A 412,504-nucleotide genomic window follows, 5' to 3' on the forward strand; every position below is an offset into this window, starting at 1 on the left:
AACACCTGATACACCTGCTACAGCATTTTTCCATGTTGTCTCTACATCGTTGCCAAGAGGTGTCAAAGCACCTAATCCTGTAACAACTACTCGTTTCTTATCCATTAATTTGTGCACCCCACTCTTTTATCGGCCCCATCGCATAGCGATTGCGCCCCACGTTAATCCTCCACCAAAACCAACCATTACAATCACATCGCCGTCATGAATTTTTCCGGCTTCGATTTCTTCACATAGTGAAATTGGAATGGATGCTGCTGATGTGTTTCCATATTTATGGACTGTTTTCGACATTTTTTCAACTGGCAGCTCTAAGCGTTCGCGTGCTGCTTCCATAATGCGAATGTTTGCTTGATGCGGAATCAAAAAGTCTACGTCTTCTTTTGATAGTCCAGCTTTTTCTATCACGTTTACGCTTGACTCGCCCATTTGTCTCACAGCAAATTTAAATACTTCTCTTCCATTCATGATTGTATGATCTTTTTCATCTAAGTACAAGTGCTTCCCGCCGCTTCCATCGGCTCCAAGCTCAAATGATAGAATTCCCTTGCCTTCGCTGACTGTTCCTAGTACAGCAGCCCCTGCTCCATCTCCAAACAAAACAGCTGTGTTGCGGTCATCCCAGTCGGTAATGCGAGAAAGCTTTTCTACACCAACGACAAGCACGTGTTTGTAAGTGCCTGATTCGATAAATTGTTTTCCAGTAACAAGCCCATACATAAAGCCAGCGCAGGCAGCGCTAATATCCATTGCACATGCTTTATGTGCACCGAGCTGCTCTTGAATCATACAAGCGACTGTCGGAAATGCTTGATCTGGCGTAACTGTCGCTACAAGAATCATATCAATATCTTCTGCAGCCACATCTGCGTCAGCTAATGCTTTTTTTGCAGCAGCAAGCGCCATATGAGATGTATTGACATCATCAGATGCAATTCTTCTTTCTTCTATACCTGTTCTAGTACGAATCCACTCGTCAGAAGTTTCAACCATTTTTTCTAAATCACGATTTGTTAATACTTTTTCAGGTATATAGCGGCCAAGGCCAATAATTCCAGCATTCATTGAATAAGACTCCTTTTACTCATACGAGCATGTGATATTGTGATCTTATATTAGTATCTGGTACTAATTTTACCTTATTTTTTTCTCCTTGGCAATACAAACGTCTAACCTTTCCTCTCACTTTTTTCATAGATTAATGATATACCAATAGTAGAAAGGAACATGTGATATGGCGCAAAAGGATATTTTCTCAGCAATGATGTTTGGTCAGCCGCTTGAAAAGGAGAAAAGCAAGACAGAAAAAAAGGAGGAGCGTACAGAGACTTCTTCAAGTGATGACTCCATTGACTACATGCATGTCATGAATCAAATTGGAAACATTATGAACTCCATCGATGAGCTGAAGCCTGTGTTTAAAGATGTCGGCCCTATGATCAGTGCCTTTAAGAAAAAATTATCATAAAAAAAAGCCACTATTCTGTGGCTTTTTTTGATTGTTGACAAAGGGCTAAAATATTTTAGCCCTTTGTCTTCTTCTCAGCGTGATAGAAAACCTTTGCAGTCTAGGATGGACGAGCACTGGAGCGGAGCGAATTTGTCATTCGTGAGCACCAGCGCGCAGGACTGACAAAGAATGCGAGGGTTTGTCTACACGCTGAAAGCCACTATTCTGTGGCTTTTTCTGATGCTGCATCTGCTTTTCCAAGCTCATATGCCTCTTGCATGACAGATGTAAACAAAGAGAGAAGCGGCTGAAGTGCTTGTGGATCAAGCTGAATTCCTGCTTTATCTAATTCTTCTTTTGCTTGTGGAAAATACTTCATCGCAATTTGTAAAAACTCCATCGATTTTTCGTGCTGCATGTTCAACGTCCTCACTTTTCATTTGGCAGTTTGCCTGTTTTTTTGTAATTCGCAATATCCTTCTCAATGTCTTTCACAAAAGCGCGGTCTATGGTTGAGCTAAATTTCCCCATTTCGATCACTCCTTCTTTAAAGTCAAAGGAGTACTCACCTTGTTCGTTTAGCTTGCCTTCATTAAACTTCTTCGCAATGATACTGTACGCTTTATCGACATGCTGTACTGTGCTAGTTAACACCGTATGGCTTCCAAGGTTGGATTGATCAGTGACATATCCGATCGCAGATAAATTGTCGTTTTTGATTTGTTCAATGACAGGGATATTATAACCATCACCTGCTGGATACACAACATCTACACCTTGTTTTTTCAATTTTTGATAGAGGTTCACCGCTTTGTCAGCATCATCCCAGTTTTCGACAAATTCCGCTAGGACTTGCACATGTTCGTCCTGATATTTTGCACCTTTGATAAAACCGTCTACTTCACTTTGCCAATCATATGTAGCCAGAATACCAATCTTTTTTGTTTTGGACATATGTGCTGCTGTCATGCCTCCGAAAAAGCCCATTGCTTCTCCTTTAAACGTGACGTTTGTGACATTATCAGCTTGAGGCTTGCCTCCATTGACCGTGATAAATTGTGTTTTCGGATAATCTTCACTGATCAAGTTGAAAATTTCGCTGTATTCATTGCCATGGCCAATAATCAAATTGACTCCTTTTTTATGAAATTCTTCAATGGCATCAACGATTTTCTCCTTGTCGACCATCCCTTCCTTATAATAAACATCTACACCAAATGTTGATTGGATATTTAATAAGCCTTTATAACCTTTCGTTCCCCAAACTTGATCATTAATCGTATCGGGGACGAGTAAACCCACCTTCTCAATATGTCCTTTTAACGGCGCCTGCGAGCAGGCAGATAGCATAAGAAGAAGGAACGAAAAGATCATGACAAGCCGCTGGTACTTCATGCCATGTTCAACTCCCTTTGCAACACGCAGGCATGAACCTGTATGTTAAATATAGGTTTATTTTATACTGAAAAAAGATAAGATGGAAGATCATTCTTGCTTTTTGTCGAAAAATGTTGAGTTTTGTCTTTTCCATTCTGCTATGATTTCTTCTGCTTGTTTGTCACCTGTTTGTCTTTCTACCTTTAATTGATGGATCATTTCCTGCCTTTGATCGGTGCGTGCCCACTTTAAAAGCTCCTTTGCGACATCTTCTACAAAAAATGTGTGATCATCCTTTATTCGTCTCTCTTCATGGAGTGTCCACGGACCAAACATGCGTGGAAGGATAACAGCCGAAACGCTTTGTTCATGCGAATGGCTTTCGGGTTCTTCGTAAAACAAGTGGTATATGCCATGCTTCGCTTCGAGGTCTGTCTCTCTGTTCATTGAATCATCTGATTGAAAAAAGATCAGGTCATATGCCTCTTTCCTATCTTGACCATCAAGAACGCGGACAAGATCATTGCGGCCGAGCCACATCATTCGCTCTTCTAATAACATTTTTTGCTCCTCTGACTGCTCCTTAGGATATGTGATATCCACTTGTATGCCCTCTTTCATCATATATTCACAAAGTGTCAGGCCAAAAAATTCATCTGCACCTATGATCAGTCCTGTTTCCATGTTCATGTCCCCTTTTTTAGCATATCGAATAAAAAGAAGAGCCCTTTCCATGAAGGGCTGTTATCATCCTATTCATTACAATTCTCTTTCATGCGATTTATAAAACTTGTGAATGGACTGAAAGATTCTTCTTGGATGATCAAACATATGCAAGGTAAGGTCCATCTGACAATGGTCTGGATTCATCATATGCTGATCAATAAAAGGCTTTGCGTGTAGTTCATAGGCATACGGTGCGCCGTTTAGTCTCTGCCATATATGAATCGGTACATGAGCTGAATGAACGGGGCAAGAAGGAAGTGGATACGTTTCCGCTTCCTTTGCAGAGCACCCATAGCTCTGTGCGAGTTCTTTCATGAACTGTTTGTAGAAAAATTTGTGTTCCTTTTCTCTTTCTCTTTGTGCTTGCAGGTGTAAACATGGATTCATCATGGCTATAGACCTTAGCACTTCTGGCATTTCTTCGGCAAGACTCATGGCGACAAGTGCTCCCATTCCCTCTGCCAGCACATGAATTTCCCGGTTTAATATTTCTTGTTTTAATGTGTGATGAACAAGCTGTTTCGCACTAAAAACAGCATCTTCACATCCCCAGTGATTCCCATGAAGATGACTATTAAACAATGTATATCCTTCATCCTTTAAAGCAGTTAAAAGCTGGTTTCTTCCGTAATGCTGAAGCCAGAATGATGTATTTTCCTGCACAAAGTGATTTCGGTCACCGAGGATTAGAATGCCAAAGCCATTTGGTTTTTGAGGAAGGTGAATGACGTTCCACTGGGAACCAAGCTGGAAAAAACGTTCGCTTACACCCATATGGCCAGCCTCCTTTCAGTGATTCTGCTTTCTATGATATGAACAACAACTCTTGTAGGAATAAGGAAATCCCCTAAAGACAGAAGAATTCTTTTTATTTTTATAGTAGAAGGTCTCAAAATGGTCACATAAAGGCGGAAAACAGTCTTTTCTCTGAACTCGTATCTATGGTATGATAGTCAATAGATTGTTACATAAAGGACGGTGGAATAATGCATTACATTATCACCCTCATTTGGACTTTTCTGCTGACACATATGGCTGGTTACATCGTTGCATCTATGAATGGAGCTGCTTATGATTTTACGTTAACTTCCATTCTTGCCATAGTGTTTACGGTTATTTTATTCATCTTTGCTGAAGTAAGTCCAATGAAAGAAACAGAAAGTTCAACAGAACATTCTTAATATTGCTGGAAAAGAGCTAATGATTTGAGGTTAGCTCTTTTTCTTTTTTTCAGAATGATGACCAGAAGTTGAGAGGGCACGCTAAAACCCCCTGCCGTCAATTACAGGGGGTTTTTGAGTTACACCTCAACCGTTTCGGACTTCTGTTTGTCTGCTGACAAATGGCTTTTCGCTAGCCCTGTGAACAGGAAGATCGCGATGCCCGATAAAATTTCAAGCACACCACCCCCCGCAATGACAGGTCCTGCTCCAAAGCGTTCTGCCAGGACGCCCGATATGACGGCTGCAAGCGGGAGAAAGACATTTGATGACGCATTGATCACGGCATATACTTGCGGCTGATCTTCTTGGTCAACAGACGTTTGAATAATGACCATCTCTGGGACATTGATTGCACTGACGGCTGCACCAAAAATAAAGGAAGCTAGAAGAACGACTGGAAGCCATGTACTCATTCCAGTGATAAAGAATGCAGCTCCTTCAATCATGCCTGCGACAATAAAGAACAAGCCAAACCTTTTGATTTTCACCTTCGCCAGTGCAAAGCCCATCATAAACGCACCGACTGCGGCGACACCTCTTAAAATGGAATACACCATTGAATCACTTTGCAGCGCTTCTGCTACATATACAGCGGATAATGCCTGCCACGGAGCTGCGGCGACATTCATTAAAATACAATAAAGGGTCAGTGCAAATAAAATATGATGATTTTTAACGACTAGAAAGCCTCTTTTTAAGTTATACAGATATGTATTCTTTGCTTGTTTAATGCCTGCTGCTTTTTCTTCGTCAGACTTCTTCAGTTTAACGCCAATAATAAACATGCCCGATATGATGAATAAAGCAGTGGTGATCAGGAGCGTATCTGCAGGTCCAATTAATTTGACCAAAAGACCAGCGACCATCACCGCAGCAAGTGCGACAATTTCAAAAGATGATTGCAGGATCGCATTTGCTTTTTGAATGAGATGCTTTGGAACAATCTGCGGCAGGATGGCCACAGAAGCCGGGTTATATGCTGCACCTGTTGCCGATTGAATAACCATTAATGAGATCAATAACCATAGAGGCAATATGTGCGAAAAATGCAGTAGTGGAATAATGAGTACAATGGTTGCTCGAATGACATCTGAAGCAAACATCCATTTAGATAAATGATGTCTTTTCATAAGAGGTCCTAGTATTGGGGCCAACAATGATGAAGGAAGAACTGTCACTGCTAGAAGAAGTCCGGTACCGAGCGCTCCATCCCCTCTTAAAATCAATAACCAAAGAACGGATGTAAAAGCAAAACTTTCTCCTGTATTTTTTATGAGTCTTGATATGAACAATGAGGTGAAGCGTTTATTCCAAACACTTTCACTGAGATTCATCTTTTCCATCACACAAATCCTTTCAACCTTATACTATTTTTACATATTTTACCTTAATCTTTCTTTTTTTCATACTATTTATTTGAAAATTGGAACTTAATTGTTTTTTATTATAAAGAAAAAAGAGGCATGACACATGCCTCTAAAGACTTATTCATATGGACTCTTAGTCAATTGCTTACGGCTTTCTTTGGTAAGTCCAAACGCGGTTATGGTTCGAGTTATCCGGAAAGACGTCTCCTGCTTTAAGCTTTATCTTTAAAGGATCTTTCACCATACTACCGGTCTCACCGATTTCGATATAAACACCATTATTAGGTGCCTTATTACCAGATTTAAACTGATGCTGTTGACCCATTTCCATCCTCCTTTCTCGATTGATGTTATTATGTCCCGTCCATTGCCTCTCCAATCCAATATGTAAAAAGTCCCTGCTCAGTCGAGACAGGGACACTTGTGATTTATTTAGGTTGTTGATACATGAGCTCTTTGATTAACGCTTTTTGCACATGCAAGCGATTTTCTGCCTGCTGGAATACTTTAGAGTGTGGTCCATCAATGATATCAGCCGTCACTTCTTCTCCGCGGTGTGCCGGCAGACAATGAAGGAAGATATAATCTGCTGCTGCATGTTGCATGAGTTCCTCATTGACTTGATATTCTTTAAATTCAGCTAGACGTTTCTCTGTTTCAGCTTCCTGTCCCATGCTTGTAAATACGTCTGAATAAATGACATCTGCATCCTGAACAGCAGCTACTGGATCTGTTGTGACGATGACTTCTGCGCCTGATTGTTTTGCAAACGCCTGGGCAGTCTCTGTCACTTCTTGAAGAGGTTCATAGCCTTTTGGTGATGCAACGGCAATGTCACAGCCTAACTGCGCGCAGCCAACCATTAAGGAATGAGCCACATTATTCCCATCACCGATGTACGCCACTTTCACACCTTTTAGTGTGCCTTTTGCTTCTTTAATCGTCAGTAAATCAGCCAGTGCCTGACATGGATGAGAGTAGTCCGTTAGTCCGTTGATCACTGGAATAGAGGCGTATTTTGCAAGTTCTTCTACCTTCTCATGTTCAAAGGTTCGAATCATAATGCCATCTACATACCCAGACAGCACCTGCGCTGTATCACCAATCGTTTCTCCTCTGCCAATTTGCAGATCATTTGAGCTGAGGAAGAGCGCATGTCCGCCTAGCTGCGTCATGCCCGCTTCAAACGAGACACGGGTTCTAGTTGAAGATTTTTCAAAGATCATCGCTAATGTTTTTCCTTTGAATAAATCTTGATATGGATGTTGTTTCATTTCTTCTGCTTTTTCAATTAAGTACGCAATGTCATTGATCGAAAAGTCTTTTAACGATAAAAAGTCTTTTCCGTATAATGCCGGTTGCACGTCGACTTGGCTCATGCCGTCACTTCCTTTTTATATAATTCGTGGAGAGATACTGGTGATACATCTCCATCTTTTCCTTGCAGGAACGCTTGCGCTGTTTCATATTCGGTTAGAACTTGAACACCATGTGTGAGTGCTTTTACACGCTGTTCTTTTGCCTCTTCATCATTACCTAAATGAATGTGAAGCGATTTATCGTCTTGTTGCAGCCACGATTCAAAGCTGCCAGTCCAGACGTCAAAGCCTGCTCGTTTTGCTTCATCTACGAATAATTCACTGCCTTGTATAAAGAGGCTTCCTTTTTGTTTCCAGATCGGTGCAAACACTTTTTTCAACGCGCTTTCGACGTTCTTTCCAACACACATTCCTTCACCCGTCGCTTTCATTTCAGGTGTCAGCTTTAAATCGATATCTTGAATGGCATGTGAGGAGAAGACTGGGAATTTAACAGCTGTGCCCCCCTTATTCTTCGTTGCCGGTTTCAATTCTTCAAGCGTTGCACCAGCTAACAGCTGAGTCGCCATTGGGATCATGTCAACACCCATGACTTTACTTACAACTGGAACAGTCCGGCTTGCCCGAGGATTCACCTCTAATACGAGCGCCTGGTTCCCTTTTATCACAAATTGAATATTCATAATGCCTTTAAAAGCTAATTTCTTTGCGATTTGTTCAGAAGCGTTATACACCTGCTCTTTGATGTCTTCACTAATAGAGACACTTGGCAAGATGGCAAAGCTGTCACCTGAGTGTACGCCCGCTTTTTCAATATGCTCAACGATTGTTGGAATGAATGTCGTTTGTCCGTCTGAAATAAGATCCACTTCCACTTCTTTTCCAGTGACATACTCATCAATTAAGATCGGATAAGGTAAATGATCTGGCTGATCAAGTAGTTCTGCCAATTGAGCTTCTGTATGAACAACGATCATGCCCATTCCACCAATGACATATGATGGACGAATAAGAACAGGGTACCCGATGCTTGTAGCATGCCCCAGTGCTTCTTCTTTTGAATGAGCTGTATCTCCTTTTGCATGAGGAAGATTCAGTTCATCAAGAAGCTGATAGAATAAATCGCGATCTTCTAATGCATCTAGTGTGTCAAAGGACGTGCCTAACAAGGTAACGCCGGCTTTTTCTAAACCTTCCGCCACATTGATTGCTGTCTGCCCGCCAAATTGAACGATGACAAAATCAATTTGCTCCGCTTCAACTACGTTTAAAATATGTTCTAACGTGATCGGCTCAAAGTATAAACGATCTGCAATCTCATAATCGGTACTAACCGTTTCTGGATTGTTGTTCATCATGATGGTTTCAAATCCAAGCTTTTGTAGAGTAAGAACGCCGTGAACGGCACTATAATCAAACTCGACTCCCTGCCCAATTCGAATCGGACCGGAGCCAATGATGAGTGCACGCTGCTTTGTTTTCTCTTGATGCTCTCCATCACTTTTGCCAAAGTACGTAGAATAGAAGTAATTCGTTTTTGCATCGAATTCAGCCGCACATGTATCGACAATTTTAAATGAAGCGGCAATGCCATACTCTTGGCGAAGCTGTCTGATATCTTGTTCACTGCGATCCGTCAGAGAAGCGATTGTTTCATCAAGGAAACCTTTTTCTTTCACCTTTATTAAGGTGTTTTTGGATAGCGTCCCCTGATGATTCTTCAATTCTTGTTCGAGTGTGATCATATTCTTGAAGACATGTAAGAAAAACAGATCAATCTTCGTCGTTTTATGAATCGTTTCAACGGTTTCTTGTCTGGAAAGCAGCTCCATGACAGCGAAGAAACGGCGATCGTCCGGTGTTTTGATTAATTCAAATAATTGTTCAGTCGAATGTTCTTTCAGTTCAGGCAAGTGAAAGCCCTTTGTTTTGATTTCAAGTGATGCGACTGCTTTTTGAATGGCAGATTCTAAATTACGGTCAATCGCCATGACTTCACCAGTCGCCTTCATTTTTGTGCCTAAATTCCGGTCTGCCTGTTTAAATTTATCGAACGGCCAGCGCGGGAATTTCACCACGACATAATCGAGTGCCGGTTCAAAGCTAGCATACGTTGTTCCTGTAAGCGGATTTTTCAATTCATCTAGTGTATAACCGACCGCAAGTTTTGCCGCCATTTTGGCAATCGGATAGCCTGTTGCTTTCGATGCAAGAGCAGAAGACCGGCTGACCCGAGGGTTGACCTCAATGACAAAATATTCTTTGCTGAGTGGATCAAGAGCGAATTGGATATTACAGCCGCCAACGACATCAAGCGCTGAAATAATTTTTAAGCTTGCTGAGCGGAGCATTTGATAATCCTGATCCGTTAATGTCTGTGACGGTGCAACGACAATCGAGTCACCTGTATGCACACCAACTGGATCGATATTTTCCATGTTACATACAGTGATACACGTATTTTGACGATCTCTCATGACCTCATACTCGACTTCTTTAAAGCCAGCAATGCTTTTTTCAACTAAGCACTGATGAATCGGACTCGCTAGAAGAGCACCTTCAATCAGCGGTTTAAAAGCCTCTTCAGTTAAAGCGATGCCTCCCCCTTTACCACCAAGTGTGTAGGCTGGTCGAAGAATGACAGGAAAGCCCACTTCTTTTGCAAATTGAAGGGCGTCTTTCGCATTATCCACAATTTCACTTTCTGGTACAGGTTCATTCAAATGCTTCATGAGAGCACGGAATTTCTCACGATCTTCACCGTTTTCAATTGTTTCAACTGACGTTCCGAGCAGTTTTACCCCATGCTTTTTCAGCACACCGGCTTTTTCCAGCTCGACAGCAAGGTTTAAAGCCGTCTGTCCGCCAAGATTGGCTAAAAGACCATCTGGTTTCTCTTTTTCAATGATTCTTGTCACTGAATCAACTGAAAGCGGTTCAAAATAAATTTCATCAGCAAATGACTCGTCTGTCATAATGGTTGCTGGGTTGTTATTCACTAAAATGACGTTGTAGCCTTCTTCTTTTAAGGCCATACAACCTTGTGTCCCTGAGTAATCAAATTCTGCTGCCTGACCAATGATGATTGGACCGGACCCGATGACTAGAATGGTTTGTATGCTTTGATCTTTAGGCATGTGCGACTTCTCTCCTTGCTTGTTTCACTTTCTCAATAAAATCATCGAATACCCATTCACTTTCTGCAGGGCCTGGATGTGCTTCTGGATGAAATTGAACGGACATTATCAGCTTCTCTTTATGAATGAATCCTTCAACAGATCCGTCATTCACGTGGAGGAATTTGACGTCCACTTCTTTGTCATTCATGCTTTTTTCATTGACCACATAGCTATGATTTTGGCTTGTCATAAAGACACGTTTTGATTCTGTATCTTGTACCGGATGATTCGCTCCGCGGTGGCCAAAAGGAAGCTTATACGTATCCCCGCCAAGCGCAAGAGCAATTAATTGATGACCTAAGCAAATGCCTAGTGTCGGGAAGGTCATCATGATGTCATGAATGGTTTTTAAATATGGCTTCATTGTTTTTGGATCTCCAGGTCCATTTGACAAAAGGATCGCATCTGGCTTGATATCAAATACCTTTTCCATTTGTTTGTACGGAATCACTGTGACTTTACAGCCGCGCGCTTCGAGTGAGTCCGCAATTGATTTTTTAAAGCCAAAATCAATGAGCGCTACATGATCCTCGCCGCTGCCTTGTGTGTATACTTCATCTTCTGTGACCTGCTCAACCACATTGTCTTGCTTCATTGCAGGTGGCGTTTCATTTTCGTCTAAACTAAGCACTGCATTCATCGTTCCATTGGCTCGAATGTTCTGCACGACTGCGCGAGTATCTGTATGTGTAAGAAGCGGAATGTTCCACTTCTGTAAATAATCTTTTAAGCTTACGGCTGCAAGGTGATGAGAAAAATGGTCAGCTGCCTCATAGACAACGACCGCTTTTACTTGTGGTTTTTTGCTCTCAAAGTCTTCATGATTGATGCCGTAATTTCCGATGAGCGGATATGTGAAGACAATGATTTGTCCTTTATAAGAAGGATCTGTGAGCACCTCTTGATAACCTGTCATCCCTGTAAAAAAGACCACTTCACCTGTCATGCCAGCTTCTCCTGTCAGATCTCCTTCAAAAGAGGCTCCATCTTCTAAATTTAAATAACCTTTCATGCTTGTGTCACCCCATATTGAATAATTAATAATATAAATGCATGTTTATGCGTTCTAGTGTAAAAAAATTTAGACCGTTACTGCTTCATTTGCTAACACTTGAATGACCGCTTCTATTGCTTGATCCAATTCAACTTTTTTGACATTCAGTGGAGGTAATAAACGAATGACATTCGGACCAGCTGGAAGCACCAGCAAACCTTGCTCTCGAAGGGCTGTGATGTAATCACCTACTGGCTGATGACACTCAATTCCTGCCATTAATCCTTTGCCCCTTACTTCTTTCACGATGTTCAGCTGTTTGACTTCTTGCAGTCTCTTTAAGAGGTACGCACCCTTTTCTTTCACTTCTGAAAGAAAGTCTTCTTTGAATATTACATCAAGGGTTGCGTTCACAGCTGACATAGCGAGCATGTTGCCACCAAATGTTGTGCCATGAGAGCCTGGAGAAAAGGCATCCCCTAAAGCTTTTTTCCCTATCACTGCACCGACTGGAAATCCATTTCCTAAACCTTTTGCGGCTGAAATAATATCAGGATCAAGTCCCGATTGCTCATAGGCAAATGCTGTCCCTGTTCGCCCAATACCCGTTTGGATTTCATCTACAATCAGCAGTGCTTGATGTTTTTTGCAAAACGTTTGAACGGCTTCTAGAAACTCAGCTGTAGCTGGATTCACTCCACCTTCACCTTGCACCACTTCCAACATGACGGCTGCGACATCATCGATTTCACACGCTGTGATCGCTTCAGGGTCATTAAACGGTACATAATGAAAGCCTTCCAGCATCGGTCCAAAACCAGTTTTGATTTTATCTTGACCTGTGGCAGCCATACCAGCATACGTGCGCCCATGGAAAGAGTGCAAAAACGTCACAATATTTGTTTTACCTGTTGCTTTTCGGGCCAATTTGATAGCCCCTTCATTCGCTTCAGCCCCGCTGTTGCAGAAAAATACGAGATCTCCTGAACTGTTGGCTGCCAGCTTTTCCGCTGCTTTTTCTTGCAGTCCATTTTCAAATAAATTTGATACGTGCCAGACCTCGTCAAGCTGCTTCTTGATGGCTTGATTGACCTTTGGATGGTTGTGACCTAAATTCGTGACCGCAATGCCTTGTATAAAGTCTAAATATTTTTTCCCAGTTGTATCAACTGCCCAAGAACCTTCTGCCTCTTTAATTTCAACATTCCACCGTCCGTACGTTTGAAAGAGATGACTCACAGGACCGCCTCCTTTTGTTTTACAATTCGAGTTCCTTTAAAGGTATCTCCTGTAAAAATACTACCTTTTCCATTCACAATCATGACTTCATCCACATCTCCAGATAAAGCACTGAGCGCAGATTGCACTTTTGGAATCATTCCCCCGGAAATAATACCTTCATCGATGAGCTTGAGCGCTTCTTGTTCGGTGACAACGTCTAACAGCTCACCATTTTTTAAAATTCCTTCCACATCTGTGACAAACATGAGCTTATCAGCTTTCATAGCTCCTGCGACTGCTGATGCTGCAAGATCAGCATTTACATTTAACGTTTGGCATTCTTCGGTCATAGATAGCGGCGCAATGACGGGAATGAATTGTTTCTCCATTAGTGCTTCTGCCATCTCTGGATTGACTTCTTTGATTTCGCCAACGTACCCATATACATCTTGATCGAGAAAATCGGCGACAAGCATCTGTCCATCTTTACCAGATACACCGACAGATGATATATCATGCTTTGCCAGCTCTGAAACAAAGTATTTATTCACCGTTCCTGAAAGGACCATTTCGGCTACCTCTAACACCGGCTTTGTTGTTTTGCGCTGTCCATCTACAAATTCCGTTTTCACTTCTAATTTTTGCAGCATGCTCGTGATTTCAGGACCTCCGCCATGTACGATAGCCAGTTTAAATCCAGCAGCTTGAAGTGAGCGGACATTTTCATAAAAGGTATCGGAAAGTTCTCGAATGACACTGCCTCCACACTTGAACACGATCGTTTTATCCATGTCTATCTCCTTCATTATGTGCGATAGCTCGCGTTAATTTTCACATAATCATAGGTAAGGTCACAGCCCCATGCTGCCGCTTCACCATTTCCTTCATTCATTTGAATGAAAATCGTAATCTCATCCTGCTCTAGATACGCTTTTGCTTCCTCTTCTGAGAAAGACTGAGGTTCATTATGTTTAAACAGACATTGCCCGCCTAAGTAAACTTCAACCTCTTCTGGCGTGACAGAAGCTGCGCTATGACCGATTGCTCCGACAATCCGGCCCCAGTTGGCGTCCGTGCCGTATACGGCTGTTTTCACAAGACTTGAACCTACGATTTTTTTTGCAATAATACCAGCTTCTAAGTTGTTTTTAGCACCAACAACTTTCGCTTCGATTAATTTGGTTGCGCCTTCTCCGTCTCTTGCAATCTCTTTTGCTAGATCTTCACAGGCTAGTTTTAATCCTTCTTTAAACAATGGCCATTCTGGATGTTCTTCATTCAGTGCCTGGTTTTCTGCCATTCCATTTGCCATCACAAGCACCATATCGTTAGTTGATGTTTCTCCATCGACGGTAATTTGATTAAACGTCACATCTGTAATGTCACGAAGAGCATTTTGCAAAGCTTCTTGTTCGACATTTGCATCGGTTGTGACAAACCCGAGCATTGTGGCCATGTTCGGATGAATCATACCAGAGCCTTTTGCTGCACCAGAAATGAGAATCTCTTTCCCGTCTATCGTCAAGGAGTATGTCGTATTTTTAATGACTGTATCTGTTGTTAAGATCGCTTCTTCAAAGTGGCCATTTCCTGCTTTTGCTTCTTTTAGCTGAGCGATGCCTGTTTTGATTTTATCCATATCCAGACACTCTCCAATGACACCAGTAGAAGAAACGGCAATGTAATCAGGCTCTGTGCCTAACATGTCTGCACAGGCTGCCTGCATGTCGTATGCATCTTTTAATCCCTGCTCACCTGTGCATGCGTTGGCGATCGCACTATTGACAATGACACCTTTTAGTTTGCCCGTCTTTTTTAAGCTTTTTTGTGTCACTTGTAAAGGAGCAGCTTGAAAGTGACTTTGAGTGTATACCGCTGCACTCGCTGCTGGTACTTCACTGATGATCAAGCCAAGGTCTTTTTTTGAATAGCGTAATCCTATATGAATCCCCTTTGCTTCAAAACCTTTTGGTGATGATACGTCCCCGTCAATTTTGACAATACTTTTTTCATTCAATTCGATCATGTTTGTTGTCTCCCCTGTTCTTATGGATAGAGAGGTGTCATTGTGAGGCCCGCCTCTTCATGTAAGCCTTTGATGATGTTGAAGTTTTGAACCGCTTGGCCGGCTGCACCTTTCATGAGATTATCTATGACAGATACAATCGTCAGTCTCCCTGTTCGCTCATCTAAATGAAAGCCAATATCACAGAAGTTACTGCCGTATACTTCTTTTGTTTGCGGATATATCCCGTGATCTCTCACTCTTACAAAATAGGAATCTTCATAAAAGTCCTTCATCCGTTTCATTAATTCTTCTTTTGTGACATCTGATTTCAATTGTGTATACATCGTCGCCATAATCCCTCTTGTCATCGGGACAAGGTGTGTTGAAAATGTGATGTTCGCCGTTTTCGGGTTCCATTCTCTAAGTACTTGTTCTATTTCAGGTGTGTGCTGATGTTCATTCACCTTATAAATTTTAAAGTTATCGTTCAGCTCTGAAAAATGTGTTCCAAGTGAGGCTGATCGTCCTGCACCGGACACCCCGGTTTTTGCATCTATAATGATCATAGATTCATCGATGAGATTCTGTTTCATCAGCGGTGCTAAACCTAGAAGAACTGCAGTAGGAAAGCAGCCTGGGTTTGCAATGACTTCCGCTTGCTTAATGGTTTCACGATTCAATTCAGATAATCCGTATACAGCTTGTTGAACCGATGCTTCATCCGCTGCCCTTCGTTTATACCACGCTTCATAAACAGTTCCATCTTGAATGCGCAAGTCACCTGATAAATCAATAACTGGCACCCCTTGATTCATGAGCTTCGGTGTGAGTTCACTTGAAACGCCTGCTGGTGTCGCTAAAAACACAGCATCTGTTTCTTGCACAATGGCAGCCGGATCAATGGCTTTTAATGTTTGGTCAGTAATCGTTGTCAGATGCGGATAAGATTGACTGTATAATTGCCCATCACCACTTGATGAATACAATATACATCCCTCCACATGTGGATGCTGCTTAAAGATACGAACTAATTCCGCACCACCGTACCCTGTAGCACCTATAATACCTATTTTCAACGTCAATACACCCTCTTGATCTTTGTGAAATTATTTAACATTATAACATGTATAAAAATTAATTCAATTGTATATTTAATATTTGTTTTCATTTTTTTTCATAAAAAAATCCACATATCTTCGTGAGACATGCGGATTTTATCTATTGTTCTTCATATTGAGGACCAGAAGCGCACTGCATAAATATAATAGGGAACTTGCATAAAAAATCAAATGAATGGTGAAGAAATCAGCAAACAGGCCGCCAAGCATAATGGCGATGGATGAAAAAAGCGCTGTCCAAAAATGATAGTGCCCAACTTCTTTCATTCGCTTTTTCTCATTTGTGAGTTCGGTGACGAGTAGTTTCTCTCCGTGTTTCTGAACACCCCCAAGCGCACCAAGCGCAAGCTGAATCATATAAACTTGCTCTACTTCTGTGATATGTGGAAAAAGGAGAAGAAGAAACGCCATACCAAACGAATGAATGATTAAAAAGAGACGCCTGTCGGTCGTTTCAGGAAGTTTTCCTAATAATAAATGAATGAACGCACCGCTCAAACCAAACAGACCATAAGCAAGACCAAATTGAGAATAGCTCGACCCAACATTTTTAATAAAAAGAATATAAAAAGGGAAAATGAGACTACTGGCGAAAAACAGTAGACTTTGTGAATAGACGAACCATTTCATTGCTTTAGCATTCATTGTGTATTGTACCTTTCATAAAAGTAGTTGATAAATCTGCCATCTGGATCTGCTTGCTTTTTCTTTTGAAAGAATAGATCGGTTTTTGGATACGCTTGTTTCATTTGTGCTTTCGTTTGATAAGGCATGTATGGTAAGTAATAGCTTCCATGGTGCCGCAAGGTGATATCTGTCATTTGCCGGATGACCCGCTCTGCTTCTGCCTTCTCTTCTTTCTCAAAACCATAATTCACTAACAAAACAAGTGCAAACATATCTTCTTTCGCATATGAGAGATCCGCTTTTTCATTTTTTTGTACGTAACGGATCGTGATGTTCATTAAATTCAATTCTTCCTGTTGTAAAAAGCTTCTCATGTCATCGATATACGCACGAAAACGATCAACTGGAACAAAGTATTCTTGAAGCACATCGGTATCTGACTCATTTTCATATTCTAAAAAAGCAGAATCAGACCGCATCACGTTATTTCTTGTGATCAGCTGGTCATTTTGACTTTGAAAATACTTCTTTTGCAAGTTCCATAGCAAATCTTTTCCCATATCAAATCTTCTCGAAAGACCGAGCATAAATTTTAAAGGGATGACGAGCTGATCTTCTTTGAGCTCGCGGTATGGATCGATCTGTTGATCAGAAGTAAGCGAATAATTCGTCACATACATCTCTTTCAAAAAATTTGTTTTCGCTGTAGAGATTCTTGCGAGATGCATGCGCACTTCTTTATTGTTCTTTACATGCTTTTGAAAATAATCAGTGTATTCATCGTAGTGTAGAGAGGTTGTCTCCATTTTATATAATTCATCCTTTGTTAAGGAAAGCTCAACATCTAAAATGACACCGAATAAGCCGTATCCTCCAATCACGGCAGTAAATAAATCATCGCTAGGCTTTACTGTGATGATCTCTCCATCTGCTTTTAACAGTGTGAAAGAGCGCACAGTGTCAATGAGTGAGCCGTAGCGAATGTCACGTCCATGTGCATTTGCACTTAACGAGCCACCAATCGTAAAGATGTTTTGAGATTGCATCACCTTTACTGCAAGACCATATGGGTTCACATATTTTTGAATATCATCCCATGTGGCGCCGCTTTGGACCCGAATGGTCTTCTTTTTTTCATTAAATGATACGATTCGACGAAATTTCGTCATGTCTAGTACAATGCCATTTTCATAATACGTGTGGCCGCCCATACTATGCTGCTTTCCGGCGATTGAAATGGGCAGATTTTTCTCTTTTGCTTCTTCTAATACTTCTTTTAAAGATTCTATTTCTTTTCCTTGCACGACTTTTTTTATTTTGACCGGCATGAGGTGACTCACATCTGTAAACGCCTCAAGTCCTTGTCTTTTGTGTGCTTGACCTTCACGTATAGAGACTGATGCAAAAAAGGCAGCGCCATATCCCATCAAAAGAACGATCCATATCCACTTTCGTTTCATTATAGGTACTCCGTTCTATAAAATTACATCCATTATATCAAGCCATACTCCTCCTCTACCTTAATTTTTCATAAAAAAACCTGGCATGAGTTCAACTCATACCAGGTCGTATTTACTTATTGAATACCAAGCGCAATTTTTGCGTATCTTGACATTTTGTCACGTGTCCAAGGTGGATTCCAGACGATGTGAACTTCTGTTTCTTTCACTTCAGGCAAGTCACTTAATGCTTTTTTCACTTCATCCACGATAACTGGTGCAAGGGGACACCCCATTGATGTTAAAGTCATTGTGATATCCGCTTTTCCATTCTCATCAAGATCGACATCATAGACAAGTCCAAGGTTGACGATGTCTACGTTTAACTCAGGATCAATCACCTGTTCTAGGGCGCCTAAAATATTTTCTTTCAATGCTTCATCCATGATATCCACTCCTTTTTCAACTAGTATAACGTACTTTTCCTTTTGGCTAAACGTTTGTGCTTTTCAGGTGTGTCACAAACCAGTCAATGGTTTCAAACATCGCTTGTCTTGAGACCTTATGGCCAGCCTGTCCATCTGTAATAAAACGAATCAGGTGCGGATCTTCTTTATATTGGGTTTCTGCTAACTCGTCATAAAGAGCTTTTGCATGTCTGTAAGGGACAACCGGATCGTTTTCTGCATGCCAGAATAACAGCGGTCTTTTGTTTAGTCGATCTGTTTGCAGCGTTAAATCATAAGGACGCAGCGCGTCTAATTGCTGATGAACCTCTTCATCTGTAATCTCTTTCATCAACCCTTTGTGCCGCATGTCCATAATTTGTGCTTGTAGGAATGTCGTATATTTCGGACTGCCCATCAAGCTGACTGCCGCTTTAATCCAATCATGTTTTGCGAGTGCACCAAAGGTCGTGATTCCTCCCATAGATGTACCCGCAACACCTATTAGATCGGCTTCAATCAATTGTTTTTCTTGAAAATGTGTCTTAAGTATATCGATTTCACGGATTTCGTTCAGGACGATTTCCCAAAACTTTGATGCCAGTTCCTCTAAGCTGAGGTTTTCTGATCTTACACCATGATAAGCACAGTCAGGCAAAATGACTCTCATGCCTTTTTCCGCCAAATGAAAGGCGAAGTGTAAGTTGTGCTCGCGTGCACTTGTAAATCCATGTATAAAAAATACAAGTGGCAGTGGTTTATCTTTATTTTCAGCTTTTACGATATGTAAAAATGGAATATCGTGCGTCATTTGCTCATCAATGGTGATCACAGCCTATGAATCCTCCTTTATCATTCCCGTCTTTGTTTATTTTAACATGTAGACAACGAAGATGTGATAAAGATACACTATAGGTGGAGGCACCCGCACCAGCTGCCTCCTATTACTTACAGATCAAAGGAGATTTTATGGAGACTAAACCTTATCTAATCGCACTTGACCTGGATGGCACGTTATTAAAAGACGATAAAACGATTTCAGCACGCACACTTGATGTCATTCAAAAAGTGAAAGACAGCGGGCATCATGTCTGTATTTCAACTGGCCGGCCATTTCGTTCCAGCTCTCCTTATTATCAGCAATTGCAGCTCGATTCACCGATTGTGAACTTTAATGGAGCGTTTGTCCATCATCCTCTTGATGAAAAATGGGGCAGATTTCACACATCACTTGATCTTCAAGTCGTGAAACAGCTTGTGGATATTAGTGAGGAATATAAAGTACACAATGTGTTAGCTGAAGTGCTAGACGATTTGTATTTCCATTATCATGATGAAAAGCTCATTGATATATTTAATATGAATGCAAACAAAGTGACCGTTGGAGACCTTCGGAACAATCTTGGAGAGAATGTCACAAGCGTCTTAATTCACGCAAAAGAAGAAGACGTCGGAGCGATCCGGAGCTATTTGACAGATGTTCATGCAGAAGTGATTGACCACAGACGCTGGGCTGCTCCGTGGCACGTCATTGAAATCATTAAAACAGGCATGAACAAAGCCGTTGGACTGCAAAAGATCAGTGATTATTACGGTGTGCCTCAGGAGCGGATTGTGGCATTCGGAGATGAAGACAATGATTTAGAGATGCTTGAATTTGCTGGATGCGGGGTTGCAATGGGCAACGGGATTGATGCAGTGAAACGTGTCTCTAATGAAGTGACAGATACGAATGAACAAGATGGGATTGCAAAATTCCTAACGAATTACTTCTCGCTTTAATTTTTCCATTCATACATAGCAGGTCGAAGCGGGCATACTACCGTTAGACAGGTTGTCCTGTCAGCTTGTGTAAAGGGGCGGATTCCGAATGGGTAAAAGAAGCAAATCGAAACGCTTTATACAACAAGGTAAAGATTCAGTCAGTCTGCATGACGCACGTTTTCCGTATCGTTCCACACTTGAAGAAGCTGCGGAGGACAGGGGAAATATGAAGACTGATGCTTCTGGAGGTTCATTGTGAGAAACGAACTTTTTGATCAAGCCAAATCATTTACTGAAGAAGCCCTTACTTCTTCATTTCCATCTGGTTTAGAGCGTCAACAAGCAGTTCAGCGAGCGAAAAACGCCGTATCATCTGCATTTGCTAATTCGACAGATGCAGAAAGAAACCAGCTGCATACGTTCCAAGACCTGCTTGATGATCTTTAACGGTAAAAAAGCTGTCCATTTTCTGGACAGCTTTTCTTATTCTCTTATTTCACTTGGAACGTTTTCTTCTCAGTGATTTGCTTTAGCCCTTCTGCTTTTCCTTTAAATGTGACGACCGCTTCATACGTCCCCGGCTCCACACCGTTTGACCACGTATCTTGGAAGTCATATGTTTCATCTGCTTTCAGCACAAAGGATTGGATCGCTTGTGTAAACATACGGTCTTTCGAGTAACGGTATTTTTCATTTCCATCTTCATCGTACACACTCAATTCGAATTTTTGGCTTGTGTTAAACGTGAATTCAATATCTCGATCCGATTCATTTTTTAGTGACATATTAAATTGAACCGAAGAACCTTTTTGGACGGGGTCTACTGTGAGTACAACGGTTTTTTCTCCCATTTGACCGGATACCTCCTTGTCTGGTTCATCCTTTTTTTGTTGCCCACAAGCTGTTAAAACCAATAGAACGAGAAAAAGCACTAACCCTTTTTTCATCTTCTACCCACCTTTTAATCTCGTCTGAAAAATCCAAGAATATTGGTTGTTTGAACAATATTTGTAAAGGCTTTTGGATCGACTTCCTTTATAATTTGTTCAAGTTCATACAGCTCATACCTTGTAATGACAATGACCATCATTTCTTTTTGTTCATTGGTAAATGCCCCTTTGGCCGGAACAGTCGTAATACCTCTGACCATTTTTCCATAAATGGCTTCTTTGATTTCATCTGCTTTCTTTGTCACAATCATGGCGGTCAGCTTTTCATGTCTCGTATGGATGGCATCAATTACCCTAGTCGTCACATATAATGTGACAAGGGTATATAAAGCTTTCTCCCAACCTTGTAACAATCCTGCTGTAAAAATGATAATTCCGTTTAAAATGAAGAAATACGTGCCGACTGGTTTGTCTTTCCATTTCGCTAAAATCATCGCAATAATGTCAAGGCCGCCTGTAGATGCCCCATATTTCAGTGTAATCCCAATGCCAAGTGCAGAAATGACTCCGCCAAATACAGCATTTAATAAAATATCTTCAGAAACACTTGTCTCTGGTAAAATGCCGAGGAAAATCGTTGTCAGTACCACACTAATAATGCTATACAAAGTAAAGGAACGACCAACCTTCATCCAGCCTAAAATGCCGACCGGAATGTTTAAAATAAATAACAGGATCCCTGTTGATAAATAAAACGGTGCATATTGATCGATTAAACTGGATAACAGCTGGGCTACCCCCGTAAAACCACTTGCATATACGTCAGCAGGGATTAAAAATAAATTCAGCCCAATCGCATTGAGTAAGGCACCAATGACGACGACGATGAGTTTTTTTGCTTCTCCAATGAACATGTTGTCATTCCTCCACTTACCATTCTCTCTATGGTTTTCCCTAAAATTTAGAATTTGAACACGAAAAGATGATTTTCTATGATATAGTTAGGCTAAAAAGATGTAAAATATGGTTGATTTTTTTAGAAAGAAGGGATTTTGATGACCGTTCATATCATAGCAGACAGTGCTGCTGATCTGCCTCTTTCTTATTATGATGAACAAAACATGACACTCATTCCGCTGCGTGTGTTACTCGGCGAGCAGGAATTTGAGGATTTGATTACCATTGAACCAAAACAAGTATTTGATGCGATGAGACAAGGTGCAAGTCCAAAAACATCACAAGCTTCACCGAACCGGATAAAGGAAGCCTTTGTTTCTGCAGCACAAACCCATACATCGGCTATTTATGTTGCCTTTTCATCAGAGCTTTCAGGTACATACCAAACCGCTGTGATGATGGCAAACGAAGTGAAGGAAGAATACCCTGATTTCGATTTGCGGATCATTGATTCTAAATGTGCTTCACTTGGTTATGGACTAGCTGTCAAACACGCTCAATCACTTGCCATTGACGGAAATACAATACAAGAAATTGAAACGTCTGTAAAGCATTTTTGTGAATCTTTACAACATATTTTTACTGTAGACGATTTATCGTATTTAGCAAGAGGCGGAAGAATCAGTAAAGCGTCCGCATTTGTTGGCGGATTGTTAAGTATTAAACCCATTTTACACGTTGAGGATGGAAAACTGATACCCCTTGAAAAAATTCGTGGCCGTAAAAAATTGTTAAAACGCATTATCGAGCTAATGAAAGAACGCGGATCTGACTGGTCCAGCCAAACTGTTGGCATTAGTCATGGAGATGACCCTGCACTTGCAGAAGAAATGAGACAATTAATCGAAGCCGAATTTCATCCAAAAGAAATCGACATCCAGGTCATCGGCGCGGCTGTCGGGTCCCACTCAGGCCCTAGCACACTTGCCATCTTCTTTACAGGCAGCCCATCATAAAAAGCACCCTTCCCTGAATCATCACGGGAAGGGTGCTTTTCTTATGATAGCTTAAATCGGTGAACGGTTTCGTTTAACCTTGCCGTCATACTCATCAGTTCTTCTACTTGTTTGTTCATTTGATGGAAAGATTGCAGTTGTTCGTTTGCCGAGGCAGAAATTTCTTCGCTGCCCGCTGCCGTTTCTTCTACAACGGCACTAATATTTTCAATCGAGTGCAGCACTTGTCCGCCAAGCTCTGTTGATTGAATAATTTGGTCATTTAAGACCGCCATTTCTTGCTTAATATGTTGTGCTTTTGTTTCTATATCTTCAAAGGAGTGTGAGGTTTTGTCCATTGCATCTTGCTGCTGAAGTGATAGCTTGACCCCTTCTTGTACAGTTTGGCTAATGGATTGAATGCCTTTTTCAATATGACTCACCATGTCAAAAATTTGTCTTGTTGCACGAGACGATTCATCTGCCAGCTTACGAATTTCGTCCGCTACGACGGCAAACCCTTTGCCTGCTTCTCCTGCTCTTGCCGCTTCAATCGCCGCATTGAGTGAGAGGAGGTTTGTCTGGTCCGCAATGTCAGAAACCGTTTTGGCCATTGCGGAGATTCCACTTGCGTACTGAGTGAATTCTCCTGCAGACTCTTCAATTTGTCTCGTCGCACGTGTATTTTTTTCAATGGCTGCTTTTGTTTCTGTTAACGTGTGCTTTCCGCTTTCTACCGCTTCAATGGCATCCTCTGTACTACGAATGACTGTATGTGATCTTTCGGAATTCTTACGGCCATGTGAATCCATTTTCTCAATCAAACTAACGCCATGCTGAAGGTCTTCTGAAATCGCTTGTGAACCATTTGCCATTTCGTCTGTCGATACAGACACTTGATTGGCCGATTCCATAAGCTTTTTGTTTTCATCATCTAGCTGAATCGAGAATGATTCTACTTGGCTTGAGACATGGCTGATTTCTTGAATCAAGCTAATCAGCTGATCCGTCATTTGATTGAACGACTCATTTAATCCGCCGATTTCATCTTTACGCTTGATGTTCATCCGCTCTACAGCGAGGTTTCCTTCGGCAATCTGTTTTGCCCGGTAAGAAAGGGATTTGATTGGTGTCACAATGGATCTCGTTAAACCAATATTTAAAAAGACGGCGATGACAATCAGCGTGAGGGCTGCGACAGATGCGCTTGTAATGATCCTTTGCACATTGTCTGCCGCCTCCTCTAAATGGTATTCATACGCTTCTTGTGCTCTTTTATTCATCGTATGCACGTCGTTTAAAACACCGTCAATTCTGGCAGCCACTCGTCTGGCATCAGAGGCATTTTTTTCACCAATGGCATTGTTTGCTTCTTGCGTCCATGTGTCAAACTTTGAATTTAACCGTGTTAGGGCTTCTTTGTTCATATTTCCTGCGTTTTTGTTTAACGTTTGCAGCTGTTTTTTCGCTGTCGATATATCGTTTTGAACGACCTCTAGCTGTTCATCTGAAAGGGTCATGGAATAATTGGTCATGGCTTGTTCGACACTTTCAAAGCTTGCCTTCGTTTTTTGTACGTTCAGTAAGGTTTGAACTTCTGTTTCGCTTGATGACTGAATCTTTGTCATGCTCACAATAATAAAGGCAATTACGCCAACCGCTAAAAGAAGTGAAATGAGTGAGTTGAGCAAAATTTTGATGCGTAAGCTCATGATGCTGCCCCCTCTTCTTTCAGAAGTGTCTGCTTCAGTCCATTTAATTTTTTGGTTAATTTCTCAGCATCTTTGAGCACCCGGATTCTTGCCATATCGATTCCGTCATTACTTAAGTCATAAACGATATGCCCGCTTTTGATTTTGCTGCTTTTGACGAGCTGTTCGCTGAATTGATAGACGACTTCATCGACTTTTTTGACCATAGACGAAATAACGGCTTTTTCAGCTGTATAATACTGATCACTGTCCACACCGATTGCATATTTGCCTTGCGTTTGCGCTTCTTTTAATACACCAACACCCGTATAACCGGCTGCGGCATATAAAACATCTGCTTTCTTTTTGATCATGTCTTTCGCTATTTTACTGCCTTTGCCTGCATCACTAAATGTGCCAGCATACGTGGATACAATCTTGATGTTCGGATTCACTGATTTTGCACCTTTTTGATAGCCTTGTTCAAATCGGTGGATCACCTCTGCATCGACTCCGCCAACAAAACCAATGACATCACTTTTTGTTGTCATGGCAGCAAGTGCTCCCGCTAAATAGCTGCCCTGCTCTTCTTTAAAAGTCACTGATGTGACATTTTTCAGTTCAGACACAGCATCAATGAGTAAAAATTGCTTTTTCGGATATTTTTTCGCTACCTTTTCTAAGTCTTCTTGCATACTGAAACCTACACCGATGATCAGGTCATTTCCATCTTTCACAAGCTCGGTCAGCCCTTTTTCATATGTATCGGTTTCTGCAATTTCTCTATAATCGAATTCAATGCCAAGCTCATCACGTGCTTTTTCTAATCCTTTAAATGATGAATCGTTAAATGATTGATCACCAAGACCATCATCCGTCAGCATGACACCAATATGCTTCGCATTTGATATCGGTGGTCCTCCCTGCTGATTGCTGCATGAGGCGAGCACCATGATCATAGCTGCCATCAGAAGTAATGAAATCTTCACTTTCATCCAAAAACACACTCCTTTTATCATCCTTACCCCTTATTTATCGGATTTGAGAGTCATTGTTTCAATGATAAAGTGAAGGATTTTCAGCTTTTTTCATGACTTTTTTCACTGAAAAAAACCATTATTTATGACAAAAATAAAAAAAGTGAGCAAATGCTCACTTTTTCTCGTATGTCCATCCTTCTTTTTGGTAAACAAGATCATTTTTCATCAGATGACCTAGTGCTCGTTTGAAGGCTGCTTTGCTCATTTGAAATCTTTCCCGGATATCTTCTGGATCACTTTTATCCCCGTAAGGCATTGCACCGTTTCTCGTTCTCATATAAGTTAAGATTTCTTCTGCATCGACTGATAACGCATCCTGCTTTCTCGGAAGCAGTGACACATTGACAGTTCCATCCTCTTTCACTGCAATCACGCGTCCAGTCACGGTCGATCCGAGTCTTGGTTCTTCTTTCCGCTCAGTACGATGGATAAATCCTCTAATCCCTGTATCAGTCAGCATAAAGGAACCTGTCGCAATTAAGCGATAAATTGTCCCCGTGATTTCTTTGTTCATTAACGTTTCTGGCGCCTCAGTAAACAATTCACTGATCACATCTTCAGTGGCTGGTTTTGCGAACATTCTCCCGTAACTTGTCACTTTGAGCATACAGTATAGTTTGTCGCCTTTTTTCGGCCACGCTTCCTCAAAAGGCGGGAGGTGTTCAGTTGCAACAAGTGCATCCTTTGACAAACCTATATCGACAAAAGCACCCATATCTTCTACAACGTCTACAACTTCTACCCAGTCGTATGTATGTGCATTGATTTTAGGAATTTTCATCGTCGCTGCCAGTCTTTCTTCATGATCTACATATAAGTAGACCTCTACTTCATCACGATCTCCAATATCCTCTGTCATCTCACTGCGATGTAGGAGAACAGAATCTTCGCCATCTGTTAAAAAGTAGCCGTATTCCATCTCGTTATCTATTTGCAAGGTCAGTTGCTCACCTGGTCTCATGTTCTCTTCCTTCCTATCTGCCCTTAAAAGAGCGTTCGTTCATCTTTTGATTCACTTTATTCTACTATACTTCTGTCATCATGAACATCTCTAGTTCTGTTAGCTAAAGTGGACAAACTGTACTTGAATTATACCGCATACATCTGAACTCTCTTCGATAAAGTTTCTTCTTCCCCTATGGGCATGATAAAATAGACGCAATATCTATAGTTGGAGGTCATATGTGATGGCAAAAGAAAGTTCATTTGATATTGTATCGAAGGTGGAGCTGCCAGAGGTGCAAAACGCCATTCAAGCAGCACTGAAAGAAATTAAAAACCGTTATGATTTTAAAGGAAGTAAAAGTGATATTTCACTAGAAAAAGAAGAACTCGTTCTCATTTCTGATGATGACTTCAAGCTGGAGCAGCTAAAGGATGTCCTTGTGACAAAACTGATTAAACGAAACGTACCGACTAAAAACATTGACTACGGAAAAACAGAACATGCCCTAGGTGGAACCGTTCGCCAGCGTGCAAAGCTGATTAGCGGGATTGATAAGGACAATGCCAAAAAGATCAATGCCTTGATCAAACAATCTGGTATAAAAGTAAAGTCGCAATTTCAAGATGACCAAGTGCGTGTGACGGGAAAAAATAAAGATGATTTACAAGAAGTGATGGCGCTCATGCGCAAGGCAGATTTACCGATTGACGTCCAATTTATAAATTTTCGATAAATTTCAAATTTTCCATTGATTATTTCCGATTTTTTCGATACAGTTGATGGAAGTTCAATTCATTGACATGTTCATATCGCTTTCTTATCAAGAGAGGCAGAGGGACTGGCCCTGTGAAGCCTCAGCAACCGGTGTAGTAGAAATCTATTTTCTATGACCAAGGTGCTAAATCCAGCAAGCAACTGCTTGGAAGATAAGAAGAAGAATTTCCATACAGCCAAAAAGTCTTCTTCTTATCAGAAGGCTTTTTTTGTTACATAGAAATAAGGAGGAAACCAATGGGCCTATTACAAGACTTACAAAATCGCGTACTGATTGCTGATGGAGCAATGGGAACACTTTTATACTCTTATGGCATTGACCGTTGCTTTGAAGAATTAAATTTATCAAAAGAAGATGAAGTCAAAAGAGTGCACGAGGCATATGTGCAAGCTGGAGCGGACATTATTCAAACGAACACATACGGTGCGAATTATATTAAACTATCCCGCTACGGTTTAGAAGAAGAAACAAAACGCATTAACACAAAAGCTGTACAAATTGCCAAAGCAGCCGCTGGCTCAGCTTATGTCCTTGGAACGATCGGTGGCATTCGAACATTTAACAAAAATGCCTACTCTTTAGACGAGATTAAACGGAGCTTTAGAGAACAGCTCTATATCCTTTTAAATGAAGAGCCTGATGGATTACTGCTTGAAACATATTACGATATTGAAGAAGCAAAAGCCGTTCTTGAGATTGCTCGCAAAGAAACAGCGCTTCCGATTGTCATGAACGTCTCCATGCATGAGCAAGGTGTATTGCAGGACGGGACACCGCTAAAAGACGGTTTATCTGAATTATCCTCACTTGGCGCTGATGTCGTCGGCATTAACTGCCGGCTGGGCCCTTATCATATGATTCAGGCACTTGAAGGTGTTCCACTTTTGGAAAATTCTCATTTATCTGTCTATCCAAACAGCAGTCTCCCCTCCCTTGAAGAAGGCAGACTCGTCTATGATACAGATAATGATTATTTCCGAAAAAGTGCACTTGAGTTTAGAAATCAGGGCGCACGAATCATTGGAGGCTGCTGCGGAACAACCCCTCAGCATATTAGCGCCATGGCTGAGGCGGTCAAAGATTTAGCACCTATCACCGAAAAAGAAGTGAAAATATTAAAAGAAGAAATCATTTCCATCCAAGATCAACGGACAGAACCAGGTCTTGACGAGCTGGCTGTGAAAAAACGTTCGATTATCGTCGAGCTAGATCCGCCGAAGAAGCTGAACTTTGAAAAATTCCTCGTCGCAGCGAACGAATTAAAAAGTGCAGGCATTGATGCCCTCACACTGGCCGATAACTCTCTAGCTACCCCGCGTATTAGCAATGTGGCATGCGGCGCTTTATTAAAACAGCAGCTTGATATGCGTTCACTTGTCCATATCACATGTCGTGATCGCAATTTAATTGGACTCCAATCCCACTTAATGGGGCTGGACACACTTGGACTAACCGATATTTTAGCCATCACAGGCGATCCGTCTAAAATTGGAGACTTCCCAGGTGCGACATCTGTGTATGATTTAACCTCCTTTGATTTGATCCGTCTGATCAAACAATTTAACGAGGGACTATCTTTCTCCGGGAAGCCGCTCGGGAAAAAGACTAATTTTTCAGTGGCTGGCGCGTTTAATCCAAATGTCCGTCATATTGATAAAGCAGTCAAACGCCTCGAGAAGAAAATCGAATACGGGGCCGATTATTTTATTTCACAACCTGTTTACTCTGAGGAACAGCTTGTGAAAATTCATGAAGAAAGCCGACATTTGGATAAACCGATTTATATCGGCATTATGCCGCTAACAAGCAGCCGAAATGCTGAGTTTATTCATCATGAAATTCCCGGCATTAAATTGTCTGACTCGATTCGTGAGATTATGGCCAAGGCAGGCGAAGATAAAGAAAAGCAGCGGACAGAAGGGTTAGCGATTGCCCGCTCTTTATTAGATACAGCTTGCGAATTGTTTAATGGTATCTATTTAATTACCCCTTTCCTTCGATCAGATTTAACAGCAGAACTGACAACTTACATCCATCAGAAAGAAAAGGAGCCAAACATCCATGCCAACTATCACTGAACAGCTCAAAAAACGCATCCTCGTCCTTGACGGTGCAATGGGCACAATGATTCAAAACGCCGATCTCACAGCAGAGGATTTCGGCGGAGAAGAGTATGAGGGCTGTAACGAATATTTGAACGTCACAGCCCCTCACATTATCTCCACGATTCACCGGCAATACCTAGAGGCAAGTGCTGACCTCATTGAAACGAATACATTCGGTGCGACAAAGCTCGTTCTCGATGAATATGGACTTGGCCATCTCGCCTATGAATTGAACGTAAAAGCAGCTCAGCTAGCAAAGCGTGAAGCAGACCGTTTGTCGACACCAGATTGGCCTCGCTTTGTTGTAGGCGCAATGGGACCCACTACAAAAACATTATCCGTAACAGGCGGCACAACGTTTGAAGAGCTCGTTGCAAATTATGAAGAACAAGCCCGCGCCCTGATCGATGGGAAATGTGATGCTCTTCTTTTAGAAACAAGTCAAGACATGCTGAATGTCAAAGCTGGATTTAAAGGCATTCAAGAAGCCTTTAAAGCGACCGGTATTGAGCTGCCACTGATGGTGTCAGGTACGATTGAGCCGATGGGCACTACCCTTGCCGGTCAAGATATTGAAGCCTTTTATATCTCACTTGAGCATATGAAACCAATCAGCGTCGGACTAAACTGTGCAACTGGTCCAGAATTTATGACAGACCATATCCGTACACTCTCCTCCATCGCAAAGTCGGCTGTCAGCTGCTATCCAAACGCTGGTCTCCCAGATGAAGAAGGGCAATATCACGAATCCCCTGGTTCGCTTGCTAAAAAAATCGCCGCTTTTGCAAAAGAAGGCTGGTTAAATATCGTCGGCGGCTGCTGCGGTACAACGCCTGCACATATTCAGGCATTGTCAAATGAAGTACGTTCGCTTCAGCCCCGCAGCATGTCGCATGAGTCATCACCGCATACCGTATCAGGAATCGAGCCCCTCATTTATGAAGAAGCGATGCGCCCTCTCTTTGTTGGTGAGCGCACAAATGTCATTGGTTCGCGCAAATTCAAACGGCTCATCGCAGAACAAAAGTTTGAAGAGGCAGCAGAAATTGCTCGTGCTCAAGTGAAAAATGGCGCTCACGTCATTGATGTGTGTCTAGCAGACCCTGATCGTGATGAGATAGCAGACATGGAAGGCTTTTTAAAAGAAGCCATGAAAAAAGTGAAAGCTCCTTTTGTCATTGATTCAACCGATAAACATGTCATCGAAAAAGCACTCATGTATTCTCAAGGAAAAGCCATTATTAATTCTATTAATTTAGAGGATGGAGAAGAGCGCTTTGAAGAGATTCTTCCGCTTGTCAAGCTATATGGCGGCGCACTTGTTGTTGGAACAATCGATGAAACAGGGATGGCCGTCACAGCAGATCGAAAACTTGAAATTGCCGTAAGATCCCATGACCTGCTCACGAAAAAATATGGAATCCCTGCGAGTGATATCATTTTTGACCCGCTTGTCTTTCCAGTAGGTACTGGAGACGAACAGTATATTGGTGCTGCTGAAGAGACGATTAAAGGCATTGAGCGAATCAAAGCAGCACTGCCTGAATGTCTCACCATTTTAGGCATTAGTAACGTGTCTTTCGGACTCCCGCCAGTTGGCAGAGAAATATTGAATGCCGTTTATTTGTATCACTGCGTCAAAGCAGGACTTGATTATGCGATCGTGAATACTGAAAAGCTTGAACGCTTTGCTTCAATTCCAAAGGAAGAAATCAAGCTGGCTGAAACTTTACTTTATGAAACAAATGATCAAACCCTTGCTGAGTTCACCCAATTTTATCGCGGGAAAAAGAAAACAGAGAAAAAACCAAAGATCTCCTTATCGCTTGATGAAAGACTGGCACTATATGTCGTCGAAGGGACGAAAGAAGGCCTGATTGATGACCTTGCCCTTGCTTTGGAGAAATTTGAATCACCTCTTCATATCATCAATGGACCATTAATGCAGGGAATGTCAGAGGTTGGGCGCCTTTTTAATCAAAACGAATTGATTGTAGCTGAAGTGCTTCAATCCGCTGAGGTCATGAAAGCATCTGTTTCATACCTTGAGCAATTTATGGAGAAAAAGGACGCAAGCGGCAAAGGGAAGATTCTCCTCGCCACCGTCAAAGGCGATGTCCATGATATAGGGAAAAACCTGGTCGACATCATTTTGAGCAATAATGGCTTTCACGTCGTCGATCTCGGAATCAAAGTAACCCCACAAACATTGATTGAAGCGGTGCAAAAAGAAAAGCCAGATATGATTGGATTATCAGGTTTACTTGTCAAATCAGCACAGCAAATGGTCTTGACCGCTCAAGATTTACAAAAAGCAAACATCTCTGTTCCCATTTTGGTGGGCGGCGCGGCGCTTTCACGGAAGTTTACGAAGATGAAAATTTCGCCTCAATATGATGGCCCCGTCCTTTACGCCAAAGATGCAATGGACGGCCTGTCTTTAGCGAATGAATTAAGAACGAACCCTCTTCAATTTCAAACAAAACCCTTAGAGGATCAAGAAACACTCCATAAGGAAAAAGAAACAAAGCAGCCAAAAGCCGTGATTGAATTACTAGAAAAACGCGCGACACTTCCGGAGGCAGCGATATTCACGCCAGAAAATACGAAACGCCATTATGTACGGGATATTGATTTGCACCACATTATGCCCTATGTCAATGAGCAAATGCTGATCGGCCATCATCTCGGTTTAAAAGGAAAGGTCAAAAAGCTCTTGGCTGAACAGCATCCAAAAGCATTGGAGTTAAAACAACTGATCACAGATCTTCTTCAAGAAGGCAGAGAGAAAAACTGGTTTGCACCTGCATTCGTCTATCAATTCTTCCCTGCCAGTTCAAATGGGAATGACCTGCATATCTATGATCCAGAAGCGCCTGACCGCGTCATTGAGACATTCCAATTTCCAAGACAGGAAAAACTTCCGTACCGGTCTATTTCTGATTATGTGCGGAAAAGCGGAGAGAACGAGAAAGATTATATCGCCTTATTTGCAGTGACGGCTGGCGCCCGCATACGAGAGGTTGCGCAGCAATTTAAACAAGAGGGTGACTATTTAAAAATGCATGCGGTCCAAGCTTTAGCACTTGAGCTTGCAGAAGGATTGGCTGAACGAACGCACCAAGTAATTCGTGATAAATGGGGATTCCCAGACCCAGTCGATTTCACGATGGAGAAACGGTTCCAAGCCAAATATCAAGGTCAGCGCTATTCCTTTGGCTATCCAGCGTGCCCTAATCTAGAAGACCAAGAAAAACTATTCCATCTGCTGCAGCCAGAAAAAATCGGGATTCATCTCACAGAAGGGTTTATGATGGAGCCTGAAGCATCCGTTTCAGCCATTGTCGTTTCTCATCCTGAAGCTCGATATTTTAACGTTCACTAAAAAAACCTCCTGAATTGGAGGTTCTTTTTATAAATAAAAATGGAATAAATATGAAAAATTAAGTTTATTTACCGATATTATAAATGAAAGTCATTTACTTAAAAGGAGATGTTTGTCATGTTCAAAAAGAAGATCGGGGTTTTATTGCTTACAGGTCTCTTTATTGCTAGCCCTCTTTTCCAATCACCTGCTCAAGCAAGTGAAACGTCTACGAAACAAACAAAATATTATACAGAAGAATTGGAGCATCTGTATCCAGACAGTGATTATGCAAACAATGATACGATGGACAAAGCTCAATTCTTACAGCACTCTCTTCATCTAAACAAGACCTATTTATATCACGAAGGCAGTATCTCTTCTATGAATGACATTGATTTTTACCGGTTCACCAGCTCTAAATTTGATGGAGCAGATGGCCGCTTTTCTATCAAACTCGTCAATGTGAAAGCTGGAAATGATTTCGATCTTTATCTTTACAATCAGAGCGGGTCACTCGTGTCTTCCTCTGTGCGGACAAACAACCAAAATGAAATCATCCATATGCCGAAAATTGCCGCAAGCACTGACTACTATTTAGCCGTCAAACCAAAGCAATTATTAAATGAAGAGGACAACATGTATCGTATTGTCTTTGATAAAAGTATTGAAAAAGGCACAACGAAACGATATGGATCACCTGCCACATTGAATAGTTTCAATGAAGCCGGATCTCCCAACTCTTCTTTTGATTTAAGCAGCTTGCCGCAGGATGCCGTTGTCACTGGCCTGTCATTAGAAGCTGAAAAAGGTAGTACAAATGCATATAATTATGTATTCACTGTCTCTTCCTTAAAAGGCGGAACAGTGAACGTACCTTGGAACGGTCAAAAAGTTGACATCTCTTCTTATAAAACAAGTCAAGTGCCAGCAAAAGACCGCTTTTTTGTTTCTTTTAATGCAACCGAGGTTCCTCAATTGATCGGTGGACGGTTAATCAAAGTAGGCGTTGTCTCAATTAAAAACTTACAGCTCACCTTTGAATATGAATACAACCGTGACCTCAATTATTAAACTATACAAAAGGAAAAGGGAGCACCAAAACGGAGTTTGTCTACACGGTGAAGGAAAAGGTATCCCCTTTTCCTTTTTCTTATGCGTTCTTATGGTACGATACATAGAGAGAAATCAGCTAAGAAGGAGTTGCGTGTATTGCCAAACGTTATTCAACGATCTTTAACCCTTGATGACATACCAGACCTTGTCGCATTGTCAAAAGAGGTCGACTGGCCTGATTACAATGCGGAAGAGCTCACATCTCTTTTAACAAATGGACATTTTACCGGTTTTACAACAACTGACGGACAAGTCATTTCATGCGCTGGACTTTTTCAGTATGACAGTGTGGCATCAATTGGAGCGGTCATTGTATCTGAGACACATCGAGGCCTCGGTCTTGCCCGTCAAATGATTGACACACTGCTTCGTCATAGTGATCCAAGTGTCCCTGTCGTTTTAACGGCTACTGTACAAGGACAGCCAGTCTATGAAAAAATCGGCTTTCAGACAGCCGGTTATATTCATACATACAAAGCACAAAAAACAAATCCTAGTGCGCTTCACGTGTCACATCAGATTCATCTTTTTCCCGCTGATGAAACGCACCTCCCGTCTATTGAAAGACTGGATGAAAAAGGCGCAGGAACCAATCGATCAAACTTCTTAATAAAACGAATGGAGCGAGCAGCATTTAAACTGATCGCAAAGGATGAACACCACGAAATCACCGGTTTCGCGTTTGGTGTGGAAACACCAGCTAATCTGATGATTGGCCCGCTTGCAGCAAACGATGAACAAACGGCGCTATCACTCATTCAATCACTTCTCACGTCTTATTCTGGCGCCTTTCGTTTAGATATGCAGGAAGAAACAGCTGAACGCCTGCATGCATCACTTGTAGAAGCAGGATTTACGAAAACAAACGTCGCACATTTTATGATGATTCGTGGGATCGAAAAGCAGAACGATCCGGCGCTTCTCTATTTCCTGGCCTCACAAGCATTTTCATAAAAAATCAAAAAGCTGTAGACAGATGTTGTCTACAGCTTTTCTTTTTTATTTTTCGCCTACGGATGAGAGAACTTGAGCGAGTGCATTTGTGACCTTGCCATGCTCTGATGCATGCGGCCGGTCATCTCCATCTCCATAGCCATAATCAATCATGCGATTACGGTTTAAACAAAGCTTTGTCAGCTGAGGCTGGAATAGATCAAATAAAGCAAAACGATCTTTTAGCTGTGGAAATTGCTTTTGATACTGCTGAATTTCTTCTGCAAGCAAGCGCCAAAGCGTCGTTTCATCTAACAGATTGTGATTGTCTAACACGTTTGACACGTAACGAAGATTGCAAATAAACAGGCCCGTAAAAATAAATTGTACAAGACCCTCAGGCGGCTCACTACGCAGCACTTCCTTTAGATCTTCTTCTAATGAAGCCAATTCAGGCAGCGGTTGATCACTAATGTTCACATCATCAACAAAATCTTTGATCGCCAAACGATGCGGCTTATGATCTTTTAATACAAGAATTGTATTTTGTCCGTGCGGTGAAAACACCGTGCCATATTGATACATAAAGTGCAGAAGCGGCGGCATGACAACATGGAAGAATGACGCCATCCATTCTTTTGCTGACAGACCCGATTTTTCAATGAGCTGCTTCAGATAAGGCTCGCCTTCATGATCTTCATACGTCAGTGCCGCCAGCGTAACAGGGCTCTCCCCTTCATCTAAATACGTATAAATGCTTTCTCTAAAAATGACTCCAAGCATTTCAAGGTATTGATATGGCGCACCAGGTAGCTTGCTGTAATAAGGATGATCAACATTGATACTCGCATTCTCACCTGGTAAAATGACGCGGCATACATCGGACAAAAAGACGTCTTGATCGGCGATGCCTTTAATATGCGCTGTAATACGAGGAGCAATCACCGTACGTTCTGATGGGAGCCCCCGGTACACTAGCGTATTTAAAATACTCATTGGCAATTTAATATGATGCTTGCCTTTATTTGAGATGTTCGTAAAGGTTCTGATCGATTGCTGTGGAATATATTGATCCAGCCCTTCTCCTAAATACACAATACGGCGCATCGCTAAATCTTCGGGGAAATGTTGGATGATCATATGTGTCCACTGCCATTTATGAACAGGCATCATATAATAATCAGCCGCATTCAGCCCTTCATCCTTTAACACACGTTGGAATTGACGAATCGTGACTTCGTCTAATTCCTTGGCAATGATGTGCTCATAGTTCTCATGATCGACCGCATGGAAAGTCGCAAGCTCTCGGTGAACAGCAATCCAAGACAGCTGCACACATTCCTGCCTTTCAGGTGCATAGGCTAAGTAATCCTCGTAGCTGAACCCAATACGCCCTTTGTTATAGACGATCCACGGATGACCAGTCATCTCGCCTTCAATCCATGCGTAATCTGTATCCGTCAGCTCATCTGCACGAAGTGCTTTTTTCGACAGCAAATGAACATCAGCTAACAAGGTATGGTGAAGCTCTTTGATCAGATGGCCAGTTGTTTCAGAAGACATTGGGATGATCGGCTGAATGTCTAGTAAAAACACAATGGCACTAACATCCTTTGTCCACGTTCCGTCTTGACAGCACTCGATCGATTCAGCAATCGTATCAAAACTATCAAACAAACGAGGTTTTGCGAGATAACGATATTTCTTCTGTTCGTGAATGATTAATTCATATTGGGCGATGCCATCCTGATGATTTAGCTGAACGGGATGAAGCATATCCTCATACATATATTCGGACAGCATTTTTGCCACCATTCGCTGGTTTGCTTTTTTCCAAGCAGCAGGATTGACCGCTTTTTTCATTTCATCTTGTATACTCATCGGTTCATCCTCCTTACCCTTTGATTTCTTCAAATGTATTTGCGTGTTTATGTGTACCGAATGTCTGGAAAACATGCTTTTGATAAAGTGGATACACAGGTCGACGAGCCAGTTCATTGATAATGACACTGTTTCGGTACGCCCCTAGCCCTAAATCTGGTGCGCCTACTCCATGTGTATGAAGCTCTGCATTTTGTACAAAAATATCATTTTCACCTAATGTATTTGTTTTCAATCGATATTCACGTTCAACCTGGAAGCGTCCTTGATGATCCCACTGAATATGATGGGAAATCGGATCAATAAATGGCGGTAATACAGATTGATAGCCCGTTGCCAAGACGACAATGTCTGTCTCATGCGTAAAGGATTCCTCTTTGACCCATTGATTGCATGAAAGCGATAAGCCGTCCCTCGTTTCCTCAATCAAATTGACCTCCGTCATCGCCTGCAGCACGGTGTTCAGCTGCTCTCCGCAAGCAGAACGTTCATAAAGCAAGTGATAAATATCTCGGATCATCGCTGAGCTGATGCCTTTATACAGCAAATCTTGCTGCTTTAATAGCGCATCTTTTTTAGGTTGCGGAAGCTCATAAAAGAAATCAATATAGTCTGGAGAGAAATACTCAAGACCCAAATTTGAATATTCCATTGGGAAAAACCCTTTAGAGCGTGTAAACCAATGAATATCCTTCGCCTCATCGTCTGATAAAATGTCATAGAATACTTCTGCCGCACTTTGACCAGAACCGATGACCGTCACGGATTTTCCTTTAAAACAGCCTTCTTTCTTTCGTTTCAAGTAATCAGCAGAATGAAACACCCGATCCCCTAAAGCTGGCTGAAGAGGTGCTGGTACCGCAGGCTGTGTGCCGATACCTAAAACAAGATGCTTACTTTCAAACACCTCTACCGTTTGATCTTTCACATGACGGACATGCACTTCATATCGTTTTTCTCCAGCTTTTTCAACGATGGAGACAGATTCGACATTCATGCCAAATCGGCAAGAATCTAATTGATCCGCGACCCAGCGGCAATAATGACTATATTCCTTGCGCGGGATATGGAAGTCTTCTAGAAAGTAAAATGAATACAAACGGTTTTGTTCCTGCAAATAGTTGAGAAAGCTATATTTGCTTTTCACATCCGCCATACTGACAAGATCCGCTAAAAAGGGGACTTGAAGTGTAGTCCCTTCAATGAGCATACCTGGATGCCAGTGGAACGCTTCACTTCTTTCAAAAAACAAAGCGTCAATTTCGTCTACTTCTTCAGATAATGCAGCAAGCCCTAGGTTAAATGGCCCAATGCCAATCCCAATGACATCCACTACATTATTTTGCTTGTTGAACCGCGTCATGGTTATACTTCCTTTCAAATGGATCTCGATGACAAAACATCAAAAGACCTGTTTTATCTGGTAAAGTGACTGGTTTCACACGTTCGAATCCACACTTTTCAAAGACATGAATCATTTTTTCGTTCCGAATATCTGGCTCAGCCACGATTTTTTCTGTTCGTTTGTTCTGCTCAAACTGAAATGCTGTCATGGCTTGAAGCAGCGGAGCCGCAAATCCTTTCCCTACATAATCTGGCTCTCCAATTAACAGGTGAATGCCTTGATCATGCGGAGAAGGCTCATAGTACGATTCAATGATATCCCCTTTCACATTGTATGCTTCAAAATAGCTCATCGGCGTGCCATCAATGGTTCCTAAATAAAGGGTTTGATGCGGATCATGAATGGCCTGATAAAAGTGCTTTTCAAAAGCAGGAAATGGAATATTCAAATGCCAAAATGGGTGGACATACTCTTCTTGCATCCACTTGTGGACAAGCTGGACGTCCCGTTCATATTCAGCGCGAATGAACCCAATTCGATGCCTCATCCAATCAGCGCCTCCTTATGTAAAAAGAGCGGATTCAACACAGACGTGTACCTGGATTGCGTTTCTAAAGAACCCGTCAGCTCATCCATATCTTCAAACCGCGTGAGTAAGTTCGCTTTTGAAGGCAGCTCCTGTGACCGGAGAAGACTGTTCGTCAGCTCAGATGCACCATATGTCTCTTCATGCGCAAGCAGTGTGTCTCTAATCAGGGCTAATAAATCTTCTTCTTTTGCAAGCCCCTCTGTACCAAAACCATTCACAAGACCAAACAAATGATTAAAGAAGAAATAGTAACGCAGTCTCTCAACCGCTACATCGTCTGCACAAATGGTTTCACTTCTGACGCTTAAGTTTTGAACAAGCTTCGCAAGCTGATCCTTTTTCGATTCGCTATAATAGTAGCCTTGATTGTCACGATAATAGAATGTGTGCGGATATCCATTCTTTAGCTGTACGACAGCATTTTGCTGATGGGCTTCAAGGGCAAGACCATACGTTTCAAACAGCCAAAGCATCGGCTCTAACGAAATCGATAAATATTGTGTGAACCAATCACGGCTGACATCTTCTGTTGATCTGCCTTCAGCGTCTGCTAATTCATGGATAATGCCTGAAAGCCTTGATTTTCCTCCGTATGCATGATCCTGACATAGCCCTGCAATTAAGCTTGCCCCTTTTTCATGATGCAAAAATGGATTTTGACGAATGACGACTTCAAAGCCAGATTCCGCCTCATCCCCTTGAATAGATAGATACGCAGGATCTTCAATCACACGGAATCCAGAGAATTTGTCATATAATGAAACGCCTAATTCTGTTTTTAAGATACGAGACATCTCAACTCCGCGATCAAGTTCCTTTTGTTTGTTAACGCGTAAAGAGTTTGTGATCTTTACAGGGACAGAGAATTTGAGCATGTACGCAGAGTCTTTTTGATAGACCGTTCTAAAGGAAGATGTCGCTGTGTATTCAGACCCTAGTGGCCCTAAATACGTCAGCATCCCGTCCTCTATATAACGCTTGACGAACGCTTTCTCCATGACCACTTGGACTTGTAGCGGATGAATCGGAATCAGGACATATTCACCGCCTTCTGTTAACGTCGTCAGTCTCTCTTTTTCTTCCGGCATCTGGCGCATGAGCTCCTCAAACATGAGACTTGCCGCAGATTCTGAAAGAGAAGAATCCTGAAGCACAATTGACGGATGCGCTTTAAAGTAATGAAGCTGGAAAGAGCCTTTCAGCTCAGGAGAATAAATCGCTTCCTCCTCTTCTGTCATTCCTTGTCTGCTTTTTGGTGTAGGATGCGTTAAATGCCCAAGAAGAAGTGACTGCTCCGCTTCGATATATTCAAAATCAGCTGAAGAAAGAGCTGCTCGATCACTTTCTCTCTCTCTGATGAATCGTTCAATATTCCGGCAGCTTAAAATGATGCGAAGCATGAACTCATCCTCTGCATCTGTGCGGCCGTATTCAATGAGAAGTTCCTTTGAACATAAAGCAACAAGTGTGGTGTAATCGACGATCGTTCCCTGTTGCTCACTGCCTTGCGGGCGAAAGCGAACGGGAAAATCAAAGAGATGACGGCCTACAGGCGAAAAATATCGAATCGGAATGACAAGCTCAAGATCTTGTTTTGCTAATGCTGCTACAAATACAAGTGAGCCGTCTGCTTTTGTCTCTTTCTTTGCAGATCGATCAATTCCTGTTTCACGTAAAAAACAGTTTAAAAAACTTTGCATCGTTGCATTTTCAGCCATTTGTTTATATTGACTCAACGTAGTACCCTCCCGGATTGAATATGAGCGATCCCGATATCAACAATGTCAGAAAGGATTTCCTCAATATGTGTAATAGTCGTTCTCGGATTTAACAAAGTGAATTTTAAGCAAGTTTGACCATCGGCTACTGTTTTTGCTACGACAGCCGTTCCTGTTTGGAAAAGTGTGCGATGAATGATTTTATTGATGTCCTCTGCTTGATGATCATCTATAAAACGAAACACGACTGCATTGATTTCTGGATCAGGATTGATCACCTCAAGATGATCATTTTTCTCAATCAACGTAGCCACATCTTTCGCAAAATGGATGGTATGGTCAATGATACTTGCAAATCCTTCTTCTCCAATCATACGCAGAGAGAGAAGGAGTTTTAGCGCATCAAACCGGCGCGTCGTCTGAACAGATTTATTCACGAGATGCAGAATGCCTTCCAGTTCATCTTCCTTTGGATTGAGATAATCTGCATGGTAATCAATCAAACCAAAATGTCTTTTATCCTTTAGTAGAAATGCCCCGCAGGAGATCGGCTGATAAAATTGCTTATGAAAGTCGATCGTGATCGAATCAGCAAGCTCGATGCCATCTAATTTTCCTCGGAAGGTTTTGCTTAATACAAGCGCTCCTCCATAGGCAGCATCTGCATGAATCCACAAACCGAAAGGCTTCACCATGTCATATATGTCACGTACAGGATCAATACTGCCAAAATCAGTTGTCCCGCAAGTCGCCACGACTGCAAATGGAAGCAAATCCTGCTCCTTAAGCTCCATAAGCTTCTTCTGCAAATCATGCAGGTCCATTCGGTGATGTTCGTCTGTCTCAACTAACACAACAGCCTGTTCACCTAAACCTAGCTGAGATGCTGATTTTTTTACAGTGAAGTGGGCATTCTTGGAGCAAAGAATCCGCATACGATTTGCCTCGCTCGGCAACCCTTTCTGCTGTACATTCCATTGCCAAGTGTTTTCACAAAATGCATCTCTTGCTAAAAGCAGTCCCATGTAGTTAGATTGGGTTCCACCGCTCGTAAAGGTCCCATCTGCTCGTTCTCCATAAGAAAACTTTTCACATAACCACTTGAGGATTTCCTCCTCAACCAAAGATGCAATGCCGCTTTGATCAAAGGAATCCATTGATTGGTTAAAGGAACTTACGATCACCTCTGCTGCCAGAGCAGGGATAAGAGGTGGGCAATGCAAATGTGCCAGGCATTTAGGATGTGACACATCAACCAAATGCGGTAAAAGGTGATTTTTTATATCTTGAAAAACAGACTCAATGGATTCACCAGCCGGTTGAATCTGGAATAACGATTCGACATGAGTCGCTAATTTCCCAGGCAATATTCCGCTATACGGTCCTCTGCTTGTTTGCCACTCTGCCAGTAAGCTGTCGATGGATGTGTAGAGAGCCGCTTGGAAGGACTCCCTCCCAAGCTGGCTTTGTTGAATAAATAATGAATCGACAGATGGTTTAGTTGACTGCATCGTAAACTGCCTCTTTAAAAATCGTGATGACTTTTTCAAGCTGTTCTTCTGTCATGGTCAAAGGCGGTAAGAATCGAATCACACTTCCAAAACGGCCTCCTGTCTCCACAATTAAGCCTTTATCAAAACAATTCTTTTGAATGAGACTGGCTAGCTCTGGATTTGCTGGATAACTGCCGTCCACATCCTGTTTCTCATCTGGATTCACAACTTCAACACCAATCATTAATCCTCTTCCTCGCACATCACCGAGAGCAGGCACTTGTTTTTGAATGTCTTTTAGATTGGCCTGCATACGCTGACCAAGCGCTTCTACATGATCAAGCAGATTGGTTTCTTTTATATATTTAAGCGTAGCAGTTCCAGCTGCCATCGCCATTTGATTTCCTCTAAACGTGCCAATGTGTGCACCTGGATTCCATTGATCTAAGTCTTTGTCATAAATCACAACGGATAGTGGCAGGCTTCCCCCAATTGCTTTTGATAACACAATGACATCTGGCACAATACCAGCATGTTCAAAGGCAAACATCTTACCAGTTCGGCCGATGCCTGATTGAACCTCATCAATAATAAGTGGAATTCCTTTTTCTTTTGTGATTCGTCTCATTTCTTGTATCCATTCAATTGATGCCGGGATGGAGCCGCCCTCCCCTTGCACCGCTTCAAAGATCATGCCTGCTGGCGGGAGAATTCCACTCTCAGGATCATTTAATACACGCTCAATATAAGAACTGGAAATGCGATGTGAGTCTTTACCGCCGATTCCAAATGGGCAGCGGTATTCATATGGATAAGGCAGGAAGTGAACATCTGGCATTAATCCTTGTACTTTTTCTTTTGGCGATAAGTTGCCGCTTAATGACATCGTGCCATGTGTAGCACCATGATATGCTCCGTGGAATGATAGAATGGAACGATTTCCCGTCGCTGTCTTGACTAATTTAATTGCTGCTTCTATAGCATCACCACCAGTTGGTCCACAAAATTGAATTTTTGCTCTTTTTGCAAACTCTTCTGGCAAGTGAGAAAAAATCTCATTCACAAATTCTTCTTTAATCTCTGAAGTGATGTCCAGCGTATGCAACGGTCTTTTTTCATGAAGCATACGTTCAATAGCATCTATAACAACCGGGTGATTGTGACCAAGGGCAAGTGTTCCTGCACCTGCTAGGCAGTCATAAAATTCTCTACCATCTGCATCTGTCACGATCATACCTTCGGCTTTTTGCATGGCTAATGGGAACCGTCTCGGGTAAGACCTTGCATTAGATTCTCTTTGACTTTGCTGCTCTAAAAATTGCTGATTTTTAGAAACGGTTTTGATGGACATAATAAAACACTCCTCCAATTGATAAAGATTATCATTTTCATTTACTAGCCTAGAGGATGTAAGATACGAAAGTCAATTGTATTCAAAAAGATGATTCTAAAAGCATATGAATGCTATATTCTCTTTTTAACGAGTAATTTCGTGTATTTTTTACAAACATCTACAGCCATAAGGCGATGTAACGTTTGAGTATGAAAAATGTTGAAAAAAATTACAAATCAATTCTCCTGGTTCTTTTGCTCTATGCGTTGTAGCTCCCTTGTTTGATACGGGACGGCCGAATGAAATGAATGTAGTAAAACAAAAAATGAACGTCATTTTATCTTGATATAAATGGTTATAATGGTATAATTTCTCTGAAACGAAAGGGAATCGAGGGAGATCTGATGATTTTAACGAAGCATGACCTTCACCACTACTTGGCACAAGATCAGAAAGCACTTGCCATCAATCGAAAAAGACCAAAGTGGCTTGGGGATGATATTTGGAAATATCAAAGATATTTACGAAAATATGAGTACTATACGAATAGCGGTGCTACGTTACGCAAATGGTTTTATCGTTACTTACATAAAAAGAAAGGCATGCAGCTTGGCTTTGATATCCCAATTGGTGTATTTGGACCTGGGCTCAGAATCAACCATACTGGGCTGTTGATTGTAAACAAACATGCCAAAATCGGCGCGTTTTGTGATATTCATCAAGGTGTGAATATCGGTCAAAACCATCATGAAAAAGATGTGCCCGTCATCGGAGATCATGTATGGATCGGCCCTGGCGCTAAACTGTTTGGAAACATTTATATTGCGAATCATATTTCCATCGGAGCAAATGCTGTAGTGAATCGCTCCTTTCATGAAGAGCAGATTGTCATTGCAGGTGTCCCTGCTCAAAAAATAAAAGAAAAAGCCCTTCTTTATGAAGGACTTACTTGATCAAAACAGTGAGCCACATGAGATAAAATAAGATGGTTAAACATGAGGATCATCCTGCCCGAGCCCACCACCTTTTATCCTTATGATGCTATGGCGCCATCAAACCATCAATCGGTAGCAATTTGAAGTGAAACAAATCACCACACCCGTACTCTCTAATTTGCGTTGGAGTACCCGAAGACTAGCATGAGGAAGTACAAGACAAAGACGAGGATGGCAATCGCATAGATGAAAATGGACACAATCAGTACTGTCCAGCCCAACCCTTTTCTTCCTGTTTGAATGAGATATATTCCAAGTGTAAAGAGCCCAAGTAAAAGGCCTAAGATGGCCCATAACCATTTATTTTTCCCGTGTTTTGGTGCATCAACGAATAGGTAGATTGCGACTAATATGGATACAAACCAACCTGTAATCCATTTCACATTCATCCGCCACCCTTCTTTTTCAATTTATTGAATCTTACTATACTTTTTTCCTAATCTTAAAAATAACTATTCAAATGAATGGTGTGGAAGGCTTTGCCATTCTTCTCTCAGCATGCCATACCGCATCGAATCATAATACTCCCCTTGATAGTAACGAACCTTACGCAGTCTTCCCTCAAGGATAAACCCGCATTTCTCTGCGCAACGCATCATGCGTTCATTTCCAGACCAGGTGGTCAGACCGATGCGTGGGATATCAATGTGTGAAAAGAGTTCATCGATCCATAGACGCAATGCCTTTGTTCCAACGCCTCCATTCCAAAAACGTGAGTCATAAATAAGAATCCCGCACTCCAGCCAGCGTGTGCGTTCATTCTCCCAATAATAAGAAACTGTGCCCTTTAATTCACCTCCTACATCAATGCCAAATAGTTTTGGCAGGACAGATTCATCCTGTAAATAGCGTTTTTTAAATGCAGCAAGCGATATGTCATGTTCAATAAAATACGGTGCATTCCACTTTCGATAGGCCTGGTCTGGTGCTTTAAACCTTAAATGCCATACCACTTCTAAATCGGTTTCGTCTAATGGACGTATGCTCACAATCTCTTCTTTTTTTCCTTTCATCTGTTCACGTTCCTTTACTTTGTCGTTCTTTTAGCAAGATGACGATACTCGATAGGCGTCATGCCTTCATTTTGCCGAAACAGCTTTGAAAAATAAGTAGGGTCATCAATGCCTACATGTTCTGCAATGAGAGCTATTTTTTCATTCGTTGAAGCAAGTAGGCTTTTGGCTTTTTCGATTTTGAGTCGATTGATGTACTGGCTCGGCGTCAGTCCGTACACGGTCTGCATGCACCTTGTCATGTAATCAGGATGATAATGAAGAATCTCTGCCAGCTTCTCCATCTGTAATTTTTGCGTAAAATGACGTTCAAGATAGTAAACCACTTCTGAAGCGACAGTCTCCTTTGCACTTGGAATATGAAATGCTTCTTTTTGTAAATGGATGAGCATTTCCTCAAATTGAAGCTGCTTTTTGAGCTGAAGTTCAGACGCATCATCATTTAAAGCGCGCATCGCTAAAAGATGCTTCTGTAGCACGCTTCCCCCTTTCACTTTTCCTTTTCGGGGCAGACGAAATTCATAGCTTGCTGCTTTTTCAAAAGTGGCTTGATTTTGCTTCATGTCAAACCAGTGTTCTCTCGGCCGATCTGTAAACTCAAATGAATCAATTGAAAAATGCAGCCACTCATAAAGTGTTTCTTCTTTGCATGGCAGATGTCCACCATGGGCAAGTCCCGGTGATAAGATGATATATTCTCCCTCTTTTACGTGATGAGGCACCTCGTCTTCTGTGATCCACAGTTCACCTTTCGTGACATAAAGAAGATCAAATACGGTGAAAATTCTGGAGATATGTCGTTCTCCTGGATGGAATACACCTTTGCCTGAAGCAATATAGACTGGAAATGGCGGTACAGTAAATGTAATAAACGGACCCATATTCATCCCCTTATGAAGTCGGATTTCTCCAATAAGTTTCGGTTTCATCTCTTCTTATTATAGTCGATGCAAGGTACACTATAAATCGGATTTATACGAAAGAAGGCGATGTGATGAAACCACAAGCACTGACAATACAAAAGGTTCAAGCCAAAAGTGAAAAATCCCACCCTTCATTATTTGCATTAACTTGGCCTATTTTTATCGAAATCTCTTTATATATGCTGATGGGGAGCGCAGATACACTGATGCTCAGCCAGTATTCTGACAATAGTGTTGCCGCAGTAGGGGTAAGCAATCAGCTATTAAATCTATTGATTGTGATGTTCAGCTTCATTACGACTGGGACGACGATTGTCATTGCGCAGCTTTTAGGAGCGAGCCGCAAGCAGGAAGCGACCCAAGTTGCCTATGTATCACTAGGCACCAACTTCCTCATTAGCTTTGTGATCAGTCTTCTTATGTTTGTGTTAGCTGTGCCCATCCTGCATATCATGGGATTATCAAGCGAGCTCATGCCAGATGCAACCGTCTTTTTACAGATTGTCGGCCTGCTGTCTTTTATACAGGCGCTCATTATGACCTATAGTGCTATTTTAAAAAGCTATGGATTCACGAGAGATACGATGTATGTCACCATCGGTATGAATCTGTTAAACGTTGCTGGTAATTATTTGGTCATCTTTGGACCATTTGGCTTCCCTGTATTAGGTGTCATGGGTGTTGCTCTTTCCACATCATTTGCACGGTTGATCGGTCTAACAGCCATGATCCTCATTGTTCGACACCGCATTGGATTGCGGTTTTCATTCAAGCGAATGTTTTACATCCAGCGAACGCATTTAAAAAAACTGCTAAAAATCGGCATTCCTTCTGCTGGAGAACAGCTTTCTTATAATGGCTCTCAAATGATTATTACGCTGTTTATCACATTTATGGGAACGCAAGCACTGGCAGCAAAAGTCTATACCCAGAATTTGATGATGTTCATTATGTTATTTGGTGCCGCCATTAGCCAAGGAACGCAAATCTTAATTGGGCGCCTGATCGGGGCGAAAGAATTTGATGCGGCCTATCGAAGATGCATGAAAAGCTTATACTGGGCCATTGCCATCTCGCTTCTTTCTTCGACTGCTTTATCTTTATCATCGACGCATTTACTTACTTTTTTCACTAGCAACAGTGAGATCATTCAAACCGCGAGCCTCCTCCTCATATTGACGATTGTTTTAGAGCCTGGACGTTCTTTTAATATGGTCATCATCAACTCCTTGCGGGCAGCTGGTGACGCGAAGTTTCCAGTCTATATGGCGATGATTTCAATGTGGGGCATCGGCCTTCCGATCGCTTATTTATTAGGCATTCAACTTGAGATGGGCCTTATCGGGGTTTGGATTTCTTTTATCGTGGATGAATGGGTAAGAGGTATCTTCATGTATAGGCGGTGGCGTTCAAGGGTGTGGACGGAGTACCGGTTTACTTCCACATAAAAAGGACTGCGGGTGCAGTCCTTTCAGATTGTTGACAAAGGGCTAAAATGAACTTTATTTTAGCCCTTTGTCTTCTTTTCAGCGTGATAGAAAACCTTTGCAGCCCTAGGAAGGACGAGCATCGGCGCGGAGCGAATTTAACATTCGTGAGCACCGAAGCGCAGGACTGACACCGAATGCGAGGGTTTGTCTACACGCTGAAAGGGCTAAAACGAACTTTATTTTACCCCTTTGTCTTCTTTTCATTACGTAATATCTTCTAAAATAAGTGCTTTTTCTTGTGTTGAAATATATGACCGCTTCGTAAAGACGCGGTATTCGTTTTCTCTAGTTTTATCTAAAATAGCCTTATAAAAGTGAGCAGCTGCTTTCACCGGTATCCTTGAATAAAGTGGGAATTCATGTAGATGGTCAAAAAATTCCTCATAGTACGCCTCTGCCTCGAACGCAATATATTCCCATACGTGCTGGAAGGCTTGATTGACGATCCCTTCTTGTAATTCTTGCTCTGTATACCCAAATTGATCCATGACTTGTTTTGGCAAATAAATGCGGTTCCTTTCCGCCTTATCCTCACCAATGTCTCGAAGAATATTGGTCAACTGCATGCCAATCCCAAGGGAAATCGCGGCTTCTTTTAGCTGTTCTTTTTTACGCGGTGCAATGATCGGAAGCAGCATTAATCCAACTGTACTTGCGACATGATAGGAATAAATGAGCAGTTCATCTAACGTTTCATACCGGTGCTGCTCTAAATCCATCTCCTGTCCACGCAGCAGGTCACGGAATGGGGATTCATCCATACGAAACTGTTGAAATGTATACTCCAGCGCCACCCACATTGGATCATCACGATCTACTTCTCCTTGCAAGAAACGATCAAATGCCTCCTGAAAAGACGCCAGTTCTTCCTTTGGTGAAGGAGACTCATCTACAATGTCATCCGCTCTCCTACAAAAGGAATAAACAGCCCAAACAGCCTGTCTTTTCTTTTTAGGCAACATGGAAAAGGCACGATAAAACGTTTTTGAATGGGTTTGAATGGTCTCTTCACATATTTTCAATGCTGTTTGCACATCAACCACTTAGCTTCACTTCCTTTCTGTTATTCAGCTCTTTAAGCAGTACAGAAGCCATGAGCTTTGCACTTTGCATCACGATCGGTACCCCGCCGCCGGGATGGATGGAAGCACCTACCGCATATAGATTGTCTACATCTGCAACCTTTACTTGCGGGCGAAACACACCTGATTGAAACAAATTAGGAGCGAGTCCAAAGCTGCCGCCTTCAAACAATCCTTCTCGCATTGAATCATTCGGTGTTCTCACCTTTTGCCAGACAACCGCCTCTCGCAGCTGTGGAAAGCCTCTTTTCTCAAGACGCTCCACCATTTTATCCACAAAGTCTGTCTCTTGTTCCCAGTTGATGTGATCTCCTGATGGAACAGGAATGAGCATATATAGGACACTGCTGCCTTCTGGGGCAAGGGATGGATCGATGGTCGATGGATTAAACGTATAAAATGATGGATCTTGAGGTATCGTTTTCGTTTGGAACACCTCTCTCATATGCTGATCAAAGTGTTCTCCCATGAAAAATTGATGAACAGGTGCTTCATCGTATACTTTGTTTAACCCTAGATACACCATCACGCAGCCGGAGGATGGAACGTATTTACGCCGGTCTTGTTCACCTAAACCAAGCTGTTTTAACGCCGCTGGATAATCTCCGTTCATCACAAATGCATCAGCTGCTATGTGCTCATCATTTATTTTTGCCTTGACCACACGTTTCCCCTCAAACTCAAATTGTGCGACTTCTTCACTTTTTCTTATGCGTACACCCGTCTTTAAGAGCTGTCTCTCCAATATATCTACTAAACTCGCATATCCGCCTTTTAAATAGTAAATTCCGTGTGCGTGCTCACTATATGAAACAAGCGAATAAATGGCAGATGCTTCATACGGATTTCCTCCGACATAGAGGGTTTGAAGTGCATATGCAGCTCGGAGGCGCTCATCTGAAAAATATTTTTTGAGAGAACTTTGAACGGTTCGATATGCTTTTAATTTCATTAAAATCTTCATGTTCGCTTTTGTAAAAAAGGTTCGTTTTTCATGAAATGATTTTTCTAGAAAAGCTTCCTGCCCTTCTTGAAACCGATCCGTCATTTCTTGCATAAATGTTAAATATCCCTGTTCTTCCTTTGGAAATACACGTTTGATTTCTTCTAGTTGTCGCCGTGTATCAGAGTATTTCGTGTAGGAAGTTCCATCTTGATAGTGGATCGTATACAGCGGATCGAGCTGCAAGAGATCAAGAGATGTTTCATCAATGCCTACGTCATGTAAAATGCCTCTTAACATATCAGGAAGTAGGACAATGGTCGGACCTTCATCTACTTTATATCCTTTCTCACGTACAAAAGCAAGTCTCCCGCCGAGCCGTTCATTTTTTTCAACAAGGGTGACATCATGTCCAGCTTTTTTTAAATAGAGGGCTGAGATCATTCCGCCAATACCGCCGCCAGCAATCAATATATGTTTTTTCATGAGGCGCTCCCCTTTTCTTGATGTGGCACTCTTTTGTGCGTATGTTTCTCTTTTGCCAGAATCGCATTTGTCGTAATACGCGCTGATTCTAAAATGGTTGGCAATCCACTGCCTGGGTGGGTTCCTCCACCAACGAGCCAGCAGTGTTTCAACTCATCAAATTCATTATGCGGCCTGAGTACCATCATCTGCGTCAACTGATGACCCAGATTAAATGTAGCTCCTTCATATACATACAGCTCTTCTTCCCAATGCTTCGGCGTGATCATCCGCTCGACTTCAATATGCTGCCTGATATTCTTAAAGCCCGTTTTCCGCTCCAGTGTATCCAGCACAAGCTCTCTAAATTCTTCTTGATACGCTTCCCAGTCAATACCGCTTTGATTATTGGCAACGGGTGCTAACACATAAAGAGCGGACTTGCCTTTTGGCGCAAGCGAATCATCTGTCACACTTGCATTTTGAATATAAATGGACGGATCATCCGGCAGCTCAAAGGTTTTCGTAATCTCTTTGACGAACTTCGCATAGTCATCGGAAAAAACGATGGTATGATGCGGCTCATCATATATCGTATCTAAACCTAGGTACAGCATAAAGGTGGAGCATGAGAATTTTTTCTTTTTCAGTTTCTTCTCGCTATATTTCTTTAAAAGACCCGGCTCTACAAGCTTTGTCATCACGTGTGCAAAATCACCATTTACGACGACCTCATCTGCCTGTATTTCTTCACCGATTTCTAAGCGAATGCCCTTCACTTTCCTGCCTTCAGTCAGCAACTTTTCAACTCCAGTTGATAGATGAAGGGTAGCCCCAGATTCAACAGCTGCCTTTGCCATCGCTTCTGACAGCTGATTCACTCCGCCTTTCGGGTGATAAACGCCTGTGTCATGCTCCATAAAGGAAAGAATTGAGAACGCTCCTGGGCATTCCCAAGGTGACATCCCTAAATATTTTGATTGGAATGTAAAGGCATATTTCACTGATTCATTTGAGAAATAATCCGACAGCACATCATATAAGCTTTTATTCAATGAGAGCTGAGGAAGTGCTTTGATGACTTTTGGACGCAAATAATGATGGAAACGATCCATTTTACTTTGTAGAATCGGCGTTAGGCGGTCCATTTTTCGTTTTGTATCATTCATAAAACGTACATACCCTTCGCCCTCACCAGGTGCAAAGGCTTCTAGTCGTTTGTACATTTCGTCTCGATCTCGAATCATATCAAGCTTCTCATCTTGAAAGATTAATCTATACATTTCTTTTAATTCAATCACATCTATATAATCATAGAGATTTTTACCGGCAAAGGTGAACAGTTCCTCTGCAATATGAATCATACTGAGAAAAGTAGGACCTGTATCAAACGTGAAATCACCAAGTTGAAACTTAGAGTTACGTCCGCCAACAAAGGACTGTTTTTCATATATATGAACATCATGTCCTTTGCTTTGCAACATCATAGCTGCTGCAAGTCCCCCTGGTCCTGCTCCGATCACAATGATTTTCATTATCCTTTTTCCTCCAAATTAATTCACTTTAAGTTAATTATACAAATTGAAACGGTTAGTTCAACTTTTGATGTGCTCTAAAAGTCTCATGTTATGTATCAAAAAAGCCGACTTCCTTTCAACAAGTGCAAGAAAGCCGACCCTTTGTTATGCTTCTATATCAATTCGATATGTTTCAAACCAATGGTGAATCTGTGCCAAATGGGCAATGAGCTGTGGGCCTTTCATTAACTGACCATACCAAGGAACCTGGAAAGAAGCCCCTTCTGTTTCAATCAGCTGTTTTAATTGATGTGGATCTAAAAATTCATGAAGCACAGAATCCTTTTGCGCGAGACAATCTGTTAACATCTCTTTTACCGCCTGAGTATAAGCAGGATGATGTGTTTTCGGATAAGGGCTCTTCTTGCGATAAAGCACTTCATTCGGTAAAATTCCCTCTAATGCTTTCCTCAAAACCCCTTTTTCCCGATTTCCATACATTTTCATTTCCCAAGGAATATTCCATACATACTCAACAAGACGATGATCTGCGAATGGAACACGTACCTCAAGGCTCGCCCCCATGCTCATACGATCTTTTCGATCCAGAAGCGTGGTCATAAACCAAATCATATTTAAGTAAAAAAGTTCTCTTCGGGCTTTATCTACTCCGGTTTCTCCATCTAAAAGAGGGGTTTCTGCCACGGTTTCTTCATATTTGCTTTGCGCATATTCCTTCAGTGATAATTTCTTTTGCCATGAGTCTTGAAGAAGCTGAATGCGTGCTTCCGTTGATCTCATCCACGGAAATCCATTGGTTTCGCTTGCCATGTGAAACCATGGGTAACCTCCAAAAATTTCATCTGCACATTCACCTGATAAACCGACAACAAAATCCTTTTTAATTTCTCGGCAGAACCATAGTAAGGAAGAATCAATATCTGCCATCCCCGGCAAATCTCGCACTTCAACCGCTTCTTTCAAATAAGAAGCCAGCTCTTTTTGCCCGATGATACAGCTGTGATGATTCGTTTGAAACGCTTTGGTCATTCGATCAATCCACGGCCCGTCAGCATTGGGCTGGAATTGACTTGCTTCAAAGAATTGATCATTTCCGTCGTAATCAACGGAATACGTATGCAGCGGGGCTTTCCCTATTTTCTCAAAGTGCTTGGCGGCAATGGCTGTAATGGCACTAGAATCCACGCCACCCGATAAAAACGTACATACAGGCACATCAGAGACGAGCTGTCTTGTAACAGCATCCGTAAAGAGTTCCTTCACGTGCTGAGCGGTGTCATCAAGCGAATCTGTATGCTGCTTGCTTTTGACATTCCAGTACCTCCACACACGCAAACCATCTTTTGAAAAGGTTAGGGCATGTGCCGGCCTCAGCTCTTTCACCCCTTTAAATACGCCTTGCCCTGGTGTTCTAGACGGCCCTAGGCCAAAAATTTCTGATAAGCCTTCATGATCGACTTTGGCTTTCATCTCAGGATGAGCCAGAAGTGCTTTGATTTCTGAGCCAAACAAAAAGGAATGATGACGTTCTGTATAGAAAAATGGCTTGACACCGAGCCGGTCTCTTGCTGCAAATAATAATTCACGTTCACTATCCCAAATGACAAATGCAAAAATTCCATTAAAATGGGTCACACACTCTTCCTTCCATTCTGTATAGGCGTGAAGAAGAACCTCTGTATCAGAATGCCCAAGAAAGCGGTGCCCCCTTTTGAATAATTCTTTTCGTATATCCTCTGTGTTATAGAGTTCTCCATTGTATACCACCGTATAATCATGGTGTTGATGGGTATATGTCATCGGCTGCTTTCCGCCTTCAACATCGACAACGGCTAACCGTTTATGGCCGAAAAGAACGTGCTCACTTTTCCACGTATTTGTATCATCCGGCCCTCGTTTAGATAATGTATCTGTCATTTGATTGATTACATGATCCTGTTGGATGAGCTGCTTTTTAAAGTCTGCCCAGCCTGTTATTCCACACATCATCATCAGCTCCCATCCGTTTTTCATCAAGTGTTCTCATTTAGCCTTTCTTAGTTTATGCATCGTCTCCTTGATAGTTGATTTGTCCTTTTTTCCTCCTGTGTATAGGACAAGCTTCATTTGGTAAGAAAAGAAAGAGGAAAGGAGGTTTTGCGAATGGAGAACCGCATGACATATCTTCAGCAAAACCACCCAAAATGGTGTAACGGATACTTACTGATGGAAAACGGTCATTGTCTGATTGAAGACGAAGAAGGAGACATCATGCTGCCTGAAAGCCTTCAAAGTTCTATGATCTGTTTGAAAGAAAAGGATCGATGGACAAAAGGAGAATTGCTCGGGTCTGTCGTTCTTTGTGATAATGGGAAGTTGATGGAGGTAAAAGGCGGTGAACGCATTCAATATACAGCGTCTCTTTCTAAAGGGTGGCTTGATTTGCTCATGTTCGTACCAGAAAGCGTCTTTTATCAGATCATTGACCATGTAGAACAGCTTGGCTTTTCCGTCTATGATTGTGTCTTCTCTTCCTTCCATCCTTCTCATCGCGTGTCTTTTTTTCAATTTTCAGGAGACATGCAATCACTTGCCCTTCAATGCCACCATCATTCGGGTACAAATCAAGTTCAATTGGAATGGACGACATCTGACGGTCACCGGCTGATGTCTCAGTTTGATCTCACATAAAAAGGGCACTGCTTTTGATAAGCAATGCCCTTTTTATCTTAAAAGATATGGAAACCGATCGGCAGACGTAAGCCTAGAAGAATGGTCACAATGGCAACCACGATAAAACCAATGAATACACCCGTCACCGATTTTCCTTTTTTCTTGCGTACAAGGACCATTTCCATGAAACCAATCACAAGAATACCAAGTATCATTTTTCCAACATACTCGCCCCCGTAACCCGGGATTTTCATTCCTGTGCGAACATACAGCTCTACGCCTGTTGCAATAATAATCAAGTAGAACAGTCGTACGATCATATGCACAATTTTAGCGCCTTTATCGTTTTTACCTGCTAATGCAAAGGCAACGAAAAATAAAATAATACCTAGCACCCACGCTGTAATATGTAAATGTGTTCCCATTTGTGATTTCCCCCTTTATCAGAACAATTACCTTCTCATCGTACCACGAAATAAGTCGAACACAAAGCGACAATCCTGTGTCAAAACGCCTTTATTTGACGCGATTTGATAACGTCCCAATTGGTTCAATTGTTACATCAACCTGATCGCCTGAGGCTAAAAATTTTGGCGGTTCAAAACCTTTGCCGACTCCAGAAGGTGTACCTGTTGCAATGATGTCTCCCGCTTCCAGCGTCATCCCTTTTGAAAGAGTTGACACAATGTCTTCAATTGGAAAGATCATTAATTCCGTACTGGCAGACTGACGAACCTCTCCGTTTACCTTTGTTTCCACATGGAGTGCTCCATGATCCTCAATCACTGACTTGTGAACGATATAAGGTCCAATTGGACAAGTTGTATCTAAGCTTTTCCCGATGAAAAATTGTTTGTGTTTTTTCTGCAAATCTCTTGCGGTTATATCATTTAAAATGGTGTAACCGAAAATGTAATCGTGGACCTCTTCAGGAGCAATATTCTTTCCTGTTTTGCCAATGACAATGGCAAGCTCCCCTTCGTAATCCAATTCACTTGTCACATCTTCATGGAGAAGAATGTCCGCTTCATGCCCTACAACAGAGGTAGGCGCCTTTGTAAAGATCATCACGTCTTTAGGAATATCTGCCGCACTTCCCATTTCCATGACGTGATCTTGATAGTTTTTCCCAACACACATGATGTTTTTCGTTGGTTTTGGAATCGGTGCATGGAGTGTCACGTCCGAAAGCGGATAGACATAAGAGCCGCGGTCTTCTTCTTTTTTCTCCGCCCAATCAAGAAGCTGTTTGACGTGTTCAACAAACTTGTCCCCCATGTTGATGCATTCAAATAAAGAGTTTGGCAATGTTTCTAGCTCAAATAGTTTTGCTTCTGCCTTTTTGACGTCCATCACCCATTCATCATCAATGACGACCCCGATAAACAATCTGTTATGTATCTCACCTGTAAAAAACTTCATGTCTTCCCCTCACAATCTTCATTACAATACATTATGATGTCTCATTTTTATTTCTCTACGAAATAAAAAAAACCCTTTTTTATCATACTCTCTTTTAAAAAGGGTTTCAAAAATGAAGACCTGACATTTAGCGGTAGCGTCGATACTCCCACATATTCCCTTGATCCCATTTACGATCAACATTTCCTTGATGGCGGGAATGATGTTTTTTCTTCCCGCATCTTCGGCAAGAGTGACTCCGTTTGTGATGAGAACGTTTAGATCGATGGCTACGGTGTGATTTGCGGCAGCTTTTCTTATGATGTGATCTGTGTTTGCTGCGGCATGATTTTTTTGGTTCACTCTTTTTGCTACGGCAAGACTTTTTGCTTTTATACGACTTTTTACTTTTACATGGTTTCTCGCTCTTTACACTTTTCTTTGAGCAGCGACTTTTTTTAGAGCGATAGCTTTTTTTAGAACGATAGCTTTTATGGCTTTTTTTGCTGCGATGTGACTTACGGCAGCCTCCTCCACCAAAGAACCAGTGACGGCGATTTGAATGACGAGAACGAGATGATTTGTGCGAATGTCCCGATTCTGGTTCACGATCTAAGTGTTGATCACGCCCCTCACTTCGAAGTGAATCAACTGCATGTTCAATATGCGAATGATCAAATGTGCTCACGAACAATTCCCCTCCCAATCTGTGCTCTGACAAAACAAACAGACGAAGCTGTTTATCTTCTCTGCTTTATGTTACGAGACTCGATAGACAAGTGTTCTTGGCGAATGCCTCTTTCTTAGAAAACTCCATGAATACCTACCAGCAGGTACAGGACATTCCTTCATTTTCATATAGTGGAGGAGATATAGGAGGGTGATGAACGCATGGACACAGAACCTTTAAAACAACTGGATATCTGGATTCATCCAAAAGATCTCATGGAATTAAAAAAGGACGTATGGAACGATGAACCCGTCGAGGCCATTATGAAAACCGGCCAAACGAAGTCACATATTTATGCCTCATACCGAGGATCACACATTCGAAAGCTCAAGAAAAAATCATATCAAATTGAATATCGAAAACCAAAGCAAAGACAGGGCGAATCCCTTTTTCACTTAAATGCAGAGTACAATGATCCTTCTTTCATTCGCAACAGGCTGTCTTTTTATTTCTTTGAACAAATGGGTGTGTTCAGCCCGTCCGCTTCTCATGTGTTTCTGACCATTAATGGAAGAAAAGAAGGCATTTATTTAAAAATAGAATCTGTAGATGAGCGGTTCCTCCAAAAACGACAGCTGCATGGAGGCGGCATTTATTATGCTGTAGATGATGACGCCAATTTCTCTCTTTTAAGTTCATTTGATAAAAAGCCTAAAAAACATCTTCTTCTCGGTTATGAGAAAAAAACAGGAACACCTGAACACGACAAGCAGCTGAGTGAATTTATTTACTTTTTGAACACCGCAAGGGACGACACGTTTGCAAATAAGATTGAGCAGTATCTTGATGTGACACAATATTTCCGCTGGCTCATTGGTGTCGTGTGTACCCAAAATTTTGATGGCTTTGTTCATAACTATGCCCTTTATGTGAATGATCAAGGAAGGTTTCAAGTAATGCCTTGGGATTATGATGCGACTTGGGGTCGTGATATTCACGGAGAAGAAATGGCGTTTGATTATATTCCAGTCAGCGGTTTCAATACATTAACCGCTAGATTACTAGACATCCCTGCATTTAAAAGAGACTATTATGCCCTTTTCCAGCACGTACTAGATACACATTTTTTAGAAAAACGACTTCTCCCCATCATTGAGACATGGCATGCTTCGATTGAGCAGCGAATTGGAGATGATCCATATACGAAAAACCGACAAGACATGCTGCGTTCAGAGCGAGAATTAATCCGACAGTATATCAACAAAAGACGACGTTATTTACAAACTGAGATTAAAAAAGAGACATCGCACCTGTAAAGACACTTTCGAATTTTGTCACTTTAGTTCTCATATTGACGAAAGAGCTTTTTTTATAGAAAAATAGGGTATACTAACCATATCCTTCTATTTGATAAAAAATGTGAGAGTTGGCGTCCGTTATGATCAATTATGAAATTGAACAAAAAAGATTACATTTGATTGAGACCGCAAAAAAATTCGGAATGAATGCCGAAGAAACCATCAGGTGCAGTCAAGAGCTTGACACACTCTTAAATAAAGGCATCAAAACCACCTCTAAAGAATGCTCGAATAAAGGGTAAACCATACACTTCATTCCTCTCATCAAAGTTCTTCAAAAAGACAATCACATATTAAAAGACCCATCATAAGCTATGGTGAAACGCCCAAAAACGAAGTGCCCTATTTTTCTAAAGGATGTGCACCGCTATGCCGGCTATTGTTGGAGCCTTTAAAGTAAATGCCGTCGGAACGAGCGGAGTCGTTCATGTTGGAGATTGCATCACCATTTCTCCAAATAGTCAGGTTAAAACGTTTGCCGGCGCAGGCAGTTTTAACACTGGTGATCAATTACGCATTAGCAACTATAAAAGTGTGACAAATACGTATGATAGTGATGTCATTGATCAACCGCTTGTTGGTAACTTGTAAGGAGTGAGAATCCATTGAACTTCTATATTAATCAAGCGATACAAATTAATTACTTACGTGTGGAGTCTGTGAGTAACTCATCCGTTCTTCAAATCGGCAGTGCTGGATCAATCAAAGCACTCTCCAATCTGTATAACACTGGTAGCTACGTAGAAGCAGCACCTGCCGCAGCAGGCACACAAGGAATTGAAGAGTCTCAGGGCGCAAGCACGGCACCTTTTGTACCGCTTCAGTCACCAACAACATAAGTTCATCTGCAATCCCCGGAGGTGTATGCATATGTATGACTATCAAAACAGCGCTTCACAAATGTATGGCATCATTCAAAAGCAAACACAGCAAATCATGATGCTTGAAAAAAGGCTTAACGAGCTTCAGCAGGAAATGCAAATGATCAAAGATAAACCGACAACAACGATTGAACGGATTGATTATCAATTTGATCAACTGAAAATCGAGCGGCTGGAAGGCACATTAAATATCGGCCTCAATCCATCTGATCCAAATAGTGTTCAAAATTTTGAAGTGGGCCAAACAACAACCCCGGGAATTGGAATGATGCAGCAAGAAATGGCTGATCAATTTTTCAATCAAACACGCCAGCTTGTCGATGCATTCTTAAATGAAGAAGCACCGCAGCTTCTTGAAGAACTAGAGCAGCGATACGAAGGCTCGCTTGATGAAAGCAACAAACACCATATCATTGAGGACATTCGAAAACAAATAGACAGCAGAATCAAATATTATGCGGGGCAGCTGCCTCAAAGGGAAGATATGACCCCGCTTCAACGTTCCGAGCAAATTGCTGAATACGTGAAACATGATGTCAAACGGGCAATCGAGCACTTTTTAGCCCATATTCCAAATGAAACGAAAGGAGAGGAAAACGGATGAATTTCACAGTCGTCAACCGCAACATCGAAACCGGAAGCATTAAAGTAGTTGGGGTATCGTCCTCTTCCCTATTTATTATCGGGGACACGGATCACGTACAACTGTCATCGATTTTCGATACACCGCCAGAATCATTAATTATTGGCCCGTTTGTTCCTCTAGCCCCTCGATAATGATCAAGCGCACATCTCAAGTAAAATTCTCGAAGGTGAATTCTGTCGGGATTGCGAGTGTTGTTCAAATTGGTGATACACAAGAGCTATGCCCGAACGTGAAGGTGTTAGCTGTTCAGCGAACCATTAGTTTGTTTTATGGAAATGAAGCTGAAAACCTAGATGCAAAAGAATTTGAAGTGTATTATGAGCCGATCCCATTGATGCTGCCAGAACGAGCGGTTAGAACGGCCTTTTATCATGAAAAGCCTCTCATTAAAGTGTCGTCCATTCATGTAGAAGGGGTCTCTTCCTCCTCTATCTATCAAATTGGCTCTACGTGCGGAATAAATGCCGTTGCGCGAGTGAAGCATATTCGAGAGTTATTTAGCAACAATGACGAACATCCGCCAAACTCACAATTGGACCTACCTTCGCATATGATGGTGATATGACTTCGAATAAAGGATGTCGATTATGCCAGCAATTGTCGGACCCATTTACATTAACTCGATTTCTGGGGGCGTCGTAAACGTCGGTGACTCATTTTATCTTTCGCCTAAAAGTTCTTCAAAATCTGCTTTAGGCTCTGGAGCGGGGAATACCGGAGATTTCTTGATTTTAAATAATGGCATTAGCGCCACCAACTATGTGGATCCTGACTTAAATGATCAGAATATGGTAGGCAATGCATAAAGCGGCTCCTCTACACTCATTTCATTTAGAGGAGCGCTTTTTTATGCTCATTTCTTTCTGCGTTGTCTTGATTTCTTTGTTTTGACCAGCTTGCTTGCCGGCTGCTTTCGAATCCATTTGATGTACGGAACAAGCTTTTCATCTTGTCTTAGTGCATCCAGCGTATTCAAACGTGCGGCAAGCTCCTGGTTTGTATAAAGAGCATGTACTTGTTTATGGCAAGGGATACACAGGAAGGCAGTCGGTAGAAAGGCCCCGCCCTCTTCTTTTGGGGTCAAGTGATGTTCCGTAAGGACGACCTCTTGTCTTCCGCACAGCTCACATAATCCAATCGTTTGCTTTGCCATCCTGAGATCACCTCACTTTACATTAATTCCATCGAGACTGTTGTTCCTTTCCCGCTTGGATCTGCTGGGTGGACAATCAGTTTCTTTGGCAGTCTCATCTTTAATTCTTCCACATGGCTGATCACACCAACAGCTAAATTTTGAGACTGCAGCTTCTCTAATGCTGTAATCACCGTATCTAACAAGTCTTGATCGAGTGTACCAAATCCTTCATCTAAGAAGAAGAATTGCAGCGGGAACTCACCTCTCAGCTGAATTTGTGCAGACAGAGCAAGAGCAAGTGCTAAAGACGTCAGGAAAGTTTCTCCCCCAGACAAGCTGGATACCGGACGTCTGACACCTCCATTGGCATCATCCCGCATCACAAAACCGCCCTCTGAATCGACTTCAATGGCATATCTTTGTCTTGTCAAAATCCCAAGACGATGAGAAGCATCACGGCTGACACTTTCTAGCTGTTCTTCTGCTAGGAACTCAACAAATGTATTCCCTTTAAACACAGTTTGAAGCTTATCCAGCCGGTCAATTTCTTGCTGCAGTTCTTCAAGACGTTCATGAATGCTTGCAAAGCGTTGATGGTTTGCTTCAATCACTCGCAGATGCTCTTGTGCAGATCCACTCAGCGCTGTCGCTTCTTCAAGCGCTTTTTCCGCCGCTTCTTTTTTTAGTTGAATATCTGTCCACTCGTCTTCATCCAGCGACTCACCTTTTAACAGTTCCGAAATTCGCTTTAAGTTTGCTGCACATTGCTTTCTTTTATCCTCAAATTCATCAATTTCCTGTTTGACTGTAAGACGTACAGATCGATCCATTAAAGCAGGTGCTATCTCCTGAGGATGAGCAAAAGGAGTAGATGCTGTTTCTTTTTGCCACGCTTTCTCAGCTTCTTGTTTTCGCCGCTTAGCCTCTTGGAGCTGACGTTCACTGCTTGAGAAATGGCTTTGCGCCTCACTAAATAATTGCTGTGCATGCTTAAATTGCTCGTACGATTGCTGTTCTTTTTCATTTAGATGAACAAGAGATTGTTGAACTTCGTCCAGTTCATCAGAAAGAGAAGCGGCTTTTAAAGGATATCGCTGTAAATCTGTTTCATATTGATCGATCAGGTGTTGCTGGCTTCCCAGCTGATGCGCCAGCTTATCGAGTTCCTTCTCTAGATCGTATATGGCTGTTTGCAGATGCTCTTTTGCCTGCTGTTTTTCCTCTAGAAAAGAAATACTCTTCTCAATACGCTCTTGATAACCTTCCGCTTGTTGATCCTTTTCGTCAATTTGTTGCTGCATTTCCTGCACTTGGTTGATTGTCAGATGAGGAAAGGTCTGTTCAAATTGCGTCAGTTGTTCGGAAAGCTCAGATCGAAGCTCCTTGATCAGCATGTCTAGTTCTTGTATGCGCTGCTGCTCAAATGTCAGTTGATCTTTGACTTTGCTCATTTCTGCCGCTTGATCATAAGTAACGTCCATTAAACGAGCTCGTTTGCTTTCGATTGCTTGAATATCTTGTTTTACGCCTTTCCATTCTTGAATCAGCTGTTGCAAAGACTGCGGATTCTGTACTACTTCTACTGCTGCAGCTACTTCCGAATCGGGGGCTTTTTGAGATAAAAAGGAGAACTGTTTAACTAATTGATTGGCATGCGTTTCAAGCAGCTGCTTTGCAGCAAACATGTCTCTAGCATATTCCTCTGCCAGCTTGAGCTCCTTATCCATTTTTACAATCCATTCATCAATTTGGGCAACCGTTTCTTCATGGTCATTGTCTATCACAGCCTTTGGATCATGATGAATCGATCCACAAACAGGACATGGTTCACCGTCTACTAGCTCTGCCGCTAATTCTTTTCTTAATTCTGCCGATCTGACAACATCACGCTGTTTTAATTTTTCTTGTTTTTTGTCCTGCTCTTTATGACTCCATTCTGTAAGACCTCGTTCAAATTCACATACATAAAAATACAATTGTTCTATCGCTTGAAACGATTGGTTTATTTTTTCATGATGATCTTTTTGCTGTTTTTGAAGCTTTTCATACGATTGTGTCGCCTGTGCTGAACGCTGTCTTAGCTCCTCAATCTTTTGTTCTTCCTTTTGAATGCTCACATTCATTCTTTGAACATTTTCACTGAAACGAAGTGCGTCTTGTACAAGTTTTCGCTCTTTGACAGAGACTTGTAATTGTTCCAGCTCATGCTTCAACTGTGTTTGTTTCGCAAGCGCACGCTCTAATAAAGATTGCACGTTTTCTGCTTCCGCTTTTTTTTGAGTCAATTGCTGCGCTTTTTCATTGTTTTGTTGCTCTAGTACGGTTTTTTCCTGAAGAGCTGTTTCTTTTTTTCGTTCAATTTCTTTTAATTGAATCAGCTGCTCTTTCTTTTGAAGAAGCTCTGGCTCATTTTCCATTTTCTTTTGCCGCGTTTGCTCATACTCCTGCGTCATTTGATCATAGATCGTTCGTTGATGAAGTAAATGTTTTTCTGCTTCCTGCTTCTCTTTTGATGCTTGAGAGAGCTGCTTTTCAGCCTTTGTTAATGCATCCGCATAAGGCTTTAATGTCTCTGCCTGCTCTGCAATGCGAAGTTGATTCTTTTTCTCTTCCATCGTGGATGCCAGCAGATTGAGGTTGTGTTGTTCCTTCTCGTACGCTTCTTGTTCCTTTTGATACTGCCAGATGGCTTGCGCTTTTGTAAAAGTAGTGAACGCTTCGTCCCGCGTTTGTTTTTTCTCAAGAAAAATAGCTTGCGCCTGCGCAGCTGCTTCTTTAGCTTTCGCTAATGCCTCTGGACCAGCTTCTCCTAATCCAGTCAGTTCAGCCAGCAGTTCGTTTTTCTGTCCATAGTGATTTTGAGCCTTTGCGCGTAAACGTTTGACGAGCTGATCACCATATTTCTCCAAATTAAACAAGCGCTGCAGCATTTGGCGTCTGTCGGCTCCTTTCAATGAAAGGAATTCCGCAAACTTTCCTTGGGGTAAAACAACCGCTCTCGTAAAATCGTCAATGGTTAAACCAAGTAATTCTTCTATTTTACGATTGACCTCACTTGCTTTATCTGCAAGAACTGTCTGCGTATCACCAATTTCAATCAATCGGCATAACGTCGTTCTAACCTTCATTTCATCTGCCCGTTTAAAGGCACGTTCCACTTTATAAGAAATATGGTGTTCCCTTTGCAAAGCGAACGTAAAGGAGACAGACAGCTTTTCTTCAGCTTGGTTCAAAATACCATGCGTATTATTGAGTGCACGTTCGACCTTGCCATAGAGTGCTAGTGTCATGGCATCTAATATGGACGATTTTCCGCTTCCAGTCGGTCCAAAAATACCAAACACACCTGCATCACATAAGGAGCTAAAGTCAATGGTTTGCTCTTCTCTGAAGCTATGAAGTCCTTTAATGGTTAGCGTGATCGGCTTCAATTCGCTTCCTCCTCTCGCATGTCATTGGCAAGCTCTAAAAATAGCTTGACGGTTTTTTCATCAGGTAGACCTCCACCTGTCTGACGCTCATAAAATTTCACGAACCGCTCTTCAATCGAGAGCTTTTCCACTTGTTTTTGTTCTTCTTTTTGCTGTAACTCTTTAAACTTTGGTCTAATATGGACAAATCCACTATGCTGTTTTCTAAGCTGATGAATTTGTTCGATCGACAGCTGATCTGTTAAGTGAATCTCTAAATCAATCCAGGCTTGAAGATCCCGCTTTTCATCCAGCCAACTGTGTACTTGGCTCAGCCCTTCAGTCGCCTTCCACTTCATAAGTGGTTTACCGCTTGATAAAAACACTTCTTTCCAGCTTGCTGTTTCATTCGGTTTTGCATCCACAATGGTGACTGATTTGGTGTAGCCTGCTTCAGAAAAGCTGTATGCAAGTGGAGATCCAGAATAGCGGGCAATCGTTTTGGCACGTTTAATGGTTTGGGGGCGATGCAAATGCCCCAGTGCGACATAACAAGCCGCCTCAGGCAGACTTTCGGCCGCAACGGTATATGCGCCTCCCACTTCAATCGGCCTTTCCGAATCCGTTTGACTGCCACCTGCCACATAAATATGACTTGTTGCGATATTGACCGTATCCGCCTGAAATTGGCTGCTTAAATGTTGAAACATTTGTTGTATTTTTAAATTGTACTGATCACGAAGCAGTTTCTCTTCAAATGTTTCAGCCAGCACTTCGTTGAGCCTTGCTTCGGACGGGTAAGCGAGTGCTGCAATAGATAGACGTTCACTTGCAGAAGGAACATCGACATGAATTAAATCATTTGTTGGATATCCAATTAAATGAATCCCCTGCTCATTCGTTAAAGGAGATGCGGCTGATAAACGGTCTGGGTTATCATGGTTGCCAGAGATCACAACCACCTGACGCTTTCCTTTATCAGATAATGCAGACAGACTTTCATAAAAAAGCTGTTCTGCGCGAGCAGGAGGGTTCACTGTATCAAAGGCATCTCCAGCCATCACAACGACATCAATGTGTTCATCCTTGACGATTTGATTTAATTCATCTAAAAACTCAGCTTGCTCCTCAAGCCGGCTTCGGCCTTCAAGGGTTTTCCCTAGATGCCAATCCGCTGTATGCAGAATCCTCATGTGATTCACCTCTCATTCATTCCACCTATAAAGAAATTTCTAGATTTCCATCAAAGAAATAAAGGATTTTCTCCTCTAATGTTCTGTTTGTTAAACGCTCTACCGCTGCTGTATACAACGATATTTGCGTTTCATAGCGTTTTTTTAACATCGCCTCAGCTTCCTCTAATCCACCTGAGAATCTGCCAGTCACTCGATCTGTTTTATAATCAAGTAAATAGAGCTTGCCATCTGCTTCAAATAAACAATCAATCATTCCTTGAATGAGCACAGGTTCACCTTCTGCATCAATATGGCTGTATACCTCTTTAACCGGTAAAACCATACTAAACGATACTTCTCGTTTCACCCAGTCCGCTTTCCGCAGTTTTTGACCAATAGCAGTAGAAAAGAAGGCCACAATTCCTTCTCGATTGATGGACTGGATTTGTTCATCTGTTAGTAAGTCTTTCTCTTTTAAAGAATGGAGCAGCTCTTCTACACGAGATTCATCATATGGTTCATTTGAAGGAAGAGGGATATGCTGCATAACTGTATGCATGGCCGTCCCTTGTTCTGCGGCTGTGAGTGTTTTTTTCTTCATAAAAGCCGGTCGTTCGTAAAGTGTCGCATGAGCTTTTCGAATGGAAGAAGGCACACTGTATTCATCCTGTATTTCTTTCATTCTTTTGATCTCAGAAACTGACTGCTTTGTCCCTACTTGGGAGGCCGCTAAATATGGATAACGCCATGTAAGTCTTTCTTTTACTTCCTCCTCGTAATCGCCATATCCTTGAACAGGCACACCTTCCATTAATGCTTGTACCACTTCGTCTTGTTTTTGTTTTTCAAGTGACATGTCTTCTTGTAGAAGATCGGACGCTTGATGAAAGGTGATAGAAAATGATGATGGATGAGAGAGAACGACTTCTCTCGATTCTTCTAAAAGAGAAGACATCGCTTGATGACGGATAAGAGCAGGGCCAATAAAATCTAAGTATGTTCTCGCTTGATAACGTTCAAAATCAGGGAGAAGCCAGTCGTCTCCGTTTGCGGCATTTTGCCACTTGCTTAAAGCTTTCACTTGATTTTTGACAGAACCGACTAAAAATAATTTTTCTTTCGCCCTTGTGAGCGCCACATATAGAACCCTCAGTTCTTCAGATAATAGTTCTTTTCTCATCTTTTTTTTCATCGCGATCAGCGGTAATGTTGCATAACTAATTCTCAGCTCAGGATGAATATATTTGCTGCCAAAACCTAATTCTTTATCGAGCAAATAGGACTGGTTTAAATCCATCATATTAAAGTTCCTGCCAAGTCCTGCAGTAAACACAACAGGGAATTCGAGTCCTTTACTGCTATGAATGGTCATCATGCGGACAACATCCTCTGTTTCACTGAACGTTTTTGCTGCTCCAAGATCATCTCCACGCTCTTGCATTCTTTCAATAAATCGAAGAAATCGAAACAGCCCTCTAAATGCAGCCTTTTCATACTGTTTCGCTCGATCATATAAAGCCCGAAGGTTTGCCTGTCTTTGCTTACCTCCTGGCATCCCGCCGACATAATCTAGATATTGTGTATCTCGGTACACTTCCCAAATCAGTTCTGCTACCGAATGCTGAATAGAAAAATCACGCCATTTGCGTAATTGAAGGAAGAAACGCTCCAGCTTTCTGCATGTCGGATGATCAGAGTTTGTCACACTCATAAATGCCTTCACAGCGTCATAATAAGTGCCTTTTTTATCACTTGTTCTAATCAGTGCCATCTCATTTTCGTCTAAATGAACAAGAGGTGACCTTAAAACAGCAGCGAGCGGAATATCTTGATATGGATTATCAATCACTTTTAACAAAGAAAGAATGACAGATACTTCTGTAGCTTCAAAATAACCTGAGGAAAGATTCGCATAAACAGGGATTCCCTGCTTCTTCAACTCTTCCATCATTTGCGGAGCCCACGGCATTGAGCGAAGCAAGATCACAATGTCTCGATACTGCAAGTTGCGGGTCAGCTGCTGTTTTGCATCGTACACTTGAAAAGGCTGTTCTACAAGTTCTTTTATTTTCTTCGCAATCACTCTCGCCTCAAATTGTACCGTCTCTAACTCTTCTCGTTCTTCATCGTTTTCTGTGTCGTGCTGATCTAAATGAACAAGAAGCATTTCTGACGTCGTGTCTTCGCTTTGCGGATAACTCGCTCCAAGCTTTAATTCAGCTTGTTCGTCATATTCAATTTCTCCAACTGTTTCTCCCATCAGCTGTTTGAACAGAAAGTTGGTACTGTCTAATACATCAGCCCGGCTACGGAAGTTTTTATTTAGATCAATTCTTTTACCTGTTTCATTGCTGTCTGCTTTAAATTGTTTATATTTATTTAAAAAGAGCATCGGCTCTGCAAGTCTAAAGCGATAAATGGACTGCTTCACATCACCAACCATAAAGCGGTTGCCTTCGGCAGGATGTTTCCCTTTAGACACAAGCTTTAAAATCGTTTCTTGGACAAGGTTTGTATCCTGGTATTCATCCACGAGTACTTCTTCAAATTGCTGTTGATAGTATTTAGCCGCTTCTGTTTCAATGAGATTTCCTTCTGCGTCCTGCTTCGCTAAAATGCGCAAACAATAATGTTCTAGATCCGAAAAGTCTACGATTGATTTTTCTTGTTTTGCTCTTTCGAAACGCTCTCCATATTGAATCACAAGCTCTACAAGTGTTTCTACAACTGGCTTCATTTCAGCCAAGCTTTTTAAATGCTGATCGGGACTGCGCATAAAGTATTCATCTTTTAGCTTTTCTAATTGTTTTTTGGCTTGATTGCGTGCATCTGTTGCTTTTTCTAACAGAGCCGGGTCATAGTCATCCCCTTTGCAAGTCTTTAACCTTTTAAAATTGATGTTTGGCAAAAGCTCATAAAGTGTCCCAAAATCATCTTGATGCCTTATTAATTCATTTACTTGCTCTAAATCATCTATAAAATTCTCTGCTCTCGGTGCTGGACCGCCCGGCTCTTTTGATAAAGTGAGCGCTTGTTCCAGCAGTTCCTGACAGCTTCTTAAAACGAGAGAAAGGTCCTCTTTGATATATGGATAAAAGGGTAATTCTTCTACCTTTGTCTGTGTATCCACATCATAAAGAGAAAGGAATGCCCGCATCCATTGTTCGGGAGCTGGATGTGACCTAGAAAACTCATAAATTCTTTTGACAAGCCATTGAAGATCTAAATCATGCCGATCAGATGTGTAACGATCAACGAGTTCAAAGAATGACGGCTTTCCAGCCTTATACTCATCCTCAAACAGTTCATCTAACACTTCATCTCCTAATAATTCTCCTTCTGTTTGATCAGCCAAACGAAAACCTGGATCAAGGTCAATCTCATAATAAAAGGTACGGAGAACTTGCAAACAAAAAGAGTGCAAGGTAGAAATATTGGCACGATTCATAAGTGACAGCTGTCTCCGCATATGAAGTGATCCAGGGTTTTTAGATAGTTCTTTTTCAAGTGCTTCAGTGATCCGGTGCTTCATTTCTGCTGCTGAAGCATTGGTAAAAGTCACTACGAGCAGCCTGTCCACATCAACTGGCTGCTCAGGCCGAGTCATTTTTCGAATCAGCCGTTCAACCAAGACCGCTGTTTTCCCTGACCCTGCCGCCGCAGCAACAAGAATATCTTGTCCTTCTGAAACGATGGCGTTCCATTGGTCATCTGTCCAAGTACTGTTATTCGGTTTTGGTATTTGCATACTGATCCCCTTCTTTTTTGATCCGGTCTAACATGACATCATCCTTCTCAGAGGTGAGCACCCTAAATTCATTATCTTCTATTGATTCATCAAATTGGCAAATAGACTTAAAGGAGCAAAAGCGGCAAGGGGTTTGATCCTTTAATTTATATGGGTTTATCTCTACCTCACCGCTTGTAATTCTTTCTCCTGCCTCTTCAAAGGTTCGCCGAACGTGTTTTGTGAGAATGTGAAAATGATCTTCACTTAATACCGCAGAGTCAGATCGGAAAGAACCATCCTTTTTCAAACCAGCTTGGATGACTTGTGATCTTCCTGATTCGAGTGTTTGATCCATCAACTTCACTGCTTCCACATCTTCGAGCAATAGACCCTTCATTTTAAATTTCTTCAATATTTCCTGCTCAATTGCATCTTCTCCAAGCGGAATAGGCGCTTGAATCAGCGGGTCATGAATATGGAAGTATAAAATTCCTGCCGGTGTCGCTTCCATGCCAAGCCATTCTTTAGAATACGTAATGGTCAGGTCTAAATAAGTGAGCATTTGCAAGGCTAAACCGTAGTAAACTTCTGCTAGATCAAGCCCCTTCTCACTGGACTTATAGTCGACAATTCTTAAAAGAAGTCCTTTTGATCCTTCTGCTTTATCCACTCGGTCAATCCTTCCAACAAGCTCCATCGTGCAGCCGTTTTTTAATTGAAAAGTAAACGGCGGCAGAGGTCCTTGACCTCCAAAACCTAACTCAAGTCCAACCGGAGAGAATCCGCTCACTTTTGCATGTTCGCTTAATATAGAAGACACCCTGATGAGGATTTTTTGAAGCTTTTCTTTTATATAAGCATGCCGATTAGAGCTTAATAAAATTTCTTTTTGTAGACGTGGAGCTAGCTGTTCAATTGCATGCCTTGAGTAGGTCACACAATCTTCCTTCGTTAAGTTTTTCCAATCCTTTTTTTGTTCAACAAGCGTATCTGAAATCAGTTTTAAAGCCGAGTGAAAGAGCTGGCCGATATCAGGTGCTTCTAATTTGTAAAATTGTCGATCTTTTAGTTTTAACCCGTGGGAAGCAAAATGAGAAAATGCACATGCATTGAATTTCTCCATTCTTGAAACACTGCCCTGAATATGGTCACCGTAAAGTTCTTTTGTGACATTCGGATTTAAACGTTTCGCTCTATTTGTAAAGAACAAGCTGGACATGATTTTTTTTGATACGTCGCGGTTGGACGAGGTCATCAAATGATTATATACACTCCACCATACGCCGCTGATCCGATATTGATTGAGCCATTGTTGCAGCTGCGAAACGGTATAGGATAACGAGACATGCTCGTTTGTTACAAATTTTAATTGCTCCTGATCATCCAACTGCTCTGGATCTAACACATAGAGGGCTTGCTGATGGTTTGGCATCAGTTCCTCACAATACTTGATGAGGGTCGAAGGCAAAAGAGACCGCCCTTCCGTATCTGAAGCTGAATAGGATAAATACAGGTAGTGCGATGGACTGGACAGCGCTTGATATATCAAAAATTGTTCATCCAGCAGCCGTTCCTTCCCTGTCTCTGCCAGCTCTGCTCCTGCCCGTTTTAACCATTCCCGGTCGTCTTCAGACAATACACTTTCATCAGAGGGCCGTGCAGGTATAACCCCATCATTTACTCCAATGACAAACGTACACTTTACTTGATACATTCTGGATAAATCCATACTTCCGATAAACACTTGATCAAGTGAAGGGGGAATCAAAGCGAACTTAAGAGAGGACAGTCCTGTATCTATCATCTGTTGAAATAATGGAAATGAGAGCTCCTCCTCGCCCAGCATTTCAACAAATTCATCCATCAATTGAATGACAGCATCCCACACTTGCCCATGCTGCATCGCTTCAGCTAACCTGCCTGCTTCTTCTGCCTCAAGCCTTGCCTTTTCAAGCTTTTCTGGCACTTGGGCTTCTTCTAGAAAGACATACACTGCCTCCACCATGTCTCTTAGCTTTTGCGCTTTTTTCAATCTTTTTTGCAATTGAAAGAGAGGCGGAACAATCCATTCTTTTACATCATTCAGCATTTGCTCCATTTCTATTTCTTGATCGGTTTGTCCAAAATCTTCATCTAGTGATTGGAAGCGGCGATAATGAAAGCGTGAACCATTCGTCCAGCGTTCACCTTTTACACCGTAAGCAATACAATAGTTTTCAAGCTGATCCGCCTGTTCTCTTGCTTTGTTTTTAGCGAGTTCAAGCGGAAATAAGAACTCCGTTTTCACACAGCGAAACACCGCCTCATACCGCCAGTTCCCTTTTATGACATCGAGGCTCGAACGAATGAACTCAATGAGCGGATGATACTGCATCGATTCATTTCCATCAATAAAGAAAGGAATATCGTAATCTCGAAACACCTCTTTTAACGTATCTTTATAGTCGTCTACATGTCTTGCAACAATTGAGATGTCTCGTAACCTAAGACCTTCCCCTCTTACTAAATCAAGAATATCTCTCGCTACTCCCTCAATTTCAGCTCGTTTATTTGCACTTTTCGATACGGTAAGGTGAGGCGTTTCTTCTTGATATGGCTGCAAAGGTCTCTGTTCATATTGATTTTCTAAATAAGCTAGATCTGGGGTATGAAGATGCCGCTTATTTCTCTCCAAAATGTTCTCAGAAATAGCCGCTCCGCACTCTTTGGCCAGCTGATAAAGCTGGGAATATGTCTTACCTGTCATGCGAAATAAATCAAGTTCATTTGGCTGCGTGTCATGATAGGAACGATCCACTGTGAATGCAGCTGTTATTTTTTCTGCATGTAGCAAAAGCTGTTCAATGACAAGAAGCTGCTGGGGGGTAAACTGATAAAAACCATCTATATAAATGTGTGCCCCTCTCAATTCTTCTGATAAAGGAATTTGCTGAGCCAGAAGTGTCAAGTAATCCTCTGAGTGCACATACTCATCTTGCAGATGCTGCTCCATCTGCTGATAAAGAACATGAAGATCATGCAATTTTTCCGCCGCACGTCTTTCTTCTGTATACTCTGAATGCATACTGGATGCCGAGATTTTTTCAATATCCTCCGGCATCATACAGTACCTTTTGAATTCAGCCATCGTCTTTTCTATTTGCTCAACAAATCCCGGTTTATCACTCGCCTTTTTGAATACCTTAAACTTGTCTTTCTGTTCTTCTATTACTTTTCTTAAGAGCATTTGAATCCCTGTGCTTGTGACAAATTGACGGTTCGCACCGCCAGTCTGCTGTAATATAGACCAGGCAAGCCGAGTAAAACTAAAGACTTTGGCCCTGATCATTCCACCAGCTTCAGATGTTTTTGCAAGCTCATATTCCATTAAAAATGTCATTTGATCCGGGACTAAAAAAATGATTGGCGGACCCAGCGGATCAAGCCGAAGTTGTTCTTTGATTTCTTCTAGAATTGCAGTCGTTTTTCCACTCCCCGATCTGCCTGCTAAAAACTGAATCTCCACGTTCCACAACACCTTTCTTATGTACTCATATTCTAGCGAAAATAAAGGTAAATAGCTATTTTCCTATCACCTTCCCTTTCTCCTCCGATTGAAAAGGAAATAGGCACCTTTCCCGACTCTTTTCATATCATAAACCATCATGATCTAAAAGGAGGCTGGCAATATCATGTATTACGGTTATTATGACTACTCACCATATGACATGCGCCAAAACACAAGGATCATTGCAGACCTTGAAAAGGCCATCAATGGCGAATATTCTGCGATCCAATGCTATGAAAAACTTGCACAAAAAGCAAAAAATCCTGAAGCGAAAAAAATCATTCAAGAAATACGTCAGGATGAAGTCAGACATTATCAGCTATTTACAAAGCTATACTATTCTTTGACTGGTAAAAACCACAAACCAAGCATAACAGAGCCTTGTCCAGACCAATTTAGGGAAGGTCTCTTATTTGCCTTTAAAGACGAACAAAAAACAGTCGATTTTTACTTAACGGTATCAGACTATGTCCGTGATCAAGGAACAAAGGAATTAATGAAGCGTATTGCTCAAGATGAACAGCAGCATGCTGTCTGGTTTCTATATCTTTTAACGCACCATGTTTCTTAGATAACCCTATTTTAATAGGAGATCGTATGTTCCGTCAAAAAATGAAATTGCTTTTTTGCTCATTCAATATGTGAAATAAAGGGCTGTCATCATCAAAACGCCTCTTCGCTTTTCCTTTTTTAATGATAAAACGACCTTTTGACCATAAAAAAACTCCTCTGCTACAAATCGCAGAAGGAGTTTTTTGTTATTTAATGAAATTTTGCTTCATTGCTTTGCTGCTGTTGTTTTAACAATCCATCAATCGATAGCATCTTGCTGCCACTAAGTGTCAAGTAAAGCGCCATGACCATTAAAGAAAGTTCAAATTCATAACCGCCCACAAATCCTCTTGAAAAACCAACTGTGATAATGGCTACAGCCATAATTGGCACAAATAAAGCTGCGAAAAGACGTGTGCCTAAACCTAGAATCAGGGCAATTCCACCAACCAGTTCAATTGTTTTGACAATATAGGCCATAAATTCAGGAACACCAATTTGACCAAAAAATGCAGCAGTGCCTCCTAGTCCACCTTGATATGCTTGAAGTCCATGTAAAAAGAAAATAATGCCTAAGATGACGCGTACAAAAAGTGTTCCTATTTCTTGATTTGTTTTCATATAGTGATTTCCTCCCATTTTTACACTACATCATGTAATGTTCATTCGTAAAAAAAATTAGTAATTTAAGTTGAGCATAATCATTAAGACCACCATGAGGATGGTTGATGTCACAATTGGGATAAGTGGTACATTGAAAGGTATGTTGTATGTTGGGTTTAAGATTTTTTGGATTCTTAAATTTAATGCTCGGTCTCCAAAGGACACGGCAAATTTCGTTTGTTTTTGAAACTGGGTTCTATTTTTAATGAGTTTCAAAAGGGCTTGCCCTACTCCAAGCTCAGTCCCTGTCTGCTGAATGGCATAGTCATCTGCAATGACCTCACGAAAAACGGAGTAACTTTGTCTCATATGCTTTAACACAGGAATATACCAAATCACTTTTGTGAGCAAAGAGAAAGTGAAAGTCTTTAAAGGGTCGTAGCTGTATTTGTGATGTAATTCGTGATAGACAACCGCATCGATTTCCCCTTCATCCAGCATATCTATAAGCGCTGTTGAGAGATACACTTTTGGACGAAGCATCCCCATCGCGAAAGCAAGCGGTTCATGGCAATGAAACACAATGATCTCATTTCTATACTTGTCTGATAGACTTTGCGTTGAATGTTGATCGACTGCCATCATCATATTTCTTTTAAAATGAATATACTTTCTGACCTGCTTCGTCATATAGAAAACGGCAAAACCTAGTGTATACAAAACTAAAACATCCAGAAAATATTTTAAAGGAGTGAATCCATAAAATTCGAGAACAGATTGGCATACATGGATCAGGTTATATGCTTGATTCCAGCCAAAAAAGCTTGAGAGTACATAATAGCCCATCTGGTAAAAGATCACTAAGCCAATCAATATACCGCCTAAAAACAGCAGACTCGACTTCATTTTAATCATGTCGTTTCTCCTCTTTTTTGGATGCAAGCCTTGCTTCAAGTACCTTCAGTAATTCAGGATCAGCACTTTCAATTGCGTCCACCATATGATTGACTGCAAGAGGGCCGAAATCATCCATCAGTCCTTGAGTAATCCATTTCGTTTGCTCATTTAGAAATTCTTCTTTTGTTAAAACAGGGTTATAGATAGATGAACGCCCTTTCGTTTTCTTTTCCACAATTCCTTTTTCGGTTAATCGATTTAGTACCGTCATGACCGTGTTGAAATTAATTGGCTTCTCATCTGACAGCTTCTGCTGTACCTCTTTAATCGGCATATCCTCACCTTGATAAAGGATCTCCATAATCCTTCCTTCTAAAGGACCGAAAAAGCGGTTCAATCCCTTTTCATTATATTTAAAAGAAGGAATTTTCATGTCATCACCTCACACTAAGCATTGTAGTGTAATTGAAAATGATAGTCAACTGATAACAAAAATAGGGGAAAATCGTTGTATATTGTATTTGTTTTTGGCAAAAATTATATGTCATTTATATCAAAAACAATCTTTTTTCTAACAGAGTTAACCATAAGATAATCTTATGAAAATACTAAAAAAATTCGTATTTTATTTATAGAGACTTTTGTATTATAGTGAAGATAACAACATTTCACTTACTGAACAAATATACAGGAAGAAGGTTTATATGTGATGAAGCAAGGAAACAGCCTTCGAACCGATCTCATTTTGATTGCGGTAAGCGGTTTAGGTGGATTCCTTTTGTCTCTAACAGGGATGTCTATCGGCTGGATGATTGGCACATTAATGACAGCTGCATTTATTGCCCTGCGCCGTCCCGCCCTGTTTCAGCGTAAAGGAAAGAATACCTTACGTATTCACAGTAGATGGCTACTCCTTGGTCAATTCATTCTCGGAATCGAACTAGGACAAAAAATGAACATGAAAGTCCTTCACATTTTCGCTGAAAATTGGCTTCCCGTGAGTTTCATGCTCGTCTTTTCTATTTTATTAGCCATGCTCTCCGGGTTTGTTTTATGGAAGCTGAGCAAAACAGATATGCTGACCAGCTTTGTTGGCACTGCCCCCGGCGGTCTTTCCGCTATGCCGGGCATCGCCCAAGAGGTTGGAGCAAATACAGCTGTAGTGAGTCTTGTACAAACGATACGTGTGTTAATGGTCGTACTGACCATTCCATTTACGGTATTTTATTTAAATACAAAAAGCCAATCAGATGTGGTAGTCGCCCAAGGCAGCGCCTTCTCATCAGGCGTTTTCACAATATCAAACATTTCTTGGACTGCTGCACTCATTTTAGGGGCATGGCTGATGTCACGCCTAGCCGTGCGTCTTCACTTTCCCGCCCCTTGGCTCATCGGCAGTATGTTAGGTGTGGCAGCTCTCCAAGTAGGGGCAGGCGCCTTGACAGGTCATGATTTGATTCCTTACTGGCCAGCCCAAGCGAACATTGCGTCACAGGTATTTCTAGGGGCAACCATCGGGTCAAAAATGAATAAACAAATGTTTGTCGGGCTAAAAAATACCTTGATTGTCGCCGTCGTCAGCTCAGCCGGATTGATTGCTGCGACCGTTCTCAGTTCAATTGCCATCGCAGAAATAACAGGTATTTCTGTCATTACAGCCATTCTTGCTTTTTCGCCTGGCGGTATTGCAGAAATGGCAACAACAGCTGTTACACTTCATGAGGATTCCACCTTTGTTGTGGCTGTACAAGTCGTCAGAATTATTTTGGTCATCGCCATGCTCCCACCGTTTTTTCGTTTCTTACATCATGTCTGGGCAAAAAGACAGACTGATTATAAAACCGCTAAATAGAAAGAGCCGCTCTACTTATGCAGAACGGCTCTTTTTTATTCATCATGATTCCTTTTTACACCGACTACTTGATCCTTTGAGATCGTTCCAAAATGCCGGCTGTCAAAGCTATGTATTCGATTATCTCCGATCACGAAGTAATGATTGTTTTGTATGTTCTGACGACCGGTGATGGCTTTCAGCTGAAAATCACCTGTTAGGACGTTGCCCATTTTATGTTTTTTCTGCTCTTTTAAATACGGCTCTTTCCATTTTACACCATCAACAAACAGTTGATCATCTTCATATTTGATTGTTTCTCCTGGAAGTCCAATGACCCGTTTGATCAAGATTTGATTTTTAGGGCCATGAAATAATACATAGTCAAACCGGCTAATTTTCGTGAGTTTTGGCGAGAACTTGTTAATTAATAATTCTGTTCCATCTGTAAATGTAGGGTCCATACTAACCCCTTCTACTTTGTACGTGACAAACATGAAATTCTTTACTTGGAACAACAAGACGATGCATGTAATAATCATGAACCATAGCAATGGCTTCTTTTTCATTAAGAGCCTCCTTTGTCCTCACGCTGACTCATCCGAATATTCAACCTATTTTCTACTCTCTTTCCAACATACCATAATAAAGCAATGACTAGAACCGCAAAAACACTTCTTAACGGATTCTTTACTAAAGCTGAAATGTCATAGCCGATAAAACTAATAATAAAGAGCATGACACACTTCCCTGATAAAGCAGCTAATGAGAACTGCCAGACGCTGATTCTTGATAGACCTGCTACGACATTGACGGCAGCAGAAGGTGTAAAAGGAAAGCAGAGTAAAATAAACAACGGACCAAATCCCCGCTTTTCAACCCAAAGCATCAGCTTTTGAATAGAAGGGTGTCTGCTAATAAAGTTCAACATCCTCATCTGTCCAAATTTTCTGATCAGTAAAAAGACAAGGATAGATCCTGCACTTGCACCAATCCAGGTCAATAAAAAGCCTTCCCATAGCCCAAAAGCATTTGCATTGGCCACCGCAAATGCCACGAGAGGTAAAAACGGTAGAAATGCTTCTATTAAAGGGAGTAATATAGCCACAATGGGTCCAAAAGCCTTGTAGCTTTCAAAAAATGATGTGATATTTTCATGAGTAAATATAGAAAGAAATAATGGCAACTTGTTTGACTCCTTCAAGGTTTTTCTATCTTTCATTTTACATGGAAAACATAAAAATATACAAATGAATCCCTCTCAGCCCCCCTTGAGATTTTTTAACTCATCCGATATAATAAATAAGAACAAATGTTCTATAAATAAAGAAAGCAGGCATGGACATGACGAGATTATCAAGCGTACAACTTCAGATGATGGAACAAGCCATCTTTCTTCCAATGGTCATCTCCATCCTCAATCGTGATTTGACGCACCTTAAAAAACATCAAACATTCAAACTAAATGAACCATATATTCAGCTAGTCACCTCTTCATTAAAAGAAGCACAAAAAGCCCTTTATCAACTGAAACAACAGTTACGTAAAGAAAAAATGAACGTACAGCAAATTGAACACGATGAAGGATTTACGACATATTTATTTCTGATAAATGGCTATGAAGAAAAGCATAAATATTTTAATCCCCGTATACGTCATCGTGTAGAGGAAATGCTCACCCATTATTTTCTCCATTCTGGAAAATAAATTATGGTTATATTTTACATCAAAGGAGGAAATCCCTAATTTTTGTCGAATGGATAAATATACCAAAAAATTAGGAGGTTTTTACCCATGATCAAAAAAATAGCAGCACTCACTTTAGCAGCAGGATTACTTGTGCCAAGTACCGTTTCGGCATTAGAACCACTGCAAACAGGAAAACAAGCCCCAGCAGCATCTGCACAAATAACAAGTGTAGCCTATACAACGGTTTCTATCGTTGGAAAACGAGTGAAGTTTGAAGTGAAAGCACTCGAAAATCCTTTTAACATGAATTACTATAATCGAATTGCTTGGACGAGTACGGACGAAGAGCCAAGTGTATTCAATGACAATATTCTATCGGTCATTGTCGCTAAAAAAACCGGACAGGCTTATCAAGTCTTTTCATACGAAGCGCTCACTTCGGTAAAGGACAAGATTGAATCAGGTCAAAAGGTGTATGGCTGGGCGCTTGCTTTAAATGGTGTGTGGTACCCAACGATGCCTGCAACCCTCTACTATTAAAAAAAGCCTGCCATAGCGGCAGGCTCTTTCTCCATTATGACAATTCGAGCTGTTTTCTCAGCTCTTGTCTCACTTCTTCTAATCCTGGTCCATCTAACTCAAAGTAATACACATTCCCAGGCTGGTAATCGTGCCCTTTTAATTGGATGGTATCCACTGATTTTAATGAACTCAGTAAAGGGAATAGACCGATCAACTGTTTCATGGATAAATTGGTGGAGACGTTATCCCCAAGTGTATCAATGATGTTGTCATAAGACGGTATGGAAGAAATGGATTTTGATTTTTCAAAGATGGCTTGAAGTGCTTCCATTTGGCGCTTTCCGCGCATGAGATCACTATCTGCCTTTCTCGTTCTCACAAACGCTAATGCTTCTTCACCACTGAGCGTATGCGTGCCTGTTTCCACATGAACTTTTCCTTTTGAATCCTTTTCCATTTGTTTTGCAATGCCTTCATCTTCAATCGTTACGTCAATTCCATTTAGCTCATCGACAATGTCTTGAAACGCCTTAAAGTTTCCTGCAATCACATAGTCTACCGGGATGTTTAACAAATTCTCTACCGTTTTGACTGATAAATCTGCACTCCCAAACGCATGGGCATGAGCAATTTTATCATATCCTCTCCCCGGTATATCAACATAAGAATCACGAGGAATACTTAGGAGCTTGATCGTTTTGTCTGTTCGATTCACCGTCGCCAGTAAGACCGCATCACTTCTTGCTTCGTCTACCGTTTCACCTGGACGGCTGTCAATCCCTAAGAGCAGCACCGAAAAGCTATCCTTTCCTGGTTCAAAAGCTTTCACACGCTTTTGCGAGGTCTCTCCTCTTTCTAAAGATACTTGCGCTTTATTCGACGCTTTTGAAATTTTATAGTATGCGTATCCTGTGACAGATACAGCCATAACCATGACAAATGCCATGATAAACAGCACGACTTTCACCCAAGGTCTTAGCCTTCTTTTTGATCTTGTTTTCTCCTTCATCCTTTCCGAACCCTCACTCTATCTTAGTCTCACAATGTAGGTTCCACTATAACATATTTTGATGAAAGTTTCCTGCACGCAACATATTTTTATGTATCCACAATAAAAAAGCTGCTCGATAGGAGCAGCTTTTCATCCATTACTTTTGTTCAATTCCTTTTTTCACTTCATCAATCATCGCATTCAATGATTCAAGGCCGCCGCCTGCTAAATACCACATGTCAGAGTTTAAATACACCACATGATTGTTTTTAACCGCTTTGACTGATTTCACATAATCATTTTCAACAAGCTGTTTCGCAGACGTTTCTTCTCCAATCGCCGCACCGCGATCCACGACAAATAAGTAATCTGGGTTCGTTTTGACCATATACTCATACGAAATGCTTTGTCCATGTTTATCAGATGGCTCTAGCTTTTGATCTGCTGGTGTAATCCCAAATACATCATGAATCAGACCATATCTTGACTTAGGACCAAATGCCGTCATTTTGCTGTCGTTCGCCATAATGACGAGTCCATTTTTCTTTAACTCTTTGGCTTGTTTCTTTAATGAAGCCACTTTTTGGTCAATGGCAGAAAGTTCTTTTTTGACTTTGTCTTCCTTATCAAAAATCTTTCCTAATGTTTCAGCATTCTTTTTAAATGATTCCATATAGTTTGCGTTATCTACATCCATATAAATCGTCGGAGCAATTTTAGAAAATTCATCAAATGCATCTGCTTGACGGTGCTGAATAATGATCAAGTCAGGCTTCATCTCTGCAATTTTCTCAAAGTTTGGCTCTTTTAACCCGCCGACATTCTCATATTTGTCACTTTCATATTTAGATAAATAGTGAGGAATCACTTGTTTTGGTAAAGCTGTCACGTTGACACCAAGCTTATCAAGTGTATCGAGACTTCCCATATCAAAAACGACGACTTTTTTCGGGTTTTTCTTGATCTTCACACCGTCTTTATTCAACATATCCTTTACTGTTACGGTTTCCTCATTCGTTCCCGCTGTTTTTCCTTGGTTACCACATGCAGCAAGGACAGCAATCGCTGTTAATACTGTTATCATCCAAATCCATTTTTTCATGATTGATCACCTCTTCATTTTTTCAAGAAAAATATAAGCAAATACGCTCACCACGAATGATTTCGATCGGTATGCGCATGTCATAAATGTGTTCAAGTGCTTCTGTTTGAATCACTTCATCAACGCTTCCTTCTTTGATCACCTGACCCTCTTTTAAGGCGACGATGTGATCTGAATAGACAGATGCAAAGTTAATATCATGGAGAACAACAACAATCGTTTTTCCAAGATCTTTCACGAGCTGCTGAAACAGCTTCATCATTTCAACTGAATGGTTCATATCTAAATTATTTAAAGGCTCATCTAAGAAAATATAATCCGTATCCTGAGCCAGCACCATGGCAATAAAGGCTCTCTGCCTTTGTCCGCCGCTTAGTTCATCTAAATATTGATGCTGGATTTCGATGAGTCTCATGTATTGAAGCGACACATCAATCATGTTCTCATCTTCTTTTGTCAAGCGGCCTTGAGAGTAAGGAAAGCGGCCAAAGCTGACAAGCTCACGAACGGTCAGACGCACACTCATGTGGTTCGACTGCTTCAAGATGCTCATTTTTTTCGCAAGATCCTGAGGAGAGTACGCTCGATAAGGTTTATCCTCTAAATAAGCTTCCCCAGTATCAGGTTGAATCAGGCGGCTCATGATGGACAAAAGCGTACTTTTGCCTGCGCCATTTGGACCAATGAGAGAGGTCAGCTGTCCTTTTTTTACACTGACAGTTGTTTCGTGAAGCACTGTTTTTCCGTTATATGTCTTACTGACTCCCTTCATCACGACCATGAACGACTCTCCTTTAAAAGTAGATAAATAAAATACAGTCCGCCGACTAAATCAATTAGCACACTAAGCGGTGTTTGAAACGTAAATACCTTTTCCACAAGAAATTCCCCGCCTACAAGCGCAATGACACTAATGAAAAACGAGCCTAATAGCAAGTACGTGTGCCGATATGTACGAAACAGCTCTCTTGCCACATTTACAACGAGTAAGCCAAGAAACGTAATTGGGCCGACGAGGGCCGTCGCAATAGAAACAAGGACGGCAATGACGATCAACATCTTTTTTGTGATCCCGTCATAGTCAATCCCGAGATTCACAGCCTGTTCCTTTCCTAACGACATGACATCTAATTTCGCGCGGAAGGTCCATATATAAAGACAAAGTGCCGCAAATAAAAGAGAAGCGAAGAGTAAAATATCTGTGTTCATGTGATTAAAGCTGGCAAAGGACTTGTCCTGTACGACTTGGTATTCATTCGGGTCAATGAGCATTTCCATAAAGGAAGAAAGACTTTTGAACAATGTTCCAAACACAATCCCGACAAGCAGGAGTAAGAAAATATGCTTGTTTTTGCGCTTGAACATCACCGTATAGAGCAGCACAGAAAAAAGAATCATCAATCCAACGCAGAGAAAGAAATTCAGGTTCTTATTCGCGATCATCAAATTGGTCGATCCAAAAAGATAAATAATTGCAGTTTGCAAAAACAAGTAAAGCGCGTCTAACCCTAAAATGCTTGGCGTTAAGATTCTGTTATTGGTCAATGTTTGAAACACAACAGAGGAAAAGGCAATCGCGCCTCCTGTCAAAGTCATGGCAAGCACCTTTTTTAAACGGCTCGGCACTGTGTACTCCCAGTACCCCATTTGAAAGGTGACGAAGATGACAACGAATACGGCTGCAATGGCTGCAATGAGAAATAATGTTCGTTTCTTATGCATAGCGCTTCCTCCTTAATAACATGTACAGGAAGATCGCACTTCCAATGATGCCGACCATAAGCCCGACAGATATTTCATATGGATAAATGATCACCCGTCCGAGTACGTCACATATGAGCACAAAAATGGCCCCTAATAAAGCCGTATGCGGCAGGCTCTTTTTCAAGTGATCCCCTCGGTAGATCGATACAATATTCGGAATGATTAAGCCAAGGAATGGCAGCATGCCAACAGTCAAAATCGTTACAGAAGTAATCATCGAAACAATCACCAAACCAACTGCCATGACACGTTTATACGTTAAACCTAAATTGACGGCAAAGCTCTCACCCATACCAGCCACTGTAAAGCGGTCAGCATATAAATACGCGATGATCAATAGAGGAACACTCACATAGAGCAGTTCATAACGTCCCTGAACAATAAGAGAAAAATCCCCTTGCAGCCATGCGGATACGTTTTGGATCAAATCATATTTATAGGCTATAAACGTGGAAATTGAACTGACAATTCCGCCAAACATTAAGCCGACTAACGGTACGTAGATCGTATCGTTCACCTTAATATGGCGTAAAATTTTTAAGAATAATAGATTGCCAGCTAACGTAAATAAAAACGCAATCGCCATTTTCATCAGCGGGCTTGCCTGTGTAAAAACAAGCATGGCGGTTAAAATACCCAGCTTGGCCCAATCCATTGTTCCTGCAGTCGTTGGAGAGACAAATTTATTTCTCGTCATGCTTTGCATGATAAAACCGCATAAGCTCAGGCTCATGCCAGCAAGCACAATACTCATCAGCCGCGGGATGCGACTTGAAAATAAGGTGTTCATTTGTTCATCTGATAGATGAAACAACTGTAAAAGAGACAGGTCCTGTACTCCGACAAACAGCGACGCACATGCCAAACACACAAACAACAAACTTAATTGGTACAACTTCATACAGGGTTCACACTTTCTATCAAGCTCTCTGCCACAAATGATTATCATTATCAATTAAGCGGCAGTTCATATATTATCATATTTAGTGAAATATTCAATAGTAGAATGAGAAAGGGTCAAAACAGCAAAAAAACAGCTTTCAGGATCAGCTGCTTTTTTATGCTTCAATATTCAATTGAAACTGCCCTTGCAGTTCCTCTTCAGCTTCTTGAAATAACTGCCGCAAATTCTCTGCATAATCACCAAGCTCGTCTTTGCTTGCTTGATAATGAATCCACGTGAGCTCTACAGGCAAGCTCACTTCTCCTGTTAAACAGTCCCAAAGGGCATCAAGATTTTCCCCGTAATGATCAGGAAGTTGTAACACTGTTTTTAGTTGATCATGAAGCTCCTCTTGTGATCTGCACATCGCACCATTTAGCTGTACTTTTTTCATTTCCCTCCTCCTCTTCTGTCTTTATTTTAAACGAATTGGAGAGGAAAGAGAAAGAATCCATTTCACTTTTGCCTCTCTCTGAAACTTAAACTAAACAAGATCAGACAGGCAGCCAGCACGAGCATGAAAAAGAGCGTTAACACTGTCTGAGTACCGTACATATCAGCAAAGAGACCCACAAACACACTTGGTATGCCAAGACCTAGATACGCAAACAAGTAATATCCAGCAACGGCTCTAGCCGCTTCCTTCTTCCCTTTCTCAACAATCAGCTGGAGACCGCCTAAGTAAGTAAATCCATAGCAAGCTGTGCCCGCTAAAAGAGTTCCAGCAAGGACAAGGAATATAGACCCGCTATTAGCACCGAATAACAGCAGGCCATATCCGCACGGAAGACAAATAAAACCGATACGAAGCGCTGCACTGCTATTCATCTTTCGGACAAAGGGCTGCATCAGAACACCTGCCATATTAATAAAAAACAGCGCCGGGCCTACCCACAATTCATAGCCATTTAATTTAAGCTGTGCTGGCAAAATCGAAATGACAAGACCGCACACAGACCATGCGATAGCAATGGCTATGTTCGCTGGCATTGTTCCTTTTGGAAACCTCGGCATGTTCATGAGCGGTTTACTTGCATCCCCTTGTACAGGCGGCACCAAAAAGAATACAGCAACAATCGTCAACATGATCAAGACCAACACAATCCAATAGCTAAGAGGCGTCAGTGACACTCGCTCAAAAGAAAGAATCGCTGTAAAAAGAGCACCTCCTCCAAATCCAATTGAACTGCATAATGCGATAAACGTTGGGATCCAGCCCGATTTCTCTGGATATAAAGCAATCAAGTAGGCAGTACATGTGCCAACACTTAACCCAAGTCCCACTCCTTGCAGCAGCCGGGCGACAAAGAGCATTTGTATGGTCGGATGCACGATCATGAGCAGGGTGGCACATAATGAAAAGCAAAGAGCGATCAATAAAATCGGTTTTCGTCCAGCCCGGTCAGACATGCCGCCAAGTAACAATAATACTGGAATCAGTCCGAAAACATACGCAGCAAACACAAGGGCTGTTGACGCCTTTCCATATCCTGCCTGCTCTGCATATTCCGTATAAAGAGGGACTTGCAGGTTCACTGCTGTTGTAATCATAAAAAGGCTAAATAAAACGAACACAAACGGAATCATAGATAGCTGTGCTGTTTCTTCTTTTGATGCAGGAATCATGGGACTCTCTCCTCTGTGTAAATGATATGAACCAGTGTACACATCATTTGGATTTCTTCCCACATCCAAAAATGAAGCTATTGACCAGTCCATAATTCCATGTCATCATCAATGATGACATGACAAAGGAAAGAAGGTGCACTGTGTACATTCATTTAGACCGTTCCAGCCCTACCCCGCTCTGGCAGCAAATCGTCAATGGCATCATTCAAAAAATTCATACAAACACACTGAATCCTGATGATCAGTTGACTCCGACAAGAGTATTAGCACAAGAGCTCAACGTATCTCGATCCACCGTACAGCTTGCCTATGATGAACTGCTGGCAAGAGGCTATGTCAGCACCTCTAGAAGAGGCGGGACAAAGGTCATTTCAAGTAATCACTATGCTGCTTCTCCCCCACATCAAAACGAACCGCCTTTTGCACTTCCGATAAGACCTCACTTTGACGAGGCTGAAAAACAAATGGATCACTGGCTCTCGGCCAATCAATTTCATGACACACTTGAGATTGATTTCCGCCATCAAGAACCAGCCATCGACGACCATTTTCAAAACATATGGAAACGCTCGCTTCTAAAAGCATTACAGCGCTTAAATATGAAAGATTGGGGCTATTCTTCTCCGCATGGATTATGGGAAGTGCGTTCAGAAATTCGCCAATACTTATCGGTTGAACGCGGCATTGATATAGAAGAAGACCAAATGGTGTTAACAGGGGGCACACAGCAAGCCATTGACTTAATTTCACAAGTCATGCTCAAAAAAGGAGATACAGTCGCTGTTGAAGATCCTGGTTTTCCTGGAGCTAGGTTGTCCTTTCTACATCGCGAAATGAATATTTACCCCGCACCAGTCGATGAAGAAGGAATGATGGTGAATACATTGCCAGAACGTACAAAGCTGATCGCTGTAACGCCCTCTCATCAGCGGCCAACCGGTGTCTGTATGAGCGTCAATAGAAGACGGGAGCTGCTGCAGTTTGCTGCGAAGGCTCAATCTTACATATTAGAAGATGATTTTGATGGGGATTATCGTTATCATGGCGGACCGCTTCCTTCTTTATTTTCAGAAGCACCCGATCATGTGATCTATATTGTCAGTTTTTCCAAGGTGCTTGCACCAGGCATCCGCCTTGCTGCCATCATCGGCTCCAAAGCAGTCATCAAAGAAATCGCTGCACTGCAATCACTTATTCAAAGACAGCTGCCGATCATGGAGCAAATCACTCTTGCCTCTTTTTTCAGAGAAGGAGAGTTTACGCGATATGTCAGGCGGATGAGACAGGTGTATAAAAAACGGCAGGCAGCGATGATGGATGCTCTTTTGACACATCACTTTGACAAACACTTCCGTTTATATGGAACCGATACAGGCCTTCACGTCTTTTTAGAAGGAACATCAGACTTTGATGAACAAGGCACGATTGAGGCCGCAAAAGCGGCAGGTGTCGGCATTTATCCATTAAGCCCCTATTGTTATGAAAGCAAAAGGAAAGGGTTGCTGCTTGGCTTTGCCTGTACGGATGAAGCCATGATTCAAGAAGGTGTACGCCGATTAAAGCAAACACTGCACATCTAAAAAAGCCTGGAAGTCTCTCTTCCAGGCTTTTCATTGGATTGCTGAACGTTTCCTACTTCTTCAATGAAAGAGGCTGTCTCTTGCAATCCATCTTGAAAATGTTGAGTTGCTGACATAAACAGCTTTTCTTGATCAGGACGCTTCAACAGCTGCTCTACCTTGCTAATTCCTTTTTCAAATGAAGCAAGACCTGTCTTTAATTGTTTGTCTGCCTTTTGATACACAGCTGGCACTTCTTGATGAGTAAGCCCTTTTTGAATGACACGGTCGAATGCTTTCGTCGCTTTTGTCAATTTTTCATTTACTTGAATTTTTCCATGTCCATCCGAAATAAATTGATCGGTCATGTTTTCATATGCTTCATTTAACTCATCCATATAACGCTGAACCCATTGTTCATACGCAGCTTCTTTTGTGTTTTGTTTTGAAGGCGGCTGACCTGCTTGATTGCAGGCCGTGAGTAGTGTCACTGTCACGGTAAATAGCAGCATCAAATGCCATCGTTTTTTCATACAGGGCCCCCATTTCTCTTTCCCATTTGTTCATATCGGTCAAATATGATCAACTTTTACCTCATACGAACACATTGCAAGAAATGACATGTTTTTATTGTAACAGACCGCATGTATCACTTCTGTGATTTATGCGGAAATGAATGAAAATCCTTCTAATGGTTCACATTTCCCTGCCATTTCATGATGATACAGTCAATAGACGACGAGAAAGGCACATTTGGTTTCAATCTATTTCATCGTCGTCATTTTTTCTCAAATAAAAAAGACCCCTTTCGGCGCCTTTTATGACCCTACCAATTTATTGCAGCTTTCCTTTACAAGCAATCTCCAGCTCTTCTACCACTTCATCATCTTGAATGAGGTATGCTTTTTCATGAAGATTCACAGCAGGACAGATGTGATTCGGAATAATTTGCACCTTCTCACCGATCTGTACACTTTGACGAAAGCCTTCATGATAGATAATGGCATGCTCGTCAAATACGCTTGAAACAAATACATCATCATATTCTTTCACTTTGCCTAAGCCCTCTGTTTTCGTCAGCCCTTTTGTACGTGTTTGTGCCGTCAGCCCCTTGGCCCCTACATCTGTAATCACCCGGCGCTCTGTCGGTTTACTAATGACCGTCGTCAGCACAGATGCTGCACAATGTGAATATGTGCCGATTACATTGGACTGGGAAGCATCCATCAAGATGTATGTGCCTGGCCGTATTTCTGTGACTCCTTTTGGGATATCAAATTGAAATAAAAATGGCGGTGTTGATCCAATACTGACGACCTCTATCGGCATACCAGCTTTTTCTGCAATCTGCGCAAAACGGAGCGTTCGATTTACAGCCTCCTTGTATAATGTCCGGCAATGTGCTTTACTTTCCGCTTGATACGTATGACCATCATGAGAAAAAATCCCCTTTAAATGAACGGCATCACTTGTTTGAATCGCCTCTAATATGTGGCAGAAATCACGTTCTTCAATGACACCAGACCTTCCCTCTCCAACCTCTATCTCAATTAAAACCTCCGCTTTTTTCTCTGATTCACGAAAGACTTGCTCAATCTGCTTCACATGCTCAACACAATCTATACCAAAAGAAATCTGTATCGACTCTGCCAGTTTGCGAATCCGCTTGAGTTTAGTCTCACCTACAATTTGATTGGCGATAAAAATATCCTTGAGCCCATGGGCTGCCATTACTTCAGCCTCTCCTACTTTCGCCACCGTAATGCCAGATGCACCTTTCTCTTCCTGCAGCTTGGCAAGTGCAGGCGTTTTATGCGTTTTCGTATGAGGGCGCAATTTGACATGCTGACGGTCTGCGTATTGCTGCATCGCCGCTACATTCTCCATCATCACCCGTTTATCAATGAGTAGTGCCGGCGTATCCAGCTCTTCATACATCATCCCCATGACCCCTTTCATTGTATAAAAAATTATACGATATAGATAAATTATATATTTTTTTATACGATAATCAATGGTTTTTTCTGCAAAAAAGTGATGGCGATGAGTAAGCAGTCCAGCGGCTGTCTGCCGCTGGTCTCTCACTAATAACGATTACGAAGTTCTCTTAAGATAAAATCATACACAAGGTTGAGCTGCTGTTCCTTTGGATACAGCATAAATTCTTGTTTCTTAGGAAGACCTCCATCAAGTCGATCTTGAAATTTCGTTCGAAGATACGCTGTTCGGTGTACCTGACTCTCAAATGACTTATATGAGACATCTAGTTTGACCGATTGCTCATTTGTAAAAGTAACAACCGTGTCTCCGAGGGATGATTCCTGAAAGATATGAATGTATTTGTGGGAGATCCATCCGCATTGAGGGCGGTTGGATGAATAGGTTGGGAAGAAATACAGATGATTGGATGAGTCAATCACGATGGGAGGCTTGTGGGAAATTCCTGTTACTTCGTATGTTCCCGCTTTTCTGCCTGCATAGCTTGAGCCAAAGAACCTGCAACTGCGTTCTATAATTTGCAGCGGCTTTAATTCAACGTAAAAGCTTGTCTCTCTTTCGATCACTTTTGAATATACTCGTTTTCCTTCTTCAACCGGAAGGACCGCCATTGTTGTTTGATTAATGACGTATGAATCTAATGGTGTTTCACTAATTCCTGACACTTCATTTCCTCCTGTGTTAATTTTTGGTTATTTTAGATACTATTAATCTATCACCAACGTATAAGAAACGACAGGATTTTTTCAATATTTATTTAAAATCATCTTTTTATCATATTTTTTAGTACATTCGATCTATCTAAAAGCCATTTTTAAAGATATATCGCATCTTGTCGACTGGACAAGGGGTGTCGATATGGCTCAAAAATAAATTGTCTAAAAATTATAAATTCTTGTTGATTTTTTCTCCGCCAATCCATATACTATAAAAAAGGCATCGGGGGGATTCTTTATGAAAGAGAAAAAAACGTATGCTGAGCTCATGAAGTCCCGCAACACCCAAAAAACCGAAGAGAATGGCGTTACTATTTTAGACATTTATATTCAAATGGTTTTAGATGAGGCGCTTTATAAACAGCGCTTAACCTTCCTTAGAGAAGAGATTGACAAGGCTCTAGATCAGCGTGATGAAAAGCGTTTTAATGACCTGTCAGCTCAATATGCAGAACATTGCTTACATCAATCATGATGATTTTACTTGCGGCAGAGAGACAAAAGCTTGTCTCTTTACCGCAAGTTTTTTGTTTTTATCCATTTAATATGGTTCCGCCATTCACATGAATCATTTGTCCATTCATATAAGAAGAGTCTTCGCTCGCTAAAAATAAATAACTCGGCGCTAACTCTACTGGCTCACCAGGCCGCTCCATTGGAACATCTCCACCAAATTCAGACACTTCCTTTTCCGTAAATGTGGATGGAATCAGCGGTGTCCAAATCGGTCCAGGCGCTACCCCATTTACCCGAATCCCTTGTTTGATAAGAGATAGAGATAATGATCTTGTAAACGTTACAACCGCCCCTTTTGTCGATGAATAATCAATTAAGGTTTCATGACCTTTATAAGCAGTGACCGATGCTGTATTAATAATACTGCTTCCTTTCTTTAAATGAGGGAGCACCGCTTTTGTTAAATAGAACATGGCAAAGATATTCGTTTGAAATGTTCGAAGAAGCTGGTGAGAGGTAATCTGTTCAATGCTTTTTTGCGGATGCTGTTCCCCTGCGTTGTTGACCAAAATATCAATCGAACCGAAAGCATCTTTTGTTTTTTTGACGACCTCGTTTGAAAAAGCTTCATCCCCTAGGTCACCTGCTATTAAAATGACGCGGCCTCCCATCTTTTCAATATAGTCCTTCGTTTCTTCCGCATCACGATGTTCATTCAAATAAACAACCGCTACATTGGCTCCTTCTTTCGCAAATAAGACAGATACTGCTCTTCCAATCCCGCTGTCTCCACCTGTGACAATCGCCGTTTTCCCTGTCAGCTTTTTGCCTTGCACCTCTCGATCAAAGATAGGTCTAGGGTTCATTTTATATTCAAGTCCTGGACGTTCGTTCTGATGCTGAGGCGGTAACGTTTTCTTTGGCTGCTTTGTTGACACGTCAGTCCACTCCTTCCTTTTTATCTCGTTTATTTTTATGTGTTGCTCATTTTTTTATGTATTTCGCTCTTGTTTCCATTAAAATGTATGATTTTCAGCATTGTGGAAAAATTATACACAACAAGTGACTGGAGGCGACAACATGGAACAAGAACATAAAGGATCGGAACAAGCAAAGTCGTTATGGCTAGCTGATAGTGAGAAGCCCTCTTTTCCTACTGTCAGCGAAGATCTTACAGCAGATGTCATCATTGTCGGTGCCGGTATTACAGGTATCGCTACTGCATTTGAGATGATAGAACGCGGGCTGGATGTCATCATCATAGATGCTGATCAAGTATTGCAAGGAACCACTGGACATACGACAGCGAAAATTACCTCCCAGCATGATGTTTACTATCATGAGCTGATTCAGCATATTGGTATGCCGAAAGCCCGTTTATATGTAGAAGCAAATGAAAAAGCAAAGGAGCTCATCCAAGCACGTGTGAAAGAGTATGACATTGATTGTCAGCTTGAGGTAAAAGATGCTTACCTTTATACAACAGAAGAAAACGGCGTCAAAAAGTTAAAGAAGGAATTAGATGCGTATAAACAGCTCGGTATCGATCGCGAATGGAAAACAGCGCTCCCGTTTGATGCTGGCATCAAGGCAGCCCTCGCCATGACGCAGCAGGCACAATTTCATCCTCTTCATTATCTTCATGCACTGATCGATCAGCTCATTGACCGAGGCGTGCGCATATTTGAACAGACAACGGCAGTCGATGTAAAAGAAGGAAAACACCCCGCTGTCATCACAAAAAGTGGCCATCATCTGATGGGGCGCTCTATCATTTCATGCTCACACTTTCCTTTTTACGATGGCAAAGGACTGTATTTCACTCGAATCCATCCTGAGCAATCTTATGTCGTCGCAGCCAAAACAAAAAAACCGCTCCCAGACGGCATGTACTTAGGAATTGATCAGCCTGCCCATTCATTAAGAACGGCGAGATTCCATGGAGAAGATGTCGTGCTCATCGGTGGACAAGGTCATAAAACCGGACAAGGCGGAGATGAATCCGCACACTATGAAGCACTAGAAAAGTTTGGTGAAGCCACCCTTGGTATAACGGAAGTCCTTTACCGCTGGTCCACTCATGATATGGTCACAATGGATCAAATCCCTTACATTGGCCGCCTGACATCACATCATTCGAATATTTTTGTGGCAACAGGCTTTAGAAAATGGGGCATGACCACAAGCCACGTAGCAGCGACACTGATCGGAGATTTGATCGAAGGAAAATCGAATCCTTACGAATCCCTCTTTACTCCATCAAGACTCGTGTCAGACGCATTCGTAAAAGACTTTATCAAAGAAAACACCAATGTTGCAGCAAAGCTGATCAGCGGTAAATTAAAGCGAGCTGATCAAACAATTGATGATTTAAAACCGGGTGAAGGCGGCATTGTATCTTATGAGCACAAAAAATGTGGCGCTTTTAAGTCAGAGGACGGCGATATCTTTCTTGTCGATACAACCTGTACTCACTTAGGCTGCGAAGTCGCGTGGAATAATAGTGACCGCACGTGGGACTGTCCTTGTCACGGGTCTCGTTTCTCCATTACGGGAGAAGTAGTAGAAGGTCCGGCGAAAAAACCACTAAAAAGGTCATATAAAGAACAGTAAAATTTCACTGTTTCCCCTTTAAAAAATCCAATATTATCCGATAAAAAACATAAAGTCTGATATTTTTGATGATCATGGGGGGACAAACACATTGTTATTTAAAAAAGAGAGTAAAAAGAAAAACACTGCTTTTTTCACACAGCAGGATGATGGGATAAAACGAATCAATTTTCCGGAGAATACGGACATTGCCAAACAAATTAAAATGATTGATTTGACGCAGCAAGACCTTTTTATCTTGAAACAGCTGAATCCAATCGTTCAAGATGAAATTGAACATATCGTCGATAAATTTTATAAAAACCTAGAAGTCGAGTCTTCCTTGATGCACATCATTCAAGATAACAGCTCAGTCGAGCGTCTAAAGAAAACACTACGCATTCATATTAGTGAAATGTTTGCCGGTGTGATTGACGAATCTTATGTGGCCAAAAGAATTAAAATTGCACAAGTTCATTTAAGAATTGGGCTTCAACCTAAATGGTATATGGCAGCCTTCCAAGACCTATTGCTATCCATTATGGATTTATTTGCCCAGCATATCCAAGATTTCAAAGAATATCAGACGGCAGTGAAGGCGACGACGAAAATTTTAAATCTAGAGCAGCAGCTTGTCCTAGATACGTTCCAAAATGAATACTCTAAAGTTCGTGATGAAGCAGAACTACAGCAAAAAGAGCTTCATACAAAAATTACAGAAACATCTAATTCACTTGCTTCTCTCTTCTCAAACACAACAAATGCAGTGGACAAACTTGTATCAAAATCTGATGAGATGGCGGATATGTCACAGGCTGGCACAATGATTTCAGCACAAGTTGAAGAGAAATCAATTGGCGGTAAAAAAGAGTTAGAAATTCAGCAGACGCAAATGAACCAAATTGACGGCAGTATGACAAAGATTGAAACAGAAATTAGACGCTTAGAAGAAATCGCGAAACAAATTGAACAAATTTTTGGGATCGTCACAGGTATTGCGGAGCAAACGAATTTACTATCTTTAAACGCTTCAATCGAATCAGCTCGAGCAGGTGAACATGGCAAAGGCTTTGCTGTCGTTGCAAACGAGGTTCGCAAATTATCAGAGGATACAAAGAAAACGGTTTCAACTGTATCTGAGCTCGTCAACAACACAAATTCACAAATCTCCATTGTGTCACAGCATATTGCTGATGTGAATTTACTTGTGACAGACAGTAAAGAAAAAATGACCCAAATCAACTCACTATTCGATGATATCGTCAGCAGCATGAACTTAAGCAAAAACCAAAACGGAAAAATTGAAATAGATTTGCAAACATTCCTAAACGAATTGAAAGAAGTCAAACAAACAGTGTCCCAAGTGGCAAGTTCGGTCGAGTCCTTAACGAGCCTGACAAATCACTGATCCAGTCATTCTTCTTCTGTTTTAGTATAATAGAAGAAAAGATAGAAAAGGCGGGATTTGATTGACAGCAATTTGCCTAGTCAGACACGGAGAAACCGATTGGAATGCAGCAAAACGAATTCAAGGACGAACAGATATCCCTTTAAATGACACTGGTAAATGGCAAGCGGAACAAACCGGTCTTTACTTAAAAGATGCCCACTGGGATGTTGTCATTTCCAGTCCGCTATCAAGGGCAAAAGAAACAGCTCATTTGATTTTACAGCATGTACATGCACCGCTCGTGATCATGGACGATTTTATTGAACGTGACTATGGCGACGCTGAAGGCATGTCATTTGTGGAACGTCAGAAACTGTTTCCAAATAAACAGTATCCAAATATGGAACCACTATCGGCACTTCAAGATCGAATGCTAGAAGGTATCGAAAAAGTGAGAACAACCTACCCAGATCAACGGATACTCATCGTAGCACACGGGGCTGCCATCCATGCCTTACTCACCTCACTAGCTGACGAGCATCTGAGTATTAAGGATACAAGACTTGAGAATGCCTGCTTAAATTATGTGGAATGGACAGATGGTGAATGGAAGGTGAACGATTACAACGTAGTCAGCCATTTAACACAATCTGCCCCTTCTTAAAGAACCTGTTTTCATAGCAGGTTCTTTTTCATGTCAAAAATAATGATAAAATAATATTTTTTTATATCGAAATTCGAAATAGATGATAGCCTTTTCTACCTATTTTATGACATTTCGGGTATCGAATGTTTATCCTCAAATGGATCATGAGAAAAAAAGCACGATTCCTTTTTAACAGAAAATCTTTGAAGACACACAATAAACATATTTTACCATCATTTCCAAGCGACTTAATTCCCTATTTTCCGCTAGGACTTCCACAAAAATTCAGGTCTACTCTTATTTGCCTACCTCTATTAAACTGAAAATACAGAATAATCAAACGGATCATTCTTATAGACTACGGATGATTATTCTGAAATAAGAAAAAAGGGATGTGGAATGTGCGTGAAAAAGAAAAATGTGATGACAAGTGTTTTATTGGCTGTCCCTCTTCTGTTTTCAGCAGGGTTTGGAGGCTCGATGGCAAATGCCGAGACTGCCTCAAAGACAGAAAGTGAAAAAAGCTATATCGTTGGCTTTAAAGCTTCTGCCACCACAAACAGCTCTAAGAAACAAGCAGTGACACAAAATGGTGGGAAATTAGAAAAACAATACCGCCTCATTAATGCTGCACAAGTGAAGATGTCTGAACAAGCCGCAAAAAAACTTGAACACGACCCTAGCATTGCTTATGTAGAAGAAGACCACAAAGCAGAAGCATATGCACAAACCGTCCCTTATGGTATCCCTCAAATCAAAGCTCCAACCGTACACGCTCAAGGTTATAAAGGTGCTAATGTCAAAGTAGCTGTCCTTGATACTGGAATCCACGCCGCACACCCTGACTTAAATGTTGTAGGCGGTGCTAGCTTCGTCCCTTCAGAGCCAAATGCCACACAAGACTTTCAATCACACGGAACTCACGTAGCCGGAACCATTGCTGCCCTTGATAACACGATTGGTGTTCTTGGGGTTGCGCCAAGCGCCTCCTTGTATGCCGTTAAAGTGTTAGATCGTTATGGCGATGGACAATACAGCTGGATTATCAGCGGTATTGAATGGGCTGTTGCCAATAACATGGATGTCATCAATATGAGCTTAGGCGGACCAAACGGCTCCACAGCGCTTAAAAATGCTGTAGACACAGCGAATAATCGCGGAGTGGTTGTCGTTGCCGCAGCAGGGAATTCAGGTTCCACTGGCTCTACTAGCACCGTAGGCTATCCTGCAAAATACGACTCTACGATTGCTGTTGCCAACGTGAACAGCAACAATGTCAGAAACTCATCTTCTAGCGCAGGTCCTGAATTAGATGTTTCTGCACCTGGTACATCGATTTTAAGTACAGTACCAAGCAGTGGATATACATCTTATACGGGAACATCAATGGCATCTCCTCATGTAGCAGGAGCAGCAGCGCTTATCCTTTCTAAGTATCCGAATCTATCTACGTCTCAGGTTCGTCAGCGCTTAGAAAATACGGCAACACCGCTTGGTAATTCGTTCTATTACGGAAAAGGATTGATTAACGTTCAAGCAGCTTCTAACTAAAATAAGTGTGACAAAAAAATCCGGCGAACTGAGCCGGATTTTTTATTTATTGCTTTTTCGATGTTTCCTCTTTTTTCGCCGCTTTTTCCATATCGATGATTCTCTCCATCATCGTCGGGTGCCCATAGCGGAATATTTTCACTAAAAGTGGCGGATTGACTTGGGAAAGCCCTGATTTTGCAAGCTTTTGAAATGACGTCACCCCCGCCTCTCCATCCTTTGTCAAGTTCACAGCATATTCATCAGCTGCACGTTCTTGATGTCTTGACACAGCATTTGTAAAAGGAGAAGCAACAAATGACAGCATAGATACAATGATCAAAAGAAGCGGAAGAGCAGCAACGTCATATGGTGCCTTCAGACGAAATGGAGAAGCGCCTTTTTGGTAAAGGGAAAAATAAAGACGGTCAATGGCAAAAAATCCAACCAGAGACAACACTAAATATCCTGCTAAACCGATATATACATGCTTCATCACGTAATGTCCCATCTCATGCGCCATGATAAATAAGATTTCACGGTCTTTCAGCTTTTGAAGTGTCGTATCCCACAAAACAATACGCTTATTTTCACCAATTCCTGTGACGTAAGCATTCATCGTATTTGTTTTCTCTGACATGTTGACTTCATATACATGATCTGCTGGAATGTGTGCTTTCTCTGCAAGAGTTAATATCTTTTTCTCAAGCGCATGATCCTTCAATGGGTAAAAATCATTGTAGAGTGGATCAATAACGACCGGCTGTATAAAGAAGAGAAACAGTGTAACTGGAACGGTTAAACACCAAGCATACAGCCACCAATATTTCCTTTTCTTTTGAATGAGCCAAAAGAACACAATCGCGCATAGAACAAGCAGTGGATATTGAATCCAAAAATCAAGCGTTTGGTCTTTTAGCCAACTTGCCGTGCTTTGTGCTGAAACACCGTAGTGCAAGGACAACTGGTAGCTCACCCACTTGACCGGCAATGTGATCAGCATCGTCAAAAGTGACAGCACAAACACATACACAAGTTTGCTCAAAAGGTGAAAACGAGCTGCTGCCAAGCTCCAATCTGCTAATTTCCTTGAAAACCCTGAAATGAGCAAAAGGAAAAAGACATACCAATCTAAAGGAATTGTCATAAAGTACAACAGGTTACGAATGTTCGAGTAACTTCCGCTAATCACAAGCTCATGGCTTGTCATAAATGTATGCGGGTCTGCACTTGTCCCTTTCACACTGTCAGGGACAGATGAATCCCCCATTAGAAATAAGTAAGAATAAATAAAAAGACCGTACAATATGTATGCTACCGTTGCAAGAGCTACCCATTTGCGTACTCGCACTGGTCAGCCTCCTTTCCATTTCTCTCTCTATTGTAATCACGCACGTTTTTGTTTAGAACCTGTCTCATGTGGCTCCATCATAGCATGCCCTATCTGAAAAAGCTTGAGTGAAAAAAATGATTATGCTGTTCAAAAATCGGAGAAACTAACCATAAAAAAGTGAGTTGGAGGTTCATCATGAAGAAAATCCTTGCAGGAATTGTGATCTTTGGGCTTTTACTGATTACCTTCTTTTATGTGTTCAGCCGGACAAGTGACATCTTCGATGAAAATCGAGCAGAGAAATTATTGCTTTCACCGACGAACCAGTCCATTTCTTATGAAATAGATGATAAAGATACAACTGAGGATCTAATTGAACAATTAAACAAAGGGAAACAAACAAGCAACCATCTCAAAAAGAATGTAAAAAAGCCAGATTATATCGCCAAGGTCATGTTCGGACGGACAAATGGCACTTCTTTTCAGCTATGGACCAACCGCTCTCAAGTTGTTTTTTTAGTAGACGGCACCTATTATGAATTAAATCAAAAACAGTCAAATTCCTTTCGAAAACAGGTACAAGAAGCGATTCAAAAAGGAGACTCTTCATAAGAGACTCCCTAGATTGTAGACAAAGGGATAAAATGAACTTGATTTTATCCCCTTGTCTTCTTTTCAGCGTGATAGAAAACCTTTGCAGTCTAGGAGGCGCGGAGCGAATGTGAACCAAGCGCGCAGGACTGACAAAGAATGCGAGGGTTTGTCTACACGCTGAGGAGCCTCTTCATAAGAAGAGACTCTTTTTTTATTTACTTGTTTCTGCTTGGTACTTATCCTTTAGCGCTCTTCTTAAAATTTTACCAGTCGTGTTTTTTGGAATATCATCAATGAAATGGATCGTTTGGGGCTGCTTATATTTCGCCAAATAGCGTGAACAATGTGTGATGATGTCTTCTTGATTGATGTGAGCATGTTTCTTAGGGGAAATGTAACAGACAACAGCCTCTCCTGTGTTTGGATCGGGCACACCGATGACAACGGCTTCTGCTACAGCTTCATGTTGATAAAGCACTTCTTCTACTTCTCTTGGATAGACATTATACCCGCCAACGAGAATCATATCTTTTTTTCGATCGACGATATAAATATATCCGTCTTCATCTCTTCTCGCCAAATCTCCTGTGTACAGCCAGCCGTCTTTCAGGGCCGCCTCTGTGTCTTCTGGCATTTGATAATAGCCTTTCATAATGTTTGGCCCTTTTGCGATCAGTTCTCCGACTTCGTTTGGTCCAACTTCCTCTCCAAGTTCATTCACAATCTTATTTTTCACATTCATAATATCAGTGCCGACCGAGCCTGGTTTTCTTTTTCCATCAAGGGGATTGAATGCCGTCACTGGGGAAGCCTCTGATAATCCATAGCCCTCTAGCACCGTGACACCGAACTTTTCTTCAAAACCGTTAAGTAAAGCAACAGGCATGGACGCACCGCCTGATATACAAATCCTCACCGACTTCATCGCTTCCTCATGACCGTCCTGGCGGTATAAATAGTTATACATGGTTGGAACACCCACAAATAGCGTTGGTTTTTCTTTCCCCATCATTCGTAAAAGCTCTGATGGGCTGAAATGCGGCAGGACATAGATGGTCGCTCCATGCATCAAAGGGGCATTCATACAAACGGTCAAACAAAACACATGGAACATCGGCAAAGCAGCAATCACCTTGTCCTTCTCATCAATTGATAGGTACTCCGCAATGTCTCTTGCATTTGAATAAAGGTTAACATGAGTGAGCATTGCCCCTTTTGGTTTTCCTGTTGTGCCAGATGTAAATAAAATAACGGCCGTATCGTCAGGTTGTATGGAAGGATGCTCAGCTTCTGGCGCATCTCCAGACACAAGCTTTCCGAAGAAAACAAGACGATCAGATACTTCTTTTAAACTTGACCTACACGCAGATTCATTTTGTGCACAAATAATGACTCGTTCAATCGCTGGAAGCTGTTCATACACCTGCTCGTATATCGGCAGAAGCTGATCCGGTGCAACAATCCCTTTTACATCACCAGTGACCAGCATATAGCCGATTTCACTTGGCGTATATGTTGGATTGACAGGTACAACAACAAGTCCTGCCTTTAATGCACCAAAAAATGAAATCACAAAATGCGGTGAATTTCCTAAAATCAGCGCGATATGATCTCCCGCTTGAAACCCTTCGCTCACTAAACCATCTGCAAAACGTTCGATACTTGTCATCAGTTCTCGATAGGTCCACTTGTTCCCTTCAAAGATCAGTGCGACGTTCTCTCCCTTGGTTATCGCAGTCTGCTCAAGATTTTTGATCAAATCCATTCTCCCACCCCTTATACTTCATCAATGAATGAATAGCCATTCATTTTATGACCAAACATTCCTCCTTTCTATTATAATAGACAATCGAAAAAATCCACAAGATCAAATGTAAACCGCTTTCATCCCTTTCATTAGAAAAAGCACCGCTATCTCTAGCCGTGCTTGTCCTTGCTTAATAAATCAAATCTAGAAAATCTTCTTTTGATACGTTACCAAAATAATGGCGCATATCCATGTCTTCTAATACATCACTAATGGTTTTGCGATCATATTGCTGCCCAATGAGTCGTTTCTCAATATCAGCAATATCTCCTACACCGAAGAAGTCACCAAAAATTTTGCAGTCTTGAATGATGCCTTTTTTCACTTCTAATCGAAGATCAATCGATCCAGCTGGAAAACGCTTAGAGTGCTGCAAGTTAAACTTAGGTGAACGGCCGTAGTTCCATTCCCATTTTTGGTATCGATCACGAGAAATCTCATGAATCTTCTCCCAATCTTTTTCTGTCAGCTTATACTCAGGCACGTCTCCGTTCGTGTCAAAAATATAGCTTAAAAGAATTTTTCTAAATTCTTCTGTTGTCATTTTTTGATCCATCAGTTCACTAATGTTGGCGACCCTGCTTCTAATGGATTTAATTCCTTTTGATTCGATCTTTTCTTTCTTCACATTTAATGCCGAGACAACATGTTCGATTTCTGAATCAAATAATAGGGTGCCATGACTGAAGATACGTCCTCGTGTAGCAAATTGAGCATTCCCCGAGATTTTACGCCCATCTGCCATGATGTCATTTCTGCCGCTTAATTCCGCTTTGACGCCAAGCTTTTCAAGCGCTTTGATGACTGGCTCGGTGAATTTTTTAAAGTTATGAAAGCTGTCCCCATCGTCTTTTGTAATAAAACTGAAGTTCAAGTTTCCTTTGTCATGGTAAACCGCACCACCGCCAGATAACCGGCGAACGACTTTGATGCCATTGTCTTCCACATATTTTGTGTTGATTTCTTCTATTGTATTTTGGTTCTTTCCAATAATAATAGACGGCTGGTTGATGTAAAACAGCAAATACGTTTCTTCTGGATCTAAATATTTTAAGCAATACTCTTCAATGGCTAAATTAATCATTGGGTCATAATGTTGCTCGTTATCGATAAACAGCATCTCTATCTTCCTTCCTTGTTCCATCTAAGCCCTGAATGGGCAAGCTGTATATTGCCAGTATATAACGCCTGTGCTTCATTGACTAGGTCTTTATGCCGACCGAAATGAGGCAGATGGGTGATGATGAGCTCCCCAACATTTGCTTCACTAGCCAGCTTCCCTACTTCAGTACTGTTCATATGTCCTGCACCCGATCCGTCTTGTCCGGCGTAAAAGTTGCTTTCGGCAATAAGTAAGTCTGCATCCTTGCTAAAAGGGATAAATGCATCCTGATAGCTGGAGTCGGCTGTATACACCACCACAGCCTCATGTGCCTGAATTCTCATCGCATAGCATTCTGCCGGATGAACCGTTTTCAAAAAATCAATTTGAAATGGTCCGATTTGAATGCCCTCTTCCGGCTGATAAGGTGTTGTCTTTGTATGTACATCATCAGAGAGCCGCTGAAATGCTGCTTGATCCCCGGTGTGTCCGTAGATCGTCAGCGGACCACTGCTTTTTCCTAAATGATAACCCACTAGCTTCGCATATTGGAGAGGTCCGATATCTGCAATATGATCGTGATGATAATGAGAAAGGAGTACAGCATCTAGTTCTTCTATATCAATGTATTGCTGAAGCTTTGACAGAACTCCGCTCCCGCAGTCGACAAGCAGACGAAAACCATCTGATTCAAAAAGATAACCTGATGTGGCTTCACCAGCTGCTGGAAATCCTCCGTAGCAACCAATCACGGTTAATTTCATCGTCATATTTCCTCCTTTTCAAAAAATCCCCTTCTTACAATATACCCATTTTTCATAAAAAAAGCATTCTTCTTGCCTATTGTTACAAAACAGATTGACAATTATCAATCTGTTATAATACAATGATAGCAATAAAACGTATTGGAGGATGACAAATGCTAGGAAAAATCACTGAGTTTTTTAGAAATTTGCCTTCAAAAAAATGCACAAAATGTGGAAATGATTTAATGGAACAGCACGAGTGTTACGGTAATGAATGTGAGGAATGCTCACAAGTAAGTTATCTTAAATAAGGGAATAAATAGAATAAAAAAGCACTTTTTTCCTCCTTCGTCAGTTGGAGTCAAAAGTGCTTTTTATTTTTTCTGAAAAATAGGTAAAAAGGTAAAACCCTTGGTACAAAAGGGTTTTTTAGTATTTTCATATGATGACTTTTAGTTCGGAAGGCACTTTTTATTGACTTAAAACAACGAAGGGGGTTCGAAGTGTCCATTTTTTCAAATAATTTTGTATTTTCTTAATATAATTTAATCGTGGACGAACCTCTTTAATTTTAGTTATACTTTAATTCATATATTAAAACTTAATATAATGGGAATATTCCTTTAATGAATATGTTAGGGAGGAAATCTATGAAAAAATTAAAATTTGGATTAGCTACTCAAATCCTAATCGGTCTTATTCTCGGTGTCGTGGTTGGTGCGATCTTTTTCGGTAACCCTGGTGTTGAGACATATTTAAAACCAATTGGAGACTTCTTCTTACGACTCATTAAGATGATTGTCATTCCGATTGTCGTATCTAGCTTAATTTTAGGTGTTGCAGGTGCGGGTGATGGTAAAAAAGTAGGGAAGCTTGGTTTTAGAACCATTCTTTATTTTGAAATTATCACAACGTTTGCGATCATCCTTGGTCTTGTGCTTGCGAACTTTGTTCAACCAGGTGCAGGCGTTGACTTTGGACATACAGAAAAACAGGATATTAGCCAGTATGTTGAAACGGAAAAAGAACAAAGCAGTAAATCGGTTGCTGATACGTTCCTTCATATCGTTCCGACGAACTTCTTCCAATCATTGGCGGAAGGTGATTTGCTTGCGATTATTTTCTTCACTGTATTATTCGCACTTGGCGTTTCAGCGATTGGTGAACGCGGCAAACCAGTGCTCGCCTTCTTTGAAGGTGTGTCACATGCGATGTTCCATGTCGTCAATGTTGTGATGAAAGCTGCACCATTTGGTGTGTTCGCGCTCATTGGTGTGACAGTATCAAAATTTGGTCTTGAATCTCTTGTTTCATTAGGTAAGCTCGTAGGTCTTGTTTATTTTGCGCTCGCTCTCTTCCTTATCGTTGTATTCGGAATTATTGGAAAGATGATTGGCGTCAATATTTTCAGATTTCTTGCTTACATGAAAGACGAAATGCTTCTCGCCTTTAGTACATCCAGCTCTGAAACAGTTTTACCGAGAGTCATGGATAAAATGGAGCGCATCGGGTGTCCAAAAGGAATTGTTTCTTTTGTAATCCCTATTGGTTATACGTTTAATCTGGACGGCTCCGTCTTGTATCAAGCCATTGCGGCGCTTTTCTTAGCGCAGGTATATGGCATTGACCTCACAATCGTACAGCAGCTCACACTAATCCTTGTACTGATGGTGACATCAAAAGGAATGGCTGCCGTTCCTGGTACATCCTTTGTTGTATTACTTGCAACACTTGGAACGATCGGTGTTCCTGCTGAAGGTCTAGCCTTTATTGCAGGTGTTGATCGTATCATGGATATGGCAAGAACCGTTGTCAACTTAACTGGTAATGCACTTGCAGCTGTCGTGATGTCTAAATGGGAAGGGCAATATGACCCTGAAAAAGGACACCGCGTGATGACTGGACAAGATGTACCTGAGCCAACACAACTTTCAAGCTAATCAAAAAGAACCCCGATCATGGGGTTCTTTTTTTATACTGTGATTAATTTGCTTTGAACATAGTGGTACAGAAGATTGGCTGTATGAATCAAGGAGTCTTCATGGGTTCTTTCAAAGGCATGCGAAGAGTCAATGCCAGGTCCAATCAGTCCATGAATGATATCATGCCCTGCTCGAATCGCTGCTGACGCATCTGAGCCATAATAAGGGTATATATCAAGGCGGTAATCGATTTTATTTGCCTCAGCTAATGCTGCTAGATGTTTGCGGAGACCATAGTGATAAGGACCGCTAGAATCCTTCACACATATCGACACACTGTATTCATCGGTTGATTGGCCGTCACCGATGGCTCCCATATCAACAGCCAAATATTCTACCGTTTCTTCCGGGATATTCGAGTTCCCACCGTATCCGATTTCTTCATTATTTGAAATTAAGAAATGTGTCGTATGCGGCAATGTGATGTTCTCTGTTTGAATGCGGTGAATCAATCTCAGCAACAGCGCCACACTTGCCTTATCATCAAGGTGTCTTGATTTAATAAAACCTGAAGACGTCACTTCCACTCTAGGATCAAATGAGATAAAGTCTCCTACTTGAATGCCGAGTGCTTGCACATCATCTGCATTTTTCACTTTCTCATCTAAGCGAATCTCCATATTTTCTTGATTTCGCTTCGCTTTTCCAGCATCCTCATATACGTGAACGGACGTTTGATGCATCAGAATGGTACCTGTGTATGTACGACCTGTTACTGTTTCAATTTCACAATACTCGCCTTCTATCGAGTTATATTGAAAGCCTCCAATGAGTGCAAGACGCAGCCGGCCATTTGATTTAATTTCTTTGACCATCGCACCGAGCGTATCGACATGTGCTGTCAGCATGCGGTGTTCCTTGTCATCTGTTCCTTTTAGGGTGGCAATTAATCCGCCTTTTCGATTTCGCTTCGTTTCAATATTTAAATCTTGTAAAAAACGTTCGACAAAGCCAATCACTTTCTCAGTATTTCCTGATGGACTTGGGATCGACACAAGCTTTTGAATAAGCTGAACCGTTTCATTTACTTCCGTTGTCATTCGGCATATCCTCCTTCATCTAAAAGAAATTCTTTCCAAGCATGCCTTTTTTCAGCATCCTTCTTAAAATATATCGCTTCGGGTTCCTGATGTCTAATTTCTAATCAAAAAAACCTTTCTCATGGAAGAGAAAGGTTTTTTTGATTATGCTTCTTCTTGTTTCATTTTTCTTATGTTCCAAGCAAAGTATGCTGTTGTTGCAGCCATCATGATGATGGCTACTGTTCCAAGAATCGCTGCTTGGTGCCATAAATAACTGTTATCACCGCTGGCAATGATCGTTCTAAATCCGTTGATGGTATACGTCATTGGAAGCAGACTGTGAATGACTTGGAAGAATTTTGGTACAAGCTCAAGCGGGAATGTACCCGCACTTGCTGCAAGCTGAAGAACCAAGATAATGACGGCAATGAAGCGACCTGGATTCCCCATCGTCGTCGCAAGAAGCTGAATGATCGCTAGGAATGTCAGACTGACGATGATCGCAAAGAGATAGAAGCGCCAGAGGCTTTCCACCTCAAGTCCAAGTCCAAAGATGAGCATGGAGCTTGCAATCACTGCCTGCAAGATACCGACTAAGAGGAGCACACTATATTTGCTGACAAACCATTCAAACGCATTTCTAGGGCGTCCTGCAGGGTCTTTCATTGGGAATACAACAGTCAGCATAAGAGCTCCAACAAAGAGTCCCATTGATAAAATATATGGTGTGAGCCCTGTTCCATAGTTATCAATTTTTTTCGCTGTATCATTCTCTGTTTTGACTGGGCTTGCAATCATATTGTAATTGTCCTGCCCCGCATCAATGTCTCCTGTTTCATCTGCAGCGCTTTTTAGCTTATCAGAAAGCTTTCCAGTCCCACTTTTTAAGTCACCTAATCCTTTATCAAGGGATTTTGACCCTTCAGCCAGTTTAGATGAGTTGCTTTGGATACTCGCTGATCCACTTTCTAGTTTATTCAATGCTGCACTAAGCTGGCTTGAACCATTTGCCAGTTTATCCGCACCACTTTTCGCTGTATCAAGCTTTCCATTTGCTGTTTGCAGGCCATCTTGTAATTTCCCTTGGCCCGTTTGAAGCTTCAGTGCACCTTGATACAATTTATTCGTACCGGATGTCATTTGATCAATCGCATTTTGTATGGCGACTGTCGATGTATACAGCTGTTCTGTTTTCTCTGGCAGCTGCTTGACTTGCTGTAGCTGTGCTTTTGCAGATGCAACCGCAGACTGAACTTCACTTGCGTCAGGCAGTTCCTGCAGCGCCGCTAAGCTTTGCTCAAGACCAGACAAATCAGGCAGTTCGATTGTAGGAAGACTGTCTAGCTGATCCATTGCCGCCTTTTTCTCTTCATCTGTCATCGAGCTGTTTTGAATAATACTTTTAACTTTTGCATCTCGATTAGATAATGCTTCTTTTAAAGAAGCAAGTTTGGTACTGAACGTTTTTGCATCTTTTTTCACCTGATCAATCTTAGGCGCCATCTTTTCAAGATTCGCTAATTCAGGTGAAGACAATACTTTCTCCACAGCAGCGATTTTTTCTGAAAATGACTGTGCTTTATTGTTCAGCTGCTCAATGCCTGCTGTGAATTGCGGCATTTTAGAAGAAAGCTGCTCATGTCCTTCACGGCTTGTGTTTAACCCTTCAGTCAATGTATCAATGCCTGTGCCAAGCTCACCAAATTTCTGATCAATCGTTTGATAGCCTGTTAAGAGCTGACCAAGACCGCTATCAAGAGATTGAATTCCAGTGTTCAGTTCACCCATTTTTCCTGCAAACTGATGAACACCTTCGCTATACGTTAACGTTCCTTCTGCCAATTTCGCCAGATTGTCTTTTAACTTTTGGCTACCGTCTTTTGCGCTTTTTGTTCCGTCATCAATTTTCTTCGCTCCATCGCTTGCTTGATCTAATCCTTTTGCAATCGTTTTGAAGTTATCAAAGATGACCTCTGCATAATTTTCTGTGACTTCCTTTGAAACCGAATCTTTTAATTTGATAATGGCGTTATTCGCAATTTGAGACGCAGCATAGTTTGCGCCTGGATTCGTATAATATTTCAGATTTGATTTTTTCGGATGTTTGTCTAGTACTGTACTCGCATTTTTCGAGAAATCTTTCGGAATCTCGACGACGAGATAATAGTCTTCGTTATTTAACCCTTTGATGGCCTTTTCTTCACTATCAACAAAATGCCATTTAAAACTATCGTTTTTCTTCAATTCCTTCACTAAATCATCGCCCACTTGAAGGGTTTTGCCGTCATAATGACTGCCTTCATCCAAGTTGACAACCGCTACAGGTAATTGATCAACTGTACCATATGGATCCCAGTAAGCTTTTAAAAATACACCACTATAAATCAGTGGAATAAATAAGACAGCTAAAATCGGGATCAGTAGTTTTTTGCTCGTCACAATGTCTTTCCATTGATTCCGAATTAAATTCATTGCTGTTTTCCTCCCATTGATGAATGACTAAATTAAGAATTCGGTCATTTGAACTCAAAAAAAATTATGTTGTTGCAGACAGTCCTTTTAGTACATAAAGCTCGAGCGATTCAGCGACCTCTTCTTTTGTTAAAGGCTCATATCGCTTTTCCCAGTCAAAAATAAGTGCAATATATAGTTTCACCATCACAAATGCCGTCAATTCAGGATCACAGGGCTTAATGTCGCCTTTTTCAATCGCTTCTTTTACTTTTGTTTTAATATAGCGAATGATCATCTGCTCCATTTTTTCAATCATTTCTTTCACTGCTGATGTGCCAAGCTCCGCATTTTCCTGAAAGATTTTAATTGTAAGCTGGTGGTTTTTTCGAAATTCTAATATTGCAAAGAGTGCTAAATGAAGGTTTTCTGAGAAACTATTCTTCTCATCTATTGCTTCATCTGCAATTTTCCTCATCTCCATTAACAGTGATGTGAAAATTTCATCGAACAGCTCTTCTTTGTTTTTGAAAAAAGTATAAATCGTTCCTTTTCCAACGTTGGCAAGCTTTGCTACAAGGTCCATTGTCGTGGCTTTATACCCGAACTGGGTAAATGCCTTTGTTGCTCCATCTAAAATCATTTGTCTCCTATCAACACTCATGATCTCACTCCCAAAATGACTATTTGAACGTTTCGGTCATTAAGTACAGAAAGTAATATACCACATCCTTTTCCTCAGATGCAACAACTTTGTTCAATTTTATTATTCACCACTCTTTTCTAAACATACGAACATGAAAAACTCCCTTTCCATGACAGAAAAGGGAGTTTGTTTTTTATGAAAATAGATAAGATACAGCTTCTGAGATGGCAGCTTTTCCTTGATCAATACAATCAGGAATCCCAACACCTTCAAATGCAGCACCCGTGATATAAATACCAGGATATGATTGCATAAACGTTTCTCGCATCGTCGAAATCTGTTTTTGATGACCCACATGATATTGCGGCATGCTTGTTTTCCAGCGAGTCACTGTCGTCAGCTCTGGATCTGCTTTAATATCCATGATTTTCTTCAAATCCTCCAGCACGATGCTCACGATTTGATGATCAGACTGTTCGACAATTGATTCATCGCCAGCTTTCCCAACGTATGCACGGAGCAATGTTTTTCCTTTAGGTGCAGTGTGAGGCCATTTCTTATTTGTCCACGTACATGCTGTAATGGAGAAATCACTATTTCTTGAGATGACAAAACCAGTACCATCATATTCATTGTGAACATCCTCTTCTTTAAATCCGAGTGCAACTGTTGCAACAGAAGTCGATGTCATGTCATGCAAGTACTCAAGCCCTGCTTCTTTTGGAAACATGGAATAGATCGATTGGTGAGGAGTTGTCACAATGGCAGAATCTGCAAAAAGCGTTTGACCGCTGTCTAATTGAACGCCATAGCCTCCCTCTGCTTTTTCGATCTGGGTCACTTTTGTCCCTTTGTAAATCTTCGTCAGCTTGAGTTTACTTTCGACCGCTTCAACAAGTGCTTGCAGCCCTTGATTGATTGTCTGGAACTGTCCTTGCTTTTTCGCTGTCACTTGTTGCGCTTTTGCATGCTGCTGTGATTTTTTCATCCCAAGAATCAAACTGCGATGCTTCTGTTCTGTTTGATAGAACTGCGGGAAGGTAGACATTAAGCTCAGGCGATCAATGTCACCAGCATAAATGCCTGATAGTAGCGGTTCAATTAAATTCTCCACCACTTCATCACCCACACGTCTTCTAAAAAATTCCCCCAGAGACTGATCTTCTGTCTGTTTGCTTTTTGGCAAAACGAAATCCATCGCTGCACGTGCTTTTCCGGCAACTGAAAAAAGCCCAGTTGTAATGAAAGGACTGATTTGAGTTGGAATGCCCATGACAGCCCCCTTTGGCATCGGATGAAGGGTTTCATTGACTAATACATACGCTTGCCCTGTTTCATTATTGACGAGCTGATCAGATAGGCCAACATCTTTTGCCAGCTGGGGTCCACTGACCTTTCTTTCTAAAAATGAATCGGGTCCACGTTCAATGATATAACCGTCTTTATATAATGTTTGAATTTTTCCACCTAGCCTAGGACTCGCTTCAATAAGAGATATTTGGATAGGAAGGCCTTTTTCTTCAATTTCCTTTTCCAAATAGAAGGCGGCGGCCAAACCCGTGATGCCACCGCCAATGATGACAAGGTGTTTTTGATTGTCATGCATAGGATCGCCTTCTTTTATATGATTACTTGCTTTCATTAAGCTTCTTTAATACGACTGCTGCCAGTGCATCAATAAATGCTGGTTTCGCATTTGGCATTTCTGGACGATAGTAGGCTGCACCAATTTCATCCGTGACGACTTTACATTCATAATCATTGTCGTATAACACTTCAAGGTGATCAGCGACAAATCCAACAGGCACGTATACAAATGTTTTATAGCCTTTTTGCTCAAATAGGTCACGCGTGAGATCCTGTACGTCTGGTCCAAGCCATGGATCAGGCGTATTGCCTTCACTTTGCCAACCAATTTCATAATGCTCAATTCCTGCACCTTCAGCAATCATTTTTGCAGATTGTGCAAGCTGATCAGGGTATGGGTCTCCTGCTGCAATAATTTTTTCAGGAAGACTGTGTGCAGACACAATCAGCACTGCTGAATCTCTTTCTTCCTGACTCATGGATACATACGTCTCTTTCACTTGTTTCACCCAATAGTCCACAAACTTCGGTTCATCGTACCAGCTTTCAACAGAAGTAATGTTCAGATGGCCAAGCTTTTCTGCTTCATCTTGTGCACGTTTGTTATACGATTTCACACTAAATGTGGAGAAGTGCGGTGCAAGGACAATACTCACCGCTTCTGTGATGCCATCTCGGTGCATGTCAGCGACTGCATCTTCAATGAAAGGCTCAATATGTTTTAACCCAATGTATACATGAAATTCAATCTCGTCTTGGATCTCATTCAAATGTTCACACAAACCATTTGCCTGCTGTTCTGTAATTTTTGATAAAGGAGAAATGCCGCCAATTGCCTTGTAGCGGTCCTTTAAATCTTGCAGCATCTCCGGCTCTGGCTTTCTGCCTCTACGGATATGTGTATAGTAACGTTCAATGTCTTCTTCTTTATATGGGGTGCCATATGCCATGACAAGTAGCCCCATTTTCTTTTTCTCCACAACCAACACTCCTTCAGATCATTTGAAATCATTTAGATGGATGTCTTTTTATGTTTAGCTGAATAATCGTGAATAAAATCAGTCAGCTTCTTTAACGTGTCTGGTGAGACATCAGGAAATACCCCGTGACCTAAGTTAAAGATGAATTGATCTGATTTCATCCCTTGATCTAAAATCGCTTTTGCTCTTTCTTCAATCACTTCCCAAGGAGAAAGTAAAATCGTTGGATCAAGGTTTCCTTGTAACGTTTTTGTTAAGCCTTCTTTTCGCGCTTCGTCTATACTCATACGCCAATCCAGTCCAACGACATCAAGCGGCAAGTCATGCCAATCTTTCGCCAGATGGCTCGCACCGACACCATACATAATCATTGGTACGTTTTCAGACTTCAGCTCTGTGAAAATACGCTGCATGACAGGCTTAATGAAGGTCCGGTAATCTGCTGCATTTAAAGCGCCAACCCAAGAGTCGAAGATTTGAAATGCTCGGACGCCTGCTTTTACCTGAGCGCGTATGTATGTGATCGTCATATCGGCTAATTTATTCATCAAAAGCATCCATGTCTCTGGCTCACTGTACATGAGCGCCTTTGTTTTATGATAATTTTTAGATGGACCGCCTTCGATCATATAGCTTGCCATCGTAAAAGGTGCACCTGCGAAACCAATCAGCGGAACATTCAACTGCTCCTCTGTTAACAGCTTGATCGTATCAAGCACATACGGCAGGTCTTCTTCAGGATGAAGCTCTCCAAGACGCTGGATATCTGCCTTTGTCCGAATAGGCGAGTCAATCACTGGTCCAATTCCATTTTTAATTTCAACGTCCACTCCAATAGCTGGAAGCGGCGTCATAATATCTTTATATAAAATAGCGGCATCTACACCATATTGTTCTACAGGAAGTCTTGTTACGTAAGCACATAGCTCTGGCTGATGCGTAATTTCAAATAGCCCGTATTTTTCTTTAAGGGCACGATATTCAGGCTGCGAGCGTCCTGCCTGTCTCATATACCAAACTGGTACATGGTCTGTTTTTTCCCCTTTGCACGCCTTTAAGAACGTGTCATTAAAAGCCTTCGTTTTTCCCATTACCTTTCATTCCACCTTTCGCCTCACACTCTCTTTGTATAAGGCTCAAACACTGCTTTTACTATACCGCTTTTTCAGGGCTCGGTATACTAAAGCGGCTCAATGTTCAAAAAATCGCCGAATATTAACGTCCAAAAGCCTCTGGCTTGATATAAGCACTACCTTCGCCTTCTTCTTGTGTTTGAGTATTGTATGGAACAACCTTATACTGCGCATCTGAAAACACATTTGCATACGGCATTGTGTAGCTGTTTGTTCCTGTTACAGAATCGATCAGGGTCTCGCTTCCATTTCTCTTTTCATAAATACGATATTCAACGCGTTTGTCTTCCTGTTCATCCCATGACAGCTCCAATGTAAAGAGCCCTTTGATTTTAAATGCATAACGTGCTTCAAAGCCTGACAGTCCTTCTAAATGGATTGGCGATTGAAGTTCTTTAATTCCCTCTGGTTTTTGGAATGTTTCATTGGTTATTTGGGCTGTCGTTAAAATATCTTTCATTAACTGCACTGGATACTGACTGCCGCCAGTTAAATAATGACTGTTATCCGTTTTGTCATACCCCATCCAGATTGCCCCTGTTGTACTAGGCGTGTAGCCAGCAAACCAAGCATCTTTCGTTGCCCCTTTGACACCGGAATACGTAGTTGTGCCTGTTTTACCAGCCAAATCTCCAGCGTATGATCCGCTCTGAGCGGTTCCGCCTTTGACGACCTGTTGAAGCATTCTTGTCATATTCCAAGCATTTTGCACGCTAAACACTCGTTCTTCTTTGTTTCGATTTTTTTCAACGGTTTCTCCATCATCATTCGTGATTTTCTGAATGAAGAACGGCTTTTTATAGACGCCTTCATTTGCAAATGTATGAAATGCTCCAGCTATCTGCAATGGAGAAACCCCTTTTTCTAAACCACCAAGCGCTATGGCAAGTCCTTTATCCGAAATATCCATCCCCATTTTCTCAAGATAGGATTTAGACGTATCGATGCCAAGCTGGCTTAACGTCCATACGGCAGATGTATTTTTACTTTTCATGAGAGCCTCTACCATCGTGACCCTGCCCTCGTACTGTCCATCGTAGTTCTTTGGAGAATAGCCGTCATAGCTTTTTTCCTTGTCCTCAAGCAGTGAATATGGTCTGAATTTTTTCTCCTGCATCGCTGGACCATATACTGCGATCGGCTTAAAGACAGAACCAGGCTGTCTAACAGCTGTGACTCTGTTATAGCCTCTTGCCTGATATTCTCGTCCGCCTATTGCTGCTTTTACACCACCAGATGCGTTGTCAATAAACACAGCGCTTCCTTCAGGTGACCCGCTTTTTCCCGGGAAATAACGATTGTTTTTCATCGCATCATAGGCAACTTTTTGCAAATTCATATCGATTGGTACCGTAATGGTATAGCCGCCTTGAAGCAATTGTTCATGCGAAATCGAATACTGTGATTCTGCTTCTTTAATCATGAGATCTACATAACTGTCCACCCAAGGGGTTTCTGATTTCTTTTTTAAATGAATACCAAGTGTTCTTCCTTTTGCTTCAACTGTTTCTGTAGAAGACAAATATCCTTGTTCATTCATTAAATTCAGGATGGTATCCCGTCTTTGTTTATTTTTATCTGGGTGTAGAACAGGGGAATACGTTGAAGGTGCCTTTGGCATGGCAGCAAGTGTAGCTCCTTCACTAACTGTGAGATCTTTTACATCTTTACTAAAATAGTAATTGGCCGCTGCTTGGATCCCATAGACGCCATGACCAAAGTAAAGCTGATTCAAATACATTTCGAGCAGCTTGTCCTTTGAATAATCTCTTTCTAAATTGATCGCAATAATGACTTCTTTTGTTTTTCGAAGAAACGTTTTATCATTTGTGAGAAAGATATTTTTGGCGAGCTGCTGAGTGATGGTACTGCCGCCTTCTACCTTTCCACCTGCTAATATATCTCGATAAACCGCCCTTGAAATCGATTGTGCATCAATTCCGTGGTGCTCATAAAAGCGCTTGTCCTCTACAGCAACAAAAGCTTTCGCCACTTTATCTGGGACCTCTTTTAATGACACAGGGTCCCGATTTTCTGAATACATGCTTGTGAGTTCTTTTCCATTCTGATCAATGATTTTCGAGGAAGCGTGAAAAACGAGCTTCTTCTCATCTATGACATAATGTCCTAAAAATAAAATGGTCAGATAGCCAATAAATGAAAGCACGATTGTACTTCCTGCAATGACTAATGGAATGATTATCTTCTTTTTCTTCAAATTAGGTCACCTCATTCCTTTATACGGATAGTATGGGATGTATTGCTTCATAATATGTTTTATGGATTGACTACCAAAGAATTATATATCATTCTTTTGTTATACTATCAAGCAGGAGGCGGTTTAGATGAATTTCTATATTACATATGGAACAGCAGACTTTTTGCAAAAAATCGCAAAAAAACATCATCTTGAAAATCTGCTTTATACGGTCGGTAAGGAACAAGCGGCTCTTTTTCATGAAACGGAGGGTGAGACAGTCTTTAAAGCACCCCATTCCTATGATGTGATTTATACAAAAGGTGAGCTCGTCCAATCTGGCTTTGTCACGCTGAATCATATCCCTGTAAAGCTCGAAAGCAGAGCACTTTTTGAATCCACCTTTCAGAAAAAAACAAACATATCAGAGCACCAGCGCGGCTTTCAGGCGCTTCGTGTGTTAAGACCAAAAAAGGATGAAGAAGTGTACTTAATTTTGACCCTTTGGGAATCTGAAGACTTATTTCAAGACTTTCAAGAGTCAGAAGCATTCTTTCAGCCGCACGAGGATACTGGCTCCATCTTCTCTCGTCCTGCCTATCTGACATCCTATCATGCCGTCATAGACCATTAAGGAAGTGCTGCTCTTCGCACTTCTTTTTTTCATAAAAAAAAGCCCTTCTGCTGGGCTTTTAACGCTTTTCTCTAAGCTCGTACCGATGAATGATTGGCTGAAGTACATAAAAATTCAGCAAGATCCATCCTAATAAGATGGGCCATTTGAGCATAGGTGAAGCACCTTTCATCTGAATAAGTAGTACCAACAGTGGAATCAAACAAATCATTAAAAAGCTCATTTTCGAAACGAACGTTTCTTTGATTTGATGCCGGCAGCTTGGACACAGCATCATTCTCGTATGCGATAAATGAAATTTTTCGACGAAAGAAAATGCTTTTGAACAATTTGGACAGCTTCCCAATGCCACTCCCCCTTTTTCAAGCTTCATACTTAACCTTCGACTTTTATGTAAAATGACCTTTTCTGTCATTCTCGACATCCTCTTCTGTTGAAAGATTCTAACAATTACCATACAATCAGTAAAAGAGCCTAAAGGAGGTTTTCGGATCAATGACAGTATCCACTTTACACAAAAGGATCAATGAACGTCTTGATGAACAATATGAGGAAATGGTTGAAATTAGACGCCATCTCCATATGAATCCAGAACTTTCTTTTCAGGAAGAGGAAACAGCTGCTTACATCGCTCAATATTATGACAGATTACATATCCCAACACGCACACATGTAGGCGGACATGGTGTACTCGCTTTTATTGAAGGAGCTTACCCTGGACCGACCATTGCACTGAGAGCTGATTTTGATGCACTTCCCATTCATGATGAAAAGGATGTACCTTACCGTTCAACAAAACCTGGCGTCATGCACGCATGCGGTCACGATGGCCACACAGCAACACTTCTCGTCTTAGCGAAGATCTTACATGAGCACCGAGATCAATTAAAAGGAAAAATCGTCCTCATTCATCAACACGCTGAAGAATATGCCCCCGGCGGTGCGAAACCAATGATTGAAGATGGCTGTTTAGACGGTGTTGACGTCATTTTCGGCACCCACCTTTGGTCCTCAGAGCCATGCGGCACTGTTCTTTATAAAAGCGGGAACTTTATGGCAGCCGCCGATCGTTTCTCTATTCAAGTGCAAGGGAAAGGCGGACATGGCGCACAGCCGCACCTGACGAAAGATGCCGTACTCATCGGTTCACAAATTGTAGCCAATCTTCAGCAGGTCGTGGCCCGTAAAGTCAACCCGATTGATTCTGCGGTGGTATCTGTAGGGGGATTTGTCGCTGAAAATGCCTTTAACGTCATTGCAGATTCGGCCGTGCTAACAGGTACTGCACGTTCCTTTGAAGAGAGTGCACGCCATATCATTGAACGTGAAATTGAACAGGTGGTGAAAGGTGTCTGCCACATGCACGATGCCTCTTATACTTATGAATATGTAAGAGGCTATCCTGCAGTCAAAAATCACCCTGCACCAACTGAATATATAGCAGAAATAGCCAGACAGACAGAAGGAGTCACAGAAGTAAAAGAAGCAGAAACCCAAATGGGCGGAGAAGACTTTGCTTACTACCTTCAGCATGTTCCTGGTACTTTCTTCTATACAGGCGCTATGCCAGAAAACAGCCAAGATGTGTATCCACACCACCATCCGAAATTTGATATTAACGAAAACGCAATGCCTGTCGCAGCAAAGGTACTCGCTCATGCCGTCCTTTCCTACGATGAATAAAAAAAAGCCGCTGTTGGGCAGCGGCTTTTCTATTTCAATTCCTTCAACACACGCAAGTGAAACACATGGCGTGCGACTTCACCAAGCTGTCCTGTCAGCTGATGATTTGCCACCCCACCAACAGCGGCACCGACCACAGGCATTAATTGAAACAGCTTCACAAGGTCAATATAATCTCGATATTCCTGCTGAAAGCTATACCAATCCATTTCTTCCCGGGTTGTTTCCCATTCTTCAATGAGTTTCATCATTTTTTGACGGTGTGTACTGCTTGAAAAGGCGAGTTGAAAAATACAAAGCAAAAAGAGCCTTTCCTCTTTTTGAGACAAATCAAATCCATATATACAGGCAAGCTCATAAAGACATTGCATTTTAATACTCAAAAGGAGAGGGAAATCCGCCATTCCGAGAAACAATCCACCCGCACCTGTGCCAATTCCTTCAATCGCAGCGGCCTTTTGATAATATGTCACCTTTTCCTTTGCCAGCTCATTTCGCTCTACAATAGACAATTGTTCATCAATGACTGTAAATGAAGTAAAATGGCTTCCTGATATTGTGGATTCAACCATTGTTTTCACCGTACTTGTGATGACTTGATGAAATCGAGTAGGGATTCGGCGATTCACTTGCTGCTGAACGCCTTTTGAAAACCGCTCGATCTTGGATGGTTTTCTTAAAAAACGCATTTGAAAAAAAATGGCCTCTTCATACAGTTCCCGTTCAGCTGCATTCATCCCAGTTCCCTCCTTGGTGACATCATACGCTCGCTGTAAAAAACAAATCTCCGCTTATCTCATCTTTTTTAATCTGCTTTGTACGTAAGGCTTGAATAGGACAAGCACAAATACCAATGAAATGAGAAGAGCAAGTCCGCTTCCCTTCCATCCACCTGCTGGGAAAACGGCGGAGCTCAGTAAAATTGACTGGATGATGAGCACATTTCGTACGAGAACAAAAAAGCTTCGATCTTTTTCTTGCTGAGACACAGGATAAAGTGCCTGTAACGACAGATGAGCAAAGTGCTTTGTTAACGGGACAAGCTGTACACCTGTGATAAAGACTGTAAACAAGACAAGTAATGCCCCCACCCAGCCTGCTGCACCTGTATACAAGAGGATCAGCACAAACACGACCGTTAACCTAAACACAAGACCAAAATAGTCATTTGAACGTAAAAACGCCCTCACATACATATAAGAAAAAGCTTTACGCTGTTCATAAGGGACAAACTGCAAGACCCAGTCCATATACGCCCTTCTTTTCACTTGTTTCTTTAAATGAGGGACATCCGTAAATAAGTTTGCCAAGCGATAAAAACGCTGTTTTCGTTTTAACTCATCAGAAATATGCAATTCCCATTGAAAAGGCTGTTTTTTTACTGCATTTGTTAAGTAAATGAGATAGACAGCATATAAAAGATAAAAAACGATGGCAATGGCATAAGCTGCTTGTAAAACGGTATACATTAACATTGTATTGAGCAGAAAACGAATCACTGCATCAATCCATCTGACATGTTTCTTTTGAAAATAAGTGATTCTCCACTGAATCGCTGTATTCAGACCTTTTATTAAGATCATTTGCGCCAAAATGAGCACATATAGCATCAGATCGCCTGAGGAGACAGCCGAATATAGCGGAAGTGCAATAATGGACACGGCAATCAAAGGAAATAACTGAGAAATGAAGCTAAAGTTAAACGCTTGTTTTAAATAAGGGTCCATCTTAGCTTCCAAAGGAAGCATAAACACAAGATCTGCCTCTTTGATCAACGTTCGCACGTAAGAACTAGTCAGTACCAATGAGAAAACAACTGCCATGACCCAATAGGATGGGAAGTGAGCAGGAATATGCTTCAGCCAATTACTGTACCAGCTCGCCCCGCCTGCAAGGAAAAAAATGAGCACAATCACAAGATGATCATTGAACATATATTTTAAATATTTTCTTGTTTCTTGTACGTGTTCTTCTAATCGTGATTTCCAAATGGTTTGCGTTGTTTTACTCATAGCTTTCTTCCTTTGTTAATTCCAAATAAAGATCATCGAGTGTCGCATCTCTCATGTTGAACTGCTCTCTTAGTTCTGTCAGTGTTCCTTTCGCTCTAATTTCCCCTTCATGCAAAATAATAAAGGAATCACAATAACGTTCCGCTGTGGCTAAAATATGCGTTGACATCAGAACACTTGCGCCATTTTGTTTCGCCGCATTCATACGTTCTAATAGTGCGTTGATCGCAAGCGGATCAAGCCCTAAAAACGGCTCATCGATAATATACAACTCTGGCTCCACAAGAAATGCACACATAATCATCACCTTCTGCTTCATCCCTTTAGAAAAATGAGCAGGGAACCATTTCAATCGCTTCTCCATTCGGAATTCCTTCAGCAAAGACGGCAGACGTTCTTCTAATTGTTCTTTTGAAAGGCCGTAAGCCATCGCTGTCAGCTCTAAATGCTCTTTTAACGTTAATTCTTCATATAAGACAGGTGTCTCTGGAATAAACGTAAATTGTGAACGATACGCCTCTTGATCTTCTTGAAGGGTTCGTCCGTTCAGCTCAATGACCCCTTTATGAGGTTTCATTAATCCAATAATATGACGAATGGTTGTACTTTTTCCCGCCCCGTTTAAGCCAATGAGACCAACGATTTGGTTTCTTTCTAATTCAAATGAAATATTTTTCAGAACGGGATTCTTTGTATATCCACCCGTTACATCTTTTACAGTTAGAAGGGACATCAGTTCGTTCCTTTCTTTCTTTTTTCCTTTATAGTACCAAAAACGAAAGACAATTTGAAATGTTTACCTATAGACAACTCATGAATAAAACATAGGCATACTGGTCATCATAATGTATGTAGAAGAAATGAACTTGATGACCAATACGTAAATGAGGTGTTTGTTAAAGGCAATGACCGCATGACAAATTGGTTTTTCATCTAAAAACCTTAGCTTCTGTTTTGCTTCACTGATTCTTGATTTTTGTGTCCTATACAAATATGTATACGACGAACCAAAACGTCAAATGAGGTGTTTACGGCAGAAATAGCAGGCATATGAATTCTTTATTTCAGTAAATAGAGAATTCAAAAGGCATATCAAATGAAAGCATCAGCATTTCTTCTGCAGGAGCAGGATGAGCGACCAAAGGAGTTCGCTTGTCCTGTTTTCTTTTTTGCTTCTTTTTGTGATACGATAAAGGAAAAATAATGAGGAGTGACATGGCGTGAGCGACTGCATTTTTTGCAAGATCATTGATGGAGACATTCCATGTGCAAAAGTATATGAAGATGAGCACGTATTGGCTTTTCTTGATATTAGCCAAGTAACGAAAGGACATACCCTAGTAATCCCGAAAATACATAAAGAAAACATTTATGACATGACACCAGAAGTGTCTAATCATTACTTCCAAGCGATTCCGAAAATTGCTAGAGCGATTAAGCAAGAATTTGAACCAATTGGTTTAAACCTTCTGAACAACAACGGTGAAAAAGCCGGACAATCTGTGTTCCATTACCATATGCATATTATTCCGCGTTATGGCAAAGGCGACGGCTTTGGTGCCGTATGGAAATCTCACCAAGATCAATATACATCAGAGGATTTAAAAGACATTTCTTCTGCCATCCATACGCGCCTTACCTCATCTTAATTGATGAGGTTTTTCTTTTTTTCGCCTCTTTTCTGTGCTTATCCTCTGAATCGTAAGATATTTAGGACGATTCAAATTTTTTGTCCAAATGCTTCAAATTTGTGATAGGATGGTTTTATCTTTTGATCCATTAACGCGAGAAATAGGGAGAGATTGTGATGAAGCGAACGACGAATTTTAATGCTGGTCCGGCGGCGCTGCCGCTAGAAGTGCTTCAAAAAGCACAGGAAGAACTTGTTGATTTTAAACAAACCGGGATGTCTGTGATGGAACTTTCTCATCGCAGCGGTGAGTATGAAGAAGTCCACAATAAAGCGAAAGCACTCTTGGTAGAATTGATGGACATTCCAGAAGATTATGAGGTCCTCTTTTTACAAGGCGGGGCAAGTCTTCAATTTGCAATGATTCCGATGAACTTCTTACATGAAGGCGAAACGGCTCATTTCATCCAAACAGGTGCTTGGTCAGAGAAAGCCTTGTCAGAAGCAAAAGGGTTTGGTGAAACATCAGTGTTTGCCTCAAGTGAAGACGACAACTATTCGTATATTCCAGATGTAGATGCGTCCGTTTTAAATGACGGTGCTTACTTGCACATCACATCGAACAATACCATTTTCGGTACTCAGTGGAAAACGTTCCCGAACACGTCACTCCCGCTTATTGCCGACATGTCCAGTGATATTCTCAGCAAAAAAATAGACGTGTCTTCATTTGATTTCATTTATGCCGGGGCACAAAAAAATCTAGGGCCTTCTGGTATCACGATTGTGATCGCGCGCAAACGTTTATTAGAGAAAGAAAAAAGCGGCACACCTAAAATTTTAAAATATTCAACACATGCCAAAGCCAATTCTCTTTATCACACACCACCAACTTTTGCGATTTATATGCTGTCCCTTGTCCTGGAGCATGTGAAACAGGCGGGCGGTGTAGAAGCAGCAGAAAAACGCAATGAACAAAAAGCAGCGCTTCTGTATGATACGATTGATCAAAGTGGCGGTTTTTACAAAGGGCATGCACGTGCTGACAGCCGTTCGCATATGAATGTCACGTTTACCCTGCGTGATGATGCACTCACTGCATCCTTTGTGGAGAAAGCAAAACAAGAACAAATGGTTGGACTCGCCGGCCACCGTTCTGTTGGCGGATGCAGAGCCTCGATTTACAACGCTGTCTCTATAGAAGACTGCCAAAAGCTTGCGGACTTTATGAAAAAGTTCCAGCAAGAAAATGAGTAAAAAGGCTTTTCTATCGTGAAATAAATTTGTTATAATAACGAGAAATATAAAGTCATGACTCTTGCAATAAATGATCAGCCATATTATTGGAGAGTTCTAAGAGCTTAGCAGAGGAGAGCATAGAAATGAAAACAAAAGAATTAGTGATTATGTCATTGCTTGCAGCAATGGGAGCTGTTTTGCATACGATTTTCCCGCCCATCTTTTTCGGAATGAAACCTGATATGATGCTGGTCATGATGTTTTTAAGCATCATCCTTTTTCCGAAGGTACAGCATGTCGTTGTGATCGCCCTAGTCACGGGGGTCATTTCCGCTTTGACAACAGGTTTTCCAGGCGGACAAATTCCAAATATGATTGATAAACCGGTGACAGCCTTTATCTTCTTAGCCCTTTTCTTATCTTGCCAGAAGATCAAGAACAAAGTCGTTCTGACTGCTGTACTCACCGCTGTTGGGACCGTCGTATCAGGCGTGATTTTCCTATCTGCCGCTTTACTGATTACTGGACTGCCGGCTGCGTTACCAGCACTTCTTGTAGGTGTTGTCCTGCCAGCAACTGTGATAAATACGATAGCTATGGTATTTGTCTTCCCGATTGCTCAGTCGATATTAAAGCGCGCAAGAATGATTGAAGTCGCTTAACGAATAACTGAACCTCTTCATTGGATGAAGAGGTTTTTTTCATGCTTCTATAAAAGAAAAAGGGTAAGCAGCAAAATGGAGAGCGAAATCCCTGCACCTGCTGCACACACAATTGCTTTTTGTCTTAATACATGTTTTGGCGGATAAGACCCTGCATACCCAAGCTGCCTTACATAATGAATAGAACCACCTGCGAAAATCACACACATACACGTAAAAACGAACAGAAAGACAGACAACCTTCTCCCCTCCCTTTTCTTCAAAAGTATGCTAAAATAAAGCAAGCTATGTATGGAAGTTCAATGAAGCTGATCGTCAGCTCAGAGAGAACATGCGAATGTGTAAAATTTGACTAGAGGTGATTGGAATGGCTAGTGGACGTTCTTTATTAACAGGATTATTTGTAGGCGGTCTCCTCGGAGGTGCGGCAGTGCTCCTGACGACTCCCTCTTCTGGCAGAGATGTACGCGGAAAGATGAAAGACGGCTATGACAAATTCGAAGATACGCTGACAAGATTAAAAAGAGATGGACAAGCTTTAAAAGAGCAGATTGTTGAAACCGCAAAAGAAAGTGCTGAGGTCATTAAAGAGGTCGGAACTGAATTGCAAACATCCATTCAGCAATGGCGCGAGGAAATCAAACCTCATCAGCAGGACTTACAAAAGGAAATTCAGGAAATTGAGGAAAAGCTCAAACAACTGGAGAAAACCTTACAAAACTAATATACTCACAAAAAAATATTCGTTTACAAAAGTGTGCGGGGTGCGTATCCCGCACTTTTTTTGTTGAAAAAAGGTTATTTTGTCAATGTTTTTCATGACTTTTAAAAATTCTTGAATTTTCAGCTTTATTAATCTTTATTTTATTGGCATAATAGAATTACAAGAAAAAGAGAAGTAGGTGAAATGGATGAATCATTCGGAACAGCCTTTCGATGTAAAAGAAGCACTTTTATTCAGTCAAAGAATGGCCCAATTGAGCAAAGCTCTTTGGAAATCCATTGAAAAGGACTGGCAGCAGTGGATCAAACCGTATAACCTAAATATCAATGAACATCATATTTTGTGGATTGCGTATCAATTAAAAGGAGCTTCAATATCAGAAATTGCAAAGTTTGGCGTCATGCATGTATCAACGGCGTTTAACTTCTCTAAAAAATTAGAGGAAAGAGGATTTTTAAAATTTTCTAAAAAGTTAAACGATAAACGCAATACGTATATTGAGCTAACGCCAAAAGGCGAAGAGACATTCCATAAACTACTCGAAGATTACGACCCGGCCCGAACTGGTATTGTCAAAGGCGCACAGCCGCTTCATGACATTTACGGAAAGTTCCCTGAAATTTTAGAAATGATGTGTATTATCCGAAACATTTATGGTGAGGACTTCATGGAGATTTTTGAGAAATCGTTTTCAAACATTGAGAAGGACTTTTTGAATGAACGTGGGAAAGTCACGAAAAAGCCTGAAGAACTTGAAGACTCAGCGGAGGAAAAAGCGGCTAAAGCAAATCAAATTGTTTAATGATCTTTATAAATTCATTCATTAACGGCTGAAACAGCCCTTGATCATGCAAAGCAAAAATCGTCTCATGAACATCCAGCTTTTCAATTAACTGTCCCGCAAACAGCGCAAGGAGATCGTCGAACATGACGTAGCCTTGTGCTTTTTGCTTGTCCATTTCATCTGAGAGCTCAACACAAATACGCTCAATGTCCTTTGCCTCTTCTTTCGATACACTCTGCCGGATCAATAGCGCATAATATGGATAACGGCTCATATCTGTCGCCGTCAGTAACAGTTCCATATAATATTCGAGCTGGCTCATTCGTTCCTCAATACTCATGTACGTTCCCTCTTTCTCTTAGTCACTCTATTTTAGCCGAAATTACTCATTGACGAAAGAGACGAACCTCCCCCTTATGTCTTTTTTTCTTGAAAAACCCAAAGTTTCCTCTCTTTCATCCATATGAATGTAACAATTTATTTTTTTTCATGAAAACCATTGATTTTTATCCTCAGGAAGAGTAAATTATCTTGAGATATTCAATTAGTTTTTTCGAGATTGGAAGGATGAAAAATGAATTGTTGGAAGACCATTAATCTTGAAAAGGATTATGGTTATACGAGAATGATGATTTCAGCCATATGTCTTACTGTATTTTTTTTCATTATGGCATTTTTATGTTTTCAACTGACTCATCCTGAAACGAGACTCAGCAGTCACAATGCACCGCTTTTTGTCGTGCTTTTACTTGCGACATTGCTTGTCCACCGCGTGGTTCACTTGATCCCAGTCATGAAACATAAGAAAAAAATGACGTTATTTAAACGAAATTGCTGGCAGCGCGTGCCTAAGAGAGTGATGCTATTCTCACTGCTTAGCCCGTTTTGTGTCATCTCACCTGTTTACTTTGTTTTAGGAATGGCATTTCCAATGTACGCACACTATTTTATCATGATCGCAAGTATTCATGCAGGCTATTGTTTGCCTGACTTTTTATTTGCTTGGAAACTGCTCAAAGCGCCAAAATCATGCATCATTGATCAAGCCCAAGACGAGTTTGATATTTTAGTTGACCCAACTTCCTCATCATGAGGTTTTTAAAGCCAACTTCTATCTTTTTCATAAAAAATTTGGTAATGTAGTATGGGAATAGCATAGAGAGGGGGGATCTCCGATAGTTTTATTTTACTTCATCGTCTTTGCCGCGTTTATTGTGTATTCAATAAACAGGCTTACTAATACATTATGCCTTGTCAGAGAGATTCCTGAAGAACGGCAAGATAAGGTGTTTCGCTTTATCAATGTATCGATACTGATCTTACTGATCTCATCATTTGTTGAAATTACCATATCTATTTAAGATCAAAGCAAAAGCTGCCTGTTTGATGGCAGCTTTTTGTGTATGATGATCTATTAGCAAATCCACGATGCACCGATAATGATCAATAAGATGAATAACACGACGACTAGTGCAAAACCGCCAGCAAAGACTTCTCCTCCCATGTGAAAACACCTCCTGCCAGTTCTTCCTCTGTTCTAAGCTCAGTGTATGCAAAAAATTTTAAAACGTTTAGGCACCTGTCATCGTTTTAAAAAAGAACCGCCCGCACGCATGGCAGGACGGCTCCTTTCTGTTACAGCGATTTAATTAATAAAGATATGCTGCACCAACGATGATCAGCAAAATGAATAGCACGACCAATAAAGCAAACCCATTAGAATATCCTGCTCCCATATAATTCAGCCTCCTTTTTGTGATCAATATATGTGTATGTTGGTCGCAAAAATTTGACTAGACGAATGCCCTCCCATTTGCATTTCTTTTTACAGCATGTCACAATATGTTATGATACAAGCAATGATAAATAAATTGGAAAGATTAGGAGTGTTTTTTGAATGAAAAAAATGGCTTTAGCAGCTGTAACAGCAGTAAGTGTTTTAACTCTTGGCGCATGCAGTAGCGGTGACAAAGAAGTGATCGCAACAACAAAATCAGGAGATGTCACAAAAGAAGAGCTTTACACAACACTTAAAAAACAAGCAGGTGGAGATGCTTTAAACCTACTTGTTCAACAAAAGGTTCTTGCTGACAAATACAAAGTATCAGATAAAGAAATTGATAAGAAATTGGAAGAATATAAAAAGACACTTGGTGAAGATCGTTTAAAACAACTTCAAGATGAATTCGGAAAAGATTACATCAAAGATCAAGTAAAATATGAGCTGCTGACTCAAAAGGCTGCCAAAGCTAACATCAAAATCACTGACAAAGAAGTAAAAGCGTATTATGATGACCTAAAAGGGAAAATCCGTGCAAGCCACATTTTAGTTGCTGACAAGAAAACAGCAGATGAAGTAGAAAAGAAATTAGATAAAGGCGAAAAATGGGATGACCTTGTATCTGAATATTCAACTGACACTGCTTCAGCAGCACAAGGCGGCGATGTAGGCTGGTTCGCAAAAGATGGCCAAATGGATGAGAACTTCAGTAAAGCTGCCTTTAAACTAAAAGTAAATGAAATCAGCAAACCAGTAAAATCTCAATTTGGTTACCATATCATTAAAAAGACCGAAGAACGCGGTAAATACGATGACATGAAAGCAGACTTGAAAAAAGAACTGCTTGATCAAAAACAAGCAGATAACAATGAAATTCAGACGATCTTAAACAAATTGGTGAAAGATGCTGATGTGAAAGTAAAAGATAAAGAACTTGAAAATACTTTCAAAGAAAAATCTGAGCAAACCACACAACAAACAACAAACCAATAATGAACGAAAAACAACCCCTCTACATGAACTTGTAGAGGGGTTTTTTTATTCTTATTGATTATGCAATCGAATGGTCCTCATGTTTCGCCGTTTCCTGAGATCGTTTGATTTGCATTTGCTGTCCTTGACGTCTACGCTCTCTCTCCTGCTCCATTCGTTCAATAAAGATTTCTCCCTCTTTTTCAATAAAGGATTGATCAATCTCTTGCTCCTCTTTGGCTGTCGTCATTAATTTATAGGCACAAAAAATAATGCCAATGATACATGCATATACCCACCATGGAAAAAACAACATCGTCTTCGCCTCCTTTTTTAGGACAAACCTCTCTCCCTTTGTGTTACATGCTTATGCGAAAAGAAGACAAGTTATGAAAAAAAACGCCCGCATCAAACGGGCGTTTTATCATGAGGATTCATTGTGAAAGGTTGGTTTATAAAACGAACGATTCTCTAGTGCAAAAATACGCTCTGTATATTCTCCTGGCTTCACATGCTCAAGCGCACGATCCATCATGTTCATTTTTGCATCTAAATTATCTATATAGTGGAGAATTTCGGCTTCCTTCACCATTGGTGGTTTAGGACTGCCCCACTCCCCTTTTCCATGATGACTCAGCACTAAATGCTGCAGAATCAGAATTTCCTCAGAATCAATGCCAAGCTCCTCTGCGGCTTTCGCAATTTCTGTCACCATAATAGAAATGTGGCCAATTAAGTTCCCTTCTACTGTATATGTGGTGGAAACAGGGCCCGAAAGCTCTTTGACTTTCCCTAAATCATGTAGAATGATCCCTGAATATAAAAGATCTCGATCTAGTGATGGGTATAGATCAACAATGGATTTCGCTAAATGAAGCATCGATACCACGTGATAGGCAAGACCCGAAACAAACTCGTGATGGTTTTTCGTAGCTGCTGGGTAATCAGCGAATTCCTGTCCATATTTCTTCAGCAAATGTCTTGTGACACGCTGAATATTAGGGTTTTTCATATCAAAAATATATTGCATGATGGTATCCATCATATCGTGCTTTGGAATAGGAGCTGTTTCTAGAAAATCATCAATGCGGATTTGCTCGTTTTCAGCAACAGGACGTATATTCCTAAGCTTCAGCTGATTCCTTCCGCGATAATGATGAATATCACCTACTACCTTTACAATGGTTTGTGCGGCATATGTGAGTTCATCATTCTGCTTTGCATCCCATAGCTTCGCCTCAATATCTCCACTTTGATCTTGAAGAATTAACGTTAAAAATGGTTTGCCATTACTCGCAATCCCTTTAGTAGATGATTTAATTAATAAATGCAGGTCAACTTGTTCGCCGACGTCATAGGTCATGATCCCTTTAGCCATTCAATAAATGCTCCTTCCATGTTTCTGCTCATATAAGTATAACATAAGTCATAATTTGTCAATCATTCCACTGCTAAACTCGTAATCTGCCCGTTTTCCGCTGCTTGTTTCATATAATGATGACAAGTGAAATAAAACAGCTGTGTTTCAAAACGAGTGAGTTCATTCATCAGCTCCAGTACCCTTTCTAGACGGACATGATCAAAGTGAACGAAACTGTCATCCATCATAAATGGGAGCTGACAATCTTGCTGGTGGGACAAAGCAAGTGCAAAACGAATCGAGAGATAAATCTGCTCACATGTTGCTTGTGAAAGCTCCTCCGGGCGGAATAGGCGTCCATCCCTCCGTTTCACAATCAGCCGGTCATCTTCGGCAGAAAATAAAATCACTTCATATCGATCATTCGTTAACGGCTGAATAAATCGGGAAGCTGTTTGGAGGAGTGCTGGTAGCCTCGTTTCTTTATGCTCATTGAGTTTCTCTCGAATGACGGAACGAACGAGCTGAATAGCCGCCCATTTTTTCGCTAGGTGCTTTGCCTGCTCCTGCTCTACAGCAAGCTGATGAGTCAAATCAGACACCGTACCTGATGCTTCTATTTGGCGTATTTCTACTGCTAATTCTGCCAAGCGCTTTTTCATATTCGTCACATTCTCTTGCATGTCATTCAGACGTCTTTTTGCTTGTGCACACTGCTCCTCAAGGGTGCGCAAACCTTTACGGACAATGACCTCTTCCTCATCTACATAACCGCTTCTGTGCAGCTCTTGGTTCAGCTGCTGCAAATTGTACAGTCGCTCCCGGTATTCTTTGGATAGATGAGACAGGACATGATAATCTTCTTTTGACGCTGCTTCTACTTTTTGAAAAAGCTCGTCCGTTTGTTTTTTATAATATTGAACTTCTCCTTCTAATGTTGTCAGCTGCTGCTCTACATGTTGAATGGATACGTGCAATGTCTGACGTTCTTTTTCTCTTTTTTCCTCATCTTTCAATATCTCTTGAAAGGCTGAGATATTCTCTTGAATGGTCCCTTCTTTTCTTTGAAGGAGACTCATGAGCGCTGAAACTCTTTGCTCGTAGGTCGATTGTTGCTGTGTGAGCATCTCTATTTCCTTGTTAAGCGCCTCATATGCCGCTGTATTCGCTTTTAATTGTTTCAAGATATGGAAAGCTTCCACAAGGAATGAGAGCTCTGAGGACAAACCTAGCTGCCTTCTCATATCTTCTACTTGCTGCTGTACAGGTTCCAGTTCCCGCTCCCAGTCTTCATATTGCTGTATCATTCTTTCGTATAAAAGCTCCTTTTGCTTCACTAGCGTTTCAGCTGAAGCTGTTTGAACGTGAAAGGAATGATAGGCGTTACTGTCGTTTGCTTCCCTCATCTGAGTCTGTTTAAGCACTGGATAAATAACGATCAAGATAAATACGGAAAATCCTGCAAACAGTAACGTCACCCAGCTCTCTGCTAAAACGAATAAAATCGTGAGAATGACAGCACATAGCACGAACATCAGCGGGAATAACCACACTCTGGAATGATTCTGTTTCACTGTAGCCCTTGTGCCCCTGACATCTTCTGCATCTTGCTGTTTAACGGGCTGTTCCTTTAATCCTTTTAGAGCGGTTTCCGCTTCTTCTAGCTCATGTCTTGCATGATCAAACCGGTCATCGAGCTGCGTTTTCCTATCCATTAAACGAACGTATTGGCTCACAGCCTCTTTTAATTCCCACTCAAAGTCAAGTGAATCATCCAGCTGGTCAAGCTTGATTGGACGCTGCCACTTCAGCTTCGCTGATGCTTCTTCTATTTTTTGTTTCAAAGAATTCTGCTCTATTTTCCCTTCTGCTAAGCGTTTCTTCACAAGTTCAGCATCAGATGATTCAGCTATGACCTGCTTCATCTCCAATACCGTATCCTTGTCATAGAGTGGCTGAACTTGCGTGAGCGACGTTTGCAAATGATCTAATTTTTGTTTCAGTGCCGTCAATTGCGCCTTTTTTGGGTGAAGGTGTGATTCTAATTTATCAAGTTCATGCGCGGTTTCCGGTCTAAACCGTTTGACTCGTTCTGGATAACTAGCCAAATCTTTTTTTAACTCTATCTTTTTTTCTATCATAGGATAAAGTCGAATATGTTCAGTCAAATGCTGAATCTCTTTTTCAGTCTGTCTCATTTCATGCTGAAGCATTTCTACCTTCTCGGTTAATTCAGCTTGTTCTTTTTTCTTTTCGGTATACCGACTTTCTACCAATTTGGCCTGTTTCAACTTACCTGACAGCTCTTTTACATGATCAAGCTGCTGATTTAATTCAGGCTTACGTCCATTCGGTTTAAAAAGCTGCTCCTGCTGTTTTAGCAACCTACTGTCCATTTTGGATGCCGCATCTGAGCCAAACAAACTTGAAAAGAGTAAAAATTCCCCTATTTGATCTTGATTTAATGCTTGTACATTTTGCAGACCAAACACGTCAAAAGAATAGATCGATTGGTATAATCTGCGATCCGTTCCCTTTAACATCGCATGTAGAAAAGCTTCATCTTTCACTTCACCATTTGGAAGCAACACCTGAGCTTGGCCGCCATGATCAGATGTTCTTTCAATATGAATCACACCTAATTCCTCATCTAAACACGTAAGAGAACCACCATAAAACGAGCCATGCTTTGGCTTATACATATGGCTTTTGGAAAAACCAAATAACATCGATTCAATAAACGCCTTCAATGTCGTTTTCCCCGATTCATTCAGGCCATAAACTAACTGAAAACCGTCATCAGAAAATTGGAAGGTTTGATTGGAAAATTTCCCGAAATTCGCAATATGGAGTGAACGTATTTTCATCATGCCTCTCCTTTTCTCATAATTGCTTCAGCTGTTCTGCCAGCAGCCTTTGTGCCTCTTCTTTAATATCGATCTCGTCCTCTTTTGTAAGAACTTTTCCTGCTTTTCTATAGGTTGGATGACGCTTGATCGGTAAAAGCAGCTCATCATACGCATCAAACTCGGCAATTTCTGCTGTTAGTTCTGTCAAAAAAGAATCTTCTGGATAGACGGCATCTTCATGTGTCCGGCAGTCAATCGACATCACCCAAACGAACAAGTCTTCATCTTCCTCCTGTTCATGAAGTACAGCCATCAGCTCCTCAAGCACTTCAAGCTGCGTGAGCTCCATATAAGCAGGAGCATCGCCAGTTAGTACGATTTTCACAAAATGAGCAACACCTCTCTCTTTCAGTCCACTCATCTTTTTGTCCACAAGTGTCACAAGATCGGTCATATGAGCGGTATGTGTGATATCTATTGTCAATGTCTCAAAGATGACATCTGAACAGCTCATAAACTCCGCTCTTTGAGCATCTTCAGATAGGTAGACGACATAACAGCCTTTCTCTCCTGTTTCTTTTATATGTCTTCCTTGCACGTTTCCAGGATAGATCACCATTGGATCTTCATGCAGAAGAGCCCGCTTATGAATATGTCCAAGCGCCCAATAATCAAAATCCCGCGCTAGAAGCTGCTGAAGCTGAAATGGTGCATACGCATCATGCCCTTCTTGACCTGCTAATGTGCCGTGAAGCATGGCAATATGATAGGGGGCATCTGTTTTTTTTTCATAATAAGGTGTCATATTTTCATGGACAGCCCGCTCTTTGTAGCTGAACCCGTAAATACTTGCCACAAGCTGACCTTCTCTATAAAAGGCTTGCTCACTTGGCGTACTGCTCAAAAAAACGTGAACATTCTCTGGCCACTCAATTGGTGTCCATTCACCACCTAAATGATCATGATTACCATAAATAATAAACACTTCAATCCCGTGTGATTGCAGCTGAAGAAACTGATTTCTTAAAAAAAGCTGTGCTTTTAGGCTGCGATTCGATTCGTCAAATAGATCTCCGCTAAGCAGCATAAAGTCTACTTCTCGATCAATTGCAAGTTCAAACATGTTCTTGGCACTTTGAAATGTGCTTTCTTTCAACCTCTTAAAAATTCGGTTCGGTATATTGGACATTCCCGCAAACGGACTATCTAAATGAAGATCTGCGGCATGAATAAAAGTGAGCTTCGTCAAACGTCTATCTCCTTGTACGTTACTGTAGTTGTCCATATTTTATCACGCCGTTTTTACGAATGCACGTTCTATCGCTCTTATTCTAAAAAACACATTTTTAGGGGTAAAAAAGAGGTTTTAACTTCCTCCTTGTATAATTCATTAAAAAACAAGAAGAAAGGGAAGATCAGAGATGGAGAAAACCTACTTTTTGACTGTATTTGATTCGTCAGGTGAAACCTTATTAAACGAAAAAATCACCACAGATAGTGATGAAAAAGCAAAAGAATTAGGACGTCATCGTTTAATCGAACAACAATACACAAAGCATTCTCACCGGCTCGTAAATGATGCAGGTAAACTTCTTTTATTTGAACGTTAAAAAAGCCGGCATCCGCCGGCCATTCATTCTTCTATTTAATGAAACACAGGACGTCTTTTTTCCAAAAACGCTTGAACACCCTCCTGATGATCACGGCTTTGTCTCAGTCTAGCTTGTGCAGCACGCTCTTTTTGAAGAACGGCTAACAGCTGAGATTCTGACTGCTGAAAATAAATCATCTTTGTTTCAACAAAGGCTTGAAGCGGCATATTTAAAAACGGCTTGACGCACGCTTTCTGATACGTATCCACCTCATCTTGAAACACGCCGTCTGCAAGGCGAAGCTTGAGCGCTTCTTCAGCCGGCAGCTTTTGCCCGCTCCAAATCAATTGTTTAGCGGTTTGTTCACTAACTCTTTTGGTGAGGAAAAAATGCCCTCCGCCATCTGGGATTAACCCGATTCCATTAAAGTTCATGGCAAGTTTAGCATCTTGATGCATAAACAAATAGTCACAGCTAAGGGCAAAGCTAAAAGCAAGACCAGCCGCTGCTCCGTGGACAAGTGCAATCGTCACTTTTTTCATACTGGCTAAAGAAAGTGTAATTCCCTCGATCAGATCCATCACGCGATGAAAATCTTCTTCACGATCTTGCTTTAGCATCATTCCAATATCTCCGCCTGCTGAAAACCCTTTGCCCATCCCCTTGAGTACAACAATTTTCGCACTGCTCTCACTCGCTCTATCACACGCTTCCTTCAATTCAGCAAACATGTCAACATGAAACGAATTATACGCTTCATGCCTATTGAAAACGATTTCAAAAATATCCCCATCTACCTGACAATTGATATATGTCATCATCCATTCCCCCTCTTTCTTTTCAAGCTCATCACTTACTTCAATTTCCATCAAGTAATTCCTTTTCCTCTACATAAAAAATTTCAAGATCAACTGATACTAAAATAAGCATAATTGTTGAAACGAGAAATATATTTTTATATAGTAAAATAAGAAATAAAACATCATATGAAAGGGGGAGAATGATTGATAAGAAGTTCCATATGTATATTGATTAGCTGCATCGTCATGTTTTCTCCCTTTTCAAATGTCGTTTTTGCTTCACAAGCAGAAGCGAGCACACTCAGCCTGATTTCTCCATCGATTTATGATGAAGAAATCAATGCTGTGAAGACACCTCCATTTTCAAAAAAACATGCCGCATCTCTTCTGTTAAAACAGAGGTTATCAATGGGCGCTTCAAAAGCTTTTCTTGTAAAGATTGCTTCAACCACAGCGTTATCTATTGATTTATGTTTTTTAGAAATGAAGTGTGCGATCCCCGTTATGTACCAATCAAATTACCTCGACTGATTCATTTTATTTCATCCGTACTCACTATATGAAAAACAAAACCTATCATATTCGGAGGGATAAAATGAACATTAAAGAAAATGATCTTCCTGGGATTGGAAAGAAATTTGAAATTGAAACGAGAAATAGAGAAAAGATGACGATTGTGATTCATGATGATGGTAGACGGGAGATTTATCGTTTCGACGATGAAGATCCAGATGAAGTACTGTCCACCATTTCTCTCGATGATGCTGAAGCCCGGCAAATTGCTGCCATTATTGGCGGTATGGTGTATAAGCCGCAAGCACTTGAAACGATTGAAATGGCGTTCAATGATTTGATCATTGAATGGTTTAAGGTAGAAAAAGACGCAAAAGCGGTTGGACATACACTCGGCGATTTAGATGTGAGACAAAATTATGAAGTCACCGTCATTGCGATCATTAAACATACAAATGAAAAATTACTCAACCCCGGTGCCGATTCGATTATTCAAGCAAATGATACGATGGTCATTTCAGGCGAAAGAAAACACTTGAAGCGATTGATACGTGATTTTCTTTCTAGAGGGGGAGAGTGATGAATGGATCATTTAGTCTTTGAAGTTGGAACGGCGCTTATTCTCATCGCCATTGCCAGCTTAATCGCCAATAAAATTAAATTTTCTATCATTCCTTTTCTCATTGTCCTCGGGATGATTGTTGGTCCGCATGCACCAACCATCGGGATCATTGATTTGAAGTTTATCGAGAGCACCGAGATTATTTCGTTTTTTGGTAGAATGGGTGTCCTGTTCCTTCTATTCTATCTGGGGCTTGAGTTCTCTGTCGGCAAACTCATAAAATCGGGTAAATCCATTGCAGTCGGCGGATCTATTTATATTTTGATCAACTTTAGCTTAGGATTGCTTTATGGGTTTATCACAGGCTTTGGATTCCTCGAAGTTCTCATTATGGCAGGCGTTATCACCATTTCATCCAGCGCCATTGTCGCCAAAGTCCTTGTCGATTTAAAACGGACAGCGAACCCTGAAACAGAGTTAATTCTTGGGATTATTATGTTTGAGGATATTTTTCTCGCCGTTTATTTATCTGTCGTATCCGGTCTTGTCCTTGGAGATGCCACGTCCGTTGGCGGTGCCTTATTATCTATTTTAATCGCTTTTGGTTACATGATGATTTTCTTTATCATCGCGCGTAAGCTGCCAAAACTATTAAACAAACTATTCGATATCCGTTCAAATGAAGTATTTATCATTGTCATTTTTGCCGCTTTGTTCTTCGTGGCTGGTTTTTCAGAGACGATTCATGTCGCAGAGGCCATTGGCGCTCTCTTACTCGGTCTTGTGTTTTCAGAAACAGAGCACTCAGACCGCATTGAACATCTCGTTGTTCCTTTTAGAGATTTCTTTGGCGCCATGTTCTTCTTCAGCTTTGGACTAAGTATTGATCCATTTACATTAGGAGATGCCTTCTGGCTTGCGATCGGTGCTGTCATTCTCACCTTGATCGGGAACTTCACCGCTGGGATGTTTGCTGGAAGAAGAGCCGGTTTCTCTCATAAAGCCTCTTCTAATATTGGATTAACCATCGTATCAAGAGGAGAGTTTTCCATCATTGTAGCCGAACTTGGGATTGCAGGCGGGCTTGCCGCTACATTGAAGCCATTTGCTGCATTATATGTATTAATCCTTGCGATTTTAGGACCGCTAGTGACGAAAGAATCAAAGCGTATCTATCAAATCCTAAACAAAATCTTCAAATGGAAAACTGAAAAACCAAAAGTAAAAAGAGAAACAACCATTTAATTGAAAAGGGCCCTGTGCTGGGGCCCTTTTTTATATCTATTCAAATTGCTGAAATGCTGTTTCTTGCTTCACTTGTTCTTTCGTATCCCCGCGAATGGTTCGGATGACTTTCTGATTGCGGTAGATCGATAGTTTTAAATTGGTCGCCGCTGTTCCATGAGAGTGATCGAGGTTCGTGAATGTAAAGAGATGATGAGACCGTTTGTCTTTAAACACAAGCCTGAAGTCGTCTGTCACTTTAAAATGCTCATCGCTTTCCCATTCAATCAATGGTTCATATGCGCTAAACCATTCCGGAATATTAGGCGTATATCCTGTAGCCAATACCACATGATCGACTGTGATTTTCTTTTCTTTCTTCAGCTGCCATTGTGTCAAATGCAGCTCTACCTGCTGCTCATCCTCCATATGTATCGCTTCAAGCTCCGTCATTGGCTGAATGAGTACAGATGGCTCTTCTCCTGAAACGGATCGATGGTACAATTCCTGATAAATGCGAGAAAGCGTCGATGCATCTATGCCATTCCTTAATCCTGCCAGTCTAGGCAATGTGTTCATCCGTTCTTCATATGGAAGGGAATGAAAATATTCAACATACTTAGGTGTAAATAGCTCCTGACCAAGCTCCGCTGTCTCTAGTTCTCTAAATTCACTTGAACGTGTAAACCATGAAAGCTGCTGTCCTTTCTTCTGATGCTGAAGCAGGTCTAAGAAAATTTCAGCTGCACTCTGACCTGAACCAATCACCGCCACCGTTTCAGCTTCATGAAGTTCTTTTTGTTGATCTACATAACGGCTGCTATGGGTCACATGCGGCAACGCAGCTTCTGGCACATCGACAGGAATCATCGGTTTGCTTCCAGTACCAAGGACGACATGCTTTGCACGATATTCAGAAAGCGCCCCATCTTTCAACCGCCGAACTTTTACAAGATACCCGTCTTCACAGTCGGTCACTTCTTCCACCTTCATCCCGAACTGACAGCTATCTAATTCTCCTGCAACCCATGATAAATACTCATTGAATTCTCTCCGGGGGATATCAAATTGTTCAAATGTATAAAAGCGGTGAAGCCTGTTTGATTCATGTAAATAATTTAAAAATGTATACTTGCTCCTTGGATTAGCCATTGTCACAAGGTCCGCTAGAAAGGAAACTTGTAAGTCTGTTCCTTTGATGAGCATACCAGGATGCCAAGCAAATTCGGTTTCCTGTTCAAAAAAACAGCATGTCATATCTTCATACTCCTCTAATAAAGCGGCCAATCCTAAATTTGCTGGCCCAATCCCAATTCCGATCACATCCATCATATGTACACCTGCTTTACCTTTTTACCCCCTATATACCCTTTTACAAATGAAAAAAACACTGCGTCACCGCAGTGTTTACATGTGAGAAACAAATAATGACTCAAGAAACTGAATCTTCTCTTCCGTATAGTGCTCATAACGATCATTATAAGACTTTGGATCTTTTGGATTGGCATATTGCGTAATTTTTCCGGTTCGCGGATCAATGAATTTACTCGCAGCGCCGCATCCAATGCCAATGATCGTCTGCACCTCTTCCATAATGATAATATTATACAAACTTTCCTGTCCATCTAACGAATACCCGACATTTTCGAGATTCCCCAAAATGTTTTTTTGTCTGTATAAATAGTACGGATGATAGTCATGTGCTTTTGTCCAAGCAATCGCTTCATCCATCATACGTGTGATCTCTTCTCGGTCTGCCACTTGATACTTTTCCTTATTGCGGGTCATTTCAGACGCTCTCTTAAAGGAAAGTGTATGCACCGTTAAAGATTCAGGCTTCAGTTCTTCTGTTTGCTGCAAGGAATGTTGGAATTCCTTTAGCCCTTCTCCTGGCAGTCCAATGATTAAGTCCATGTTAATATTATTCATGCCATACTGCCTTGATAAATGATACTTTTCAATCGTTTCTTCCACACTATGGTGCCGGCCAATCGCTTTCAATGTTTCATTCTCATATGATTGCGGATTGATACTAATCCGGTCAATATGATAACGGTTGAGCACCTCCAGCTTATCAGGTGAAATCGTATCAGGTCGTCCCGCTTCTACAGTGACTTCCCGAATATGTTTCACATCTGGAAAAGAGCGATACATCTCCTCATACAGCAAATCCATTTCTTCTGCTGTAATACTCGTTGGAGTACCTCCGCCAAAATAAACAGTCGTCACTTTAATCCCGTGTTCCTTTAACCATTCGCCCATTTTTTGCATCTCATAATGCAGCCCAAAAAGAAACGTTCCCACTCTTCCAGCTTGTCCTTGAATGGCATAAGCAGGGAACGTGCAATAAGCACATTTTGTTGGACAGAAAGGAATACCGATATAAATACTCACTTCCTCCTGTAGATCGTACAGATCTGGAATGGCTTTGATTTGACGATCAACAATCTCCTGCATCAAATGGATCTTTTCATCATGAATCAAGTAATCGCGCTTTAACGCTGCATGTGCTTCTTCCTTTGTCATGCCTTCTCTTAGCATCTTATGAAGTAATTTCGTAGGGCGTATCCCCGTAAGAATCCCCCATTTTTGCGTCATTCCTGTATATTCCTGAAGCAGATGTAAATAAACAGACAGCACAGTGTTTTTGATTTGCTTCCAGCGCTCTTTTTCATTCAAGCCCTCTGGCATCTCTCTTGTAAAACGACTCGTCATATCTGATCCAGCAATATGGCCAGAAGCCTCCACCCTACCATGGGTTTCTTTCCAATCAAACACCATCACTAGGCCATCATCCACTTCACCGGAATCAAACAGCACTTCACTATCTTCTTCAAATAAATTGGCTATATTGACAAGCGGTCGATGAAATCGTTCATCAGACAGCCCTTTAACTAAAATTCGCATCGTATCACCTTTATCTTCAAACTTGTTTCATTTTACAAAATTCATCTAGGAAAAGCAATGAAGAGAACAGACGAAGGCCCTGCCATTTCTTAATAGACAGGGCCTTCACTGTATTATCGTTTAATATCAAATTGATGTAAAAAACCTTCCCTTTGCTGCATTCTAAAGTATTCTTTGATCATATAAGCAACACCCTGTTCATCATGAGAACGTGTCACCCAATCGGCTTTACGTTTGACCGAATGAGGTGCATTCCCCATCGCAACGCCTAAGCCAGCTAACTCAAGCATCGGGATGTCGTCTGTCCCGTGACCGATCACGACCGTATCTTCTAATGTAAAACCTAGTGCTGAGGTTAAAAGAGAAAGTCCTGCTTCTTTCGATACCCCTTTGCATACAATATTCATTTTCTCATCACTGATCTTAATCAGATCAACAGATGGGAATGCTTGTTGAATGGTTGTGTGGATTTCAGGCTGAAGTGTTGCTGTCGAATACACTTCAATGACAGGTGTGCTAACCGGTTCATCCATGAGCATATCACTTAATGATTCAACAAATTGAACGGGATAGAAAATGGGATCAGACGGATGAATCAACGTTTTTCCCATCAGTTGAGACTGTGTTTTTTTCCGATTGCCGATTGAGAATTTTTCATGTAACAAGCGAACATTACAATCAAAGCTTTCAAGGATCTGCACAAGATTAAATGTTTTCTCTTCCGTTAATTTCTTCACATGGAGCGGCTCATCAAGCTTATCCGCGATAAATGCACCACTATGCGTCACAAGAGTTGAAGTTGGTATTTTCAACGCCTTGGCAATTTTTTGTGCAGATCGAAAATGACGGTTGGTGACAATCGTCACGTAAACCCCTTTTTTCTTAACATATTCCACAGCTTCTTTTGTAGCGGAATGGATTTTCCCATTGGAACGAAGTAACGTTCCATCTATATTGAGTGCAAGTAGCTTTTTTGACACTGAGGCATCCCCCTTCTTGATGACTGTACTTACGATGAGGATATGCCCTAGCTTATCGCTTTAGAACATGCAGTTGAAGCAGCCCTTGTTTTATGCCTCAATCGCAAATAAAAAAAGCCTACCCCTAGGCTTTTTTTTATGTATGGTTTGGATGCGTAACAATGGCGTGATGAAGCTCCCCATGATCCCCTCATCTTTCACACACCAAAGCATTGCTTATATCATATCCCCTTATGCTTTGCTTTTCTCCCAGAAGCGCTTCTCTCTCATTTGACTCATCGTCGTAAATCCAAAGTGGAACGCACCCAATTCATCACGATAGCGCTTTTTGAAAGCACTTTCAATAAGTATTATCGCAGAATTTACGAGCTTCGACAACCCTTTTTTTAAAGATATACAAGCGGCGATATGAATGAAAAAAAGGGCGAATATGATCGCCCTTTCAATTAATTTTCTTCTGTATTTCCATAAAGCTCTTCAAGAGGCTTCATGATAATTTTATTTAATTCACCGATGAGAACACTTACGCGTTGTTCTGCTTCCATCAACTGAGAGATTTTATCGTGCTGCTGCACAAGTGCAACCGTTTTTTGCGCTTGCTCTACTTCTTCTTGTGTAATCTCTTGACCAGTCATTTGTTTTTGTTGAAGGTTTACTTGAATGTCACGGAAGTTCTCAAACATTCTTTTAGAGGACTCATCCCCGTTTACCTCATCATAAAGATTTCTTAACGCTGAATATTCTTCGCTATGACGCAGTGCTTTTTCAAGGTCATATGCAACATCATAAAGATTTACAGACATGTTATGTCTCCTTTCTATCCGTTATCACCGATATGGATCGGCGGACACCACTCCACTATAACAAACTATGGCTTTCGTTTCACATATATACAATAAATTCATCGAAATTTCTCGATCTTGCCTTAGAATAAGGTGACAAAAATCGCTTGGACAGCACCGATCAATCCACCTAAAAGACCGCCTAAAAATGTGATCATCTTCAGCTCCTTATTAGATATGCTGATTACAAGCTCTTCCATTTTTTCAAGCGGGAAAAGTTCAATTTGTTCACGAATAATTTCTTCAAATTGGAGCTTTGCGAGCAGTCCCTCAAGCGCATTAGATGCGGCTTCAATCCCTTTATCAATGAGAGATGGAGCAAATTTGGTCTTAAGATCATCCGCTACTGCACTGATGTAAACTCCTACTGGTCTATCTAACAGCACCTTTGTAGAAAAATGTGAAAGCAATTGCTTTTTCACACTAAATAGAAGCTCTTTCACATTCCATTTTTCATCAAGCTCATGTAAAGAAAATTGCTTTACCTTGTCCCATTCTTGAACAAGTAAATCTGATAAAAACCTTTTTGTCTCTGCATTCTTTAAGAACTTCATCATTTCAGGATGCACGCGATCAATTAAGCTTGAATTCCCTAAAAACATTTGGACCATACTGCCAAGCATTCCTCGTTCTTTTAAGAAATCATCTATCATATGACCGAGTCTTGCTTTTCCCTCATCACTTTCAAAATAATGAATGCCTCTCTTTAAAATATAATCTGCGGCATCTGGAATTTTTGATGCAAGCTTATTTTCTACATCCTGTGGCAACAGCTCAGACAATGTTTGCTGATCATACTTTTCAAGCAGTGAGTGGAGCTTATGATCAGTCCACTGATGAAGCCATGCGTCAGCTTTAACGTCAGCCTGTGAAAAACCGTATTTTTCTAACATGGAGAAAACCGTCATTTCCATATCAGCACCTTTATCAATATATCGGTGCACTGTCCGCAATATCTCTTGCTTTGCCTCTGATGATTCAAATCGTTTTTTAATGCCCTCTGGCGTTAGTAAATGCTCCATCACCATGACGCCAACCTGCTTGGCTACTTCATCTCTTCTTTTAGGAATGAGACCCGGTGTAAATGGGAGCTGCTTCCCAAATAAATAATATGGCTTATACGGACGAAAAAGCATTTTAATCGCGAGATGGTTTGTTGCTGCCCCTATCACTGCACCTATCACAATCATAAAGATAAACGTTGTGAATATATCCAAAGTCGTCATCTACCTTTCAAACAACACCTGAAGTTTATTGTTTTAATCTATACGTATTATAGTTGTTGTCAAGAGTCCAAGCAAATGAAGCATTCAATATGACATATGAGACAACGATCTGTCGTAATGATATAGGAACGCCAAGTTTATGTAAAATCAACAAAAAGTGTTTTTCAGATGTTAAAAAAAGAATTTGAAAAGTAGGTGTTGTTTCATGACGTCAACGCTCGGCATTGTCACTCTTTCTCCGAAGCATGAAGAAGCATTCTCACATCAGCTTGCCAAAGCAGCCTCTTCTTTTGATTTAGAAGTTGTTCGTTTTTCACCTCTAGATTTAAAGCCTGCTTCAAATGTCATTCACGGTCAAAAATTTAAGACTGGCAAAGGATTTGAAGCGTCAGAATTTCAGATTCCTGACTTGATTTATGATCGTTGTCTTTATCAGCATGACGCACAATCTAAAAAAGCAAAACCTATCATGAATTGGTTAAAAAAGTATCCAAAAACCGTTTTTTTGAATACTGGAATTTCAAATAAAATGCGGCTATTCGAGCAGCTCCGTCTCCTCCCTTCTTTACAACCATACTTACCTGTCTGCTCTCTATTGACAGAGCCTTCAGACCTGCTCAACTTGGTCAGAAAGGGCGGATATTGTAAAATACAGCCGCTTTCTCAACAGCACGCAGCACCCTCTTGCTTCATTTCTTTAAAAGACAAATCACTCATTACTGTGCAGCTAAACGCTAAGCAAATCATCACCTTTTCACATTCAGCAGAGGTTGAACGCTGGTGCAAAAAGTATATCGGCCGATCTTTCCTTCAATTTTTTAACACGAATGATCAAAAAGACGTTATATTCAATGAAATTAGGATTTTTCTTATAAAAAATTCACAAAATCAATGGAATAGCATGGGGATTCATACAAAACCATCAGTAGAAAACAGCCTTTTAAGCAATACACAAAATTCCATTCATGTGGTAGCCTTTGATCACTATTTAAACTCATTAAAGCCACACATCAAGGAGCTGTTGTTAGATGATATTGCCTCCATTCAATCATCTCTTCCAGCGTTTATAGACAAAACTTTCTCACCGTGTATTGAATTCGCTATAGACTTGCTTCATACAAATGAAGGCAGACTTTTCATCTCAAATGTAAGATCAAAGCCAGGACGATCCTCTTTTTTAAAAGCTTACCCTGAGAGGGAGAATCAATTGATTCAGACCATACTTGAACATGCCAAATCGATGATGGCTGAAGAAAAGGAGGTTCCTTATGAAGAGAAAACGCTACATCATCGCTCCTCATTCAGCAAGTGAAAAAACAGTATATCTCCCTGCTCAGTTTAAAGAGCAGGAGGCAATTTTATCTATTGCTTTAGGTTCTTGTTTAGTAGATGATTTCGCCATTTCCTATCATCATCAATCTCAAATGATTTTATTATCAGAAGACCTTTATCGCGCTTTATTCATTCCATACAAAACGAAAGCTGATGTCATATTAGTTCAACATACACTCTATATAGGACCTCTCATCGGCATTTTCACTGCAGGATTCGAACAAAATACAGCACCTTTAGGCGCAAGATCTTCCTATTTTATGAAATTGCTGCAATCTTGCAGGCAGCATGCTGGTTTTGCATATCTTTTTGGTACTCATTCTATCGATTGGGATAAAGGAATAGTAGAAGGTTTGCTTTACCAAGAGGAGCGCTGGGTAAAAAAGCAGATGCCCCTCCCATCCGTTGTTTATGACCGGCTGCCTAATAGAAAGGCTGCTCAGTCGGCATTCATTCAAGAAACAAAACGAAAACTCACTCAAGACTACGATATCCCTTGGTTCAACCCTTATTTTTTTAATAAATGGGACATTCATGAACAGCTATTAACAGATGAAAAAACAAGCTCTTTCTTACCACATTCTATACGATTAGATCCTGTTGATGCTTTAAATAAAATAGAAACACTCCTTCATATGCATCATGTCATTTATTTAAAACCAACAAACGGCAGTCACGGAGACGGGATTTATCAGTTAAAGAAGACGGAAAACGGGGTCACTGTCTGCTCAAATAAAGGGAAATCCACTTCATATCATTCCGTAGACCATTTCGTAAAAAAACTGCGGGAAGATTGTGCAATTCACGACTTGATTGCACAACAAGGCATTGAGCTTCTTCAAATAGACAATCAACCACTGGATTTTAGAATTCATACGAATAAAAATAAGTATGGTCATTGGACTGTTACAGCCGCTGCTGGAAAAGTTTCAGGAGATCACACTGTCACAACCCATCAACTGCATGGTGGTTCAGTAAAAACACTGTATGATATCTTTCCTGATGCAGAGAAACGTTTGAAGGTTTTGCAAGAGCTCTCTGATACTGCCCTCGCACTTAGTCGTGTGATAGATGAAAAAATGCCCGGTCTGATTGGGGAAATTGGTTTTGACTTAGGTATTGATCACTTAGGTGCTATCTGGATGTTTGAAGCCAATTCTCGTCCAGGCCGCGAGATTTTTCTGCATGCACCATTGAAAAACTCAGAATGGCTGATTGGGAAAAGAATCGTTGAATACGCATCTTACCTAACACAAATGGCTCTTACTCCTATAGACCATGCAAACGCCTATTGATGTTTTCTTTTCATGTCTCTGAAATCTGTGCTTTCCCTATGCTCTTTTCATCAGATGAGATACAATAAAACCAAGTTCAAGGTTGTTTCCGTATTGTCGTGTGTATTTATTGTTTCATCAATAAAAGCAAGGAGGCAATGATGATATGATTTCTCATTTTCAATGGAAACCTCTCTTTAAAAAAGCGCAATTACCTGGTTGGAAAATATCCTTTTTTCATAATGGTTCACATTATGAAGGCATTTATCACAAAACGGGTGATATTGAATGGGGCTCTCAGCTTCCGCCTCATGAAGTTGAACCAACCTTAAAAGAAGAAATCCACGAATTAATGCTATTCCATGTGTATGATTAAACTGTTTAAGGAGCCTCGCCATGTTAGAAAAGCTAAAACTTGTTTACGGACACCATATCATCAGTTCACCAACAAATGATAAACAAACTCTCTGGTATCAAACAGACGAAGGCGAAATATTCGGAGTAAACAAAACGGAGCTAACAGAAAGGGAAACGCTTCTTCTCAATTCATTCCTCACACCAATTGATGTACCTCATACGCAGGAAACGGAAGAAGAACAGAAATGGTACAGCTATCTCTTTGAAAACAAATCAATCACCATCGATCACTCCGTCCGTGTTCATTTTTTTAAAATGGATCACCAAGCAGAACAAAGGCAGCAAATAAAAGAGGCTGTGAACAGCAGCCTCGAACATATTCATTTCATATGGACAGGCACTGAAACAGCTATGCTCATTCAAACAAACGCCACATCAGAAAATGGTCAACTTGAACAACTACATGATTTGTCTCAAGCCATCACAAGTGATTTTTTAACAGACGTTGTCTTCATGCAAGGACAGCTGCATTTGCCAAATGAAAATTTAAAAAAGAGATTATTGAATGAACATCAGCTCTTTTTATGGCATCTGAAGCAAGGAAAACTTAGGTCAGGGGTTGCAACATTTTATCAATGTGTACCTGCTTTCATTCGCCATGATACAGACATGGTTTCTGCCGCTATATCAGATGCATTTATAGAAATAATCTTTGATCGGGACGTTTACAGAACTCTCATGACCTATATGCAATGTAATTTAAATGCATCGCAGGCAGCAAAAGCTTTATATGTTCATCGAAACAGCCTTCAGTATCGGATTGATAAATTTATTGAACGGACAGGACTAGATATACGGCATTTTCAAGAAGCGTCAGCTGCTTATTTCATGATGAATCTTCTCGATCTTTCTTAAATGATCCTATCATGAGCACCTTGCCTAAAAATGAAAATAAGATATTGTGCACGTTGTCCATTTACAGACACCCTTCCTTTTTATACACTTCATTTATAAGTAAAGCGCTTTCAAAAAAGGACTGGGAGGCTACCACCTATGGCTGAAATGATGCTGAATCAAATTTATAAAGTGTACGATAACAAAGTAACAGCAGTAGATAACTTTAATCTACATATTGAGGATAAAGAATTTATTGTGTTTGTTGGTCCATCTGGCTGCGGAAAATCAACAACCCTCCGCATGATTGCAGGCCTTGAAGAAATTTCACAAGGGGATTTTCTATTAGACGGTAAGCGAATGAATGATGTGGCACCAAAAGATCGGGATATTGCGATGGTTTTCCAAAACTATGCCTTATACCCTCATATGAATGTGTACGATAATATGGCTTTTGGATTAAAGCTTCGAAAATTTCCTAAAGCAGAAATTGATGAGCGGGTACGAAACGCTGCGAAAATATTAGGGCTTGAACAATACTTAGATCGAAAACCTAAGGCATTGTCTGGAGGTCAAAGACAGCGTGTTGCACTTGGAAGGGCCATTGTGCGCGATGCAAAAGTCTTTCTTTTGGATGAACCTCTTTCTAATTTAGATGCTAAACTTCGTGTTCAGATGCGTGCCGAAATTTCTAAACTTCACCAGCGGCTGCAGACGACATTCATCTATGTCACACACGATCAAACAGAAGCCATGACAATGGCTACTCGGCTTGTTGTCATGAAAGATGGCTTTATTCAGCAGGTTGGCGCACCAAAGGATGTGTATGAAAACCCAGAGAATGTCTTTGTAGGAGGATTTATTGGCTCTCCAGCGATGAACTTTTTTACAGGAAAACTGTCTGACGGAGCCATTGCCATTGGGAATACGCACATTCGTGTACCAGAAGGAAAAATGAAAGTATTACGCAGTCAGGGCTATATCGGAAAAGATGTGATTCTAGGCATCAGACCAGAAGATTTCCATGATGAGCCTGTGTTTATAGAGGCTTCTGAGGGAACAAAAATTGAAGCAAACGTAGAAGTGGCTGAATTAATGGGAGCCGAAACGATGCTTTATTCTTCTCTCGCTGGTCAAACGTTTATTGCACGAGTTGATTCTCGCACAGATATTCAGGCAGGTCAGACGATCCCTCTTGCCATTGATATGAATAAAGCTCACTTCTTTGATACAGAGACTGAGCTGCGCATCCGCTCAGCTGAATAAGAAGACGTTCCACAAACCATCACCATTGGGTGGTGGTTTTTTGTATATGAAAACAACATTTACCATGTTCTTTTTCCGTATGTTTTTTTCGTAGCGAACCATAATATTTAGTACAAAGCAGTTACCGCATTGGGTTTCGCCAAGTGGCAAATGACTTGGTCATTTCGCTGGTGCGACTCCAGCAAACCCAACCAAAAAAATCATATATAAAAAGGAGATTCACATCATGGCAAATTCTAATAGTTCAAATCAATTACTAGTTCCTGGAGCAGCGCAAGCAATCGATCAAATGAAATACGAAATCGCTTCTGAGTTTGGTGTAAACCTTGGAGCAGAAACAACAGCTCGTGCTAACGGTTCAGTTGGTGGAGAAATCACTAAACGTCTTGTATCTTACGCTCAGCAAAACCTTGGTGGAACAAAAGCTTAATTTCATATCTGGATCATAGAAGGCACCTCTTATGGTGTCTTCTTTTTTTGGTTTTATCCCTCACCGATTCCTTTTGAATTCATATGATGTATTAGAAAGGAGCGGATCTTCATGGACATTATTTCAGGTGTGAATTTTGAACTTCTACAATTTGTCGGTCTCTCTCTATTATGTGAATATGCTCATAGTATTCGGTCCTTTCATCTTTATAAAAAAAGCATGACATAAAACTGTACCATTTTAAGTTCTTTTCACTTATAGTATGTAGTGGAGGGATCGATCAGATGAAAATAGCTCTTTTCGGTGCTCATGGACGTGTAGGACAAGCATTTCTTCGTTTCGTAAAAGAAGATGATCGTTACATGGTTCGCTCGTTAATTCGGACAAACCGGGAAGAAATGCTTGCGGGTATGTTTCAAGTCACCGGCAATTCCAGAAATCAAGAGGATGTCCTTGAAACGATTAAAGGATCAGATATTGTCGTGAGCTGTCTATCAACAGATGGTGATGATACTTTATCTGTTTCAATGGAGCATATCGTACAAGCCATGAAGCAAACAGGAACATCAAGAATTATAACGATTGGCACTGCGGGGATTTTAAAAGCAAGGCAGCAGCCTGAGCTTTACCGCTTTGAAACAAATGAATCAAGGCGAACCACTTCCCGAGCTGCTAAAGAACATGCCAAAGCATTTGAAATTCTTCAATCAACTGAACTAGATTGGACAATCATTTGCCCAACCTATTTACCAGATGGAGAAGTGACACGGTCATATCGCTATGAAAAGAATTTTCTCCCTATAGATGGACAGAAAATTTCAGTTGAAGATACCGCACACTTTTTGTATCAGCAGTTAAACTCAAAGGAATTTGTGCATCAACGCGTCGGTATAGCTTATTGACCATTTAGTTCGTGTAAATGATATACAACCAGTAAAAGTCGAGATCATTTCATGAAGCCTCGACTTTTTTCATTGCCATGAAAAAAGCCTCTTTCAAATTGAAAGAGGCTTTTGCTGCTCATCCTATCAGCTGCTCGTCACAGCTCCCTTTTGTAATTCGTACATTTGCGCATACAGTCCGCTTTGCTCCATGAGCTCTTCGTGGCTGCCGCGTTCGACAATCTCACCCTTTTCTAACACCAAAATCATGTCAGCTTTCTTAATAGTAGATAATCGGTGTGCAATGACAAAAGTGGTTCGTCCTTCTTTGACGACATCTAGTGCCCGCTGAATGATGGCTTCTGTTTCTGTATCAATGTTAGCCGTCGCTTCATCTAGAATTAAGATCGCTGGATCGTATGCCAGTGCACGGGCAAATGAAATCAATTGACGCTCCCCAGAGGAAAGAGTACTCCCCTTTTCAACAACTGGTTCATCAAAACCTTCAGGCAAATGCTTTAATAGTTCTGCTGCGCCCACTTGCTTTAACGATGTTTCAATCGTTTCTCTTTTAATGTCTTCATTTCCTAAACTGACATTGGATGCAATCGTTCCAGAGAACAAATAAGGATCTTGAAGTACAATGCCCATTTGCTTACGCAGCGTTTGGCGCGACTGATCATAGATGCTTTCTCCATCAATGAGGATGTCCCCATGCTGAATATCATAAAAACGCAGCAGCAAATTCATGATCGAACTTTTCCCAGAACCGGTATGTCCAACGAGTGCCACCGTCTGACCTTTTTTCGCCTCAAAGGTGATGTTCTTTAATACATTTTTCCCTTCATTATACGCAAAGGTAACATCCTGAAATTGAACGTGCCCCTCGATTTTCTTCTGAACCGGTTCTTCCACTTCAGTACCAGGCTCATCTAATAATCGAAAGACCCGTTCAGATGAAACCCTTGCTAATTCTAATCTAGAAAATTGATTCACAATGCCTGTAATCGGCTGGAACAAACGATTTAAATAATCGACAAATGCATAGAGCACCCCAATCGACACAATGCCCGTCGCACTTAAGGACGCGCCGCCAAAATACCAAATGAGTGCGACATATGCTAAGTTCCGAAGCAGATTCACCAAGTTATGTGAGAGCAGTGAATTTAAATGAAGCATCTTTCGCTGATATCGAAAGTGATTGTTATTCAGCTCATCAAACTCTTCTTTCGTTGCTTGTTCATGTCGAAACGCCTGAATGATCGTCATTCCTTGAATGGCTTCATTTAGCTTGGCATTAATTTCACTAATGATGGAACGAATGCGGTGATTGTAAACCGACGCAAACTTTCGGTAAGTCATCGACCATAGGAAAATAATCGGAACAGCCACTAAACAAATAAGCGCCAGCTTCACATTTAATAAGAACATGGCGATATAAATTCCAACCATGTAAATGGCACTTGTGACGAAATTAGCGAGTACTGTTACATATAAATCACGAATGGTTTCTGTGTCATTCGTAATCCGCGCGACAACCTTTCCAGCCGGTAAATTATCAAAATACCGAATCGGAAGCGTTTGGATATGTTCAAATACGTCCACTCGCATTTTTTGAATAATGCGATTTGCAATACGCTGGAGTAAATAGTGCTGCCCATATTGAAAGAATATCGCAATGACGAGCATCCCAAAATAAAATAGAACAAGCTGTACCAAACCACTGATTTCCGGCTGATAAAAAGCAAAGATTTCCTCTTTGGATAAACGCTGTACCTGATACGTCTCACGCTCGCTCCCATTTTCAATGGTGAGCTGATCCCCTTTTATTGTCCGGCTCCCGTCAAATCGAATCGGTTCATTCACAAAATAGTACCCAAATCCGACTTGCACGACATTGATTTGCTTTCCAGCTTCATTTTGATTCTGTAGCCGGTCACTTCTTATATAGTTATTTCCCTGGTAATAAACCGTTTTATTTGTTTTTTCATTTACCTCAACATACGGTTTTTCTACACCTAAAATATGATCATCAATCATTTTTTTCCCAATGAAAGGTCCTGTCAACTCAGCACCAACTGCAATGATCAGAAAGATCAAAGCAACAGACAATACTTTTTTATACAGGAGTGCATAGGCAAGAAGTCTTCTCCCTGTTGTCATGCCTCATCCCCTCCTTCCAGCTGATTTGTCAGCTGTTGACGCAGAAATTGCTCTTTATACCATCCATCCTGCTGAATAAGCGCTTGATGGGTTCCCTTTTGAACAATACGCCCTTCTTCCATGACAAGAATGAGATCCGCATGCTCAACAGCTGATAGACGGTGAGTTGTAATAAATGTCGTTTTCCCATGACGATTTTGTCTTAAATTCTCTAAAATAGCCGTTTCTGTTTTTGCATCAACTGCAGATAACGAGTCATCCAAAATCAAAATGTCTGGATCAATTAATAAAGCACGTGCAATGGAAATCCGCTGCTTCTGTCCTCCTGACAGCGCCACTCCCTTTTCTCCAACCATGGTTTCCAAGCCTTCTGGTAAAAGGCGTAAATCCTTTTCAAAGTAAGCATCTTTAATCGCTTGTGCTAATTCAGCTTCTCTCGCGTCTCTATGACCGAAACGCATATTCTCTTCTACACTTTTAGAGAAAAGGACATGATCTTGCGGAACATAGCCAATCCATTGGAACAGTTGATCCAATTCAATGTCCTCAATTGGAACACCTGAAAACAAGATCTTTCCATCACCTGTCGGATACTGACGAAGAAGCTGTTTGACAATCGTTGTTTTTCCGCTTCCCGTTTTTCCTGTAATACCAATCGTTTGCCCTTTTCGTACAGTAAAGGAGACATCCGTTAGATTATCTTTAGAGGAAGTTGGATACCTAAATGTCACATGTTCAAATCGAATATCGCCAGGCTCTTGTAATGTTTTTGGCTTGGCTACGTCAGTTACATCCGGTTGATAACTGAGTGTATGATTCAACCGGTCTAATGAGGCATTTCCTCTTTGCATGATATTAATCAATTCACCAATGGCAAACATTGGCCAGATCATCATCCCCAGATAGACGTTAAATGCAACAAGCTCACCAATGGTTAAATCACTTTGGAACACAAGATATGCGCCGTAACCGATACCGATTAAATAACTGATCCCCACAAGCAATTTCACCGTCGGCTCAAACAATGAATCAATGATCGCCACTCTCATATTTTTTTGAAAAACATCATCTGTCATTTCTCGAAAGCGATTCACATCTTGTTTTTCCTGTACAAAAGACCGAATCACCCGAACGCCGGCAACTGATTCTAATACACGATCATTCATATCACCAAATGCATCTTGAGCGACTGTAAAGCGTTCATGAATTTTACTGCCATAAAACGCTATCAAAATCGCCATCAGCGGCATCGGAATAATGGCCATTAAAGTTAATTTCCAGCTGATCGTCAGTCCCATCGTAAAAAAGATCATGAGCATGTAAGCAGTGGAATCGACTAATGTTAAAACGCCAAAGCCTGTTGTTAAAGCCACAGCATTCAAATCATTTGTACCTAACGCCATTAAATTTCCGGTTTTTTTCTTTTCATAAAAGGTGGGTGTCATCTTAAGTAAGTGGCGCATTAGTTTTCCGCGCATCACACGTTCCATGACATTCGCGCCGCCAAATAACTGGTACATCCAAAAATAAGTGAGCGCATAGACACTGACACCAAGTAAGCAAAAAATGGTTACGTAAAACAGAATACTGGATGTTGTAAATTGACCAGACCGAATGTCATCAACTGCTTGACCTAGATACCTCGGTGGCAGCATTTCAAGCACATTCACAATGAGCAGCAGCGTAATGGCGATTGTATAGCGCCTCCACTCTTGTTTAAAGAACCAACCTAATTTCACAAATACTGAAAACATGTTTGTCTCTCCTTTTAAAGCTAGCCGCTTTCTATATTTTCCTGATTGTCACCTTGTTTCGTTTTTTGAGCTTTTGTCATTTGTCTTGCCTTTGGCATGTTCACATGCTTTCACTCCTCTTCATTTAGTTGTTGATGCATTCCATTATTTCGAGATACGAAATGTATACAACAAAAAAAGAGGCAACCAGCTGACTGGTACGCCTCTTTTATACATGATAAAAAGGCGCATGTTGACAAATACGCAACATACGCCTTGATTCATCCGATCAATTGGAACATACGAGTCCCTTTTCAATGACCAATGAAGGTGTAATTGTCACGTGAATCAACCAATTCATGCAGTTTGATTTCATTCTTCCAATGATGTTGCACATGACATTTCCTCCTTTTGGCTCTTGAATCTTTTTTTATCTTATAGTGGCTGTCACCATTTTGTCAATAAATATTTTTCAATAAATGAAATTTTCTAACAAAAACACAATCGTTTTCATGTGTATCTTTTTCTCATAACGGGTATACCATGAACGTATAGACTCCTTTTGAAAGGAATGAGGACATTGTTTCAAGCTGATCGGATGGTCGTTGCGTTTGATGGACATGAAGACAGTAAGAAAGCATTAAAGAAGGCAATCGCTTTAGCCAAAACGTTGCATGCCAAGCTGACCATTGCCTACGCTCATGATGGGAAATCCAGCAGACAGGTGTTTGATGCACCTCGCCCAATGACTGGCGGCGCTTATATCGGAGGCGGCATGGCAGACCTTCAAACACCCCCTGTGTATGTACCTCATGATGAACAGCAAAGTCCCTTGATTTTTGAAGATCATACAGAAGAGGTCGTTGCAGAAGCAAGAATGCTGTTAAATGAAGAGCAGTTTGAAGCTACGATCGAAATTGTTGAAGGGGAGCCTGCAGAAGCGATTATCGAATACGCTGAAAAGATTTCAGCAGACCTCATCGTCATGGGAGCACGTGACCAAAGCAGATTGAAAAAAATGCTCTTTGGCAGTGTGAGTGAAAAGTTATCGTCCAAATCAGATATACCTGTACTGATCGTGAAATAAATGTCATCACAAAAGGCTAAAATGAACTTTATTTTAGCCCTTTGTCTTCTTTTCAGCGTGATAGAAAACCTTTGCAGCCCTAGGAAGGACGAGTACTGGCGCGGAGCGAATTTGACATTCGTGAGCACCAGCACGCAGGACTGACACCGAATGCGAGGGTTTGTCTACACGCTGAAAGGCTGTAAACATTGGTTTACAGCCTTTTTCTTTTTATGAAGAAATAGATGCTTCGCTTTCATGCTTAATTTTTTTCTGGAACCCTTCCTGTACACGCTTCGTGATCTCTCCTGGAACACCTTTCCCAACTTGCTGACCATCTATCTCTACAATTGGAATCACTTCAGCTGTCGTTGAACTAATGAAAATTTCCTGTGCATGCAAAAGTTCGTCTTTACTCATGCGGGTTTCTTCCACACGACATCCTTCTTCCTGACAAACCTCTAGCAGCTTTCTACGTGTAATGCCGTTTAAAATCAGGTTATTTGCTGGGTGTGTACGAATGACACCGTCAATGACGGCATATACATTCGAGGACGTCCCCTCTGTCACAAAGCCGTCTCTTATTAAAATCGCTTCAAACGCACCAGCTTCAGACGCTTTCTGCTTTTCCATGACGTTATATAAAAGGTTTAAGCTTTTAATATCACACCTTAACCAGCGAAGATCTTCAGACAATAGAGCTTTCACACCAGCTGTCTGCTCTTGAATAGGCTTTTTCACTTGAAATGTATATGCCGTAATCTGAGGGGTAAGTACACCATATTGATGTTTACGAGGTGCGACGCCTCGCGTGACTTGAATATACACGCCGCCATCAATCACTTGATTATCTGCGACTAGCTTCTTCAAATTCTCTTCCATATCGGATACTGTACCTTGCAGATGAATGCCGATTTCCTTTGCACTCTTGAATAGACGCTCAGTATGCTCTTTTAATGTAAACAAAGTCCCATTATATACGCGGATGACCTCATAGACTCCGTCGCCAAATTGATAGCCTCTGTCTTCAATATCAACATGTGCATCTTTTTTTTCAATAAAATCCCCATTGTACAATACTTTCATATGGAATCTCCCCTTCGCTTTGCTTAATGGTTGAATCTGATGCTATCTTAGCGGATAAATGTAAACGTTTCAATGATTATTCAGAATTATTTCATATCCATTTGACTGGATAACCTTCTATTGTAACAAATATAGATTCATAACCAAAAAGATTCCAATTTTTTAGCATCTTCTATATTCATAGGCTCTTTTTTCCTGTATACTTACTCCATATGAGCACGACAAAAAACAGCGAAAAAAGACAGAATCCACTACATGATTCGACACAAACTACTGATTTATTGGAGCGATTGTAATGCAACGGGTTACGAAAAAACAGACACCTTCAAACACGATGCTGCTCTCAAAGGCGATTGGTCTAGTCATCCTGACATTGATCCTTTTTTTCATTTGGGATATGTCTAAAACCAATATGCAGGCAGCAGATCAACCGAATGAAGTGTCTGCGAGCAGTCCATTTCGAGACACAAGTACAAGTCTGAAAGCAAAAGATGATTCGCCAAAAACATTAGATGCACATTTTAAGATCAATCCAAACAAACATGTAACGGATCAAACGATCTTTTTGACCTTTGATGATGGCCCTTCTGCTACATCAAATCAGCTGTTAGATGTGCTAAAGTCACAGCAAGTGAAGGCCACATTTTTTATGCTCGGGCCGCAAATCAAAGAACATCCAGCAGCTGTGAAAAGACTTCATCAAGAAGGTCATCAATTAGGACTTCATGGCATCACGCATGATGTGAAACGCTTTTATCAAAAAAGTGATTCTCCTGTAAATGAAATGAAAGAAGATCAACGTATATTGGCTTCTGTTACTGGTGAATATACACATCTTGTGAGAACACCTTATGGCAGTTCTCCAAACTTAACAGACCAGCAAAAAACACGTTTAAAACAAAAAGGCTTTGTATACTGGGACTGGACCATTGACAGTCTTGACTGGAAATATAAAAGCTCAAAATATGTACCAGAAGTATTAAATCAGCTGCAAGTGCTTGAAACCAAGTACCCGAAAGAGCCAAAAATCATCTTAATGCATGATCAGCCAGCTACTGCAAAATACTTAAACAGTCTGATCACACAATTAAAGGCGAAGGGCTACACGTTTGAAGTCCTTGATGAAACAATGAAGCCACTACAGCAATAAAGAAAACCCGCACCTGTTGGATGCGGGTTTTTTATGATTTATAAAGCATTCACAAGCTCGCCAATTCGTTCGTGAAAGACAAGATCAAACAGCGGATCGAATTCCGTTTCACTTAAATTCATCATGACCTTAAAGATGGAAGGATGATGAGCAGCATCTTCTGGAATATATCGAGCTGGTGCCACTTCTAAGGAAGTTCCCATAACGAGCAGCATGTCCGTTTGCTGGAGCGATTTCTCCACTTGGTCAAAGTGCTTCACCATGTCTCCAAAAAGGACAACATCTGTTTTGAGCACTCGTCCACATGTGCGGCCGTCTGATGAAATCCGCTCACAAACCGGCACCTCTTCTTGTAATAAATAAGGCAGTTCGTATGTTGACCCGCATGATGGACATGTAGCTGTTTGAATGGAACCATGCAGTTCATACACATGCTGGCTTCCCGCTTTTTTATGCAGACCATCGATATTTTGCGTGAAAATATCCACGCGTTTTCCTTGCTTTTCTAAATTGGCTAAAAAAGCATGTCCAGCGTTTGGCTCGTACTCTCCACTCATCTTCATTTGAAACAATTCTTTGAATTTCGGCCAAAATTGATGAGGATGTGATAAAAAGTAGGACCGGCTCATTGCCTCCATGCGAGAGGTATCTTCTGTCCATAGTCCACCCGTTGATCTAAAATCGGGAATTCCCGATTCTGTGCTCATCCCAGCACCTGAAAGGACCGTAATATGTGAGGCCTTTGATAATCTCTCTCTTAGCGCTGCCACTTTTGTTTGATCCACCACCATTCCTCCTTTATTCACCGAGCTGTTTCTCACCTTTTTGTTTCATATAAATGGTCTGTCCAGGGAAAGCAAATTCTACCCCTTCTTCATGGAAAATATCAATAATGCGATAGTTAATATCCTGCTTAATATCCAGGTTTTCAGACCAAGCGGTTGTGTTTGTATAAAAGTTGAAGAATAAGTTTAAATAGCTGTCTGCCAGCACATCGAGATTCACCATAATCGTTTCCTTATGAACCCCATCATGCTCATAAAGCATTTGTTTCAGACGTTTGATGCACTTATCAATGTTTTCTTTCGGTGTATTGTAAGATACGCGAACGGAGAACGTAATTTGACGTTTATTCATTCTCGTCCAATTTGTGATCGGCTCCTTTGAAAGGGTCGAATTTGGCACAGTCACCACCGCTTCAGCAGGTGTTCTAAATTTTGTGCTTCGGAAGGTAATGTCCTCTACAGTCCCAAGTACACTTGGAGTCTCTACAAAATCGCCCATTGTAAAAGGCTTCTCTGTAATAATCACAATTCCTCCAAAAAAGTTCGCCACTGTATCCTGCGCAGCGAGCGCAAAAGCAAGACCACCTAGACCAAGCCCAGCCACAAGTCCGTTCACATCATAATTAAACTCTTGTGCAATGACGCTAATACTCAGTGCAATAATAATAAAACGAAGAACCTTTGATAAAAATGGCGCTAAAATATCATCCATCTCTAATTCAAATTTTGAATTCACTTTTTGAAATAAGAAGGAAGAAGCTGCGGTTAGATTACAAAGTCCCCACGTCAGCATCAAAATAATAGAGGATCTATACAATTTGACAATGACATCCATATGGTGCTCAAAGTATGGGGCTTGTCTTAACGCAAAATATAAACCTAATGCCACAAAAAACAGCCTCGCAGGTTTTTCAAACGCCACGACAATTTGATTAATGACTTCGGTTTTAGACCGGTTTGTCAGCTTAAAGAGCAGGTGAAACAAGTATTTCGTAAATACTTTTCGAAGTAATAAAAAAAGCAATAAAATACAAAGGCTAATGCCTATTTGGATCGCAATATCGACTGTAAAATATGTATCCATCCATTTTTGTGTAAACATCTCTGTCTCTCTCCTTTAAAACAATCCTCTCTAGTTTATAATATAACCTTCGTTTATGTCCTCTCTTAAATGTCTGACCTCTATATAAAAAGCCTCGGGACCTATCCCGAGGCATGATGTTCAATTATGAAATTTTGGCTTGAGACATATCGACGGGCAGCAAACTACTTTTTCTTCTGAGCCTGATCAAGGAGAGTCGCTTTAAACATTTCAGCATCCGTTTCGGCCTTAATACGTTCTTCCACTCTAATTCTCCCTTTACCCAATCATCTCGCCTCCTTTTCATCATTATAAAACATCAGAATTTTCAGTCAACATGACGAAAGCACTAATATTTTGACGAACGCTGACGATTTGGACAAAATTGATCGAAGAAAAATTGATGTAATTCAGGTTTACTCAATCAAAGCTTGCTCTATTCCTGTAACTTTTCAAAATGATACATCAAGCTTTTTCGGTACATGAGGTTCCATGATAATACGGCGCTCTTCTTCTCCATATAGTAAAGAAGGAAAACCACCAAAGCATTTGATATGATAAGACCAGAACTTATGTCAGGGAGCTGGAGCAAGTGTATATTATCGCACATAGAGGGTCATCAAGCGCCGCCCCAGAAAATACAATCGCTGCGTTTGATGTAGCTGTCGAGCAAGGAGCAGATTATATTGAATTAGATGTACAAATGACAATGGATCAGCACGTCGTCGTCATCCATGATGATACCGTTGATCGAACGACGAACGGAAACGGCTTAGTCAAAAGTTATACACTTGATCAGTTGAAAAAACTGGACGCAGGAAGCTGGTTTGACCAACAGTATACGAATGAACGAATTCCAACATTACAAGAAATTCTTGAAAGATACAGTCAGCGGATTGGAATATTAATCGAGATCAAACACCCAAAACGGCAGATAGGAATCGAAAAGGCAGTTGCCCGCATCATCAATCGGTTTGCCTATTCTCGTCATATCATCATTCAATCTTTTGATGTTCATGCACTACAAAGAATTAAAGCATTCGCCCCTTCTCTTCGCACAGCTTTGATTATAAAGCCTGATGCATTTAAACTAACAAAGCGAAAGTTAACGACATACAGCTCGTTTGCCAATTGTCTTAATATGAAGAAAACGATGATCAATAGATGGTGGATAGACCGCATCCACACATTCGGGATGGATGTGTTTATATGGACTGTAAAAGATCAAAAAACAGCGGATCGAATCAAAAAATATCCAATTGATGGTGTGGTAACGGATAACCCGCTATTTTTTCAAAAGGAGAAATGATGCACATGAAAACTTATTTCGCCGTTTTTATCGGTGGATTGATTGGTACACTTTGCAGATATGAACTAAGCCAAACTGTCATCAGCCAGACCTTCCCCTATGCAACGATGATTGAAAACATTTCCGGCAGCCTGCTTCTTGGTTTTGCGACAGGATACTTTCTATTTCAGAAAGGAAAAAAATATCTTGCAGCTTTGATTGGAACAGGGTTTTGCGGCGGGTTTACGACCATGTCCACCTTTTCTAAAGAGACAGTTCTTCTGTTACAGGCAGGGCAGTTCAATTTAAGTATGATGTACATCCTGCTCTCAGTCATTGCTGGAGTAGCCGCTGCTTTAGCTGGCCTGATCCTTGCTGAACGGCTCTTTCATCAAAATAAGCAGCAGAAAGGAAGCAGATAAATGATTGTTTTTTGTACAGCTGTAGCTGGAGGGATCGGTAGTGCATGTCGTTTCTTCATCAGCCAAACAATCCAGAAAACTCCATCCCATGCCCTTTTCCCGTACAGTATTATTTTCATTAATTTATTAGGTGCAGCCGGTTTAGGTTTTCTCACAGGCGCTGTAACGTCCAATCATCCACTGCTAGTGATCATAGGAACCGGTTTTTTGGGCGGCTTTACCACATTCTCTACGTTTAGTGTAGAATCTGCGACGATGCTGATGCAGCGTCAAATAGGAAAGCTTGCTGCCTATTTACTTGTGACAATTATCGGCTCTTTATGCCTTTTTGCGGCGTTTTATCAAATAGGACAACTTCTGTTTTAAATATCTGTGATGGCAGCTAGGCTGATGAGCAGTTGATCCATCAGCTGGCGCTTCATTAAAAATAGTGTCTTCTCACTATAGCCGATTTCGATTGCACATTTTGCCATGCGCCAATCTCGAAAATACTTATAATCAATGAGCTGCTGCTCTATTTCATCCAATTCTTTTAAAGCCGTTTCAATACAAGCAACAATCAGTTCATACTGACTTTTCTGCTCTTCTAATTTTTGACGTGCCATATGATGATGTTGGAGAGAACTTCGTTTTTCAAGCTGTCTTTCAATATTTAAAATGGCTGCTTGATAGTTCTTGAAATTTTTTAAATGAAACTCAATACGTTTCATTGAGGTTTTTTTCTCCGTGATACTTGCTGTTTCATACCAGAGCATGTCCATCCCCCTTTTACGAACGTTTGTTCTCATTATATACGAACATATATTCTCAAAAAAGAGGCTAAATACCTAAAAAAACCTTGAGCTTATTTTTCGCTCAAGGTCATTTCATTTACTAACAGCGGCTCTTTTATATCAAGCCCTGTGCGTGTATTTTCTTTTTCTGATGATGTGACGCCTTTTTTCAGGTCGATCTTTTTCACATAGCGTCCATCCATCTCCAAGACCTTCATCCGAATATCATCAAGGTAAATGGATTGTCCTTCTCGGATATCAATGTTCTCATTTAAGATTAGCCCGCCTATCGTATCAATTTCTTCATCATGATATGACATTTCGATCAAATCTTGAACTTCCTCTAATCTCACTTTTCCATCTAATATATAATGATGCTCCGCTCTCTTTTGAATGACCGGCTGCTCATCTTCATCGAATTCATCTCGAATGTCTCCAACAATCTCTTCTAAAATATCCTCCGTTGTGACAAGTCCAGATGTCCCGCCATATTCATCCGTTAAAATCGCCATATGCATTCGATCGCGCTGCATCTTGACGAGAAGCTCTTGAATTGGAATCGTGTCAATCACTTCAATCACTGGATAAATATAATCTTGAAGCTTCAGTTGATCTTTTTCTCCTAGATACACAATATCTGCAAAGAGCTGCTTTTTGTTGAGCATGCCAATGACATGGTCTTTATCCCCTGAAAACACGGGGAAGCGTGTGTACTTTTCCTTTGTCATGATCGCCAGTATTTCGTCTAACGGCATATCTTCTGGAATCGCACAAATTTCTCTTCGCGGTATCATAATTTCTCTTGCGATTCGATTATCAAAATCGAATATCTTGTTCATATAATTATACTCTGATGAGTTGATTTCCCCATTTTTTAAGCTTTCAGATAATAAAATCTTTAATTCCTCTTCGGAATGGGAATGTTCTTTTTCAGACCCCATATCGATACCCATCATTTTCGTTAGTACACGGGCTGACCCGTTCAACACATAAATGAAAGGGTACATAAGGATATAAAATGCATGCAGCGGTCCTGACAGCCAAAGCGTCATTTTTTCTGCCTTTTGTATGGCAAGTGTTTTTGGTGCAAGCTCGCCAACAACTACATGCAAAAAGGTAATAATAGAGAACGCAAGTGTTGCTGAGATCAGGCTGATTGCTGAATCAGGAATGTTTGTCAAACCAAAACCTCGAACTAAAAGTTCTTTTACTGCCGGTTTACCGATCCACCCTAAACCAAGGGATGTCACTGTAATACCGAGCTGACAGGCTGACAAATATTCATCTAGCCTTGATGTCACCTTTTTCGCCATGATAGCCTTTTTGGACCCTTCGGCAACAAGCTGATTAATTCTTGAACTTCTCACCTTTACAATGGCAAATTCAGATGCAACAAAGAAAGCTGTTAAAGCAATCAAAACTCCGACTATACTCAGATTAACAATATCGTCCATTTAACCTTGCTCTTTCTTAGAAGAACAAGGAGTCACCTCCTGATTGATGATGTTATCTTTTGCAAAACGGTTAACTGATTAAATAAGACTACTTTGAGGGCCCCACTTAACCACCTCCGGTTCACGTAAAATCCGTCTCTCTACATATATATGAAACGGTATTCATTTTATCTTACCATAAATAATCTGAAAATTCCTGTATCGCTACAGTATTTTAAAGATGACAACCTAAATTGATGGAAATGCCCTTTGTTTCTTCATATTGGCAGGAAATCTGAACAATTATCTTGTATTTCAGACTCGAATTATATTAAACTATTTTCATAAACTATAACGTGACGGTTAGGAGGAGATGTTCAGATGGGGCTGAGAAAAAGTATCGTATTGGTGAACTAGCACAGATTGCACAGGTGACGAAACGAACTGTAGATTATTATACGAATCTAGGGTTGCTTGCGCCTGTTAGATCTTGCTCTAATTATCGTTATTACGATGAACATGCTTTAAAACGATTACAATTAATCGTTCTTTGCAAACAGCAGAGATTGGCTCTTTCTGACATCAAATCCAGATTAGATGAACAATTCCCTTCTCAAAAGGAAGATCCTGATGAACTTGTCCATTTAACCTCAGATATCGATCGGATGAATGAGCATATGGACCGCATTTTGGCACGTTGTAAGCAGCTTCAGCCAGAACAACGTGAAAAACTAAAAGAGCAGCTTACTCCTGAAAAAATGACGGCTGTCCAATCATTTTTACTGCTGTTAAGTTAAAATTTTTACTAAACAGGAGGTGTTACCTTCGTTCTCAAAGTCAGAACGAAGGCCTTAATTGGACATAGTGAATTTACTCATAGTTGCTTTACTTATAGCTTTAACCGCGTTTTTCGTTGCATCGGAGTTTGCGATCATTCGCTTAAGAAGCTCAAGAATTGATCAATTAATTGCAGAAGGTAATAAAACAGCAGTTGCTGTCAAGCACGTCACGACTCACCTTGATGAGTATCTGTCGGCCTGTCAGCTCGGTATTACCATTACCGCCCTTGGGATTGGTTGGTTAGGGGAAGAAACAATTGCGCACATGCTTGCTCCACTATTTGTAGAGCTGTCGATTCCTCAATCAGCCAGTCATATTGTCACTTTTATTATTGCGTTTAGTATTATGACGTTTTTACACGTCGTGGTTGGAGAGCTTGCACCAAAAACACTCGCCATTCAAAAGGCTGAGCAAGTGTCCCTTCTATTTGCTAGACCGCTTATGATTTTTTACAAAGTGATGTTCCCTTTTATCTGGGTATTAAATGGATCTGCTCGTTTGTTAACAAAAGCGTTTGGTCTTCAGCAAGTATCTGAGCATGACATGGCGCACTCTGAAGAAGAATTGCGGATTATTTTATCTGAGAGCTATAAGAGCGGCGAGATTAACCAGTCTGAATTCAAATATGTAAATAAAATTTTTGAATTTGATGACCGTCTGGCGAAAGAAATTATGATTCCTCGTACCGAAGTTGTCAGCTTCCCTCATGATATTACCATTGAGGAAATGCTGAAAGTGACCAAGGTCGAGAAATATACACGTTATCCAATTGAAGATGGCGATAAAGACAACATCATCGGTGTTGTGAATATTAAAGAAGTACTCACTGCATGTATTAGTGGTGAATGTTCCACAAGTGATACGATCGAACATTTTGTAAACCCGATTATTCATGTAATTGAAACAGTTCCTGTTCATGATCTACTGCTTAAAATGCAGCGTGAGCGTGTACACATGGCCATTTTATCAGATGAATATGGCGGTACAGCAGGACTTGTAACAGTTGAAGACATCCTTGAAGAAATCGTCGGTGAGATTCGTGATGAATTCGATATTGATGAAATCAACGAAGTGCGTAAACTGGGAGAAGACCACTATATCTTTGATGGAAAGGTCCTTGTAGATCAAGTTAACCTGCTACTAGGTATTCAGCTTGATAACGAAGAAGTCGACACAATCGGCGGCTGGTTCCTTACACAAAAATATGAAGTCGAGAAAAATGACGCGATTCGTGAACAAGGCTATGAATTTATCATTAATGAAGTCGATGGACACCATGTGGCATACATCGAAGTCAAAAAACTAAACGAACAACTATTAGAAGCAGCTGAAGAAGGCGCTTCTTAAGAAAAAAACGACCCTTGCCTTAGCAAGTGGTCGTTTTCTTTATCCCTTTTCGATTAACTTAGCTTCAAGTTCTTTGATTCTTGTGTTTAATACTTCTGTCATCGCACCTAATCTTTCTTTTGGCGGCAGATGATCAAATTCAGACAGCTCAATCGGTTCACCAATGATTAAGCGCATTTTTCCCTTCTTAAAAAGGCTTTTTGCATTAGAAGGTCCTTTGTACGCTGCTGGAACGATTGGTGATTTGCCGAGCTGCGCAATCGTAACGGCCCCTCTTTTTAAAGGAACATCTTCTGTTGTACGTGTTCCGCTTGGAAAAATCCCAACGATTTTCCCCTCTTTTAATAATTTAATGGGCGTTTTAATACTGCTTGGCCCAGGATTCTCTCGATCAACTGGAAAAGCATGAATCTTCTTTAAAAATCCGCCGATCCATTTATTTGCAAACAATTCTTTTTTCGCCATGTAGTGGATCTCAAACGGAAGAATTCCTGCGCCTAATGCAAGAACATCCACAAAACCCTCATGCGTACAAGCAATGACAAACCCCCGGTCTGTTGGCAGATTCTCTTTTTGATATACTTTGATTCCGCCTCGGAGAGCAAAAAATGCTTTGACGGTATAGCCTGAAAATTTATACATAGTGCACTTCCTTTGTTTGAAGAATGAAGGATTTGTATCTATTATAACAAATTTTTTATTACCTGGTACTAAAAATTTTCTCCTGCTGATAAAATAGAGACGGTTCACTAAAATCATCTTTTCACTTAAGATGACCGCTCCTTCTGTATTCAAGCATGTGTTTTTAGGAGAGAATAGAGGAAGAATTGTGTCCAAAATTGTCGTTTTTTGAGTTTTTTTCCTGATTTGTTCTATTGAAAACACTTTATAAATGATGCAAATTTCGCTATGATAAGGAGAAATGATTTTGATTCGGTGAAAGAGATGAGTAATGTACGGCCTATGAGAAGTTTCGTGCAACTTTATGCCTTTCTTATGCGTGTATAACATAGAGGGGAGAAAAATCAGTGACGATCGATGAAATTTATCAAATGTATATGAACGATGTTTACAGGTTTCTGCTCTCCATGACAAAAGACAAACATTTGGCAGAGGACTTATTGCAGGAAACCTTTATGCGTGCTTATATACATATTCATTCCTACGACCATAGCAAAGTGAAACCTTGGTTATTTCAGGTGGCACGAAATGCTTTTATTGATTATGTCAGGAAACATAAAAAAGAAGTGACCATATCGGATGATCTCATTGGCGGCCTTTTACAAACGTCTGTACAAAGTCCCGCTGAACAGATTGAAATAAAAGAAGTCCTCAACATGTATTTAGAGCAGCTTCCAGATAACTACAAGGAAGCGTTGACATTGTATTATTTAAAAGAACTGAATTACAAAGAAGCATCCAAGGTCATGAATATTACTGAAGCAAATTTTAAAAGTGTTTTATTTCGTGCAAGGCAGCGCCTAAAAGCACTATATAACAGAGGTGTTAATGATGAATGAAGAGTTTAATAAGCGATGGGAACAATATAATAATGGCGAGATGAACGAAGAAGAAATGATGGCGTTTGAAGAAGAGCTCGAAGAAAATGAAAAACGCTTAAGCCAAGAACTGAATGACTCAGATTGGACAGACTTCTCCATCAGTCCTGAAAAACAAAAAGCCATTTTACAATACGGAAAAAGAAAGTCCTATTTACGTATTTCTGTGCTTGCTGTCATATCTACACTGATTATTTTACCGCTTTGTACACTAGGTAGTTATCTATACTACGGCGTTGGCGGAGCAGACAGTAAAGGCAATCATTTTATGGAAACGGCCGCTGTAACAGTCGCCCTAACAAAACCGAATGTCGCCATTGATATGAAGGATTTAAAAGGGCAAGTCAAACTGTTTGGTATGAACACAGAACTTAAGCTGCAAAAACAAATTGGCAATAAAACAGAAGCCATCGGCAGTGAACAAATCGAAATGTTTTTCGATAAATTAAAGCAGCCTACGATCTCTTATTATGGCGACAGCGCACGTAATACGGAGGATTTCTTTACGCACCCTTCGTCGCAGGCAGATACATCTAAAAAACAAACACTCACTACTCTAGACAAGCTACCTGAAGGAACAGTGAGTGAAGTGTATGTATCCTATGACAAAGCATACACACCGAAAGACGTGTATTCATTTGCTAAAAAATATGATATGAAAGTGCTTTGGAATGCGATCAAAACAGAAGATTCATTAAGTGGAAATCAGCGTCCAATCGGTTTTCCCGGGAAAGACTCTGAATTTTTAAAAGAGCTTCAGCACACATCAAAAACAGAGGTTGATCAGTTCAAAGATGCCCTCGCCTATGTCAACCAGCATCCATCCTGGGCAAAAACGATCTCTGGCAGACCTGAACTTGACCTCTCTAACCGAATACGCTACATCAATCAAAATGGTGTCACGGTTTACGGTTCTGTTGTCACAGGTCCTTCTAAAGAAATAGAGAAATTTGTGAAGACAAAACGCATTAAAACGGCCAAAGTGAGCGAGGTGGAATTATGGAATTGGTAAGAATTTTTAAAGAGCATAATGTGTTTGGCTGGATTTCGGTCGGCACCGCTATTTTATCGCTGCTCATGCTGAACCTCGCCATTATTAGCAATGTGACATTTTATTCGTTTCAAATGCTTCCTTTTGCAATGGCCGCAGTTCCATTCGGTGTGATTGAACTGTTCATTAAAAAAGGCCGCACTGGACCAGGTTTTCTAGGCGTCGTTCTGAATATTTTTGTCATCGTTTGTGTTTATGCGATCGTCTCCATTGATGTCGATCTTCAATTAGGTTTTTAATACTAAAAAGCCAGTCATACTTGACTGGCTTTTTCTGTACACTCTTATTTTTTGTTTAATTCGGAGTGCTTTCTTGAATATAAGAAATAGACAACAAGTCCAATGGCAAGCCAGATTAAGAAACGAACAAATGTGATGGTGCCAAGCTTATAAATGAGCAGTCCGCAAGATAGAATAGCCAAGATTGGAATGAGCGGCACTGCGGGGCATCTGAATGCTCTCGGTAAATCAGGCTGTGTTTTTCTCATGACAATGACAGCAACTGAAATCAAAATGAAAGCTGAAAGTGTTCCGATGTTCACTAGACTTGCCAGCTCATCAAGCGGAATGAATCCACCCATTAATGCTGACAATGTTCCAAAGAAAAGAGTATTGATATAAGGTGTTTTATGTTTTGGATGAACCTTTGAAAGAACCTTTGGTACCAAGCCATCACGAGACATGGCAAACATGACACGTGTTTGGCCGTACAGCATGACAAGCATGACCGTGGTCATCCCTAAAATCGCCCCAACATCTACAATACCCGCCACCCAATTTTGACCGGCTACTTGTAAAACAAGAGACACTGGATGGGATACTCCCTCAAAGTTCATAAATGGAACAATGCCTGTCATGATGGCACTGACTACCACATACAACATGGTACAAATCAATAAGGAAGTGATGATTCCTCTTGGCAAGTTGCGGGATGGATTTTTTGTTTCCTCTGCCGCAGAAGCAACTGCATCAAATCCGATAAATGCAAAGAATACGAGAGCTGCTGCACTTAACACGCCTGAAGTTCCAAAAGGAACGAATGGTGTCCAGTTTTCAGGTTTTACATATTTCACAGCGACTAAAATAAAGAGCAGAATCACCGCAATTTTCATAATGACCATGATGTTGTTGACTCGTTTTGATTCTTTAATACCGAAGTACAGCAAGAAGGTGATGATCATTAAAATAATAAATGCAGGAAGATTAAAATATGTCACTTGCCCCTTTAAACCACCTGGTGCTGCTGTTAATTCAACCGGTATATGAATCCCTATCCCATTTAAAAACGACACAAAGTAGCCTGACCAGCCTGCTGAAACGGCACTAGCGGCTAGCATATATTCTAATATCAAATCCCAGCCAATGATAAACGCTAAAAATTCTCCCATAGATGCGTACGTAAATGTATAAACAGATCCTGATACTGGCACTGTGGAAGCGAATTCCGCATATGACAATGCCGCAAATAAACATGCAAGACCTGCAATCACAAATGATAAAACAAGTCCTGGTCCTGCTGTGACGGCGCCTGTACCTGTCAGTACAAATATCCCTGTACCGATAATCGCTCCAATACCAAGCATCGTTAAGTCAAATGAACCTAATTCCTTTCTTAACGCTTTTTCCCCTTGTGTTGCCGCAATTAGCTCTGAAATGCTCTTCTTTCTAAACAACGAATTGCTCATACCATCACTCCCAAAACTTAGTATCCGTCTAAAGACGCCACCACTTCGTAATTCATTTTATTTTCTGAATATTTAGATTTAATTTAGCGCAATAAATTGGTGGCGTAAAATTATTATATATGAAAATTAAAAAATGAAAATACTTTTTTTAAAAATAGAGTGAAAATTCTTATTTATCAACAAAATACTTGTCAATATTCATGGTAGATTTTCTTCAATCTTTATTCAAATCATAGCTTGGCCTCTTCTATTTATTATACAAAATACAAAATTATACTTTTTTGATATAATTTTTATAAAGTGAAAATAAAATTATTCTTTTGATAACTTGTCTTCACTTTTGCTTATTTAAAAGCCTTTAGACTCATAGAGAGCTATGATAATGGACTGTTTTAGCTGCGCAAACGATATACAAAAAAAGAGACTGCCTAGTAAGCAGTCTCTTAAGATCCATTATTAATTTACAAATGTCTTTGCGCCAAGGTAAATTGGCTTCCAATAGCTTGAAGTCATATCGCTGATCGTCACACCATCAGAAGCAGCGTGGATAAACTTGTTGTTCCCAAGGTAGACACCCATGTGAGATGGGCCAGATTTATAGGTTGTAAAGAAGACAAAATCTCCAACTTTAGGTGTTGAAACGCTTTTCATTGATCCCCAAAAACCTTCAGTCGTTTGTCTTGAAATCTTTGTTTGTTTGTTAATGATATACCACATAAAACCGCTGCAATCAAAGCCTTTCGGTGTCGTTCCACCCCATTTATATGGTGTACCGTTTTGTGCTTTCGCATCTGCTACGAGTTTAGACGTGTTTAAAGAAGAAGTAGCAACTGTTTTTTCTTTGATAGGTGTTGGTTTCACTTTGGATGTCTTTTTCACTTTCAGCTTTTGTCCAATTTTAATCAAATCTGTTTTGAGTTTATTTAACGATTTCAGCTCTTTCACTGTCATTCCATATTTTTTGCCGATTTTAGATAAAGTATCACCTTTGACAACTTTATGAGTGGCTGTCGCTGAAGACGCTTTTACTTTTGTTGTTGTTTTTGATGTTTTCGTTACCTTGTTTGAAGAAGTACCATTCACTTTTAAAGTTTGTCCAACATAAATCGTGTTAGATTTCAACTTATTGTCTGATTTAATCTTACTCACGGTTGTTTTGTATTTTTTCGCTAGAACAGAAAGAGAGTCACCTTTTTGAACCTTTACTGATTGTGCTGAGGCAGCTCCGGCAAATAATGTCGTCCCAAGTAGAACTGCACTTGCAGCTGTGATCAATTGTTTTTTCATTTGTTCCTCCTGTATGTATCTATCGTGATCCGAATTTTTATCTACTTTCTATTATAAGGATCGAATACCAGAAGAAATAGTCTTGACTTCCTACGACATTATGCTTATTAATTCGGCAAAAATTATTTTTTTTTAGGGTTCTTTTTATTTCATTTTTATTACACAATCATGACAAAACAAATGCATCTTGTCATAGATAAATCATACATTCATTTCACTTTTTGGTTCATTCTATGTAAAGTGGACCTTTACAATTTTAAAGTGAACTTTACGGTGCTGTCATTTGGAATCCACACTTCTGCTCTACCATTGTAAACGTGAGAGCGATACATAAACAATGAGGAGGCAAAATGAATGAGTGTGTTGAAAAGCTCGAAAACGAAAATAGCTGCAATCGCAGCCGCATCAGTGTTATCGATTGGTATTTTTTCAGGAATTGAATTTGGACAGGCTGACAAAGCTGAGGCTAAAAAGAAACCAAAAAATGACGTACAAAATGTGATCGTGCTCATTGGAGATGGCATGGGAACACCTTACCTTTCAACTTACCGCTCATTTAAACACAACGGTGATCTTTCCAAGCAAACAGCGTTTGATCCTTACCTCACTGGCATGCATAAAACATACCCTGATGATTCTAAAAGTAACATTACTGATTCAGCAGCAGCTGGTACAGCCATGGCAACTGGTCAAAAGACATACAACAACGCCATTGGTGTAAACAAAAATGGCAAAAAACTAAAAACAGTATTGGAAGAAGCAAAACGCAAAGGAAAGTCTACTGGTCTCGTCGTCACATCTGAATTAACCAATGCGACACCTGCTGCGTATGCCGCCCACGATGTGTCTAGAAAAAACACAGCAGCCATTGCTGATGATTTCTTCGATGAGAAAATTGGCAAACAGCATACAGTCGATGTCATGCTTGGCGGAGGACTGATCGATTTTGTCCGCAAAGATCGTGATTTGACGAAAGAATTTCAAAAAGCAGGCTATCGTTACGTAACCAATAAAGCTGACTTACAAAAAAACAAACAGCAAAAATTGTTAGGCATTTTTGCTGACGGTGGTCTCGATAAAGCAATTGATCGTGATAAAACGACCCCTTCCTTGCAAGACATGACATCCTCAGCCATCAAACAGCTGTCTAAAAACAAAAAAGGATTTTTCCTCATGGTTGAAGGCAGTCAAATTGACTGGGCTGGACATGACCACGATATTGTCAGTGCGATGAGTGAGATGAAAGATTTTGAAAAAGCATTTGAAGAAGCCATTCGTTTCGCAAAAAAGGATAAAAACACGTTAGTCATCACGACAGCAGATCATTCAACTGGTGGCCTTTCCTTCGGGGCAGACGGTTCGGGCAGCTGGGATTATCAGCCCGTCAAAGCAGCAAAAAAGACACCTGATTTCATTGCAAATAAAATTGTAGGGGGTATGACGGTCGAGACTGCGCTCAAACAATACATCGACCTTGATTTCACAAAAGAGGAAATCGCCTCTATTCAAAAGGCGGCTGAAACAAAAGATCCTGTTCAAATTGATGATGCCATCGAAAAGGTCATCAATACGAGGTCTCATACAGGCTGGACCACATCGGGTCATACAGGGGATGAAGTACCATTTTATGCTTATGGACCAACAAGCGAACAGCTAAAAGGGCTCATGGAAAATACAGATCAAGCGAAACACATTTTCAAACTGCTGAAAAACCAATAAAGTGCTAATCACAAAAAAAGATGTCTAGTCGTAGACATCTTTTTTGATCATTAAGTAAGATACTTCCTATGAACCCCTTTTCCATCGTATGAAAACATCACTTCTTTTCCTTCAAGAACTGACTCGATGTGCACACTTCTTCCCCATAGCTGATACAAATATGGAAGCACCTTTTCTAAGTATTTGAGATCAAGCTCAATGCCTTCATACCAATGTTTAATATAGAGTTCGTTGTTTTTTAAATAGTCACCATCGATGACTGTCAAATATGGAAAGCCGCCATTGACTCTCATGCTGACTAGCTGATCACGGACTGCCTTCCATTCTTTATCAATGACTTTATAGTCTCTCCCCTGCTTTTGAAACAAGTACAAATCTTCCCTCATCACAAGGTCTTTCGTTAAGTAATTTCGAATAAAAGAAATGTCTGATTCAATTTCTCGCACTTCAAACATTTTGCTGCGACCGGACCCTTCCGTCACTCCTGCTTTTTTTAATTCCTCGCATGGATGATCGTAGCGCTCTTCAATATCTTCAAAAATCTTCAGCCCTAAATAGTAAGGATTGATTCCTGTCTTAGATGGCTGCACGACACCTGCATTTAATTTGGCAAATTCAATCGATTCACTTGAATCTAAATCAAGTTCACGCATAATCCGCTGGTGCCAATACGATGCCCAGCCTTCATTCATGATTTTCGTTTCTAGCTGTGGCCAAAAATAGAGCATTTCCTCTCTCAGCATCGTCAGCACATCCCTCTGCCAAGGCTCTAGCTCCCGGGAGTGTGCCTCGATAAAGAGCAATATATCTTTTTCTGGCTTTGGTGGGAATTGCTTGATCGTTTTCTTTTTCTCACGTGTTTTTGGTTCATCCATTCCCCACAAATCATCATATGGCGTTTGACGTTTTGGTTTGTCCTCTTCATATTCATCTTCATCGTCGAGATTCCAGCTTAATTTTGAACGAACAAGCGACGGATCAATATGCTCCTGCAATGCCAATACAGCATCTAAAAAGGACTCGACTTCTTTTGTACCGTGGATATGTTCATATTCTTTAATTCGCTCTGCTGCCGCTGACATACTTTCCACCATATCTCGTTTTGTGTTTTGGTAACGGCAGTTGTTTTTAAAGAAATCGCAGTGTGCCAAGACATGAGCCACAATTAGTTTATTTTGAACAAGCGAATTGTTATCAAGGAGAAAGGCATAGCAAGGATTTGAATTAATCACCAGCTCATAAATTTTGCTTAATCCTAAATCATAATGAAGCTTCATTTTGTGAAATTGCTTTCCAAAGCTCCAGTGGCTAAATCGTGTTGGCATGCCATATGCACCGAATGTATAAATAATCTCCGCGGGACAGATTTCATACCTCATCGGATAAAAATCCAGACCAAATCCTTCTGCAATTTCTGTAATTTCATCAATGGCTCGTTGTAAAAGACGCTTTTCAGATACGCTCAAGGAAACCATCCCTCCTCATCGGACTTATCCCTACTATATGAGCATACCTAAAAAAACATGATGTTCAGCCAGTTGTTTAGACGACTTCCATTTCTTTCATGGACTGCCCGCCGAACGCTTCAAAATGGATATTCTTTTCCGGGATGTCCATCGCTTTTAGAATAAGGATCATCTCTTGAGTAAATGCTGGAGAACCGCAAACATAAAATTGGCCTTTTCCTTCACCAATGACTGATTGAAGGAAAGGTCCGTCAATCCGCGTAGCCACCTTCTCAACCAGCTCACTCTTTACACTCTTTTCAAATTGTTCGTTACAAAGGATAATACGCCCCTCTAGAGATGAAGTGAGAACGTGTTCAAACTCTTGTTCGAAAGCGGTTACATCCTCTAGTCTGTCTGCATGAATCATCGTGAATGGCTGATTGTTATGCGACGCTGTTTTCACTAAACCAATCATTGGTGTGACACCAGAACCGGCACTAATTAAATAAACGGGTTCTTTTGTGTCATCTTGCAAGCAGAACATTCCCTGCGGCATACTCACGTGAAGAATATCGCCTTCTTCCATTTCATCATGCAGGAATGTGGAGACATGCCCATCTCGTTTCACGGTGATGCGATAGTAAGATGGGTGATATTGATCTGATAAACTGTATTGTCTGCTGCATACATAGGCTTCACCCGGCATATCTACCTGCACCGTAATGTATTGACCAGCTTCATACATTGGTAGCTCAGATTCATCCTCTGGTACGAAATAAAAGGAAATGAGTGATGGAGATTCTTGTTGCTTTTTCTTCAGAATAAACGGTTTGACATCTGCCCATCCACCCGTTTGTTTCACATTTTCAGCCATCATTTCTGCCTCAATGGTGATGAATATATTCGCAATGATGTCATATGCAGCCTTCCAAGCCAACAATGTGTCATCTTCCTCTGATAACCCAAATACCTCTTTCATTGCTTCAAGAAGGTGATATCCGACGATTGGGTACTGCTCTTTTTTCACCATGACACTGACATGCTTATGGGCAATTTGTTTCACAGCAGGTAGCAAGTCTGCCAAGCGATCAATGTGCAGTGCAGCTTGATAGAGTGTTGCGGCAAGCGCCTCTGGCTGGCTTCCATTCATGAGATTTGTTTTATTAAACTGATTGAGTAGCTCTGGATGCTGTCTGATCATATTTTGATAAAAAACTGTCACAAGTTTTGTTCCCTCAGCTTTTAGAAGAGGGGCTGATTGTTTAATGGCATTCATTTGATCTGTGGATAACATCGTTATTCCTTCTTTCAAAAGATGTATTTTAAATACATTTTTATCGTAATGGAAGACAACGTATAAAAGCAATATTTATAATGCATGTTTTAAATGTTGTCACATTTAGTACTTTCTCGAACAGTTTTTGTCTAAAATGTGTTACGATGATACAAAACTCTATTAGGTTTAGAGGTCGTCCAAATGAAACTTACGAATTATACAGATTTCTCATTAAGGGTACTCATTTATTTAGCTTCGAGAGAAAACAATGAACTGTCAAATATTCAGCAGATTGCCGATATTTATGGCATTTCGAAAAATCACCTGACAAAGGTCATTTACCATCTTGGAAAACGTGGTTATGTAGAAACGATCCGCGGAAGAAATGGTGGGATTAGGCTGGGGAAAAGCCCAGAAAGCATTAATATTGGTGAGGTTGTCCGCTATACAGAGGATGATTTAGTCATGGTTGAATGCTTTGATCCGAAGAAAAACAGCTGTATTATCTCCCCGATTTGTTCATTAAAGCACGTACTTCATGAAGCACTCACTGCTTATTTACGCGTTCTTGACCAATACACATTAAGTGATTTAACACAAAACAAAGATGCTCTAAGAGAGCTTCTGCTCTAAGGCGAAAGAATTTATTTCTTTCGTCTTTTTCTTTACCTCTTTGTAATAATAATTTATTTAAAATTATTATAAATAAATATTGACTATCATGTTTGATTCAATATAATTAGGGTATATAGATTGCTAGAAACCATTTTTGTTTACAGGAGGAGAAAAAGAATGACAAATTCTAATCATAAAAATTTGACGACGAATCAAGGCGTGCCAGTTGGCGATAATCAAAACTCAAGAACTGCTGGTCACAGAGGGCCTTCATTTCTTGATGATTACCATTTGATTGAAAAACTTGCACACTTTGACCGTGAACGTATTCCAGAGCGTGTTGTTCATGCAAGAGGCGCCGGGGCTTATGGTGTGTTTGAAGTAGAAAATAGCATGGAGAAACATACAAGAGCAGCTTTCTTAAGTGAAGAAGGAAAACAAACAGATGTTTTTGTCCGTTTCTCAACGGTTATTCACCCTAAAGGTTCACCTGAAACATTACGTGACCCTCGTGGTTTCGCTGTCAAATTTTATACAGAAGAAGGCAACTATGATCTAGTTGGGAACAACTTGCCGATCTTCTTCATTCGTGATGCACTTAAATTCCCTGATATGGTTCACTCTCTCAAGCCAGATCCTGTAACCAACATTCAAGATCCTGACCGTTATTGGGATTTTATGACGTTAACACCTGAATCCACTCACATGCTCACATGGCTCTTCTCTGACGAAGGTATTCCTGCGAACTACGCTGAAATGCGCGGTTCTGGTGTTCATACGTTTAGATGGGTAAACAAATACGGAGAAACAAAATATGTGAAATACCACTGGAGACCATCAGAAGGCATTCGCAATTTATCGATGGAAGAAGCTGCAGAAATTCAAGCAAACGACTTCCAGCATGCGACAAGAGACTTGTATGATCGTATTGAAAAGGGAAATTATCCAGCATGGGATCTTTACGTTCAGCTTATGCCGCTCAGTGATTATGATGAACTAGATTATGATCCATGTGATCCGACGAAGACGTGGAGCGAGGAAGATTATCCGCTGCAAAAAGTGGGCCGCATGACACTGAACCGCAATCCAGAAAATTTCTTTGCTGAAACAGAGCAAGCTGCTTTCACGCCAAGTGCCCTAGTACCAGGAATTGAAGCATCTGAAGACAAACTGCTTCAAGGCCGACTGTTCTCTTATCCTGACACGCAGCGTCACCGCCTAGGTGCAAACTACATGCGCATCCCAGTGAACTGTCCTTATGCGCCTGTTCACAATAACCAACAGGATGGCTTTATGACTACAACTCGTCCAAGCGGTCATATTAACTATGAACCAAACCGTTATGACGATCAGCCAAAAGAAAACCCTCACTACAAAGAAAGTGAACCGGTTCTTCACGGTGACCGTATGGTGAGACAAAAAATTGAAAAACCAAATGATTTCAAACAAGCTGGAGAAAAATATCGAAGCTACTCTGAAGAAGAGAAACAAGCATTGATCAAAAACCTGACAGCTGACTTGAAAGACGTAAATGAAAAAACGAAATTACTTGCGATCTGCAACTTCTATCGTGCAGATGAAGATTATGGACAGCGTTTAGCGGATTCACTTGGTGTGGATATTCGCTCATATCTTCAAGGAAGCATGAAATAGATCTTCTTTTCAGCTGGAGCACCTCTTTTTAAAAGAGGTGCTTTTTTATAACCGAAATATGTTAATACTAATCAAATGACCTGTCACTGGATGAAAATAAATTTCTGCATGTGCTGCAAATCGTATGGAGCCTTCCTTCACGGTCACACGAAACACATCTTTTGTTTGTTCTTCATTCACTTGTGTACGTCCAATGTAATGATAATCGTTTAAAGCGGCGCCTTCATATTCATCTTGCAAGGCAGTATACGCAAGTCTTTCCCAATTCTCTGCCGGCTGCACAGCTGCTTGTGAAGATGGATGAATCATCAGACTGCCAAATAAAACAATTTCTGCTGCAAAAAGCATCCATAATTTCGGGTGCATGATATCAATATTCTCACTTTCATGTCTATTTTGTTTAGGTTTTGCTGGTTGGTTCTTTTTCATACATCAAGCATTTATTCAGCCTATAATTCCCGGTACCCTGTTTATGCAGACACCAACTTTTCCCCTGAAAAAGTCGATCTGATCCGAGCAAACTAAGTAAGACTTCTCAAGGGAAAGGAGAAGGTTTAATGAATGTGGCAGATTATGATAAGGCACTTTATTATACGCATCGCTCGCAATGGGATAATTTACTTATTCTTATGGTCCGTACGCAAGATGATTTGCTCTCAAAACGTATTGAGCATTTCTTACATGCGTATCAATTTAACCGGAACGATGCTGATGTTGAAAAATGTTTATATGGGCTCCTGCAGTATATCGACCATGCTTCAGAGGCTGCCGTTGCTGAAGCATATGCTGAACCGATGTACACATAAAGGAAAAGGCTGATTTTCTTTCAGATTGTTGACATAGGGCTAAAATGAACTTTATTTTAGCTCTTTGTTTTCAGCCTTTTACTAACCGCCTTTCATAAAGAAGAAAAGACTTCATGAGGAATACTCATGAAGTCTTTTGGAATGTCCACCATGACTGTTTACAACAGCTCTTTCGGCTGATTTTTTTGATAATCTACTGCATAGAGAGCGGCCTGAGTTCGATCTGCCAGCTCTAACTTTGATAACACATGAGACACGTGAGTTTTCACAGTCTTTTCAGAAATAAAAAGCGATGAGGCAATTTCTTTGTTACTTTTCCCTTTTGCGATTTCAAATAAGACATCACGTTCTCTATTGGTCAGTTCGTTCATCAATGCCCATTTCTGCTCTTTAGGTTCAGTTAGATGCTGGACGAGAAACGTCGTAATATGACCGTCTAATTGATACGTACCATTTTGCACCTCAATCATTGTCGTGAGAAGCTTTTCAGGTGCTACATCCTTGAGCTGATAAGCCTTCGCTCCCGCTTGGATAGCAGGGATCACATAGTCCTTATCTGCATAGCTTGTCAGAATGACAATGCGGACTTCCGGCATGTCGAGTGTCATTTGCTTTGTTGCCTCAATTCCATTCATCACAGGCATAGAAAGGTCCATCAAGACAATATCAGGATTCGTTTGCCTGACTACCTGCAGTGCCTCTTCCCCATTGGATGCCTCACCGACGATGTCTACATCTGGCTGGGTTTGCAAGAAAAAGACCAGCCCTTTTCTGACAATATGATGATCATCTGCAATGACTACCCTCATGACAATCCCTTCCTTTCTTGAGAAAATGGGACTTTCACATGAATTGTGGTTCCCTTCCCTAGCTCAGAATTGATACAAAATGTACCGCCTGCTCTACGAATACGTTTAGCCATCCCTTTCAATCCAAGTGAAGGAAGACTCATTTTTTCATCATACTGAAATCCCTTTCCCTGATCGATGATTTTCATACCAAACGTATCTCCTGATTGCTCCAGTTTGACCTCTACTTTCTCAACGCCCGCATGCTTTTGGCAATTATTTAGAGCTTCTTGGCATACGCGAAATAAGGTCTCGTGCTTTGAATGATCTATTTCCATACAGCCTGATAAAGACAATGAACAATTAAGACCTAAAAGCTGTGCATACTCTTCAATCGCTGTCGTAAATCCTTTTTCAAGTCCTTTTGGTCTTAACTGCCAGATGAGTGATCGCATTTCAATGAGGGCATCTTGTGATAAATGCTGAATAAAATCAATCATTTCACCTAATTTTTGATCACTTGTCATTTGACGCGCTGCCTTTGCAGTCAAACTCACGGAAAACAGCATTTGATTCACAGAATCATGTAAATCCTGCGCAAGCCGGTTTCGTTCTTCTTGCAGTGCATGCTGCTGCTCATTTTGCACAAGCTTCATACGCTGAATAGCCGTACCAATTTGCAGTGCAATACTTTCAAGCAGATTCAGCTCCTCCTGTGTAAATGTGACCTTCCCTTTTGCCGCCACATTTAATAAGCCAAACGTACGCTTACATGCTTGGAGCGGAACGGTTGCATGATGGGTAATTCCTTCTGTATCTCCAAGCTTTTGCTCAATCGCCGTTTCAATCCGTTTACAATTGATGATATTGGTCGCTGATTGCAGTGAGCCTTTCGTGTAGCGGTTGATGCAATAGCAATCGTTTTGACACATGAGCTCTTTTTGATGCTTTGCTAGCGCTTCAGGTAAGCATACTTCTGCCATTAGTTCATACGATCCGTCTTCTTCTATAAAATAAATCCATGCTGTTTGAAAGCCTGTCACTTCCATAAGCATATGAAGCACTTCATGAAGCGTTTCCTTCATTTCCATCCCTTCATTTAGCTTTTCAGCAATTTCTTTTAACGTTTTTAATGTTTTGACTTTTTCTTGGTATTCTCCCATCGTGTGTACCCCCGGCTTTTACTGCCTCTCTGATCAATATGTTGATTATACCATGAGCATCTGTGCGGCTCTTTCTCAAAAAGGATGATTTTTTCTCATCCTTTTGACTGAGAAAAAGCCATCATGCATGACATGATGGCTTTGTGATATTTTATTTAGCTGTTTCTTCCACAATGTCATAGACGACTTTCATGACTTCTTCTGATAAGTGTTTCAGCTTTTCTTCGCTGTCTGTTAACGATGTGCCTTTGACTGCAATATAAAATTTGACTTTAGGCTCCGTACCAGAAGGTCGTAAACAAAACCATGAGCCATCTTCAAGGAAATATTTCAGGACGTTTGATGCCGGCAGATGAATCGTTTCTTCTTTCTTTTCAGCCACAAGGTGCCTTTGACTTGATTGATAATCCTCAATGACCGTAATGCGCTGACCGGCGATAGAAGCTGGTGGGTTTGATCTAAAGGTATGAAGAATAGCAGAAATCTGCTCCGCTCCTACTTTCCCCTTTAAGGTTAATGACTTTAACCCTTCTCTGTAAAATCCAAATTCCTTAAAAATATCAACAAGAGCATCGTATAATGACTTGCCTTGTTTTTTATAAAAGGCTGCGACTTCAACTGCTAATAACGCCGCTTGAACTGCATCTTTATCTCGTGCAAAATCACCGATCAAATAGCCGTAGCTTTCTTCATAGCCAAATTGAAACGTGTATTCTCCGCTTTCTTCAAACTGCTTGATTTTTTCTCCGATAAATTTAAAGCCAGTGAGCGTATCAATCGTGTCAGCTCCAAATGCTGAGGCAACAGCACGCCCAAGCTCACTTGTCACAATCGTTTTCATCACAACGGGGCGAGGCGGCAGCTGACCTAGTTTTTGTTTTTCAGATAATAAATAATGAAGTAGTAAGGCGCCTGTTTGGTTGCCGGTCAAAACGGTAAATTCACCATCATGATTTTTCACAGCGATACCTAATCGATCTGCATCTGGATCTGTCGCAATCAACATATCAGCATTTTGCTTTTCGCCAAGCTTGATGGCGTATTCAAAAGCGGCATGCTCCTCTGGATTTGGAGACGTAACCGTCGAGAATTGCGGATCTGGTTTTTCCTGTTCAGGTACAACCGTCACATGCTTATAACCAAAGGCCTGAAGTCCGTTTCGGACAGGTTTATTCGCCGTCCCATGAAGCGGGGTAAACACCACTTTGACATCGACTTCTTTTGCAAGCTCAGGGTGCACACGAATGGTTTTTAATTTTTCCATATACGCTTGATCGATTTCTCCACCAATCATACGGATCAAACCATTTTGCTTCAATACTTCTTCTGATTCCACTGAAATGGCTAATTCATTTTCGATGGCATCTACTTCTTTAATGACTTGATCTGCTTCAAATGGGGGCATTTGGCCTCCATCTTCTCCATATACTTTATAGCCATTATATTCCGGCGGATTGTGACTTGCTGTCACAACAATCCCTGCAAAGGCATTCAGTTCTCGAACTGCAAAAGAGAGTTCTGGTGTCGGACGCAGTTCGTCAAATACGTATGTTTGAATGCCATGTGAAGCAAGTGTTTTGGCCGCTTCCATCGCAAATTCAGGAGATTTATGGCGTGAATCATAGGCAATGGCGACGCCTCTTTTTTTTGCATCCTCTCCATGTGCTGCAATATACGCAGCAAGACCAGCGGATGCTTTTCGAACAGTGTAAACATTCATTCGGTTCGTTCCAGCACCAATTTCTCCGCGCATTCCTCCGGTACCAAACTCAAGGTTTTTGTAGAAACAGTCTTCAAGTGCTTGATGATCATCTTGATGTGCCTCCAGCCATTCCCTTAGTTCAGTATCCAGGTGCTTCTCATTGATCCAACGCTCATAATTCGTATTCCAACTCATGGTCGTCCTCCCAGTTCTTAACATCAATAAATTAATATCTACTGTTATTTTATATGGAATTATCCTTTATGTCATGTTATATCATGAACATATGAAAAAACGATGAACAAAATAAAAAAAGCCGATACACGATCGGCTTTTTACTTATTCAGCATCAAGCGGTACGACTGCTTCATGGAATAGTCGGTCTAATTCAGTTTGATGTTTTTGTTTTGTCTCTTCATCCCAGCCAAAACGATCTGCCATATAGTCAACAACAGGCTGTGCATACGTTTTTGCCCAATTGATATTAAATAATAGGCTACCTGTTCTTCTCAAGAAGAAATCAACAGGTGTAACAGCCAATTCTTCTTCGATCGCATAGACAAGTTCAGCCAACACATATGCGGGAATATTTCGTTTGTCTGCTTCCCCTTGAAGCTGCTCTACACGCTTGAAGACATTGCTGACGTTTGAGCCATATTTCTCAGCTAATTTTTGTGCAATCGGTTCTGTCAAACCAACGGATGCTCCTTCTGCCGTTTTCGCTTGAACAAAGGATGCCATATTTTTTGAACCGCCTACATGCCCGCCTGAAATTGGCATATGTTTCGTTTTACATGGTCCGAAATCTTTTCCAGTTTCTTCTTTCAGTCCATCACGTACAAGATTCACAATGTGTTCAGCCATTTTACGGTAACCTGTTAATTTACCGCCGGCAATCGTGATTAAGCCTGAAGATGATGTCCATACCTCATCTTTACGAGAAATTTCTGAAGGATCTTTCCCTTCTTCATGAATGAGTGGACGAAGACCAGCCCAGTTAGATTCAACGTCTTTTTCTGTAATATGAAGATCTGGGAACATATATTGAATGGCTTTGATCACGTAATCACGATCTGCTTTTGTCATACGCGGATGTTCCAGCTGTTTTTTGTAAACGGTATCTGTTGTTCCCACGTACGTTTTTCCTTCTCTTGGAATCGCAAAGACCATTCGTTTATCAGGTGTGTCAAAGTAGATTGCTTGTTTTAATGGGAAAACAGATTGGTCAAATACTAAGTGAATTCCTTTTGTATGTTGTAAATGTTTACCCTCTTTTGAGTGATCCTTGTCTCTTAGCTGATCGACCCATGGACCAGTCGCATTGACGATTTTTTTCGCATATACATCGTATGTTTTCTGTGTTGTGACATCTTCAATAACAACACCAACAACTTTGCCTTTATCATAAATAAATTCTTTTACTTTCGCATAGTTGACCGCTTCTGCCCCGAATTTCACAGCCTCTTTCATAACTTCAATTGTCAGACGTGCATCATCTGTACGGTATTCAACATAGTAGCCCCCGCCTTTTAAGCCATCCTTTTTCACAAGTGGTTCTTTTGCAAGTGTCTCTTTTGCACTTAGCATACTTCTGCGTTCACTATGCTTAACGCCAGCTAAAAAGTCATATACTCTAAGTCCGATTGAAGTTGAAAACTTACCGAATGTCCCGCCTTTATGCATCGGAAGAAGCATCCATTCTGGCGTTGTCACATGAGGACCGTTTTCGTATACGATGGCACGCTCTTTACCGACCTCTGCGACCATTTTTACTTCAAATTGTTTTAAATAACGAAGTCCACCGTGCACTAGTTTCGTTGAGCGGCTAGACGTACCTGCTGCGAAATCCTGCATTTCCGCAAGACCGACACGCATTCCGCGTGAAGCCGCATCAAGTGCCGTACCTGCGCCTGTAATACCCCCACCAATGATAAACACATCATATGGTTTTTTTGTCATGTCCTGAAGCATTTGTTCTCTTTCTAAGCTAGAAAAAGTCATCTCTTGTTCCTCCCATGTTGTACGGTAAAGAAAAAGAGACCGCAAACACCCAAAGCGTATTTCTACACTTCGGTGCTTGCGGTCTCTCCAGTTCTCCAACCGTTCTATTAACTTACTTGAAGTATACCATACTTTTTGTTTATTTGAAAGCTTGAGCTGCTTTTACAGCCTTTTTCCACCCGCTGTATAACGAGTCACGGCTGTCTTCTTCCATTTTAGGTTCAAAGCGCTTGTCAAGGTTCCATTGTTTTGCAATGTCTGAACGGTCGTTCCAGAAGCCAACTGCTATTCCCGCAAGATAGGCCGCACCGAGTGCCGTCGTTTCATTAATTTCTGGACGTTCTACTGGTACATCGAGCAAATCACTTTGGAAGCCCATTAAGAAATCATTCTTTACAGCCCCGCCATCGACGCGCAATGTTTTAAGTGAGATGTTTGAATCTTTTTCCATCGCATCTAAAACATCTTTCGTTTGATAAGCAAGTGATTCTAACGTTGCACGAACAAAGTGCTCTTTAGAAGTACCGCGTGTTAAACCGAATACAGCGCCTCGGACATCACTATCCCAATATGGTGTGCCTAAACCAACAAATGCTGGTACGACATATACGCCGTCTGTTGACTCAACGCGCTCAGCATAAGCTTCACTGTCTTTTGAGTCTTTAAACATTCTAAGTCCATCACGCAGCCACTGGATCGCTGAGCCAGCAACGAAAATACTTCCTTCTAAAGCATATTCAACTTTGCCGTCAATGCCCCATGCAATCGTCGTTAACAATCCATGATCCGACTTAATTGCTTTTTCCCCTGTATTCATCAACATGAAACATCCTGTACCATATGTGTTCTTCGCCATTCCTTCTTCAAAGCAAGCCTGACCGAATAACGCAGACTGCTGATCTCCTGCCGCTCCTGCAATCGGAATATTTTTACCGAAGAAGTGATAGTCTGTTGTTTCACCATAAATGTGTGATGATGGTTTGACGTCTGGCAGCATGGAAGCTGGAACACCTAAGATATCAAGTAGTTCTTCATCCCATTTCAGATCGTAAATATTGAACATTAACGTTCTTGATGCATTTGAATAATCTGTCACGTGTGATTGACCGCCAGTCATTTTCCAAATGAGCCATGTATCAATTGTGCCAAACAGCAAGTCACCATTTTCTGCTTTCTCACGAGCACCTTCTACATTGTCTAAAATCCATTTCACTTTAGTACCTGAGAAATAAGCATCAATGAGTAGACCCGTTTTATTTCTAAACGTTTCATCGTGTCCTTGCGCTTTTAGCTCATCACATATACCCGATGTTTGTCGTGACTGCCAAACAATTGCATTGTAAACAGGTGCGCCTGTATGTTTATCCCAAACAACAGCTGTCTCACGCTGGTTCGTAATTCCGATACCGGCGATTTGATCTGCTTCAATTCCTGATTCGATTAAAGCAGTTGAAATAACTGATAGAACAGAGCTCCAAATTTCATTTGCATTGTGTTCTACCCAGCCTGGGTTCGGAAAATATTGATTGAATTCCTTCTGAGCTGTATGGGCAATTTTACCTTCTTGATCAAATAAGATCGCTCTTGAGCTTGTTGTCCCTTGATCTAATGCGAGAATATATTTTTCTTTTGCCATGGTGTTTTCCTCCCCTTACATACTTTCATTGACAGCATTTGTCTGGTTTTTCGTAGAAACATAGAGTCCTAACAATACCACAACTAAAATAACGCTTACAATCCAAAAGGCTGGTGTGACGTTCGCTTTAAAGGCTGCATTATAGAAAACACCGCCAAATGCACCGCCCAAAATTGGACCAACAACAGGAACCCAAGCATATTTCCAATTTGATGGACCTTTACCTGGAATCGGCAAAATGGCATGTGCGATTCTTGGACCTAAATCACGTGCAGGGTTAATTGCGTAACCAGTTGTACCACCTAATGAAAGACCAATCGCAACAATTAAGAAACCAACAATCAACGGATTGACTCCGTCTGCAAATTTATTTGCACCAATCGCTAAAATTCCTACCACCAATACAAATGTACCAATGACTTCACTGAGCACGTTTGCAAAAGTATGCGGAATCGCAGGACCAGTTGAGAATACGCCTAGTTTTGCACCTGGATCGTCTGTCGCTTTCCAGTGCGGTAAGTAATGTAAGAAGACAATAATAGCTCCGAGTAATGCGCCAAGCATTTGACCGACAATATACATTGGAACATCAGCCCAAGGAAAACTTCCTTCTAATGCTAGACCTATTGTCAGCGCCGGGTTTAAATGTGCACCGCTGATTCCTCCAGTGGCATAAGCTGCAATCGCTACTGCAAATCCCCATCCGAAAGCGATTACAATCCAACCGGACTGATAAGCGAGCGATTTCTTTAAACTGACTGCCGCACACACACCGCCTCCAAAAATAATCAGAAGCATTGTACCAACGACTTCACCCCAAAATGGTGTCATGAAAAATTCCTCCTCTGGTTCAGTTGCCATCCCCTATAAATGTGTAGAAAAGATACAGAAAAAAAGATCCACAACAAACATACTTTACATCAGGGTCATTTGTCACCTAGTAAAGCGTCGTTGTGGATCTCCGTTTCTCCATCACATGATATTAACTTAGTGCTATAGTATCAGAGGATGAAAACGTTGTCAATCAATTTTCACATTTTATCTTTTTCACTTTTGGAATGCTTTCCAAAGTTTTGTATTCGATGTGGTGACAGCTGTCGCCCCTGCTGCAAGCGCCCTTTCTACATCTTCTTTTGTTCGGATAAATCCTCCTGCAAATATTGGTATTCCAGCTCTTTCGCGCACTTCTGTAATTAAATCTGGCACGACACCCGGCAATACTTCAATAAAATCTGGACGATGTTTCCCGACAAACTCCATGCTTTTTTCCATCGCACTTGTATCAAGTAAAAACATTCGCTGGATGGCATATACCTTTTTCTGCTTGGCTTTTACTATGACAGAAGACCTAGTAGAAATAATGCCAGCTGGTTTCATTTCCTGACAAATAAATTCCGTTCCGTACTCATCATGTTTGATTCCGTGAATAAGATCGACATGGACAAACATTTTTTTATGATGCGCATTCGCCTCATTCATGATGCCCTTAAGCCGCCCTAAGTGAACATCTAGTAAGACCCCATATGTAAATGGACTTTTTAAAAATTCCTCAAATTGCTTCATATTGCGAACAGCAGGTAGAATGGGTTGATCATGAAAACTCATATGCCGTCTCCTTCTAATGTGTATTGGTTCTATCTTCTCCTTACAGTAATAGAATCGCATGTTTTTTTCAATACACCTAGTGTGCCCATTGACCATTCAGCCTAGCAAATCGATCAAAACCTGATCCTTTCAGGGCATAGAAAAAAGCAGAGAAACCTCTCTGCTATAATTGTGCCATGCTTTCTTTTAAAGTATGAATAATGAATGAGGCGTCTTCATCAGTGATATTTAGCGGTGGGGCGAGCTGTGCCACGTTATTATAGCCAGCCACTGTATCGCCATTTTTCCCGATGATCAATCCTCGCTTTTTACATTCTGCAATCAATTGACCGACTACACTTGGATCAGCTGGCTTTTTTGACGCCTGATCCTGCACAAGCTCAATCCCAAACAGCAGGCCTTTTCCTCTCACATCACCGACAAATGGATGCTCTTTTAACTCTTGCAAACGATCGAGCATGTCTTGGCCAAGCTTGCCTGACCGCTCCACTAATTGCTCGTTTTCCATGATCTCTAGGTTAGCAAGCGCAACCGCACAGGAAGCAGGGTGACCGCCAAATGTATTCACATGCCGTAGCCTGTCATACGTATCTTCTCCTGCATACGCTTCATAAATGTCTCGTTTCACGCACGTTGCAGATAGCGGTAAATATCCACTTGTGATCCCTTTTGCCATGGTGATAATATCTGGTTTTACCTCTTCATGCATAAATCCAAACCGCTTTCCTGTCCGGCCAAAGCCGCATATCACTTCATCCACAATGAGGAGCGCCCCATGATCTTCACAGATTTCTTTCACCTTCTTCAAATATCCTTTTGGCGGCATTAAGATACCGCCTCCTGTAATCATCGGCTCCATGATGACGCCAGCAATGGTCTCACTTAATTCCCACGTCATCGCTTGATCGATTGCATCAGCACTTGCCAAGCTCTCTTGATCTTCAGGATGCCGGTACATATCAGGCGGTGCGACATGGATAAATCCCTGCCCTAACGGTTCATATTTGTACTTGCGCTGCGCTTGACCCGTTGCGGCTAGAGCTGCTGCTGTATTGCCATGATACGATCGATATCGGGAAATGAATTTTGTTCGTGTACTCTCTCCCTTTTGCGCATGATATTGTTTGGCTATTTTAAATGCCGCTTCGTTCGCTTCAGAACCACTGTTAGAAAAGAAAATCACATAGTCCCCGCCTAGCCATTCATTGAGCTTCTCAGCCAGCTGAATCGCTGGCACATGGCTTTGTGTCAGTGGGTAGTAAGGCATCGTATTTAATTGCCTATACGCCGCTTCTGCAAGCTCTTTACGTCCATATCCGGCATTTACACACCACAACCCTGACATCCCGTCTAAATAGCGATTTCCATGAATATCTGTCACCCATGCGCCTTCTGCCTCATGAATCACCATACTTTCATTTTCTTTGTTTGTCCCTTTCATATGATGCCAAATAAACTGATCATCTTTCGCCTGAAGATCTTGTGCGTTATGTGTTTTCATCTTCCCACGCCCCCATGTATCCGTTTTCATCATCAAAGAAGCTTAAACCGGTCCTGCATATGACCTCTCCATTCATTATATGGATAAAAAGTGAGGCATATGAAACTGAAACAAGACCGCCCATGTCGTTACTCTCATTATAAAAAAGGGGCCAGACACATTACATTAGACAGATCGTCAACTGATTGAAAAGAACCATGAGACACTCTACTTGATCCCTTGGCAAATCTAACATATACCGTTAATGGCGATTCCCCTGTAAAAATTCATAAGCAAGGATCGCAAATTCAAGCGCTTGACGTTTCGGCGCTTGCATCATATCCTCACCAAGTAAAACATGAAGCTTATCCAATCTGTGATAAAGCGTCTGCCTCACAATATAGAGCTGGCTTGCGGTTTCTTTTTTAGAACCGTTTGTCTGTAAAAAGATATTCAGCGTCTGATAGAGCCTGCCGCTATTTTGTTTATCATATAAAATCACCGGCTCTAAATACTCTTTCACCATGCATTCTAATAACCCGCTTTCTTTCATGACAGGCATCAACCGAAGCATATGTAAATCTTGATAAAATGGGCTTTCTACCCGCTGCGGCATCACTTTCTTTAAATGCAGCACTTCTTTCGCTGCTTGAAAACTTTTTCTCATGTGCTGAAATTGCTCACAATATGAACCGATTCCATAATTGATGACTGCCTCGCCGGGCTGCTCACGGTCATATAATTGCGTGATGTCGTTTGCCGCTTTTTCTGCACGCTCTTTCCAGTCCTCAACTTTTCTTGTATTCAATAAGATAAATAAGGTTTGTCCTTGATGCTCGTACACAATCAAATGGAAACCAGCACGCTGAAAAATAGAGCGGCAAGAGACAAGAAAATAAAGATTCCCTGCGATTTCTTCTATTTGGTGGTTTTTTTGAAAGAGCATCACCACACAGCCGGTCGGTTTTTTCAGCCCTTCTGTCTCCTCAAGGTGTTCTATGATCTCTCTTTCTGTATGATCTTCATGAAACCATTTTTGCAGCCATTCATTCTCTTTTGTCTTCTTCAGCTCTTCTGTATACAGCTCTCTTAATGTTTGCTGGGCAAGGGCATTCGCTCCTTTATCCATCACAAGCAGTTCAAATTCCGAGAGCGTGTTCGATTGATGAATGAGGACGAGGTCTGCAAAGGTTTGTTTGAGTGCAAGGACTTGTTTTTGCGTCACTTCATATCCTTTTGGTAATGAAGCATATTGCAAATAATTCATCACAAGCTCTTCTGTTTGTTTGGAAGAATCACATAAAATAATCGGCTCACCTTGAACAGGGATCAGCAGTAGTATCCCTCTCACGTGCTGATACACTTGATCCAAAATATCCATCTGCGGATGAGGAGTTAGTAAAAGCTCATTCAGCTTTGACGACAAGGCTTCTAAATCTGCCATCATCTGATACTGACGTTCAATCATCATCGTATGGAGATGCTGTGTAATATTGACGAACTTCACTTCTTTTGTAAACAGAATTAGCGGAAAATCACGTTCTTCTGCATAAATAATCAGTTCTTCCGGTACATCAAACCGGAGCGGTACAAACTCAATACATAATCCAGCCGCACCTGAGTCAATCAACTGCCTTAAAAACGCCTGAAAGACTTCCAATTGATCATGGAAGCCTGCGGCCGTCGTTAAAATCAGCTCGCCTCCGTTTAACAAATCCTCTACAGCAGGCACTTCAAGTACATGTACCCATTTTACCTGCCGAAACAATCCCTTTTCCCCAGCTAACACTTTCGCATGCGTAAAATGCTTCGTTTTTAACACATCACTTACTTGAAAATGAACATCTACATTCATTCATAAGTCCCCCTTTGTTTGCCGTCCCCTATCCCAGAGGGTGCATGGATAAAATCCATAATAAAACAGGTAAAGTCACAATACTTAAAATCGTACTGAGAAACGTCGTGCTTGAGACAAACTCAGGCTTCGTTCGAAATTGCACAGCCATCAGCGTGGTATTCGCCGCAGTCGGCATCGCTGCAACTAAAATCATAATTTGTTTCACCAAATCATCTACCGGTAAAATAAGCGTAAAGCCGAATGCGATGAGTGGTGAGATAAACAGCTTCAGCAGCACCGCATAGGAAATATTACGATAATCCACTTGTTTAAAAGAAATCACTGCGAGCTGCATACCTAAAATTAGCATAATCGTTGGTATCGCTGCATCCCCGACCAGCTGAACACCTGTCATAAGCTCTTTAGGTAATGAAAGGTCAATGAGCTGAAATAATAGACCAAGAAGAGCCCCGTAAGCAACCGGCATACGCAGCACTTTTTTTAGAACGACCTTCAAGTCTCCCGCGTCCTCTCCACCTTTTGCTGCATAATACATGCCGATCGTACTCATGACGAGCTGCTGAAGGACCATTAGCACAATCGCAATATCTAAACCAGCTGCTCCAAAAACAAGAAGGACAACAGGCGTGCCGTAATTTCCATTATTCATAAATGCTGATGACAAAATCATGGCACAATACGTTTCATTCGAATACCCGTAAATTCGAGATAAAATGAAGACACATAAAACAAGTGAAAGACAAAGCCCTACGACAAATATAGATAAGTACACATAGTCCATCGATACTTTATTTTGATAAAAGGTTTCAAATGCAAGAAATGGTGACATTAAATATAAAGACATTGATGAAAGCGTATGTATATCAAAACCAATTGTCTTCTGCCCAATATACCCTATAAGGAATATGCCGAACACTGGCATTAAGACAAGTAAAAATTCCATGAAGCACCTACTTTTCTCTAGATGAATTCCTTATTTTTTCTACCCTCTTATCATACCACTGATCATCAATAAAAAAGAAGCTTCCTTATGAAAGGTCGCTTCTCTCCTCATCCATATAAAACACTTCCCATAAATGACCATCACGATCCTGAAAGCTCCAGCCATACATGAAATCATGGTCTTGTTTTTCTTTAAACGGTGAACCACCAGCTGCGATCGCACGCTCTACAAGCTCATCAACCTCTTCCCTCGTCTCGACCTGTAAAGAGATAATGACCTCTGCGCCATTTCTGGCATCTACCAATTCCTTCTCTGAAATGGATTGGAAATGCTTAAGTGATAACAGCATGACGGTGATCGTCTCATTCATCACAAAACAAGCAGCATGTTCATTCGTCAGTTCTTGTTGAAAGTCAAAACCCAGCTGTTCAAAGAAAGCCTTTGACTCATTTACATGCTTAACCGGCAAATTGATATACAAATGTTTAGATTGTCGCCCCATATCCCTCTCCCTTTGTAAAACATCATTTCCATTCAGTATATTCGTCTTTTCATTTGGCATCCCTTTGTCGCATGAAAAAATAAGCGGTAAGTCTCATTACCTTATTTTAACAAAAATGTATAATAAATCTCGTGCACAATACTAAATGAACTAGGAGGTTTTCTTAATGAAAACAATCGCAAAATCTTTGATGCTCTCCACCACTGTCCTTTTATTCGCTTCACCTATTACACAGACAGCTGATGCTGCATCTATTCAAACGAAGCAGGTGACAGCAGAAAGTGATTTTCAGCTTCCTTCAACAACAGACACCATTAAACAAAACATCGAACAATCTTTCCAAAAACAAGAAAAGTGGCTACAAAAATTAGAAGTGATTGCCGGACAAGAAAAACGTGAACAATTTGAACAGTTTTTCAACCAGCATGTAGGACCTGATTTAAAAAATCTTTTAGAAGAGTCTGATCTTACATGGAAACAAGTAGAAAAAACGATTTATCAATCTCTTGTTAAATCAGACGTTCCATTTTTAGCTGCCAAAAGCATTGCCCATTTTGCTACAGTGGCATTAAAGAAAATGTAAACATACAGAAAAGCGCCTCGCATAACTGCGGGGCGCTTGTTTTGGTTATTTCTTATATTCAATATGGTACACGTCTCTTCTTCGGTCTTTTAGCTGACGAACCGTCCCATCTTGACGCTGCCTTCTTAATATTTCTAAGTCGACATCACCAACAACCACCATTTCAATATTCGGGTTGCACTCACCTACAATGCCATCTCTTGCGAATTCAAAATCAGATGGTGCAAAGATGGCTGATTGTGCATATTGGACATCCATGTTTTCTGTTTGCGGAAGGTTTCCGACCGTTCCAGAAATGACCGTATATATCTGATTTTCAACCGCTCTCGCCTGCGCACAGTAACGCACACGTAAATAGCCTTGACGGTCTTCTGTACAGAATGGAGTGAAAATAATTTTCGCTCCTTTGTCAGCTGCAATTCGAGCAAGCTCAGGGAATTCAATATCGTAGCAAATTTGGATCGCAATTTTACCGCAGTCCGTATCAAATACCCGGACTTGGTCACCAGCTGAAATCCCCCACCATTTTCTTTCATTCGGCGTGATATGCAGCTTATATTGCTTTTCAATCGTTCCATCACGTCTAAATAAATAGGCGATATTATAGATTTTCCCTTCCTCTTCAACGAAATGAGAACCACCGATGATATTAATGTTGTACTTGACCGAGAGATCTGTAAACAAATTGATGTAGTCCTCGGTATATTCTGTGATCCGCTGCACTGCTAGACTTGGTGATCTCTCTTCTAAATATGACATAAGCTGCGTTGTAAAGATTTCCGGGAAAACGGCAAAGTCAGCTGACGCATCTGATGCCACATCCACGTAATACTCCACTTGATTCATAAACTCCTCAAAGGAATGTATTTGCTTCATTGCATATTGAATGACACAAATACGTACTGGGAACGCCGATTTATAATATCTTTTCGACTGCGGGCGATAATCGACATTGTTCCATTCCATTAGCGTTGCGTACGTGCTGGAAGCTTTATCATCCGGCAAGTAATTCGGATTGATCCGCATCAGGCTAAATTCATTTAACAGCTGAAAAGATAGCACAGGATCATAAATTTGGTGCAGCATAACTTGCTCTACATATTGGCGAGGCGTCATTTCCTCTTGATATTTATGATAATTCGGGATACGTCCGCCAATAATGATGCTTTTTAAATTTAATCTTCTCGCTAAGTCTTTTCTTGCTTCGTATAAACGATGACCGATTTTCATCCGGCGGTACTCAGGACTGACCATTACTTCAATTCCGTACATATTCATCCCATCTGGATTATGGTTTGTGATATATCCATCATCTGTGATGTCCTGCCATGTGTGACGATCATCGTATTCATCAAAGTTAATTAATAAACTTGAACATGAGCCAATGATTTCTCCCTCGAATTCCGCACAGAACTGGCCTTCTGGGAAATGTTCAAGGTGGCTTTCAAGGTGCTCTTTTTTCCAAGGGTCCATGCCTGGAAAGCATACCTCTTGCAATGTGATGATTCGGTCGATATCTTCTTCTCTAATATTTCGAATCACCATTCTTTTTTCAAATCGCGTTAAATCTAGTTTTTCTGCCATGATGTATTGCCCCCTTACTGATCCTCTTTTTCAAGCTGATGGAATAGCTGGAGCAATTCGATTTCAGCCATGGATTCTAATCTCGCATCATATTCTTCAAACTGCAGTGTGCTCGTCACTTTATTTGGCACGATGACACATTTCATACCCGCTCGTTTGGCAGCGATTGACCCATTCACAGAGTCCTCAAATGCCACGCAATCTTTTGGCTCAACGCCTAAGCATTGTGCGGTTTGCAAATAAAGTTCTGGGTGAGGTTTCACTTCTTCCACATCGTCTGAAGTGCGGATACATTCAAAGTAATCGAAAAGTCCAATTTGTTTCAGGTGATCAGACACCCATTTATAATCTGAGCTGGAAGCAAGTCCAATCTTAATTCCAAGCTCCTTTGCCGCTTCTAAATAAGCTTCTACACCAGGTCTTGCTGCTTCGTCCTTCATTCTCTTTTGAAAACGTGAACGCCGGTCTTCTGTGAGTGCCTCATGATCTAATGTCTTTCCTAACTGCTCTTCCAAATATTCAAAAGGCTTAAAACCTGCCTGCGTTCCAATCACATTTCCCCATACAGACAGAGGCAGCTCCGATTCATGCTCCGCAAACATTTCCTGCAGAACCTCATATTCATGTGTTTCTGTATCTAAAATTAATCCATCAAAATCAAATATAATCGCCTTTACCAAAGAGGCCACTCCTTTTTTCCGAAAGTCTGAAATATCTTCCATACTGCTATCATATCGTGAATAAAATTGACTTTCAAAGATGAATGTCTGCTAAAATGATTATGTATAAAAGGAGCCTGCATCGTTTTGTCAGGCTCCTGTCATGTTCGATTCTTTCTGCAAGAGATCCAAGCGCTCCGATTCGTGGAGAATAGACATTGTTGAAAAAGAGCGGAATTGGTATTACAGATCTTGAAGGTTTCTCCGTTCCCTTAAAAATAGTATGTGCGACGACCTTGTAAGTTAACAAGGAAGTTCACACCAACTTTTACGCATTTTGAAGGTGACGGCCTGCAAAATCATCTAAATCAAACGGGAAAGAAAAGCCGCACGCATTAACTTGTTCACGGTTGAGTTCAAATAACTCACGATCTCGTTTTGTGATATGTCGCTTCGGCTTTAAAATAATGGTATGTAATAGCTGAAGACCTGATAAGATACGAAAAGCATCATCCATTGTCCCATTATACACACCATCAATGAATGTAAGCGGGGGTTGTTTTTCCTGCTCTTTTCCATTGACAGAATGGGATAAAAGATCTTCAATTTCCTTTGATACTTCTTCAATTGCCTGCTCTTGAAGGTCTGTCGCAGCTTTCATTAATCTCACGTGGCATCTACCTCTCTGTCGTTATTACTCCATTCAGAATAGCACAGAAAAAAAGTCATTCGCTAAGGTAAGTGTTTCCTATATATACCCAAAGAGAGGACGAATATCATGATCATAAAAGGACACACGCTCTCCCTAAAAGTAGGTGAGCAGCAAAATGGCATTTCCTTAAGTCAATTTTTAAAAGAAGAAGTGTCTGCCTCTAAACCGATTATCCATTTTTGGATGGAGCACCAAAAAGTCCGTCTCAATCAAAAACCTGCCCATCATGCTGCAAAAGTGAGTACAGGTGATCAGATTCTCATTGATTTATTTGAGACGGAAGAAAGTGATGTGACGCCAGAATACGGTGAATTAGAGGTACTCTTTGAAGACGAGCATTTATTAGTTGTCCAAAAGCCTGCTGGAAGGCCGACGCATCCAAATGAAAAAGGACAAACAGGTACGCTGGCGAACCTAGTCGCTTTCCATTTTCAAGCAAATGGAGAAGAAAAGCGGGTCAGACATATACATAGGCTGGATCAAGACACAAGCGGCACCGTCATTTTTGCCAAACACAGGTTGGCACATGCTGTACTCGATCAAATGCTTTCAAAAAAAGCGATTAACAGAACGTATCTTGCCATCGCACAAGGACTGTTTAAGAAAAAGAAAGGAACGATCCAAGCTGCCATTGGACGTGATAAACACCATGCCATCAGAAGGAGGGTTTCTCCTACTGGTCAAAGCGCCAAGACTCATTATGAGGTCTTCCATCTCAATAAACGTTTACAGATGACGGCCATTAAGCTGCGATTAGAAACAGGCAGAACGCATCAAATTCGGGTCCATCTTAGCAGTCTCGGGCATCCTTTAGCTGGCGATACATTATATGGCGGGAAGCGTGACCTGATAAACAGGTGCGCCCTTCATGCCAAACAAGTAGACATGAACCATCCATTCACAGGTGAAAAGCTGACGATAGAAGCACCGCTCCCACCTGATATGGCTGAATTAATGGACAATATGTAGAAAAAAGAGCCTGATCATACAGGCTCTTTTGACGTTAGACAGATGCTCTTTTCGCATAAATAATGTACCGCTCTGGTGCGTTGCCGACAAAATGAAATGGATAGCATGTGGTTAACACAAGCTCTTCTTTTTTATTTTGTAAGGTAATAATGGATGTATCATGCTGATCCACAATTTTCGTATGCGTAATTTCATAAACAAACTCACCATACGGTACAGTGATTTTCAGCTGATCCCCAATATCCAGTTCACCAGTCCGGCGGAAGACCGTATCCCTGTGTCCCGACAAAACGATTTGTCCATTTTGATCAGGGTAATAACTGCCTTTGTAATGACCGACGCCTTTGGCAAGGTCGTCCGCATCTGTCCCTTCAACAATCGGCAAATCGGCTTTTAATTTCGGAATGGTCAGGATGCCAGAGGCTTTCCCCATTTCAGGTGAAAATTTTTCATTTGTCATCCCTTGATCAGTTTCTACGACCTTTTTTGCTTCCTCTAAAGAATGTGCTGTTTGTAGGTGAGTAGAAGCCATTTGCCAGATTCCCCAGCCAAGCACCACAATTCCCGCTGACATGACAATCACTGCAAGCCATTTTTTCATGCGTTAACTCCTTTGTCTTTGCTGATGATTCTTTAGCTTGCTGCTGCCTTTTCTTCTTGTTTCACTTGTTGAATTCGGCCCTCTTTTTGATACACAATAGAAGCTCCCTCGAAGCTCTTTACAAAAGCGACCGTTGCTTCTAAATCTTCTGGGCCTGTTTCCGGATTTTTCCCTAGCCGCCCAATCGGTGCATACTTACTTCCAGTGGCAGTCGCCATGAAGTTGTTCACTGTGAGTGTATACGTTTTATCGAAATCAACGGAAGAACCATCAGGCAGTTTTAAGTCGACTACTTTATATGTTAACGGATCGTACGAATAAGAAAAGCCTGAAATGCTATAATCCGGTCCAAATTGAGGAGATATTTGAGCTTCAATGATATCAACTAAATCTTTCCCCTTGATGTCCAGCTTCACTAACACATTTCCGAATGGCTGAATATTAAAGAGATCTCCCCAAGTAATCGGTCCTTTTTCGAGATTTTGTCTGATACCGCCGCCATTCATCATGGCAAAGTCACTTTTCATTGAATATCTCATGCCATCCGCAATGAGGTTGCCAAGTGGTGTATCACCATCATTGGAATAGCCACCTTTCATCTTGACGCCAGCTTCTCCAACAACCTCACTAATAATCGGCTCCACTTCTTTTCCGTAATGGGCTAAAATGTCCGCTGCTTCCTGATCCTTTTCAATACCAGCCTGGTCTACATACTGGATGTTTGCACTCTTTTTGACAATATCTTTTGTTTTCCGGTCAAGTGTGACATTAACTTCTCCAATTGCCTTTCCGTATTCAAAGGCTTGGACAATTAATTTTCCATTCACTTCTCCATTGACCACTTCGTGATTATGGCCAGCGAAAATGACATCAATTTCGTCATCACCTTCTTTGGCGAGCCTTGCGCTTTCTCCAGTAATGGTATCACCATTTTGAGAGGCGGTCATATGAGCCAGAACTGCGATCGCTTTAACCCCTTTTTGCTTTAATTCCTTCGCTGCTTCATTGACAGCTTTGACTTCATCAGTAAATTGAATGTCTTTAATTCCTTCTGGCATGACCATACCTGCCGCTGATGTTGTCACAACCCCGATAAAAGCTACAGGAATTCCTTCGACATCCATGATTTCATAGGCTGGTAAAAGTGGTTTGCCAGTATCCTTGTATTCACAGTTTGCACAAACAAGCGGGAAATTCTGCCCATCGTATCCTTTTGTGCCTTTCGGGTGATCTCCACCTTTTAAGATGCGCAATAGTTCATCCACACCTTCATCAAACTCATGGTTGCCAACTGTCCCAACATCAAAGCCGATGTTCTCCATTAGTTCAACGGTTGGTTCATCTTGTAAAAGAGAAGATATTGGCGAGCTTCCGCCTATCATATCTCCTGCATGAACTGTCAGTGTATTTTTTTGCGCAGCTTGCTTTTGTTTTATATAAGCCGCCACATAATCCATCCGTCCATATGTTCCTTTACTGCCATCACCTTTTACATCCAGCTCATATTGCTGATCAATTTTCCCATGCAAATCATTCATACTTAAAATGGTTAATGGAACTTCACTGGATGATTCTGACGCCTGATATCCAGCCTGCTCTGCTTCTTCTTTAGAAGCAAAAAAGATACGTTTATCCACATCGATCTCATTCCAGCTGTCAGGTGATACGTAGGTTTTTGCAGATGAATCACCCACATAACGTGTGAGCCCTTTTTTCTGCTCGCGTGCTCTAAATTCAAACGGCTGTTCTAACAGAGGATCTTCTTCATTCCAAATACCAAGCCCTTTTTCCTTGGCATCTTTCACTGCTTGCTGGAACATCCGATACTCTTTTTCATCTCCAACAGGCCAGATGAAATAAGTAGGGGCATATCCTTTTTTCACAAGCTCTAGGTTCGTATTCAGCCCTTTTTTGGTTTTGACTTGAGCTAAAAGACGTCCATATCCATCCTTTGCTTCCGGGCCAATCTTTAATGTGACTCGATCACCACTTGAAAGAAGCGTTTTTAAATAATCCGTCGCTTTTTGTCCAAAACGCAGCTGGTTTTGATCTAATTCATTTTTGGGCTTGTGGTAGGTTTCTGGTGTGTCCATATTCACGAAGCGTACCTTTGTTGTGCCGAGCACAGGCTTCTTCAAATGAATGGTATCTCCATCCACAACACGATCTACCGTTGCCTCATATTCTTTTTTGATTTTTGGCGGCTTTGGCTGGTGCTTCAGCAATTTGACATCGGTTTTGTGTCTTGGAAGTACTTGCAGCGTATCATATCTGCTTAAAACGCCAGTAAACTCATACCATTTTCCGGTCTTCACTTGATCAATTGCACCCGTATCAACCATGACTCTAAGGACTGTGCTATGATATTTTTTATCGATGATGGCCACATTGTATCCACCGCCAGCCGGCTGATCTGGCGCCTGTTCTACATAGCCTTTTACCTTCACTAATCTTCCTTCATATTTGCTTGCCTGATCCGATTCCAATTGTTTAATGGAAACTTTCTTTGGCGAAGGCAATGGCTGATTTACAGCATCTATCTTCAGACGATCTTGATCTGGCACAATTTCAACGAGCCCTTTATAAGTCGTCACCTTGCCAGTCACCGTGACCTTCATGCCTGCTTTCAGTTCTGGAAAATTCTTAGGCTGCGCAGAATAAATATTGAGACCAGCTGTTTTGTCTTGAATATATGTTGATAGTTTCCCATTCCCTATAGCGGATTGATCTGCTGTTACGATTCCGCTCACCGTTACCGTTTCTCCTATCAGTTTTCGGGCTTTTTTTATGTTCATCGGCTTTGTTTGTTTCCATAAAGTCTCCTTTTTCTCAGAAGAAGAAAACGCCTCAGCAGTCATCATACTAGGCAGTAAAGATTGCAGACTAAATATCACCAAAATCAAACAACAGACCATTCGAATGGATTGTATACGTTTCATTAGATTTCTCCCCTTTGAACTTCATCTCTTCTATTGTACAAAGCAATTATTGAGAATGGATGGATTTCATGTAAAGCTGATCTCAATTACTTGGAAACGTAATAATCACACGTGTCCCTTCAAAGCTTTTGCTCTCAAAACGAATGGTACCGCCATGGCTTTCAATAATCTTAATGGTCATCATTAATCCAAGACCCGTGCCTTTTTCTTTCGTTGTGTAAAAAGGTTCACCTAATTTCCCAATCTCGTCTTCTGGTATGCCCTTTCCTTGGTCTTCAAATATCAGCATCATTTGGTCGTTTTTCAATAATGAAGTCACTTGGATCACACCTGTTACTCCATCCATCGCTTCAATTCCATTTTTAAGAATGTTAAGGAACACTTGTTTTAGTTCATTTGGAATGCCTTGAATATGTGGCAGAGAGGGCGCCAGATTCTTTTGAATCGACACTCCTTTTAAGACCGCCTGAGATTCAACGACCATAATGACTTCTTCGAGCAGAAGATTCACATTCACCGGTTCAAATTTAACAGATTTGCTTCTAGAGAGCACAAGGAATTCGTTAATAATAGACTCAAGCCGATTAAACTCTGACATCATCACATCGGCATAATCCTTCTGATACTTTTTACTTTGAATCATTAGCTGTAAAAAGCCTTTTAACGACGTAAGTGGGTTACGTATCTCATGGGCAATACCAGCTGCAAGCTGTCCAACTGCTGACAGCATTTCAGACTTCATCAGCATTTTCTCAGACTGTTTTTGACTTGTAATATCCTCCGAAATCCGCATGACAGTAGACTGCATTTTGTCAGGGTCATCGATTCGGTGTAAAGAGACTCTTTCCCATCGCTCACGCCCTGATAAGTCCTGAAAATACAACTCTCCGGTCCAGCTGCCCTCTCTTAAACACACGTCCCATTGTTTCACTAGATCATCACATTGACACAACGCATAATAGACAGAAAAAATATCTTTTCCGATCAAATCATATTCATGCTGCTGTACAAACTGACAAAAGCGCTGATTGACACACTGAATAACACCTTCTCCCGTTGCAACCACAATATGAATATGGCTGTTATCAAGTGCTGTCACCGCAAGATGAAGAGCCTGCTTCAATTTCGTCATTTCGGTCATTTTGATCCAGGTCATCACCGCTCCCTCGCGATCTTGATCATAGAAAGGTGTCATATGAACCGTGAATTGTTCTCCTTCGTTCGTTTCAATTTCACGTTCGATCACGCGCCTATCTGAAATGACAGATTGAATATCATGATAGAGCATTTCCTTCGATAACTTCTTCACCATCGACTGAAACGTTTGCTGGTGCCGGGTTTGAGCTGAAGTGAATAAAGAGGTAGCTGTAGGAGTGTGATAGCGAATATTCATTTCCCGGTCCACAAACAACGTGGCAAGTTCTGGCTTCACAGACGGCCGGTACAGTTCTTCTCTTGTCACCTTTAAGTTGTTGATGATATTAATAAAATGCTCGTTTGTTTTCTCGCGCACTTCTATTTGCTTGTTTTTTTCTTTTAATTGAGCCCTTGCTTCTTGCTCCTTTTGTTTGACCTCATTGAGCTCGTTTTCTAAATCGACAATTCGCTGTTGATAAACCGAATTCTGCTCTAACATCCCTTTGTCCCTGCCGTTCTTTTGATTTTTTCCTCTCTCACTCTTCCGAATGAGAATGACGTATACTCCTTTAAAACGGCGATCAAAATGTTTCACTGTAAAATCTGCATACTGCTTTCTTCCATTTTCCGAAATGAGGACATGTTGAAAGACAACCTCAGTCTCTTCAGTCCACACCTTTTGAAAGCTTTGACTTAGTATCTCTTTCATATAATCAGGGGTTACATATTCACATAATTCATCTGAGACTTCTGCATGCGCTAAGAAAGAATAGGCACCGTTTGATATCGCGAGAATTTTCTCGCAATCGTCTATGATGAAACATGCATCATACTCCTGCTCTACTTCTTTCATATATTGGACAGCTCGTTTTTTTAACTCCGTATGACCTACATTGTATTTAGGAACGTTTGAGTGGGTGTAAATGTTCCACTTTTCATTTAACAAATGAAATAAACGAGGGAAATTGGGTACCTTTTCATTCGGTCCTAATATCAACATCCCTTGATCCTTTAGTGCATATTGGAATCGAGATAAGACTCGTTTTTGTACTTCTGGCTGGAAGTACATCAGAACATTTCGGCAACTGATAAAATCGAGGTGGATAAAAGGTGAATCGATCAATAAATTGTGAGGAGCAAAGACAATATGTTTTCTAAGCGACTGCTTCACAATAAAAGCGTCACCTTTTTTTTCGAAATATCGCGCCCTCCATTTTTCTGGCATCCGTGCCATAGACTCAAGCGAATAAACACCTTTGCTTGCACTTTGGATGGCTTTCCGGTTGATGTCTGTTGCAAACACTTGAAGTTCAATGGACACTTGTCTTCGTTTCATTTCTTCTAAAAATAACATCGCAAAAGAATAGGCTTCTTCACCTGTAGAACATCCTGCAATCCAAATGCGGCATCGAGATTTCCCATTTTTCATTGTGTTTTCAATGATCGACGGAATGATGTGATGTTCACATACTCGAAAGGCTTCCATATCTCTAAAAAAGGAAGTCGTGCCGCTTAAAAGCTGTACATGCAGGCGATCAAGCTCATCTGGTTCTCTCTCTAATAAACGATCGTACTCGGACAATAAGGAGATCGATTGGTTCGCACTCCTCATTCTTTTTTGAATGACAGAGAGCACTCTGCGCTTCTCATAGGTTGAAAATGCAATTCCTTTATGCCTTTCAAGACGTTCAATGATTCTGATCAAAATAGGGTCTGCAACATCTGTATGCGGAACGTTGATGATGTTGGCTATATATGACGCAAGTGCAGAAGGGTCTTGAAATGTTTGATGATACATACGATCAAACCCACTATTTGTCTCACTGCACGATATGGCTGTACCGCCTTGCTCAACGATTTGAAGCAAACCACTTCCTACACAATAGCCTTTTTGAAAAAAGATCGCATAGGCCTCTTCCTTTTGCACATTGGCAAGTGACTGAAACAACGAATTTACAGCACACGCCTTGTTTGTAGGATGCTGCTCTGTTATGTGTAGCCGTTTGTCTTCTGTCAATGTCACAGCTGCATGCTGCGGACAAACATAAATCGTATTTTTCATGACTTTCTCACCATGCTTAATCGGCTTTGCCCGGTAGCCAATCGGTAAAACAAGTGCTTCCAAATCAGTTACACAATCGCCTGTCACATGATTTTGCACAACAATAAAAGAGGCATTTAATTCATGCGGAAATGATTGAAAAAAAGCCTCAAGATGATGCTGTTCAAACGGCGAAACACCGATGCCAATCACTGGTGCCTGCACATGTTCGTCTTCTATCAAACGATTAATGATTTTGTCCTGCATCTGGTACCCCCATGTTCATTCGTCTGATACATTTTTTCGACAAAAAGGAAGAAAACCCTCTAATTGTAAATAATGTTTTTTGCATGAAAGGAGGAAAACTTCCTCACATTAAAACAGACTGTATAAAACAGAAGGAGGATTCTTTATGCAAAACGATCAGCAACCAAACGTTCAAGGACATGTCCAGCAGCCCCAATTCAATCATGGCGGGCATGAGTTATTTGATTTACATGAGGTATTAGCAGGGACCATTAATATTTTGGATCAATACATGATCTTTCGGCAATTTATCCAAGATCCCGCATTATCCGACATGTTAGATCGACAATATCAATTTGTATTGTCCCAGTACAACGTCACGGTAGATTGCTTTTCTACTGGTCAAAAGCCTAGTGAAGAAACATCTACTTATATGATGAACGAACAGACACAGGTGACATACGGAATAAAACCATCTCAGCCTAAGAAGCCAAATCAATCATTACAGGATGTAAAGGATGCGGGAATTACAGGGCATATGCTTGGTCTCGTGAAATCTCATGCTGGATTACTCTCAATGACTGCATTAGAGGTCACAAACCCTGTGGTACGACGTGTGCTTGCAGCGCAAATCCCGAACTTTATTGAAATGGCGTATGAAATTTTCTTATATCAAAACAAACATAGCTATTATCAAGTTCCGCAGCTTACAGCTCAAGATATGCAGGCGATGACATCTACATTTGCCCCTATGCAGGGACAAGTGCAGATGCCGCCGAGCAAAGCCAACCAGCAAAAACCGCTTCATTAAACAAAAAAACGGCTACCCGATTTTCAGGTCAGCCGTTTTTTCTTTGATATTTCAGTTTAAATTGCTCTTCAAAATCTGTGAGACGTTGTCCTGTCGCTTGTTCAAACCCTCTATCAAAACGACTAGTTTTCGCCGTTTCCTCCATGATCTCATGTATGACATCTCGTCCATAAAGCTCCACAAGCTCATAGATCATATAGTAGCTTTGTAAATAAACATCTGTCTCATACGTCGTGCGAGATTCTTGCCAGTCTTGATCAGAATAAAGAGATTTAAAAGGAATGACGTCAAACCGTTCAGACGTGGCATTCAGCACATCATAGGCCGTCCATTCTGCTGTTCCTTCATGGAACCAAAGGGGAAAGACGACTGGAGATACCTTATATGCATGCACCTTTTCATAGAAAACAAAATGGGCATACTCATGAATGAATAACGTGTTGAAAAAGTATAAAGGCAGTGTCTCTTTCTTCAACAATTCTTCCCGTTTATCTGGGTATAATCCAATCATATGATCAACATCAGAATAAAAACCTGTAATATGCTTGATACCGGCAAATTGCTCAATCGTCTCTTTATCATCAAAATAAATGATATCTAACGGTTTATCAGCTTCATACTGAAACACTGACATCGTCCTCTTCTTTGCCTGCTCAAGCGCTTCTATGGTCAGATCGACAAAGGCGCCCTCATCCTCTGCATAGTAGATTCGAATATGTTCATAGACTTGCTTATTGAGTCCTTCCGTTAAAACCGTTTTAGGCGAAGAATGCTGCTCTAGATATTGCTCTGCCAGCTGGAACGCTACATAAATCAAGTACGCAGTGAACGCATAAAAAATCAAACCTGCTGCAATCATTCCGCTTACAAGTTTTTTATGAATTAATGACGGTTTTGCTTTCATTTACTCCCCACCTGAATTCATCCTGCAACCTCTTTCTCTTTCTATGAAAAAACAAAGATCAACAAGAGGTGATATATTTTTTACTTTATGCAGTCAGGTGCGCAAGGTGCGGTTCCAAACAAAAAAGCCGCATATGACATACGGCTTTTGTCGTAGCTATTTTGATTCAGGGAAGACACGTCGAACCGTTTCAGTAAACTCGTCGAAGAATCCTGAAATTGGTTCTCCACTTCTAATACGTTTTCCGTACCCTGCCATACGATCGACAAAGTCTGGATTAGCAGATACATACACATTATCAATTTGTTGATCCGTCGATTTGACTTTGTCAGAAATTTTCTTTTTCAAATCGTCTGTTACATCTCCGCTTTTATTGCCTTCAAGCACGACAGCAACAAATGCATTTTTCCCTGTGACAAGTACGTTCGCTGTTTTCACTTCAGACATGTTGGCAACAAGCTCTGATGCCTTATCTGCCACTTTCACCTTCTGAGGTGTCTGCACATTTGGTTGATCCTGTCTCATGTTGTCGTTCTTATATGTGACATTTTCATACTGTCGTTTCATTGTTCCTCTTCGTTCATCGCCTTGGTTGTTCATTCCACACCCAGCAGTGATCAATGTTGGAACGAGTAATAAAGATAGCATCCATTTCTTATTCATCAATTGATTCCCTCCTTTTGCTCATAGGTTTTTCATCCAGCAGACTTTTTATGCACACATCCTCTATTTCAGCAATGAATTCATAAATCGGCCTTGATTGGTCATCCTAAACATGATGAAGAAGTATCATCACGATCAAATGGAGGGATTCGTTTGTTTAAAAAGAGAAAAGGTATGAGTACTGGTGCAATGATCGCAGCATCAACAGCCATCATTGCATTATTTTCACCACTTTTACGGAGAAGACTTAGCAGCATGACTCAAATGAATTTGTCCTCAATGATGAAAGGCAAAGATCAACACCAGCATGAGTCATCTCGTCATGAGCCCCAGTCGCATTCACGTAAAGACTCAAAAGGCACAGCTGAAGTAGGACAAATGATCAAGCAAGCATTCACCGCTGTCCAGCCCAATGAAACAAATCAGCATCAAACATCATCAAAAACATACCAAACTCATCAACCGCCGAGAGAGTCTTACGCCCAGTCTCTTCACATTGATGAAAGTGTCATGAATGTAATGGATGATGAATCCATTCAGCAAGTGCTCAATGACATCGAGCACAAATAACTAAAACAGGAGCCTTTTTTCAGAAAGGCTCCTGTTTATTCTCCTGAAAAATGCTCTTTCACCATGATGCAGAAGGAAGGCAAGAAGGTGATTTCGATCGTGATAACAAACCGTTCCACACCATCTAATAGTATCAACAGCTCTTTTTCATGCTGCCGATCCTTTTTTATTTCTACATGTCGCACAGTTTTAAAGGCATATACTCCTAAAACGGATGCGTCCTTTTTACGAATAGCCTTCAAAGAAAATTCTTGTACTCCAAGAGACATCGTCACCACAAATCGCTCTTCCTCATTCTCAAACCGAAACGTTAGATCTTGATATTCAATGGGCATATCTCGTTCAAATCCTTCATCAGGCCACGTCTCAAAAAAGGAAAGCCAGTCTGTTCGATCTGGAAATTGTTTTCTCCTCATTTTAAACCCCTCATAAGTGAAATTTTTATTAATTATCTTGTTTCCCCTTTTCTTTTGCAACAAATTTTAGTAATTTTAAAAAGGTGATTTTATTTTGCTAAGAGACCTCTTTATTAATTTAACAATTCTTGTCACTTTCCATTATTTATTGATGCTTGTGTTTAAAGAGAATTTTTTAAAAAAGGAAGACACCTTGCTCAGACAAATTTTTAAAGGAATCATTTCTGGGTTACTCGGTGTCCTCTTAATGTTTTTCTCTATTAAAGCAGGACCAGCCATCATCGATTTAAGACATATCCCCCTTATTTTAACGGCATTTTATGGAGGCATTGCACAAACGTTCATTGCAGCCTGTGTGATTATTATTGGCAGATTATTAATCGAAGCCAATGTCGCTTCTTTCATTAATATTTTTTCCATGATATTTATCGCCACAGCTTCCTTTTTAATTGCTGAGCGTCATATCAATCACGTCGTAAAAATGCTGTTATCTATTACCATGAGCAACGTCATAGCGACTAGTTTATTTATCTCCATCGTCAATGAAAGATCGTTTGAACTGCATGCTGCCTATTGGATTTTCTCGTATATTGCCGGTTTATTTAACTTTTATGTCATTGAGCATCAAACAAAAGCGTATCAGATGTTAAATTTGTATAAATTCCAAGCTCATTATGACTTTTTAACTGGTGTTTTAAATAAACGGAAATTCGATGAAATATTAAGTGATGCTTTTTCTCTGAACTTAAAGCAACCTATCCATCAAATGTCCTTGATTTACCTAGACATCGATTATTTCAAAACCATCAATGATCAGTATGGACATCATGAGGGAGATATCGTTTTAAAAGAAATCGGAACAAGGCTGATTAAGAACACAAGAAGCTCTGACTATATTGGGCGGATCGGCGGTGAAGAATTTGCTGTGCTTTTACCGAATTGTTCCGTTGAAAAAACATGGCAAATTGCGGAACGTTTACGAAAAAAAATGGCGGATCAGCCAATTTATTTGCAAAACGGAACATCTATTCACATTACGGTGTCAATTGGATGTGCTTATGATGCAGGAACAAGTGAAAACATGAAACAATTACCGATTATTGCAGACCAGGAGCTCTATAAAGCAAAGCAGTCAGGCCGAAACCAAGTGAGCTTTTCTGGACGAAAAAGAGAACACTTAACATAGGCTTTTTCCTCAATTTGTTAGCGCTAATTATTTTTAAAAAAGTTTTCGTATAACAGTTGTTTTTTCCCGCAAACACTGGTAAAGTAAAGGTAATTATTTTTGTTCGTATCATCTTTAAGAAGAAAGTTTTGAAAGAGTTTTCGTCTTTGAAGTTTGTGTAAGAGCAAGAATAGTGAATTTAAGCGTTAAGATCGCTTTAGGAGGAAATTTCATGTTAGAAGGTAAAGTAAAATGGTTCAACTCTGAAAAAGGTTTCGGATTCATCGAAGTAGAAGGTCAAGACGATGTATTCGTTCACTTCTCTGCTATCCAAGGCGAAGGCTTCAAAACTTTAGAAGAAGGTCAATCAGTTTCTTTCGAAATCGTTGAAGGTAACCGTGGACCACAAGCTGCTAACGTTAACAAAGCGTAATTTAAGAGCATCTGCTCTTTTAGCACTTTATAGAGTGAAGGAAAACCGCTCGGCTTATGCCGGCGGTTTTTTTGTGTAATAAAAAAAGAGAACCTGACAAGAGGTTCTCTTTTTATTTGTCCTTCTGCTTTAGTTTCTGTAAAGCAGAACGATACATATCATCATTCATTTTCGTCTCTGGTTCTTCTTCTTTGACAGGTGGTTCTGGCTGTTTAAACTTTTGAAGCGCCTGTCTATAGAAATCATCACCTGACGGAGCATCATCTGTCTGAGAAGGCTCTGACGCTTTTTCTTCCACTTCAGGCTCTACAGGTCTCGCCGCAACTTCTGGCTCGCTATGCGGCACGTCAGGATGATTCGATACATCTTCTTTGATCTCTTCCTTCTCGGCCGAAGCGTGTCTGACATTGAACGCTACTAATCCGATAATGACTAGAACAGCAGCTACTAACGCTACAATAATCGTCGCCAAAAGAACCCTCTCCTTATCGCTTAAATGACGCAGTGACTGATGCTACACGTCTTCCTAATGCTTTCCCCAGCTCAATGCCTTCTGTAGAAATCACTTCATCAGAATCAATCGGGCACGTCACACCTGCTCCATAATAAGAGCCGTATAACGCATTTTCTGGAACATTTCCAGGAAGGCCGACCACAAGCATCCCTTGATGGAACATCGGCGTAATCAAATTGTGCATCGTCATTTCTAATCCGCCATGTGTTGTCGCAGTGGTACAGAAAACGGCACCGACTTTATCGATGAGTTTTCCTTCTGCCCATAAATACCCAAGACGGTCAATCCATGTCTTTAATCCAGAACTAATGGTACCAAAGTGACCAGGGCAGCCCCAAATGATTGCATCCATTTGATCAAGCTTGCGGATATCCGCATCTTTCACATGATCAATGAACACTTCAGCTTGCTCTGTTTCACCTGCGCCAGCTGCAATCGCTTCTGCAAGTGCTTTTGTATGGTCACCTTCACTATCGTATACGACATAAATTTTCATGTACGGTCCCTCCACACTTATCTTGCATCTTGGTTTGCTTCCTTAGGTGCTGGAAGCAATGTCATTTCTTGTTTCTTATCCTGCTTTTCTTTTCGCTTTTTATCCTTACGTACATCTCGCAGGAACAAGCTGAGAATCACACCAGCTGCACAGAATAATGTCACCCACATGTAAGCATCATTGATGCCCATCACATTGGAATCGACTTGTGCTTTCGTAAAGAGCTGGGTCGACACATATTTTTGAGCAGCTTCTGCTGTCATGCCCATATGGTGCATCACATTAGAGACAGCCGCCTGGAATGAATTCATAAAGAACGGGTCAGCCGTATTCGTTTGATCTGCCATATTTGAATAATGGAATGTCGTGCGATTTGTATAAATCGTCGTGATCAAACTCGTACCGATCGAACCACTGATTTGTCTCAGTGTATTTGACATCGCTGTACCATGACTGTTTAAATGCTGCGGTAATTGGTTCATCCCAGCAGTCATGACTGGCATCATTAAGAGTGACATACCAAAGGCACGTACTGCATACATGAGCACAATGTGACTATAAGATGTATCAATCGTTAGCCTTGTAAACTCGTATGTGGTGACAACTGTAATCAGCATCCCCACAATGGCAAGTGGACGAGGTCCAAATTTATCAAACAAGATCCCTGAAATTGGAGACATAATCAGCATCGCAAGTGCCCCTGGAAGCATTAATAGCCCCGATTGCAGTGCAGTAAACCCAACGAGGTTCTGCAAGTAGATCGGAAGTAAGAACATCCCAGTGTATAAGGCAACGGTAATAATAATGTTGATAACACTTGATAATGAGAAAATGCTGTATTTAAACACGCGGAAATCAAGCATCGGATTATCCGCTTTTAGCTGTTGGAAAATAAAGAGAATGATCGCAATCGCACCAATGATAATCGTAGATAAAACGATTGGATCTGTCCAACCATCACTTCCCGCTTCACTCACTCCGTATAGAAGCGAAGCAAAACCAACGATCGACAGAATCGCACCAAGGCTGTCCAGCTTGATTTTTTTAGGCTCTACAATATTTTTAAACATAAAGAAAGCCGCGATAATGACAATCGCACCGATTGGTACAAGTCCATAAAACATAATACGCCATGAATAGTGTTCAATAATATAACCAGATAACGTTGGTCCGACAGCTGGCGCAAACATCATCGCAAGACCAAAAATCCCCATTCCTTTCCCTCTGTTTTCTGGAGGGAAAATAAAAAGGATTGTTGTCATGACGAGCGGCTGTAAGATACCGCCACCGACTGCCTGAATCAAACGACCAATCAGCATCGTAGAAAAGTTTGGCGCAATACCGCAAATAAAAGTTCCTAGTGTAAATGAAATCATCGCCACGAGGAATAAGCTGCGCTGGCCAAAACGTGTGATTAAAAACGCAGATAACGGAATGAGCACCCCGTTGACAAGCATGTAACCTGTTGTAAGCCACTGAATTGTCGTCGCACTCACATTAAATTCAGTCATTAAATGGGGCATGGCTACGTTCAAAAGCGTTTGGTTTAAAATCGCTACGAACAAACCGGCCATTAAAATGATCAGTAAAGACAAGGAGCCTGCTCCCTGTTTTGTCGCTGCAGGTTGATTTGCCATCTCAGACAACCTCCTTTCATTTTTTGATATCAGTCATCATTAAGATGAAATTTTGACAGAAGCATTCATACCTGGAAGTACTTTGTCAGATGGATTTTTAATTGAAATTTTCACTGCTACTTTTTGTGTCACTTTCGTGTAGTTACCACTTGAGTTTGTTGCTGGCAGCATATTGAATGTTGAGTTTGTTGCATAACCAATTTGTTCAACTGTTCCTTCAAATGTTGTATCAGGATCGCCGTCTACAACGATGTCCACTTTGTCACCTTTTTCAATGTTCTTAATGTCTGTTTCTTTAATATTCGCTGTAATGTAAAGCTTGCTTAGGTCAATCGTTTCACCAAGAACTGTCCCAGGCTGCACTTGTTGGTTGTTTTGTACTTCTTTTTTGACTAATGTGCCATCAGCCACTGCTTTAATGTTTGTTTTTGCTTCTCCTTCAACTTTTGCAACTGTGCTGTCTTTTTGCACTTCGTCACCTTCATTGATGTCCCAGCCTTTGATTTGTCCAGCTGCTGGCGCTGTAATTTGATACATGTCACCTGTCACTTTTGCTTCATCTGTTTTTACGAAGTTTGTGCTTTCGTAGTAGTAATAAGCACCTCCGGCAATAATGGCAAGAATCACAATAAGGCCAATAATATTTGTTAGCAATAAACGCCCTCTGTTCATGTTTTGTTTCTCCTTTCATGTATAAAAATATAGTGTCATCTGCTTTAGCAAACTTAGAATGCCCATCATCTGACAGATTATGAAACAAGCTCATAGAGCTGCCTGTTTCCCCTTTTTCTACTCTGCTGAAAATGGTGTGCAGCCCATTTATACTTATTGTTCACTTATGAGCAAAAAGCAGAAAAAGAAGAAAAGACGATCGGCATCTTTTTTTGAAAAACTTATATTTAACAAGATTAAATATTAATAAATGAAAATTGAAATGTCAAAGAGAAAGTTTTACTTTTTTTCTGGTGATCCCTTCCTTCTCCACACAAAAAACCTTTCAGCCCTTATGCTGAAAGGTTTTTTTGAATGTTCTCTTTAAGAAAGAACTTCTTCCTGCTGAAAAAATTTTTTTAATGCGAGAAAAACGTCTGATTTTTGCTTCAAAATATAATGCTTAAATTTCTCATCCTGAATATGTTTATATGCTGACATTAACGTAGAATGCCGATTATATTGATTCACTTCACCATAACAAAATAAATTGGCTTTTTTCATAATTTCAGAAACGAGCTTCACGCACCGTGCATTATCTGAGGTCAAATTGTCACCATCAGAAAAATGGAAAGGATAAATATTATATCGTGACGGAGGATATCGTTCGTCTATGAGCTCTAGTGCCTTTCGATAGACAGAAGAACAAATGGTTCCCCCGCTCTCTCCCCGAGAAAAGAAGTGCTCCTCGTCTACGACCTTCGCCTCTGTATGGTGGGCAATGAATTCGATCTCGACTGTCTCATACTTTGTCCGCAAGAAACGTGTCATCCAAAAGAAAAAGCTTCTCGCCATATATTTTTCCCAAAGCCCCATACTTCCACTCGTATCCATCATCGCTAGGACAACCGCTTTCGATTCTGGTTTGGTGACTTCATTCCACGTCTTATACTTAATATCCTCTGGATAAATGGGATAAAAGGAAGGGCTTCCTGTCATGGCATTTCGTTTAAATGCTGACAGCATTGTTCGTTTTTTATGGATATTACCGGTTAACCCCGTTTTGCGAATATCATTAAACTCAATTTCCTCGACAACAATATCATCAAGTTCTTTTTGTTTAAGATTTGGTAGCTCCAGCTCACGAAACAGCGCTTCCTCTAAATCCATTAATGAGACTTCTGCTTCGTAATAATCATCACCGGCTTGATCTCCAGCACCTTGCCCTTTTCCCTGCCCTTGCTTACTGTCAGATCCATCCCGAGCGACCACATCGCCAACTTGGCTGTCTCCATCCCCTTGACCTACATGCTTATTCTTATCATAGTTGTACCGAATTTTATATTCATCTAAAGAACGGATCGGAATTTTGACCACATCTTTGCCATTAGACATAATGATGCTTTCCTCTGTGACAAGATCCGGCAAATTGTTTTTAATCGCCTCTTTGACTTTTTTCTGATGACGCTGCTGGTCATCAAAGCCTTTTCGATGGAGGGACCAGTCTTCCTGAGACACAATAAACTGACTTTTTTCTTGCCGGGACATCCATCCCCCTCCTCACCTTTTTGGACAATTCTTGTACCCATCGATTCCATTATCGTATGCTGGTCGTCGTCGAAATGACGACGATTTTTAAAAAAGACATTACCGGTGCTGGTTTGCGCCAATAATGCCTCCTTCATTTATTAACGATTCAGAAGACTGCCTACATATTTTAAGAGTTCATTTGCACTTGTAGAATTATAGCCATGCTCATCAATCAATCGCGCCACTACTTCATTGACCTTTTTCAACTGCTGCTCATCCGGCGTTTTCGTCGATGTCGTAATTTTCACGACATCTTTCAAATCGGCAAAGAGCTTCTTCTGAATAGCTTCTCGTAATCTCTCGTGAGAATTATAATCAAAGCGTTTGCCCTTTCTCGCATAAGCCGAAATCCGAATGAGGATTTCTTCTCTGAATGCCTTTTTGGCGTTTTCAGAAATGCCGATCTGTTCCTCAATTGAACGCATGAGCTTTTCATCAGGATTCATTTCTTCACCTGTTAACGGATCACGCAGTTTGTTTTTATTGCAGTACGCCTCGACATTATCTAAGTAATTATCCATGAGAGTTTTCGCAGACTCCTCATAAGAATACACAAATGCCTTTTGAACTTCCTTCTTCGCCATATCGTCATACTCTTTTCGTGCGACAGAAATAAAATTCAAATAACGTTCCCGATCTTCACTTGAGATCGATGGATGCTGATCCAGTCCTTCTTTTAAGGAACGGAGGACATCCAGTGCATTGATGGATTCCATGTTCTTTCGAATAATGGTGGATGAAATGCGGTTAATGACATATCTCGGGTCAATTCCGCTCATTCCTTCGTCATGAAATTCCTTTTTCATCTCATCAATATCAACAGATTGGAAACCTTCGACACTTTCCCCATCATACAGTCGCATTTTTTTCACCAAATCGATATCAGACCGCTTCGGCTCTTTCAGCCTTGTCAAAATAGAGAACATCGCAGCTACCTTTAGCGTATGCGGTGCAATATGAACATCTGAGACATCACTTTCTGAAATCATCTTATGATAAATACGTTCTTCCTCTGTCACCTTTAAATTATAAGGGATCGGCATCACAATAATTCTTGAGTGTAAAGCCTCGTTCTTTTTATTCGAAATAAATGACCGGTACTCCGTTTCATTCGTATGTGCAACAATCAATTCATCCGCACTAATCAACGCAAAACGCCCTGCCTTAAAATTTCCCTCCTGCGTTAATGAAAGAAGATGCCATAGAAATTTCTCATCACACTTCAACATCTCCTGAAATTCCATCATTCCACGGTTCGCTTTATTGAGCTCTCCATCAAACCGGTACGCACGCGGATCTGACTCTGAACCAAATTCAGCAATCGTTGAAAAATCAATACTTCCTGTTAAGTCGGCAATGTCCTGAGATTTCGGATCAGACGGGCTGAAGGTACCAATGCCGGTCCGTTTGTCCTCTGAGAAAAAAATTCGTTCCACTCTCACATCCTCAATGCGGCCGCCATATTCCTCTTCGAGCCTCATCAAGTTCAAAGGTGATAAATTCCCCTGCACACGTATGCCGTATTCTCTATAGAAATCCTCCCGCAGATTTTGCGGAATAAGATGAAGCGGATCTTCATGCATTGGGCAGCCTTTAATCGCATAGACTGCGCCATGATCTGTTAGTGAATACTCTTCCAGCCCTCTTTTCAGCCTTGTGACAAGCGTCGATTTCCCGCCGCTGACTGGACCCATTAACAATAAAATACGCTTTCTGACATCTAAACGTTTAGCCGCAGGGTGAAAATACTCTTCCACTAGCCTTTCCAATGATTCCTCTAATCCAAAAAGCTCCTGATCAAAAAATTTGTAGGTTCTGACCCCATTCTCCTCTTCAATCCCGCTGTCCTTAATCATATGATAAACGCGAGAATGAGCAGATTGAGCGACAAGTGGATTTTCTTTAATAATATCTAGATATTCGCTGAATGTACCTTCCCATTTCAGTCGCTGCTCTTCTTCTCTGTGCTGTTCAATTTTCTTTAAAATATCCATATGAACCTCCTCTTTCAAGATTGAAGCTAGAAATCAGATACTGTTTTACAATCTATGCGGAGGCGTCCTATTACATGCTTTCGTTCTTCAAAATGACGAATTGGCAAACTGAATTGACAACCATCCGCAAGACCCTTCATAATAAAGGAAAAACAGGAGAAAAATGATCTTCATCTCCTGCTTTTCAAGGCGAACTTCGCAACATATGAAACCGGCAGCAAAGGAACAAAGGGATAAGGGGGAGCTTATATGAGAACGGTCATTATGATGGGCGTCATCATTACGTTTTTAGTATCCATTTTCACAGCTGGCTACGAAGGCAAGCCTGGCAAATGAAAAAAAGGATGTTCCATCAGCGGAACATCCTTTTTCATTTCGTTCATATTTTCAGCACTTACATATTCACTGAAAGCGAGATGGGATCTCGGCTTTTATCATGTTCTTATATCAAATCTCGGTATTGTTGCTGGCGAAGCGCCTCATACACAAGAATCGCTGCCGTATTCGATAGATTCAGTGAACGAACATGCTCTGTCATTGGTAAACGTAGACAGCGATCCATATTCCGTTCAATCAAATCTTTTGGCAATCCACTTGTCTCTCTGCCAAATACGAAGAAGTAGTCTTCATCTAGTTGCGAGTAATCGAACGTTGTATGCGGCTTTTGCCCAAACTTAGTGATATAGAAAAATTGCCCCTTCGGATGAGCCTCAAACAATTCATCTAATGAATCATGATAGACGACATTGGCATATTTCCAATAATCGAGTCCTGCACGCTTCAGCATTTTATCATCTGTCGAAAAACCAAGCGGACGAATCAGATGAAGTGTTGTATTTGTTGCTGCACATGTTCGCGCAATATTTCCAGTATTAGCTGGAATTTCTGGTTGATATAAAACGACATGAAGTCCCAAAAAAGTTCACCTCTAATTTTCTTTTCCGCTCAACATTATACCATTAACTACCCTTTGGAGCATCGTCCAAAATGTGAAAAAACGTATAACGAATACTAGGTGTATAAGCCGTTGAATCTTCATACGACCAGTAACGCATACGGCTGTCATACGTTTGTGCATTCACTAGAGGCATTCCGCCTTTATCATGATCAACGACAATGGTTGTATGATTATACCTACCGTCACCCTCAAAATCGTAGCAAATAACATCACCTATTTGAAGCTCTTGCGGCTCCTTGAGCTTCTTCGCTCTCAACCCCGCTTTGGAATTCGCTAAATAATTTTTCATCGAATGTGCCACCGTCCAGCTGTAGCTCCATGTATGTGGACGAACCCACCAGCCAGATCCACGGTTCGGATATCCTCTCGTTGGCGCATTCCCTGCTTTTAGACATTGTGAAATAAAATTCGTACAGTTATCTTCGAAATTTTTATAGGCTGGATTCCGTTTATTCCAATACGTCTCAGCATATTGAACAGCTGCACGCCGGTCATAGTGAAAAGCTCTTCCAAATTGGTCTTCATTTTGGAAGCGCTCATCCACCTGATCTTCCTTTTGTCGTTCTTCTAACATCATCCGATCTTTCACAAGCATGTCGTTATAAAGAAACGCTTCTCTTTTCTCAACCTGTTCCTCTAAATAAAAAGAATCGTCTATATCCTTACAGACATAAGTGAGGTGAGCGAGATATTGTACTTGCTGAGCTCCATCATCTTGAATAGCTGAATCGAGAAGTTTTGCTTTTGCTTTCGCCTTGACAATCTCAACTTGTCTTCTTGCAAACAGCTCTTTCTTTCGCTCCACAGCATCCACATCAGACATCAGCTGCGGCTGTTTGATCGTACTGCCATTTAATAAATATGCCAGTCTGTCTTCTAACGTTTGTTCTAATAATTGTTTCACACAGACACCACCAAACTTTTTTTAACATCTCTGTTTGGTTCATTCTATGTTCAATGGGAGGTTATTTAGTATTTAAAGGTGTTTGTAACAATTCAATCCCTTTGATGATCTCTTGTTTTGCTTCTTCATCACTTTCCCGTTCAAGGGCTTTTTCGAGTTCTGAAAGCTGCTGACCATCGCCAATTTTACCGATTGCCCAAGCAGCCGTGCCTCGAATGACCGGTCTTGGATCTTTATGCATCAGGTCAACCAAATCTGGCAAAGCAGATGTATCTTTAAAGTGAGCAAGTGCCAAAATGGCATTCCGCTGAATAGGCTTTTTCCCTCGCCATGATCCAGAAACATGACCATACTTCTCTTTAAACTCACGATTGCTGATTGTCAGCAGTGGCTTTAAGAGCGGCTTTGCAATTTCAGGGTCCGGCTCCATTTCAGGATGTAGATGAAAGTCTTTCCCTTTATTAATTGGGCAGACCGTTTGGCACGTATCACATCCATACAACCGATTCCCTATTTTCGAGCGAAATTCGTCAGGTAAAAACCCTTTTGTCTGTGTTAAAAACGAAATACACCTTTGAGAATTGAGCTGGCCTGGATTCACAAGAGCACCCGTTGGGCATGAATCCACACATTTATTACAAGTTCCGCACTGGTCTTCTATTTTCTCATCCGGTTCAAATGGAACATTTGTAATCATCTCAGCCAAATAGACATAAGATCCGAACTCTGGTGTGATAATCATACAGTTCTTTGCGCTAAAGCCAATGCCAGCACGTTCAGCTACAGCACGGTCAGACAATTCACCTGTGTCCACCATTGATTTTGTCCGTATATCTTCGTGTTTACTGCGCAAAAATTCTTCAAGCATGTCGAGCTTTTTTTTCAGCACAACATGATAATCAGTTCCCCATGAAGCCCTGCAAAAAATCCCTCTTCTTGCATCCTTTGTACTTCGGGGAGCATCTTTCATTTTGGAAGGGTATGCGAGCGCAATGGCGACAATTGATTTTGCTTTTGGAAGCAGCAAAGCAGGATTTGTTCGTTTTTCGATATCAGGTTCTTCAAAACCGGACAAATACCCTAACGATTCATGTAAGATGAGGCGGTCCTTTAATGAATCAAATGTATCAGCACTTGCAAATCGAATTTTATCGACACCAATTTCGTTCGCATATTGAATTAATTCTTCTTTTAATTGTCCAACATGAATCACCTTGCAAACCTCCTTTCTTTGTTTCTTCAGTTGTTTTCAGTATAATACGAGTGTATCATGACCGATTGGAGTGAGTCACTGTGAAGATACAACTGGAAATCTCCCAACCTCAAAGCCCGTCTATCCATGTTGGACAGATTGAATATTCACATATTGAGATAGGGAAATCCCCTCAAATGTTAAAAGGCCGACTGCGCCTGTTTCAAGAATCTTTGTTTTTTGAATATGAAGATCAAACTTTGGAAGAAGTACCAGCGATCAAAGAATGGACGAATCTTCTAGAAGGTATCCCCTTTCTTCCGCTTCTTGCTGATATTCAAAAAGAACAATTTATTAACTCGACCAATTCCGTACAGGATTTGTCGATATTTTTCTCACTAAAATATTTCTTGCCTATCCTCACATTAGATGCCGATCAATTGAAAGGGCCTCTTTCATTATCCAAAAATGAAACTGGTCATATTGAATGGCAGGATGGCGCAGAGCTTAAAGGGTTATTTTCTCAAGCAAGTAAAGCTCAAATTTCTCAAGACACAAAAAACATTCTTCAAATCATTCTCTTCCCACCATCTATTTCCCGGGAAAAGAGTGAGGCACTTATACAATCCTTGACGAAGATGTTTATACAAATACATGGTGGAGAAAGCAAATATGAACTCATTGAAAAAGCACTGTAGGTCACAGTGCTTTTTACATTATACTGACATAATAAAAAACGCAACACTTCGTTTATCTATGAAACGAAATACTGCGTTATAAACAAAATTATGTATTGGAGCGGGTGATGAGAATCGAACTCACGACATCAGCTTGGAAGGCTGAGGTTTTACCACTAAACTACACCCGCATCAATCTTTTAAAGACAACGTCATTGCGTTGACTTTTATTATGTTACAACTTTCTTAACAATTCGTCAAGAGAATATGAAGATTTTTCGTCAAAAAATTTCATATTCTCCATATATATTACGATAGTTATTTGTCTAGTTGCAAATACACCAAATAAGCCTGCTTTACATCTTTTAATTCCTCTTTCAGATTCTTTTCAGAACCTGTTAAACCAGAAAACTCATGGTTCATTCCAGTTGTGATGGTAGTAGAAATTAATTTTTTCTCTCCAGGAGACATGTGAAAAAGATCTGAAGCTGATATCGTTGTGTTTCCTCCCACGTCCTGTTTGAAATCCATGCTAGTCGAGAGTTTCGTTAGTTCGCTTTGCTCTTTATCTTTCCATAAGCTATACGTTACTTTTAACAGATCATCTTTTTCATCTTCTAGCTGATAGATAAAATTCACACTGTTATCGACGCCATTTTGATGAAGGTCAATGGTGATTTTTTTTGTATCTTCTTTTAATAATTGTCCATCTTTGTAATGCATACCGATCAAGGATACACTTTTATTACTGCCTTTTAGTCCTTTCACTGTCATCGCTTCAAACGGCTTATCTGATAATGCTTCCAAAAGACTTTTTTCATTTTTTGTTAGTTTCATAGGTTCGACAGTTACTTCATCGTGAGTTGCTGTTTCCTTATTTTTCTCTGTTGCAGGTTTTTCTGAGACCGTTTTCTCTGTCGTTGTTGTTTCTGCAGCCTTCTCGCCGCATCCTGCTAATAGAAAAACAGTAAATAAAAGAATGCTCCATTTCTTAATCATTGATATCCCCTTTTATATATTTATTTTTTATTATACTAAAATTTGGTTTAATATACAAAAAAAGATTAGGAGAATTCTCCTAATCTTTCGCTTTTTTCTGTTTCATGGCTGATAGGAATGCCACAATGAAAAAACTGACAGCAAAAATGACAACCATATAAATAAAAAAGTTTGGTTTGATTTGGAACGTAAATGCAGACGAACCTTCCATCTCAAAAGCAAGACTGTTAAATAATAATTCATTATTTGTTTTTGATTGAAATAAGTGATAGAACAGAACACCAATAGTCAGCATCGGAAAACCTAAGAAACCTAGGAAACTACCAACAATTGCACCTTGTTTCATTGCCTGAACGTTCATGATCGTTGTCCTCCCATTCCACCAAGCAATAACTGCTTCATAATAGACTTACCATCCCCCATAAACGGAAGAAGGTAGAGCAATTGAATAAAATACGTGATTGAAAAAATGAAAAACCCTGTCGAAATTGGATTTTCTTTTAGAAATAAAACAGTCACAATGATTCCGACTGCGCCAATGAGCCCCGGCAAAAGCGGACCAAGCAGTGTAATCCACACCTGTTTTTTCTGAAACGGGTCTAAAACAGGCCTCACAAATTTCACAGACATCATATCGCTTGCAAAAAAGCCTTGAGGACCATCCCGGCCGGCGAACTTCCGATGTGCATACCCATGTGCCGCCTCATGCAAGGCAGTTCCAGTAATTAATCCGAAATAAATAATCGTAAAATAAATCGCAATGGCCGCAATCGATGAATCAGGAATAAATAAAAAGGCGATTCCCGCCATGATCATAAAGAGCACCCAGAAAAAGATGATTTTGCGCGTCACCATCAGCAGAGCCGTACCCAATATGTGAAGAAATGAATGACCCGTGCAGTCAAACCGCTCTTTCATTTTTACTTGATACTGCTTAAAAAATTGACAGAAGGCTGTGACAGTCCGATATGGCGATTGATAATGAATCGACAGCAAGTGATGCTGATTCAGCCCCATCATCAATTGATAAAAATCGCGGGCAATCACAGACTCATCGACTTGAAACAAATCGGCGAGTTCTGCCGTAATACTCGCCTCTGTCCTTTGACCATCCACTTTCGTTAACATATGATATGCACTTTCGTTAATTGGAAGTGAGCTTCCGTACTGCGTATCAGTCAAATGCCTTTTTTGTAAAGTCACATATGGCGCAAGTGCCGGCACCCGCTCAATCTTTAGCTTATTGTTAAGAAGTTGAATCATGTGAATACCTCCATGAAAAACCTTTATATATGGCAAAGATGAGCAGACATTCAAATCCTGCCACAAGCAGCCACTGAAGCATTTGACTCGATTCCCCTAGCACATAGTTTCCAATAAATACAATCGGAATCATGATTAAAATAAGCGCTCCAAACGAGAAAATGCCTGTGTATGGATTATTTCGATCAAGGGGCAATAAAATACCCACCACATAAAAGAGAGCCGTTGCATTACACAAGACAGCAGCGCCAATCAACACGATCCAGATCTGATCGGGGAGCGTCAGTGTTGTGATCATAAATAAAACAATTTGGATCACACCAACGAGCAAAAGTCCGAGGAACTTATAAAGAGCCACTTCCCACGGCCTTAGACCAAACGTTTTATACATCCCAAGCATACGTTTGTCATTGCCAAATGAATTAAAAGCTGTTAACCCAGCTAGCGCACATAAGACAAAAAAAGCTTCTCCTTCAAAGCGGAAGGCAAACTGATAACGGACAAATAAAATGACAATAAGGAGGATGAGAAAGTTTAAAATATTTTCTTCATTTCTCACTTGTGACTTTATTTCCTTTACAATGAGTGACCACTTTTTCGAAGTTGAAAATGGCAGTTTGTGCAGAAAGGTTAAAGCTTTTTTCTCAGCCATAATTGGCATTAAAGCAAGAGAAATAAATGCGCCTCCCGCAGATAATAGGATGAAGAGGATCAAAATCGCATAATTCACCCCGTCAGGAGACATCCCTTGTGCAGCTAAGAAAAACGGTGCTGTAAAATACATCAAATGATAATCAAACTGTACATATGATTGCTGTATTTGATTAATGTCGAAATGTGTCATTCCATAGGCTACAACTAGCGCTAATAAAACAAATATCGCTGCAAATTTTTGCAACGGTAATTTTAATTTTAGTACGAGTAAATAAGTCACGTTGTAAATGAGCTGAAGCAGTGTTAAGACAAAGAGCGATTGCAACAGCACCATCAAAAAGAACGTAAGAATAAAGAAAATACCGATCCCTTGTGCAATAAAATTAGGTAAAAGCAAGATCCCGATGAAAAATAAAACAAGCCCTGTCACGACTGTCACCATCGGAATGAAGTAACCAAGACTTTTTTGAAAGGTAGACAGCGGAAACCAGCTGAGCTGCATAGAAAAACGATCTTGTTCAGGTGTTCTGACTTTGATCAGCACAAATAACAAGCTTGTAAAAATGGATGCATTGATTGCCATCGACACAACCAACAACCCAAGTGAACGTTCATCTCCATTTAAGAAAGCCTTCATAAAGACACCCGTAAAACTGTATCCGATGATGGCTCCCATTGTGACTGCAAACAAAAAGAATAAGACCACAATGATTCGCTTCGTTTGAGTATCAAAGAGCTTATACATCTCCTGCTGCCACATTTTAAGCATCATTTTAGAAATGATTAATGATTTCATCAAAATGTGCACCCCTATCACTTAACATTGAAGCTTTCAGAAACACCTGTTCCAATGTGCTTGATTGATACTTTTCTTTTAAGGCTGAAACCGTCCCTTCATCCATTTTATTTCCTTTAGAAATAATGGCGATCTTGTGGCACAGCTCTTCCGCTGAAAGCATATCATGCGTTGAAAGCAAGATTGCACCATGGTGCTCGGCATAACGTTTCATCAGTTTCTTTGTGTTTATAACCGCTTCAATATCAAGTCCTCTAAAGGGCTCATCCATGATCACTAATTGACTCTCAAGCATAAAGGCAGCAATCAGCTGTGTCTTTTTTTTCATTCCATGGGAATAGGTTTCAATCGGTCTTGATAAAGCTGATTCCATATCAAACAATTCAATTAGTTGATTTCTTCTTTGAATTGTTTTACATTCATACATAGAAGAAACGAAATCTAAATATTCAGCACCAGTCAATGCTTCAGGGAGCAGCAGATCATCTGGAACATAGGCGACTTGTTTTTTAAAGGATGGATCATCATTTGTGACGTCCTTAATATGAATGGTTCCTTCTGTATGCTTAATGATGCCGAGTACACAGTTAATCATCGTTGTTTTACCGGATCCATTTGGTCCAGCCACAGCAACGATTTGATGAGGGGCAATTTTTAAATGAAAATCATTGACAGCAGTCACGTTATTTTTATACGTCTTGGTTAAATTCTCGATCGTAAACATATAACCTCCAAGTGTCTGCATATTCTTTAAAAACAGATCAGGCTAAACCGCCCGCCACAGACGGTTTAGCCCTGGTGTCTTATCTAAGAAGTAAAAAGATGAATCCTAAGTATAGCTACTTACATTCAATTTGGACTTTTAAGCCACTTTCCCACTGAACGGCTCCTGTAAAGCTACCCTTGCCGTTTGCTAAACACCAAACTGCTGCTCCTAGAACAACTGTTGCTCCCAATCCAAGAAGGACAGCAACAAATACTAAGAACCAAGCTTGGTCCATAATAGCAGGTTCCATAGTGGAATAGTCAACTTGCGGCGCTGCATAAGTCATACTTTTCACCTCCCAGCTTATGATGATCGTATCATAGGCGTCACACTCCAAACATCAACAGAAGATCCCATTTTTGACCGAACATATTTTCGTGTAAAATGTGACTTTTTATTCAATTATTCATGTTCAACTGTATAAATTCTCCCTTTTTTACTATTTTTAACTACAACATAAGAACCATCAAACCCATATATTGGCAATAAATCCATCTTTTTTCTGCCTTTTTTCAAATAGTTCATTTTCATCATCTCTTCTATTTAATCTTTCATTTTTTTGAGATAGAAAGAATTCCCCCGATATATCAGATATAAAAGTCCTAATTATATGTCGTTAACACATCAAATACGACATATTAACTGATAATTCCGACAAAAGAGTGAGCATATTTTCCTTCTTCTCTTGTCTCTTAAAATATGTATATACAAGAAAACCTGTTGGGAAAAAAGCCCTTGCCTTCTTCCACAGCACATATCATTTTACTTGCTTCTCTTTCTATAAAAAAAGCAAAGCAGTCCGACAAGTATGACTGCTTTGCTTTCATTTATGAGGAACTTGCAGCAGAGGCTGTATCAGGAAAGTAATTGTTCCCAATAATTTCACCAGCAGGAACGTGTGGTCCTGCATCACCATTTCTTTTAAATGGGAGAAGCGGGAAAACAAGTTCTGCTAAATAATAAGATTCTTCTAAGTGCGGATAACCAGAAAAGATAAATGTATCAATACCTAGAGATTGATATTCTATTATACGTTCTGCTACTGTATGCGGGTCCCCGACGAGCGCTGTCCCTGCCCCACCTCTAACTAAGCCAATGCCTGCCCAAAGATTAGGGCTAATTTCAAGCTTCTCTTTATTCCCTTGATGTAATTCAACCATTCGTTTTTGCCCTACTGAGTCCATCCCTTGTAAAGTCTTTTGCGCCTCATCAATAGTCTCTTGATCTAAATGACGAATCAGATGTTCCGCTGCCTGCCAAGCTTCATCTTCCGTTTCTCTCACGATCACATGAAGTCGAATACCAAACCTCACCGTTCTTCCTTCCTTTTCAGCCTGCTTTTTCACTTGTACGATTTTCTCTTTTACTTGTGCAGGCGGCTCGCCCCAAGTTAAATAAACATCTGTATGTTTTGCAGCGGCTTGAATGCCTGCTTCTGATGATCCTCCAAAAAAAACGGGTGGATGTGGTGTTTGAGCTGGTGGAAATAGCAGACGTCCATTTTGTGCTTGCAGATGCTTCCCTTGAAACTGAACATTCTCTCCTTTCAATAACCGCTTCCAGATGGTCAAAAATTCTTCTGTTGCCTCATAGCGTTCATCATGAGAAATGAATAGCCCGTCTCCTTCAAGTTCTTCTTTACTTCCTCCCGCTACAACATTGATCAGCAGTCTCCCGCCTGAAAGCCGATCAAATGTGGAGGTCATTCTAGCAGCAACAGACGGCTGCATCAACCCTGGCCGAAGAGCCACAAGAAACTTTAAATGGGTTGTTTCTGCAGCTAAAGCGGCCGCTGTCAGCCATGGATCTTCACAAGATCTACCTGTAGGCAGCAAGACCCCTGTGTACCCAAGCTGATCGGCAGCTTGAGCAATTTGTTTAAAATACGGATAGTCTGCCTGTCTTGCCCCTTTCGATGATCCTAAATAACGCCCATCCCCATGCGTTGGAATAAACCATAGAATATTCATCATATCGCCTCCTATTATTTTTCACCTTGATAACTTGTGCGCCATTTGAGTAGTCGCTTTTCTAACAGCCGTACAAATGAATCAGTCATCTTACCAACTACCGCAAAGATGATAATCCCTACAAACACTTTATCCGTTTGCGAGAATTGTCTTGCATCCATAATCATGTAGCCGACTCCACTACTCGACCCCATCAATTCAGCCACCACTAAACCAAGCCAGGCAATGCCTAATGAAAGCCTCACGCCCAGAAGAATATGAGGAAGGGCAGCAGGTAAAATGAGCTTTGTGATATTTTGATACAGATTAAACTCTAAAGCGCGAGCCACATCGAACAGCTTGTTATCTACACTGCGAATTCCTAGAAAGGTATTGATATAGATCGGAAAAAAAGCCCCAAGTGCAATCAATAAAATTTTCGCTGATTCATCAAAACCAAACCAAAGAATAAATAAAGGAGTCACCGCTAAATGAGGAACTGTTCTCAGCATTTGCAAGGTCGGATCTACATACTGCTCGGTTTTCCTAGAAAAACCGACACACAGACCCATCACAAGTCCTAAACCTCCCCCAAGTAAAAACCCGCATATTGCTCTGTAGAGACTGATGTAAAGATGGCCAAACAGCTCACCGGAACGAATCAACTCACGAAAAGATTCCGCAATGACAGTGGGTGCAGGTAGTACAGTAGAAGAAACGATTTGGGAAGCAGCAGCTCCCTGCCAAATCGCAATGAGTAAAGCAGGTAATACAAGTCCTTTTAACATGATGAAGGATGAAGCTTTTCTCCTTTTTTTCTTCATTCGCTCGGTTTTAGTCACAAGGGCTGGGTTAGATGCAGCTTTCATCAACTCTTCTCCTCTTTCAGCATTTTTTCAATAAACGAATTATCTACCACCTGATTGACATCAATCTTCCGCTGAATCGCCTTTGTTTGATATTGAAAATCAGCTGTATGCTGCTGGGCGTTTATGATTTTCTTAGAAATGGGCTCATTGAGCGGCTCTGTATTGTTTAATACTTGTGTCACCACCTTCTGATCTAATTGTTTCAAACGAGCATAAAGTGTAATGGCTTCCTGTTGATGATCTTTCTGCCATTTCACCGCTTTGTCATATACTTTTAAAAATTGCACCACTAGTTCAGGGTGTTCATCGGCAAACTTGGTTCTGACAAGTGTGAATCCAGGTGAATATAAATCGGTCGCTTCTCCATTAACCAGTAGCTTTGCTCCCTTTTCTATCGTTTCAAGTGATAAGAACGGCTCCCAGATCGACCAAGCATCAACTGACCCATTTTCAAACGCAGATATTGCCTCATCCGGCTGAAGCTGAATGATCTGGACATCCTTTGCAGATAAACCTGCCTGATCTAATACTTTGTATAAAAAGTCAAAACCACTGCTTCCTTTGGCAACGGCGATTTTTTTCCCTTTTAAATCTTCTACTTTTTGAATCTCACTGTTCTTATTCACTAAAATCCCATTCGCCTTTAACCCATCCTGAGATAAACCAATTTCCTTAAAATCAATACCTGCTGCCTGACCAGCTATAACAGGTGAATTACCAACCTGTGAAAAATCTAATTGATTGGCGGCGAGCCCTTCGAATTGGGGAGGACCACTTTGGAACTCCACCCACTTGACTTTCATACCTTCTTTTTCAAATGATTGCTCAAACCACCCTTTTTCCTTTGCTAAAAGAAGTGGGCTTAGACTTTGCTGAATCCCAATCCGAACCTCTTTCGGCTTGTCTTCTGATCCATTCGCTGCTTGACCACACCCAGCTAATACAAGGAGGATACCCAGAAAGAGAACGATCCTTTTTTGCCTTTTCATTCGATTTGACCTCCTTAAATTCCTGAGCCATTCGTCAGTAACAGCTCATCTGTTTTCTCAAATTCTGAAAGCACCTTTTGTCTTAAGCTCTGAAAAGCTGTTGACGTTCTATTCCTCGGGAATGGTAAGTTCACGGGAAGGATTTTATGAATTCGGCCGGGTCTTGCTTGTAACAGCACAATTTCATTGGCTAAATAAATGGATTCGTCAATATCATGAGTGACAAGCACCATCGTTGTTCTTTTCTCCTGCCAAATATCCAGCAGCACATCCTGTAAGTGTTTCCGTGTAAATGCATCTAGCGCACCAAAAGGTTCATCAAGCAATAAAATCTCCGGATCACGCAGGAGTGCTCTTGCAATAGCAACACGTTGTGACATCCCGCCTGAAAGCTCATGTGGATAGGCGTGTTCAAAACCTTTTAACCGAACAATTTCAATTAATTCATCCACTTTGCGGCGAACAGCCGCCTGTTTTAAATTGAAATTGGCAGCGATATTTTCTTCGACCGTCAGCCATGGAAACAAGCGATGCTCTTGAAAGATAAAGCCCTGTTTCATTCCTGGTTCTACCACACGCCTTTCTCCTATCACGATCTCCCCATCATAATCTGTATCAAGGCCTCCAATCATCTTCAGCAATGTACTTTTCCCGCAACCGCTCGGACCAATCACCGTCACGAATTCACCAGGAACGATGGTGAACCTTACGTTTTCAAGCACTTGAATGGTTTGTTTGTCTTTCCAAAAAGACTTATCCACAATATCAACGGAAATAGTCAATGCAAGTTCACTCCTCTTGTCATCAGATAGATACACAGAAAGGCCCTTATCCCAAAAATAGAGATAAGAGCCTTCGTGTTGTCCGATCAGCTATTCATATTGAGTTGTTAGCACCATCCTAAATCATATTATTCCTATAAATCAACTATATTTTATAAAATAGTTATTTCGACCTTGTATGCTTTTCATCAATACGATCGTAAATGGCTTCTATTCGTTCTTGATTGCTGTAAATCTCATATTTGTTTCGCTCAATCAAAATGTCTAATGTGATATCCAAATGTTTTCTGTATTTTTTTCGTTTTTTCTTTTTCTCCATCTTCAACTTCCCTCCTGATTAAAATAAAAAAAGGCCCTTCACTCATGCTTGAGTGAACGAGCCTTCGGTTGACCGATCAGCGATTCTTGTTGGTATTTTCAGTATGCTTATGTTAATACATACTATTCCGACATGTCAACTATATTTATTGTTTTTTCAGATTTATCTAAAAAATGATTGACCGGGCAGTAAACAAGATTTATAGTCTTATTAAATATTTCTTATTAAAGTAGTTGGTTTTATCTAACAAAAGGAGGATACACACATGTCAGAAGAACTTCAATTTCGTTTAGAAACAAAAGCAATACACGCAGGTCAAGAACTGGATTCAGCCACCTATTCAAGAGCTGTACCTATTTACCAAACAAGCTCTTTCGGTTTTAGAGATAGTGAGCATGCGGCGAATTTATTCGGACTTCAGGAACCCGGTAATATTTATTCACGTATTATGAACCCGACAAATGATGTGTTTGAAAAACGGATCGCTGAGCTTGAAGGTGGAATTGGTGCACTTGCTGTCTCCTCAGGACAAGCAGCGACCACTTACTCCATTTTAAACATTGCAGGAGCTGGTGACGAAATCGTATCCTCCAGCAGTCTGTATGGCGGCACATATAATTTATTTGCTCATACCTTGAAAAAGCTTGGAATAACAGTAAAGTTTGTGGATTCCTCAAACCTTGAAGAACTTGAAGCAGCCATTACAGATAAAACAAAAGCAGTGTATGCAGAGAGCATCGGAAATCCAAAAGGCGACATTTTACATATTGAAGCCGTATCAGCCATTGCACACAAGCACCACATTCCTCTAATTGTGGATAACACACTTGCAAGCCCTTATTTGTTAAGACCGATTGAATTTGGCGCAGACATTGTTGTCCATTCAGCGACGAAATTCATCGGCGGCCATGGCACATCCATTGGCGGAGTCATCGTCGACAGCGGCAAGTTTCCTTGGAGTGATAGTGATAAGTTCAAAGGCCTGACGGAACCAGACCCTAGCTATCATGGTCTGACGTATACAGAAGCGATTGGCGAAGCAGCTTATATCACAAAGGCACGTGTACAGCTCTTACGTGATCTAGGGGCGGCTTTATCACCATTCAACTCATTTTTACTCTTGCAAGGCTTAGAAACATTGCATCTTCGCCTTGAACGCCACAGTGAAAATGCATTGAAGACAGCACAATTTTTACAAGATCATCCTCTTGTAGAATGGGTCAGCTATCCAGGTCTTGAAGGTCATGAATCCTTCGAACTGGCTCAAACTTATTTACCAAAAGGACAAGGCGCCATCCTCACATTCGGCATTAAAGGTGGCAAAGACGCAGGAAAAAAACTCATTGATTCGGTTCAGCTTTTCTCACATCTTGCAAACGTAGGCGACTCTAAGTCACTCATCATCCACCCTGCCAGCACAACGCATCAGCAATTAAGTGAAGCAGAGCAAAAAGCCACAGGGGTGACACCAGAACTTATTCGTTTATCTGTTGGAACAGAAGCGATTGAAGATATTCTGGCAGATCTAGAACAGGCGATTTCAAAAAGCCAGTCTTAACCAAACAAAAAAAGCACACACCTGTGTGCTTTTTCTTATTGATTAGTGATTGATTAATCGAATATCTTGGAAGGGATAAAACACGAATGATGTTGTCCCTTGAATGTCACTCTTTGTAAAAAGACCTAAACCGTTGCGGCTGTCCATTGAGTTTTGGCGGTTGTCACCCATGACAAAGTACTTTCCTTTAGGGACTGTAAGAGGACCAAAATCAGGTGTCAGCAAGGTGCCATCTGCGGCAGCTTTCTTTTTGTTTGATGCTAAATAAGGCTCTGCCACTTTTTGACCGTTTACATATAGCTGATCATTTTTCATTTCGATTTTATCACCAGGTAAACCAATCAATCGTTTCACATAGTGAGTACTGCGCTCTTCCCCATCAAGAACAATGATTTGTCCGCGTTTATAATCGCCGAAGTAATCGACTGTTTTATTCACAAATACCCGCTCTGTATCATGCAGTGTCGGTTCCATAGAAGTCCCCTTTACAATATACGGTGCGAATAAAAAGTTACGAATGATAAAAACAGCAATAAATGCGATTAAGATGGCTTTAATCCAGCCCCATAATTCTGATTTCTTTTTTTGTGTTTTTGTATTTGTTGTCATAAGCTCCTCCTGAAATCCCCTAGGACAAAATGAGTTATCGCCAGCTGATCGCTGACGCCACGCTTGTTTCCCCCTAAATATAAACATATTTTGCCAACAAATCAAGCTGTAAGAGAGAAAAAGGCAAGCACCTTTCTGTGCTTGCCCAAAACTCAGTTAGTTAGCAGAAGAATCCGCTTCTGTCTCTTTGTTTGTTTTACCATAGAAATAATCAGATGGATTCACTGGTTTAAAATCAGATAGCTTATGGAATCGAAGAAGATCCCTGTACAGCACTTTATCTGAAAGGCTTAACTGATTATCAACACGGGCTTTAATCGCTTCTGTCTTTTTGTTTTGTTTCACCACTTTACCCGTTTTTGTATCGTAGACCGTATTATCTACAAGGGTATATTTTGGTGTCACATAGTTTCCGTTACGGAATGCAACAGTTTGATCATGCTTCTTAGAGAATAAATCTGTTCCAAAATTCACGTACTCATTTGAATCAATACCTTGTAAGTGAAGAAGCGTTGGCATCACGTCTACTTCACCGCCATACGTATGATTCACGCCGCCTTGTTTCCCAGGGATACGAATCATGAGCGGTACACGCTGATTTTGTGCATTTTGATATGGCGTAATTTCTTTCCCTTGAATCTCACTCATTGCACGGTTATGGTTCTCAGAAATTCCATTATGGTCACCATATAATAGAATCACTGAGTCTTTATACAGACCCGATTTTTTCAAGTCCTTAAAGAATTGTTCTAATGACTCATCCAAGTATCTCGCTGTTTGGAAATAATTATCCACTGTTTTATCGCCAGTTGTTGCCTTAGCGATTGTCGCATCTTTCTCATCTAAATTAAATGGATAATGGTTGGTCAATGTCATTAAGTGTGCATAAAATGGCTTTTTCATTGATTCTAACATTGGGATTGATTCTTTAAAGAATGGTTTATCCTTCAGACCCATGTTTACAAGGTTTTCTTCATCCATGTTGTAATAAGATGCATCGAAGAATTGATCAATTCCCATATGTTTATAAATCGTGTCACGGTTCCAGAAAGATTTATAATCCCCGTGAAGCACTGCACTCGTATAGCCTGCTTTTTGATCTAAGATGGCAGGAAGTGATTGGAAAGTATTTTCGCCTTTTGTCACAAACGCTGCACCCTCTGGTAAGCCAAACATACTATTATCCATCATCAGCTCAGCATCAGAAGTCTTCCCTTGACCAGTCTGGTGGAAGAAGTTATCAAAATACGTAAAATCTTCTTTTCCATGAGCTAGTTTGTTTAAAAACGGCGTCACTTCTTCTCCATTTAACTTGTAGTCAATTAAAAATGACTGGAAGCTTTCTAAATGGATTTTGATGATGTTTTTCCCTTTAGCTTGACCAAAGTATTCTGCATTTGGTTTCGCATAGTGAGAAGTCGTATAGTTCACGACATCCGTTAAATCATCACTGCTCGCATTTGCTACCTGCGTTGCATTTTGTGCGGTTTGCACGCCGTCATAAATCGCATAGTTATAAACACCTAAATATTTCACAATATACTTATGATCAAATGTTCTCGTCAATAATTCTGGACGATCTTTTTCAGCTAAGTGTAGGTTAACGAAGAACAGTCCAACACCTGCAGCCACAATCAGCAGTGCGAAAGTTTTTTTCATTTGGAACTTCTTCACTTCTGGTCTCCAAATGACAATGGCAATTAAAATGATGATATCTAAGAAGTACAAAAGGTCATGCGGCTTAATACTTGCTAATACACCGCCAGTCATACCTCCCCCAAGATTACCGGCTTGTTTCATTGTCGGGAATGTTAAAAAATCATCAAAGAAACGATAGTACGCTACATTCGCATATAAAAGTGCGGTCATAATAAAATCAATGACAATTAAAGCAATGGCCGATTTACGCCCCTTCAAAAAGAGAGCAAGTCCTAAAAACACGATGGCTGAACTGAATGGATTTAATAAGAGAAGACCCTCTTGAAAAGATCCCTTCACTCCTAAATTAAAGTCCATTTTGTAGGCTGTGTACGATTTTGCCCAAAATAAAAGGACAGCCAAAACAAAAAAGCTATATTTGTTCGCAAATATTTTTTTCATAAAACCTCTTCTTTCTTATTTTCGATCTGATATAAATGAAATCATAAAAAATTTACATTGATTTTGCAAATGTAAATCTTCTGCACCAAGCATTCCGATGCTCTTTTCTCCGCAGGTTACATGTGCTCCTTTAATATAACGAATAAGAAGCATCATAAGTTTCAAAAAAAATACGAGTAAATAAAAGGAAAAATATCCATTTACATTAAATTTACTGCCACTTCATGTTTCAGAGAATGATGAAGGTTTTGTAAATCACTCAGTACTACTTTACTTTTTTCATCTAATCGTGTCAAAGTAATTATAAAGAAAAGGAAGAATCACCTAGGCTTTTCGACTCACTTAGCCAAATTTATACAAAATCCGAACCGATTTGCTTTTTTATTGTGACTCAACCTCCAGCAATCCATGTATCCTCTCTGTTGCCACAAACCTAAAAAACAGTTTTAAACAAAAAAAGCTTGATTTCCTCTGCCAATGTACGGTGTGATAAAGGTATAGCTCCATCAAATAAATCAAGCTGGGGGACATCCTATGAAATCAAACAAACAAATCAACATATTTGAACAAAGATTCTCAGAAGAAGTGATAGACATCATGGCTGTTACAGGACCTTCTGGAGTCGGCGCAGGAAAAGCAGGAAAAGAAACTCTTTGGACTGCTTCAATCCCACTCATTGCATGGAAGGAAAAAGACCGCATCATAACCAAAAAAGTGAGACTGTGCTGGTTAACAGATGAAAAGGGATTACGAGAAAAACAAGCACAATTACATAAAGAATCTATCGTCACACTTCAAGTACGTAAAGGTGAAGGTGAATTTATGCTCGTTTCACTTGTTGATACAGATACTGAAGATAAGGAACTTCAAGAAATATTAGAAGAAGCTCAACAACCTATCTTTTACCACGATGACAAGCTGGGTACCTTTGAATTAGTGAAAGGACTAGACTTATTTGAAACAACCATCCAGTGGGGCAATGAGGAGTGCCTTCTTTACTTCAATCTTGAAGAAGAGGAAGAAATGAATGACTCTCTGAAAACGGCTAGACAACTCGTAGAAGAGCAGATGACATGGGATGCCTCCATGAAGTCATATGCAGCAAATCAGCTGATTGAACTAGCAAAAGATTGGCAGGAACAAGACGACTCCGCTGAAAATTCAAAAGAGATCACACCGGATCAATTTATCAGCCGCATCTCACTTGAAAGCCTCCATGCTTATCCAAATGGAGAATTCGAAGCCTACTATCATGACGGAGATTTATTTTGGGGACATGTCATCATTGTCTCTGGCAATATGAATGGAACGTTTCAAGATGCACACATTGCTGGCTAAAGAATGGGGGATGGATAAATGAAGATCAAAGCTTTTGACGAATTAAATCAACTAGGAAAAACACCTATTGTAGCCAAAATAGGCGGGTTTCGCCCTGATCCTTCTAAGTACAGCTGGTTTGCTGGTCATTTTTTCATCCAACGTGATAAAGGGTGGCCGGCAGATCAAGATGGAGCTATGATTCCCATTTTACAAATGTATTTACCCGAAGTACCAGGGGGAATGAACGGCTTTGATGAATGTAAGATGATTCAAATTTTCATCAACAAGAAAACCCTTCCGATCGATATCGCCAAAAACGGTGAGGGCTGGAAACTCATTGAATATTCATCAATGGAAGGATTAGAAATCGCTGAGACCCCTGAAGACGTGAAAGGAATGAAACCTTTTCAGATAGAGTGGCTCGAAGGGGAGCAACCGGATTATCCATGCTGGGAGGAAGCTTGGTCATACGTTGACTTATCAGAGGTCAATGAAAGTGAAGAAGCGACAGATCATTTCTTCGAGCATTACTCAAACTACTCGTTCACAAAAATCGGTGGATACGGAGCTTACATCCAATCTCCTCCCCACCAGATGTCAGGAGAATTCATGCTGCAAATCGCCTCAGAGGAAAAACCCCGTTTCATGATTGGTGATAACGGCACGATGTATTTCTATTACGACAAAGACAATAAAGAATGGTTCATGCACTGGGATTGTTTTTAAAACCAATTGAAAGGAACCATTCCCCTTTCTAAACGTAATAAACGATATGAAGGGGGCCAGTGATATGGGATTCATTTTAGACATCTTCAATCTTGCTCTGTATATCCCTTTTTTACAGGTAGATGAAGATGATATATCACGGAATGCAGCACAGCTAAAAAAATACAGCTGGTTTCAAGCGTTATTAAGTGATCAAACGAGCAGAGAGCTGATCATTTATGATCAAGGAGTCCGCCGTGTAATTGGTCAATTTAAGACGAGTAAACTCCATAAGAAGCCATACAACATCAGATGCGAACGAAAGGTACAACAAGCCATACACCGTGCCATGTCAAAACACGGAAAGATCCGCACTTAGCTGTGGCTCTTTCCGTACAAATGTAATAAATCCTTTTGAAGAAAACAATTGACGCTCGGACAACTCTCCCCGTATATTATGTATAAATCCATCTTTTTATAGAAAAGGGGGCCTCACATGCGCTTGTTTAAGAACTGGAGAAAAAAGCAGCACAAACAGCCGATTACTTCAGAAACGCAAGAAGACAGCATCCCAATTAATTTTTCCACCCTTCCCTTTGGCACAGACACCATAGATGATTTTTTGTTCAACTTAGACCTAACCTCCAAACTCATAGATCCATACAAAGAAGCAGACACGAACAAATAGAACCTAAACTTTCGTGAACCCTCATCCAATATTGGATGATTTTTTTATACTTAGAGGAAGGTGTCCCCCCTATGAAGACATATTATTTCGTCAGACACTGTCAAGCAGATGGACAATCCGAGGATGCGTCTTTAACGCCTCAAGGCATCACACAATCGCATGAACTCGCACAGTTTTTTTCCGGCATTCAGCTCAATCAGATCATCTCAAGTCCTTATAAACGAGCGATCCAAACCGCTGAGCCCCTTGCTCATGCCAAACAGATCAAGGTACAAATTGATAAGCGTCTCTCTGAACGTAGGTTAAGCAGTCAACCAATGGAAGATTGGTATGAAAAACTAAAGCTCAGTTTTTCGGACTTGCATATGACCTGTGAAGGCGGAGAATCGAGCCAAGAAGCGATGAATCGTATTGTAGAGGTACTCTATGAACAAATAAAATTAGGAAGAGATCATACTTTATTCGCCACTCATGGCAATATTATGAGCCTGCTTCTAAAACACGCCGATCCCGCAATTGGATTCAAAGAGTGGGAACAACTAAGCAATCCAGATGTCTACATCCTGAAATATTTTAAAGCAGACCATGTAGAAATAGAGCGAATATGGCATAAATAAAAAAGGCAGGGTTGATCCCTGCCTTTTTCTTATGAAAAACAACTATTGGTGATAGTAAAATGTCTGTACCCACTCATAGGGCTTCTTACGATCCGCACACCATTTTACAAAGCCATTTGTCTCCGTCTGCTGAAATTCCTTCCAGTCCGATAAAAGCTGGTTATAGTAGACTGCTAGTTTTTCAACATTGGTTTGAACCTTTTTATCTTCGATCAGTTTCATGACATCTTGAATCCCTTGAATTCGCTCATGATCTTTCTCATAGGTGCTTAAATAAAGATCTTCATGTATATGATGAAACGAATACCACAAAGCCGAGAAATATGTTTCGCAAATTTGAACAATCACTCGCTGCTCTTTGCTGCCTCCCAGCTCTAGTGCCTTCAATAAATAGGGCAGCCCTTCCCCCTGATGCACAAACAAGCCTTGCCATCGATACGGTCTGGCATCCATTGGATCAATATTTTCCCACTCTTGAAGAACAGGGTGGATCACCCCATTTACCAATGGATACACAAGCAAATGATGACCATCCTCAAAACGTTCAATGTAATCAAACAGCCAAGCAACAAATGAACGCCGTGCTGTAAATTCGTTCTTATTCATCTCTTCAACAAAAGACTGAAGAACCTTTAACGCATCTTTACGCAGACCCTGTTCTTTCCTGACACAGTACTGTCTAAAAAGCGGATAATCATGTGATCGCTCATCTTCAATAATAGTCTGTAATATCGTCTTCGTTTGCAAGATAACAACTCCGCCTCTTTACATTCATTCTATTGAACTATTATAACCAATTGTAACATCCACATGAAACTAGTAAAAAGATGAGTTGTCCTTTTTCTTTTATAAAACCCTTGGCATCCTCAAACCCATTCTTTTCTGTGCTCATGAATGAATTGTATGTCTTTTTGATAATGTTCAAAGTGCCCCTCATGAATCATTTTTTGAAAAGCTCTATCCCCTTCACTCGCTTTTCGCTTCATGTATTGACATAAACCTTCTAAACGCAGCAGCACCATATCCACATAATCTTCTGCTATGTCCTCACCATAAGCTTCAAAAAACAGTTTGACTCTATACTTTATATGGCCTGCATGTTCTAATGAATGATAATTTACGACCTCCCCTGTTTCAGTACGAAAAAGTCTACTGAGGGGCACACATGTATAAAGGGTATATGCAATATCCCAAAGCCTTGGGCCAGGAGCAGCTACATCAAAATCAATGATTCCCACTGGCTTTTTATTGTTGAAAATGATGTTGTACATCGCAAAATCATTATGGCACACAACCTCTATGTTATTAGGCGTATTGTCCATTCGTTCCCAATCGTCTGAAATGGGAAAATCACAAACAGCATCATGGTACAGTCTAAGCATTTTCGCTATTTCTTTTAAAGCATTGTGAGAGCACATGTATTCTTTTAAGGGATCATGACCGGCCACACCTTCAATGAAGGACAAGATCTCTCTACCTTTTTCATCAACCCCTAAAAATGTTGGAGCATAGGAGAAATTCTTTTTTTCTAAATGCTTTAGCAGCTTTTGTATATTCATATTGTCTGACTTTACCTCTCTGCGAACCGTATCTCCCGAACGATATACGTTCGAGACATTTCCACCTGTCAATAACTCCTCATGATCATTTTGTTTTTTCATAAATTCTCCCCTCAAACTGGGTCACAATGATGATGTCAACTAAAGATGTGTATGTACCCACGAATATTCATTTAGTTACACAAAGGTAGTACACTGTTTTATGTGAATGTGCTGCCCCATTTTGTTTCCTTACATGGTTAAATGTATCTTATCAAATGTTGCAAATCATCTAAAGATTATTCTGCTAAAAGAAGTACATGCTCATTATTTTCTAATAGGTTTCTATTTTTATCTAAATAACTCATTTAAACCACAAAAAAACGTTTCACCACGAGGGTGAAACGTTAGGTTCACGGTAAAAACCAATCATGAAACTTTTAATAGATACCGGTGGCCGGGGTCGAACCGGCACTCCGTGAGGAACACGATTTTGAGTCGTGCGCGTCTGCCAATTCCGCCACACCGGCATGATCATTAAAGAGCGCAACTTATAATAAATAAAAAATGGTGCCGAGGGCCGGACTTGAACCGGCACGGTAGTCACCTACCGCAGGATTTTAAGTCCTGTGTGTCTGCCAATTCCACCACCCCGGCAGTCTTTTCAAAAAAGGCGACACCCGGATTTGAACCGGGGATAAAGGTTTTGCAGACCTCTGCCTTACCACTTGGCTATGCCGCCATAATTGGAGCGGAAGACGGGATTCGAACCCGCGACCCCCACCTTGGCAAGGTGGTGTTCTACCACTGAACTACTTCCGCATATCAACTGGGCTAGCTGGATTCGAACCAACGCATGACGGAGTCAAAGTCCGTTGCCTTACCGCTTGGCTATAGCCCAATAATAAAATGGGGCGATTGATGGGAATCGAACCCACGAGTGCCAGAGCCACAATCTGGTGCGTTAACCACTTCGCCACAACCGCCATAGATGTTATGAATCATATAATTGGCAGGGGCAGTAGGAATCGAACCCACACCGGAGGTTTTGGAGACCTCTGTTCTACCGTTAAACTATGCCCCTATGAAAATAAAAATGGTGGAGGGGGGCGGATTCGAACCGCCGAACCCGGAGGGAGCGGATTTACAGTCCGCCGCGTTTAGCCACTTCGCTACCCCTCCACATTTGAAAAACAGTGCCGGCAAGAGGACTTGAACCCCCAACCTACTGATTACAAGTCAGTTGCTCTACCAATTGAGCTACACCGGCAAATAGTGGTGGCTCGGGACGGAATCGAACCGCCGACACACGGATTTTCAGTCCGTTGCTCTACCAACTGAGCTACCGAGCCAAATATTCTTTTTGAAAAATGGCGGTCCGGACGGGACTCGAACCCGCGACCTCCTGCGTGACAGGCAGGCATTCTAACCAACTGAACTACCGGACCAATAAAGAGAAATTTGGTTGCGGGGGCAGGATTTGAACCTGCGACCTTCGGGTTATGAGCCCGACGAGCTACCGAACTGCTCCACCCCGCGACGATATAAAAGATATGGTGGAGGATGACGGGCTCGAACCGCCGACCCTCTGCTTGTAAGGCAGATGCTCTCCCAGCTGAGCTAATCCTCCGAATAAAATGCTGGTATGTATTTCTATAAAAATGGTGACCCGTACGGGATTCGAACCCGTGTTACCGCCGTGAAAGGGCGGTGTCTTAACCGCTTGACCAACGGGCCCTCTATTATATGTATCTTGTGGCGGAGAGCAAGGGATTCGAACCCTTGAGACGGGGTTACCGCCTACACGATTTCCAATCGTGCTCCTTCGGCCACTCGGACAGCTCTCCAAATTGGCTCCGCAGGTAGGATTCGAACCTACGACCGATCGGTTAACAGCCGATAGCTCTACCACTGAGCTACTGCGGAATGAAGAAAGCCTGGCGATGTCCTACTCTCACAGGGGGAAACCCCCAACTACCATCGGCGCTGAAGAGCTTAACTTCCGTGTTCGGTATGGGAACGGGTGTGACCTCTTCGCCATCATCACCAGACAATTTAGTGACAAAAGATATTATACTATGTATTGCAAATAAATCAAGAGATATTTCAAAAAATGTTCTCTCAAAACTAGATAACAATGTTCATTTTTCACATTAGAATATAGGTTAAGTCCTCGATCTATTAGTATCTGTCAGCTCCACGTGTCACCACGCTTCCACCTCAGACCTATCAACCTGATCATCTTTCAGGGATCTTACTTCCTTGCGGAATGGGAAATCTCATCTTGAGGGGGGCTTCATGCTTAGATGCTTTCAGCACTTATCCCGTCCGCACATAGCTACCCAGCGATGCCCTTGGCAGAACAACTGGTACACCAGCGGTGCGTCCATCCCGGTCCTCTCGTACTAAGGACAGCTCCTCTCAAATTTCCTGCGCCCGCGACGGATAGGGACCGAACTGTCTCACGACGTTCTGAACCCAGCTCGCGTACCGCTTTAATGGGCGAACAGCCCAACCCTTGGGACCGACTACAGCCCCAGGATGCGATGAGCCGACATCGAGGTGCCAAACCTCCCCGTCGATGTGGACTCTTGGGGGAGATAAGCCTGTTATCCCCGGGGTAGCTTTTATCCGTTGAGCGATGGCCCTTCCATGCGGAACCACCGGATCACTAAGCCCGACTTTCGTCCCTGCTCGACTTGTAGGTCTCGCAGTCAAGCTCCCTTGTGCCTTTACACTCTGCGAATGATTTCCAACCATTCTGAGGGAACCTTTGGGCGCCTCCGTTACATTTTAGGAGGCGACCGCCCCAGTCAAACTGCCCACCTGACACTGTCTCCCTGCCCGATAAAGGCAGCGGGTTAGAAGGTCAATACAGCCAGGGTAGTATCCCACCGATGCCTCCACCGAAGCTAGCGCTCCGGTTTCCAAGGCTCCTACCTATCCTGTACAAGCTGTACCAACATTCAATATCAGGCTACAGTAAAGCTCCACGGGGTCTTTCCGTCCTGTCGCGGGTAACCTGCATCTTCACAGGTACTATAATTTCACCGAGTCTCTCGTTGAGACAGTGCCCAGATCGTTGCGCCTTTCGTGCGGGTCGGAACTTACCCGACAAGGAATTTCGCTACCTTAGGACCGTTATAGTTACGGCCGCCGTTTACTGGGGCTTCAATTCGCACCTTCGCTTACGCTAAGCGCTCCTCTTAACCTTCCAGCACCGGGCAGGCGTCAGCCCCTATACTTCGCCTTACGGCTTCGCAGAGACCTGTGTTTTTGCTAAACAGTCGCCTGGGCCTATTCACTGCGGCTTCTCGGGGCTTTAACACCCTAAGAAGCACCCCTTCTCCCGAAGTTACGGGGTCATTTTGCCGAGTTCCTTAACGAGAGTTCTCTCGATCACCTTAGGATTCTCTCCTCGCCTACCTGTGTCGGTTTGCGGTACGGGCACCTCTCACCTCGCTAGAGGCTTTTCTTGGCAGTGTGGAATCAGGAACTTCGCTACTAAATTTCGCTCGCCATCACAGCTCAGCCTTCACGGGAAACGGATTTGCCTATTTCCCAGCCTAACTGCTTGGACGCGGATATCCAATACCGCGCTTACCCTATCCTCCTGCGTCCCCCCATTGCTCAAATGGTGAGGAGGTGGTACAGGAATATCAACCTGTTGTCCATCGCCTACGCCTTTCGGCCTCGGCTTAGGTCCCGACTAACCCTGAGCGGACGAGCCTTCCTCAGGAAACCTTAGGCATTCGGTGGACGGGATTCTCACCCGTCTTTCGCTACTCATACCGGCATTCTCACTTCTAAGCGCTCCACCAGTCCTTCCGGTCTGACTTCACTGCACTTAGAACGCTCTCCTACCACTGTTCGTAAGAACAGTCCGCAGCTTCGGTGATACGTTTAGCCCCGGTACATTTTCGGCGCAGAGTCACTCGACCAGTGAGCTATTACGCACTCTTTAAATGGTGGCTGCTTCTAAGCCAACATCCTGGTTGTCTAAGCAACTCCACATCCTTTTCCACTTAACGTATACTTTGGGACCTTAGCTGGCGGTCTGGGCTGTTTCCCTTTCGACTACGGATCTTATCACTCGCAGTCTGACTCCCAAGGATAAGTCATCGGCATTCGGAGTTTGACTGAATTCGGTAACCCGGTAGGGGCCCCTAGTCCAATCAGTGCTCTACCTCCGAGACTCTTACCTTGAGGCTAGCCCTAAAGCTATTTCGGAGAGAACCAGCTATCTCCAGGTTCGATTGGCATTTCACCCCTACCCACACCTCATCCCCGCACTTTTCAACGTGCGTGGGTTCGGGCCTCCATTCAGTGTTACCTGAACTTCACCCTGGACATGGGTAGATCACCTGGTTTCGGGTCTACGACCACGTACTCATGCGCCCTATTCAGACTCGCTTTCGCTGCGGCTCCGCATCTTCTGCTTAACCTTGCACGGGATCGTAACTCGCCGGTTCATTCTACAAAAGGCACGCCATCACCCGTTAACGGGCTCTGACTACTTGTAGGCACACGGTTTCAGGATCTATTTCACTCCCCTTCCGGGGTGCTTTTCACCTTTCCCTCACGGTACTGGTTCACTATCGGTCACTAGGGAGTATTTAGCCTTGGGAGATGGTCCTCCCGGATTCCGACGGAATTTCACGTGTTCCGCCGTACTCAGGATCCACTCTGGAGAGAACAACATTTCAGTTACAGGGCTGTTACCTTCTTTGGCGGGCCTTTCCAGACCTCTTCGCTTATATCGTTCCTTTGTAACTCCGTATAGAGTGTCCTACAACCCCAAGAGGCAAGCCTCTTGGTTTGGGCTGTTCCCGTTTCGCTCGCCGCTACTCAGGGAATCGCATTTGCTTTCTCTTCCTCCGGGTACTTAGATGTTTCAGTTCCCCGGGTATGCCTTCTCATACTCTATGTATTCAAGTATGGATACTACTCCATTACGAGCAGTGGGTTTCCCCATTCGGAAATCTCCGGATCAAAGCTTGCTTACAGCTCCCCGAAGCATATCGGTGTTCGTCCCGTCCTTCATCGGCTCCTAGTGCCAAGGCATCCACCGTGCGCCCTTTCTAACTTAACCATTTCTTACTTTAGAAAGAATCACTATGTGTGATGAACTTTGCATTGCATTCAATGTGAATGTATTACTTATTGTTATCTAGTTTTCAAAGAACAATCCTGTCTCGCTAGAGACATGTTTGAAGGAATGATCCTTCAAAACTAAACAAGACGAAAACGCACGCTGCTCCATATATCCTTAGAAAGGAGGTGATCCAGCCGCACCTTCCGATACGGCTACCTTGTTACGACTTCACCCCAATCATCTGCCCCACCTTCGGCGGCTGGCTCCATAAAGGTTACCTCACCGACTTCGGGTGTTGCAAACTCTCGTGGTGTGACGGGCGGTGTGTACAAGGCCCGGGAACGTATTCACCGCGGCATGCTGATCCGCGATTACTAGCGATTCCAGCTTCACGCAGTCGAGTTGCAGACTGCGATCCGAACTGAGAACAGATTTGTGGGATTGGCTAAACCTTGCGGTCTCGCAGCCCTTTGTTCTGTCCATTGTAGCACGTGTGTAGCCCAGGTCATAAGGGGCATGATGATTTGACGTCATCCCCACCTTCCTCCGGTTTGTCACCGGCAGTCACCTTAGAGTGCCCAACTAAATGCTGGCAACTAAGATCAAGGGTTGCGCTCGTTGCGGGACTTAACCCAACATCTCACGACACGAGCTGACGACAACCATGCACCACCTGTCACTCTGTCCCCGAAGGGAAAGCCCTATCTCTAGGGTTGTCAGAGGATGTCAAGACCTGGTAAGGTTCTTCGCGTTGCTTCGAATTAAACCACATGCTCCACCGCTTGTGCGGGCCCCCGTCAATTCCTTTGAGTTTCAGTCTTGCGACCGTACTCCCCAGGCGGAGTGCTTAATGCGTTAGCTGCAGCACTAAGGGGCGGAAACCCCCTAACACTTAGCACTCATCGTTTACGGCGTGGACTACCAGGGTATCTAATCCTGTTCGCTCCCCACGCTTTCGCTCCTCAGCGTCAGTTACAGACCAGAGAGTCGCCTTCGCCACTGGTGTTCCTCCACATCTCTACGCATTTCACCGCTACACGTGGAATTCCACTCTCCTCTTCTGCACTCAAGTTTCCCAGTTTCCAATGACCCTCCCCGGTTGAGCCGGGGGCTTTCACATCAGACTTAAGAAACCGCCTGCGAGCCCTTTACGCCCAATAATTCCGGACAACGCTTGCCACCTACGTATTACCGCGGCTGCTGGCACGTAGTTAGCCGTGGCTTTCTGGTTAGGTACCGTCAAGGTGCAAGCAGTTACTCTTGCACTTGTTCTTCCCTAACAACAGAGCTTTACGATCCGAAAACCTTCATCACTCACGCGGCGTTGCTCCGTCAGACTTTCGTCCATTGCGGAAGATTCCCTACTGCTGCCTCCCGTAGGAGTCTGGGCCGTGTCTCAGTCCCAGTGTGGCCGATCACCCTCTCAGGTCGGCTACGCATCGTTGCCTTGGTGAGCCGTTACCTCACCAACTAGCTAATGCGCCGCGGGTCCATCTGTAAGTGACAGCCGAAACCGTCTTTCATCCTTGAACCATGCGGTTCAAGGAACTATCCGGTATTAGCTCCGGTTTCCCGGAGTTATCCCAGTCTTACAGGCAGGTTACCCACGTGTTACTCACCCGTCCGCCGCTAACATCCGGGAGCAAGCTCCCTTCTGTCCGCTCGACTTGCATGTATTAGGCACGCCGCCAGCGTTCGTCCTGAGCCAGGATCAAACTCTCCGAGGTATGCAGGATGCATATCATACACGCGTTGCTACACGATGTAGCGAACTTAGCATGTGATCATTTCCTGCCTCGTCAGTCTGACTGACTACCTATGAAGTATCATAGGATTTTTTATAAAAACTCGAATTAACAGGTACGTTTTGTCTTGTTTAGTTTTCAAAGATCATCTTCATTGTCGCTCAGAGGCGACTTTCTTAATATAACATTTGAGCACCGTGTGCGTCAAGTGTTTTTCTGAATTTCTTTTTGTCCGCTTTTCTTTCAAAGCAACTCGGTTGCTCATTAGCGACGTTTAATAATATACCATCATAATATTCATGCGTCAATATCTTTTTTAACAAAATATCCTCGGTGATAGATTTTTTGCCCCTTCGTCTCAATTGGCTCTACTAGCACAATTCCTTTTTCCACAAAGAAATCAATCATCACACTAAGATCAGGTGTGAAATGCTTGAGATCAGGATGTGCAAGAAGCTCGCCAAACAGCCAAATTTCCTGCTGTTCCATGACTTGACGCAAATGGGCCGCACCAATTTCTGCTTTTGAATGGATCAAGAAATCATTCGCTAGGAATAAAAGTTCTAACCGCTTATGAAGACTTTCGTGGCTTTCAATTAGCTCTGAATAAAGTTTATATACTTCCGGCTCCATATGACGTACTTGATTCCAAACGGTCACTTCTGGGTGGAAGCCTTTATCAATCACTTCAATACGCGCCAGATGATGCAGGGCATGCACAATGGAATTATATGCATCGAGGAATTGATTTGATTCAAAAAATGCTTTTCCTTCTATATATCTGCGAATGAGCTTGCCATATTCTAAACCAATTTTGAGCTTGCGGTTAGAAAACGGGAATGTACTCAGTTCATCAATCAAGTTGAAAATATATTCATTTCGATCAAACAGGACTTTTCCGTTTAAAATCCAATCAATAATCCGTCTGTTGGTACCTAAGGTAATCCATTCCTTCAACTGATCATCTGTGACAACATTTAAAGAAGCTGTTTGGTGACCGGATTCATAGTGCTTAATAAATAACGGTTCTTCCGCATCCTTTACGATGACTAGAAGCGCTGCATCAAAGTTATCCGTCTCAGAAGATACTTTATGTCTTCTTTCTACTATAATCACAGCTAATGTATCTGGATGACTTGCTCTCTCTTGATAAATAGGACGGAGAAGATTTTCCATAGTGATTCCTCCAATACTTGGGTGTAAGGTTCTTCTCTAATGCTATGTATTTCTCCTCATAGAATCAAAATTCCTTCAATACATGAAAAAAGATCGTTGAATCATTATAAGCAATTTATTCACAAAACTCTATAACTAATTCAAACAGAAAGGTAAAATGTGCTATATTGGAGATAAGGGGGACTAGGGATGGCGAAATACTCCAGTAAGATTAATAAAATCAGAACATTTGCACTTAGTTTGGTTTTTGTTGGTTTTTTGATCATGTATATCGGTGTGTTCTTCAAGGAATCGGTCTGGCTGTCGACCTTCTTTATGCTACTCGGCGTGTTATCGATTGGATTGAGTACAGCCGTTTACTTTTGGATCGGTATGCTTTCTACGAAGGCAGTCCGGGTCGTATGTCCAGGCTGTGAGAAGGAAACAAAAGTGCTTGGGCGGGTGGACATGTGCATGCATTGCAGAGAGCCACTTACACTCGATCCAGCATTAGAAGGCAAAGAGTTTGATGAATCCTACAATCGAAAAAAGTCATAAAAATAAGCTGACCATTCAACTGGTCAGCTTTTTCATTAATGATTTTCTTTTTTTGCACATTCTTGACAAGTGCCATAGATCTCCAAGCGATGATGACTTACTGTAAAGCCTGTCACATGGGATGCAAGCTGTTCTACTTCATCAAGGCCAGGATAGTGAAAGTCAACGATCTTTCCGCAGTTTTCACAAATCGCATGGTAATGGTCAGATGTCGCAAAATCAAATCGGCTTGAGGAATCCCCATACGTTAACTCTTTTACTAATCCAGATTCCCGGAAGACTCGTAAATTGTTGTAAACCGTTGCTACACTCATATTAGGAAATTTTCCTTCAAGTGCCTTATATATATCGTCCGCGGTTGGGTGTGTCATAGAATTTACGAGAAACTCCAAGATGGCATGGCGCTGCGGAGTAATTCGAACACCGGTTTCTTTTAGAGCGTCTAAAGCATCTTTTAGTTCGTGAGCAGCCATTTCATCATGCACCTCTCTTTTCAAAAATATTCTTATATTATAATCTTTATAAATAGTGTACCCCCAGAGCCGAAACTTTGTCAATTACAATCCTCTTTTTTACCTATTCTTCTATACAAAAAAGACCGGCACGACTGCCGATCTCATCACGTCAACAGATTAAGCGTGAGCTTTCAGTTCCTCAAGCGCTTCTTCCACATGATCTTTCACCTTTACTTTACGCCACTCTTTCACAAGTTTTCCTTCTTTATTAATAAGAAACGTTGAGCGTTCAATTCCCATGTATTCCTTACCAAAGTTCTTTTTCAGCTTCCATACACCGAAAGCTTCAGACAATTTTTGTTCGTCATCGACAAGAAGCAGGAAAGGTAAGTCATGTTTTTCTTTAAACTTTTGGTGCTTGTCTTGACCGTCTGGGCTTACGCCGATGATCACAGCATCTAATTCCGCAAAGCTTTGATGGCGGTCACGGAAATCACAAGCTTCCGTTGTGCACCCCGGCGTCATATCTTTTGGATAAAAATAAAGGACAATGTGTTTCCCTTTAAAATCAGAGAGCTTTACTTTCTCTCCATTATCACCGAGTAATTCAATATCAGGTACTTGCTGCCCCACTTCGATTGTCATGATACAATCCCTCCAACCTATTTTTTCATTAGCCTATCCAATTTCGAGAAGATATTCAACTAAGGACGCTTGCATCGGCATGTTAAAATAATGATAGACGACGTGATACGTTGAGATAGGAGGCTATTTATGAAATTCACCGAATCAGAAAAATTACATCAAGAGGCGCTGGAGCATATTGTTGGAGGGGTTAACAGCCCATCTCGTTCATATAAAGCAGTGGGCGGCGGGTCACCTGTTGCAATGGAAAAAGGCGAAGGCGCTTATTTTTGGGATGTTGACGGAAACCGTTATATCGACTATTTGGCAGCATACGGTCCAATTATTACGGGACATGCTCATCCTCATATTACAAAAGCCATCACGAAAGCAGCCGAGACGGGTGTCCTTTACGGAACACCAACGAAGCATGAAGTCACTTTTGCTAAGATGCTGAAGGAAGCGATGCCTGCTTTGGACAAAGTTCGTTTTGTCAATTCAGGGACAGAAGCTGTGATGACGACAATCCGTGTCGCTCGCGCTTATACAGGCAGAACAAAGATCATTAAGTTTGCCGGATGTTACCACGGTCATTCTGATCTTGTGCTAGTTGCGGCTGGCTCTGGACCTTCCACTTTAGGAACACCAGATTCAGCGGGCGTGCCTAAAAGTATTGCAAATGAAGTCATTACCGTTCCATTCAACGATATAGACAGCTACAAAGAAGCATTAGACCGCTGGGGTGATGAAGTAGCAGCTGTTCTTGTTGAGCCAATTGTCGGGAACTTTGGCATCGTAGAGCCTAAAGACGGTTTCCTGCAGCAGGTGAATGACCTGACTCATGAAAAAGGGGCTCTAGTCATCTATGATGAAGTCATTACAGCTTTCCGCTTTATGTATGGTGGTGCACAGGACTTGCTTCAAGTAAAACCTGACCTCACTGCATTAGGTAAAATTATCGGCGGCGGTCTTCCAATCGGCGCTTACGGCGGCAAAAAAGAAATTATGGAGCAAGTCGCCCCGCTTGGACCAGCCTACCAAGCTGGTACGATGGCAGGAAATCCCGCCTCCATCCTTTCTGGTATTGCATGCTTGGAAGTGTTAAAAGAAGACGGAGTCTACGAACGTCTGGATCAGCTCGGGGCCATGTTAGAAGAGGGAATTTTAGCCCACGCAAAAAAACATCAAGTAGATATTACAGTGAATCGCTTAAAAGGTGCTCTCACCATTTATTTTACAAAGGAAACGATTGTGAACTACGAGCAGGCTGAAAATACGGATGGTGAAATGTTCGCCCGTTTCTTTAAATTCATGCTCGCACAAGGTATTAACCTCGCTCCTTCTAAATATGAAGCGTGGTTCTTAACCATTGCACATACTGAAAATGATATTTCTGAAACGCTAAAAGCAGTAGATCATGCGTTTGAACAACTGAAACAATCATAATTAAGAGAAAAACAGATGTAAATTCATGCGTCTGTTTTTTTATTTACCAGCTCTTGATTGTCAAAAGCGAGTGAATCTGTTACATTTTTTCTCAATACCTTCTTTTGATGTTTTCATGAACTTTCAAAAATCACTTGAATATTTCGGAAGACCGCTGTATATTACTTAGTTGTTTCATCAAAATATTTATGATATATGACAAGTGGTCATCTATTATCGAAAAGAAAGGAATGCAGGGACAAAACCAATGAAACTTGGAGCCCGTATTTTAAAAACTGGTATTGCCATTGTACTCGCGCTTTACCTGGCAACATGGCTTGGGTTGCCGACACCCGTCTTCGCGGGAATTGCAGCTGTATTTGCTATCCAGCCATCTATTTATCGATCATTTTTAACGATTGTTGATCAAGTGCAAGCCAATATTATTGGAGCAGCACTTGCCATTACGTTCGGTCTGCTTTTTGGCACAGGACCCGTCATCATCGGCTTAACTGCCGTCATGGTCATTGCGATTAATTTAAAGCTGAAGATTGAACACACGATTCCGATTGCACTCGTAACCGTCATCGCGATTTTAGAAAGTGCAGGGGATCATTTCCTTTCCTTTGCCTTAATTCGAACAGCAACTGTGGTGTTAGGCGTACTTTCTTCATTTTTAGTGAATTTGATTTTCCTGCCGCCAAAGTATGAAACAAAGCTTGTTCATCACATTATGGAAAATACGGAGGAGATTTTAAAATGGATCCGTCTGAGCTCCAGACAGTCTACTGATCATTCCACTTTAAAGGATGACATCGATCAAATAAAAGAACGCATGATCAAATTAGATCACATTTACTTGTTATACAAAGAAGAACGAAGCTATTTAAAGAAAACAACTTATGTCAAATCTAGAAAGCTTGTTTTATTCAGACAGGCAATCATGACGTCTAATCGAGCGCTGTACTTGCTGAAAAAGCTTCATAAGTTAGAAAATGAAATTCATTTGATGCCAGAGCATTTCAGAGAGAGCTTAACAGATGAGATCGATTATTTACTGTATTGGCATGAACGTACCTTGATGAAGTTTGTTGGAAAAATGAAACCGCAGGACGATGATTTTCAGAATGAATGCTCTCTTCGTCTTGAAGCATTAACAAAATCATTTATTCAGCACCAGCAAAATCAAGAAAACGACTTGCTGGATTACAATATGCTGAATGTGATGTCGAGTATTATTGAATACCGTGATGAATTGGAGCATCTAGATACTTTGATTACAACCTTCCAAACGTATCACCCAAAAGATAGTGAGATTGAGACAGAAGAAAAAGAAGCTTAAATAGAAAAGACCGATTCTTAGAATCGGTCTTATTTTATTTTCTTCATTTTAGGATCAAGGGTGTCTCTTAATCCATCTCCCATCAAGTTAAAGCCAAGAACCGTCAGCATGATCGCAATCCCCGGGAAAAATAAAGTCCATGGCGCTTGTACGAGATAAGGTCTCGCATCTGCAAGCATTTTCCCCCACTCTGGACTTGGCGCTTGTGCACCTAATCCTAAAAATCCTAAAGCCGCCGCTTCGATAATGGCTGTACCAATCGCAAGCGTCGCCTGAACGATCACCGGCACCATACTATTTGGCAGTATGTGACGAAGAACGATGCGGCGGTGTGACATCCCGACTGCCTTTGCTGCTAAGACGTATTCTTCTTGCTTAATGCTCAGCACCTTTGAACGAACGAGCCGGCCAAATGTGGGGACGTTAATAATCGCTATGGCAATAAGGGCATTTTGTAAGGAAGGGCCTAAGATGGAAACGATCGCAATCGCTAATAGAATGCTAGGAAAAGCGAGTAAAATATCAAATAGTCTTGAGATGACAGCATCCAGTAATCTACCGCCGTAACCTGCCATCAATCCAAGCAATGTCCCTAAAATAACCGACCCGAGAACGGAGAAGAAACCCACCCATAATGAAATCCGAGCTCCATGCACGACTCTAGAAAATATGTCTCTCCCGAAATCATCCGTACCAAACCAATGCGCAGCTGAAGGGGCACTAAATCGTTCGCCTAGCGACTGCTCGTTGATTCCATAAGGAGCAATGAGCGGTGCAAAGATTGCTAGGATCAGAAATAAAAAGACAATCACAGTGCCAATGACCGCCAGCTTGTGCTGAAAGAACAGTTTCATCGATTCAAGAATCAGTGATTGAGAGCGTTCTTCCTTTTGTTTAGGTGCTTGAAGCTCTTTTTGCGCTTCCATGTCGTCACTCTCCCTTCTCTAGTATTTAATCCTCGGATCAATGACTGCATACAAGATATCCACAATGAAATTGATCAGCACAAATATGAGCGCAACAACAAGAATGCCAGTTTGAATGACAGGATAATCACGATAGCTAATGGCATCGTAAATATACCGCCCAATTCCCGGCCAAGCAAAGATCGTTTCTGTTAAAATGGCTCCGCCTAGCAAGAGACCTGTTTGAAGACCAATAATCGTTAAAATCGGAATGAGCGCATTTTTCAGCCCATGCTGATAAATGATGAAAAATGAACGTACCCCTTTTGCTTTTGCTGTTCGAATAAAATCTGAATGAAGAACTTCCAGCATACTTGCCCTCGTAATCCTTGCAATAATCGCAGCAGGAATCGTTGCGAGAGCGGTACTTGGTAAAATTAAATGCTTGATGCTGTCAAAAAATTGATCAAATCGTCCTTGCAAAATCGTGTCCAGCGTATGGATATAGGTGATCGACTCTACCGGATTTCTGACGTTTTCTCGTCCTGTAGTCGGCAAAATACCTAATTCAATCGAGAATAGCCACTGTCCCATTAAGCCTAACCAGAAAATCGGCATGGACACCCCAATGAGCGCAATAAACATGGCCACATAATCAAAGAAAGAATGTTTAAACCACGCACTAATGATTCCGGCATTCACACCGACAATAATCGCCAGCAACATAGCGAAGAAAGTCAATTCTAATGTAGCAAATAAGTAAGGCTTCATTTCCTGGGCAATAGCCGCTCCTGTTCGTATGGAAGTCCCTAGATCGCCTTTTAAAAGCCCCAGCATGTAGTGACCATATTGTACGTACCACGGCTGGTCTAAACCAAGCTGAATCGTCAATTGCTCTACTGCTTCTTTCGTTGCCCGCTGTCCTAAGATGACCTGCGCCGGATTTCCAGGGATAAACCGAATAATAGAAAATACAACTAAGGTCATTCCGATCAGTACTGGAATGAGCATTCCTGCTCGCTTCATACAATAAGCAAACAAACAGCTTTCACCGCCTTTTCATTGTTTGGATAAGGGAGATCGAACGATCTCCCTTATTTGCTTATTCGAAATATACGTCAGTCAATGCTTCGGAACCAGTCGGATGCGGCTGGTAGCCTTTTAAATCTTTAGATGCTGCAAGCATTGGAATTGAATGGACTAATGGAATCCAAGGCGCTTCATCATGAATGATTTCTTGAGCTTCTTGATATAATTCATTTCGCTTCTTTTGATCCGTATCGGTCTGCGCTTCAATGAGGATGTCATGCATTTTATCGTTTTGGAAGAATGTATAGTTGTTACCGCCAATACTGTCTTTATCTAATAATGTATAGATGAAATTATCAGGATCGCCATTGTCCCCTGTCCATCCTAATAAGAACACATCTGCTTCGCCTTTACTTGCTTTATCTAAATAAGTCGCCCAATCATATGTGACGATTTCGGCTTTGACACCAACTTTTTCAAAGTTTGACTGAATGACTTCAGCTACCTTCATCCCGTCTGGCATATATGGACGCGGCACAGGCATTGCCCAAAGCTTGATGCGAAAACCGTCAGGGAAGCCTGCCTCTTTCAATAGTTCTTTTGCTTTTTCCGGATCATATGGATATGGCTCAATCTCGTCATTGTAGCCTTCTAATGACGGAGGAAGTGGATTTTTTGCTGGTTCAGCAAGCCCTCCATAAAACGACTCGATGATTGATTCTTTATCAACTGCATAATTGAGTGCCTGACGAACCAACTTGTTATCAAGCGGCTTTCTAGTCACTGTCAACCCGATATAACCTACGTTCATGGATGGTCTTTCAATCAACTGGAGCGCTTTGTCTGTTTTAATGCCATCTAAATCGGACGGATTGACGCCATCCATTAAGTCGATTTCGCCTGTTTTAAGCGCATTTAAACGAGCAGAGTTTTCAGGAATAGAGCGGAAGATGATTTGTTTCAGTTTTGGTTTATCTTTTTGCCAGTAATCTTCGTTCTTTTCTAAGACAATACGGTCGTTCTGCTTCCATTCTTTAAACTTAAATGGTCCTGTGCCCACTGGGTTTTCTCTAAATGAATCACCGCTTTTTTCAACTGCTGCAGGACTAGCGATACCAAATGGTGACATGGCGATGTTTTTCAGAAATGTTGCTTGCGGGCGTTTGAGTTGAAATTCAATTTCATGCTCTCCTTTGACGATGATGTCTTTAATGACATGCCCTTTATCTTTTTTATAGCCGCCAAACATGCCGTAGTAAGGAAATTTTTCGGCATCTCCATTCATCCAGCGGTCAAAGTTGAATTTTACTGCTTCTGCATTAAAGTCTGTACCATCGTGAAATTTCACACCTTCTCTTAAGTAGAACGTGTACGATTTTCCGTCCTTCGCAACATCCCATTCTGTTGCGAGGCCCGGATGGATGGTCGTGTCTTTTTCACCGTAATTCAAAAGTTTTTCAAACATATTCTCTGTGACCTTGAAGGTTTCGCCTTCTGTTGTTGTAATCGGATCAAGTGATGTAGAGTCTCCTCCTCTACCGAATACGAGAGTATCTTTTGTGGCTTTTTCTTCTGATGTTGATGAAGATGAACAGCCCCCTAAAAATAACGCAAGTGCCAGCACAAAAATGAAACTACTGAATAACCATGTCTTCTTCATTGTGTTCCTCCTTTTGATATAAATAACACGCAGCTGCATGACCTGTTTCCTCCTCATACAAAGGCGGAACAGCTTGCAAGCATTGCGCCCACCTTTTTGGACATCTTTTATAGAAAGGACAGCCATCTTCTGACACCGGGGTGGATTCTTCCGCTGACACATCCTGCGTTTCCAGCACGTGATCCATATGTGGAATGGATTTCAGAAGAAGCGATGTATAAGGATGAAGCGGCTTGTGAAATACGTCCTCCGCTGGACCCATTTCTACAATACGGCCAGCGTACATCACTGCAATTCGGTCGCTCATATACTTGACAACGCCTAGATCGTGAGAAATAAACAAGTACGTCAGAGAAAGCGTCTTTTGCAATTCGAGCATTAAATTCAATATTTGCGCTTGAACCGATACATCTAAAGCGGAAACTGGCTCATCGGCAATCACAAGACTTGGATGAGTAATTAGCGCCCTAGCAATTCCAATACGCTGCCTCTGACCTCCGCTGAATTGGTGCGCATAACGGTCTCCATAGGATGGGTCAAACCCAACAATGTGCAGCATCTCTTTCACCCGCTTTTGTCTTTCTGCTTTTGTTCCATGTTTATGAACAATGAGCGGTTCTTCTAAAATGTCTTTGATTTTCATTCGTGGATTTAAGGAAGCGTATGGATCTTGGAAAATCATTTGAATGTCTTTTCTGAAGGAACGCATGTCTCGTTCTTTCAGAAGCGTCACTTCTTTTCCTTTCATTTGGATTGAGCCAGAAGTCGGTTCGATTAATCTCATTAAGCTTTTGCCAAGGGTGGATTTCCCGCAGCCAGATTCGCCCACAATGCCGAGCGTCTCTCCTTCTTTCACGTGAAAGGACACTTGATTTAAAGCCAAAGTCGTCTGTTTGTGATTAGAAAAAAATGCCGATGTGTCATAACGCTTCGTCAGTTGATTCACTTGCAGCAGTGGGTGATTCAGTGTCTTCTCCTCCTTCCATTAGAAAACATGCGACGCGGTGATTGTGTGAAATGGATTGTAAAGATGGGTCTTTTTCAAGACATTGCGTCATTTGATATGGACAGCGTGGTGCAAATTGACAGCCGGACCGAATAGCTCCTGGCTTAGGTACATGACCCGCAATAGACATGAGTTTTTCTTTTTTCTCTTTAAATGATGGAACAGAGGCGAAAAGACCTTTCGTGTAGGGGTGCAGAGGTTTTTGAAAAATACGGTCAACGGTTCCTTCTTCTACGATTCGACCGGCATACATAATCATGACACGCTGGCATATTTGCCGCACGACGCCTAAATCATGAGTAATAAATAAAATAGCGGTGTCCATCTCTTCATTTAACTTTTTGAGCAAACGAAGAATTTGTGCTTGGATGGTGACATCAAGTGCAGTCGTTGGTTCATCTGCAATCATGAGCTTTGGGTGACACAGCATCGCCATCGCAATCATCACACGCTGACGCATGCCGCCCGATAGTTCATGTGGATATTTTTTGAGTAATGACGCTGCTTGTTTCAGGCCTACCGTTTGAAGCAAATCTACTGCCTTCACTTTTGCTTCTTTTTGGCTGATGGCCTGATGTGTGAAAAGGGCTTCTGTCATTTGCTTGCCGATGGTCATGAGTGGATTGAGAGAAGTCATGGGTTCCTGGAAAATCATTGAGATGTCATTCCCTCTGACCTCTCGCCATTGTTTCTCCGAAAGTGACAGCAGGTTTTGACCTTCAAATTGTATGTGACCTGTTGTTTCTGTTTGGTGATTCAGCCCCATTAAAGACATCGATGTGATGCTTTTCCCGCAGCCAGATTCGCCCACAATACCTAAGGTTTCTCCTTTTTGAATAGAGAATGAGATGTCATGAACGATCGGCACTCTCTGCTTTTTTTGCTGAAAGGCAATGGACAGCTGTTTGACATCTAGCAATACTTCTTGTTCTTTCACATCTTCACCACCCCGTCATACTTTTTAAAATTGTATTGAGACAAGCTGGGAAATATGTCATGTTTTTGACAAGCATAAAAAAGCCTATCCGCTAGAATCGGATAGGCTTCTACTAATTTAATGTTTGAATGGTAAATAGATGGCGATAGTGGCTGTCTCGGTTCATTAATTCTTCATGTGTTCCTTTTTCCACAATCTCGCCTTGTTCCATGACCACAATGAGGTCCGCATGTGTAATCGTTGATAAACGGTGCGCAACTATAAAAGTTGTGCGATCTTTTGCCAGCTTTTGCATCGCTTCTTGAATGTAATGTTCACTTTCTAAATCAAGTGCAGACGTCGCTTCGTCTAAAATAAGCAGCGGTGGATTTTTAAGAAATACCCTTGCAATTGAAATTCGTTGTTTTTGACCGCCTGATAGCTTTACGCCACGTTCTCCTACTTTCGTGTCATATCCTTCAGGAAGAGACATGATAAAATCATGCGCATTAGCCGCTTTGGCAGCCGACACAATTTTCTCAAAGGATGCTTCCGGGTCTCCCACAGCGATATTTTCTTTTATGGTGTCACTGAATAAGAATGTATCTTGGAGCACCATTCCGACTTGATTACGCAGGCTTCTTGCCTTGTACTCTTTAATATCAATGCCGTCAATTTCGAGTGATCCGCTTGTGACATCATAAAATCTTGGAATTAAGCTGACGAGTGTCGACTTCCCTCCGCCGCTCATTCCTACAAGCGCAACAGTTTGACCTTTTTCTACTTTCAAGGAGATATTGTGTAAAATCTCTTCCTGTGTATGTTCGTAACGGAACGTCACATCTTTAAATTCTACCTCTCCTTTTAAGTGATTGGCTTCTTTTGCATTGGGCTTGTCTGTTACTTCATACGGTTCATCAATAAACTCAAAAATACGATCCATTGATGCTACTGACTGAGTTAAAGTCGTCGATGAGTTAATGAGACGACGAATCGGGTTGTACATCCGGTCAATGTAGCCGACAAAGGCAATCATTGTCCCAATTGAAAGCGACCCGTTAATGACGGTATAGCCAGCAAAAGCAATGATGAGCAGCGGCGCAATGTCTGTGATCGTATTGACGACGGCGAATGTTTTGGCATTCCAATTCGTATGATTGATCGCTTTGTTTAAGAAATTTTTATTTTCATCGTGAAAATTCTCTTGTTCGTATTCTTCAATCGCAAAGCTGCGAATGACAGGCATTCCTTGTACTCGCTCATGCAGGTGCCCTTGTACCTCAGCCAGTGCCTGCGACCGCTCTTTTGTCAGCTTGCGAAGCCGTCCGTAAAAATACTTCACTGCTAACGCATACAGCGGAAAAATAATGACAGACACAATGGTGAGTTTAAGATCCAGTGTACACATAATGGCGATCACAATCAGGACGGTCATCAAATCAAGCCAAATGTTCATAAGCCCTGTGATGACAAATTCCTTTGTTTGCTCCACATCGTTGATAACCCTTGAAATAATTTCCCCTGTTCTCGTGTTGGCGTAATAACGAAGGCTTAGCTTTTGAATGTGCGAGAACAGTTTTTCCCGAATATCAAATAATACTTTACTGCCTGTCCACTGCGCATAGTATTGTCTGTAGTACTCAACAGGCGGTCTCATCACTAAAAATAATACAAGCATGATTCCCATAATAATAAAGAGAGTGGATGTTTTTTCTTCAGCCGATCCAGAGCCTTGAATCACATCATCAATGACATACTTTAAAAGCAGAGGCAATGTTAAGGGAATCGAGAACTTAATCATTCCGATCACCATTGTCAATGCAATCTGTTTTTTATACGGTGTTACAAAAGCCATGTAACGTTTTATGACCCCCATGTAAATCTCCTTCCCAATCTATCAGTGCCTCTTATCCGTACGCAGTCAAAAACCTGTTGGCTTTGAAAAGCCAAACAGGTTTTAGCTGCTGTTACTTATTTTGTATAACGCAAAAAACGTTCATACCACATATCCACAAATTCTGGAGCAAACGGTCCCTTCCGCTGGTGAATCCAATGCAGTAATGTATTTAGATGCTCTCGTAAGATACTATCGATTTCTTTTGGATAATTCATCTGCCTCTTATGATCTGCATATTCATCCTCATCCAAAATATTATACGTCATGTCCGGAAAGACTTTGACATCTAAGTCGTAATCAATATACTTAATCGCCTCTTCATCTGTCGCAAAAGGAGAGCTGATGTTGCAGTAATAATACACCCCATCATCTCGAAGCATCCCAATGACATTAAACCATTGTTTTGCATGAAAATAGCAAATAGCCGGTTCTCTTGTCATCCATGTTCGGCCATCGGATTCAGTCACCATTGTTCGATCGTTTGCACCAATGATACACAATTCCGTTGCTTTCAGAATGGTGGTTTCATTCCAAATCCTGTGGATCAAGCCATTATGTTTATAGCTTTGAATTTGGATGGTTTCTCCTTCCTTGGGATAGCCCATATTTTCTCCCCTACTTTCTATAACAAACAAACCTAACAGTCCAAAGACCTAATTTCCCAACTAAACATGTCTCTATTATATTATACCGTTACATCATTAAAAAATGAAATGAAAAAGCCATTCAACCCAATTGAACGGCACACTCTTTTACATCACGGTTGAGCTTTTCTCCATTTGTTTATACGAATTGATGACTTGTTCAGTCTGTTTTGTAAATAGTGTTTGGACTTTTTGCAGTTCCTCTCGTTTCTGTTTGATTTGATCATGAAGCTTATGCCGCTCTTCCTTTTTTTCACCTTGCAGCAATCTTTTTTCTGTCTCTAAGTACAGATCGAGTTCTCCTTGTACATCGAGCAGCTGATCCATAAGCTGCATTTGTTCTCTGACTAGCTGGTCGAAATCAGACATCTAACTCCTCCCTTTCATTCGTATCGACTTTTTGTATCTATACCATTTCTTGAAAGAAGGAAGAAGTCCTTTGACTGTTTATGTAGAGGTTTTACAGGTTTTGTCGGATGGTGGAAAGAGGCAAAAAGAAAAGCACTTCATTCGTAGATGAAGTGCTTCCCTCTGTTTCAGTGATTAGCTGTTTTGTTGTTTGTTTTGCTCAGCTTTTTGGTTGTATTTTTTTACGTGCTGTGCGTCAGTCTCGCTAGCAAATTCAGTGCCGTATTGACCGCCTTGTGCAGCAGCTTGGTTTTGTTTTTTCACTTGTTGTGCGTTTGTTTTGTTTTGTTGTTTATCCATCATTATCACCTCCACGCACATTAATTTGTGCAGAAGGTGTACATCTTATTCATTATTTTTTTAAACAAGCAAAGAACGTCCGCCATCGACGATAATCGTCTGTCCTCTAATCATATCTGCTTTGCCTGATACAAGGAATTCTACACTGTCGACCATGTCTTTAATTTCCACCATACGGCCTGCTGGTGTATTTTTCTTGGCATCTTCTAATAGCTCTTCACGATTTGGGAAGTGCTTGAGTGCATCTGTATCGATGGCGCCGCCTGATACGGCATTTACGACGATATTTTTTTGTGACAACTCAACGGATAGATAGCGTGTCAAAGCTTCTAGTGCTGCTTTAGATACACCGACCACCGTGTAGTTTTCAAGGTAGCGAATAGAGCCTAGTGAGCTAATGCTGACGATATGTCCGCCTCCGTTTTTCTCCATTAATTTGGCTGCTTCTTGTCCGCAGAATAACAAGGCTTTCGCATTGATATTCATGGTCCAGTCCCAATGATTTTCTTCAAGATCCATGATTGGACGCTGAACGCCAGATGCCGCATTGTTCACAAATACGTCTAAACGGCCAAACGTTTCGTCAATTTGCTGGAACATGTCTTTGATTTTCTCTGGCTGACCAACGTTGGCTTTGACAACTAATGTTTTAACACCCATCGCTTCAATTTCTTCAGCTGTTTCAAGTGCTGCTTTTTTGCTTCTTGCATAGTTAATGACAATGTCATATCCTTTTTCAGCCAGGCGAAGGGCTACTTCTTTCCCGACACCTCTACTGCTGCCTGTAATTAGTGCACATTTACGCTTGTTCATTATGGTTCATCTCCTGATTTGAATAGTTTTCGTCCATTCGCTTCACACTAATAGGAAAGTTCCTATTAGGAGGTTACATTCATGTATGTCGGACGCGATTTAAGCCAGCTTGGCATGATGTCAAAGGATCAATGGAAAGATACTGAGCTTGCTTTTTTTCATCATGCTTTCCAACAAATTTTACCTTATTTAAACGAAGAAGGGCAATCTAAGTATCGAGAAATCATTTCTGAAATTGAAAACCGCGGGGGGCTGCACCGAAATGAAGCCGATTATACCCATGGTACAACGGTTAAATATGACTAGGCTGTTCAAGTGCCATCTTCCATATTTTTTGATGTGAGACTGGCAAAGCATATGCCTCAAATTCTTCTGTTGTGACTTTTTTCAGCATCGTGTCATTAGATACAGAGGTCACACGTCCAAAGAAAACAGAAATATTCCAGATGAGGTGGGTAAATACATGTTGAATGGTGCCTTCTAAATCACCAAGTTCTGCTTGTACACCCGCTTCCTCTTTTAAGAAATCAATCAGCTGCTCTTTTTCCGTTTTTCTTCCCTTCATTGTTTCCATGTTTGGGAACTCCCATAAATTCGCAAGCAGACCTGTACTTGGACGCTTATGAATATAGAGGTGGCCTGCATCATCAAATAACACCACCGCTGCCATTGATTTCGCAGTCGGCTTTTTCTTTTTACTTTTCACCGGCAGCTCATGCTGAACGCCTTCCTCCAGTGCTGAGCAATGCATGTTTACAGGACAAATGAGGCATGCAGGAGAGGTTGGGGTGCAAATAAGTGCACCTAGCTCCATTAGCCCTTGATTGAATTCTGACGGCTTTTCCCGGGAAATGAGCTGATCAACCGCAAATTCGAAAATGTTTCTCGTTTTTGGTTTTGCAATATCATCCCATATGGACAAGATACGGGAAATGACCCTCATCACGTTGCCGTCTACCGCAGGGTATGGCTTGTTATAAGCGATACTCAGCACTGCGCCGCTCGTATACGGACCTACACCTTTCAGCTTTGAAAATTGTTCTTTCGTATCAGGGACAACGCCCTCGTAGGATTCATAGACTTCTTTCACAGCAGCCTGTAAATTACGCACTCTTGAGTAGTAGCCCAGACCTTCCCATGCTTTCATGACCTTTTCTTCATCAGCTAAAGCAAGATCTTTCACCGTCGGGAATTGCTCCATAAACCGGTTGAAGTACGGAATGACCGTATCCACTCTCGTTTGCTGGAGCATCACTTCTGATACCCAGACGCGGTATGGATCTTGATTTTCACGCCATGGAAGTGTTCGTTGTTCTTTTTCATACCAATCGATTAAATCATGCTGAAAACCCGCAATATCTTTGCGGTCCAGCTTTTCTTGAATGTCTTTCATCTCTATACTCCTTCTTATCGAACCGAGAGCTAACGTTCTGAAAAGAACCTTATTTGTTGTATACTGTTTGTAGATACGTTAACATGTTACATTAAATCGGGATAAAGCAAAAGTGATTTTGCACATAGTCTTGATGAGAAACGTATACTTTGTATGATTGTTCCTAAGCATGACAACTAGGAGGTAATCAATTGGACACTGGTACTCATGTAGTAATGGGCATTTCTCTTGGGGGACTTGCGCTTTTAGATCCAGCCGTCAGCGCAGATCCACACATGGCACACGCCGTGATGATCGCGACCATCGCCGGCTCCCAAGCACCAGACATTGATACTGTGCTAAAACTAAAAAATAATGCAGTTTATATAAGAAATCACCGGGGATTTACTCATTCCATTCCGGCTGTACTGTTTTGGTCATTGCTAATTCCTGCTGTGATTTTCCCATTTGTGCCGGGGGCGAATTTACTTCACCTTTGGTTATGGACACTATTAGCCGTCGTGCTTCATGTGTTTGTCGATATATTCAATGCATACGGCACACAGGCCATTCGTCCTTTTTCAAAGAAATGGGTAGCGCTTGGGATCATTAACACGTTTGATCCGTTTATCTTTTTTACCCATCTTGTCGCCATTGTCGTTTGGGCGATTGGCGTGCATCCCGGCTATACGTTTATTACGCTGTATGCCGTGATTTTCTGTTATTATATCGTCAGGGTCATCATGCAGCTTCAGATTAAACGTCAGCTGCGTGCACGATTCGATGAAATTGAAGACATTATTATTTCGCCTACGATGAAGTTCAGACAATGGCGCATTGCCGTGAAATGTAAATCCTCTTTCCATGTTGGACGCAGTATGAATGGTGAGATCATCATTTTAGACACCTTTAACCGTGTGCCGGTCCCTGATACAGAGATTATGAAAATTGCCAAGCAAGACGAAAACATTTCAGCCTTTCTCTCCTTCTCCCCTGTCTACCGGTGGGAAGTGGATAAATACAAGGATCATTATGAGGTACGGTTCATTGATTTGCGCTACCGCAGCAAAGGTCACTATCCTTTTGTCGCGATCTGCCATATCGACATGGACCACCAAATCAAAAATTCCTATACCGGCTGGATTTTCAGTGAAGAAAAACTGCAAAAAAAATTAAGACTCGGCTCTGTGTGAGCGAGTCTTTTTTTGTGCTTACATCTTCGTCATATATTCCACAATAAACTCCCAAAAGCCAGGTCCTTCTTGGTAAATCAGCCAGTCTACTTTTTCGATGAGTTTGATATAAAGTTCTTGTTCGAGGTCTTCTCTTTCTTGATATGCCGTGTTTTGTAGTTTCTTTTTGATCATGGGTGTGAAGGTTTCAATGAGTTCTTCTATTTCTCCATTGGTGATTTTGTCTTCTTGCACGGACATCTCCCCCTGTTTCTTCTTTTAGTTTGTTGAGTGCTTTTTTGTGGATATTTGAGATGTTTTGTCTTGATTCACCCAGCCGATCGGCTATTTCCTTCATCGTTTGACCATCGACATAGATTTGGGTTAAGACCATTTTTTGTTTGTCTGTGAGCTGCTGGTAGGCCTTGTACAATCTTTTGTCTTGCAGGTGCTCCCCTAAGTCTTGTTGGTTAAAGAGCACAGCTTCATACATATCTGTTTGAACAGGATCTTTCACTTCTTGCGTATCAGGATGATCGAGTATGAGCGGAAAACGCTGCTGCTTTTTTTTCACTCGTTTGTCAAAGTCGACTGAAAAAATGCGGATCATTGTGGAAATATACTTGATGATGCGGATTTTTTGATAAAACTGCTTGAACTCGGAATCTAGTTTTTTCGCATTTTCCTCGTTTGGCTCTTCCATGACTTGCCGGAGCAGCTGCTGGTTTTTAGGATTGCTTAAAAACTGCTGAATGAGCGGGTGGTCAACGATTTCCTTCCATTTTGCTTTCAATAACAGCCGATAATCCATGTGCATCCTCCCCTTTGTTCTCTCTACTTGCATTAAGTGGACAAAAGTTAAAAAAAGTAAACTTTGTGAAACGGGTCTAATGGTTCATTTTCTCCCCCTTTGATTTCCTATTTCTTCTTTCATACCACTTATAGAGAAGACGAGCATCCGCTGGGAGGTGAGACAAATGGAGACCTTTTTTTCGGAGGAATGGCTGAAGCAGCTCGGTCAGGCTGGTTTCCCTGCCATTTTGACGGTTTATTTGCTGACACGCTTTGAACGAAAGTTTGATGAATTAAGCAAGCTCATCCAACGATTGGTCGCTGCTCAAAAAAATGATGAATCAGATTGACATCTTCTTGATTCGTTTCACCTTATGAAAACGAGGGCGAAATGAAAGGCCTTTTGTCACCTCACACAATACGATGTTGAAAGGGGATTTTATCATGAGTGAAAAGCAAAATGGGGTACCGCAGCCGATTCGAGGAGAAAAAGGAGCAACAGTCAAAATTCCACGTAATCTCGAGCGAGACAGACAAAACCCAGATATGCTCACGCCACCAGAAACCGATCATGGAACGGTTCCCAACATGAAATATTCTTTTTCTGATACGCACAACCGTTTAGAAAAAGGTGGTTACGCAAGAGAAGTCACGGTGCGTGAACTGCCAATCTCTAAAAGTCTTGCCTCTGTGAACATGCGGCTAAAGCCTGGTGCGATTCGTGAGCTGCACTGGCATAAGGAAGCGGAATGGGCGTACATGATTTATGGGGAAGCCCGGATTACATCGGTTGATGCAGAGGGACGCAATTTTACAGAGGATGTGACCGAGGGTGATTTATGGTACTTCCCTTCAGGCTTGCCGCATTCTATTCAAGCACTTGAACCGGGAGCTGAATTCTTGCTTGTGTTTGATGATGGTTCCTTCTCGGAAAATAGTACGTTCCAAGTGACTGATTGGCTTGCCCATACGCCAGAGGAAGTTGTGCTCCAAAACTTTGGAATGACAAAGGAGCAATTTGAAAAACTGCCAGAGAAAGAGAAGTATATTTTCCAAAAAGGAATTCCTGGTTCCCTTGAATGTGACAAGGTGCAAACAGAGCAAGGAGAAGTTCCGAATTCCTTTAAATATGAGCTGTTAAAACAAGAGCCAATTACGTCAAGCGGTGGACAAGTGTGGATTGCGGACTCTACCAATTTCAAAGCGTCTAAAACGATTGCCTCCGCTCTTGTGAAAGTTGATCCAGGTGCCATCCGTGAGCTGCACTGGCATCCAAATACGGATGAATGGCAATATTTCATTTCTGGCAAGGCACGAATGACGGTCTTTGCTTCTGATGGACATGCGAGAACCTTTAACTATCAGGCGGGAGACGTTGGCTATGTGCCATTTGCGATGGGGCATTATGTAGAAAATACAGGCGACGAACCGCTTTATTTCTTAGAAATCTTTAAGAGCGATCATTATGCAGATATTTCACTCAATCAGTGGCTTGCGGTTACACCGAAACAGCTTGTTCTTGATCATTTAGATCAAGGCGAAGAATTCTTGAAATTGCTTGATACTGAAAAACATCCTGTCATCGCTGCCCCTAAAAAAGAGGATTAATTCCACCTTCCTGCAAAAAGGCTGTCCTTTTTGCAGGTATCTTCATGTAAAGGAGTGTTGTTTACCCATGCAACAATCTGTTCACGCTTTATGGCAAGGGCTGAAATGGCTCATGGCGCTATCAGCTGTCTGTTACATATTTTTGTTGTTTTGTGTGCTGTTCTTTCATTTGACCGGAGCTTTTTATCAATCGATTTTATCGTTGATTCTGTTTATGGGCATCTATGTTGTACTTGGGATCTCTTTTGAACATCTGGAACACGTGCTCATGCGGTTTGTTCGTAAGTGTCGGTCCAAAAAACGATCCATCATTTTCTATGCCGTTTTATTTCACCTTTTGTTTATTTGGGGTGCTGTCTACTTATCAGATGAATTGGTTGACGGCATTTTGCTGACTACTTCTGAAGAAATTCTCTTTGCGCTAAGTCTTTGGCTATTTCATTTTTTGTTTGATTATGCGTCGTTTTCGTTTGATAAGGAAGCTTCGTGAGGCGCTATCGTCTTTCTGTAGAGAGCGCTTGTTTGACCTGCTCCATATGATGGAGATCATGTTTAATCAAACCTTGAAAATAACTTAATAACGTCAGCTCGGTTTGACCGATCAGAAAGGGTGTAGTCCAGCGAGGTGCTTCGATTTTCTTCATTTCTTGAAGCAATTTTGTTCTAACAGCAATAAATCGCCCGATCGTCTCGCTTCTCGCTTCGTGTCTTGCCCTTTCGGCTGACTGCTGATTCATTTTGTGCACATCAGGAGCTTGAGGTAATGACCGATCGTTCCAAAATTCCTTTAGGCGATCGTGTAAAATAAATTCATCCCACGGAACGAAATGTGCGATGATCTCAGCCATGCTCCATTTTCCCTCAGCGATGGCGCTGCGCCATTCTTCTTCTGTTACTTTCGTTAGTGACTGTACCCATTCAAGGGTGTGTTCATAGTGTTTTATCACGGTGTCTTTGTTCATGTTTTGCTATCCCCTTCATGTTTTTAAAAGAAGTTGATCAGAAATTGGTTAGTTTCATTCTTGCGAAATCATTTATAACATATTATCATATACTTTAATTACCAAATGAAGAGGGGGAATTGTGATACGCTGTCCTATATGAAAAAGCTTATTTTTTTACACTAAAATAAACCGACCGGTCTGTTTATAAAATAGGAGGGAATATAATGAAATCTCAAAATGTGATTATTATCGGCAGTGGTGTAGCAGGATTGGCTACTGCTTTATTTTTAAAAAAGGCTGGAATGGAAAGTACGATTTATGAAAGCAGGTCAGATGAAGAATTAGAAACAGGAGCAGGTTTTTTACTATCTCCGAATGGGGTAAAGATTTTGGATGGAATCGGGTGTAAAAATGAAGTGATAGCAAATGCAACCGTGATAAAGAAGATCCAGCAAATAAACAGTGAAAATGAAGTAGAAGCGATCTTTCACAATTATAGCGAAAAATATTATGATGCCCCTTTACTGAACGTCATGAGAGACCAAATCATCAAATCACTTTTAAAAGAAGTTCACCGCCAAGGAATAGAAGTGAAATACAACAAAAAGTTAATCTCAATCACACAGCAGCCTCATTCCGTTCAGGTTCTTTTTGATGATGAAACTGTGATAACAGGTGATATTGTAATAGGAGCAGATGGAACTTTTTCGAAAACAAGAGAGGCTATTGCGTTTAATGCTAAATTAGACTATAGCGGTTTTTGGGGACTACAAGGAGTATCGTTTGTGAAGGATTTTGTATTGGATGAGGCAACAAGTTATTTTTACAATGACGGAAACTTTCAATTCATTTTTGGGAAAGCGCATCCAACAAATAAAATGAATATTTTATGGCAAGCTTTCTCTCAGTGTCCTGAGAAGTTACCTACAAAACATTTTGAGAAAGCCAATCAAGAAACCATCCGACAGTTATTATATAAACAAATGGAACATTGGAACATTCCTAAACACCTTTCTGACATCATCGATCATACAAACATGTTCTTTCCAAGAAGTATCTATGAAATAAAGGATTTTCCTGTGTGGTCAAAAGGACGTGTTGTTCTTGTAGGTGATGCGGTACATACGGCGAACCCTTTTGTTGGTCAAGGAGCATCGTATAGTCTAGAAGATGCCATGCTCATAGCAAAGATGCTAAGGGATCATGATTATCGAGATGCGTTCTATTATTATGAAAAGGATCGAAGAAAGAGGACAGAAGAATTGAATGCGCTATTTCAGCACATGAGTATTCAAAACGATATTGATAAAAAAATGAACGAATACACGATTGAATGGGATGAAGAAACTTACGTATGAGATGAAAGATAAAAAAACACCACTTATGCTGAAAAGTGGTGTTTCTTGTTTTTTCTCCGTGCATATAAAATCGCAACGATCAAACTGACGAGTGAAATCAATGCGAGAATTCTGATATAAGGCGGATAGTAAGTTAGCACGATCTCGTTTTTGCCTTTTTCTATTGGAAAACCGATAAACGCATAATTGGCTTGTTCAATCTCGGTTTGATGGCCGTTCACCGTGAGCTCCCAGCCTTTTTCATATGGAACAGGCAGAATCATATAATCATCGCCGCGCTTGTTCTCATAAGAAATCGTAAAGCGGTTATTTTTAAGCTTCACCTGCTGGCTGCCATCATCCTGTTTTTCTTTTTCATATGCCCGCGCAAGGGTGCGGTAAGGTTCATGATACAGCTTTAATTGACTCAGCTCATACGTCCCTTTTGGAACTCGTATGGAAAGGATTTTTCCCGCAGGGACTCGGATCGTCACGTCATTAACGCCTGTTTTGTAGATAGACGTATTGCTTTTGCGTGATGTGACGTAGTCATCTACAGATAACTGAAACCCTTCGTTACGGTCGGTCCGCTTCACATAAAAGCTCACATACACATCCCCCACGCGAGCGATATCATCTGGAAGGGTGATATTCAGCCCGCCCGTTTTCCCGTATACATCAAGCACGCCATTTTCGTATACCGCTTGTTCAGTATGAATGTTTGTATCCTTTATTCGATCAGGCGATTGGTCGATTTCAGCATTTCCTTTTTTGTTTAAGATCACACCTTGCAACATCGCATGTTCTTTATCAAGTGCTGACGCATGCTCTAGTGACTTTTCTGAATAGACGGTACTCGTTGTTCTTGCAAATGGGAGCGGACGTGTATTTTCATACACTTCATAATGTTCGCTTTCCAATATGGGCTTAAAATAAACCGGCGGTGAGAAAGACATCGATTTGTCTCTCATATAATACTTCCCGTAGGTCAAACTGTATAAATTCGCTCTGTCCCCCATTGTTGCATACCGGCTGACACTTTCCCGTCCCATATCAATTTGCAGGTCATTCCAGTAGAAATGGAGCAGATGCTGATTCAATATACTTGAATACGCACTCATGCCTTGAAAGCCTTCAAATAACGGGGTGTTGTTGCGCACGCCGTTCATCCAATCAATCCGGGCAAGCGGATCTTCTTTTGAGCGGCTTTGAATCTGCTGAATGAGCTTCATTTGCTCATGTCCAGCATACGCCTCACTATTCAGATACGTATCTGATACGCTCTTAATATTGCTTCTTTCAAATAAGTAGCCCTGCTGATACACGCCTGCTGTCAGTAAGCTCACAACGATGAGCACAGCTGACAAGAGATGAAGGTGCAGACGTTTCCCCGCATGTATCGAGAGGAAGAACAAGCTGATCACAAGCAGTCCTATTCCGGTAAATACAACAACATCCATATTTCCCTTTGCTCGTTCTGAAAGGGCGACTGCGAGAAGGAATACAATCCAAGCGCCTAAAACCGCACGTTTTTTCCACTTCCACTCCATTTGCGAGAAATGCTTGATGGTGATGGCTACGACTGCTCCGACTGTAAAAGCAAGAATATATTCAAATCTGTACTGCGGTGCAGAAAAACCATTAAACACGCTCGCCATCTTTGGACTGTAGTGAAAAATGATCAGCAGAACACTGATCGATGTGAACATGAAAAACCATCTGTTCCGGTATAGCGGAACGAGAAACAGACAAATCAGAAAGATGACCGGCAATAAGTACACCCTGCTTGTAAACAGCAGATGATCATGCAGCGCAAACCAAGGAATTGCCTGTTCATACGGCGGTCTTACATTATTGAGAAACCCGTAAACAGACGGGATAAAAAAGGCAGCACTGATCCCAAACGATAACAACGTAGAGATCGCAAGGGTCCAGAACACCTTCCAGCCTCGCTCCTCGCTTTGAAGCTTAATCATATATCTGAAGACGAGATAAATGGCTAAAAAGATAAAGTGAATGTAAGCAAAGTAAAAATTGTTGATCAGCATGAGACTGCAAGCCGCAATAAACCATGCCGGCTTGCCTGTTTTAAAAATCCGTTCAACCCCGAGCACAAGCAGCGGAAGCCACATCATGCTGTCGGTGAAAAACTCCCAAAACGTTTGATGCCGAAAGTACACAATAGACAGTCCGTAAATACCGGCACCTGTCAGCGCCCCCAGCCTATGTTGCACAATCGAAAGAAGCACACGATATGCGATGAACAGAATGACTGTCAGCTTGATCACACTCAGCCAAATAACAGCATTTGCCCAAAAGTGAATGTCTGTTGACTGTATAAGGTGAAGCGCATTTAACAGCCAGACAACAGCGACTGTGACCATAAAGACCATCGACGTTGTAAAATAATAACCTAATTGCGTATATGTACCGCCGCCTAGACCGAATTGATAGGAATAAAAGAAGTTCCCTTTGACGTATTCGTCATACAGCAGCTTTTTAAACGGGAGCATTTGCGAAATGCCATCCCCATCTCCCGTCATATATCGGCCTTGCGTATATTCATATAAGAAAAAGGAGTGTCCTAATAAAGCAAGAATGAGGCACAATCCAATGAGTATCCATCTACGTTTCATCATCTAAACCCTTTCTACAAAAGATCCACTGTTCATTGAAACAAAACAACCCAGCAAGCGATTCGTGCTTGCCGGTTATTTGACTCCACGTTATTTAAATAACTGCGTTAACACTCGGTCTTGTTCTTTTGAGCTTGTCTCTTGTTCCATGACATTTGATTCTTGAATTAAGTAATGCGGCCTCTTTTTCGTTTCATAGTAGATCCGGCCAATGTATTCTCCGATCACGCCTAGACTCAAGAGCTGGACACCACCGAGGAAAAGCACAGCTGAGATTAAAGTGAAATAACCCGGTACCATGATGCCCGTTCTGACGATTTGAATAAAGGTCGCCACGATGTAAATCAAAGAGAGAAATAAGATCAAAATACCCGTATAAAAACAAATACGCAGCGGGCGGTTGTTAAAGGAAATGACTCCATCAATCCCGTAGTTAAATAATTTCTTCAGTGACCATTTTGTATCACCGTGCTGTCTTTCCACATTTTCATAATAGATGACCTTTTCTTCAAAGCCAATCCAGCAAAAAAGGCCTTTTGAAAAACGATTTCCCTCTTTCAGCTGAAGCAATGCGTCGATCGCTTGACGGGAAATTAAGCGGAAATCTCCTACACCATCACGCAAGTCCACTTCGACCACCTTGTTCATCACTTTATAATACATCGATGATAGGTAAGAACGAAGCTTGCTGTCCCCTTTACGGTTTCGTTTGGCAATGACTTGATGATAACCTTCTTCGTAGCCTCTAACAAAATCCTGAATCAAATACGTTGGGTGCTGCAGGTCGGCGTCCATAATGATCGCAGCTTCCCCTTTTGCATGCTCAAGACCTGCTAAAATTGCAGCTTCTTTCCCAAAGTTACGAGAAAAGGAAATGTATTTGACTTTTGCACTTTTGTGAGAGAGCTCTCTCATGTATTGAAGTGTATTGTCTTTGCTTCCATCATTCACAAAGATGATTTCAAAGTCATAATGAAAATCGCGAAACTCTTCCTCGAGTGCCTCAAAGATTCGTCTGATGTTTTCACCTTCATTGTAAGAAGGAATTATAACAGAGAGCAGTTCCCGTTCCATATCGCACCTTCTCTTCACTTTTTTCACATAGTCTGTTATGTTCATTATTCCTTTTTTGTCAGAAAACGAAACCCTTTTTTATTATCCATAAATTTCATGTATCCTTAATCGTTACATTATATCAGAGTTTTATTTCCAGTGATTTTCACCAACATGAATTTAATGTAATTTTAAGTTTATCCATTGTAAAAAGCCTGTAATTTTGATCACAGACTGGGTATTGTTTCATAAAATTGTTTGGTCAATTATATATTTTCCTGTTTATTGAAAAAGATGAGTGGAAGTGAAAAGGGCAACCCTTTTAATGCAGCAGCCCTTTGTCGTTTTGTTGCAGATGCTCATTTGCCTTCGATTGTTTATTTTGAAATAAATGCAGCTGAGCGCCGTAGCTTTCAATCCATTCTCGGACAATCCGTTCAGTCGTTTCTTGTCCTTTATACTTGCGGCCAGCCTTTGCATAGGTTGTTTCAAAATCACTCCAAAGGAGCTCTACCCATGTACGTGCTTCTTCATATGTGAGCATATTGTTTTTTTCCATTAGTTGTTCGGTTAATCGCTCAAAATATTGTTCCATACTGGTTCCTCCTTCATCTAGCAGAAAGTGCCTTTTTAAAAAAATCTCTTTTTTCATATACTACCCTTACGTCTTCAAAAGACGCAAATGATTTGTATTGTTTGGAGGGAATCAGTATGCGTAATAAAGCAAAGGGCTTTCCAAATCAAGTGAATCACAAGTTTGAAGGCGAACCAGGGGCCACAGATGCTTATGCGTCTAAAAGGCCGAACGGTGAGACGAATACACGTCCACAGGAACGTATGAGGGCATCAGGGAAACGCTAATTTTTCCAAAGGGAGTGCTTGAGATATGAGTTCAAATGGGAAATCGTATATGGAAGACTTTGTTCAATTAAGAACAACCGCTTACCCTCAACCATGGGCGAATGCTAAACATTCTGCCTCTCAGGTCAACGGAGAAACGCAGCAAACGCAGCACGACATCGTACTTCAGAACAACGTCCGTAAACAACGTTCGAAGTAAAGAAAAGGACTGATCTCTAGGGATCAGTCCTTTTTCTTCTTACCTCAGCAAATGGCTATTGATCAGTCCTTTTGCGTAAGCATTGAAATCGGCAGGGCATCTTCTTTATTTGGCGCAGAAACTCTGTAGCCCCAAGCAAAAACACCATTTAAATAATCCACATAAAACTGCTCGTCTGTATCTTTGATGTGATAGGTCGTTTTCGTCTGAATAGCAGCTGGATCTAATAAATAGGCTTTCGCCATGTCAATTTTCCGCTCCAACACGGCATATTCATTCACAATGCCTAGCTGCTCAGCCTTTCTTGCTTTTTCAGAAAGAGCGGCAATCTCCTGCTTTAATTCGTATTCTGTCATTTCACTATAGCGCTTTTCCATCTGTCATTCCCCTTTGTCTAAAACGTGATCAATTGTATCAAGATCAAATCCTTTTCGGTAAAGGAATTGCTTCACTTTCATTTTTTTCTCAAATGATCCGTCATATCCTACCTTGCGTTTTGCCTTCTCAAGCATATAGTGAAGGGCTTCTTCTTCCTTTTCCTCTTCTTGTCCATCATAGGCTTCTTGAAGGGCTTTATCAATGATATCAAATGAAAATCCTTTTCGCTGAAGCTGCAATTTGATACGCTGTTCAATTTCTTTTGCGGACCGGTTTTTCTCTTTCTTAACCAGCTTCAGCACTTGTTTCACTGCTTCCTCTAGCTGCAAATCATTTGGATATTGCGATAGGGCTTGTTCGATGGTGTCATCGTCTATTCCTTTCAGCTTTAATTCTTTTTTTAGCACTGACGGGCCTTTGCTATTCGTTTTTCGGTGGGTGCTTACATATGCTTCTGCAAATTCAAGATCATTTACATACTTATAATGTTTTAATTTGTGTATAATTTCACTAATAGCAGGTGCTGGTATGTCTTTTTTCGTCAAATAATCGGTGACTTCTTTCACTGATCTCATCCGATACGATAAATAATCGACGGCCTGCTGAAATCCTTTTTTTACTGCATCACCGAATTGGATCTCTATGATATCGGCTTCGTCCAGCTCTTTTCCCTTTTTCAAATCATGCTGGACGAGCACATCTAGATCAACGCTAAAAGCGTACTTTTCATCAAGAAAGATGTTCACGCGTTCTGTATTGTTTTTCTGAGCAGAGATTTTCGTAATATAGGGCATCCTGTGATCACTCCTTTTTTCAAACAGTCAGGATGTTTCTTCTGATTCAAAATCGTGAAAGATATAGGTATGTATATGAGAGGAGAAGATGTCAATTGAATATCGCCATTACCGGAGGAACCGGGTTTATCGGCCAGCATGTCACAAAGGTGCTCGCAGCTGAAGGACATCATCTATATATTTTAACAAGAAATCCAAAGGAATCCGAACAAAATCATTTACACTATGTGCAGTGGCTGACAGAAGGTGCTAAGCCTGAACATGAATTGCCTGCGATTGATGTATGGATTAACCTTGCTGGAAAATCCATTTTCACACGCTGGACGGACAAAGCAAAAAAAGGCATTCTCTCCAGCCGTATTCAATCCACACAAGAAGTGAGACGAATTATAGAAGCGCAGGAATCGAAACCATCTGTGCTCATTCAAGCAAGTGCTGTCGGTATCTATGGCACTTCCAAGACAGAGGATTTTACGGAGGAGGCCCCTCCAGCCGATACAGACTTTTTAAGTCATACGTCAAAACTTTGGGAAGCTGAAGGGCAAAAAATTGAGGCGCTCGGTATTCGCACGGTTTATACACGCTTTGGGGTAGTGCTAGGAGAAAAAGGCACACTTCCTCTTATGACCTTGCCATACAAGCTGTTTGCCGGTGGAACGATTGGCTCTGGCTCGCAATGGGTATCTTGGGTTCATGTTGAGGATGTAGCACATCTCATTGCGTATGCCATTCTACATGATCACATATCAGGTCCACTCAATGTCACGTCTCCAAATCCTGTTCAAATGAAGCAGCTGGGGCAAACCATTGCATCTGTCCTTCATCGCCCTCACTGGCTGAAGGTGCCGTCCTTTGTCATCAAAACCGCACTTGGCGACATGTCATTGCTTGTATTAGAAGGCCAACGTGCTCTGCCGAAAAAGGCACTGCTGTCTTCTTATGAATTTTTACACCCTGAGCTAAAAGAAGCGATTTTGCATTCAGAGGAATAAATTTTGTCAAAAACACCCATCCTATTAAAAATGAGATGAGGGGGCGATTTTGATGAAGAAAAAAGAACACCAGCCGACTTCAAAACTGAAGAAAACCCAGGAAGTTCTGTATCAGCAGGAATTCAAAAAAGCGGAAAGAGCAGCAGAAAAAAGAAACAAATAAAACGGATATTCCTCTTTTACAAGCACATAACTAAAGTGATCTTGTAAAGGAGGGAAAAGCTTTGAAAAAAGACCAACACAAAAAATCCAACCACCAGCTTGCGGCACAAGAGACGGATGGCGAATATGTTGAATTTTCCAAAGAACTTGCAGATCCGAATGACGTAAAAGCGATGGCACGTATGAAAGCAGCCGATCAGCGTGCCAAAAAACAATAAGTAAAAAAAAGCAGACCTTTTGATAAGGTCTGTTTTTATTTGATTTCAGTTAGCAGGCTTGATGCCTTCTGACGTGACTTTTCCTCAGGCACCTCTTCTGGATAACCAATGTGAAGAATTGCGGCAAAGCGCTCGTTTTCCTTTAATCCCATATCCTGTTGAAACCCTTTGTCGTATAAAATACGGCCGCTCTTCCATACCATACCGATTCCTTGATCCCAAGCCAACAACTGGAAGTTTTGAATGAGCGCACTCACAGCGGCAAAATCATCGTTTCTCACAACTGGGTTTTCGTCTTCTTTTAGAACAACAAGTAAAAGTGCTGGTACTTTAGAAAAATAATCTCTGTACTGATTGATCTTTTCTTCTTTTGCGTCTGGGTTGTTGCGTTTAAAGAAAGCAATGAACCGCTCAACAAATACCTCTTTTGCTTCATCCGTCACTGCATATAAAAAACGCCACGGTTCCGTGATTTTATGATTAGGTGCATAGACTGCATCCTCTAATAATGGCTGAAGCTGCTCAATGCTCACCGGTGTTTCTTTGAATTTTCGAATCGATCGTCTATATCTGACAGCGTCTCGAACCGTTAACGCTTCTGTTTGTTGTTTTGTTTCTGGCATATATGTCATCCTTTCAATCAACCTTAATTGAAATTGATTCTCATTCACATTATAAACATGATCATGTGTTGTTTGCAAATAGGACCTCGCCTCTCTGCTAAAAAGTTGTTTGACTTTTTCAAGTAATGTTACAATCATATTACGTTTTAAACAAATTTTGAGAAAAAAGCCAAGATGATGAAATGATATCAGGTATTTCCACTTTGTCTCATGCGGCTATTTTTTCAAAAAGCTTTCAACCCATGATTGGAAGGGAGGCTTCTGGATGGAATGAAAATCAATATTGGGCAAATCATCAAACTCTATCGTTATAAACAAAATATGACCCAATCGGAGTTGGCAGAAGGAATTTGTTCTGTCTCTCATTTAAGTAAAATTGAAAATGGCTCAAAAGAGGCCAATCAAGATACGATCAATCTTTTGCTTGAACGGCTTGGAATTAGTCAAGAAACGCTGTCGCAAAAGGCGCGTCACCTGCTGTCATTGCTCGATGAGTTTCAAATGAACATGTATTTCTATGCGCTCGATCAAGCAGAGCAAAATGCAGAAATGATCATTCATCACGAGGAACAGTTCTTTTCGCTAGATTTAGGGATTCAGTATCATTTGTCCTTATTTCAATTTTATTTATTAACAGAAAAACAGCAGCTTGCCTTAAAAACGCACCGCGTGCTTAAGAAGTTTGAAAAAACCTTTATTGACACAGAAAAAGAAACGTTTGAATATCTAGATGGCATCCACCAGATTAAAATCGGTCAGCTTGAAGAAGGATTGAAAAGACTTGAAAGCTGCTTTTCTTACGCTTCTGTTGAACAGAGCGACCTGTATTATCACTATGCAAAAGCACTTGGAGCCATGGGGCATCTCGGTGATGCGCTTGAGGCCACACATCAAGCAATGGATTTGTATAGACAAAAAAATAATTTCAAGCGGGTCATTCATTGTACACTCATTCATGGGGTCATCTCACTGGAATTAAAGGCCTTTCAAACAGCTAAAAGATATTTAAAAGAAGTGATTTTACACACATCGCTTCACCCTGATGCTTATATTAAGATGACAGCTTATTTTTATTACGGGGTTCTCTTAAAACGCCAAGGCGATTTCTCATCCGCTGTGCCTTATTTACTAGATTCACTCAATTATTTTAATCAAGAACAGATAGAAGATCGTTACTGTGAAACGCTCTATGAAATCGCGACATTGTATGCGGAATATGATCGCAAAAAGGCGCTTCCATACATACACGAGCTGCTCAAACAGCCTCGTATTCAACCAAACTGTTTATATATGATTAAAATCTATAAATTGATGATTGAAGAGAATCCTCATGATTTGAAAACTTATTTAGTAGAAGCAGCGATTCCTTACTTTGAACACAATCAGCTCCACAATGAGTACTTGTTTGCTCTTAGAACCTTACTTTCCTATGCGGCTTCTGAGCTTGATAAGCGTGCGTATATGTCTTACACAACGAAGCTACTTGATCACTTAGCATCATATATCCCATATTACAAAAAAGCATGACCTTCTGCCGATCGAAGGTCATGCTTTTTCTATGATTAGATGGTTTTTTGTTGATCTGTATCGGGACGGGTGACTTGTTCGACAGAATGAATGTACCGTTTTCTCGCAAAATAATCGTAAGCATGCTGCCCAAAGCCAAGCCAAATGCTGAGTACAATGAATGGGACCGTTCCCCATAATGCAGGGATGTGACAAGCCATTCTCAGCCAAGTATAAATCCCTGAGTTTTTTTGATTTTTCGCTAAGGAAATAGACACGATTCGTTTCTCTGCCTTCTCTTCACTAATTTTATTCAGTCTCAGCAGCTGTGAGTGTCTAAATGATTCAAAGTGAATTCGGTTTTTCCAATCGAGTGATTTCAACAGGTCAATCGCTTTTGCACATGAAGGACTTTGTCCGTCATAAAACACAAGCAGTCTGAGTGATTTGATGGAACGCTGTTCTCTTTTCTTTGATTCAGCGAGCTTCTTTTTTTCTTGATCGAGATAGATGATTTTTTTCATAAATTGATCGCCAGCCCTTTTCCTTCATTTATTTTTTTTAGTTCGTTCAAAGGAGATTACAACTAGATTACTATAGTTGCTGGGCCTCTTGTATTGGGAAAAAGCCATCCGACGTGCGTTATATGAGCCTTTAGATAAGGGCAAAATAGCTGTTTTCATGGCATATATGAGGTTTTTCAACTAAAAGTGGTTGGGAAAATCGTGATGCTTTGCGGTTTTCTGCGGTATTTGATAGAATTCTGCGGTTTTTCTACATCTTTATGCGGTGTTTTGTAGGTGAAACGCAAAAACAAGATAAAAAAAGACTACTTCCCATTGCGGCGAAGTAGTCTTTTGGTTTATATTTTTGCCAAAACTTCTACTATTTCTTTCTCAATATCTTTCCATAAGTAACGATCTGTCGTATAGTGATGTGCGGCTTCTTTCGCAAACACTTTAAATGCTTCCTCAAAATCGGGTGCATCTTTATCCGGCTTTTTCTCGTCGACAAAGCGCTGAGCTTCTGCTGAGCGAGGTCCCCATTTCCCCACTTCTTTCCCGTCCTGATCAATGATGACGATAATCGGAATCGATCTTGCGGTCCCGTTCGTTAAATACTGATCCATCAGGTCTAGGTGCTCGTCCCGAATGAAATAGCGCGCATCAATCAGTGCTTCATTTGCAATACGCATGAAAATAGGTACATTGACCATCGCATCGCCGCACCAATCTGCCGTGATCACAAGCGCTCTCAGTTTTTTCTTTTGAAGTTTTTGAAGCAGCTCTTTTTCCTTTTGATGAATTGCGTACTGGTTGTACACCGTGAGTAAGTTTTCACGATTTTTCTCCATGTTGTGTACATATGTACGTTCAGCTAATCCCTTTGTAAACCATTCATTTAGTGTCATGTGAACATCCCCCTTACCCTTCAACTTTACCACTTTTGCTATTCTTTTGTCTAAAAAAACCTTCACCTAGTGAAAGGTAAAGGTTCTTTGGACTTATGGACGCCGTTTTCGATTTGGGTCCATTCCTATCAGCTTAGTGACGAGCACCATTGTGACAGGCAGTGATGTATTCTTTTTATACGCTAAATATTTTCCGCGCCATTCTGGTTTATATTTCTGTTTAAACGACCGTAAGCCGCTGAAACTATACATATATCTGACGTTATTGAAGATGACACTCGCCAAACGTTCTGTCAGAAAGGACTGATGGAACGTGCCTACATTCGATAATGGCGCCATTCCCATGTTAAAGGATGTGTAGCCTTGTTCTTTCGCCCATTGGAAGAGGTGGATAAACAGCGCATCCATCATCCCGTTCGGTGCATCATGCATATGACGCATGAGGTCGATGGATATCTCTCCTTTTTGGTACATCGGCATTAAGGACACAAAAGATATGATCTGTCCTTGTTCATCCTTTAAAATCGCAATCGGTGCTTTTTGAATGTAGTCTTCATTGAAATAGCCTAATGAAAATCCTTTTTCTTTTTTCTTGCCCAGCCAGCTGTCAGAGATTTGTTTTAAGGTTGAGATCAATTCCTCTGAAAAGGGCGGCTCCAGCATTTCAAACGTATAGCCTTCTCGTTCAAATTTATTTGCGACAGCCCGTAAGTTTGATTTTTTCTTTCCTGACAAAGAGAACGTTTCTAAATCGACCATGGCTTCTTCCCCAAGCTTAAAGAAGTGAAAACCTAGGTCATGATAAAGCGCCATTCCTTCGCGCTCTACTTGATAAAAAGCGACACGATAGCCTGCTTTTTCTGTCTGTTCCAAGAATTCTTCCAGTACAAGCGGATAAGAGGCTCTACGCCCAGAAGGATCTCCAAGCACAATAACGCAACGGCCAATCCGGCCAAACTGAAGCATCGCCTCTCCATCACTTGAGAAAAACAGCTTTTTGTCTCCCAAAAAACCTAGATGACTAAGAGCATTTCCTCCCTTTTCTTCGAGAAAAGTTTTTAATTTTTCTTCATCGGCTTCTTCGCCGATCGGAACTGCTTTTTTATTAAAAATCAATTTGCTAATGAAAAAGAAAAGAGGGACGCCAATTAAAGCAATCATACTGGTCATCGTGATATGCCGTTCATTATGAACCAAATAGTCCTTGCTTAGAAAATGACCAATTTTCATCCAAATGAAGTTTCCAATGACATTATAGTTAAACAACACGAGTAAATATCCGGCGGCGGCGGCCACAAACTGATTCAAAGAATAAGGCGCCTGCTGCTTCACAAATTGATTTCGAAGCGAGAAAAATACCACCATGATGACCGGCAATATAAAGATCAAACTCAGGTTAAACCCTTTTAGTAAAGTAAACACAAAGCCGCCTGCTAGGGCAATCATTGTCAATAGATAAGACCGTTTTGTTCTTTTATACACTTCAATGGACAAAATCATTAAAATGATCCCGAACATTAAAGAAAGACCATTAAATCCTGATAACAAAAAGCGTGGAATGGTTGTAATCACACCTAAACGATCAACAGGAAGCACAACGGAAGCCATAATGAGCAAACCGCTTCCAAACGTTAAAATGGACAAAGATCCGTACAATAAACGGATGAGCAGCGCTCGGTGCAACACAATTAAGACGTTTGTTGTTTCAATAGCAGGCGCCATTCTCGGATTGCCTTCAAGACGCCTGAGTGTTGTTCCAGTTAAATCGTATGCCGCTAGACAAAGTCCAAGAATAAACGGGAAAATGGAGTAAACGAAGCGGTACAAGACAAGCGCTGTCAGCACCATCTCTTTATCAAACCCAATGTATTGCATACTGAGTAAAAAGATCAGATCAAACGAACCAAATCCGCCCGGAACCATACTAATTAAACCGCCGATTGACGCAATCGCAAAGACGCCTAATACAATTCGGACATCAACGTTCATCCCCATAGAGACAACAGCCATGTACATGACAAGACCAGCTGCCAGCCACTCTAAAAACGATGCACCAATATAAGCATAGATCGGGTGCTTCAGTCCGTTTTCACCGCTCTCAATCGAGCTTTTTCGAATGGACGCCATGATGATGTAAATGGGCACAATACAAGCAAAAATAATGACAAATGCCCATAACCACGGCTCCTGACTAATAATACTTTCAACTGGCAGGACCCTAACTAAAATCAAATCACTGAAAATAGATAAGCCTAGCAGAACGGAGGATGTTAAAAGGGCTATGCCTTTCAGCAGTTTTTTCGTATCGGTTATGTATTCCTTGTATAGAAGCGTTCTAAGCCCTGCTCCTGATAAACCACCGAAACCAAGCACACTATTAAAGGAGTTGGCGATCCAAGAAATTCGGATCGTTTTCCAGCCGCTGATAGGCATATTAAGGCTTTTTCTTAAAATAAAATCATATAAGGACATGGATAAAACAGCGACAAGTCCAAGAAAGACAAGAATAAACAAGTCCATTCGATTCAAGCTGTCAATAATATAAAACGTCTTTTTAATGGAAAGGCCGCTCAGCTCCTGCTTGGCGACAAAAATTAAGACAAGGATGATCACGATCGGAAAAAGCATTTTTAAGATCGTCATACCCGTTTTTTTGTTCCACATGTTTTTCCCAACTTTCTAAGTTGCTTCATTAATTCCAACTGACCATTATTATACAACAAATACCACTTAATTCATGCAGTTTAACATTCAAAAGCTTCATGATACTTTCAATTAGAAGTAAAAATCAGTAATATAAAGAAAAGAGCCGCTTAAAGGAAGTGAACAAGCGTGGAATATAATATTCATGACACCACCGTATTAAAAGAGGAAATCCTATCTCCTGAGGAAAAAAAGACATGGGTGCTGTATATGAAAGTGCTCACTGCTGCAGGACTTGGAGATGTTTCTGAATGGATGAAGCTTGATATGAGTATGCCTCAAATGAAGGTGCTCATGCTGCTCAATAACCATGGCTCTCTTAAGGTGTCCGAAATTGCTGAAAAAATGGGGGCTTCTTTGTCCAATATGACAGGGCTGCTTGATCGGTTAGAACAATCGAACTTTGTGGAACGAAAGCATTCTGAGCGTGATCGTCGAATCATTGTCGTAGAATTGACAGAGGAAGCGAAAAATATTTTCAGAAGTATTTATCAAAAAGGGCATGAAAAAATTAAAAATTCCCTGCAACGGCTCAATGACGAGGAAAAAGAAAAAGTTAATGAAGGTCTAGCTATTTTAGAAAAAGCACTTCGTCCCGAACGTGGCTAAAAAAGGAAAAAAGACGGTCAATTGAGGTCCGTCTTTTTTATTTCTTCTTTTCCTTGTTTATCTGGGTTCAAAAGATACTGACGAATGACTTCCCGATCATCCCACAAGAGATAACCTAAACCGATAATGAGAAAAATGATGCTGATCCACGTACCGCCTGGGAGTATATCTTCCAGTTCCTCGATCGTTCTTTCTCCGCCTACATTTCCACCATAACGAATCTCAAACAAAACGAATTTTGCTATATAAAACAATGCCGCCATGCAGATAAACATAGCGCCAACAATTCTTCTACTTGACATGTGTTGACTCCTTTACTTCCACTGATTTCTTTTGATTAATTCCGTGATATGGGCAAGATGATGCTGTGAATGCCAGACATACATTCCTGTTGCATCATACAAGGACACCGTTTGTTGATCGGCTGGATGGTAATATGCAGCGTTGAAATCTTCCTCTGTCATCTCACGAAGTAATGTGACCCACCGGCGATGTAGACTGCTGATTAACGGCAGCGATAGGCTGATAGGCGCCTTACTGTCAGGAAGTGAGGCAAATGCCTCCTGATCATATGGACGTATGTGCGGTGTTTCTTCTGTCAGCGCAAGTTTAAATCGCAAGTAGGCATTCAGATGGCTGTCCGCTACGTGGTGAATGAGCTGACGAACGGTCCATCCTCCTGGCCGATATGGGGTATCCAGCTGATCATTTGTCAATGGGACAACTGCCTCTTCATACTTTTGAGGAATGAGTGCCAACTCATCAATCCATGCCTCCAGCTGCTTTTTCGTTTGTTGGTCCACCGGTTCATATAAGCCAATCGGATATTGTAATGATGTCATCTGCTGCCCCTCCTTAAAATCCTTCTAGAACAAGTTTACCTATCATCTTCCCTTGCTCAAGTGTTTGATGTGCCTGCTTCAAATTGGCGGCATTGATGGGGCTGAGCACCTTTGTTAATGTATGTTTTAACTTCTTCTCTTCAAATAATGTACTCGCTTCTTTTAAAAGCTCGTGCTGCTTCATCATATCCGAGGTTTTGTACATCGGCCGTGTGAACATGAATTCCCATACAAATGCAGCACTTTTATTTTTGAGTAATTGAATGTCTAAATGGTGCTGATTTTCAACAATGGTACAGATCGTTCCTTGAGGTTTAATCGCTTCTGCCATCCCTTTGAAATGGCCATCTGTATCATTTAAGCATAAAATGTAATCCACTTCGTCAATCCCTTTTTCCTGAAGCTGCGCTAAGAGCGGCTCGTGATGGTCAATGATATGATCAGCCCCTAATGAGAGACACCATTCATTTGTTTCAGGTCTTGAAGCAGTGGCGATCACAGTTACTTTCGCTAATTTGGCAAGTTGAATGGCAATGGAGCCCACTCCGCCTGCACCACCGATGATCAGCAAGGTCGAGCCTTCTGCATCCCGCTTCATATGCATTCGGTCGAATAGCGCTTCATATGCCGTAATTGTTGTAAGAGGCATGGCAGCTGCTTCGGCAAAAGAGAGATTTGCAGGCTTTTTCGCCACAATTCTCTCATCCACAAGCTGGTATTCACTATTTGAGCCTTGTCGCGTGATATCTCCTGCGTAATAGACATGGTCACCAGGCTGAAACAACGTACACGCTTCGCCCACTTCCATCACCGTACCGCTTGCATCGTAGCCAAGAATTTTCAGTTCTTCTTCTTTCTGATTCTTCGGTGACCTCACCTTTGTATCCACTGGATTCACCGACACAGCCTCTACTTTCACCAGAATATCCCTGCCAGCTGTTTTGGGCTTTGCCACCTCCTGATCGATCAAGCTTTGTTCATGCTCAATTGGCAAATACTCAAATAATCCAACTGCTTTCACTCGCTCGCACTCCCTTTCTCCATGCTTCTTTTCCACATTTTATCATACATTTCTGATGCTGATGGATCAGTCAGCAAGCGATTGCACATTTAGGAGTTCTTCAAAGCCCTTCGTTCCCTCACGATGTAAGAAGGACGAGCCTTTTGTAAAGAGAGGACATAGGTGAACCAGCCGCTCGATTTAAAAAAGTACTGAACATAATAAAACTGAATGTGCTGCAAGAAAACGACGATAAACAGAAAAATTGTGAATAATAGCGTCACAATGTCTCCCTGCATCCATCCACTGATCAATAACAACACAAAACCGAGCATCATGAGCTGTTCGAGCCTCTGCACGATCTGGACAACGAGATGTCCCCGTTTGGTTAGGTCACCTTATTGACGCTTTCGAATGTTTCTTGATTTATAAAACCATACGATACTTGTCACTAGATGATGAATGATAAAAAGAGCAATCATGACCATAAATAAAGGAGTTGATTCAAAAAGGTCTTTTATAATGAATGGGATCACCAAAAAATAAAATGCGGTAAATGCGTGTCTAGCTGATAAGAGAAATAGTTGTTTTTCTATGTATCGCTGCATGTGTCTCACCTCTATATGTAGTACGTCTCATTTGTCATAAGGTTCCTTCTGCCTATCAAAAAAGGATGCCCTGAAAAAGGCATCCTTCATGAATCAAGCTTAAAATGCAGCACTCAGTACGACAGGGCCTTGCGGAAGCTTGTTGTCCTTTTTTGGTTCAAGGGTGACAGCCACAGTATCCCATGATTCGTTTGCTTCTTTTTCAGATAATGCATAGGTGACGGTGCCCTCCCCTTTGCTATCTGTTTTAAAGGCACCGGCCGGAACGGGCTGATCTCCTTTAATGAGCCATACTTGATAAACAGCTGATGAATCAAGCTGGCCTTTTAATCCGTCAGCACTCACGACAAGCTCTTTTTTGCCGTGATGCTCAATCACTGAAAAAGCACCCGTTGTTTTTGCTGATTCGGCAGATGCCAGTGATTTTGTCGCAACAACTTTGACAGGTTGTTCTGCTTGATCTGTTCCATTTGTTAAGAAATACACGTTCCCAGCTGCAGAAATGAGAAGTAGTGCGGCAACGAGAGGCAAAAGCCATTGATTTTTCTTCTTCATTGGCGGTTTCATCTCATTTGCATCACGAACTATTTTGAGATCTTGAGGCGGGTTCGATTTTGCAGCGATTGTTGTCTCTGGTATCTCTTCTTCAAATACTCTTGATAAAATGCGGTCTTTCATCCCTGCCGGAGGCGTTTCGTCCTCTGCTAGAAACGGAATATCAGACATGAGCGATGTCAGTTCTTCAAGCTCTTCTTTGCAAGCCGAGCAATGTTTGATGTGTTCTTCAAATTGCGTCTTTTCTTCTCCTTGTAAATGCCCGTTAAAGTAATCAATGACTTGATGTTTACACTGAGTCATGCCTCTTCCTCCTTTCCTCCGCGAGACAGTTTCGTTCGTAAATGCTTCAATGACAATCGAACTCTTCCCTTCACCGTTCCAATAGGGATGCCTAGTTTTTCCGCAATGCTCTTTTGTGTCATTCCTTTAAAATAGACATCTTCGATGATGGTTTGCTGTTCTTTCGACAATGTTGATACTGCTTCACGTATGATTTGTTTTTCTTCGTTCCATTCTACTTCTTTTGACACATCTTCTTGATGATCTGCCAAGTATTCAATATGCTCATCTTCAAGAGCTGTTTCATTTCGGTGTTTCCTTAATAGATCGATTGCCGTGTTTCGTGACATCATAAATAACCATGAGGAAAATTTCCCTTTATCTGTATTGTATTCTCCTATGCCGCGCCAGAGCTTAATAAAGACTTCTTGAAGCACTTCCTCCGCCAGCTCACGGTTTCCAGTCATTTTATAAATAAACGAATATAACACACGTTCATAGCGATCATACAATATTTCAAGCGAGGGCTTGTGTCGATCATGTTTGATCTTGTGATACAGCTCAAAATCCTTCAGTGTGTCCATGGTCATCTCCTTCCTTTTTCATGAGAAAGAGCATTATGCATTCATCATGAAATCTTCACGTATGGCTCATCACTCAAATTGCTGAGATAAGCCTCCTTTGTACTTTACTCTTTTTTCAAGGAGAAAAAAAGAGCGCTGAAAAAGGAAATGTGTTCCTCATGAGAATGTACTTACTCAACGGATGGATTGACCATTTGGATCACCCGCCTCGTTGAAAGTCAAGAATCCATGTGTTTCATTCACTGTTCAGTTGATTTTAGCAAACTTTCATTAGTCTCTCAATTTACATCAGGTAGAACGCATCCTTTCATCATGTCATAATAGAACGAAACAGGAGAACTGGAGTGTCCGTCAATGATTGTAACGATTGTTCTTTTTTTATTAGCTGGTCTGGCTGAAATAGGTGGCGGTTATCTTGTCTGGCTGTGGCTGCGTGAAGCAAAACCCGTCAGCTATGGAATCGCAGGTAGCCTCATCTTGGTCGCTTACGGCGTCATCCCTACATTCCAGCAGTTCCCGACCTTTGGGCGGGTTTATGCGGCCTATGGCGGTGTTTTTGTCGTTCTCGCTGTGTTTTGGGGCTGGTGGGTCGATCGCAAAACCCCTGATTTCTATGACTGGATGGGTGCTTTGATCTGTTTAGCTGGTGTCAGTGTGATGTTATTTGCCCCCCGCAGTTAATGGTCGGATGATGATCACACGCTAAAAAGCCGGCAATATGCCGGCTTCAGATTGTTGACAAAGGGTTAAAATGAACTTTATTTTAGCCCTTTGTCTTCTTTTCAGCGTGATAGAAAACCTTTGCAGTCTAGGAAGGACGAGCATCGGCGCGGAGCGAATTTGACATTCGTGAGCACCGAAGCGCAGGACTGACACCGAATGCGAGGGTTTGTCTACACGCTGAGCCGGCAATATTCCGGCTTTTCCTCTTTTACATTCTAAACTGTGTTTCATACAAACGCCGGTACATGCCGTCCATTTCCAGCAGGTCTTCATGCCTGCCTTGCTCCTTGATGCCCTCTTTTGTCAAAACCACAATCCGGTCAGCATGCTGGATGGTCGCTAGGCGATGCGCAATAATAAACGTGGTTCGTCCTTCAGATAGTTCTTCAAGTGAGCCCTGAATAAAGGATTCTGTCTCCGTATCCAGAGATGATGTGGCTTCATCTAAAATAAAAATTGGCGGATTTTTAAGGAAAATACGTGCAATGGAGATACGCTGTTTTTGTCCGCCAGATAACATCATCCCGCGTTCACCGATGATCGTATCAAGCCCATTTGGCAAGCTATTTACCAGATCCTTCAGTTGGGCTTTCTCCACTGCCTGCCACACTTCTTCATCAGATGCATCGAGTTTTCCGTATAAAATGTTTTCTCGGATGGTCCCATGGAATAAATAAATATCTTGCTGGACGACACCAATTTGTCTCCGCAGCGAAGGCAGTGTCATCTTTCTTGTCTCTATGCCATCAATTGTAATGGTACCCTCCTGCCATTCGTAAAAACGTGGCAGCAAACTGCAAAGCGTCGATTTCCCAGCACCAGAGGGACCTACGACCGCAATGGTCTCTCCTTGTTTCACCTTAAGATTGATGTCATGAAGAACCGGTTTGTCTGATTCATATTGAAAAGACACGTGCTCAAAAACGATATCCCCTTTTAACTGATCAACTTCAATGGCATCATCCGCATCCTTTTCATCAGGTGATTGATCGATGAGTGATGCAAATCGTTTAAAGCCCGCTGCACCTTTTGGATACATTTCAATGACTGCATTGATTTGTTGAATGGGTCCTAAGAAGATGCCTGTTAATAGCACAAATGATACAAATTCCCCATACGTCATATTTTTTTGCAGCACAAACCATGCGCCGCATACAAGGCCAAACACTGTCACACTCTTAATAAGAAAATGACTGACAGCGGTATGCACAGCCATCATTTGATATGTGGTTAGCTTTGTCTTTCTAAATTGCTCGTTATGTTCAATAAATCGGTCCATTTCATGTGATTCATTTCCGAATGCTTTCACAACCCGTATGCCACTAATATTGTTTTCCACACGTGAATGGAATTGACCAATACTCGAGAACATTTTATCAAAAGCAGCAGACATTTTTTTCGTAAAGTAGACGGATAACCCGATCAAGAATGGAACGACAATAAATGTGAGAACTGCCAGCTGCCAATTAATCGACAGCATCAAGCCAAAGGCACCCGTGAGTGTCATGATCGCGATAAATAAATCCTCCGGGCCATGATGCGCAATTTCACCAATATCCATTAAATCATTTGTCATACGGGACACGAGTTTTCCCGTTTTCTTTTTGTCAAAGAAGCGAAAGGACATTCTTTGTACATGAGAAAATAGCTGATTCCTCATATCCGTTTCTATATTAATGCCTAATTTGTGCCCAAAATAGGTCACGACATAATGCATCGTAGAGCTGATCACGTATAAACTGAGGAGCAGAATGCCCCAAAACCAAATGGCATCCCAATCACCATTTGGCAGCAAATCGTCCATCACTTTACTGATGGCAAGGGGAAAGGATAATTCGAGTAAGGCTGCCAGTACCGCACAGGAAAAATCTAATATAAACAGCCCCATATATGGTTTGTAGTATGAGAAGAAACGCTTTAACAATTGACAGACCTCCTACCGATCAGACATTTCTGTCAATATGTCAGCAAACTCTTCCGCTTGATTGGCTACTGCAATCGGATCGTAAGGCCAGAAGAACTCTGTATCCATTTGATAGGTCTGCTCTTTTTTGACAGATTCTAGACTCTTCCAAATAGAATTGTTTTTATCAAATGTTCCGCCGTTGCTTTCATCAATGAAAATGTAGTCTCCTGCATATTCAGGAAGGGTTTCATAAGAAATGACTTCATACCCTGTCTTACTTTTTAAAATTGTATCTCTGACCTGTTTTGGCGGGTTTACCTGTAATTGCTGATATAATGCCTGCCCGCCTCGATAAATTCCGTTACCATATACATAGACATCATTTTTAAAAGCGCCCATGATCGAGACCGTTTCATTCTCTTTTAAAGCAGACTTCACTTTTTTCCTAGCAGCCTCAATTCGTTGATCGAAGGCGGTGAGGAATGCTTTTCCTTCCTCTTCTTTATTTAAAATTTTTGCCAGCGTCGTTATTTCTTCATGTGCATCTTTGAAAGAACCGTAAGGATACACGATGGTAGGGGCTATTTTTTTGTACACATCATAGACTTTTTCATCCTGTACGGCTGTGATAATCAGATCAGGCTTTAAGCTAAGTGCTTTTTCAGCTGAACGCTCGTCACTGATGTCCTCTATTCCTTTTATCTTGCCCTTTAAGTGTACGTTCTTTAAATCCTGCGTTGTCGATCCAACAGGCTGAACGTCAAGTGCAATCACACTCCCTAAATATCCATCTACGAGAATTCGTTTAGGTTCAGCTGGAATCTCTATCTTTCCTTTCACTGTTTCAACCGTTTTCGTTTCTTGCTTTGATTCTGCTGTTTTGGCCTGTTCTTTATTGCCACAAGCCGTCAATATCATTAGAAGAATGACAGCACATATCCAATACGTCTTTTTCATCTCCATATTCCTCCTTCATTTTCGCCACTACAAATGAGAATAGTTATCAATTACTAGTCTCATGTATTCTATCAACCTCATCTGTCGTGGTCTATGGAGGATTCTCGCAACTTACATATGGATAATTGTTGGATAGGCTGACTGTGTCAATTGAGAGACAAACCGGTCCATCAAAAGAAGTGCACGCTCTCCTTCATCAAATCGAAACTCCTCCAGTTTTACTGGATAAAAGGTACCATTTTTCACAGCCGATAATTGACGAAGAACATCACTTTCTTCCATTCGCTTGTCCATTTGCTTATACCACCCATATTGGTCAGAGACAATAAAAAACATATGATCCGCCTCGTATTCTCCAAGTCTCTCTAAAGGAATGACTGTATGTTGATTAGGAAGAAGAACTTCTTCTAAAATGGCTTTTGGAGGTTTTAAGCCAAGCGTTTCGTAAAGATAGAAGGCCCCTCTTGCCTCATAGGACCACATATACACTTTGTCATGTCCTCTCATTTCATAGATCGCAACGGTCTCGCCTTTTTCTCTAAAGGAAGACAGGGTGTTTCTTGCCTGTTGACTAAGTTGTTCAAATCGTTTCACCCAATCGTTTGCCTCATTTTCTCTTCCTAAAAGGCGTCCTATAGACAGTACATCTTGTACAGCATGATGACCAGCGTATGGCAGAACAAGAACAGGTGCGATTTGCTCCAATCGCTTGATCAATGCAGGTTTTGAATAATAATAGTTAGGGACGATGATGACATCTAATTGAAGTGATTTAAAGACGTCATCAGGCGTATGTTCATTTATGATAAGCGAACTGGCCAGATGTTCTTTGAGTATATCTGAATGGAGATCGGTTTCTTCGTCAATACAAACAGGCTCAATGCCTATTGCAACCAATAACCCGACAAATTGAAAAGCAGCAATCCGCTCTGGTCTTCGGTTCATTCGAAACTGACTGGGCGTTCTTCCTGTTTTTTGACGGAACTTCCTGCTGAAATATAAACTGTCTGCATACCCGACTTGCCGTGCTATGATTTGAATTTGATCGTCTGTTTGCAGAAGACGTTTTTTGGCTTCGTCTATTCGAATTTGTGCAATGTATTCTGTCACACTCATCCCCATACTTTGTTTGAAAAAGGTAGAAAAGTAACTCTCATGAAACCCCATCTTATGAGCTAAGTCTTTTCTTGTTAGTTTTTGATCATAATGCTCAGCCATATACTGCAAGATCATGTTAATCGAATAATGCACTTTTTCGTTGTATGGCTTGGATTGTTTGCGGAAAATGAACATGATTTCTTCCAGCCATTTCGCCTGTTCTTGTATGATTTGGCTCGTCTGTATTTGTTTGATGTAAGAAAAAAGGACGGCAGAGCCTTTCACCACTTCCCCGTTATCAGGGAGATGATCGTGATTCACCTTATAGACCAATTCATTTTGTGCATCATGTGCCAGAGTGAATTGGTCAAATGTGACCGTATAGATCACTACTTGCTCGCTGGATAAAGATTCAACCATGACATCTATTCCTGAGCGGATCAACACACTGTCTTTTGCATTTAGCTCATATCGAATTCCTTCCATGTCAACTCTCACCGCACCGTCCGTAGTCAAGAACATCAGTGAAGATGTTTGCCATGAGTCCGTTTGTTTCACAGAAAGAGATCGTTTACTGCTTTCTTTCATGCGAAGAATTGTATGAGTATAGGCGGTCATTTTCTCTTTCTCCTTCCATATAAAAAAGTGCTAAAATAAACCATTTTAGCACTTCAATGTCTGACTGAATGGTGATTATCGCGCTCCAGCCGTTTGTAATTCTTTGTTTTTCTCTTTAAAGCGTTCATTATGTGAAGACACGTACGCTACTTTTTCTGCTTCTGGTTCGATGTATAGCTTTGCGCTATTGAGTGCATTAACTCCATCAACAAACGTACCGGCAATTAAACGCACTTTACTTTTATGTGTGCATAAGTCGCCAACTGCATAGACGCCAGGTAAATTGGTTTCCATCTTTTCATTGACCTCGATGAGTCCCCACTCACCTTGCTTGAGTCCCCATTCTGATAGAACGCTTAAATCACCTTTCATGCCATGGTTGACGATGACAGCATCGGTTTCGATTCGTTCGATGTCGCCTGTTTCTAAGTGCTGAATGGTGACGGCTTCAATTTTGTCACCTTGACCATGAAGCTCTGTGAGTTCATGCGGTGTGAGAATGCGAGCACTAGATGCTTTCATGTTGGCGACGTTTTTTTCATGTCCGCCAAACATATCACGACGATGCACAACGGTCACACTTTCAGCAATTGGAACGAGGGCATTGGCCCAATCAACCGCTGAATCTCCGCCTCCAGAGATGACCACCCGCTTTCCTGCAAACGTCTTTAGCTCCTGCACGGTGTAATAAAGGTTTGTTACTTCATAACGGTCTGCATGCTCGATTTCAAGTTTTCGCTGAACTGGAATTCCGTGACCCATCGCTAAGATGAGGGTCTTTGTCAAATGACGGTCGCCATTTTCAGCCGTCAGCAGGATATGACCATGCTCATCCCGCTCGAATTGCGTGATTTTTTGATTCAACGCAATCTCTGGTTCAAATGTTTTCGCCTGCGTTTCTAGCTGCTGGATCAGCTGTTCACCTCTTGTTGGTGGCAAACCACCCACATCCCAAATGACTTTTTCAGGATATAGAAGGATTTTTCCGCCAAGGCTTTCGTTATACTCCAGTACCTTCGTCTTTAAATCCCGCATCCCACTATAAAAGGCGGTGTACATTCCTGCTGGACCGCCGCCAATAATGGTAACGTCAAACAATTCAAGTTGTTCTGTCATTTGAGTCCCTCCGTTTTTCATTGAATGATCTATTTATCGTTGATATTGATTCTCATTATCATATGTATCTATTGTAGTCTACTGTAGCGAAGGGAATCAATAGCTTTCTATAAAAAAAAGAACAGGACAAGCATTTACTCGTCCTGTCAGCGTGTAGACAAACCCTCGCATCCTTTGTCAGTCCTGCGTTCCGGTGCTCACGAATGTCAAATTCGCTCCGCTCCAGTACTCGTCCTTCCTAGATTGCAAAGGTTTTCTATCACGCTGAAACGAAGACAAAGGGCTAAAATAAAGTTCATTTTAGCCCTTTGTCTTCGTTACACAATCGTTAAACCGAGGTCCTTTAGTTCAAGAGAGACAAGCCTTGCAATCGCATCTGCCCCTTCTTTCGTAAAATGTGTGCGATCCTCAATACCTGTTGACAGCATAAAGTAAGAAGTCGTTTTCTCTATGCCGGAAATTTGATAAAACTGGAGACTAACTGTATTTAAATCAACGAGAAGAACTTCTTCTTCATCGGCTAGTTCTTTCATCGCGGCACAGTAGTCAGGGAAATCATTGATATATTCTCCGTCTTTTTCATGAAAGCGGCCGACTGGCGTTAATAAAAGCGGTGTAGCTCCTTTCGCTCTTGCTCCGTGAATATATTGAGACAAATAGCTTTTATACGTTGTGAAAGGATCTGTATGCCGTTCCGGCTTCTCCGTTGAAGCATCATTGTGCCCCATTTGTGTAAACAGCCAGTCCCCAGGCTGAATGTCAGCTAATATTTTATCAAGCCGTCCTTCTTCAATGAATGTTTTTGAGCTTCTTCCACCGATTGCGCGGTTGTCGACGCTCACACCCTGCGCTGTGTAGCGATGTAAAAACTCTCCCCACCCTCCTTGAACAGGACGATCTGGGTAAGATGAAACGGTTGAATCACCAGCTAAATAGATGGTTGTCATGTTCATACGCCTCCTTTTTCATCTAGCCACTCTAATAAGCGATGCGGACATCCAAGTGGCTGCTGAAAAGATATGAAACAATCAGCATCGCTACTTCATTCATTCTCTTTTTAATGATCAAAACCCTGCTTACCGGTAGATGTGAATACGTTAAATATGCGGCGGAAGTTCTACTTTTGTCTCAACGGCTTGCTTTAACGCCTGAAGCATATAGCCAATTCCTTTATATGGAGCCAGCGGATAAATCGCTGTCTGATGAGGAAGTAATAACGGATCGATCACCTTTCGATATTTCTTTCCACCTAGTATCACTAATTCATCATATGCAGTGAGATGTTTTTCATGAAATTGCTGACTTAGTGCTTTTCTTGTTATCTGATCAGTATGCGGTGTACCAAAAGCCACATCATAATTTTCATGAATAATATCATCTGCCTTTAAGAATCCATGCTTCGCTGAAATGATTAGGTAGTCTGAAAAGAACGTTCGGGCATAGCTTTTCGTACGCTGATGCAGCGGACTTAAATAAACGAGGTTCGCCGGCTGGCTCCCTGCCTCTGGATGGACGTCCCATATTTTCTTGGCGCCACATGGAATGATACAAACTCGCTTCACTTGATTTTCTCCTTCCTTCGTTGATACATCCGATACAACATACAACCTAGCGCTGTGCCAAGTGTATTTAAGAGAATATCATCTATATCGCTGCTTCTTGTAATCATACCAGATTGTGAGAATATCCATTGAAGGATTTCAATTATTGTTGACAAGAAAAAGCCAGCAAGAATCGCCTTTTGCCAGCGCAAGGTTCGGAATACTTGATAAAGAAAAAAACCAAGTGGCACAAATAACAAAATGTTCCCTGCCAAATTTAAAAAAACAAGATTGGGATAGCCATGATGATACGCATGGAGATTTTGATAAATGGACTGCAAAGGCATGAGGTTGACACTCACCTGATCCCTTGGTGCGGAAAAACGATTAGGAAAGACCGTCAAATATAATAAAACATTTGTATACATAAACAGACAGGCAAGAACGATTTCAGTTCGTAAATAGATAGATCGTTTTTGTTTTTTCGCCTGTCTGTATCTCATATGTAAATAGAGCGGGACGAGCAAGAGAAAATAAGTCATGGAAAACATCGCACTGAATGTCATACGGAGAGCTGCCCCTTTCTCACATAATGCTTGACCATATTTACAGCTTATTCAGGCCTGCCCGCATCTATTCATCACTTATTCTCCTATTCAATGACGAGAAACCCATATTGACAAATCGTCATTTTCTCGGTATACTGACTGACATTCAGTCATTTTAAGGTCGGTGATCCTGTGTCAAAACGAGAAAAAATTATGCTTGCTGCGATTGATGCCTTTAAAGAGAAGGGAATTGAAAAGACGACTATATCGGATATTGTGAAAACAGCAGGAGTAGCGCAAGGAACTTTTTATTTATATTTTCCTTCAAAGCTGTCTGTCATGCCTGCCATCGCTGAACATCTAATCGCACAGATGGTCCCTGCCATTGAAAAGGAACTCACTCAGCATGCGGATGTACTTGATCAAGCAGATGCACTAGTTGAATTTATTTTCTCTTTTACAAGACAATACCGTGATGTTCTTGCCCTAACGTATTCAGGTTTAGCTGCCACCGAGCATTTAAAGGAATGGGAAGATATTTATGAACCGATTTACAAATGGGTCGCTTCTTTTTTAGAAAAGGCAAAACAGGACAAAAGAGTACGTGAGAACTTGAACTGTCAATATGCTGCGAAATTCATTATCGGTTTACTTGAATCATCAGCTGAGCAAATGTACTTATTTACAGAAACAGATACAGAAGAGGTTCTGATTCAAAAGCGAGAGGTCAAACAATTCCTTCTTTACGCACTCGGCATAGAGACACCTTAACTTAGTACAGCACTTGCTGTACGCTCTTTTTTGGCTTCAAAATGACGAATCGTCAGTTTTAAGGTTTAGGAGGAAATACGATGAAAAAAAGCTGGATGTATGTTGCACTCACATGTTTATTTGAATTACTTTGGGTGTTTGGTTTAAATAAAGCAGATGCTGTGTGGGAGTGGGCGATCATTATCTGCCTGATCCCGGTTGATTTTTATTTTTTAATGAAAGCCTGCGAGAAGCTGCCGACAGGGACTGTGTACGCCGTGTTTGCAGGAGTTGGAACGATTGGTACATCTTTGATGGATTATGCGCTGTTCGGCGGTTCGTTTTCATTAGAAAAGCTTTTATTTATGGGCATTTTAATTCTCGGAATTATTGGACTGAAAGTGTCTGATGGAGATGCACATGAGCAGAAAGGAGAAGCGGTATAAATGGGCTGGTTTTTTGTACTGTTGGCCTCTGCCTGTGAAATTGGCGGAACCATTGGTCTCAATATGTTTAGTAAGAAAAAGCAACTCACGACAGGCATGTTATTTGTCGGCGGATTTGCCTTATCCTTTTTGTTTTTGTACGCCTCGTTCTCTTCCGTTCAAGTCTCCGTTGCCTATACGGTTTGGATTGGACTTGGAACAGCGGGTTCTGTCTTGTTTAATATGATTCTATTTAAAGAGCCGAAAAACATGATTCGTATCCTCAGCTTGCTGCTGATTGTGATTGGCGTCGTTGGGCTGAAGTTATTTGCGTAATAGAAAAAGCAATGGAATAGATTATCCATTGCTTTTTAAGTTAATTTTTATACTTTTCTTGGTACGCTTTAAATTGTTTTTCGTATTTTTTCAACTTTTCCCCATCGACTTTTGAATTTATTTTCGGTTTCCGCTTTCCAATTACCATTACATCTTTATCTACAATAGGACTTGATAAAAAGATGTATGGTGCAAAACGATCACACTTCGTATTTGGAAGGGTGACGGATAATCTAGCGTATTCTTCTGTCGGGAATTGGTTTGAAATGTCAAGTTCCTTGAGTCCCTCTAATGCCGATATTGGCTCTAAAGACTCGTCCTTCACTTTTATATTTGATAAGCACAGATATTTTAAATTCTTGAGGTATCTTAAAGGTTGTAGAGTATTTAAGTTTAATGTATTCCAAATCCCACCTGACAATTGCAACCATTCTAAACCAGTGTTTTTTTGCAAAGGAGCTATGTCATTCAACTTTGAAAAATCTGTTATGGATAAAGATTTTAAAAAAGTGTTTTTTGATAGATCCCATAAACTTTGTGCCTTTGTATTCCATTCAAGTGACAATACCTCAACATCTTGAAGAGAACTGATGATTGATAAATCTTCTACTCTCAGTTCACGCATATAGAGCATTTTGGGATTAACTAAGCTCAAGATCGTATTGAATTCCTTTTGGCTCACTTTGTAAATCCACAATTTCGTGAGGTTAGAAAAAGAGTTCAACCTTTCAATATTTTTTGTTTTTCCTGTGATTACTAACTCAGTGGCATTTTCATCTACATCGGCTAAATCATGAACAGCTTCTGGTCGTGCATCATGACGAAAAATATATTCAGGGTCTTCTTTGAGCATTCTTTTACCTCCACACCTACGAATGATGGATATCTAAATGAATTTTATCAGAAGTTTGGAGTCAAAACATGATTCTTTCCGATATTTCTGCCGAAGAAATAGGGGAAGGGATAAAAACTAGATGATCTTCCTTGGTCCGTTTAACCACAATCCGCCGATGATTAAGTCTATTTTCAATCCATTTTATAAAATCTTTATCATCTAAAATATGGAGCAACAACATATCAACGACTTCGCTTTCACTATCCTCCATATATTCTGCACAGGTCTTGACGATAGCTCGTACTCTTTCATATAAACAAATAAAAGAACTCCAATTCATATACGAATTAGAGTCCTCATTATATGACTAATACAATTTTCCCACCTTAAAACCGAACCCGTTAATCAAAGCCCTTCCTTTTTTATTTCTCGTTTAATGTGGATCATGCTGCTCAAGCAAGAGATCCATTGCGTAAATCGATTCGCCTTTTTCATCCAATAAAAAGTATACAATCAAAGGCTCTCCAAAGGACCCTGTCTGCTGCGTGAACAAAACACATGTGAATTTTTCAATACCTATCGGAATCTTTCTTCTTAATAAAGGATGAAGAATAGGCGAAGTCCGAATTGTATCTATATCCACATCCCAACGTTCGTTTTTTAAAGTGGGATAATGTTCTACTAACAATTGGTGTAACATGTCGGTCGTGAGCGTTGCTTTTCCATCAAACTCATCATCTATTATGTTGGTGTTATACATCCGACGGTTGCTTATCCTTTGAAGCATTGATTCGTATTCCTTTTAAGACAAATCGTTTCTGGCCATCAAGAGTACAAGTGATCAATGTCAGTTCATTTTTCCCGCGATCCTTTAGTACATCAACATCCGTCGGTTCTATCGTAGCTGAGCTGACAATTTTGTATTCGTATGTTTCTGCTTGATGATGTAAGACGACTTTTTCTCCTTTCGGCACCTCTGGCAGCTGCCGGAAAAGCCGGTCGCCTCTATACCCTCTATGGCCTGCAATCGTGAAATTTCCTTCCCCTGGCATTTGATGAGATTTGATTTGAGTCAGTGCAATACTTAAATTTTCTTTTGATGTAACAGGTAGCACTTTTTCATTTAAATCAATTGACGGGATCTCAAGCTCCATCGTATCTCGCAGGTCTTCTTCTGACACAGTTAAATGTGGAATAGAAGAAAGGGCATCACTGTCATTTTCTTCAATCATTTTCAATGCCTCTTCCATGGCTGCTGCCTCTTGAGACGTTCGCCACTCATATAGAAAAGGAACGGAGATGAGCATTAGTCCTGCGACCAACAAAAAGCTGCCTAATAAGGTTCTTTTTTTCATCAATACACTCGTTCCTTTCTTTTACTGAATGGTTCTTCTTCTGACAACAAGAAGAACAGTTCCAGACACTACTAGTAAAATACCTGCATACATCAAATAACGTAGCCATTCTTCCCCAGTCTTTGGCAGCTCCCCGTTTGAGTTTGAGCCATGAGGTGGATGTTGATCCCCTTGATCTGAGGCTGGAGGATTCGTGTGGTCCTCTTCATTCTTCATTGGAGCATTTTTTACAATCAATGTCTTGATCTCCACTTCGCCCATTTGAATTGTAAAAGCGAGTGGTTTTTTTAACGCTACATAACCATTTGGAGCTTTCGTCTCTGTGAGTGTATATTCACCAGGTTTAAGCCCTTTGACAATGGCTTCTCCGTCTTTTCCAGTTGTCACAGATTTGATGATTTTCCCGGCTTTTGTACGAATGTCAAAGGCTGCACCTTTTAAGGTTCTATCAGTCTGCTGGTCTACCTTTATGATACGCAGACTTCCTAAAATCAAGTGATTCTTCGCTGTTAATTGAAGAGGCTTCTGCTGATTTTTCTCAATCGTAAACCGGATCGGCTGATCATCTAATTCATAGCCGTGAGGCGCTTTCGTTTCAACGAATTGATATTCTCCCGGTTTTAGATCGTTGATGTGAAGCTTTCCTTTTTGATCCGTTACAAGTGATTTCTTCAACGTTTTCCCGTCTTTACTCTGAAGAGCAAACTCTGCGTTTTCCAGCGTGTGTCCTTCAGCATCCACTTTGGTCAGTTCCACTGCTCCCGGCGTCAGTTTGTTGATCATTTCTACTTTTGCTGGTTTGTCTTGACCTAAACGAATCGTAAATGAGACAGGTGTCTGATCCAATTCATAGCCGGCAATGCTTGCTGTTTCGACAAATTGATAGGTTCCTGGCTTCAGTTGATCGACTGTCAGTTGACCGTTTTTGTCTGTCTTTAAGTCTTTCTTCACACGCTGATCGTGCGCATCAATCAGGTCAAAGGTCACGCCAGCGAGCAATTGACCATCCTCCCCTTTTTTCTCAAGCTTCACAGCACTTGTCGTCCGAATATTTTCTTTCGTCACTTTCACCAGTTGATTTGGATTGAAATCAATCTTGAAGTCTACTGGTTCTGCATCAAGTTGATGTCCAAAAGGAGCCTTCGTTTCAACCAATTGGTAAGCGCCTGGTTTCAAATCGTTGACAGTGATGATGCCTTTTTCGTTGGTTGTTAAACCTGACATCAATTCTTTACCATCATCATTGAAAAGGGTAAATTCTGCGCCTTTCAATCTTTCTTGTTCTTCCCCTATTTTAGTTAGTTCTACAGAACCTTTCTTGAGCTGATTGATTGCCTCCACTTGAATCAAGTCTTTTTGACCTAATTCAACTTCAAAGACAAGTGGTTTCGCACTCAATTCATAGCCTTCAAGACTCTTTCTTTCAACAAATTGATATTCCCCAGGTTTTAAACCTGTGAAGGTAATCTTTCCATCCTGATTGGTTGTAATCCCTTCTCCTCCTGCCACTATCTTTCCTTTGGCATCAGATAGATCAAAGACAACCCCTTCTAATGATTTCCCATCTTCGCCTGTTTTGTGTAATAGCACTCCGCCAGTTGTGCGGCTATTTTCTTTTGTCACACTGACCAGCTTCTCAGGGTTAAATGGAATAGCAAAAGTGACAGGTGTTTCGTCAAGCTCATGACCGAATGGCGCCTTCGTTTCAACAAACTGATAGGTTCCAGGTTTCAGATCGTTGACGATGATCTTCCCGTTCTCATCTGTGACGAGACCTGTTTTTATCTCTTTTCCATTTGCATCTACAAGCTTGAATTCTGCTCCTTCAAGCACATCATTCTTTTCACCGAGTTTCGTGAGCTGGACAGCTCCAGTTTTGAGATCATTGATCACTTTGATCTCTGCCGGTTTTTTTTGTGCGATTTCGATGGTAAACGGATAAGGTTTATTTTTCTTTTGGTAACCATCAATACTCTCTGTCTCTACAAGCTGATATTTGCCCGGTTTGAGGTTGTCGACCAAAATCTTCCCATCTTCATCTGTTGTCAAATCTTTACGCACGACTTTGTCATTTTGATCCAAGACTTCAAATCGAACACCTTGAAGCTTCTTGCCATCTTCCCCTTCTTTTATCACTTCTAGTGCACTTGTTTCATAGAGGTTCTTTTGTGAAATGATGACTGGTTCTTTTGGATCGAGTGGTACTTCAAATGTGATGGGTGTTTCATCTAATACATAACCGTCTGGTGCGTTTGTTTCAATGAGCTGATACGTACCCGGTCTTAGTTCGTTGATCGTGATCTTGCCATCTTTTCCTGTGACAAGCGCACCATTTAGCTCATGCCCATCTTGATCTAAGAGCTTGAACTGTGCACCTTCTAGTCTCTCTCCGCCTTCACCTATTTTGCTCAATTCTGCAGAGCCTTTGATGATGTCATTTACTGCGGTGACAACCGTTGTTTCTGTTTGATTTTCTTTAATGGTGAACGGCCATTTTTGCTGATTTAATTGATAGCCTTTCGGTGCGTTTGTCTCAACAAAGTAATAAGAACCTGGCTCAAGATGTTTGAATAGGATTTCTCCTTTTTCATCCGTTTTCAAATGGGTTTGGACGGTATCTCCAGATTCATTTTTCAGTTCAAATTCTGCATTTTCTAATGCCGCACCCGTTTCTTTATCTTTTTTCGTGAGCTTCACATGCTGGCGGATTTCTTGGTTTTGCACCGTCATGCTATTTCCTGTTTTCGTTTGATCTCCTGATTCGTAAGGCTGATCAATCGTGACATTGATCGGTTCCTTCGTTTTCAAATAACCATCAGGTGCTTTCTCTTCTGTCACGATATAGTCACCATACAGAAGACGATCAAATCGAAGAGCTCCTTCTTCATCTGTTGTCTTTGTTCCAATGACGATACCGCTCGCAGCATCTGTCAGAGAAAAGCTTGCTCCTTTTAGCGCTTTTCCACTACTCGCATCTACCTTATGAATGGTTAAAGCGCCAATCGCTCCTGTGCCATCTCCCATGCCAGCGGTACGTTTGACCACAATTGAGGCTTCGGATTCCTTTTTGATTTCTTTTACATTTTCACCTCTAAACGTTACTTCGTTTTGAAGTGTACTTCCCACCTTATCTAAAATGAGAGATTGGTATTCTAAAATATAGGGTCTCGTGATTTCTTCTTTAAATTTGATTTGAAAAGAATCTGGATCGAATTCAAGGTCTAGTTCATAATCCTTCCCTTTTTCCAGCTCATCCTTTTTAGTCACTTGCCCCTTTTCATCTATTGTTGTCGAATAGAGATGAAATGAGTTTTCTATTATGGCTTGGTTACTGCTCGGATGGTCGATAATCGTCGCATCTTGGACTGTTGATTGACCAAAGTTGATATTCAGTTTCCAATCAATTACTTTCCCTTGTTGATTTCCTGATTTGCTCGTGTATTTCCCTCCATTTGGAATGGACACCACAGCATTCACGTCTGATTCTTTCGTCTTTCCATCATAAAGGGTCGCTTTATTTTCGTAGGTTTTCTGTACTAAATCCATTCCTTCAACACTTGTTTGATACGTGATTTTGTATGGGGAATCAATGGCATGTTTGAAAATGACTTCGAAACCTGATTCTCCCTTTTCATTTTCGAGGAATTTGATGTCATAATGTTCTTTTGCTAATACCTCTTTTTCTTCTGCTCCATTTTCTCCGCCTTGTAAATCAAGCGAGTAGACGATAATTGAATCTTTAAGCAAACGCTGATTTCCTTGAATGAAATCCTCGATTTTCGCCTCTTCTAGATGTTTCAAATTATAGTTCACACCGATATTCCATGTGATCTCTTTTTTCTTTGCATCATATGTTCCGTTCTTGAACCCATTTGACTGCGTGTATGTGTCAGGCGTAAAGACAGATTGATTTTCCTTCGTCAAATCCTTGCCATCTTCATTTACCCATTCAAGTTTTACATGGTTACGCAGGTTCTTTTGATCTTTATCTGCTCTTTTTTCATAATCAAAAGACGTTGTATATGTGATGGTATGTTCTGTCTTGATTTCTTTCGTAAATTGAATATCAAATCCATTTGCATGTTCAACGATTTGATAATCTGTGCCTTCTTCAAGCACTGTATTACCTGTCGTCACTTTTAAACTATCTTTTTGCAGCGTCAATCCTTCGTTTGTAAACGAATCTTTTAATATTACGTTGTTCATGGTTTGTTGATCTTTGTTGAAGATGATACGCCATGGAATGGTCTTGTTCTTGTAATCCGGTGTTCCGTGGTCTTTCGTTAGGATTTGCTGATCAATTCTTTGCTTCCCTTGTTCGCTCTCTTTGCCAGCTGTTACAGTATTGATAATGTCTTCAGCTTCGAAAATTCGCTCGGTTGCTTTTGTTTGATATGTGATCAGGTAAGCCGATTGGATATCTTGATTGAATTGCAAGGTAAACCCGTTTTGTTCATCCTTTTTTTGAGGTTGAACCACATAATCTTCAAACGCTTTTGTTCCTGATTCTTTGCCATTCTCATCAATTGTGACTTCTTTGACTTGAATTGAATCAGATATTAGCGCCTGTGTACCATTAAAGAAGTCTTCTATCAAAGCATCCTTTTGAGCCAGCTTTTTTTCGTTATAGTTATACCGAATTTCCCAAGTAATCGTTTGAGTGACTGGATCGTAGTGGGCGGCTTTTTTATTTAAAGGGCTGCCTCTTGTCACATTCACTGTTCCTTCTGCTGAACTAATCACTTTATCAGCAGAGACAAGGGACGCTTTATTACGAAACACAGACTGATCTTGATTCGTAATGTCCGTTTCATACATTAAACGGTAAGCGAGATGCACGTCATCTTTAAATTCGATCGTAAAATCTTGACCATCTGCTGTTTGGCCGATGGTGTAGTGATTTTCGTCAAGCAGCTGTCCAAGCGATGTTTCACCATTTAGCTTTGTATCTACACGATAAAGCTTGATTGAATCTTTTTTTAACGCTTGACCTTCTTGAATCGGATCTAACAGTTTCGCTTGTTTCACATCATCTAAGTCCATATTAAAATCGACTGTCCATTGAATGGTTTCAGCATTGTAAGATCGATTGGGTTCTCCCTTTTTAGAGACATTTGGACCATTTGGAATGTATTGAATCGGAATCGATATCGTATCTTTGCCTTCAATCGGGGTAATCACCACTTCTTTTTCTTCAGTGATCACTGTTTGTTTATCTAATTGTGTCCATACTTGAAGTGTTCCTTGGATATTTGAATATTGTTTAATAAAATCTGTGAACTCGATGGAGGCATTTCCGCTTTCATCTACAGAAAAATAACCGATGATCGATTGATTAAATTTCATCTCAAGTCGATCGATTTTTTCGTAAATGACTAATTCCTCTGGAACCTTGAAATGGAATTCATCCCCGCCATTATAGTTATGACCATTTGGGATGGCCCACTTATAGTTAATGGAAATCAGTGAGTTGACGTCAGGCTTATCAACTGAATTACCTTCCTGATCTTCAAAAATTAATTTCGCGTCAGTAAGGAGATTTTCTTGTATCTGCATTTGTTTTGAAACACTTTGCAGCCCTACACGCTTAGACACGTTCACTTTGTTTTTTAGTAACTCATCTTCATCGCTTTGTGTCTTTTGAACAGTTTCTTGATTGTTAGCAGCTTTGTCTTTCTCCGATGAGGTTGAATCATCTTTTGAAAGATTTTCTTTATGCTCATTTTGCTTTGTTTTCTCTTTCTTCTCAGCTATACTGGTGACGTCAATATCTATAGATCCTTCTAAATTCGGATCAAGCTCAATATCCTTATTGAATGTGACCGTCACTTCATTTTGTTTTGAAACGGTATACTCACCAACAGGGATGTCATCGACAGTAATGAGTTCTTTCTGCTCTTTCTCTACCTGAATGACTGAAGGAAGAGAGAGAATATACGGATATTGCTTTTTGAGATCAATTCCTTTGATAGACCAATGCACAATGGCCTTTCTAACTTGCTGATCTTCTATGTTTGATAACTTGTTGCCTTCGCTATCAGCAAATTCAATATTCCCATAGATATTCTCTTGAATGTCTTTAGCTTGTGCCCCTGCTAAAGGCAAGATTCCTAATATACTAGACTGTATGACTAACACGGTCATCAGTGCCACCGATAATATTCTTTTCAATACATCCACCCTTTTCTACAATTATTTTTCAACAACGATTAAAAAATCATTTGTATACTGTCTGATCAATCACTCCGCTTCTGATCAAATTTTTCTAAAAATTGCATCTTAAGACCCTATGAATAAAATGAGTTGATCAACCATGAGTTTGAAAGGTCATCATGAGTAGTAGATATAGTAGCTGGATAGGGGTCTATAGCAATGGGGAATAGTGAGAGGGAACATGAAAAGAATAAATGTGAATTTTTCTATTTATACTGGAACGAACAACAAATGATTAGTACATGCATATATAAGCATATATTCACATATAGAACGTTCATATAAAACAAGCATGACTCATATGGTATGTATGGTGAGATAGTTCAGCATCATATAGATCGCATTCCTTCTACTCCCTTCCATATGGTAATCAAAAAGCCGATGCTTTTTATTCTTACATTTACCGTTTGAGCAGCAAAAAAATAAACAAAATATCTAAAATGATCCATTTTTATAGGATTCTTGGCATATTTATCACCTTTCAATAGAAAAATATGGAGAATCAGGGCATAACATTTGTTTTCGTCTAATTTTTTTCTCTTTTATCATGAAAAGTGAAGACAAAACGATTTAGCCTAAACATTACAATCATTTCATGCCTATTTTGAGAATCAAATGTTCTTTAAGTGAACTTCATAATATAGAGGCAAGCTAAAGGAAGGAGTTAGTTGTTTGATGGAGCTCATTGATAATAAATCAAAGAGATGGATAAACATTTTAAAATTGCTTGTATCCAAAAATAAGTGGTGGAGCCTTCAAGAGATATCGAATGAACGTATCGGCTCGGTTCGTGCGATTCAAAGCGATTTAGAACAAATGAAATCGTTCCAAACAGAGAATGGAGAACCGTTAATCCACATAAAGCCAAGACAAGGCATATCCATTTGTAATACGCAGACGATACGCGTGGATTACTATATCAAAGAAATTCTAAAGGATACGATTGAAATTCGATTGATTGACGGCATTTTTTTTGAAGAAAACAGATCTTTCTATGAATGGATGGAAACGCTGAATATCAGTAGATCCACATTGTATAACACGATTCATAAAATCAACTCGATCCTTACATCCTATGACATCGAGTTACGCCCAGATAGTATGCAGTTCCATGGGAATGAGAAGGAGATTCGTCAATTCTTTGTTGAATTTTTATTTGAAGTGTATGGAAGCCGCCTTTGGCCATTTGATGATATTCAAAAACAAGACGCAGTGAATTTATTACAAGAACTATTTCAGGTGCTCGAAGTCAATGTACCAGATGTCGCGATAGATAAATACTGCCTGTGGCTCGGCGTTTCCATTCACCGAATGCGAAAAGGTTTTACAATCAGCCGTAAATATACATACTCAATGAATGAAGAAAAACAAACCTCTACAGCTAAAGGAATCTATGATCAAATTAGAAGATGGGAAGAGCACATCTGCCGAATGGCCAAAGACGTATTTGATGTGACGCTGGATCATCATGAATTTGTCTTTTTGCTATTGATCGAACCAGCTATTGGACACTTTAAATCAATTGAGTCTGTCGAAGAAAAATTGACGTTCTTTCAGTCGCATACACCACGCCTCTATGATGCCATTCATTCATTTATCACCCAGTTGGAGTCGATTTTTCATCAAGAAATAGCGAATCGTAAGGTGATGACACTCGTTCTTCTCCAATATTATGTGTATTCCAATGAAATTACCGTGAGAGATGGATTCCTTTTCAAAAAGAAATCGAGCTATTTATCAGAGGTGAAAAAACAGTTTCCCTACTTCTATTCGAGGATTAGTCATATCATCCAAGAGTTAAAAACAGACGATATCCTCGCTTCTTTTGTGAAAAATGAACGGGAATTGATTCGTATCATTACATCTTCCTGGAGAGGGCTTGTTCATTTGGAGATGGAACGGAGAAACGTGCTGAACATTTTTGTTACTTCAACATTAGGTTATTATCATAGTTTGTTTATTGCTGATTTAATTAAATTAAGTGTGCCTCCTCTCATTCACATTTTCACAAGTCCAGAAAATACGTTAAATGATGTCACGATGGATCAACTTGGGATTGATATGATTGTGACCGATACTGAGCTTCCTCTTCAGTTCGGGCGATCTACGCTGCTGATCAGCTCTTTTCCAACAAAAAAAGAATTGGACAACTTGCACCGCAGATTGGTTGATATGACAAACTGATGTTCATCATAAAAAAAGCTGCTGAGACAAGCTCAAGCAGCTTTTTGGTTCTGTATTAATGAAGCACGATTTGTTCATTCATCAAATCAATGGCGTAAAGCGATTGCCCATATTCATCTAATAGAAGGTATACTTTGAGCGGGGCAGTGGTTTGATCTGTTTGCTGCGTGAATAGGACACAAGTGAATTTTTCAATCCCATCTGGCAGCTTGCTTTTCAGAAAAGGATGAAGAATAGGAGAGATTCGAAGGGTATCAACATCTTTCAGCCAAAGCTCATCTTGTAACGCAGGATAATGGTCAACCAAAAACTGACGAAACACTTCCAATGTACTCAAGGTAGATATCCTCACTTTCTTCTAACTTGGCTTCAAACTCACCTAAAAACAAACGGAACCAACTCATCATATGATCTCGGTACACGTATTTTCGCATACGGCTTGAGACATGATCACTCACTTTTTAGACTTGATACTGTAGATCAACTGTACTGTCACGAATGTTCAATATGTATAACGTTTCCTATGTCTTCTCATTGACTCCACCACGAATCCAAACAATGGACCTATGATCATATTCTTACCTGTTTTCTTTCGTGATGAAATGACAACTTCCTGCTACAATATTCCATTTTTCTGCAAAAAAGAGGGAGATGGGACAAAAAAAAGAACAGCTCCTCACTGTTCTTTTGGAAGTTATGAAAGGTCTGTCAAAGAGAACACTTCGCCGCTCACTGCATCAATGCCATCATGACAATCGAGCCTGCCGCATAAAACATATTGTTTTTGCACATCGTCATAGACATAGATAGGTATAAGTTCGAGGCGTTCTCTCAATGTTTCAAAGGCTTGTTTCTGAGTTATGGTGATTTCACTAGCTGTTTGAGATGGATTGAGTATCCCACATACTTGAAACATCTCTTTTTTATCTATGTAATTAATGGCTTCAAAAGTGTTGGCATCAATGAAGACCTTGATTTTATCCATAAATCCACAGCCTTCTTGTTCATTCGTTTTTAATATCGCATGGATGTATCCGTGATCACGTTGGAGTGTTTTTAGAACCCACTTTCCTGTATCCTTTGGATATTTTTGCGCCAAGAAGGTGCAGACTGCTTTGATACACTCATCCTGGTCTTCTTTTGATATCGGGAGGGAATCTGGTGATGATTCCAATGAGAAAGCTTGTTCAGCTGAAATGTTCTCATGAATGTCCATTTCTTTTTTTTCAAAGGCACTGTTTATCGGTTCATTCCACTCAATGACTTCATTCATGTGTATACAATGCGTTTCTTCACGCCCAATTTCAAACGGAAGAGTTCCTGTTCCATCGTTCTTCACATAGATTTCTTCTAACGCATAAATAGACCGGATTTGATTGTGCTCGAAGGAAGGCCATTGAAACAGCTGCACTTGCTGCTCAGCTAAGTTCTCCACCTGATCAAGGGAAAGCACATACTCCTCATCTTTCAGTAATGTTTTGGCTAAAAATGGACCGTGGTGTGTAAAGTACATGAGCTGTCCATGTTCATTCCATTTCACTTCGATTCTGCCTGAAGGTGTTACTTTCACACCATCTATTGCTTCTTCGAAAGAAAGTTCCCCTTTCTCCTTCAGATGCATATGAAAATGCTCTCCATAGATCAATCCTGTTTCTTGTTCGATCCATTGAATGACATGAGCTGGATAAGGTCTCTTAAACGTGACACCATGCTGCGCATAGGTTTTGTCCATAACAAAAATAACTGATTCGGTCTGTCCTGTATTCAAGTTCACTTCAATGACAGCTGTGCCGTCTGGGTTTAGATCATCGTCCTCGGGTTCCGTTTCATGAGAGGGAAACCATTCCATATTCAATGTATACACCGTTTCATTGAACATATTGACGTAGCGATGAAAACTGTGTCTTTTTAGATAGTAAAGATCTAAGCCAAATTTCGTCTTTGTCTGATCGATCAGTTGTTGTATGTTTGCTTTCAATAAATTCACCTCAAAATGATGATGTTTTATGGAAGAATAAAAATAACGATAAAGATGAAAATGACGATTGCCATAAAAAATCCTAAAGCGATTGCCATTATATTTGACTCTTTTGTGTAGCCTGTTAATTCACCTACAGTCGATCGGTCAATTTTTCTAAAACGAAAAAGCATGCTTATATTTAAAATGGCTAGAACCATCAAAAACAAGAAAATGATCAATGCAGGATCGACGTCACTGAATGCATTATCCACATTTTGTAAAGTGAATGATTGAATAAACATAATGACACTCAATATGATTTTCCACACATGATCTAACCGTTTTTCTTTTTCCCACTCTTTCCCTAATTTCTCTTTTTCATAAATAGCTACCTGCTCTAAAATAGGGATGAAAGACTTTGTTGTTCCTTTTCTGATAAAGCCTAAAATGCCTTGGATAAGGATTAAAATTCCTAAACAAAAAAGGAAATGTGTCAGTTGGATTTTAACAATTTGAATCAACATAAAAAAAATGATGATCATAAGTCCGACAAATAAATTAGAGATAGCGATTTGTTTTGTCCTCATCTTTTTTAGTGCAGCTTGTTCCATGTGATAAACTCCTCCTCGTTTCAAATTTTTCTGATAAACGCTCTATCCTTATTACGATTTTAACGAAAAAATGTTTCAATATTTTCCCTTTCAATTGTCAATTCGGCTTTTTCACAAATGAAAAGACGCCCACCATTCAATGAACGTCTTATCCTTCTTCATGAAATCAGCACATCATATTTGAGCTGTTCTGTCTTTTATTTGCTGGGCTGCCAAGTGTTTAAAGTCATCAATAGACAGCAGCTTTGACATTTTTTCTCCATGTTGTCTGATGTTCAGTGTTTTTTCTTGCATTTCTGTATCTCCAATGACAGCGATATAAGGAATTTTTTGCATTTGTGCTTCTCTCATTTTATAGCCGAGTTTTTCATCCCGTTCATCGATTGTGACTCTAATTCCGATATTTCTTAATTGCTGCCGCACCTCTATGCAGTAATCAAGGTGAACGCTTGAGACAGGTATGATTTGTACTTGGATTGGTGCGAGCCATAACGGGAAGACGCCCGCAAAATGTTCAATGAGAATACCAAGGAACCGGTCAAGTGAACCAAAAATGGCACTATGAATGACAACTGGCCGCACCTTTTCATTTTTCTCGTTGATATATGTTAAATCAAATTTCTCTGGCATTTGAAAATCCAGCTGAATTGTGGCGCACTGGTGGCTCCGCTTTAGTGCATCTTGAATATGAAAGTCGATCTTCGGACCATAAAATGCCCCATCTCCTTCATTTAAGTAGTAGTCAATCTTTAACTGATCAAGCACATTTTTTAGCGCTTTTTCGGATATATCCCAAATAGCGTCATCCCCTAATGCTTTTTCTGGACGAGTGGATAGTTCGACTGTATACTCAAAACCAAATGTCCGATACACATAATCAACTAATTGAAAAATCCGTTTGATTTCAGCTTCGATTTGATCTTCTCTTAAAAAAATATGGGCATCATCTTGGCAAAATGTTCTGACCCTGAACAATCCATTTAATGCTCCGCTGAATTCATGACGATGCACCTGACCAAATTCAGACATTCTAATCGGAAGGTCTCTATAGGAATATAAGTTATTTTTGAACATGAGCATATGCCCTGGACAGTTCATCGGCTTTAAAGCAAAACTTGTATCGTCTACTTCTGAGAAATACATATTCTCATGATAATGATCCCAATGGCCTGACTTTTCCCAAAGTTCTTGGTTCATCATAAATGGCGTACTTACTTCTTCATATTGCGCTTGACCTCTCACTTCTCTAGAAAAGGTCATTAATTCATTTCTGACAATCTGACCTTTTGGTAAATAAAACGGCATGCCTGGCGCTTCTTCTGAAAACATAAAGAGGGATAACTGTTTCCCTAATTTCCGGTGATCACGTTTATTTGCTTCTTCCATGAAATGAAGATAATCAGCTAGATGATTTGGATGCTGAAACGCTACACCATACACTCGCTGCAAGACATCCTGATTGCTATCTCCCCGCCAATAAGCCCCTGCCACACGTGTTAATTTAAATGCCTTTAAATACCCTGTAGAAGGTAAATGAGGTCCACGGCACAAATCTATAAATTCTCCTTGCTGATAAATCGTGATGGCTTCTTGTCGAGGAAGACTTTTTAAAATATCCAGTTTATATGGATCATGTGCAAACATCACTTCAGCTTCTTTGTAAGAGACCTCCATTCTTTGAATTAGGTGATTCTCGTTTATGATGTTTTTCATCTCTTTTTCAATCATTGCCAAATCCTCTACGCTTAACGTTTGATTCAGCTTCATATCGTAGTAAAATCCATTCTCAATGACAGGTCCGATCCCCAGTGTCACATTGTCATATAACCTTTTCACAGCTTGGGCTAATACATGTGCAGCTGTATGACGTAATACTTCCAGCCCTTCTTTTGAATCAAGTGTTAGAATCGAGAGCCCCGCATCGTTGTTTAACGGATAACTTAAGTCCACTGTCTGATCATTGATCTTTCCCGCTACTGCTTTTTTTCTTAAACTTGGGCTAATATGGGAGGCAACCTCTGCGACAGTCGTACCTGCGGAGAACTCCTTGATCTTTCCATCTGGAAATTGAATTTTCACCATTTTTTCTCTCATCACTGACACACCTTTCTCTTTTTTGAAATAAAAAAACACACTCATCCCTCATAGAGGGACGAATGTGTAATCCGTGGTTCCACCCAAATTCCCATAACGCGTATTCGCTTTATGGCTCTGGTGCCGTAACGTGGCGTAGACGGTATTGGATACTGTAATGTTCCCCAATACAGCTCAAAGGTGGTAAGATAGCTTTTCTGCGTTAGGAAGATTTCACCGTGACTTCCCTCTCTGTGAACCGATAAAAGCTACTCATGTCCTTTTCAAAGCAATCATGCTATAAAAGTAAACAAAAAAACACACCCATCCCTCATAAAGGGACGAATGTGTGATCCGTGGTTCCACCCAAATTCCCATAACGCGTATTCGCTTTATGGCTCTTGGTGCCGTAACGTGGCGTAGACGGTATTGGATACTGTAATTTCCCCAATACAGCTCAAAGGTGGTAAGACAACTTTTCTGCGTTAGGAAGATTTCACCGTGACTTCCCTCTCTGTGAACCAATAAAAGCTGCTCATGTCCTTTTCTTCGCTTTTGATTTCTCCATATATTACATGATGATGGGGAATGATGTAAAGATTTATTTTGTATAGTGCTATTGAATTTTATTCACTAAATGAAATGTCTTGTCATTTCACTGGGGCTATATTCGACTTGATACTTAGGAGATAACGCATTCTTCACTTCTTCCGTTATACACTCCCCTGCTTGATTAAATTTCTTTTCCATTTCTACCCCTTCTGGCAGCAAGTCATCTGTTTCTTCATCAAACCAACAACCATACTGTATGGCCCAATTCCATATTTTAGAGAATAGTACATCGCTTATAGGTACATCATCTCTTTCTAAATGACATTGACAATGTCCGCATTGAAAAGGTTCGCCACCATAGGTTCCTTCAATTTTCACATAAGGTTGGTGCTCAAAATCACGACAACATACCCATTTTTTGAATTCCTGACCAAATTTTGTCAGTTTTATCGAGTAATAACGCATGGACGTTCGTTTTCCTTTCATAGCAAAAACACCTTGATCAATCAGCTTCTTTAGCCGATACTCAATAAAATCATCTCCGATATATTGTTCTAAATGACCAAGGACTTCTCCAATTAAGCGTGGAGTTACAATGTATTCCTCTTCTGGCTCGGACAGATGAAGCCGCTTAGCCATTTTTACTAAATAAGCATCAAATTCATCTTCTGGTACGTTAATTGTTTGTTCACTTCGCCATATCCGCAGCGTATGATCTGTTTCGGCAATGTGAAGCCACTCTTCTTGTAATCGTTCTCTTTCTTCCTTGGAAATGGTGTGAAAGTGATTTTTACTTTCATAAATAATTTTAAATTTTTCAGATGGGATTTCCCCAGTATGTCGAAGGTCCATGCGAAACGTCTTTGTATTAAAATGGTGATCATATGCAATCGCTGTATTGATGACAGACACGTCCACGTTTTTTCCTTTTAATAAATAGATGGCAAATCGTAGACCTATTTGTTCATGTGCATTGTTGCCTATCCATATCATTAAATGTGATCCATCTTTTATATCCTTCACTTGTTGAATCATTATTTGCTGATCGATGACCATATCATCAAATCTACCAAACTCATTGGACATGACATGACGAAGCCACTCAATACGAGTCTCTTGTCCTTGACGTTCATGTAAGTGTGTAAGTGGGCCAATGGAGTAGATATCATCAAAGGTGATGATGTCTTCCACTGGTTTTTGCTTCATTTCTCGTAATGCTTGTTTTAAACTACCAGCAGTTGCTGCCCCAAATACGATATGTATCATTATTCGTCTCCCTTTATCTTACATTTTATATCATCTTCGCCTATTCATGGTTCTTACGTCAATTCTATTGAGTCAATTTCATTCAAAAGTACGACGATGAGAGGATAAGATCTATATAAAGAATGCAGAATTGAGGAGACTAGATTTTTTATAAAAAATGAAAAACCCCACGAAATGGGGCAGTTAGTTTACTGAGTTAACTTTGAGACTTTCTTTCTAATGATCTATTGATAGAAATACCCTCCAAAAGGGGAAATTCAGTTTATGTACTTCTTCACAAGTTCCCCTTCACAATCGTTCTTTTGGCTTTCTTGACAATCCTGCTGGTTGCTTTTGTATCAGAATCTTTTAACCACTGTTCACACAGGTTTATGACCCAATTTGGTTGTGTTTTACTAGCGTCATTGAGCCAGTTTCCTACAGAATCTTGAACATATGTTGATGGATCAGATTTGAGCAAGTCTAGAATAGGCTGTGCCCTCATTGGCTCTTGTTTTAATGACTCAATATGCTTTGTCCAAACACCTCTTGGGCGAATAGCTTCTACTGAGAATCGGCGAATATTTTCATCTTTACTTTTAGCCCATTCTGTTAAATGTTCTATACTTTGATCGAGCTGATCCGTTAGGCTTTCTCTCACTGACATCCACGCAATTTCTCGAACTCCAAAATGAGGATCAGCTGCAAATGGTTGAATGTACGCCAATTTCTCTTCCAAAGTTGATAAACGGTGTTTGTTCATATAAGCAGCCCAACAGCGGACGCTATCAGATACATGGTGAGTAAACGCCTGTAGCACTTCCGTTTGTTTTTCCCCATTCTCTTTCTGTAACACTTCATCTAACAATTGACCGATGAGACGAATTGCTTTCATTCCAGACTCAGCCTTTTGTTGAGTGACATCAGATGATACATCGTCTAAATGATGGTCTAAACCAACGGATGGCAAAACATGATGTAATAACGTCAGATGATTGACAGCCAGCCATTCAGTTAAATTCACACTCTCTATTTTTCCTTGATTCAAAAGGAACAAGACGTCATGAGGGATATCAGTCCCCTTTCGAGCACCTTTTCGATTGATGATCTCTTCGCTGATTTGCATTTATTTTCTCTCCTCGTCTAGTGGTGCTTTTGTTTGATATTCATCGTTTTTAAAAGAAATATATGAATGCCTTCAATTTTTGGATATTGCCCCCTATTGTATCAAATAAACCACTTTACTGGTGCATTCTTCAAACCAAAAAGGAACTACCCAAAATAAGTAGTCCCTTCCATACAAAATTGAATTTAAGTTACCTTCCTTGCTCGATCACCTTCAAACTCTTCTGCTGAGAGATTCTGTCAAACGCCACCATCAAGATGGTCATGAGTAAAGCGAGAAGAACCGTTCCAGCACTGATCCAGCTCAGGTGCAATATAGATGTCCTGCTCAACACAATCCCCCCTAACCCCGATCCTAAAGCAAATCCGAATTGAATAAATGATGTATTGACACTTAATGCAATATCAGGAGATTTTGGAACAAGGGTTACAAGATATAGCTGCTGAGCTGGTGATGTACTCCATGTAGCGATCATCCATATCATGATAACAGCCACCATGACCACGAGATTCCCTGTGACAAATGCTAGTAGCATGAGCATCATGATTTGCAAGATGATGCCAGAAAAAATCGTGAAGATGGGTCCTTTTTTATCTGCTGCCATCCCTCCAAGGCTTGATCCTAAAAAGCTGCATATTCCCGCTAGTAACAAAATGCCACTGATTTCTGTAATGCTAAGGTTGGCTGATGCTTGCAGGAAGGGCGTTAAATAGGTAAATAACGTGGAATATCCACCTACATAAAATAGCGTCACTGCCACTGCAAGTAATATACGCTTGTCTTTTAAAATCGATAATTGCATACGAAGCGTCACCGGTTCTTGTTCTTTCATAGAAGGGATCCGCCTATACACCACAATCAGCGGAATAAGCGTGATCACTCCAATGGCTGCGAATAATGCTTTCCATCCGATCATACTGCTTAGAAATGTCCCGATTGGAACGCCTAAAACCAAGGAGCTGCTTAATCCCATTAAAATGATGCCAATCGCTGTTCCTCTTTTTTCCCGTTCTACAAGACGAGTTGCAACCGCCATCGCCACTACAATCGCCGTTCCCCCACTGATTCCTTGTAAAACTCTTGTGATCATGACCATTTCAAACGAATGACTGATACTTGTGATGAAGTTACTTAAAATAAAAATGATCAGCGTCCATGTTAATATTTTTCTGCGGTCCATATTGATGGTTAGTGCGATGACAATCGGTGCACCGATTGCGGCCGAAAGTGCTAAAGATGTGACCAATAAGCCAGCTGTAGACGTTGTGATATGTAAATCATATGCGACCATTTGAATAATGCCAGTAATGATGTATTCGATCGTTCCGATTAAAAAAGCTGCTAAAGCAAGTAAATAGACAACGGTTTTATTTTGCATCGTGACGTTTCTCCTTTGGGCCATGTTTACGATTTGATTTCATTTTTAATAGGAATTTGAATTTCAATGAGTCTGCCTTCTTCATTTTCTGACAATGGGTAATAGATTTCTCGGCCCGGCTGATCATCTTTCACGCGGTATCCGTTATGTTCGATCCATGTCGCCAGATCAACACAAGCAGTTTGTGCGGATGGAGAATGGGAATGAAATAAGAGTGTTGCCATGGTGTCTTCTGCAGGTAACGTGCGAATTGTCATTCCCTGAGGAAGAGAGCACCTTAACGATTTGACGGAATACCCCACCTCAAATTCAAACTCACTTTCTTTATCCAGTGATTCTCTCCATAGCACTACTTGTGGTCCCGAGATCGATTCTTGTTGATGTTTATGTAATAAATGATGAAACATTTGAAAGAATGAAGGGATTTCTTCAACAGTTCCGTTGGATTGAAAAGACATGATGCGTTTGCTTTCAACAGATTTGATGATGACCTCCTGTTCTTTTTCAACACACCCCTCTCGTTTGATGAGGTGCATCCGCTCCTTAATACGGGCTAATTTCTGCTGTTCTCTCTCGATCAATTGCTGAATCTCACTCTCTTTCAAGAGAAACATGCCCTGAATCTGCTCGACAGAAATATCTTCACGAAGAAGCTGCCCCATTTGCTTTAACGTAAAGCCTAATTCCTTATAGAGAAAAATTCGATTGACCTCAAGCAGCTGTTCAGCTGAGTAATAACGGTATCCCGAATCTTGATCGATCTGCTGAGGCTTTAATAAATCAATTTGGTCATAATACCTTAAGGTTTTGACAGGCACTTTACTTAACATAGAAAAATCGCCGATCTTGAACATCCTGCATCTCCTCCGATTTGTTGATCTGATCACAGTATAAACCTTTCAGTTAAGGGGAAGGTCAACATGAAGTTGATTAAATTTTTCAAAAGCACGAAAAAACCTAGATTTCTCTAAAATCTAGGTTTTGCTCATTATCCTACTATTTTTTCTAACAATCCCATCGCTTCAACAATCTTTATATCATCCATAAATCGTTGCAAACTTACTTTATGCTCTTTCTTTTGTAAATCTGTTGAATAACCTAAGCATAGATTAAAAATACAATCTAACTTTTGTCCGACTCCACTATAAAAATAATTCGTCAATATTCCATTATTTTCACTTGCAAGAACCACAACTGTAGCGATCTCTAATACATATTCTATATCTTCTATAGAAATCGTTCGATCCTTTTTCTTAGCAGTCATGAATTTATGACTATGAATAGAACGAATCCTACCTTCAAGTAAATTGAGTATAGACCTTTTATAGATGACATACACACTGTGAATATCTCTTTTATCAGGACAATAGGGATCTTGTAAAATGAATTTTATACGTTCATCTTCTTTTTCAATTTTTATTGCATCAAGATCATATAATAAAATATGATCAATTTCTTCTATTTTCATAGGAGGAAACATGTGGGCTACATCTGTTTTGTTTTTCATTTGATCACCCCGAAATCTAGTCTCTCTTACTCCAAACGTTCCAATCTTTCAAGCCACTTGACAATAGTTCCGTTTGTAAAAAAATCGAGTATGACACCCTCGCAAAATCGTTCAGCTCTCAGAACCCCCATGATGAGAGCCAGCACACACTGCGAATTTAAATTGGAAACGTCCACATCCTCCATGTCGTTCATTCCCCATTCAATTCCATTTTCTTTGAGGATCTCTCTATAGCGGGTAATCTCCAGTTCTTGATGCTGTTCTGCAAATGTATAGACATCCTCGATAAAACGACGGACCGTTTCGGAATAATTCACATAGGGCATCTGAATCGGGTGTTCCGCTGTTCCATCATTTTCTTGATCGATCACCCATTCTCCGATATGGTCCTCGTGAAGCATCGGTATGTATTTTGTTAGAATCTCGAATTGACTCATTTCCATCCTCCTCAACCTCATTCATATGGTTTACTCTGATCGACACCTATGGATTAGTATATAAAAAAATCCGTAGTTATCCTACCAGCTAGACACTAGTATTCAAATTACGGACAGTCTTTTATTTACTTCACTTTTTTACAGTCTTACCATTGATACAACACACTCCACATGCGCCGTATGCGGAAACATATCCACTGGCTGCATGTATTCGATCTTGTATTCTTTTGACATGTATTCGAGGTCTTTTGCTAGTGTAGATGGGTTGCAAGAGACGTAGACAAAGCGTTTTGGTTTGACTTGTTTGACGGTGTCTAGGAAAGTGCGTTCGCAGCCTGTTCTTGGCGGGTCGACGACGATAACATCGGGACGGAAGCCTTCTTTGACCCATTTTGGTAGCCAATGTTCGGCTGTGCCTGTCACATAAGTCGCGTTTTTCATGCCGTGTTTTTTGGCATTTTTCTTCGCGTCATCAATTGATTCTTTGATGACATCCATACCTCTTACTTCTTTTGCTCCATCTGAGAGCCACATTCCAATGGTTCCAACACCGCAATACGCATCGACTACCTTTTCTTTGCCAGTCAGTTTGGCCGCTTTTTTCGCTTCGCCGTAAAGCTTTAATGTCTGCTTCGGATTCAATTGGAAGAAAGCCCGTGCACTCAATTCAAATGAGACGTCTCCTAAAAATTCTTGGATGACCATGTTGCCAGCTAGGTGCGATGTTTTATGCCCAAAGATGACTGACGTTTTTTCGCCATTGATATTGTGCATAATAGACGTCACTTCTGGCAGACGTTTTTGGATGGCTTCGGCGATTTCTTTTTTCTTTGGAAACTCAGGCTTTGATGTGACAAGGACGACTTGTACTTCACCTGTTTCAAAGCCGACACGCACAACAATCGAGCGCACGTCGCCTTTTCTTGTCCGCTCGTTGTAGACAGATACGCCGAATTTCTCTAAAATTTTGCGGACGACGCCTGTTGTTTTGTTCGTTTTCGGATGCTGGACGATACATTCCTTGATCGGAACAAGTTTATGAGAATTCAGCCCATAAAGCCCTGCGATGATGTCGCCGCTATGTGATCTTCCGACTTGGAACTGACTTTTATTCCGGTAGTGCCATGGATCTTCCATACCGATTGTTGGTCTAATGTCGATCTTTTCAACCGACAGCTTTGTATGACGCTCCATTGATTGAATGACAATATCGCGTTTTTCCTTTAGCTGCTGCTCGTATGCCAAATGCTGAAGCTGACAGCCTCCGCACTCTTCGTATACTGGGCACGGCGGTTTGACTCGATGTTCTGAGCGCTTGCGGACTTTCCTCACCGTACCTTCTGCATATTTCGCTTGAACATTCGTTGCTTCAACTACTACTTCCTCACCTGGAAGTGCACCTGGGACAAAGACCACTTGCTTTTTAAAATAACCGACCCCTTCCCCATTAATGCCAAGGCGTTTAATGGTAAGCGGGAACTGCTGCCCCTTTTGCAGAAGGGCTCCTTGCTGTTTTTCTTTCACGTTTATTCTCTCCGTTCTATTTAAACCTTTATCGGTTGTCCTCATTTTATTCCATCTGAATAGTATATCACGACTTGGACGAAGAGAGAAAATGCCTTTCAATTATTTGTCTGTCTCAATACTTCTCCATAAATAAAGGGAGGCGTAGCTTAAATACGGTGCCCACTCCTTGCTTAAAACTGCCATCTCTTCTTTTGTTGGCTTTTCTGGCAGGTCAAAGTGACGTTTGATCGCATTTTGAATCCCGATATCTGCCATTGGAAAGAGATTTGGTCTTCCAAGTCCATTCATGAGGACATTTTGAACCGTCCAAGGTCCAATCCCTCTAATCGGAAGCAGACGTTCTTCAATTTCAATATCCGGTAAGTCGTGTAATTCTTCTAAATCCAGAGAGCCGCTCACTATTCGCTTTGAGACATCAATGACATATTCCGCTTTTCGCTGACTGAATTGCAGTTTTCTCAAATCATCGGTTTCAAGTGATGCAATGGTTTCCGGTAAAGGGTCAAACCAAACGCCGTCGATTTGCTCACCATACGTATGAACAAACCGTTTCGTCAGCTCATAAGCAAATGCAAGATTGAGCTGTTGATGAATGATGCATTTCATCAAGCAATGATATAGATGGAAATCCAGCATAAGCGGCGTTCCGATATGACGTTCAAAAATGGGCGCAAGATTTGTTTGAGCAAAATGGTCATGCACAGCATGTAATTGGTGTTCCATGCCAAATATCCGCTTCACCTCAGAAAGGATCGCTTCCTCCGGCCCGTTAGCCTGTACCCGGAATGAAGGCGCTTCTTTTGTTCCTGTCGCTTGAACGACTGCAACGTACGGTTTATGATTCAGCCTCATCGGTACTTTGATTTCTCTTTTATCCAGATCGACCGCCTTTAATGGATCGCTCGACAAACGTCTCAGCACTTGATCGAAGTGATAGGGCGGTTCAACCAATAGGTGTTTTTCCCACATGTTTTTCCTCTTCCTTTCTGTCAACACGCAGATGTGATTGTTTCACTTTGCATGAATGATTCTCTATATTGAATACTTTTAAATATAAAGAGTACAAGAATTTATCAGTTATATCTTCCTTATTTATGGTCATTCTCCTTTTGGATAGATGAAAATTTTTAGTCGAATTCAGCTAAAATTCGACAGCAATCTTCAACATTTTAGGATCATTTTCCTTAAATTAGAAATAGAACCTATGGGTGATATCTTCTATTTCAAAAATATTTGTATAATTATGACATATCAAGGAGGTGAACAAAGGAATTAGCGGATTAGGCAATCATTTGTTTCATCTTGCAGGAACATATTTACCTCATTGATAACCGGCTTCACCTAGTTTCACGTTTTACTAAAAGAAGACCCAAAATTTAAAAACAAAGGAGATCCGACCAATGAAAAAAACAATTCTTTCTGTTGCCCTTGCCACTGCTGTTTCTTCGACACTACCAGTATTCGCTGACGCTGCTGAGCAAAAAACTGCTCCAGTTTCAACAACTATTCAGCAAACTGTGTTAAACAAAGCTGCTGAAGGTAAAGCTGGAACGACAGCTAGTCCTAATGTTAACGTCAATTTCGATGTCCTTGGAATTGCCAATGCAATCATTAACGCAGTAAATGCAAATGCCAACCGTTCTGGATTCGTTAAAGGTGTAATGGAAAGCACATTCTATGCTGCTGGCGGCAGATATAACGTCATGGTCTTTAACCTAAGCCAAAACTATGAAGACCGCTTTAATGGTGTGAAAACTTTCGCTACTGCTAACCTTGGTAATGTTGTTTACGGTATTTGGGTTTTTGAGAGCGGTACATTTAAAAACAACGGCGATGGCGGCTGGGATAACTGGGCATTTAGAGGCTGGTTTGACCGTCAAAATAAATTCGTTACGTTCCACCGTCCTTAATTCTCGCTTTATCCATCAATCATACACGCACATTGGACCGATCTCAGCGATGAGATCGGCTTTTTTATGGTGAAAACGTATAAGTTCACCGCTGCTGCTTCATGATATAATGCAAGTCTGGAGGGGTGCACATGCTGAAAAAACTTGCAGTGACAAAAAACGGCGACTTGATTGAACATGCAACATTGCAGCAGCTTTCAAGCCCTGACATTGCCTGGTATTGGATTGATTTTTATGCGCCAACGGAAAAGGAAGCAGCACTGTTAAAGGAATTTTTTCAGTTCCATCCGCTTGCGATTGAAGATTGCTTCCATTATTTACAGCGGCCAAAGCTTGATTTTTATGAAGGGTATTTATTTTTCGTCCTTCATGCCCTCAATCAAAAAACACTTCGATCTGAAGAAGTCGACCTGTTTGTTGGAGAAAACTATATCGTTACTTTTCATTTGAAGGAAGCACCCTACATTGATCGAGTCATTCGAAAGCTCAAAGGGTCTGATAAAGCGCGAGAGAGCGGTCCAGAGCATATGGCTTATATGCTGATCGACCAGCTCGTCGATGATTATTTTCCTATTATTTATCAAATTGAGGACAGGCTCAATGAAATCGAGGATGAAGAAGGGCATAAAACGTATGGTACATTAATGAACGAAGTATTCGGTATTCGATCCGATTTGCTCAAACTGCGCAGAACCATTATCCCGATGAGGGACCTCTTATATCGAATTGTGAACACGAATATGATGAAAAGCGATGCAAACCGGCAAGCATATTTTAATGATATTTATGATCATCTATTGAAACTAACAGAGATCGTTGAGTCAAACCGTGATATGACAGCCGATTTACGAGACAGCTATCAAACACTAAATTCCAACCGAATGAATGCCATCATGATGACACTGACCATTGTCTCGACGATTTTTATTCCACTCACCTTTATTGTTGGGGTGTATGGGATGAACTTTGATAACATGCCTGAATTACACTGGAAATATGGCTATTTTGGCGTACTGATTTTCATGGGTTTGCTTGTCTCAGGGATGCTTTTGTGGTTTAAACATAAAGGATGGTTTAGGATTTTCAAATAGTTTTTTGAGAGAAGTGCTTGAAAGGGAGATACTATGGAAAACTGGATTCCACTGTCAGACAAAGAACTAAAGTACGCATGGAAAACATTTGATCAAAAGTTTAAATTTAACCCAAGCATTTCTCGCTTTCCCGGTTTTCAAGCACCATCTCCTTACATCACATATGATATCTCTGCTTATTTCGAGGACCCTTCTCTCCTAAGTGCGGATGAAGACCTTGAAAAGAAGGCACTGCTGTCTTTTCAGGAGAATATCACCGGAACCGGCGAATATATGCAGGTACTTGATTGGCAGCACGAATGCTATTGGATCACACCATATGGCTCATTTGAAAAAGATGAATTTGGAGAATGGAGAGTCCCTGTGCTCCCAAATGGGGATTACTATTTCTTTTTATCGAAAGAGATGACCTGGGGTTTACTAGGACATCCTTGGGAGCAAAGCATCACGATTTTCGGTGAGGGCTTGATTGACTCCTTTACTCGTCATCGTCCCCTTTTGTTCCAGCGTAAAATAAGAGAAGGATAAGTCAAAAAGCTTGCAGATGTCTGCAAGCTTCGGATTGTTGACAAAGGGCTAAAATGAACTTAATTTTAGCCCTTTGTCTTCGTTTCAGCGTGATAGAAAACCTTTGCAGTCTAGGAAGGACGAGTACTGGCGCGGAGCGAATTTCACATTCGTGAGCACCAGCACGCAGGACTGACAACGAATGCGAGGGTTTGGCTACACGCTGAAGCTTGCAGATGTCTGCAAGCTTTTTTCTATAGCTGAGGGAGATGCCATACTTTTTCAAGCATGAGATCGTCTAAGCTTTTAAAGGTATATCCTTGTTTTTTTAAAGCAGTGATGGCATCATCAAGTGCCTCGGCATTGTCCCTTGAGACGGTATGAAGTAAGTAAATGGCACCCGGATGCGCCTGTTTCATCATTTGATTGTACGCATACTGTTTTCCTTTTTGATGGTGGATGTGCCAATCTACAAACGCTACTGACCAGAAAACGGTTTGGTAGCCAAGCTGTTTCGTTTCCTTTAGTACCCTTTCACTGAACACCCCGCGCGGTGGACGAAGGTAGAGGTTATCTTGTTTTCCTGTGATTTTGTATACCGCTTCATTGACACGATCTAGCTCTTCTTTGATTTCTTTCGTGCTCTTTGTTGTTAAATCTGGATGGTGATAGGAATGGTTGCCAATAATATGACCTTCCTCTGCCATACGTTTGACGAGCTTGGGCTGGTCCTTTACGAAGTGCCCAGTCACAAAAAAGGTGCCGGGTACTTGATGTTTTTTCAGCACGTCCAAGATTTTGGGTGTGTACCCATTTTCATAGCCATTGTCGAAAGTAAAATAAATCTCTTTCTTTTTCGTATTCCCTAAATAGAAAGCATCATATTTCTTTAAGAGTGTCGTCAGTTCCTTGCCGGCATCTGCTGGCTTGTGCTCTTTGCTTTTAGCAAATCCCCAATGAATCGGCTGATTAGACACGGCTTCTAAGTTTGAAAAAGGCATCGATACAAAAAGCGCACATAGACAGATCAGTATGCATTTTTTCATTTACGTCACTTCCCGGTTTTTCTTCTATTGTGCAGAATATACCGGGTACTCATACACTTTTTCACCTGCCAATTTAAAGAAAAAAGCCCGCATCAGCGCGAGCTATTCTTCCTTCCAATCGGTTTTAAATCGTTCATATTTCGCTTCTAGGTCGTCAATCATCTGGATGAGTCTGTCTATATCCTCAACGTCTGTGGATTCAGGATCTAATGAATCAATCACATTCATAAACATATCTAATCGGTTCTTTAAATAATCAACCTGCTGCTCTTTGCTGTCTGCTGCCTTGCCCATAGATACACTCCCTTTAGCATTTGTTTATAGCTTATCTTTTTTTCCTTTGTAAATCAATTGTGTCCCCTCTTGCGTATAACGGTGATGGGGCTTAAAATTAACTGTTGGCGGGTCTATGTTTGCCCGAATGAAAAGGAGATAGATACCATGAACCAAAAAACAGCACTTCGTCCGATTACACCTGCATTCGACCCTTGGGAAGCCTATCTCGATGTGCAGGATTACGGAGAAATGAAGCTGACAAATATTGAATTGACGACAACGACGTTGTGTAACATGAGATGTGAGCACTGTGCGGTTGGCTATACTTTGCAGCCAAAAGATCCGAATGCACTGCCACTCGATTTACTGCTTCGCCGTTTAGATGAAGTACCACTCTTGCGTTCCCTTAGCATCACAGGCGGAGAGCCGATGCTGTCTCTGAAATCTGTACGGGAATATGTCGTTCCTTTATTAAAATATGCCCATGAACGCGGCGTCCGTACCCAAATTAATTCGAATTTAACACTTGATTTGGCTCGATATGAAGAAATTATTCCATACTTGGATGTCCTACACATTTCACATAACTGGGGAACAGTCGAAGAGTTTGCTACGGTTGGTTTTGCAATGATGGACCGAAAGCCAACCTTTGAGCAGCGCGAGAAATTGTTTAACCGCATGATTGAGAATAGTCAGGCACTTGTGAAAGCGGGTGTAACCGTATCTGCTGAAACGATGCTGAATAAGCGTACGCTTCCTTATATTGAACACATCCATCGTCAAATCGTGGACGAGATGAAATGCCAGCGTCACGAAGTTCATCCGATGTATCCAAGTGATTTTGCCAGCGCCCTTGAATCATTGTCGCTTCCGCAAATGCGGGATGCGATTCATCAGTTGCTCGATGTTCGTGATGAGAACACATGGATGCTGTTTGGCACATTGCCATTTTATTCATGCAGCACAGATGAAGAAGACCAGCGCCTCTTGACTCGATTGCGTCAAGCGAAAAATGTGACAGTACGAAATGACCCTGATGGCCGTTCACGGTTGAATGTGAATATTTTTGATGGGAATATTATTGTGACAGACTTTGGCGATACACCGCCATTAGGAAATATTGAAACCGATACGTTGCAATCAGCTTATACACGCTGGATGAACACAAAATTGGCAAAAGAACTGAATTGTCATTGCCCAAGTGTGCAATGCCTTGGTCCGAATGTTCTTGTGAAAAACAGTTATTATCAAGATGTTGATTTTACTTCTCGTACAGCCAGGGGGTAACCGATAGATGGACGAAACATTTCTGACAGTGGTCAAGAACAAATACATTGAAATTCTCCTTGTTGGCCTCATTCTTTGGCTTGCCGTCTTTATGATCAACAAAGCGCTTCAGATTTTCTTTAAACGAACTGAATTCATTGAAGATAAAAAGAAAAAAACCATTGAGAGCTTGGTCAAATCGGTTTCAAAGTATACAGCTTCCATATGTTTTGTCTTATATGTGATTTCTTTATTCTTTCATGACTTTGGGAAAATCCTTGCGGGGGCTGGTGTGGCTGGAATTGTCATTGGTTTTGGCGCTCAGACCTTGATTCGTGATATTTTAGCCGGCATCTTCCTCATTTATGAACGGCAAATTCATAAAGGTGACTATGTGACGGTCAATAATCTTTTTAACGGAACCATTGAAGAAATTGGTCTCCGGTCTTTGCAAATTAGAGAATGGAGCGGCAAGCTGTTAACCATTTCAAACGGAGACATTCGTCAAATCCAAAACTACAATATGCACTACATGCGAATCACAGAGTCAGTCTTGATCAGCGCAAACCAAAATCCTGACATTGCTTTCAAGGCGCTAGAAACAGCATGTGATCAGTTAAATCAAATGCATCATGATTTACTGAAAAAAGATGAATTCCAAAACGCCATTGAACCTTTTCAGGTTCATGGCATTATGGGGCTCAATAAATTGAATCGCGGGATTGAGATCACCGTAAAAGGAATGGTCGAGGATGAAAAATACTTCGAAGCCGCCCTCGCTGTGCGAAAAGAAATGATCACACAACTTCATCAGCATGATGTGAAATTGCTTGAGGATCTCGTCTATCCACAGCCTGCAAAATAACCTCATTTTGATGGGGTTATTTTTTTGATCACTTTTTGTTAATCAGTTAATTATCATGCATGTAGTTCACTAGATCATTCGGTATGATGAGCTGACTAGACCACATGAGAAAGATGAGACACTCGAACAGCTCGAACACTTCAGCTAAGAAATTCCTTTCATTTCAGCCCTCTTACTTCTATCCTCTTGACTGATTCATGTATAATAGAAAGCAGATTGATTTCATGCAGCATGGGGACCCTCATACTGTGTATTTACTAATTGAAAGAGAGTGAATAAGATGGGTCGTAAATGGAACAACATTAAAGAAAAGAAAGCATCAAAGGATGCCAATACAAGTCGTATTTACGCAAAATTCGGGCGTGAAATCTATGTGGCTGCCAAGCAAGGTGAGCCAAATCCAGAATCAAACCAAGCACTTCGTTTTGTCCTAGAACGTGCAAAAACATATAGTGTCCCAAAACACATTGTGGACCGTGCGATTGAAAAAGCAAAAGGCGGCGCAGAAGAGAACTTCGATGAGCTTCGTTACGAAGGATTTGGTCCAAACGGATCTATGGTGATCGTTGATGCCCTGACCAATAACGTCAACCGCACAGCGTCTGATGTTCGTGCAGCATTTGGGAAAAACGGCGGAAATATGGGCGTCAGTGGATCTGTTGCTTACATGTTTGACCAAACAGCGGTGATCGGTGTCGAGGGGAAAAGTGAAGAAGAAACGCTTGAACTTTTAATGGAAGCAGACATTGATGTACGTGACATTATGGAAGAAGATGAAACAGTGATTGTATACGCTGAACCAGATCAATTCCATCAAGTTCAAGAAGCGTTCAAACAGGCAGGCGTAGAAGAATTTACTGTAGCCGAAATCACAATGCTGCCTCAAAACGAAGTGACATTAGATGATGAATCGAAAGCACAATTTGAAAAACTCATCGATGTATTAGAAGAGCTTGAAGACGTGCAGCAAGTTTATCATAATGTGGATTTAGGAGAATAATCAGCTAAGCCATCGTAGTTGTTGGATTCATTCAACTTCTGCGTTGGCTTTTTTATTGTCTAGGTAAGGTTTACGTTCTACTCAAGACCATGTAATATGAAGGTAGAGTCGTTTCCACAAATAACCAAGGGGCTGAGTTTCATTTTTAAAACATGGTGGTTTTCGTATTATGGCTTTATGATCCTCCCTTTTATTGGCCTATGCTTAATTTTCAACAATTTGACGATATTCACTAAAGTCTTTCTCTTTCTTTTCTTTGTATGGTTTTTATATAACTCCTTTGATTTTTACATTCATGAAATGAAAAAGAAAAAAGATAGGACATCTTAATCAAAAAACAGTCATCTCCCCTTGGTAAGAGGAGATGACTGTTTTTAATTCATCCCTTGAAACCCAAACGTCAGGTGATCCTGAACAGGAATCCAAGCGCCGATTCCTTGTGAGGTCACATTTTTTACGACAAGTTTGCGTTTATTTCCCTTGAGCACAAGATACACTTCTCCGTAAGTAACCTTTCCTTTTTCGTTAATGGCTGGAGCGTATGCATGCAGGGTTGCTGCTTTTTTCGGAGATACGTGGTAGGACTGATCTCGCTTTGTTCCTGCACCAATCACTGTGTCGAAGGCGAGCGGAAGTTTTGTTTTTTGGATGGCTTTTTGCATCATCAATGTTTTCACATCTTCTGGGTTTGGTACTTTTGCTGTGAGCCCTCCACTTACTTTTACTTGTTGCTTTTGCACATATTTGCCGATGGCTGTTTTGTTTCCGCCTCTATTATCAATGTGATTCGTGTTCACTTTTTTGTATTCCCAATTGGCGACGGTTTCGTTTGAATCATAGCTGAGTGCCCATCTTCCAAGAAAAATCGTTGCCCTGTAGCCAACTGCTAGCGGTGTACCTGAGATGCTGGATTCATTCAGCATTTTAATCAAATGTGTATTTTCAATTGGTACACTTGTTGTTTTAAATAATTCGGCCGTCAGCTCGCTCGGCTGGAGCAGCGGTTGATCCTGTGACGCATTTGGATACGTATTTTCCTTTGAGATACTGGCGACAGACGATGGCACCTTAAACGGCTTTGCTGCCTCGGCTGGAAAGCTGTATAGAAAACTTAAGGATAAGAGAACAACAAACATGATGCGGGGCATCTTTTTCATATCATCACTCTTTCTCATTCATTTTTCCATAGTATTTTCCCGAAAGACGTCCCTTATCCACAAAATTATAAAAGGAAAAATCCAATCGCCATAATAAAATAGGCAGCGAGCAATGTAGCACCTTCAAACCAGTTCGTATCCCCATCATTTGAGAGGATGACCGTTAGTAAAACAGAGGATGCCATGGCAATGAGCTCTGGTAATGAGAAGATCAGTGGCATTTGCTTTTCAAAAAACAGAGAGCTGATCACAAGGATCGGTGCGACCATCATGGCGACTTGAAGCGTGGAACCGAAAGCAATTTCGACCGCGACATCCATTTTGTTTTTATACGCCATAATCACAGCAGATGCGTGTTCTGCTGCATTACCGACAATCGCAACAATGATGACCCCGATAAACAGTTCACTCCAGCCAAACTGTTCTCCGACTGTGTCAAATGTATGGACGAGCCGCTCTGAAATATACGCCACAGCAATTGTCGCAAGGAGTAAAATCGCCGTGGCAAACTTCCCCGACCATTCTGGTGTTTCTTCTTCCGTAGCGGCTTCCCCTTCCGCAATTTCTTGCTTGGCAACATAAACACCCCTGTGGCTGACAAGTTTGAAATAGAGTGCTGCGACATAAAGCAAAATCATCACGATGCTAATGCCGATACTTAAAACAAATTGACGATCTTCTGCCATCCCCATGGAAAAGACTTCTGGAATGACAAATGCCACAATAATCGCAAACATAAGCAGCCCAGAGTTATGCCTTGCATCGTGGACGTTGAACTCTTGTCGTTTAAATTTCAATCCGCCAACGAAAAAGGACAGTCCAGCCACGAGCAGTAAATTGCCAATCACTGAGCCAGTGAGTGAAGCAAGGACAATGGCAGTGAGTCCTTGTTTTAATGCAAAAAATGAAATGATTAATTCCACTGCATTTCCAAAAGTAGCGTTTAACAAACCGCCAATTCTTGGTCCCGCTATAATGGCAAGACTCTCTGTCGCTCTTCCCATAAAACTTGCAAGACCGATGATGGCGATACAATAGACGGCGAACATGACAGCCTGCGGGAAATGAAGAAAACTGCCAATTACAGATAATGGAACACCGATTGCGACAATCACAAGAAACAAACGATTCATACAGCCAATCTCCTTTACATCATATCTGACTGTTATTCTTTCGTGAGTGCCGGCATCATATACATTTAGATTCGTTCGTGTGAAAGGGTGATATCGATCGTTCCTTTCACGGATTGCACCATGGAACAATGCTTCAACGCAAGTTTCATTACTTTTTCCAGCTGTTCATCAGAGGTGCTGATGCTTTCAAAGATCATATGTAAATGAATATGAGTGATTTTGTTTACAGTTCCTTCTCTTGTCGTTTCAGGTGTAATGGTCAGCCCTTGATAGGATATTCGTTTTTTTCGGCATACATGAATGACCATTTCTCCAAAACAGCCCGCAATAGCCGAGGTGAACAATTGATACGGCCTGTATCCCGCTTCTTCATTTCCCGAAATAGACAGCTGCCTTTGATCAGCATTTGCGACCCACCGATCATTTTCGTATATCAGCTTCATTCCTTTTCCACCTTTCTATTGAAACCCCTATGGTTCCATTGTACGATGAAAGCATGAACTTGTAAGGAGCTTCTTATGTCGAGAATTCATTTTATGATTTTAATTTTACTTGTATCCGTATCTGGTTTTTCACAGGGAGCGTTACTGCCAGTTATTTCGATTATTTTCGAACATGCCGGCACTTCTCCGACGTTAAACGGACTGCATGCCACCGGCTTATATATCGGCGTGCTGCTTGCGTCTCCATTTATGGAAGCGCCGCTGCGCCGCTTCGGATTTAAACCATTGATCGTCATTGGAGGCGCTGCTGTCTTTTTAAGTTTGTTTAGCTTTGTCTTTATTGAATCTTATGTCGTCTGGTTCTTCTTGCGGCTGATGATCGGCATCGGTGATCATATGCTTCATTTCTCCACACAGACGTGGGTAACCTATGCCTCATCATCTAGAAATCGCGGGCGAAATATTTCATTGTATGGGTTATCCTTTGGACTCGGTTTTGCCGCTGGCCCTTTTTTAACACCACTCATTGAAATCAATCCATCCTTGCCGTTTATTGTGTCTGGTGCAGTTAGTTTGTGTATTTGGCTGCTTGTGTTTGTTTTAAAAAATACATATCCTGATACAGGTGAGATGCAGACGTCAGAGCAGACAAATAGTTTGAAGCGCTTCAAGAAGGCGTTTCAATTTGGCTGGGTAGCGTTTATGATGCCGTTTTGCTATGGCTTTTTAGAAACGACGCTCAATAGTAACTTCCCTGTGTATGCGCTGAGAAGCGGGGTGACGATAGATGCTGTTGCGTTTATTTTACCTGCGTTTGCGATTGGGAGTATTGTTTTTCAGCTTCCTCTCGGGATGCTGAGTGACCGTTTCGGCAGACGACGCATGATTTTAGTTGTGACACTCGTCGGTTCATTCTTTTTCCTTTTAGCAGGGATTTTCATTCAGTCCGTTTTGGCTGTTGCGATCTGTTTCTTTATCGCAGGTATGGCTGTAGGTTCGACCTTCTCACTTGGCATCAGTTATATGACAGACTTATTGCCAAAGCATCTGCTGCCTGCTGGGAATTTGATGTGCGGGATGGCGTTTAGTGCAGGAAGTATTCTCGGTCCGGTTCTTGGCGGATTCTTTGTGCAGACGTTCGAGGGCATGAATTTACTTTACCTTGTCAGCATTGTGATTTTATTTGTGTTTTGCTGTGTTCGATTTGGGCGTACACAGTCAGTGGTCGACACTCCAAACGAATCCATTTCTCATTAAAAACTCCTCTGCACCTATGCAGAGGAGTTTTTTCATCTAGTGATACCCATTTTGTCCATTCGCACTTCCGCTTGTTTTGTGCTTTGGCTGATGGCCTTTGTTTTGTTTTGTGTTGCTTCCGCCTTTTTTCGATTGTTTAGACATTCGGTATTCCCCCATCCGTCAAGATTGAACATGTTCGTTCTCCTTTAGGATGCCCGGATTTCTTCACACCTTGCCTGGTACGATTTTACGCTTATGTAAAAGCGCATTGAGCTCGCCGCCGAGGATGATCATAATGCCGGTTAAATAAAACCAGATCATTAATATAATGATTCCCCCAATGCTTCCGTACATCGCACTATAGTTAGCAAATTCGCCTACATAAAATGAGAATAGCATGCTGACGAGAATCCAGCCAACAGAGGCGAATATGGCGCCCGGCAGCACAAATTTCAATTTCAGCCTGATGTTAGGGGCAAAATAATATAGGGATGTAAAAACAATCAGTAAAATCAGTGGACTAATAATCCATCTCATGGCGGTCCAAATGGTGAGAAACGCATCTGACTGCCCTACTAATTTGGCAACGAATAAACCAAGCTCTTTTCCAAAGACAGGCAGCATCAAGGCAAAAATAATCGTAAGCACCATCGCAATGGTTAAGATGATCGATGTTAAACGTACGAGAATGAAGGAACGATTTTCCTCAACTTCGTAAGCGTGGTTAAATGCTCTGACCACCGCATTAATGCCGTTGGATGCAGACCAGAGTGCCGCAATAATCCCGAATGACAACAATCCGCCGTTACGGTTATTCAGTGTCTCTTCGGCAATGGATTCAATCATGGAAAGCGCTCCCTCTGGCGCATAACCAGAAATGACACTTAGAACATCCTTTGATGTCAGCGGCAAATAACCAACAAGCGTCAGCACGAAGATGAGAAACGGAAATAATGAAAGCAAAAAGAAATACGCAAGCTCAGCTGATTTTGCCGGTCCTTCATGCAGCAAAAAGCGTCCAATTAACGCTTTAACAAAACCCATACGCCTCATCTCCAATGATCAATCTTTCTGTTTCTTTTGAAAGTGATCCTTTGTTTCTTCAATAATCTCTAATACCTTTGGTGTTGTTTCCTTTAACTGATTTACCTGTTCATTCAGAAAAGACAAATCATCTGAGACCGTTCTCATCAATTGCTTCGTTTCTTCCATTTTTTCCTTCACGCAAGCAGACATCCTGCCCGGCTCCAGGCGGTATTCATCCAGCTTTTGCTGGCAGTCATTCCATTTTTCTTTTAATGCAATCCTTGTTGGGCGATGAAATAATGTCAGCAATATGCCGCAGGCTGCGCCTATAACAGCTCCTCGAAGCACGATTTGTTTGTTCTCTTCCATCTCATCTGATCTCCTTTCCGTTAAAGGTGTTTCTCTTTTTTTACATACGTCAAAAAACGATCAATTCCTGTTTCAATTAAATCATGTACTTCCTCAAAGTTCCCAGTGTAATAAGGATCTGGCACATCGTCTCGATCGTCGTCTTCTACAAAGTCAAGAAGACGGCCAATAAAGTGATGTTTTCCATAGCCGGCTAAACTGCGGAGGGCGCCAACATTTTCAGCATCCATCGCAATGATATAGTCGTATGTGGTGATATCCTTATCCATGATTTGTCTTGCAGTCATTCCTTCATAGCTGATACCCTTTTCATCAAGCAGCTTTCGTGTTCCTTCATGCGGAGGACTGCCTTGATGCCAGCCACCAATGCCTGCTGAATCAATCACAAAGTGTTCACTCAGCCCTTCGTCTTCGACTCGTTTTCTAAACATCGCCTCTGCCATCGGTGACCTGCAAATATTGCCGAGGCATACAAATAATACATGAATCATCCTTCATTCTCCTCCTATCTTTTCCCTAAGAGTCCCTTTGGAAAACCTTTTCTCTATCATATCAAGCCCTTTTTCTTTTGGAAACTTTGCAAGAAAAACTCCCATCGGCATTGACAAATTACACAAAAACAGGAGAAACTTTAGGAGAATTACACAAACAAAGGGGGACATTAGATGGGAATCATTGAGCAATTTGTCACGACGATGAACAATTTTTTGTGGGGGCCTCCCCTGTTGATTTTAATTGTTGGTACTGGAATCTACCTCACCTTTCGCATCCTCTTCATTCAAATTAGATTACTTCCTTATTCTTTAAAGCTCGCTTTTTCAAAACAAGACAAAACTTCAGAGGGAGATATCTCCCATTTCCAAGCATTAATGACGGCTCTTGCTGCAACTGTCGGTACAGGGAATATCGTCGGTGTTGCCTCAGCTGTCATTGCAGGTGGTCCTGGTGCAGTATTTTGGATGTGGTTTGCTGCATTTTTCGGGATGGCCACCAAGTTTGCAGAAGCTGTTCTTGCTGTAAAATACAGGGTCAAAAACGAAAAAGGCGAAATGTCTGGCGGCCCTATGTATTATTTAGAGCACGGGTTAAAACAGAAATGGCTAGGGGTGCTATTTGCTGTTTTCGGTGCCAGTGCTGCCTTTGGGATCGGCAACCTGGTACAGTCTAATTCCATCTCAGGCGTCATGAATTCTACTTTTCAAATTCCAACATGGGTGACAGGTATCATCATTACCGCCTTTACGGCACTCGTGATTTTAGGCGGAATTAAAAGTATCGGCCGAGTGACATCTATTTTTGTACCAGTCATGGCTTTATTTTACGTCATTTGTGGTCTGATCATTCTTGTCATGAATGCTGATCTTGTTCCAGGCGCAGTTGGGCTGATTTTTTCAGATGCCTTTACAGGTCAAGCCGTAGCAGGTGGTGCGATTGGAACCGTCATTCGCTGGGGTGTCGCGCGAGGCGTCTTTTCCAATGAAGCTGGTCTTGGATCAGCACCAATTGCTGCTGCGGCTGCGAAAACGGATATGCCTGCCCGTCAAGCGCTCGTCTCTATGACACAAGTGTTTATTGACACCATCATTGTTTGTTCTATCACTGGCATTACGATTGTCATGGCAGATATGTATTTAACAGAAAAAAGTGATGCGCTGACTTCGTTATCCTTTGCTCACTTCCTCGGTCCAGCTGGCTCAACCATCGTGGCAATCGGGCTGCTCCTGTTTGCTTATTCAACCATCATTGGCTGGTCCTATTACGGGGAAAAATGCTTTACATATTTGGCGAAGGATTCGTACGTCATGTATTATCGTATCGTGTTTGTGATAGCTGTCTTTTTCGGTGCCGTGTTTAAGAATGACTTCGTCTGGGGCGTAGCAGATATGCTCAATGGACTGATGGCCATTCCAAACTTAATTGGACTCATCGGTTTATCAGGTGTTGTGGTGTTTGAATCCAAACGAATCATTGATAAGATCAAAGAGGAGAAAAAGGAAAAAAACATTTCAGTGTCGTCATAATAGCCCTTTTATTCTTTTGCTTTTCTGTTAAAATAGACATATTATTCGACACATGCAGGAAAGGACGTGCCGCCCTTGTCACAGCAAAAAGCGGCTGAAGTCAATCAGCTGATTGAAGACATTTCGCAAAAGCTCAATATGCTGAATATTGGAGTCATCAAAGCAGAAGACTTCAGTCCAGATAAGTATGAAGATATTGAATTTCTTCACCAAATGGTGATGAAAAAATCTTCATTCAGCCCAAGTGAAATGCAAGCCATTGCAAGCGAGCTGAAAAGCTTAAGAAAATAATCGTGCACCTGATACTGAATTGCGGTTGACGCCGCTTTCTTATATCCATGCACAGAAAAAGCCAGCACCTCGCAAGGTGCTGGCTTTTTTTATCCTGTCAAAACTACTTATTTTGCAAGCAGTTTTAATGATTCACGGTTAAATGCTGGAATGTCATCAGGTGTACGGCTTGTGACAAGCTGATCCTGACAAACAACGACTTCTTCATCTTTGAATTTGGCGCCTGCGTTTTCCATATCTACTTGAATGGATGTATAGCCGGTCGCGCCTCTTCCTTCCAGCGTCTTCGCTGTAATAAGCAATTGCGGTCCATGACAGATCGCAAATACTGGTTTTTTCTCGTCCATAAAGGCTTTTGTGAATTGCACGTAGCGATCATCCGCACGCAGAATGTCTGGTGAGAAGCCGCCAGGAATCAGAAGTGCATCGAAGTCTTCTGGTTTCACGTTATCGATAGACGCATCGACTCTTACTTCTGCCTCTCCTTGCTTTCCTTTCACTGTTTTTCCTTTTTCGTTTTCAATCACTGTGATCTCATGGCCTGCGTCTTTAAAGGCTTTTGCAGGCTCGGTGAATTCAACATCCTCAAAGTAATCTGTTAAGACAACTGCAATTTTCTTACCCATGTAGAAACCCTCCTGCTTGATTATCGTTTACACTACACACTATACCCCCGCCAATTGAAATCAAACATCCTATCCCTATGAGAAAACCCCCTTTCAGAAAAATAAGCATTTAGACTCATTCACATTCCCTTAACAAGGTAATTCGTATGATTTATGTTATCTTTACAATAATCTGCAAAAAATAACTACAAAAGTTAACGAAACATTTCTACAATAGGTATTGTGGTCAAAAAAATTAGAAAGGCGGAGATCAGGTGAAGAAGCAAGCACATAGGTCTAAACGAAGGAAAAACCTGTCTATTCTGCTCACTTCCATGATGTTGATTAGTCTCATTCTCCCAGCAGTACCTACTCATGCAGAAACAGAAAGCGGCAGTGCCGTAAAGGTCAGTATCTTAGCCACAACGGATGTTCATGCGAACATGATGAATTATGATTACTACAGTGACAAAGAAACAAATGAATTCGGTTTGGCAAAAACAGCCGAGCTGATTGACAAGCACCGTTCACAAAATCCCAATACACTCCTTGTTGATAACGGAGACCTGATTCAAGGAACCCCTCTTGGAGAATACGTTTATAAAAATGAAAAAGACAGCATCATCAATCAAACAAAGGTTCACCCCATTATTCATACACTCAACAAATTAAAATATGATGCAGGTACACTCGGCAATCATGAATTTAACTACGGTTTATCTTTTCTTGACGGTACCATTGCGGGCGCCAACTTCCCGATTGTCAATGCGAACGTCAAAAAGTTAAACGGAGAACACCGATTTACTCCTTATGTCATTCAGGATAAAACCTTTAAAGATGCAAACGGAGCCTCCCAAACTGTGAAAGTCGGTTACATAGGATTCGTACCACCACAAATTATGACGTGGGATAAGAAACATTTAGATGGACAAGTTCAAGTGCAAGATATTGTGGAGTCTGCGAATGAAACCATTCCAGAAATGAAAGCAAAAGGCGCAGATGTCATCGTCGCTCTTGCTCATACAGGAATTGAAAAAACAGCTTCACCTAAAGGATCAGAAAATATGATCTTTGACCTTGCCACGAAAACAAAAGGCATTGATGCGATTGTGTCTGGCCACCAGCATGGCACATTCCCAAGCGCTGAATATAGCGGCGTAGACAAATTTGATGTCGCAAAGGGAACCATTAATGGCATTCCTGTCGTCATGTCAAAAAACTGGGGAAGCTACCTCGGAGTCATTGATTTAACACTAGAACCAGACGGCAGCAAATGGAAAGTCACAGACGGAACAGGCAAAATCGAATCCGTTGCCGGGGTGACATCTCAAAACAGTACAGTGAAAGATGCCATTCAAACAACTCACCAAAACACCCTGGATTACGTCAGAAAGCCAGTTGGAAAAACAGAAGCAGACATTAACAGCTTTTTCGCTCAAGTGATGGATGACCCTTCTATTCAAATCGTGACAGATGCCCAGAAATGGTATGCACAAGAAAAAATGAAAGATACTTCGTACAAAAACTTGCCGATTCTCTCTGCGGGTGCGCCATTTAAAGCCGGTGGACGCAACGGTGTGAACTATTATACAAATATCGCAAAAGGTGATTTAGCGATTAAAAACATCGGCGATCTCTATCTTTACGATAACACCGTACAGATTGTAAAACTAAAAGGCAGTGAAGTAAAAGACTGGCTTGAAATGTCTGCTGGTCAGTTTAACCAAATCAAACCAAATACTTCAAATGAACAGCCTATTTTAAACGAAGAATACCGCTCATATAATTTTGATGTGATCGATGGTGTGACGTACCAAGTAGATGTCACACAGCCTGCTAAATACAGCACAACAGGCACACTTGTTAACGCTAATGCGAACCGCATCAAAAACTTGTCTTACAACGGAAAACCCGTTTCTGACAATCAAGAATTTTTAGTCGTGACAAACAACTACCGTGCATCTGGCGGCGGAGGCTTCCCACACCTCACACAAGATAAAGTGGTGCTTGCCTCAGCAGATGAGAACCGCCAAGTGCTGATGGATTATATTATTGAACAAAAAACCATTAACCCAAGCGCAGATCAAAACTGGTCCATTGCACCAGTAAAAGGCGCAACAGTCACCTTTGAATCTTCTCTACTTGCAAAACCGTTCGCAGAGAAATCAAGCAGCGTCGACTTTATTCGAAATGCCAGCACAGACGGACTTGGCGTGTACAAGCTAGCGTTTAAAGATGATGGTACAACAGAACCACCTGCAACAGACAATTGGCATTTAACGGTGATGCATACAAACGATACACATGCCCATCTGGATGATGCAGCAAGACGCGCAACCAAGATCAAAGAAGTTCGCGCCCAAAGCGAAAACAATATTTTATTAGACGCTGGAGATGTCTTCTCTGGTGATCTCTATTTCACAAAATGGCAAGGACTTGCCGATCTGAAACTGATGAACTTAATGAAATACGATGCCATGACGTTTGGGAATCATGAATTTGACAAAGGTCCATCTGTCCTTCGTCAATTCCTGACAGGTGATGCATCCAGCGTAGATGCTCAAAACCGTCACCAGTTTGAAAAACCGAACTTCCCGATCGTGTCATCAAACGTGAATGTCTCTAAGGAAAAACAGTTAAGCGATTTAGTGAAAAAACCAGCAACATTTAAAGCTGGTGAGAAAAAAGAAGCTGGCATTTACCCTTACATTCTACTTGACGTAAATGGTGAAAAGGTCGCTGTATTCGGTCTAACCACTGAAGACACAGCCATTACATCCAGCAGTGGTCCAAACATTCAATTTCAAGATGCATACAAAAAAGCAAAAGAAACAGTCAATACCATTCAAACTGAGGAAAAAATCAATAAAATTATTGCGCTTACACATATTGGCTATAACCGTGATCTAGAACTGGCTCAAAAAGTAGATGGCATTGATCTCATCATTGGCGGTCACACCCACACCCTTGTTGAAAAATTAAAGGTCATCAATAAAAAAGAACCTACGATTGTTGCGCAAGTAAAAGACTACGGACAATTTTTAGGAAAAGTAGACGTGGCCTTTGACAAAAAAGGCGTCGTACAGCCAAAAGAATCTACTTTTGACCTCATCACGATCGACGACTCTGTGAAAGAAGATGCGGACGCAAAAGCGATTCTTGATCAGTACAAAGCAGATATCCAAGATTTAAAAACCGAAAAAGTCGGGACGTCAGATGTCTTTTTAGATGGACAACGTGAACACGTCCGTGCAAAGGAAACGAACCTTGGAAACTTTATTGCAGATGGCATGTTAAAGAAAGCACAAGAATCTGCTGGGGCTGACCTTGCCATTACAAACGGCGGTGGTATTCGAGGCAGCATTGAAAAAGGAGATATCACATTAGGGGATATTTTAACGGTGATGCCTTTTGGAAACACACTATATGTCGCAGATTTAAAAGGCAGTCAAATTAAAAAAGCGCTTGAACAAGGTCTTTTAGGCATTGAAGAAGGCGGAGGCGCATTCCCTCATGTAGCCGGTATTGAATATACGTTTACACTGAGTAAACCAGCTGGCAGCAGACTGATTGATGTCAAATTGAAAGATCAAAAGGGCAATCTGACTGACATTGATGATCAGAAAACATACCGCGTGGCGACTAATGCATTTGTCGGCACAGGCGGTGATGGCTACAGCGTCTTTACAGAAGCGTCTCATGGTGAAGACTTAGGCTATGTTGACTATGAAATTTTCAAAGAGCAAATTGAACAGGCAGACGGTCATATTTCTCCAGTCATCGACCATCGAGTGAAAGAAGTATTCCTTCCTCGCTTGAAAGGAAAAGGCGCCTATGACATTCAAGATGATGAGAAATTCCAAACGTATGTGCAGCATACGAACAAAGCATTGCTCTATTTAGACAAAGCAACCGAAGCGAAAAAGGTTCAATTGTCTCTATCAAAAGGGCAAGTAGCTGAACTGAAGAAACGAGAGCAAGATCCAAACGTCACCATCTATCATGACAAAGTCGGTCTAGCATTACCGCTCTCCAATTTGTCAGAGCAACAAGCAGATATATCAATGGCAAAAACAAATAAGGTGAAAAATGCATTAACCGACACTTACGATTTCCAAATCAAACAAGATCAGAAAAATGTGTCTACCTTTAAAGATCCCGTCACACTGTTCTTTACATTAGATGCGCCTGAAAAAGCGAAAAAACCAGGTGTCTATTATGTCGATCGTGAGAAAAACCGCTATGCCAAAACAAGTAACGGTTCATTCGAAAACGGGATTGTCTCAGGTAAAACGGAGCACTTTAGTGAATACACCGTACTCAATCAAAGTGAAGCTGCTGGAACAGCTCCAGACCAAACTGGCGGAGACGGTGGAACTTCTGCTCCAGGCGGTTCGGATCCAAGTCAGGATGGAAGCAGCTTACCAGGCGGCACACTGCCGAATACCGCAACAATGATGTATACAGCGGTATTAATTGGCTTGCTCATGCTCGCCTCAGGCGGTATCCTTTATTACTACCAGCGCAAGCGCACACGAGACAAAGTATCATCTTAATAGAAAAGGACAGAGCATTGGCTCTGTCCTTTTTCCATCTCACTATCAATCTTGGGATAAATAAATCCAATGACGGTTATCAAATTCTTTCACATCATCTGACCCTATATGACGCAGCATTCTATTAAAGAACGTGATATCATCTTCATCATCAACGGCATATAAATCCTCTTGAACATATTCTCTCGTAATGAAATTCGTTAAGTTCGTGTTATTCACAAATTCAGCAAAGTACGATTTCACAAGGGTTAAATCTTCTTCATTTAATGTTTCATCATTGATAATTGAAAGATGAAACACATTCAAAGTCGCTTGAATGTCTTCTTCATCCATATAACATAACGGCTCTAATTTTCTATCTTCTTCCGTAAACGGTTTTCGCGTGTCTTCAATGATGACATAACATAAAATCCTGTGATCTTTCATCACGCTAAAAATTTCTAAATCTCGTAATTTGAGTGGTCTATTCAGTCTGATCATTTTTCCTCCTGAGATGTTGCTCTCTCTATTGTTTAATCCCTTGTTTCCCTACAACCTGAAATAGACAGAGCCTCGGCCCTGTCTACTTCTCTCTTCTAGCAAAATCCACGAACCTGAAACGATCTAGGCGGTGGCGGCTTTCTGTGTATTGGAATAGACTCGTATCCTCCAAGAACACATAATTCTTCACCACCACCACATGATCAAACCCGTTCAAATCGAGATACCTCTCATCTTCTTCAGTACATGGCTCGACCACAAATTCCTTTTGAGCATAACTAATCGAGACCCCAAGTTCTCCTTCAATATACTCGTAGATCGATCCTTCACAAATGTCCTTAGACAAGACCTGCACATGTTTTTGCAAAAAGTAATCTTTGTCTAAAATGACTTCTTCTCCGCTAATATTGCGAGAGCGAATGACTTCCCAAACGTCCTCCTGCCCACTGATTTTCAGCTGAGACTGAATATACTGATCTGGCTTGATTAAACCGAACTCATGAACCGTTGTTACCGTCTTTCGCCCAAGCGTTTGGGAAAGCTCTTTAAAGCTGACAAGACCCGAAACTGGGAACTGCATTTTCTCTCGATTCAGCAATACTGAGCCTTTCCCACGAATTTTTTGGATATAGCCATTTTGCACAAGGATGTTTAATGCCTTTCTCACCGTCTCACGGGATGTGTCATACATGACAGATAGCTCATGTTCTGATGGGAGGATGCCTTTATCCTGCCATTCACCTTGTTCAATTCGTCTTGCGAGCTGATCATAAATCACTCGAAACTTATTCTCTTTCATTTTCCTTCCGCCCCATTTACTAGCGTTTGGTTAAATGATAAACGATTGACTCATATGGGCGCAACGTAAATCCCTTGATATCTGCCGGCACATCCTCATAATTGGACAGCAGAACTTGCCCTTCCATTTCATTGACATCCTTTGCAAGCTCATCTGGAAGTGTAAAGTCCGTCTCGCCTGCATAAAAATGGTTGATCACGAGAATCTTCTCATCTTTGCCTTCTCGGACATACGCAAACACCTTTGGATCATCTGCCAGCAGTAAAGTAAAGCTCCCATAGGTGATTACATCAAGTTCCTTACGAAGCCTGCAAAGGGCTTGATAATGATAAAAAATCGACGTCTCATCTTTTAAGGCAGCTTCTACTGAAATGCCGTTTTTAGCTGGTTCAATCCAAGACGTACCTTTTGAGAACCCCACATTTTTTTCCGACGTCCATTGCATAGGTGTCCTTGCGTTATCTCTTGATTTGACCTGTAAAATCGCCAAAGCTTCTTCCTTTGTTTTCCCTTTTTCAAGCATGACTTCGTACATATTGAGTGATTCGATATCGCGGTATGACGAAATGTCCTCAAAGCGAGGATTCTTCATCCCAATTTCTTCACCTTGATAAATATAAGGAGTGCCTTGCATCAAATGAATGGTGGTCGCCAGCATCTTCGCTGATTGCTGATGGTACGTGCCATCATCACCGTATCTAGACACGATGCGTGGCTGGTCATGGTTGCACCAAAAGAGTGCGTTCCAGCCGCCGCCCTCATGCATTTTCGTCTGCCATTCTGACAGAATTGATTTCAACTCTAGAAAATCAAATGGCGCAATGGCCCACTTTTCACCGTTAGGATAGTCGACTTTTAAATGATGAAAATTAAACGTCATATCCAGCTCCTGCCGATCAGGTCTTGTATACCGAATGCAGTCTGTAATATTCGTTGAAGACATTTCCCCCACGGTCATGCTATCGTATTTCGAAAACACTTCCTGATTCATTTCATGCAAAAATTCATGAATTCTCGGCCCATCTGTATAGTACATACGTCCATCACCTTGCACTGATTGCCCGGCATCATCTAAAAAGCGTTGATCCTTTGAAATGTTATTGATGACATCCAGTCTGAATCCATCGATCCCTTTTTCAAACCAAAAGTGCATGATGTCATATACTTTCCTGCGCACTTCATCATGTTCCCAATTGAGGTCTGCCTGGGTAACATCATATAAATGAAGATAATAGTCACCTGTCGCTTCATCTAATTCCCACGCTGGGCCGCCAAACTTTGACTGCCAGTCATTCGGAGGAGAGCCGTCCGCTTTCGGCTCCTTCCAAATATAATAGTCTCGATACGGGTTCTCCTTCGACTCTCGGGAGGCTTGAAACCACTCATGGAAAATCGACGTATGGTTCACGGCTAGATCCATGATGACACGGATCCCTCGTTCATGTGCTTCTTTCAGCATGTGCTCAAAATCGGCCATTGTGCCGTACATGTCATGGATTTTTGTATAATCACTAATATCATAACCATTGTCATGCTGTGGTGACTCATACATAGGGGTCAGCCAAATACAATCCGCCCCTAGCTCTTTGATATAGTCGAGCTTTTTCGTCACGCCATTGATATCACCTGTACCAGAGCCTGTTGTGTCTAAAAAGCTCTTCGGATAGATTTGATAGACCACGGCTTTTTTCCACCACGGTTCGTTTGTTTGTTGATTCAATTTCCTTCACCACCACTAGTTAAGTTCTTGTGATACATCCTTCTTTTTAAGTTTTGCATATAAAAGGGTACCAATGAATGGGACGATCAGCACAATCACCATTCCGATGGCAAATGCCCCCCAATATTTCGGAATGATCGAGAAGATTCCTGGAATGCCTCCAACGCCGACTGAACTTGCCAGTACCCCTTGTGAGGCAATAAACATACCAGCTATCCCTGAACTGATCAGGGCAAAAATAAATGGGAATCTATAGCGCAAGTTCACCCCAAACATCGCCGGTTCAGTAATGCCCAAGTAAGCAGAAATACTTGATGTCAGCGAGAGCCCTTTTTGCTTTTCATCTTTTAAGACAAACATCATCGCAAGTGCCGCCGACCCTTGAGCAATATTAGACAGGGCGAGCATTGGCCATAGGAACGTGCCGTGCAGTTTTGAGTTAATCAGCTGAATATCGACTGCTAGGAACGTATGATGCATCCCTGTAATGACTAACGCTGCATACAATCCGCCATATAAAAGACCGCCAAGTGCTGCGAATTGCTGGAATACGGTGACGAGTCCAGATGTTAAAACGTTTCCGATCGCAAATGTAACGGGACCAATGACGATAAATGATAAAAATCCAACGAGTAATAATGTAATTGGTGCAACAACTAACAGCTGAATACTTTCAGGTGTCCTTTTTGTTATAAATAATTCGAGCTTTGCGAGTAAATAAGAGGCAACGAGTATCGGAAGAACCTGCCCTTGGTAACCTACCTTTTGTACTTCAAGTCCAAACAAGTTCCAAACAGGAATGTCACCTGTCTTTTCCGCCGCTCCATATCCCCACGCATTCAACAGATCTGGATGTACAAGCATCAGTCCGAGGACCATCCCTAAAAGTGGATTACCTCCAAACCGCTTGACAGCCGACCAGCCGATTAATGCTGGCAAAAAGGTAAAGGCAGTGCCTGCAATCAAGTTGATCATATTTGCTAAATCCGCCCATGCCGGATACACATCCACAATGGATTTTTGATCAAAGAAAATATCAGGAGCTGTTAAAATATTATTAATCCCCATCAATAAACCGGCTGTCACGATAGCTGGAAGGATTGGAATGAAGATATCTGCAAGCGTTTTCACCGCACGCTGTAAAGGATTTAATTTCTGATCAGAGGCACGCTTGACGTCCTCTTTTGTCGCTTCGCCGATTCCCGTCTGTTTGACCATTTCGGCATAAACCCGATTCACCACTCCTTGACCAATGACCACTTGGTATTGGCCATTCGCTGAGAAAGATCCCTTCACTTCATCAATTTGTTCTAGTGCTTTCTCATCCACCTTAGCTTCATCTTTTAGCACAAAACGAAGTCTTGTCACACAATGTGTGGCTTGATCAATGTTTTCTTTGCCGCCAATGGCTTTCACAATCTGATCTGCCGCTGCCTGATAATCAGCCATGCTATCCCCTCCGAGATCGTTTTTTTATAAGAAAAAAGAATCAAAACTTGTATATACATGTTCACTTCATATTTTATATTTGTATATACATGTAGTCAATAAGAAAATGTAGCGCTTTCATAAAAAAAGCTCCCTCAATGTGCTCAGAGAGGCAGCGTGTCATCATCTTTTTTATGCTCCGTTAGTTTTTCGTAGACCCTATTCTTATAAAAGGAGGAGGCTGGTCGAGCAAACGTTTGGCGCTTGGATGTGAGTTCATCGAGGCGTTTTTGTTTTTCCTCACATACGAGAGAGAGTTTTTTTCTTTCTTCTCCATCTATACTCGTTTTCAGTAATTCTTTGACCGTCATTAGTTCTTTTTTCAAAGCGGTTTCTTCCCCGGCAAAGCCAGCATTTTTCATGATTCGATAGCCCATCCTCAGCTCTTCTGGTACATGAGCAGCATCATCCTTTGGCAGAGGTTTCCCAAAGCCTGATAGTCCTTCAAAAGCTCCATGGTCCATCGCCTTTTTGATCCGTTCTTCTGACAATCTCTGCGCAAAATCCATGACACGTCTCCTTTCAGATCGTCTGATATTTTGGTTAAGCATAGCAAAAAAGCTGACTCTCTCACAAGAGCCAGCTTTCTCGTTATTTTTTGTCGATTTTAAAAGTAGATACCATTTGTGCCAAGTCCTCTGACATGTCAGAGAGCTGTTCAATCGCACTTGAAATTTGCTGCATGCCAGCACTTTGTTGTTCTGTTGCTGCCGCTACTTCTTGAGAGCTTGCCGCATGTTCTTCTGACACGACCGAAATTTGTTCAATCGATGTAGAAATTGTTTGATATGCTCGTTCTACCTGCTGAATAGATTGAAGCAAATTGTTCGTTCTGCTTGCAAATTGAGACACTCCATCATAAATACCAGCGAAGTTCTGCGAGGTGCCTTTCATTTGCTCCCGGCCTTCTTCCACTGCTTTACTGCTTTCCTCCACGCTTTCAAGGACACGCTGACTATTTTCCTGTGTGCCAATGACTAAGTCTGAGACCGTTTTAGCTGCATCAGCTGACTGTTCAGCTAACTTACGGACTTCATCAGCGACAACGGCAAATCCTTTTCCTTCTTCTCCTACACGTGCGGCTTCAATAGAAGCATTCAGTGCAAGCAGATTCGTTTGCGCTGAAATGTCCGTAATAATGGAGATGACACTTTCAATTTCTGTTGAATGTGATTGCAATTCTTCTGCCGCTTGCTTGGAGCTTGTCATCATGTCATGTAACATGTTGAGATGTTCAAGCACATGCTGCACCAATTTTTGACCAGATTCTGACTGCTCTTGTACTTCTGATGAAACAGATTTCATTTCATCCACTTCTTTTGTCACGCCTTCGATTTGTGTATCGATTTCCGCAACAGATGTTGTGCAGTCTGTAATGTTTGCGACTGAATCATTGATTCCTTCACTCATATTCGTCATCGCTTCTGACACTTGTTGTGCACTTTGACTAGATTCCGTTGTCACTGTGCGAAGCTGTGAAGACATTTTCGACACTTCACTTGATGAGTTTGAGATCTGTCCAATAAGCTCTTTGATCCGTCCCTGCATTTTCTGGAAGGAAGCCGCTAATTGACCGATCTCATCTTTACTTTGAACTTCTACCATGCCAGTTAAATCACCATCTGCAATTCGATCCGCTGATTCCATTAATGAGCGTGCTGGTTTTGCAATTCTTCTTCCCATGAAGAATGAGAAGAGTAATCCGCCGATGAGCACAATCGCAGATGCTACTGTGATATAAATTGTCAGCTTTTTCGTTGTTGCTGGAACAACAGAGGCATCTAAGTCAATTCCTAAAATCCCCGTGAGTTCACCGCCTGAATCTTTAATTGGTAAAAAGACGGATTTATGAGTCCCATACGAATCAACGTAAATGTCACTTTTGACCATTTTATCTTCAGAAAGAGCTTGTTTCATTTCATCTGAAAAGACATAATCTTGATCAAAATCATTGTCTTCCCCTGTTAGTACGATGATTCTTTCTTTGCCGCCCTTATTTGATAACACGTATAAGTTCTCAAGCGTATGATCTTTTTGTAGTTCTGTGAATTTCTTTTTGATCTCCACATAAATGGGATCATCCTTCCCGCTAATGCTAAGGACATTTCCATCAATATGATCGATTTCTTTTTTCGCTGTATCAATATCTGTTGTTAATCGATAATCAAATTGCTTTAATAATTGGGAAGATAAATCCTGGCTAACTAAATAAAATGTTAGAACGAATAATGCAACGGTTGCGAGTAATGTTACGACAACGACTGACATGATTTTGGAGGATATCGTAAGTCCTCCAAACTTCCTTTGTTTCGCCATTTTTTTCTACATCTCCACTCTCAATTTTAATTTAAGCCTCTACACTTTCAAATTGTCCACAAACAGATGCAATGACATCTTTTAAATAAGATACGATATGAGGGATATGCTCCGGTAACGTATAAGGTGAAATCACAAAAAATTTACTCACACTTAGATAGAATTCTTGACCTTCTTTGGCATTGACTTGTAAAAACTTCGTTGTATCACCAAAGAACATTTCGTCTCTTTTCTCTCCAAGCTTTTCAAAGAGGATTTTGTTCAAATCATTGTTGCGCTCAATTTCCATAGCAGTTGCTTCTCCAGATATTTCTTCCTTAAAACGAGGAGAGCCGTCTAGGTAAATTCTAAACAATGTAGCCATTCCGACATTGTCATCATTGACGACTTCTGCTTGTGGAATTTCCTGACGGAGCGCTTCTCTAAATGCAAGGTTCACCTCTAAAAATTGACCGAGCAAGCGCTGGTATCCTTCAATTCCAAACGTTAGCAGCACACTTAGCATGCTGATGGAGCTTCCCATTCTTGAGCATTCAAGCGTATAACCGGTATGGTATTCCCCGTATCCTCTATGTCCAACATATGGTGTTTCTTGTTCTTCTAGGTCCAAGCGCTTTAAGTCAGCAGCGTTTTTCACTAAGAATAAACTAGATGTGTACGGTGTTTGTCCAAGTTTTTGAAAATCAAAGCACATCGTATCAGCAAGAGAAAGATGCTGAAACTTTGCTTTGATTTCTTTTAACATACGAAGAACACCGTCTGAGAATTGCAGCGGGTTTTCAGATACATCATACTCATTAAAGAAAGCAAAGAATCCACCAAGCGCCGAATCTGCATGAATATGCGGCACCTTGAGACCATACTTCTCAGCAATGGCTTCTGCCGTTTCACGCACCCCTTTTACATCATCAATTGCAATGGCATCTGTTGTTCCGGTTGTTGCCACAATATAAACGGGAATTCCGCCATTTTGGGCAACACGTTCCATTTGACAACGCAAATCTTCCATATCCATCGAATGATCTTTATTCGTCTTAATTCTGATTAAGTTGTCTGTGCCAATCCCTGTTGCTTCCATCGACTTAAATAAGCTGTAATGTGCTGCATCAGAACAAAACGCATAAAGATTTTGCGGGACACCTTTTCGTAATGACTCCGGTGCAACTTTCGCAATCGCTAAACGAAGTCCCGAGAAAATAGCCCCTTGACCTCCCCATGTTGTGTAGCCCCCGCTCACATTTGGATCATATCCGATGAGCTTAGACATCATTGAGACCACTCTGACCTCAGCTTCCGCGCCTGCTGGTCCATACACATCCCAAAGGTTGTTTCCGTTAACCAGCATAGCCGTCAGCATGCCTAGAATTCCTGGTGTACTTGCCATTGGCAAAATGTTCGTGAAGAAATACTTCGTGTGGTATGGATGATTATGTAAAAGCTTCAGTAATTCTTCATTCACAAGTTCCGCTTGTTGTCCGTTCATCGGAATTTGACTTGTTTCAGTGAGCTTTTTGTAAAAGTCCTCCTCGCGATTCTTTTCACCTTTTAGGTGAGCACGGTTCGGATCCTTCAGGTCATCGACCCCTGAAATGATCTGTTCCATTAATTTAACGAGTTCTTTCCGCTCTTCTGCATTTCCGTCCTCACTCGGAAACCAGTTCTGAACGAGGTTCTGTGCTCGTACAGTCATATACTATCAATCCTTTCAATGGAAGATTTCCTGTCACTGTCTATATCGACCCCGTTTCAAAAGTTTATAGTGTCGAACTGTTCACTTAAGTATATTTAGATAATTTGTTCACCCGTCAAAAAGAATAAAACCCTTACAATACACATCAAAACCATTATGTTTGTGAAACAACAATATATATCAATATACTTTCTTGAAGGAATTATTATCCAGACAATTCAGCGGTTTATTCATTCATTTTTTTTACTTAACCTGCATAAACATTAATAAACACTGGAAATCCGCCTAAATACACCATTGTAGAAATCAAATTAATTCTTTAGACTTGTGTCTTTTTACCTGTTTTATTGATATAGCAACAGGAAAAATACAGAATTTTCTGTCATTATTAGGATGAATTTCACAAAAAGTTTTTCGGAGATCGAATATTTTCGATGTCTTCACAACTCTAGCTCGGACAGGCTGCCTTAGGTGCTCACCGGTTATGACTTTTCTATTTGTGCATTTCATGGTATATTCTAATGGTTCGTTTTCTTTCGTTCCGCCTCTTCCGTTTAACGGAGAAAAGGAGTGTTTAAATGAAAACATTTATTCAAAAAAGGGGCCTCGGCTTCTTTGTGATTGCAGCCATCTTGTTATGGCTCAAGACGTATACAGCTTATTTAATCGAATTTAAACTTGGTATATCAAATGTGCTTCAGCATATTTTGCTTTTTGTGAATCCTATTAGCTCCAGCTTGTTCTTTCTTGGCTTTGCTTTATTGTTCAAGAAAAAATGGCAGCCTGCCGCTATCATTGTGATTCACTTTTTCATGTCTTTTTTACTTTACGCAAACATCGTGTACTATCGATTCTTCAATGACTTTATCACGCTGCCTACAGTGATGCAGGCAGGAACGAATGGCGGACAATTAGGTGATAGTGCATTTTCACTCATGCGTTGGACTGATATGTTTTACTTTCTCGATACCATCATCTTGATCGTACTCGCAGTCCGCATGAAAAGACAGCAGCAAACAAGTACAGCGACTGTACCTGTTCAAAAAACAAAATCGTTTAGACTCGTTCTTGTGTCCTCTGTTCTGATCTTTGTTGTCAACTTAATCGCAGCAGAAATTGATCGCCCAGAGCTTTTATCAAGATCGTTCGACCGCAATTATTTAGTCAAATACTTGGGTGCTTATAATTTTACGGTGTTTGATGCCATTCAAAATGTGAAATCAAACAGCCAGCGTGCCCTGGCAAATTCAAGTGACGTAACAGATGTAGAGAATTATCTAAAGGCGAACAGCGCTGATCCAAACCCGGCTTATTACGGGAAAGCGAAAGGCATGAACGTCATTACGATTTCTCTTGAATCACTGCAAAACTTTGTCATTGATTACAAGGTGAATGGAAAAGAGGTCACTCCTTTCCTCAATTCATTAGCCCATGACAACAAAACGTTTTATTTTGATAACTTCTTCCATCAAACAGGACAAGGAAAGACATCTGATGCGGAATTTATGATGGATACGGGGCTTTTCCCATTATCACAAGGCTCTGTGTTTATTAACAAAGCTCAAAACACATATCAGGCGCTTCCTGGCATTTTGAAAAAGGACCAATACACGTCCGCTGAATTCCACGGAAATACGAAAACGTTCTGGAACCGGAATGAAATGTTTAAGTCCTTTGGATATGACAGATTTTACGATTCTGAGTACTACGATATGAATGAACAAGATACGAAGAACTATGGATTGAAAGACAAACCGTTCTTCAAAGAATCCATGCCGATGCTTGAAAATCTGAAACAGCCGTTTTATTCGAAATTCATTACGCTGTCAAACCACTTCCCATTTGGTATGGATGAAGGTGATACCGATTTTGAACCTGGCGACTTCGGAGACTCCGTCGTTGATAACTACTTCCAATCTGCTCATTATTTAGATGAAGCCATTGAACAGTTCTTTAATGACTTGAAGACATCTGGTCTCTATGACAATACCGTCGTCATTATGTACGGTGACCACTACGGCATTTCAGAAAACCATAATGAAGCGATGGAAAAAGTGACCGGCGAAAAAATTGGAGATTATGAAAATGCCCAGCTTATGCGTGTGCCGCTCTTTATCCATGTGCCAGGCGTAAAAGGCGGACAGATTCATAAATACTCTGGTGAAGTGGATGTTGCGCCTACCCTTCTCCACCTGCTCGGAGATGATACGAAGAACTATTTAATGTCTGGTTCTGATATCTTATCGAAGAACTTTAAAGAGCTTGTGCCATTTAGAAATGGAGACTTCGTGTCTAAGGACTACACGAAAGTAGGCAACAATTATTACAGCAACAAAACAGGTGAAAAAATCGAGCCGACTGAAAAGGCATCACAAGAAAACGAAACGGTGAAAAAGATGCTAGAGACATCTGATAAGATTGTCACGGAAGATTTACTCCGTTTCTACAAACCTAAAGGCTTTACACCAATTGAGCGAAATGATTATGACTACACAAAGAAAGTACAAGATGAAAAAGATTCCTCTTCCGCCAAAGATGAATCCAGCTCGTCTTCCAAATAACTTTCTCATTTAAAGCCCCAGCCGATCCAAGATCAGCTGGGGCTTTTTACGTTTGATCCGCATGACACCGGGTATAGTTGAAGAAGGAGGGATTGATTAATCATGAAAAAAACAGCAGCTTTTGTCGTGACCGCTTCACTCGCTTCTTCCACCTTATTCGGTATTAGCCCGGCGATTTCAGCAGACACCATGACCAAAACGGAGACAGAACAGTCCATTCCTCAAGGGCCGAAAGCAGCGCTAAACAGCATTTATCAGCTAGCACATCAAGGACAAATGCCATACTATGCAGAAGGACTCAAAATAGGGGTTCAAACAAAAAAAGACGTTCGGCATAAACTAGGACAGCCTTATCCAGAAACGGGTCAAAGCGGCTTTGATTTGTATCATGCTGAGATGGGCAACCCTGGATTTGCTTTTCACTATGACAAAAAAGGCAAGATTAACGAAATCCGTTATTTTGGAACAAATGTAGAAAAAGAAACGAATATCGGAGGAATGACTCCTTCCCTATTAAAGAAACAGCTTGGACCTGCAGATTCAGTCAGCACCATCCCACAAACAAAAGAGAAAAAATACGTTTATCAGACCGGTAATTATGAGCTCGAATTTATCGTCGGACATGATCCAGATATCAGTCAGCACGAGCTGACTGTGGTGCATATTAACCTCATCAAAGCCGGTTCCTAAATAAAAAGCATCCTGAGTTTTCACTCAGGATGCTTTTCTTTATTATGATGCCACTTCTAAATGCGGCTTTCTTTTCAGTTTTCGCTTAAGGACTGGACCTGCTACATAATCAAGGCCAAGTTTTCCGGCATTTCCTTTCGCTGCCATAATGAAGACGGCGATTAGAAGAAGAAGCGGGTTAACAGAAACGGTTCCAGCTAGTAAGAAAGAGACATTCATCACGCTTCCAAAAAAGGCTGCTGTTGTTGTGAACAATCCAACAATTAGTCCTAGACCAACTAAGATTTCTCCCCACATGACCATGACACTGAAGAGTCCGGCATTTGGCAACGCGACATTTTCTAAAAACCAGACATAGAACGGATAAACAAGATGTCCATCTTTCACAACAGGTTCAGCTATGGCAAATTGCAAATATCCTGATGCATCGAATCCGCCTGTTAGTTTTCCAATACCAGATGTCAGCCAAGTCCATCCGATATAAAGTCTTGCTGCCAAAAGGATAACCGCTGCCCATACATTCGTTTGTAAGAATTTTGTAAACATGATGATGCCTCCTTTTAAATTATGTGAAATATTTCACATTTTCTTTATGATCTTATTATACTACTTAATATACATTTGTGATCCTTTTCACATATATATTCACAAATTGTTCATGAATATCTAGTCGAGGTAAACTTTCCCCTTGCTATGGCCGTCTAAGTTATTTCAGACAGTAAAAAGGGGTTACATTTTGTATGAAAACATTATTTCATTTTGCTTATTTACAGGCCATCTCTTGTCTATTTCCTGTCATGATCTTTACGGCGCTTGCCCTATCAAAGGTCGTGTCTATTCCTTTTCTTCATCGATATGATGTTATTCTTCTGCTTTGCCTCATGGCACAGCTTCTCATGCTGATGCTACGGCTTGAGACGCTGACAGAGTTGAAGGTTATTTGTCTCTTTCATGTGATTGGAATAGGCTTAGAAATCTACAAAGTACATATGGGTTCATGGTCCTATCCTGAAGAAGCTTATACGAAAATTTTGGGGGTTCCGCTCTATAGCGGTTTTATGTATGCGAGCGTGGCAAGCTATATTTATCAGGCACTGACTCGACTTCACGTGAAGGTGAAAGCATGGCCTCATCCGTATCTTTCGATTGGGATCAGTTTATGTATTTACTTCAATTTCTTTACTCATCACTGGATTTATGATCTACGCTGGTGGCTGACATTACTCCTAGTGGTTGTGTTTCGAAAAACAACAGTTTCCTTTCAGGTCGGTTCATCGACCTTTCGCATGCCGCTTGTTATCTCGTTTTTGCTGATTGGATTTTTTATTTGGGTGGCCGAAAATGTCACGACCTTTTTAGGAGCATGGCAATATCCAAATCAGCAGCATGCTTGGTCTCTCGTCCATCTTGGTAAAATCAGTTCATGGTTTTTACTTGTTGTCATCAGCATTGTACTGGTGATCGAACAGCGAAAACAAAAAAACGTTCAGCCCATTTTATCTGGCTGAACGCTTTTTTTAGTCCCGATCGACTTCCTTGCGAAGATCATCGGCGACAAATTCGACATTTGTTCCAATGATGATTTGTACGGAAGTTTTTCCTGACGTCAGTACCCCTTTGGCACCTGCTTTTTTCAATGTACCTTCATTTAATAAATTGGTATCTTCTACTGTTAAACGAAGACGGGTCGCACAATGGTCAATTGTGGTGATATTGCCTTTGCCGCCTAGTCCCTCTACGAGCATACTTGCTCCGGCAGTATGTGTATCATCCCCTGAGATATCTTCGATGTCATCATCTTCCCTGCCCGGTGTTTTTAGCTTTAACAATTTAATCAGGAAATAGAAAACAACAAAGTAAATCACGCCATAGATGACCCCAACTACAAGTAACAGAATGGGTTTTTGCGCAATTCCAAAACTTAAAACGTAATCAATCGCACCCGCTGAAAAAGCGAAACCGCTATGAATGCCTAAGGTGTTGACAATAAAGAGCGAAAGACCAGTTAATATCGCATGAACACCATATAAAAGTGGAGATAAAAACATAAATGAGAATTCAATTGGTTCTGTGATTCCTGTAATAAATGACGTCAGTGCCATTCCAATCATAAGACCGGCTGTTGCTTTTCGTTTTTCAGGCTTTGCGGTCACAACCATCGCGAGACATGCCGCCGGCAGCCCGAACATCATCACTGGGAAGAAACCAGTCATAAAGACACCTGCACTTGGATCGCCTTTGAAGAACCGCGCTAAATCACCTGTCGCTCCGCTGAATTCACCGAATTGAAACCAAAATAGATTATTCAACACATGATGAAGTCCTAATGGAATGAGCAGGCGGTTAAAGAAGCCAAACAGCCCGGCACCCGTTGCTCCAAGACTTAAAATCCACTCCCCTAAATCATTGATCACACTTTGAATTGGAGGCCATACATATCCAAAAACGGCTGCTAATAGAATGGTAAAAAGTGCTGTCATAATTGGCACAAGCCGTCTTCCACTAAAGAAACCTAAGTATTCCGGCAGTTTCGTGTCCTTAAATTTATTGTAAACGTAACCTGCCAAAAGTCCGCACAAAATACCACCCAATACCCCCATATTGTTGGTCGAATTGATCGACGTGGTACCAGCTGACAAAATAAAATAAGAGATCGCTCCAGATAACGCCGCTGCCCCGTTACCGTCCTTTGAAATACCAATCGCTACACCCATAGCAAAAATTAAAGCCAAATTCGCAAAAATTGCATTTCCTGCCGCATGAATAAACGGGATGTTGAATACATCTTCTCGCCCAATAGCCAAAATGATACCCGCTGCAGGAAGCACAGCGATTGGAAGCATAAATGATTTTCCTAACTTTTGAAAAAACTGAAACACCATCTTATTTCTCCCCCCTTCGTCATCATCATGAACAAATCTCTCATGATGTTCATAAAAAATATATCATATGCACATCTAGTTATCTATACCAATTTGTCCACATCTCACCCGAATCTCAGCCTTTACTCTTTTGGCGTAAAATGTGGTAAGCTATTGAATAGAATGAAGTTATAGAAAGCGGGAATGAACAGTGATTGTCAAACATGATCATGAGTTAGAAGCCTTAAAAAAAGTCGGCCGAATTGTCGCTTTGGCAAGAGAAGAAATGAAAAGCCAAGCGAAACCAGGCATGTCTACAAAAGAATTAGATTTGATTGGGAAAAAAATATTAGAAGAACATGGAGCCAATTCAGCTCCTGAAAAAGAATATGATTTCCCCGGTACGACTTGCATCAGTGTCAATGATGAAGTCGCACATGGCATTCCAAGTGAAAAAACCATTTTACAAGAGGGCGACCTCATTAATATTGATATCTCAGCAGAGCTTGATGGATATTATTCCGATACTGGGATTTCATTTGTTTTAGGTACAGGAGATGCTCGTCTTGAAGCATTATGCCAGTGTGCAGAGGATGCATTCCTTGAAGGATTAAAGCACGCGAAAGCCGGAAAAAGACAAAATCAAATTGGCCGTGCGGTCTACAATACAGCGAAAGAACAAGGATTTACCGTCATTAAGAACTTGACAGGACACGGCATTGGGAAAAGCCTGCATGAAGCACCTAACCATATTTTGAACTATTATGATCCATTCGATAATGCTTTGTTTAAGAATGGGACTGTCATCGCCTTTGAACCTTTCATTTCAACAAATGCCGAGTCGATTTATCAAGCGGATGACGGCTGGACATTTAAAACACCTGATAAGAGCCTGGTCGCACAGATTGAACATACGATTGTGATCACAAAAGACGAACCGATTATTTTAACAAAGCTGTAAGTAAGCGGGTCCCCTCCTTCACTGGAGGGGATTTCAGCGTGTAGACAAACCCTTTCACGAATCTGTCACGACTAAACAAAAATGCCTGTGGTAAAATAGGCAAAGATATGCGAAAGGGGTCTTATTTGATATGTGGTTCATCATCATCGGTATTATCTTCTTTATTGAAAGTATTATTTTAACGGTTGTAGGTATTAAGAAAAAACAATCCATGATGACCTACCTCGGGATTGTCATCATGATTATGACAGTCGGCATGATCATCGTTACCCTCAACCCGCCAAATTCATAAATGATTATTTCCAGCATATACATGGATCATAGGCAGATAGAATCAGTTTTCATTTCTAAACACCTGCACACTTTTCACGTCCTTTTTTGAGATGTTACAATGCAGGCAGTTTCCATTGAAAGGAGTTTTCTATCATGCATTATGGTAGCAAAGGCTGGTATGTCGAAGAATTAAAGAAGCTTGGTGTGACCAAGCATGAAGGAAGAAAGCTTCAAAGCTTTAAAACTTATTTCCTTGCAAATCTTCTTGAGCAAAAGAAAACGAGCTCTTAAATGTTGAAAAGCCGTACATCCATATCAGATGTACGGCTTTTTTATATGGGCTGAACACGTTTTTCTAAAGACTTCCTGACCACATCTGCTAAGGCATCTACTTCAAGAACTGCTTTCAGCCTGTTTTGATCTACTTGACGGTATTTGACTTCATTGACTTCGTGGACTGTGATGGAATGGGGCGCTTTTTCGACTAACACAAGAGCTTCATCAGGAGAGACCATTCCTTCTTTCAGCACACGCAAATAAAAACCGGTATATCCCGTTTGCTGCACTTCCTTCACAAGCTTCATGTTTCCATGCTTAAGAGAGAGCTTCACACATGGCTGTCTTGGCTGGCTGACCTCAACAATCGCTTCCCCAAACTGAAATACATCTCCAATACGGACTTCTGTCTCTACAAGCTGATGCACGGTCACGTTCTCACCGAAGGCTGCCTCCTGTAACGGCACCCCTAAAAATTGCTCAAAATAAGTATAGTGATCATATGGAAAGACGCAAACGGCTTTATCATAACCTCCATGATGAACCAAATCACCTTGTCCGTCTCCACCAAAATTGAGCTGACTCAAATAGACAGGCTTGTGAATACGCTTTTTGTTGATGGCTGTTTTGATTTCTTTACCATTCACATAGGTGGTGATAGGTTGTCCTACTTGAATTCCTTCGATGTCGTACCTTGTCTGCCCCACTCTCGCCATCTCCTTTGATTGTCTGATTGCTTTTATTTTACATGGTTTGACAGTCAAATCATAGTCGGTACGTGAAGGAACGAGACAGGTTATGGTACGATGAGAAAAAAGGAGAGATGACATTGGTTCATTATCACGCTATTGTAAAAGGACGAGTTCAAGGAGTCGGTTTTCGTTATTTTGTTCAAGGAGAAGCCGTCAATCGAGGGATAAAAGGCTGGGTACGCAACACAGATGAGGGTCACGTGGAGTTAAAAGTAGAAGGAGAGCAGCAGGAGGTGTTTGACTTTTTAGAGACCGTCCGTAAAGGTAGTCCTTTTTCAAAAGTCACACATTTGGACATGGAGCCGCTCACCAAGTTCGCCCATTATCAAGACTTTCGGATTAAAGGATAGTTGATGTGTATCCTTTATTTCACAACAGTAAATGGGTTTGCAACATAATAACCAATCAAGGTTGTACGTGAAGCATCTTTGTAGAGACTCACATGAACATCATAGTTGGCTGATCCACTGTTAGGAAGTAATAAACGAGTAGGTGCTGCAAAAGCGTTTTGTCCAGAGATAGACCCTTCGTGTGTAAAGACTGGTGTCACTGGGAAAGTAAGTTTTCGAACAGCAGCTGTATAATAAAGTGTTTCATTTGTTGTTGCGGTCATGTTGACGTTGACCTGAGGATGAAGCGAAGTATAAGTTGAACGATCGGTTGTCACCTTTAAATCGATGTCATTCTGAACCATTGCTCCAGTCGTTGCTTTAGCTCTTTCATCACCTAGTGGTAGAAATCCGTTGAAACTGAATACAGCCAAAAATATGAGCAACGTCATTTTTTTCATCTATATTCCCCCTTTTTGATTTCATCGCCATTAAACCATCATTTTCCAAATCAAACAACATTCAAAAGACTCATTTCATACAAAAAAACCTAGCTTTTCGCTAGGCTCTTTCCGTCCCGTGGTAGGGTTTTTCCTGATAAAAATAATTCGGTTTCACGATCGTATTGTCATAGTGACGATGGAAGATATGCGTAGCAGCTGGTGATACTGGCGGAATCAGCCATGTCCAATCACCAGTCAGCTTACGGTCAGCCTTTTCTTCCTGTTTTTCAAACTGCTTGAATTGATGGGCTGCTGTATGGTGATCTACAATGGTTACCCCTGCCTCGCGATAAGAGTGCAGAACCGCGACATTCAATTCGACAATGGCTTTGTCTTTCCAAAGTGACGAATTTTTTGTTGTATCGAGCCCTAAAATAGAAGCGACTTTTTTCAACATATTGTAGCGGTTTTCGTCAGCTAGATTTCGTGCGCCAATTTCTGTTCCCATATACCATCCATTAAACGGTGCCGCATTGTAATGAATGCCACCAATTTCTAATTTCATATCAGCAATAATCGGAACAGCATACCATTTCAGTCCTAAATCACCGAATTCATCATATTCAGGATGAGTGATCTCTACCTCTTGAACAATCTCTTTCGGAAGATCATACAGAACCGGCGGCTGATCTTTTAGCTGAAACATCAGTGGCAGAAGGTCAAAATGCGTGCCTTCGCCTTTCCAGCCATGCGCTTCACACAACTTGGTTAATTCAAGTGATGCCTCGTCCCCAATGATGCCATATTCCGACTCATATCCCGCATAACGAACGAGCTGATGATTATAAATAACGACTTCCTTCCGTCCCTTATTCTCTGGTGGGAAGATGGTAATGGACGGTTTGATTTTACCTCCATTTGTCGCATACTCAATATGATGAAAGAGTGCCTCTTTCACCTCATCTTCTGTTGTCACGTGCCGGCAGTCATGCACATGCAGTGTTGACCAAAACAAGCGCCCAATGCACCGGTTGCTGTTGCGCCATGCCATTTTTGCCCCGTGAGCTAATTCTTCCTGCGTATGAGTATACATGCCGTCAGACTCAATTTCTTGTTTTATTTCATGCAGACGTGCTGCTTTTTCTTCATTTGACTTGCCTAATTCTTCATAGCATACAGAAATAAAAGCTTCTGCTTCATTCCACAACGCTTCTTGGTTACTCAAACATACTCGCCTCACTTTAATACGAATATATCCATTGTAGCGGTTTCTATTGATAAATTCACTTGTTTCAAACCATTTTTTATCATATCGCGCGACGATTGTCCTTAGACAATGGATGAATCAATGACTTCAAGGGTCTTTTGGAGCCAGCGAACATACCCTTTTTCCCTTTCGATTGCTCTTGTCAGTACTAAATAATGCCCGAATTGTGTTGAATGCAGTGATTGGGCAGATGGATCTTCTTCTGTTAAAATATTCAGTTTCTGTTCAAGCATCTCCACTTTCTTTGTTCGCTCCTGCAGCTGATGTGAGAAGAGACCGACCGCTTCTTTTTGATCCATAGATGAGATAAAGAACGTTTTTAACATAAATTCATCTTTTGTTGTGTCTGGAATCGGGCCTTTTTTCCTTAACCACTCATGCAGTTCTCTTTTTCCTGCATCAGTGATTTGATAAACCTTCTTCTCTAGCTTCTTTCCTTGTATGTGAATATCAAATTCAATAAAACCCTCTTCTGTTAGCCGCTTTAATTCAGGGTATATTTGACTATGCTTCGCACTCCAAAACTGTCCAAGGGAATCTTCAAAGTGTTTCTTCATATCGTATCCCGTCAGCTCACGCTGATCTAGTAAGCCAAGAATGGCATATTTCAGTACTCTCATGACATGCCTCCAACGCATATTCTTTGACAATAGTATACCATACACCCTAAAATAAACATGTAAATCATGACATGTTTGAAACAACATCATTTTAATTGAAAGAAGGAATAAACATGGATCAATTCGTTGGACTTCATATGATTTATACGTATGAAAATGGCTGGGAATATGAGATTTACATTAAAAATGATCACACCATTGATTACCGCATTCATAGCGGAATGGTTGGAGGCCGCTGGGTTCGTGATCAAGAAGTGAATATTGTGAAGCTGACAAAAGGGGTATACAAAGTTTCCTGGACGGAACCGACTGGGACAGACGTGTCTTTAAACTTTATGCCTGAGGAGAAACGCATGCATGGGGTCATTTTCTTCCCAAAATGGGTGCATGAACGTCCAGATATCACCGTTTGCTATCAAAATGACTATATCGACCTCATGAAAGAATCCCGTGAAAAATATGAAACCTATCCGAAGTATGTCGTACCAGAATTCGCAGACATTACGTACATCCACCATGCTGGGGTAAACGATGAAACGATTATCGCAGAAGCACCGTATGAAGGCATGACCGATGAGATCAGAGCTGGACGAAAATAGAAAAAGCGGCACGCACTGTGCCGCTTCTAGGATGGTTGACAAAGGACTAAAATGAACTTGATTTTAGTCCTTTTTATTTTATACCTAACGTCTTTTGAGATAACAGGAATCGGTAAACTGGTAGTTCATCGCCTACTTTTGATGCAATAAAACCTGATGACATATAGCTGTCTTTTGATTCTGGTTCAAGGGCAAGTGACAACAAATTGGTCTCTGGCTGTGCAGTCACATATACCTTTGTTCCTTTTGGCAGCTGACGTTTCTTTTCAACGAGTCTCGTTTCAAGCTGAATATCTGTTTTGCTTGTTTCCACTCGTTTTGTTACCTGATAGGCTTGTACAGGTACTTTCATGCCAACAGGAAGTGTCACACTTTTTAACCCTAAAGTTCTGAGCTTTCTATCTACTCCTTCATGTCCTGGGAGAATAAGATAAGCTGTCGGCCGTTCTCTTGTCAATACAGGAACCGCATCACTTGCACTATGAAAACGTACCGGGACATTGGTGGTTTGTCCTTTCTCAATATCCACCATTTCAAGTGAATCGTTCACAGGCGCCTTGAAAGCATCTTGAATGACCACTTGATCATCATCGTTTGATTGAAGACCTTTTTTCACAAGTTTCAGCCGCTCCGTCACCATTTGCTGCTTCACCTGCTTGGCATGCTTCACTGTTGTCTCAATGATTTTTTCATGAGTGGTGACTTGTGCTGCCACGCGCCGGGTAAAGTCCTCTCTGCCAATTCCAATCCCCCTACTTTCTACAAGAAATGAAATAGCTGGTGAAAGCGCTAGGGCATTTCGGCCAATTCGTGCATCAGTTCCGCCTTCATAAAGATCGATTTTTCCGTCCTTCCCTCTTGTGTTTGTATAATATAAATCGTTGGAAAATCCCTTATTCGTCAATGTTTCACGCACTCCGTTGACGTACAATTCATTTGACGTGAAACGAATACTTTCAGGAATGTTCAAATTCTTACCGGATAATATCAGCAAATCGTGATACTTGAGTGCACCTGATGCACCGATGTCTTCAAACTGCTTTTGACCAACATCATATTCATGGGCATCGATGACGACCTCGGGCGCAAAGCGATTAAATTCTTGATGAAGGGCTGTCAGCTCTGGAGATTCTAGTGTCATGTGGTCACGGTTGCCATCCATTCCGTTTGCAAGCCTGCGGTCAAATGCATAAGAACCATCTGGATTGATTCTTGGAACAATGATGACGTTGACATGGCTCAGTATACGCTCTCCTTCATCACCTGCTAGTCGTTTGGCGATGACAAGGGCAGATTCACCGGAGGCTGGTTCATTTCCGTGTATTTGTGCTTGAAGCCAGATCGTTGGCTTTTTTGACAGTGGAGAGATGTGACGATCCTTTGTAAAATAGAGGGCTGGAATGGATCTGCCTTCAATGGATGTTCCAATCTGTTTCTGCGTGGCGTAAGGACTTTTACTGACAATGTCACGTAAAAAATCTTGAAGCTCTTCTTGTGTGGTAAATGCTTCTCCTTTTTTCTGAAAGGCAGGGGTATCAAACGTTTCGTCAGGCTCAGGATACAGTTTTTGAACCGTGGCTGGCTGCTCATAGCTTTTTCCATAATAAGGGGTCTCTGCATTCGCTGAAGCTGGTGTCACCATCGACAAACTTCCTGCCATGAGGCATATAGCAGCAAAAAGAATGGTACTTTTCTGTTTGGACATGCTATCCTCTCCCTTCGTTGATTTGCATTATAAAGAAAAAAACAGCAAAAGTGTCAGCATTTTTCAAAAATATATCTTTTGGAGGAATCATGCATGTCTTTATATAGGGCAAATGAATGGATGTTGCCCTGCAATAGGACCTAAAAAAGAGCGCCTGCATGAGCAGCAGACACTCTTCTCATTACCAGATCGAAATGGCCCCAATTAGAACCGCCATCACTGTCATGGCGACGACTGCAAGAACCGCCCATTTCATGCCAAATTTCTGATGCTGATCTAGTGATACCCCAACGAGTCCCACAAGTAAATGAGTCGATGGAACAAGTGGGCTTAACATATGAATCGGCTGACCAATGATAGATGCTCTCGCAATCTCAATTTTATCGACACCGTACGCTGCCGCTGTTTCTGATAGGATCGGCAGTACCCCATAAAAGTATGCATCATTTGGCATAAAGAAAGTGAAGATCCCGCTCGTTAGCGCGACAATGACTGGAATAAACCCGCCAAGCTGCTCTGGAATAGCTGAAACAATCGAAATCGCCATTTCATCAACCATTTTCGTCCCAGTTAAGATACCTGTAAAAACACCTGCTGCAAAGATCATGGAAGCAATCGCTAAGACGTTGGTTGAGTGAGCCGCAATCCGCTCACGCTGCTGCTCTAAATTCGGATAGTTCACGATAATGGCGACACAGAAGGCAAGAACAAACAGAACCGTTAAGCTTACTTTTCCAGACACAAGCAAGAGAACCAAAAGCAAAGTCAGTGTCAGGTTAAACCACCAAAGTTTCGGTCGCTTAATATCATCTTGCAGCGCTGCTGCCATTTCATTTGCATGAATCGGCTGTTCGAGCTCAATAACACCAAGACGTTTTCTTTCAGACTTCCCAAGAAAGTATGCCACCACAATCATGCTCAAAACCCCTGCACCAATGACTGGAATCATCGGGCCAAATAAAAGTGATGGATCAACGCCAAGTGCACTTGCCGCTCTAGGTGTTGCCCCTCCCCATGGAATCGTATTCATAATCCCCATGCCGACTCCGGCAATACCCGCTAAAATAATCGGACGAATGCCAAGCAGTGTAAATAGTGGAAGCATGGCTGTTGTTGTAATCATGTACGTTGTGGTTCCATCACCGTCAAGTGCGACAAGCATCGTCAGGACGGCTGTTCCGACAACAATTTTTAATGGATCGCCTTTGACGATCTTTAAAATTTTCGCCACCATTGGATCGAATAAACCTGCATCAATCATAATCCCGAAGTACAAAATGGCAAACATGATCATGACCGCCGTTGGTGCAACTTGCTGTACACCTTTGACAATCATGTCTGAAATTTCTGTAAAATGAAAACCTGCAATAAGAGCAAATGCAATCGGTGTTAATACCAATGCCGTTAAAACAGACATACGTTTCGTCATAATTAAAACCATAAATACAATCATCATAAGAAATCCTAAGATCGCTAACATTTCGTTCACCCCTTATGTTGTATACGCTTTCATTAAATGTTGGTATCCCATTTCCAACCCTTTCTGTCATGATATCTGACGCCTTAATTGAAGTAAATATTATGAATTTTAATTCTTTTTTGGTCGATAAATGCTTTTTGTTCATTTTGTGCAATTGTTGTTCTTTGTTGGTTCCATGAAAAAAGCGGTCTCATTTGACCGCTTTTTCTCCTTGTATAAATTGCTCATAACGCCTTAATTGATCTTCCATATAGACCTTTGCTTCTTTACTATTCATATAACGGCCTGTCCAGCCTTTTTGTTTTAACTGCTTTTTCCATGACTTCGTTTGCGTCATTTTTTGAAGAAGCTGATCCCATGCTCGAATGTCGTGCTGATTCATTTGCTTTGGTCCCATCACACCACGCCAATGAGAGAAAATGAGCGGAATCCCTTGTTCTTTCCAAGTGGGCACGTCTTTGAATCCTTCTAAACGCTGATTCGTTGTGGTCGCAACAAGCTTCAGTCTTTTCTTTTCATAATCGTGGCGAACCTCCGTAATGGTTGTAGTTGCCGCATCTACCTCATGGTCAATGAGTGCTTGGAATAAATCATCTGCACTGTCAAATTTTAAAAACTGAATGCGGTACGGATCTATCCCTGCCATTTCGGCAGCCCGTGCGAATGAGATTTGATCATCATTTCCAAAGTCCGGGGCAAACCCAATTTTTAAGGAATCCGGTTTCTTTTTTAGTGCGTGTAATAGCTCTTTTCCATTTGAGAAAGGAGAATCAACTGGCACTGCGACTACCTGCCACTCTTCCGCAAGAATAGCGAGCGGGGTAACATCATTCATGGTCACGTTACTGCTGCCCAGCAAATTACGGCTTAATAATAAGCTTGAATTTAAACTGATATAATTGGCATCTCGCTCCATCATATAGGTCCATCCTTTATCAACGGTTCCGCCTCTTTGATAAAGAATATGCACAGGCTCTTCCACTAGCTTTTCTTGTTCTAGCACGGTTTTCATCACTTGAGCTGTTTGGTCAAATCCGCCATCAGGTACACCTGATACCACAATATATAATGGGCTGTGCTCCAGAAAAGAATCTTTTGCTGTTTTTTCATTAAAGGTGAGCGTTGTACAAAGGCAGACCAAAATGAGTAAGAGTATTCCTTTTTTCATTTTTATGACTCCGTTTGTTTTTTGGCGGGATAATATTTTCGTTCTGGTCTACCAATGATTCCATACGCCAGCTCTGCCCGGCATTCTCCCGTTGTCACAAGATACTCTACGTATCGTCTTGCTGTTGTGCGTGATGCGCCCATTTTTTCTCCGAGTTCTTCCGCTGTAATTCCGTTCATCTCTGCTGCCATGAATGTTTTCACTTTGTCCAAAGTTAATGAATTAATGCCTGTTGGCAAGTCTCGTTCATCCTTTTGCTGCGATTCTTCCTGTATTTGACCAAAAAACAGATCAATCATCGTTTGATTGACTTCATCTTTTGAATTGATTAACTCTCTCTTCTCTTTATATTCGGTTAAAACCTGCGTGAATTTTTGTGCGGTCACTGGTTTGATTAAATAATGAACGACTCCATAATGCAGTGCGTCTCTTAACAGCATCGTTTCCGTTGCAGCCGTGATAATGATCACATCCACTTCAGGATGGCGCTCTCTTAACAGCGGCAAAAGGTTCGTGCCGAGCTCATCAGGCATGTAGACATCAAGCAAAATGAGATCCACTTGTTCTTTTTGAAGTGCCTCCCACAGATCCTTTGCACTCTTTGCCTTGCCGGCCACTTGAAAGCCTTGTACCTTTTGTATATAAGATTCATGAATCGCAGCGATTCGAAAATCATCTTCCGCAATGAGTACCTTTATCACAACCTATTCCCCCTTTGTGCCTTTCGGTATGTAAACAGTGAAGATGGCACCGCCTTCTTTTTGGTTCGCAACTTCAATCCAGCCCCCAAGTTCATCTAGCACTTCTTTGACATTGGCAAGTCCATAACCTCGCCCTTCTCCCTTTGATGAATGTCCTCTTGTGAAAAGTTGTGAAATGGCTCCTTCATCTACACCATCCCCTGAATCAGATACCTCTATGATAATATCAAATCCAATATCTGTGATGAACAAGCTGACTTCTCTTTTCTCCTTATTCAATACAGCCTCAAACGCATTGTCTACGAGATTGCCAATGATGGTAATAAAGTGAGATAAACTTAAATGGGCTGGGAGCGGCTCCAATGAACTATTTTCATCAATGTGAAAATGAACCTTTTTCTCAGATGCCTTTCCTAACTTCCCAAGTAAAATGGCTTGTATCTTCGGAGAGCGAATTTGCTTCATGAGTAAATCATGCTGGCGATTTTGAAGTGTATACTCTTCTTTAATTAACTCAATGGCTTCATCCACTTGTTTCAACTCAAGCAAGCCTAAAATAGCGTACAGCTTATTCGAAAATTCGTGTGTTTGTGCTCTAAGGTCTTCTGAATATTGACTGACCTCTGTCAATGTATCCAGCAGCTTTGTCAGCTCGGTTTTCTCCCTGAAGCTCACAATTCCTCCAAATACCCGATTGTCCTGCACCACTTTTTTGACATTTAGCACGAAGGTTTTATCATTGACGACTGATTCTATGTTAGGTTCAATCGTCTCTACCTTTAGATAGGAAAGAAGATTGGCATTTGGCAACACTTGATCAATATGAAGAGGCAGCGTTGAAGAGACGCGCAGCATCTGTTCAGCTGACGTATTCATCATCGTAATGGCACCTTTACGGTCAAATGCAATGATTCCCTCTTTAATCGCATGCAGCATCGCTTCTCTTTCTCGATATAATGAAGCAATTTCATGCGGTTCAAGCCCTAATATATCTTTTCGAATACTCCTTGTTAAAAAAATCGCTCCAAAAACCCCAGGCAAGAGCACAAGAAGGGCAATATAACTTAATTTGAATAGTTGATGAGCTGTCGCTTGGTCGATATCTCTTTTTAAAAATTCGACACTGACTGTCCCAATAATCTCTTCATAACTGCCAGTTTCTTTCATGATCGGAGCACTTCCTCTGACAACGGTTTCACCATCAGAATCACCCGTTGATATGGAAGTTCCTCCAAATAGCAGTGTACTTCTTCCTTCCGACACACTGATGGTTTTCCCTACATCCTCATGATTCGTATGAAAAAGAACCTTTCCTTTTTGATTGGTGATAAAAATGGCATGCGCTCTTACTTGCTCTTTCATTTGCTCAAGCACAGCCTGTTCTTCATTTTGCGAATCTCCCGTGGCCACCGATGTTTTAATGGGCGGCATATAAGATATCGTTCTAGCAGTTTGCACCGCCAGCTGTTCAGCTTGGTTCTGCCTTTCTGATGTCTGCAAAAAACCAAAACAAATGGTTAATAAGGCAATAACAACAAGCAAAAGACCAATAATTAACCCCAAAATTTTTGTTTGTAAAGTGACTTTCCTTTTGCCCATCCTCACCGCCACAACCCCTAATTCAGTAGATTCACCCGAATAGACTCTAAGAAAATCATATCATTTTTTCTCATGAAGTTAAGAGAAAATTCACACAGACAAAAAAGGATGACTCAGTATTGAGTCATCCCTGTGTGCCTATTACGTGATGGATAAACCAGCACTTGCATAGCCTGCTACAGTATTCACTAAGGAAAGACCAGTAGCTGTTGCCGAGAATACAACAAGCAATCTTGTTTGCGGTGTGACTGGTACATTTAAACCAGTAGCGATACCGTTTGTAATAGCCCCTATCGTTAAAACACCGGTTAACGCTGGAGCCAATGTAACGCTCGCTACTTGAGTGAAGCTGTTATCTGGTGTTGGTGAAGCAAACAGACTAGCAGTTACAGTAATACTCGTGCCAACTAAAGAAAGGGCTGCAGTCGTGCTAAAATAGCCAGCAAATGACGTAATGGTTCCAGCTCTTGGAACGGAGAATGCCATGTTTAACAATGTTCCTGCTGCTCCGGTTAAATCAATGATTCCTCCTACAATACTGACACCAGTGGCTGAGTTACCGAATCCGACCAAGCTAGATGTTCCAACTAGACCGCCTGCGATTGTGGTTAAAACAGCTGGCGTACCAGATGCAAATGGAATAATCGCACTTGATCCTGTCGCACCTGTGGCGCCTGTTGCACCGGTTGCTCCCGTGGCGCCTGTTCCTGTAGCCCCTGTTGCACCCGTATCTCCTGTTACACCTGTGGCGCCTGTGACTCCGGTCGCTCCTGTTGGACCTGTATCTCCGGTGACACCGGTTGCTCCCGTGGCGCCTGTCACACCTGCGGCTGCCAATAACGTATAATCTGGAGACGTATCTGGTGTGCCAGTTGGTGGTGCTGTATTTACGACATAAGTTCCACCTTCATATGTCACCACTTGACCTACTGGATAGGTTGGAGCTGTTGCTGGGTCAAATGCCAAAATACCAGCTAACCCTACTCCGGTTGCCCCGGTATCTCCCGTTGCACCTGTGGCTCCGGTTACTCCAGTCGCTCCCGTATCTCCTGTTGCACCTGTGGCTCCGGTTACTCCAGTCGCTCCCGTATCTCCCGTTGCACCCGTGGCTCCGGTTACTCCGGTCGCTCCCGTATCTCCCGTTGCACCTGTAGCTCCGGTTACTCCGGTCGCTCCTGTATCTCCCGTAGCGCCAGTTGCTCCGGTTACTCCAGTCGCTCCCGTATCTCCTGTTGCACCTGTAGCTCCCGTTACTCCAGTCGCTCCCGTATCTCCCGTTACACCTGTGACTCCAGTTACTCCGGTCGCTCCCGTATCTCCCGTTGCACCCGTGGCTCCGGTTACTCCGGTCGCTCCCGTATCTCCCGTTACACCTGTGGCTCCGGTTACTCCGGTCGCTCCTGTATCTCCCGTGGCGCCTGTCACACCTGCGGCTGCCAATAACGTATAATCTGGAGACGTATCTGGTGTGCCAGTTGGTGGCGCTGTATTTACGATATAAGTTCCACCTTCATATGTCACCACTTGACCTACTGGATAGGTTGGAGCTGTTGCTGGGTCAAATGCCAAAATACCAGCTAACCCTACTCCGGTTGCCCCGGTATCTCCTGTTGCACCTGTAGCTCCTGTTGCACCTGTAGCTCCTGTCGCTCCCGTATCTCCCGTTGCACCTGTGGCTCCGGTTACTCCGGTCGCTCCCGTATCTCCCGTTACACCTGTGGCTCCGGTTACTCCGGTCGCTCCCGTATCTCCCGTTGCACCCGTGGCTCCGGTTACTCCAGTCGCTCCTGTATCTCCCGTAGCGCCAGTGACTCCGGTTACTCCAGTCGCTCCCGTATCTCCCGTTACACCTGTGACTCCGGTTACTCCAGTCGCTCCCGTATCTCCCGTTACACCCGTGGCTCCGGTTACTCCAGTCGCTCCCGTATCTCCCGTTACACCTGTGGCTCCGGTTACTCCGGTCGCTCCCGTATCTCCCGTTACACCTGTGGCTCCGGTTACTCCAGTTGCTCCCGTATCTCCCGTTGCACCCGTGGCTCCAGTTACTCCGGTCGCTCCCGTATCTCCCGTTGCACCGGTCGCTCCAATTGCTCCTGTCGCTCCGGTTGCGCCTGTATCTCCTGTAGCGCCGGTCGCTCCTGTTCCTGTGGCTCCCGTGGCACCCGTATCTCCGGTGGCTCCTGTCGCTCCGGTTGCGCCTGTATCTCCTGTAGCACCGGTCGCTCCGGTTCCTGTTGCTCCAGTTGCGCCCGTATCTCCGGTGGCTCCTGTCGCTCCGGTCGCTCCTGTATCTCCTGTAGCGCCGGTCGCTCCGGTTCCTGTTGCTCCCGTGGCACCCGTATCTCCGGTGGCTCCTGTCGCTCCGGTTGCTCCTGTATCTCCTGTAGCGCCGGTCGCTCCGGTTCCTGTTGCTCCCGTGGCACCCGTATCTCCGGTGGCTCCTGTCGCTCCGGTCGCTCCTGTATCTCCTGTAGCACCGGTCGCTCCGGTTCCTGTGGCTCCCGTGGCTCCCGTTGCTCCGGTGGCTCCTGTCGCTCCGGTCGCTCCTGTATCTCCTGTAGCACCGGTCGCTCCGGTTCCTGTTGCTCCAGTTGCGCCCGTTGCTCCGGTGGCTCCTGTCGCTCCGGTTGCGCCTGTATCTCCTGTAGCACCGGTCGCTCCGGTTCCTGTGGCTCCTGTGGCACCCGTGGCGCCCGTATCTCCCGCAGCTGCTAACAATGTATAATCTGGAGACGTACCTGGCGTACCTGTTGGTGAAGCTGTATTCGCCACATACGTACTTCCATCAAATGTCACCACTTGACCTTCTGGATAGGTTGGGGCATCCGCTGGATCAAATGCCACGATACCGGTTAAGCCTACACCGGTGGCGCCTGTTGCGCCCGTTGCTCCTGCTGGACCCGCTGGGCCTACTGGACCCACTGGACCCGCCGGACCTGCTGGGCCTCTCCTTCCTCTTCCCCCTGGCGGTCCTTGAATGACACACACACAAGGATCTTTTCCGCAGCATGGATTTTTTACTGGTTTCCTTGGTTTGTCTGATTTACCTTTCTTACAACTATCACATTCCCAGCCATCATCCTTATACGCATCATACCAGCTTCCTTTTTGGTAGTGGTCTGTCGAATGAGTTGGGTATATCTTTCCGCATTGTCTACATTTTCTCATAGAATCACCCCAATCCATCGTATTCATCATGATCGATAAAGGTGTATGTACAATTTTATTTTTATCAAAAAATTTGAAAGGCCTTGCACTCTACGTGCAAGGACCTCTCTCCATCGTTAAAATGTCATCGTCATTTTTAAATCTTTTCCTACCATACTATATTCAATATCCGCTGGACGGATCGCCTTTTTTAGTTTTTTCACACCTTCTCCTTCAAAAAAAGTAGGTGCATCTTTCCCTCCGATTAATAAAGGTGCCATATAGATAACAGCTTCGTTCACAAGTGATGCTTCTAAAAATGACGCACTCACACTGCCCCCTGCCTCTACAAGCACTGACATCACAGAGCGCTTCTTCAACATGTGTAACACAGCCTGAAGATCTGTCCGGTGTTCTCCGCTTGTGACAAATACTTGATGACCTTTTTGTATCAACTGTTGATACTTTTGATGATCATAATCTTGTGATGTACAAATTATGGTTTCTGCCCTATGATCTGTTAAGCATTTGGCATGAAGCGGTATCCTTAATGTTGAATCTAAGATGACACGAATGGGCTGATGGTTGAATGAATCCTTTACAATTAAGCCGGCATCATCTTGAATAATCGTTTCCACTCCTGTCAGCACCGCATCTGCTTCTTGACGTAAGCGCTGCACTTCTGTTCTCGCTTCTATTCCAGTGATCCATTTGCTTTCTTGCTCAGCCGTGGCAATTTTCCCATCTATCGAAATAGCTGATTTTAAAATGACATAAGGAAGGTTTGTTTGCATCAAATGAAAAAAAGGAGCATTTAAACGATCTGCTTCCTGTTTACATATCCCTTGCTCCACTTCAATTCCAGCCTTTTTCAAAAAGGCAATTCCTTTACCTGCAACAACCGGATTCGGATCTTGGGTGGCAATCAGCACTTTCTTCACTCCACTTTTGATGATCGCTTCGGTGCAAGGGCCTGTTTTTCCGTGATGTGTACAAGGTTCGAGTGTCACATACATGTCAGCTCCCTTCGCCTTTTCTCCTGCCATTTGTAGCGCATGAATTTCAGCATGAGGCTCGCCAGCCTTCATGTGCGCACCAATCCCAACGATCTCACCGCTCTGAACAATCACTGCACCAACAAGCGGATTGGGTGAGGTTTGTCCTTTCATCGCCTTCGCGTTGGCAATCGCCAGCTTCATATAAAAAACATCATCTTTCATCTCGGGCTCCTTTCTTCTCTCAAGGGAAAGAACTCCTTCAGAAAATGAAGGAGTTCTATTCTCATGTGCTATACTTTCTCAAGCCGTTTCTTTTCAGATCGATCATAGTAAGGCAAGGAATAAAACAGTTTATATGATGCTCGTTGTTTACAAAAACAGCATTTGCGACATTCATATTTATTAATGAGGAGCACATGCGGACAATTGAGTACAGTCAGACCTTTTTTCATATGTTCCTTGCAAACACTTATCATGAGAATCCCCCGCTTACATTCTTTTTCTTAATGAGAGATTACTTCTTTCGGAAATTGTTCAAATAAGCGCAGTACTTCCGTATGTGTGCCATCTTCTCGAATATGATAAATACCACCGTCATATGAGCTTGCATACACATCATTTCCTAGTTGTCTAATGGCACTAATACCATTCTTAGCAATTCGAATCGGACCTGTATTGACATCTAGCTCTGGATTCCAGACCACAATATACCCCCAATAGTCTCCGCTCACAATATAGCCAGAGTCTGTCACAGTGATGGATTTAATGGAATATTGATGCTCGTTGTGCTGATTTAAAATTCTGCCTGTATGCAAATCAAACAATCGGACGTTTTTATCCCGGCTGACAATGGCAATACGATCTCTTTTGCTATCAATAAATACATCATTTAACAGCTCTGTCGCCCCGATATATTCTGCTGTTAAGGACAAACTCTTTTTATCGAGAAGACAGATGGTTCCTTCAACTGCCGCTGTGATGATATGATCTCCTTCTACCTTTAATGCTTTGACTGCGCAATCATGTGCTTTAGAACGGCCGATTTCCTTTAAGTGTTCTGTCGAAATGACATGCACATAACCGCCATAAGTGCCAATATAAAATTGACGATCCTCCTCATGGAAATACACACTATTGACAGGACCTGTGTTGAGATCAAAAGAGACCATTTGCTGCAATGACTCGTGTACAATATGCACCTGACTCGCATGATCGCCCCATGCATAATAGCTTCCATCCCGTGCAACAGCCACTCCATTTGTGAGAACACCTGTTGATTTTGCGATTTCGATTCCATTCTTTCTGAATTTTCCGTCATCTGATGCAGTGATAATATCACCCGCTTCAGTCAACGCAATATCATTAATAGAAGGTGTCGCCAATTCCTGCTCATCAGAGATCACTTTTCCTTCTTGAATGGACCATTCACAATACGTTTTCCCAAAGCTGGCTCCTAAAATGGCTTGCTCGTCTTCTGTCCAAACAAGCGAGCGCTCCCATTGATATTTATGAGGCAGCAACGTATCAATTAAATCACCGGTTTCATAATTCCACAGCTTAATTAGATGGTCATAACCCGCTGTAAGCAAGTAGTTACCGCTCGGTGAAAAATTCACACGTTTCACACCTTGTAAATGAGCTTTAATGTTTTTTTTCTCCTGTAATGTAGCGGCATCATAAATGATAACTGTGCCATCATCTCTGCCAAGGGCGAATACTTCTTTTTGATTGCTGCCGCTGATGGTATCCAGCTCATAATCAAACGGGCCAATTTCACCTACAATTTCTCCTGTTTCATAGAGCCATACAAGGACATAGCCATCGTCACCAGTTGTATAAGCTTTATCCTCATGAATCCATACAGCTAATACATCCTTGCTATGTCCATGAAATTCTCTTAAAATGGCTCCCGTTTCAATATCCCAAACTAAGCATCTTCTGTCTCTGGACACTGATACAAGAAGCGTATCCTGCTTTGCAAATGCGACAGCTTCCACATCATCCGCATGACCATATAGCGTACGAATTCTTGTATGTGTGCCAGTATCATATAATTGAATGGTATAGTCTGACGATGCACTCGCTAAATACGTTCCATTTTCCGAAAGGGATAAAGAGTTGATGATATGCTCGTGACTGCCAATGAATGTTCCTTCTCCCGTGGCACGGTCCCATTTATAAATACAGCGGTCATAGCCACCTGTGTAGACAATTTGGTCATGCTGAGTTGATAAAACGGATGTAATCGGTCCTCTATGCATGGTTTTACACTCCCACCTTTATATGTTGTTTTTGACGAGTAACTACACGAAAACCAGTAAATCGAAAAACAGGGTCTGGGTGTTTCCCGTGTCTTCTTGCGACTCTGCATAAATCTCCGCCTCTTGCGAAGGAGCCACCTTTTAAAATGTAGTAATCACTGCCGAGTGTCTCGGTTAAATCATCTACAACCTCAATTCCGCCTTCATATATGTGATACTTGGTGTTGACCCATTCTTCGACATTGCCACCCATATCATATAGTCCAAATAGAGATCTTCCTTTTTCGTAATGACGGACAGGTGTCGTTTTTTCAATATTTGATTCGTGTGTATTACAGTAAGAGGGGTTAAACTCATCTCCCCAAGGATATTGATGTCTCGTATTGCCCCGGGCAGCATATTCCCATTCTTCCTCAGTAGGGATCGATACCTCGTATCCAAGCTTCCCGCTCAGCCACTGACAAAATGAGAAAGCTTCCTCGATGTCCATGCCCCAAGCTGGATGGTCTTTCCCCCCGCCAAGTTCTAGGTTCGTCAAGCTCTCTGGATAAGGCTTTCCTGTCTCGTCGCAATAGCTTTGATACCATTCATTGGTGACGACCGTATCTGAGATGAAAAATTCGCTCATATACGGCTGATAAGATGGAAATTCTTTGTACAGCCATTTTTGAAATTTTTTCTCACGGCCATAGGCTGGATTGAGAAGTTTGTCCTTCCAAAATTCTGATGCCTTTTTCATATCTTCTTCATTACTTCCAATCGTCGCATAGCCGCTTGGGATTTGAATCCAATTGATATCAGGTTTCACGCTTTTCTCCCGCCTTCTTTAAATAAACTCATCTACTGATTAATTAATTTCTTCTCATCGACCATATGCCCTGATGCTGCTTTTGCCTTTAAATATGCTTCATTATAGAGAGAGGCTTCTACCGTATGATCAAACCGTAAAACCGGAAGACCGTAAGCAGCAATGGAATCGACTTTATCTGGATTATTGGTTAAAAGATGCAATGGTTTCCCTTTGTTTAAATAGTGCAAGACAGCCGCCGCTTCCTCGTAATGCCGATCATCATCTCCGCAGCCGATCAACCTGTTCGCCTCAAATGTATCCAGTTTCATTTCCTGTAATTTATACGTGAAGGCTTTGGCCATTAGCCCAATAGAGCGCCCTTCTTGATTGGCCATATACACAAGCATGCCTTTTCCGTAATCGGTGATTTTTTTTAGCGATGATGCAAGCTGTGGACCGCAATCACATTTCAGTGACCCAAACACATCCCCTGTTTGGCAGACACTATGAATTCGCACAAGCGGCGGCACTTCATTTTCAAAGTCGCCAAAAAGGAGACAAGAGGAAAATGTTTGCTGCTCGGTACTCATTTGTACAATAGACTCAACCGTTGGCTTTGTATCAGCTTCTACAGACGCAAAAGCATACCATGTAAACTGCACTTCTTCATGTTCAATAGAGATCGGCAGGTTCACTGGCCCCACGAGCAAATAGTGTTTTTCTTGAAATGTAAAATGATGAATCATTGATTGTAGTTCAGCTACAAACTTGTTCATTTGTCTCCCCCTATTCATCACTGCACCCCATTGAACTCTCTCAGCGCAGTGATGGCGTGATGAATATGTGTATGCACTCCCTTTGCACCCTGAGCACCGGTTCCAGCTAGAATCATGGCTCAGGAGAAATTTCCTGTCATACTGGCTGAATAGATGTGCGATGCCAATCATCCATCAGTACCTTTCATAAAGACTCTTTTTAGACTGTCACTTGTCCAGTACAAAGGAGCAGAAATCGAGCTTCATACGCTGTATTCTCTGTAAGAGAGCAACACCATTGGATGATTCTTGAATGGAAACTGACATGCTCTTTCTCTAAAAGAATATCTCTGCTAGCTTCGAGCTGCTTTCTCCTTTACTAGAAGCTCTGGTCCTTCAAATGCACGTCATCCGGTTGTGCCCTTTGATTGGATGAATAGTCCGTACTTCAATTCAGCTACATTGATTGAAGCACTCGCCTAGGTATGCACCAAGAACCATCACATCAAACATCGCGTTTATCCTCCTTTGCACTAGATTTTGACAGCAATGACATGATGCTGGCTGATCCCAGCCTTCGCTTGTAATGGTGTAATCGAAACGAGCTCAAGTCCTGATGTACAAATCTTTTCTCCAAGCTGAGTATCTGAGAATGAAAAATGGAAGCGTCCATCTTCTCCGATTAAGCCTGTTTTCCACTCTTCTCCCCATACAACAAGGGAAAAGACACCACCTTCATGAAGCAGCGAGGAAATCTGCTTTAAGTATCGTTCGTGGTCATCAGGATGCTGATGGTGAAAGCAGCCATGATCTAAAATCAGATCAAACGTCAGCTCGCGCCCTTGATCCATTGACCAGGACATAAAATCTTGATGATAAAAATGGACAGGAACCTCTTTTCTTTTCTTTAATCCTTGCCATTCCTCATGTTCATAAAGATCAATGCCGGTATATGCCGACAGTCCTTGTAAATGTTCAAGAGCCCTGCCGTTCCCGCAGCCGATATCCAGCACAGAAGCAAGTGCATCCTTTTCCCTGGAACGCCATGCCTTCAGAGACATCACAGCAGCGTCTGTTAATGATGGATCAGTAGACCACATATCTGTTCTTTGCTCATAGTGTTCTTGAAAAGCCATGCGCATTTTCTCTAAATACAACCCGCTGTCTTCATGATACAAAGCCTTTTTCATCACGTGACCTCCTTCAATTCACAATCACCTTTCCTAACAAAGGTGGTTTTCAAGCAAAAAGCCTTATGATAAAATGAAAGATGGATTTTTTAGGAAATCTATTTTCTGAAAAAGGAGAGAAGCATCCCACATGTCACTCTTCTTTTTCAGCACTCATCTTCACATACAACCCCAGCCATTCAACTGTTACAGCGCCTTAGTTTGTTGTACATTTTCTTCATATGGGTTCACCTCCTTAACAGCGTTTAGAAAGCGTTTTCTTTATGATGATCCTCTGAATACCCTGAATCATATCATTGAGAAATAGGCATAGTAGAAAAACGAATCTACCATTCTAAGCTATCTATCATCCATTTCTTTTTGTCTAATAGATATTTCTTCAGTATCGCTTTGCCCCAGAAGTGCTCTTCCTTAGGTCTTAATGCATCATCATTTACAGAATTGATCCTGAAATCCACCTACCAAAAATTTAACAACTAATTCCATAATGACTTGATTAAGCCAAATATATTGTTTTTAGATTATTTTGTCAACAAATTATTTCCTAAACATTAGAATGATTTTCTAATTGAAAATACAGGTATATTTCGTGGTTTTTTGACCTTAAAACACTTATTTCTACACAAAAATACAACTTAAACCAATAGAACTAAGAAATTTATCTACTAAATTACACAAGATTTTTATTTCATTTTGAGATAAAAATAAAGATATCATAATTATTTCCCGAATGGTTTTTTGTGATATTTTCACTACTTTTTTCTTTTTTTTGATGGTATCCTTTGATATTTCTATATTTTCAATTAGACATTTTACTGTTTACCCCAATTTTTTAACCTGTCTTATTATAGTGAAAAAGACAGATGGTAGATTTTAATTATCGCAGCATGAAAAAAAGCCCCTTACAAAAGTAAGAGGCTTTTTACGATGGCGTTTATGCCCAATTTTTCACTTTTTCATGGTCAGTCACAAAGAGAAGAACTTTTCCTTCGTCTAAATGTTCTTCAAATGTCTCAGCTTCTTCTTTTGAGAAACCAATTTCGTGAATCTTATTGCGGAGTTCATCTCCCTTTTTGCTAAAGATGTTTCCAACCGCATGCTTGAGTCCAACTTCTTTTGGACCTATCGTATTGGCATCTGCATTGCTTGCAATACGCTCAGTTCGATCATCGTCATGGGACAGAACATAAATGTCCTCTCTTGCAACACCGAGTTGTTTTAATTGCTCCACATCTCTTTGAAGTGTTTCATCATTTGAATACTCTCTTACAACAGGTTTCATTTATTATTCCTCCTTTAACGTCTTACGAATCTTTTACCCGTCACTTTTGTCATTAAACCTTCCTCCAGCACATCCATTTTTACTCTGTGAACTTAATGCGTCTATGGACTTATTTTTGACAAAAAGACTGTAAAAATGACTAAATTTTCTGAAAAATCGTATTCATTCCTTGTCATTTGTTGTACAATTCTTATACTGGAGGCTAGAAATGGGGTGGAGCTGATGTATTATTTTTCAGCTGAGCAGCAGTTTAATGCATGGGTTGTCAGTGATTTGGTGAAACAGCTTTTTCAAAAATGGAATCCTGAAGAATCAAAAGCAAAGCCGCTTACTTTGTTTGCTGAACAGCACTTTCACATCTGCATCGATTATCTCTTTTCTATTATTATCAACATTGGAGATATCGAGTCAATCGAACAAGATCCACAAGACCTGTTGTCCTCATATTTAAATATCCTTTTTCCTTTTGTGACGCACGATATGATGAAAGCCTCCATGCAAAATGCAAATGAATATTTGTTAAAAGAGCGTGATGCGGATGAGTATCAACTGTTTGGTTGTCTCCCGCCGCTCCTTTCTGTCTCTCTTCAAAAAAAGTAGTCCCCTTCTTTTAGATGGTGGCTGCTTTTTTGTATGTGCTTGGAAAAGACCGTATGTTTTGAACGAAAAGAAGCATCATGTTAATGTAAATCTAGGTTGCAAGTGAAAGGGAGGATTTGACATGAGTCAACAAAAACAAATTCAATTAGCAAAACGTCCAAAAGGGTTACCTACTAAAGATGTTTTTCATTTTGAAACAGTTGATATACCAACGCCGCAAGATGGCGAAGTCTTGATTCAAACGAAATATGTGTCTGTAGATCCTTACATGAGAGGACGAATGCAAGATACAAAATCCTATACACCTCCGTTTAAACTCAATGAAGTGATCCAGGGTGGTGTGGTCGGAGAAGTCGTCGAGTCCAAATCTCCTCAATTTGAGAAAGGTGATTTTGTACTTGGATTCCTTGGCTGGCAGGAATATTCTACTGCCAAAGCAGAGTCTCTGACAAAAATTGATCCATCCATTGCGCCGTTATCTTATTACTTAGGGATTTTGGGCATGCCAGGACAAACCGCCTATTTTGGACTTCTTGCGATTGGTCAGCCAAAAGAAGGCGAAACGGTTGTCATTTCTGGAGCTGCTGGTGCCGTTGGTTCTGTTGTCGGACAGATCGCTAAAATCAAAGGTGCCCACGTCGTAGGAATTGCCGGATCTGATGATAAGCTGGCTTATTTAAAAGAACTGGGCTTTGATGAAACCATTAATTATAAAACAACAAATGATTTAGATGACGCCATTGCAAAAGCCTGTCCAAACGGTGTCGATGTGTATTTTGACAATGTGGGCGGCGACATCTCTGATGCTGTAATGAATCATTTGAACCGTTTTGCACGTATTCCAGTCTGCGGCGCCATTTCTTCTTATAACATTAGTGCAAGCGAAGACATTGGCCCTCGTGTGCAAACAAAACTCATTAAAACAAGTGCATTGATGCAGGGCTTCATTGTTGCCAACTACTCTGATCGTTTTGAAGAGGCGGCAAAAGATCTCGCACAATGGGTAAAAGAAGACAAACTGACTTACAAAGAAACCATTATCGAAGGTTTTGACCATATTCCAGATGCATTCCTTGGACTATTCAAAGGGGAAAATGTCGGAAAACAACTTGTCAAAATTTCATAACAAAAAAGGACCCTGCCAATTATGGAGGGTCCTTTTCTTATGCCTGCTTGGGCGCAAGGTGCAGCTGGCCTTGCTTATACACGATTTCTTCGAGCGTAAGATTCAACTTTTTCGCCATTTTTTTGAGCATCGTATGCTCTTGATGGGTCACAAGGCTAATGACAGCTCCTTCTTTGCCGGCACGGCCGGTTCTGCCTGAACGGTGAATGTAGCCTTCTTCATTTGGCAGATCTGCATGAATGACGTACGGTAAGTCGTCGATATCAATGCCTCTAGCCGCTATATCTGTTGCAAGGAGGAGCGGAAATTCACGCTGTTCAAAAGCCTTTAAGATGACAGCACGCTCTGCTTTCTTCGCTTCACTGTGAAGCACACCAAGGTCGACATGGTGGTACGCTAATTTCTCTGCATAAATGCTTAAGTTCGTAATGTCACGTACAAAAACGAGCGCCTGCATGTCCTCAAGCCGTGATAGCTTTTGCAGCAGTTTCACTTTGTCACGCTGATCACATAACAGATAATAGTGACCCACTTTCTGCGCTTCTTCCTCGCTTCTAGCAATTTTCAATACTTCTGGTTCAGATGTCATTTCTTTGATCAGCTGAACGGTTTCTTCTTTCAATGTTGCAGAAAAACAAAGGATTTGTCTTTCTTTTAATGTGGACTTAATGATCCCTTGGATCGTTTTCATATGCTCTGGCACAAGAAGCTGATCTGCTTCGTCTAATACAATCGTTTTGACTTCGTGCATTTTCAGTTTCTTGATTTTGATTAACTCTTGTACGCGACCCGGTGTCGCCACCACGATATTCGGGTGTTTTTTTAGCTTTTCCTGCTGCTTCTTGATATTTGCCCCGCCTATTAAGGAAATAGCTTTGATGTCTGAACCTTGTTTGAACTCTTGCACGACATCAAAAATTTGCATCACAAGCTCTCTTGAAGGTGCCAAAATTAAGACTTGCGGGTGTTTGATACTCACATCAATTTTATTTAAAAGCGGCAGAACATACGCAAGGGTCTTCCCTGTTCCAGTCGGTGATTCTGCGATCACATCGCGTTTTTCCGTAATCCACTCTGCTGTTTGTTCTTGTATCGCTGTTGGCTTCTCAAAGCCAGCCGCTTCAAAGTTCTTTTGAATAAATGGCTTTGCTTCTTTCAAAAATGCCCAATTTTCCGTCATGTTGATCTCCTTTATCCTCATTCAATCTATCCTTTAGTATCTCAAAATCAGCTTTGAAACGCAATTTTTCTTTTGATGCTTTTATCGAGCCGGACAGTTCGATATAATCATGAGAGGCACTAGCCGTTTTGAATCTATTTGAGGTGTAAAAAATGATATTATCTGTTAAAGATTTAAGTCATGGCTTTGGCGACAGAGCCATTTTCCACGAAGTCTCCTTCCGGTTATTAAAAGGCGAGCATGTCGGCTTGATCGGCGCCAACGGTGAAGGAAAGTCAACGTTTATGAATATTATTACTGGCAAGCTTGAGCCAGATGCAGGAAAGGTCGAATGGGCAAAAAATGTCCGTGTCGGCTACCTCGATCAGCATACCGTGCTTGAAAAAGGAAGAACCATTCGTGAAGTCCTTCAAGATGCATTCCATTATTTATTCTCAATGGAAGCCGCAATGAATGACATTTACGAAAAAATGGGTGAAGCAGATCCTGATGAGCTAGAAAAGCTTTTAGAAGAAGTAGGCGTCATTCAGGATGCCCTGACGAACAATGATTTTTATATCATTGATTCCAAGGTAGAGGAAATTGCAAGAGGTCTTGGGTTAACAGATCTCGGGCTGGATCGTGATGTGACAGAGCTGAGCGGCGGACAGCGTACAAAAGTACTGCTTGCGAAATTGCTGTTAGAGAAGCCTGAAATTCTTCTTCTTGACGAGCCGACCAACTATTTAGATGAACAGCATATTGAGTGGCTGAAGCGCTATTTGCAGGAATATGAAAATGCGTTTATCCTCATTTCACATGATATTCCGTTCCTAAACAGTGTCATTAACTTGATTTATCATGTCGAAAATCAAGAACTCACGCGATACGTTGGTGATTATGATCAATTTAAACAAGTGTACGAAGTGAAAAAGCAGCAACTAGAGGCAGCGTATAAAAGGCAGCAGCAAGAAGTGGCTGAATTAAAGGATTTTGTCGCGAGAAATAAAGCACGTGTCAGCACTCGAAATATGGCGATGTCTCGTCAAAAGAAACTCGATAAAATGGACATGATTGAATTAGCAGCGGAAAAACCAAAACCAGAATTCCACTTTAAACCTGCACGTACATCAGGGAAATTGATTTTTGAAACGAAGGATTTAGTCATTGGGTATGATGAACCGCTCTCTCGTCCATTGAATTTAAAAATGGAACGCGGGCAGAAAATTGCGTTATACGGTGCCAACGGTATCGGAAAAACGACACTGCTCCGAAGCCTGCTTGGAGAAATCTCCCCCATTTCTGGTGAGGTGGAACGTGGAGAATTCTTGCATATTGGCTACTTTGAGCAAGAAGTAAAAGAGCAAAACAGCAATACTTGTATCGAAGAGGTGTGGAGCACCTTCCCATCGTACACACAATATGAAGTCAGAGCTGCCCTTGCCAAATGCGGTTTAACGACAAAACATATTGAAAGCCGTGTGTCTGTTTTAAGTGGTGGTGAAAAAGCGAAGGTCCGCCTTTGCAAGCTCATTAACGAAGAAACCAATTTGCTTGTTCTCGATGAGCCGACAAACCACTTGGATGTCGATGCAAAAGAAGAATTAAAGCGCGCGTTAAAAGAATATAAAGGCAGCGTCCTATTGATTTCCCACGAACCTGAATTTTATCAAGATGTGGCTACTGAAACTTGGAATTGCGAATCCTGGACAACCAAAGTATTATAACGACAAAAAAAGCCTCATATCTTTTCAAAAGATATGAGGCTTTTTTCTATTAATGACCTGCTGGGATATTCACCAGATGCTTACGGCCAAGAAGCAGGATGACCATTCCTAAGAGAACAACTGCCGCCCCTACATAATAAGGGGTGCTTGCTGTGTAAGTTTCAGCGAGAACTCCCGCAATCCAAGGCGCAATCGCACCACCAATAAATCGTACAGCACTGTATGAGGATGATGCAATTGAACGCTCAACAGGAGCTGATCCCATCACAGCCGTCGTAAGCACCGTATTGATCATGCCTAGAATTCCCCCAGCAATCACAATACCGCAAATGACCACGACCACATGTGATGTCCATATTCCAATGCCGAATAAAATCACAGCAAACGAAGCAAAGAGAACAACAAGAGCTGTTAATGTACCCAATTTGCGATGAATGACCGGCGCTGAGAAGACAGATGTCACAGCCAAAAATAATCCCCATCCAAAAAAGACATAACCAAGACCATGCTCATCAAGATGAAGCACAAATGGCGAATAAGCTAGAAGAACAAAGAATCCAAAGTTATATAAGAAAGCAGCAGATGCCATCGTTAAAAGCCCCTTATATTTCAAGGCTCCAACAGCTTCAAATAACTTCACCTTTTTCTGCGGCTTTTGTATAGGTGGAAGCATAAAAATAATAGCTAAAAGAGCAACGAACATTAACACTGCCACACCAAAGAATGGCCCGCGCCAAGATATCGTTCCAAGCTCACCGCCAAGGAGCGGCCCAACAGAAATCCCAAGACCTAGTGCCGCCTCATATAAAATGATGGCTTTCGCACTTCCTCCAACAGACACACCGACAATCACTGATAATGCCGTTGAAATAAATAAGGCATTCCCAATGCCCCATCCGCCTCTAAAACCAATTAATTCATTAATGGTTGAAGAAGTACCGCCTAAAGCAGAAAAGACAATAATAAAGATGAGTCCTAATAATAACGTCCATTTGGCACCAATACGACTAGAAATAAAACCGGTAAAAAACATCACAAAGCCGGTGACAAGCAAATAGCTCGTAAATAAAAGAGACACCTGACTTGGAGATGCATGTAATTGCGATGCAATGGCTGGCAAAATTGGGTCTACAAGCCCTATGCCCATAAATGAAATCACACAAGCAAAGGCCACCGCCCAGACGGCTTTTGGCTGTCTAAGCAGACTCGTACGCTGTTTCAATACATCTTCTTCCTTCATTCCATCAGAACCTTTCCTACAGTTGTTTAACAAAATAAAATAAACACACTGAGGTGTTTATTTTATTTTGTTGACAAAGGGCTAAAATGAACTTTATTTTAGCTCTTTGTCTTCTTTTTCAGCGTGATAGAAAACCTTTGCAGTCTAGGAAGGACGAGTACTGGCGCGGAGCGAATTTGTCATTCGTGAGCACCGGCACGCAGGACTGACAAAGAATGCGAGGGTTTGTCTACACGCTGAAATAAACACGCTGAGGTGTTTATTTTTGTAATTGCTCAATGGCATGAGCCGCTCTTTCTTTCATCATTTCAAGATCCTTTTTAAAGGATTGAATCGTTTCTAGCTTTTTTGTAATCAATTGATGCTGCACAGTCAGCTGCGCATCAATATCTAACAGTTTCTCTAATCGTTCCTTCGGGTCAAGTGACAGCAAGTAGCCTTCTTTATTCAGCTCTAACTGTTTTCCTATTTCCATAAACGATTGAAGCTCTTGTAAAGAAAAGCCAAGTACTTCTTTGGCCTGCATCACTTTCTCCAGTTCTTCCATGTCATCCTCTGAGTAAAGTCTGACACCGCCCTCTGTCCGCTTTGGTGCTGATAATAAACCAATCTCTTCATAGAAACGAATGGTCCGTTTCGTCAGACCGCTTCTTTTCGCCACTTGATCAATTTTCATCCATTCCATCACCAGTGCCTCCTGCTCATCAATTCATGTTTTATTATACACCTTTGTGACCTTAACGTAAACGTTAATGTTTGATCACTTGATTTCTATTGTGGTTTGATGCAGAATAAATAGGAATCATTACGTTTTAAAGGAGGTACCATATGCGTTCATTTCCATCCAAAAAAGAACGACACGCACAATTCGGTTCTGTCCCGCCAAGCGGTAGAACAAAACCTTGTCAAAAAGAGGACATGATAGACATCCAACAAACCGAACAGGACTTTTATTTTGATCTGGAACAGGTCGGAATTTGCCGTGTGTCGTACCCTGTACATATTTTGTCTAAAACGGCTCCACAGCACCAAACCTCTTCCGCTGATTTTACGCTGAGTACATATTTGCCAGCTCATCAAAAAGGCATTCATATGAGCCGTCTCACCGAGCAGCTTCACTCATTTTATGAGAGCGGAAAGCCGGTTGATGTGGATTCCTTAAAAGAATTGACAGCACAGCTTGCCAAGCATATGAATCAGCCATCTGCCTCGATTCAAGTTTCCTTTCCGTGGTACATGGAAAAAAAGAGTCCCATCAGCGGAAAGTCCGGTTTGATGCATGCAGACGTGCAATATGACATCCATTTTCATGAAGAGAACGGATGGATTTGTCATATTGGCTGCACTGCTCAAGTGACAACGTTATGTCCTTGTTCAAAAGAAATCAGTGAATACGGCGCACATAATCAGCGCGGCACTGTATCGATTCAGGTAGAGCTGTTTGAACAAGGTCAACTCCCTGACGACATGAAAGCAGATCTACTGCAGATCATCGAGTCTAATGCGAGTGCGCCCCTTTACCCTGTACTCAAAAGACCAGATGAAAAACAAGTGACCGAAGAGGCCTATGAAAATCCACGTTTTGTAGAGGATGTTGCGAGGTTAATTGCAGCAGAGCTATATGAACAAAACTGGATTAAAGGCTTTCAAATTGAGTGCCGAAATGAAGAATCCATTCACCAGCACGATGCTTATGCCAAATGTTCTTATCAAAAAAAACTGTAGAATGTCTCTACAGTTTTTTTGCCAACCTTTATTTTTCATTACTTTCTAATTCCTCAATTATCAGCGACAGTTCTGTCCAACGATCCATCGCTTGTTCTAGTTCTTCAGCGACGGCTTTTTGCTTGTCCATCAGCTCTTGAATTTTCCCAAAATCACTGCCAGCCTCAGCAATGCTGGCTTCGAGCTGCTGGTGTTTGTCCTCTAGTGCTTGTATCCGATCTTCAATGCCATCCCATTCAAGCTGGTCCTTATAGGATAGTTTTTTTCTCTTTTTAGGAGCAGCTTCTACTTGTTTTTCAGCAGGTTTTGTCTCTGTTCGCTTCTGTTCTTTTTCTTGCTCCATGTAATCGCTGTAAGCACCTTGGAAGTGTGAAATACGTCCATTCCCTTCAAACACAAGCAGACGATGGACGACTCGGTCTAAGAAATAACGATCATGCGACACGGTGATGACTACGCCTGGGAACTGCTCCAAATAATCCTCTAAAATGCTGAGCGTCTCTGTATCAAGATCATTCGTCGGCTCATCTAAAAAGAGAACATTCGGCTCTTCCATCAATACCTTCAATAAATACAATCTGCGGCGCTCTCCCCCTGACAGCTTGCGGATAAACGTGCGCTGCATGGATCTAGGGAATAAAAATCGCTCCAACATCTGCTCTGCTGTCACAATGACGCCATCTGCCGTTTTGACAATTTCAGCTGTTTCTTTGATGTAATCAATGATATTCAGCTCTTCATTCATTTCGTTATGGTCCTGCGTGTAATAGCCAATGCGGACTGTTTGTCCAATGGTCAATTGTCCGTTCGTCGGTTCTATTTTACCCGCTAGGCAATTGAGTAAAGTTGTTTTGCCCACTCCATTCGGTCCGATAAATCCGATGCGGTCACCTGGCACGACTAAATCGCTGAACTGATCCACAAGGGTTTGTCCAGCAAATGTGATGCTGATCTCTTCTGCCTCAATCACTTGTTTTCCAAGCCGGTGAGAACCGATCGCAAAATCAAGGTCTCCCTTTGCATCAGGTCCCTTTTGATCCTTCAGCTCTTCCACTCTGCCGATACGTGCTTTTTGCTTTGTCGTTCGAGCCTTTGCCCCTCTTCTCAACCATGCTAGCTCACGTCTAAGCAGGTTTTGACGTTTCGTTTCTTTTACTTGAGCTTCTGCTTCTCGTTCCGCTCTTTTTTCTAAAAAGACTTCATAATTTCCTTTATATGTGTAAAGCTGCCCCTGATTTAATTCATAAATCCGATTGGCGACACGGTTTAAGAAATAACGATCATGGGTGACAAGAATGACAGCCCCACTGTATTGACTCAAATATCCTTCAAGCCATTCAATGGTTGCGTTGTCTAGATGGTTTGTCGGCTCATCTAAAATCAGCAAACCCGCAGGCTGGATTAAGTTTTTGGCAATCGCCACACGCTTTTTCTGTCCGCCTGATAACGCATGAACAGAACGGCTCACATCTTTGACACCAAGCTTTGTCAAAATCGTTTTCGCCGAAAGGTTCGCATCCCATGCGTCTTCCTGATCCATTTTATTTTGCATACGCATAAGCGCTTCTTGTTTTGCCTCGTTTTGTGGATCATGCTCTAAATCAGCCAGCGCCTGTTCATAGGCTTTCATCGTTTGAATCATTGGTGCTGTTCCTGAAAAAATATAGTCGAGAATCGTTTCATCCCCGCTCATTTCAGGATCTTGCTCGAGAAATTCGATATCAAGTGTCCCTGCCTTTGTGATGTCGCCTTCCTCAAATGATTCAAGTCCTGCAATGACTTTTAAAAGCGTTGACTTCCCTGTTCCATTCGGTCCAATTAACCCGATGCGTTCCTTTGGTTCTATATGAAAAGAGATATGATCAAACAGCGTTTTTTCGCCATAGGTTTTATATAATCCTTCTACATTCAATAAACTCATTTTATCAGCCCTTACATAGATTCTTCCTTTATTTTAAATCAGCCAGTAGCAGAAAACTAGTTTTAAAAAAACCCGCTGCTGAAAAGAATGTTTCCTTTTGATGCTCGATACACTATGAAGAGGTGATCTAAAGATGATAACCATTAGTTTATGTATGATTGTGAAAAATGAAGAGGAGGTTTTGGCTGACTGCCTATCTTCTGTTCAAGACATTGTAGATGAGATGATCATTGTTGATACAGGATCAACGGATCAAACAAAGGACATTGCTCACTCCTTTTCAGCAAAGGTACTCGACTTTGAATGGATCCAGCATTTTGCAAAAGCACGCAATTTCGCTTTTTCCCATGCGACTAAAGAGTATATCTTATGGCTGGATGCCGACGATGTCCTACTTGAAGAGGACCGGCAAAAACTGCTTCAGCTCAAACAGACGCTAGATCCCGCAGTAGATGCCGTCTCGATGTTTTACCACGTTGGATTTAGCGAGGACGGTCAGGTGAATTTTAAATATAGAAGAAATCGGCTCGTCAAGCGTGCCTTGAACTTTCAGTGGTATGGGGCCGTTCATGAATTCCTTCAAGTGTATGGCAACATTTTTCCCGCTGATATCGCCGTCACCCATCAAAAGCGTAAGAAAACAACCGCCGGAGAGCCCGGACGCAATCTGCGCATTTATGAAAACATGCTTGCAAAAGGCGAAGAGATGACGCCTCGTGATCTCTTTTACTTCGCTAATGAATTACGAGATAACAAGCAGCATGTGAAGGCGATTCGCTTTTATCACAAATTTTTAGCCACAAAACAATGCTGGATTGAGGATGAAATTCGCACATGCCAAAATTTAGCTGACTGCTATTATGCAGTCGGTTTTGAGGAAGCCGCCTTATCCTCCTTATTGCGATCCTTCTTATATGATCAGCCCCGTCCAGAATTTTGCTGCAGGATTGGGGATCATTTCAAAGCACAAAATAAATACAAAGCGGCGATCTATTGGTATGAGCAGGCACTGAAAGCGCCTGAAATCGAAACAGCCTTTACACTGACACAATATAAAACATGGTATCCTCACCTTCAGCTTTGCTATTGTTATTATCAGCTCGGTGATTTGGCTCAAGCCAAAACCCATCATCTTGCATCCTCAGCCCATTACCCAACCCATCCGAGTGTGCTGTACAATGAAAAAATATTTGCTGAAGAAACGTAAATCTCCTGTTATCACATCCGCCTGTCACATGACGGCGGATGTCTTTTGATACACATTAGACTTTTGTGACATTTAATACTTTAGTGATTTAAAGCGTTTTTCAACCAATTGACTAAATTGTCATTTACGCATATACTAACATTCGTCTTACGAAAAGATTTATCCATTAGGAGGTCAACATGAGTTCTTTATTTAGAAAAAAGTCTCTCGACCAGCTCATGCTTGAAAGTCAAACGAAGCGGCTGAGCCGTTCTTTGAATACATTTGATTTAATCTTGCTTGGCATTGGCTGTGTGGTCGGGACTGGAATTTTTGTGATAACGGGGGTTGCGGCTGCGAAAGATGCGGGACCTGCGATTATTATATCTTTTATTTTGGCTGCGATCGCATGCGCCCTTGCTGCTTTTTGCTACGCTGAATTTTCCTCGTCCATTCCAGTGTCAGGAAGTGTCTATACGTATTCTTACGCAACACTTGGAGAATTCCTCGCCTTTTTAATGGGCTGGGATTTAATGCTTGAATATGTTGTTGCGCTCTCTGCTGTGGCAAGCGGATGGTCATCCTATTTTCAATCACTGCTGAGTGGATTTGGTCTGCACATACCGAAGGCTTTATCGGCTGCACCCGGAGCCGCTGATGGGGCCATCTTCAACCTGCCAGGCGCACTCATTATTTTACTCATTACCTTTATTGTCTCAAGAGGCGTAAAAGAGAGCACGAAGCTGAATAACATCATTGTGCTCATCAAAATTGCCATTGTCCTCCTCTTTATCATTTCAGGCTTTGCTTACGTTAAACCTGAAAATTGGACACCTTTTATGCCAATGGGCTTCCATGGCGTGATTGCAGGAGCGGCAACTGTCTTTTTTGCTTACCTTGGATTTGATGCAATCGCTAATGCATCAGAAGAAGTCAAAAACCCGCAAAAAGCGATGCCAATCGGAATTATTGGCGCGCTCGGTGTTTGTACAATTTTATACATCGGGGTGTCCTTTGTCTTAACCGGCATGGTTCACTATACGAAACTGAATGTCAGTGACCCTGTCGCTTTTGCTTTACAAGTGGTTGGACTGAATAGTGTCGCTGGTATTATATCGGCAGGTGCTATTATTGGGATTACGACCGTGTTAATTGCACTTGTCTACGCTCAGGTTCGTTTAACCTTTGCCATGAGCCGAGATGGACTCATGCCAAAAATCTTTTCAAACGTTCATCCAAAATCGAAGACACCGGTTGCCAACACTTGGCTGACAGGCGCTGTTGCGGCATGTATCGTTGGTTTCGTCAACTTATCAACACTTGCTAATTTAGTCAGCATCGGTACACTTGCAGCCTTTACGGTGATCTCGATCGCTGTGATCATACTCCGGAAAAAACATCCGAATATGAAAACAGCGTTTAAAGTACCCTTTGTTCCTGTTCTTCCCATCATTAGTGCGGTCATTTGTATGATCTTGGCTGCCACACTGAAATGGGAGACATGGCGAGCCTTCCTCATCTGGGTAGCCATTGGTGTCGTTGTGTATTTTACCTACGCAAGACGCAAAAGCCATCTGAATCAAACACAATAGAAAAGAGACACGGGGAATCCCGGTCTCTTTTTTTGTTTAAATCACACTGTTTTTCACTGAATTCGAGTCCACCATATCTGGATCGAGTACGCTTGAAATCGGAATGACAAGCGGTGAACAATCTCCATTGTCCTCACCAAAACCCTGGTTCAATTTCATCGAGAGAAAATAATCGATCTGCTGATAAGGTCCTAGCGTCAGTGATGCCCCCCGATCCATTGCATTGATTTTAAAAGCACCGACATTGACGACTGAGGGTGAGAATAACATCACACATCACTTCCTTGGAATAGGTTTAGCTGCTGGCGAAAAAGAGGCAGGTGAGTCCACTTGATCTCGATCATCTACATGGCTCTTTGTTCCGACAAAACCGCTGGCATCTCCAAAATTCTGTCCGTACCCCTGATTTTTTTTATCTGAGTTTTGCCACTCTGCTAACAAATTTTGTCCGACATTCACCGCCGACGCATTTTCAAAGGAATTAATTTTTAACATGAAAATATTAATATTGATATACGGAGTTGGTTGAACCACAGATAAACCTCCTTTTTATAGGTATATGCGAGCACCCATCAAGTATGTTAACAGGAGGTCTTCACATGGACTTCGAAAAAATGAAGCAGTGGATGGACATTGCCCAGCAAATGCATGGAGATGATTTTTGGAAAATGATATTTGATGATGAGCAAAGATCTCCCTTTATGGCAAATGGTCCGTCTCCCTTTACATTCTCGCAGCAAGATCAGCGAGGAACAGATTCATCGTTTCCACCAGTCGACATTGTGGAAACCCCTACTGAATTTCAGTACTTAATTTATCTGCCTGGCTACCGGAAGGAAGATGTTCAGGTGCTGTCATATGGTGAATATTTAGTTGTAAAAGGACAGCGTTTTTCCTTTTTTAACGAACAGGATTTTCGCCAAAAACAAGGAAAGTATGGTCCGTTTGAAAGAAAAATTCGGCTCCCAGATATGATTCTTGGTCAAATGAATGCGGCCTTTAAAGACGGCGTACTATACATTCGCTTGCAAAAGGATGAAGGAAAAGCAACTGCGATAATCATAGATGACGAATATTGATACTGACTGCGTCTATTAGATCACGATCATCAATCGTTTCAATCGGCAAGATCGTGATCACGCCATCGGCATTTTGTTCACCAAAACCATTGTTTCTTTTGATCGTCGAGCAGTGATTTCGTACGATCGTCGAACCGAATGTCATCGAGGACCCTGTACCAATCGTATTCGTCTTCATATGGGTAATCTGAATGCGTGTAGGCAGCATGCCCTTCTCCCCTTTCATGTATCTCTATAAGTATATACTTGGTAGCTTTTCCATAGACTAGAGCAAGGCGAAAGAAAAGGTTGTGGTCCACTTGAAACATTTCATTCAATCACTCTTTAAAAAAACCGAAGCCAGTCCATCCCCCTCTGTCGTCGAGCTGGAAAAAAGACTCACCGCTCTTGAGCAGAAAATGTCTGCACCTGCTCCGCCTGTCTCGGAGGATACGCACATTCACATTGAATCACTGCATGTGGACAAAATTGACTACCATTTAGAGTTTGGTGAGCTTTCCATTGATCAGCTTAAAGGCAGACTCAACATTGGAGCCACCTATTACACGCCAAAGGACCCGCACCTCAAAAAGGCAGCTTCAGTACCGAAGCCAAAAGAAACAAAAACACCAAAAGTCTCCATTCGATCAAAGTCTTCATCTCAGCACGACCGGAAGCCAGAAATAAACCGCAAGCACAATCGCTACAATACTGATCACATTTAGCCAAAAACCAGCCTTGACCATATCAGATATTTTCAGCACATCTGCACTAAAGACAGCCGCATTTGGCGGTGTGGAAATTGGCAGCATAAACGCACATGAGGAAGCTAACGCAGCCGCAGCCATTAAGCCGTACGGCTCCATGCCAATTGCAAGTCCAAGCCCTACTGTAATTGGAATGATCATGTTCGCAACTGCTGTATTAGACATAATTTCGGTCATAAATAAAATTGAAGCCGTTAAAATAATCAGCAGCATGAGGTAAGACAGCCCATTTAAATGCTGTAAATTTTCCCCGATCCATCCTGTTAGATTCGTTTCCGCAAATCCTGTAGCGAGCGAAAGCCCGCCTCCAAACAAAAGCAAAAGCCCCCATGGCAACTGCTTCATATCCTGCCATTCTAGTATTCTCTCTCCATTTGTGGCTGGAATGAGAAATAACAGCATCGCCCCAAAAATTGCGATCGACGTATCCGAGACAGGAAGCCCGCCAAACAAAAAGATTTTAAAGATCCATAAAAAAGCCGTCATAAGAAAAATAGCAAAAACCCATTTTTCTTCTTGTTTCATTTTGCCTAAATCCTCTAAACCCTTCCGTATAAACGCTGCTCCCATTTCCCCTGTGTGCTCTACCTTGAACTGTATCTTGGTCAAATACAGAAATAAGAGAATAAGCAGAACAGCCGCCACCGGAAAACCAAACAAAAACCATTCAAAAAACATAATTTCTCGATCTAACAGCTTTTTTGACATCGCCGCAAAAACAGCATTTGGTACAGACCCAACGAGTGTCGCCAGTCCGCCAATAGAGGCTGAATAAGCGACCGATAATAGGATGCTTTTACTGAATCGGTCAAGAGATGCACCTGACAAAATATCGTTCGCTTTCACCTCTTTAATCACAGCCAGTGCCACCGGCAGCATCATCAGTGCTGTGGCTGCATTTGAAATCCACATAGATAAAAAGGCCGTTGCTATCATAACCCCTAATACAATGCGGTCACTTCTTGTGCCAATGATGTTTAAAATATGTAAGGCCATTCTTCTATGTAAATTCCATTTTTCAATAGCAATGGCAATCATAAATCCACCCATGTACATAAAAACAATCGGGTCTCCATAAGCTCTTGATGTTTGCTCCATCGATAGCCCGCCAAGTGTAGGCAAAAGGATGATGGGCAATAAAGAGGTCGCCGGTATAGGCAAAGCTTCTGTGACCCACCATGTCGCAGTCCATGCTGTGATGCCAAGTACCACTCTCGCTGCATAGGTCAATTCACTTTCTGGAATGAGCAAAAAAATAAGCAAAAAGAAGATTGGTCCAAGAACAAGTCCAGTTAGATTCACTTTTTTATAAACGATCTCAATTCCCCCTTCATGAAAACGCTTTTAAAATTTTTCTAATTTTTCACATTCGATGATCACATAAAAAATCCTTTAAATCATAAGAAAAAATGAAGAGATCCTTAAGCAGCAACTGTGTCTTAATTCATATTTCCACTTCATGTCTTGGTCTATTTTCATAGGAGAAACTATACAAATCCTACACAGTAACTGTAAACTATAGAGGATCTAATCAAAAATTGAGGTGTTTTCATTGTATACAGATCAACGAAAATCATTTTGGAAACAGAAAAAAGTCATCATTCCCCTTCTTAGCATCATCGTGATTGCTGCTGCTCTCTTTTTCTTAAAAGATTCGCTTTTCTCAAAAGAAAAAGAGGCGCTGAAAGCCGCTGAATCCTTTACGAAACATCTGGAGAAAAAAGAATTCACGAAACTGGCAGATGAGGTCACAAGTGGCTCTCTGAAAGCCAGTGACTTTTCTAAAAAACAACTTGCCGAAAAATACGATAAGATCTTTAGCGGCATTGGTGCAAGTGATCTAAACGTCTCAAACGTCAACGTAGAAAAACAGGACAAAGGAAATGGGTATCAATTCACCTATGAAGTCACGATGAAAACGTCACTTGGAAAACTGAACAAACTCTCTTACAAGGGCGTTCTCTCCGAAGAGGATAACAAGTGGAAAGTAGATTGGAAACCAAATCTCATCTTCCCGCAAATGGAAACGGGTGACACCATCAAAGTGACAACGGATCCTGCGGTACGCGGAAATATTGTAGATCGAAAAGGGCGCACGTTAGCAGAAACAACTGGTGGACACGCACTTGGCATCATCCCTGGAAAGCTCGGGACAGGTACGGAAAAAGAAAGCAACATCAAAAAAATCAGCAGCGCTTTTGATATAGATGAAGAGCTGATTCAAAATCAGCTGAAACAAGCATGGGTCACAGATGACACATTTGTCCCGCTAAAGTCTATGTTAGAGCAAAAGCCGATTCCAAAAGACATAAATGGCGTCACCTATCAAACGAAGGAAATGCGCTACTATCCATATAACGAAGCCGCTGCTCACCTGACAGGCTATGTGGGAAAAGCAAATGCGGATGATATCAAAAGAAATCCAGCTTTAAAGGCGGACCAAATCATCGGCAAAACCGGCCTTGAATTCACATTTGACAAGAACTTAAGAGGACAAGATGGCGGAAGCATCCTCATTATCCATGATGAAACAGGTATTGAAGAAACATTGCAAAAAACAGACCGAAAAGACGGAAAAACAGTCAAGCTGACCATTGATGCATCTTTACAGAAAAAAGCCTATCAACAGCTGAAAGGTGAAAAAGGGGCTGTCACCATTATGAACCCATCATCAGGTGATTTATTAGCGCTTGTTAGCACCCCTTCTTACGATGTCAATTTAATGACCAACGGGATCACGCCTAAACAATATCAAGCATACAGTGAAAATCCTGATCTCCCATTCCAAGCTCGATATGCGAGCAGATATGCACCAGGATCTACATTCAAAACCATTACAGCAGCGATTGGACTGGAAACAGGTGTCACAAAGCCTAATAAAGTACGCACCATTCATGGACTGAAATGGCAGAAGGATCAATCTTGGGGAAATTATCGCATTACACGGGTTCATGACAAAGAACAAGTCAATATGGTCGATGCCCTCGTGTACTCAGATAATATTTATTTTGGACAGGAAGCCCTTGAAATCGGCAAAGATACTTACGAGAAAAAAGTGAAAACATTTGGGTTTGGTGATGATTTAAACATGCCGTTTACAATGAAACCGGCACAAGTGTCTAACGACGGAATCAAATCAGACATCTTACTTGCCGACTCAGCATATGGCCAAGGAGAATTACTCATGTCACCAATTGAACAAGTACATGCCTATTCTCCATTTGCAACAGGAGGAAAGCTTGTGTACCCTCGAGTCATTCAGGATGAAAAAACAGCATCACCAAAACAGATCATCAAAGAAGATACAGCAAATACGGTGAAGGACGCACTCACTCAAGTCGTCACCAATTCAAACGGAACCGCTCACTCGTTGCAAATAAAAGGGGCTGATATAGCCGCTAAAACGGGAACAGCGGAACTAAAGAGCAAACAAGGTGCGACAGACGGTACTGAAAATGGATTTTTACTTGCTTTTAATCCTAAAAAAGAAGATTATGTCCTCGTCGGTATGATTGAAGGTGTGAAAAACCGTGGAGGCAGTGGACTTGTCATTCAAAAAATGAAGCCTGTCATCGCTTCTTTCTATAAATAACCCTTTAGAGACACACGCTCCATCAAGCGCATGTGTCTCTTTTTTTCTAAATCATGACAATTTGCTATTGTTTTATAGTTCACCTTATGAATAAAATGAGGAGAATGAAAAAAGAAACAAGTTGAATGAAAGGAGGAAGTCTCATTGGCTATTGCTGCTCAAACAAAGGATAAACCTCAAAAAGCGGTCACCGGTTCAACGGTTTATCCTATTTTATTGATTATTGGTATTTGCCATATGCTCAACGACACATTGCAAGCCGTGATTCCTGCCATGTTCCCTATTTTAGAACGCTCAATGGGGCTGACCTTTACTCAATTAGGGCTAATCGCCTTTACATTAAATATGGTCTCCTCTGTCATGCAGCCTGCGATCGGGTGGTACACAGATAAACGGCCGATGCCCTATGCACTGCCTATCGCATTATTTTCAAGTGCTGTCGGCATTTTCGGCCTTGCGTTTGCGCCATCATTTGCGACCATCCTGCTGTGCGTCGTCTTTATTGGACTCGGCTCTGCGATTTTCCATCCAGAAGGCTCACGGGTTGCCAACATGGCAGCTGGTCCTAGACGCGGTCTTGCTCAATCCATCTATCAAGTCGGTGGAAATACAGGTCAAGCCTTTGCTCCGCTAATCGCTGCATTCATGCTCGTCCCTCTCGGTCAGCCAGGTGTGGCTTGGTTTACGATTGTTGGAATGATTGCTGTCGGTTTCCTTCTTTATATTTCGAGATGGTACGCAGGAAGACTTCAAACCATTCGAGCACAAGCGAAAAAAGCGCCTGCAAAAGCAGCAAGATCTGAACTTCACCGCAAATCAGCGCTCACAGCACTTGGCATTATCGTCTTTCTTATTTTCGCACGTTCTTGGTATGGAAATGCGATCTCGAATTTCTATGCGTTTTATGCGATTGAGCAATATGGTTTGACGATTAAAGAATCACAAACTTATATTTTCTTATTTCTTATATTAGGTGCGATTGGGACATTTTTAGGCGGGCCGCTTGCAGACCGCTTCGGCAAGAAAACCGTCATTTTAATTTCTTTATTAGCATCCTTTCCGCTTGCCCTGCTTCTCCCATTTGCCGGACCAGTTGTTGCTTATGTTTTACTTGGACTTATTGGGGTCATTCTGACTTCAAGCTTCTCTGTCACCGTGGTCTATGCCCAAGAACTATTTCCCGGGAAAATTGGCACAATGTCTGGTTTAACTGTTGGACTTGCGTTTGGTATGGGAGCGATTGGATCCGTTGCCCTCGGCTCATTAATTGATGCAGTCGGTTTAACGCCTACCATGATCGGTGTCGCCTTTTTACCGATATTAGGCATCCTAGCCTTCTTACTGCCAAGCGATCAGACCATAGCGAAATGGAATGAATCGTAAAATGAAGAACCGCTCATTTACTGAGCGGTTTCAGACCGTAGACAAACCCCACCTTTACTTCAAGTAAAAGTGGGGTTTTCACATTTTTTGATAAAAACATTATGTGTTTTACGCTGGACATGGCTCTTTCCATGTCCAGTTTGCTAGCTTTTTAAGATTCATGGCAGCGAAAGTAAGCATCGCCTGCATTGAAACTTTTTTCAGTCCTCGAAGTTTCGTCCAACGCATACCATGCTTTTCTTTTGCATCCGCAAAAACGCGTTCTATTGTTTCTTTCCGTTTTGCATAGATGTCTTTATTCATTTGTGTCAGCCTCAGATGGTCTGCTTCATCTAGATAGTCCTGCCAAATATGCCGATGAATTTGTTTAGTGTGATTTTGACTTTGTGTACAGTTATTTAAAAACGAGCAGGATTTACATACCTCTGAATCAGATGCATATTGCTTATAGCCTTCTCTAGTCGTTGTACGATAAGAGAGAATTTGCCCGTTGGGGCAAATGTAACAATCAAAATATGCATCATACACATATTCATTCTTTTTCAAGTAACCAGCTTTTGTTCTTGGACGAGTGTAAGGCATGACAGGTCTTATCTCTTGATCCATTAAAAACTTAGCGATGTAAGGTGTTTTATATCCTGCATCTACTGCGACTACATTTGGTTTTCCGACTTTTTCTGTCACCTTTAATACGAGTGAATCCAACATACGACTATCATGAACATTTCCACCTGTGACCAGTGATCCTAAAATAAATCCTTTAGAATCACAAGCCGTATGAAATGAATAGGCAAATGATTTTTCTCGCTCATCCTTCACATAGTAACCACTCTCTGGATCAGTCGTACTTACTTTGATTTCTTTTGTCTCTTCTTTATTCTGTAGGGGTAAAGGCTTTTTTCCATGTTCTTCACGGTCAATATTGATCTCCTCATGAAGCTGATTTTGATAACTTCTCGTCTCTACTCGAACGATTTTCTTTTCAAGTTTTTTCTTATTGGCATTCGCTTTTACATGAGTGGAGTCAATGAAGGCAATAGAAGGGTCAACGAGTCCTTTTTTCATCGCTTCTCTTAAGATTCGGTAAAAAATTTGTTCGAATAAATCTGTATCATGGAAGCGCCTCACGTAGTTTTTACCGAAGGTAGAAAAGTGCGGGATTTTCTCGGAAAATCCATATCCAATAAACCAACGATAAGCCACGTTGGTTTCAATTTCTCTAATGGTTTGCCGCATAGAGCGAATGCCAAATAGATATTGAATTAAGACCATCTTAATGAGAACAACGGGATCAACACTTGGTCTACCGTTGTCAGAACTATAATGATCTTTGACAAGATCATAAACGAAATCAAAGTCGATCGCTTGATCAATTTTTCGTACAAGATGATCTTCAGGCACTAATTCATCTAAGGCCACTACTTCTAATTGATTTCTTCTTTCTTCTTCACGTTTCGATAACATGTTCATCCCCCACAGAATTGTGTTATTACCCTTATTATACAAAAAAGCTTGTAGACTTTGTCTACAAGCTGGAACCGCTCATTTACTGAGCGGTTTTTTTCATATCTCATAAAAATGTGTGTCGGGAACATGTTTCTTCGCAATAAATCCTTGCTGAAAATCAGGAAAGATTTCCTGCACCTGTTTGATTTTTTTGTGAACCAAGACCGCATACGGAATATACAAGTGATTCACCAGCTTTTGTTCTGTCATATAGTAATACCAATTCAGATTAAAGTTCTTTTCATCAATGATCGTAAAGGCAGAAAAATGATAGAACAGCAGTGGACATTCGTCGAGATACATATCTCCTTTCACAACGGAGAGCTTATAGTTTTCAATATTCCAAATCGCTGCATTGGCACCTTTAGATGCCACCACATGGACACCCTCAAAATCATCGACCCATCTTTCAACATACCGCTGATCACCATATGTCTTTTTTTCCGTATCCATTTCTACTGTACAGTGCGCAATGCAGTTCTCTTTCCACTGCGTCACAGCCCGTTTGGCCACATCTGTGTTTCGACAGCCTACAAAGCCAGTATTAAAACGGCCGGATAATTCATAAAAGTGATAGAATCGCTTGGAATTCATATGATCTGTCAAAAATACATGAGCGAGTGGATTTTCTGCAAATATCGCCTCTGGATCATGATAAAAATACAAATCCGTATCCAAATGAGCGAGATAATCTGCATCAGAGGACTCAAGAATTTTGAGTAGAAACGCAGGCTTAAGCGTCCAGCAATACTCGTGGAACGTACGATCCGCCTTTGCTTTTCGCAGCGAATCATCTTCCACATCTTCAAGCTGTTCATATTGGACATGTGGATGAGGAAACTGACTTAACACCTTGTAAGCCAAAGGATCAGCACATAAGACAGAAAGTTTGTATGATTGAGCCGTCTGTTCAAGTGAATGAATCAGCGCCAGCAGCTTAAATACATGGGTATTCGACACAATGGTTGTGAAATGATAGGATGCCATCTACAACACATCCACTTGGAACAAGTCAACATGCAGCAGCTCTTTTGTGAGCCCTTGAATGGCTTCTGCCAGCACCGTGCATCCATGTTCCTGCTTGGCAAGTTTGGCCGTCTCTGACAGCTTTTTCAAAGGGAAATGCTTTGCCGTCAGCACGTCCTTTTGATCACGTTTAATGCCCACATTCCGCTCTGTGATCATATGAAGCAGCTCCAAAAAATAAGCGAGCAGATCATCATATGCTGCATTCTTACGCAGCTGGCGAATGTCTTTCACGATATCATTTGTCACGGTATGAGAAAATGGTCCAGAGAAAGCCAAATGAACATCAATCGAATCAATATTGTTGTACTTCTCGCACATATACAAAATGTTATATTTGATGTCATCGAATGACGTTAAATTACTTGGATGTTCCTGATGCACACTTAAAATATCCTCACGCAGCTCAAATGAGAGGCCAAGCTGATGCAGACGAATGCCTAAATCATAATCCTCAAACCCGTATCGAACGATTTTTTCATCAAACATCCCTAGTTCCATGACATGCTTTCGCTTGACGGAAGAGTTATTTGTGATAAAAAATCGCCACGGCAATTGATAAGAACTTAAATCATAGTCGTACGTGTTTAAAATGTCTTTCAGAATATCAATAAATTCGGACTGCAAGTCGAAGCTTCTCTCTAGAAATGCGCCGTTTTTTATTTCCTCCATCGACACAAGAGACGTTTTGTCTTTCATTTTCCGCTGATACAGCCCTTGTTTTTTTAATCGCTTCACATGATCTTTATCAAAACCGGTGTAAAAATAACGGTAGATTCGCTTCCAGCATACACCGCAAATGACACGGTCCTCATGATCAGCATGTGCCTCTGCGTGCTTTTGAATAAATTGGGGCTCTGCCAACATATCGCTGTCATGGAATATTAAGAGGTCTCCCTCTGCCTCACGAATGGCATGATTGCGCCCCTTGGCAATTCCTTGATTGACAGGAATACGCACCTTTTTGAATGGAAAGTTCACCTCAATGTTTTCGAGCATTTCCATCGTGCCGTCCGTTGACCCATTATCAGCAACAATGACCTCAAATGGAATATCGGTTTCCTGAAGCGTTAAGGAAAAGAGGCTCCCTTCTAAACGCTCTTTCGCATTATAACTCGGAATAATGACGCTGACCTTCGGCTTTTCATTCATGCGCCATCCTCCTCCAGTTTGGCATAGCCGTTAAACATCGGATTGACTTGTTCTACCGATTCAATCACATGACGCAGCACTTCCCGATAGGCCTCTTGGAAAAATGGCAAATCATCTCTTCCTTTTTCATGGATTTGCTGCATATCATCTTTGCTTAAGATCCGAAAACCACTAAAATGATAGCAAATGAGTGGGCTTCCATCCTCAAGCAAAATACGTCCATTCTCTTCCTGATAAGAATGCTGGCCATAATTCCAGTGACCAATATTCACACCCTTTGTTTGAATATCTTCTACTCTTTCAAACAGCATCGGCATATGATCCAAATACCCTTGATCGCCAAATTTTCCTTCTCCAGGCGCATTTTTGCATTCCTTTAGACATTCTTCTTTCCACCAGCTCAGGCACTTCCGGCCGGCTTCATCTCCTTTAAAATGGAGGAAGCCTGAATTGTAGCGCCCTAAAAGTTTCTGAAGCATCTTCACTTCCTCTGGATCAAAGCTTGGAATGACAATATCCCCTCTTGATAGAAGCACAGAGGCATCAGGCTGATTTTGAAAAATCACTTGTGGACGCTCATAAAAGAACAAATCCGCATCTAGATACGTCACTTCCTCCGCCTGGCCCTGCTTAAATAGCCACTCAATCCAAATCGGTTTTAATGTCCAGCAATATTCCGAATCATTTCGTTCCTTTTTGATCTCTAGAAGCTCCGGCGTTTCAAACTCACGCACATGAACAAGATCGACATGCGGGAAATTCATTTGATGAAGCAAATCAAATGCAGCATCATCCATACATAACGTCTTGATGACAGCATCATCTTCTACTTGCTTCAACGATAAGAAAAACGCAATGGCTTGATAAAGTCTTCCACTTGATAGAACCGTACAATATATGCTGTTCATCTGTATACACCTCTATTTTTGAAAGAATTCGCGATACCATTCAATTGTCTTTTCTAACCCTTCATCAATGGAGTAATCAGGCTTCCAATCAAGCAGCTTTCTCGCCTTTTCTGCTGATAAATATTGATGCTTAATCTCATGCGTTCCTTGATTCAAAATACACGGCTTCAGTTCACTGCCCATCGCCTTTAAGATTTTATCAACGAGCTCAAGCACGGTCAGCTGAATTTCATTACTAAAGTTAAATGCTTCTCCTGCAAGCCCTTTTTCCTCCATTTTTTCAGCTAGGAGTAAATAAGCCTTGACCGCATCTTCAATATAGAAATAATCACGGATAAAGGTTCCGTCACTTCTAATTTCTGGCGCCTTTCCCTCTAACACAAGCTGGATGGTTTGCGGAATGATTCGGTTAAAATTCAAATCCCCGCCTCCATATAAATTACCGCAGCGCGTAATACAAACCGGAAGACCATATGTGTTGTAGTACGTGTGAGAAATTAAATCTGCACAGCTTTTTGACACATCATATGGATGCTTGCCGTTAAGCGGCATGTCTTCATCATAAGGAAGCTGCTCTTGATCCCCGTATGCTTTATCACTCGATGCCACAATCACTCGTTTGATAAGCGGCTGCCTTCTGCATGCCTCCAGCACATTCCATGTTCCTAAAATATTGGCTTCAAATGTAGAGACCGGGTGACGATTTGCGACCCCAACAATCGCTTGGGCGGCCAAATGAAAGACTGTATCAATCTCATATTCTCCTAACGCACGTTCTATCGTTTGCATGTCCTCAAGTGCGCCTTGGACGACATTCATCTTTTCAAATTGACCGCCTTGATATAAGTTCGATCTTGGCACCTGATCACGTACAAGCCCTGTTACGTTTGCTCCTTGATCTATCAATTCCTTGACGAGGTAACTCCCTAACAATCCCGTACACCCGGTCACAAATACGTTTTTCCCATTCCAAAATTCGCTCATGCTGTCACCAAACCTTCCATGGTTGTTTTCCTTCAGTCCACATGCCGTTGATTTCTTTCAAGTTTTTATACGTATCAATTGCTGTCCAAAATCCGTGGTGCTCATAGACTGCAAGCTCGCCATCATTCGCCAAGTTCTGAAGAGGCTCTGCTTCAAAGACGCACTGATCATCATCTGTTAAATAATCAAAAACCTTTGGAGACAACACAAAAAATCCTCCATTGATCATCCCCATACTGTCTGTCTTCTCAGAGAAGGATTGTGCCATCCCGTTATACACCTTCAGCGTGCCGTACTGTGATTTCTTTTCAATTCCTGTGACAGTGGCAGCTGCTCCAAGCTCTTGATGGCGCTTGAGCAAATGAAACATATTGATATTGGCAAGTCCGTCACCGTACGTCATCATAAATGTCTCATCACCAATATAATCCTGTACCTGCTTTAACCGCCCGCCTGTCATCGTATTCTCACCCGTATCTAAAAAGGTTATTTTCCAATTCTCCGAATTCCCTAAAAGCTTCATTTCCCCTGTCGACATATCCAGCTGCATGCTGTGATGCCGCCAGTCGTAGTTGAGAAAATACTCTTTGATTTTCTCTCCTTTATATCCAAGCAATAAGATAAACTCGTCTACACCGTAATACTGATAGATTTTCATAATATGCCATAGAATAGGCCGTTCTCCGATCATAGCAAGTGGTTTAGGAAGCGCTTGTGTGACCTCACTCATTCTCGTTCCCTTTCCTCCGCAGAGAATGACTGCTTTCATCTTCTCCCCTCATCTCTCTATGAAAATTTTTGATTGAAAACCCTATCTTCATGCGGAAAATCAGTACATGTACCCTTATACTTTGTCCGACATCAGGTTTTGAATCTACTCTATTCATATGTCGGAATAAGAGAGGGTGCCACCTAGCATTTAACTATTTTTCACAAATATTTTAATATTTGATTTTTAAGGTTATTTTAAGGTTATTTACCTATTTTTATATTGATTTAATTTAACATGAGTGGTTTAATTTAACTATAGGAGGGATTTTTTTGAAAAAAATTATTTTATCAAGTATTGTAATACTAGTTTTCACATTAGGATTAGGAACAAAGACTTATGCTGCAAGTGATATGACTGGTACAGAGTATGTGCATGTGACCACTACTAAAAGCAAAAAGACTTCTTTTACACATACTGCCACAAATCCAAGTAATAAAACTGATAGAGTTAGTTATTCGGTAAGTACTACAAAATCTACGAATGCTGACTTCAGTGCTTCTTATACTTTAAAGCTTATGGTTCACGAGGTCGGAATAAAAACCCAAATCGGCTTAGGACTATCAAAAACAGAAAAAATCACAATGACTTGGTCCATACCACCTAAAAGCACATATAAACTGACTGCTGGCACTAAGTTTGTAAAAGAATCAGGCGTCATAAGAAAATGGAATGCAGGAAAAATTTTAAGCTCTAAATCGGTATCAGCGAAGTGGTCTTATGGAACATGGAGTAAGAAAGTTAAAAAATGAATTTAGAAAAAAAATGGATCACTTTTTTTCTTTTGATGTTGATAGTTAGTCTATCAGGTTGTCATAATATGAAAACTCAAAAAGAAGATAGTGATGCAATTGCACTTCCTTTAGAAGAAAACTTTACACCTCCCAATTTTGAAATAAATAAATTCAAAATTAAAACAAGTCCATTAGGAGTAGAATATTCAATTGACTATACTTTACGAAGCAAATTGCATTTTGTTCTAAATGTGCACAATAGCGAATATTACTTTTTAATAAACATACCTGAAAAAATATCTGCTATTATTAAAGAGCAAGAAACAGATTTGATTCCAGGACAGAGGACTTTTAGTTTTAATCAATTAAATTATAACATCACCTTTAATTTGCAAACATCTCGTATGTTATCAATTAAAGAACAACAAGAGATTAAGACAAATAAAGAAGGTTACAGCTTTTACATTCTAAATCATGAAAAAAGACCAATTCATTTTTTTGATGATATTGAACTTTTATATGAATCATCTAAGTGATAGAATACAAAAAATCCATCTTAAAAATAGATGGATTTTTTGTATTCTTACTCAAAGTTTAAATTGTATATTTTCAGGGTAGATGGTATGATAAACATGTGCATATACAGCACAAACAGCCTCTTTCGATAAAGAGACTACTAGATTGAATGAACTCAAGTGGCAGCTTGCTTCATTCTTAATATGAATCACGGAGGTGAATTCCCATGGCACAAAATGTACTTTGTGAAGTGAACTCTTGCCGTTATTGGGCTGACAACAGCTGTACAGCCTCTACAATTAAAATTGGTAAAAGCACAATGACTGACGTGACTCGCAATGCTGAAACGGATTGCGAAACATTTGAAACAAAATAATACATGATTTTCTGAGATGAAGGAACTGGCAGGTTCCTTCTTTTCTTTTATCATTCTATCAAGAATGATAATTATTATCAAGCGTTTTTCACGAAACATTTCTCGGGAAATAATGACACGAAATTTCTCCATTCGTTGACGATTTTCACTCCTTTTTCTATACTCAACATATCCAAAGAAGAAAAAGTGGTGACCAATCAGTGGATTTTACGATACGTTTCCTATCATTCTATGTGGTTGAAATAGAAGGTAAAGAGGAACAAGCAAATAAACGGTTTAAACATTACCAAACATTAAACCAAGAGGAATTTGAACAAAGTGAGCTGAAGGACTTTCTAGACGGTGAGCTTAAAAAAATCGTCAAACGAAAAGTGGACAGACACCCTAAGTCTGAGCAAGTACCGACTAAAATTGGCCGATTTATTGTAGAACCAGGGCATGAACTCGATTCAAATCCAAACTACAATTTATTTCATCAGACGAGATTTGCAGATACAAAAGAAGTATTTAACGAATGCAGTGAACAATTTGTTCGCACCTATTTAGATACAAGTGCTGTCAGAGGCGGCGTCTTTTTGGTTGCATCTGCGGTTCCTAAAAAATATTTCGATGACTCTTTTGTCTTTATCATGAAATGTGATTTTGAACAGAAAGTCGCTTCTATTGCTGATACATCTACCTTGATCAAAAAAGTAGAAATGGCGATTACAACAAAAAACATGAAATCGATTCAATACCCGTTTATGCCAGAAGAAGGCATGACAGAAGATGCTGAAGTGAAAATTCACCAATCCTCCCACGCTCGTTATTTTGAAGACTTTCTAAAATTCGTCGAATACGGGGAATCGATGCCTGAAATCATGAAATCACAGGTCATGAATATGGTGCAGGAACATGTATTTGAAACATTTCAGGATGAAAGTGAAGAATTAAAACAATTTGAAGAGGACCTTGAAATATGGGAAGTAAGTGAAAAACGGGAGATTCGGGAAACACTCGATACAGAACAGGTCACACTAGCGGCTTCACACATTGTTGAACAAACCCCTGATATCACGATGAAGATGCGTCTAGGCGAAACAGAAATCAAAGGACTTTTAGCCGACTTCGGCCACTCGGTTCATATCGCAAAGGTCAACAATCGATATGTCGTGCTCGTTGAAGCAGATCAAATTGTATTTGAAAAAGGAAGCACACCTGTTGAATTCCATAAACCCAATGGATTGAAAGAAGTCGTCAGCCAACTCACGCAAAAAGCCTATGATTCAGACTTAGAATAAGAGAATATGACTGCCTCCTGCGATTAGCTGCATGAGGCAGTTTTTTATATAACGCTTTATTTTTTACACTGCACTAGAAAAAACATGCTGCCCGCTTCTTATCCACATGCTGACGAGCATTAAACTTATGATAAGCATCAGCCAAAAGACGCTGTTTGTTCCGAAAAACTGGATCAACGTATACCCACACAAAGGTCCTAAAGCAGCCCCCATATCTTGAACAAAAGAATAGCTGGCGAGAAAGCGGTTCTTATCTGTTTGAGCAGAAGCTTTTTGAAAGGCAAGTGTATCGGTGAACGTTGTGACAATTGTTGCCATTAGTTGAATCAAAAGCAGCATCAATAGGAACCAGGCGCTTACCTTCAGCATGATCACAAGAAAACTGAGCCCTCCAAATGAAAGAAACATCCAGCATAACATTCGTTCCTTCATCACAAGACGATCAAACCATTTGCCCGTTCTCGGTGCGAGAAATGGTTCCCATCCCCACCTGAGTGCTTGAATAACACCGCTTAAAGCCGAAGCTCCGATGACAAAGCCAAACAGAGTCAATTCATCTTGGTCAATCTTTGCTTCAATGACATGACTCAGCGTGGATGCGAATAAACCTTGGATGATCAGTGCGATCAGCATGCCTGTTATCAGTACTTTTACCACATCTCGTGTAAACCACTTCTGTTTGATGCCATGATACACCTGCGTGCCTTCTCTCTTTTCAATTTCATCCAACGATACATAAAAAATGCAGCCCATTAATGTGAGTAAGCCAAAGACAAGCGTCATGGACTGAAAACCGATCAAGCTGGCAAGGATTCCCCCAAATAACATGCCAAATAAACTGCCAAGCCGGTAAAGCCCATTATAAAGACCCGTCAAATGTCCTTGTGAGCCTTCGTCCATTTCAGCCAAGACCCTCATCCCACTCATACGGAGTAACGTCCAAGCGAGACCCCATGCACAGCGGCAAATCAATAGCAGCCAAAATCCACTCATACCATATAATATCGTGGTCACTGACGCGATCATAATTGCGATCAGTACACCGGTCTTCATTGGGATATATCGATAAAGCCACCATACGACAGGTGCTAGCGGGATACGAATGAATCGGTTGATAGACAGCAGTAACCCCACCTCCCAAATGGATGATAAACCAATCTCTTTCCAATAGACCGGGAGAACAATATAGAGCATTGAATCCCCAATAAGAGCAAATGCTGTGATGAGCGCAATTGACACAACTTGCTTTTGACGACGATCCATTTTTTCTTCCCCCTTCGCTACCTTTACGATAAGGGATACCTTATAATAAATCTAATGAATGTTTTTGATCGAATCATCAAAATAATTGATAGGCGGTGCAAAGATGAATTTACATGCCCTCCGTATTTTTGCAAAGGTAGCCGAAACAAAAAGTGTCACACAAACGGCAGACGTGCTGTCTTTGACGCAGCCGGCTGTGACGGCACAATTACGAAGCATTGAACGAGAGATCGGCTTTCGTCTTTTCAAACGAAACGGCCGGGGGATTACATTGACGGAGATGGGAAAGATCCTGTATCCATATGCCCGGCAAGTATTCGAGGCGGAAAAAGAAGTGGAATATCAGATTACCCTTCTGCAAAACGGAAAAAAAGGAAGACTCAGAATTGCTTCTACCTACGTACCACTTAACTTTTTGCTGCCTGATTGGCTTGCCTCTTTTAAAACATCATCGCCACAGACAGACATTGAATTAAAAAGCGGAAACTCCGCTCAAGTGATCGAAAGCTTGCTTCAATATCAATCAGATGTGGCGATTGCTGTAATTGAAGATCTGCACCACGAAGATCTTCACACCTCTCACTTAACTGATTTAAGTTATGACTTTATCGTGCCTGTGGATCACCCGTTAAATGGACAAACCGTCCCCCTAGAACGCCTAAGCCATGAACCTTTTTTAATGCGAGAAGAAGGCAGTTCAACGAGAGACAAGCTTTTTTCCATTTTTACCGCTAAAGGAATTAAAAAACCGACCGTTGATTTACAATTCAGTGGTGTCCACGAAGCCATTCAAATGATCAAAGCTGGCTATGGCATCACCCTTGTTCCTCGTGACGCTGTTCAGCGAAGCTTAGAACGTGGAGAGATTGGGCGCGTGTATATCGAAGGAATAGACATTATCAGACCTGTTGTGGTCTGCAAACGGGCGAATGACCTTGAGGAAAATAGGACGGTGAATGCTTTTCTGCAAATGAAAGACATCGGACCCTTTATAGCACCTGACTCCAATTAAAAAAGTGCCTGCTTCAGCAACAGGCACTTTTTCTATTCGGATGGCTGAACAAGATCAAATGGGACCGCTTTTGATGCTTTTACTAGTTGTTCTGGGGTGATGAGTATTTCATTTCCCCATTCTCCCGCTCCAACGCCTAATATCTCTTCTTCTAATAGCGATGCTTCGATAATCGTGCGGAACCCTTCAGGCTGCCAACAAAATGGCGGAATCGAGCCAATCCGATAGCCCGTCACTTCAAGTACCGTGTCAGGTGAAGCCATTTTGATATTACGAGAGCCTGCGGCTTTCTTTAGTTTCCCTGATTTGATGTGCTGGTCAGCACCAACCATTACAAGCAGCTGCTCCCCTTCCCCTGTTTCAAAGATCAATGTTTTGATCATTTGTCTTTCTCTAAAACCAAGTGCTGCAGCTACATTCGCTGCGCCCTTCTCTGTGTCGGCAGAAAATGTTTTGATGTCATACGGGATGCCATGCTTGTCCAAAAAGTCATGTGCTGGTAATGTTCTCAATTGATTGAACCCCTTTCCTTACGTTGTTCTTTCATTTAGCTTATCACAATCCTCTCATCCTTAAGATGTATTTTTCAATGGAAAACCTCTGCACACTTCGCCAACATGCTATACTGAACTTGTTTTTGAAAAGGAGTCGGTTGGATATGGGAAATAAGTTTTGGTGTTATACAGGCAGTAAAAGCCTTCTCATGCTAAGTGATATTCTATTTTTGATGACAGTCACATTGGTTATTTATCAAGATACACAATCTGTCGCCTATGCGGCTGTATTTCCGCTCATAAGAACACTATGTCAGCTATTGGCTGGGCTCCTCTCTCCTGTTTTGACAGAACTCTTTCAAGCCAAGCGTCTATTGAAATGGGTCCCTCTTTTACGTATTGGAATGCTCGTCGTATTCACGACCCAATTTGATTTCTTTCAGCAGCACCTGATCTGGCTGTTTAGTGCATTCGTTTTGATTTCCATCACAGGCGGGTTCATCAGCCCTTTATTACAGGCCATCATGCCGATGCTTGTGCCAGAAAATCAGCTTGTGAAAGCGAACAGTACAGCCTCCGTTTTTTATCAATCTGTTCAAATCGCCGGCTATTCGTTTACTGGAATGCTCGTCCTGTTGATTGGTCCATCTTATTTAATGTGGGCCTCTTGTTTCATGATTGTGTTGTCCTATCTATTGATCATCCCTGTTTTTTCTCTACTCAAGCAAGAAGACACGGTTCAAAAAGAAAATAAGATGAACGGGTTCAAGGATGGCTGGAAGATCATTTGGACAAACAAAACGGTTCGCATCCTGACTTTCATGGATGTTTGTGAAAATATTGCAGGTGCTTTGTGGGTCGGACCGGTTACGCTTGCCTTTGTCACACTTGTTTTAAAGGAAGGTGCGGAATGGTGGGGATATATCAATGCCGCATATTATATAGGTGCCATTATAGGCGGACTCATGGCCGCATGGCTAAGTCAGTTTATTCAAAAACAACTTCTCCTCTTTATGGCAGCGGGCTCTTTTATTTATGCAGTGCTGACGATCCTATTTTCACTAAACAGCCTGCCATGGCTTGCATTGCTGCTCTGTATTTTAATGGGGCCTGCCTATCAAATTCGAGATGTCTCTCAGCAAACCATTCTCCAAACGGAAACACCAGTCCATGAGTTATCAAAGGTGTATTCGGCTCAATACGTGCTCTCTTCTATGTCTGTCAGTTTATCTATTTTCTTTGTTGGATTAATTGCGGATACATTCGGAGCGAGATTTGTGTATTTGTTAGGCGGACTGTTTGTACTCATCTGTTCCGGGATTGCCATCACCACTTTCATGATGCAGAAAAAAAGAGCCACTGTTTAAGGCAGCGGCTCTTTTACTTTTCTTTTAACATCGTAAACATGTCACGCGCCATTGCTTCTAGGATATACACAACGGGTGTCTGTGTGGTGATGTTGGCTCTATGGACTCGTTCGTCTGTGACGTAATAAGCAATATTCAAGTCAGAAATACGAGAAATTGTACAGTGCTGATTGTTTGTAATACTAATGATCGTGCTGCCTTCTCTTTTAAGTTTCGAAATATGATCAATCGTAATACTGTTCTCTCCTGATACCGACAGCACAATGGTGACACTATTGTCTAAATACTGCATATTCATCGGGAAAAACGGATCATTGATGTAGAATGAAAATTTCTCAAGACTTGAAAAGTACCTTGCCCCATACTGCGCCAAAATACCAGAACTGCCTGTCCCGATAAATAGCACATTCTTTGCATCCGCAATGAGCTTCGCTGCCTCTTTAATCTTCTCTTCAAAATCTCCTTTAAGTGTCCGTTCGATAAATTCATACAAGAAATGCTGCGTGCTTTTCAAAGAAGGTGTTTGTTCTGCTTCTAAATACATTTTGAGCTTCACCTTAAATTCTGAAAAGCCTTCACAATTCACTTTTCGACAAAAGCGAAGGACAGATGAGGTCGATATATGTGCGGCATCTGCCAAATCACGAATTCTCATATAGACGACTTTTTCACTATTTTCCATAATGTATCGGTATAAAGCACTTTCTAGTTCATTAAAGCTGGAAATGTCCTCACTTGAAAACATCTGACTTCCCCTTTCTCCAATAACATGACACAACACGTTTCTTTTATGTAACAAATCTCTAAATAGGGTACCCTTGCCTAAAGACGCTGAAACCGTTTACGCACAAGGTACTCTCACGATAAGCTATAGATGTACAAACAAATGATAAAAGATTGATTCACTCTATTATAACATTGTGCGTTACATTATTCGGAGGTGCAGAACATGGCAAAAGGATTAAAGGTTGTCACAATCGGCGGAGGATCAAGCTATACACCAGAGCTAGTCGAAGGATTCATTAAACGGTACGATGAATTTCCAATTAGCGAACTTTGGCTCGTCGATATCGAAGCAGGTAAAGAAAAGCTTGAGATCGTCGGAAATCTTGCAAAACGTATGGTGAAAAAAGCGGGACTTCCAATCGAGGTTCATTTAACTTTAGATCGCCGGAAAGCACTGGTAGACGCTGATTTCGTCACAACACAATTCCGCGTCGGATTACTGGAAGCACGTATGAAGGATGAACGCATTCCTTTAAAATATGATGTCATTGGTCAAGAAACAAACGGTCCAGGCGGTCTATTCAAGGGTCTGCGCACCATCCCTGTCATTCTTGATATTGTGAAAGATATTGAAGAATTATGCCCAGATGCTTGGCTTGTGAATTTCACCAATCCAGCTGGTATGGTCACAGAAGCCGTACTTCGCTATTCAAACCACCGCAAAGTCGTTGGCTTATGTAACGTACCAATCGGCATTCGCATGGGCATCGCCAAAGGACTTGATGTCGATGCAAGCAGAGTCGAAGTCAGCTTTGCTGGATTAAACCATATGGTCTTTGGACTGAACGTGTTCTTAGATGGCAAAAGCATCATGGATCAAGTGATCGAAGACATGGCAGATCCAAACTCCACCATGTCCATGAACAACATTCAAGCGATTCCGTGGGATGCAGATTTCTTAAAAGGGCTTGGTGTGATTCCTTGTCCGTACCACCGCTACTATTACAAGACAAGTGATATGCTGGCTGAAGAGAAGAAAGCAGCAGAAAATGAGGGAACTCGTGCAGAAGTCGTCCGTGCACTAGAAAATGACCTGTTCGAGCTTTACAAAGATCCTGATCTTGATATTAAGCCGCCACAGCTTGAAAAACGCGGCGGTGCTTACTACAGTGATGCAGCATGTAACTTGATCGCATCCATTTACAACGACAAACATGACATTCAGCCTGTAAACACCATCAACAATGGTGCCATCAGTGACATTCCAAATGATTCTGCCGTTGAACTGAACTGTGTCATCACAAAAGACGGCCCAAAACCAATCGCTGTTGGTGAAATGCCGGTCGCTGTCAAAGGACTTATTTCTCAAATTAAATCCTTTGAACGTGTAGCCGCTGAAGCAGCCGTGACAGGCGACTACAACACAGCACTTGTCGCCATGACCATCAATCCGCTCGTCCCATCAGATGCCATTGCAAAAAGCATCCTAGATGAAATGCTAGAAGCACACAAAGACTACTTACCACAGTTTTTCAATAAAGTAGAAGCATAAAAAGAAGCCGCACTTGTCAAAAGTGCGGTTTTTCTTATTTCCCGGCAAACAACTGATCCATCTGAGCACGGTCATAGTCTAAGAGCCAGTGCTGTAAACCTTCATAAACTGGACGCAGATGTTCTGGATCTGCCGCAATAAGATCACAGCCTCGATCATCATATAAGTGGAAAATCATCTGTTTTGAGAGATTGATGAGATAAATGTCATAACCAAGCTTTCCTTTCAAGATTTGATTCGGTTTGTAGAAATCCTCTTGGCATATAGCTTGTAATAGCGTGCGCAATCGAATATCTTGCAGCTGACACTTGAGTGTAAATCTCTCTATTTTCATTGTTTCTTCTTGTTTTGGTTGTACATAGGTCAAACGCTCGTGACGCAATCGGTGACGCACTTGTCGGTCGGCATATTTTTGATAAACTAGGAGCTTTTGCTTCGTTAATTCATGTTCATGCTGCGTATAGACATCCGTGACAAGTAGAATATCGTCTTCTGGATCAAAAGCATATCTGACAATTTTTAAAGCCCGATCGGCTGCTTTTTCTAATACAACCGATTCTTCTCCTAATGACCAATCTGCCACTTCAAAGCGAAGACCAAAAGGCCACCCATAAAAAAGAGGCGGCGTGAGGACAAGATCAGGAAAATAACTTTTTAAAAAACGATTGGTTTGATCGCTCATGTCATGTCCTTCCAGTGGTTTTATTTCTTATTTTACCGTTGAAACTGATGGAAATTCAATTGGAAATAAACTGTCATTTCTTATATGATAGAAAGAGATGGAGGTGTGACCAATTGAAAAAATGGTTTTTACAGGTGTTCCTCACCGCATTGATCACGATGTGGATACAGACTGGACTTGATCAGGCGAACATCATTCATATCACCAATGTATGGGTCGATGTCAGCAGCTGGATCCTGATCTTCTTTGTCATCTACGCACTTTTTGAATGGACAGCTCACGTCTTAGCAAAACGGAAAATCGCTCATCGCTGAACATCTCTTTTTATAGAGGTGTTCTTTGTTGAAACTCTTCCTGCACAAGTTCATGAATGACGCCCATTCCTGCCTGACTTCCAGCTGCTGCTGCAAGAACAAGCTGAGCAGGTCCGCCTAAATTATCACCACATGCAAAAATACCGCTGACGGTTGTACGCCCAAGAATATCTGTTTCAATGCCCCCATTTTTCGTCATTTGACAGCCTAGTTTTTCAGCAAAAGGGGTTGACTGCTTGAAATCACTTGCGACAAATCCGCCTTCTCTTTTCACCGTTTCCCCATTCGCAAGGTGAAGAGAGTGAAGCTGCCCATTGTCATGATGGATCGCTACAATTGGTACATCAATGACTTGAATAGAATGCGCTGATAGCAGTGCTTTCTCCTCTTCAGCTAACACTTGCTGTCCATTTGTAAACACAATCAAATCCTTTGTCCAATTGGAAAGAAGTTTCGCCATATGCAAAGCGCGCTGGTTCTCTGCAATCAGGGCAAGTGGCTTGTCCTTCAGCTCCCAGCCATCGCAGAAAGGACAGCTAAACAACGTCTTTCCATACACTTCATGAATCCCGTTGATCTTTGGTAATATATCCTGAAGTCCAGTTGCCAAAATGATTTTTTTCGCTTCGAATCTTTCTCCTTCTTGTGTCAGTAACGCGAAGTTGTCCTCATGATTTTGTATCTCCACAATTGTGCTTCGTTTGATTTGGATATTGGGGTAGTTTTGGAGATCCGCTTCTCCTGCTTGTCTGATCTCAAACGGTGTCATTCCATCGTTTGTAATAAATCCATGTGATTCCTGAGTCACTCGATTTCTTGGCATCTCGTCATCGAATATTATGACCTGTTTTCTGCCCCGCCCCACAACAAGTGCTGCATTTAATCCGGCTGGTCCGCCTCCGATAATGGCACAATCTAATAACATGTCAATCTCTCCTTTTTATTCAAGACTTTAAAGACTCTTAATATCTATAATTCACTCAAAAAAATCACATCTTGAAAAATGGATTTTTTTCTGTCTGCTCTATTTGGCTTGCAATATCAACTAACCGCTTTTGACTTAACGTCTCCTGCATTTTCATTTCAACATCCTGCATGACTTGTTCAATCAAACAGCCATCGTGAGGCATGAAAGAATCATGTTCTAAAGAACAACGAAATAAATGGGTTTGTCCTTCTACCGCCTGAATGACGTCTAAAAACGAAATGTCCTCCTTCTTTTTCAGAATGGTGTAACCACCTTTTGCGCCAGGTGTTGATTCAATCAACCCCGCCTTCACAAGCTTTGTTAAAATTTTAGATAAATAGGTAGGTGAAAGATCTTGCATCTTGGCGAGAGGCTCAACGCCTATTGCTTTCCCCTTTGGTGCAAGGGTTAAAAATACCATCGTATGAAGCGCATAGTTGGTCGCTTTAGAATATTTCATCAAAACATTCCTTTCTATCTATTATAGACCTTTTATATCTGTAATTCATCATAAAAGATTCAAGAAGAAAAAGCAAGTATTGTGGATCTGCTTCTTTTTTCATTCCACATTTCGCATTTCCTTCCGATAATAGAAGTAAGCACGAATAAAAGCTTGATGAAGACTAGAAGGAGTGAAAAAAATGTCAGATCAACAGCACAATGCAGCACACGAAGAAGAAGAGGAATTTAACGTATACGACATGCTTCCACCCGCAGGAACAATCATTGGCGAAGCAACAGAAGAAGAAATGGAAGCTGCGGCAGCATTAGAAGTGAGACATTACGCCTTTATGCGTCTGCAAGACTCGTACATTCAATTTGATGGATCTTCTTATAAAGAATTGCTTAAAGACTTTCAAGAAATAGAATTTGATTCTGCAAAGTTTTGGAGAGCCATCGCACGACGCCTGCAAGTCCCATACGAATGGCCAATCCGAATCGATCATGCAAACGGTCCTATTTATATTGGTGAAACAGAAGATAGCCGTGAGGTTGAGGAGAGTGCGGAGTAAAGGAATTGGTGACCCCCCTTTTAATAAGGGGGGCTTTTTAAGAAATTTAAAAGATTTTTCACATGAAATAGATATCTTATTGCTCTTCTAAATCAAATTCCAACCACAATGATATATTAAAAGCGATTTCATGCATTTCATCTATTTTTGATTGATTCAATTCCTCCGCAAAACGACGTGCATTTTGAAAAATATCGTCATTCTGCTTAATCACCACAGCATTCAGTGTAAGGATTGTACTGAGCGCCCAGCCAGCAGTTACTAACAAATTTTCGTCTTGAATGGCGTTCATAAAAGTTTCTACTTCTGAAAAAAACCACTTGATATCATCAATTTGTTCTATATGAAAAAATACAATATTCTGAAGTGCCTCAGGATCTCCGGTCTTCAATATTTCTTTCACTTCTTCTTTTGATAATGGCGGATTCTGTTTTTCATATTCAGCCTGCCACTCTTCATCCGACATTTCATCTTCTTCACTATCCTCTGCGGTATAATGCCCCGCAATCAGTTCATCAAACGAATCCGCTAATTTGAAATCCGTCTCATATTCTAGATCAAAGTAGTGAATCGGCGGATGCTCCTTTGTTTCTCTATAATCCAATGCAATCCATGTATGACCATCCCCACAAATGAGCACAAGTCCCTCAGGCAATTCCCATTCCTCTATTAAATAATCACTATCCATAATACCTTCGCCTTTGGCAATTCCTCTTAAATGATCAAATGACACATGATCCTCTGCCCATCCATTCGGCTGGTCCGTTGGAAAAGCATTATGCAAGGTATAACCGCCATTTTGTTCAAGAATCAGTTTCTTATATGTATCAGGCAAGATGACGCCTAGTTTTTTTTCTGCTTTTGCAATGTCTTTTTCATTGATTTTCTTAAATGTCTCTTCACTTTCTCTGTCTATATCCCAAAATGGTTTCAAATAAAATACCTCCAATTGTTATTTCTATCTCATTTTACCATTTGAGAAAACTAGTTTAATAGTCCTACTCATAAAAAAGAGAAGGGTTCCCCCCTCCTCTTGTTGATCATGATTGTTCTTGATTTCTCTCTTCAAATTCATCTAGCATTGCACGCACTTCATCTGTTGATGATGTGTTCATTAATTGGTTTCTTAAGAAACTCGCTCCTCTGAAACCTTTTACATAAATCTTAAAGAAACGGTGCAATGCCTTGAATGGACGCAAACCTAGTGATGAGTATTGATCATGGAGATCAAGATGTAATCTTAAAAGACCAAGCAGTTCATCACTTGTATGCTCCTTCGGCTCTTTTTCAAAAGCAAATGGGTTATGGAAAATCCCGCGCCCAATCATCACTCCGTCCACTCCATACTGTTCTGCGAGCTTTAAGCCTGTTTGACGATCAGGAATATCACCATTGATTGTCAAAAGAGTATCAGGGGCTACTTCATCACGCAGTTTTTTAATCTCAGGAATGAGTTCCCAATGCGCATCCACCTGGCTCATTTCCTTTCTTGTGCGAAGGTGGATCGATAAATTCACAATATCTTGCTCCAAAATGTGTCTAAGCCATCCGCGCCATTCATCGACCTCAGTAAAACCAAGTCTTGTTTTGACGCTGACAGGTAATCCCCCAGCTTTTGCTGCTTGAATCAGCTCTGCGGCAACATCTGGACGAAGAATCAAGCCACTGCCCTTCCCATTTTGTGTGACATTTGGGACAGGACAGCCCATATTAATATCAAGCCCCTGAAATCCCAACTCCGCCATTCCAATGCTCATCTGTCTAAAGTTCTCAGGCTTATCTCCCCAAATATGAGCAACAATCGGCTGCTCATCCTCTGTAAACGTTAAACGGCCTTTCACACTTTGAATGCCATCAGGGTGGCAGTAGCTCTCACTGTTCGTAAACTCTGTAAAAAACACATCCGGTCTCGCCGCCTCACTCACAACATGACGAAACACAACATCTGTCACTTCTTCCATTGGTGCTAATATAAAAAATGGCCGCGGTAAATCACGCCAGAAATTTTTACTCATCTTTCATCCAATTCCTCTCATGACATAGCGCCTTAAAGGGCATGTCCTTCTGTAAATTCTTTCAGCAATTTTTATCATTATATACTTTAATATGAACTAGGCAAAATTGCAAAAAAGGACATTTGATCATGGACTACGGGATGAAAAGATTTATTTTAAAAATTAGTTACTTGATGCGAGTAAGAAATTTAAAAATATC

General features: G+C 41.3%; 400 protein-coding genes, 17 tRNA genes, 3 rRNA genes, 3 pseudogenes, 1 riboswitch and 2 other annotated features (1 of these 426 running past the window's edge). Of the genes and pseudogenes, 142 read left to right on the forward strand and 281 right to left on the reverse strand.

Annotation, left to right across the window (positions count from 1 at the left end; genetic code table 11):
• Both fabF and LCD34_RS13830 read right to left on the reverse strand, forming a co-directional pair.
• On the reverse strand, window positions 1–105 hold the start of the coding sequence (fabF, locus tag LCD34_RS13825; protein ID WP_008348501.1) for a beta-ketoacyl-ACP synthase II. 1,137 nt of this gene lie to the left of the window's left edge; only the first 105 of its 1,242 coding nucleotides appear in the window; it begins with the start codon at window positions 103–105; its stop codon lies beyond the left edge, outside the window.
• 21 nt (window positions 106–126) lie between these two features.
• Complete coding sequence (locus LCD34_RS13830) at window positions 127–1,065, reverse strand: beta-ketoacyl-ACP synthase III (protein WP_008348504.1); 939 nt, start codon at window positions 1,063–1,065, stop codon at window positions 127–129.
• 169 nt (window positions 1,066–1,234) lie between these two features.
• On the opposite strand from LCD34_RS13830, the gene LCD34_RS13835 reads away from it, so the two are divergent.
• Window positions 1,235–1,468, forward strand: a complete 234-nt coding sequence (locus LCD34_RS13835; RefSeq protein WP_060832239.1) for a hypothetical protein — start codon at window positions 1,235–1,237, stop codon at window positions 1,466–1,468.
• A 202-nt stretch (window positions 1,469–1,670) separates the two neighbouring features.
• Here the strand turns inward: LCD34_RS13835 and LCD34_RS13840 are convergent, their stop codons facing one another.
• The 4 genes from LCD34_RS13840 to LCD34_RS13855 form a co-directional block, all read right to left on the reverse strand.
• Entirely contained in the window at window positions 1,671–1,868 is a 198-nt protein-coding gene (locus LCD34_RS13840) for a ComZ family protein (RefSeq protein ID WP_008348507.1), read from the reverse strand.
• An 11-nt stretch (window positions 1,869–1,879) separates the two neighbouring features.
• Entirely contained in the window at window positions 1,880–2,845 is a 966-nt protein-coding gene (locus LCD34_RS13845; RefSeq protein WP_008348509.1) for a BMP family ABC transporter substrate-binding protein, read from the reverse strand.
• Window positions 2,846–2,935: 90 nt separating this feature from the next.
• On the reverse strand, window positions 2,936–3,511 hold the full coding sequence (locus tag LCD34_RS13850; RefSeq protein WP_224559526.1) for a nad binding enzyme: 576 nt from the start codon (window positions 3,509–3,511) through the stop codon (window positions 2,936–2,938).
• Between the two features lie 75 nt (window positions 3,512–3,586).
• Window positions 3,587–4,327 (reverse strand): hypothetical protein, encoded by a 741-nt coding sequence (locus LCD34_RS13855; RefSeq protein WP_007499048.1) that lies wholly within the window; start codon window positions 4,325–4,327, stop codon window positions 3,587–3,589.
• Window positions 4,328–4,539: 212 nt separating this feature from the next.
• Between LCD34_RS13855 and LCD34_RS13860 the strand changes: the two genes are divergently transcribed.
• On the forward strand, window positions 4,540–4,734 hold the full coding sequence (locus LCD34_RS13860; protein ID WP_008348514.1) for a YjzD family protein: 195 nt from the start codon (window positions 4,540–4,542) through the stop codon (window positions 4,732–4,734).
• Window positions 4,735–4,853: 119 nt separating this feature from the next.
• Here LCD34_RS13860 and LCD34_RS13865 read toward each other — a convergent pair whose 3' ends face one another.
• The 13 genes from LCD34_RS13865 to LCD34_RS13925 all read right to left on the reverse strand — a co-directional run bounded on the left by LCD34_RS13865 (window position 4,854) and on the right by LCD34_RS13925 (window position 19,326).
• Window positions 4,854–6,119, reverse strand: coding sequence for an MFS transporter (locus LCD34_RS13865; RefSeq protein WP_008348516.1), 1,266 nt, complete (start codon window positions 6,117–6,119; stop codon window positions 4,854–4,856).
• A 169-nt stretch (window positions 6,120–6,288) separates the two neighbouring features.
• Window positions 6,289–6,468, reverse strand: a complete 180-nt coding sequence (locus tag LCD34_RS13870; RefSeq protein WP_008348517.1) for a YjzC family protein — start codon at window positions 6,466–6,468, stop codon at window positions 6,289–6,291.
• A 103-nt stretch (window positions 6,469–6,571) separates the two neighbouring features.
• Window positions 6,572–7,522 (reverse strand): ornithine carbamoyltransferase, encoded by a 951-nt coding sequence (gene argF / locus LCD34_RS13875; RefSeq protein WP_017360177.1) that lies wholly within the window; start codon window positions 7,520–7,522, stop codon window positions 6,572–6,574.
• Entirely contained in the window at window positions 7,519–10,599 is a 3,081-nt protein-coding gene (locus tag LCD34_RS13880) for a carbamoyl phosphate synthase large subunit (protein WP_050827144.1), read from the reverse strand. The genes argF and LCD34_RS13880 overlap by 4 nt, the downstream gene beginning before the upstream one ends.
• Entirely contained in the window at window positions 10,592–11,653 is a 1,062-nt protein-coding gene (locus LCD34_RS13885; protein WP_017367005.1) for a carbamoyl phosphate synthase small subunit, read from the reverse strand. The genes LCD34_RS13880 and LCD34_RS13885 overlap by 8 nt, the downstream gene beginning before the upstream one ends.
• A 69-nt stretch (window positions 11,654–11,722) precedes the next feature.
• Window positions 11,723–12,874, reverse strand: coding sequence for an acetylornithine transaminase (locus tag LCD34_RS13890; protein ID WP_224559528.1), 1,152 nt, complete (start codon window positions 12,872–12,874; stop codon window positions 11,723–11,725).
• Entirely contained in the window at window positions 12,871–13,647 is a 777-nt protein-coding gene (gene argB, locus LCD34_RS13895; protein WP_017360181.1) for an acetylglutamate kinase, read from the reverse strand. Before argB ends, LCD34_RS13890 begins: the two co-directional genes overlap by 4 nt.
• 14 nt (window positions 13,648–13,661) lie before the next feature.
• Complete coding sequence (gene argJ, locus LCD34_RS13900; protein ID WP_007499060.1) at window positions 13,662–14,882, reverse strand: bifunctional ornithine acetyltransferase/N-acetylglutamate synthase; 1,221 nt, start codon at window positions 14,880–14,882, stop codon at window positions 13,662–13,664.
• Between the two features lie 20 nt (window positions 14,883–14,902).
• On the reverse strand, window positions 14,903–15,940 hold the full coding sequence (gene argC, locus LCD34_RS13905) for an N-acetyl-gamma-glutamyl-phosphate reductase (protein WP_224559530.1): 1,038 nt from the start codon (window positions 15,938–15,940) through the stop codon (window positions 14,903–14,905).
• Window positions 15,941–16,078: 138 nt separating this feature from the next.
• Window positions 16,079–16,627, reverse strand: coding sequence for an MFS transporter (locus LCD34_RS13910; RefSeq protein WP_224559532.1), 549 nt, complete (start codon window positions 16,625–16,627; stop codon window positions 16,079–16,081).
• Window positions 16,624–18,069 carry an FAD-binding oxidoreductase gene (locus LCD34_RS13915; RefSeq protein WP_035700263.1) on the reverse strand — a complete coding sequence of 482 codons (1,446 nt, stop codon included), beginning with the start codon at window positions 18,067–18,069 and terminating at the stop codon, window positions 16,624–16,626. The genes LCD34_RS13910 and LCD34_RS13915 overlap by 4 nt, the downstream gene beginning before the upstream one ends.
• Before the next feature lie 116 nt (window positions 18,070–18,185).
• Complete coding sequence (locus LCD34_RS13920) at window positions 18,186–18,494, reverse strand: metal-sulfur cluster assembly factor (RefSeq protein WP_003211530.1); 309 nt, start codon at window positions 18,492–18,494, stop codon at window positions 18,186–18,188.
• Window positions 18,495–18,540: 46 nt separating this feature from the next.
• Window positions 18,541–19,326 (reverse strand): alpha/beta fold hydrolase, encoded by a 786-nt coding sequence (locus tag LCD34_RS13925; RefSeq protein ID WP_008348536.1) that lies wholly within the window; start codon window positions 19,324–19,326, stop codon window positions 18,541–18,543.
• Window positions 19,327–19,463: 137 nt separating this feature from the next.
• Between LCD34_RS13925 and LCD34_RS13930 the strand changes: the two genes are divergently transcribed.
• The 3 genes from LCD34_RS13930 (at window position 19,464) to LCD34_RS13940 (ending at window position 20,705) form a co-directional block, all read left to right on the forward strand.
• The gene (locus LCD34_RS13930; protein ID WP_007499065.1) at window positions 19,464–20,276 is read left to right on the forward strand and encodes a Cof-type HAD-IIB family hydrolase; all 813 of its coding nucleotides are present in this window, start codon (window positions 19,464–19,466) and stop codon (window positions 20,274–20,276) included.
• Window positions 20,277–20,364: 88 nt separating this feature from the next.
• On the forward strand, window positions 20,365–20,517 hold the full coding sequence (locus LCD34_RS13935; protein WP_008348539.1) for a hypothetical protein: 153 nt from the start codon (window positions 20,365–20,367) through the stop codon (window positions 20,515–20,517).
• Window positions 20,514–20,705: a DUF3813 domain-containing protein gene (locus LCD34_RS13940; protein ID WP_008348541.1), complete on the forward strand. Its 192-nt coding sequence runs from the start codon at window positions 20,514–20,516 to the stop codon at window positions 20,703–20,705. The genes LCD34_RS13935 and LCD34_RS13940 overlap by 4 nt, the downstream gene beginning before the upstream one ends.
• Before the next feature lie 44 nt (window positions 20,706–20,749).
• Here the strand turns inward: LCD34_RS13940 and LCD34_RS13945 are convergent, their stop codons facing one another.
• Window positions 20,750–21,205, reverse strand: a complete 456-nt coding sequence (locus tag LCD34_RS13945) for a BsuPI-related putative proteinase inhibitor (RefSeq protein WP_076821895.1) — start codon at window positions 21,203–21,205, stop codon at window positions 20,750–20,752.
• 14 nt (window positions 21,206–21,219) lie between these two features.
• Window positions 21,220–22,062 (reverse strand): YitT family protein, encoded by an 843-nt coding sequence (locus tag LCD34_RS13950; protein WP_113747603.1) that lies wholly within the window; start codon window positions 22,060–22,062, stop codon window positions 21,220–21,222.
• A gap of 141 nt (window positions 22,063–22,203) precedes the next feature.
• Here LCD34_RS13950 and LCD34_RS13955 point away from each other — a divergent pair, with 141 nt between their 5' ends.
• Window positions 22,204–23,061, forward strand: coding sequence for a DegV family protein (locus LCD34_RS13955; protein ID WP_008348544.1), 858 nt, complete (start codon window positions 22,204–22,206; stop codon window positions 23,059–23,061).
• 41 nt (window positions 23,062–23,102) lie between these two features.
• On the opposite strand, the gene LCD34_RS13960 is transcribed toward LCD34_RS13955, so the two are convergent.
• The 3 genes from LCD34_RS13960 to LCD34_RS13970 all read right to left on the reverse strand — a co-directional run bounded on the left by LCD34_RS13960 (window position 23,103) and on the right by LCD34_RS13970 (window position 26,732).
• Window positions 23,103–24,752: a methyl-accepting chemotaxis protein gene (locus LCD34_RS13960; protein ID WP_116306700.1), complete on the reverse strand. Its 1,650-nt coding sequence runs from the start codon at window positions 24,750–24,752 to the stop codon at window positions 23,103–23,105.
• Window positions 24,749–25,726 (reverse strand): BMP family protein, encoded by a 978-nt coding sequence (locus LCD34_RS13965; protein WP_144740717.1) that lies wholly within the window; start codon window positions 25,724–25,726, stop codon window positions 24,749–24,751. The genes LCD34_RS13960 and LCD34_RS13965 overlap by 4 nt, the downstream gene beginning before the upstream one ends.
• A 157-nt stretch (window positions 25,727–25,883) precedes the next feature.
• Window positions 25,884–26,732: a S1 RNA-binding domain-containing protein gene (locus LCD34_RS13970; protein ID WP_017366998.1), complete on the reverse strand. Its 849-nt coding sequence runs from the start codon at window positions 26,730–26,732 to the stop codon at window positions 25,884–25,886.
• A gap of 226 nt (window positions 26,733–26,958) precedes the next feature.
• Here LCD34_RS13970 and LCD34_RS13975 point away from each other — a divergent pair, with 226 nt between their 5' ends.
• From LCD34_RS13975 to LCD34_RS13995, 5 genes are all read left to right on the forward strand, one after another.
• On the forward strand, window positions 26,959–27,450 hold the full coding sequence (locus LCD34_RS13975) for a YajQ family cyclic di-GMP-binding protein (protein ID WP_076821901.1): 492 nt from the start codon (window positions 26,959–26,961) through the stop codon (window positions 27,448–27,450).
• 81 nt (window positions 27,451–27,531) lie between these two features.
• Window positions 27,532–27,650: riboswitch (SAM riboswitch) on the forward strand.
• A gap of 78 nt (window positions 27,651–27,728) precedes the next feature.
• The gene (locus tag LCD34_RS13980; RefSeq protein ID WP_224559534.1) at window positions 27,729–29,570 is read left to right on the forward strand and encodes a bifunctional homocysteine S-methyltransferase/methylenetetrahydrofolate reductase; all 1,842 of its coding nucleotides are present in this window, start codon (window positions 27,729–27,731) and stop codon (window positions 29,568–29,570) included.
• Window positions 29,554–32,982 carry a methionine synthase gene (gene metH, locus LCD34_RS13985; RefSeq protein ID WP_224559545.1) on the forward strand — a complete coding sequence of 1,143 codons (3,429 nt, stop codon included), beginning with the start codon at window positions 29,554–29,556 and terminating at the stop codon, window positions 32,980–32,982. The genes LCD34_RS13980 and metH overlap by 17 nt, the downstream gene beginning before the upstream one ends.
• A gap of 117 nt (window positions 32,983–33,099) precedes the next feature.
• Window positions 33,100–34,035, forward strand: a complete 936-nt coding sequence (locus LCD34_RS13990; protein WP_008348558.1) for a hypothetical protein — start codon at window positions 33,100–33,102, stop codon at window positions 34,033–34,035.
• A 138-nt stretch (window positions 34,036–34,173) separates the two neighbouring features.
• Window positions 34,174–35,031, forward strand: coding sequence for a GNAT family N-acetyltransferase (locus tag LCD34_RS13995; RefSeq protein ID WP_202734573.1), 858 nt, complete (start codon window positions 34,174–34,176; stop codon window positions 35,029–35,031).
• A gap of 45 nt (window positions 35,032–35,076) precedes the next feature.
• Here the strand turns inward: LCD34_RS13995 and LCD34_RS14000 are convergent, their stop codons facing one another.
• The 6 genes from LCD34_RS14000 to LCD34_RS14025 are packed head-to-tail and all read right to left on the reverse strand — an operon-like array spanning window position 35,077 to window position 43,387.
• Window positions 35,077–36,891: an IucA/IucC family protein gene (locus LCD34_RS14000; protein ID WP_017366993.1), complete on the reverse strand. Its 1,815-nt coding sequence runs from the start codon at window positions 36,889–36,891 to the stop codon at window positions 35,077–35,079.
• Window positions 36,892–36,904: 13 nt separating this feature from the next.
• Window positions 36,905–38,254 carry a lysine N(6)-hydroxylase/L-ornithine N(5)-oxygenase family protein gene (locus LCD34_RS14005; RefSeq protein WP_017366992.1) on the reverse strand — a complete coding sequence of 450 codons (1,350 nt, stop codon included), beginning with the start codon at window positions 38,252–38,254 and terminating at the stop codon, window positions 36,905–36,907.
• Window positions 38,229–38,783, reverse strand: a complete 555-nt coding sequence (locus LCD34_RS14010; RefSeq protein ID WP_035392465.1) for a GNAT family N-acetyltransferase — start codon at window positions 38,781–38,783, stop codon at window positions 38,229–38,231. The genes LCD34_RS14005 and LCD34_RS14010 overlap by 26 nt, the downstream gene beginning before the upstream one ends.
• A complete protein-coding gene (locus tag LCD34_RS14015) occupies window positions 38,780–40,561 on the reverse strand; it encodes an IucA/IucC family protein (RefSeq protein WP_224559547.1) in 1,782 nt (593 codons plus the stop codon). Before LCD34_RS14015 ends, LCD34_RS14010 begins: the two co-directional genes overlap by 4 nt.
• Window positions 40,558–42,054 (reverse strand): pyridoxal phosphate-dependent decarboxylase family protein, encoded by a 1,497-nt coding sequence (locus LCD34_RS14020; protein ID WP_224559549.1) that lies wholly within the window; start codon window positions 42,052–42,054, stop codon window positions 40,558–40,560. The genes LCD34_RS14015 and LCD34_RS14020 overlap by 4 nt, the downstream gene beginning before the upstream one ends.
• Window positions 42,041–43,387 (reverse strand): aspartate aminotransferase family protein, encoded by a 1,347-nt coding sequence (locus tag LCD34_RS14025; RefSeq protein WP_035392469.1) that lies wholly within the window; start codon window positions 43,385–43,387, stop codon window positions 42,041–42,043. The genes LCD34_RS14020 and LCD34_RS14025 overlap by 14 nt, the downstream gene beginning before the upstream one ends.
• A 386-nt stretch (window positions 43,388–43,773) precedes the next feature.
• Between LCD34_RS14025 and LCD34_RS14030 the strand changes: the two genes are divergently transcribed.
• Window positions 43,774–44,322 (forward strand): serine O-acetyltransferase, encoded by a 549-nt coding sequence (locus tag LCD34_RS14030; protein WP_025207122.1) that lies wholly within the window; start codon window positions 43,774–43,776, stop codon window positions 44,320–44,322.
• A gap of 155 nt (window positions 44,323–44,477) precedes the next feature.
• On the opposite strand, the gene LCD34_RS14035 is transcribed toward LCD34_RS14030, so the two are convergent.
• The 3 genes from LCD34_RS14035 to LCD34_RS14045 all read right to left on the reverse strand — a co-directional run bounded on the left by LCD34_RS14035 (window position 44,478) and on the right by LCD34_RS14045 (window position 46,258).
• Window positions 44,478–44,753 (reverse strand): hypothetical protein, encoded by a 276-nt coding sequence (locus LCD34_RS14035; protein ID WP_035392471.1) that lies wholly within the window; start codon window positions 44,751–44,753, stop codon window positions 44,478–44,480.
• A 63-nt stretch (window positions 44,754–44,816) separates the two neighbouring features.
• Window positions 44,817–45,377: a GNAT family N-acetyltransferase gene (locus LCD34_RS14040; protein ID WP_017360203.1), complete on the reverse strand. Its 561-nt coding sequence runs from the start codon at window positions 45,375–45,377 to the stop codon at window positions 44,817–44,819.
• Between the two features lie 14 nt (window positions 45,378–45,391).
• Window positions 45,392–46,258 carry an AraC family transcriptional regulator gene (locus tag LCD34_RS14045; protein WP_224559738.1) on the reverse strand — a complete coding sequence of 289 codons (867 nt, stop codon included), beginning with the start codon at window positions 46,256–46,258 and terminating at the stop codon, window positions 45,392–45,394.
• Between the two features lie 113 nt (window positions 46,259–46,371).
• Here LCD34_RS14045 and LCD34_RS14050 point away from each other — a divergent pair, with 113 nt between their 5' ends.
• Entirely contained in the window at window positions 46,372–47,748 is a 1,377-nt protein-coding gene (locus tag LCD34_RS14050; RefSeq protein ID WP_224559551.1) for an MATE family efflux transporter, read from the forward strand.
• Window positions 47,749–47,993: 245 nt separating this feature from the next.
• Here LCD34_RS14050 and LCD34_RS14055 read toward each other — a convergent pair whose 3' ends face one another.
• From LCD34_RS14055 to asnB, 4 genes are all read right to left on the reverse strand, one after another.
• Window positions 47,994–48,833, reverse strand: coding sequence for a phytoene/squalene synthase family protein (locus tag LCD34_RS14055; RefSeq protein ID WP_017360206.1), 840 nt, complete (start codon window positions 48,831–48,833; stop codon window positions 47,994–47,996).
• Window positions 48,826–50,301, reverse strand: coding sequence for a phytoene desaturase family protein (locus LCD34_RS14060; RefSeq protein WP_081114763.1), 1,476 nt, complete (start codon window positions 50,299–50,301; stop codon window positions 48,826–48,828). The genes LCD34_RS14055 and LCD34_RS14060 overlap by 8 nt, the downstream gene beginning before the upstream one ends.
• Entirely contained in the window at window positions 50,298–51,815 is a 1,518-nt protein-coding gene (locus LCD34_RS14065; protein WP_224559553.1) for a phytoene desaturase family protein, read from the reverse strand. The genes LCD34_RS14060 and LCD34_RS14065 overlap by 4 nt, the downstream gene beginning before the upstream one ends.
• Window positions 51,816–51,962: 147 nt before the next feature.
• Window positions 51,963–53,804: an asparagine synthase (glutamine-hydrolyzing) gene (gene asnB, locus LCD34_RS14070; RefSeq protein WP_024720029.1), complete on the reverse strand. Its 1,842-nt coding sequence runs from the start codon at window positions 53,802–53,804 to the stop codon at window positions 51,963–51,965.
• A gap of 156 nt (window positions 53,805–53,960) precedes the next feature.
• On the opposite strand from asnB, the gene LCD34_RS14075 reads away from it, so the two are divergent.
• Window positions 53,961–54,488 carry a DUF2777 family protein gene (locus LCD34_RS14075; RefSeq protein WP_008348597.1) on the forward strand — a complete coding sequence of 176 codons (528 nt, stop codon included), beginning with the start codon at window positions 53,961–53,963 and terminating at the stop codon, window positions 54,486–54,488.
• 38 nt (window positions 54,489–54,526) lie between these two features.
• On the opposite strand, the gene LCD34_RS14080 is transcribed toward LCD34_RS14075, so the two are convergent.
• The 4 genes and pseudogenes from LCD34_RS14080 to LCD34_RS19725 form a co-directional block, all read right to left on the reverse strand.
• Entirely contained in the window at window positions 54,527–54,895 is a 369-nt protein-coding gene (locus LCD34_RS14080) for a YisL family protein (protein ID WP_007499115.1), read from the reverse strand.
• A gap of 91 nt (window positions 54,896–54,986) precedes the next feature.
• A complete protein-coding gene (locus tag LCD34_RS14085; protein ID WP_224559555.1) occupies window positions 54,987–55,892 on the reverse strand; it encodes a fumarylacetoacetate hydrolase family protein in 906 nt (301 codons plus the stop codon).
• Between the two features lie 21 nt (window positions 55,893–55,913).
• Window positions 55,914–56,195 carry a hypothetical protein gene (locus LCD34_RS14090; protein ID WP_411910439.1) on the reverse strand — a complete coding sequence of 94 codons (282 nt, stop codon included), beginning with the start codon at window positions 56,193–56,195 and terminating at the stop codon, window positions 55,914–55,916.
• Window positions 56,083–56,559 (reverse strand): annotated as a pseudogene (locus LCD34_RS19725) (CotG/ExsB N-terminal domain-containing protein); the annotation flags it as partial. The pseudogene LCD34_RS19725 and the gene LCD34_RS14090, both read right to left, overlap by 113 nt.
• 203 nt (window positions 56,560–56,762) lie before the next feature.
• On the opposite strand from LCD34_RS19725, the gene LCD34_RS14095 reads away from it, so the two are divergent.
• The 8 genes from LCD34_RS14095 (at window position 56,763) to LCD34_RS14130 (ending at window position 60,232) form a co-directional block, all read left to right on the forward strand.
• Window positions 56,763–57,857 (forward strand): CotH kinase family protein, encoded by a 1,095-nt coding sequence (locus LCD34_RS14095; protein ID WP_224559559.1) that lies wholly within the window; start codon window positions 56,763–56,765, stop codon window positions 57,855–57,857.
• Between the two features lie 122 nt (window positions 57,858–57,979).
• Window positions 57,980–58,141: an aspartyl-phosphate phosphatase Spo0E family protein gene (locus LCD34_RS14100; protein WP_008348605.1), complete on the forward strand. Its 162-nt coding sequence runs from the start codon at window positions 57,980–57,982 to the stop codon at window positions 58,139–58,141.
• A gap of 127 nt (window positions 58,142–58,268) precedes the next feature.
• A complete protein-coding gene (locus tag LCD34_RS14105) occupies window positions 58,269–58,490 on the forward strand; it encodes a spore germination protein (RefSeq protein ID WP_003211745.1) in 222 nt (73 codons plus the stop codon).
• Window positions 58,491–58,504: 14 nt separating this feature from the next.
• On the forward strand, window positions 58,505–58,738 hold the full coding sequence (locus tag LCD34_RS14110) for a spore germination protein GerPB (protein ID WP_003210877.1): 234 nt from the start codon (window positions 58,505–58,507) through the stop codon (window positions 58,736–58,738).
• Between the two features lie 31 nt (window positions 58,739–58,769).
• The gene (locus LCD34_RS14115; RefSeq protein ID WP_008348607.1) at window positions 58,770–59,384 is read left to right on the forward strand and encodes a spore germination protein GerPC; all 615 of its coding nucleotides are present in this window, start codon (window positions 58,770–58,772) and stop codon (window positions 59,382–59,384) included.
• Entirely contained in the window at window positions 59,381–59,557 is a 177-nt protein-coding gene (locus LCD34_RS14120; protein ID WP_003210893.1) for a germination protein GerPD, read from the forward strand. Before LCD34_RS14115 ends, LCD34_RS14120 begins: the two co-directional genes overlap by 4 nt.
• Window positions 59,557–59,991: a spore germination protein GerPE gene (locus LCD34_RS14125; protein ID WP_065460098.1), complete on the forward strand. Its 435-nt coding sequence runs from the start codon at window positions 59,557–59,559 to the stop codon at window positions 59,989–59,991. Before LCD34_RS14120 ends, LCD34_RS14125 begins: the two co-directional genes overlap by 1 nt.
• A gap of 22 nt (window positions 59,992–60,013) precedes the next feature.
• The gene (locus tag LCD34_RS14130) at window positions 60,014–60,232 is read left to right on the forward strand and encodes a spore germination protein (RefSeq protein ID WP_003211468.1); all 219 of its coding nucleotides are present in this window, start codon (window positions 60,014–60,016) and stop codon (window positions 60,230–60,232) included.
• A gap of 47 nt (window positions 60,233–60,279) precedes the next feature.
• Here LCD34_RS14130 and LCD34_RS14135 read toward each other — a convergent pair whose 3' ends face one another.
• From LCD34_RS14135 to addB, 5 genes are read right to left on the reverse strand one after another with little or no spacing between them, the layout of a single operon-like run.
• On the reverse strand, window positions 60,280–60,579 hold the full coding sequence (locus LCD34_RS14135) for a hypothetical protein (protein ID WP_025207111.1): 300 nt from the start codon (window positions 60,577–60,579) through the stop codon (window positions 60,280–60,282).
• A gap of 17 nt (window positions 60,580–60,596) precedes the next feature.
• Entirely contained in the window at window positions 60,597–63,992 is a 3,396-nt protein-coding gene (gene sbcC, locus LCD34_RS14140) for an exonuclease subunit SbcC (RefSeq protein ID WP_224559560.1), read from the reverse strand.
• Window positions 63,989–65,164 (reverse strand): exonuclease subunit SbcD, encoded by a 1,176-nt coding sequence (gene sbcD, locus LCD34_RS14145; RefSeq protein WP_224559571.1) that lies wholly within the window; start codon window positions 65,162–65,164, stop codon window positions 63,989–63,991. The genes sbcC and sbcD overlap by 4 nt, the downstream gene beginning before the upstream one ends.
• 25 nt (window positions 65,165–65,189) lie before the next feature.
• On the reverse strand, window positions 65,190–68,894 hold the full coding sequence (addA, locus tag LCD34_RS14150) for a helicase-exonuclease AddAB subunit AddA (protein ID WP_224559572.1): 3,705 nt from the start codon (window positions 68,892–68,894) through the stop codon (window positions 65,190–65,192).
• Window positions 68,872–72,381: a helicase-exonuclease AddAB subunit AddB gene (addB, locus tag LCD34_RS14155; protein ID WP_035392493.1), complete on the reverse strand. Its 3,510-nt coding sequence runs from the start codon at window positions 72,379–72,381 to the stop codon at window positions 68,872–68,874. The genes addA and addB overlap by 23 nt, the downstream gene beginning before the upstream one ends.
• A gap of 166 nt (window positions 72,382–72,547) precedes the next feature.
• On the opposite strand from addB, the gene LCD34_RS14160 reads away from it, so the two are divergent.
• Window positions 72,548–72,994: a ferritin-like domain-containing protein gene (locus tag LCD34_RS14160; protein ID WP_007499129.1), complete on the forward strand. Its 447-nt coding sequence runs from the start codon at window positions 72,548–72,550 to the stop codon at window positions 72,992–72,994.
• 191 nt (window positions 72,995–73,185) lie between these two features.
• Here the strand turns inward: LCD34_RS14160 and LCD34_RS14165 are convergent, their stop codons facing one another.
• Genes LCD34_RS14165 through LCD34_RS14175 form a run of 3 tightly spaced genes read right to left on the reverse strand, consistent with a single transcriptional unit; the run spans window position 73,186 to window position 74,908 of the window.
• Window positions 73,186–73,596, reverse strand: a complete 411-nt coding sequence (locus tag LCD34_RS14165; protein WP_073415055.1) for a DoxX family protein — start codon at window positions 73,594–73,596, stop codon at window positions 73,186–73,188.
• A gap of 57 nt (window positions 73,597–73,653) precedes the next feature.
• Window positions 73,654–74,493, reverse strand: coding sequence for a M56 family metallopeptidase (locus tag LCD34_RS14170; RefSeq protein WP_224559573.1), 840 nt, complete (start codon window positions 74,491–74,493; stop codon window positions 73,654–73,656).
• A complete protein-coding gene (locus LCD34_RS14175) occupies window positions 74,486–74,908 on the reverse strand; it encodes a BlaI/MecI/CopY family transcriptional regulator (protein ID WP_007499135.1) in 423 nt (140 codons plus the stop codon). The genes LCD34_RS14170 and LCD34_RS14175 overlap by 8 nt, the downstream gene beginning before the upstream one ends.
• 276 nt (window positions 74,909–75,184) lie before the next feature.
• Here LCD34_RS14175 and LCD34_RS14180 point away from each other — a divergent pair, with 276 nt between their 5' ends.
• Window positions 75,185–76,327 carry an AbrB family transcriptional regulator gene (locus LCD34_RS14180; RefSeq protein ID WP_048002596.1) on the forward strand — a complete coding sequence of 381 codons (1,143 nt, stop codon included), beginning with the start codon at window positions 75,185–75,187 and terminating at the stop codon, window positions 76,325–76,327.
• Window positions 76,328–76,362: 35 nt separating this feature from the next.
• Here LCD34_RS14180 and lepB (LCD34_RS14185) read toward each other — a convergent pair whose 3' ends face one another.
• Both lepB (LCD34_RS14185) and LCD34_RS14190 read right to left on the reverse strand, forming a co-directional pair.
• The gene (gene lepB / locus LCD34_RS14185; protein WP_007499139.1) at window positions 76,363–76,875 is read right to left on the reverse strand and encodes a signal peptidase I; all 513 of its coding nucleotides are present in this window, start codon (window positions 76,873–76,875) and stop codon (window positions 76,363–76,365) included.
• Window positions 76,875–77,492, reverse strand: a complete 618-nt coding sequence (locus tag LCD34_RS14190; RefSeq protein ID WP_017366969.1) for a TVP38/TMEM64 family protein — start codon at window positions 77,490–77,492, stop codon at window positions 76,875–76,877. Before LCD34_RS14190 ends, lepB (LCD34_RS14185) begins: the two co-directional genes overlap by 1 nt.
• A gap of 158 nt (window positions 77,493–77,650) precedes the next feature.
• On the opposite strand from LCD34_RS14190, the gene LCD34_RS14195 reads away from it, so the two are divergent.
• Both LCD34_RS14195 and LCD34_RS14200 read left to right on the forward strand, forming a co-directional pair.
• A complete protein-coding gene (locus tag LCD34_RS14195) occupies window positions 77,651–78,013 on the forward strand; it encodes a hypothetical protein (protein WP_008348633.1) in 363 nt (120 codons plus the stop codon).
• An 87-nt stretch (window positions 78,014–78,100) separates the two neighbouring features.
• Complete coding sequence (locus LCD34_RS14200) at window positions 78,101–78,535, forward strand: enoyl-CoA hydratase (RefSeq protein WP_224559575.1); 435 nt, start codon at window positions 78,101–78,103, stop codon at window positions 78,533–78,535.
• Window positions 78,536–78,569: 34 nt separating this feature from the next.
• On the opposite strand, the gene LCD34_RS14205 is transcribed toward LCD34_RS14200, so the two are convergent.
• The 7 genes from LCD34_RS14205 to LCD34_RS14235 form a co-directional block, all read right to left on the reverse strand.
• A complete protein-coding gene (locus LCD34_RS14205) occupies window positions 78,570–79,526 on the reverse strand; it encodes an LCP family protein (protein WP_224559586.1) in 957 nt (318 codons plus the stop codon).
• A gap of 139 nt (window positions 79,527–79,665) precedes the next feature.
• A complete protein-coding gene (locus LCD34_RS14210; protein ID WP_125589106.1) occupies window positions 79,666–80,610 on the reverse strand; it encodes a siderophore ABC transporter substrate-binding protein in 945 nt (314 codons plus the stop codon).
• Between the two features lie 22 nt (window positions 80,611–80,632).
• Entirely contained in the window at window positions 80,633–81,391 is a 759-nt protein-coding gene (locus LCD34_RS14215) for an ABC transporter ATP-binding protein (protein WP_060780947.1), read from the reverse strand.
• Window positions 81,382–82,332 carry an iron chelate uptake ABC transporter family permease subunit gene (locus LCD34_RS14220; protein ID WP_019743340.1) on the reverse strand — a complete coding sequence of 317 codons (951 nt, stop codon included), beginning with the start codon at window positions 82,330–82,332 and terminating at the stop codon, window positions 81,382–81,384. Before LCD34_RS14220 ends, LCD34_RS14215 begins: the two co-directional genes overlap by 10 nt.
• Entirely contained in the window at window positions 82,325–83,275 is a 951-nt protein-coding gene (locus LCD34_RS14225; RefSeq protein WP_017366964.1) for an ABC transporter permease, read from the reverse strand. The genes LCD34_RS14220 and LCD34_RS14225 overlap by 8 nt, the downstream gene beginning before the upstream one ends.
• Window positions 83,276–83,432: 157 nt before the next feature.
• The gene (locus LCD34_RS14230) at window positions 83,433–83,711 is read right to left on the reverse strand and encodes a barstar family protein (protein ID WP_224559597.1); all 279 of its coding nucleotides are present in this window, start codon (window positions 83,709–83,711) and stop codon (window positions 83,433–83,435) included.
• A 62-nt stretch (window positions 83,712–83,773) separates the two neighbouring features.
• Window positions 83,774–84,943, reverse strand: a complete 1,170-nt coding sequence (locus LCD34_RS14235) for an MFS transporter (protein ID WP_098681005.1) — start codon at window positions 84,941–84,943, stop codon at window positions 83,774–83,776.
• A gap of 143 nt (window positions 84,944–85,086) precedes the next feature.
• Here LCD34_RS14235 and LCD34_RS14240 point away from each other — a divergent pair, with 143 nt between their 5' ends.
• On the forward strand, window positions 85,087–86,526 hold the full coding sequence (locus LCD34_RS14240; RefSeq protein WP_224559598.1) for a PLP-dependent aminotransferase family protein: 1,440 nt from the start codon (window positions 85,087–85,089) through the stop codon (window positions 86,524–86,526).
• Here the strand turns inward: LCD34_RS14240 and LCD34_RS14245 are convergent.
• The 3 genes from LCD34_RS14245 to LCD34_RS14255 form a co-directional block, all read right to left on the reverse strand.
• A complete protein-coding gene (locus LCD34_RS14245; RefSeq protein WP_224559599.1) occupies window positions 86,523–87,038 on the reverse strand; it encodes a hypothetical protein in 516 nt (171 codons plus the stop codon). The genes LCD34_RS14240 and LCD34_RS14245 overlap by 4 nt on opposite strands.
• 301 nt (window positions 87,039–87,339) lie before the next feature.
• Complete coding sequence (locus LCD34_RS14250; RefSeq protein ID WP_224559601.1) at window positions 87,340–88,446, reverse strand: D-TA family PLP-dependent enzyme; 1,107 nt, start codon at window positions 88,444–88,446, stop codon at window positions 87,340–87,342.
• A gap of 143 nt (window positions 88,447–88,589) precedes the next feature.
• Entirely contained in the window at window positions 88,590–89,168 is a 579-nt protein-coding gene (locus LCD34_RS14255; RefSeq protein WP_017366958.1) for a competence protein ComK, read from the reverse strand.
• Window positions 89,169–89,457: 289 nt separating this feature from the next.
• On the opposite strand from LCD34_RS14255, the gene LCD34_RS14260 reads away from it, so the two are divergent.
• The gene (locus tag LCD34_RS14260) at window positions 89,458–89,694 is read left to right on the forward strand and encodes an IDEAL domain-containing protein (RefSeq protein ID WP_008348804.1); all 237 of its coding nucleotides are present in this window, start codon (window positions 89,458–89,460) and stop codon (window positions 89,692–89,694) included.
• A 58-nt stretch (window positions 89,695–89,752) separates the two neighbouring features.
• On the opposite strand, the gene LCD34_RS14265 is transcribed toward LCD34_RS14260, so the two are convergent.
• Window positions 89,753–90,613, reverse strand: coding sequence for an SDR family oxidoreductase (locus tag LCD34_RS14265; protein WP_224559602.1), 861 nt, complete (start codon window positions 90,611–90,613; stop codon window positions 89,753–89,755).
• Window positions 90,614–90,755: 142 nt separating this feature from the next.
• Between LCD34_RS14265 and LCD34_RS14270 the strand changes: the two genes are divergently transcribed.
• The 5 genes and pseudogenes from LCD34_RS14270 to LCD34_RS14285 all read left to right on the forward strand — a co-directional run bounded on the left by LCD34_RS14270 (window position 90,756) and on the right by LCD34_RS14285 (window position 95,854).
• Entirely contained in the window at window positions 90,756–92,288 is a 1,533-nt protein-coding gene (locus LCD34_RS14270; RefSeq protein WP_224559604.1) for an FAD-dependent oxidoreductase, read from the forward strand.
• Window positions 92,289–92,379: 91 nt separating this feature from the next.
• Window positions 92,380–92,919: pseudogene (locus LCD34_RS19730) on the forward strand (protoglobin family protein); the annotation flags it as partial.
• 261 nt (window positions 92,920–93,180) lie between these two features.
• Window positions 93,181–93,675: a methyl-accepting chemotaxis protein gene (locus LCD34_RS19735; RefSeq protein WP_411910440.1), complete on the forward strand. Its 495-nt coding sequence runs from the start codon at window positions 93,181–93,183 to the stop codon at window positions 93,673–93,675.
• 61 nt (window positions 93,676–93,736) lie between these two features.
• Window positions 93,737–94,321, forward strand: coding sequence for a histidine phosphatase family protein (locus LCD34_RS14280; protein ID WP_113747667.1), 585 nt, complete (start codon window positions 93,737–93,739; stop codon window positions 94,319–94,321).
• A gap of 387 nt (window positions 94,322–94,708) precedes the next feature.
• The gene (locus LCD34_RS14285; RefSeq protein WP_181566839.1) at window positions 94,709–95,854 is read left to right on the forward strand and encodes a serine alkaline protease SapB; all 1,146 of its coding nucleotides are present in this window, start codon (window positions 94,709–94,711) and stop codon (window positions 95,852–95,854) included.
• A 46-nt stretch (window positions 95,855–95,900) separates the two neighbouring features.
• Here LCD34_RS14285 and LCD34_RS14290 read toward each other — a convergent pair whose 3' ends face one another.
• Window positions 95,901–97,184, reverse strand: coding sequence for a M48 family metallopeptidase (locus tag LCD34_RS14290; protein ID WP_113747669.1), 1,284 nt, complete (start codon window positions 97,182–97,184; stop codon window positions 95,901–95,903).
• A gap of 177 nt (window positions 97,185–97,361) precedes the next feature.
• Here LCD34_RS14290 and LCD34_RS14295 point away from each other — a divergent pair, with 177 nt between their 5' ends.
• Window positions 97,362–97,778 carry a sporulation protein gene (locus LCD34_RS14295; RefSeq protein WP_113747670.1) on the forward strand — a complete coding sequence of 139 codons (417 nt, stop codon included), beginning with the start codon at window positions 97,362–97,364 and terminating at the stop codon, window positions 97,776–97,778.
• 193 nt (window positions 97,779–97,971) lie between these two features.
• Here LCD34_RS14295 and LCD34_RS14300 read toward each other — a convergent pair whose 3' ends face one another.
• From LCD34_RS14300 to LCD34_RS14310, 3 genes are all read right to left on the reverse strand, one after another.
• Window positions 97,972–99,525, reverse strand: a complete 1,554-nt coding sequence (locus tag LCD34_RS14300) for a fatty acid--CoA ligase family protein (protein ID WP_224559608.1) — start codon at window positions 99,523–99,525, stop codon at window positions 97,972–97,974.
• A 172-nt stretch (window positions 99,526–99,697) separates the two neighbouring features.
• Window positions 99,698–100,687 (reverse strand): lipoate--protein ligase LplJ, encoded by a 990-nt coding sequence (lplJ, locus tag LCD34_RS14305; protein WP_035392513.1) that lies wholly within the window; start codon window positions 100,685–100,687, stop codon window positions 99,698–99,700.
• Between the two features lie 2 nt (window positions 100,688–100,689).
• Entirely contained in the window at window positions 100,690–101,433 is a 744-nt protein-coding gene (locus tag LCD34_RS14310) for an MBL fold metallo-hydrolase (protein WP_224559609.1), read from the reverse strand.
• Window positions 101,434–101,588: 155 nt separating this feature from the next.
• Here LCD34_RS14310 and yhfH point away from each other — a divergent pair, with 155 nt between their 5' ends.
• On the forward strand, window positions 101,589–101,726 hold the full coding sequence (gene yhfH, locus LCD34_RS14315) for a protein YhfH (RefSeq protein ID WP_008359029.1): 138 nt from the start codon (window positions 101,589–101,591) through the stop codon (window positions 101,724–101,726).
• 339 nt (window positions 101,727–102,065) lie between these two features.
• Complete coding sequence (locus LCD34_RS14320; RefSeq protein ID WP_008348850.1) at window positions 102,066–103,355, forward strand: cation:dicarboxylate symporter family transporter; 1,290 nt, start codon at window positions 102,066–102,068, stop codon at window positions 103,353–103,355.
• 32 nt (window positions 103,356–103,387) lie between these two features.
• Here LCD34_RS14320 and LCD34_RS14325 read toward each other — a convergent pair whose 3' ends face one another.
• The 7 genes from LCD34_RS14325 to LCD34_RS14355 form a co-directional block, all read right to left on the reverse strand.
• Window positions 103,388–104,437 carry a M42 family metallopeptidase gene (locus LCD34_RS14325; RefSeq protein WP_050827110.1) on the reverse strand — a complete coding sequence of 350 codons (1,050 nt, stop codon included), beginning with the start codon at window positions 104,435–104,437 and terminating at the stop codon, window positions 103,388–103,390.
• 144 nt (window positions 104,438–104,581) lie between these two features.
• Window positions 104,582–106,891: a YhgE/Pip domain-containing protein gene (locus tag LCD34_RS14330; protein WP_056705113.1), complete on the reverse strand. Its 2,310-nt coding sequence runs from the start codon at window positions 106,889–106,891 to the stop codon at window positions 104,582–104,584.
• A gap of 64 nt (window positions 106,892–106,955) precedes the next feature.
• Window positions 106,956–107,534, reverse strand: a complete 579-nt coding sequence (locus tag LCD34_RS14335) for a TetR/AcrR family transcriptional regulator (RefSeq protein WP_007497184.1) — start codon at window positions 107,532–107,534, stop codon at window positions 106,956–106,958.
• Between the two features lie 175 nt (window positions 107,535–107,709).
• Entirely contained in the window at window positions 107,710–109,122 is a 1,413-nt protein-coding gene (hemY, locus tag LCD34_RS14340; RefSeq protein WP_039167644.1) for a protoporphyrinogen oxidase, read from the reverse strand.
• Between the two features lie 22 nt (window positions 109,123–109,144).
• Complete coding sequence (gene hemH, locus LCD34_RS14345) at window positions 109,145–110,083, reverse strand: ferrochelatase (RefSeq protein WP_224559611.1); 939 nt, start codon at window positions 110,081–110,083, stop codon at window positions 109,145–109,147.
• Between the two features lie 32 nt (window positions 110,084–110,115).
• Window positions 110,116–111,174, reverse strand: coding sequence for a uroporphyrinogen decarboxylase (hemE, locus tag LCD34_RS14350; protein WP_007497181.1), 1,059 nt, complete (start codon window positions 111,172–111,174; stop codon window positions 110,116–110,118).
• A 124-nt stretch (window positions 111,175–111,298) separates the two neighbouring features.
• Window positions 111,299–113,434 (reverse strand): transglycosylase domain-containing protein, encoded by a 2,136-nt coding sequence (locus LCD34_RS14355; protein ID WP_017360307.1) that lies wholly within the window; start codon window positions 113,432–113,434, stop codon window positions 111,299–111,301.
• 127 nt (window positions 113,435–113,561) lie between these two features.
• Between LCD34_RS14355 and LCD34_RS14360 the strand changes: the two genes are divergently transcribed.
• Window positions 113,562–114,047, forward strand: coding sequence for an antibiotic biosynthesis monooxygenase family protein (locus tag LCD34_RS14360; protein ID WP_125589131.1), 486 nt, complete (start codon window positions 113,562–113,564; stop codon window positions 114,045–114,047).
• Window positions 114,048–114,105: 58 nt separating this feature from the next.
• Here the strand turns inward: LCD34_RS14360 and LCD34_RS14365 are convergent, their stop codons facing one another.
• Complete coding sequence (locus tag LCD34_RS14365) at window positions 114,106–114,462, reverse strand: hypothetical protein (RefSeq protein WP_008348868.1); 357 nt, start codon at window positions 114,460–114,462, stop codon at window positions 114,106–114,108.
• 80 nt (window positions 114,463–114,542) lie between these two features.
• Between LCD34_RS14365 and LCD34_RS14370 the strand changes: the two genes are divergently transcribed.
• Window positions 114,543–115,730, forward strand: coding sequence for a M20 family metallopeptidase (locus LCD34_RS14370; RefSeq protein WP_224559613.1), 1,188 nt, complete (start codon window positions 114,543–114,545; stop codon window positions 115,728–115,730).
• 29 nt (window positions 115,731–115,759) lie between these two features.
• On the opposite strand, the gene LCD34_RS14375 is transcribed toward LCD34_RS14370, so the two are convergent.
• Genes LCD34_RS14375 through LCD34_RS14385 form a run of 3 tightly spaced genes read right to left on the reverse strand, consistent with a single transcriptional unit; the run spans window position 115,760 to window position 118,475 of the window.
• On the reverse strand, window positions 115,760–116,467 hold the full coding sequence (locus LCD34_RS14375) for an EcsC family protein (protein WP_224559621.1): 708 nt from the start codon (window positions 116,465–116,467) through the stop codon (window positions 115,760–115,762).
• A 54-nt stretch (window positions 116,468–116,521) separates the two neighbouring features.
• Window positions 116,522–117,742 carry an ABC transporter permease gene (locus LCD34_RS14380; RefSeq protein ID WP_224559630.1) on the reverse strand — a complete coding sequence of 407 codons (1,221 nt, stop codon included), beginning with the start codon at window positions 117,740–117,742 and terminating at the stop codon, window positions 116,522–116,524.
• Window positions 117,735–118,475, reverse strand: a complete 741-nt coding sequence (locus LCD34_RS14385; protein WP_008348877.1) for an ABC transporter ATP-binding protein — start codon at window positions 118,473–118,475, stop codon at window positions 117,735–117,737. The genes LCD34_RS14380 and LCD34_RS14385 overlap by 8 nt, the downstream gene beginning before the upstream one ends.
• A gap of 487 nt (window positions 118,476–118,962) precedes the next feature.
• Here LCD34_RS14385 and LCD34_RS14390 point away from each other — a divergent pair, with 487 nt between their 5' ends.
• The 3 genes from LCD34_RS14390 to LCD34_RS14400 all read left to right on the forward strand — a co-directional run bounded on the left by LCD34_RS14390 (window position 118,963) and on the right by LCD34_RS14400 (window position 121,273).
• Window positions 118,963–119,391 (forward strand): HIT family protein, encoded by a 429-nt coding sequence (locus LCD34_RS14390; protein ID WP_008348883.1) that lies wholly within the window; start codon window positions 118,963–118,965, stop codon window positions 119,389–119,391.
• Window positions 119,392–119,549: 158 nt separating this feature from the next.
• Window positions 119,550–120,629 (forward strand): 3-phosphoserine/phosphohydroxythreonine transaminase, encoded by a 1,080-nt coding sequence (gene serC, locus LCD34_RS14395; protein ID WP_007497164.1) that lies wholly within the window; start codon window positions 119,550–119,552, stop codon window positions 120,627–120,629.
• 125 nt (window positions 120,630–120,754) lie between these two features.
• Entirely contained in the window at window positions 120,755–121,273 is a 519-nt protein-coding gene (locus LCD34_RS14400) for a tryptophan transporter (protein ID WP_008348886.1), read from the forward strand.
• A gap of 47 nt (window positions 121,274–121,320) precedes the next feature.
• On the opposite strand, the gene LCD34_RS14405 is transcribed toward LCD34_RS14400, so the two are convergent.
• Window positions 121,321–121,512 carry a hypothetical protein gene (locus tag LCD34_RS14405; RefSeq protein WP_008348888.1) on the reverse strand — a complete coding sequence of 64 codons (192 nt, stop codon included), beginning with the start codon at window positions 121,510–121,512 and terminating at the stop codon, window positions 121,321–121,323.
• A gap of 128 nt (window positions 121,513–121,640) precedes the next feature.
• Between LCD34_RS14405 and LCD34_RS14410 the strand changes: the two genes are divergently transcribed.
• Window positions 121,641–121,997: a YtxH domain-containing protein gene (locus LCD34_RS14410; protein ID WP_007497160.1), complete on the forward strand. Its 357-nt coding sequence runs from the start codon at window positions 121,641–121,643 to the stop codon at window positions 121,995–121,997.
• A 187-nt stretch (window positions 121,998–122,184) separates the two neighbouring features.
• Complete coding sequence (locus LCD34_RS14415) at window positions 122,185–122,799, forward strand: HTH-type transcriptional regulator Hpr (protein WP_008348891.1); 615 nt, start codon at window positions 122,185–122,187, stop codon at window positions 122,797–122,799.
• On the opposite strand, the gene LCD34_RS14420 is transcribed toward LCD34_RS14415, so the two are convergent.
• Window positions 122,777–123,121: a YhaI family protein gene (locus tag LCD34_RS14420; RefSeq protein WP_206116113.1), complete on the reverse strand. Its 345-nt coding sequence runs from the start codon at window positions 123,119–123,121 to the stop codon at window positions 122,777–122,779. The genes LCD34_RS14415 and LCD34_RS14420 overlap by 23 nt on opposite strands.
• Window positions 123,122–123,355: 234 nt before the next feature.
• Here LCD34_RS14420 and LCD34_RS14425 point away from each other — a divergent pair, with 234 nt between their 5' ends.
• Window positions 123,356–123,874 carry a DUF3267 domain-containing protein gene (locus LCD34_RS14425; protein ID WP_007497155.1) on the forward strand — a complete coding sequence of 173 codons (519 nt, stop codon included), beginning with the start codon at window positions 123,356–123,358 and terminating at the stop codon, window positions 123,872–123,874.
• Between the two features lie 82 nt (window positions 123,875–123,956).
• A complete protein-coding gene (locus LCD34_RS14430; RefSeq protein ID WP_072368131.1) occupies window positions 123,957–124,142 on the forward strand; it encodes a hypothetical protein in 186 nt (61 codons plus the stop codon).
• A 53-nt stretch (window positions 124,143–124,195) separates the two neighbouring features.
• Here the strand turns inward: LCD34_RS14430 and LCD34_RS14435 are convergent, their stop codons facing one another.
• Complete coding sequence (locus tag LCD34_RS14435; RefSeq protein WP_017360317.1) at window positions 124,196–124,285, reverse strand: YjcZ family sporulation protein; 90 nt, start codon at window positions 124,283–124,285, stop codon at window positions 124,196–124,198.
• Window positions 124,286–124,430: 145 nt separating this feature from the next.
• Entirely contained in the window at window positions 124,431–124,517 is an 87-nt protein-coding gene (locus tag LCD34_RS14440) for a YjcZ family sporulation protein (RefSeq protein WP_008361129.1), read from the reverse strand.
• Between the two features lie 161 nt (window positions 124,518–124,678).
• Here LCD34_RS14440 and LCD34_RS14445 point away from each other — a divergent pair, with 161 nt between their 5' ends.
• Window positions 124,679–125,554: a peptidylprolyl isomerase gene (locus LCD34_RS14445; RefSeq protein ID WP_007497153.1), complete on the forward strand. Its 876-nt coding sequence runs from the start codon at window positions 124,679–124,681 to the stop codon at window positions 125,552–125,554.
• A gap of 58 nt (window positions 125,555–125,612) precedes the next feature.
• On the opposite strand, the gene LCD34_RS14450 is transcribed toward LCD34_RS14445, so the two are convergent.
• The 4 genes from LCD34_RS14450 to LCD34_RS14465 all read right to left on the reverse strand — a co-directional run bounded on the left by LCD34_RS14450 (window position 125,613) and on the right by LCD34_RS14465 (window position 130,991).
• Window positions 125,613–125,849 carry a sporulation YhaL family protein gene (locus LCD34_RS14450; protein WP_008348899.1) on the reverse strand — a complete coding sequence of 79 codons (237 nt, stop codon included), beginning with the start codon at window positions 125,847–125,849 and terminating at the stop codon, window positions 125,613–125,615.
• 108 nt (window positions 125,850–125,957) lie between these two features.
• The gene (gene yhaM, locus LCD34_RS14455) at window positions 125,958–126,911 is read right to left on the reverse strand and encodes a 3'-5' exoribonuclease YhaM (RefSeq protein ID WP_007497151.1); all 954 of its coding nucleotides are present in this window, start codon (window positions 126,909–126,911) and stop codon (window positions 125,958–125,960) included.
• Between the two features lie 62 nt (window positions 126,912–126,973).
• Window positions 126,974–129,760 carry an ATP-binding protein gene (locus tag LCD34_RS14460; protein WP_224559631.1) on the reverse strand — a complete coding sequence of 929 codons (2,787 nt, stop codon included), beginning with the start codon at window positions 129,758–129,760 and terminating at the stop codon, window positions 126,974–126,976.
• Between the two features lie 16 nt (window positions 129,761–129,776).
• Window positions 129,777–130,991 carry an exonuclease SbcCD subunit D gene (locus tag LCD34_RS14465; RefSeq protein ID WP_224559633.1) on the reverse strand — a complete coding sequence of 405 codons (1,215 nt, stop codon included), beginning with the start codon at window positions 130,989–130,991 and terminating at the stop codon, window positions 129,777–129,779.
• Window positions 130,992–131,163: 172 nt separating this feature from the next.
• Between LCD34_RS14465 and LCD34_RS14470 the strand changes: the two genes are divergently transcribed.
• Window positions 131,164–131,352, forward strand: a complete 189-nt coding sequence (locus tag LCD34_RS14470; RefSeq protein WP_008348907.1) for a YhzD family protein — start codon at window positions 131,164–131,166, stop codon at window positions 131,350–131,352.
• Between the two features lie 35 nt (window positions 131,353–131,387).
• Here the strand turns inward: LCD34_RS14470 and LCD34_RS14475 are convergent, their stop codons facing one another.
• On the reverse strand, window positions 131,388–132,203 hold the full coding sequence (locus tag LCD34_RS14475; RefSeq protein WP_148780276.1) for an enoyl-CoA hydratase: 816 nt from the start codon (window positions 132,201–132,203) through the stop codon (window positions 131,388–131,390).
• Window positions 132,204–132,338: 135 nt separating this feature from the next.
• On the opposite strand from LCD34_RS14475, the gene LCD34_RS14480 reads away from it, so the two are divergent.
• The 3 genes from LCD34_RS14480 to LCD34_RS14490 all read left to right on the forward strand — a co-directional run bounded on the left by LCD34_RS14480 (window position 132,339) and on the right by LCD34_RS14490 (window position 134,454).
• Window positions 132,339–132,665, forward strand: a complete 327-nt coding sequence (locus LCD34_RS14480) for a potassium:proton antiporter (protein ID WP_224559635.1) — start codon at window positions 132,339–132,341, stop codon at window positions 132,663–132,665.
• Window positions 132,666–132,729: 64 nt separating this feature from the next.
• Window positions 132,730–133,227, forward strand: coding sequence for a cation:proton antiporter regulatory subunit (locus LCD34_RS14485; protein WP_017366937.1), 498 nt, complete (start codon window positions 132,730–132,732; stop codon window positions 133,225–133,227).
• A 3-nt stretch (window positions 133,228–133,230) separates the two neighbouring features.
• Window positions 133,231–134,454, forward strand: a complete 1,224-nt coding sequence (locus LCD34_RS14490) for a cation:proton antiporter (protein ID WP_007497140.1) — start codon at window positions 133,231–133,233, stop codon at window positions 134,452–134,454.
• A 36-nt stretch (window positions 134,455–134,490) separates the two neighbouring features.
• Here LCD34_RS14490 and LCD34_RS14495 read toward each other — a convergent pair whose 3' ends face one another.
• The 5 genes from LCD34_RS14495 to LCD34_RS14515 all read right to left on the reverse strand — a co-directional run bounded on the left by LCD34_RS14495 (window position 134,491) and on the right by LCD34_RS14515 (window position 140,379).
• Complete coding sequence (locus LCD34_RS14495) at window positions 134,491–135,765, reverse strand: lysine N(6)-hydroxylase/L-ornithine N(5)-oxygenase family protein (protein ID WP_224559636.1); 1,275 nt, start codon at window positions 135,763–135,765, stop codon at window positions 134,491–134,493.
• Window positions 135,766–135,840: 75 nt separating this feature from the next.
• Entirely contained in the window at window positions 135,841–137,340 is a 1,500-nt protein-coding gene (locus LCD34_RS14500) for a coproporphyrinogen III oxidase (protein ID WP_224559638.1), read from the reverse strand.
• A gap of 113 nt (window positions 137,341–137,453) precedes the next feature.
• On the reverse strand, window positions 137,454–138,320 hold the full coding sequence (locus tag LCD34_RS14505) for a Cof-type HAD-IIB family hydrolase (protein ID WP_224559640.1): 867 nt from the start codon (window positions 138,318–138,320) through the stop codon (window positions 137,454–137,456).
• 446 nt (window positions 138,321–138,766) lie between these two features.
• Window positions 138,767–139,123: a YlbF family regulator gene (locus LCD34_RS14510; protein ID WP_008348927.1), complete on the reverse strand. Its 357-nt coding sequence runs from the start codon at window positions 139,121–139,123 to the stop codon at window positions 138,767–138,769.
• Window positions 139,124–139,245: 122 nt separating this feature from the next.
• Window positions 139,246–140,379 carry a DUF445 domain-containing protein gene (locus LCD34_RS14515; RefSeq protein ID WP_024719981.1) on the reverse strand — a complete coding sequence of 378 codons (1,134 nt, stop codon included), beginning with the start codon at window positions 140,377–140,379 and terminating at the stop codon, window positions 139,246–139,248.
• Window positions 140,380–140,593: 214 nt separating this feature from the next.
• Here LCD34_RS14515 and LCD34_RS14520 point away from each other — a divergent pair, with 214 nt between their 5' ends.
• From LCD34_RS14520 to LCD34_RS14550, 7 genes are all read left to right on the forward strand, one after another.
• Window positions 140,594–141,700: a YheC/YheD family protein gene (locus LCD34_RS14520; protein WP_058213970.1), complete on the forward strand. Its 1,107-nt coding sequence runs from the start codon at window positions 140,594–140,596 to the stop codon at window positions 141,698–141,700.
• Window positions 141,657–143,015 carry a YheC/YheD family protein gene (locus LCD34_RS14525; protein ID WP_058213969.1) on the forward strand — a complete coding sequence of 453 codons (1,359 nt, stop codon included), beginning with the start codon at window positions 141,657–141,659 and terminating at the stop codon, window positions 143,013–143,015. The genes LCD34_RS14520 and LCD34_RS14525 overlap by 44 nt, the downstream gene beginning before the upstream one ends.
• Window positions 143,016–143,160: 145 nt before the next feature.
• Window positions 143,161–143,370 carry a YheE family protein gene (locus LCD34_RS14530; RefSeq protein WP_008348933.1) on the forward strand — a complete coding sequence of 70 codons (210 nt, stop codon included), beginning with the start codon at window positions 143,161–143,163 and terminating at the stop codon, window positions 143,368–143,370.
• 20 nt (window positions 143,371–143,390) lie between these two features.
• Window positions 143,391–144,266, forward strand: a complete 876-nt coding sequence (locus LCD34_RS14535; protein WP_098681048.1) for a helix-turn-helix domain-containing protein — start codon at window positions 143,391–143,393, stop codon at window positions 144,264–144,266.
• A 138-nt stretch (window positions 144,267–144,404) separates the two neighbouring features.
• Window positions 144,405–145,511, forward strand: a complete 1,107-nt coding sequence (locus LCD34_RS14540; RefSeq protein ID WP_024719977.1) for an ABC transporter ATP-binding protein — start codon at window positions 144,405–144,407, stop codon at window positions 145,509–145,511.
• Between the two features lie 226 nt (window positions 145,512–145,737).
• Window positions 145,738–145,941, forward strand: a complete 204-nt coding sequence (locus tag LCD34_RS14545) for an alpha/beta-type small acid-soluble spore protein (protein WP_008348940.1) — start codon at window positions 145,738–145,740, stop codon at window positions 145,939–145,941.
• 284 nt (window positions 145,942–146,225) lie between these two features.
• Complete coding sequence (locus tag LCD34_RS14550; protein ID WP_008348943.1) at window positions 146,226–146,843, forward strand: NAD(P)-dependent oxidoreductase; 618 nt, start codon at window positions 146,226–146,228, stop codon at window positions 146,841–146,843.
• Between the two features lie 126 nt (window positions 146,844–146,969).
• On the opposite strand, the gene LCD34_RS14555 is transcribed toward LCD34_RS14550, so the two are convergent.
• Window positions 146,970–148,985: an ABC transporter ATP-binding protein gene (locus LCD34_RS14555; protein ID WP_046343080.1), complete on the reverse strand. Its 2,016-nt coding sequence runs from the start codon at window positions 148,983–148,985 to the stop codon at window positions 146,970–146,972.
• Window positions 148,982–150,739: an ABC transporter ATP-binding protein gene (locus tag LCD34_RS14560; protein WP_035703435.1), complete on the reverse strand. Its 1,758-nt coding sequence runs from the start codon at window positions 150,737–150,739 to the stop codon at window positions 148,982–148,984. The genes LCD34_RS14555 and LCD34_RS14560 overlap by 4 nt, the downstream gene beginning before the upstream one ends.
• Before the next feature lie 559 nt (window positions 150,740–151,298).
• On the opposite strand from LCD34_RS14560, the gene LCD34_RS14565 reads away from it, so the two are divergent.
• Window positions 151,299–151,805: a universal stress protein gene (locus LCD34_RS14565; RefSeq protein ID WP_046343079.1), complete on the forward strand. Its 507-nt coding sequence runs from the start codon at window positions 151,299–151,301 to the stop codon at window positions 151,803–151,805.
• 210 nt (window positions 151,806–152,015) lie between these two features.
• Here LCD34_RS14565 and dat read toward each other — a convergent pair whose 3' ends face one another.
• On the reverse strand, window positions 152,016–152,870 hold the full coding sequence (gene dat / locus LCD34_RS14570) for a D-amino-acid transaminase (RefSeq protein ID WP_224559642.1): 855 nt from the start codon (window positions 152,868–152,870) through the stop codon (window positions 152,016–152,018).
• Window positions 152,871–153,165: 295 nt separating this feature from the next.
• Here dat and LCD34_RS14575 point away from each other — a divergent pair, with 295 nt between their 5' ends.
• The gene (locus LCD34_RS14575; protein ID WP_024719972.1) at window positions 153,166–154,020 is read left to right on the forward strand and encodes a polysaccharide deacetylase family protein; all 855 of its coding nucleotides are present in this window, start codon (window positions 153,166–153,168) and stop codon (window positions 154,018–154,020) included.
• Window positions 154,021–154,058: 38 nt separating this feature from the next.
• Here the strand turns inward: LCD34_RS14575 and LCD34_RS14580 are convergent, their stop codons facing one another.
• The 3 genes from LCD34_RS14580 to LCD34_RS14590 all read right to left on the reverse strand — a co-directional run bounded on the left by LCD34_RS14580 (window position 154,059) and on the right by LCD34_RS14590 (window position 156,173).
• The gene (locus LCD34_RS14580; protein WP_026050067.1) at window positions 154,059–154,790 is read right to left on the reverse strand and encodes an NAD-dependent protein deacylase; all 732 of its coding nucleotides are present in this window, start codon (window positions 154,788–154,790) and stop codon (window positions 154,059–154,061) included.
• Between the two features lie 28 nt (window positions 154,791–154,818).
• Window positions 154,819–155,907 carry a mechanosensitive ion channel family protein gene (locus LCD34_RS14585; RefSeq protein WP_007497114.1) on the reverse strand — a complete coding sequence of 363 codons (1,089 nt, stop codon included), beginning with the start codon at window positions 155,905–155,907 and terminating at the stop codon, window positions 154,819–154,821.
• Window positions 155,908–156,071: 164 nt separating this feature from the next.
• Window positions 156,072–156,173, reverse strand: a complete 102-nt coding sequence (locus LCD34_RS14590; RefSeq protein WP_017360338.1) for a YhdX family protein — start codon at window positions 156,171–156,173, stop codon at window positions 156,072–156,074.
• A 305-nt stretch (window positions 156,174–156,478) separates the two neighbouring features.
• On the opposite strand from LCD34_RS14590, the gene LCD34_RS14595 reads away from it, so the two are divergent.
• From LCD34_RS14595 to crcB (LCD34_RS14605), 3 genes are read left to right on the forward strand one after another with little or no spacing between them, the layout of a single operon-like run.
• A complete protein-coding gene (locus LCD34_RS14595; protein WP_061418539.1) occupies window positions 156,479–157,195 on the forward strand; it encodes a glycerophosphodiester phosphodiesterase in 717 nt (238 codons plus the stop codon).
• The gene (gene crcB, locus LCD34_RS14600) at window positions 157,195–157,596 is read left to right on the forward strand and encodes a fluoride efflux transporter CrcB (protein ID WP_045034844.1); all 402 of its coding nucleotides are present in this window, start codon (window positions 157,195–157,197) and stop codon (window positions 157,594–157,596) included. The genes LCD34_RS14595 and crcB (LCD34_RS14600) overlap by 1 nt, the downstream gene beginning before the upstream one ends.
• Complete coding sequence (gene crcB / locus LCD34_RS14605; RefSeq protein ID WP_160757860.1) at window positions 157,597–157,962, forward strand: fluoride efflux transporter CrcB; 366 nt, start codon at window positions 157,597–157,599, stop codon at window positions 157,960–157,962. It abuts the gene before it with no gap.
• Here crcB (LCD34_RS14605) and LCD34_RS14610 read toward each other — a convergent pair.
• Both LCD34_RS14610 and LCD34_RS14615 read right to left on the reverse strand, forming a co-directional pair.
• Window positions 157,959–158,351: a hypothetical protein gene (locus LCD34_RS14610; RefSeq protein ID WP_017360342.1), complete on the reverse strand. Its 393-nt coding sequence runs from the start codon at window positions 158,349–158,351 to the stop codon at window positions 157,959–157,961. The genes crcB (LCD34_RS14605) and LCD34_RS14610 overlap by 4 nt on opposite strands.
• 89 nt (window positions 158,352–158,440) lie before the next feature.
• The gene (locus LCD34_RS14615; RefSeq protein WP_025207018.1) at window positions 158,441–159,823 is read right to left on the reverse strand and encodes a hemolysin family protein; all 1,383 of its coding nucleotides are present in this window, start codon (window positions 159,821–159,823) and stop codon (window positions 158,441–158,443) included.
• 335 nt (window positions 159,824–160,158) lie between these two features.
• On the opposite strand from LCD34_RS14615, the gene LCD34_RS14620 reads away from it, so the two are divergent.
• Window positions 160,159–160,599, forward strand: coding sequence for a MerR family transcriptional regulator (locus LCD34_RS14620; RefSeq protein WP_008348973.1), 441 nt, complete (start codon window positions 160,159–160,161; stop codon window positions 160,597–160,599).
• 58 nt (window positions 160,600–160,657) lie between these two features.
• On the forward strand, window positions 160,658–161,989 hold the full coding sequence (locus LCD34_RS14625; protein WP_007497105.1) for a hemolysin family protein: 1,332 nt from the start codon (window positions 160,658–160,660) through the stop codon (window positions 161,987–161,989).
• A 39-nt stretch (window positions 161,990–162,028) separates the two neighbouring features.
• On the opposite strand, the gene LCD34_RS14630 is transcribed toward LCD34_RS14625, so the two are convergent.
• Entirely contained in the window at window positions 162,029–162,631 is a 603-nt protein-coding gene (locus LCD34_RS14630; RefSeq protein WP_017360344.1) for a lysophospholipid acyltransferase family protein, read from the reverse strand.
• 386 nt (window positions 162,632–163,017) lie between these two features.
• Here LCD34_RS14630 and LCD34_RS14635 point away from each other — a divergent pair, with 386 nt between their 5' ends.
• The 3 genes from LCD34_RS14635 to LCD34_RS14645 are packed head-to-tail and all read left to right on the forward strand — an operon-like array spanning window position 163,018 to window position 164,838.
• Window positions 163,018–163,509: a sigma-70 family RNA polymerase sigma factor gene (locus tag LCD34_RS14635; RefSeq protein WP_008348979.1), complete on the forward strand. Its 492-nt coding sequence runs from the start codon at window positions 163,018–163,020 to the stop codon at window positions 163,507–163,509.
• Complete coding sequence (locus LCD34_RS14640) at window positions 163,502–164,560, forward strand: anti-sigma factor (protein ID WP_024719964.1); 1,059 nt, start codon at window positions 163,502–163,504, stop codon at window positions 164,558–164,560. The genes LCD34_RS14635 and LCD34_RS14640 overlap by 8 nt, the downstream gene beginning before the upstream one ends.
• The gene (locus tag LCD34_RS14645) at window positions 164,548–164,838 is read left to right on the forward strand and encodes a hypothetical protein (protein WP_008348984.1); all 291 of its coding nucleotides are present in this window, start codon (window positions 164,548–164,550) and stop codon (window positions 164,836–164,838) included. Before LCD34_RS14640 ends, LCD34_RS14645 begins: the two co-directional genes overlap by 13 nt.
• A gap of 44 nt (window positions 164,839–164,882) precedes the next feature.
• Here the strand turns inward: LCD34_RS14645 and LCD34_RS14650 are convergent, their stop codons facing one another.
• Window positions 164,883–166,283 (reverse strand): amino acid permease, encoded by a 1,401-nt coding sequence (locus tag LCD34_RS14650; protein WP_024719963.1) that lies wholly within the window; start codon window positions 166,281–166,283, stop codon window positions 164,883–164,885.
• Window positions 166,284–166,739: 456 nt separating this feature from the next.
• Window positions 166,740–167,570 carry a C40 family peptidase gene (locus LCD34_RS14655; protein ID WP_224559650.1) on the reverse strand — a complete coding sequence of 277 codons (831 nt, stop codon included), beginning with the start codon at window positions 167,568–167,570 and terminating at the stop codon, window positions 166,740–166,742.
• Window positions 167,571–167,924: 354 nt separating this feature from the next.
• Between LCD34_RS14655 and LCD34_RS14660 the strand changes: the two genes are divergently transcribed.
• On the forward strand, window positions 167,925–169,289 hold the full coding sequence (locus LCD34_RS14660; RefSeq protein WP_041507529.1) for an alkaline phosphatase: 1,365 nt from the start codon (window positions 167,925–167,927) through the stop codon (window positions 169,287–169,289).
• Between the two features lie 50 nt (window positions 169,290–169,339).
• On the opposite strand, the gene LCD34_RS14665 is transcribed toward LCD34_RS14660, so the two are convergent.
• Both LCD34_RS14665 and LCD34_RS14670 read right to left on the reverse strand, forming a co-directional pair.
• Window positions 169,340–170,764 (reverse strand): SpoVR family protein, encoded by a 1,425-nt coding sequence (locus tag LCD34_RS14665; RefSeq protein WP_411910436.1) that lies wholly within the window; start codon window positions 170,762–170,764, stop codon window positions 169,340–169,342.
• 67 nt (window positions 170,765–170,831) lie between these two features.
• Window positions 170,832–172,031, reverse strand: coding sequence for a globin domain-containing protein (locus LCD34_RS14670; protein WP_224559659.1), 1,200 nt, complete (start codon window positions 172,029–172,031; stop codon window positions 170,832–170,834).
• A 183-nt stretch (window positions 172,032–172,214) separates the two neighbouring features.
• Between LCD34_RS14670 and LCD34_RS14675 the strand changes: the two genes are divergently transcribed.
• Both LCD34_RS14675 and LCD34_RS14680 read left to right on the forward strand, forming a co-directional pair.
• Entirely contained in the window at window positions 172,215–172,646 is a 432-nt protein-coding gene (locus tag LCD34_RS14675; protein WP_007497090.1) for an Rrf2 family transcriptional regulator, read from the forward strand.
• A gap of 159 nt (window positions 172,647–172,805) precedes the next feature.
• Window positions 172,806–174,281 carry a catalase gene (locus tag LCD34_RS14680; protein WP_041091807.1) on the forward strand — a complete coding sequence of 492 codons (1,476 nt, stop codon included), beginning with the start codon at window positions 172,806–172,808 and terminating at the stop codon, window positions 174,279–174,281.
• Window positions 174,282–174,326: 45 nt separating this feature from the next.
• Here LCD34_RS14680 and LCD34_RS14685 read toward each other — a convergent pair whose 3' ends face one another.
• On the reverse strand, window positions 174,327–174,710 hold the full coding sequence (locus LCD34_RS14685) for a YqzG/YhdC family protein (protein ID WP_411910437.1): 384 nt from the start codon (window positions 174,708–174,710) through the stop codon (window positions 174,327–174,329).
• Between the two features lie 128 nt (window positions 174,711–174,838).
• Here LCD34_RS14685 and LCD34_RS14690 point away from each other — a divergent pair, with 128 nt between their 5' ends.
• A complete protein-coding gene (locus LCD34_RS14690) occupies window positions 174,839–175,087 on the forward strand; it encodes a YhdB family protein (protein WP_008349000.1) in 249 nt (82 codons plus the stop codon).
• A 158-nt stretch (window positions 175,088–175,245) separates the two neighbouring features.
• Here LCD34_RS14690 and LCD34_RS14695 read toward each other — a convergent pair whose 3' ends face one another.
• From LCD34_RS14695 to LCD34_RS14745, 11 genes are all read right to left on the reverse strand, one after another.
• Window positions 175,246–175,896: a response regulator gene (locus LCD34_RS14695; protein WP_144716557.1), complete on the reverse strand. Its 651-nt coding sequence runs from the start codon at window positions 175,894–175,896 to the stop codon at window positions 175,246–175,248.
• Window positions 175,893–177,038: a GAF domain-containing sensor histidine kinase gene (locus LCD34_RS14700; RefSeq protein ID WP_224559660.1), complete on the reverse strand. Its 1,146-nt coding sequence runs from the start codon at window positions 177,036–177,038 to the stop codon at window positions 175,893–175,895. Before LCD34_RS14700 ends, LCD34_RS14695 begins: the two co-directional genes overlap by 4 nt.
• Window positions 177,039–177,189: 151 nt before the next feature.
• Window positions 177,190–178,935: a phospho-sugar mutase gene (locus LCD34_RS14705; RefSeq protein WP_081114740.1), complete on the reverse strand. Its 1,746-nt coding sequence runs from the start codon at window positions 178,933–178,935 to the stop codon at window positions 177,190–177,192.
• A gap of 144 nt (window positions 178,936–179,079) precedes the next feature.
• On the reverse strand, window positions 179,080–180,741 hold the full coding sequence (gene glpD / locus LCD34_RS14710; protein WP_224559662.1) for a glycerol-3-phosphate dehydrogenase: 1,662 nt from the start codon (window positions 180,739–180,741) through the stop codon (window positions 179,080–179,082).
• Between the two features lie 139 nt (window positions 180,742–180,880).
• Entirely contained in the window at window positions 180,881–182,377 is a 1,497-nt protein-coding gene (gene glpK / locus LCD34_RS14715) for a glycerol kinase GlpK (protein ID WP_007497075.1), read from the reverse strand.
• A gap of 15 nt (window positions 182,378–182,392) precedes the next feature.
• Window positions 182,393–183,208 carry an MIP/aquaporin family protein gene (locus tag LCD34_RS14720; protein ID WP_008349011.1) on the reverse strand — a complete coding sequence of 272 codons (816 nt, stop codon included), beginning with the start codon at window positions 183,206–183,208 and terminating at the stop codon, window positions 182,393–182,395.
• 216 nt (window positions 183,209–183,424) lie between these two features.
• Window positions 183,425–183,982 (reverse strand): glycerol-3-phosphate responsive antiterminator, encoded by a 558-nt coding sequence (locus tag LCD34_RS14725; RefSeq protein ID WP_008349014.1) that lies wholly within the window; start codon window positions 183,980–183,982, stop codon window positions 183,425–183,427.
• A 163-nt stretch (window positions 183,983–184,145) separates the two neighbouring features.
• Window positions 184,146–185,483: an aspartate aminotransferase family protein gene (locus tag LCD34_RS14730; RefSeq protein WP_057079762.1), complete on the reverse strand. Its 1,338-nt coding sequence runs from the start codon at window positions 185,481–185,483 to the stop codon at window positions 184,146–184,148.
• Between the two features lie 241 nt (window positions 185,484–185,724).
• Window positions 185,725–187,317: a PucR family transcriptional regulator gene (locus tag LCD34_RS14735; protein ID WP_081114738.1), complete on the reverse strand. Its 1,593-nt coding sequence runs from the start codon at window positions 187,315–187,317 to the stop codon at window positions 185,725–185,727.
• Window positions 187,318–187,345: 28 nt separating this feature from the next.
• Window positions 187,346–188,263 (reverse strand): AEC family transporter, encoded by a 918-nt coding sequence (locus LCD34_RS14740; RefSeq protein ID WP_007497064.1) that lies wholly within the window; start codon window positions 188,261–188,263, stop codon window positions 187,346–187,348.
• Window positions 188,264–188,348: 85 nt separating this feature from the next.
• Window positions 188,349–188,765 carry a VOC family protein gene (locus tag LCD34_RS14745; RefSeq protein WP_008349030.1) on the reverse strand — a complete coding sequence of 139 codons (417 nt, stop codon included), beginning with the start codon at window positions 188,763–188,765 and terminating at the stop codon, window positions 188,349–188,351.
• Window positions 188,766–188,931: 166 nt separating this feature from the next.
• Here LCD34_RS14745 and LCD34_RS14750 point away from each other — a divergent pair, with 166 nt between their 5' ends.
• Window positions 188,932–189,348: a hypothetical protein gene (locus tag LCD34_RS14750; RefSeq protein ID WP_007497062.1), complete on the forward strand. Its 417-nt coding sequence runs from the start codon at window positions 188,932–188,934 to the stop codon at window positions 189,346–189,348.
• A gap of 45 nt (window positions 189,349–189,393) precedes the next feature.
• Here the strand turns inward: LCD34_RS14750 and LCD34_RS14755 are convergent, their stop codons facing one another.
• The 3 genes from LCD34_RS14755 to LCD34_RS14765 all read right to left on the reverse strand — a co-directional run bounded on the left by LCD34_RS14755 (window position 189,394) and on the right by LCD34_RS14765 (window position 192,261).
• The gene (locus LCD34_RS14755) at window positions 189,394–190,932 is read right to left on the reverse strand and encodes a bifunctional GNAT family N-acetyltransferase/carbon-nitrogen hydrolase family protein (protein ID WP_025207005.1); all 1,539 of its coding nucleotides are present in this window, start codon (window positions 190,930–190,932) and stop codon (window positions 189,394–189,396) included.
• Between the two features lie 14 nt (window positions 190,933–190,946).
• Window positions 190,947–191,612 carry an HAD family hydrolase gene (locus LCD34_RS14760; RefSeq protein WP_017366913.1) on the reverse strand — a complete coding sequence of 222 codons (666 nt, stop codon included), beginning with the start codon at window positions 191,610–191,612 and terminating at the stop codon, window positions 190,947–190,949.
• 307 nt (window positions 191,613–191,919) lie between these two features.
• On the reverse strand, window positions 191,920–192,261 hold the full coding sequence (locus LCD34_RS14765) for a DUF5365 family protein (protein WP_318010728.1): 342 nt from the start codon (window positions 192,259–192,261) through the stop codon (window positions 191,920–191,922).
• 108 nt (window positions 192,262–192,369) lie between these two features.
• Here LCD34_RS14765 and LCD34_RS14770 point away from each other — a divergent pair, with 108 nt between their 5' ends.
• Window positions 192,370–193,272, forward strand: a complete 903-nt coding sequence (locus LCD34_RS14770) for an RluA family pseudouridine synthase (protein WP_224559664.1) — start codon at window positions 192,370–192,372, stop codon at window positions 193,270–193,272.
• Between the two features lie 34 nt (window positions 193,273–193,306).
• Here LCD34_RS14770 and LCD34_RS14775 read toward each other — a convergent pair whose 3' ends face one another.
• The 3 genes from LCD34_RS14775 to LCD34_RS14785 form a co-directional block, all read right to left on the reverse strand.
• Window positions 193,307–193,873, reverse strand: coding sequence for a class D sortase (locus LCD34_RS14775; protein ID WP_224559666.1), 567 nt, complete (start codon window positions 193,871–193,873; stop codon window positions 193,307–193,309).
• Between the two features lie 32 nt (window positions 193,874–193,905).
• Window positions 193,906–196,812, reverse strand: a complete 2,907-nt coding sequence (locus LCD34_RS14780) for a 5'-nucleotidase C-terminal domain-containing protein (RefSeq protein ID WP_224559668.1) — start codon at window positions 196,810–196,812, stop codon at window positions 193,906–193,908.
• 82 nt (window positions 196,813–196,894) lie between these two features.
• A complete protein-coding gene (locus LCD34_RS14785; protein ID WP_224559671.1) occupies window positions 196,895–200,257 on the reverse strand; it encodes a CheR family methyltransferase in 3,363 nt (1,120 codons plus the stop codon).
• Between the two features lie 145 nt (window positions 200,258–200,402).
• Between LCD34_RS14785 and LCD34_RS14790 the strand changes: the two genes are divergently transcribed.
• On the forward strand, window positions 200,403–201,047 hold the full coding sequence (locus LCD34_RS14790) for a spore coat protein (RefSeq protein WP_050827090.1): 645 nt from the start codon (window positions 200,403–200,405) through the stop codon (window positions 201,045–201,047).
• A gap of 28 nt (window positions 201,048–201,075) precedes the next feature.
• Here the strand turns inward: LCD34_RS14790 and LCD34_RS14795 are convergent, their stop codons facing one another.
• Together LCD34_RS14795 and LCD34_RS14800 are read right to left on the reverse strand one after the other, a co-directional pair.
• Window positions 201,076–201,951 (reverse strand): hypothetical protein, encoded by an 876-nt coding sequence (locus LCD34_RS14795; protein WP_041093337.1) that lies wholly within the window; start codon window positions 201,949–201,951, stop codon window positions 201,076–201,078.
• A gap of 156 nt (window positions 201,952–202,107) precedes the next feature.
• Window positions 202,108–202,614 carry a YhcN/YlaJ family sporulation lipoprotein gene (locus LCD34_RS14800; RefSeq protein WP_008349054.1) on the reverse strand — a complete coding sequence of 169 codons (507 nt, stop codon included), beginning with the start codon at window positions 202,612–202,614 and terminating at the stop codon, window positions 202,108–202,110.
• 153 nt (window positions 202,615–202,767) lie between these two features.
• Here LCD34_RS14800 and LCD34_RS14805 point away from each other — a divergent pair, with 153 nt between their 5' ends.
• The gene (locus LCD34_RS14805) at window positions 202,768–203,184 is read left to right on the forward strand and encodes a spore coat protein (protein ID WP_224559672.1); all 417 of its coding nucleotides are present in this window, start codon (window positions 202,768–202,770) and stop codon (window positions 203,182–203,184) included.
• A 35-nt stretch (window positions 203,185–203,219) separates the two neighbouring features.
• Here the strand turns inward: LCD34_RS14805 and LCD34_RS14810 are convergent, their stop codons facing one another.
• Window positions 203,220–203,600, reverse strand: coding sequence for a hypothetical protein (locus LCD34_RS14810; protein ID WP_017366906.1), 381 nt, complete (start codon window positions 203,598–203,600; stop codon window positions 203,220–203,222).
• 94 nt (window positions 203,601–203,694) lie between these two features.
• On the opposite strand from LCD34_RS14810, the gene LCD34_RS14815 reads away from it, so the two are divergent.
• Window positions 203,695–204,786, forward strand: a complete 1,092-nt coding sequence (locus LCD34_RS14815) for a GGDEF domain-containing protein (protein ID WP_017366905.1) — start codon at window positions 203,695–203,697, stop codon at window positions 204,784–204,786.
• 211 nt (window positions 204,787–204,997) lie between these two features.
• The gene (gene cspB, locus LCD34_RS14820; RefSeq protein WP_008349061.1) at window positions 204,998–205,198 is read left to right on the forward strand and encodes a cold shock-like protein CspB; all 201 of its coding nucleotides are present in this window, start codon (window positions 204,998–205,000) and stop codon (window positions 205,196–205,198) included.
• Window positions 205,199–205,310: 112 nt separating this feature from the next.
• Here the strand turns inward: cspB and LCD34_RS14825 are convergent, their stop codons facing one another.
• From LCD34_RS14825 to queG, 9 genes are all read right to left on the reverse strand, one after another.
• A complete protein-coding gene (locus LCD34_RS14825; RefSeq protein WP_017360371.1) occupies window positions 205,311–205,670 on the reverse strand; it encodes a hypothetical protein in 360 nt (119 codons plus the stop codon).
• Between the two features lie 13 nt (window positions 205,671–205,683).
• Window positions 205,684–206,208: a flavodoxin family protein gene (locus LCD34_RS14830; protein ID WP_017366904.1), complete on the reverse strand. Its 525-nt coding sequence runs from the start codon at window positions 206,206–206,208 to the stop codon at window positions 205,684–205,686.
• A 17-nt stretch (window positions 206,209–206,225) separates the two neighbouring features.
• Window positions 206,226–207,845: a DHA2 family efflux MFS transporter permease subunit gene (locus tag LCD34_RS14835; RefSeq protein ID WP_017360372.1), complete on the reverse strand. Its 1,620-nt coding sequence runs from the start codon at window positions 207,843–207,845 to the stop codon at window positions 206,226–206,228.
• A gap of 39 nt (window positions 207,846–207,884) precedes the next feature.
• Entirely contained in the window at window positions 207,885–208,517 is a 633-nt protein-coding gene (locus LCD34_RS14840) for an HlyD family efflux transporter periplasmic adaptor subunit (RefSeq protein WP_007497037.1), read from the reverse strand.
• A gap of 363 nt (window positions 208,518–208,880) precedes the next feature.
• Window positions 208,881–210,044: a sporulation protein YhbH gene (gene yhbH, locus LCD34_RS14845; RefSeq protein ID WP_007497035.1), complete on the reverse strand. Its 1,164-nt coding sequence runs from the start codon at window positions 210,042–210,044 to the stop codon at window positions 208,881–208,883.
• A gap of 140 nt (window positions 210,045–210,184) precedes the next feature.
• Entirely contained in the window at window positions 210,185–212,080 is a 1,896-nt protein-coding gene (locus LCD34_RS14850) for a PrkA family serine protein kinase (protein ID WP_017360374.1), read from the reverse strand.
• Between the two features lie 442 nt (window positions 212,081–212,522).
• On the reverse strand, window positions 212,523–212,996 hold the full coding sequence (gene trmL / locus LCD34_RS14855; RefSeq protein WP_003211950.1) for a tRNA (uridine(34)/cytosine(34)/5-carboxymethylaminomethyluridine(34)-2'-O)-methyltransferase TrmL: 474 nt from the start codon (window positions 212,994–212,996) through the stop codon (window positions 212,523–212,525).
• A gap of 43 nt (window positions 212,997–213,039) precedes the next feature.
• Complete coding sequence (locus LCD34_RS14860; RefSeq protein WP_017366902.1) at window positions 213,040–213,942, reverse strand: amidase domain-containing protein; 903 nt, start codon at window positions 213,940–213,942, stop codon at window positions 213,040–213,042.
• Between the two features lie 61 nt (window positions 213,943–214,003).
• Window positions 214,004–215,152 carry a tRNA epoxyqueuosine(34) reductase QueG gene (gene queG / locus LCD34_RS14865; RefSeq protein ID WP_026050065.1) on the reverse strand — a complete coding sequence of 383 codons (1,149 nt, stop codon included), beginning with the start codon at window positions 215,150–215,152 and terminating at the stop codon, window positions 214,004–214,006.
• Between the two features lie 83 nt (window positions 215,153–215,235).
• On the opposite strand from queG, the gene LCD34_RS14870 reads away from it, so the two are divergent.
• Window positions 215,236–215,832, forward strand: coding sequence for a hypothetical protein (locus tag LCD34_RS14870; RefSeq protein ID WP_017366901.1), 597 nt, complete (start codon window positions 215,236–215,238; stop codon window positions 215,830–215,832).
• Window positions 215,833–215,928: 96 nt separating this feature from the next.
• On the opposite strand, the gene LCD34_RS14875 is transcribed toward LCD34_RS14870, so the two are convergent.
• From LCD34_RS14875 to LCD34_RS14930, 13 genes are all read right to left on the reverse strand, one after another.
• A tRNA-Gly gene (locus tag LCD34_RS14875) sits at window positions 215,929–216,002 on the reverse strand.
• 127 nt (window positions 216,003–216,129) lie between these two features.
• On the reverse strand, window positions 216,130–216,810 hold the full coding sequence (locus tag LCD34_RS14880; RefSeq protein WP_008349087.1) for a hypothetical protein: 681 nt from the start codon (window positions 216,808–216,810) through the stop codon (window positions 216,130–216,132).
• Between the two features lie 79 nt (window positions 216,811–216,889).
• Complete coding sequence (locus LCD34_RS14885) at window positions 216,890–217,171, reverse strand: hypothetical protein (protein ID WP_035392600.1); 282 nt, start codon at window positions 217,169–217,171, stop codon at window positions 216,890–216,892.
• Window positions 217,168–218,073 carry a PqqD family protein gene (locus LCD34_RS14890; RefSeq protein WP_035392602.1) on the reverse strand — a complete coding sequence of 302 codons (906 nt, stop codon included), beginning with the start codon at window positions 218,071–218,073 and terminating at the stop codon, window positions 217,168–217,170. Before LCD34_RS14890 ends, LCD34_RS14885 begins: the two co-directional genes overlap by 4 nt.
• Entirely contained in the window at window positions 218,057–219,523 is a 1,467-nt protein-coding gene (locus tag LCD34_RS14895) for a hypothetical protein (RefSeq protein WP_224559674.1), read from the reverse strand. Before LCD34_RS14895 ends, LCD34_RS14890 begins: the two co-directional genes overlap by 17 nt.
• A complete protein-coding gene (locus LCD34_RS14900) occupies window positions 219,501–220,247 on the reverse strand; it encodes an ABC transporter ATP-binding protein (RefSeq protein WP_008349096.1) in 747 nt (248 codons plus the stop codon). Before LCD34_RS14900 ends, LCD34_RS14895 begins: the two co-directional genes overlap by 23 nt.
• A 115-nt stretch (window positions 220,248–220,362) precedes the next feature.
• Window positions 220,363–220,575 carry a hypothetical protein gene (locus tag LCD34_RS14905; protein WP_003211695.1) on the reverse strand — a complete coding sequence of 71 codons (213 nt, stop codon included), beginning with the start codon at window positions 220,573–220,575 and terminating at the stop codon, window positions 220,363–220,365.
• Between the two features lie 116 nt (window positions 220,576–220,691).
• Window positions 220,692–220,814 (reverse strand): hypothetical protein, encoded by a 123-nt coding sequence (locus LCD34_RS19595; RefSeq protein ID WP_017366898.1) that lies wholly within the window; start codon window positions 220,812–220,814, stop codon window positions 220,692–220,694.
• 302 nt (window positions 220,815–221,116) lie between these two features.
• On the reverse strand, window positions 221,117–222,259 hold the full coding sequence (gene ssuD, locus LCD34_RS14910; protein WP_073415890.1) for an FMNH2-dependent alkanesulfonate monooxygenase: 1,143 nt from the start codon (window positions 222,257–222,259) through the stop codon (window positions 221,117–221,119).
• 14 nt (window positions 222,260–222,273) lie between these two features.
• Window positions 222,274–223,062 (reverse strand): ABC transporter permease, encoded by a 789-nt coding sequence (locus LCD34_RS14915; RefSeq protein WP_224559741.1) that lies wholly within the window; start codon window positions 223,060–223,062, stop codon window positions 222,274–222,276.
• Between the two features lie 44 nt (window positions 223,063–223,106).
• Complete coding sequence (locus tag LCD34_RS14920) at window positions 223,107–224,096, reverse strand: aliphatic sulfonate ABC transporter substrate-binding protein (RefSeq protein ID WP_058213952.1); 990 nt, start codon at window positions 224,094–224,096, stop codon at window positions 223,107–223,109.
• A gap of 14 nt (window positions 224,097–224,110) precedes the next feature.
• Complete coding sequence (locus tag LCD34_RS14925) at window positions 224,111–224,878, reverse strand: ABC transporter ATP-binding protein (RefSeq protein WP_224559676.1); 768 nt, start codon at window positions 224,876–224,878, stop codon at window positions 224,111–224,113.
• Window positions 224,879–225,041: 163 nt separating this feature from the next.
• Window positions 225,042–225,197 (reverse strand): FbpB family small basic protein, encoded by a 156-nt coding sequence (locus LCD34_RS14930; protein ID WP_019743964.1) that lies wholly within the window; start codon window positions 225,195–225,197, stop codon window positions 225,042–225,044.
• A gap of 265 nt (window positions 225,198–225,462) precedes the next feature.
• On the opposite strand from LCD34_RS14930, the gene LCD34_RS14935 reads away from it, so the two are divergent.
• Window positions 225,463–226,755: a homocysteine synthase gene (locus LCD34_RS14935; protein ID WP_008349114.1), complete on the forward strand. Its 1,293-nt coding sequence runs from the start codon at window positions 225,463–225,465 to the stop codon at window positions 226,753–226,755.
• Between the two features lie 42 nt (window positions 226,756–226,797).
• Here the strand turns inward: LCD34_RS14935 and lepB (LCD34_RS14940) are convergent, their stop codons facing one another.
• Window positions 226,798–227,364: a signal peptidase I gene (gene lepB, locus LCD34_RS14940; protein WP_019743962.1), complete on the reverse strand. Its 567-nt coding sequence runs from the start codon at window positions 227,362–227,364 to the stop codon at window positions 226,798–226,800.
• Between the two features lie 156 nt (window positions 227,365–227,520).
• Window positions 227,521–229,464, reverse strand: coding sequence for an LTA synthase family protein (locus LCD34_RS14945; protein WP_116306626.1), 1,944 nt, complete (start codon window positions 229,462–229,464; stop codon window positions 227,521–227,523).
• Window positions 229,465–229,998: 534 nt separating this feature from the next.
• Here LCD34_RS14945 and LCD34_RS14950 point away from each other — a divergent pair.
• The 5 genes from LCD34_RS14950 (at window position 229,999) to LCD34_RS14970 (ending at window position 232,794) form a co-directional block, all read left to right on the forward strand.
• Entirely contained in the window at window positions 229,999–230,802 is an 804-nt protein-coding gene (locus LCD34_RS14950; RefSeq protein WP_224559678.1) for a DUF2262 domain-containing protein, read from the forward strand.
• 18 nt (window positions 230,803–230,820) lie between these two features.
• Entirely contained in the window at window positions 230,821–231,510 is a 690-nt protein-coding gene (locus LCD34_RS14955; protein WP_007497003.1) for a DUF1963 domain-containing protein, read from the forward strand.
• A gap of 64 nt (window positions 231,511–231,574) precedes the next feature.
• Window positions 231,575–231,868: a hypothetical protein gene (locus LCD34_RS14960; RefSeq protein WP_024719925.1), complete on the forward strand. Its 294-nt coding sequence runs from the start codon at window positions 231,575–231,577 to the stop codon at window positions 231,866–231,868.
• Window positions 231,869–231,985: 117 nt separating this feature from the next.
• On the forward strand, window positions 231,986–232,177 hold the full coding sequence (locus tag LCD34_RS14965) for a hypothetical protein (protein ID WP_017360392.1): 192 nt from the start codon (window positions 231,986–231,988) through the stop codon (window positions 232,175–232,177).
• A 71-nt stretch (window positions 232,178–232,248) separates the two neighbouring features.
• A complete protein-coding gene (locus LCD34_RS14970; RefSeq protein ID WP_073415880.1) occupies window positions 232,249–232,794 on the forward strand; it encodes a histidine phosphatase family protein in 546 nt (181 codons plus the stop codon).
• 42 nt (window positions 232,795–232,836) lie between these two features.
• On the opposite strand, the gene LCD34_RS14975 is transcribed toward LCD34_RS14970, so the two are convergent.
• The 22 genes from LCD34_RS14975 to LCD34_RS15080 form a co-directional block, all read right to left on the reverse strand.
• On the reverse strand, window positions 232,837–233,541 hold the full coding sequence (locus LCD34_RS14975) for a hypothetical protein (protein ID WP_073415878.1): 705 nt from the start codon (window positions 233,539–233,541) through the stop codon (window positions 232,837–232,839).
• Window positions 233,542–233,660: 119 nt separating this feature from the next.
• On the reverse strand, window positions 233,661–234,455 hold the full coding sequence (locus tag LCD34_RS14980) for a phosphotransferase (RefSeq protein WP_017366889.1): 795 nt from the start codon (window positions 234,453–234,455) through the stop codon (window positions 233,661–233,663).
• Between the two features lie 325 nt (window positions 234,456–234,780).
• Window positions 234,781–234,862, reverse strand: a tRNA-Leu gene (locus LCD34_RS14985).
• A gap of 38 nt (window positions 234,863–234,900) precedes the next feature.
• Window positions 234,901–234,989 (reverse strand) — tRNA-Leu (locus LCD34_RS14990).
• Between the two features lie 14 nt (window positions 234,990–235,003).
• Window positions 235,004–235,074 (reverse strand) — tRNA-Cys (locus LCD34_RS14995).
• A gap of 5 nt (window positions 235,075–235,079) precedes the next feature.
• A tRNA-Gly gene (locus LCD34_RS15000) sits at window positions 235,080–235,154 on the reverse strand.
• 7 nt (window positions 235,155–235,161) lie between these two features.
• Window positions 235,162–235,233: transfer RNA gene (locus LCD34_RS15005), tRNA-Gln, on the reverse strand.
• A gap of 9 nt (window positions 235,234–235,242) precedes the next feature.
• Window positions 235,243–235,318, reverse strand: a tRNA-His gene (locus LCD34_RS15010).
• A 24-nt stretch (window positions 235,319–235,342) separates the two neighbouring features.
• Window positions 235,343–235,416 (reverse strand) — tRNA-Trp (locus LCD34_RS15015).
• A gap of 13 nt (window positions 235,417–235,429) precedes the next feature.
• Window positions 235,430–235,514 (reverse strand) — tRNA-Tyr (locus tag LCD34_RS15020).
• Between the two features lie 15 nt (window positions 235,515–235,529).
• Window positions 235,530–235,602, reverse strand: a tRNA-Thr gene (locus LCD34_RS15025).
• Window positions 235,603–235,608: 6 nt separating this feature from the next.
• A tRNA-Phe gene (locus tag LCD34_RS15030) sits at window positions 235,609–235,684 on the reverse strand.
• Window positions 235,685–235,703: 19 nt separating this feature from the next.
• Window positions 235,704–235,780, reverse strand: a tRNA-Asp gene (locus LCD34_RS15035).
• Between the two features lie 14 nt (window positions 235,781–235,794).
• Window positions 235,795–235,871, reverse strand: a tRNA-Met gene (locus LCD34_RS15040).
• 15 nt (window positions 235,872–235,886) lie between these two features.
• A tRNA-Val gene (locus LCD34_RS15045) sits at window positions 235,887–235,962 on the reverse strand.
• A gap of 32 nt (window positions 235,963–235,994) precedes the next feature.
• A tRNA-Glu gene (locus LCD34_RS15050) sits at window positions 235,995–236,069 on the reverse strand.
• A 19-nt stretch (window positions 236,070–236,088) separates the two neighbouring features.
• Window positions 236,089–236,179: transfer RNA gene (locus tag LCD34_RS15055), tRNA-Ser, on the reverse strand.
• A gap of 4 nt (window positions 236,180–236,183) precedes the next feature.
• Window positions 236,184–236,258: transfer RNA gene (locus LCD34_RS15060), tRNA-Asn, on the reverse strand.
• A gap of 9 nt (window positions 236,259–236,267) precedes the next feature.
• Window positions 236,268–236,383 (reverse strand): 5S ribosomal RNA (rrf, locus tag LCD34_RS15065).
• Window positions 236,384–236,493: 110 nt separating this feature from the next.
• Window positions 236,494–239,424: ribosomal RNA gene (locus tag LCD34_RS15070) — 23S ribosomal RNA — on the reverse strand.
• A 181-nt stretch (window positions 239,425–239,605) separates the two neighbouring features.
• Window positions 239,606–241,154 (reverse strand): 16S ribosomal RNA (locus tag LCD34_RS15075).
• The 16S, 23S and 5S rRNA genes sit together here with 16 tRNA genes alongside, the layout of an rRNA operon.
• Before the next feature lie 315 nt (window positions 241,155–241,469).
• On the reverse strand, window positions 241,470–242,348 hold the full coding sequence (locus LCD34_RS15080; protein ID WP_073416003.1) for a nucleotidyltransferase-like protein: 879 nt from the start codon (window positions 242,346–242,348) through the stop codon (window positions 241,470–241,472).
• 189 nt (window positions 242,349–242,537) lie between these two features.
• Here LCD34_RS15080 and LCD34_RS15085 point away from each other — a divergent pair, with 189 nt between their 5' ends.
• Complete coding sequence (locus tag LCD34_RS15085) at window positions 242,538–242,885, forward strand: YgzB family protein (RefSeq protein ID WP_007496750.1); 348 nt, start codon at window positions 242,538–242,540, stop codon at window positions 242,883–242,885.
• Between the two features lie 35 nt (window positions 242,886–242,920).
• Here the strand turns inward: LCD34_RS15085 and perR are convergent, their stop codons facing one another.
• Together perR and bcp are read right to left on the reverse strand one after the other, a co-directional pair.
• Window positions 242,921–243,358: a peroxide-responsive transcriptional repressor PerR gene (gene perR / locus LCD34_RS15090; protein WP_003217782.1), complete on the reverse strand. Its 438-nt coding sequence runs from the start codon at window positions 243,356–243,358 to the stop codon at window positions 242,921–242,923.
• 159 nt (window positions 243,359–243,517) lie between these two features.
• The gene (gene bcp / locus LCD34_RS15095; protein WP_007496746.1) at window positions 243,518–243,985 is read right to left on the reverse strand and encodes a thioredoxin-dependent thiol peroxidase; all 468 of its coding nucleotides are present in this window, start codon (window positions 243,983–243,985) and stop codon (window positions 243,518–243,520) included.
• Window positions 243,986–244,114: 129 nt separating this feature from the next.
• Between bcp and LCD34_RS15100 the strand changes: the two genes are divergently transcribed.
• Both LCD34_RS15100 and LCD34_RS15105 read left to right on the forward strand, forming a co-directional pair.
• Complete coding sequence (locus tag LCD34_RS15100; protein WP_008341922.1) at window positions 244,115–245,410, forward strand: glutamate-1-semialdehyde 2,1-aminomutase; 1,296 nt, start codon at window positions 244,115–244,117, stop codon at window positions 245,408–245,410.
• A gap of 247 nt (window positions 245,411–245,657) precedes the next feature.
• Window positions 245,658–246,731, forward strand: coding sequence for an FUSC family protein (locus LCD34_RS15105; RefSeq protein WP_224559679.1), 1,074 nt, complete (start codon window positions 245,658–245,660; stop codon window positions 246,729–246,731).
• Between the two features lie 29 nt (window positions 246,732–246,760).
• Here the strand turns inward: LCD34_RS15105 and LCD34_RS15110 are convergent, their stop codons facing one another.
• The 10 genes and pseudogenes from LCD34_RS15110 to fabL form a co-directional block, all read right to left on the reverse strand.
• The gene (locus tag LCD34_RS15110; protein ID WP_007496739.1) at window positions 246,761–247,657 is read right to left on the reverse strand and encodes an ABC transporter permease; all 897 of its coding nucleotides are present in this window, start codon (window positions 247,655–247,657) and stop codon (window positions 246,761–246,763) included.
• 18 nt (window positions 247,658–247,675) lie between these two features.
• Entirely contained in the window at window positions 247,676–248,677 is a 1,002-nt protein-coding gene (locus LCD34_RS15115; RefSeq protein WP_017358852.1) for an ABC transporter permease, read from the reverse strand.
• Window positions 248,678–248,738: 61 nt separating this feature from the next.
• Complete coding sequence (locus LCD34_RS15120) at window positions 248,739–250,325, reverse strand: ABC transporter substrate-binding protein (RefSeq protein ID WP_017358851.1); 1,587 nt, start codon at window positions 250,323–250,325, stop codon at window positions 248,739–248,741.
• Window positions 250,300–251,277 carry an ABC transporter ATP-binding protein gene (locus LCD34_RS15125; protein WP_081038904.1) on the reverse strand — a complete coding sequence of 326 codons (978 nt, stop codon included), beginning with the start codon at window positions 251,275–251,277 and terminating at the stop codon, window positions 250,300–250,302. Before LCD34_RS15125 ends, LCD34_RS15120 begins: the two co-directional genes overlap by 26 nt.
• Window positions 251,246–252,268 (reverse strand): ABC transporter ATP-binding protein, encoded by a 1,023-nt coding sequence (locus LCD34_RS15130; protein ID WP_224559680.1) that lies wholly within the window; start codon window positions 252,266–252,268, stop codon window positions 251,246–251,248. Before LCD34_RS15130 ends, LCD34_RS15125 begins: the two co-directional genes overlap by 32 nt.
• 112 nt (window positions 252,269–252,380) lie before the next feature.
• The gene (locus tag LCD34_RS15135; protein WP_041090773.1) at window positions 252,381–254,123 is read right to left on the reverse strand and encodes an ABC transporter ATP-binding protein; all 1,743 of its coding nucleotides are present in this window, start codon (window positions 254,121–254,123) and stop codon (window positions 252,381–252,383) included.
• Between the two features lie 95 nt (window positions 254,124–254,218).
• A complete protein-coding gene (locus LCD34_RS15140) occupies window positions 254,219–254,749 on the reverse strand; it encodes a DUF402 domain-containing protein (RefSeq protein ID WP_008341956.1) in 531 nt (176 codons plus the stop codon).
• A 147-nt stretch (window positions 254,750–254,896) separates the two neighbouring features.
• Window positions 254,897–255,157, reverse strand: coding sequence for a YgaB family protein (locus LCD34_RS15145; protein ID WP_017366881.1), 261 nt, complete (start codon window positions 255,155–255,157; stop codon window positions 254,897–254,899).
• Window positions 255,158–255,331: 174 nt separating this feature from the next.
• Window positions 255,332–255,481: pseudogene (locus LCD34_RS15150) on the reverse strand (gamma-type small acid-soluble spore protein); the annotation flags it as partial.
• Between the two features lie 75 nt (window positions 255,482–255,556).
• On the reverse strand, window positions 255,557–256,309 hold the full coding sequence (gene fabL / locus LCD34_RS15155; RefSeq protein ID WP_007496726.1) for an enoyl-[acyl-carrier-protein] reductase FabL: 753 nt from the start codon (window positions 256,307–256,309) through the stop codon (window positions 255,557–255,559).
• A gap of 81 nt (window positions 256,310–256,390) precedes the next feature.
• Here fabL and LCD34_RS15160 point away from each other — a divergent pair, with 81 nt between their 5' ends.
• The gene (locus LCD34_RS15160) at window positions 256,391–256,615 is read left to right on the forward strand and encodes a hypothetical protein (protein ID WP_008341962.1); all 225 of its coding nucleotides are present in this window, start codon (window positions 256,391–256,393) and stop codon (window positions 256,613–256,615) included.
• Here the strand turns inward: LCD34_RS15160 and mutY are convergent.
• On the reverse strand, window positions 256,602–257,702 hold the full coding sequence (gene mutY, locus LCD34_RS15165) for an A/G-specific adenine glycosylase (protein WP_224559682.1): 1,101 nt from the start codon (window positions 257,700–257,702) through the stop codon (window positions 256,602–256,604). The two genes, LCD34_RS15160 and mutY, sit on opposite strands and share 14 nt — an antisense overlap.
• 191 nt (window positions 257,703–257,893) lie before the next feature.
• Here mutY and LCD34_RS15170 point away from each other — a divergent pair, with 191 nt between their 5' ends.
• Window positions 257,894–258,874 (forward strand): metal-dependent hydrolase, encoded by a 981-nt coding sequence (locus LCD34_RS15170; RefSeq protein ID WP_224559691.1) that lies wholly within the window; start codon window positions 257,894–257,896, stop codon window positions 258,872–258,874.
• 18 nt (window positions 258,875–258,892) lie between these two features.
• On the opposite strand, the gene rsoA is transcribed toward LCD34_RS15170, so the two are convergent.
• Both rsoA and LCD34_RS15180 read right to left on the reverse strand, forming a co-directional pair.
• Window positions 258,893–259,114 (reverse strand): sigma-O factor regulator RsoA, encoded by a 222-nt coding sequence (rsoA, locus tag LCD34_RS15175; protein WP_171465112.1) that lies wholly within the window; start codon window positions 259,112–259,114, stop codon window positions 258,893–258,895.
• On the reverse strand, window positions 259,062–259,664 hold the full coding sequence (locus tag LCD34_RS15180) for a sigma-70 family RNA polymerase sigma factor (RefSeq protein ID WP_046343009.1): 603 nt from the start codon (window positions 259,662–259,664) through the stop codon (window positions 259,062–259,064). Before LCD34_RS15180 ends, rsoA begins: the two co-directional genes overlap by 53 nt.
• Before the next feature lie 166 nt (window positions 259,665–259,830).
• Here LCD34_RS15180 and LCD34_RS15185 point away from each other — a divergent pair, with 166 nt between their 5' ends.
• The 3 genes from LCD34_RS15185 to LCD34_RS15195 all read left to right on the forward strand — a co-directional run bounded on the left by LCD34_RS15185 (window position 259,831) and on the right by LCD34_RS15195 (window position 261,743).
• Entirely contained in the window at window positions 259,831–259,995 is a 165-nt protein-coding gene (locus tag LCD34_RS15185; RefSeq protein WP_073204399.1) for a YvrJ family protein, read from the forward strand.
• A gap of 94 nt (window positions 259,996–260,089) precedes the next feature.
• Window positions 260,090–261,253: an oxalate decarboxylase family bicupin gene (locus tag LCD34_RS15190; RefSeq protein WP_048002115.1), complete on the forward strand. Its 1,164-nt coding sequence runs from the start codon at window positions 260,090–260,092 to the stop codon at window positions 261,251–261,253.
• Window positions 261,254–261,320: 67 nt separating this feature from the next.
• Complete coding sequence (locus LCD34_RS15195) at window positions 261,321–261,743, forward strand: regulatory YrvL family protein (RefSeq protein WP_224559692.1); 423 nt, start codon at window positions 261,321–261,323, stop codon at window positions 261,741–261,743.
• Between the two features lie 4 nt (window positions 261,744–261,747).
• Here LCD34_RS15195 and LCD34_RS15200 read toward each other — a convergent pair whose 3' ends face one another.
• A complete protein-coding gene (locus LCD34_RS15200) occupies window positions 261,748–262,215 on the reverse strand; it encodes a DinB family protein (protein WP_224559693.1) in 468 nt (155 codons plus the stop codon).
• 206 nt (window positions 262,216–262,421) lie between these two features.
• On the opposite strand from LCD34_RS15200, the gene LCD34_RS15205 reads away from it, so the two are divergent.
• Window positions 262,422–263,555 (forward strand): FAD-dependent oxidoreductase, encoded by a 1,134-nt coding sequence (locus LCD34_RS15205; protein WP_224559694.1) that lies wholly within the window; start codon window positions 262,422–262,424, stop codon window positions 263,553–263,555.
• A gap of 23 nt (window positions 263,556–263,578) precedes the next feature.
• On the opposite strand, the gene LCD34_RS15210 is transcribed toward LCD34_RS15205, so the two are convergent.
• From LCD34_RS15210 to LCD34_RS15220, 3 genes are all read right to left on the reverse strand, one after another.
• Window positions 263,579–266,173: a YfhO family protein gene (locus tag LCD34_RS15210; RefSeq protein ID WP_224559695.1), complete on the reverse strand. Its 2,595-nt coding sequence runs from the start codon at window positions 266,171–266,173 to the stop codon at window positions 263,579–263,581.
• Window positions 266,174–266,260: 87 nt separating this feature from the next.
• Window positions 266,261–267,244 carry a glycosyltransferase family 2 protein gene (locus LCD34_RS15215; protein ID WP_008341983.1) on the reverse strand — a complete coding sequence of 328 codons (984 nt, stop codon included), beginning with the start codon at window positions 267,242–267,244 and terminating at the stop codon, window positions 266,261–266,263.
• A 301-nt stretch (window positions 267,245–267,545) separates the two neighbouring features.
• Window positions 267,546–267,818, reverse strand: a complete 273-nt coding sequence (locus LCD34_RS15220) for a YfhJ family protein (RefSeq protein ID WP_017366871.1) — start codon at window positions 267,816–267,818, stop codon at window positions 267,546–267,548.
• A 116-nt stretch (window positions 267,819–267,934) separates the two neighbouring features.
• Here LCD34_RS15220 and LCD34_RS15225 point away from each other — a divergent pair, with 116 nt between their 5' ends.
• Entirely contained in the window at window positions 267,935–268,084 is a 150-nt protein-coding gene (locus tag LCD34_RS15225; RefSeq protein ID WP_003217849.1) for a small, acid-soluble spore protein K, read from the forward strand.
• 25 nt (window positions 268,085–268,109) lie between these two features.
• On the forward strand, window positions 268,110–268,283 hold the full coding sequence (locus LCD34_RS15230) for a YpzG family protein (RefSeq protein ID WP_003217811.1): 174 nt from the start codon (window positions 268,110–268,112) through the stop codon (window positions 268,281–268,283).
• A gap of 62 nt (window positions 268,284–268,345) precedes the next feature.
• On the opposite strand, the gene LCD34_RS15235 is transcribed toward LCD34_RS15230, so the two are convergent.
• Window positions 268,346–268,660, reverse strand: coding sequence for a YfhH family protein (locus LCD34_RS15235; protein WP_045034501.1), 315 nt, complete (start codon window positions 268,658–268,660; stop codon window positions 268,346–268,348).
• Window positions 268,661–268,663: 3 nt separating this feature from the next.
• A complete protein-coding gene (recX, locus tag LCD34_RS15240; RefSeq protein ID WP_017358838.1) occupies window positions 268,664–269,455 on the reverse strand; it encodes a recombination regulator RecX in 792 nt (263 codons plus the stop codon).
• Window positions 269,456–269,550: 95 nt separating this feature from the next.
• On the opposite strand from recX, the gene LCD34_RS15245 reads away from it, so the two are divergent.
• The 3 genes from LCD34_RS15245 to LCD34_RS15255 all read left to right on the forward strand — a co-directional run bounded on the left by LCD34_RS15245 (window position 269,551) and on the right by LCD34_RS15255 (window position 270,827).
• Window positions 269,551–270,447, forward strand: a complete 897-nt coding sequence (locus LCD34_RS15245; RefSeq protein ID WP_224559696.1) for a TIGR01777 family oxidoreductase — start codon at window positions 269,551–269,553, stop codon at window positions 270,445–270,447.
• 52 nt (window positions 270,448–270,499) lie between these two features.
• Complete coding sequence (locus LCD34_RS15250; protein WP_017358836.1) at window positions 270,500–270,610, forward strand: YfhE family protein; 111 nt, start codon at window positions 270,500–270,502, stop codon at window positions 270,608–270,610.
• A gap of 61 nt (window positions 270,611–270,671) precedes the next feature.
• Window positions 270,672–270,827, forward strand: a complete 156-nt coding sequence (locus LCD34_RS15255) for a YfhD family protein (protein ID WP_008341997.1) — start codon at window positions 270,672–270,674, stop codon at window positions 270,825–270,827.
• Window positions 270,828–270,862: 35 nt separating this feature from the next.
• On the opposite strand, the gene LCD34_RS15260 is transcribed toward LCD34_RS15255, so the two are convergent.
• A complete protein-coding gene (locus LCD34_RS15260; protein WP_024720283.1) occupies window positions 270,863–271,450 on the reverse strand; it encodes a nitroreductase in 588 nt (195 codons plus the stop codon).
• Between the two features lie 270 nt (window positions 271,451–271,720).
• Here LCD34_RS15260 and LCD34_RS15265 point away from each other — a divergent pair, with 270 nt between their 5' ends.
• Window positions 271,721–272,977, forward strand: a complete 1,257-nt coding sequence (locus tag LCD34_RS15265; RefSeq protein WP_008341668.1) for a transcriptional regulator — start codon at window positions 271,721–271,723, stop codon at window positions 272,975–272,977.
• Between the two features lie 35 nt (window positions 272,978–273,012).
• Here the strand turns inward: LCD34_RS15265 and LCD34_RS15270 are convergent, their stop codons facing one another.
• The 3 genes from LCD34_RS15270 to mprF all read right to left on the reverse strand — a co-directional run bounded on the left by LCD34_RS15270 (window position 273,013) and on the right by mprF (window position 277,031).
• On the reverse strand, window positions 273,013–273,480 hold the full coding sequence (locus LCD34_RS15270) for a thiol-disulfide oxidoreductase DCC family protein (protein ID WP_007496690.1): 468 nt from the start codon (window positions 273,478–273,480) through the stop codon (window positions 273,013–273,015).
• Between the two features lie 338 nt (window positions 273,481–273,818).
• Window positions 273,819–274,367, reverse strand: a complete 549-nt coding sequence (locus LCD34_RS15275; protein WP_008341670.1) for a thioredoxin family protein — start codon at window positions 274,365–274,367, stop codon at window positions 273,819–273,821.
• A 93-nt stretch (window positions 274,368–274,460) separates the two neighbouring features.
• Window positions 274,461–277,031 (reverse strand): bifunctional lysylphosphatidylglycerol flippase/synthetase MprF, encoded by a 2,571-nt coding sequence (gene mprF, locus LCD34_RS15280; RefSeq protein ID WP_224559697.1) that lies wholly within the window; start codon window positions 277,029–277,031, stop codon window positions 274,461–274,463.
• A gap of 168 nt (window positions 277,032–277,199) precedes the next feature.
• Between mprF and LCD34_RS15285 the strand changes: the two genes are divergently transcribed.
• Window positions 277,200–277,679: a MarR family transcriptional regulator gene (locus LCD34_RS15285; protein ID WP_008341672.1), complete on the forward strand. Its 480-nt coding sequence runs from the start codon at window positions 277,200–277,202 to the stop codon at window positions 277,677–277,679.
• Between the two features lie 17 nt (window positions 277,680–277,696).
• On the opposite strand, the gene LCD34_RS15290 is transcribed toward LCD34_RS15285, so the two are convergent.
• The 6 genes from LCD34_RS15290 to LCD34_RS15315 all read right to left on the reverse strand — a co-directional run bounded on the left by LCD34_RS15290 (window position 277,697) and on the right by LCD34_RS15315 (window position 281,550).
• Window positions 277,697–277,981 carry a hypothetical protein gene (locus LCD34_RS15290; protein WP_224559698.1) on the reverse strand — a complete coding sequence of 95 codons (285 nt, stop codon included), beginning with the start codon at window positions 277,979–277,981 and terminating at the stop codon, window positions 277,697–277,699.
• 12 nt (window positions 277,982–277,993) lie between these two features.
• Window positions 277,994–278,521, reverse strand: coding sequence for a YfiT family bacillithiol transferase (locus LCD34_RS15295; RefSeq protein WP_041506578.1), 528 nt, complete (start codon window positions 278,519–278,521; stop codon window positions 277,994–277,996).
• 13 nt (window positions 278,522–278,534) lie between these two features.
• Window positions 278,535–279,542 carry a zinc-binding alcohol dehydrogenase family protein gene (locus LCD34_RS15300; protein WP_224559699.1) on the reverse strand — a complete coding sequence of 336 codons (1,008 nt, stop codon included), beginning with the start codon at window positions 279,540–279,542 and terminating at the stop codon, window positions 278,535–278,537.
• Between the two features lie 377 nt (window positions 279,543–279,919).
• Window positions 279,920–280,129 (reverse strand): hypothetical protein, encoded by a 210-nt coding sequence (locus LCD34_RS15305; protein WP_224559700.1) that lies wholly within the window; start codon window positions 280,127–280,129, stop codon window positions 279,920–279,922.
• 99 nt (window positions 280,130–280,228) lie between these two features.
• The gene (locus tag LCD34_RS15310; RefSeq protein ID WP_047946537.1) at window positions 280,229–280,987 is read right to left on the reverse strand and encodes an anti-sigma factor; all 759 of its coding nucleotides are present in this window, start codon (window positions 280,985–280,987) and stop codon (window positions 280,229–280,231) included.
• Window positions 280,984–281,550 carry an RNA polymerase sigma factor gene (locus LCD34_RS15315; RefSeq protein WP_008341682.1) on the reverse strand — a complete coding sequence of 189 codons (567 nt, stop codon included), beginning with the start codon at window positions 281,548–281,550 and terminating at the stop codon, window positions 280,984–280,986. The genes LCD34_RS15310 and LCD34_RS15315 overlap by 4 nt, the downstream gene beginning before the upstream one ends.
• A 354-nt stretch (window positions 281,551–281,904) precedes the next feature.
• Between LCD34_RS15315 and LCD34_RS15320 the strand changes: the two genes are divergently transcribed.
• Window positions 281,905–282,231: a YnfA family protein gene (locus tag LCD34_RS15320; protein WP_017358827.1), complete on the forward strand. Its 327-nt coding sequence runs from the start codon at window positions 281,905–281,907 to the stop codon at window positions 282,229–282,231.
• A 250-nt stretch (window positions 282,232–282,481) separates the two neighbouring features.
• Here the strand turns inward: LCD34_RS15320 and LCD34_RS15325 are convergent, their stop codons facing one another.
• From LCD34_RS15325 to LCD34_RS15355, 7 genes are all read right to left on the reverse strand, one after another.
• Window positions 282,482–284,197 carry an ABC transporter ATP-binding protein gene (locus LCD34_RS15325; RefSeq protein WP_224559701.1) on the reverse strand — a complete coding sequence of 572 codons (1,716 nt, stop codon included), beginning with the start codon at window positions 284,195–284,197 and terminating at the stop codon, window positions 282,482–282,484.
• Window positions 284,198–284,209: 12 nt separating this feature from the next.
• Window positions 284,210–285,136, reverse strand: coding sequence for an ABC transporter substrate-binding protein (locus LCD34_RS15330; RefSeq protein ID WP_224559702.1), 927 nt, complete (start codon window positions 285,134–285,136; stop codon window positions 284,210–284,212).
• Window positions 285,137–285,247: 111 nt separating this feature from the next.
• Window positions 285,248–286,852 carry a helix-turn-helix domain-containing protein gene (locus tag LCD34_RS15335; protein ID WP_224559703.1) on the reverse strand — a complete coding sequence of 535 codons (1,605 nt, stop codon included), beginning with the start codon at window positions 286,850–286,852 and terminating at the stop codon, window positions 285,248–285,250.
• Between the two features lie 75 nt (window positions 286,853–286,927).
• Window positions 286,928–287,968 carry an NAD(P)/FAD-dependent oxidoreductase gene (locus LCD34_RS15340; protein ID WP_224559704.1) on the reverse strand — a complete coding sequence of 347 codons (1,041 nt, stop codon included), beginning with the start codon at window positions 287,966–287,968 and terminating at the stop codon, window positions 286,928–286,930.
• Between the two features lie 317 nt (window positions 287,969–288,285).
• Window positions 288,286–288,915 (reverse strand): rhamnogalacturonan acetylesterase, encoded by a 630-nt coding sequence (locus LCD34_RS15345; RefSeq protein WP_017358823.1) that lies wholly within the window; start codon window positions 288,913–288,915, stop codon window positions 288,286–288,288.
• A gap of 150 nt (window positions 288,916–289,065) precedes the next feature.
• Entirely contained in the window at window positions 289,066–289,530 is a 465-nt protein-coding gene (locus LCD34_RS15350; protein WP_079919255.1) for a DUF6884 domain-containing protein, read from the reverse strand.
• Window positions 289,527–290,075, reverse strand: a complete 549-nt coding sequence (locus LCD34_RS15355; RefSeq protein ID WP_224559705.1) for a VanZ family protein — start codon at window positions 290,073–290,075, stop codon at window positions 289,527–289,529. The genes LCD34_RS15350 and LCD34_RS15355 overlap by 4 nt, the downstream gene beginning before the upstream one ends.
• A gap of 174 nt (window positions 290,076–290,249) precedes the next feature.
• On the opposite strand from LCD34_RS15355, the gene LCD34_RS15360 reads away from it, so the two are divergent.
• The 3 genes from LCD34_RS15360 to LCD34_RS15370 all read left to right on the forward strand — a co-directional run bounded on the left by LCD34_RS15360 (window position 290,250) and on the right by LCD34_RS15370 (window position 291,568).
• Window positions 290,250–290,828 (forward strand): TetR family transcriptional regulator, encoded by a 579-nt coding sequence (locus tag LCD34_RS15360; RefSeq protein ID WP_224559706.1) that lies wholly within the window; start codon window positions 290,250–290,252, stop codon window positions 290,826–290,828.
• An 80-nt stretch (window positions 290,829–290,908) separates the two neighbouring features.
• Complete coding sequence (locus tag LCD34_RS15365; protein WP_017358819.1) at window positions 290,909–291,253, forward strand: DMT family transporter; 345 nt, start codon at window positions 290,909–290,911, stop codon at window positions 291,251–291,253.
• A complete protein-coding gene (locus tag LCD34_RS15370) occupies window positions 291,254–291,568 on the forward strand; it encodes a DMT family transporter (protein ID WP_017366853.1) in 315 nt (104 codons plus the stop codon). It begins immediately after the preceding gene.
• A gap of 40 nt (window positions 291,569–291,608) precedes the next feature.
• On the opposite strand, the gene LCD34_RS15375 is transcribed toward LCD34_RS15370, so the two are convergent.
• The 4 genes from LCD34_RS15375 to LCD34_RS15390 form a co-directional block, all read right to left on the reverse strand.
• Complete coding sequence (locus LCD34_RS15375; RefSeq protein ID WP_224559707.1) at window positions 291,609–292,421, reverse strand: leucine-rich repeat domain-containing protein; 813 nt, start codon at window positions 292,419–292,421, stop codon at window positions 291,609–291,611.
• Between the two features lie 415 nt (window positions 292,422–292,836).
• Window positions 292,837–293,163: a hypothetical protein gene (locus LCD34_RS15380; RefSeq protein WP_017366851.1), complete on the reverse strand. Its 327-nt coding sequence runs from the start codon at window positions 293,161–293,163 to the stop codon at window positions 292,837–292,839.
• Window positions 293,156–293,758: a class D sortase gene (locus tag LCD34_RS15385; protein WP_224559708.1), complete on the reverse strand. Its 603-nt coding sequence runs from the start codon at window positions 293,756–293,758 to the stop codon at window positions 293,156–293,158. The genes LCD34_RS15380 and LCD34_RS15385 overlap by 8 nt, the downstream gene beginning before the upstream one ends.
• A gap of 21 nt (window positions 293,759–293,779) precedes the next feature.
• Window positions 293,780–299,929, reverse strand: coding sequence for a SpaA isopeptide-forming pilin-related protein (locus tag LCD34_RS15390; protein ID WP_224559709.1), 6,150 nt, complete (start codon window positions 299,927–299,929; stop codon window positions 293,780–293,782).
• Between the two features lie 717 nt (window positions 299,930–300,646).
• Between LCD34_RS15390 and LCD34_RS15395 the strand changes: the two genes are divergently transcribed.
• Window positions 300,647–302,155 (forward strand): helix-turn-helix domain-containing protein, encoded by a 1,509-nt coding sequence (locus LCD34_RS15395; RefSeq protein ID WP_017366848.1) that lies wholly within the window; start codon window positions 300,647–300,649, stop codon window positions 302,153–302,155.
• 55 nt (window positions 302,156–302,210) lie between these two features.
• Here the strand turns inward: LCD34_RS15395 and LCD34_RS15400 are convergent, their stop codons facing one another.
• The 12 genes from LCD34_RS15400 to LCD34_RS15455 all read right to left on the reverse strand — a co-directional run bounded on the left by LCD34_RS15400 (window position 302,211) and on the right by LCD34_RS15455 (window position 315,540).
• Window positions 302,211–302,492, reverse strand: coding sequence for a hypothetical protein (locus LCD34_RS15400; protein ID WP_017366847.1), 282 nt, complete (start codon window positions 302,490–302,492; stop codon window positions 302,211–302,213).
• Between the two features lie 357 nt (window positions 302,493–302,849).
• Entirely contained in the window at window positions 302,850–304,133 is a 1,284-nt protein-coding gene (locus LCD34_RS15405) for a hypothetical protein (protein WP_224559710.1), read from the reverse strand.
• Between the two features lie 26 nt (window positions 304,134–304,159).
• On the reverse strand, window positions 304,160–304,726 hold the full coding sequence (locus tag LCD34_RS15410) for a hypothetical protein (protein ID WP_025206950.1): 567 nt from the start codon (window positions 304,724–304,726) through the stop codon (window positions 304,160–304,162).
• Window positions 304,727–304,900: 174 nt separating this feature from the next.
• On the reverse strand, window positions 304,901–306,820 hold the full coding sequence (gene thrS / locus LCD34_RS15415; RefSeq protein WP_224559711.1) for a threonine--tRNA ligase: 1,920 nt from the start codon (window positions 306,818–306,820) through the stop codon (window positions 304,901–304,903).
• 51 nt (window positions 306,821–306,871) lie between these two features.
• Window positions 306,872–307,096: a binding site (T-box leader), on the reverse strand.
• 37 nt (window positions 307,097–307,133) lie between these two features.
• Window positions 307,134–307,358: a binding site (T-box leader), on the reverse strand.
• A 74-nt stretch (window positions 307,359–307,432) separates the two neighbouring features.
• Window positions 307,433–308,617 (reverse strand): DUF1835 domain-containing protein, encoded by a 1,185-nt coding sequence (locus tag LCD34_RS15420; RefSeq protein ID WP_081114452.1) that lies wholly within the window; start codon window positions 308,615–308,617, stop codon window positions 307,433–307,435.
• 274 nt (window positions 308,618–308,891) lie between these two features.
• Window positions 308,892–309,722 (reverse strand): DNA alkylation repair protein, encoded by an 831-nt coding sequence (locus tag LCD34_RS15425; protein WP_048002718.1) that lies wholly within the window; start codon window positions 309,720–309,722, stop codon window positions 308,892–308,894.
• Between the two features lie 190 nt (window positions 309,723–309,912).
• Complete coding sequence (locus tag LCD34_RS15430; RefSeq protein WP_035391321.1) at window positions 309,913–311,100, reverse strand: MFS transporter; 1,188 nt, start codon at window positions 311,098–311,100, stop codon at window positions 309,913–309,915.
• A gap of 26 nt (window positions 311,101–311,126) precedes the next feature.
• Entirely contained in the window at window positions 311,127–311,954 is an 828-nt protein-coding gene (locus LCD34_RS15435; protein ID WP_025206945.1) for a MerR family transcriptional regulator, read from the reverse strand.
• A gap of 134 nt (window positions 311,955–312,088) precedes the next feature.
• Window positions 312,089–312,607 carry a hypothetical protein gene (locus tag LCD34_RS15440; RefSeq protein ID WP_224559712.1) on the reverse strand — a complete coding sequence of 173 codons (519 nt, stop codon included), beginning with the start codon at window positions 312,605–312,607 and terminating at the stop codon, window positions 312,089–312,091.
• 26 nt (window positions 312,608–312,633) lie between these two features.
• A complete protein-coding gene (locus LCD34_RS15445; RefSeq protein ID WP_224559713.1) occupies window positions 312,634–313,044 on the reverse strand; it encodes a DUF6508 domain-containing protein in 411 nt (136 codons plus the stop codon).
• Between the two features lie 138 nt (window positions 313,045–313,182).
• Entirely contained in the window at window positions 313,183–314,568 is a 1,386-nt protein-coding gene (rlmD, locus tag LCD34_RS15450; protein ID WP_411910438.1) for a 23S rRNA (uracil(1939)-C(5))-methyltransferase RlmD, read from the reverse strand.
• Between the two features lie 102 nt (window positions 314,569–314,670).
• Window positions 314,671–315,540: a DNA-3-methyladenine glycosylase family protein gene (locus tag LCD34_RS15455; protein ID WP_144610619.1), complete on the reverse strand. Its 870-nt coding sequence runs from the start codon at window positions 315,538–315,540 to the stop codon at window positions 314,671–314,673.
• Window positions 315,541–315,971: 431 nt separating this feature from the next.
• Between LCD34_RS15455 and LCD34_RS15460 the strand changes: the two genes are divergently transcribed.
• The 3 genes from LCD34_RS15460 to LCD34_RS15470 all read left to right on the forward strand — a co-directional run bounded on the left by LCD34_RS15460 (window position 315,972) and on the right by LCD34_RS15470 (window position 318,100).
• Window positions 315,972–316,481: a hypothetical protein gene (locus LCD34_RS15460; protein WP_050827060.1), complete on the forward strand. Its 510-nt coding sequence runs from the start codon at window positions 315,972–315,974 to the stop codon at window positions 316,479–316,481.
• A 131-nt stretch (window positions 316,482–316,612) separates the two neighbouring features.
• On the forward strand, window positions 316,613–317,572 hold the full coding sequence (gene corA, locus LCD34_RS15465) for a magnesium/cobalt transporter CorA (RefSeq protein WP_007496624.1): 960 nt from the start codon (window positions 316,613–316,615) through the stop codon (window positions 317,570–317,572).
• Between the two features lie 33 nt (window positions 317,573–317,605).
• Complete coding sequence (locus LCD34_RS15470; protein WP_017366835.1) at window positions 317,606–318,100, forward strand: DUF2716 domain-containing protein; 495 nt, start codon at window positions 317,606–317,608, stop codon at window positions 318,098–318,100.
• Window positions 318,101–318,333: 233 nt separating this feature from the next.
• Here the strand turns inward: LCD34_RS15470 and pdaA are convergent, their stop codons facing one another.
• Together pdaA and LCD34_RS15480 are read right to left on the reverse strand one after the other, a co-directional pair.
• Complete coding sequence (gene pdaA, locus LCD34_RS15475) at window positions 318,334–319,125, reverse strand: delta-lactam-biosynthetic de-N-acetylase (RefSeq protein WP_039168013.1); 792 nt, start codon at window positions 319,123–319,125, stop codon at window positions 318,334–318,336.
• 102 nt (window positions 319,126–319,227) lie between these two features.
• On the reverse strand, window positions 319,228–319,419 hold the full coding sequence (locus tag LCD34_RS15480; protein ID WP_003218031.1) for an SE1561 family protein: 192 nt from the start codon (window positions 319,417–319,419) through the stop codon (window positions 319,228–319,230).
• Window positions 319,420–319,566: 147 nt separating this feature from the next.
• On the opposite strand from LCD34_RS15480, the gene yfkAB reads away from it, so the two are divergent.
• The 3 genes from yfkAB (at window position 319,567) to LCD34_RS15495 (ending at window position 322,532) form a co-directional block, all read left to right on the forward strand.
• On the forward strand, window positions 319,567–320,688 hold the full coding sequence (gene yfkAB / locus LCD34_RS15485) for a radical SAM/CxCxxxxC motif protein YfkAB (protein WP_017358799.1): 1,122 nt from the start codon (window positions 319,567–319,569) through the stop codon (window positions 320,686–320,688).
• A 7-nt stretch (window positions 320,689–320,695) separates the two neighbouring features.
• Window positions 320,696–321,532, forward strand: coding sequence for a mechanosensitive ion channel family protein (locus LCD34_RS15490; RefSeq protein ID WP_025206933.1), 837 nt, complete (start codon window positions 320,696–320,698; stop codon window positions 321,530–321,532).
• Between the two features lie 280 nt (window positions 321,533–321,812).
• The gene (locus LCD34_RS15495; protein WP_052321017.1) at window positions 321,813–322,532 is read left to right on the forward strand and encodes a YebC/PmpR family DNA-binding transcriptional regulator; all 720 of its coding nucleotides are present in this window, start codon (window positions 321,813–321,815) and stop codon (window positions 322,530–322,532) included.
• A 374-nt stretch (window positions 322,533–322,906) separates the two neighbouring features.
• Here LCD34_RS15495 and LCD34_RS15500 read toward each other — a convergent pair whose 3' ends face one another.
• From LCD34_RS15500 to LCD34_RS15510, 3 genes are all read right to left on the reverse strand, one after another.
• On the reverse strand, window positions 322,907–323,689 hold the full coding sequence (locus tag LCD34_RS15500; protein WP_017366830.1) for a YfkD famly protein: 783 nt from the start codon (window positions 323,687–323,689) through the stop codon (window positions 322,907–322,909).
• A 65-nt stretch (window positions 323,690–323,754) separates the two neighbouring features.
• Window positions 323,755–324,822: a calcium/proton exchanger gene (gene cax, locus LCD34_RS15505; protein WP_017366829.1), complete on the reverse strand. Its 1,068-nt coding sequence runs from the start codon at window positions 324,820–324,822 to the stop codon at window positions 323,755–323,757.
• A gap of 65 nt (window positions 324,823–324,887) precedes the next feature.
• A complete protein-coding gene (locus LCD34_RS15510; RefSeq protein WP_058214339.1) occupies window positions 324,888–325,265 on the reverse strand; it encodes an OsmC family protein in 378 nt (125 codons plus the stop codon).
• A gap of 75 nt (window positions 325,266–325,340) precedes the next feature.
• Here LCD34_RS15510 and LCD34_RS15515 point away from each other — a divergent pair, with 75 nt between their 5' ends.
• Window positions 325,341–326,522 (forward strand): MFS transporter, encoded by a 1,182-nt coding sequence (locus tag LCD34_RS15515; RefSeq protein WP_224559714.1) that lies wholly within the window; start codon window positions 325,341–325,343, stop codon window positions 326,520–326,522.
• 207 nt (window positions 326,523–326,729) lie between these two features.
• Here the strand turns inward: LCD34_RS15515 and LCD34_RS15520 are convergent, their stop codons facing one another.
• From LCD34_RS15520 to LCD34_RS15530, 3 genes are read right to left on the reverse strand one after another with little or no spacing between them, the layout of a single operon-like run.
• Window positions 326,730–327,548 carry a YihY/virulence factor BrkB family protein gene (locus tag LCD34_RS15520; protein WP_008341753.1) on the reverse strand — a complete coding sequence of 273 codons (819 nt, stop codon included), beginning with the start codon at window positions 327,546–327,548 and terminating at the stop codon, window positions 326,730–326,732.
• An 18-nt stretch (window positions 327,549–327,566) separates the two neighbouring features.
• Window positions 327,567–327,899: a hypothetical protein gene (locus LCD34_RS15525; protein WP_224559715.1), complete on the reverse strand. Its 333-nt coding sequence runs from the start codon at window positions 327,897–327,899 to the stop codon at window positions 327,567–327,569.
• Between the two features lie 20 nt (window positions 327,900–327,919).
• Entirely contained in the window at window positions 327,920–328,390 is a 471-nt protein-coding gene (locus LCD34_RS15530) for a low molecular weight protein-tyrosine-phosphatase (protein WP_008341755.1), read from the reverse strand.
• Window positions 328,391–328,564: 174 nt separating this feature from the next.
• Between LCD34_RS15530 and LCD34_RS15535 the strand changes: the two genes are divergently transcribed.
• On the forward strand, window positions 328,565–329,920 hold the full coding sequence (locus LCD34_RS15535) for an alanine/glycine:cation symporter family protein (RefSeq protein WP_076822848.1): 1,356 nt from the start codon (window positions 328,565–328,567) through the stop codon (window positions 329,918–329,920).
• Between the two features lie 75 nt (window positions 329,921–329,995).
• A complete protein-coding gene (locus tag LCD34_RS15540; protein ID WP_008341757.1) occupies window positions 329,996–330,211 on the forward strand; it encodes a DUF1128 domain-containing protein in 216 nt (71 codons plus the stop codon).
• Between the two features lie 107 nt (window positions 330,212–330,318).
• Here LCD34_RS15540 and LCD34_RS15545 read toward each other — a convergent pair whose 3' ends face one another.
• Window positions 330,319–330,837, reverse strand: a complete 519-nt coding sequence (locus tag LCD34_RS15545; RefSeq protein WP_007496591.1) for a type 1 glutamine amidotransferase domain-containing protein — start codon at window positions 330,835–330,837, stop codon at window positions 330,319–330,321.
• Between the two features lie 254 nt (window positions 330,838–331,091).
• On the opposite strand from LCD34_RS15545, the gene LCD34_RS15550 reads away from it, so the two are divergent.
• On the forward strand, window positions 331,092–335,372 hold the full coding sequence (locus LCD34_RS15550; RefSeq protein WP_224559716.1) for a multifunctional 2',3'-cyclic-nucleotide 2'-phosphodiesterase/3'-nucleotidase/5'-nucleotidase: 4,281 nt from the start codon (window positions 331,092–331,094) through the stop codon (window positions 335,370–335,372).
• 45 nt (window positions 335,373–335,417) lie between these two features.
• Here the strand turns inward: LCD34_RS15550 and LCD34_RS15555 are convergent, their stop codons facing one another.
• From LCD34_RS15555 to LCD34_RS15585, 7 genes are all read right to left on the reverse strand, one after another.
• On the reverse strand, window positions 335,418–335,852 hold the full coding sequence (locus tag LCD34_RS15555; RefSeq protein ID WP_224559717.1) for a terpene synthase: 435 nt from the start codon (window positions 335,850–335,852) through the stop codon (window positions 335,418–335,420).
• A gap of 82 nt (window positions 335,853–335,934) precedes the next feature.
• The gene (treR, locus tag LCD34_RS15560; protein WP_007496585.1) at window positions 335,935–336,651 is read right to left on the reverse strand and encodes a trehalose operon repressor; all 717 of its coding nucleotides are present in this window, start codon (window positions 336,649–336,651) and stop codon (window positions 335,935–335,937) included.
• 19 nt (window positions 336,652–336,670) lie between these two features.
• Window positions 336,671–338,371, reverse strand: coding sequence for an alpha,alpha-phosphotrehalase (gene treC / locus LCD34_RS15565; protein WP_017366820.1), 1,701 nt, complete (start codon window positions 338,369–338,371; stop codon window positions 336,671–336,673).
• Between the two features lie 15 nt (window positions 338,372–338,386).
• Entirely contained in the window at window positions 338,387–339,820 is a 1,434-nt protein-coding gene (gene treP / locus LCD34_RS15570) for a PTS system trehalose-specific EIIBC component (protein ID WP_224559718.1), read from the reverse strand.
• Window positions 339,821–339,963: 143 nt separating this feature from the next.
• Window positions 339,964–340,368: a DUF1992 domain-containing protein gene (locus LCD34_RS15575; RefSeq protein ID WP_224559719.1), complete on the reverse strand. Its 405-nt coding sequence runs from the start codon at window positions 340,366–340,368 to the stop codon at window positions 339,964–339,966.
• Window positions 340,369–340,450: 82 nt separating this feature from the next.
• Window positions 340,451–342,175 (reverse strand): methyl-accepting chemotaxis protein, encoded by a 1,725-nt coding sequence (locus LCD34_RS15580; protein WP_224559720.1) that lies wholly within the window; start codon window positions 342,173–342,175, stop codon window positions 340,451–340,453.
• 31 nt (window positions 342,176–342,206) lie between these two features.
• Window positions 342,207–343,865: a pyridoxal phosphate-dependent decarboxylase family protein gene (locus LCD34_RS15585; protein WP_019743527.1), complete on the reverse strand. Its 1,659-nt coding sequence runs from the start codon at window positions 343,863–343,865 to the stop codon at window positions 342,207–342,209.
• 578 nt (window positions 343,866–344,443) lie between these two features.
• Here LCD34_RS15585 and LCD34_RS15590 point away from each other — a divergent pair.
• The gene (locus LCD34_RS15590) at window positions 344,444–346,426 is read left to right on the forward strand and encodes an LTA synthase family protein (protein ID WP_008341764.1); all 1,983 of its coding nucleotides are present in this window, start codon (window positions 344,444–344,446) and stop codon (window positions 346,424–346,426) included.
• Between the two features lie 102 nt (window positions 346,427–346,528).
• Window positions 346,529–347,116 (forward strand): YjgB family protein, encoded by a 588-nt coding sequence (locus LCD34_RS15595; protein ID WP_216099531.1) that lies wholly within the window; start codon window positions 346,529–346,531, stop codon window positions 347,114–347,116.
• 42 nt (window positions 347,117–347,158) lie between these two features.
• On the opposite strand, the gene LCD34_RS15600 is transcribed toward LCD34_RS15595, so the two are convergent.
• Entirely contained in the window at window positions 347,159–347,662 is a 504-nt protein-coding gene (locus tag LCD34_RS15600) for a DoxX family protein (RefSeq protein WP_048002060.1), read from the reverse strand.
• A gap of 194 nt (window positions 347,663–347,856) precedes the next feature.
• Between LCD34_RS15600 and LCD34_RS15605 the strand changes: the two genes are divergently transcribed.
• Window positions 347,857–348,624 (forward strand): DUF817 domain-containing protein, encoded by a 768-nt coding sequence (locus tag LCD34_RS15605; RefSeq protein WP_048002059.1) that lies wholly within the window; start codon window positions 347,857–347,859, stop codon window positions 348,622–348,624.
• A 9-nt stretch (window positions 348,625–348,633) separates the two neighbouring features.
• Here the strand turns inward: LCD34_RS15605 and nagE are convergent, their stop codons facing one another.
• On the reverse strand, window positions 348,634–349,998 hold the full coding sequence (gene nagE, locus LCD34_RS15610; RefSeq protein ID WP_125590590.1) for an N-acetylglucosamine-specific PTS transporter subunit IIBC: 1,365 nt from the start codon (window positions 349,996–349,998) through the stop codon (window positions 348,634–348,636).
• A 190-nt stretch (window positions 349,999–350,188) separates the two neighbouring features.
• On the opposite strand from nagE, the gene map reads away from it, so the two are divergent.
• The 3 genes from map to LCD34_RS15625 all read left to right on the forward strand — a co-directional run bounded on the left by map (window position 350,189) and on the right by LCD34_RS15625 (window position 351,502).
• Entirely contained in the window at window positions 350,189–350,938 is a 750-nt protein-coding gene (gene map / locus LCD34_RS15615; RefSeq protein WP_008341769.1) for a type I methionyl aminopeptidase, read from the forward strand.
• A 130-nt stretch (window positions 350,939–351,068) separates the two neighbouring features.
• A complete protein-coding gene (locus LCD34_RS15620; RefSeq protein ID WP_017366810.1) occupies window positions 351,069–351,230 on the forward strand; it encodes a hypothetical protein in 162 nt (53 codons plus the stop codon).
• Window positions 351,231–351,364: 134 nt separating this feature from the next.
• A complete protein-coding gene (locus LCD34_RS15625) occupies window positions 351,365–351,502 on the forward strand; it encodes a YflJ family protein (protein WP_008341771.1) in 138 nt (45 codons plus the stop codon).
• A 41-nt stretch (window positions 351,503–351,543) separates the two neighbouring features.
• On the opposite strand, the gene LCD34_RS15630 is transcribed toward LCD34_RS15625, so the two are convergent.
• Window positions 351,544–352,194, reverse strand: a complete 651-nt coding sequence (locus tag LCD34_RS15630) for an MOSC domain-containing protein (RefSeq protein ID WP_035391364.1) — start codon at window positions 352,192–352,194, stop codon at window positions 351,544–351,546.
• A gap of 122 nt (window positions 352,195–352,316) precedes the next feature.
• On the opposite strand from LCD34_RS15630, the gene LCD34_RS15635 reads away from it, so the two are divergent.
• Complete coding sequence (locus LCD34_RS15635; RefSeq protein ID WP_035391366.1) at window positions 352,317–352,589, forward strand: acylphosphatase; 273 nt, start codon at window positions 352,317–352,319, stop codon at window positions 352,587–352,589.
• A 14-nt stretch (window positions 352,590–352,603) separates the two neighbouring features.
• On the opposite strand, the gene LCD34_RS15640 is transcribed toward LCD34_RS15635, so the two are convergent.
• From LCD34_RS15640 to LCD34_RS15650, 3 genes are all read right to left on the reverse strand, one after another.
• Complete coding sequence (locus LCD34_RS15640) at window positions 352,604–353,029, reverse strand: hypothetical protein (RefSeq protein ID WP_017366807.1); 426 nt, start codon at window positions 353,027–353,029, stop codon at window positions 352,604–352,606.
• 100 nt (window positions 353,030–353,129) lie between these two features.
• Entirely contained in the window at window positions 353,130–354,236 is a 1,107-nt protein-coding gene (locus LCD34_RS15645; protein ID WP_035391368.1) for a nitric oxide synthase oxygenase, read from the reverse strand.
• A 104-nt stretch (window positions 354,237–354,340) separates the two neighbouring features.
• Window positions 354,341–354,898, reverse strand: coding sequence for a PadR family transcriptional regulator (locus tag LCD34_RS15650; RefSeq protein WP_019743519.1), 558 nt, complete (start codon window positions 354,896–354,898; stop codon window positions 354,341–354,343).
• 113 nt (window positions 354,899–355,011) lie between these two features.
• On the opposite strand from LCD34_RS15650, the gene LCD34_RS15655 reads away from it, so the two are divergent.
• Entirely contained in the window at window positions 355,012–355,497 is a 486-nt protein-coding gene (locus LCD34_RS15655) for a phenolic acid decarboxylase (protein WP_008341777.1), read from the forward strand.
• Window positions 355,498–355,570: 73 nt separating this feature from the next.
• Here LCD34_RS15655 and LCD34_RS15660 read toward each other — a convergent pair whose 3' ends face one another.
• From LCD34_RS15660 to LCD34_RS15715, 12 genes are all read right to left on the reverse strand, one after another.
• Window positions 355,571–357,202, reverse strand: coding sequence for a M14 family metallocarboxypeptidase (locus LCD34_RS15660; RefSeq protein WP_171465081.1), 1,632 nt, complete (start codon window positions 357,200–357,202; stop codon window positions 355,571–355,573).
• Window positions 357,203–357,383: 181 nt separating this feature from the next.
• The gene (locus LCD34_RS15665) at window positions 357,384–358,682 is read right to left on the reverse strand and encodes a citrate:proton symporter (protein ID WP_008341779.1); all 1,299 of its coding nucleotides are present in this window, start codon (window positions 358,680–358,682) and stop codon (window positions 357,384–357,386) included.
• Between the two features lie 190 nt (window positions 358,683–358,872).
• A complete protein-coding gene (locus LCD34_RS15670; RefSeq protein ID WP_046342937.1) occupies window positions 358,873–359,850 on the reverse strand; it encodes a tripartite tricarboxylate transporter substrate-binding protein in 978 nt (325 codons plus the stop codon).
• 2 nt (window positions 359,851–359,852) lie between these two features.
• Complete coding sequence (locus tag LCD34_RS15675; RefSeq protein ID WP_041506621.1) at window positions 359,853–360,551, reverse strand: response regulator; 699 nt, start codon at window positions 360,549–360,551, stop codon at window positions 359,853–359,855.
• A gap of 3 nt (window positions 360,552–360,554) precedes the next feature.
• Entirely contained in the window at window positions 360,555–362,150 is a 1,596-nt protein-coding gene (locus tag LCD34_RS15680; RefSeq protein ID WP_008341782.1) for a sensor histidine kinase, read from the reverse strand.
• Window positions 362,151–362,291: 141 nt separating this feature from the next.
• A complete protein-coding gene (locus LCD34_RS15685) occupies window positions 362,292–365,318 on the reverse strand; it encodes an exosporium glycoprotein BclB-related protein (RefSeq protein WP_224559721.1) in 3,027 nt (1,008 codons plus the stop codon).
• Window positions 365,319–365,434: 116 nt separating this feature from the next.
• Window positions 365,435–366,517, reverse strand: a complete 1,083-nt coding sequence (gene ribD / locus LCD34_RS15690) for a bifunctional diaminohydroxyphosphoribosylaminopyrimidine deaminase/5-amino-6-(5-phosphoribosylamino)uracil reductase RibD (protein ID WP_046527040.1) — start codon at window positions 366,515–366,517, stop codon at window positions 365,435–365,437.
• 281 nt (window positions 366,518–366,798) lie between these two features.
• Window positions 366,799–368,556, reverse strand: a complete 1,758-nt coding sequence (locus LCD34_RS15695; protein WP_048002284.1) for a WD40 repeat domain-containing protein — start codon at window positions 368,554–368,556, stop codon at window positions 366,799–366,801.
• Between the two features lie 4 nt (window positions 368,557–368,560).
• Window positions 368,561–369,364: a formylglycine-generating enzyme family protein gene (locus LCD34_RS15700; RefSeq protein WP_017360403.1), complete on the reverse strand. Its 804-nt coding sequence runs from the start codon at window positions 369,362–369,364 to the stop codon at window positions 368,561–368,563.
• 32 nt (window positions 369,365–369,396) lie between these two features.
• Window positions 369,397–370,122 carry a GTP cyclohydrolase II gene (locus LCD34_RS15705; protein WP_224559722.1) on the reverse strand — a complete coding sequence of 242 codons (726 nt, stop codon included), beginning with the start codon at window positions 370,120–370,122 and terminating at the stop codon, window positions 369,397–369,399.
• Between the two features lie 512 nt (window positions 370,123–370,634).
• Entirely contained in the window at window positions 370,635–371,291 is a 657-nt protein-coding gene (locus tag LCD34_RS15710) for a class I SAM-dependent methyltransferase (protein ID WP_007496773.1), read from the reverse strand.
• A 934-nt stretch (window positions 371,292–372,225) separates the two neighbouring features.
• Window positions 372,226–372,573: a general stress protein gene (locus LCD34_RS15715; RefSeq protein ID WP_007496775.1), complete on the reverse strand. Its 348-nt coding sequence runs from the start codon at window positions 372,571–372,573 to the stop codon at window positions 372,226–372,228.
• Between the two features lie 222 nt (window positions 372,574–372,795).
• Between LCD34_RS15715 and LCD34_RS15720 the strand changes: the two genes are divergently transcribed.
• Both LCD34_RS15720 and LCD34_RS15725 read left to right on the forward strand, forming a co-directional pair.
• Entirely contained in the window at window positions 372,796–373,173 is a 378-nt protein-coding gene (locus tag LCD34_RS15720; protein WP_017366799.1) for a YfmB family protein, read from the forward strand.
• A 121-nt stretch (window positions 373,174–373,294) separates the two neighbouring features.
• A complete protein-coding gene (locus LCD34_RS15725; RefSeq protein ID WP_008343189.1) occupies window positions 373,295–374,299 on the forward strand; it encodes an NADP-dependent oxidoreductase in 1,005 nt (334 codons plus the stop codon).
• Window positions 374,300–374,336: 37 nt separating this feature from the next.
• Here the strand turns inward: LCD34_RS15725 and LCD34_RS15730 are convergent, their stop codons facing one another.
• Window positions 374,337–375,479, reverse strand: coding sequence for a DEAD/DEAH box helicase (locus LCD34_RS15730; protein ID WP_224559723.1), 1,143 nt, complete (start codon window positions 375,477–375,479; stop codon window positions 374,337–374,339).
• A 152-nt stretch (window positions 375,480–375,631) separates the two neighbouring features.
• On the opposite strand from LCD34_RS15730, the gene LCD34_RS15735 reads away from it, so the two are divergent.
• A complete protein-coding gene (locus LCD34_RS15735) occupies window positions 375,632–377,185 on the forward strand; it encodes an ABC-F family ATP-binding cassette domain-containing protein (RefSeq protein ID WP_008343192.1) in 1,554 nt (517 codons plus the stop codon).
• A gap of 49 nt (window positions 377,186–377,234) precedes the next feature.
• Here LCD34_RS15735 and LCD34_RS15740 read toward each other — a convergent pair whose 3' ends face one another.
• Together LCD34_RS15740 and LCD34_RS15745 are read right to left on the reverse strand one after the other, a co-directional pair.
• Window positions 377,235–378,425 (reverse strand): MFS transporter, encoded by a 1,191-nt coding sequence (locus LCD34_RS15740; protein WP_224559724.1) that lies wholly within the window; start codon window positions 378,423–378,425, stop codon window positions 377,235–377,237.
• A gap of 259 nt (window positions 378,426–378,684) precedes the next feature.
• Window positions 378,685–379,110 carry a MerR family transcriptional regulator gene (locus tag LCD34_RS15745; protein ID WP_017366797.1) on the reverse strand — a complete coding sequence of 142 codons (426 nt, stop codon included), beginning with the start codon at window positions 379,108–379,110 and terminating at the stop codon, window positions 378,685–378,687.
• Window positions 379,111–379,253: 143 nt separating this feature from the next.
• On the opposite strand from LCD34_RS15745, the gene folE2 reads away from it, so the two are divergent.
• Entirely contained in the window at window positions 379,254–380,150 is an 897-nt protein-coding gene (gene folE2, locus LCD34_RS15750) for a GTP cyclohydrolase FolE2 (protein WP_224559725.1), read from the forward strand.
• Window positions 380,151–380,178: 28 nt separating this feature from the next.
• On the opposite strand, the gene LCD34_RS15755 is transcribed toward folE2, so the two are convergent.
• The gene (locus LCD34_RS15755; protein ID WP_224559726.1) at window positions 380,179–382,071 is read right to left on the reverse strand and encodes an ABC-F family ATP-binding cassette domain-containing protein; all 1,893 of its coding nucleotides are present in this window, start codon (window positions 382,069–382,071) and stop codon (window positions 380,179–380,181) included.
• Window positions 382,072–382,204: 133 nt separating this feature from the next.
• Between LCD34_RS15755 and LCD34_RS15760 the strand changes: the two genes are divergently transcribed.
• Window positions 382,205–383,278 carry a glycosyltransferase family 2 protein gene (locus tag LCD34_RS15760; RefSeq protein WP_224559727.1) on the forward strand — a complete coding sequence of 358 codons (1,074 nt, stop codon included), beginning with the start codon at window positions 382,205–382,207 and terminating at the stop codon, window positions 383,276–383,278.
• 179 nt (window positions 383,279–383,457) lie between these two features.
• Window positions 383,458–384,849: an amino acid permease gene (locus LCD34_RS15765; protein ID WP_008344176.1), complete on the forward strand. Its 1,392-nt coding sequence runs from the start codon at window positions 383,458–383,460 to the stop codon at window positions 384,847–384,849.
• Between the two features lie 36 nt (window positions 384,850–384,885).
• Here the strand turns inward: LCD34_RS15765 and LCD34_RS15770 are convergent, their stop codons facing one another.
• Together LCD34_RS15770 and LCD34_RS15775 are read right to left on the reverse strand one after the other, a co-directional pair.
• Window positions 384,886–385,119, reverse strand: coding sequence for a hypothetical protein (locus LCD34_RS15770; protein WP_008344178.1), 234 nt, complete (start codon window positions 385,117–385,119; stop codon window positions 384,886–384,888).
• A gap of 6 nt (window positions 385,120–385,125) precedes the next feature.
• Window positions 385,126–385,383 carry a hypothetical protein gene (locus LCD34_RS15775; RefSeq protein ID WP_008344180.1) on the reverse strand — a complete coding sequence of 86 codons (258 nt, stop codon included), beginning with the start codon at window positions 385,381–385,383 and terminating at the stop codon, window positions 385,126–385,128.
• 65 nt (window positions 385,384–385,448) lie between these two features.
• Here LCD34_RS15775 and LCD34_RS15780 point away from each other — a divergent pair, with 65 nt between their 5' ends.
• Entirely contained in the window at window positions 385,449–385,928 is a 480-nt protein-coding gene (locus tag LCD34_RS15780; RefSeq protein WP_144684845.1) for an Hsp20/alpha crystallin family protein, read from the forward strand.
• On the opposite strand, the gene LCD34_RS15785 is transcribed toward LCD34_RS15780, so the two are convergent.
• Window positions 385,909–386,136, reverse strand: a complete 228-nt coding sequence (locus tag LCD34_RS15785; protein WP_017360415.1) for a hypothetical protein — start codon at window positions 386,134–386,136, stop codon at window positions 385,909–385,911. The two genes, LCD34_RS15780 and LCD34_RS15785, sit on opposite strands and share 20 nt — an antisense overlap.
• Window positions 386,137–386,218: 82 nt before the next feature.
• Between LCD34_RS15785 and LCD34_RS15790 the strand changes: the two genes are divergently transcribed.
• Window positions 386,219–386,632 carry a hypothetical protein gene (locus LCD34_RS15790; RefSeq protein WP_224559728.1) on the forward strand — a complete coding sequence of 138 codons (414 nt, stop codon included), beginning with the start codon at window positions 386,219–386,221 and terminating at the stop codon, window positions 386,630–386,632.
• Here the strand turns inward: LCD34_RS15790 and LCD34_RS15795 are convergent.
• The gene (locus LCD34_RS15795; RefSeq protein ID WP_083693062.1) at window positions 386,564–387,976 is read right to left on the reverse strand and encodes an SLC13 family permease; all 1,413 of its coding nucleotides are present in this window, start codon (window positions 387,974–387,976) and stop codon (window positions 386,564–386,566) included. The two genes, LCD34_RS15790 and LCD34_RS15795, sit on opposite strands and share 69 nt — an antisense overlap.
• A 250-nt stretch (window positions 387,977–388,226) precedes the next feature.
• Here LCD34_RS15795 and LCD34_RS15800 point away from each other — a divergent pair, with 250 nt between their 5' ends.
• Both LCD34_RS15800 and LCD34_RS15805 read left to right on the forward strand, forming a co-directional pair.
• Window positions 388,227–390,266: a penicillin-binding transpeptidase domain-containing protein gene (locus tag LCD34_RS15800; protein WP_224559729.1), complete on the forward strand. Its 2,040-nt coding sequence runs from the start codon at window positions 388,227–388,229 to the stop codon at window positions 390,264–390,266.
• Between the two features lie 144 nt (window positions 390,267–390,410).
• On the forward strand, window positions 390,411–391,649 hold the full coding sequence (locus LCD34_RS15805; protein ID WP_224559730.1) for an MFS transporter: 1,239 nt from the start codon (window positions 390,411–390,413) through the stop codon (window positions 391,647–391,649).
• Between the two features lie 108 nt (window positions 391,650–391,757).
• Here the strand turns inward: LCD34_RS15805 and LCD34_RS15810 are convergent, their stop codons facing one another.
• The 6 genes from LCD34_RS15810 to rfbF form a co-directional block, all read right to left on the reverse strand.
• On the reverse strand, window positions 391,758–393,113 hold the full coding sequence (locus LCD34_RS15810; protein WP_212047576.1) for an IS1182 family transposase: 1,356 nt from the start codon (window positions 393,111–393,113) through the stop codon (window positions 391,758–391,760).
• Window positions 393,114–393,212: 99 nt separating this feature from the next.
• Window positions 393,213–394,142, reverse strand: coding sequence for a putative nucleotide-diphospho-sugar transferase (locus LCD34_RS15815; RefSeq protein WP_224559731.1), 930 nt, complete (start codon window positions 394,140–394,142; stop codon window positions 393,213–393,215).
• Complete coding sequence (locus tag LCD34_RS15820; protein ID WP_019743933.1) at window positions 394,143–395,333, reverse strand: glycosyltransferase family 2 protein; 1,191 nt, start codon at window positions 395,331–395,333, stop codon at window positions 394,143–394,145. It lies immediately after the preceding gene.
• Window positions 395,330–396,241: a putative nucleotide-diphospho-sugar transferase gene (locus LCD34_RS15825; protein WP_224559732.1), complete on the reverse strand. Its 912-nt coding sequence runs from the start codon at window positions 396,239–396,241 to the stop codon at window positions 395,330–395,332. The genes LCD34_RS15820 and LCD34_RS15825 overlap by 4 nt, the downstream gene beginning before the upstream one ends.
• 12 nt (window positions 396,242–396,253) lie before the next feature.
• On the reverse strand, window positions 396,254–397,225 hold the full coding sequence (locus LCD34_RS15830) for a GDP-mannose 4,6-dehydratase (RefSeq protein WP_224559733.1): 972 nt from the start codon (window positions 397,223–397,225) through the stop codon (window positions 396,254–396,256).
• A 4-nt stretch (window positions 397,226–397,229) separates the two neighbouring features.
• Window positions 397,230–397,994: a glucose-1-phosphate cytidylyltransferase gene (rfbF, locus tag LCD34_RS15835; RefSeq protein ID WP_224559734.1), complete on the reverse strand. Its 765-nt coding sequence runs from the start codon at window positions 397,992–397,994 to the stop codon at window positions 397,230–397,232.
• 272 nt (window positions 397,995–398,266) lie between these two features.
• Here rfbF and LCD34_RS15840 point away from each other — a divergent pair, with 272 nt between their 5' ends.
• The 4 genes from LCD34_RS15840 to LCD34_RS15855 all read left to right on the forward strand — a co-directional run bounded on the left by LCD34_RS15840 (window position 398,267) and on the right by LCD34_RS15855 (window position 400,900).
• The gene (locus LCD34_RS15840) at window positions 398,267–398,746 is read left to right on the forward strand and encodes a hypothetical protein (protein ID WP_052320981.1); all 480 of its coding nucleotides are present in this window, start codon (window positions 398,267–398,269) and stop codon (window positions 398,744–398,746) included.
• A gap of 68 nt (window positions 398,747–398,814) precedes the next feature.
• The gene (locus LCD34_RS15845; RefSeq protein WP_123766726.1) at window positions 398,815–399,264 is read left to right on the forward strand and encodes a hypothetical protein; all 450 of its coding nucleotides are present in this window, start codon (window positions 398,815–398,817) and stop codon (window positions 399,262–399,264) included.
• Window positions 399,265–399,470: 206 nt separating this feature from the next.
• Window positions 399,471–399,620, forward strand: a complete 150-nt coding sequence (locus tag LCD34_RS15850; RefSeq protein WP_191219206.1) for a DUF1540 domain-containing protein — start codon at window positions 399,471–399,473, stop codon at window positions 399,618–399,620.
• Between the two features lie 200 nt (window positions 399,621–399,820).
• Window positions 399,821–400,900, forward strand: coding sequence for a DUF3900 domain-containing protein (locus LCD34_RS15855; RefSeq protein WP_216943046.1), 1,080 nt, complete (start codon window positions 399,821–399,823; stop codon window positions 400,898–400,900).
• Window positions 400,901–400,963: 63 nt separating this feature from the next.
• Here the strand turns inward: LCD34_RS15855 and LCD34_RS15860 are convergent, their stop codons facing one another.
• Entirely contained in the window at window positions 400,964–402,163 is a 1,200-nt protein-coding gene (locus LCD34_RS15860) for an MFS transporter (RefSeq protein WP_216943045.1), read from the reverse strand.
• Window positions 402,164–402,266: 103 nt separating this feature from the next.
• On the opposite strand from LCD34_RS15860, the gene LCD34_RS15865 reads away from it, so the two are divergent.
• Window positions 402,267–403,175 carry a LysR family transcriptional regulator gene (locus tag LCD34_RS15865; protein ID WP_224559735.1) on the forward strand — a complete coding sequence of 303 codons (909 nt, stop codon included), beginning with the start codon at window positions 402,267–402,269 and terminating at the stop codon, window positions 403,173–403,175.
• A 32-nt stretch (window positions 403,176–403,207) separates the two neighbouring features.
• Here the strand turns inward: LCD34_RS15865 and LCD34_RS15870 are convergent, their stop codons facing one another.
• Entirely contained in the window at window positions 403,208–403,687 is a 480-nt protein-coding gene (locus tag LCD34_RS15870) for an aminoacyl-tRNA deacylase (RefSeq protein WP_135226984.1), read from the reverse strand.
• A 146-nt stretch (window positions 403,688–403,833) separates the two neighbouring features.
• On the opposite strand from LCD34_RS15870, the gene LCD34_RS15875 reads away from it, so the two are divergent.
• Window positions 403,834–405,036 (forward strand): MFS transporter, encoded by a 1,203-nt coding sequence (locus LCD34_RS15875; protein ID WP_224559736.1) that lies wholly within the window; start codon window positions 403,834–403,836, stop codon window positions 405,034–405,036.
• A gap of 13 nt (window positions 405,037–405,049) precedes the next feature.
• Here LCD34_RS15875 and LCD34_RS15880 read toward each other — a convergent pair whose 3' ends face one another.
• Window positions 405,050–405,781 (reverse strand): MurR/RpiR family transcriptional regulator, encoded by a 732-nt coding sequence (locus LCD34_RS15880; protein WP_224559737.1) that lies wholly within the window; start codon window positions 405,779–405,781, stop codon window positions 405,050–405,052.
• 204 nt (window positions 405,782–405,985) lie between these two features.
• Between LCD34_RS15880 and LCD34_RS15885 the strand changes: the two genes are divergently transcribed.
• Entirely contained in the window at window positions 405,986–407,314 is a 1,329-nt protein-coding gene (locus tag LCD34_RS15885; RefSeq protein WP_138825323.1) for a 6-phospho-beta-glucosidase, read from the forward strand.
• 34 nt (window positions 407,315–407,348) lie between these two features.
• On the opposite strand, the gene LCD34_RS15890 is transcribed toward LCD34_RS15885, so the two are convergent.
• The gene (locus LCD34_RS15890; protein ID WP_212357494.1) at window positions 407,349–407,996 is read right to left on the reverse strand and encodes a DUF3885 domain-containing protein; all 648 of its coding nucleotides are present in this window, start codon (window positions 407,994–407,996) and stop codon (window positions 407,349–407,351) included.
• 113 nt (window positions 407,997–408,109) lie between these two features.
• Between LCD34_RS15890 and LCD34_RS15895 the strand changes: the two genes are divergently transcribed.
• A complete protein-coding gene (locus LCD34_RS15895; protein WP_025206887.1) occupies window positions 408,110–408,310 on the forward strand; it encodes a hypothetical protein in 201 nt (66 codons plus the stop codon).
• 10 nt (window positions 408,311–408,320) lie between these two features.
• Here LCD34_RS15895 and LCD34_RS15900 read toward each other — a convergent pair whose 3' ends face one another.
• Together LCD34_RS15900 and LCD34_RS15905 are read right to left on the reverse strand one after the other, a co-directional pair.
• The gene (locus tag LCD34_RS15900) at window positions 408,321–409,235 is read right to left on the reverse strand and encodes an NAD(P)/FAD-dependent oxidoreductase (protein WP_212357490.1); all 915 of its coding nucleotides are present in this window, start codon (window positions 409,233–409,235) and stop codon (window positions 408,321–408,323) included.
• Between the two features lie 64 nt (window positions 409,236–409,299).
• On the reverse strand, window positions 409,300–409,737 hold the full coding sequence (locus tag LCD34_RS15905; protein WP_017366776.1) for an Rrf2 family transcriptional regulator: 438 nt from the start codon (window positions 409,735–409,737) through the stop codon (window positions 409,300–409,302).
• A 181-nt stretch (window positions 409,738–409,918) separates the two neighbouring features.
• Between LCD34_RS15905 and LCD34_RS15910 the strand changes: the two genes are divergently transcribed.
• Window positions 409,919–410,290 carry a hypothetical protein gene (locus LCD34_RS15910; RefSeq protein WP_217609073.1) on the forward strand — a complete coding sequence of 124 codons (372 nt, stop codon included), beginning with the start codon at window positions 409,919–409,921 and terminating at the stop codon, window positions 410,288–410,290.
• Window positions 410,291–410,366: 76 nt separating this feature from the next.
• Here LCD34_RS15910 and LCD34_RS15915 read toward each other — a convergent pair whose 3' ends face one another.
• Window positions 410,367–411,224: an SMI1/KNR4 family protein gene (locus tag LCD34_RS15915; RefSeq protein WP_217609072.1), complete on the reverse strand. Its 858-nt coding sequence runs from the start codon at window positions 411,222–411,224 to the stop codon at window positions 410,367–410,369.
• Between the two features lie 106 nt (window positions 411,225–411,330).
• Window positions 411,331–412,305: a tRNA dihydrouridine synthase gene (locus LCD34_RS15920; protein WP_217609071.1), complete on the reverse strand. Its 975-nt coding sequence runs from the start codon at window positions 412,303–412,305 to the stop codon at window positions 411,331–411,333.
• Between the last annotated feature and the right edge of the window lie 199 nt (window positions 412,306–412,504).

Source organism: Bacillus sp. RAR_M1_44, assembly GCF_020165935.1.
Lineage (GTDB): Bacteria > Bacillota > Bacilli > Bacillales > Bacillaceae > Bacillus > Bacillus altitudinis.

Excerpts from the sequence above, each read along its gene's own strand:
- LCD34_RS13830 (WP_008348504.1), bottom strand. The coding sequence starts at position 1,065 with ATGAATGCTGGAATTATTGGCCTTGGCCGCTATATACCTGAAAAAGTA.
- LCD34_RS13835 (WP_060832239.1), top strand. The coding sequence starts at position 1,235 with ATGGCGCAAAAGGATATTTTCTCAGCAATGATGTTTGGTCAGCCGCTT.
- LCD34_RS13840 (WP_008348507.1), bottom strand. The coding sequence starts at position 1,868 with ATGCAGCACGAAAAATCGATGGAGTTTTTACAAATTGCGATGAAGTAT.
- LCD34_RS13845 (WP_008348509.1), bottom strand. The coding sequence starts at position 2,845 with ATGAAGTACCAGCGGCTTGTCATGATCTTTTCGTTCCTTCTTCTTATG.
- LCD34_RS13850 (WP_224559526.1), bottom strand. The coding sequence starts at position 3,511 with ATGGAAACAGGACTGATCATAGGTGCAGATGAATTTTTTGGCCTGACA.
- LCD34_RS13855 (WP_007499048.1), bottom strand. The coding sequence starts at position 4,327 with ATGGGTGTAAGCGAACGTTTTTTCCAGCTTGGTTCCCAGTGGAACGTC.
- LCD34_RS13860 (WP_008348514.1), top strand. The coding sequence starts at position 4,540 with ATGCATTACATTATCACCCTCATTTGGACTTTTCTGCTGACACATATG.
- LCD34_RS13865 (WP_008348516.1), bottom strand. The coding sequence starts at position 6,119 with ATGGAAAAGATGAATCTCAGTGAAAGTGTTTGGAATAAACGCTTCACC.
- LCD34_RS13870 (WP_008348517.1), bottom strand. The coding sequence starts at position 6,468 with ATGGGTCAACAGCATCAGTTTAAATCTGGTAATAAGGCACCTAATAAT.
- argF (WP_017360177.1), bottom strand. The coding sequence starts at position 7,522 with ATGAGCCAAGTCGACGTGCAACCGGCATTATACGGAAAAGACTTTTTA.
- LCD34_RS13880 (WP_050827144.1), bottom strand. The coding sequence starts at position 10,599 with ATGCCTAAAGATCAAAGCATACAAACCATTCTAGTCATCGGGTCCGGT.
- LCD34_RS13885 (WP_017367005.1), bottom strand. The coding sequence starts at position 11,653 with ATGAAAGGTTATTTAAATTTAGAAGATGGAGCCTCTTTTGAAGGAGAT.
- argB (WP_017360181.1), bottom strand. The coding sequence starts at position 13,647 with ATGGATAAAACGATCGTGTTCAAGTGTGGAGGCAGTGTCATTCGAGAA.
- argJ (WP_007499060.1), bottom strand. The coding sequence starts at position 14,882 with ATGATCGAATTGAATGAAAAAAGTATTGTCAAAATTGACGGGGACGTA.
- LCD34_RS13910 (WP_224559532.1), bottom strand. The coding sequence starts at position 16,627 with ATGAATGCTAAAGCAATGAAATGGTTCGTCTATTCACAAAGTCTACTG.
- LCD34_RS13915 (WP_035700263.1), bottom strand. The coding sequence starts at position 18,069 with ATGAAACGAAAGTGGATATGGATCGTTCTTTTGATGGGATATGGCGCT.
- LCD34_RS13920 (WP_003211530.1), bottom strand. The coding sequence starts at position 18,494 with ATGGATGAAGCATTGAAAGAAAATATTTTAGGCGCCCTAGAACAGGTG.
- LCD34_RS13930 (WP_007499065.1), top strand. The coding sequence starts at position 19,464 with ATGGAGACTAAACCTTATCTAATCGCACTTGACCTGGATGGCACGTTA.
- LCD34_RS13935 (WP_008348539.1), top strand. The coding sequence starts at position 20,365 with ATGGGTAAAAGAAGCAAATCGAAACGCTTTATACAACAAGGTAAAGAT.
- LCD34_RS13945 (WP_076821895.1), bottom strand. The coding sequence starts at position 21,205 with ATGAAAAAAGGGTTAGTGCTTTTTCTCGTTCTATTGGTTTTAACAGCT.
- LCD34_RS13950 (WP_113747603.1), bottom strand. The coding sequence starts at position 22,062 with ATGTTCATTGGAGAAGCAAAAAAACTCATCGTCGTCGTCATTGGTGCC.
- LCD34_RS13955 (WP_008348544.1), top strand. The coding sequence starts at position 22,204 with ATGACCGTTCATATCATAGCAGACAGTGCTGCTGATCTGCCTCTTTCT.
- LCD34_RS13960 (WP_116306700.1), bottom strand. The coding sequence starts at position 24,752 with ATGAGCTTACGCATCAAAATTTTGCTCAACTCACTCATTTCACTTCTT.
- LCD34_RS13965 (WP_144740717.1), bottom strand. The coding sequence starts at position 25,726 with ATGAAAGTGAAGATTTCATTACTTCTGATGGCAGCTATGATCATGGTG.
- LCD34_RS13970 (WP_017366998.1), bottom strand. The coding sequence starts at position 26,732 with ATGAGACCAGGTGAGCAACTGACCTTGCAAATAGATAACGAGATGGAA.
- LCD34_RS13975 (WP_076821901.1), top strand. The coding sequence starts at position 26,959 with ATGGCAAAAGAAAGTTCATTTGATATTGTATCGAAGGTGGAGCTGCCA.
- LCD34_RS13980 (WP_224559534.1), top strand. The coding sequence starts at position 27,729 with ATGGGCCTATTACAAGACTTACAAAATCGCGTACTGATTGCTGATGGA.
- metH (WP_224559545.1), top strand. The coding sequence starts at position 29,554 with ATGCCAACTATCACTGAACAGCTCAAAAAACGCATCCTCGTCCTTGAC.
- LCD34_RS13990 (WP_008348558.1), top strand. The coding sequence starts at position 33,100 with ATGTTCAAAAAGAAGATCGGGGTTTTATTGCTTACAGGTCTCTTTATT.
- LCD34_RS14000 (WP_017366993.1), bottom strand. The coding sequence starts at position 36,891 with ATGAGTATACAAGATGAAATGAAAAAAGCGGTCAATCCTGCTGCTTGG.
- LCD34_RS14005 (WP_017366992.1), bottom strand. The coding sequence starts at position 38,254 with ATGACGCGGTTCAACAAGCAAAATAATGTAGTGGATGTCATTGGGATT.
- LCD34_RS14010 (WP_035392465.1), bottom strand. The coding sequence starts at position 38,783 with ATGAGGCATCGAATTGGGTTCATTCGCGCTGAATATGAACGGGACGTC.
- LCD34_RS14020 (WP_224559549.1), bottom strand. The coding sequence starts at position 42,054 with ATGCAGTCAACTAAACCATCTGTCGATTCATTATTTATTCAACAAAGC.
- LCD34_RS14025 (WP_035392469.1), bottom strand. The coding sequence starts at position 43,387 with ATGTCCATCAAAACCGTTTCTAAAAATCAGCAATTTTTAGAGCAGCAA.
- LCD34_RS14030 (WP_025207122.1), top strand. The coding sequence starts at position 43,774 with ATGATTTTAACGAAGCATGACCTTCACCACTACTTGGCACAAGATCAG.
- LCD34_RS14035 (WP_035392471.1), bottom strand. The coding sequence starts at position 44,753 with ATGAATGTGAAATGGATTACAGGTTGGTTTGTATCCATATTAGTCGCA.
- LCD34_RS14040 (WP_017360203.1), bottom strand. The coding sequence starts at position 45,377 with ATGAAAGGAAAAAAAGAAGAGATTGTGAGCATACGTCCATTAGACGAA.
- LCD34_RS14045 (WP_224559738.1), bottom strand. The coding sequence starts at position 46,258 with ATGGGTCCGTTTATTACATTTACTGTACCGCCATTTCCAGTCTATATT.
- LCD34_RS14050 (WP_224559551.1), top strand. The coding sequence starts at position 46,372 with ATGAAACCACAAGCACTGACAATACAAAAGGTTCAAGCCAAAAGTGAA.
- LCD34_RS14060 (WP_081114763.1), bottom strand. The coding sequence starts at position 50,301 with ATGAAAAAACATATATTGATTGCTGGCGGCGGTATTGGCGGAATGATC.
- LCD34_RS14065 (WP_224559553.1), bottom strand. The coding sequence starts at position 51,815 with ATGAAAATCATTGTGATCGGAGCAGGACCAGGGGGACTTGCAGCAGCT.
- asnB (WP_024720029.1), bottom strand. The coding sequence starts at position 53,804 with ATGTGTGGAATAACAGGCTGGGCAGACTTTAAAAAGCAGCTCATCCAA.
- LCD34_RS14075 (WP_008348597.1), top strand. The coding sequence starts at position 53,961 with ATGGAGAACCGCATGACATATCTTCAGCAAAACCACCCAAAATGGTGT.
- LCD34_RS14080 (WP_007499115.1), bottom strand. The coding sequence starts at position 54,895 with ATGGGAACACATTTACATATTACAGCGTGGGTGCTAGGTATTATTTTA.
- LCD34_RS14085 (WP_224559555.1), bottom strand. The coding sequence starts at position 55,892 with ATGAAGTTTTTTACAGGTGAGATACATAACAGATTGTTTATCGGGGTC.
- LCD34_RS14095 (WP_224559559.1), top strand. The coding sequence starts at position 56,763 with ATGGACACAGAACCTTTAAAACAACTGGATATCTGGATTCATCCAAAA.
- LCD34_RS14100 (WP_008348605.1), top strand. The coding sequence starts at position 57,980 with ATGATCAATTATGAAATTGAACAAAAAAGATTACATTTGATTGAGACC.
- LCD34_RS14105 (WP_003211745.1), top strand. The coding sequence starts at position 58,269 with ATGCCGGCTATTGTTGGAGCCTTTAAAGTAAATGCCGTCGGAACGAGC.
- LCD34_RS14115 (WP_008348607.1), top strand. The coding sequence starts at position 58,770 with ATGTATGACTATCAAAACAGCGCTTCACAAATGTATGGCATCATTCAA.
- LCD34_RS14120 (WP_003210893.1), top strand. The coding sequence starts at position 59,381 with ATGAATTTCACAGTCGTCAACCGCAACATCGAAACCGGAAGCATTAAA.
- LCD34_RS14125 (WP_065460098.1), top strand. The coding sequence starts at position 59,557 with ATGATCAAGCGCACATCTCAAGTAAAATTCTCGAAGGTGAATTCTGTC.
- LCD34_RS14130 (WP_003211468.1), top strand. The coding sequence starts at position 60,014 with ATGCCAGCAATTGTCGGACCCATTTACATTAACTCGATTTCTGGGGGC.
- LCD34_RS14135 (WP_025207111.1), bottom strand. The coding sequence starts at position 60,579 with ATGGCAAAGCAAACGATTGGATTATGTGAGCTGTGCGGAAGACAAGAG.
- sbcD (WP_224559571.1), bottom strand. The coding sequence starts at position 65,164 with ATGAGGATTCTGCATACAGCGGATTGGCATCTAGGGAAAACCCTTGAA.
- addA (WP_224559572.1), bottom strand. The coding sequence starts at position 68,894 with ATGCAAATACCAAAACCGAATAACAGTACTTGGACAGATGACCAATGG.
- LCD34_RS14160 (WP_007499129.1), top strand. The coding sequence starts at position 72,548 with ATGTATTACGGTTATTATGACTACTCACCATATGACATGCGCCAAAAC.
- LCD34_RS14165 (WP_073415055.1), bottom strand. The coding sequence starts at position 73,596 with ATGAAAACAAATCAAGAAATAGGAACACTTTTTGTACGCGTCATCTTA.
- LCD34_RS14170 (WP_224559573.1), bottom strand. The coding sequence starts at position 74,493 with ATGATTAAAATGAAGTCGAGTCTGCTGTTTTTAGGCGGTATATTGATT.
- LCD34_RS14175 (WP_007499135.1), bottom strand. The coding sequence starts at position 74,908 with ATGAAAATTCCTTCTTTTAAATATAATGAAAAGGGATTGAACCGCTTT.
- LCD34_RS14180 (WP_048002596.1), top strand. The coding sequence starts at position 75,185 with ATGAAGCAAGGAAACAGCCTTCGAACCGATCTCATTTTGATTGCGGTA.
- lepB (WP_007499139.1), bottom strand. The coding sequence starts at position 76,875 with ATGAAAAAGAAGCCATTGCTATGGTTCATGATTATTACATGCATCGTC.
- LCD34_RS14195 (WP_008348633.1), top strand. The coding sequence starts at position 77,651 with ATGACGAGATTATCAAGCGTACAACTTCAGATGATGGAACAAGCCATC.
- LCD34_RS14200 (WP_224559575.1), top strand. The coding sequence starts at position 78,101 with ATGATCAAAAAAATAGCAGCACTCACTTTAGCAGCAGGATTACTTGTG.
- LCD34_RS14205 (WP_224559586.1), bottom strand. The coding sequence starts at position 79,526 with ATGAAGGAGAAAACAAGATCAAAAAGAAGGCTAAGACCTTGGGTGAAA.
- LCD34_RS14210 (WP_125589106.1), bottom strand. The coding sequence starts at position 80,610 with ATGAAAAAATGGATTTGGATGATAACAGTATTAACAGCGATTGCTGTC.
- LCD34_RS14215 (WP_060780947.1), bottom strand. The coding sequence starts at position 81,391 with ATGGTCGTGATGAAGGGAGTCAGTAAGACATATAACGGAAAAACAGTG.
- LCD34_RS14220 (WP_019743340.1), bottom strand. The coding sequence starts at position 82,332 with ATGCATAAGAAACGAACATTATTTCTCATTGCAGCCATTGCAGCCGTA.
- LCD34_RS14225 (WP_017366964.1), bottom strand. The coding sequence starts at position 83,275 with ATGAAGTTGTACCAATTAAGTTTGTTGTTTGTGTGTTTGGCATGTGCG.
- LCD34_RS14230 (WP_224559597.1), bottom strand. The coding sequence starts at position 83,711 with ATGAAAAAAGTACAGCTAAATGGTGCGATGTGCAGATCACAAGAGGAG.
- LCD34_RS14235 (WP_098681005.1), bottom strand. The coding sequence starts at position 84,943 with ATGATTCCTGCATCAAAAGAAGAAACAGCACAGCTATCTATGATTCCG.
- LCD34_RS14245 (WP_224559599.1), bottom strand. The coding sequence starts at position 87,038 with ATGAAAAAACGATGGCATTTGATGCTGCTATTTACCGTGACAGTGACA.
- LCD34_RS14250 (WP_224559601.1), bottom strand. The coding sequence starts at position 88,446 with ATGATGTATGAAGAGCTGGATACGCCGGCACTACTCATTGATAAACGG.
- LCD34_RS14260 (WP_008348804.1), top strand. The coding sequence starts at position 89,458 with ATGAAAGAGAAAAAAACGTATGCTGAGCTCATGAAGTCCCGCAACACC.
- LCD34_RS14270 (WP_224559604.1), top strand. The coding sequence starts at position 90,756 with ATGGAACAAGAACATAAAGGATCGGAACAAGCAAAGTCGTTATGGCTA.
- LCD34_RS19735 (WP_411910440.1), top strand. The coding sequence starts at position 93,181 with ATGACAAAGATTGAAACAGAAATTAGACGCTTAGAAGAAATCGCGAAA.
- LCD34_RS14295 (WP_113747670.1), top strand. The coding sequence starts at position 97,362 with ATGAAGAAAATCCTTGCAGGAATTGTGATCTTTGGGCTTTTACTGATT.
- LCD34_RS14300 (WP_224559608.1), bottom strand. The coding sequence starts at position 99,525 with ATGGATTTGATCAAAAATCTTGAGCAGACTGCGATAACCAAGGGAGAG.
- lplJ (WP_035392513.1), bottom strand. The coding sequence starts at position 100,687 with ATGCTGTTTATCGATAACGAGCAACATTATGACCCAATGATTAATTTA.
- LCD34_RS14310 (WP_224559609.1), bottom strand. The coding sequence starts at position 101,433 with ATGAAATTAACCGTGATTGGTTGCTACGGAGGATTTCCAGCAGCTGGT.
- yhfH (WP_008359029.1), top strand. The coding sequence starts at position 101,589 with ATGCTAGGAAAAATCACTGAGTTTTTTAGAAATTTGCCTTCAAAAAAA.
- LCD34_RS14320 (WP_008348850.1), top strand. The coding sequence starts at position 102,066 with ATGAAAAAATTAAAATTTGGATTAGCTACTCAAATCCTAATCGGTCTT.
- LCD34_RS14325 (WP_050827110.1), bottom strand. The coding sequence starts at position 104,437 with ATGACAACGGAAGTAAATGAAACGGTTCAGCTTATTCAAAAGCTTGTG.
- LCD34_RS14330 (WP_056705113.1), bottom strand. The coding sequence starts at position 106,891 with ATGAATTTAATTCGGAATCAATGGAAAGACATTGTGACGAGCAAAAAA.
- LCD34_RS14335 (WP_007497184.1), bottom strand. The coding sequence starts at position 107,534 with ATGAGTGTTGATAGGAGACAAATGATTTTAGATGGAGCAACAAAGGCA.
- hemY (WP_039167644.1), bottom strand. The coding sequence starts at position 109,122 with ATGCATGACAATCAAAAACACCTTGTCATCATTGGCGGTGGCATCACG.
- hemE (WP_007497181.1), bottom strand. The coding sequence starts at position 111,174 with ATGGGAAAAACGAAGGCTTTTAATGACACGTTCTTAAAGGCGTGCAAA.
- LCD34_RS14360 (WP_125589131.1), top strand. The coding sequence starts at position 113,562 with ATGAATTTCTATATTACATATGGAACAGCAGACTTTTTGCAAAAAATC.
- LCD34_RS14365 (WP_008348868.1), bottom strand. The coding sequence starts at position 114,462 with ATGACAGAAAAGGTCATTTTACATAAAAGTCGAAGGTTAAGTATGAAG.
- LCD34_RS14370 (WP_224559613.1), top strand. The coding sequence starts at position 114,543 with ATGACAGTATCCACTTTACACAAAAGGATCAATGAACGTCTTGATGAA.
- LCD34_RS14375 (WP_224559621.1), bottom strand. The coding sequence starts at position 116,467 with ATGAATGCAGCTGAACGGGAACTGTATGAAGAGGCCATTTTTTTTCAA.
- LCD34_RS14380 (WP_224559630.1), bottom strand. The coding sequence starts at position 117,742 with ATGAGTAAAACAACGCAAACCATTTGGAAATCACGATTAGAAGAACAC.
- LCD34_RS14385 (WP_008348877.1), bottom strand. The coding sequence starts at position 118,475 with ATGTCCCTTCTAACTGTAAAAGATGTAACGGGTGGATATACAAAGAAT.
- serC (WP_007497164.1), top strand. The coding sequence starts at position 119,550 with ATGAAGCGAACGACGAATTTTAATGCTGGTCCGGCGGCGCTGCCGCTA.
- LCD34_RS14400 (WP_008348886.1), top strand. The coding sequence starts at position 120,755 with ATGAAAACAAAAGAATTAGTGATTATGTCATTGCTTGCAGCAATGGGA.
- LCD34_RS14410 (WP_007497160.1), top strand. The coding sequence starts at position 121,641 with ATGGCTAGTGGACGTTCTTTATTAACAGGATTATTTGTAGGCGGTCTC.
- LCD34_RS14415 (WP_008348891.1), top strand. The coding sequence starts at position 122,185 with ATGAATCATTCGGAACAGCCTTTCGATGTAAAAGAAGCACTTTTATTC.
- LCD34_RS14420 (WP_206116113.1), bottom strand. The coding sequence starts at position 123,121 with ATGAGTATTGAGGAACGAATGAGCCAGCTCGAATATTATATGGAACTG.
- LCD34_RS14425 (WP_007497155.1), top strand. The coding sequence starts at position 123,356 with ATGAATTGTTGGAAGACCATTAATCTTGAAAAGGATTATGGTTATACG.
- LCD34_RS14435 (WP_017360317.1), bottom strand. The coding sequence starts at position 124,285 with ATGGGAGGAGAAGTCTTTGCTGGCGGTTTTGCACTAGTCGTCGTGTTA.
- LCD34_RS14440 (WP_008361129.1), bottom strand. The coding sequence starts at position 124,517 with ATGGGAGCAGGATATTCTAATGGGTTTGCTTTATTGGTCGTGCTATTC.
- LCD34_RS14445 (WP_007497153.1), top strand. The coding sequence starts at position 124,679 with ATGAAAAAAATGGCTTTAGCAGCTGTAACAGCAGTAAGTGTTTTAACT.
- LCD34_RS14450 (WP_008348899.1), bottom strand. The coding sequence starts at position 125,849 with ATGTTGTTTTTTCCATGGTGGGTATATGCATGTATCATTGGCATTATT.
- yhaM (WP_007497151.1), bottom strand. The coding sequence starts at position 126,911 with ATGGCTAAAGGGATCATGACCTATGACGTCGGCGAACAAGTTGACCTG.
- LCD34_RS14460 (WP_224559631.1), bottom strand. The coding sequence starts at position 129,760 with ATGAAAATACGTTCACTCCATATTGCGAATTTCGGGAAATTTTCCAAT.
- LCD34_RS14470 (WP_008348907.1), top strand. The coding sequence starts at position 131,164 with ATGGAGAAAACCTACTTTTTGACTGTATTTGATTCGTCAGGTGAAACC.
- LCD34_RS14475 (WP_148780276.1), bottom strand. The coding sequence starts at position 132,203 with ATGGAAATTGAAGTAAGTGATGAGCTTGAAAAGAAAGAGGGGGAATGG.
- LCD34_RS14485 (WP_017366937.1), top strand. The coding sequence starts at position 132,730 with ATGAACATTAAAGAAAATGATCTTCCTGGGATTGGAAAGAAATTTGAA.
- LCD34_RS14490 (WP_007497140.1), top strand. The coding sequence starts at position 133,231 with ATGGATCATTTAGTCTTTGAAGTTGGAACGGCGCTTATTCTCATCGCC.
- LCD34_RS14495 (WP_224559636.1), bottom strand. The coding sequence starts at position 135,765 with ATGATGGATGTGATCGGAATTGGGATTGGGCCAGCAAATTTAGGATTG.
- LCD34_RS14500 (WP_224559638.1), bottom strand. The coding sequence starts at position 137,340 with ATGCGAATTTTAGTTAAAGGGCTGTCTGATGAACGATTTCATCGACCG.
- LCD34_RS14510 (WP_008348927.1), bottom strand. The coding sequence starts at position 139,123 with ATGTCTGTAAATCTTTATGATGTTGCATATGACCTTGAAAAAGCACTG.
- LCD34_RS14520 (WP_058213970.1), top strand. The coding sequence starts at position 140,594 with ATGACGTCAACGCTCGGCATTGTCACTCTTTCTCCGAAGCATGAAGAA.
- LCD34_RS14525 (WP_058213969.1), top strand. The coding sequence starts at position 141,657 with ATGAAGAGAAAACGCTACATCATCGCTCCTCATTCAGCAAGTGAAAAA.
- LCD34_RS14530 (WP_008348933.1), top strand. The coding sequence starts at position 143,161 with ATGATTTCTCATTTTCAATGGAAACCTCTCTTTAAAAAAGCGCAATTA.
- LCD34_RS14535 (WP_098681048.1), top strand. The coding sequence starts at position 143,391 with ATGTTAGAAAAGCTAAAACTTGTTTACGGACACCATATCATCAGTTCA.
- LCD34_RS14540 (WP_024719977.1), top strand. The coding sequence starts at position 144,405 with ATGGCTGAAATGATGCTGAATCAAATTTATAAAGTGTACGATAACAAA.
- LCD34_RS14545 (WP_008348940.1), top strand. The coding sequence starts at position 145,738 with ATGGCAAATTCTAATAGTTCAAATCAATTACTAGTTCCTGGAGCAGCG.
- LCD34_RS14550 (WP_008348943.1), top strand. The coding sequence starts at position 146,226 with ATGAAAATAGCTCTTTTCGGTGCTCATGGACGTGTAGGACAAGCATTT.
- LCD34_RS14555 (WP_046343080.1), bottom strand. The coding sequence starts at position 148,985 with ATGACAACAGGGAGAAGACTTCTTGCCTATGCACTCCTGTATAAAAAA.
- LCD34_RS14560 (WP_035703435.1), bottom strand. The coding sequence starts at position 150,739 with ATGTTTTCAGTATTTGTGAAATTAGGTTGGTTCTTTAAACAAGAGTGG.
- dat (WP_224559642.1), bottom strand. The coding sequence starts at position 152,870 with ATGAAAGTATTGTACAATGGGGATTTTATTGAAAAAAAAGATGCACAT.
- LCD34_RS14575 (WP_024719972.1), top strand. The coding sequence starts at position 153,166 with ATGCAACGGGTTACGAAAAAACAGACACCTTCAAACACGATGCTGCTC.
- LCD34_RS14585 (WP_007497114.1), bottom strand. The coding sequence starts at position 155,907 with ATGTTTACACAAAAATGGATGGATACATATTTTACAGTCGATATTGCG.
- crcB (WP_045034844.1), top strand. The coding sequence starts at position 157,195 with ATGCACATGAAAACTTATTTCGCCGTTTTTATCGGTGGATTGATTGGT.
- crcB (WP_160757860.1), top strand. The coding sequence starts at position 157,597 with ATGATTGTTTTTTGTACAGCTGTAGCTGGAGGGATCGGTAGTGCATGT.
- LCD34_RS14610 (WP_017360342.1), bottom strand. The coding sequence starts at position 158,351 with ATGCTCTGGTATGAAACAGCAAGTATCACGGAGAAAAAAACCTCAATG.
- LCD34_RS14615 (WP_025207018.1), bottom strand. The coding sequence starts at position 159,823 with ATGGACGATATTGTTAATCTGAGTATAGTCGGAGTTTTGATTGCTTTA.
- LCD34_RS14630 (WP_017360344.1), bottom strand. The coding sequence starts at position 162,631 with ATGTATAAATTTTCAGGCTATACCGTCAAAGCATTTTTTGCTCTCCGA.
- LCD34_RS14640 (WP_024719964.1), top strand. The coding sequence starts at position 163,502 with ATGAATGAAGAGTTTAATAAGCGATGGGAACAATATAATAATGGCGAG.
- LCD34_RS14645 (WP_008348984.1), top strand. The coding sequence starts at position 164,548 with ATGGAATTGGTAAGAATTTTTAAAGAGCATAATGTGTTTGGCTGGATT.
- LCD34_RS14650 (WP_024719963.1), bottom strand. The coding sequence starts at position 166,283 with ATGAGCAATTCGTTGTTTAGAAAGAAGAGCATTTCAGAGCTAATTGCG.
- LCD34_RS14655 (WP_224559650.1), bottom strand. The coding sequence starts at position 167,570 with ATGAAAAAACAATTGATCACAGCTGCAAGTGCAGTTCTACTTGGGACG.
- LCD34_RS14660 (WP_041507529.1), top strand. The coding sequence starts at position 167,925 with ATGAGTGTGTTGAAAAGCTCGAAAACGAAAATAGCTGCAATCGCAGCC.
- LCD34_RS14665 (WP_411910436.1), bottom strand. The coding sequence starts at position 170,764 with ATGGTTTCCTTGAGCGTATCTGAAAAGCGTCTTTTACAACGAGCCATT.
- LCD34_RS14670 (WP_224559659.1), bottom strand. The coding sequence starts at position 172,031 with ATGTTATCCACAGATCAAATGAATGCCATTAAACAATCAGCCCCTCTT.
- LCD34_RS14675 (WP_007497090.1), top strand. The coding sequence starts at position 172,215 with ATGAAACTTACGAATTATACAGATTTCTCATTAAGGGTACTCATTTAT.
- LCD34_RS14680 (WP_041091807.1), top strand. The coding sequence starts at position 172,806 with ATGACAAATTCTAATCATAAAAATTTGACGACGAATCAAGGCGTGCCA.
- LCD34_RS14685 (WP_411910437.1), bottom strand. The coding sequence starts at position 174,710 with ATGAAAAAGAACCAACCAGCAAAACCTAAACAAAATAGACATGAAAGT.
- LCD34_RS14690 (WP_008349000.1), top strand. The coding sequence starts at position 174,839 with ATGAATGTGGCAGATTATGATAAGGCACTTTATTATACGCATCGCTCG.
- LCD34_RS14695 (WP_144716557.1), bottom strand. The coding sequence starts at position 175,896 with ATGAGGGTAGTCATTGCAGATGATCATCATATTGTCAGAAAAGGGCTG.
- LCD34_RS14700 (WP_224559660.1), bottom strand. The coding sequence starts at position 177,038 with ATGGGAGAATACCAAGAAAAAGTCAAAACATTAAAAACGTTAAAAGAA.
- LCD34_RS14705 (WP_081114740.1), bottom strand. The coding sequence starts at position 178,935 with ATGAGTTGGAATACGAATTATGAGCGTTGGATCAATGAGAAGCACCTG.
- glpD (WP_224559662.1), bottom strand. The coding sequence starts at position 180,741 with ATGACTTTTTCTAGCTTAGAAAGAGAACAAATGCTTCAGGACATGACA.
- glpK (WP_007497075.1), bottom strand. The coding sequence starts at position 182,377 with ATGGCAAAAGAAAAATATATTCTCGCATTAGATCAAGGGACAACAAGC.
- LCD34_RS14720 (WP_008349011.1), bottom strand. The coding sequence starts at position 183,208 with ATGACACCATTTTGGGGTGAAGTCGTTGGTACAATGCTTCTGATTATT.
- LCD34_RS14725 (WP_008349014.1), bottom strand. The coding sequence starts at position 183,982 with ATGAGTTTTCATGATCAACCCATTCTACCTGCTGTTCGCAATATGAAG.
- LCD34_RS14730 (WP_057079762.1), bottom strand. The coding sequence starts at position 185,483 with ATGAAAACACATAACGCACAAGATCTTCAGGCGAAAGATGATCAGTTT.
- LCD34_RS14735 (WP_081114738.1), bottom strand. The coding sequence starts at position 187,317 with ATGAATGTAGATGTTCATTTTCAAGTAAGTGATGTGTTAAAAACGAAG.
- LCD34_RS14740 (WP_007497064.1), bottom strand. The coding sequence starts at position 188,263 with ATGGAATTTTTACTTGTCTTAATGCCAGTGTTCGGCATATTCCTTATA.
- LCD34_RS14745 (WP_008349030.1), bottom strand. The coding sequence starts at position 188,765 with ATGGGGCGACAATCTAAACATTTGTATATCAATTTGCCGGTTAAGCAT.
- LCD34_RS14750 (WP_007497062.1), top strand. The coding sequence starts at position 188,932 with ATGAAAACAATCGCAAAATCTTTGATGCTCTCCACCACTGTCCTTTTA.
- LCD34_RS14755 (WP_025207005.1), bottom strand. The coding sequence starts at position 190,932 with ATGGCAGAAAAACTAGATTTAACGCGATTTGAAAAAAGAATGGTGATT.
- LCD34_RS14770 (WP_224559664.1), top strand. The coding sequence starts at position 192,370 with ATGATCATAAAAGGACACACGCTCTCCCTAAAAGTAGGTGAGCAGCAA.
- LCD34_RS14775 (WP_224559666.1), bottom strand. The coding sequence starts at position 193,873 with ATGAAAAAATGGCTTGCAGTGATTGTCATGTCAGCGGGAATTGTGGTG.
- LCD34_RS14780 (WP_224559668.1), bottom strand. The coding sequence starts at position 196,812 with ATGAAACGTATACAATCCATTCGAATGGTCTGTTGTTTGATTTTGGTG.
- LCD34_RS14785 (WP_224559671.1), bottom strand. The coding sequence starts at position 200,257 with ATGCAGGACAAAATCATTAATCGTTTGATAGAAGACGAACATGTGCAG.
- LCD34_RS14790 (WP_050827090.1), top strand. The coding sequence starts at position 200,403 with ATGCAAAACGATCAGCAACCAAACGTTCAAGGACATGTCCAGCAGCCC.
- LCD34_RS14795 (WP_041093337.1), bottom strand. The coding sequence starts at position 201,951 with ATGAAAGCAAAACCGTCATTAATTCATAAAAAACTTGTAAGCGGAATG.
- LCD34_RS14800 (WP_008349054.1), bottom strand. The coding sequence starts at position 202,614 with ATGAATAAGAAATGGATGCTATCTTTATTACTCGTTCCAACATTGATC.
- LCD34_RS14810 (WP_017366906.1), bottom strand. The coding sequence starts at position 203,600 with ATGAGGAGAAAACAATTTCCAGATCGAACAGACTGGCTTTCCTTTTTT.
- cspB (WP_008349061.1), top strand. The coding sequence starts at position 204,998 with ATGTTAGAAGGTAAAGTAAAATGGTTCAACTCTGAAAAAGGTTTCGGA.
- LCD34_RS14830 (WP_017366904.1), bottom strand. The coding sequence starts at position 206,208 with ATGAAAATTTATGTCGTATACGATAGTGAAGGTGACCATACAAAAGCA.
- LCD34_RS14835 (WP_017360372.1), bottom strand. The coding sequence starts at position 207,845 with ATGGCAAATCAACCTGCAGCGACAAAACAGGGAGCAGGCTCCTTGTCT.
- LCD34_RS14840 (WP_007497037.1), bottom strand. The coding sequence starts at position 208,517 with ATGAACAGAGGGCGTTTATTGCTAACAAATATTATTGGCCTTATTGTG.
- yhbH (WP_007497035.1), bottom strand. The coding sequence starts at position 210,044 with ATGTCCCGGCAAGAAAAAAGTCAGTTTATTGTGTCTCAGGAAGACTGG.
- LCD34_RS14850 (WP_017360374.1), bottom strand. The coding sequence starts at position 212,080 with ATGGATATTTTAAAGAAAATTGAACAGCACAGAGAAGAAGAGCAGCGA.
- LCD34_RS14880 (WP_008349087.1), bottom strand. The coding sequence starts at position 216,810 with ATGATTAAGAAATGGAGCATTCTTTTATTTACTGTTTTTCTATTAGCA.
- LCD34_RS14885 (WP_035392600.1), bottom strand. The coding sequence starts at position 217,171 with ATGAACGTTCAGGCAATGAAACAAGGTGCAATTGTTGGTAGTTTCCTA.
- LCD34_RS14890 (WP_035392602.1), bottom strand. The coding sequence starts at position 218,073 with ATGATTCAACTTCTTAACAATAAGCTAAAGATTGAGCGGGTGCCGGCA.
- LCD34_RS14895 (WP_224559674.1), bottom strand. The coding sequence starts at position 219,523 with ATGAAATCATTAATCATTTCTAAAATGATGCTTAAAATGTGGCAGCAG.
- LCD34_RS14900 (WP_008349096.1), bottom strand. The coding sequence starts at position 220,247 with ATGTTTACGATCGAGAATTTAACCAAGACGTATAAAAATAACGTGACT.
- LCD34_RS14905 (WP_003211695.1), bottom strand. The coding sequence starts at position 220,575 with ATGACTTATGCAGCGCCGCAAGTTGACTATTCCACTATGGAACCTGCT.
- LCD34_RS19595 (WP_017366898.1), bottom strand. The coding sequence starts at position 220,814 with ATGAACTATTTGAAAAAAGGCAGAAAAAAGATGGATTTATTGCCAATA.
- ssuD (WP_073415890.1), bottom strand. The coding sequence starts at position 222,259 with ATGAATATTCTATGGTTTATTCCAACGCATGGGGATGGGCGTTATTTA.
- LCD34_RS14915 (WP_224559741.1), bottom strand. The coding sequence starts at position 223,062 with ATGAAGAAAAAAAGGAGAAAAGCTTCATCCTTCATCATGTTAAAAGGA.
- LCD34_RS14920 (WP_058213952.1), bottom strand. The coding sequence starts at position 224,096 with ATGAAAAGGCAAAAAAGGATCGTTCTCTTTCTGGGTATCCTCCTTGTA.
- LCD34_RS14930 (WP_019743964.1), bottom strand. The coding sequence starts at position 225,197 with ATGGAGAAAAAGAAAAAACGAAAAAAATACAGAAAACATTTGGATATC.
- LCD34_RS14935 (WP_008349114.1), top strand. The coding sequence starts at position 225,463 with ATGTCAGAAGAACTTCAATTTCGTTTAGAAACAAAAGCAATACACGCA.
- lepB (WP_019743962.1), bottom strand. The coding sequence starts at position 227,364 with ATGACAACAAATACAAAAACACAAAAAAAGAAATCAGAATTATGGGGC.
- LCD34_RS14945 (WP_116306626.1), bottom strand. The coding sequence starts at position 229,464 with ATGAAAAAAATATTTGCGAACAAATATAGCTTTTTTGTTTTGGCTGTC.
- LCD34_RS14950 (WP_224559678.1), top strand. The coding sequence starts at position 229,999 with ATGAAATCAAACAAACAAATCAACATATTTGAACAAAGATTCTCAGAA.
- LCD34_RS14955 (WP_007497003.1), top strand. The coding sequence starts at position 230,821 with ATGAAGATCAAAGCTTTTGACGAATTAAATCAACTAGGAAAAACACCT.
- LCD34_RS14960 (WP_024719925.1), top strand. The coding sequence starts at position 231,575 with ATGGGATTCATTTTAGACATCTTCAATCTTGCTCTGTATATCCCTTTT.
- LCD34_RS14965 (WP_017360392.1), top strand. The coding sequence starts at position 231,986 with ATGCGCTTGTTTAAGAACTGGAGAAAAAAGCAGCACAAACAGCCGATT.
- LCD34_RS14970 (WP_073415880.1), top strand. The coding sequence starts at position 232,249 with ATGAAGACATATTATTTCGTCAGACACTGTCAAGCAGATGGACAATCC.
- LCD34_RS14980 (WP_017366889.1), bottom strand. The coding sequence starts at position 234,455 with ATGAAAAAACAAAATGATCATGAGGAGTTATTGACAGGTGGAAATGTC.
- LCD34_RS15080 (WP_073416003.1), bottom strand. The coding sequence starts at position 242,348 with ATGGAAAATCTTCTCCGTCCTATTTATCAAGAGAGAGCAAGTCATCCA.
- LCD34_RS15085 (WP_007496750.1), top strand. The coding sequence starts at position 242,538 with ATGGCGAAATACTCCAGTAAGATTAATAAAATCAGAACATTTGCACTT.
- perR (WP_003217782.1), bottom strand. The coding sequence starts at position 243,358 with ATGGCTGCTCACGAACTAAAAGATGCTTTAGACGCTCTAAAAGAAACC.
- bcp (WP_007496746.1), bottom strand. The coding sequence starts at position 243,985 with ATGACAATCGAAGTGGGGCAGCAAGTACCTGATATTGAATTACTCGGT.
- LCD34_RS15100 (WP_008341922.1), top strand. The coding sequence starts at position 244,115 with ATGAAATTCACCGAATCAGAAAAATTACATCAAGAGGCGCTGGAGCAT.
- LCD34_RS15105 (WP_224559679.1), top strand. The coding sequence starts at position 245,658 with ATGAAACTTGGAGCCCGTATTTTAAAAACTGGTATTGCCATTGTACTC.
- LCD34_RS15110 (WP_007496739.1), bottom strand. The coding sequence starts at position 247,657 with ATGGAAGCGCAAAAAGAGCTTCAAGCACCTAAACAAAAGGAAGAACGC.
- LCD34_RS15120 (WP_017358851.1), bottom strand. The coding sequence starts at position 250,325 with ATGAAGAAGACATGGTTATTCAGTAGTTTCATTTTTGTGCTGGCACTT.
- LCD34_RS15135 (WP_041090773.1), bottom strand. The coding sequence starts at position 254,123 with ATGGGGGTCATAAAACGTTACATGGCTTTTGTAACACCGTATAAAAAA.
- LCD34_RS15140 (WP_008341956.1), bottom strand. The coding sequence starts at position 254,749 with ATGGGCTATCCCAAGGAAGGAGAAACCATCCAAATTCAAAGCTATAAA.
- LCD34_RS15145 (WP_017366881.1), bottom strand. The coding sequence starts at position 255,157 with ATGTCTGATTTCGACCAGCTAGTCAGAGAACAAATGCAGCTTATGGAT.
- fabL (WP_007496726.1), bottom strand. The coding sequence starts at position 256,309 with ATGAACAAGCGTAAATGTGCACTAATTACAGGCAGCAGTAGAGGTGTC.
- LCD34_RS15160 (WP_008341962.1), top strand. The coding sequence starts at position 256,391 with ATGTATGTCGGACGCGATTTAAGCCAGCTTGGCATGATGTCAAAGGAT.
- mutY (WP_224559682.1), bottom strand. The coding sequence starts at position 257,702 with ATGAAAGACATTCAAGAAAAGCTGGACCGCAAAGATATTGCGGGTTTT.
- rsoA (WP_171465112.1), bottom strand. The coding sequence starts at position 259,114 with ATGTCCGTGCAAGAAGACAAAATCACCAATGGAGAAATAGAAGAACTC.
- LCD34_RS15180 (WP_046343009.1), bottom strand. The coding sequence starts at position 259,664 with ATGGATTATCGGCTGTTATTGAAAGCAAAATGGAAGGAAATCGTTGAC.
- LCD34_RS15185 (WP_073204399.1), top strand. The coding sequence starts at position 259,831 with ATGGAGACCTTTTTTTCGGAGGAATGGCTGAAGCAGCTCGGTCAGGCT.
- LCD34_RS15190 (WP_048002115.1), top strand. The coding sequence starts at position 260,090 with ATGAGTGAAAAGCAAAATGGGGTACCGCAGCCGATTCGAGGAGAAAAA.
- LCD34_RS15195 (WP_224559692.1), top strand. The coding sequence starts at position 261,321 with ATGCAACAATCTGTTCACGCTTTATGGCAAGGGCTGAAATGGCTCATG.
- LCD34_RS15200 (WP_224559693.1), bottom strand. The coding sequence starts at position 262,215 with ATGAACAAAGACACCGTGATAAAACACTATGAACACACCCTTGAATGG.
- LCD34_RS15205 (WP_224559694.1), top strand. The coding sequence starts at position 262,422 with ATGAAATCTCAAAATGTGATTATTATCGGCAGTGGTGTAGCAGGATTG.
- LCD34_RS15210 (WP_224559695.1), bottom strand. The coding sequence starts at position 266,173 with ATGATGAAACGTAGATGGATACTCATTGGATTGTGCCTCATTCTTGCT.
- LCD34_RS15215 (WP_008341983.1), bottom strand. The coding sequence starts at position 267,244 with ATGGAACGGGAACTGCTCTCTGTTATAATTCCTTCTTACAATGAAGGT.
- LCD34_RS15220 (WP_017366871.1), bottom strand. The coding sequence starts at position 267,818 with ATGGAACAATATTTTGAGCGATTAACCGAACAACTAATGGAAAAAAAC.
- LCD34_RS15225 (WP_003217849.1), top strand. The coding sequence starts at position 267,935 with ATGCGTAATAAAGCAAAGGGCTTTCCAAATCAAGTGAATCACAAGTTT.
- LCD34_RS15230 (WP_003217811.1), top strand. The coding sequence starts at position 268,110 with ATGAGTTCAAATGGGAAATCGTATATGGAAGACTTTGTTCAATTAAGA.
- LCD34_RS15235 (WP_045034501.1), bottom strand. The coding sequence starts at position 268,660 with ATGGAAAAGCGCTATAGTGAAATGACAGAATACGAATTAAAGCAGGAG.
- recX (WP_017358838.1), bottom strand. The coding sequence starts at position 269,455 with ATGCCCTATATTACGAAAATCTCTGCTCAGAAAAACAATACAGAACGC.
- LCD34_RS15250 (WP_017358836.1), top strand. The coding sequence starts at position 270,500 with ATGAAGAAAAAAGAACACCAGCCGACTTCAAAACTGAAGAAAACCCAG.
- LCD34_RS15260 (WP_024720283.1), bottom strand. The coding sequence starts at position 271,450 with ATGCCAGAAACAAAACAACAAACAGAAGCGTTAACGGTTCGAGACGCT.
- LCD34_RS15265 (WP_008341668.1), top strand. The coding sequence starts at position 271,721 with ATGAAAATCAATATTGGGCAAATCATCAAACTCTATCGTTATAAACAA.
- LCD34_RS15270 (WP_007496690.1), bottom strand. The coding sequence starts at position 273,480 with ATGAAAAAAATCATCTATCTCGATCAAGAAAAAAAGAAGCTCGCTGAA.
- LCD34_RS15275 (WP_008341670.1), bottom strand. The coding sequence starts at position 274,367 with ATGACACTAAATGAATGGTTTACAAAGGGATTAGCTGAACGTACATAT.
- mprF (WP_224559697.1), bottom strand. The coding sequence starts at position 277,031 with ATGTGGAACAAAAAAACGGGTATGACGATCTTAAAAATGCTTTTTCCG.
- LCD34_RS15290 (WP_224559698.1), bottom strand. The coding sequence starts at position 277,981 with ATGTCAAGTAGAAGAATTGTTGGCGCTATGTTTATCTGCATGGCGGCA.
- LCD34_RS15295 (WP_041506578.1), bottom strand. The coding sequence starts at position 278,521 with ATGACATCATTACAATATCCGATTGGCTTATATGAACCGGTGGACCAA.
- LCD34_RS15305 (WP_224559700.1), bottom strand. The coding sequence starts at position 280,129 with ATGCAGCGATACATAGAAAAACAACTATTTCTCTTATCAGCTAGACAC.
- LCD34_RS15310 (WP_047946537.1), bottom strand. The coding sequence starts at position 280,987 with ATGACTCAGTGTAAACATCAAGTCATTGATTACTTTAACGGGCATTTA.
- LCD34_RS15315 (WP_008341682.1), bottom strand. The coding sequence starts at position 281,550 with ATGGACACACTGAAGGATTTTGAGCTGTATCACAAGATCAAACATGAT.
- LCD34_RS15320 (WP_017358827.1), top strand. The coding sequence starts at position 281,905 with ATGATTGTAACGATTGTTCTTTTTTTATTAGCTGGTCTGGCTGAAATA.
- LCD34_RS15330 (WP_224559702.1), bottom strand. The coding sequence starts at position 285,136 with ATGAAAAAGACGTATTGGATATGTGCTGTCATTCTTCTAATGATATTG.
- LCD34_RS15335 (WP_224559703.1), bottom strand. The coding sequence starts at position 286,852 with ATGACCGCCTATACTCATACAATTCTTCGCATGAAAGAAAGCAGTAAA.
- LCD34_RS15340 (WP_224559704.1), bottom strand. The coding sequence starts at position 287,968 with ATGACAGAACAACTTGAATTGTTTGACGTTACCATTATTGGCGGCGGT.
- LCD34_RS15345 (WP_017358823.1), bottom strand. The coding sequence starts at position 288,915 with ATGACAACCATCTATTTAGCTGGTGATTCAACCGTTTCATCTTACCCA.
- LCD34_RS15355 (WP_224559705.1), bottom strand. The coding sequence starts at position 290,075 with ATGACATTCAGTGCGATGTTTTCCATGACTTATTTTCTCTTGCTCGTC.
- LCD34_RS15365 (WP_017358819.1), top strand. The coding sequence starts at position 290,909 with ATGAAAAAAAGCTGGATGTATGTTGCACTCACATGTTTATTTGAATTA.
- LCD34_RS15370 (WP_017366853.1), top strand. The coding sequence starts at position 291,254 with ATGGGCTGGTTTTTTGTACTGTTGGCCTCTGCCTGTGAAATTGGCGGA.
- LCD34_RS15375 (WP_224559707.1), bottom strand. The coding sequence starts at position 292,421 with ATGCTCAAAGAAGACCCTGAATATATTTTTCGTCATGATGCACGACCA.
- LCD34_RS15380 (WP_017366851.1), bottom strand. The coding sequence starts at position 293,163 with ATGTATAACACCAACATAATAGATGATGAGTTTGATGGAAAAGCAACG.
- LCD34_RS15385 (WP_224559708.1), bottom strand. The coding sequence starts at position 293,758 with ATGAAAAAAAGAACCTTATTAGGCAGCTTTTTGTTGGTCGCAGGACTA.
- LCD34_RS15395 (WP_017366848.1), top strand. The coding sequence starts at position 300,647 with ATGGAGCTCATTGATAATAAATCAAAGAGATGGATAAACATTTTAAAA.
- LCD34_RS15410 (WP_025206950.1), bottom strand. The coding sequence starts at position 304,726 with ATGGAACAAGCTGCACTAAAAAAGATGAGGACAAAACAAATCGCTATC.
- thrS (WP_224559711.1), bottom strand. The coding sequence starts at position 306,820 with ATGAGAGAAAAAATGGTGAAAATTCAATTTCCAGATGGAAAGATCAAG.
- LCD34_RS15420 (WP_081114452.1), bottom strand. The coding sequence starts at position 308,617 with ATGATACATATCGTATTTGGGGCAGCAACTGCTGGTAGTTTAAAACAA.
- LCD34_RS15425 (WP_048002718.1), bottom strand. The coding sequence starts at position 309,722 with ATGCAAATCAGCGAAGAGATCATCAATCGAAAAGGTGCTCGAAAGGGG.
- LCD34_RS15430 (WP_035391321.1), bottom strand. The coding sequence starts at position 311,100 with ATGCAAAATAAAACCGTTGTCTATTTACTTGCTTTAGCAGCTTTTTTA.
- LCD34_RS15435 (WP_025206945.1), bottom strand. The coding sequence starts at position 311,954 with ATGTTCAAGATCGGCGATTTTTCTATGTTAAGTAAAGTGCCTGTCAAA.
- LCD34_RS15440 (WP_224559712.1), bottom strand. The coding sequence starts at position 312,607 with ATGAAAAACAAAACAGATGTAGCCCACATGTTTCCTCCTATGAAAATA.
- LCD34_RS15445 (WP_224559713.1), bottom strand. The coding sequence starts at position 313,044 with ATGAGTCAATTCGAGATTCTAACAAAATACATACCGATGCTTCACGAG.
- LCD34_RS15455 (WP_144610619.1), bottom strand. The coding sequence starts at position 315,540 with ATGTGGGAAAAACACCTATTGGTTGAACCGCCCTATCACTTCGATCAA.
- LCD34_RS15460 (WP_050827060.1), top strand. The coding sequence starts at position 315,972 with ATGAAAAAAACAATTCTTTCTGTTGCCCTTGCCACTGCTGTTTCTTCG.
- corA (WP_007496624.1), top strand. The coding sequence starts at position 316,613 with ATGCTGAAAAAACTTGCAGTGACAAAAAACGGCGACTTGATTGAACAT.
- LCD34_RS15470 (WP_017366835.1), top strand. The coding sequence starts at position 317,606 with ATGGAAAACTGGATTCCACTGTCAGACAAAGAACTAAAGTACGCATGG.
- pdaA (WP_039168013.1), bottom strand. The coding sequence starts at position 319,125 with ATGAAAAAATGCATACTGATCTGTCTATGTGCGCTTTTTGTATCGATG.
- LCD34_RS15480 (WP_003218031.1), bottom strand. The coding sequence starts at position 319,419 with ATGGGCAAGGCAGCAGACAGCAAAGAGCAGCAGGTTGATTATTTAAAG.
- yfkAB (WP_017358799.1), top strand. The coding sequence starts at position 319,567 with ATGAACCAAAAAACAGCACTTCGTCCGATTACACCTGCATTCGACCCT.
- LCD34_RS15490 (WP_025206933.1), top strand. The coding sequence starts at position 320,696 with ATGGACGAAACATTTCTGACAGTGGTCAAGAACAAATACATTGAAATT.
- LCD34_RS15495 (WP_052321017.1), top strand. The coding sequence starts at position 321,813 with ATGGGTCGTAAATGGAACAACATTAAAGAAAAGAAAGCATCAAAGGAT.
- LCD34_RS15500 (WP_017366830.1), bottom strand. The coding sequence starts at position 323,689 with ATGAAAAAGATGCCCCGCATCATGTTTGTTGTTCTCTTATCCTTAAGT.
- cax (WP_017366829.1), bottom strand. The coding sequence starts at position 324,822 with ATGAATCGTTTGTTTCTTGTGATTGTCGCAATCGGTGTTCCATTATCT.
- LCD34_RS15510 (WP_058214339.1), bottom strand. The coding sequence starts at position 325,265 with ATGAAGCTGATATACGAAAATGATCGGTGGGTCGCAAATGCTGATCAA.
- LCD34_RS15515 (WP_224559714.1), top strand. The coding sequence starts at position 325,341 with ATGTCGAGAATTCATTTTATGATTTTAATTTTACTTGTATCCGTATCT.
- LCD34_RS15520 (WP_008341753.1), bottom strand. The coding sequence starts at position 327,548 with ATGGGTTTTGTTAAAGCGTTAATTGGACGCTTTTTGCTGCATGAAGGA.
- LCD34_RS15525 (WP_224559715.1), bottom strand. The coding sequence starts at position 327,899 with ATGGAAGAGAACAAACAAATCGTGCTTCGAGGAGCTGTTATAGGCGCA.
- LCD34_RS15530 (WP_008341755.1), bottom strand. The coding sequence starts at position 328,390 with ATGATTCATGTATTATTTGTATGCCTCGGCAATATTTGCAGGTCACCG.
- LCD34_RS15535 (WP_076822848.1), top strand. The coding sequence starts at position 328,565 with ATGGGAATCATTGAGCAATTTGTCACGACGATGAACAATTTTTTGTGG.
- LCD34_RS15545 (WP_007496591.1), bottom strand. The coding sequence starts at position 330,837 with ATGGGTAAGAAAATTGCAGTTGTCTTAACAGATTACTTTGAGGATGTT.
- LCD34_RS15555 (WP_224559717.1), bottom strand. The coding sequence starts at position 335,852 with ATGATCAGACTGAATAGACCACTCAAATTACGAGATTTAGAAATTTTT.
- treR (WP_007496585.1), bottom strand. The coding sequence starts at position 336,651 with ATGAAAGAGAATAAGTTTCGAGTGATTTATGATCAGCTCGCAAGACGA.
- treP (WP_224559718.1), bottom strand. The coding sequence starts at position 339,820 with ATGGCTGATTATCAGGCAGCGGCAGATCAGATTGTGAAAGCCATTGGC.
- LCD34_RS15575 (WP_224559719.1), bottom strand. The coding sequence starts at position 340,368 with ATGGATTTTGCGCAGAGATTGTCAGAAGAACGGATCAAAAAGGCGATG.
- LCD34_RS15580 (WP_224559720.1), bottom strand. The coding sequence starts at position 342,175 with ATGGCGAAACAAAGGAAGTTTGGAGGACTTACGATATCCTCCAAAATC.
- LCD34_RS15585 (WP_019743527.1), bottom strand. The coding sequence starts at position 343,865 with ATGACTGTACGAGCACAGAACCTCGTTCAGAACTGGTTTCCGAGTGAG.
- LCD34_RS15590 (WP_008341764.1), top strand. The coding sequence starts at position 344,444 with ATGAAAACATTTATTCAAAAAAGGGGCCTCGGCTTCTTTGTGATTGCA.
- LCD34_RS15595 (WP_216099531.1), top strand. The coding sequence starts at position 346,529 with ATGAAAAAAACAGCAGCTTTTGTCGTGACCGCTTCACTCGCTTCTTCC.
- LCD34_RS15600 (WP_048002060.1), bottom strand. The coding sequence starts at position 347,662 with ATGTTTACAAAATTCTTACAAACGAATGTATGGGCAGCGGTTATCCTT.
- LCD34_RS15605 (WP_048002059.1), top strand. The coding sequence starts at position 347,857 with ATGAAAACATTATTTCATTTTGCTTATTTACAGGCCATCTCTTGTCTA.
- nagE (WP_125590590.1), bottom strand. The coding sequence starts at position 349,998 with ATGGTGTTTCAGTTTTTTCAAAAGTTAGGAAAATCATTTATGCTTCCA.
- LCD34_RS15620 (WP_017366810.1), top strand. The coding sequence starts at position 351,069 with ATGTGGTTCATCATCATCGGTATTATCTTCTTTATTGAAAGTATTATT.
- LCD34_RS15625 (WP_008341771.1), top strand. The coding sequence starts at position 351,365 with ATGCATTATGGTAGCAAAGGCTGGTATGTCGAAGAATTAAAGAAGCTT.
- LCD34_RS15640 (WP_017366807.1), bottom strand. The coding sequence starts at position 353,029 with ATGAAAAAAATGACGTTGCTCATATTTTTGGCTGTATTCAGTTTCAAC.
- LCD34_RS15650 (WP_019743519.1), bottom strand. The coding sequence starts at position 354,898 with ATGAGAGTACTGAAATATGCCATTCTTGGCTTACTAGATCAGCGTGAG.
- LCD34_RS15655 (WP_008341777.1), top strand. The coding sequence starts at position 355,012 with ATGGATCAATTCGTTGGACTTCATATGATTTATACGTATGAAAATGGC.
- LCD34_RS15660 (WP_171465081.1), bottom strand. The coding sequence starts at position 357,202 with ATGTCCAAACAGAAAAGTACCATTCTTTTTGCTGCTATATGCCTCATG.
- LCD34_RS15665 (WP_008341779.1), bottom strand. The coding sequence starts at position 358,682 with ATGTTAGCGATCTTAGGATTTCTTATGATGATTGTATTTATGGTTTTA.
- LCD34_RS15670 (WP_046342937.1), bottom strand. The coding sequence starts at position 359,850 with ATGAAAAAAGGAATACTCTTACTCATTTTGGTCTGCCTTTGTACAACG.
- LCD34_RS15680 (WP_008341782.1), bottom strand. The coding sequence starts at position 362,150 with ATGGGCAAAAGGAAAGTCACTTTACAAACAAAAATTTTGGGGTTAATT.
- LCD34_RS15685 (WP_224559721.1), bottom strand. The coding sequence starts at position 365,318 with ATGAGAAAATGTAGACAATGCGGAAAGATATACCCAACTCATTCGACA.
- ribD (WP_046527040.1), bottom strand. The coding sequence starts at position 366,517 with ATGAAAGATGATGTTTTTTATATGAAGCTGGCGATTGCCAACGCGAAG.
- LCD34_RS15695 (WP_048002284.1), bottom strand. The coding sequence starts at position 368,556 with ATGCATAGAGGACCGATTACATCCGTTTTATCAACTCAGCATGACCAA.
- LCD34_RS15705 (WP_224559722.1), bottom strand. The coding sequence starts at position 370,122 with ATGAACAAGTTTGTAGCTGAACTACAATCAATGATTCATCATTTTACA.
- LCD34_RS15710 (WP_007496773.1), bottom strand. The coding sequence starts at position 371,291 with ATGAAAAAGGCTTTGTATCATGAAGACAGCGGGTTGTATTTAGAGAAA.
- LCD34_RS15715 (WP_007496775.1), bottom strand. The coding sequence starts at position 372,573 with ATGAAACCTGTTGTAAGAGAGTATTCAAATGATGAAACACTTCAAAGA.
- LCD34_RS15720 (WP_017366799.1), top strand. The coding sequence starts at position 372,796 with ATGTATTATTTTTCAGCTGAGCAGCAGTTTAATGCATGGGTTGTCAGT.
- LCD34_RS15725 (WP_008343189.1), top strand. The coding sequence starts at position 373,295 with ATGAGTCAACAAAAACAAATTCAATTAGCAAAACGTCCAAAAGGGTTA.
- LCD34_RS15730 (WP_224559723.1), bottom strand. The coding sequence starts at position 375,479 with ATGACGGAAAATTGGGCATTTTTGAAAGAAGCAAAGCCATTTATTCAA.
- LCD34_RS15735 (WP_008343192.1), top strand. The coding sequence starts at position 375,632 with ATGATATTATCTGTTAAAGATTTAAGTCATGGCTTTGGCGACAGAGCC.
- LCD34_RS15740 (WP_224559724.1), bottom strand. The coding sequence starts at position 378,425 with ATGAAGGAAGAAGATGTATTGAAACAGCGTACGAGTCTGCTTAGACAG.
- LCD34_RS15745 (WP_017366797.1), bottom strand. The coding sequence starts at position 379,110 with ATGGAATGGATGAAAATTGATCAAGTGGCGAAAAGAAGCGGTCTGACG.
- folE2 (WP_224559725.1), top strand. The coding sequence starts at position 379,254 with ATGCGTTCATTTCCATCCAAAAAAGAACGACACGCACAATTCGGTTCT.
- LCD34_RS15755 (WP_224559726.1), bottom strand. The coding sequence starts at position 382,071 with ATGAGTTTATTGAATGTAGAAGGATTATATAAAACCTATGGCGAAAAA.
- LCD34_RS15760 (WP_224559727.1), top strand. The coding sequence starts at position 382,205 with ATGATAACCATTAGTTTATGTATGATTGTGAAAAATGAAGAGGAGGTT.
- LCD34_RS15765 (WP_008344176.1), top strand. The coding sequence starts at position 383,458 with ATGAGTTCTTTATTTAGAAAAAAGTCTCTCGACCAGCTCATGCTTGAA.
- LCD34_RS15770 (WP_008344178.1), bottom strand. The coding sequence starts at position 385,119 with ATGTTATTCTCACCCTCAGTCGTCAATGTCGGTGCTTTTAAAATCAAT.
- LCD34_RS15780 (WP_144684845.1), top strand. The coding sequence starts at position 385,449 with ATGGACTTCGAAAAAATGAAGCAGTGGATGGACATTGCCCAGCAAATG.
- LCD34_RS15785 (WP_017360415.1), bottom strand. The coding sequence starts at position 386,136 with ATGCTGCCTACACGCATTCAGATTACCCATATGAAGACGAATACGATT.
- LCD34_RS15810 (WP_212047576.1), bottom strand. The coding sequence starts at position 393,113 with ATGTTATCGAAACGTGAAGAAGAAAGAAGAAATCAATTAGAAGTAGTG.
- LCD34_RS15815 (WP_224559731.1), bottom strand. The coding sequence starts at position 394,142 with ATGGCATCCTATCATTTCACAACCATTGTGTCGAATACCCATGTATTT.
- LCD34_RS15820 (WP_019743933.1), bottom strand. The coding sequence starts at position 395,333 with ATGAATGAAAAGCCGAAGGTCAGCGTCATTATTCCGAGTTATAATGCG.
- LCD34_RS15825 (WP_224559732.1), bottom strand. The coding sequence starts at position 396,241 with ATGAACAGCATATATTGTACGGTTCTATCAAGTGGAAGACTTTATCAA.
- LCD34_RS15830 (WP_224559733.1), bottom strand. The coding sequence starts at position 397,225 with ATGAGCGAATTTTGGAATGGGAAAAACGTATTTGTGACCGGGTGTACG.
- rfbF (WP_224559734.1), bottom strand. The coding sequence starts at position 397,994 with ATGAAAGCAGTCATTCTCTGCGGAGGAAAGGGAACGAGAATGAGTGAG.
- LCD34_RS15845 (WP_123766726.1), top strand. The coding sequence starts at position 398,815 with ATGAAAACTCAAAAAGAAGATAGTGATGCAATTGCACTTCCTTTAGAA.
- LCD34_RS15850 (WP_191219206.1), top strand. The coding sequence starts at position 399,471 with ATGGCACAAAATGTACTTTGTGAAGTGAACTCTTGCCGTTATTGGGCT.
- LCD34_RS15860 (WP_216943045.1), bottom strand. The coding sequence starts at position 402,163 with ATGGATCGTCGTCAAAAGCAAGTTGTGTCAATTGCGCTCATCACAGCA.
- LCD34_RS15865 (WP_224559735.1), top strand. The coding sequence starts at position 402,267 with ATGAATTTACATGCCCTCCGTATTTTTGCAAAGGTAGCCGAAACAAAA.
- LCD34_RS15875 (WP_224559736.1), top strand. The coding sequence starts at position 403,834 with ATGGGAAATAAGTTTTGGTGTTATACAGGCAGTAAAAGCCTTCTCATG.
- LCD34_RS15880 (WP_224559737.1), bottom strand. The coding sequence starts at position 405,781 with ATGTTTTCAAGTGAGGACATTTCCAGCTTTAATGAACTAGAAAGTGCT.
- LCD34_RS15885 (WP_138825323.1), top strand. The coding sequence starts at position 405,986 with ATGGCAAAAGGATTAAAGGTTGTCACAATCGGCGGAGGATCAAGCTAT.
- LCD34_RS15890 (WP_212357494.1), bottom strand. The coding sequence starts at position 407,996 with ATGAGCGATCAAACCAATCGTTTTTTAAAAAGTTATTTTCCTGATCTT.
- LCD34_RS15900 (WP_212357490.1), bottom strand. The coding sequence starts at position 409,235 with ATGTTATTAGATTGTGCCATTATCGGAGGCGGACCAGCCGGATTAAAT.
- LCD34_RS15905 (WP_017366776.1), bottom strand. The coding sequence starts at position 409,737 with ATGAAATATTCTAAAGCGACCAACTATGCGCTTCATACGATGGTATTT.
- LCD34_RS15910 (WP_217609073.1), top strand. The coding sequence starts at position 409,919 with ATGTCAGATCAACAGCACAATGCAGCACACGAAGAAGAAGAGGAATTT.
- LCD34_RS15920 (WP_217609071.1), bottom strand. The coding sequence starts at position 412,305 with ATGAGTAAAAATTTCTGGCGTGATTTACCGCGGCCATTTTTTATATTA.